Here is a 461,373-nt window from a genome sequence, read left to right on the forward strand (position 1 = left end):
TGAGGATGTTGCTTTCCAGCAGGTAGGTGACACCAATGATGATTGCGTTCAGTAAGATGAACTCGTCTGCGCTTCCCTTGGTGACGGCGGTCAGCAGACCGATGGCGATGACCAGAAACAGGTAGGTCATGTCTTTCATGGAGATGCCTTCGGTTCGGTATCGCAACATGGAAAAGACGGCGAACAAGCCGAATGCGGCCCCCATGCTCATGTCTACCTTGTTGAGCAGGTAGGTGATCAGGAAGATGATCAGGTTGAAGATGAAGAACGTGAAGAAGTATTCCCGGTTGCGGTAGATGGGGTAGTAGATCAACCGAACCAGGACAAACACGGAGGCGAAATCCACGGCCAGCCTGACAAAAAATTTCTCCGACAATTTATTGAAGAGGGTGAAGGCCTCTCTGGTGTTATCTTCGTTCAGTAGTTCAACGAGTAGCATGTGCGAGTTTGTTTAATTGAGAGACCTTTAGCTTGAAATTGTTATGCTTGATGCCCTGGAAGAGGGCGATCACACCGAAACAATACTTGCTGACGGAGCCTTCCCTGATCTTGTATTTTTTCATGGCCCGGATGAAAGGGGAGGAGATGGAGTATTTCTCCTGCTTCACTTCTGCGATCACCAGGTTGTGTAGTTCGCGGGTGTCTTCGTCATTCCTGAATTGGAGATCGAGGTCGATGGTGACCCGTTCGGTGGAATGTTTACTGACCAGCGTAATCCGCGAGTAATTTACCCAGATCTTTGCTTCCAGTTCCTCAGCGGGTAAACTGGTTTTCTCCTTGAGCAGCACCTGCGCATGATCGGTGATCTTATCGTTGATCTGCGGTTGCTTCACCCGGTCTTTGATTGTACGGCCTTTGTTGTTTTTGAACTTCACCTCGAAGAAATTCAGTTCTGATTCCACATATTTCCGGAAGCGGATTTTGAACCGGTTCATTTTTCCCCGATGGTGGTTGTGGTACAGGTCGAATTCCGGGGTGTCGAAGTACAGCGACTCGTAGCGACTCACACGGTGGTGGTTCACTTCCAAGACCTGGTATTCGTCGCGAAGTTGGTCAAGGATGCCTGCCAGACGCGACAGCGGAAACACGAACTTGGTGTCTACACGGTTCATCAGCTTCACCCGGTCCATTTCTTCAAGAGAAACAGGATCAAATGTGTTCAGTATGTCATGCAGCTGCTTCATGAATCAGTATTCATACCTGTACTTCCGGGTTTGTTTCAGGGTGCCGTTTCCGTCGTATGTTTTCTTCTCGGTTTTCATGCCGTACTTGTCATACGTAAAAACAACTTTTTTGATCACCTTTCCTTCTGAATCATACGTCGTCTCCTGGGTTTTCTCTCCCATGGCGTTGTACGAGAATCCGGTTTTTTTCACCACGTTGCCCTTCCCGTCGTAGACCGTTTCCAGCTTGGGATCCTTCCCGTTGTATTCGGTGGTTTTGCGTTCTGCAACGGCGCCGGTTTCATCGTAGGTCACCTCCTCCACCTCGTCGTTGTTCTTGTTGTACTTGTGAGCTTTCTTCTCCTTCAGGCTGCCGTCTTTTGCGTATTCTTCCTTGGCGGTGACATTGGCGTTGGCATCGTATTTCTTAAACGACTCCGTGTGCTCTTTGTCCGTGCCGGCATCCACCACGGTAACGGTCACCGACCGGATGTGCAGTTTCTTCACATCCTTCTTGCTTTGTGCAAACACGTGACCGAAGGAACAGCAAGAAAGTGCGATGCAGAGATATAGGTATATGTAGCGCATGGTCCGGAGGGTATTAGTCAAAGATCACCAGGGTTCCCGCATCCGCCTGTTCTTTGTTTTCGGAGATGGTGACTTGCACCTGCACCGATGTGGTGAGGGAGGGGGAAGTCAGCGTGCTGTCTTTGGAGTACACATAAATGGTGTACTTGCCTTTTCGCAGGTATTTGAATTCGAACCGGCCGTCGGGAGAGGCCCTGAGCCTGTCGCTGTAACTGATGTCATCTCCGTAAATGATATACACATCCTCGTCTGCGCCGGGATATTCTCCATTCAGTACTGTGAAGCTGGGGTTGTAATCTTTCACCCAGATCATTCCTTTGATGCTGGCATTGCCTCCTTCACCCGCTTCCTTGGAACAGGCGGCAAAAAGTGAGGCCAGGAGTGCCAGCAGGGTGATGGATCGTATGTGGTTCTTTTTCATGGATTGTATGTGTATCAAATTGGGTACTCCGAAGGTTATTTCATCACCACCAGTTTCAATGCCCGTGATTCATTTACGCGCACAAAGTAGATGCCGTTTGATAAGGTACGGATATCAACCGTTTCGGTAGAAGTACCGGTTGTTTTTTCCAGCACCTGTTCTCCCAGGTGGTTGTAGATGCGGATGGTGCGCAGGTCGCGCCCGTCCTCAAAATTCAAGCGGATGGTGGAGCCGGCAGGATTCGGATAACATTGAAAGGTGATGGCGGCCAGGTCTTCCACAGAGGAAGTCTTGCAGTTCGAATACCCATGACTTGTGTACGGCAATACCACAACCGGACCGGTACCGTTGGGGCATCGGCCTTCCGATACATCCGGCTGTTGGGGTCCGTAACTGAGGCTGTCGATGATGGTGCCCGTGACCGATGACAGGATCAGGTGCTCACCTTCCGTGGCCAGTTTGAAATTGGCATGCAGGTAGTTTGGGATAGAAACATCTTCATCGGCCCAGATGATGAGGTAGTCTTTCGGAGCGATGGTGGTACCCTGGGGAAAGGCGAACTTCTTAGGGTTCTCAATATCATCGCTCAGGTACAACCCAAACAGGTCCACCGCGGAAGAGGTGGTGTTGTACAGTTCGATCCAGTCTTCACGGTCACCCGACTCGTCTTTCTCGCCACTTTGGTTGGAGGCGAGGTATTCGTTGATGGTCACATCGCCCGGATGGCTCACATCGATGTGGGCGGTGAGGGTGTAGAATTCATGTTCGGCACGTTCAGGTGAGAAAATACCCGCATCATTGTTCTCGGCGTAGATGTAGTACTGGGCCTGCAGCGATTGCATGTTGAAAGACGCACCATATATGCTGTCGCCGGCTGTGCCGTCGTTGTGGGCGCCGTCGTCATACATCTCCACGCGTGTGAACCGGTCGGTCAGACTATGGCGATAGCCCAGGTATACTGCAGTGCCGCCAGATACCCTGGCGGTGATGGTCACCTGGCTGTTCAGGTCCGGGGCGGAGCTGCTAGCTTGTATGGATGTTACCCCAGGAGGAACGGCCTTGAATTCCGTGGTGGATTGCAGGTAGGTGACCCTGGCGTTCATCAGGTTGCCGATGCCCGGAATGGTGAGGCTGCCGTTGGCCACGTCGGCCGTCATGCCATTCTGAAAATCGCTGTATGAATAAAACTTGTTGGAGTCGGATTGCACGGAGGCATCGATCGTGGTTTGCATCTGTGCCGCCATCGATTCGTACGTGCTGTTGGCGAAGAACTCATTTGCGATGGTGCGGGCATGCGCGATGTACATACGCTTGTACATCGGGATGGCCAGCAGGTTTTTGATCAGCGGCCAGTAAGTGTCGGTAGCGTGCAGCGTCAGGGGCAACTGCTGCATGTTGGTGGGGGAGAGGGTGCCCAGGCTGCTGTTACCGCTGCCTGCAAAGGCAAATCCGCCGAACGACATGTTCAGGTCCCACACGATGGGATTGAAGCGGCCGGTCGCATCCTTGTATATGTAATAGTTCTGGCAGAAGGCGCCGCTGTAGCTGTCGAGGTTCACCAGGAGGTTGTCGAAGGCCAGCATCCACAGGGCCCGGTCGATGTCGAGCACGTTGTCGATGGCGTTCGGCACATTGGTGACGGTATCGCAGAGGTTTACCAGTTCATTCCATCCGAAATCCGACTTCAGCTCATAAAAATTAAAATACTGTGAGCTGTCCGCCGACAGGTACCTCAGGCTGGCCTTGGTGGCCGGCGTGGGGTTTACGATGGGGTTGCATTTGACGAATGCATTCGAAGACGAGTAGAAGTGCGACGACAGGAATTGTTTGTTGATGCTCTCATCATTGGAATACACACCGATGTACCGGCCGTTGATGTAGAGTTCCGCAAAGTTCGACCGCGGGCAATCCATGTAATTCCCCAGCACGGCATACGACAACACCTCCCGGATCATGGAGGGGTCGGCGTAACCGTTCCCCAGCTTGATGTCCTTGATCCCCTGGTACGACTGGTTCTTGTAGGTGTCCAGCTCTATGTGGAGGGGATTTTTGATGTAGGTGGAATCGTACGAACTGTTGCCTTTGTACTTCACACCCACACTGTCTAACAGCGTTCCGTTGATGCGGATGGAATCGGCCATGGTGTACCCTTCGTTTCCGTACTTGGCGGTGTCCATGGCGAGATCCCAGTCGGGTTGTGAAAAGAACACTTCTATCTTTTGAAGCGTGTTCAGGTCATACAGATCGGTTTGCGCTTCAGATGAAAGAAAAAAGAAAACCAACAACACCAGGCTCGATACCCTTCTCATGCTTCACTTATTCAATGATGAGTTTTTCTGCGGAAAATGAATGGTCGTCGTACAGCACGTGGATGAAGTAGGTGCCGGCGCTCAATCCTTCGGCATCCACCCTGAATGTGTCTCCATCCACCTCGGCATACCTGCTTGACACACGGCCGAGCGCGTCTGTGATCACGACGGATTTGTTACCGGCCTTGTTCATGAACGACAAGGTAAAGGCACCGTGTGTGGGGTTCGGGTACACCTTGATGGGATGGGCCCGCAGCAGATCACGGATGCCGCTGGTGCTGCAATCGCTGCAGCCGGCAAAGCACACCACGGGTAAAACCGAGTCGGCCGACAGGGTGATGGCGCGGTTTGAATTGGTGGCACATGCGCCGGGAACGGTCTCGGCCATGGATGTCATCTCACCATTGTAGTATTTGTATTCGTAGGTGCCGGATGTCACATAGCAGATCTTTTCATGCACATCTGCAGGTGCGGCATCGAAGTGGTAGAGGAAGTCGCTTTGGGTGTCCCAGGATTGGAAGTCGCCGGCCACGTGTGCGCCATCCGCATCCACGGTTTCTTTTTGCATATCCACCTGGAAGCGGAGCAGCAATTGGCCCTCGGGTGCATTTGAGGCGAAGACGATGTTGCCTATGAAGGTGGTGTCATCGGCGAGGGAGTCCACGTACAACCAACGGTTGTCGTTGAAGTCGTAACCCACCCGTGAGGGTTCGGGCACGAATTCGGCTTCGTAGAACTGGTCACCGTTCAGAAACTTGTACTCATACTTTTGGAAGGCGGGGATGTCTACAACGATGCTGTAGATACCGCTGCTGTCTTCCTCGGTGAGGGGGGTGCATTCTGCGCACCAGTCGCTCGCGTATCCTGCCGCCACCTGGAAGTCGCCGGAGATATGCACACCGGTGGTATTCACAATCTCGTTGCGCATGTCCACCGCAAACTTCACTTTCTTCGCAAACAGGGAGCCTGTAAGTCCGACCAACAGGCATAGCATCGTACTGAATCGTTTCATAGGCGGGTGTTATTTCAGGCAGCGGAGGGCGATCACCCTCCGCTGCCTGGTGGAGAAGATTATCTGGTTAATACAATTCTTTGTTGAACAGGCTGTGCATGTTCCGGCCGGATGATGATGGTGTACACACCGTTCTCGTATTCCGACATATCCACCTGGTAGAGGTTCTTGTTTTGCAGAACGGTTCTGCCGGCGGCATCCATCACATACAGGTCAAAGCGTTTGCCGGTCATTCCGGCATCTTTGATGTGTACAAGGCCTGTGGTGGGATTGGGGTAGATGTTGAAGTTCACTGTTTCTTCCGGCATATCCAGGCCGGTGACCAGGAAGTTGTAGCCGGTTGAATAGCTGTAGATGCAGCCGTTGGCATCCAGCACCCGCACCAGGTAAATTCCGTTTTCGGCCGGGGTATAGGTTTGGTTGGTGGCACCATTGATGGGTTGTCCGTTCAGGTACCATTGGTAGGCGGTTCCGGATGTGCTGCTCAGTGTGGCACCGTTCAGCGTGATCTGCGGAATGGTGGGTACGCTGCTGCTGACATAACACTCCGAGTAGCGCTGTGCCTGCGGAACGGTTCCGCTTACTGTTTTTGACCAGATGGTGGTACCGTTGGGATCCACTTCATAGATGAGGCCTGAAGTAGCCATGCACACCTGCATGTTGCCGTTGGGCAGCTGCACGGAGTTGGCCATGTTGCTGCTGTAACCGTTACAGGCGTGCCGTTCGGTGTAGGTGGTCGGACTGTAAGCGGAGCCGAGGGTGATGTCATAGTTGTAGCCGTTCAGGGGAACGTCGATCTGGTCTACGGAAGACTTGGAAGATGACACGCCCCTGTTGTTGAATCCTACGAGGCGTCCGGCATTGGGCACGAACTCGGGAATCCAGTGGGCATCGTGGGTCACGTCGAGTGCTGTTGATCCGGAAGCGCCGTACGATGACGGGTTGCCATAGCGGTAGAGGAAATCCCCGCCTTTACCGGCGTTGCCGCCGCTGTGTGAGGCTGCTTCGGAGGTGGTGGTGCTGTGGTCGATGATGAACCACATGTCCTGGTTGTGTGAGCTGAGGGCGATCTGATCAAGTACGGGATTGTAGTCGATGCCGTTCATGTGAAACCAGTCTTTACTGATGGAGAAGTTCACGTTCATTAATTCAGGGTGGTTCACAATGGAGCTTTGGTAATTGGGTTTGTTGGCATCCACATTTTGCAGGATGTGGTCCCAAAGGCGCCATTCCCATACCACGTTGCCGGTGGTGGCGCCGGTGGGTTGCACTTCCATGATCTTTTCACTCCATACGCTGCCGTTGTAGGTACAGCCGGCTGCGGCCACATCGGTGGAGGAGATCACGTCATAGGAAATCAGGAGTACGTTGCCGTTCGGCAGCGGACAGAAATCGTGATGGAGGCAGTAGGTGGAAGAGGAGTATGTGAAGTCCCACAGCACCGTTCCGTTCCAATCTACTTTTTGCACGCGGCCGGTCATGCCACCTCCATTGAGTGAATTGGAGTTGGTCAGTGAGCGCCACAGGATACCGCCGGGCATCAGGTAAATGGAATACCCGGTCTGGTCGGATGAGTTGTGGTTCCATGTATGGTAGGTGGTACCTGCGGTATCAATCAGGTAGGTGGTGGAAGACCTTTGCACGCTATACAGGATATAGCCTGGATATTGCTGTGCTTTTGAGTCGGAAGATGCGAAAAGAAAGGCAATGCAGGCGATGCCCAAAAGTAGTTTTCGGTTCATAGGGGTTCGGTTTAAGTTCATTAATACGTAAGCTCCTGATCTGATTCCGGAGGATTCGGACCAGGCGGATGGATGCGACCGGTTCGGACACACGCCACCCATTTCCACAGCGCCAGTTCCAATTTCCACAGCGCCAGTTCCAATAAGATACAAAATGTTAACAGAAGTTTAATTTGGGGTGGCCGAAAAATGAAGGGCGGATATGCCAACGTCGCGGAATGCCCGTTGGGGCATCAAATTCACCCGATGGGGTTTTCGTATCACCCGATGATTTTTTTGCTGTATGCTGTATGCTGTTGCCGTATGCTTGCCCGCCGTAGCCTTGGCGAAGGAGGGCTGTATGCTCACTTCCTTCTCTTCTCCATTTCCTCCGCGATCACCCTCCCTGCCTCATCCTGTTGTTTCAGCATGGAGATGATGTGTTCATAGCTTTCGGGGTCACGATCCTGGCTCAGCTTGAACACCGTGTCCAGTTTGGTGATCTCGATTTCGAACGCCACGATGGCTTTCAGCAGCTTTTGTCTGTAGTCGGCGGGCAGGTTGCTGTACACGGTGGGGGATTGTTCGTTGCCACCTTCGAAGTGCAGCGAGGTGAGTTGGAGCACTTCTTCCAATGCGGTCTCATCCAGGAAGCGGATGGTTCCGCCGGCGTGTACGCTCATGTAGTTCCAGGTGGAAGGGGTGTGCGGGTTGCTGTACCACGAACCGCTCACATAGGTGTGATGCCCTGAAAAAACAACCAGCACGTGGGGGTTGTTCGTGAAAGCCAGGTGGTGATCGGTTTTTTTCATCATGTGTCCACGGAGGATTTGTCGCCCGTTGTGTGTTTCGATGAACATGGGGATCTGCGTGGCGATGGGCCGGTTGTTGGCATCGCACCCCGAGATGTAGGCAAATGGGTACCTGGCGATGAAGTCAACAACGACTTTGGGGTCGTTTTCTTTGTGGTAAGGCAGGTTATACATAATCAGGCGCCGGGTTAGCAACGGCATGCCCAAGATAGCACATTGCCTGTTCAAAGGCCGGATGCATACGGTTTGTTACTCTTGCAGTATGCTGTATGCTCTTGCAGTATGCTTATTCCCTCAGAATCTTCTCCATCTTCCTTCCTTTCGCCAGTTCATCCACCAGCTTATCCATGTACCGGATCTTTTGCATGAGCGGCTCTTCGATCTCTTCCACGCGATAGCCGCAGATCACACCGGTGATTTTGGACGCGTTGGGGTTCATGCGGGGTGCTTGTGCGAAGAAATCCTCGAAGTTGGTTTTGTTGAGGATCTGTTGTTGGAGGGACGTGGCGTCGTACCCGGTGAGCCAGCAGATGACGGTATCCACTTCTTCCTTGGTGCGTCCTTTCCGCTCCGCTTTGTTCACGTAATGCGGGTACACGCTGGCAAAGGACATTTTAAAGACGCGTTCGTTGTTCATGACTATTTCTTTATAAGGCCAGGTTCAAGAGATACCGGTGCACGAAATATAGGGAAGTTCCCACAAAAAAGGCGACCGATATTCGATCGCCTTTTTGATTTGGAAAGTAAGAGATGTGGTTCGCCTAGCGATTCAGAATCAGGCGTTGCACCTTCTCTTCTCCTGTGAGTGTTTTAACCTTGATCAGGTACAGGCCTTGTTTCATGCCCGTCAGATCCAAGGTTGATTGCCGGCCGTTCAGATCAAGTTGCTTGACGATCTTCCCTGTGATATCCATCACTTGTACTTGTGCCATTTGGTCATCACCGGTCAGTTCCATGTTGAAGATACCGGATGAAGGATTGGGATGAACATTCAGCTGAACAGCACTTTCAGCTGTGCTGATGCCGTCTGTTTTGCCTGAAGCATCCAGGTCCAGTGACAGGTCCCATGTACGCAGTTGCAATTGCTCGTCTGCATTGGTATATGCCGTAACAAAATACTGATCATACAGAATGGAGCTGGTTGACAATTGACAGGTACGTAACTGTTTGGCATATTCTCCGGATAACAATAGGTTTCCGGCAAGGTCAACCGAACTGGAATTGGTGTTGTAAACACTGATCCTTATACCTTTTAGCCATTCTCTGTCTACCGTCACAAACCGGCCGTTGGAACCTGAGCCTTGCGCGATCACCGCATTATCCGGGGCGGGAGCTCCTTCAAGATCGGAATAGAGTTCTCCGGAATCAGCTTGCCTGAGCACCGAACCTGATGAGTAAACATTCCAGCGGATGGATTTCAGTTTTCCGTTGCTCTGACGAACAGTTGTCATGACTGCCAGTTGGTTGAGACGTGTAACGCTCACCGAGCTTATCGAATAAGCGCCATTTACATAAACGACAGTAGGTGTTCCGGAACTGCTGATGGTCACGCCCAAAACAACCAGGTTTGATGTGGCATCATCCCCGTAGCAAACAACCATTTTTGAAGGATTCACAGCAACACCGGTCAAGCTATATCCCACGTTATTAGCTGCGAAGGAAGTTTGCCCTACCTGCTGCAGATTGCCAGAGCTGGTCACGTCGTACACCGTGATATCAAGGTCAAACCCTGTTGATGATTTCGATAGAACGGCAAAGCGATCATCATCCACTTTCAGAATATTATATTCTTTTTTGGCACCGAAGGAGATGCTTCCCCTGCGAATGATGTATCCGGCAGAGCTGATATCCCATACTTCAATGAGTTTGTTGTTGTATGTGGTTGACCACGTCCCGCTTATTGTAACAATCCGCGACTCGGACAGTACAGCGGCTTTGACCACTTCAATTTCAGGACCAGGGGAGGTTTGCGTATCCCACAGGCTGATGTTTGTTGCTCCTGTGGTGATGTTCCAGGTTGACAGGGAGAGCTTGTTGTTAACGTTTCGGTAGGGCGTAACTACCCGTTCGGAATTGAGGCGCAACACGTCAAGCTGTTTCCCATATGCATAAATGTTATCTTCTGTTGTACTTACAATGCCGCCAAGTGCACTTCCCTTCGGGTTGATGTTTACATCCTGTGCGTAGGTGGTGGCCATTGCCATTGCGGAGATGGTCACTGCCAACAGAAAGCGTTTGTTCAGGCATTCCTCAACCCTACTGGCGGGCCTGGAGTTTTTGTAAAATAGTTTCATGGTGGTGTGTGTTGGTTTGTGTGGGTATTCGATGAATATCGCGGCCCATCAAAACTACCGTGAACAGGTGCTTCTTCGCGCCACAAATGTATGAACCGGTGGTTTGGATTCATCAGTGGCATGTGAGGGTTATTCTGGAGGTGGGTGTTGAAAAGCCGCATGCGGCAGGTGCCTTCCACCATACCATCAAACGGAGTGGGGTTAAATGGCAAAACGCAGCACGCCCAGCAGAAGCAAAACACCGATGGATACAAGTATCATCAGGCGCAGTTCCACACGCAGGTTTTTCAGAAGCGGGAGTTGTGATGTAGCATCATCGAGCCAGGACAGGCTGTTGTATGGCTGCAGGTCTTCTTCTGTCAGGTAGCCGCCTTCTTTCAGAATGTCAACGGCCTTTTGCAGGTTCGTTTGCTTTACCTGAAGTTTCACCCCGCCGATGGCCTGGGAATACATGGGGTTGACTTGTGCAGTCAGCTCGTCCAGCGTACGGCATTCAATTCCTTCGGCCTCGAGCAACATCCGTGGCATGACAAGTTCCGTCGGGTAGTTGACAGTAATGATGGTGATGAAGCGGTTCAACTATTCAGGATCAAAAGCCACCATCCATTCAATGCCGTACTTGTCCCTGAACATACCAAAACAGGAACCGCCGGGGCTTTCTTCCATGGGTATTTCAACCTGTCCGCCTGCCGAAAGTCCGTTGAATAATCGGACGGCTTCTTCTTTGCTTTCCGCGGTGATGGAAATTTTGCTTCGGTTTTCGTTTTCATTCGTTCGCCCCATCATTTCCGGAACATCATTGGCCAACAAAAAGTTTTTTCCAATGGGCAAGGCAATGTGCATGATCTTGTTTGCCTCATGTTCCGGTACCTGGAATTCCGGACCTGCCAGGTCTTTGAACCGGACGATTTTCGCGAACGCTCCGCCGAAAACGGATTGGTAAAAGGTAAATGCTTCCTCGGTATTTCCATTGAAGTTAATGTGGGGATTGATCTGTGCCATTGTGTTTGTTGGTTGTTGATGTAATACCAATTCTTGAGTGGTGCCGGTCGGTAAGCGGCGCTGTGGAATGACTACCAGCTCGCGTAAGTGCGCATTGCGGTCATGCGTATACGTTTGCTCTTACCGAATCTTGCCCCTCAATTTCGTTGAAAATGTAAGTAAAAAAGCGGAAAGGGATATGGGAATTTTATGATTTGGTTTAGTGGTGATGAGGTTCTGGCCCGTACCATTGTTCTGATGTTAATAAGTATTTGATTCCACCATGGATTTACGCTCTCCGAAATTCTATTTTTGTTCGGAGAGATGGGAGCGAAATACTCGGACATACGCAGGAAGCTCAACCTTCCTGAACTTAACGGAACCCCCAACGGTTCTGCTTACCTTACGCATTACTGGCAGGGAAATAATGAACGTATCAGGAGTTATTTCAAGGACGAAGCCCTGGAATATCTGGAGACAATTGTGGAAGACCCGGCGTTCAATTACGAACTGCCGCTTGAATATGACGTTCCGTTTCCTCCTCCAGCACGACCTTCCTTTACATTCATCGACCTGTTCGCGGGGATAGGTGGGTTTCGTATTGCATTTCAGGAAATGAACGGTAAATGTGTATTCAGTTCGGAATGGGATAAGTACTCTCAAAAAACCTATGAAGCCAACTTTGGTGAAATACCGTTCGGTGACATCACCAAAATTGACGAGAACAAGATACCAGAGCACGACATCCTTTGCGGTGGTTTTCCCTGTCAGCCGTTCAGTATTGCCGGGGTATCCAAAAAGAACAGCCTGGGCCGGAAGCATGGATTCGAGGACGAAACCCAAGGAACTTTATTCTTCGACATCAAGCGTATTATTAAGTCCCGGAAACCAAAGGCATTTCTCCTGGAGAATGTAAAGAACCTTCGGGCGCACGATAAAGGCAGAACCTTCGAAGTAATTGAACGGAATCTGAGAAATCTGGGGTACATGGTATTCAGTCAGGTGCTGGATGCGAAATACTACGTTCCTCAGCATAGAGAACGAATCTTTATAGTAGGTTTCAGCAAGGAACATTTCCCCAAAAACCTCGTGTATAAGTTCCCGGAGCGGCCTGCTGAGCAGCCGCTATTCAAAGAAATTCTTGAACGAAATCCCAGTGAGAAGTACACACTGTCTGATCATTTGTGGAACTATCTCCAGGATTACGCAGCTAAACACAAGGCAAAAGGAAACGGATTCGGATTCGGACTGACTGACCTTAATGGTGTTGCCCGGACTTTGAGCGCCCGGTATCACAAAGATGGTTCAGAAATCCTGATCCCACAGAGAAACGGAAGTAACCCTCGTAGGCTGACTCCGGAAGAATGCAAAAGGTTGATGGGATACCCGGATCAGTTCAGAATCCACGATACAGGCGTTTCGGATACACAGCTTTACCGGCAGTTTGGAAATTCAGTCGTTGTACCGGTAGTACATGCTGTTGCTGCAAGCATACTGGATGTTTTCCGTCAATATGAAAGACAGGAGGAACGCCAGAAGCAAAGGGAAGCTCTACTGAATGGTAGGCCGTCAACGACACAGGCCATCAGCGCACGATCTTCTGAATAAGCTTTTTGAGGGTAATATCTCTTTTCTTCTTCATCAGATCACATTCCCACACGGTAATGATTTTCCAACCACTTCTTTTTAGCTGAGTGCAGCTTTCAGCGTCCTTGGCCTTGTTGCGGTTGATTTTGTCCAGCCACCACTGGGTACGAGTCTTCGGAACAACAAAGTACCTGCACCCGTCATGACCATGCCAGAAACAGCCATGAATAAAGATTACTGTGTTGTGTTTTTTCAGGATGATATCAGGCTTTCCAGGCAGGAGCTTATCGTGTAACCGGTAACGGAAACCGTTTGCATGAAGAAACCGGCGTACGAGCATTTCGGGTTTTGTGTCCTTGCCCCTGATCCGGCTCATGTTGTATGAGCGTACTTCAGGTTCATGAACATCAGTCATCAGATTTGTTGTTGTTTTTCCCGAACTACATCAATAAAATCAGAAAGTGTTATCAGGTGCGCACGTTGTTCTTCGGTGTACGTTTCCATAAGTGGTTGCGGAAGCACAAGCTGTAGATTTTGGGCAATCATTTCATCCGTTTGGTTTCTGCTTATAGCAGGTTCCAGTGTAATCAGATGTTTGTTGTTAATCCGGTCAGCTTCAGCCAAAACCTGCCGCCACCGTTCTTTTGCAGAAGTTTTTACGCCAAGCATGGTCAGCAACTGCGCAGTAAAATCTGCATTGTGATAATGGTCTATACCGGGAAAAAGAAAATCAGGCTTATTATTCCGTTCTGTTTTTGCACCCTTTGCATATTGAATTCCACTGGCATCAAAGATATGCGCCAAATGATTCTCAAAAGCAAAACCTGCTCTTGATTTTCTTCTATTCTGAACGCTTAAAGAGAAGGAAATAAATTCATCCACATCGGTTCCCTGTGCACCGAAACCCTGTTGCAATTTTTTGGCCACTATGTGCTTTTCGAGCGTTTTAAAAAGCAGTTCTTCCCGTTCTAGCCAAGCCATCAGGGTATCGTCAGGTTCTTCAATAGGAGATACGTCTGTTAGTGTCGAGCGTGCATAAGCAGAAAACTGGGCAGTTGTTGGGAAGCCCACACCAAACAAGTTTATTAGCTGTTCAAGAAAATCGGGCGCAGTGTCAGGCACTTCAAAGCCCAGTGATGTAATAATGTATTGCCCTGCGAAGTTCAGTTGTGTATCTGCTCCGGTAAAGTCACGAATAACAAATTTTGAACCCGCTTCCTCAAGACCGAAAAGCCATAGTAGCTGCTGCTCGGATGTGGAACCTTGCGGGGCAACAATTACTGCCAGTTTGTTTTCACCGGTTTGTCCAATTACGACCAGGTCACCGGCAACCGCTATATCAATGACTGGATTAGTAGAATAGTAAAGTCGATATTCGGTTCTTGAGGGGTGATTCTCTCGGGCATCGTACCATGTTAGTGTTCCGGATTCTTTAATAATTTGTTCTTCGTCATCAGTCAGGTAAATAAAATGTCCCTGAAAGTTGATTCTCTCTGAACCGAAGATTTCCCTAAACCCGGATATACCATTGAATTCATGTTGATTGGAAACATCCGGAGCTACTTCAACATCACTAAGTCTTTTTGCTCCGATTCCAGTGAAATATTGTGATAATGGACTTGGCATAATTGATTACAAATGTACTTTTTCAAACGAATAAATTCTAATTGTCTGCAGATAGAGGAGCAAGCGATTTTGCAGGTTTACCGGAGGTCATGCAGAAATTGCTTCCCACAAAACTTACACGATTTCACCCTTCAATTACCCTGAAAATGTAAGCTAAAAAACCGGAAAACGACAAAAGAAAACACCCTCACTTTCCCTCCGTTCTGAAAAAACGGCACTCCCAAAAATCAGCATACGGCATACAGCAACAGCATACAGGGTAAAACAACCAGTGCAGGAAGGCTTACGCAACGCACTGTATGCTCTTGCCCTTGCTCTTGCTCATTCCAGGATTGCTCCCTCCGGTCGCGGACCTCAAAGGGGGAGCTTTACAAGCAAACCCCAACCCTTGCTGCGCCGGGTTGTTTTTTTGTTTTCAAGCCTTGCTTACAAGCAAGCTTGACGCAGGCCTTGAAAACAAAAAACCCAAACCTGAAAAAGGTTTGGGTTTCCTAGTAGCGGGGACAGGACTCGAACCTGTGACCTTCGGGTTATGAGCCCGACGAGCTACCAACTGCTCCACCCCGCAATGTATTTTAAACAGATCAGCGAGCTATCAACTGCTCCACTTTTACCCGCCGTAGCCTTGGCGAAGGTGGGCCCGCATCTGTATTCAAGATCTTAAGAACGAATCCTTACCGGATGATACTTCGAGAAAACTGTTTTCCGAAGTGGGTGCAAAGTAACACAAAATTAAAGACACGTCAAAATACACAACGCATTTAGAGCGGTGTACGCCCGGCATTGACGGAACGGCGCAGGTTTGAGGTGAACTCACCGAAGTCGGTTTGGATGATGCCTTTCTGACGGAGCTTCTTCATGATCTCTTCCGGCGTGCCCACGTCCGTAATACGGCATTGGTTCCGCGGATTTGCGGTGGAGAGGTTTCTTATGTCATGCGCATCTACCAGCCCGAGGCGTCCGTCATTCATCACCAGCACCACGATGGATGGATACACCTTGGTCAGTTTCATGCGATGCACGTCATTGGGCACCACGCCCCTCGGGAAAAGGTACAGTGTGTACGATTTGCGGATGGGCAGTTCATCGTTTCCGGGAGATACGTATTGTGTCACGTATTCTTCCTGTCCTTTCAATACCTGGTCGCAATTCCACAGTCCCAACCGGTCGGCGGAAAACGTTCTGCGTACCAGGTAGTCGGTCTCAAGGGCGGTGCCCCTGTTCTTTTCACTCAGGATCTCTGCCACATTCGGTCCGGGTACAATGCCTGCCTTGGCGCCCTTGTAATCGCGGTAGAGGTCCCCACAGGTTTTGTCGGCATAGGGTCCATCCAGCGAGGGGAACAAACGCACCGATACCTGGCTGGCAATCTCGCTCCTGGATGAATCCGGTTCCAGGCCGTTGTTCTTTTTCAGGAAAACCAGGGTGAGGTAATCCGTGGGGACGGACACATCATAGGTCACCTCCACATAGTCCCAGAACCGGTAGATGTAGTTGCCACCTTTGAAATCATTGGCCAGCAGAGATTCGAAGAATTCCAGGTCCTGTCCGGGTTCCTGCACCGATTGGTCGTAATGCCATGCCAGTCCGCGCAGCGCAGCAAAACCCCGGTTGCGCCATTCGATGTTGGTGAAGGTGAAGTCGTAGGATTTTCCCGCTTTGGAATGCCCCTTCTTTTTGAACCGTTTGATCACGGGTTTGTAGTTCACCAGGTTCTGCACGCCGATCCCCAGGGCCGAATCCGCTTCCAGAGGAGTGATGGTACTTGCCGTTGCGGCATCCGTCCGCACATCTCCGCGTTCATTCGTCCGGTCGGAGGTTTTGGTTGTCACCGGTTCTTCGGTGTTTTCAAATACCGTTACGTTGTCTTTGCCTTCAAGCGTCCACAGGCTGCGCTGCTCATCGAGGTGGTACAGGTTGAATGCGGTTTCGCTTTGATCCGATACCATGTCCACTTCAATGGCTTTTCCAGGTAGCATCTGCAAGGGGTTGTCATTCATGTCGAATGCGCGGATCTCCATCATGCCCGCTGATACCAGGGACATCCGCTCACCCAGGGTGTCGTACTCCATGGGTACACCACCGGCAAACACCGATAGGGCATCGTGGAATTCACGGTACTTTAAAACCACCTTGCCGTCATAGACGCGGGATGAAGCATCCAGGAACGCACCTGCAGGAATGTGCAATACCGTGCCCGTGCTGTGTGTGATCTCTGCGCCTTTGCTTGCCTCCAGGGTATAGGAACCGAACGGCACGTCCCATGCTGAAACGGGTGGCTTGAGACAGGCCGGAATGCTTTCGGCAGAGGAGTCAACCATGGCAACTACCGCCTTATCTGTAGGCAGGGTTTCAGGTGTACGATGCATTTGGGTGATCAGCAAAACGACCCCTGCGCTCAGCGCCAATCCGCCCAACACAACTTTGGCCAGGGATGAAAGGCCTTTTCCTTTCGGGGTGCCTGCTTGACCCTGGGCCATGGTCCGGTTCACCAGCGAATCAAAATTCATGGTTGAATCCACATCCGCTTTGCCCGGCATTTTTCTGTTCCTGATGATTTTATTCATGACGGTTGTTTCGTTGTTAGTTTGGCGCATTCTTTCCGTATGCGCTGCAGGATCCGTTGCATTTTCATTTTCACTGCGGCTTCGGTGGTTCCCAGGATATCTGCTATTTCTTTGAAGGGACGTTCCTCGAAGTACCGCATCTCAATCAGCCACGTGGCTTCCCCATTCAGGCTTTTGATGATCTGAAGCATGGCATACATCCTGTCATCTGCTTCTGACCCCGCTTCTGCAGCCAGGGTCACCAACCGGCTGTCGTCGTCAATGCTGATGATGCGGTGCCGGCTCTTCTTCCTGAAATTTGTATTCATTTCGTTCAGGGCGATCCTGTACAGCCATGCGGAGAATGGTAGTCCGCGGTCCTTGTATTGGTGGATCCGGGTCATCGCTTTATAAAACACTTCCGCCGTTACATCGGTGGCTGTTTCCATGGCATCGCAGCGACGAAACACAAACCGGAAGATGGCATCGTAGTATTTTCTGTAAAGGGGCTCAAAGTTCCGGATGTCTTCACGCGCGGCGGCAACAAGGTGGCTTTCAGCTTCGATGTCGACAGCGGTCATGTGGTATTTGGCAGTGAGCGTCATGGTGGCTTTCATGTTACCCTAATGTCGCAGGAAGAAAAAGGTAACGCTGAAGGCAAAATACCGGTATAAGTCCGGTATTTTATCTGGCACACCGGATTTTTATGTGAATCCGGCTAAAAACCCTTGTAAAACGTAACAATCCGCGTAAATCACGTACAAATCCGTAAACACATTCCGCTAGACACCTGCGGAGTGTTGGAAGACCCGAAGATGAAAAGTTTGCGTCCATAGATATCGTTATGTGTAAAAAATACCTTTTATCCCTCCTTTCGTGTTTTGTCGGATTCGGAGCGTTGTACGCGCAAACCGGCCCCGGAGGTGTTGGTGATGCATCAACGAACATCGTTTGGCTGAGGGCCGACGATCTCTCTGCCAGCCCCGTGTCTGCCTGGTCAGATCAGTCGGGCAATGGCAATGACATGTCGCAGGGCAATGCCACCTATCAACCCACATGGGTGGATGGGGTTTTGAATGGCAAACCCGTGCTGCGCTTCGACGGTGCCAATGATGATCTGGATGGGCCCGCTACCAATACCCTTCTTGGCGGAGGCATAGATGACATTACCATCATCACTGTTTTTCGTACTTCCTCCTCTTCCAAGGGGTACCTTTCGGCATTGAAAAGAGATGGTGGTACCAGTTCGCTGTATTCCATTGACATCAATTCAAACGCCGGATCGGGTTCCGGAGGTTATGCCGGATACGTAACCAGGAATGACGCCAATTCAGCTCACAACTGGATTACTTACAACGGTGGGTACAATGATGGCGGTGGCCACATCCTGGTGGGATGGGTCAACGGTGCAAATAAAGAACTTTTCATGGACGGAACTTCCCGTGGTACCGATGCGAACGGGATGCAGAACATTTCCTCGAACACAGGATTGTTTACCATCGGCGGTTCGGCTGCTGCAAGCAACAACTACAACGGGGACGTGGCGGAATACATCATGTTCACCTCCGCCATCAATGATGCCCAACGCATCATTATCGAAAACTACCTGGCCTCCAAATACGGCCTCACCATTGCCAATGATTATTTTACCAGCGATGCTACACATTCCAATGAGCTGGCCGGTATCGGACAGGAAGATGCATCCAACATACACGCGGATGCCGAATCCGGGGGTGTCCTGGAGGTGAGTTCTCCCTCGGATTTGGGCGACGGTGAATACCTGCTCTTTGCACATGACAACGGTTCCATTGCCGCATGGACCACCACCGAGGCACCTCATGCAGGCGACAACATGCAACGCCTGACCCGCGAGTGGATCATGAATGAGACGGGTGATGTGGGTACGATCACCGTTACAGTGGACAATACGCTTCTTCCGGCACTCCCGGCTGAATATACCGATTACTACCTTCTGGTGGATGACGACGGGGATTTTTCCAGCGGCGCTACCGAATACCTGCTGAGTCCCGTTGGAGGCAGCGACTATCAAGCCACAGGTGTGGATGTAGCTGACGGAAGCTATGTCACCATCGCTGTGGTGCGGCCGGAGATCGACTTTACCATTACCGCCGATGACGATTTCGAAACGGCGGGCGCCGTCAATATTCAGGTTGAACTGAATTTCGCCATCAGCTCGGATGCAACGGCGGTCTTTACGGAGAACGGCGGAAGCACCGCCACATCCGGTGCATTGAATGATTACACCCTCTCTGCAGGTCCGGTTACCATATCGGCAGGTACCACCACAGCCAATATAACCCTTACCCTGAATGACGATGTGGACCTGGAAGATGACGAAACCGTGATCCTGGATCTCAGCGGACCCACTGTGGCCCAACTCGGAGATGACGTTCAGTTCACCTATACCATTCACGATGATGACAACCCGAGAAAAGTAGGATTCACCGCGGCGGGTTCTTCGGGCGATGAAAGTGTGAATCCGTTCAGTCTGACCGTGCAGAGTACCACTGCCAGCTCATCAGACATCACCGTGAACTATACCGTAACAGGTGGTACCGCCACCGGGGGAGGAGTTGACTATACCCTGGCCTCCGGCACCGCAACCATTCCGGGTGATAATTCGAGTATCTCCACCACCATCGATATTGCCATTAATGAAGATATTTTGGATGAGGTGGATGAGACCATCGAGATCACTTTATCCACGCCCGGCAATTGCAACCTGGATGCCGGGAATACAGTCTACACATACACCATAACAGATAACGACAATCCTCCGGTTGTCCAGTTTTCCTTCACCACAACCGATGCTTCTGAAGCGGTAAGCCCGGGGCAGGTGGAAGTGTCGTTATCCGGCATCACCGGGCAGGATGTTCAGGTTTCCTATACGGTGGCGGATGGTACGGCGACAGGAAGCGGATCGGATTATACCCTGGCAGATGGTACCCTGACCATTCCGGCGGGAAGCACATATGGTTACATCACACCAGTGATCGTGGACGACAGCAACATCGAGCCTTCCGAAACTTTTACCATCACTTTGTCTGCCGGTCCTACCAATGCAACGCTGGGTGCGAACACGGTGAACACCTATACCATAGGCGACAACGACGACACCGGATTCACCGGACCCGGAGGGGTGGGAAATGCAACCAACAATGTGTTGTGGCTGCAAGCCGATGACCTGTCTGCAAGCCCGGTTTCTTCCTGGGCGGATCAATCCGGTAACGCCAATGACATGAGTCAGGGCACAGGAGGTTATCAGCCGTTGTGGGTGGATGGCGTGATCAACGGCAGGCCCGTGATCCGTTTCGACGGCAGCGATGATGTGCTGAATGGCACAGCATCCAATACATTGCTGGGAGGCGCCATCGAAGACATCACTGTGCTCACGGTTTTCAGGACGTCCTCTACCTCCAGGGGATACCTGTCGCAGTTAAAACGTGATGGGGGTACCAGTTCCCTCTATTCCATCGATATCAACTCAACCGGGGGCAGTGCAAGCGCCGGGTATGCCGGTTTTCTAACCAGGGATGATGCCAATGCCAACCACTACTGGCTGGATTACAACGGGGGTTATAATGACGGTGATGGTCACATCCTGATAGGATGGGTGGATAACGCCAACCGGGAATTATTCATAGACGGTACCTCGCGCGGAACCGATGCCAACGGCATGCAAAGCGTATCCAGCAACACCGGGGCCTTCACCCTTGGCGGAACTTCATCCGGTGGAACCCCATACACCGGAGATGTAGGGGAGTACATCATTTATACCATGGCGTTGAACAGTGCCCAGCGAATCATTGTGGAGAATTACCTGTCATCCAAATACGACATTGCGGTGGCAAACGATTATTACAGTCACGATGTGTCGTATGAGGAAGACGTAGCGGGTATCGGCCGGGAAGATGCATCCAATGAACATACCGCTGCTCAGTCGGCCGGTATACTGAAGGTCTCAAGTCCATCCGGAATGGGTGACGGAGAGTACCTGTTGTTCGGTCATAACAATGGGTCAATTGCTTCATGGACCACCACGGAAGCCCCCAACTCGGGAACCAACATCCAACGTCTGGCCAGGGAATGGCAGGTAGATCAAACAGGAAATGTGGGTACCGTTACGGTTACCGTTGATTCCACATTGCTGCCCGCCCGCCCGTCCGAATACTCAGAGTATTTTCTTCTGGTGGATGGCAACGGTGATTTCAGCAGCGGTGCCACCCAGTACAAGATGAGCAATGTCAGCGGCGCCAACTTTGAAGCTTACGGTGTGACACTTGCCGACAACGATTACATTGCCATTGCGGTGAAGCGCCCGACCATAGGGTTCACACTTGCAAGTTCAGGAACCTTCGAACCCAATGGTCCCGCAACCGTGCAGGTTCAACTCAACATGGCGCTGGCCCATAACGTTACCGTTGACTATGCCGTCAATGGCAGCAGCACGGCAACCGGTGGAGGAGTGGATTACACCTTGTCGGCGGGAACCGTAACCATTACAGCAGGTAACACCACGGCCAACATCAACATTCCCCTGGTGGATGACATCCTGGTTGAGAATTCCGAAACGATCATCCTGGAACTTTCCAACCCTTCTTCGGGAATCACCCTCGGAACCAATACCACCCATACTTTCTCCATCAACGACGATGACAATGCGCGCAAGATCAACTTCACCGCATCGTCCTCTTCAGGTGCGGAAAGTGTGAATACGGTTACATTAACGGTACAGGCAACCACGGCCAGTTCATCCGATATCACGGTGGATTACAGCGTGACGGGCGGTACAGCCACCGGCGGGGGAACCGACTATACATTAACCAGCGGCACGGCCACCATCCCCGGCGATAACTCAAGCACTACCACCACATTCGATATCGCCATCAACGAAGATGTCCTGGATGAAGATGACGAAACCATCATCATTACCCTCACCAATCCCACCAACGGAAACCTGGCTGCCACCAACACATCCTACACCTACACCATTACGGACAATGACAATCCGCCGGTTGTTCAGTTCACCAGCACCACTACCAGTGCTTCGGAAGATACAAGTCCGGGAGCCATTGAGGTCAGTCTTTCCGCCCCATCAGGTCAGGATGTGGTCGTAAGTTATACCGTTGCCGATGGTACAGCCACGGGCGGTTATGTGGATTACTACCTGGCCGACGGCTCACTGACCATCCCCGCCGGAAGTTCCGTTGCCAATATAGGTCCGGTCATTGTTGACGATGCCAATGTGGAGGGAGGGGAAACATTCACGGTGACTTTATCCGCCGGTCCGACGGGCGCCACATTGGGTGCGAATACCACCAATACATATACCATCAGTGATAATGACAATGCGATGGGCTTCACAGGCCCGGGTGGCGTTGGTGATGAAGATGACAACGTGCTGTGGTTACGTGCCAGCGACCTGTCGGCAAGTCCGGTTTCATCCTGGACGGACAAGTCGGGAAACAGCAACGACATGAGCCAGGGAACAGGAGGATACCAACCCACATGGGTAAACAGCGTGATGAACGGACAACCGGTGATCCGGTTCGACGGCAGTGACGATGTGCTCAACGGGGCTGCCTCAAACACGTTGCTTGGAGGGGCAATTCAGGATGTTACCACTATCACGGCTTATCGTACAAGTTCCACACAACGAGGTTATTTATCGGCATTGAAGCGAGATGCCGGAACCAGTTCGCTCCTTTCCATCGACATCAACTCGAACGGAGGAAGTTCGAGCACCGGGTATGCGGGTTTCTTATCCAGGGATGATGCCAACGCGAGCCACCAATGGCTCAACTACAACGGTGGATATAACGATGGAAACGGTCACATCATGGTGGCATGGATTGATGATGCCAACCGTGAATTGTTTATGGATGGAACATCCCGCGGCACCGATGCCAACGGCATGCAAAGCGTATCCAGCAACAGCGGTACGTTCACCATAGGCGGGGCAGCATCCGGAAGTACCCCGTACAGTGGTGACGTAGGGGAGTATATCATATATACAAAAGCCCTGAATTCCGCGCAGCGTATCATTGTCGAGAACTACCTTTCATCCAAATTCGGAATTGCGGTCGCCACCGATGTATATAACAAGGAAGCCCTGAGTAAGTATGAGGTGGCTGGTATAGGTCGCGAGGATGTCAGCAATCAACACACCGCCGCCCAGTCGGCCGGTATTCTCAAGTTTTCAAGTGCTTCCGATCTGGGTGACGGTGAATACCTGTTGTTCGGTCATAACAACGGATCAGTGGCCTCATGGACCACCACTGAAGCACCCAACTCCGGTACCAACATCCAACGACTGGCCAGGGAATGGCAGATTGCGGAAACCGGCGATGTAGGTACCGTCACCATCACCGTGGATACGACTTTATTACCCGCCCGTCCTTCCGGCTATTCGGTATACACCGTACTTGTGGACGCCGATGGTAACTTCAGCAACGGCGCTACCCAGTACAAAATGACCCAGTCTTCCGGCGCCAACTTTACCGCCACGGGTGTGGATGTATCCGATGGCAATTTCGTGGCAATTGCTGTTGTTCGTCCGGTGATTCAATTCTCGAACACCATCAGCAGTACCTTCGAACCGAACGGGCCGGCCCTGGTTCCGGTTACCCTGAACTACGCCCTTCAGTCAAACGTTACGGTTGATTATACCATCACCGGGGGAACGGCAACGGGGGGAGGCACCGACTATGTTCTTTCCAACGGTACCCTGACCATCACCGCAGGTAATACTTCTGCCAATATCAGCATCACCCTGGTGGATGATATCGTATCGGAGTCGGATGAGACCATTACCCTTGCGCTGTCAAACCCCTCATCAGGTCTTGTTCTGGGCAGCAATGCATCCCATACGTTCACGATCAATGACGATGACAATGCCAGAAAGATCAGCTTCACTTCCACTTCTTCCTCGGGAGACGAAAGTGTTACCCCTGTAACGCTCACCGTTCAGGCTACTTCCCCGAGTTCGTCCGACATTACGGTTGACTACATTGTCAGCGGTGGTACGGCCACCGGAAGCGGCACGGATTACACGCTTGGATCCGGAACAGCAACCATTCCCGGGGATAACAGCACAACAACCATTACATTTGATGTGGCCATTGTGGATGATGGTGTGGATGAATCCGATGAAACAATCATCATCCAGTTGGTGAATCCGACCAACGGAAACCTGGCCGCATCCAATACAAGCTACACGTATACCATTCAGGACAACGATGCGGAACCTACGGTGGAGTTTGCCAGCACCACCACATCCAAATCGGAATCAGCAGGCACGATGAACATCGAGGTTGAGCTTTCGGCAACAAGCGGTCAGGATGTGACCGTAGACTACACTGTGGCAGACGTTTCGGCAACCGGTGGCGGAACGGATTACATATTGGCTGATGGAACACTGACCATTCCTGCAGGTGATGCAAGCGCCTACATTTCAGCCACCCTGATTGACGACGCGACGGTGGAAGGCCTGGAAGAATTTACCGTTACCCTGTCCAATCCCTCGGGAGCCACACTTGGCGGCAATACCGTAAACACGTGCTACATCACTGATGATGACAACGAAGGATACATAGGTCCGGGCGGTGTCGGTGATGCGAACAACAACGTGATCTGGCTGAGGGCGGATGACTTGTCTGCAAGTCCTGTTACATCCTGGTCCGATCAATCCGGTAACGGCAACGATGTGAGCCAGGGTACCGCCGCCAATCAACCTACCTGGGTGAACACCGTGGTGAATGGATTTCCCGTGGTCAGGTTTGATGGGGCGAATGATGTGCTGAATGGTCCTGCAACCAATGCGTTGATAGGTGCCAACCAGGATGATCTGACGGTGATCACAGTATTCCGGACTACGTCAACCGCACGCGGTTATCTCAGCACCCTCAAGCGAGATGCGGCCACCAGTACCCTGTTCGGGGTAGATATCAACTCGAACGGCGGAAGCGCAAGCTCCGGTTATGCTGGTATCCTCTCCAGGAATGATGCCAATAGCGCTCACAACTGGCTCACGTATAATGGAAGCTATAACAGCGGCACCGCACATATTCTCACGGGCCGGATTGAAGGTACGAGCAAGGAAGTTTTTATAGACGGAACCTCCAGGGGCTCTGATGCCAACGGATTGCAAAGTGTTTCCACCAATACGGGAGTGCTTACGATCGGAGGCGCTGCGTCCGCAAGTACACCCTACAACGGAGATGTAGCGGAATACATCATATATACCACGCCTTTGAATACCGCCCAGCGCATTATCGTGGATAACTACCTGGCAGCAAAATATGGTCTCACCATTGCCAATGATAAATACACCGAAGGTTCTTATTACTATGAAGTGGCGGGTATAGGAAGAGCCGATGCCTCCAATCTTCACAATGCCGCCCAGTCGGCAGGGATGTTTCTTGTGAACAATGCCAGCTCCCTGGGAGATGGCGACTACCTGCTCTTCGGCCATAACAATGGCGGAGTCGCCAGTTGGACCACCACGGAGGCACCCAATGCAGCTACAGAAAGGGTTGCACGGGAGTGGATGTTTGGTGAAACCAATGATGTAGGTACGATCAAGGTCACTGTGGACCTCTCATCTTTCGCAGCCATGCCCGGTGGTTACAATGCCTACCTGCTGATGATGGATACGGATGGTGACGGAGACTTCACCACTGGTACACCAACCTATTATCCGCTGTCACTCGTGAGCGGAAGTACCTATGAGGCAACCGGCGTGGATGTGGCCAGTAACTATTATGCCACCATAGGTGTGGTGCAGAACATTAGCCAAACTTCCGGGGATTTCGATGATGCCGGTACGTGGTTGTCCGGAATCGTGCCCGGTTCCGGTCAGGATGCGATCATTGACAACGGCGATGTGGTCACACTGACAGCCAATCAAACCGTAGGATCGGTGACCATCAATGGCACCGGTACACTCAACCTGGGTTCTTACACCCTCAGCATAGACAACGGTACCATATCCAACAGCGGAACATTCAATGCAGGCACAGGTACGGTGAGATACAATGCCAGTGCAGCGCAGTGTGTGAGCGGACTCACATACTACAACCTGATCCTGGGTGGCAGCGATACAAAAACATTGTGTGGTGATATCGCAGTAGGTCATGACCTCACCATCTCGTCCGGCGTGACCATGGACGTTTCCGGAAGCAATTATCAGGTGACGGTAGCCGGCAATTGGTCCAACAGCGGAACCTTCACATCACAGAGCGGTACGGTGACGTTCGACGGCGGCTCAAACCAGACATTGTCCGCCTCCACAACCGAAGCATTTAACAGCCTGGTGGTGAACAAAGGAGGCGGAGACCTCGTGCTCTCCAGAAGCATAAGCGTATCGGGCACATTGACGATGACCGCAGGTAATATCAACCTGGGGTCCTATGACCTCTCCATTGGTACTGCCGGTTCTATTTCCGGTGGAAGTTCCACCAGCTACATAGAAGCCAATAGTGTGGGCAAAGTGATCAAGTATTATGCGGCGGTTCCGGCTGCAACGGTTGACTTCCCTATCGGAGATGATGATGATTATTCACCGTTTTCATTCACACTGAATGACGGGACACTTGGCGGTGGTGCATGTGTATCCATCAACCTGCGGGATTCCAAACACCCGAATATGCCGGCAACCGTTACTTACATATCCAGGTACTGGACCGTGACACCAACCAATATATCCTGTAACGGCAGTTGCGATGCAGGACCGGGTGATATTGATTACGACATGAGTTACGTGTACACCAATGCCGACGTGAACGGGAACGAGGCCAATCTGTTGCCCATGAAGTATTCCGGTGGTGCATGGACCACGGATGGGAGTGTGACCGTGGCTACCAATACCCTCAGCTGGAGTGGTGTGACCTCATTCAGTGACATGTCCGGAGGTTTGGATGGGGATGTGCTTCCCATCGAATTGCTTAGCTTTTCAGCTGAGCCGGCAGAGAATATGGTGAACCTGACCTGGATCACAGCGTCGGAAATCAACAATGACTATTTCACGGTTGAACGGTCTGCGGATGGAAAAACCTTCCGGCCCGTGGCAAAAGTAGACGGTGCCGGTAACAGCAACCGGTTGCTGCAATACTTTACAAAGGATGAGGCCCCACTGCCCGGCATCTCTTATTACCGACTGAAGCAAACCGATTATAATGGTGAGGTCTCCTATTCCGCCATCGTTGCCGTTCAATTTGATAACGATAAGAATTCCATGGGGCCCGTTAACATACAGGTATATCCGAACCCGGTTCGTAGTGGCGAAAAGTTTTACTTGGCTTTCGACGGATTGAAAGGAGAGAAAGAAGTATTGATCGTGTTGGTGGATGCCTACGGTCATGAATTATATACCAAAGCAGTGGTAACCAACAACAAAGGTGGATTGCTGGAGGTGATCGATATACAGGGCAGGGTCTCACCCGGCATCTATTTTGTGATCGCCAGTTCGGAACAAACCATCGTGAACCGCAAAGTGGTGTTCAAGTAGTTGGCGCCATCGCATCCGATAAAAGAAAAAGCCTTCCGTCGACAGACGGAAGGCTTTTTCGTGAAAGAGGGTTCTGACGCTTACAACCCTTTCACAAGACGAATGACTTTCTGCGCCTGGGTGTCGGTAGCGATCAAGCGTACCATGTACACGCCGTCGGGCAGTGCGGTCAGGCTGATGGTGTGTGTGCCTGTTTGCAGGTTGCGTTTCACGATCACGGTCTCACCGATCAGGTTGATCACTTCCATCTGAAGGGTACCCTTGCCTTCGATGCTCAGGTTCACCTGATCACCGGCGGGGTTGGGGAAAAGCCTGAGGGCCACATCCTGGTCTAGCTGTGAGAGTCCTACATTCAGCACCGTCAGTGGTGAAGACTCACCGGTACAACCGTTACCGTCTGTCACCTTCACGGTGTACACGCCGTTCACGTTGGGAATGTAGGTATCGTTGGTAGCACCGCTGATCATGGCGCCATCACGGAACCACTGATAAGAATGTGTACCTGTAATACCCGAGATGATCAGGGTGCCGTTGCCATCCTGTGTGATGGTTGGGGTCGGCAGCGGGTTCACGCTGATGGATGTGCTGGTGTTGCCCGTGCATCCGCCGCTGGCGGTTACCGTTACACTGTAAGTGGTATTGGCAGTCGGGTTCACAGTAACAGTCTGGGTGGTTGCACCTGTAGACCATTGGTAAGCGGTATATCCGCTACCGGCATCCATGTTCACCGCATCGCCTGCACACACCGTTGAATTGTCTGCGGAGATGGTCGGGTTCACACCGTTGGGATCCACCGTAGCCACCACTTCCACGCGCTCGCTCACGCACTCCTTCTCCTGGATCTCCCAGTCGTAGAAATAGTAGTAGTATCCATCCGAACCGGCATTGGTACCTGTGATGGACACCACACCTCCTACATTGAGGGGGAAGGTACTGCCGGCATCATTCCGGTAGAGGTCCACGTCTGAAGGCGTGGTGGTCGGATCACCGGTACACTTGATGAAATAATTGGTACCGGGTTGCAGGTAGAAGTCGAGGGTCACGCGGCTCTCACCCGCAGGGATGGTAACGGTTTTGGAAGCATATACCGGACCGGTATCACTGCCTTGCAGCACCTCGATCAGGCGGTCGCCTGCGGTGTTGGCATACACCTTCACGGTGCGCAGGTATACCGATGAAGTTACATCGAAGAACAAACCGCGCAGGTCATTGGCGGTGAAATAGCCACCCGTACCGATGGTGTTATCGGCCGGTCCGCCTTTCACCTTTGCCTTCTCATCCACGGCCTCCACCCAGTAACTGGTGGTGTTGGACACCGAAGGTGAGTAGGTGCCACCGGTGTACAGCAGGGTGCCCCCGTTGGCAGCGTCGTACCAATTGTACTTGTTGCCTGAACCGGAAGCGGACAGGTTCACCGTACCTGAGCCACAGATCTGGTCGCCCTGGGTGGTGGGCGGACTGAGCAGGCTGATGGTCACATAAGACGTCTTGGTGTCGGTGTTTTGTCCATAGGCATTGGTAGCGGTCAGCTTCACGGTGAAGGTACCGCTGGCGGTGTAGGTGTGAGACGGGTTTTGTTGTGTGGAGGAAGCGCCGTCACCGAAATCCCATGCCCATGAAGTAGGGGCGAAGGTACTCTTGTCGGTGAACTGCACCTTGCCGTCGCAGCTGGCGGTTACGTCGGCCACGAAATCGGGTTCGGGGGCCACGTTGCACTGAACGGGATCACCCACACCCACTGCATACCATGCATTGGCGGTTTGCGCATACTCATTGGAGCAGTCGCCGTAGAGATCCTTGGCAGATTCCAGGGCGTAATAGCGGGCGTCGGAATAATCCGAGTTGGCGCCCAGGTAAACGGTCAGGTTGCGGAAGGAGATGTGTCCTGCCTTTTCAATACCGATGCCGGTTACATTATAGGAATCACCGTTGTCGTTTGATCCTGATTCACCTTCCGAGAGTACATAAAACCAGTGGTTCTGCACACCGCTGTTTGTGTGCACACCGCCGTTGTCGTTCGAGCTGGTTTCCCAATAGGTTCCTTTATAGGTATCGGGGTTGGAATAGGTATTCGGGTTGGAAAGGCTGCGGATGGCACCGATGTCGGCCCCCATCAGCCAGTCGGCTTTGCCGGGAGTGGCGTACCATTCCACGAGGGTTCCGAAGATGTCGCTGAAGGATTCGTTCAGGGCGCCTGATTCATAAGAGTAAACCAGGTTGGCACTTTCGGAAGTAACGCCGTGTCCCACTTCATGTGAACCGATGTCGATGGTGGTGAGCGGGTTGTTGTTGCCGTCGCCGTAGCGCATGTAGCTGCCGGTCCACTGGGCGTTGTTCCAGTTGCTGTCCCAATGCACATAACCGATCAGCTTGAGGCCGTTTCCGTCAATGCTGTTCTGGTTTTCCCGGTCTTTCAGGAAGTCGTACATCTTTTCGGCGGCGAGGTGCGCATTGGTGGCAGCATCATCCATGTTGGCCGTAGATGTCCAGTTGTTATCGGAATCGGTGAAGTCAACAGCGCCGCCGGTGGAGGTGCCGTTCTGGGCATTCATGGTTTGGATACCATTGCCGCGTCCGGTTTCACGCAGGCGGTAAGAGCCGTTGTAACTATCGGTGATGATGGTTTGCGTACCATCGTAGCGGGTGTTGGCAGAACCTGTGGCGTCTACCGAGTGGATCAGTTCATTCTTTGCAATGACCTTGCCGGTTTGGGCATCCACATAGATCTGTGCACGTGAATCGGGTTCCAACGACCAGATCTCGTAGCGGTAAGCCAGGCGGAATCCGTTGGTGGGATTGAAGTCGGGCGCCACGATCCACAGTTCGGCTTTGGGTTCGAAACTGAGATCGGGTTTTTCCAGGGCTTTTCTGAGGCTTTCCACTTCAGCCTTATCTTCCCACATGTACCTTTTACCTCCCACGAAATTAAGGGCATCGGAAAGGCTTTGTTCTTCGGAGATGGCGGGCACCACGTTCAGGTCCTTTACATCCATGAACAGTCCGTTCACAGAGCTGACCACACCGCCTTCGAGGTGGGCGCGGAACTCACCGCCCTGCACCGGGATGCCCTTGTACAGTTGCTGGTACTGGATGTGGGTCATGCCGATCCGGTCGGTCTTGGTCTTCACTTGTTGGAAATCGTCTTCGGGTCGGGCCGCCACGGTTGACATGACAGCTGCTTTGGGAGACTGTTGCTTGTGTCGTGCAGATGTACGATCAAATCGTACAAACAGGGGTTTGGATGACCTTTTCTGGTCGAGTCGGATGGTCTCCGCATCAGGGAGGATCGATGCTGCCGCCTGGCCGCTCAATACCTGCGCCTGAAGTCCTGTCCAATTGAGGAGAAATATAGCACACACTATTCCTCCTGCTACCTTTCTTTTCATAGAAGCAGAGTTTATTAATTAAGGTTCGTAAAGTGAATCACCTCCCGGGGAGTTCAGGTGATCGGATGAATAAAAAATTGAGAAAGCGTTAATTCAGAAGCCAAAAGATACAGAATTGTGAATCTAAAAACAATAAAAAAATTTTGAGAAACTTTAAAATTCAGTAATGAAAGTTCGAAAGTTCGTTTGTAACTCGTTGATATAGCTATTGTTTTGGCTATGTCGGTTTTAATATTCCAATCTACTTTCTGAAAATCAAAACCAGTGATTTATGTGGTATTCGTGCCCATCAGATCAAAGAATCGTGAATTCTTTGGCTTAAATACAAGGTGCAAGATTCTTTGGTGATTCGGTTGGGAATGTGACCCGCAAACCATCCGAAAGGTATGGTGGAAAAACAGAATGACACGGGATGAATCCCCTGGCTTTCCTTACATTTGCGCACGAATTGTACCTGATATGTCAAACATTGTTGCCATCGTAGGACGCCCGAATGTGGGCAAATCAACTTTTTTCAACCGCATGGTGGGAGGAAGAGACGCCATTGTAGATGAGGTCAGCGGCGTTACCCGCGACCGGCATTACGGCGTAGGTGAGTGGAATGGTAAGCGGTTCACCCTGATTGATACCGGTGGTTATGTGGTGGGATCCGATGACGTGTTTGAGGAAGAGATCCGCAAGCAGGTGACCGCCGCCATTGAAGAAGCTGACCTGATCATCTTTGTGGTGGATGTGGAAACCGGCATCACCGACATGGACAAGACCGTTGCCAACATGCTGCGCCAAAGCGAGCGGAAGGTCCTCCTTGCCGTGAACAAAGTAGATAACAGCATGCGTGTGAATGACGCTACCGAGTTTTATGCGTTGGGGCTGGGTGAATACCATTGTGTGTCGGCCATAAACGGCAGCGGCACCGGCGAACTGCTGGATGAAATGGCGTCGGAACTCAGCGATGAAGATCCGGATTCAAATTCCGAACTGCCCCGTTTCGCCATCGTTGGCCGGCCCAATGTGGGTAAGTCTTCACTGGTGAATGCCCTGCTGGGGGAAGACAGGCACATCGTAACGCCGGTAGCCGGAACCACGCGGGATGCCATCCACAGCCGGTACAACAAGTTCGGTTTTGATTTCATGCTGGTGGATACTGCCGGTTTGCGTAAGAAAGGAAAGGTGCACGAAGACCTGGAGTTTTATTCCGTCATGCGCACAGTGAGGGCCATCGAGAATTGCGACGTGTGTTTTTTGCTGCTGGATGCCCAGGAAGAATTCGGCGCCCAGGACATGAACATCTTCCGCCTCGCCCAACGCAACAAAAAGGGCATCGTAATCCTGGTCAACAAGTGGGACCTGGTGCAAAAAGACACCCATACGGCGCTCCAATACGAAAAGCTGATTAAGGAAAAGATCCAGCCGTTTACCGATGTCCCCATCCTGTTTATATCCGCACTCACCAAGCAGCGCATCATGGATGCCATGAAGATGGGTGTTCAGGTGTATGAGAACCGCCGCAAGAAGATCGCAACCTCCGTTCTGAACGAATGGATCGAACCCGTGCTGGAAAAATATCCCCCTCCGGCGGTGCGTGGATTGTATGTCAAAATCAAATATGTAACCCAGCTTCCGATCTTCACACCCACCTTTGCATTCTTCTGCAACCACCCGCAACACGTGAAAGACCCTTACAAAAGGTTCCTTGAAAACAGGCTCAGAGAGTCTTTTGATTTCACCGGAGTGCCGATCAATATCGTGTTCAGAAAGAAATAAATGCGTAATTTTTTTTGCTGGAAATACTTGACAGGTACAAATTCACGTTTTACTTTTACAAAGCAGTTTGAAACAAGTCAGTTCTTTTATTCTTTGAATTAAGTTAGAACTTCACAATACGAAGGGGCTCACTTCACAAGTCATGGTTACGGACGCAAATGGATGCACATCAACACTCTTACTTCCATTCTTGACTTAGGGCCCCTTTTTCTTTTTCAGCCCGGCAGGGCACAGAACCCCGTAAACCTTTACGGGGTTTTTTTATGTCCGGGCCGTATCTTCGCTCCCACGATCCCGGCCTTTCGCTTTCCATGGAACACCTACCTGACCATATCATTTTCTTTGACGGCCACTGTCACCTCTGTAGCGGCGCCGTGCAATGGATCCTGAAACGCGACAAACGCAGGGTGTTCTTCTTTGCACCCCTGCAGTCCGGCACCGCAGCTACACTTCTTCCGCCCGAGATGTCAGATCTGCAAAACATGGGTACGTTCGTATATGTCAGAAACGGAGTACTTCTCATCCGGTCAACGGCAGCACTCGCCATGCTGAATCAACTCGGTGGTATCTGGTCGGTGTTGTCCTGGCTGAAGGTTGTGCCCAGGCCCATCCGTGATGCCGCGTACAACCTCGTGGCACGCAACCGCTACAAATGGTTCGGTAAAAGGGAAGTTTGCATGATGCCCCAACCGGGGAATGCAGAACGGTTCCTGGATTAAAATGTCAGGCGATCTTGTCCAGCGCAGCTTTCAGATCTTCCCACAACGCATCCACATCTTCAAGTCCGACATACAGCCGCACCAAATTCAGGCGCAGGACCGGAGATGCATAGTTGGGTGATTCGGAGAGTACGCACAGCGGGTATACCAACGACTCATATCCGCCCCACGATGTGGCCAGCAGGAAATGATGCAGGTTGTTGCAGAATGTTTCCGTGTCTTCCACGCGCTCCGATTTAAGTGCGATCGAGAGCAGTCCGCTTCCGCTTTTCATCTGGCGTTTGGCCAGTTCATGCTGAGGATGACCGGGAAGGAACGGGTGATACACGGTTGCTACGGCGGGGTGGCCTTCCAATCGCTTCGCAAGCTCAAACGCAGACGCCGCACTCCGTTCCATGCGAAGAGGCAGGGTTCTCAGCCCGCGCAACATCATCCATGCATCATGGGGAGAAATGATGGCGCCGAGTGTCATGAACTCCGCGTTGAACATGCGCATGATGCGTTCTTTCGATCCGCACACCACACCGGCCACCACATCACTGTGACCGTTCAGGTATTTGGTTGCCGACTGCACCGTCATGTCAATGCCCATCCGTATGGGTTGCTGCAACAGGGGGGTGCAGTAGCTGTTGTCGCAGATGGTGGTGATGCCTTTTTCTTTTGCCAGCCGGGCCACTGCTTCCAGGTCCTGCAACTCGAAGGTGATCGAGTTCGGACTTTCCAGGTAGATTAGTTTGGTTTGCTCATTGATGGCTGCGGAGATCTGTGCGGTATCGGTGCCATCCGCCATGGTGGTGGTCACCCCGTATTGTACGAGGTATTTGTTCAGCAACTTGTTGGTCCAGCTGTAGGGCTTCTGCACACACACCACATGGTCACCGGCCTTTACCACCGACATGATGGCTGCTGCAATGGCAGCCGTTCCGCTGGAAAACACCAGTGCATCTTCGGCGCCGTCGAGGGCGGCCAGTTTGCTGCGAAGGATGGCAACGGTGGGGTTGTAGCCCCGGGTGTAGAAGGGTACTTCCAGTTCGCGTTGCAGTTCCGTGCGCATGGTAGCCACATCGGGGAATGCAAAGTTGGAAGACTGAAAAAGCGGGGGAGCAACCGCATTCAGATAATCTTCACGGTGCTCCCCCAGTTGGTTCAGGATGTAAGACAGATCATCCATCAATCCTTATGGTGCTATGTTTACAGGTTGAAGGCTTTCTTCACTTTGTCCTTATAGTCGATGTTCTCCCAGCTGAAGAACTCCACGTTGCGCTTGATTTTTTTGCCGTCGCGGACCAGCGCAATGGATTTCGTGTAGGGACCACGGCCGAAGTGACCGTATGCTGCGGTTTCCTGGAAGATGGGGTTCTTCAGTCCGAATCGCTTCACGATGGCTGCCGGACGCATATCGAACAACTTGGTCACCATGGCCGCCACTTCTCCGTCGGAGAGCACTTTGCCTTTGCTGTTCTTGGCTTTGCAGGTGCCATAAGTGTTCACGTAGATACCCACGGGTTGCGCCACGCCGATGGCATAAGCTACCTGAACAAGCACTTCATCAGCCACACCGCCGGCCACCAGGTTCTTGGCAATGTGCCTGCTGGCATAGGCTGCCGACCTGTCTACCTTGGAAGAGTCTTTGCCGGAAAACGCACCGCCTCCGTGTGCACCTTTTCCACCGTATGTATCTACGATGATCTTACGGCCGGTCAGACCGGTGTCGCCGTGCGGACCGCCGATCACGAACTTACCGGTGGGATTCACCAGCAACTTGTATTTCTTCTTGAACAATTTCTGCACGCGTGCGGGAAGCTTTTTGAGTACACGGGGGATCAGGATCGTTTCGATGTCCTTCTTGATCTTGTCCAGCATTTTCTTCTCCGTGTCGAAGTCGTCATGCTGGGTGGAGATCACGATCGTGTCTACATGCATGGGTTTGTTGTCATCGTCGTAAGCGATGGTCACCTGCGACTTGGAGTCGGGGCGGAGGTATTTCATCTGCTTGCCTTCGCGACGAATGGCTGCCAGCTCGATCAGGAGTTTGTGGGCCAGGTCCAGTGCAAGGGGCATGTAGTTGTCGGTTTCATTTGTGGCGTAACCGAACATCATTCCCTGGTCGCCGGCGCCCTGGTCTTCTTCTTTTTTGCGGACAACACCCTGGTTGATGTCGGGTGATTGTTCGTGGATCGCACTGATTACGCCGCATGATTCCGAGTCGAACATGTAATCGGACTTGGTGTAGCCGATCCTGTTCACCACATCACGGGCGATCTTCTGGGCATCGATATAACCCGATGTTTTTACCTCGCCGCTCAGCACAACGAGACCGGTCGTTACGAGCGTTTCGCAAGCAACTTTCGCGTTCTCGTCCTGCGCCAGGAAGGCATCCAGCAGGGCGTCGGAAATTTGATCGGAAACTTTATCCGGGTGTCCTTCGGAAACTGATTCGGATGTAAAAAGATAGGGCATAGTATTCAGATGGTTTGTTTGGTGAAAGGCAAATTTATGATAATCCTAGAATTTGCAAGGGGGATGGGTGAAAATGAAATGCAATGGAAAATGCTACTTCGTCAATTGTTGGAAGACCTCCTCCAGCTTGATCTCTTCTTTCTGCAGGGTGAGGATGGTGACCTTGTTCTCCACCGCGAACTGAAACAATACCGTGCGGAGATCCGCCTCGGCCGCAGATTCGATCCGGTATCTGCGCGTTGTTTCGCTGTGAATGGCTGAGATGCCGGGCAGCGCCTGGAGCGCATCCACGCTGATTTCCGCTTCAAACTCGATGGTAACCACCTGTCCTTTTCCGAGCCCTTCCTTCAGGTCTGATGCCGGTTTGTCGGCCACGATCTTTCCCCGGTTGATGATGATTACCCGGTCGCACATGGCTTCTACTTCCTGCATGATATGGGTGGATAGCATGACGCTTTTCTCAGCCCCCACGCGGCGGATCAGGTTCCGGATCTCGCGCAGCTGGTTCGGATCAAGGCCCGAGGTAGGTTCATCCAGGATCAGCACTTTGGGATCGTGGATCAGCGCCTGTGCCAGTCCGACCCGCTGCCGGTATCCCTTTGACAAGGCGCCGATCTTTTTGTGCTGTTCCAGTCCGAGGCCTGTGATCTCCACCATTTCATCCACCCGCTGCCGGATTTGTTTTCCTTTGAAGTGAAGTCCGCCGATGAACGCCAGGTACTCTTTCACATACATGTCGAGATACAGCGGATTGTGTTCGGGCAGGTAGCCTACATTCTTCCTCACTTCCAGGGACTGTTCCACCACGTCGTAGCCGCACACGTTCACGTCCCCTTCGGTTTGCGGGATGAAGCAGGTGATGATCTTCATCATGGTCGACTTACCCGCGCCGTTCGGTCCTAGAAATCCGACCACTTCCTTGCCGCCCACATCGAAGCTCACATTGTCGAGCGCTTTCTGCTCGCCGTACACTTTGGTGATGTTCCTTACCCGGATAGACATGTGACAAATGTACGTATTGCCTTCAGAGACGGCAAGGCCATCTTCGTCTCTTTGAAGAATTCCCCTACATTCGTGGTAACGATCGCACATGAAAGGCATTGTCATCAAATCAACCGGAAGCCGGTACCTTGTGGAAGATCCCGACGGGCATCTGCTCGACTGCCGGGTCAGGGGAAAAGTTCGCCTGGAAGAACGCGACACCACCAACCCGGTGGCCGTGGGCGATCACGTGGAGATCGAACAGAAAGGCGACGATTGGATCATCTCCACCATTTTTCCACGCACCAACTACATCGTGAGAAAAGCCACCAAGCTGTCGAGTCAGCGACACATCATCGCGGCCAACATCGACAGGGCCTACCTGGTGGTTACGCCGGCATTCCCGCGTACCAGCTTCGGGTTCATCGACCGGTTCCTGGTGACGGCAGAGGCTTATCATATCCCCGTTACCCTGATCTTCAACAAGGCCGACCTGTTCCGGGAAGGCGATGCGGTGGAAGTGCTGGAGGAAATGAAGCAGGTGTATGAAGCCATCGGCTATCCGTGCCTGGTTGTTTCTGCATACAACGAAAAAGATGTACAGATACTGCGGGAGCAGATGCAGCACCGGACACAACTGATGAGCGGGCACTCGGGCGTGGGCAAATCCACCCTGATCAAAGCCCTTGAACCCCGGTTGGACCTGGTCACCAAAGAAATATCTCCCTTCCACCTGAAAGGACAACACGCCACTACCTTTGCCGAAATGCACAGGGTGACCGGCGGTGGATATATCATTGACACACCAGGCATCAAAGAACTGGGACTGGTGGACATTCCCCGGGATGAGATCTCCCATTACTTTGTGGAAATGCGTGCCCTGCTACCGGGATGCAGGTTCAACAACTGCATGCATGTGAATGAACCCGGATGTGCTGTGCTGGAAGCCGTAAAGAACGATATGGTGACGCCCACCCGGTACCAAAGTTACCTGGGCATGCTGGAAGAAACCGAAAACCTACAAAAATGAGGGTGTTGATTCAACGGGTATCGGAAGCTTCGGTCACCATCGAAGGGCGGGTACACGGTTCCATCGGAAAAGGTGTGCTGGTGCTGGTGGGAATAGAAGAGGCCGATACGGAGGAAGATGCCGACTGGCTGGCGGGGAAGGTAACGAGGTTGCGGATCTTCCCGGACGCGGAAGGGGTGATGAACGTGAGCTTGTCGGATGCCGGTGGTGGCGCCCTGGTGGTGAGTCAGTTCACCTTGCATGCCAGCACGAAGAAAGGCAACCTCCCGTCGTACATCAAAGCCGCCCGGCCCGAACATGCCATTCCCCTGTACGAGTACTTCGTGCGGCAGCTGAAGCAGGAAGGGATATCGGATGTGCAGACCGGCGTGTTCGGAGCAGATATGAAGGTAGCGCTGATCAATGACGGTCCTGTCACCATCTGGATTGACAGCCGGAACAAAGAATAAGAAATGACACTGGAAGAAGCACAAAAGAAGGTAGACGAATGGATCCGGACCGTAGGTGTCCGTTACTTCAGCGAACTCACCAACATGGCCGTTCTGACTGAGGAAGTGGGGGAACTGGCCCGCATCATGGCCCGCAAATACGGCGACCAGAGTTTCAAATCAGGAGAGGCGGAAGACCCGGCGCCGGAAATGGCAGATGTGTTGTTTGTGCTGATCTGCCTCGCCAACCAAACCGGCGTGAACCTGACCGAGGCGCTGGAAGCATCCCTGGAAAAGAAAACCAACCGGGATGCAAACCGGCACAAAGAGAACCCGAAGTTGAAGGATGTTTGAAGCCACGAAGGCGCAAAGGCTCAAAGAGAATAATGGGGTTTTATCCGGTGTTTCCGCACTTGGGTAATAAACACTGAACCGGCTTACCGACAACACCCACCACTTTCTTCGCGTCTTTGTGCCTTTGTGGCAATATCCCTCCAGCCTAGAAGGATGACTCCTTGTTCTTGAGTTTCGACAAAAACCGGATCAACGACATCCAGCATTCCTGCTGACTTTCGCATGTTTTCCACAGGGCCCTTGAGCCATGCATGCCTTCTCTGCCGGGGGTGAACTGGGTGCGTTTGCTTTCCGGTACCTGGCTGACCAGGTTGCGCACATGATCGCTTTCGCCTTTGGTGGAAGCCACGAATACGGGTTTGTCGAGGTGGCTGATGGCTTGTTTTACATTCAGTTTGTCGCCGAAATATTCGCCCGGACTGAAGGCGATCACCGCTTCCACCAACTCGTTCTCGCTGGCGATCTTCAACGCCAGGGATGCTGAATAGGAGCTGCCGAAGAGGATCACGGGTTGACCGGCCAGGTGGCTCAGGTATTCAACGCCCGCGAGCATGTCCTGTTCGGCATCGAGGTATTCAGTGGGCAGGTTTTTGGCGGCAGCCTTTTTGGCGGTTTCGTTCTCTACGCCATTTACGGCACCCCCTGACCGGAGGTCGATGGCCAGGCAGTTGTAGCCGAGTTTGTTCAGTCGTTCGGCGGTAACCACATATTCACCCCTGCTGTAACCGGCCTGGTGGCATAGCAGGATATAAGGTGCATGCGGATCGATCTGATAAAGATCTCCCGTGATCTCCAATCCGTCTTTGGAAGGAAAATGAACTTCTTTCTTTTCAGAGGTGGGCAAACCGGCAGCCACGGAGAAAGCTGCCATCAACAACAAATATTTCATCAGGACGCATTTGATGAACACGCCCTGCAGGGTTCATCCTGAAGGGCATATTGCGGTATCCGACAATCTTCGGTTACTGCTTTGCGGCTGATTCTGCGAGTACGGTGATGTTGTTGTTCAGAACTTCGACGACGCCTCCAGTGATCTCAAAGGATTTCTCCTTCTGATCCTCACCGATCAACCGAACCTTTCCTACCGACAAGGTGGAGATGATGGGTGCGTGGTTTTTCAGGACCTGGAACCTGCCTTGGGCGCCAGGAACCTCAACCATGGTAACGTTGCCGCTAAACAGGTTTGCATCCGGGGTGACTATGTCTAAATGCATTTTTTTCTTTTGTTACCCGACTGCAATCTGACTCGGCTTGATCAGCTATAAAGCCGTATCCTCAGCAAACTACAGCGGGAAGGTACAAAACTTCGCTGTTCGGCGCAACTTATTATTTGGTGTCGGCCAGCATTTTCTTTCCTTTCTCGATGGCCTCTTCGATGGTTCCAACCAGGTTGAATGCAGCTTCGGGATATTCATCCACTTCACCGTCCAATATCATGTTGAAGCCTTTGATGGTGTCTTCGATGCTCACGAACACACCTTTCAGACCGGTGAACTGCTCGGCCACGTGGAAGGGCTGGGAGAGGAAGCGTTGTACGCGGCGTGCGCGGTGTACAACGAGTTTGTCTTCTTCTGAAAGTTCGTCCATACCCAGGATCGCGATGATGTCCTGCAGTTCTTTGTTGCGTTGCAGGATCTCGATCACGCGCTGGGCGGTACCGTAATGTTCTTGTCCGACAACCGCAGGCGACAGGATACGCGAGGTGGAATCCAACGGATCCACCGCGGGGTAAATACCCAGCTCGGCAATCTTACGGCTCAATACCGTGGTGGCATCCAAGTGAGCGAATGTGGTTGCGGGAGCGGGGTCGGTCAAGTCATCCGCAGGTACGTATACCGCCTGTACGGATGTGATGGAACCACGCTTGGTGGAGGTGATGCGTTCCTGCATCAGACCCATTTCAGTAGCCAGTGTAGGCTGGTAACCTACGGCAGAAGGCATACGACCCAGGAGGGCGGATACTTCGGAACCGGCCTGTGTGAAACGGAAAATGTTGTCGATGAAGAAGAGGATGTCTTTACCGCCGCCTTGCTCGTCGCCGTCGCGGAAGTATTCTGCCATGGTCAAACCTGACAGGGCCACACGTGCACGTGCACCGGGAGGCTCGTTCATCTGTCCGAATACCAGGGTAGCCTGTGATTTGGAGAGTTCTTCCTTGTCTACTTTGGATAGATCCCAGCCGCCTTTTTCCATGTCTTCCTGGAAAGCTTCACCGTATTTGATAACGCCTGACTCGATCATTTCACGAAGCAGGTCGTTTCCTTCACGTGTACGTTCACCCACACCGGCAAATACCGACAGACCGGCATAACCTTTGGCGATGTTGTTGATCAGCTCCATGATCAATACGGTTTTGCCCACACCGGCACCTCCGAACAATCCGATCTTACCTCCTTTTGAGTAGGGCTCGATCAGGTCGATCACCTTGATACCTGTGAAAAGTACTTCAGTGCTGGTGGTGAGGTCTTCGAACTTGGGTGGCTGACGGTGGATGGAATAACCGTTGTCCTTGGTGGTGCTTCCGATGCCGTCGATGGCCTCGCCCACTACGTTGAACAGACGTCCTTTGATTTGCTCTCCCACCGGCATGGTGATCGGGCTTCCGGTCGCTACAACCGGCATGCCGCGTACCAGACCATCGGTAGAATCCATGGCGATGGCGCGCACGGTGTCTTCACCGACGTGCTGCTGACATTCCATTACAATCGTCTGTCCGTTTTCATTGGTGACTTCCAACGCATCCAGGATGTTCGGCAGCTTTCCGCCTTCCGTTTCAAAGCTAATGTCTACAACCGGTCCGATTACCTGGGTGATTTTTCCGTTACTGATGGCCATTCTGTCTGTATTTTTTGTGGGCTCTATTGTGAAATTTTGCGCGAATTTACCACTATTTGTAGAATTTGGAAAGGATAGGGGGGAATAAATTACGAATGACGAATTATGAATGACGAATGGGGCAATAAGAGTCTCAAGTCGTGAGTCTCAAGTTGGCAAAAGGGAATTGGGTTTGGAGTTTGTGGTTTGTAGTTGTTCTGCCATGCGAGAACTGCTTAGCATCTGAGTCCAGTGTCTATCTTCGATTGTCCCACACCAACGTTGTGGCGTTCCTATGGAACATAATATGTACCTAATGTTTGATGATCTCTTCAAGGCGAATCCTGCTCCATCGGAGCAGCACATTGGTGGCATGCACGTCCATGCGAAAGGAAGCGTGCCGTGGGTACGCCGCAATGAGTCGCAAGTCTCAGGTTGTATGTCGGTTCGCACGTGCGGCATGGTTTCTACGGAGCGTAACCACAAACTACAAACCACAAACAACAAACCTCCAAGTGTTTTTTAGTATTTTTGACGGCGGCTGAAAACGGTTCGTTACATTCGCCCGTTGGATATCAACCCGCCGCCCTTATTCGGAATTGAAAGTATACAGAAGCATTGAATCCTTTGAGGTGAAAGGCCCCAAGGTGGTGACGCTGGGCACCTTTGACGGTGTGCATTCAGGGCACCGGAAGATCCTCAACAGGCTGCGGCAGATCAGCCGTCAGCAGAACATGCCGAGTGTGTTGCTGACGTTCTTCCCTCACCCCAGGATGGTATTGCAAAACAAACAAAGCGACCTGAAGTTGCTCAATACCCTCGATGAAAAGATTGCCTTGCTGGAATCCGAACAACTGGATCACCTGATTATCCATCCATTCACCCTTGAGTTTTCCCGTATGTCACACACCGAATTTGTGCGTGAAATGCTGGTGAACCGGATAGGAGTTAAAAAACTGGTTGTCGGCTACAACCACCAGTTCGGGAGGAACCGCGAAGGCAGCTTTGAGCAATTGAAAGAACTGTCCCAAACCTTCGAATTTGACGTGGAGGAAATTCCCGCGGAAGACATCGATGAGGTGATTGTAAGTTCAACCAAAATCAGGGAAGCCCTGATGGAAGGACAACTCAAGGTGGCCAACCTCTACCTGGGGTATGATTACCAGCTGTCGGGAAAAGTGGTGGCAGGAGACCGGATCGGGCGGTCCATCGGGTTTCCCACCGCCAACATACAAATCGGTGACCCCAACAAACTCATCCCGGCCAACGGGGTATACGCAGTTACCGTTCAGGTGGAGGATACCTGGTACAATGGCATGCTGAACATAGGCAACCGGCCCACGGTAAAGGGACAGGAACAGAGGGTGGAAGTGCACATTTTTGACTTTCAGCGTTCTATTTACGACCTTGAAGTGGTAATCAGGCTGAAGGAAAAGATCCGGAATGAAAAGGATTTCGGTGATCTGACCGCGCTGACAAGCCAGTTGAGATCCGATAAGGAAAAAGCGCTGAAAGTATTGGCAGATGAAACTTGATGTTGCTATGAACAAGAACCGGTTCAGGATGTTATGGGTGGTTTGCGGACTGCAATTCTTCTTCTGGAATGCTGTAGCACAACCTTTGGATTCTGCTGCAACGGCTCAGTTGCCTTTGTTCACGAGCCTGTCTGAGGCAATGAAAGACCCCGGCTCGGTGTACCGCCTTTCCCTCCGGAAAAACAAGCTGGATACATTTCCATCCCAGATATTTTCCTTCCCCAACCTGCAGGAACTGGACCTGAGCCGCAACAAAATCAGGGAAATTCCGCGCCGCATTGCTGAATTACAAAACCTGGAGAAGCTCAACCTTACTAACAACAAAATCGATGAACTTCCCGCAGAGCTGGGACTGCTCATTCACCTGAAAGAGTTTCGCGCCGCACGCAACTATATTGAAAAGATTCCACCCGAAATGGGCAAGCTGGAACAACTGGAAGTACTGGACATCTGGGACAACGAGATCACCACCTTCCCTGATGAGTTGCGCAACCTGAAAAGCCTGAAATACCTTGATCTTCGTGCCATCCTCATCCCGGAAGATGAACAAACGCGCATCAGGGGTATGCTGCCCGGCGTTGATATTTATATGTCGCCGGCGTGCCAGTGCAAGTGGTAGTTCAGGAAGCGTTCAATACCCGGTCCCAGTCTTTCCAAACAACTTCAAGTCCCGCATCCCTGATCACCTTGGCCATTTCAGCCGGACTCCGGTCATCGTCGATCTCAAACTGTTCCAGGCTTTCTTCCTTTTCGGTATAACCGCCGGGATTCGTTCGTGATCCCGCGCTCATGGTGGTGATGCCGAGACCCAGGATGTGATTCCTGAAAGTCGGGCGTTCCCGGGTAGACAGTGACAGTTCCACATTTTCATTGAAGATGCGGTATGCGCAGATCAGTTGCGTGAGGTCCTTTTCAGATATACTCACCCTGGGTTCTATGATCCCTTCTGCCGGCCTTAGCCTTGGGAAAGAAATTGAAAAGCGACTTTGCCAGTAGGTACGTTCCAGGTAGTACATGTGAAGGGCGGTGAAGAAGGCATCGGTGCGCCATTCTTCCAGTCCGATCAATGCACCCAGTCCGATCTTGTGAATGCCCGCTTTTCCCAGCCGGTCCGGTGTATCCAGCCTGTATTCGAAGTTCGACTTCTTGCCCTTGGGATGATAATCTTTATAGGCATCCCTGTGATATGTTTCCTGGTATACCAGTACGGTATGCAGTCCGAGTGCGCCCAGGCGTTCGTATTCGTCCTGTTCAAGCGGCTGAACTTCAAGTGAGATATGTGAGAAATAAGGACGGATCAGGGAGATGGCATGCGCGAGGTAATCAACCCCTACTTTGCGGTTGGCTTCTCCGGTAACCAGCAGTACATGATCCATGCCCATGGATTTGATCACCTTCACCTCCTCCAGGATCTGTTCGTCATTCAGCGTTACACGGGGTAGCTTGTTGTCGAAGCTGAACCCGCAATAGGTGCAGATGTTCTGGCACTCGTTGCTCAGGTACATGGGGATGTACATCTGCATGGTTTTCCCGAATCGCTTTTGGGTGAGCATGCGGCTGGTACGCGCCATGGTTTCCAGGTAGGGGGCGGCAGCGGGAGATATCAGGGCCATGAAATCATCCGGACTTCCCTTCCCGGCACGGTGAAGCGCAGCTTCCACATCCGATGCTTTCATGGAGTAAATCCGGTCACGGCACCGATCCCAGTCGAGGTTTTCAAAAACCGACAAAAAACCGGAGGTGTTCATGCAATGGTGGATTCAGGTGTTTCCAGGAAGGAGGTGAGTGGGCTGGTGGCGTCGGCGATGTGCGATACGCTTCCCAGCCTGGCTTCGAAGGCCATGCGTCCTGCTTCAACAGCCATGCGGAATGCTTTGGCCATCTCTACGGGATGATCGGAAACGGCAATGGCTGTATTCACCAGTACGGCATCTGCACCCATTTCCATTGCTTCCGCGGCATGGCTCGGCGCACCGATGCCGGCATCCACCACAACGGGAACACGGCTCTGGTCGATGATAATCTCCAGCATCGATTTCATTTTCAATCCCTGGTTCGAACCGATGGGTGCCCCCAACGGCATTACGGCAGCGGTTCCCACGTCTTCCAGTCGTTTGCATAAAACCGGATCGGCGTGAATGTAAGGAAGCACCACGAACCCTTCTTTTGCGAGGATGCGGGTGGCTTCAAGGGTTTCCACCGGGTCGGGTAGGAGGTAACGGGGATCCGGGTGAATTTCCAGTTTGATCCAATGGGTACCCAGTGCTTCTCGTGCAAGGCGGGCGGCCAGTACGGCTTCCTTGGCGTTGCGAACACCGGAGGTATTGGGTAGCCAGCGGATGTGGTTGTGCTTCAGGTAATGCGTGAGGTCATCTTCTCCTTTGCCTATGTCAACGCGTTTCAGGGCCATGGTCACCAGTTCCGACCCTGAGGCCAAGAGGGCATCTTCCATCAACCGGTTTGAACTGAATTTACCGGTGCCTGTAAACAGCCTGGATTGGAAGGTTTGATCTGCTATTTGTAAAGGTTTCATGCGAGGGGCTGGGATAAAAGTTGCAAAGTGGCAATGAACCGGTGTGCTTCGTGGATTGGCGATGCAGCCTCGTTGATCGCGGAGGCTACAGCCACACCATGGATACCTGTATGCAGAATGTTCAGGACATCCTCCGGCAGGATGCCACCGATGGCTACCAGGGGGATGTCGATGGATGCCTGACGCATCCGGTGAACGATGTCGGTCAACCCTTCCGGTCCCAGGATGGGGCTCAGGTTTCTTTTGGTTGATGTGAAGCGGTAGGGGCCGATGCCAAAGTATGCGATATCGGATGTAGCATGCTGGAGGATATCATCAAAAGAATTGGCTGTGCAACCGATGATGGCCTCTTGCCCCAGAATGAGACGTGCTTCGTCGGGGGTGGGGTCGTTCTTTCCCACGTGTACACCGTCTGCACCGGTTTCCAGTGCCAGGTAGGGGTTGTCGTTGATGATGCACACCGAATCGTAGTGTCGGCATACTTTCACCACTGCTTTTGCTTCAGCGGTGATTTTGCTGCGGTCGGTACGTTTGCTGCGGAACTGGATCCAGCGTATACCTGCCTCGCAGGCTTCTTCTGCCTGCATGGCGTGGGATTTTCCTTCAAGATCCTGGGTGATGAGCTGTAATTCGGGGATGGTCATGGTAGTGGGGCGTGGATGCCCATTTTAGATGAGTCACTGGCGAGGAAGGTCCGGGTAAATGCGATGCCGTCGGTTACTGCATGGCTCAGGGAATGTCCTTTGGCCAGGCCTGCGGCAATGGAAGCGGAGAGTGTGCATCCCGAGCCGTGTTTCTCTCCGGATTCGATATAATCGTTGGTGAAGCATTCACCCATGCCGTTTATAAACAAGGTATCGGTGACCGTTTCTTGGTTTGTATGTCCACCGGTCAGCAGCACCGGACACGACGCCGAAAGTTTCCGGGCTGCTTCGTTCGGGTCGGAACAACCTGTCAGCCGGCACGCTTCCATGATATTTGGTGTGATCAGGTCGCAGGATGTCAGTGGAAAATCGTCGGTAAGCATGGAGTGTGTGTCCCAGAATGCATGGCCTGTGGACGATGTAAGAACGGGATCCCATACCACCTTGGTGTCGGGGATGACCTCTTTGATGAGGTGGATAATATTGGCACATACCCGGGCACTTTCCGTGATGCCAATTTTAACGGCGCGTGGGCGGAAGCGTGCCATCACCGAGCGCATTTGCCGGAAGATCATGTCCGGTGCCATCCACAAAAGCCGGTCGAACTCTTGGTCGCTTTGCGCGGTAACAGCGGTGCAGATGCCAAGGGATCGGACCCTGTGGCACTCCAACGTTTTGATATCAGCCAGCAGGCCCGCGCCTCCACTCGGGTCAAGGCCGGCAACCGACATTGCGTATGGGAGGACTTCAGACATGTTGGGAGATTTTCTTTATGTGGAGGATACCATCCTTGTCTACCGACATGGCGGTATCAGCATTCATGGAACCGAGCACCCGACTCTGCACTTGTGCATAGGTTCCAACCGGATCATCCGTATTCCAGATATACCCGAGCATGGCCATTCCGTAGAAACCAACTTCACAAACTTCATCCACCTTGGTTTCGTCCACACCGCCAAGTGCAATCACATGTTGTGAAGAATTCATAATGGCGGCTTTCAGCATATACTTGGAAAACCCGGCCTGGTATCCGCCTTTGGAAATGCTGTCGAACACCGGACTGATAAAGACATAGTCGTACCGGGTCTTGTCGTTATACAGGCTGTTCAGGTTGTGAAAAGAAGTGCTGATGTGGAGTTGGGGGTGAAACCACCGGTACATCCTGGTGTATTTCCATCGGTTGAAACGTTTCTTTCTGACTTTGGAAGTGAGATGGATGCCTTTGAGTTTCATCCGGGTGGCCAGGTTGAAATGAGAATGAATCACGATCCGGTTCCAGTAGACCTTGGGAATTTTCAGGAGCAGCGCGCGCATTTGTCCGCTGGATGCACCAGGTTTGCGAAGGTGGAGGATCGGTAGTCCTTCTTCAAACATGCGCGTCAATATTTCAGCTTCCTGCTTGAAAAATGTCGGTTTTGTGATCACGATTGTTTTCAAGTCTTCCTTGTTTTAGAGGGTTTGAACTGGGTGCTATGTATAGATTTCACTTCCCTGGTCAACAAATTCTTTTGCCTTTTCCTGTAATCCCTGGTCAATGGCTTCTGCATTTTCCAGGCCCTGGTTGTTTGCGTATTCTCTGACTTCCTGGGAGATTTTCATTGAGCAGAACTTGGGTCCGCACATCGAACAGAAGTGGGCCACCTTGGCATTTTCCGAAGGCAGGGTTTCGTCATGAAACTCCCTGGCCGTATCCGGGTCAAGGCTCAGGTTGAATTGATCCTGCCACCTGAATTCGAACCGGGCCTTGCTCAGTGCATCATCCCGTAGCTGTGCTCCGGGGTGACCTTTGGCGAGGTCAGCGGCATGTGCTGCGATCTTGTAGCTGATCACCCCATCCTTCACATCCTTCTTGTTGGGAAGGCCCAGGTGTTCTTTGGGTGTTACGTAACAAAGCATGGCACAACCATACCAGCCGATCATGGCAGCGCCGATGGCGGAAGTGATATGGTCATACCCCGGAGCGATATCCGTGGTAAGGGGCCCGAGTGTGTAGAAAGGTGCCTCGTGGCATACCTCCAGTTGCTTGTCCATGTTCTCCTTGATCAGGTGCATGGGTACGTGCCCCGGTCCTTCAATCATCACCTGTACATCATTCGCCCATGCGGTGTGTGTGAGTTCACCCAGTGTTTCCAGTTCTGCAAATTGGGCTTCGTCGTTGGCGTCGGCAATGGACCCGGGGCGCAATCCGTCGCCCAGGGAGAAGGCCACATCATAGGCTTTCATGATCTCGCAGATCTCATCAAAATGGGTGTAAAGGAAATTCTCCTTGTGATGGGCCAGGCACCACTTGGCCATGATGGAACCACCGCGCGATACAATACCGGTTACGCGTTTGGCGGTCATCGGCACATAGTGCAGCCGCACACCGGCGTGAATGGTGAAGTAGTCTACCCCTTGTTCGGCCTGTTCGATCAAAGTGTCCCTGAAGAGTTCCCAGGTGAGGTCTTCGGCGATGCCGCCGGTTTTCTCGAGTGCCTGGTAGATGGGAACGGTGCCGATGGGTACGGGTGAATTGCGGATGATCCATTCCCTGGTTTCATGGATGTTCTTGCCGGTAGACAGGTCCATGATGGTATCGGCGCCCCAGCGGCAGGCCCAAACCGCTTTTTCCACTTCTTCCTCGATGCTGGACGTAACGGCTGAGTTTCCGATGTTGGCATTGATCTTTACCAGGAAGTTGCGTCCGATGATCATGGGTTCGCTTTCCGGGTGGTTGATGTTGTTGGGGAGGATGGCACGTCCGGCGGCGATCTCATCGCGCACGAATTCGGGTGTGATCCACTTGATTTTTGAAGACCCGTTGGTTTGCTGGATCCGTTGGTTTTCGCGGATCGCTACATATTCCATTTCGGGTGTGATGATGCCTTTACGTGCATAATGCATCTGAGAGACGTTGGCGCCCTCTTTCGCTTTCAGCGGTTTTTTGAGGTGTGCAAAGCGAAGGTGATCCAGGTCGCTGTTCAGCAATTGCTGGCGGCCGAACTCGGATGAGATTCCGGGCAGTTCCTGCACATCTCCGCGTGCCATGATCCATTCGGATCTCAGTGCGGGCAGTCCCTCCCTTACGTCGAGGTTCATTGACGGATCGGTGTAAGGCCCGCTGGTATCGTACACAACCACATCCTTATTGGACTCTTTTAAGCCATTCATCAACTGTGAATCCTCAAGGTGGATTTTGCGCATGGCTACACGGATGTCATGCATCTGGCCGGGTACGTATATTTTTTCGGAACAGGGAAAGGGTGTTCGCGTGATGGTATGTTCGTTTGGGATGGAATTTTTCATGGTAAAAGTTTAGCCTCCCTGGGTGGCGTGGATAATCAGAATATGGTCGCGATCATTCAGCAAGGTCCTGTTCCAGTCGGAAAGGGGGATCACGTCACTGTTGACTGCAAGGGCGATTCCCTGGCGTGCTTCAAGTGACAGTTGCCGTATCAGGTCCGAAACGGAATAACCCGATTGAACCCGGTGGATTTGATCGTTCACATGAACGGTGATGTGTTCCCCTGTATCTGTGTTGTCGAACGCTTGCATTGAATGCTCAATGTCTGCAAGGGGTGCGAGAGTCCAGCCAATCCCTTCGCCGGCATGATCCGGAGCAGGTTCGATGGGTATGTTCTCAGCCCCGGATCAACCGGGACACCCCTTTGCTTGGTCGTACAAAATTGACCAAATACAACTTGATTTCCAAAGTTGTTTCCAAAAAGTTACCAACCGGTAGATGCTTACGCGGATTTGACAGCTGTTCCGAGCACATCAAGCAGGGAGCTGTTTGACTCGATGGCGTTGCCCACCACGATGACATCGGCCCCTGCATGGCATGCGGCTATCACCTGTTCGGGAGTGCATATCCCTCCTCCGGCAATGATCGGCAGGTCGGTGGATTGCCTCACGGCGGAGATCATTTCGGGTGGAATGGGGTGTTTGGCTCCGCTTCCTGCATCCATATAAAGTACCTTCAGTCCCAGCAACTCACCGGCCATGGCTGTGCATGCGGCGATGTCGTATTTGGTGCGCGGAATAGGAAAGGTATTGCTGATATAAGAAACGGTAGTGGCCTGGCCACCGTCGATGAGCATATAACCCGTCGGGATCACTTCCAGTTGGGTTTGTTTGATCATCGGGGCTGCGATCACGTGGTTCCCGATAAGCATTTCCGGGTTTCTGCCGGAAATCAGGGACAGAAAGAACAATGCATCGGCGTTGTCAACCACCTGGAGGATGCTGCCGGGGAACAAGACCACGGGTTTGCCCGTCACCTCCTTGATCCTGTCAATACAGGTGCGGGTAGATTGTGCCCTGACCAGGCTACCGCCCACGAAGATGAGGTCCACGCATGCTTCTCCCGATTGCATCAGGGATGTGAGTTGGCCATCGTTCAGGTCGTCCGGATCGATCAGGACGGCGAACAGTTTGCGGTTCTCTTTGCGGGCCGCTGCTATGATCTTGTATACGTGGCTCATGGCTGGCAATATTAACCATATTTCGTCACGTACACCAGCACAAAATCTTCCCTTGATATGAATCCGGCCTGTAATAGGTGATCCCTGCAACGAATCAAAAAACCGTTTTCGGGTTGTTTGGGGTCGGGCCAGCTTTGTATGTGAAGGTCTTTCCGGAAATCAAGTCCACCCGCCCCGTCCCACTTATATGCCGCTTCTTTCCCGCTCCAGGCCAGTGCTAGTATTTCGGGCAAATGGGTTCGGATGTGCTGAGCCTTTGACAACTCGTCTTGCGAAAGGTATCGATCGGCGATGCGATCAAAGGTCCGCGACCGCATCTCTATGTCAATCCCGATGTTGCGGTCGGCCACGGCTACGGCAGCATAGGTGTGGGCATGGGAAAAGGAGACCCCGGTGGATGTGTCACGTAAGAATGGTTTTCCCTGTTCATTGTAAGAGATGTTGCATGGATCGTGGCCCATGCGGGTTAGCAAGGCCCGGGCGGCGAGGAACTGGCATTGTCGTTCTTTCTGTTTGAATGTGGCCAATCGGTCCAGGTCAACCGGCGTGAGTGAGGTCAGGGTCATCAATTCATCCCGTTGTTGGGAAATGCCCCAGATGCCGATCTGAAGGCTTCCGCTTGAATGAATGATTTGGTCCGACTGCATGATGCGGGGTGGTGGTACCCGGCAAAGATAGGAGGTTTGGTCTACACGCGGGGTTGCCCCTTGAATTGGTAATTGAAAAGGTGTTTTCTACCTTTGCCCATCCATTGAGTATTCATCAAAAAAGGAAAATCTCAAAATGAGCCAAACTACGGTGCAAAAATTTGAAAAATATAAGGTAAAGGACATTTCACTTGCCGCCTGGGGCCGCAAGGAAATCGAACTGGCCGAGGCAGAAATGCCCGGTCTGATGGCCATTCGTGAAGAATATGGCGCGAAGAAACCGCTGCAAGGCGCACGCATTGCAGGTTGTTTGCACATGACCATTCAAACCGCTGTTCTGATCGAGACCTTGGTGGAACTGGGTGCGGAAGTTACCTGGTCATCATGCAACATCTTTTCAACCCAGGATCATGCTGCTGCAGCGATCGCGGAAAAAGGTATTTCCGTATATGCCTGGAAGGGAATGAACGATCAGGAGTTCGACTGGTGCATTGAGCAAACATTGTTTTTCGGTGAAGACCGGAAACCACTGAACATGATCCTCGACGATGGTGGAGATCTCACCAACATGGTGCTGGATCGTTATCCCGAATTGGTGGAAGGCATCAAAGGTATTTCCGAAGAAACCACCACCGGTGTGCATCGCTTGTACGAGCGCGCAAAAAAAGGAAAACTCCCGCTGCCGTGTATCAATGTGAACGATTCCGTTACGAAATCCAAATTCGATAACAAGTACGGTTGCCGCGAATCATTGGTTGACGGCATCCGCCGTGCTACCGATGTGATGATCGCAGGTAAGGTGGCCGTGGTTGCAGGATATGGTGATGTGGGCAAAGGTTCCGCACAATCGTTGAGCGCTGCCGGTGCCCGTGTGATCGTGACCGAGATTGATCCGATCTGCGCCCTGCAGGCTGCCATGGAAGGTTACCAGGTGATGAAAATGGATGATGCGGTGAAGCTTGCTGACATCGTGGTTACCGCTACCGGTAATAAGGACGTGGTTGTAGGCCGTCACTTCGAGAACATGAAAGACAAGGTCATCGTTTGCAACATCGGTCACTTCGACAATGAGATTGACATGGCATGGCTCATCAAGAACCATGGTTCAACCAAAGTGAACATCAAGCCGCAGGTGGATAAGTTCACCGTGAAAGGTCATGATGTGATCGTATTGGCGGAAGGTCGCCTGGTGAACCTGGGATGTGCAACAGGTCACCCGTCGTTCGTGATGTCAAACAGCTTCACCAACCAGGTGCTGGCTCAGATCGAGTTGTGGAAGAACAGCGGCGGCTACGAAAACAAGGTGTACACGTTGCCGAAGCATCTGGACGAAAAAGTGGCTGCGTTCCACCTCGCCAAGATTGGGGTGCAACTGGAAACCCTGACTCCGGAACAAGCCGAATACATTGGCGTGGAGCAGAAGGGCCCGTTTAAACCCGACTACTACAGGTACTAATTACAGCATACTGCAAGAGCTACAGCAACAGTTCGCCGTAGCTTTAGCGGAGCAACCATACAGCAAGAGCATACAGTGGGAGGTTTCCCGGACTGTATGCTCTTTTGTTTTGTTCTATGTTAAGTCTTGTATTGAGCCTCACACTTGCTGTTGCTGTATGCTGTTGCAGTATGCTGTTGCGGTATGCTCTTGCAGTATGCTCTTGCAGTATGCTCTTGCTCAATTAAAAATATGCACCCACGTTCCGTCGAACGAGGTTTCATATTGTTTGAGGGGCAGGGTGGCCGGGCCTTTGACAACCGACCCGTCAAACAAAAGAAAGGTTGATCCGCAGCAGGGGTCTGTCACCTGGATGTTGGTGGAGTCTACTTCCACTTTACCACAGCTAGATGATGGTTGATAAGGGCAGTGCCGGTCGAAGGCCAGGAAGGCGTCAAGGGATTGGCGGTACACAACGATTCCCCTTGAACCTCCTACAATGTAAACCCATCCTCCGGGTGCGTTCAGGTCGGTGAACCCTGGTTCTGTCGGAGAAACATAGATGTCCACAGCAACGTCAGGAACCCTTTCATCGTTCTTTTTGCATGCAGCTATCAGGGCTGCGCATGCGAACAACATAAGGAAGGACAGATGTCGTGACTTGAGCTTTTTTGTTATCTTCATGGAGAATGGAATCATCAGGCAAAGTTATGAAAGTCTCGCCTGGTATTAATTGTAACTTTGACACGCGACTGTTAAACAGAATGTGCAAAAGATGAAAAGGAAACGTTGGATACGAGGTTTGGTTGCGGTTTTGCTGGTGCTGATGTCCGGTGTGGTGATGGCACAGGCTGAGGGGCCCGGCGACAGTCCGGCATCCAAGAAGAAGCCCAAAACCCAGCAGGAGCGTGCGGCGCAAAAGGACAAGCAGAAAAAGCTGAATGAAGCCAAGAAGATTGATAAGATGCTTCATAAACGGGCGAAGAAAATTCAGTCCAAGGAAACGCGGAAAATGATGAAGAAGAGCAAGCGAAAATCCAAACGGATCGTGGAAAAAAGAAGGGATCCTTTTTATATTCGCTGGTTCAGAAACAGGAGGCATTGACCATGATGACGATCACTCCCATTGTGATGACAATGGACTTCAACTACACTACGCTGATATACATCCTGATCGGGATCGTGTACTATGCATTCAGGGCCATTGGAAAAGGAGCCAAAGAAGATGGCAAGCCGAAGAAGGCACCGAAGAAAAACCTGCTTGAAGAGCTGGAGGACATGATACGGGAAAAGCAGGAACCTGCTCCCAAACCCGCGCCTGCCCCCGTTCAGCAGTCATCTCCGCCTCCCCAGCGCGATCGCCAGAAGTCGGCAAAATCCACACATTCGGATTCAACGCATCTGAAGGAGACGTACAGTTCGCGCATAAGGATGATGGACCAGGTCACGGCAGAAGGCAGCAGCATCATGCATCCCGTGCCACCGAGTGCGCACATGCATGACCCGAAAAAAAGCAAGGTTAAAATCGTGCGCCTGAAGAAAAGGAAAACAGCCTTCAACCTGCGCCGGGCGGTGATTCAATCCGCAATTCTGGAAAGGCCGTACGCTGACACGGGAAATCCTACCGCTTAATAATTATTCATTGACATTACCCCCTTTCTTTGCTACTTTCGATTTAACATTCCCTCCTAACATAAAAGCCACCGCATCAACGGCTTGTCATTTTTCAGAAAGATTTTGCGATTAAAAACTTCTTTTTTATACCTTTACCCCCTCTGAAAATCTCGCATCACATTTTCGGTTTTTTGATTTTTTAGTTACCAAAAAAATTGCATTATGCTACGAAAACTGTCCGTTTTCTGCGCGCTCATTTCTTTGTGCGGTATGAGTGCGTTTGCGCAAACCGGTACCTTGAAAGGTAAAGTCGTGGATAAGCTGAACGGAGAACCGATTCCGTTCGCTAACATCATCATTGAACGCAATGGTGTTCAGGCCGGCGGTGCCACCACGAATTTCGACGGAGAGTATACGATCAAGCCGATCGATCCCGGTAAGTATTCGGTAAAGGCCAGTTACGTCGGCTACCAGCAGATACAGGTGGATGGGGTGACCATCAACTCCGATAAGATCACGGATCTTAAAATCGAAATGTCAGCAGGTGTTGAGCTGCAGGAGGTGGAGATCGTGAAGTACAAAGACCCCGTGTTCAAGAAGGATGAAACGGTGGTTCAGAAAACCGTTACCCGCGAAGATTTCGACAAGATGCCCACGCGCAGTGCGGTATCCGCTGCGGCTACTTCTGCCGGTGCTTATCAAGGAACGGATGGAAAGATCAGCATGCGCGGACAACGTTCAGGTGGTACGGTTTACTACGTGGATGGTGTGAAAGTACGCGGTAATGTAACGCTTCCACAGAGAGGTATCGAGCAGGTAAGTACTGTATTGGGCGGTATCCCCGCACAGTACGGTGATGCCGTAGGTGGTATCATCAACATCACCACGCGCGGTCCGTCCAGCACGGTGAGTGGAGGTGTTGAAGCCCTTACATCCGAGTTCCTGGATGGATATGGATACAACCTGGTGGGCGGTAACATAACCGGTCCCCTCTGGTCTAAGAAAGATACAGCAGACCCCACCAATTCACGCGCCATTGCGGGTTTCTTCCTGTCAGGTGAAGGTGCCTATATTCAAGATGGTAACCCTTCGGCCATTGGTGCATGGAAGGTGAAAGACAATGTGCTTGCTGATTTGGAAAAGAATCCATTGAGGGCACGCGGTAGCGGTCTGGGAACTTTTAGGAATTCCGAATTTCTCACCAAAAATGATCTTGAGAATGTGAAAGCCAAGATGAACGTGGGTTCTGCCCGGATGACCATGCAAGGTAAATTTGACATTAAACCATCCAATTCCACTACCATCACTTTTGGCGGTTCTTATGACTATGAAAACAAGCACGACTATTTTTACACGTATTCATTGCTGAACTATAACAAGAACTCGCAAACGATCAATAGCACATGGCGCGCGTATTCACGCTTTACACAGAAATTTGACTCCGACACCGGGTCGGCCATTCAAAATGCCTTTTACAGCATCCAATTGGATTACTCTATGGATAACAGCAAAACCTGGGATGACATTCACAAGGATGACATGTTCGCTTACGGTTATGTCGGAAAGTTCAATACGCACAAAATTAACCACTATAGTGTAATTGGAACAGACCCTGTGTCCGGGAAGACCGGTTGGCTGCATGATGGGTTTAGTGACACACTTGTGGAATTTGAGCGGTCGGAGATCAATCCTTTGATGGCCAACTATACCAGTCAATATTTTAACTTTTATGATGAAACGGCAGGCAATTATGAAAATTTGAGTCAGGTGCAATCGGGCGGTGGCTTGCTCAATGGCGACCGACCTGGACATGCCTATTCATTGTGGTATAATACCGGACGTTTGAATAATCAGTATGGCTACAGCGAAAATACCCAATTCAGGTTAACAGCCAATGGGTCAGCGGATATAGGAGACCATGCCATTCAACTGGGTTTTGAATATGAGCAACGCAGTGATCGCTTCTGGAACAGTGTGCCCATCCAATTGTGGGTACTTGCCCGCCAGCTGACGAATGCTCACATCAGCAATCTGGATTTCAGCAATCCGCAACCGGTGCTCGATGCCAACGGTGTATTCCAGGATACAGTGAATTATCCGCGTTTGTATGATGCAAATGCACAACGTTATTTTGACAAGCAGTTGCGTACGAAGTTGGGAAAATCCATTACAAGTACGGAGTGGATTGACGTTGATGCAGTGGATCCAAGCATACTGAGCCTGGATATGTTCAGTGCAGATGATTTGCTGAATGACGGGAATGGGTTTGTGTATTACTATGGCTACGATTACCTAGGGCATAAGTTGACTTCAAAACCCAGCTTTGACGATTTTTTCAACGAAAAGGATGAGAACGGCAACTACACCCGCAACGTGGCGCCTTTCGAGCCGATTTATGTGGCCGGGTATATCCAGGACAAGTTCGCTTTCAAGGACCTGGTCTTCAACATCGGTGTGCGTGTAGACCGCTATGACGCCAACCAGATGGTGTTGAAAGACAAGTACCTCCTGCAGGCTGCCAAAACCGCTGCCGAGGTGCCCCAGTTCGGTAACCATCCATCCACCATTGGTGAAGATTACGTGGTGTATGTGAATGATGCGGCCAATCCTACTGCGATTTTGGGATACCGGAACGGAGATACCTGGTACAATGCGGAAGGAACTGAGATCACGGATCCTTCCGTGATAGCCAAAGCTAGTAGCACCGGTACCATCACCCCGTACCTGCTTGATCCGAACAACACCGAAGTGAAACCCGAGGTGTTCAAGGACTACGAACCCCAAACGAACATCATGCCCCGTGTGGCTTTCTCATTCCCGATCTCGGATGAAGCGGTGTTCTTCGCCCACTACGATGTACTGACCCAGCGTCCCACAAGCGGACAGCGATTGGACCCTATTTCATATTATTATCTCCGTAACTCTGCTGGCAGGATTACAGTTGGAAACCCCGATCTGCAGCCTGAACGCACCACGGATTATGAGGTAGGTTTTAAGCAAAAGTTATCACAGGCATCTGCTATTTCCTTCTCCTCGTTTTATCGTGAACTGAGGGATCAGATTCAGGCGATCCCTGTCAACTATGCTTATCCTAAAGATTACAACACCTATGGAAATGTCGATTTCGGAACAGTAAAGGGTTTCTCCGTGTCTTATGATTTACGGCGGGTAAGGAATGTTCGTCTGAATGCCAATTATACCCTTCAGTTTGCCGAAGGTACCGGCAGTTCGGCCACAACCGGACTTACGCTGATCAATGACGGGTTCCCCAACCTGAGGACATTGTCTCCACTGGAGTACGATGTACGTCACCGCATCGTAACCAACATCGACTACCGCTTTGATGGTAAGGACAAGTATGACGGTCCGCGCTGGTTTGGTGCACCCGTATTTCAATACACGGGTATGAACGTGATCATGAACGCACGCTCGGGTGAGCCTTACTCACGTCAGGCAAATGTGACCCAGACAGCTGCATTTGGTCTGAATGATCGTTCGCGCCTAGACGGGTCCATCAACGGTTCACGCCTGCCCTGGCAGTTTACGATCGATCTGCGTGTAGACAGGGACATTCCCCTCAACTTTGGCAAGAAGGATGAAAAGGGTAATGGCGGGCATGGAAACCTCAACCTGTACCTGTCCATCACCAACCTGCTGGATGCAGATAACATCATATCGGTTTACCGTGCAACGGGTAATCCGGATGACGACGGTTACTTGACCAATGCTGCGGCACAGGGTATCATTGAGCAACAAACCAATCCGCAATCATTCAGGGATCTGTATGCCATCAAGGTGAACAATCCGGCAAATTATAGCTTGCCCCGCCAGATTCGCTTCGGTGTTCAATTGGATTTCTAGTCGTTCTTTATTTGGCATTAATTATTTACTGATATGAAAGCTAGTATGCGCAATTTCGCCTTAATCACCCTTGGAGCACTGGTGTCCGTTTCAACGTACGGAAGAGAGGATATCAACAAGAAGGCCGGCTCATCGGGTGTCATGAAAAACGGTAGTCACGAAGCCGTTGCTGCAGCGTGTGATCCGCCTTCCGCTCAAACGGATCTGGACATCAACAACGTCCGGGCCCGTGTGCTGTCCGGCATGGATATGTGGTGGGATCTGAACACCGCCAAGTACGAAGTGCCCAAGGGTTCCAACAAGAACTCTCTGTTTGCCGGTTCGCTCTGGCTGGGTGGTATCGATGCCGGTGGCCAGCTGAAAGTGGCTGCACAAACCTATCGCCAGTGGGGATGGGACATCTGGCCCGGCCCCCTGAACACGGTCACTGCATCCGTTGATGCGGACGTATGCGCCAAATACGACAAACACTTCAAGATGACCCGAAAGATGGTTGAGGATTTTGTTGCAGACCCAAGTTATCCTGGCAACATATCCAATGTTCCCCAGGCCATGCTCGACTGGCCTGCACACGGCGATCCGGCATACGGACAGGATACGTATCTCGCACCTTTCTTTGATTATGATGGCGACGGTTATTACAACCCATATGCAGGAGACTATCCCGACTATGACATCTCAGGAGATGCCGGTTGTGCCGCTCGCCTTTACGGTGACCAGACCTTGTGGTGGGTATTCAATGACAAAGGTGATATCCACACCGAAAGCGGTGGCGAACCCATCGGAATCGAAATCCATGCGCAGGCTTTCGCATTCGCCACCAACGACGAAATCAACAACATGACCTTTTACCAGTACCGCATTTTCAACCGGTCGTCTTTCCAGGTGAACAACACCTATTTCGGTCAATGGGTGGATCCGGATCTGGGTAACTACCTGGATGACTTCGTGGGTTGTGACGTTGGTCGCGGTCTGGGTTATTGCTACAACGGGGATGAGAACGACGAAGGCGCGCAAGGGTACGGAACCAACCCGCCTTCTATCGGCGTTGATTTCTTCCAGGGGCCGAAAGCCGATGACAATGATGGCGTTGATAACGACCGCGATGGTACCATTGACGAGCCCGGAGAACAAATCATTATGTCGAAGTTCGTTTACTATAACAACGACGGGTCCGTTACGGGTAACCCTACCTTGGCAACCGACTATTACAACTACCTGACCGGTTTCTGGAGGGATGGTGTGCCGTTTACATACGGTGCCAATGCCTACAACACCGGCGGGCCTATTTGTAACTTCATGTTCCCCGGTGATTCGGATCCCAATGGATGGGGTACACCGGGTGCAGGTCCTCAGCCCCCATGGGATGAGAAAAGTTCCGGAAATACTCCTGCGGACCGACGTTTCCTTCAATCTGCCGGACCGTTTACCCTGAAGCCGGGTGCCGTGAACACCATCACCACAGGTGCGGTTTGGGCACGTGCAGCACAGGGAGGTGCTACCGCATCGGTGGATCTGTTGCGTGTGACCGACGACAAAGCCCAGGCACTGTTCGACAACTGTTTCAAGGTGTTGAACGGGCCGGATGCACCCGACCTGACCATCCAGGAAATGGACAAGAAGTTGCTGGTGTATATCACCAACAAGCCCTCTTCCAATAATTACAATGAAGAATACGAAGAGCGTGATCCGCTGATCGTATGGACCAGCACCAACAACTACGATACCACGTACAACTTCGAAGGGTATCAGATCTACCAGGTAAAAACACGCTACGTAACAGCTGCCGATCTGCAAAACCCGGATCTTGCCCGTCTGGCTTTCCAATGTGACGTAAAGAACAGTGTGGCCCAACTGGTCAACTACGAATTCGACCAGGCACTGGGCGGCAACGTGCCCACCGAAATGGTGAATGGAAACAACACAGGCATCGTACACTCGTTCGAAATCACGAAAGACCTGTTTGCATCCGGGGATGACCGGTTGGTGAATCACAAACCGTACTATTTCCTTGCAATCTCATACGGGTATAACAACTTCAAGAAATACAACCAGGCCGATCCGCTGCAACTCGATGGTCAGAAGAAACCGTACAAGGCGGGTCGCAGGAACATTCAGGTATACACAGGTATCCCGCACTTCCCCTCACCGGAAGCGGGTGGAACCGATTACCCCACCGAATACGGAGATGGTGTTGAGATCACCCGTCTGATCGGTCAGGGCAATGGCGGATTGGTGATGGATATATCCGAGGACGCAGAAAATACCATTCTCACCAGCTCCAACCATCGCGCTTATGAGTTGAAGTACCAAAGCGGGAAGGGTCCGGTTGATGTCAAGATCATCGATCCGCTGAATGTTCCTTCAGGCAACTTCAAGCTCTACCTTACAGGAAAGAGCAATGTGGGAAGCGGCGCGATGGATAAAACTTCCAAATGGTTTTTGATCAAAGATGGAACCAGTGATACAATCTGGTCTGACCGTGACATCAGCGTGTACAACGAACAGATCCTTTCGGGTAAATTCGGGAAGAACCACGACGGTGCTTCCTATAACTGGGGACTGTCTGTCAGCATCAAGCAGGTAGAAGATCCCGGCAAGAACAAAGATGCCGGCTTCCTGGAAGGTACCATTCAATATGCAGACGCCGAACACCCATGGCTGACCGGTGTACCGGATATTGACGGAGGATCGGCTTACAACTGGATCCGTTCGGGTACGGTGAACAACTCGGATCCGGCAACTGACGATTACGTCGGACTTGACGACGATGAAGAGTTCGAATCTGTTTTACCAATAAACCTTGGAAATGGATTGAGTGGTGGAACCTGGGCTCCTTACCGCATAGCTTCTCACGAAGTGGATTACGGTCCGGCATGGAGCAACTTCCACGCCCAGGTGAAAATGAGCCAGTTGGCCGGTGTGGATATTGTCTTTACTCCTGATAAGTCGAAATGGTCACGCTGTGTGGTCATTGAAACAGGTTCTGATCCCGCATTGAATGCCGGTGGTGTTGACAAGTTCATGCCTCGTGCCGGCCAGTCGGTAGACAAAGACGGTAACGCCGATGGAAGTGGTACCGGAATGGGTTGGTTCCCCGGCTATGCCATCAATGTGGAGACCGGAGAACGTCTGAACATTGCCTTCGGTGAAAATTCATGGCTTGCCGGTGACAACGGGAACGACATGAAGTTCAACCCCACTGCTACCTATGCACGTCCCCCGATCGGAACACCGGTGTGGGGTGGCATGCACATGGTGTATGTGTTTGGCCACAACAAGAATACATCCATTGACATGCCTGCCTACGATGAAGGTGCATACATGTACAACATGCTTTCCACCGGCAACTCCACCGACAGGCGTAATGTGCTGAAAGATTGTATGTGGGTGGGTATTCCCATGCTGGTATCAGGTGAAACCCTGCTGGCGAATGAGGCACGTATCCGTCTTCGTGTACGCAAACCCTATACCCGCGATTACGCGATCTTCGGAGAAACCACGGACACCCTTTACAACACCATGAGCCCTCAGGCTCCGGCGTATTCGTTCAGTACCAAGGATATCAAAACGGTGACCAAGAACACCGAAACCGCCAAGAATGCCATGGACCTGATCAACGTGGTGCCAAACCCGTACTACGCATACTCGGAGTACGAAAGCAACCAGATCGATTCCAGGATCAAGATCACCAACCTGCCGGAAAAATGTACGGTGAGTATCTATACGCTCAACGGTACCCTGATCCGCAAGTTCAAGAAAGATGAACCGCTCACCTCACTTGATTGGGACCTGAAGAATGCTGCAGGTATCCCTGTGGCGAGTGGTATTTACATCATCCACATTGACGCCGGTGCGGCGGGTGAAAAAATCCTCAAGTGGTTCGGTGTTATGCGTCCGATCGACCTGGATACATTCTAATTTGCTTACAACAGAAAAGATTCGAACATGAAAAATAAGGTTATCATCCTCACATCGGTTGCCCTTGCATTGGGTATCGGAACCCCTGCATCGGCCGGAAACGAAGATCGTGCCGGACAGGCGGGTGCAACGGAACTGCTGATCAATCCTTGGGCACGCAGCTCCGGATGGGCAGGCGCCAATTCCGCCGGCGTCAGGGGACTGGAAGCTTCCTTTCAGAACATCGCAGGAACCGCATTCACCCGACGTACCGAGGTGATGTTCTCCCGGTCTGCATGGCTGGCGGATGCCGATATCTACATCAATTCATTCGGCTTTACCCAGAAAGTGGGTGAGACCGGTGTGCTGGGATTGGCCATCATGGCCATGGATTTCGGCGATATCCAGATCACAACCGTGGACCTGCCTGAAGGCGGATTGGGAACATTCTCCCCCCAGTACCTCAACGTAGGGTTGTCATACGCCAAAACTTTCTCAAACAGCATCTACGGAGGCGTTAGCATCCGGGCGATCTCGGAATCCATTTCCGATGTGAAAGCACAGGGCGTTGCAATCGACGCAGGTATCCAGTACGTAACGGGAAGTGAAATGTATCCGGAACGCACCAAGTTTGGGATTGCATTGCGCAATGTGGGACCTCCCATGAGCTTCTCGGGTGACGGTATTTCATTCCGTGCCACCGCACCTTCCGGTTCCAGCTATGACATGCGTGTGGAGCAGCGTACGGCCGAATTCGAATTGCCCTCGCTGTTGAACATGGGTGTTTCCTACGATATCATCAGCCCGGGTACGGATACAACCAAAGCCCACAGGTTGACCATTGCGGGTACCTACACATCCAATTCTTTCTCGAAAGACGAAGTGAAAACCGGTCTTGAATATGCTTACAGGAAATTCCTGATGCTGCGTGGCGGTTTCATTTATGAAAAGGGTATGTTCTCGGATGATGAACGTACCACCTGGTGGTCTGGGCCGACTGCAGGTGTATCCGTTGAGATCCCCATGGGCAGCAAGGGCAGCACTTTCTCGGTAGACTACTCCTATCGTACGCGTGAAGTATTCAACGGCGTACATACGTTCGGGGCACGGATCAATCTTTAGATTTTACCGGAAGAAAACAACTTCATATCTTTGCAGGAGAGTCCCGTATGTACGGGATTCTTCTTTTTTATACGCATCTGAATAAGCAAGATTTATGTCAAAAGTTCAATATTTCACTCCCGAAGGATTGAAAAAACTTAAGGATGAACTGGAACACCTGATGACCCATGAGCGTGCCGAGATCTCACGACAGATCGCAGAGGCCCGGGACAAGGGTGACCTTTCAGAAAATGCGGAATACGACGCTGCCAAAGACGCGCAAGGCTTGTTGGAACTCAAGATATCCAAACTGGAAGCGATCGTTGCCAATGCCCGCATCATTGATGAGTCCAAGTTGGACCATTCAAAGGTGGTGATCCTTTCAGCGGTCACCATCAAGAACCTCGGAAACGGATCGAAAATGACATATACCCTCGTATCCGAAGAAGAAGCTGATTTGAAATCAGGCAAGATATCCGTGGATAGTCCCATCGGGAAAGGATTGCTCGGGAAAAAGGTAGGAGATAAAACAGCGATCAAAGTTCCGTCCGGTACCATGGAATTCGAGATCATTGAAATCGGTGCCTGATCATGCCATCCCTGTTTTCAAAGATTGTTGCGGGAGAGATACCCTGTCACAAGGTGGCTGAGAACGATGAGTTCCTGGCCTTCCTGGATATATTCCCCCTGGTTATTGGGCATACGCTTGTGATACCCAAACAAGAGGTGGATTACATCTTTGATGTACCTGAAGGCTTGTATGAGCGACTATGGGCTTTTGCGAGACAAACGGCGAGGGCGGTGGAAGCCGCCATTCCGTGTGAGCGGGTGGGTGTGGCTGTGATTGGTCTGGAAGTACCGCATGCCCACATTCATTTGGTGCCCCTCAACCATGTTGGGGATATCAACTTCGAAAGAGCTAAATTATCGCCGGAACCCGGTCAGTTGGCTGAGGCGGCGGAAAAAATCCGCGGCGCGTACGACCGGTTATGATTTCCGGATCCGCCCCGGATTCTTTTTCAGAAAGGCACTCCAACCGGAAACCCCGCCGTCAGCTCCGCGGGTGTGTGTGCGTTGATAATGATGACACAATGCCGCAGCCAGGCCATCGGTCGCGTCCAGGTTGCCCGGCATTTTCCTGATCTTAAGAATGGATTGCAGCATGGCAGCTACCTGTTCCTTGGAAGCATTCCCGTTGCCCGTAATGGACTGCTTTATTTTTTTTGGACTGTATTCGAAAATCGGGATGGACCTGTGCAGACATGCCGCCATGGCCACGCCCTGGGCGCGTCCGAGTTTCAGCATCGACTGTACGTTCTTTCCGAAAAACGGTGCTTCAATGGCCAGCTCATCCGGCAGGTACTCATCGATCAGGGCCAACGTACTTTCAAAAATCTTTTTCAAACGATCCGGGTGTGTCAGGTTGGCTGACAGTTTGAGTACATCCAGGTGGACCAGTTCAGGATGCTTGTTGCGTACATGCAGGATACCATACCCCATGATATGGGTACCCGGGTCAATTCCCAGGATGACCTTGTCCTCTGATCCTGTTTCCGCCATGGGTACTACCGCTATTTTCGTTAATTTGCCCGGTTGATTATATGCGCATGCAAAAGAAATCGCTCCGGGTCATCGGTTGGTTGCTAAAGATAGCGATTGTTTTCCTTGCCTTTTATTACATCTACCACCAACTGTTCGAGGAGAGGAACATGCGGCAGCTGTTCACTGAGTTCAGGCAGTTGGTGAGGTGGAACGAATTGCCGGGCATCCTGCTGGTGGTATTTCTCATGTTGTTCAATTGGTCCCTTGAAGCGGCCAAATGGCGTTACCTGGTGAAGAAGATTGAGGATATTTCGTTTGGGAAAGCACTCGTTGCAGTTTTCTCCGGCATCACTGTCAGTGTATTTACACCCAATAAAATCGGTGAATACGGTGGACGTGTATTTCATCTGAAATCTGAACATCGCCTGGATGCGGTGGTTATCACGTTGGTCGGAAGCATGATGCAGCTGGGTGTGACTTTGCTGGGAGGATTGATCACCGCCCCTTTCTTTTATGCAAAGTATCACAAGGGAGACGATTATGTTCAGGAGTATTTCTTCTACGGATTGCTGTTCGTTACTTTTTCATTCCTTGGTGTGCTGGCCCTGGCATTCTTCAGGCGCATGTTGCTGAAAAAGGCATTGCATAGGATGGGGTTCCTGGAGCGTGCCCGGAAGTACGGCAAGGCGCTTACCTTTTACCATCGCCGGGAATTGTGGTTTGTTTTCAGGATGTGCCTGGCCAGGTATGTGGTTTTCTCAACCCAGCTGTACCTGTTGTTGTGGACCTTTGACGTGTACCTCAGTTTCATCCAGGCCTTGCTGTTCATTCCCCTTATTTTTTTCATGATCACGGTGATTCCGAGGCCACTGGCCTTTGCGGAACTCGGCGTTCGTGCTTCAACTGCACTCTACTTTCTGACCTACCTGAATGCCGATCAGACCGGTGTGTTGTTGGCCATGTTCAGCCTGTGGATGCTCAATCTAGCCGTACCGGCATTGTTGGGTAGCATTTTCATTTTGCGTATGAGAATATTCGGTCGTTAACATGCACATGGAAGTCATATCTTATTTGCTTCCTGCACTCGCCTGCGTATACGGCATATGGATCGGTTACTGCAGCATCGGTTGGCTGAGATTGCAGGAGGTGCCGGATGTCCGTGATCATCGACCTGATACGCGGGTGAGTGTTGTGGTAGCGGCAAGAAACGAAGCGAATAACATCGTCGGATGCCTGGATGCATTGATGGCGCTCGACTATCCGTTCGATCTGCTTGAAGTCATTGTTGTGGATGATCATTCGGATGACAATACCTGGCAACTTGCAAACGAATTTGTGGAAAGGAAGGTGCCCGGACCGGTTGTCAAAGTACTCCGGGCAACGAATGGAACAGGTAAGAAGCAGGCACTCACCGAAGGCATTCTGGCTGCCGGCGGACAACTGGTCTTTACCACGGATGCGGATTGTAGAACCCCACCTCAATGGTTACGAATGATGGTGAGGGTATACGAATCCCATCATCCGCGGATGATGCTGGGAACCGTCAGGTTGGAGGGCAAGAGCGCTTTTCAGCAATGGCAGTCGCTTGAAATGGCCGGCCTGATGGGGGTGACGGGAGGCATGGCCGGGTGGGGTTCACCATCTCTTGCCAACGGTGCCAACATCGGTTTCGAAAGGCAGGCATTTCTGGATGTGGGTGGTTATGGTTCCCACATGGATAAGGCATCAGGAGACGATGTGTTTCTGCTGGGGGCTTTTAAAAAATCCTATGGGAAGAAAAGCATCCGCTTTGTCAAAGATCCCCGGGCAACGGTAGCCACCCATGCGATCCCGGGCTGGTCGGATTTTATCCAGCAACGTATCAGATGGGCTTCAAAAATTATGGCAATGAAAGACTTCCATATCTTTTTTGGAGCCATATTGGTCTATTTTCTGCATCTTTTCTTGCTGACAACCGTACTTTTGTCGGTTATATGGCCCGGCATGTTGTTCGGGTGGTTGATGGCCATGTGCATCAAATGTTTGTTTGACTTTTTGTTTTTATATTTAGTCGGTTCCCCACCCGTAAGAAAATGGTTATGGTTCAAGGTGCTACCGGCCCAATGTCTCAATATCGTCTATGTGCCATGGTCCGGATTGTTGTCTTTTCGTGGTGCATACTACTGGAAGGGGCGTCGGTTGAGCAAGTGATGGACGGAACCGAAGCATAACCGGAAGTAAAAATTTGGTGAAGGAAAAAAAGATAAAATCCCAGGAATCCCTCGCAAGGCAGGTTTGGAAGCGCATGCGGAGAAACCGAGTTGGCATGCTCGGTTTGGTGGTCATTTGTCTTTCCGTTATGGTAGCCATTCTGGGCTACCTCATCATGCCTGACTCTACGCCGCTGGCCAATGACCAGAAACCTGAGCTGACCATTAAAAAGCCCGGTTTCAGTGTGCAGATGCTGAAGGTCAGTAAGAATGAAGATGTAGAGATCGTCAATGTGTTTTCCAGGATGATCTTCGGACAGAAAAGTCCATACCGTTCCATTCCCATTACAGCGTATCACTTTGACGGCCCGGAGATCGTGGTGAATGAATATACCGGTAACGACGAAGATAAGGGATTGGAAAAGCGATACAACCTTGCCGATGTGGTTTACGCCCTGTCGTACGAAAATCCTGAAGTGAAGGAAGTCGGCCAGTCGCTCCAATTCACTACCATCAACGGGGAAGTGAAGAGTGAACCTGTGAAAGAGTTGCAGCGCAGGGTGGAAGACAAGTTCCTGATCACGCGCACGTATTGGTTGGGTACAGATCGTTCCGGACGCGACCTGTTGAGTCGCCTGATGGGTGGAACGCGGGTGTCTCTTTCGGTGGGTTTTATCTCCGTGATGATTTCACTTGTCATCGGAATCCTCATGGGTGCCATTGCAGGATTTTTCCGGGGTCGGGTGGATGATGTCATCCTCTGGATCATCAATGTGGTTTGGTCCATTCCTACGCTTTTGTTGGTCATTGCCATTGCCTTGGCCCTGGGTAAGGGATTCTGGCAGGTCTTTGTTGCAGTAGGACTCACCATGTGGGTGGAAGTCGCCCGTGTGGTTCGGGGCCAGGTTCTCAGCATTCGTGAAAAGGAATACATTGAAGCAGGAAGGGCTTTGGGATATCAGAACTTCCGCCTGATCATCCGCCATGTGCTTCCCAACGTGATGGGACCTGTGATAGTCATTTCAGCAGCCAATTTCGCTTCGGCGATCCTGATCGAAGCCGGCTTGAGTTTTCTTGGTGTAGGGGCGCCACCGCCAACGCCATCCTGGGGCAGCATGATCCGTGATCACTACGGCTACATCATTGTGGATGCGGCCTACCTGGCCATTTTGCCGGGGTTGGCGATCAGCATGATGGTGCTTGCTTTTACATTGGTTGGAAACGCCCTTCGGGATGCTTTTGATACCAAAGGTGCTTCGAACCAGTCGATTTCTTCGGGGCCGGGCCTCGGTTAGTGCCTCAGAAAGGCAGGTCGTCTGTTTCTGCGTCTACACCTTCACTGGCTGGGAAAGGATCGCTTACATCCTGGGTGCTTCCGCCATTCGCCGCTTCGATCTTCCAAGCATCCAGTGAATTGAAATATTTGGTTTCCCCTTCACGGCTCACCCATTCGCGGCCACGTATGAAGAAAGAAATGGTTACCTGGTCTCCGGGTTCGATGGAATCCAGTAGTTCACATTTGTCCTGAGTGAGCTGGAAGCTGACATGCTGCGGGTATTGGGAAGAATTCTCGGTGACCACGAATTCACGCTTGCGAAAAGAATCTTTGATCTGTTTGGTTTCCTGTTTGACTTTCAGGGTGCCGGTGAGTGTGTACATGTTGGTTTATTAGATGGAGGTTAACAATACGCACCAGGCTTCATGCACCCTGTTTTGTTCAAGGTGTGCCTGAGCCACGAGGTGCAGTTCTCGGGTCATGTGGTCCGCGTTACCGGCGTGCATTGCCAGGATCGACCGGACGGTATCATTGGATTTCATTTGCTCAATTTCTTCCGGGGTCGGCAGTTGTTCAACATTGCCCAGCTGACCCAGGTTGTTCCCTGTCAGCACATGGCTGTTGCGGATGGAGACCGGGATGCCGTCCACACCGATGCCCATGTTAACCAGGGGTTTTTCCACTTCGAACAAGGCCGGCCCTGACGCCCTGCAATACCAGTTGCCGCCCATGCGGCCCACCAGGTCTATTTGGGTAGTGTCAATTTGTCCCTGTTCATTCAGTACCGACTCGTCAATGTGCATCAACACCACTTCGCAAATCACGAGGTTGCCCGCACCACCCTGGTTGCCAAGTTCCACAACATCCTTTACAATGCATTCCATTTGTACGGGTGATTCCTTAACGCGGGCAGGCCGGATCTTTTCCGAGTCGATCGGGGTGAGGCCGGCTTTCACGAATTCATCCACGCCTTCCGCATATTCGGTACTCGACAAGGATGTTTGTTGAACCAGGTTGTAGTTAACGACGTTGATCACCACTTCCTTGACCTGTTTCACATTTTCGTAGGTATGTTTGGTGGTGTTATCGCGGCCGCGCCGGGCAGGTGAAAAAATAGCAATGGGTGGATTGGCACTGAAAACGTTGAAAAAACTGAAGGGACTCAGGTTGCGTTCACCCTTTTCATTGATGGTTGAAGCCAGGGCGATCGGCCTGGGTGCTACGGCACCGAGCAGGTATCCGTGCAATTGGGGAACAGGAATCGCCTTGGGATCGATGGTTTTCATGAATCTGTTTTTTTGACAAATGTAGCATTTCATAAGGAAGGGTGCCCGGTTCGATCTGCTTAAAAAGGTTATCTTTGTCGATAGATCATGCCGCAGGTCGCGGATCCCGGCAGATAAAAGAATGCGCATGTGGCGTAATTGGTAGCCGCGCCAGACTTAGGATCTGGTGCCGAAAGGCGTGGGGGTTCGAGTCCCTCCATGCGCACGAAGTAAGCATGGAAAGAGATCAGTGTCAACTGATCTCTTTGTTTTTATCGCGCGGCGTAAAAACAGGGACGAGAAGTTTATCCGCCGTAGCGCAGCGGAGGCGGAAGTCCCTCCCGTAAAAACCGCGTCATAGGTTTTGTATGTTGGTTTGAACTTTTCTTCGATATCATAAAACAGGGACGAGAAGTTTATCCCGCACGTGCGGGGAAGTCCCTCACTCATAAAAAAAGCCCCGCACAAGCGGGGCTTTCTAACTCCATTATCAAATCACATCTACTGCACAACCACCTTTTCATAGGAGGATGAATCACCCTGGATGATCTGTACCATGTAGATTCCTTTCGGGAACGCCGACAGGTCTACATCGGTTTTTTCTTTAAAAGACTTGGTAAGTATTTCCTTGCCCAATTGATCGTATACCTTTACGCTTGCTTCTTCGGAAGAAGATCCGTTATCCAGCACCACGTTGAAAGTACCGTTGTTGGGGTTAGGGAATACATGACTGTTAACAGGTGCTCCGGGTTGGTCGATTTCCGCATCCGTTTTGCCCGTTCCAACAACCTCGAAGGCGCCGGTGGACCTTTCGTGATGCAGGCCACAATTGTTGTACATGTCCAACGTCCATGTGTAAATATCATTGAGTGCGGGCTTACCGTCAATAAAACCGCTCCAGTACAGGATGCCATTCCAGAATCCTGTACCCAGTGGGTAATTGGAGATGTCTTCGATCTGGGTGAAGAAGTTGTTGCCCCATCGGTCGTAAATACGCAGTTCCAGCCTGGATGCATTGTATGCCGGACCCGACCCCACCGGCATGGTGGCATCATCCACCCTGAACTGACAGTGCAGTCCGGTGCAGTTGCCGCTCCAGTTGGGTGTAACCCAACTCGGCACACCCCAGGGGTTGAACTCTTCTTTCGGATTAAAGCATGGCTGCACATCAAATGATGCGGAAACGTTGCCACAAGGACTGGTAACGGTTACCGAGTAATTGGTCGCAGCTGTGGGGTTGCTGACGGTGATGGATTGGGTGGTTGCACCGTTGCTCCACAGGAAGCTTGTGTTGTTGTTGAAATTCACGTTGGCAGTGAGCTCGTGTGTGACTTCACAATTGTCTTTGGATAAGTTATCCGTGATGCTAACCGTTTGCTGCGGATAAACCTGGTAGGTAACGGTATTTGAATACATTTCCAATCCGCACGGAGAAACGGCAACCCTTCTGAAGCATGTGGTGGTTGTCAGTTGACCTGTGTAGCAAAACTCTGCCACTGCACCGGGGATGGTGGTCCAGTTGCCGCTGCAATTGTCAGACTTCTCCCACCTGTATGTCCAGCCACCGAGGTTGGATGCCAGTTGTACATTGGAGATATACGCGGAACCCGACAAGCATGCAAATCCGGATAATGATATGCTTCCTCCATTGACCTGATTCGGGCCAAGTAACAGACATGTGTTGTCAATCGTAGCTGTTAGGACACGATCGTTAAAACCCCACGTCGTGGTTCCGTGTTGCATGGTTGTAAGTCCGGTAATGTCACCTGGTAACTGGAAACATTGCGGAGACCCGGGCAGGTGTTGTGTTCTCAGCGGGTCGGTAAATGCGCTGATCATGGCCCAGTTGGCATTGACTCTTTCCAGCGAGATGTAATAGGTCTGGTTGAAGTTAGAAAGGTCGATGTCACCGGAAACCGTGAATGGGCCCGCGTCATTCTTGGCGAATCCATGTAGTTTGAAGGAGGCAGAGTTATTGGTGTGGTTGTTCGACTCCCACACGACCATGATCGCATCCTGGTTGGTGGCTGTATAGGGTGTATTAGTAGAAACGGGATCCTGGTTGCCGGCCGTCAATGCAAGCAATACATGACCGGGTCCTCCTTGTCCGACCGCGGTAGGCGTAAATTCAAAATTCGCTCTCCATGCAATTGCATTGGCGAACTGGGCGGGTATGTTGCGATATACCCTTCTGCTGGTTGCATCGGCGCAATTCATGAACGATACCGTTTGTGGGTTTTGTGGGTCGCAGTTGACACACACACCGTTATCGACCTGTATCCAGTTGGCTGCATTGCTGTAATCTTCTTCTTCGGTACAATCAAGTACATTGACAGTGACCGTATTGGAATAGAAATAGGTGCCGCATATCAGTCTTCTGCGCCGGTAAAATGTGGTTTGGGTGAGCCCGGCCGGTGCATCATAGCAAGCGCTGTTGGCGCCCGGTATCAGGGTCCATGTGCCGTCGGGGTCGGTGGCCGATATCCAGGAATAGTCGCCATCGCCGGTGTTGCAGAGAAATGCCGTGGGGTCACCACCGAAAGTAATCGTCTGATCTCCGCCAATGTTGCCTGCTGGATTGTACCCGTTCTCAATGTAGAGGTTGTCAATCGTGCCATTCAAAGACCGGGAGGAGGCACCCTGGATGATGCAACCATGTTGAATGGTATTGAAGCCTCCGATAGAAGTACCCACGGTAAAGCAAAACGGAGAACCCGCCACGTGAACCGTACGGTCCTGATCAGAATATACACTGAGTAAATACTTGATGCTGGCGACCTTTTCAATGCGGAAATAGTAGGTGTTATATGGTCGCAAGTTGATACTTGACGCAACCGATGTGGGCGCATTGTTACCATCTTTTCTGAGTACCGTTACCATGGCCTGGTTGCCATTGCCGTAATAGGGTTCGATCAGGGCAATATCCAGCATGTCTTCATCGGTGAAATTTCCAGTTGGAGATTCCCGGTATGCATTCAGGGTACCTGCACTCAGGCAAAAGAGGCTGTGAGCAGGGACGTTCCCGGAAATGTAATTGAACTCGAATTCTGCTTTCCATGTGACATCAAGCGCGGGAATGTTCGGTGCGAGGCTGCGATATGCCCGGTTGTCAGCGGCATCGTGCACATTGTCGAACTTCATAACGCCGGAGCCAAGGTGCATGTTCACGCCAACCTGTGTCCATGGAGACGGATTTGAATAATCGTCCAGCAGCACCTGTGCCTGGGACGCCTGCGCACATGTAAGTGCACCCATGAATAACGCTGCCTTCAGGCGGTGTTTGTTCAGTTTTTTGAAAATTGTTTTCATTGGAATAGGGGTTAAAGTTTACCCCAAACTTAGTCTGTGAGATTGCCGGTGTTGTGTTAAATGGGATAAGCGCCCGGATGGGGTTTTTAAAAGCCACCTGATACAAAGTGAATGGTGTAATCGGGCTTTCGGATCTGATCAGAATATTCTCCCGTACGTCAACCGGTGGGTTAAAATTCCAATAGGTCGCTATCTCCCTGTTTTTCTATTATCTTTGCACCCTTTAATAGCAGAACATACACCATGGAAATTGTCAAAGAACCCAAGGGAGAGCTGGGGGCGATCCTGAAAGTGAAGGTTACCCCGGAAGATTACGCGGAACAGGTGAACAAGGCGGTGAAGGAATACCGCAAGAAAGTATCCATGCCGGGTTTCCGTCCGGGTATGGTGCCTCCGTCCCTCATCAAAAAGATGTATGGCAAAAGCATCATCGTGGAGGAGGTCAACGGCATCGTGTCAAAATCCCTCAATGAATACATCTCCACCAATAACTTGCAGATCCTCGGATATCCCATCCTGGAAGACGAGTCGCAGGAAGTGATCTGGGAAGAGAACAAACCTTACGAGTTTAATTTTGAACTGGGACTTTCACCTGAAATCAAGGTGGATTTCGGTGCCCAGGACAAAGTGAAGAAATACAAGGTGGCCGCCGACGATGAAATGATCGGTAAAGAAGTCATGGAACTGCGCAAACGTTACGGCCAGGTTACCAAGGTCGACGATGTGCAGGAGGAAGACTTCGTGTTCGGAGAGTTTGTGGAACTCGACGATGCCGGACAGGAAAAAGAAGGAGGCATCCGCAACCACGCTTCGGTGATGGTGCATAAAGTACCCGACGAAGCCACCAAAAAGAAACTGGTGGGACTGAAGAAAGACACCGCCATCGAAGTGGACCCCCGCAAGCTCGCCAGCGATGAGAAGGAAGTGCCGCATATGCTGGGCATTGATGCCGCCGCCCTGGGTAATGTGGGCAGCCGTTTCCGCTTCACCATTACCCAGATCAGCCGCGTTCAACCTGCTGAAGTGAACCAGGAGTTCTTCGACAAAATCTTCGGGGAAAACGAGGTGACCACAGAAGAAGTTTTGCGTGAGAAAATAAAAGAAGGACTGGAAAATCAATTGTCGAACGACAGCGACAGCAAACTCAAGTATGACCTGGTGGATCATTTGCTTGCTAAAATCAAGATCCCCCTTCCCGATGAGTTCCTGCGTCGTTGGATGGTGCAGGCCAGCAAAGATGAGAACGCAGCAACAGATGTAGACAAGCACTATGAACAATATGCACGTGGTCTGCGCTGGCAGTTGGTGGAAAATCAGATCATCAAGGACAACAGCATCCAGGTATCACACGATGAAGCACTCGGCTTTGCCAAGCAGCGCATCCAGGCCCAGCTGGCTTACTACGGCCAGGGAGCTATTCCGGATGAAGATCTCCACAAATACGCCCACCAGTTGATCCACAACGAAGAAGAAGGTCGCAAGATCTACGATCAACTGTATGATGAAAAAGTTTTCGATCTGGTGCGTAACCAGGTGACCCTGGTGGAAAAAGAAGTGAGCTTTAAAGAATTTGTTAATTTGGTCGAGAACAAGAAGGAAGAGAAAAGCGGTTTCTTTAACTTCGGTTTCAGGAAGAATAAAAAATAATGTATATACCCGGTGCCACACGGTACGGGCTACAAACCAACAACATCACCATGAAAGAAAAGGACGAGTTCCGCAAGTATGCCACCGGACACATGGGCATCAGCAGCCTTACGCTGGATAGCTATGCCTCCATGTACCGCGCCAATTACATCTCACCCACCATCATCGAGGAACGCCAGTTGAACATCGCCACCATGGACGTGTTCTCAAGGTTGATGATGGACCGGATCATTTTCCTGGGTGTACCCATCAACGATTACGTGGCCAACATCATCCAGGCACAGCTCCTGTTCCTGCAATCGGTGGATGCCAAGCGTGACATTCAAATCTACCTGAATTCACCCGGTGGTTCGGTGTATGCCGGACTCGGTATCTACGACACCATGCAGTACATCGCCCCCGACGTGGCCACCATCTGTACAGGTATGGCCGCTTCCATGGCCGCCGTGCTGCTTTGCGCCGGTGTGAAGGGAAAACGGGCCAGCCTGAAGCATGCCCGCGTCATGATTCACCAGCCGATGGGTGGTGCGGAAGGACAAGCATCCGACATCGAAATCACTGCCAAGGAAATTGTGAAGTTGCGCAAAGAGCTGTACGAAATCATCGCATCCCACTCAGGTCAGGATTACAAGAAAGTATTCAAGGATGGTGACCGCGATTACTGGATGACTGCTGATGAAGCCAAAGAATATGGCATGATCGACGAAGTGCTCGAAAAGAACCAACCCAAATAAATCTAAACCGTTAGGTTCGGATGGCGAAGGAACAAACGCGTTGTTCATTTTGCGGCCGCGGCCGCGATGAGGTCATGGTATTGATCTCCGGTATCGATGGGCATATCTGTGAGCATTGTGTGGATCAGGCGCGTTCCATCGTGAACGAGGAAATCCAGGTCAAGCACAAGGAAGATGTACAGGATCACTGGAAACTGCTGAAGCCCGCCGAAATCAAAGCGCACCTGGATGAGTACGTCATCGGGCAGGATGCCGCAAAACGTGTTTTGTCTGTGGCCGTCTACAACCACTTCAAGCGACTCGGACAACCGCCCGTGAAAGATGAAGTGGAGATTGAAAAATCCAACATCATCCTCGTGGGTGAAACCGGAACCGGCAAGACCCTGCTGGCAAGAACCATCGCCCGGATGCTGCGTGTGCCTTTCTGCATCGCCGACGCTACCGTGCTGACGGAAGCTGGCTATGTGGGGGAGGACGTAGAAAGCATCCTCAGTCGTTTGCTTCAGGCAGCCGACTACAACGTGGCTGCCGCCCAGCATGGCATCGTGTTCATTGATGAGATCGACAAGATCGCACGCAAAGGAGACAACCCTTCGATAACACGGGATGTCTCCGGCGAAGGTGTGCAACAGGGCTTGCTGAAACTGCTGGAAGGAACCGTGGTGAACGTACCGCCGCAAGGCGGACGCAAACATCCGGAACAAAAGCTGATCCCGGTGGATACACGCAACATCCTGTTCATTTGCGGAGGCGCGTTCGACGGACTCGAAAGGATCATCGCCAACCGCATGCAAACCCAAACAATCGGGTATGGCACAGCCGGCACATGGTCGGATCGTGACCAGCACCTCGTGCAGTTCGTGACACCGAAAGACCTGAAGTCATTCGGACTCATCCCCGAACTGATCGGCCGCTTTCCGGTTACCACTTACCTGTTGCCGCTGGACAAGGACACCCTGAAACGCATCCTCACCGAACCTAAAAATGCACTCACCCGCCAATACATCAAGTTGTTTGAGATGGATGGTGTTGCGCTGAAGTTCGAGGAAGCCGCCCTCGACCTGATCGTTGAAAAAGCCATCGAATTCAAGCTCGGTGCAAGAGGCCTCAGATCTATCTGCGAGGCCATCATGACCGACGTGATGTTCGATATTCCTTCCCAAAAGGATCAGAAAGAGTGGACCCTCACCGCCGAATATGCGCGGGAAAAACTCGACAAAGCCCCGATCAGCAAGTTGCGGGCAGCGTAGGTTGAGTCGTAAGTCTTTAGTCATTAGTAAGACAGTGCCCTGAATGGGGGGCGTTGTTCGTTATTGAATTTTCGATGGAGATGATCGAAATCAATTGACGATTTGCTGTGCCAACCTGGGACTTGAAACCCGCGACTCGCGACTAATGTGGCGTACCTACGGCACGCTGGGATTCCGCAGAATGATTCTTGCCACCCATGTGTTGCTCCGATGGAGCAGGATTCGTGGGACGACGTGATCATTATACGTTGACGGAAAAACATGTTCCATTAGGAACATCCCATTGGTAGAAAAAAACAAACGAGAAAAATAGCGTTCCATAGGAACGCCACAACAGTGAAATGTATGTTTCAATTGGCCTCGTCGAAACCTGGCGGCATGCGGCTGTACGAATCCACTTGCGACTTGAAACTCGCGACTCGCGACTCCTCCGGGGCGCACCAATCCCCGCCCCAGTTCAAGTTACAACAATGATTCATTTAATGGGGACGAAACAGATGCAGGAACTTGCATGGGTAAGTTTCGGTAAACGTTTGTGGTTTGCTTGATTTCCACAGGGGAAGAGGAAGGGTAGTTAAGCCCTACTCAAACCAAGCGGCATAAGGCTGTACGAATGAACTTGAGACTTGAAACTCGCAACTCGCGACTTACGACTTGTGACTCACCCTCTCGTACACCGAGAAAGTAAAAGGATACGCATGCCGTTCGTCCTGCGGGTGGGCTTCGCTGGACATCAGCTGCCATTCGTTCGGATCCAGGACAGGGAAGAAGCGGTCGCCATTCACGTGTACATGTACGTGGGTGATATACAGCCGATCGGTTTTCGGAAATCCGGCGGCGTACATTTCTGCACCTCCGATCAGAAAAACTTCATCATCATTTTCGCAGGCCTGTAGTGCATCTTCCAGGGAGCCCACCACGGTGCAACCGGGTATCTGCAAATCGGGTTGGCGTGTGATCACGATGTTCTTGCGGTTGGGCAGCGGCCGTCCGATGGACTCATACGTTTTCCTTCCCATCAGGATGGTATGCCCGGATGTTAGCTTCTTGAAATAGGCGAGGTCAGCGGGCAGGTGCCAGGGCAGGTCGTTCTGTACACCAATGGCATGGTTCTCGGAAACGGCAACGATAATGGAAAGCGTCATCCCTGGAAAGCATTACACCGCAACGGGTGCCTTAATGTGGGGGAGGGGATCATAGTCCTCCAGCTTGAAATCCTCATACCTGAAATCCCACAGGTCTTTCACATCCGGGTTCAGCACCATGCGGGGCAGTGGTTTCGGTGTGCGGCTCAATTGGAGTTTGGCTTGCTCCACATGGTTTTTGTAGAGGTGTGCATCGCCGAAGGTATGTACGAATGTGTCTGGCTGGAGTCCGCATACCTGGGCGATCATCATGGTCAGCAGGGCATAGGAGGCGATGTTGAAGGGAACGCCCAGGAAAATATCGGCGCTGCGCTGGTACAGCTGGCAGGAGAGTTTACCGTCGTGCACATAAAACTGGAAGAGTACGTGACATGGCATCAGGGCCATTTGTTTCAGTTCTCCCACGTTCCATGCACTTACAATGATGCGGCGGGAATCGGGGTTGTTGCGGAGTTGGTTCAGCACATCCTGGATCTGGTCGATGACCTGCCCGTTAGCCTCCCAGGACCGCCATTGTTTTCCGTAGACAGGGCCCAGGTTGCCGTTCTCATCGGCCCACTCATCCCAGATGGATACACCGTTGTCGCGCAGGTATTGCACGTTGGTTTCACCTTTCAGGAACCATATCAGTTCGTGGATGATGGAACGGAGGTGAAGTTTCTTGGTGGTCAGTAAGGGAAAACCTTCCTGCAGATTGAACCGCATCTGGTAACCGAAGATGCTGTAGGTGCCGGTGCCGGTGCGGTCGTTCTTGTCGTTGCCTTCCCGCAGCACGGTCTCCATCAGGTTGAGGTACTGTTTCACTGAGCCGGGTATTTGGTTTCTGGGGGCTGGCAGCGGAAATGCGGCATCAACCCTGTGATTTCTTTCTTTCCTTGATGGCATCCCGGATCAGGGATGCTTTTTCGTAGGCTTCATCCGCGATGGCTTCATCGAGCATGCGTTTGAGTTCTTCGAGGTTGAAGCGGTTGTAATTTCCTTCGTCCATTTCCAGCACGTCAGCTTCGGCACCACCGCCTTCTTCTCCTTTGCCTTCGCTCCCTTCTTCCAGGATAATGCCTGCGGTGGAGAGGATGAATTCATAGGTGTAGATGGGGCAGCTGAAACGAACCGCCAGGGCGATTGCGTCGGAAGTGCGGGCATCAATCTCGAACTCTTCTTTTCCACGGGTGCAAACCAGTTTGGAGTAGAAGATCCCTTCCACGAGGTTGTAGATGATGACTTCGCTCAGGTCCACATTGAACGTTTCCGCGAAGCTTTTGAACAGGTCGTGTGTGAGGGGCCTGCTGGGGGTCATTTTCTCCAGCTCGATGGCAATGGCCTGCGCCTCGAATCCGCCGATGATGATGGGTAACCTTCTTTTGCCTTTGCTTTCACCAAGTACCAGCGCGTATGCACCGGACTGGGTCTGGCTGTAAGAAAGTCCGATGATGTTCAGCTCAAGTTTTTTCATTCGATTCAGTTCGCCGGAGGTCCGGTTAAATGCATGATTAGTTTGCGCTGAATTGTTTGGCGGCTTCAATCAGCTTCGGTAATACTTCGAAAGCATCTCCCACGATTCCGTAGTCGGCGGCCTTGAAGAAAGGCGCTTCGGGGTCTTTGTTGATCACCACGATCACCTTGCTTCCGTTTACCCCTGCCAGGTGCTGGATGGCGCCTGAGATACCTATGGCAATGTAAAGGTTGGGGCGGATGGCCAGTCCTGTTTGTCCCACGTGTTCGTGGTGAGGGCGCCATCCCATATCGGATACCGGGCGTGAGCATGCGGTGGCGGCACCGAGGGCTTTGGCCAGGTCTTCCACCATGCCCCAGTTTTCGGGGCCTTTCATGCCGCGGCCTGCTGAAACCACCAGGTCTGCTTCAGGCAGGTTGATGGTACCTTCGGTGCGTTTCACTTCTTTCACGGTGATGCGGGAAGCACCCGGATCGAAGGCAAGTTCTTCCACGGCTGCCTGTCCGTCTTTCTCTACTTTCTTGAAGGAATTGGGAAGGAGGCTGATGATCTTCACATCCGTGGTGATCTCATAGTGGGCGTATGCTTTGCCGGAGAAGGCATTGCACTTCACCACAAATCCGTCGCCGGTTTCCGGCAGTTCCAGTGCGCTGGGTGCCATGCCCGCGTTGAGCTTTGCGGATACGAGCGGTGCCACCGACTTACCGGTGTTGTCGTGTGAGAAAACAATGATTTTTGCTCCGGTGCTTTGGGCGGCGTTTTCCACCAGTTTGGCCAGTACACTGCCTTCCATGTGGGTCACGTTTTTGGCCACCAGTACTTTGGAGGCACCAAATTTACCGAGCGCGGCAAGGTCTTCGTTGTTCAGGTTGCCGAACGTAACGGCAACGGCTTCACCGCCGGTTTGTGCGGCAAGCTGGGCACCGTAGGTTACGGCTTCGTATGCGGATTTGGCAGGCTTGCCATCGTGTGCGTCACAAAAAATCAGAACGGACATATCAGATAACTTTTGCTTCGTTGTGTAACAGGTTGATCAGTTCGCCGGGATTGTCGGCAGGTACCATTTTGCAAGCGGATTTGGCACCCGGCATGGAGAATGACTTCACGCGTGTAGCCGGGGTGGCATCCACCGGTGCAACCACATTCAGGGGTTTGGTACGTGCGGCCATGATGCCCCGCATATTAGGGATGCGGGCTTCCGCCATGCCTTTCGCGCAGCTGACCACCATCGGTGTTTGCGCTTCCAGCACCTCAACACCTCCCTGGATGTCTCTTTCCAGTGTGGCAGTGGAGCCGTTCACATCCAGCTTGGAGGCAAGGGCCACGTAAGGCAGGTCCAGCAGGGAAGCGACCATGCCGCCCACCATCGAACCGTTATAGTCAATGGTTTCTTTTCCGAACATCAGCAGGTCGAACGACTTGTCTTTCGCATATGCGGCGATCTGTTGTGCCACATACAGGGCATCGCTGTCGTCGGCATCGATCCTCACGGCTTCATGGGCACCGATGGCGAGTGCCTTGCGGATCACTGGTTCGTTCTCGGCCTTTCCTACATGGATCAGGGTCACCTGACCACCGGCCGCTTCAGTTAATTCCAACGCCCTCACCAGTGCAAACCATTCATCATAGGGGTTCACGATATACTGCACATTGGTTCCGTCCAGGCGCGTGTTCTGATCCACAAACTGAATCTTTGTTGTGGTGTCAGGCGCTTTGCTGATACTTACAAGTATGTTCATCGGGGGTAACTTAATTTAACAATAAGAAGGTGGGCAAATTTAATGAAATTAGGTTCAAAAAAAAATGGCGAAACCCTTGCGGAGAGGTGCGCATAATTCGGCAACAATGGGGTAGGTTAATTGGTGGGAATTTCTAATTTTGTCGTTCCAAAATCCAATAAGACGAATCGACATGAGGGAAATCCAATTCCGCGAAGCCCTTCGGGAAGCCTTGAACGAAGAGATGAGAAGAGACGAAAGCATCTTCCTGATGGGAGAAGAAGTAGCCGAATACAACGGCGCATATAAGGTAAGCCAGGGCATGCTGGACGAGTTCGGGCCCAAACGTGTGATCGATACACCGATCTCCGAGCTCGGTTTTGCTGGTATCGGAGTGGGTGCGGCCATGAACGGCCTGCGTCCCGTGATTGAGTTCATGACATTTAACTTTTCTCTGGTTGCGATTGACCAGGTGATCAACTCGGCCGCCAAGATGATGTCTATGTCGGGCGGTCAGTACAGTGTTCCTATTGTATTCCGCGGCCCCACCGCATCCGCCGGTATGCTGAGTTCCCAGCATTCACAGGCATTCGAGAACTGGTATGCCAACTGCCCCGGACTGAAGGTGGTGGTGCCTTCCAATCCTGCGGATGCGAAAGGATTGCTGAAATCATCTATCCGCGATAACGATCCGGTTATTTTCATGGAATCCGAGCAGATGTATGGCGACAAGGGTGAAGTGCCGGAAGGTGAATACCTGATCCCCATCGGTGTGGCTGAAGTGAAGCGCCAGGGTACCGACGTCACGTTGGTTGGTTTCGGAAAAATCATGAAGGAAGTGCACAAGGCGGCCGATGAACTGGCCAAGGAAGGCATCAGTGCCGAAGTGATTGACCTGCGTTCCGTACGTCCGGTAGATTACCCGACCATTATCCAATCTGTGCAGAAAACCAACCGCCTGGTGGTGGTGGAAGAGTCATGGCCCCTTGGAAACATTGCCACGGAAGTGGCATTCAAAGTACAAAAGGATGCATTCGATTACCTGGATGCGCCCGTGCTGCGTGTGACCGGCAGGGATGTTCCGCTGCCGTACGCCCCGACCCTGATCGATGCCTACCTTCCCAACGCAGCGCGTGTGATCGAGGCGGTGAAGCAGGTGATGTATGTTGCCTGAACATGTCCGGATATCAAGACCTCCTAAACAGGATGCATTTGCGTTGCGGAAATTCCATTATTGTGATATCTTTGCCGGCCTCTAACAGGACGATGTAGTGTCAATAAACTTGTAGTTAATAATATAGAAAATGGATAAATTGATTTTCTTCCTGCCGGCTTTCGGTGTTCTGGCTCTGTTATATGTTGCATGGAAAAGTGCGTGGGTGTCACGCCAGGAGGTCGGAAGCGACCGCATGGCCAAGATCGCGTCGAACATCTCGACCGGTGCCATGGCTTTTCTCAAAGCCGAGTATAAAATTCTGATCGTTTTCGTGATTGCCGTTGCAGCGCTGCTCGCGTTCAAGGGAGGTCAGGAAGGTGAATCATCGCATCCGCTGGTAGCCCTTTCGTTTGTCGTTGGGGCTTTTTGTTCTGCATTTGCCGGTTACTTGGGCATGCGTGTGGCAACCAAAGCCAACGTACGCACCACCAACGCCGCGCAGACATCCCTCGGTCGTGCCCTTGAAGTGGCCTTCACCGGTGGTTCGGTGATGGGCATGGGTGTGGTAGGACTCGGCGTACTCGGATTGAGCAGCCTCTTCATTTTCTACACGGAGATGTGGGGCGTTACCTTTGACGCCATGGGCAAGGTGCTGAACGTACTGGCAGGCTTTTCCCTGGGAGCCTCTTCCATCGCATTGTTCGCTCGCGTGGGCGGCGGTATCTACACCAAAGCGGCCGACGTGGGTGCTGACCTGGTAGGTAAAGTGGAAGCCGGTATCCCCGAAGACCACCCGCTGAACCCCGCCACCATCGCCGACAACGTGGGCGATAACGTGGGTGACGTGGCCGGTATGGGTGCTGACCTTTTCGAATCATATGTAGGTTCCATCGTAGGAACCATGGTACTCGGAGCTGCATTCGTTTCAGCGCCCGAGTTTGCAAACTACTTTAACGGTCTTGGTGCGGTTGTTCTGCCGATGGCCCTGGCCGCCGTCGGAATCCTGATGTCCATCCTCGGTACCTTCTTCGTGAAGGTGAAGGATGGTGGAAGTCCGCACAGAGCACTCAATATTGGTGAGTTCGGTTCTGCGATTGCCATGATCATCGTGTCTTATTTCATCATCGACAAGATGCTGCCTGAAACATGGACATCCGGTGGAACCGTGTACACCTCCATGGGTGTGTTCCTGAGCACCATCGCCGGACTTGTGGCCGGCCTCGGGATCGGTAAGATCACAGAATATTACACCGGTACCGGTACCAAACCGGTTACCTCCATCGTGCGTCAGTCGCTCACTGGTTCCGCTACCAACATCATCGCCGGCCTCGGTGTGGGTATGATGTCAACTGCGATTCCGGTGATCCTGATCGCCGCTGCCATCCTTGTGTCATTCAAGTTTGCCGGTCTTTACGGTATCGCCATCGCTGCCGTTGGTATGCTGGCCAACACCGGTATTCAGCTGGCTGTAGATGCTTACGGTCCTATCTCAGACAACGCCGGTGGTATCGCGGAAATGAGCGAGCTCCCCAAAGATGTTCGTAAAATCACAGATAAGCTGGATGCCGTGGGTAACACCACCGCCGCCATTGGTAAAGGTTTTGCCATCGGTTCCGCTGCGTTGACTGCACTGGCACTGTTCGCCGCATTCATGCAGCAGGCCAACATCACCAGCATCGATATTTCACAACCGTTCGTAATGTCGGGTCTCTTTCTCGGAGGCATGCTGCCATTCGTGTTCTCCGCAATGGCCATGAATGCCGTAGGACGCGCCGCCATGGCGATGATCGAGGAGGTACGTCGCCAGTTCCGTGACATCCCTGCCTTGAAAGCCGCCCTGAACGTCATGAACAAGGCGGAGAACAAAGACAAGGAAATGAAGGAATGGAGCGAAGCTGACCAGAAGACATTCCATGCAGCCGATGGCCTGGCCGAATACGACAAGTGTGTGGCCATTTCCACCAAGGCGTCCATCAAAGAAATGGTGGTGCCTGGCATTCTTGCCATCCTGGCTCCCGTTGTTACAGGTTTCCTCGGAGGCCCCGAAATGCTCGGAGGTATGCTGGCCGGTGTGACCGTTTCAGGTGTACTGATGGCCATCTTCCAGTCCAATGCCGGAGGCGCATGGGATAATGCCAAGAAGATGTTTGAAGAAGGTGTGGATATCAATGGTGAGAAACACTACAAAGGTTCCGATCCGCACAAAGCAGCGGTTGTAGGTGATACCGTCGGAGATCCTTTCAAGGATACCTCAGGTCCATCCCTCAACATCCTGCTGAAACTGATGTCGGTGGTGGCCCTCGTAATCGCGCCGAGTATTGCAAATACTGCATCCGATACCTCGGAAGCAACACCTGTGGGACAAACACCTGCTGTTGAAGCCACCGGTGCCGTGAGCGCTATCCCAGATGGTACATACCACTTCACCACCGGCCAATCACATGTTGAATGGGAAGGAAATAAACCTACCGGTAGCCACAACGGACTTGTACCTGTTGCAGAAGGCAGCTTGCAAGTGAAAAACGGACAACCCGTTCAGGGCCGCATCGTGATGGACATGACCCAGATCTCCTGCATGGATATCGAAGATCCCGTTGACAACAAGCACCTGGTGGATCACCTGAAAGGCGAGGATTTTTTTTTGTAAATCAATTTCCTACCGCCGTACTTGATATCACCGGCGGCCACACGGAAGATAACCTGCGCTATGTGCTGACCGGCAGCATGACCATCAAGGGAGTTACCCAGGACAACCTTGAGGTTGACGCCAACCTTTATCTGAAAAACGGGAACCTGGTGGGTGAAGCCGAGTTCCAGTTCGACCGAACCAAGTTCGACATCAAGTACAAATCATCCAGCATTTTCTCCGACCTCGGTGATAAGTTCATCTACGACGGCATCAAGATTCGTGCGCGCCTGATCGGAAGTCTCGAATAAAGTTTGTGATATGCTTACAATCTGGTGGAAGAGGTTGGGTATGTTTTTGCCACAAAGCCACTAAGACACAAAGATGCACTACGTGCATTCAATAACTATTCTTGGTGAATCTTTGCGCCTTAGTGCCTTAGTGGCATTGATTCTTTACCAGACTCCATCAAGTCAATTGTTCAGCTTAAGAAAAGGAATGATGTATTTGTTGAGGATAAACTCCCAACCACAAACTATTTCTTCTGATTAAAGAGTCCGCTGGTTTTGCTTTCAATGCCCTGAATGATCTTACCCAGGTCTTCCTTGTCCTCGGAGAACTTGTTGTCGTCCACATCCACAATGAGCATGTTACCCCTGTCGTAGGTTGAGATCCATGCCTCGTAGCGTTCATTCAAACGTTTCAGGTAATCCAGGCGGATGGTCTCTTCATAGGGGCGGCCTCGTTTCTGAATCTGGCTCACCAGCGTGGGTACCGAAGCGCGGAGATAGATCAGCAGGTCAGGCGGACTGATCAGGCTGTCGATCATGGTGAACAGCTGTGCATAGGTTTCGTAATCGCGTGTGGTCATCAGCCCCATGGAATGGAGGTTGGGGGCAAAGATGTTTGCATCTTCATAAATGGTACGATCCTGAATTACATCCTTACCGGTTTTCCGAATTTCCAGCACATTGCTGAAGCGGTTGGTGAGGAAGTAGATCTGGAGGTTGAACGACCAGCGCTGCATGTCGTCATAGAAATTGTTCAGGTAAGGATTCTCATCGGCATCCTCGTAATGTGCTTCCCATTTATAGTGCTTGGCAAGCAATGATGTGAGGGTGGTTTTTCCTGATCCGATATTTCCGGCAACGGCAATATGCATAGCTTAAAAATTTGCGTTCCAAGGTACGAAATATCTCCCAGTCGGTCCGCCTGTTTTCCTCAAATAAACAGGCATTTCAGGGGTTCTTTTTTTGGATGGAGAATACCTCGATACGGGCTTCTGTGCGCACAAGTACAAAGTGGTCACACGCACTAAAACCGAGCGGGTGCTCAACAGGGATTTTCAGGGTGAAATGCTGATGTTGGCGGATGTCGAACATATGGAGTATGTTCCCTGTCATGTACATGATCTTATCATCCACCACCTGGAAGTGACTGATCGGTCCTGTGGGCAGAGTTTCCACGTAGGTTCCCAGGTTGTCGAAGATCATAATGCCGGAAGTTCTTTCGCCGGCGCAGAGATACAGGGAGCCCTGGCTGACCTGGTAAATGTCGGGGTTGTGGTTCAGGATCTGAGATAAGTTCGGACTGCGGTGTGTTTCCCTGCCGCCGGCATCCAAGCGGATCAACTGAAGTTTGTTCCGGTCGTAGATCCACAGGCCGTTGTTGAAGGAGCTGCATGCCCATTGGGCCGCCGGATACCCGATCTCATCCAGCGAGATGGGTGTTCCTTGTGCCGACAGTTGCCGGTCGAGGTATTGGATCTGTGAAAAATTACCGAAGTACAGCATCGGCTTCAGCGGGTTAGAAACATCCACAAACGTGGGGTGGCCGGCATTCTTCAGGCTGTAGTTCACTACCTGATGGGGATAGTCCATCGGCCATCTCAGCAACTGATCGCCCTTCACCAGGTACACGTTGCAGGTTTCATCGGCGTACAGTTGTTCCCCCTGCAGGGGCCATTGCCGGTCGGGTGTTGCCACATAGGAAATGGAATCGCCGGGGAGCACCGTGTTCAGTTGCAGCCATGCGAAAAGGATGAAATTCAGCATAGGCTATGCGGTGTTTCGCAGTTCTTTGTATCCCGGCATGGAGGTGATCTCATCGATGATCTTGCGGTCATTCGACAGGCGGGGAACCTTGTGTTGCCCACCCAACTTTCCTTTCATCTTCAACCACTCGTAAAAGGTGCCTTGTGGCAGGGAACGGATGATCGGCCTGCCGAGTGCCATGTCGGCATAGCGTTTGGCTTCGTAGTCGGAGTTCAGTGTTTTCAATGCGTTGTCGAACACTTCCATGAAATAGTCAAGGCTTTCCGGGACTGTTACAAACTCGATGAGCCATTCATGCCGGCCTTTGGAGCCGTCCAGCATATAAACGGGCCCGGCGGTATATTCTGAGATTTCGCACTTTGTTTTTTCAGTGGCGATGGCCAGGGCCTTTTCCGCATTGTCAATGATCAGCTCTTCGCCGAAAGCATTGATAAAGTTCTTTGTTCTGCCGGTGATCCGGATGCGGTAGGGCGACAGGGATGTGAACGCAATGGTGTCGCCGACCAGGTATCGGCAGAGTCCGCCGTTGGTGGTGATCAGAGGTGCATAGTTGGTACCGGTGGTTACCTCATGCAAGCTGAGTGCTTTCGGGGAATCCGACCCGAGCTGGTCCAACGGGAGGAACTCGTAGTAGATACCATAGTCGAGCATCAGCAACAACTCATCACTGTTGGCCTGGTCCTGGATGCCGAAGAAACCTTCCGATGCGTTGTAGGTTTCCATGTACTGCATGGGGCCGCTGATCAGCGTTTCGAATTGTTTCCGGTAGGGACCGAAGTTAACGCCGCCGTGGAAGAACACCTCCAGGTTGGGCCACACGTCTTTCAAATCGTTTTTCCCTGAAATCTCAAGGATGCGCCGGATCAAAACCAGTGTCCATGAAGGAACACCCGAAATGCTGGTTACATTTTCAGGCAACACGGCCCGGGCCATCTTCTCGATCTTGGTTTCCCATTTGTCCATCAGGGCGATGTCTTTGCCGGGGATCCGCGAGAACTCGGCCCAGAAAGGCAGGTTTTGGATGATGATGGCTGACAGGTCGCCGTAAAACGATTCGTTGCTGAACTGGTTGATGGTATGGCTGCCGCCCAGCGCAAGGGATTTGCCGGTGAACAACCTTGGGTCGGGGTTTTGGTGGAAGTAGAGTGACAGCATGTCTTTGCCTCCTTTGAAGTGACATTCTTCCAGAGACTCGGTGCTGACGGGGATGAACTTACTTTTGTCCTGTGTGGTTCCCGAAGACTTGGCGAACCATTTGATCTCCGATGGCCACAGCACCTGTTGCTGTCCGCGCATGATCCGCTGGATATAAGGCTTCAGGCTCTCATAGTCCTGCACCGGTACGTTGGCCCGGAAATCCTCCACCGATTTGATTGAATCGTAGCCATGAGCCTTTCCCCATTCGGTTGGTGCCACGGCGCTGATCAGTTTGCGGAACCATTCGGCCTGCACCTCGTGCGGGTATTTCATGAACAGCTCGATCTGGTGGATCCGCTTTTTCATGAGCCAGGAGATGAAGGAATTGATCAGCGCCATTGGGTGTTCGCGTTGGGTGTTTGTAAATATAGCGAACTTGGTGTATACCGGATGTCAGGCTTTGCCGGCCGTTTGATTTTTTCCCGCAAAATGTCGTGCCACCGTTTCCGCATCCAGGGTGTTGAAGGTAGCGGCCCTGAGCAAACCTCCCTTGCGGGCGGCCAGGCTGCCGAAGTGTACGTCCTTCAATCCGTCCATGGCATGGGCATCCGGGTTAACAGAGATCATCACGCCTGCTTCCATGCACGCGGGGATCCATCGCCAGTCGATGTCGAGGCGGTACGGATGGGCGTTCAGTTCGATCACCACATTGTGTTCTGCGCAGGCACGGATGATGGTCTCATGATCCACAGGATATCCTGCCCTGGAAAGCAGCAGGCGTCCGGTCATGTGTCCGAGAATGGTGGTATGCGGGTTACAAATGGCGGTGAGCAGGCGCCGGGTGGCCTTCTCCTTATCCATCTGTAATTGCGAATGCACAGAAGCTACGATGAAGTCGAAAGACGACAACACATGATCATCATAATCCAGGCTGCCGTCGTTGAGAATGTCGGATTCGATTCCCTTGAATATTTTGAATGGCGCGAGTTGTTCGTTCAGCCGGTCGATCTCCTCATGTTGTTGCCGGATGCGATCCGGTTTGAGTCCGTTCGCATAAAAAGCCGATTGCGAGTGGTCGCTGATTCCGATGTATTCATACCCCATGTCCCTACACCGCGTGGCCATTTCGGTAAGTGTATGCAAACCGTCGCTGTAGGTGGTGTGTACGTGGAGAATACCTTTGAGGTCTTTTTCGGAAAGGACATCGGTTTCTGCAGGTGGAACTTCCGGGTTGAGGTCGCGGATCTCCGGGATGAAATAGGGGGCCCCGGCGGCTTCATAAACAACCCTTTCCGATTCAAGGGTTTCCGCAGGTTGAAACCGATCGGCGTGTGCGGCAGGGCCTGTGGTCAGGAACAGGTCGCGGTACCAGTGCGCTTCTGACGCAACATAGATGTGAATGGGTACGCCGTTCTTTTCTGCGAGGATGGGGTTTTCTGTGGCGTTCACCATCATCAGGGATCCCAGTTCCACAATCAGCTGATGCGGATCCGGGGCAATCACCAGCAGGCTGATTTCTTCCAGTATCTCACAACAGCGTCGTATGGCACCGGTGAGGGATGCGCGTTTGACGGAAGACAAAGCGCTCATCTGTTCTACCAATTGTGTGGCCATGCTTTCCAGCGATGCATAGTGAAATTTGCCCTGACTGGCCTGCATGAACTCAATGCTGTTCAGAACGGCCGATTGCGTTTTTTCACCAAATCCTTTTGCATGTGCCAGCCGGTTTTCATGACAGGCATAGTAGAGTTCGCCCACCGACTCGATGCCCATGTCTTTCCATATCGTGCGTACTTTCTTGGGCCCGAGCCCTTTGATTTCCATGATGTCCAGTACGCCTGCAGGGGTGGCTTCCAAAAGTTTCATCAGGGCCGGAATCGGTTTCCCGTCCAGCAGCAGGCTGATCTTTTCCTGGATGGCGGGACCGATGCCATCCAGCTTTGCGATATCGTCGGGTAGGAGGGATGCCAGTGGCCTTTCCAGTCGTTCGATGCGGAAGGCGGCATTTGCATAGGATTTGCCCTTGAACGGGTTTTCTCCGTGCAGGTCCGACAACTTTCCCAGGAGATGGAAGTGTCGGGCGATTTCTTTATTTGAAATAGTCAAAAGTTTGTCGTTTCTGGTTTCTGGTTTGTAGTTGGTTCATCGTTCGGCTCGGCGGGATCAACCACAAACTACAAACCACAAACTCATTGAACTCTTAAGGTGTATGGCATCATCGCTTGCGGTCCCCGGGCTTGCTGCAGCCATTTCAGGGTGTGCATATAAGGTGCAACCGGTCCCAGTTCTTCCTGTACTTTTTCGGCAACCATATCATCCGGAAGGTCACCCAGTATGGTTTCCAACAGGTTTTTCTGACGGGGCAGATCCAGCAAACGGTAGTTCTCCACCTTGGCCATGCCGGCTGCGATCTCAATGGCTGTTTCCAATCCGCCCGTAACATCCACCAATCCGATTTTCCTTGCATCCGTTCCGCTCCATACACGTCCCTGGCCGATGGAATCCACCAGCGATTTCGGAATGCCACGTCCGTCGGATACCTTGGTGATGAAGTCGTCATAAATGGATTCGATCATGTCCATGATGGCTTTTTCCTCCTGTGCATACAGTGGGCGTGCCAGGTTTCCAAAATCGGAGTAGCGGTTGGTTTTAACCGTATCGAAATTGATTCCGAGTTTTTCTTCCAGCAGTGTCTCAAAGTTGGGCAGGATGCCGAACACACCGATGGAACCGGTAATGGTGCTGGGGCCGGCCACAATGGTATCGGCGGCACATGAAATGTAGTATCCGCCGGAAGCGGCCACATCGCCCATGGATATCACCACGGGTTTCTGCATCCGGGCGAGGGTCATTTCACGCCAGATCACATCTGAGGCCATGGCGCTTCCGCCGGGTGAGTTTACACGCACCACAATGGCTTTGATCAGTTTGTTGTTGCGTGCGTCACGAATGGTCTTTGCGATCTTGTCGGAACCCATGGTTTCTTCGTCGGCATCGTTGCCGCTCTCAATGGTTCCGGTAGCATAGATCACGGCAATGGCATCTTTGGAATAACTTTTCTCCGGCCGTTTGGAATGGGCATATTTTTTCAGGGATAACAGGGGCAGTTTCGCTTCAGCTTCCAGTCCGCATTTTTCCCGCAGGATGTCAAGAACTTCATCTTCATAAAGCACATCATCTACCAGTTCCAGTCTCATGGCGTCATCCGGTGTTCGGATCAGGAGTGAATCCGCGATGTCGTTCAGCTTTGCAGTGGGTACGTCGCGACTGAGTGAAATGTCATTCACAATATGGTCCCAGATGGTGTGGATGAGGGTGTAGCTCTGCTCACGGCTGGCCGGACTCATGCTATCCAGTTCAAAGGGTTCCACTGCGCTCTTGAATTTTCCATGTCGCATCACCTGCATTTTTACGCCCAGTTTTTCCAATGCATGCTGATAAAACGTGACCTGTGCGCTGAGGCCTTTGAATTCCATGATGCCTGCCGGGTTCAGGTAGATCTCGTTCGAAACCGAGGCGAGGTAGTAGGATAGCTGTGTATATACCTCGGCATAGCTGATGATGAACTTGCCGGTGGACTTGAAGTTGATGAGCGCATCCCGGAGCTCTTCCACGGTGGCGAGGCCTGCCTGCAGCATGGAGAGATCCAGGTAGATCCCTTTGATGTGTTCATCCTGGGCCGCATCATTGATCAGCCTCAGGGATTCGGCCATGCCGGGTGATTCCCATTGGTCCACATCCTTCCAGTTCAGGTTGGGGAAGGGGTCGTATGTGGTGCGGTCGTAAATGGGTTGACTGAAGGTCAGGTGCAGGATGCTGCCATCCTCAACAGCCGAAGCTTCCTGTTTTCCGCTGAGTAGTTTGGTGACACCGGCAAAAAAGCCGATGGTGATGAAGAACATGACAATGCCGGCAATGATAAACCCGAGGGCGGAGGCCAGCGTGAATTTCAGGAACTGTTTCATTTTTGCTTATTTCCGATTTCCTTGCACCCTGTGAATGGTTGAAACAGGCATGCCTGGCACAATATTAGTGAATTAACAAGGAATCCGTAGGGTGGGGCGATATTTAATGATGCGTTCCTGCATCCCCGGAACGCTTATCTTTACCGCGTGAAGATCCTCGATCTATACATCATCCGGAAGTTTCTCGGAACTTTCTTTTTCACGATCACACTCATTATCATGGTGTCGGTGGTGTTCGACTTTTCCGAAAAGGTGGATGACTTTATCGAAAAGCAAGCACCCTTGCGGGCCATTATGTTCGACTATTACCTGAATTTCATTCCTTACTTCGCCAACCTGTTCAGTCCCCTGTTCATCTTTATCGCCGTTATCTTCTTTACATCCCGGATGGCGTCCAATACGGAGATCGTGGCCATCCTGAGCAGTGGCGTGGGCTTTCCCAGGTTGTTGCGACCCTATATGTTGTCTGCGTTGGTGCTGGCTTCCACTTCCTTTGTATTGAACAACTGGGTGATTCCTCCCGCCAATGCGAAGCGACTGGCATTCGAGGATATATACATCCATGATCCGTTTTATTTCAGCGGAAAAAACATCCACAGGCAGATATCTCCGGGCACGTTCATCTACTTTGAGAGCTACAACGCCCAGGTAGACATCGGCCACAGGTTCACCCTGGAGAAGATCGAGCATGAACAACTTACATTCAAGTTGTCGGGCGATTTTGCCAGGTGGGATACCACACGAAACCTGTGGACTGTAGAGAACTTCCGTGAACATATCTTCGATGGCACACATGAGACGTTGCGGGAGGGGTCCCGGCTGGATACGGTATTCGATTTTTTCCCGGGCGACTTCAAAATGCGCGATAACAATGTGGAAACAATGGACTACGGGGCGTTGAACAGCTTCATCAATGAGGAGAAGATGCGCGGATCATCCAAGGTGGAGATTTATGAGGTGGAGAAATACAAGCGCATGGTGTTCCCGTTCGCTACCTTCATTCTCACCGCCCTTGCCGTGGCTTTGGCAAGCAGAAAAGTAAGGGGAGGGATCGGACTTCACATCGGATTGGGTATGCTGATCGGCTTCACCTACATTTTATTCATGCAGGTGTTCACTACGTTTGCCATCCAGGGGGGCATCCCGCCCATGATCGCAGTTTGGATTCCGAATGTGATTTATGGCTTGCTGGCGCTGACGCTGCTGCGCCTCGCACCCAAGTAAATACCCGTTTTGGATCAGGAAAGACGTTTCTCCAGGGCCGTATCGTACTGCTCGCGAAGGTCCTTAACCTGTCCGTAAGAAGTACCGTCGATCACCAGGTCGGAGCCTTTCACAACACCCAGTTTGCGTACCGGGATACCGGCCGACTGACATGCCTTCATCAGTTCTTCTTCCTTCTCGGGAGATACGGAAACCACCACGCGGCTTTGTGCTTCACCGAAGAGGTAGGCATCTTTCCGGAAGGCAGGATCGGTGGTTACATCAAACCCGAGGGACTTCACCATGGAAGCTTCCGCCAGTGTGATGAACAGGCCGCCGTCGGAACAATCGTGCGCCGAGCGAACGAGTCCTTTGCGGATCATGTCCAGCAGTCCTTTCTGAAGTGCATGCTCCTTGTCGAGATCAAAGTGGGGTGCGGGTGACAGTTTTACCTTGTGCCATGCATACAGGTATTCGGAACAATTGATATCGTTCACGGCTTCACCCAGCAGGCAGATCACATCTCCTTCGGCCTGGAACCCAAGCGGTGTTTGGTGTTTTTTGCTTTTCACAATACCCATCATGCCGATGGTGGGGGTAGGGAACACAGCTTCCACTTTACCTCCGCGGTTGCTTTGGTTGTAGAAGCTCACGTTGCCGCCGGTCACCGGGGTCTCGAATTTCTCACAGGCTTTTCCCATGCCTTTGATGGCACCTACGAACTGCCAGTATACCTCGGGTACGTAGGGGTTGCCAAAGTTGAGGCAGTTGGTGATGGCACTGGGTTCGCCGCCCGAGCATACGATGTTACGGGCTGCTTCAGCCACGGCGATGGCGCATCCGGTTTCGGGGTCAGCGTATACGTACCTGCTGTTGCAATCCACAGTTAATGCCAGCGCCTTGTCGTGTCCTTTTAGGTTGACCACGGCGGCATCAGACGGATTGTTGGTGCTCATGTTCACGGTGCCCACCATGCTATCGTACTGGCGGTACACCATGCGGCGTGAAGCGATGTTGGGGTGTTGCAGGAGGAAGGAAGCCACAGCCTTCAGGTCAGTGGGTTCTTCGATCTGATCGATATGGAATTTCTTGCTTTCAGCGAAGTAGGCTGGTTCGCGGTATTCCCTTTGGTATACAGGGGCGCCACCACCGAGCACGAGGTCTTCGGCTGGCACGTCGGCTACCAGTTCTCCATCCATGTAGTATTTGAGGCGGCCGTCTCCGGTCACTTCACCAATCGGTGTGCAATTCAGGTCCCACTTGTCGAATACAGCCTGAACCTTGTCTTCCATGCCTTTTTTTACCACGATCAGCATGCGTTCCTGTGATTCGGAGAGCAGGATTTCGAAGGGTTTCATGTGGGCCTGGCGGGTAGGCACCTTGTCGAGATGGATGACCATGCCGTGTTCGCCTTTGGCCGACATTTCGGAAGTGGAGCAGGTGATGCCGGCTGCACCCATGTCTTGCATACCCACAACGCCGCCGGTTTGGATCACTTCCAGGCTGGCTTCCAGCAACAGTTTTTCCTGGAAGGGATCGCCGACCTGAACGGCAGGAATTTTTTCGGTGGATGCTTCGGTGATGTCTTCGGAGGCGAAGGTGGCGCCGTGGATGCCGTCTTTACCGGTTGCGGAACCCACGATGAATACGGGGTTACCCACACCTTCGGAGATGGCCGATACGGTGTTGTTCACTTCCACGATACCGGCCGACATGGCATTCACGAGGGGGTTGGTGTTGTAGCAATCGTCGAAATACACTTCACCGGCCACGGTTGGAATACCGAAGGAATTGCCATAATCTCCGATGCCTTTCACCACGCCTTTCACCAGCCACTTGGTGCGGTCGAGGTCGGGGTTTCCGAAACGCAGGGAGTTCAGCTGGGCAATGGGGCGTGCGCCCATGGTGAAAATATCGCGGTTGATACCGCCTACGCCTGTGGCTGCACCCTGGTAGGGTTCAATGGCGGAGGGGTGGTTGTGGGATTCGATTTTGAACGCGCATGCAAGTCCGTCGCCGATGTCCACCAACCCGGCATTTTCTTCTCCCGCTTCGGCCAGCATATGCGGACCTGATTTGGGTAGCGTCTTCAGCCAAACGATGGAATTCTTGTAGGAACAGTGTTCCGACCACATCACCGAGAAAATGCTCAGTTCGGTGAAATTGGGTTCGCGTCCGAGGATTTCACGGATGCGTTCGTATTCTTCTTCAAGAAGGCCCAGTTTCTTGGCGATGTCCAATCCGGCCTCTGCTTTCTCGGTGGTGTTTTCCATGGTCTTGAAATGAGTGGCAAAGGTAAGGAATAACTGCATACAGCAACAGCAAGAGCATACAGCAATCACTGAAGCTTTATCATTTACACCGATCCATGAAATGCCGTTAAGATTCAGTTTGGAAGAAATCACTGTATGCTGTTGCTGTATGCTCTTGCTGTATGCTCTTGCTGTTTCCCCTATCTTCGTATCCGATGCTGAAACTTGCCAGGCATAACGAAGCAGCGGAAGTATTCTTTTCCGAACAGGGAGAGGGAAAGTCCGTGGGACGCCCTTCCGTGTTTGTGCGTTTGTCGCGCTGCAACCTGTATTGTTTCTGGTGTGATACCGATTACACCTGGAACTGGAAAGGAACCCGCTATCCGCATGTGAGGGATTCGGCGGTAGGTAGCAAATTCGATAAGGCTGAGGAGACGGTACTGATGGATGCCGATGCCCTCACGGAACTGGTTCGACGCTTCCCTTGTCACCACCTGGTGATCACGGGTGGTGAACCGTTGGTGCAGATGAAGGACCTGGCAACCTGGTTGACGGAGTTGAAGGCATCATTCCCGGAGTACCACGTAGAATTTGAGACCAATGGCACCCTCACGCCTTCTGTGGAACTGGATGCTGTGGCTGATCAGTACAATGTGTCGGTCAAGCTGAGCAATTCGAGGGTAAAGGAATCGGAGCGCATCCGTCCGGAAGCCATCCGGTTTTTTGTGGCATCACCCAAATCCAACTTCAAGTTCGTGTTGGATAACAACCGGGACCTGGAGGAAGTACAGTCCCTGCAAGCCACATTCAACATCGCCCCTGAGCGCATTTACCTGATGCCCCAGGGCACAACGCCAGGCGAACTCAATGAAAGAATGCCGTGGATACAAGCATTGTGCGAACAGCACGGTTACCAACCCAGCGACCGGTTGCACATTCATAAGTACGGGAGCAGGAGGGGGGTTTGAAGAATTAGGAATTAGGAATTAGAAATTAGGAATAATGAGGGCAAACAGCGTATCGGCAAATGAAGGCAATACCGGGCGAATGCAAAATTAAACAAGAGCATAATCGCATATCAACGGCCTCATCGTAAGACAAGCGCCTAATCCTTAATTTCTAATTTCTAATTCCTAATTCCTAATTCTTCCCCAGGTATTCCTCCGTCGTATAGATCTTATGCACCTTGATCTTTTTGTGGGCCCCGATCACGAATTCGCTGAGGCCGATGTGCGTGGGGTTGTTCGGACTCCAGTCGTAGGTATATCCCAGTTGGCTCCACGGGTATTGGTTGTATAGTTCACACTGGTAGTAACGGCTGATCCGGTTTTCGTTGATCCAGAACTTGTGCGCCTCGCTGACGTCTTTGGGAAAACAGGTCTCGCAGACACTGTCGTTCACTTCCGGGTCCGGGCAGGGGCGGAAGAGGTCTTCGGGTTTCACCCAGAACTCCACGAAGTAGCTGTAGGTGGCGTTGGGCGGAAGTCCCAGGAGTTGTTTAAGTCGCCGGTCGGGATCGGAGGCATGCTCCTTCTGCATGCGTTCCGACAGTTCAGGTACGGTGGTCACCCAGATCGGGTAGTTGCCGGTGTCGTAGAAGGCAGAGTCGAGATACTTCTCATAATAGGAGACATTCTGTTTCCATGTGGCCACCAGGATATAGGTTTCCCCGTCTTCCGTTTCCCTTACCAGCCCGGTGTTTTCGGGGCGGATGGCAACGAGGTGTGAATCCACCTTCGATGGTTCGGGATAGATGGATGCGGCAACTGCCTGACGGTACAGCATGCTGTCGCCGCTGTGCCGCATGCTGCCGGAAGTTCCGGTTGTGACAGTTTGAGGTGCTTTGCAGGAAACGATGGCAAGCGCCATGCAACCGGCGGCCACCCAACTCAGGGATGTTTTCATAAGGGAAATGCAGGGATGCCACCCATGATCAACCGATCGCTTCTGCCATTTTCATCAACTCGTTCACGGTTTTCCAGTTCCGTGTGGTGGCGGGTACCTTTAGTTTGTTTTCAAAAAAAGTGTTGGACAATTTCGAGTTTCCATAGCTCACCGGACAGTGCATATACACTTCATGTCCGATGATGCGGAATTCATCCGGAGGTGATGAAAAATCTTCAAGTAACGCAAGGCGTTCCGATGCCGGCAGGGATTGCAGGAAGGTCACATACAGCCGGGCGGTGTCGATCTCTTTGTCAGGAAGAAAAGGATTGCCTTTAATCACCCGCTGTATTTCGTCCGGCGTTCTTACGATTACGGGTACGTCCATCCCGAAGGTCTTGTGGATGCCTCCGGTGAGCATGTTTTCCAGTTTGCCCGACGTGGTTTTTGTTGCACGGAACACCACGTTTCCGCTTTGGATGTATGTGGTCACAGCATCCAGTCCCAGCTTTTCATAGCACGATTTCAGGTCGGCCATTTTAATCTTGTTCTTTCCGCTGACGTTGATGCCGCGGAGGATGGAGATGTAGGTGGGCATGACTGGTGAGGTTTATTCCTGAAAAACCTTCTTCATCTTTTCCGGCAGCCAGGCCGACGGCATGTTGGCCTCGCCCGTGATCATCAGCGAGAAGTTGTCCGCCAGGATTTCTTCCGGGTGGATGATATACTGGGTGTTGTTGCCCACCTGCTCGAAAAATCCCGACACATCATTAAGGGAATAGATCAACGGCGCACCCTCTTGCATCACGGCATGGGGCTGATCACCTTCCACCACCAGGAAACCCGGTTTGAGGTACTGGAAGAAGCTGCCTCCTTCATAAGGCTTGTTGGCATACAGGATCATCTGGCACCGGATGTTCTGTCCGTCTTTCTGAAGGGTGATGTAGCTGTCGCTCTGAGGGGCGTCAGGGTTGGTGATGCGGCGGTCTTTCAGGGATTCGGGGTAGGTGAGTTCGGGGCCCACTTCAAAGCCGATGAGTGAGTAGAGTTTTTTCCGTAGTTCAGGGTTGTTTCTCGACAGCACATGAAACAACTCATGGGTGATGGTGTGTGCCACATCCTGCGACAGGCCTGATATCAGTTCCTGTTTGAGCACGATGTAATTGCTGCGTGTGTATCCGCCCGCGCCGCCTTCTTCTTCGGCCGTGGTGATGATGAAATAGATATCATCCGGCCAGGGAATGTTCATGTGGTTGTCGGCCAGCGTTTGTTGTGTTTTTTGAATCACCTCCGTCACGAGCTGCTTCTCGGGATCCGACCACGGAATCACCTGTCCGGCAATAAATCCGAACAGATCCTTGCGGGTGGCGCTCGGGTCGTGCATGCGCGACTGGATGTCAAAGGCACTCCATTTTTCCGTGAATGCATCTTCGGTTGTCAGCATCCGGATCGCCTCCTGTCCGTCTGCGAAATGGATGCACTCCGTTAGGTCTTTGCTTTGACAACCTGCCGTGGCGGTCATCAGCACACTCATCATGGCCGACTGAAGCATACGCATGGGGTGGAGGTTTGGTTCAACTGTAAAATCCACCGACTCAAACGGGTGGTTGTGTTCTTCTGGTTGTTACTATGGCTTTTGCCACAAAGACTCGAAGGCACCAAGAGAAATGGTTTGCATTCATGGATTATTTCCTGGTGGGTTTTAGTGTCTTTGTGTCTTCGTGGCATTATGTAAAACTTAAACAAGGGCACCTTCTCGGAAGTTGGATTCTTGAATGCATTGAGAAGTGAAAAGTAATCATTTGTTGTGATTTTGCACGTGAACGAACATGAACCTTCCGAATTGGCGAATCCGTCAAACCATCCTACCTTTGCCCACCATGTTCATCCTGCTGCCCGTCGCCTGGTTTTGTATCCTGCTTTGGACCATGAAGCGGATGCGGCTTTTTCAAACCGTTGACATTCCATTGCGTGCATGGCGGATTGCCTTTGCCGTGAAAGTGGTTGCCGGCATCGCCCTCTGGGCCTTGTATACATGGTACTATTCAGACCGATCCACCAGCGACATTTACCGTTATTTCGACGATGCTTCTGTGATGTACAATGCCTTGCACAAACATCCGCTGCACTACCTGAAAATGCTAACAGGCATCGGAGGTACTGACACCGATGTGCAGCCCTACTATGATCACATGAACAATTGGTACAAGGGCTTCAATCACAACCTCTATAACGACAACCGCACCATCATCCGGTTCAATGCCCTGGTGATGCTGGTGTCATTCGGGTATTATCATGTACACAATGTCATCATCAACTTCGTTTCGTTGTGCGGACTGGTAGCTGTTTACAAAACATTCGCTGCGGATATGCCGGGGCGAAGATGGATGCTTGCATCTGTTCTCGTGGTGATTCCCTCGGTGCTGTTCTGGGGATCGGGTGTGCTCAAGGAGGGATTGGTGATTTTCGCCCTGGGGATGCTGATATGGCATGGGCGTAAGCTGGCTGTCAGGGAAGGACGTATCGGGTCTGTGATGATGGTGTTGGCCATGATTGTCTTGCTGGTGGTCTCCAAGGTATATGTGCTGCTGGCAGTGGTGCCGGCGCTGATCGCATACGTGATCGCCACAGTGCGTACCAACAGCAGGGTTTGGCTTGTATATGTTTGTGTATTGGGAGTGATGACGATTGCTTTTGCCAACCTGGGGCGCGTGTGGCCCGACTATGACCTGGTAACCACCATCCAGGGCAAACAGGATGACTTCTTTCATATGCTGGAGGTGGAGCAGGCCGGGAGTGCCATTGATCTGCCCGTGCTTGAACCCACCTTCACAAGCCTGGTGCGGCATACGCCCCGGGCATGGATGAACACATTGTTGTGGCCGTTCCCGTGGGAGATTCATACACCGTTGATGTGGGTTACGCTGTTTGAAAACATCCTGATCCTTCTGTTTGCCGTGGCCGCATTCATATGGCATGAGAAGCCCGATCGCGGCAGGCAGAACATCATCGGGTTTTGCCTGTGCTACTCCATGACGTTGCTGGCCCTGATCGGTTTGGTAACACCCGTTCTGGGTGCCATCGCCAGATATAAAATTCCTGCCATGCCGTTTTTCCTTATCCTGTTTTTGTGTATCATTGCTCCAGCTAAACTTGCGGCCAGGTTTAGATCTCAGGTGGATTAATTTTATTTGTTATGTCAAAAATTGCACTCGTGACCGGCGCTACGTCCGGCATCGGAGAGGCGGCTGCACGTCTGTTCGCATCCCATGGATACAGGTTGATCATTACCGGGCGTCGCGAAGACCGCCTGAACGCCTTGAAGGAATCCCTCAATACCGAAGTACTCGCCCTGGTGTTCGATGTACGCCAGCAGCAAGCCGTGGAAGCAGCCATCAACGGGCTGCCCGCAGCATGGAAAGACATCGATGTGCTGGTGAACAACGCGGGCCTGGCTGTCGGACTATCACCCTTGCAGGAAGGTGTGGTTGACGACTGGGAAAGGATGATCGACACCAACATCAAAGGGTTGCTCTATGTTTCCAGAAATGTATTGCCCCTGATGATCACCCGGAAAAAAGGGCATGTGATCAACATCGGGTCTATTGCGGGCAAAGAGGTGTACCCCAACGGTAACGTGTATTGCGGCACAAAACATGCCGTGGATGCCATCAGCCAGGGCATGCGCATCGATACCGTGCAGCACGGGATCAAGGTGACCGCCATCCATCCGGGTGCCGTGGAGACGGAATTCTCCATCGTCAGGTTCAAAGGTGACGAGGAAAGGGCGAATGCGGTGTACAAGGGTTTTGAACCGCTCACCGCCAAGGATGTTGCAGAAAGCATCTATTATGTGACCACCTTACCCGCACACGCCAACATCAATGACCTGGTGCTGATGCCAACAGCACAGGCCAGCGCCACCGTTTTACATCGCAACGGATAAAGCAACCATGAACGTTCCCTCCCAGGATGTCCTCATCACCGGTGCCCGCATCTATACGGTAAACTCCGCATTTGATGTGGTGGAAGCCATGGTGGTACGTGAGGGTGTGATCATCGCTGTGGGAAGCCGGGAATCACTCGAACATACATACACCATTGACCATGTGGTTGATCTGAAAGGCAGGATGGTGTACCCCGGATGGATTGATCCGCATTGCCATTTCGCAGCCTATGGTGCACAGACACGTGAGGTGGACTTTACGGGTGCGGCTTCCTTTGAAGAATGCATCCTGCGGGCGAAGGCATTCCCCGCCAACGGCAAATGGTTGACGGGGGCCGGCTGGAACCATTCTCTATGGCCGGATGCACAGTTGCCCGACAAAACTATACTCGACCGGGCATTTCCCGATCGGCCGGTATTTATGATGAGGGCCGATCGACATTGCGCTTTGGTTAACTCCACTGCGTTGGCCTTGGCTGGGATCGATGCACAAACACATGTGGACGGCGGCATGGTGGAGATACGGGATGGCCAACCCACGGGTATCCTCGTGGATGCAGCGATGAAACGCATGTTTGATTGCATGCCTGTACCCGATCCGAGTGACCGCCGTGAAGCATTGCTTGCCGCCCAGGCTGCCTGCTTCGGGGTTGGACTAACAGGTGTGGCAGATGCCGGACTCGACCTCTCCGATATTCAGTTGATGGACCAGCTCCACCGCGAAGGAGATCTGCGCATGAACATCTATGCCATGATCAATCCCAATGCGGAAGCCAAAGAGTTTTTTCACACAAGGGGGCCGCTGAAAACAGATTTCCTGACAGCCACTTCCTTTAAATACTTCACAGATGGTGCCATCGGCTCACACGGTGCCTGGATGCAGCAACCCTACCTGGACGCACCGGGCAATTGCGGCCTTCAGTTTTATCGTGATGAAGATTTGCTGGCTGAAGCCGAAGAAAACCTGAAACACGGTTTCCAGATGAATACGCATGCGATTGGGGATGCCGCCAACCACCAGGTGCTGGACATTTACGGCCGGGTACTTAAGGGGCGAAATGACAAGCGATGGCGCATTGAACATGCACAGGTGCTGCTTCCGGGAGACATCGATAAATTCGGCACATTCAGCATCATCCCTTCCGTGCAAACCACGCATGCCACTTCCGACATGCCCTGGGTGGAATCAAAACTTGGTAAAGACAGGTTGGTCGATGCCTATGCCACGCGGCGTCTGATGATGCAGAACGGACTCATCGCCAACGGAAGTGATTTCCCGGTGGAATCCATCGATCCGTTGAAAGGGTTTTACTCAGCAGTCACCCGTCAAAATGAAAAAGGTGATCCCGCTGGTGGATTCATGCCCGATGAAAGATTAACAAGAGAGGAAGCACTCAGGGCCATGACCTCCTGGGCGGCTTATGCCAATTTTGACGACGACCGGAAGGGCTCGCTTGAGCCGGGAAAATTCGCCGATTTTGTCGTGACCGATGAGGACATCATGCGCATACCGGATGCAGACATTCCCGAAGTGAAAGTATACGCCACCTACATCAGAGGTCAACAGGTGTATGCCCGCGAAAACGTTTCCTAAACGTTGAAGGGTCCGCCTTCTTCTTCACCCAGTTCCTTTCCCCAGCTGTTGATGCGCTTGATAACGGGCAGCAGACTTCTTCCGAATTCGGTCAATGCATACTCCACCTTGAGGGGAGGTTTTTTTCCATAGACTTTTCTTGAGATCAGACCGTCGGATTCCAATGCTTTGAGCTGCAAGCTCAACATCTTTTCGGTGATGTCAGGGATCAACCTGTTCAATTCGGAGAAACGCCGGTTTTCTTTGCGCAGGTACCATAACACCACGCATTTCCATTTGCCTCCGATGAATCCCATGGTTACATCGATCCCGCAATGAAACATGCGGCCCCGAACTTTGTATATTTTCTTCTTTCCGTCCAAGATCATTTTTGTAACTGTTAAGGTTGACAGTTATTTACATGGGGCAATGTATGCATTATGTTTGTCCTGTAAAAAGTATACCCGTTTTGACATGAAGGGTGATGGCAGGTTGGATGGCAGATACGGTAGGTTTTGTGGCGCTGATATTGAATTTGTATTCGATGGCATCACGTGGGGAGTACAGGTTGAGGTTGGTTTCGGCCATTGCCAATGCCATATATGTGGTGTATGGTGTTTTGATTTCAGCCGCCCCGGTGATCATCGGTTGCTCGATTGCGGTGGGGTTGCACGTATTCAGAATGTATAGAATGAAAACCGATAACAATGCTTGAGATCAGACCTGCAACCGCCGATGATGCATTCCTGATCGCATTGCTGGCAAGGGTAACGTTTACCGAATCGTTCGGTTACCTGTTCAGGGACCGGCGAGACTTGCTGGCGTATTATGATCGCACGTTTTCGGAAAAGAAAATCGCCGACGGGCTGGCCAAGCCGGGCAACAGGTTCTTTCTTGCTTTCTATGACCGCCTGCCCGTCGGGTATGCCAAACTGAAGCTGAACTGTCCGTCGGATTTCCTGGATGGAGAGGGTGTATGTCAATTGCAGAAGATCTATGTGCTTCGCGATTTTCTTTCCAAAAAAATCGGTTTGTCGCTCTACAATGAACTCATGCGAACAGCTGCGAAAAATAAGCAGATGGAGGTATGGCTTTCCGTGCTCTCCAGCAACCGGCGCGCCGTGCAGTTTTATGACAAAACAGGCTTCCGGAAGATTGGTGAACACACCTTCAGCATCGGCCGTGAAACATTCCTGTTCACCGCCATGTCGAGGCAGGTTTGAAAGGGGAATAATCGTTACATTCGCGGTACATCATTCTTGATTGTACCATGACCCGTAACAGGTATTTGTCCATTCTTCTCCTTCTTTTCTTTTGTGTTCCTCACGTGCTTCGTGCCCAGGAAGAAACCTTTACCCATCAGGATACCCTGCGTGGAATGATCACTGCGGAAAGGGCCTGGTGGGACCTGCAGTACTATCATCTCAAGGTGAAGGTAGATCCTGCCGACAGCACCATTGAAGGGAGCAACATCATTCGTTACAAGGCGGTGCTCCCCGGAAACGTGCTCCAGGTGGATCTGCAGCCGCCCATGCAGATCAGGAAGGTGCTGGCGGGAAAACAGGAACTACAAGTGACCCATGATGGCAACGCCCACTATGTACACCTGGGTGCCACAATGAAAGCCGGCCAAACCGGAGAGATTGAAGTGTTTTACGGAGGTAAGCCCCGTGTGGCTGTGAAGCCTCCCTGGGACGGCGGTATCAGTTGGTCGAAAGATGCAAAAGGAAAACCCTTCGTGGCGTCATCCTGCCAGGGTCTGGGTGCCAGCGCATGGTGGCCGTGCAAAGACCACATGTATGATGAGGTGGACAGCATGCTGATCAGTGTGGAGGTACCCAAAGGCCTCACCGATGTATCCAACGGCCGGTTACGAAAGGTGGAGGAAGGTAAACAAACCACCACCTTCCATTGGTTCGTGGCCAACCCGATCAATAATTATGGTGTCAATATCAACATTGCGGAGTACGTGCATTTCGGTCACACCTTCAACGGTGAGAAGGGAAAGCTCGATGTGAACTTCTGGGTGCTGAAGCAAAACGAAGCGGCGGCACGGAAACAATTCCTCCAGGTAGATTCCATGCTGACCGCCTTCGAATACTGGTTCGGTCCCTATCCTTTTTATGAAGACGGGTACAAACTGGTGGAAGTGCCCTACCTCGGCATGGAACACCAGAGTTCGGTTACATACGGTAATGGCTACAAGAATGGCTACATGGGAACAGACCTCAGCGGCACCGGGTGGGGGCTCAAGTTCGATTACATCATCGTGCACGAATCGGGTCATGAGTGGTTTGCCAACAACATCACGTATCAGGATGCCGCCGACATGTGGATACACGAAGGCTTCACCGACTACTCCGAATGCCTGTACCTGGATTATTACTTCGGCAAGAAAGCGGCAAGGGAATATGTGCTGGGACTGCGAAGGCTTATTGACAATGACCGCCCGATCATCGGTACTTACAACGTGAACAAGGAAGGATCGTCCGACATGTACTTCAAAGGCGCCAACCTGCTGCACATGATTCGCACCATGATGCAGAACGATTCCACCTGGCGGGAAACCCTGCGGGGCATGAACCGTGAGTTCTATCACAAAACCGTTATTACCGAACAGATTGAAAAATACCTCAGTGATCACCTCGGTCACAACCTCCACAATGTGTTTGATCAATACCTTCGGGATGACCGCATACCCATCCTGCAATATGCCATTCACGGGAAGTGCCTTGTTTTCAAATGGTCCAATTGCGTGGATCATTTCGATATGCCCGTACAGGTCTATGTCAATGGAAAAACGGCATGGATTGAACCCCATACCCAATGGTCGAGCCTGGAATGGGTAGAAGAGATTCGCACAGTCGAACTGTCGGCTGATTTCTACGTGGCCGGTTTTAACCTGATCGGTAATCCTGAATAACATGAGGGTTGAAACACCTGATCAGTCCAAATCACGCAGCATCATCAATCGGCCCGGGATGCTGGTGCTCTTTTGCCTGACACTGGGCCTGGCGCCTTTCACTCCCGAACCGCACATCTGGGGAAAGCTGAGGTGGATCTGGGGCGGAGCGGTTGGCATGAAATCCATCGACTGGTTCGATACACTGCTTCACGGATGGCCCTGGTTGTTGCTGCTTCGCTGGTTGGTGATGAAGGCTGTCAGGAAGCTGACATGAAAAAGATGCCAACTATTTTTGTTTACATTCGTTAAAGGTTATTCAATCATCCACGCCCCCCGATTATGTCTGTAACGAGAATCTTTGACCTGCTTCCTCACCTGGCCCAGGCTCCGTCTGCGGATTGCCTGAATGCAAAGGTGAAAGGACAGTGGGTGGCCACCTCCACCGAAAGCTATATCAGTCAGGCAGGGCAACTTGCCGCCGGGCTGCTGGCCATGGGCCTTCAGAAAGGAGACCGGGTGGCCATGATTGCCAACAACCGGCCCGAGTGGAACATCACCGACATGGGCATCCTTTCTGCAGGGATGATCAACGTACCCATGTATCCCACCATCAGCGAAGCGGATTACAAGTTCATCCTCAACGATGCGGAAGTGAAGGTGGTGTTCGTGTCAGACAAGGAACTCTTCCGGAAAGTTCAGTCCGTGCGTGCAGAAGTGCCTTCTTTGATGGAGGTGTATGCGTTCGAAGAGGTGGAAGGCGCCAAATCTTGGAAGGAAGTATTGCAGCTGGGGCAGAACAACCCGGCTGCCGATCAGCTGAAAAGCATACAGGCTGGGATCCAACCGGATGACCTGGCCACCATCATCTATACATCCGGTACCACCGGAAACCCCAAAGGAGTGATGCTGTCTCATCACAACATCATGAGCAACATGATCACCTGTCAGCCCCTTTGTACCGTTGAACCCGGCGACGTGGTGCTGAGCTTCCTGCCCCTGTGCCATGTGTTCGAACGCATGCTGGTGTACATGTACCAATACCAGCGTGCCCACATCTACTATGCAGAAAGCATGGACACCATCGGTGATAACATCCGCGAAGTGAAACCCGTGATGTTTACGGCGGTGCCCCGGTTGCTGGAAAAGGTATACGACAGAATCGTGGCCAAGGGGAATGAACAGAAGGGGATCAAAAAAGTTTTGTTCTTCTGGGCGCTTAACCTGGCATTGAAATATGAATACTCAGGCGGGAACGGAGCCTTTTATACTTTTAAGTTGGGCATCGCACGAAAGCTGGTATTCAGCAAGTGGAGAGAAGGTTTGGGTGGCAGGATCAAATCCATTGTATCCGGATCAGCTCCCCTGCAACCGCGCCTGAACCGCGTGTTCAACGGCGCGGGCATCAAAGTACTGGAAGGGTACGGACTTACGGAAACATCGCCGGTTGTTTCCGTGAACCGCATGCAGGAACGTGATGCCCGGTTCGGTACCGTCGGCCCCGTAATTGATGATGTGCAGGTACGCATTGCCGAAGACGGGGAAATCCTGGTGAAAGGCCCGAACGTGATGTTGGGTTATTACAAACGCCCCGACCTGACGGCGGAAGTGATTGATGCCGACGGATGGTTCCATACCGGTGATATTGGTATGCTGGAAGAAGGCAGGTTCCTGAAAATCACCGACCGGAAGAAGGAAATGTTCAAAACATCCGGTGGAAAATATGTGGCCCCGCAGCTCCTGGAAAATAAATTCAAGGAATCTCCCTTCATCGAACAGGTGATGGTGGTGGGTGATGCCCGCAAGTTCCCGGGTGCGTTGATTGTTCCGGCATTTGCGTATCTGAAGGATTGGTGCAAGTCACAGCAACTTCCTTGCGAAACACCGGAGCAAATGGTGACCAACGACAAGGTGCGGCAAAAGCTATGGGAACAAATTGCAGCATTCAACAAAGAGTTCGGAAAAACCGAACAGGTGAAGAAGATCAAGTTGCTGCCGAAGGAATGGTCGGTTGAGTCCGGTGAACTGACGCCCACCATGAAGCTCAAGAGAAAAGTACTCAACGAAAAATACAAGCAGGAAATCGAAAGCATTTATGCTGAATAGATTGTTAGTGGTTATTAGTTATTGGTTATTAGGGTCTCATTGCCGGATCATATGGCTGGCACCACCAACCGGTAACCATTAACCAATAACCAACAGCATTACAATCCCCTATTATGAAAAGAATCATTAAGAAAGTAGCTGTACTCGGATCCGGCGTGATGGGATCCAGGATCGCATGCCATTTTGCGAACATAGGCGTGGAAGTACTTCTGTTGGATATCGTTCCCAGAGAACCCTCGGAACAGGAAGCAAAGAAAGGACTCACCCTGAAAGACCCGGCGGTCAGGAACCGCATTGTGAACGATGCCCTGCAGTTTGCGCTGAAGTCGAACCCGTCACCCATCTACCGGAAATCGTACGCATCCCGCATCCGAACCGGCAACTTTGAAGATGACCTCAAAGGCATCGCCGAATGTGACTGGGTGATTGAAGTGGTGGTTGAAAACCTCGACATCAAAAAGAAAGTGTTTGACCAGGTGGAGAAATTCCGCAAACCGGGCACCCTCATCACATCCAATACATCGGGCATTCCCATCCGCCTCATGCTCGATGGGCGCAGCGAAGATTTTCAGAAGCATTTCTGCGGTACGCACTTCTTCAACCCACCCCGCTATCTCCGGTTGCTGGAGATCATCCCTTCTCCCAAGACCGATCCCGCCGTGATTGATTTCCTCATGCACTACGGCGATCGCTTCCTGGGCAAACGCACCGTGCTCTGTAAAGACACCCCCGCGTTCATCGCCAACCGCATCGGTGTGTATTCCATCATGGACCTCTTCCACACCGTGCAGAAAATGGGATTGACCGTTGACGAGGTGGATAAACTCACAGGTCCCGTGTTGGGCCGTCCGAAGTCGGCCACCTTCAGAACATGCGATGTGGTCGGACTCGATACATTGGTTCATGTAGCCAACGGTGTCAGGGAAAACTGCAAGGATGATGAAGCATCCGCCACTTTTGCCATCCCTGATTTCATCCAGAAAATGGTGGACCAGAAATGGCTGGGCTCCAAAACCGGTCAGGGATTCTACAAGAAAGTGAAAGGGGAGGGAGGCAAAAGTGATATCCTGTCCCTCAACCTGCAAACGTTGGACTATGAGCCGAAAGGCAAGGTGAAGTTTGCCACCCTGGAAGCAGCCAAAATGGTGGAAGACCTGCGAACGCGGATGAAGGCCCTGGCAGCCGGTAAAGACAAGGCGGGAGAATTTTACCGCAACATCTTTTACGGCCTGTTCAAATACGTATCCCACCGCATCCCCGAAATATCGGATGAACTGTACAAGGTGGATGATGCCATGAATGCCGGCTTCGGATGGGAGCTCGGTCCGTTTGAATTGTGGGATGCCGTGGGTGTCCCAAAAACGGTCGAGGCCATGAAGGAAGCGGGTGTGGTACCTGCCCCGTGGGTGGAAAAAATGCTGGCTTCCGGTGCAACTTCCTTTTACAAAATCGAAGGTGGTGTGCGCATGTATTATGATGTGGCAAGTGCATCCTACCTGGCCATCCCCGGCGCCGATCAGTACATCATTCTCGATAACCTGCGCAAAGACAAAAAGGTTTGGGGCAACCCAGGTGCTACTTTGTTTGATATTGGCGACGGCATCCTCAACCTTGAGTTCCACTCCAAGATGAACACCATGGGAGGTGAGGTGATCGAAGGCATCAACCGTGCCATCGACACGGCTGAAAAAGATTTCCGCGGACTCGTGATCGGCAACCAGGGTGCCAACTTCTCTGCAGGCGCCAACCTGGCCATGATCTTCATGATGGCCATCGAACAGGAATACGACGAGATTGATTTCGCCATCCGTACCTTCCAGCGCACCATGATGCGTGTGCGGTATTCATCCGTTCCGGTGGTGATCGCTCCGCACGGACTTTCACTCGGTGGTGGTTGCGAGATCGCCCTGCATGCCGACCGTGTACAGGCAGCTGCTGAAACATACACCGGATTGGTGGAGTTCGGCGTTGGACTGATCCCTGGCGGCGGCGGTACCAAAGAATTTGCATTGCGTGCCTCGGATGCATTTCCCGAAGGAGGCGACCCACTCCCCATCCTGCGTGAACGTTTCCTCACCATAGGTATGGCAAAAGTATCCACTTCCGCACTTGAAGCCTTTGACCTGGGTATTTATGTGGAAGGAAGAGACGGCGTATCCGTGAACATCCAACGCCAGATAGCGGATGCGAAAGCGGCTGCGATCGAAATGGCCGAGGCTGGATATACACAGCCGGTGCAAAGGAAAGACATCCTGGTGATGGGTAAGTCCGGACTGGGTGTGTTCTACGCCGGCGCCAACAGCATGCAATCCGGTCATTACATTTCTGAATACGACCAGTTCATCTCGCAAAAGCTGGCCTATGTGATCTGTGGTGGCGACCTTTCCCAGCCGACCCGCGTTTCCGAACAGTACCTGCTCGACCTCGAAAGAGAAGCCTTCCTGTCGCTGACCGGAGAAAAGAGAACCCTCGAAAGGATCGAGAGCATGCTGAAGACGGGGAAACCGTTGAGGAACTAGTCGTAAGTCTTTAGTCATTCGTAGGGCAGTAGACGAAAAATGTAAACGAGGAGGAGGGTATTTTTTTGAACCACATAGACACAGAGGGCACATAGGATGAGAGATGTACAAAACAAAGAAGCAGCTGGATGCGCTAACATATGAAATTCTGGGTTGTGCGATTGAGGTTCACAAACACTTGGGACCGGGATTGTTGGAAAGTGTTTACGAAAGGTGTTTTATTCATGAATTGCGTATACGTGGATTGAAAGCATCAGCGCAACAAAGGGTGCCGGTGAACTATAAAGGACTTAGCCTGGAAGCCCAATTGAGATATGATGTATTGGTTGAGGATATGATTGTTGTTGAGTTAAAAGCAATCGAAGAAATATTGCCAGTTCATCAGGCTGTATTACTCACCTATATGAAGTTGTTGAAGAAGCCGAAAGGCATTATAATAAACTTTAATTGTTCCAATATCTTCAAGGAAGGGCAAAAAACAATGGTAAATGACCTGTACGCTAATCTTGAAAAAATCTAGTGTGAATGCCTAATGTGTCCTCTGTGTCTATGTGGTTCAAAAAATTATCGTTCATTAAATTTTAAAATATCTAAATACTCCCAATATGGAAGCATACATCGTATCCGGATTCCGCTCTGCCGTGGGCAAAGCCCCGCGCGGCCTGTTCCGTTTTACCCGGCCTGATGACCTGGCCGCTGAAGTGATCAGACACCTGGTTGCATCGGTGCCCGGACTGGAGAAAGAGCGCATTGATGACATCATCGTGGGCAATGCAACCCCCGAAGCGGAACAAGGGCTGAACGTAGGCCGCATGATCTCACTCATGGCCCTTGATACAGACAAGGTGCCCGGGATGACCGTGAACCGTTATTGTTCGTCCGGCCTTGAAACCATTGCCATCGCATCTGCCAAGATCAGAAGCGGCATGGCCGACTGCATCGTCGCAGGGGGTGTGGAATGTATGTCGCCCATTCCGTTCGGTGGGTGGCGCATCGTACCCAACTGGGATGTTACCAAAGCACATCCCGATTGGTATTGGGGCATGGGCCTGACAGCAGAAGCAGTAGCCCGCGACTTCAAGGTGAGTCGCGAAGACCAGGATGAGTTTTCGTACCAGTCGCACATGAAAGCCGTGGATGCCATCAAGGCAGGCCGCTTTAAGGATGATATCGTGCCCGTTACCATCCAGGAAACCTACCTGGATGCAAAGGAGAAAAAACAACAACGTTCCTATGTGGTGGATACAGACGAAGGTGCTCGTCCGGACACCACACCGGAGCGCCTTGCCGTACTCAAACCTGTGTTTGATGCGAAGGGAACCGTGACAGCCGGAAACTCATCACAAACCTCCGACGGCGCCGCCTTTGTGATTGTGATGTCGGAGAAGATGGTGAAAGAACTCAACCTGAAACCCATTGCCAGGCTTGTGTCTTACGCCGTAGCTGGTGTGGAACCACGGATCATGGGCATAGGTCCTGTGGCTGCGGTTCCCAAAGCAGTGGAGATGGCCGGCCTGAAATTGAAAGACATCCAGCAGGTAGAACTCAACGAAGCATTCGCTTCCCAGTCATTGGCTGTTGTTCGTGAGCTCGGACTGGATCCCTCCACCGTGAACGTGAACGGAGGTGCCATCGCCCTCGGTCATCCGCTGGGTTGTACAGGCGCCAAACTGAGTGTGCAACTCTTCAACGAAATGCGTCGCCGTAAGCAAAAATACGGTATGGTAACCATGTGTGTCGGAACCGGTCAGGGAGCTGCTGGTGTTTATGAGTTGCTTTAATAGCAAGGGTTCTGGAAGGAAATCGTTTTTTTATTTGACAAGCCCGGGTGCGATGTATTACATTTGGAAGAGAGGTGAAAATTTTTCCAAATGTGTGTACTTCCATCCAGGTCGTCGGGGCTTCATAAGTCCGGACCTAAAACCTTTATCAGGTTTCTTGCGCCGTTGTGGATAGCGGTGTGTTTGTTGCACCCTGCCACGGCGAATGCTCAATGCGCGGCATGTTCTTCCTGCTCGCTGTCCACGTCATCCGGTTGTACATGGACCGTTTCTTCCAACAGTTCCACGGGTTACACGGTGGGTTCCGGACAAAAACTATGTATCACCGGAGGTACCTATACCGGTGCAATCACCTTCAACGGAGGAACCGTGGTGGTGGGCACAGGTGTGACATTTAATCCTTCCAGCATCACCCTTCCGCTGACCGCTGATGCAACCCTTGAAATTCAGGACGGGGCGACAGCAACACTGCCCGCCCTGTCATGGACCGGTCTTGTCAGTTATACATTCAATTACCGGGTGTGTGGATCCGTGACTCACTCAGGGGCGGTTTCGGCCGGAGGTACCGGCAGCATGAACATACATGTGGCTTCTTCCGGCACATTGAACCTGGGCAGCTACAACCTGGGTGTTAGCGGTGTGGGTACGGTTTGCAATGAAGGTGCAATTTTAGCCAACAACCTCGACATCCTTGCAACATCATCTTCAACCGTTACCAACCATGGATACATCCAGCTCGCCGGTTCGCTTAACCAGAACAGCAGTGCAGACCTCGATTTGTGCAGTGGCAGCCTGATTGAAATTGCAACCGATTTCACGTCGCTATCCGGCCTGGTGACCGGATATGGTGCATGCGGAGCGTTGGCTGTTAGCGGAACCAGCACCTGTAACTTGTGCACTTTTGCAGGCACGGCGGATATATGTGACAAAACCGGAAGTGCCCCTTCCAATTCACCCAATGTGGATGCTGATATAGGAGGTACCTGGGGTGGTTCGGTGTCGTTCTGCACCTGTGCGGCATTGCCGATAGAACTGATCACATTTACGGGACGCTATGCAAACAACCGGGTGGAATTGGCCTGGGTGTCCGGCTCGGAAGTGAACAACGATTTCTACACGGTCGAGCGGTCCACGGACGGCAAGTACTTTGAATCGGTAGGCCAGGTAAAGGGCATGGGAAATACGTCTGAACGAACCTTCTATACCTTCACGGATGAAAGCCCGGCCCCGGGTGCATCCTATTATCGCCTGAAACAAACTGATCATGACGGCACAATGGAAATGCTGGCTGTGATTTCGGTGGATGCGAAGTCGGAAAATGAAAGCCTGACTGTTTACCCGAATCCGGCCCATGCCATTCCGCGTTATTTTGTGACCAGTCCGGAAGACGCCCGTGCCACCGTTACCCTTCGTGACATGTCTGGCAGAATCGTTTACCGTGATGTGATGGCGCTTCCCGCAGGAACCAGCAACTGGCCGATTCCTCTGTCCGATCTCCCGGCAGGAGTATATGACCTACAGTTGGAGAAGAAGCACACTTCCTTGCACAAGGTGTTTGTGGTGCGGTAACCATTCGTTTTCCGTATCGTATTATTTTACTTTCATACCTGAATTTCACCTACCTTTGGTAGCGTTAAGGTCTGAGCCATGGTGCATAAGTGTGCATTGCCTTTGATGATCGTTTGTATGGTGTTGGCAGGGTTTTTTGGCCTGCCTGCATCCGGTGTTGCATCTCCTGCACCAGCCGCTCCCCGGCACTCACTGCAGATCATTCCATCCCAGGATTCGCATTCCCCCGCTGAGGTTATACACGACCTGCAGTTTTTTCAAACGGATTGCGTGAGCAAAACCTGGAAATCCAAGCTGATCTTTTTCGTGGACCCGTGTGATCCCCGTAATTGTACCTGGCAGACCCATGTGTCTGAACAGATGAAGTCTCCCGTGACACCACCTCCCGTGACACCCCTCCGAATCTAGACAACCGGTTTTTCCTGTTTCCCGGGCATTGCCCGCTGTAGGGAAGGTGCAGTTATCCACCTTCTGCAACCTCATATTCTTTTCGGATGGTTACCATGCAAAACAAATCCGACAAGGGCGATCGGATCGCCCTGTTGATAGGCCTGGCGGTAGTGCTGGCCATGTTGATCCTTTACTGGATCATGAACTGATTCATCACATCTTTTGAAATTCTTATCACATGGAAATGATATTGGGAATTCGCATTGAGTTTGTGTTGTTTGCCCTGACCCTGTTGGGGGTGGCACTCCTTCACAAACACACGTTCTGGGTAGGTTTGTGCGGCCTTTCCCTGGTGTTGTTGTTTAAAATGACTTTGCCCGACTTCCACCCGGGTGAACACTTTGCGCACGAAGCGCCCACCCTGTTGAACCTGCTCGGGTTGTTGCTGGGTTTTGCCATTCTGGCCAAGTATTTTGAAGAGAGCGGCGTGCCTCAGAAGTTGCCTGTTCTTTTACCGGGTGGGTGGAAGGGTGGATTTGTGTTGCTTTTGATGGTAGCGGCGTTGTCATCATTCCTCGACAACATTGCAGCAGCCATGATCGGAGGTATGATCGCCAGGTTTGTGTTCAAGGGCAAGGTACACGTAGGATATGTAGCGGCCATCGTGGCTGCCAGCAATGCAGGAGGTTCGGGCAGTGTGGTGGGAGACACCACCACCACCATGATGTGGATCGATGGGATTGCAGCGGGGGGTGTGCTTCCCGCGTACATTGCAGCCATTCCTGCTGTGGTGGTATGTGGTTTGGTGGCTTCCAGGCAGCAGGATAAGTGGCAGCCCCTGGATGCAAGCGAATTATCCGACAAGGAAATTGATTTCAAAAAACTGATCGTGGTGGTGATGATTCTGGCAGGAGCCATCATTACCAACATCACCCTTGACTTTCCGGCCGCCGGCGTATGGGCAGCCATTGCCATCGGCAGCTTGTTCTCTCGGGTGAGTTTTCATGAACTGCCTTCTGCGCTCAAAGGAAGCGTGTTCCTGTTGTCATTGGTTTCCGCAGCCTCCCTGATGCCGGTGGATGAATTACCCACGGCATCCTGGCACACAGCCGGCGCACTGGGTTTTATCTCCGCTGTGTTCGATAACATTCCTTTGACCAAACTGGCGCTGGAACAGGGTGGATACGACTGGGCCATGCTGGCCTACTCGGTGGGCTTCGGCGGATCCATGATCTGGTTCGGATCCTCTGCCGGTGTGGCCATCACCAACCTGTTTCCGGAAGCGGCCTCCGTGGGGTCATGGCTCAAAAATGGGTGGCATGTGATGATGGCATATGTGATAGCCTTTCTGCTGATGCTGGTGATATGGGGCTGGCAACCTTTTTAGTTGCGGGACGGTGCGCGTTTTTTGCCACTAAGGCACCAAGACACCAAGAAGAATATTCGATTTGCCACAAAGGCTCAAAGACACGAAGAGGAATATTCGATATGGAGTAAATACCCGAATCACCTTTTGCCACGAAGGCACCAAGACACCAAGAAGACTATTCGATAAGGAGTAAACGCGCGGTGAAACTTTGCGCCTTCGTGTCTTAGTGGCAATTTTCTTCATCGATTTCAGCGAACCGAACCCCGAAGAAATATGCAATTACCTGTCTTTAACCGAAGGGATGCAACTTGGATCGGAGTTTTTCGTAGATGCTGCCATAGCATTGGGATTAAAAAATAATACCTTTATAAAAAAACCCACATCCATGAGTGAATCCACCCAAACAGCAGCACTGAAGGGCGGCGAATTTCTTGTTCGCGAAACCGAAGCCGGGAGCGTTTTTGTTCCCGAAGAAGCCAACGAAGAACAGCAGATGATCGCCTCCATGGCGGCCGACTTCCTGCAAGCCGAGATACTGCCCAACCTGGACCGGATCGATAAAATGGAAGAAGGTCTGATGCCTTCGTTGCTGGACAAGGCCGGGGAGTTGGGGTTGTTAGGAACAGCTGTGCCGGAAGAGTTCGGTGGATTCGGGAAAGATTTTATCACCAACATGATGCTGACCGAAGTGGTCGGAGGCGGTCATTCATTTGCTGTGGCCCTGGCAGCTCATACCGGGATCGGTACCCTGCCCATCCTGTACTTCGGCAACCAGGCACAGAAAGAAAAGTACCTGCCGAAACTGGCAACCGGTGAGTGGAAAGCCTGTTACTGTTTGACCGAACCCGGATCAGGGTCGGATGCTTTGGCGGCCAAAACCAGGGCCGACCTGTCGGAAGACGGCAAGCATTATGTGCTGAACGGGCAGAAGATGTGGATCACCAATGCCGGCTTTGCGGATGTGTTTGTGGTATTCGCCCAGATTGACGGCGACAAGTTCACCGGCTTTATCGTTGAGAAAAGCTTCGGTGGCCTCACCCTGGGTGAAGAAGAACACAAGATGGGCATCAAGGGGTCATCCACCCGCCAGGTGTTTTTTGAGAACTGCAAGGTGCCCGTGGAAAACCTCCTCGGTGAAATTGGTAAAGGACACAAGATCGCATTCAACATCCTGAACATAGGCAGGGCCAAACTGGCTGCGGCTGCGTTGGGGGGCGCCAAGCGCACCGCATCGTTGTCGGTATCTTATGCCAACGAACGCGAGCAGTTCAAAACACCCATCGCCCGCTTCGGTGCGATGCAACATAAACTGGCTGAACAAGCCATTCGCATTTTTGCGTTGGAGTCGGCCATCTACCGCCTCAGTAAGGACATCCATGAAAAGGAAGAAGCGCTCAAGGCGGAAGGAAAAGACTTCGGCGAAGCTTTGTTGGGTGCGGCCGAAGAATATGCCATTGAGTGCGCCATCCTGAAAGTCTTCGGTTCGGAAATGCTCGACTTTGTGGTGGATGAAGGTGTACAGATCTATGGCGGATACGGGTTCTCAGCAGAATATCCGATGGACCGTGCATATCGCGACAGCCGCATCAACCGGATCTTTGAAGGCACCAATGAGATCAACCGCATGCTCACCGTTGACATGCTGCTGAAGCGTGCCATGAAAGGACAAATTGATTTGCTCGGTCCTGCCATGAAGGTGCAGGGTGAGCTGATGTCGGTGCCCTCCTTCGGGGATGTGCCAACGGGTGTGCTTGCCACCGAAACAGGTTACCTGGCCAATTTCAAAAAGGCCGTGCTGATGACCGCCGGGGCTACTGCGCAAAAGCTCATGACGCAACTGGAAACCGAACAGGAGGTGATCATGTACCTTGCCGATATGGTGATCCAGACCTATGTGAGTGAATCGATCCTGTTGCGGGTGAAGAAGCTGGTGGACCTGAAAGGTGAAGCTGCATGCAAAGAATACATTGCAATGGCGCAGGTGTTCGTGAATGATGCGGCCGAGCGCATTTCATCCGCCGGTAGAAATGCGATCAACGCATGGGCCGATGGTGACGAGCAACGCATGATCCTGATGGGATTGAAGCGATTCACGAAAGTGACTCCTTTCAATACGAAGGATGCCCGCAGGTTGATCGCGTCCAAGCTCATTGACGCCAACAAGTACTGCTATTAATTCCCCGGATCGGAAGATAGGGAAGGGTCTTGTTCGGTGAAGCAATAACTACCGAACTTGCCCTCGAATATCAGGTAATCCGATGCGTCTGTCTTTCCATCTCCGTTGAAATCCGTAGGACATTCGGATGAGTCACACGGCTTGTTGAATTTGTTCAGCAGGATCAGGTAGTCGGTTACATTGGTCAGACCATCCTTGTTCAGATCGGTTTTGCAGGATGTATCAACCTTGATTCCTTGTCTGGGATGGGGGTAGACGTAAGGGCTGTACCCAGGTTTTTTGGAGAGGTGGTAATCCCGGTCTTGTTTGAAAGGGCCTTTGGGTGCCGGGTTTTCGTTGTGAAAATCCACTGACTGGTAATATCCCTTGCTGTTGTCGAAATGGTGAGGGGTGAAATGGTTGTTCCAATAGAACAGATCACCTTTTGCAGCGGTGCCGGTAGTGCCGGTGTGATTGGCGCCGAGGGCCAGTCCGCTTTCATAACCGGGTTGGTACGGCAGCGGGTAGTTGACGGTGGAGGATGCATCGAAAGTGTGATCCACAACCCGCCCGCCATACAGGTACCCCTGGATGGTGTTGTTGTAGACCACCGCTTCACCGCCGCGGATACCGATTCCTTCCACAGGCACCAGGTTCACATCTTTTGTGTCATCCGGTAAGATCTGGGTGAAATCCCGATACAGTGTATTGATCAGGGTGTTGTTGTAGATTTCCACGGCGCGGGTGGCGAACCGGTTTGAACCTGAAGGGGCGCCATAACTTTCATGTGCATCGATGCCGGAGGCCACCAGGTTGTTCTTGATGGTGTTGTAGCGGGCCACATAAAGTGCACCGCCTCCGGCTGCAATGGCGTGGCGGTGAAATTCAAATGTATTGTCTTCGATGAAAATGAAGTTGTCGGTACCGAACCGGGGATCACTGATCCATTGCTGGTTGTCGCTGTATATCACCACGCCGTACCCAAGTCCGAGTCCCTTGTCGCCCTGCTCTCCGTTGGGATCTTTCACATTGAAGTAAAAGGCACAATGGTCGATGAGTCCGTGTGCGACGTTGTCGCGGTGCAACACATGGATGGCGGATTCGCCGAAGTATTCGAACCGCATCCGTGTAATACGGAATCCGTTGACATACCGCAGGTAGATGCCGCAATCCGGTGCCATGGAAAAGCCGTCACCGGATTTGGTGCTGGGTTGTTTGCCGCGGATGGTGAAGTCGCTGAAAGAGATGTCGAAGTTGGCATCTGTTTGCGGATCCACATAAATCATGTTGATGGCATCGGTGCCGGTGAGTACATCTTCCGATAAACCTGCAGCGCGGTAAAGCATGGTGCCGGTTTGTGTTGATTCGTTCCGGATGCCCTGACCTTTGATGGAAACCCGTTTTTTCAGATAGATGCGTCCGTTGAATACGAAGCGACCGGCCGGCAGCACCAGCACGTCACCGTCTACAGCCTTTTTTAGCGCGGATGCGATGTTTGATTCGATGTTGTTGTTGTTTCCCGGGTTGCTCACCGCGATGTTCGCGGCAAGTGTTTGTTGTGCTGTGGTGCATGCCAGAACGACCAATAGGAGGTGGAGGGATTTTTTCATTTGTCAAATGCAAGAGGAGACCATGACTTAATTACCGGATGCAACTTACGATGCTTCCCCATGCGTTAAGTTGCGTCAGCATTATTATATTTTGCAGAAGGAAGGGCCTGCCGGCGAGAAGAATTTACATGGGCGACATGCTGAGGATAGATAGGGGTGGGGAGTTTGTGGTTTGCTTGCCCGTCTGTAGCGCAGGGTAGGCTGGTGGTTGGCCCGGTATTTACTGAACATCGGATAACGGGGCACGGATTGCAAATCCGCGCCAGCGGGCAAGGTAATAGTCGTAACCGCAATATCCCATTGCTAGCGCGGATTTGTCATCCGTGCTTTAATCATACATAACGAAGCCTCATGTGTTTCAAAAACACTGCACATATAGGCAATTGCCAACCTGTCCTGCTTGCAGATAGAGCACTGGATTGTGCACTATGTGTCTGTGTGGTTCAGTATACCCTGTAAATGGAAGAGATCCGGAGTGCCGCTCGGAATCCTCATCCGGTGTTGTTGGCATGATATTATTCCGCGTAGATCTGTCAAAGGAATGGTTGCGGAAATTTATTTTTTGTTAATATGTGTGGAAGGTGCCTGTAAAATCAGATTGTTTAAAGTTTGTCTGATGCCCCATGAGAGTGGCATTTTATGAAGTAAAGTTGCATATGCCAATGGATGGTTATATAATTACCTCCGAAAAGTTGGTACAGTTAAATCACTACGTGCTTATTTGTGTTGGGATGGCTATGCTGTGCAGATGAGGTTTGTCGAGAAGATGATTTTTGAGGATGGCGGGTGAACCTTATATATGAATATTCTGAAGGGACTCTCCCTGATGAATGTCTGGGATATTTTCCTCTGTAGAGCAAAGTTGAGTTGCGAAAGCCCTGTTCCTGAATCTTGCTGAAATACCGGTTTTTCTTTGTATTGGTTGTATGGAGTGTGATGACTTTATGCATACGGTGCATGATGTGATCCTTTGTATCTGTGGGATGTCAATATGCGGGGTTGATAAGGCTGAAGTTGTGATGCACATACGCGATGTTTGTTGTTCAAGCATGCGCAAAATTGAATGGTACATTTTATCTGTTTCCTATATGAAAAGAAGTCTGTTTGGTTTCCGTTCCATCCTGATTTTTGTCGGTCTGTATTGTTCCAATATTCCTTTTGCTGCAGGCCAGGAGGTAAATCCTTTTACGGGTGACCTCTCTTATTCATTACCTCTGTTGAACGTGCCAAGTCCGGATGGACCGGGAGTACCGGTGAGCCTGTACTATGGTGCCGGCATTGGTGTGAACCAACCGTCTTCCGAGGTGGGACTCGGATGGAGCCTGATGGCCGGAGGAGCGGTGAGCAGATTGATTTCCGGTATCGCTGACGACTGGAAACAAAAAACGGTAACCGATACAAAAAAACAAAGCATTCAACAAGCATTCCGGTGTCTTGTACATTAAGGATGGAACCTCCGTCAACTTCGACACCATCTCATCTACATTCAAGATTGATTCCGGCAAATTCACATTCCCGGATTTCGACTCATGGTATGTAAGCGGACCTGGTATCGGCGGCAGCATGCGCCCCTATCTTTTCGAGTTTGAGGAACTTCGCTCCTACACCAAGACAGGCCGGTTTCACTTTCTTCACGACTTTGCCGACACCCTTGAATCCAGGCACTACCCATGGAATGGTGTACCCATTAACCACTCATCCACCTTCTACCTTCCCGGCGATGAAGTGAGCGGGTCATCCACGCCTTGTCCAGCGTAAGCAAAATTCGGACTGTTAAGGTACAATAGTTTAGTCACAGTTTTTTACCTTGAAAGCTAGCTTTCAAGGTAAAAAACCGGAACCTTGAAAAACAGTCCAAACATGAAAAAGAAAGATCAAAGTCCCGAAGCGGTAGTCCGTGAGATCAAACGCAGGACCCGCCGCAAGTTCTCCGCTGAGGAGAAAATCAGAATCGTACTGGAAGGCCTCAAGGGCGAGCTATCCATTTCAGAGATATGTCGCCGTGAAGGTATTGCCGCCAACCTCTACTATCGCTGGAGCAAAGACTTCCTGGAAGCCGGTAAGAAACGGCTTTTAGGAGATACCCTCCGAGAGGCCAACACCACCGAAGTGGATCATTTCCGCAAGGAGAACAGCCAGCTGAAAGAAGTGGTCGCCGAGCTCACCCTGCAGAATAGGGTCCTAAAAAAAAGTTTGAGTGGGGACGCTTAAAAAGGCAGCGGTATATGCGATACAGTCAATCAGAGAAAATGGAGATCATTTCCATAGTGGAAAACAGTGATCTGAGCGTACGGGCCACCCTGAAAGAGCTGGACATTCCCAAGGCGACTTTCTATGACTGGTACGACCGGTATCTGCGGGAAGGGTTTGAAGGACTGGCTCCCAAGAAGCGGGCGGCAAGAAGCCAGTGGAACCGGATCCCCGATGAGAAACGCCAGGAGGTGGTAGAGCTGGCCCTGGACATGGAAGACCTCTCATCCAGAGAACTGGCCTGGCACATCGTAGATCACCGGGGCTGGTATATCAGCGAGTCCAGCGTGCATGCCATTCTCAAAGAAAGAGGGCTGATCACTGCACCGGCCTTTGTGGTGGATCATGCTGCCAACCAGTACAAAGACAAGACCTCCCGGGTCAACCAGATGTGGCAGACCGATTTCACTTACCTGAAAGTAGTGGGACACTGGGGATGGTATTACCTCTGCACGGTACTGGATGATTACTCCCGCTACGTGATCCATGCCGAACTATGCACCAACATGGCAGCCGATGACGTACAGCGCAATATCGATAAGGCCATTGAGATCACCGGTGTGGTTCCTGACAAAACCACACAGTCTCTCAAAGTACTCAGCGACAATGGCCCGTGTTACATCGCCAAAGACCTGGCTGACTTCTTCCAGGACAGAGAGATCAAGCATGTGCGCGGAAGAGTCCGTCATCCACAGACCCAGGGAAAGATCGAGCGCTGGCATCAGTCCATGAAGAATGTGATCAAGCTGGACAACTACTATTCACCCGATGAGTTGCGCCAGGCACTGGCTGAGTTCATTGAATATTACAACAACCGTAGATACCATGAATCACTGGAAAATCTCACCCCTGCCGACGTATTCTTCGGCAGGGATAAACAGATCCTGGCCAGACGAAAACAAATCAAAGAAAGAACCATGAAACAAAGAAGAAAATACCACCGTCAGCAAATGTTAAATCTATGACTTAAATTAGATCGCCTTTTGTCCGGATTTGTTTTAAGACGCACAGTCAGATACCCAGTTACAATCTTCCCAGGGATAATACTCATGCTTATTCGTTTTATGATGTGAGATTTTTAATGTCCATTAATTTTTAATTTGAAATGGCCCGTTTGTTGAGGTAATATCTACCATGAGTAAACTATTCATGATACTGGTGTATGCCCTGACGATTGCGGGGTCGATTGTTTTTGCACAAGGAGCCGGATTTGTTGACTTCCCAATAGTAGCCCAACAAGACTCGATTGAGATTGAACTAAGATGCAGAAAGGACACTGTTCCTATATACCAACATAAAGTTATCATACGGCATAAAATCCTAACATTTTGCAATGTTCACATTTCATACAATGATACCGTCAAGGGGCAAGATATTATTTGTGAATCATCCTTAAATCCAATTGATTTACATGTGAATTCAAAATATGGCATTCATGTATTCAAAGACGGACAAATGAGAAATATTTATTACGGTTACAATAACCAAAAGTCAGGTGAAGAAACATTAACTGTTACGGCCGATTATAATGGTGTGCGAAGGGTGATCGCAACAAAAACTTTTATGGTAACCGGAAACAGCGAATAATATGAGGCTAACTTTTTCAAGGTATATATATGCTTTCATGTGTGTGTGGGCAGGAATTTATTTTTTTGCAGAGACGAATGGAGCGGTTGCATATCCAGCATATAAGATTAGCCAAGATTCGGCTCGCACAGACGCCGCTTTCAAATATGGTTCGGAGGCCATGCGTGAGTTCATTGACGATATGTTGATTACACCGATGGATGCTGCATTCTTTGGTATAAACGGGAAGGTGAGGTTGTCGTTTACGGTGGATACTTCCGGGCATGTAGCAGATATCACTGTGATTAAAGAAGACATGTTGATGAGCAAAGGCATTGAGTTTGACAAACCAGGTTATAATAACAATCATGTGCTGGACAAGATCAACGGTATGTTTGGCAAGCAAGCGGTTAGGGTGATTGAGTTGATGGACGGGTTGTGGTCCCCCGCGACAAAGAATAATTCACCGGTCAATTCACTGGTAGAACTGACATTTAGTTTCCGTACGGAGCAGTATGACGCCAACAACAGGTCCTACAGGAATGGAAATCAGATCCTGTTTGGGGAGTATACCAAGAAACTCCCGGATTATGGTCTTAACTTTTACAACATCGGTGTTGCCAAAATGAGCGAAGGTAAAATTGATATAGCTGAAAAATTCTTCAGCGAGTCGGTAAACTTTAATGCGGTTAATGTGGACGCATATTATAACCTGGGCGCAGCGAGATTTAAATTGGGAGATACTGAAGGTGCATGCCGGGCATGGCAAAAAGGCGCTAAACTAGGTGATCCTGAAATAGCAGACCTGCTAAAGAAATATTGTGAAATAGGAAACTGAGTGCTAAGAGTTAGTTTCACACATGTAAAATAAGCGAAGCAGCATTTAATCAAAAGCCACTCCAAAGGCGATCCAATCGGGTCGCCTTTTTTGTTTTTCAAAATCAAAGCCATCAAGTACGGGTTTGACAAATGCTCTGAGCGCCATGCGGTGTGAAGTGTATATATCACAAAGCTGTGTAAGCACCGGTTTGGTTGCCGTCTTTCGTCAGCGAAAGCAAAAATGAGCAAGGCGGGGTAAGCCTGTAGCAGCCGGACGACGTGAGTTTGTTGCGGTGACTTCGAAGGGCAGGATTGTGGGAATGAGAAGTCATTCGCCTTCGAAAGCGGCGATTGCTAGCCCGCCGAAGCTTTTGCGTAGGAGGGTCTGGTTACTTCTTTTCTAAAAAGAAGTGACGGAAAAAACAATACGACAACGCCCGAACCTTGCAACCTAGCCCCGATAGAAGCGGCACCCTTTTGAAGAAGTTTGCCTGCCCGTCCGCAGCGCAGCGTAGGCGGGTTGTTTGTAGTTTGAAGTTGGTCCGGAGTTCACTGAGCCGAAGCTGGTAAGGGTATAGCGGATAGCGGGACGGCAGTTTGAGCAGGCGATCAACGTATCGCTTCAAAAATTCCCTGGAAGGCTAGGCGAAGGTTGTACCTTCGTTGGACAAGATGGCAAGTGCAAGCAAAAGGTTATTTTTGAGCAATGGACGCTACCGGAAAATACAGGACACCCAAGGTTGAACAAGAAGGTGATATTCTTCCCAATAAGTTGGGTTTAACGGTTAAAGCCGATATAGAGAAGGAAGAGGCCAAGGGTTTCATAGAAGCCTCCCTGATCCTGACCGAGGAACTGACATCAGAGACGGTTTTTGACACCAGTTACATTTATCGGATGCACAAGCTGGCCCTGGGACACTTGTATGATTTTGCGGGTAAGTTGCGTACAGTGAATATGTCCAAGGGAGGTTTCGCATTTCCGGCTGCATTTCATCTGTCTCAAAGCATGGATGATTTTCAACGGGAGATACTCGACCACCTTCATGTTAGTTATGAAGATGATGCTACATTGATTGAGGATATTGCCAGGGTCCATGGGGAGTTGGTATTTATCCACCCGTTTCGTGAGGGCAATGGAAGAACGGCACGATTACTGGCCAACATAATGGCCTTCAAAGCAGGACGGGGAAGACTACATTTTGAAAAGCTGGATTCGGAAGAAATGTTCGCCCGGTATGTACTTGCCGTGCAGAAGGTAGGGTTGAAGGAATACGAACCTATGCGGGAAATTATCGGTTATGCTTTTTGATGCGGGCAGCAGAATCTTTGGCCATTTGCAAAGCTTCTTCCAAAGTGATGACAATGCCCTCCAGTTTAAAGGAAGCTACCGTTGCTTCGGCAATTGTCAGCAGCAAATCGTTTCTATTGCGAAGGAATTTATTGGTATCAATCACACGGGTGCTCATGCTTCAAATATACGGAATTTCGACCTGAAAGTTCACAGATTTTGAATGCATTTCTAATGCAGATAAGAGTTCAAACAAACAATCAGCCTATCGCTTATGATGAATCATTGTCAACTATCCAGCAGCGGAAGGTGAGGCGAAGGTTATACCTTCGTCTTGCTATCCGATAGCATCCGCTACCAACGAGTAAATCAAACTTACTCCACTTCAATCTTCGTAAACCGTTTCAGGAAAACGGTGCCTCCGGAAGTGACCTTGAGTACATACACGCCCTGGTCTACGGTGGTCAGGTCGATCTGTGCCGGTGAGTAAGGGTCTGCCTTGGTTTTGACTTTCAGGATCAGGCGCCCCGACATGTCCAGCAACTCCACCTTCACGTTTTGTCCGCGGCTGTCGGACAGTTTGAAGTTGAGTGATTCGGCGGCCGGGTTGGGAAAAATGAAGATTTTGTTTTTGATCTGTTTGTTGGGGCTGGTCTTGCACAGGGTGCCCATTTTGTTTTCCAGCAGGAGGAAGTCGTTCAGGTCGAGCGTGTCGTTGAAGTCGAAATCGGCCGGGCACGGACTGTCGCACGCTGCGTTGAAGATCTCAACGAATTTTTCCAGGTCGGCCGCATTGGTTTGGTTGTCGCCGGTGAGGTCGGTCTCACAGGTGAGGTCGGCCAGCAGCCCTTGCAAGGGGTGCGGGTATACGAACACCGAGTAGCCTGGTTTGGGTTGGAGGTGGTAGTCGCGGTCTTCTTTGAAGGGGCCTTTTGGGGCGGGGTTCTCATTGTAGAAATCCACAGAATTGTACCATCCGTTGCTGTTTTCGAAATGGTGGGGTGTGAAGGTGTTGGCCCAGTAGAACATATCCCCTTTGGCATTCACCGGGTCGATGCCGGTGTGGTTGGGGCCTTGTTTGAGTCCGCTGATGAAGCCCGGTTGGTAGGGCAGGGGGTACACGACCGGTTTGTTCGGGTCGAAGGTGTGGTCTACGATGCGGCCGCCGTAGAGGTAACCCTGGATGGTGTTGTGGTGCACCATGGCTTCTCCGCCACGGATGCCGATGCCTTCCACGGGTACCAGGTTCACATCTTTCTGGTCTTCGGGTTTGATGGGGGTGAAATCCCTGTACACGGTATTGATGAGGGTGTTATTATAGATCTCCACGGCCCGTGTGGCGAAGCGGTTGCCACCGGAAGTGGCTCCGTAGCTTTCATGGGCGTCAATGCCGGATGCCACGAGGTTATTCTTTACAAGGTTGTAACGTGCCACGTACAGGGCGCCGCCACCGGCAGCAACGGAGTGGCGATGGAACTCGAACGTGTTGTCTTCAACGAAGATGAAGTTGTCGGTACCGAACCTTGGGTTGTCCAGCCACTGTTGGTTGTCGCTGTATACCACCACGCCGTAACCGAGTCCGAGTCCTTTGTCGCCCTGTTCCCCGTTCGGGTCTTTTACATTGGTAAAGAACTCACAGTGGTCGATCAGTCCGTGCGCGATGCTGTCGCGATGGGTGACATGAATGGCGGACTCACCGAAGAATTCAAACCGCATGCAGGTGATGCGGAAGCCGTTCACGAACCGCAGGTAGATACCATTGTCAGCCGCCATGGATAGTCCGTCTTCCGCATGGATGCTGGGTTGTTTGCCGCGTATGGTGAACCCTGAAAATGAAATGCCGAAGGGGGCATCCGTTCCCGGGTCCACATAAAACATGTTGATGGCTTGCGTGTTGTTCAGCACTGCATCCGGAAGGTTGGGGTCACGGAAAAGCATGGTACCGGTTTGCAGGTTCTCATTCCAGATGCCATATCCGGCAATGGAAACCTTCTTTTTGATGTATACCCTTCCGTTGAACATGAATTTCCCCTGTGGCAACAGCACGATGTCACCATCGGTTGCGGCGCTCATGGCTGCAGCCAGGTTGGGTTCAATGTCGTTTCCGTTTCCGGGATTGGTAACGGGGATGATCTTTGCATCGGCCCGGAGGGCGATGAAGATCAGTACAACGAACAGGAGATTCCGTTTCATGGGTGAAGAGATTGTGAATGACACACTGCAACAAAATTCGACATTTTTTAAAAGGAGTGAAAGCTTTTTAAGGTCGTTCTTTCGTCTTTCGGCGTTCGCCTGCCCGTCCGTAGCTTTGCGAAGGCGGGTCCTTCGTAATTCGCAATTCGTAATGATTGATGGTTTATCTTCACAAAAGTTAACACCCATTCACCATGGCAAACCTACGCGTAGGGATCATACAGCACAGTCCCGTTTTCCTGGACCTTGAGAAGAGCATGCAAAAAGCTGAACAGTTGCTGGCTGACGCAGCGGCGTCAGGCGTGCGTATGGCGGTATTCGGCGAATGCTGGTTGTCGGGATATCCCGCCTGGCTGGATGTTTGTCCGGATGTTGCCCTGTGGGACAGTGACCCGGCCAAGGAGGTTTTTTACCGGTTGCATGAAAGCAGCATCGTGGTACCCGGACCCGAAACCGAGCGGTTGGGGGCGTTGGCGAAACAACATGAAATGGTGGTGGTGATGGGTGTGAACGAGAAGGTAAAGGAGGGACCGGGAAATGGCACCCTGTACAATTCACTGCTCACTTTTGATGCGAACGGGAAGCTGGTGAACCATCACCGCAAACTGATGCCCACCTATACCGAAAGAATGGTGTACGGGCAGGGAGATGCGGTCGGACTGAAATCGGTGGATACAGCTGTGGGGCGGGTGTCGTCATTGATCTGCTGGGAACATTGGATGCCCATGAACCGCCAGGTGTTGCATGAGGATGGAGAGCTGATGCACGTGGCTGTATGGCCGAATGTGCATGAGATGCTGCAAGTCGCCTCCCGGTCCTATGCGTTTGAAGGCAGGTGTTTTGTGCTGGCGGCAGGTCTCACCATGCATGCCAGCGACATGCCCCCGGAGCTGACCCTGCCGGAACACCTGGCATCTCAGCCGGATGCCTGGGTGCTGAGGGGTGGCAGCGCCATCATCGGTCCGGACGGATTTTATGTGCATGAACCCGTGTTCGACAAGGAAACGATCGTGATGGCCGACATCGATCCGAAGGCCGCCGTGAAGGAACGGATGACGCTTGACGTGACCGGGCATTATTACCGGGATGATATATTCAAGTGGTCGGTGAACAGGAAGCGGAGGGAAGAGTGAGTTTCAAGTCTCAAGTTTCAAGTCGCGAGTTTCCCGCCTACGCCAAAGCTGCGGACGGGCAAGCAAACCACCCGCCTACGCTGCGCTGCGGACGGGCAAGCAAACCACAAACTAGTAAAGGTATCTGATCAACGTAAACAATCCCACGCCCAGGATGAGGACGAGCACAATGCTCCGGAAGCCGTCTTCGCTGACGCGCGTCAGGATGCGTTTTCCGATATAGGTACCTGCCAGGCTTGCGCCGAACAGCGGGGGTATCAGGTAGAGGTCGGAGCTGTGGATGTATCCATTCAGGCCATATACTACGCTCCGTGAAAAATCAATCCCCAGGTCGATCACGGCCGATGTGGCGATGAAAACCTGCATCTTCAGTTGGAAGGCGGAGAGAACAATGCCACGGATGGCGCCACCCGTGCCGAGCAGTCCGGCAACGAAACCGGAGACCAGGCCACCCCTGACTGCATTCGAAGGCCTTGGCGAAATGCTGTACGAGCGGAACAGCAATAGCAAAGAACTGAATAGAGTAAGGAAAACCGCCAGGGCAAGCTCCAGGAAATGGCTGTTGGCATAGCGGCTCACCCATGCCCCTATGGCCACTGTAACAATGGCCGGTATACCCATGTAGAGGATCAATTGTTTGTCGATACCCTGCCGGAACAGGGCGATCTTGGTGATGTTGCTGGACAGGTGAAACAGGGCTGTGATGCCGAGCACGGAGTGGAAGTCGAAGAAGTAACCGGCGATCGGAACGAAGAACAACGAAGACCCGAAACCTCCCACTGTGCCCAGCACTTCGGCCAGTAACGCAAGCAACACAAAAATGATCAACAGTTGAACATCCATTCGTCAGGATCTTAAGGCGATTCGAAAGCCGGTAGGAAGGTAGCAAGAATTGTGATTCGTAGGATGGCAGCAGACCCAACACCTTATTCGAATGATTGAAAAGTATCCGGTATGAAAGATATTGTTTGGAACCACATAGGCACATATCACACATAGACTATGTGATGTTCTAATGTGACCTATCTGCCTATGTGGTTCAGATATTTAACACAACCATTCGACGGTGTCTTAAGGCGATGGAAAAGACGTTGGGAAGTAGGAAGAATTGTAATTCGGAGGATGACGATACGCCGGATCAGAAACTAGCGACTAGCGACTAACGACTCATGGTGGCGTACCTACGGCACGCCCCTGTTTCAATGAACCATTTATGCTACCAATGTACTGCTCCGATGGAGCATAAGCCGTCGTCAAGTTCAAAACATGAACCTATGCCAACATCCCATTGGTGGCAAAAGAACATGATAGGAATTCATAGCGCTCCATGGGAACGCCACAAAAAACTTGCTTGCCCGCCGTAGCTTTGGCGAAGGCGGGAGACTTGAGACTCGCGACTTGAGACTCTCAAGCCGGAATCTTCCTATCTTTGAAACATGGCTAAAAATGACATTGAAATTTATCAGCACCAACTTTCCAACGGCATTCGTATCGCGCATATGCCAATGGATCGCGGTGTGTCTCACTGCGGCCTGATGATCCTGGCAGGATCGCGGGATGAACAGTCGGGGGAAGAAGGTCTGGCTCACTTCATCGAGCACGTGATCTTCAAGGGAACAAAAAAACGCAAGGCCTTTCATATCCTCAACCGCATGGAAAGCGTGGGAGGCGAACTCAACGCATACACCACCAAGGAAGAGACCTTTTATTACAGTTCGTTCATCAGTACCTATTATGAAAGGGCGATCGAGCTGCTGGCAGACATCACCTTCCATTCCACCTACCCGGAAAAGGAAATGGTGAAAGAAAAGGAAGTGGTGATTGATGAGATCAACTCTTACAAGGATACACCTTCCGACCATATCTTCGACGATTTCGAAGAGCGTTTGTTTGCGGGCCATGCCCTGGGCAGAAGCATCCTCGGTACCATCGACAGCGTGAAATCATTCCGCCCGTCCGACATCCGCACCTTCATCAAAAGACAATACCTGACCGATCAGATGGTGTTGTGCTCCGTGGGCAACATCCCGTTCGACAGGTTGGTGAAGTATGCTGAAAAACACCTGGGGCACATTCCAAAACGCAGCGGTGAGATGAAACGTCCGCACTTCCGCAAAACGAAACACTTTTATGCCGAAACCGAACGGGAAGGATTTCATTCGCATTGCCTGATCGGAAACACATGTTACGGTTCGGCCAGCTCCAAGCGCTTTGCCATGGTGTTGCTCAACAACATCCTCGGAGGCCCCGGCATGAACTCCCGCCTGAACATGACCATCCGTGAAAAGTACGGCTATACCTATAACATTGATTCCAGCTACTCCACCTATGCGGATACCGGCCTGTTCGCCGTGTACGTAACGGCCGACCGCAAACACCTCGAAAAAAGCATCCGGCTCATCCATTCCGAAATGAAAAAGCTGGCTGACCGGCCCCTTGGGACCCTTCAGCTGAAGCAGGCGAAGGCACAGCTGGCCGGACAGGTGGCAATGGCCCGGGAAAGTTCCTCCAACATGCTGGGCGGACTGGGCAAAAGCATCCTCATGAACGAAGCCTTTCCGTCCATGGAAGAAGTGGTATCGAAGATTGAGGGCGTTTCCGCAAAACAAATACAGGATGTCGCCAACGAGGTATTTGATCCGAAAAAGCTGAGTACGTTAATTTACACCGCCAAATCCTGATTACATGGAATTTCTTGAAAAAGACCTGGAAGCATTCGTTGAGCATTACACCAAACCGGAGGCGGGTGTCCTGGCAGAACTGAACCGTGAGACATACGCCAAGGTGCTCATGCCGCGCATGCTGTCGGGCCATATCCAGGGCAAGATCCTGGAAATGTTCAGCCACATGATTCGTCCCGATCGGGTACTCGAGATCGGCACATTCACCGGGTACAGCGCCATCTGCCTGGCTTCAGGCATGAGGGAAGGCGGAGTTCTGCACACAATTGACGTGAACGAAGAACTGGAAGACATGGTGAAGACCTATGTGAAGAAAGCAGGCATGGAAGACCGCATCCGGTTGCACATCGGCACCGCTGCGGAAGTCATTCCTACCCTGAAGGAGACCTTCGACCTCGTGTTCATTGATGCAGATAAGGAAAATTACAGCAACTATTATGACCTGGTATTCGATAAGGTCAGAAAAGGAGGATTCATCATCGCCGACAATGTGTTGTGGAGCGGTAAAGTGGTTGATCCGCTCGAACTGCAGGATGATGAAACCATGGCCCTGGTCGCATACAGCCGGAAGGTCACACAGGACCCGCGTGTGGAAAATGTGCTGATGCCGGTTCGTGACGGACTGATGGTCGCTCGCAAACTTATTTAAACCCTATGGCAAAGAAATCCCTGAACCTCGCCGGCGTGATCCCGCCCATGCCAACACCCTTCGACAGCAAAGGTGCATTGGCTGCCGATCAGCTTTCATCCAATGTGAAGGTGTGGAATGAATTCGGACTGCGCGGCATGCTGGTCCTGGGATCCAACGGTGAATTCGTCATGATGTCGGCCGACGAAAAGATACGGGCCGTGGAAGCGGTCAAGGCATCAATCGCCCCCGATAAGCTTTTACTTGCAGGCACCGGATGCAGCACCACAGAAGAAACCATCGCCGTGTCGAAACGCGCACAGGCGGCAGGTGCGGATGCACTGCTCGTGCTTCATCCGCACTACTACAAAAGCCTGATGACCGATGAAGCCCTGCGCGGGTTTTTCTTCAAAGTGGCGGATGCGGTGGATGTTCCGGTGCTGGTGTACAACATGCCCGGATGTACCGGCATGGACCTGTCGGCCAAACTCCTGATTGAACTGGCATCCCATGAGAACATCATCGGATGGAAAGACTCGGGAAGCAACATCGTAAAGATGGAAGCTGTGGTGAAGGCCAAAGGAGACGATTTTCAACTGCTGATCGGTTCGGCCAGCCTGCTGTTGCCGGCCTTGTCGATCGGTGCGGTGGGAGGCATCATGGCCCTGGCCAACATTGCTCCCGCCGAGTGCATCAAGCTCATTGAGCTGTTCGGTTCAGGTAATGTGGCTGCCGCCAGGGAGCTGCAACTGAACATGACACCCGTGAACAATGCAGTGACGGCAACGTACGCGATGCCCGGACTGAAACACGTGATGCATCAACTGGGTCTGTACGGAGGTCCGTGCCGCGAACCCATCCTTCCTCTTGGAGAAAAGGAAGCCGGTCAGCTGGATGCGCTGATCCGTGACGCCGGGATCCGGCCTTTCCGCACAACCGCCAAAGCCTGACATATTAAGCTATATTGATACCATGAAAGGACGCGAATTATTGATGATACCCGGCCCGATCGAATCGGACCCCGCCGTGCTGAGTGCACTCGGCCAGCAAACAAGCAGCTTTGTAGCCCCTGAATTCATTGCTATCATGGGCGATTGCCTGCGCATGATGCGGGAAGTGTGGCTCAGTCCGGACGGACAACCCTTCATCATCGCCGGTTCCGGAACACTGGCCATGGACATGGCCGTGGTGAACCTGGTGGAGCCGGGCGACGAAGCCCTGGTGATCTCCACCGGCTACTTCGGTGACCGGTATGAAGACCTGCTGTCGAGGTACGGAGTGAAGGTGACCAAACTGGAAGCCCCTGTCGGTGACGTCCCCGATCCGGCGGATGTGGAAGCACTGCTGCGCCAGAAAAGGTTCAAACTGATGACGTTCACCCATGTGGATACATCCACTGCCGTGCGCGTGGATCCCATTCCCCTGGGAGCGCTGGGTCGTAAATACGGTGTGCTCACCGTGCTGGATGGCGTATGTTCCATTGCAGGAGAAGAAATGCGACAGGATGAGTGGGAGATTGATGTGGCGTTGACGGCTTCACAGAAGGCCATTGGCGTGCCGGCCGGACTGGCATTGCTCGTGGCAAGCAAACATGCGCTTGAGGTGTGGAAAGACAGAAAGACACCTGTGAGCAACTACTACGCCGACTGGAAGAACTGGCTGCCCGTGATGGAGGCCTATGAAGCAGGGAAACCCGCCTACTTCGGCACGCCGGCTACCAACCTGGTGGCTGCCTTGCAGGTGAGCCTCATCGAAATATTACAGGAAGGAATGGCTACACGGTTTGCAAGGCATGCAGCCATCAGCGAAGCCTTTAAGAAGGGCATGTCGGCAATCGGATTGGGGCAGGTACCCTTGAACCCGCAAACAGCGGCACATACCCTTTCTGCCATCCGGTACCCCGAAGGTGTAACAGGGGCGGCATTCCTGCCCGCGGTACGCAAGGCCGGCGCCATTATCGCCGGGGGATTGCACAGCCGCATCAAAGACGAATATTTCAGGGTCGGACACATGGGTACGGCCAACCGCGGAGACCTGCTGACAACGGTGGGTGCGATCGAAGAAGGATTGGCTGCATGCGGTTACGCGTTTGAGAAAGGCGCAGGCGTGGCAGCCGTATCCGGTCAGATGGCCCTGGATGGTGTTTAATGGCTTGATTTGCAATGATTTTAACCTTAAAAGAACTGCATTGGATCAAATCGTGAATTGGGATTTGATTTTCTGGGAATAAATTCTGTATCTTTGCGGTCCATTAGAAAAAGAGATATGCATTTAACAGCGGAAGAAAAAAAGGTGATTTTTAAAGAACACGGAAAATCCGAAAAGGATACCGGAAGTTCAGAGGCACAGATCGCCATGTTTACCCAAAGGATCGAGCACCTGACGAATCACCTGAAGGAAAACAAAAAAGACTTTGGTACGCAGCGCGCCCTGATCAACCTTGTGGGCAAACGCCGTAACCTTCTTGATTACCTGAAAGCAAAAGACATCGAACGCTACAGGGCCATCATCAAGAAACTAAATATCCGTAAATAAGACTCCTGAAAAAAGGCAATTGAAAAGATTGCCTTTTTTCTTTTTTACTCCCTTGGGTTCAGGGGTTTTTTCATTTGTAAACAGAGGTAATAGAGAAAGTATTAATCAACAGAAAAGAGATGTTAAACGTAGTAACAAAAACAATCAGCCTGGGTGATGGAAGGTCCATTACCATTGAAACAGGTAAGTTGGCCAAACAAGCCGATGGCAGTGTGGTGGTACGCATGGGAGACACCATGTTGCTGGCAACTGTCGTATCCAACAAAGACGCCGCGGAAAACCCGGCTTTCTTTCCCCTTTCAGTAGAATACCGTGAACAATTCGCTTCCGCAGGTAAGATCCCCGGTGGGTTCTTCAAGCGTGAAGCCCGGCCTTCGGAGCATGAGATCCTGGTTTGCCGCCTGGTAGACCGTGCCCTGCGCCCGTTGTTCCCCGACAACTACTTTGCAGAAACCCAGATCATCATCAACCTGATCTCCGCCGGTAAAGACACAACCCCCGACAGCCTTGCATGTCTGGCAGCTGCGTCAGCGCTTGCAGTTTCAGATATCCCTTTCAATGGTCCCGTTTCTGAAGTTCGCGTAGCCCGCGTGAATGGTCAGCTTGTAATCAACCCGTCCATCAGCCAGCTGGCCGATGCGGATATGGACCTGATGGTGGGCGCCACCGATAAAGACATTTGTATGGTGGAAGGCGAAATGAAGGAAGTGAGTGAGCAGGATATGGTAGAAGCCCTCAAGCTTGCCCACGATGCCATCAAGCAACAATGTGCCATCCAGGTTGAACTGGCTGCCGCCATTGAAAAAGCCCAAACCAAACGTGATTTCCATCACCAGGATGATGACAAGGACCTGCATGAACAGGTGCGCAAAGCAACCTACCAGGACTTTTATAATGTAGCCAAATCCGCCATTGCCAGCAAAAGCATACGCAAGGAGAAGTTCGGCGCCATCCGCGAAGCCTTCGTTGAGTCATTCAAGGCTAGCTGTCCGGAAGAAGAACTTTCCGGCAAAGAACGCATGATCGGCCGCTACCTTTCCAAGGTTGAAAAGGAAGCCGTTCGCCGCGTGGTGCTCGACGAGCGCCAACGCCTCGATGGTCGCAAGACCGATGAGATCCGCCCCATCTGGACGGAAGTGGACTACCTGCCTTCAGCACACGGTTCGGCCATCTTCACCCGCGGTGAAACCCAATCGCTCACATCTGTGACCCTGGGTACCAAACTGGATGAGCAGATCATTGACGGTGCCATATATGAAGGCAAAAACAACTTCATGCTGCACTACAACTTCCCGCCGTATTCAACCGGTGAAGTGAAACGTATGGGCAGCACCAGCCGCCGCGAAGTAGGTCACGGTAACCTGGCACACCGCGCCCTGAAAGGCCAGATGCCAAAGGATATTCCGTACACAGTTCGCGTGGTATCCGATATCCTCGAATCCAACGGATCTTCATCCATGGCCACCGTTTGTGCCGGTACCCTGGCACTCATGGATGCCGGTGTGAAGCTGAAAAAGCCCGTATCCGGTATTGCCATGGGATTGATCATGGATGAGCAGGGCAAGTACGCCGTGCTGTCTGATATCCTCGGCGATGAAGATCATCTCGGCGACATGGACTTTAAGGTATGCGGTACCCGCGACGGTATCACCGCCTGCCAGATGGACATCAAGGTCGACGGACTTTCCTATGAGATCCTGATGGAAGCATTGAACCAGGCCAAAGCCGGTCGTATGCATATCCTCGGCAAGATGGGAGAATCTCTGACCGAGGCACGTGCCGACTACAAGCCGCACGCACCGCGCATCGTTCAGATCAACATTCCGAAAGAATTCATCGGTGCCGTGATCGGCCCCGGCGGAAAGATCATCCAGGACATCCAGGAAAAAACAGGTACCACCATTGTGATTGAAGAAGTGGATGGCAGAGGTATCGTGGATATATCCGGTGATAACAAGGAAGCGATCGATCAGGCGCTGAACCGCATCAAGCAGATCACAACCGTTCCCGAAGTAGGGGAAGTGTACAAAGGGAAAGTGAAAACCATCACGGCGTTCGGCGCCTTCGTGGAAATCCTGCCCGGTAAAGACGGACTGCTGCATATTTCCGAGATCGACTGGAAACGATTGGAAACCGTTGAAAGCGCATTGAAGGAAGGTGATGAGGTTGAAGTGAAGATCATCGGTATCGATCCGAAAACAGGCAAGATCAAATTGTCCCGCAAAGTGTTGCTCCCCAAACCGGAAAAACAACAACAGCAGGAACAGATTTAATATAGCGCTTTATAGCGCCACATAAGGCAAGGCACGAATATTTCGTGCCTTGCTCTTTTGAGAATATTTGACCATCTTTGTTACGGGCAATCTGAGTTGAAACCATTTATTTTTACTTCTCGTTTACCAAGTCGTAGATTTTTGTTTTACTAAGTCCGACCTATGCGGCAGCTGAAGATTACGAAACAGGTAACCAACAGGGAGACTGCGTCTCTTGATAAGTACCTCCAGGAAATTGGTAAAGTTGAACTGATTACCGCCGAAGAAGAAGTTGAACTGGCACGCCGGATCAAGCAAGGCGATCAGGTGGCGCTGGAACGTCTTACCAAAGCAAACCTCAGGTTTGTGGTGTCGGTAGCCAAACAATACCAGAACCAGGGACTCACACTTCCTGACTTGATCAATGAAGGCAACCTGGGCCTCATCAAAGCGGCACAACGTTTTGATGAAACCCGCGGTTTCAAATTCATTTCCTATGCAGTATGGTGGATCCGCCAGTCCATCCTGCAGGCACTGGCAGAGCAGTCACGCATCGTGCGACTGCCGCTCAACAAGATCGGTTCCATCAACAAGATCAATAAGGCATTCGCCAAGCTCGAACAGGATTTCGAACGCGAACCTTCCGCAGGGGAGATTGCTGAACTGACCGAGATCTCCGAAGACGATGTGAAGGAGTCCATGAAGTCATCCGGCCGGCACGTGTCCATGGATGCTCCCCTGGTACAGGGTGAGGAAAACGACATGTACGACGTGTTGCAAAGCGACGACAGTCCGCGCCCGGATGCCACCCTTCTCAACGATTCACTGCGCCGCGAAATAGAACGCGCGCTGAAAACGCTGACCCAACGCGAGGCAGATGTCATCCGGTTGTACTTCGGTTTGTCGGGCGAACATACCATGACGCTGGAAGAGATCGGTGAACGTTTCGACCTGACCCGTGAACGTGTGCGTCAGATCAAGGAGAAAGCGATCAGGCGCCTGAAGCATACATCACGCAGCAAGATCCTGAAAACATACCTGGGCTAGAAAGCCCCGATAATTTGTACCTTTGGGTGACGGATTTCCGTCACCCTTTTTTTGTGCGCATGCACCCAGGGTCCATCATTAAAACACATCCCGGATATGTCACATCTCGTAGCCCCAAGTTTGTTGTCGGCGGATTTCGCCAACCTTCAGCATGACATCCGCCTGGTGAATGAAAGCGGGGCCGACTGGTTTCACCTGGATGTGATGGATGGCGTTTTCGTTCCCAACATTTCCTTCGGAATACCCGTGGTGAAGGCCGTGCGCAAACATGCCGAGAAACCGCTCGACGTGCACCTGATGATCGTAGATCCCGACCGGTACATTCAGGCATTCTGTGATGCCGGTGCCAACATCCTTACCGTTCATGCGGAGGCATGCACCCATCTGCACCGCACCATTCACGCCATCAAAGATGCAGGCATGCAGGCCGGAGTGGCGCTGAATCCGCATACGCCCGTGAATGTGCTGGAAAACATCGCCGCAGATATCGACCTGGTTTGTGTGATGTCGGTGAACCCCGGCTTCGGTGGTCAATCGTTCATTCCCAATACCTACACCAAAATTGCAGCCCTGAAGCAATTGCTTGAGGCCAAAGGATCGGGTGCTTTGATTGAGATTGATGGTGGCGTTGGAGCTGCCAATGCCGCTGCCCTGGTGGAAGCCGGAGCCAACGTGCTGGTAGCGGGTAATGCCGTGTTCGGGGCGGGTGATCCGGAAAAAGCCATCGCGCAATTGAAATCACCCGTTGCGGTCAAAGTCTGATCGGATCTAATCTCCTAAACATAAAAAGGGCGACCTATAGGGCCGCCCTTTCTTTTTGCATATGTCAAATGGAAACTATTCCACCACAAGCTTACCTGTTTTTCTTTCCGCACCGCTTTCCAGGGCATACCAGTAAAGACCGGCAGGCAGTTTGGAAGCATCCCATTGGATCTGCTGTTGTCCTTCGTTCAAACGTCCGCTGAACACAACATCCACTTCCGCACCCAGTTGGTTGTATACCTTCAGGGTTACGTCCGATTCCTGTGACAGGTCAAAGGAGAAGCTGGTGTTAGATGAACACGGATTGGGGTAATTGGTTACGTTTCCGATCAGCCCGTTCTCCTGAACACTTTCAACTGCATCATCGGTCTTAAAGCCAAAGGAAAGTTGAATGTCATAAACAATGCATTGCATATTGCCGGAAGAGTTGGTCATTACAGCCACCACGCGGTTGTAGGCGGGGTGGGTGTAAATCTTGGCGATCTTGCATTGACGGATATAACCGGCCTCATCATTGGTACCGGCGAGGCTGGCACTGTTGGATGAGGTAATCTTCCAACTGCTAACCTCCAACTCGTTGTTGTTGCGAGTAGCAACAGCGGCCTTTGAGGAACCAAGCTTGCAGCTGGCGATGTCATCAATGGAGCCGCTGACGGTTTTGGTTGAATGTTGATTGATGGTGCCGTCAGCGTTTATGGTGCAAACGGTTTCTTTTTGCGCACCTGATACCAGTGCACTCACCAAAACATAGGATCCGGGGTCGGCTTCCAGGTCCAGATTGGAGGCATCGGTGCTATACAGCTGCTTGGAACTAAGCTGGGCAATTGAGGTTGCGGTAGGAAAGCGGAAGGTCCGTAGGCTTGTGGTTGAGCTGCCAACAGTAGCAACGGCAAAACGATCATCATGGACCCTTGAACCGGCAATGTGATTAACAGTAGAGCTGAACCCATACACGTAACGTTGTGTGATCGGGTTGTCTAGGTTCACTGTATAGAACACCAGCTCGCTTGACTGATAACCGGCGGTTGCCAGGATCACGCGTGCATCGGTGCTTCCGCTGTTATCTTCTACAACAAACAAATCGAATTCGGTGCAACTGGTGGAGTAAACGGTTGTGTGCCATAGAACAGGTGTTCCGCTCACATCCCAGGTAGACAGTTGGATGCCATTGGATACCCGGGCTGCCATGATCGCACGGTTGTCACCATACTTGGCAACGCGCACGGCGGTGGCGGTACCGGAAGTGCTGGTGACACCGCTGCCTGTAATGGAATTGCCATTGCTGGTTACGCTGAACCTCCTCATGGTGGCCTGTCCGTCGGCTGCGATGTAAGCGGTTGCGAATGTGTTGTTTCCTGTTTCCACCACATCCACCTGGTCTCCGGCTGTGGCCGGGTTCAGAACGGTTGAAGCGGTATAGGAACCTTTTCGTACAACGTTGTCGGCATGTCCGGAGAATGCCATTCCGGCAATCATGGCGGTTGCCATCATTGCGCTTCTGAAGTGAAATTGTGTTTTCATTTTTTTGGTGTTTGGTTGAACATGATACCGGCATTTTTAGGACCGGCTTACATCCATTCAATGTGTGGTTGTGCACGATGGTTAAGTCGACTTTTAACCAACTGCCGTTCCCGGTATATGAATGGCGGGGAATTCCTTATGAAGGAAGATTAGGTGAGTGTTAAATAGGTGTAATTGCTTATAGGTTGGTTCAGTGGCAATTGAAATTTATGTGGGTCGGCAGGATAGCGCCGGTGTTTTCAGGCAACAAAAAAGGGCGACATTGCTGCCGCCCTTCCCAATCATCACATAAAAGATATGTTTACTCAATCACCAGTTTGCCTGCTTTTTTCTCGGCGCCACTTTCCAGTGAATACCAATACATGCCTGCGGGCAGCTTGGATGCATCCCATTGGATGGACTGATCACCCGCATTCATGTGGCCGTTGTAAATCTCTTCAACCTGAGCACCCAACTGGTTATATACCTTCAGGGTCACATCCGATTCGTTGGTAAGGGTGAATGAAAAAGTGGTTGCTTCGGAACATGGGTTCGGGTGGATGGTGGCATGGCTGAACAATTCACCCTGTGCCGGATCTACCGTGAGTTCGGCTGTTTTGCTGGCTCCGCCGCCTGACAGGGAAATGTTCCAAATCGAGATTTTCATGGCATTGGGAGCGTATGAACCAAAGGCGCTCCACGTACCACCTCCGACGGTTACCACCCGTTGAGATGCCGGTCCGACAGAGAGCGTTGCAGCTTTGGTTTGTTTGACGATGACTTCGAATTCATCATCTGTATTGGTGATATTGTTGGCCCCATCCAGACTCCAGGTGCGAACATCCAAACGGCCACTTCGCCGTGCGCTGGATAGGACCAGGCCGGAGTGTACGGTACAACTGGCGATATCTTTAAAACTGCCACTTATTGATTGGGTGGGATTGGCAGTAATTGTTCCGTTGGATTCGTTGAGCAAGCAAACAGTTTGATAAAAGTTATTTCCATCAACCGTGCTGATGACGCAGCGGTTGCTTCCGGTTGAGGTGACAGCTACACCATTTGAGCCTATTGCATTGATGGAAATATCATCCAGCAAATCAATGGTTGCTCCATTGACAAACCTGTAATACCGTACCCTGGATATGGTAGCACTCTGGGAATCATAAGAGGTTACCACAAAGGAGTTGTCATCAGTCGGAGTTCCTCCAACGTAATCCGCACCGTCCAGCGTTTCCGTATCTTCAAGGGTTATCGGCCCGTCTGTGGTAACTTCAAATGATGCGATCTCGGAATAGGGTTGTATGCTGCTCTTCATGCCTGCAACCGCCAATATGATGCGCGCGTTGTCTCCTCCGTTGTTTTCCCTCACTACAAATAAATCCAGATCATTTACGCCAGCGAAAGGATAGGTGTAGGACTGCCATAAATAGGGCGTGCTACCACTTACATCCCATGTGTGCAGGATGATTGAATTCGAAGTTCTTGTGGCTGTGATCACACGGTTGCTTCCGTATTTGGCGATTCGCACCTGGCTTGACGATACATTGCTGGTTTTTTCATAATCCTGCAGGGTGATGGTGTTGCCATCCGGCGAAACATACCACTTAATGACATAGGAAGAACCATTGAATACGGAAGCAGTTGCAAACGTATTGTTGTCAAGCGTTGCTACGTCTATCTGGTTTTCACCCGTTTCCAAAGGATCAATTTTATAGGTGGTTGTACTGGAGGGTTCGTGTCCCAACCGGGTAAGGTCCTGGGCCAGTCCGGGTGCAGACGCGCCCATCAGGATGGCGCCCGCAATGAGGCCTGATTGCAAGCCCTTTCTCAGAAGTATGCTGTGTTGTGATGGTTTCATTGTTTGCGTTGTTTGGTTTGACATAGTGAGAGATTAAGGTTTGAACTGAAATCAGGTCCAAATTAGTCCCGATAACCGTGGATTCGCTGATGCAATTCACCAACAAGAGGTTTCGCTTCATCAAGAATTGGTATGCTTTCATTAACCGAAGCGATGCAAAACCGCTAAAGCCGCAACAAAAAAGGGCGACATTGCTGCCGCCCTTCCCAATCATCACATAAAAGATCCATTTACTCGATCACGAGCTTGCCTGTTTTTCTTTCGGTGTCACTATCCAACGAATACCAATACAAGCCTGCGGGCAGCTTGGAAGCATCCCATTGAATGGTCTGCTCTCCGGCGTTCATGTGACCGTTGTAGATCACATCAACCTCAGCGCCCAGCTGGTTGTATAACTTCAGGGTCACGTCAGCATCTTGAGCGAGGGTGAAAGAGAATTGTGTGCCAGCTGAACAAGGATTGGGATAGCAGGAAAAGTTTCCGATCCGTTCGCCTGGTTCTACAACTTCAGCAACCTTCGTGGTTTTCCCGGGGCTAATAGGTAGGATGATGTCCCACACGGTTACATGCAGGATGTTGTCAAGATGCTTCCCGAAACGGGTATACTCGCCCACGTGAACCGTTACAATGCGCTGGTTGGCGAAGCCTGTGTTCAGGTAGGCAATCTTGGTTTGTTTGGCGGTGATATCCAGCACGTCACCTTGGATGATGGGTTGGTTGGAAGCGTCAATGTCCCAATCCTGAACGCTTAGCTTACCGTCACGCACACCACCTATTGCGAAAGAATAGGAACCAGTACTGCAGCTTGCAACGTCTGTGAAATTTCCGCTCTCCAATGAGGCTGCTGGCGTTGTGATATTGCCTGTGGAAGGATCTATCGCACAAAGGATTTGGGAAATTCCCGCATCGTCGATTGAACTAAGGACGAATTTTGTATTATTCAAAGCGGTCACATCAATGCCATTTGAGTAGAAACCGGAAATAGCAGTTGACCCTCCATACACCCAGGTATAATCATTTGCAATGGTATAGCGGGTAAGGAGTACCTGGTGGTTTGATGCAAGCCTTGCCAGTACGACCGAATTGTCATCCAGGCGGGTGGTGGCAACATGCACAGAATTTTCATTGCCTTTTGTGTCCAGTTTTGCTATGAAGCCTGAGCTATATACACGGTACAGCGACATTTCAGTGCCGAATTGCGAATAGGAAGGGTGCACACCGGTGACGGTCAGTGCAAAATAGCTGACGGCACCGTTGTTTTCATCACGGATCCATGTCAGGTCCCAGTCGGTAACCGTGCTCCAGTCGTGAATATGTTTATCCAAAATGACCGGTGTGCTTCCACTGAGATCCCACACAGCCAATTCTACACCCCCAACCACCCTGTTGGCAGTTACAATGCGACCCGGACCGCAATAGGCAGCCCGAATGCCCAGGCTTATTTTTGATTCGTCCGTTAAGCCGCCCAGGAGGGTCAGGTCATCTCCATCGGATGAAACGGATACTACACGTACCCTGGGGTGATAGTCTCGCAGGTAGGTGACTGCAAAGGTGTTTGCGTCCAATCGAACCACGTCCAACTGGTCGCCTGCATCTTCGGCTCCGGAAGCTTCGGTGACCTTACCGAATGATTCCGGTTCATGTGCTTTTTTGTAAAGTGATTGGGTATGACCTGGCAGTGATATGCCTGCAACGAGCATACAGGTGATCAGGAAGGATCTGCCGCTTCGTTCGGAAAGTAAGGGTAGTTTCATTTTTATTGGTGTTAGGTTCTACATGTACTGGATTTCCCGTCGCCGGGAAAAGCAACACCAAAGTACTAGGCAAGCTGTCGGATAAGGACGTTGTTTTAACCACCGTATGATATCACTTCATGAAACCGTGGTATGCGCACATAAGCAAAGATGAAAACCGGGAGGAATCCAGGCTCAATCTTTGCCATCTGCAAACCCCTGCAGGTAACCGAACTTTTCAGTAAGTTTCCCGTCCTGGGCAATGGTAGCCCGCTGTAGCAGTCCATCCTTGTCGCCATCCAGCATCGCAGGTAAGATGCGTTCGATCAGGTCGTGCCCGAACATTTCGGAAGCGTCCCTCGGAAGGCCGCTTGGTAGGTTGTCAACTGCCATCACCGTAAGGGTGGATTTGTCAAATGGCACACCTTCGCTTTCCGTAGCAGGGTTGTAGCCGTAGAAAGGATCCTGGGCGGTGGTGGTACGAATGGTGGATGGAATGGAGCCGTTCACATCGCATGTAATGTCAGCAATCACGCTGATGCGGAACCCCGGCTGTCTCATCTCTTCGCGGGTAAACAAAGGCGCCGTTCGCGGATCCCAGAAATGGCAGGCCAGCAATAGGTCGCAGGCACGTGTGTACGGCATAAAGGTCGACTGGTACCTGTCGGGATGTTTGTAAAACTCTTCCTTCACCCATCCCGATCCATCCTTCGCTTCATAGTAATCCTTCGAATGCAACTGGCAGTACACTGGTTCCATGTAGTGGTAGGTGAGGAATTCGTAGGGGGTGACTTTGCGCACTTTCAATGCACTCAGCGTTTCGATGGCGCCGTTGGCCGAACGCCCTCCGCCGGTGACCAGGATCTTGATGTTATGAAGCTTGGCGGAAGACAGCTCCTGTTCCATCTCCGCGCGGTCACGGCATTCGTGAACCGGCTTGAGATGAAAGAGGTCGTACTTGTTCCCGTATCCCAGGATGCCATTGTAGGTGCCGATGATGCCGGCAAATCGTCCGAAGCCGATTACCCGGTTTCCATACGGATCGGTAAGCGTCTCGTAGTCGATCAAACGAACCAGTTTGCTGAGGATGGTTTGCAACAACGGCCGGTTGTATGCTTGCTTTTTAATCGTATGAGAGAAGAAAAAGTACGCTTTGCCGGGCAACAGTGCATCTGGCTTTACTTCCTTGATGCCTAGCAGAAAATCGCACGCAGAGAGGTCTTCCGTAACGGTCACACCTTCCTGCCTGTATTCATCATCGCTGAATGAACGCAGGGGGGAAGGCTCCACCAGGATCTTCAGGCCGGGATGCGTTTGCATCAACTCCCTGCATTGCACAGGCGACAAAGGCACACGCTGATCGGGTGGCTGCTTGGTTTCTTTAATAAGTCCGAGGACGAGGCTCACGCGGCAAATATACTCAAATAACCATCCCGTGAATGCACAGCCATCGTCGGCATGTTGCCCTTTTTCGTTACATTTACCCTCCTAAAATGCACCATCATGGGACGGATATTTGAAAAACGTAAGCACAAAATGTTTGCCCGCTGGGCCAAGATGGCAAAGGCCTTCACACGGGTTGGCAAAGACATCAGCATGGCCGCAAAGCGGGGTGGTCCTGACCCGAATACGAATGCGCAGCTGCGCATCGCGATTCAGAATGCCAAGGCCATCAACATGCCCAAGGCGAATATCGAGTCTGCGATCCAGCGTGCCACCAACAAGGACATGAAGGACTATGAAGAAATGGTCTATGAAGGATACGGTCCGCACGCGGTGGCAGTGGTGGTGGAAACTGCCACAGACAATCCTACCCGTACCGTTGCCAACGTGCGCCATTGTTTTACCCGTGTAGGAGCAAGCCTTGGAAAAACCGGTTCACTGGAGTTCCTGTTCGAGCGCAAAGGGGTGTTTGAAGTGGTGGATGAAGGCCAGGATCTGGAAGAGCTCGAGCTCGAACTGATCGACAGCGGCCTGGAGGAAATTGATAAAGCCGACGGAAAAATCTACATATACACCGCATTCACCGACTTCGGTAACATGCAGAAGGCCCTTGAAGAAAGAGGTATCCAAGTATCCACCGCTTCCCTGGAACGTATCCCCACCAACCAGGTAGAATTGAATGATGAGCAACGGGCCGAGGTACAAAAGATGCTCGACTACCTGGAAGAAGATGACGATGTGCAGGCGGTGTTCCATAACATGAAGGAAGACTGAGCAAATGCGTTGAACAATTCCGCCCACCGGTTGTTCTACAGGCATGAAGATCCATACCTATGCGAGTGAGCAATTGCTGCCCGGAATAGCACTCGGGGAAGCATGGGCGTTTTTCGCCACTCCCCTCAACCTGAACCGCATCACCCCGCCCCATCTGCATTTTGAGATATTGAGCAAAGACGCTGGTCAACCGATGTTCAAAGGGCAGATCATTCGCTACAAGGTACAGCCGTTGCCGTTGTATCGCACAACCTGGGTGACGGAGATCGCGGAGGTGAACCCGATGGTGTCTTTTGTGGATGTACAGAAGCAAGGACCTTTTGCCCACTGGCATCATACCCACCTGTTCTTCCAGGAACAATCAGGTGTGAAGATGTACGACAACCTCCAATACACCATCCCTTTCGGCCGTGCCGGACAGGTGGTTGGGCCTTTCATTCATAGAAAGGTGACCGAAATATTTTCCTACCGGAGGCTAAAGCTGGAAGAAATATTTCCTGTGCGCAAATAAAGGCGGATTCCGTACATTCGTCCCGGTCCATTTCCTAATCTTTTTGGAATCATCATGAAGAAACTCCTTTTCATATGTGCTTGCTGTGCCTTTGCCACATCAACACATGCGCAATCAACCGACGAACGTGTGAAGCAACTGGCTGCGCAGGAAGAATCCAAAGTGATCGCCTGGCGCCGCGACATCCACCAACACCCTGAGCTCAGCAACCGTGAAACACGAACGGCTGCACTGGTGGCCGAGCACCTGAAGAAACTGGGCATTGAAGTGAAAACCGGTGTGGCCAAAACCGGCGTGGTGGGTATCCTGAAAGGAGGAAAGCCCGGTCCGGTTGTGGCGTTGCGTGCTGATATGGATGCGCTGCCCGTAACCGAAAGGGTGGATGTTCCCTTTGCATCCAAGGTGAAGGCTACCTTTGAAGGTAAGGAAGTGGGTGTGATGCACGCATGTGGTCATGACACACACGTGGCCATCCTGATGGGTGTGGCCGAAGTGCTGGCTTCCATGAAAGACGAATTGCCCGGAACCGTGAAGTTCATCTTCCAGCCGGCAGAGGAAGGGGCTCCCAAAGGAGAAGAAGGCGGCGCCAAACAAATGGTTGCAGAAGGCGTAATGGAGAACCCCCACGTGGATGCTGTGTTCGGACTGCACATCAGCTCGGGCCAGGAAGTGAACACCCTCACCTATCGTTCGGGAGGAACCATGGCCGGCGTGAACGATTTCCAGATCGTCGTGAAAGGCAAGCAATCCCATGGGGCTTATCCGTGGAATGCGGCGGATCCCATTGTGGCTTCTGCACAAATCATCAATAACCTGCAGGCCATCATCAGCCGCAACCTCAACATCACACAAAACGCGGGTGTGGTCACCGTCGGATCCATTCATGGCGGTGTTCGTTCCAACATCATTCCCGAACAGGTGGAAATGCTGGGCACCATACGATCCCTCAGCGCATCGGATGAAGAATTGCTTGTGCGCCGTGTTCAGGAGGTGGCCACCAAAACAGCGGAAAGTGCCGGTGTGACTGCCGAGGTGAAGATCCCTTACAGCGTGCGTTACCCCGTGACCTACAACGATCCTGATCTGACGGCAAAGATGCTGCCCACCATGACCCGGACCGCAGGGGCCGGGAATGTAAACGAAATAGCCGCCGTAACGGGCGCGGAAGACTTTTCATTCTACCAGGAAAAGGCTCCCGGATTGTATTTCTTCCTCGGCGGAATGACCAAGGGCATGAACCCCGATGATGCATCGGATCACCACACCCCCGATTTCTACATCGATGAAAGCGGCATGAAACTGGGCGTGGAAGTGCTGGTGAACCTGACGCTGGACTATTGTAAAGGAATGACGAATTGAGTCGCAAGTCTCAAGTTGTTCATTGAATCCAACTATAAACCATGGCTGGCGCGGACGCTGGTACGGACGTCCTCGTCCGCGCCACAAACTCACGACTAAAGACTTACGACTATAGACTCCACAGCATGCAACGCTTGCTGAATGTCGTGCACAAGGTCGGCGCTGTTTTCTACACCCACCGATAAGCGGATCATCTTGTCGGTGATACCCAGCTCATCTTTGAGTTCCTTTTCCATGCCCGCGTGCGTCATGGATGCCGGGTGCTGTGCCAGCGATTCGGTTCCGCCCAGACTTACAGCCAGCTTCACCAGCTTCAGGTGATCGAGGAAAGCAAAGGCCTCCTGTTCACCACCGCGGATATCGAAAGACAGCATGGCCCCGGCCGACAGGCACTGGCGTTTGTATATGTCTGCCTGTGGCGATGAAGTACCTTCAAGCGTTCCCAGGAAATACACCTTCTCCACGAGTGGATGGCTCCCGAGGAAATCAGCGATCACACGCGCATTCGCTGCCTGGGTTTCCATCCGGATCTTGAGCGTCTCCAGGCTGCGAAGGAGCAACCAGCCGGTCCATGGACCGGCCATGTTGCCCAAAAAGGTGCGCAGGGTTTTCACACGGCCGATCAGTTCGGCATTTCCCAGGCACGCACCCGCGATCACATCGCTGTGCCCTCCGATGTATTTTGTGGCCGAGTACAACACCAGGTCGGCGCCATGCGCCAGCGGATGTTGCCACAACGGCCCCATGTAGGTGTTGTCTACCGCAACCAGTACCTCTTTCTCGGGAGTTGAAAGTTGTTCGGCGATCTGACGGCACACCGCAATATCAATGAGATCATTCGTGGGGTTGGCGGGTGTTTCGATGTAGACCATGGCCAGGCGGTCCGACTGGCCGTTTTGTGCCAGCCGCTCCAGGATTACATCCCTGGTTTCTCCCGGACGAAATCCGGTGACTTCAATCCCGTAACGGGTGAGCACCTCCCGGATGAAATGGTCCGATCCGCCATACAACGGGTTGCTGTAAAGCAATACATCTCCCGGATTCAGGAATTCAAGCAGGCAGGTGGAGATGGCTGACATGCCGCTCTCGAACACCGCACAGTCTTCCGCATCATCCCATAGGGCAAGCCTGTTCTCCAGGATCTCCAGGTCGGGGTTGTTGAGCCGGCTGTAGATCAGGCCGGGTTGTTCGGTTTCTCCTTTCTCTCGAAGACCATAGGCCAGTTCAAAAAAAGCCTTGCCTTGTGCGGCATTCCTGAAAACAAAAGTGGATGTCTGGAAGATCGGACACTTGATGGAGCCTTCCGACAAGGAAGGGTCGTATCCGTAAGACATCATCAGGCTCTCGGGTCGGTTGCTGTGCTTGGGTTGTTGTGCCATGTGGGTGGTATCAAATGGTTCCATGCAAAATTATGGCACATGGATAAAAAATATAAATGTGTGCGAAAAAGCAGTAATAAATGCTGCATATTTGTATGATATTAGAAATTATAGTTAGAATTGATATGGCAAAAGCATCCAATCCAGAAAAAAAATCTGCCGGTCGTTTGGATGCGGTGGATAAAAAGATACTGGACCTGCTTCAGGACAATGCAAAACTTACCATCAAGGAGATCGGCGCCCGGCTTCACCTGACACCGACACCGGTATATGAACGCATCCGTCGCATGGAGAAGCAGGGTATAATATCGCGTTATGTAGCCCTGCTTAATCGGGCACGCACCGGCAACAACCTGATGGCCTTTTGTGCAGTTTCCCTGGATACGCACAAGGCGGAGTACATCAGCACATTTGAAAAGGAGGTGGTGAAACTGGCCGAGGTGCAGGAATGTTACCACGTGGCCGGGCAGAACGATTACCTGTTGAAAGTGACGGTGACCTCCATGGAAGAGTACCAATCGTTTCTGGCGAAGAAACTGGCTTCGCTGCAGCACATCGGTAAGGTGGTGAGTTCATTGGTGATGTCGGAGATCAAGCACACGCATAAGGTCAGGTTGTGATTCGGTTATACTTTTTGTTTCTCGTACCGAACATTCCGCGCGGAGAGGTAGTTGAGAAAATAGTCTGCACAGCCATCCATGCCGCCGATCTGTTCGGGCGGAAACACACCTGATAGGCCCGGTTGCGTTTCGAGCAGCCACTGAGCCGCAGCTGTGGCGGTGTAGCCTGTGGTTCGGGCCATGGAGGATGTTTTCGAGAGGGCATCGTACCGGTCGAGCAGGGTGTATGCCCATGTTTCTTCCTTGCCTTTTTTGTCTTTACCTGATATCGTGACACGCATCACGGTGAACTCTTCCTCTTCCGTGCCCAGCTTCCAGTTGTCAAACAGGATCCGGCTGGTGAAAGCAAGTGGTGCGAGGCGGCTTCCACCCACTTCAATGGGATCGGTTGAAAAGAAACCGGCATCCCTCAGCACGCGCATCTTTTCCGCATGACCCGGATAACGCAACGTTTTCTCTTTCATGTCCGGGATGTGTGACATCGTGGTGATCAGCGTCCGCAATCCATCTGAGTTGAAGGATTCCAAGGTGCCCACTTGCGGAAATGAAACATGCTCCACGTCACTCAATGCCGGCTTCACCACTACGTGTCCGTTCTCCACGTAGCGCGCGGGGCGGGTATATTCTTCGATCACATCCACGGGTGAGAACGGCGCTTTGTATTCGAACGGCCAGGTGCGAACCAGCGGAAGTCCGCCCACCAGGCATTCAAATCTTTCCACCTGCATGTGTCTGTTGTGATAACCCAGCAGCAGGTTGCCCATGCCCGGCGCCACACCACAGTCAACAATGGCCGTTACGCGGTGCTCTTTTGCCAGGTCGTTCAGCATCAATGCATCTTCCGGAAAAAAGGAAATGTCAACCACATGTTTGCCGGCCATGATGATGTGCCGCAATGTGTCGTAGCCGAGGTACCCGGGCACGGCGCAGATCACCAGGTCGAAGGACGAAATGGCTTGCGTGAGTGCCTGTGTGTCGGTCACGTCCAGCTTCAGCGTGTTTACCTCCGGACATCGTGTTGCAAGGGATGCAAGGATGGCCGGATCCATGTCCGTGGCGGTTACCGAATGTGATTTGGACAGGTCGATGGCCATGGCGCTGCCGACCATGCCGCTACCGAGTACAATGATGGATGCCATTGGAAAGGGGATTGAAGGTTGGGTGAGGGAAGGATATCACTTAGGTATGCTTGAGGATTTCAAAGGAAAACACGTCTTCAAGGTAAACATTCGCCTGCATAAGTCGGATGATTCCGATGATGCTTATCTGAAATTTAATAGGTTTGTCCGTCCAACCAAATCACATACGACATGCCCACGGTTCGCATCAACCATTGCAATTATCATTATGAAGTTCACGGAAGTGGTAAAGAAGTGCTGGTGTTGTCCCACGGTCTGCTGTGGAGCGGGTACATGTTTCATAAGCAGGTGGCGCACCTGAAGGATGATTACACCGTCATCACATACGACCACCGGGGCCAAGGTCAAACGGAAGTAACCCGAGGTGGTTACGATATGGATGAGTTGTATGAAGATGCTGTGGCGCTTCTTGAACATCTGAACCTCGGCCCGGTGCATTTCGGTGGCCTCAGCATGGGGGGCTTCATGGGATTGCGTCTGGCGGCAAGGCGTCCGGAGTTGATCAAGTCGCTGATATTGATGGAGACCTCGGCGCTGGATGAACCCAACAAAACAAAGTATACCATCCTGAATGTGCTGGTGAAACTGTTCGGGATCCGGGTGGCGGTGAAACCGGTGATGAACATCATGTTCGGACAAAAATTCCTGAACGACCCGACGCGCCGGGATGAGGTGGCCGAATGGCGCGCTGAGCTGGTGAAGAACAAACGCACGATTGTACGCGCCGTTGACGGTGTGATCTACCGGAAAGGTGTTGAGAACGAGCTGCACAAGATCAAATGTCCTACACTGATCCTGGTGGGTGAGCAAGACATTGCTACTGCGGTGGATCGGTCGCAGCACCTGCACAAACACATTCCCCAATCAAAGCTGACAGTGGTAAAAGGTGCGGGTCATACGGCTTCCGTGGAGGAAGGCGATGCATACAACCAGGCCATCGGAAGTTTCCTGGAGGAGGTTGTGAAGAAAGCAGTTCCAGAGGAAACACTAAGCGTTTCGTAACCGGTTTCCGAACACGCTTTCCAGTCCGAGTAAAACCACCACTGCTCCCAGGCTCATCCAGAGTGAGCGGGGAAGGGCGGAAAATGAGAACGGCCATCGCAGCTGTGAAATATAATTCATGAAATCAGTGAACATCGATGTGGTTCCTGAGGGGATGGCATTCGGACTTGCAATCAGCGAAACAACCACAATGAGGGCTGTCACACAGGCGGCCATCCACCACTGGTGCTTTCCGAACAATGGTTTGTAGTGAACGTGCACGGCAGTTTCCTTTAAGATCTGTTGCATGACCGAAACTGTGAAATTTTGCGACGGCGCTTCGGTTGCCTGTTCCAGCAAATGGCGGGTGATCTGATCTTCCGTTTTCATAGCAAACTTTTTACTTCGGTTTTCAATAGATGTTGTAGTTGTTCGAATAACTTCTTCCTTCCCCGGTGCAGCTTCGTTTTTACGTTGGTGGCGGTGAGTCCGGTCACCTGTGTGATCTCCTCCACCGACTGGTCATCCATATAAAAGAGCACCAGGATGGCGGCGTCTTCTTCGTGCAAACGGTTCAGCGCTTCCTTTATGTAGTGCTTGCGTTCTTCTGCTGTGAGCGCATCCACCTGGTCGGAAATTCCCGAAGCCAGGGCCGGGTCGTAGTCCTCATGTTCAATGGTTCGCGTGTCCGGTTGCTTTTTCCGTATGCGGGAGATGGCGGCGTTGTACACAATGGAATACAACCACGTGGAAAACCGCGACTCCATGCGAAAGGTATGCAATGAGCGATACGCCTTTATAAAGGCATCCTAGGCCACCTCTTCGGCATCTTCCCGGTTGCGAACGATTTTCAGGGCAAGTGTAAAGGCGTACGTTTTGTACTTGTTCACCAGAGGCTCGAATTCCCCCGACGCACCGGCCCTGATCCGTTCTATGTAATACTGGTCTTCCCGGTATTTCATGGTTGGTTATTCATCCTCTGTGACGCACGCCGCAACAACCCGGTTGCAAAATCGTGAAAATATTTTGTCCGGGTTGTAACGTTTAACCAGCACCAGGCGTCTTACGACTGAAAAACAACCTGCTACCATGCAACGCCGAAACTGGATCATGCCCGCCCTTACAGCCTGTTTACTGGGTGGTCTGCTATTCTTTCTGATGATCTGGACCTGTCATGTTACCATTCATTACCTGCAGGCCACGGATCCCGGTTTTGCGCAAACGGAATCCATGGAAATGCCGGATGCGAATATATATGTAACGGAGCGGGACGGTGTGTCCGGATGGCTGGTGTCAGGTGCAGATGCCGGATGTATGGCCATTCGTTTTCAATCGGGTGCCAGGTTGTTCTTCGGCTTTCAAAAGATGGCGAAGCGAATTTCTTCCATCCGTCCGACGGTCGATTTCTAAAAGGCTTTCCATTTTTTTTAAAGAAAATTGAAAAATCCTGCAACCGGATGCCGATGGGTGGCGTCAGAGCTTTTGAAACACAATCAAAAACCAGCATTATGTCACCAGAAATCATTGTCCCGTTAGGATTCTTCGCCGTCAGTTTCGGAATTATGTATCTCATTGTCACCAGCCGCAACCGCGAACGCCTGGCCATGATCGAAAAAGGCATCGACCCCAGGGTCTTCACCGAAGCCCGCAGGTATACAGCCATACGTGTCGGGTTGATGGCGGTGGGGGTATCGGTCGGACTGGTTCTTGCCAACATCTTGGTTGAAACCACAGCCCTCGACCAGGACGTGATGTACCCGGCGCTGAGCTTTCTCTTCGGCGGACTGGGGCTCATCATCTCCCACTTCATTACGCGCAAGATGCGTTTACAAGACGAAGAAGAGGAGCGCAAGAAGGGGTAACACCATCCCGCATTGAACATAAAAAAAGCCGGTGAAGTCGCCGGCTTTTTTGTTGGATGGCGGTAAAGAACATCTTGAACCGGATAGGTTGGAGCATGTCACGGCCGTGAAAAACATTTCATCCGTTGTTTTCGTACATTTACAAGTGTGGAACATCACAACACGTGATCATTGCCGCTGATCAAACACCCAAGTTATGAAAGAAGTGACCCTGAAAATTCCTGATAAGCGATTCGGTTTCTTTATGGAACTGGTCAAACAACTGGGCTTCGAAGTGACCGAAAGGGCCGATCAGATGGACATTCCTGAAGAACACAAGGCCATTGTGAGGGAGCGGATCAAAAAATCCAAACCTGAAAAATTGGTTCCCTGGAAAGAGGCGCGCAAGCAACTCAACTTCAAGGGTAAGTCCTGAAATGTTATACGTACTTGTTCTTGATCCCCTGGCTATACGGGATATACAGCAAGCCATTGATTATTATGACGAACAAAAAGCAGGGTTGGGCTCCAGGTTTGAGAATGCCCTCAACAAGCACCTGCTAACCCTGGAAAAGAATCCGTTTTTCAGCATCCGTTACGACGAAGTGCGCTGCCTGCCATTGAAGAAGTTTCCCTATATGGTGCATTTTTCCGTTAGCGAAAACGACCGGTTAGTCATTGTTCGAGCTGTTTTCCATACCTCACGGGATGCAGAAAACTGGAAGGGAAGGAAATAATCAGCGCTTGCATCAAAGATTCTTCAGCAGTTCCTGCACCTCTTTTGAAGAAGGACTGTATAGCAATGCCGTTTGCAGATACCCTTTCGCTTCCACGATTTTTCCCTGCGCAATCATCACCCTCCCGAGCAATACGTTTGCATCATAATCGAAGGGGTAGAGGGCCAGCACTGCGGCGGTGTATTTGGATGCCTGCGAGAAATCCTTCCGCACATAATAGATGTACCCGAGCCGGTAATTAGCTGTGGTATTCCGCGGGTCTATCTCCAGGATGGAGAGGTAGGTTTTGATCACATCGTCCCAGTTTTCCATGGCTGCCGTAGGGTACACATACCCGATGCGGGCTTCCACCGAAGTGGGAGATAATGTCTTGGCTTTCTTGTAGTGGTTTTGGGATTTCAGGTACTCACCCTGCATGTAGTACAACCAGCCGAGTCGCAGGTTCTGTGCATAGCTGCCTTCTGAATAAACCGCGTTGATGTCGGCGATGGCAGCTGCATATTCCTTGTTGCTTTCATGTGCATAGCTGTTGGAAAAGGCATCGGCTTCGGTGGTGGTTTGCGCTTGTGTGCAAAGCGTGGCGAGCACAAGCAGCATGCAGGTCAGGATGTTGTTTTTCATGGTCTCGGAGTTCAGAAACGAATAAGGGTTTGGAAGAAGAAATGTTCAAGTTGGTAATGGCGTTCACTCAGGATGTCAAAGACGGATTCATGCTGATAACCGGCCCGGAGGCTCAGGTGATCATTGGCTTTCCACTGAGCGGAAAATCCCACCCGGTCAAGTCCGTCGTAGGCATTCAGCAGTTGTTGTCCGCCGAGCAGTGCCAAGGGATAATATCCCTTGTGTATGTAGAACAACTCACCATACAAATGGCTCGTGAGTTTGCCGGAGACAGAAGGTGCGATGTTCAGATGGCTTTCACCTGACAGGTACAGGTAGTTGATGTCTGCCCCGATCCACCAGTCGCTGCGGTCGCCCAATTCAAGAAATCCCGATACGCCGGCTTGCCACACATCGGTTTTAAAACGTTTCGTGTGTTTGGTTGTGTCGCCTTGCAATTCCACAAAATCATTCAATACCATCATGCCCTGGTGCAACACCACATGAATCGAGTCTGTGTGGCGCTCGGTGTAAGCAGGATATGTATAGGTCCGGTATCCGCCGGCATGTGGCCGAATGATCATTCCATTGCGTTTCCATTCCACGTTCAGTTCGCCGTACGCACCCTGTTCCTTGAAGTCGCCCTTGTATTCGTAGGACCGGAATATGGTACTCTCCCGCATGGCCGGTCCGCCCGGTCCGGGAACTTTTTGTGATACATGAATGATGCGACCGCCCTCAAAATCCAGCATGCTTTCATATTGCACGAGGTGAAGACCACTGCCCAACGTAATTCCGTTGCGCAAGGCATATCTCATGGTCGCGTAGTAATCGTGTTGTGTAAAATGTCCCCATACCTGGGTTTGTTTCGAATACATGTAACCGTGTTCCAGTTTCAATCCGGGTGCGAATTTATGTTGAAGGGAAATCCCTCCGTAGGTGATGTTGCCAGCGGTATCAGGCTGGTTTGAGATCTTGATGCCGCCGATCAGCGACAGCTGGTCCATGATGTGCTTTGGGTGGTAATAGATTTTGCGTTGGACGGAATCGGGGAGTGAGGTGTACATGTCGTGGGCGAGGCGTTCATCGCCCTGCATCCAGTAGCTCCAGAACAGGTATTGCCTGGCGATGGAAGACGTGCTGTTGTTCTCCAGGGCATCGTTCAGGGCTTTGGCGGATTTTGAGTAGTCGCCCGAATAGTAGTAGGCAATGCCCAGTCGCAGGTTGAGATAGTAATAGTTAAACCCCTGTTCTTTTGCATCCTCTACGGTTCTGGCCAGGTCTTTCCATTGCGCATGTACATATTGCTGGTAGGTGGTGCTGTCGACCTGCCGGTAGGTCATTTGTGCAAAACCGCTTTGCGCCATCAATAGCAGGCAACATGCAATGCGTATGTACGGAGGGATCAGTCGATGCATTGTGCGATGGTTTTCCGGGAATTCCGAATGAATTCTATTTGTTGTATGCGGTGGTTTTCAAGGGTAATGCGGGTGGTCATTGTTCCGTATACCCTGTTTCCCATTTCACCTTGGCACTGACTTTCAATCACCAGTTTTTTGGGGTGATGCCGGGTGTCCGCTTCTTCCTGCCTGCTTGTATAGGAAGCCCCGATGAAGTGGAAGAAGGGGGCTGTGAAGTCTTGCAGTATCCGCACCGGTGCGGCGAAGAAGGCATCGGTCATGAGGCGGTCGGTGACTTCCGCGCCGGGGTAATATCCCAGCAGCACCTTGTGGGCCCCCAGGTAGAATTGATGCAGCAGCGTATCCTTCTTTCCATAATAAGCGGTGAAGAAAAACAGGGTGCCGTTGTTGATGAAGTAGGCGGTGGCTCCGCTGGAGGTGCAGTAGAGGTACGTTTGGTTGAGTGCATTTGTAAATACCTCCCAGGTAACGGTTTTCGTTGTGCCGTTTTCTTCCGTCTCAAAGGTGAGTTTCTTCCCGGGTACCAGTCCGAAGGCATCCGCCAGCAGGGGTGTGGTATGTACGTTGCTTACCGTTTCACCTTCTGCAGGGATGTCAAATGCGTGGAAGGTGTATGCATCATCTTTTACCGTGAGGTAATATCCGATCGGGTAACGCATGGTGGCTGATCCGATGAAGGGTGTTGCCTGGATCTGAAAGTGGAGGTGTGGTTCGGGTGAGCGTCCGGAGCTGCCACAGTTCCCCAGCACATCCCCTTTGCGCACATAGTCACCTTCCTTCACTTTGATGGAATCTTTCCTGAAATGCGATAGTTTGCTATACAGATGGTCGGCATGTTTGATGACCACGGTATTGCCCCAGTTCTCCTGCACGTTCACCTCACCGGGGTCATTGTCATCAATACCGTCCTGCACCTTCACCACCCAACCTGTTGCGGGTGCCACCACCGGAACATCAAAGCAATAAAAATCTGCATTGGTGAGTCCGGGTGCGCGGTAGGTGTTACCCATGTCATCACGGATGTCGAAATCCCAAGCATATTGCCAGTCTTCCTTGTGGGTGATGTTTCCGCCATGCCCTTGGGAAACCGTCCAATTGCCCATCACCGGTAGGGCGATATGAATATGGGTTTCCGCACGAAAACGTTCCTTGTTGTTGAAATGGCGGTAGTGGTTTTCTTCCGGGGAAAAAGTTTGCGCAGTGACCAGTTCGAGGCCGGATGTTTTGCTGCGCAGGAACATCGCACCCAGGAACAGCCACACCACGATGTTGAAGGGGAGCGAATACAGTGGCAGTTGATACGGGGTGAAGAGCGTGTGCAGGGCGCTGATGAGCAATGCACTCACGGGGATGGTGAAGGCCAGCAGCAGGAACGAACGTCTGGATGCCACGGTGAAAAAACCGCCGAGGGCCATGGCGGTCAATACGAAATTGAACCCGATGTAGGAATACACCAGCGGGGTGAAGTCGCCCTCCAGCCGTGCATAAAACAGATAGCCGATCAGGAAACCGTAGATTGAAAGCACGAAGGAAATGCGGGAAGAAATCAGGATGGCAATGGCCACGATCACCCCGGCCAGGTCGTTGTATTGAAAGAGGATGGCACCGAGTGAACGCAAGTAAAGTAAGATGGCATTGGCGCCGGGTAGGGATTGCAACGTCGATGTGGTGCCCGAGAACAACTCCGGAAAGTACACGGCCAGCGAAATGGTTTCCTTTTCCTTCAGCACGAGGGATGTGAAATTGCCGGCGCCCAGGATCACGATCCAGATGGCAACGAGGAACGGGATGCTCAGGAACGGCAGGTTCTTTTTTCCAAGGGCTGAAGCAAACCACAGGGTGAGGAAAAAGGTGAGCATGGCGGTGATCACCAGCAGCACCAGGTAGGGCAGGGAAAAATCGTAGAACACACCCAAGGCCAATCCCACCAAAACTTCATTGTAGGTGTAGGTGCCGTCGCGTACCAGCTCACGATTGAAGTTGAACAGGATGGCGGTGACCTGCCCGATAAGCACGGCCAGTAAGGCGCTGCACCCGGCGTTCAGGTCGAAGAAGGAAACCAGGATCAGCAGCCCCGCCAGCACACGGCTTTTGGAGAAGAAGACCTGGGAGAAGCTGTGCAGCAGACCTTCCCCGATCAATGTTATGTGAGCCTCCCGTTTGAACATTTACAACTTGAATGCACGCAGGTATTCCGGTACCACTTCATCCTGCTCCAGTGTCGCAAGTTCTTCACGTTTCTTGATGACGTGTACCTCCCCGTTCGGCGCGATCATAACGACCGCCGGGCGCAAGGTAATAAACTGCATCGACTGGGTGATGTTGTAGGCGCCCACATGGTGCACCACCACATGGTCACCGGCTTTCAGCGGGGGCAGCGAAACGTTTTCGCGCACCACGTCGATGTTCATGCAAAGCGGGCCGTACAGTACGCAGTCTTCGGTGTGTTGCCCGAACTCCTGGGCCGGACTCACCTTGTGGTCATACCAGAAAGAGGTGAACATCACGTTCACGCCGAAGTCCAGGATGGTGGCGCGCCTACCGTCCGACAAGCGCTTGTTGGAGATCACGCTGCCGAGCAGGTAACCGGCATCGTCAACCAGGGCCCTTCCTGTTTCGAGGTAGAGGTAGGGGAGGGCGTCGGTGTCGAAACCGGCATTGAGCAAGGCGGATGTGATGGCTTCCGCGTACTGACTGATCTCAGGAACCGTATCGGCGCCGAGCTGGTATGATCCTTTGAGCGTGTTTTTGGAAGCGAAGCCGCCGCCCATGTCGATGTAGGTCACCTGGTGTTTGTACCGGCGTTTGATGCTGAGGGCGAGGTCGGCCATTTTGGTAGCGGCGATGCCATAGGCGCTGGCCACCATCATGTAGGTGCCGATGTGGCAGTGGAGCCCGACCAGTTCCAGTTTGCCGGCAGCCATGATCTTGTTCACGGCATCCCATGCCTGTCCGTTCTCATAATTGAAACCGAAACGGTCCCACATGGGGTAGATGCCGGTGTCCATGTTCACGCGGATGGCTACACGGGGTTTGCGTTTGAGGTTACCGGCCAGTTCGGTCAGCCGGTAAAGTTCATCCAGGTGATCAATGTGGATGGGTGAGTCGTTTTTGATGGCCAGTTGGAGATCCTCGTCGGTTTTATCCGGACCGTTGAACAGGATCTTGTCACCGGGCACGCCGTTCTTCAGTGCCTTCTCATATTCGAACCGGGATACCACCTCTGCCCATGACCCTTCCTGGTGAAACACGTCGCAGACCGCGTTCAGGTAGTTGGTTTTGTATGACCATGCGAACTGCACTTTCGGGTAACGCGTTTTGAAAATGCGTTTGGCCTGGCGGTAGTTCTCGCGGATCTTCCGCTCGGATAACACGAACAGCGGCGAGCCGTATTTCTCAATCAGGTCTTTGACCGCCTGTCCGTCTATGTGGGTAACGGGTGCATACTCCGTGCGGGTGCCGAACTTGTTCATCATGCCGGTATTCAACGGTTTGATGATCGGTCTTTCGTAGGCTTTCTTTTCCATGTTGCTTGCTTATAATTCTCCGATGGTTGAGATCTGTTCGAATTCTTTCATGTTCACGATCATATCGTAGGAATAGCGGATGAACATCTTACCCGCTTCATAGGTGTCGAAGGGTTTCACATCCTTTCCCATGGTGAGGTTCACGAGGCTTTCCACCTGGTTCTGGCCGCATCCCACCGTGAGGTAACACCAGGCGGGGAAGCGTGGGTTGATCTCGATGAGAAAATATTCGTCATCGGTGGTTTTCATGAATTCCAGTTCGAAAGGTCCTTTCCATTGGGTGGCTTTCACAAGGCGGCGGGTTACTTTGATGAGTTCATCGTCATCCAGGGAAACGCCGGCCCATGCTTTTCCTTTGTCGGTGATGTACAGTTTGCGCATCGGCACAGCGCCTAAGGTTCGTCCGGTGCCATCGCCGATGCCGCACACATTCACTTCCGATCCGTGTACGTATTGCTGCACCAGCACGGGGAGCCCCCACTGTGCATGGATCTTGTTGAAGTGCTGCATGGCCTGGTCGTTGGTGTAGGCCACCTTGGCATCGTAGAACTTGCCTTTGACCACCAGGGGAAATCCCAGCTCATCGGCAGCGGAGGGAATCTCGGCGGTGCTGAAGATCATTTTGGCAACCGGTACGTTCAGGTCGTGGGTCTCACCGTATTTGTAAAGGTTCACTTTATGTCGGGCCTCGAACTGTTCAAGCGTGGGCAGGCACATGCGGATGTTGAGGTCTTCTTCCAGTTGTTTCTGGATGGAGATGAAGTTGAACAGCTCCGCGTCGAAATTCGGAAACAGCATGTCGATCTTCTCATGCGATTGAATGTAGCGGAACCGTTCCATCAACACCTGTTGTCCGGCTGAGGGGTAAGGGACCTGGTAGGTTTTGTCCACCAGTTCGTGCATGTAGATCCCAGGTTCAAGCGACTCGTATGACAAACCGATGATGCGCACATCAAAGCTGGTGGCTTCGCGCAGGGCCCGTATCACCGCCAGCCCGGGGCCCGGACTGTCAATGGCGTTGAGGCCTGTGACCGCGATGGTATAACTGGGTTTCGACATATCTATTCTGTGAGTTTGTAATTCTTCAGCATGGCCTGGAAATCGTAGAGGTCTTTTTCAACCGTGGCCTGGTCGACCATGTAGCCGTCTGTGACCTTGCGGATGATCTCTTCCTCTTTCTTTCCTTCCTGCAGCAGTTGCAGGATGAACTGACCGATCGGATTCACCGAATAGGAATCACCCGTAGAGGGGTTGAAGAGGAAGCCGGAGTCGCTGACGGCAATGTTCTTTCTCAGTTTCATGATAAGATGTTTATGTTCAACTTACACATCCGTTTTTCTGGATGGTACAGGTATCTGAAAGCTGTTACCTTGCCACCAAGGCACTAAGAATGAGTTGGGTTTCTTAACACCTTCGTGTCTTGGTGCCTTTGTGGCATCTGTATATTGAAAAGGTTTTTTCACTGGAAAAGCCACCTTCCGGTGAAATATAAACCCATTACAAACATAACGGTGCCGGGAAGCGCATCATTTACACGATTCCGGCGATGTTGTGTATAATTCGGTGAGAACGGTCAGCCCGCGATGATCTCTTCCAGCGGGGTCAGCGGCGGATCCACAAGTTCCCTGAACTGTGACACGGTGTACCCTGTGGTTTTCTTGAACTGGTTGCTGAGGTATTGCACGCTGCTGTACCCGAGCACGTATGAAATCTCGCTGAGCGTATAGTCGCTGTGGATCAGCATTTGTTTGGCCTTTTCGATTTTCAGCAGGATGATGTACTTCTCCAGTGTAAGTCCGGTGTTGGAGGAAAATGCCTTGCTGATGCGCTCGTAGGGAAGCTGCACCCTTTCGCTGATGTAGTCGGAATTGCGGATCAGTCCGTTCGTGTTGTTGGCGTAGTGGATCAGTTCGATGGCTGCGATCTTGGTCTTCTCCACGATCTCCTCTTCCGGATCGCGCACCACATGAAATCCGATGGACTCGAAATGCTGTTCAATGGCCGCTCGGTTGATCACCTCCGTATCAAATGTAAGTGTGGCTTCACCCAGGAACACCTGGTTTACTGCCACCCCGTCTACATGTTTGAAATGCAGATCCACCAACCGGATACAGCTTTTGGAAAGCATGTTGCGGAGGATGAATTTCTTGGTCTCGGTCATTTCAGGTACGGATGCAAAGGCTAAGATGCAAATTTTGAGTGAGGGTTCATTCTACGGAAAAATCGAAATAAGTATTCGGGTGAGGTTCATTTTTCAGCAGGAAGTGCCACCATTCCCCGCGGTAGGCAATGAAGCCGTGTTTTTCCATTGTCTCTTTCAGCAATTGTCTGTGCTCTTTCTGGCGTGATGTGATCACGGCACTGTTACCTGCGATCGGACCGAAGTGATCAAAGCTGCAACCCATATCGGTTTCTTCGCCGGCGTGTGCCCCGTCCTGATAAATAAGGGTCAGGTCGATGGCGCTGCCTCGTGTATGCCCGGATGAATCGGCGATATATCCTTTACGGAACAGGCTTATCTTTTGTATGTCCGGATAGTATGCTGCTTTCATGCGTTGGTCCTGCATGTCTTTGCTCCACCGCACGAAGTGGTCTGCCGCGCGTTGCGGGCGGTAGGCGTCGAAGATCTTCAGGCCGTATCCGTTTCCGTTCAGTTCGGTTTGTACCGCTTTGAGTGCATGGATGGCTTCGTTCGTCAGAATCGCTCTTGGTGCCATGTATCCGTCAATTGTATCTCCGATGAAATTGTTCTCCGAGCAGTAGCGGATGTCTTCAGCGATGCCTGGAATGCTGTCGCGCACATAGGCAAAACCTTCGGGCAGGTGATGGGAGGATGTATCCGAGGATATATCTGCGACGGTATCGGGAACGCTAATGGCAACGGTATCGGGTGCAGATATCTGTGCCGGTTGTATGTGCGGATGATCGGGCGCGTGGGTGCATGCACCCGTGAGCAGGAGGAAAAACATCCGCCTGTGTAAAAAGCGGTGAAATGGATTCAGACCTTCCATTGTTTGCGGAACACTTCCGGGAGGGTGAAGGGCTTTCCTTTATAGGTATCGAAATAACCGACCAGGGCTGTGAGCATCTTCAGGGAGAGTTGATCGAACAGCCCGTCGAGCTGTGGGTATTTGTCTTCGAGTTGTTCGCCTTTGCGTGCGAGGAACGAAAGGAATGCAGGCAGCACGATACCCAGGCATCCGTTTTTGGTTTGAAGGCCCAGTTTGTCGGCGATGTCATTTCCGCACATGAAACGGATCAGAATGTCGGGTGCGGCTTCCAGCTTCCCATCCGGGATGTGTGCGGTTGAAAAGCTGATGAGGGCTTGTGTCAGTACGCGTCCGGCTTCCGACTCCGCGGCCTGGCGTTGCAGGATTTGTTCCATCAGGGTTCGGGCTTCGGATAGGTTGTGTGCCATCAGGTCTTCATTCAGTCCGAGTACATACCCGATGACATTCCATGTATGCAGGTAAGCTTCCTTTTTTTCTTCCGGTTCTTGGATTCCGGTTTTTTCCAGTCCGTCAACCAGGGCGATGCCGAAGGTCAGGATGGTAAGTGCCATGTCTTCCTGGTTGATGGGGCGGCCCAGGGTGGCATGGTCCCATTCTTTTATCTGAACAAAATGGCGGATGGCGGCGTGAATCAGTCGTATCTTCTGTATAGCGGGTATGGCTTCCCCTCCCGGCTTGAGGGTACCGGGTATCATCACGTGAAGGAGGAACTGGCCGGTCTCCGCGATGCGCCTGGCGAACTTCAGGTTCTGGTCGTCGGCATGTGCGAGTCTTCCGGTTTGGATCAATACCTGCGCTCCGTTTTTGCAGGCATATAGCAAAGGAAGCGACTTGTAGAAAAGGATGAGGAGCAGTTTGGGTCCCTGGTCCAGGAAGTACGACTGGGCCAGTTCAATTTTCTTCGGATCCGCCCAGGCAGGAAGAATGGATGTGTTTCGGAGATAATCGGAAATGGAAGAAGGCAGTTGTTCGGCGGGTAGATCAACGTTGCGTATGAGCACGTCAAAAATCTTGCGTGATTCTTCGATGCCATGATCATTCACGATTTGTTGGATGACATTGTCAGCAGGTGGATCCTGTACCTGCCGTTTTTGATCCAGGAAAGTGTCAGACCAGGTGTTCATGTGTGGTTGTGTGAAGGCTGATAAATATCAGGGCATGGCCTGATCCCAAGCATGGTTTTGCGTAGGGGGTAATGCCCATATTTGTGAATTGACGAATTTAACACAAAACTTCAATCATGGACCTTCATATCAATGATGATAAAACCCTGGACGATGTGGCTGCAGAATTTGCGGATGCGTTTCCATTTCTCCGGTTGTCTTTTTATTCGGAACCTCATGAAAACCGTGGAGGGTCGCTTGACAAATATGCGCTGGGCGGTCATCTGAAAATAGGAGCCGTGCGCACGAGCGTGAACAACGGCGACCTGCATATCCATGGGAATATGCATGTATCCACATTGGAAAATGCTTTCCGGGTGACATACGGTTTGTATGTTCAGGTATTCCGCAAATCCGGCGATGTGTGGCTTCAGACCACCGCAACGGATGAATGGAGCCTTTCCAAGCAGAACGCCGTGGCCATGGAAATGGATCGCAAAGTGGAGGGGTAAGGGATCAGGTTTGGTTCGCTGCTATCTCAGCATACGTTGTGTCGCTAACCTTGCTCTCCAGCCAGGCGATGAGGTTGAGGTCTTCCGTCATGATCCTTTCAAACGGATCATCGGCGAGGGGCAGTAGCTTGTCCCGCAGTGAAGACAAAAGTCCGGGAAGGGCTTCGGGGTTGCGTGTGCGAAGGATCTTGCGCATCGTGTCCATCACCAGGCGTTCATACTTCAGCGGCGGTTTCTTTTGAGAAAGGTAGCGGTACGTCGATCGCAGGAGGTAGGGCAGGATCAGGTGGTTGTTCAGTTCATAATGAATGATCAGGTTGATGATCCGGGCATAACACATAATGTCTTCGCGGGTATCACCTGTGCGTTCGTTCAGAATCAGGTTCAGCCATTTCAGCGCCTTCTTGTATTCACCGGCGCCAAAATACAATACCATCATGTTGTTATACAAGGTCAGCAGGAAGGCATGATCCACCTGATCGATGATGTTTTCCAGTTCCTGTTCGATTTGGTCACACAGTTGGGCGCCTTCCTTGAATCGCGCGAACTTGATCAGGAAGTCGGTTTCATGAATGTAGCGTGATTCGAAGATGCGCACACGCATATCCTGGGTAAGGGATGTGCTGGGTATGTGATCGGGGATGCTGGTTAGTTTGGACAGCACCTCATGGAATTCAAGTTCATTTCGGGTAAGGATACAACTGATCAGCAGGTTGTTGAGGGCATAGATATACGAACGAATGTGTGCCTTCATGCGTTCGGGGTTACCCTCGATCAGTTGTACCAGTTTACGCCGGGCTTCGTGACTTTTGTTGACTTCTCCGGTGGCGTGGAAGTAAAACATCCGGGATGCATAGAGGAGTCGTTTGGCGTCATAGCAAAGGGCGCCGGCCTCATTGTCCAGCAATTCCTTGTTGTAAAGTTTGTGGTAAGCTTCCAGATCTTGCGGGCTCCGGGCCATGCCTTTGGTCTTGTGCAGGGCAAAAATCCGGTCGGCGGTGGTATGGTACATATACCGGTTGGTGAGTACTTTCAGGATTTGATGTACCTCCTGGTAATGATTTTCAAGAAAGACAACGAGCCCTTCCGGTGTTCCCTGTCGCATCACGATCTCCCGTTCCCAGTGTTTGATGCGCAGGAGCTCTTCATATTTATCGTGGGTCTCGGCCAGCTTTTTGCACTTTTCCATGAGCTTGCCTGCTTGTCCGTAGAGTCCTTTTTCAAACAACACCTCAATAAAGTGAAGTTGCCGGTGCAGCTTGTTGTCGATCGAGGAATTGCTGTGGAAGCTGTCGAGGCTGTTAAGCGTAAGTCCGTAGAGGTAGTATTTGTCCGCCGACAGGTACTTCGCATATTTCAGGCCTCCCAATGATTTGATCAGGGCGTCTTCATCGTATTCCTTCTGCTTGTCAAGCGAATCGAACAACTTCACATAGTTGTTCTTCTGGCCGATCACGTGGCGGTTTGCAAAGATCTTGAAGGCACGTTTCTCGCTGGGTGTCATGACCTTGATGAGGGCATGCAATTTATCCTTCTTTGACATCTAACTTATTAATGAGATTCTACTAAAGCACACCGCAATATACTAATTCACAAACATTTGGTTGCGGTTTTTCAAAGATTTGGGTTGGATTGGATGTATTAAGGAAATTGGATTCTCGGTTGTCCGGCAGGGATGGTCGGCAGACCTTTGTAAAAAAAATCAACTATGGCCCAACGACCCATTCGCGAGAAAGACGCCAAGGCGCTTATGTATCGCTACTTCCGTGAAAAAGAGATCAATGGTATACTTGGTAAAGAACGCCTGGCTGGCGTGGATGCTACCACAGATCCGGTAAGCCTGAGTGATCAGCATTCCTGGCTGGGAGCCTCAAAGCTGGCCGTAAAGCCGGATCAGTTGCTGAAGCGACGGGGCATCAACAACCTGTTGGCACTGGATGTTTCCTACGAGGAAGCATTGTCATGGATCAAGAAGTACATGAACAAAAACCTTTGCTTGGACAACGCCAACGGTTGCCTCACGCATTTCATCCTCGAGCCTTTTATCCCGCATGCGCAGGAAGATGAATATTATGTCTGCATCCAAACCACCCGGTGGGGAGATCAGATCATGTTTCACTCCCAGGGCGGCATTCATATCGGTGAAGTGGAAGGCAAGGCCAGGAAGCTGATGGTTAAGGATGAAGTTTCCATAGAGAAGATTGCCGAAACCTTGTTACAGGAAGTGCCTGAGGGCAGCCGTAACCAATGGGCGCAGTTCATTCAGGGGCTTTACCAGATGTTCGCCGAATGGCACTTCACATACCTGGAGATCAATCCGGTTGTGATGGTGGAGGGTAAGATCATTCCTTTGGATATGGCTGCCAAACTGGATGATGCAGCGCGTTTTTTAATGGAAGATCAATGGGAGATGGGAGAATTTCCTGTTCCGTTCGGCCGCGAAGCCAGTCCGGAAGAAAACAAGATTGCTCAACTGGATGAAAAAAGCGGCGCTTCCTTGAAATTTACTTTGTTGAAACCGGACGGCCGCATCTGGCTGCTCATTGCCGGTGGAGGCGCTTCCGTTGTATATGCAGATACCGTTGCCGATAAGGGATACGGACATGAGTTGGGCAACTACGGTGAGTATTCCGGAGACCCCGATGAAGAACTCACATATGAATACACCTGTACCCTGTTGGACCTCATGACACGCAAAAAGCTGGAGGGGGGTAAGGTGTTGCTGATCGGGGGTGGTATCGCCAATTTCACAGATGTGGCGGCCACGTTCAAAGGAATCATTCGTGCATTGCGGACTTATGAACCCAGGCTCAGGGAGCACGAGGTAAGCATCTACGTGCGCCGTGGCGGTCCGAACTATCGCCAGGGACTGGAAATGATGAAGGACCTCGGCGTTGAACTGGGTATACCCATCGATGTGTACGGCCCTGAGACACACATGACAGAAATTGTAAACCTCGCCATCGGGAACCTGGAACCCGTTGCCTGATCAAGTCCCGCACGATTCTCAACATCACACTGCTATGTCACGTCCCGACTATATCCTTTTCGACAAAGAATCCACAGCCATTATATTCAATAACCAGCCGCGTGCTGTTCAGCGCATGCTTGATTACGATTATGTAATCGGGCGCAAACAGCCGTCGGTGGTTGCGATTGTCAATCCCTCCGGTAAGGGATTGTACCCAGCCATGTTCGGTCACCGTGAATGCCTCATCCCCGTTTATGCCACCACTGCTGAAGCGGTGGCCGAACACCCGGCTGCGGATGTGTTCATCAACTTCGCGTCCTTGCGTTCTGCATGGGCATCTACCCGCACCGCTATGAATCACGACAGCTTGCGCACGTTTGTGGTTGTGGCGGAAGGCATGCCTGAAAGACAGGCGCGGGAGCTTGCCCAGATCGCTGAAGAGAAAGGAAAATGGCTGATTGGGCCCGCCACGGTGGGCGCCATTGCCGCCGGAGCCTTTAAGACAGGAAACAGCGCGGGAACTGTTGATAACATCGTTCATTGTAAGCTTTTTCGCCCGGGTCACGTGGGCTTTGTGTCCAAATCCGGAGGTATGTCCAATGAAATGTATAATGTTATCGCCAAGCATACTTCCGGAATTTACGAAGGTGTTGCATTGGGTGGAGACCGTTTCCCGGGAAGCACCGCCACCCGTCACCTGGTGCGGATGAATGCCAACCCTGACATCGCCATGCTGGTTTACCTGGGTGAAACCGGAGGTAACGATGAATACGAAATGATTGAGGCCGTTCAAAAAGGCGAGATCACCAAGCCGCTTGTGGTTTGGGTAACCGGAGGGTGTGCCAGGCTATTTCCCGGAGAAGCCCAGTTCGGACACGCCGGTGCGAGTGCAAGGAATGAAACGGAAACCACCGAAGCCAAGTTGGAGGCATTGAGGAAATCGGGCATCCACGTTCCGGAGAGCTTTGATGACCTTGGCAGTGTGCTCGGAAAAGTGTTTGACCAGCTGAAGCGAAACGGAAAGGTGAGGATGCCGGTGGAGCCGAAGTTCCCTCATGTGCCCGTTGATTTTGATGAAGCGTTGAGAAGCAAATTGATCCGGAATAAGCCATCTATTATTTCTACGATCTCAGACGACAGGGGAGAAGAGCTTACCTACAACAACATTCCCATCAGTCGCATTGTGCGTGAGCAATACGGCCCGGCGGGGGTGATCTCCGAACTGTGGTTCAAACGACGCCTTCCGCCACATGCCATCGCGTTTATGGAAATGGTGCTTGTGCTGGTGGCCGATCACGGCCCGGCGGTGAGCGGTGCGCACAACGCCATTGTTGCGGCCCGTGCAGGGAAGGACCTGGTGAGTTCGCTGGCATCCGGGTTACTAACGGTAGGACCGCGTTTCGGCGGCGCAATCGATGATGCGGCCAAGGTTTTTTCACATGGCATGCTGAACAAACTGTCTCCCCTGGAACTGATCGAAAACCACAAAAATGCCGGTCAGCCCATTCCAGGGATCGGGCACCGGGTGAAGTCACTGGAAAACCCGGATATGCGGGTGGAGATATTGAAAGAATTCGTGTTCAGTAAATTTCCGGCGTCCCCCATCCTGAAATATGCCCTGGAGGTGGAAGCGTTGACCACCCGTAAGAAAAACACCCTGATCCTGAATGTAGACGGGGCCATCGGGGCGGCTTTCGCCGATATCCTGTTCTCGGGCAATGAGTTCACGCCCCAGGAAGCCGAGCGTTACCTCGAATTGGGTGCCTTGAACGGATTGTTCGTGGTCGGAAGGAGCATCGGAATTATCGGCCATTTCCTCGATCAGCGTCGCCTTGAGCAACCCCTTTACAGGCATGCCTATCACGACATAGCGTACATGGGCTAGACATTTTTCTGTTTGGAAACCTATTCCGGGTTTTGTACTTTGTATCCCCTTGCTTGCGTGACCACGTTGCTGCGTGGTCACGTATTTTTGTTAAATTTGGTGGAAGGGCTGTAACCTTTTGGCCCTCTTGCATTATGCACGACGAGAACCGTTCATCCGGAAGCTACGAGCAGTCGATGTACCACATGGAACGTGGCGACATTGAGCGCGAGTGGGAGGAGATCAGGGCGGCGCAACAAGACAATGCGCGCTTTGAGGTCCTGTACGACCGGTATTACGAACGGATCTTTCGGTTTGTTTACCAGCGTGTGGATGAGATGCAGACGGCTTCTGATATCACATCGCAGGTTTTTTTTAAAGCCATGGTGCATCTGAAAGACTACACCTTCAAGGGAACTCCCTTCTCTGCGTGGTTGTTCAGGATCGCCACAAATGAACTGAATATGGAATTCCGGCGGAACAAAACGAACCGTTCGGTCAATATAGAGTCGATCAGCGACATCCAGAGCATCATTGAAAGCTCGGGTGAGGATTACACGGAAGAGAAGATGGGTAAGCTCATCAAGGTGTTGGGGGAATTAAAGGAAGATGAACTGGAAATGGTCGACATGAGATTCTTTGAAAAGAGATCATATAAAGAGATAGGCCAGGTGCTGGCCATCAGTGAGAACAATGCAAAAGTGAAAGTCCATAGAGTGTTGAAGAAATTAGCCAAGTTGATCACAAATTATAATGCATCCGTTTTATGATCATCCGGAACGTAAACATCGGGAGGAAAGTCCCGAGCCCAGACCAAATAGAGCGTTTCAAGGATTTCGGCAAGCTGAAATCGGATGTGGATCGCTATACGCGTGAAAGCCGTGGAACAGGCGGTTTTGGAGCCAGTAGCATGGCGCGTAAGCTGATCTACATGGCTTCGGCAGCTGCGCTGGTATTCGGAGGCTTCGCTGGATATAAGTATGTATGGAACACAGGGGCTGAGGTAACCTTGCAGCCCATGGTGGAAGATATGACAACCGGCCCGGTAGATGTGGCAGATGTCATCGAACAATCCAATGCTTTTGAACAATTGAATGCCTGGCGGGCGCCCTTTGCTTCCCAGAACATTGACGTGGATTTCACAGAATACATTGTGGATGCCGCGGAAGGAGCCGAACTCGAATACGGTTCCGGAACCCGCATCCAGATACCTCCTCATGCGTTCCTGAACCAGATCGGTCGCCCGCTGAAAGGTAAAGTAAAAGTGAAATACCGCGAATTGAACGGATCCATGGATATTCTGCTGGCAGGTGTGCCGATGGGATATGATACCGCAGGTACTTATCATAACCTGCAATCTGCGGGAATGCTCGAAATCCGTGCTTTCAAAGGCAATGATGAATTGCTTCTGAACCCTGATAACCCGATCCGTATTCACATTGCCTCAACGGATCAGGCTTCCAGCTTCAATCTGTATAGTTTTGACGAACAGGCCCAGAATTGGAAGTACCGTGGCAAAGATGAGGTAGCGGTCTTTGAGGTGGATGAAAAAGGACACTCCACCGAGCGCAAGAAAAGACGTGAAGCTGCCAAGGCTGAGAAAAAAGACATTGCCATGGCGGATGATAAGCCGGAAGTCAAACGGTTCGGTATTCGCAACATTACAAATTACATCCCGGCCCTGAGGATCACCGACAGATCCGCATACAAACGTCAGGGGTCCTTGAACTTCACATTCTCGGATATTGTAGACATTCAACCCGAGATGAAGGTGTTCGATCAGATGGTATGGCACTACGAGAGGGGCATTCAAACCGACGATACGCGTTTCTTCGAAGAACTGCTCACCAATAGTTTCAAAGGTGGTAACTATATCTATCGCTTCTGGGATCATGTGAAGGTGACCTACAACCCGCCGCGTGACTACTTGTCAATGATCTTCCTCCAACGCGAAAACAACAAGCGTGTGGTGGTGAACCTCCTGCCCTCGTTTGCGGGTAGGTTCCGCGGAAAGACCTGTTCAGACCTGTATATCGATTATCTGAATATGCAGGATTCGATTGCGGAAGCACAACTTGAGATCCTGCGCGGTCGTCACAAGCGTGTGAACAACTCCATGTACATACAGCGCTCATTCAGTATTGGTGAGTTCGGTCTGTGGAGCTGTGAGAAGGTATTCCGCTACAAGACACCGCAGGTGGTGGATGTGAATCTGTATAATGAAGACAAAGAGCCGCTGGCTTATCGTGACCTGTACTGTATCTATAAAGAACCCAATGCAGTGGTCAGGTTCGGTAAAGCAAAACGACTTTCACTGGATCGCAGCGCTGGCATGGCCATACTCGCCATCATTGACGATGAGACCGTTGCATATGTGCGGCCGGACCAAATTCGTGCATTGCCGAATGGTGCCAAAGAAGTAGATTTAACGATGAAGACTTCCGACGATGTGCGCGGCACACTCGTTAAGCTGAAGGAGTTCCTGACATCCGAATAACATCTGATGATATAAACGGTGGCCATCGTTCCTGTTCAGGATGGCTTCTGTTAACTGAAAAGACCCGTCCCACCCTTGACGGGTTTTTTTAGTTTATGCGGGCAACATCGCCAAAAGCGCGCCGGATATCGTATCTTTGTGTTATGGGGCTGACCGGTTTTGACAGCGAGATCAGTGGCCTTGTAAGCATGTCGAGCGCTGTGTATCCGGCTCGTAAATACCGATACTCAACCAACAAAAGGCGAATCTAACTTCGCGCTGGCTGCCTAATCTAGGATTAGCAGTAAGCTGTCTCGTGTGGGCCCGGCCCGTTGGCACGCACATAGAGGCATCATAAGATCGGGATGGTCTGTCTGAGGTCCCGGCAGATAGATGAGATAAAGGGAATAAGGTTCGGATAGGTTGTGTTCCGCCGGTCCGATCCCGACAATCAAGGAAACACTAAGCATGTAGAAAGCCTGGTTCCTGCTTGTTTGGACGCGGGTTCGACTCCCGCCAGCTCCACAAAAACTGCAAGAGCATACAGCAACAGCATACAGTGAGTATGTAGTAGCTTATGCTCTTGTTGTTTTTGTCCCTGTTGCTGTTGCTCACACTGTATGCTGACCCAGTATGTCTAGGTGCGAGGTAAATCGTCAATGACCCTTTCCTTCCTGCCTACAATTATCCGTTTATCCCCCAGTCATTTACTGTTCTTGACGGTTCGAACTGATGTCGGTCAGCTCCTGTACCGCAACCCTTGCGGAAACAACAGGTACTGGAGGCGCTGTTTCTCCGCAAAGGTGCCGCTTACCCAAACCTGACGCAGGTTTTCGGCAAAATGCAAGGCCGCATCCACATATATTTCCAGGTTCGAACTCCCGATGTCCGGTTGTTGCAGTCTTCGCACGATCTGCACCCGCTCCCGGCTGAATTTCTCCCGGTACTTGACGAAGAGTTCCTGTGTGATCTCCTCGGTGACATAGCGCTCTTCCAGCCTTTCCATGCGGCCCTCGATCTCATCCAACTGGCGTTGCAGCAGCGCGGTGGCCTCTTCATTCTCCCGGTTCAGCCGGGTATAGGTGCGGATCATCTGCTCCCGGAGCAAGGGGGCATGTTTGGGGTCAAGCGTCAATGACGATAAGATGTTTTCAAAGGTGAGGTGCAGCGCTTTGGCGCTTTTGTTATTGGCGCAACCCTTCTTGCGACATTTGTAATACCATATCTTTTTCTTTCGGACGATATAGCCGACCATTGAGGTTCCGCAGTGGTCGCATTGCAGGAAGATTTTCAGGGGGATGTGGTCATTCTCATTTTTATGTTTGTAGCCATGCGGATTGAGGTTCTGGATGTTGTTGACTTTCAAAAAGACTTCCTTTGAGATGAGTTTCTCGTGGTTGCCTTCCACCAGCTTTCCTTCCAGGGCATTGTGCGCCATCCATCCGCAGTAGAAAGGATTGCGGAAGATGGATGATATGCGCTGGTGGGACAGTTTCAGGCCCATAGCCGCCAGTCTGCCGCGTGCTTCTTCATTGCTGATGCCCTGGTTGGCTTTCCAGAGGAAGGCTTTGCGTAAGAGTTTGCCTTGGTCATTGACGACAATCTTTCTTTGACCATTGACGGTTACCCGGTCGTAACCCGTGGGGATGGCATTGCACCATTCTCCCCGCAACAAGGCTTCCTTGACCCCTGCCATGCACTTTTCCCGGCGCAGCTCGTTGTCGTATTCTGAGAAGATGAACTGGATGTTTTGCTGAAGACTGCCGCTGGCCGTGGTCGCATCGGTGGGCTGGGTCACGGCCAGAATCAGGATGCCTTGCTTCTTGAGTTGTTCTTTGAGGTAGATGGCATTGGCCCCGGAACGTGAGAAGCGGTCCACGCTGTAGACAATGATCCACGCGATCTTCTCGCGGCTCTTTTTGACAAAATGCAGCATGCGGTTGAATTCCTGCCGCTCATCGGTCTTGGCACTTTCATACGTTCCGCCGAAGTAACCCATGATGGTATATTGGCTCCGCATGGCAAACTGCTCGCAGGCTTTGCGCTGGGTGTCCAGGCTCATGTTGTTCTCGGCTTGTTCCTTGGATGAGACCCTTGTATAAATGACGCAATTGTTGGAGCGGACGGCGGCGCTCCTGCTGCCTTTGGCAAATCGCCCCAGCAATTCGCTGTCAAGCCGGGCGTCAGGTTTGCAGTCATTGACGGTTTTCTTGCGGTCCATGTTATGCTGCTTTTTTACGGTTCTTATTGTCATGCAGGGGAATGATCTTTCCGGCTTCACCCGGTTGGGTGGATGCTTTCTGCAAGGCGCATACATCATAAGCGATCTCCGCGAACACGCGGATGGTTTCCAGGAGGCTTTCTATTTCTTCATCGCTGTAGTCCTTGTAGGCTTCCATCGCCCTGACATCCTCTAAGGTCAGGTCTTCCCATTTGCTATGTTGGGGTGAGGTCATGCGCGTTTCAGTTGGTTGATCTGTGATAGCCCATCACTGTCTTCTCCAAAGGTCAGTTCCGAAAATTTCCTCAGTGGCACCGAGTCCCCGATCTCGTGGAGCATGCACAGCACTTTGATTTTCTGTTCCACATCCATGCTGCATTTGATCTTTTTGTAAGCGGCTGCTTCCTGTGTCACCCGCAGCAGCTGTTGTGCTTTCCGCTCAATGAAACGGTCATACGGATAGAACGGGGGCAGTTGCCGGAAATGCTGCGAAGCGGCCAGCAGGCCAAATCCCCGGGCAAGGGCGGCAAGGGTCGGGTGGTTGACAAAGGCACGGTGAGAAACTTTCAGCAGACAGTGAAGCAAACATTTCAGGCGCTCATTGACCCAGCAAACGGTTGATATTTCTTCCTCGAAACAGGGCATGGTCTCCGGGCATTGGAAATGGTAATTGTAGTCCAGGTTTTCCCCTATCCTTTTGTTCAGGCGCCTTTCAATACCGTCAATGAGGGCCGGGCGTATCCATTGGTACGTTTCTTCTTTGTGGCCATCCGGCTCAGGTGTTGGAACGGTCATTGACGCTTCTTCCTGGTTGACGTCATTGACGATTTCATTGATAGGTTCGGACGGTATGTGAAGACCGGTCGGCGTTATCGAAAAATGTTGTGTCACTTCTTCGGCAGGCAGGAGTGTTGACGTATGGACGGTTTCCTCATCCGGTTTCTTGCCGGAAGGCGTCATGCCATTGCGCAGCAGGTAGGCGTATTGCTTGCACGAGGCGCTGCAATACTGCCGGTGACTGCGCCCGGCGGTGAATGATCTTTTACAATGTGCACAGGTCTTCTGCATGGTCAGTCCTCCAGGTCGGTTTCTACATAGCCGTTGTTTTCTGTATCTCCGTGCCGATAGCCATTGTACTGGCTGATCATCCACCGGAAGTTTTCCATTGCCTTGCGATGAAGCGGGTTCTGCTCATCACTGGTGATGCGCAGCTTGACGGTTCCGCTGTCTTCATCCCCATCCAGCAATTGGGCATTGACCCTTCCCCGGAACAGGGCGGTGGATGCCGCCGCAATGATGTCCACCGGAACGCTGTATGTGTCGGTTGTGATCTGGCTCATGGGCTTAGGGTGTTAGTCTAACATGATTCTGCCATAGGGCTTTTGCGTTCCATCCGGTTCACGGAGCGCCCGCGGTTCCCCAAACGGCAGGGTTTTGCTTTGCGCGGCTTGCTGTTGTGCCATCTCAAGCTTTGCCTTCAAGGTAAATATCTCTTCCTGCTGGGCACGCAGTTTCTTTCTCAATTCTTCCTTTTCCCGCTCCAGTCTTTGCAGTTGCTTTGTGAGGTATTCGCAGCGCAGGACTGCCACTTCTTTGCCCCGGTGGCCGACATAGTAGCCTGCGGCTCCACTGAGCAGGCCGATGACGAGGGGATGTTGGATGAAGGCAGCTATGGCCTTCCAGGAATCTTCCTGTTGCGAAGTGCCAGCAACGGAAGCCGGTTTTTCTGTGTTCTTGGGTTGTTCTGACATAGGTGTTTGGTTTTTGTCATTGACATTATCCCAAAAGAAATACAAGTGTCCCAATCACTGTTCACGTTTTGTCGCAAAATGAAAAAGAAAGTCAAACATTGTCGCAGAACTTTACACAACTTTACACATGGCCGCCTCCACCTCCCTGGCATCCATCAGGGCGGTGTATATTCCGCTGGCCAGATGATCCAATGCAGGACTCATCAGGTCAATGGCAGTGACCTGTTCCGTCATGGGCATGTATATGCGCTCATACACCAGGTCGTAATAAGACCCTTCCGTAAAACCGACCAGCGACATGACGGTTTCCCCCAGGTACAAGTGGTAATGATCCGGCAACAGGTTCAGGTCCGACAGGCCGGAAACCAGCCTGTAGTGGATCAGGTCATCCCGGATGAGGCGGAGGATGAGGTCTTTCTGAGACATTTTGTTATTCTTCATAGACAAGTAATTATATTTTTAATACAACAAATTGCCCTGATAATTAAGTTCAAATATATTCAATTATTGTCATATTACAACTAATAGTTGCTGTAATACATACATTATTGGCATTATAAGGTAAATGTAAGCGGAAAATAATAGGCTTTATATTTGGTTCAGAACCATTCAACAACAAGAAATGGCAAAGAAAATCCTGAACCGGATACGGGTGGTGTTGGCAGAAAAGGACCGGTCCAATAAATGGCTTGCAGAGCAATTGGATAAAACACCGGCTACTGTTTCAAAATGGTGCGGCAACAAAATGCAACCTTCCCTGGAAACCTTATTTGAGATCGCTAAGACGTTGGATGTAGATGTGAGGGAGTTGCTTGTATCTTCAAAATAACTTTAGCTTGAAAACGAAAGAAAAACAACTTCAGCAGCCCGAGTTAAAAGCCGTAGATTTCTTCTGCGGAGCGGGTGGAGTAAGTTGCGGATTCGGCAAAATCGGCATTAACGTGTTGGGCGGGTTAGATATTGACCCAAAGTTCAAAAAGACCTATGAAGCGAATAACGGTGCGAAATTTTTAAATGAAGATGTTTCCAATCTGTCCCCGAATAAATTGAGCGAGTTACTTCCCGTTACAAAAGATGACGATAGCCTTATTTTTGTCGGGTGCAGCCCCTGTCAATACTATTCCAACCTCAAGTCCGATAAAACAAAATCCAAAGGAAGTCGACTATTGTTAGACGATTTCAAGGAGTTCGTATTGTTTTATCGCCCCGGGTTTGTGTTTATTGAAAATGTTCCAGGGCTTGAAACCAGAACGGGAAGCCCATTGCACCGTTTTAAAAAAGCACTGCAACAAGAAGGGTATGTTTTTGACCAAAACGTGCTAAATGCCAAATACTTCGGTGTGCCCCAAAACAGAAGACGGTTTGTATTGGTAGCAAGCCGTCTTACCGATAGCATTGCATTGCCCAAACAAATGCGTGGAAAGGAAAACCTTGTCACTGTCAAAGAAGCTATTGGGAACTATGAACAATTTCCGCAGATCAGTGCGGGTACCGAAGATAAAACCGAATTTATGCACAGTGCAGCACGCTTGACCGACCTCAATATGAAGAGAGTGAAAAAAACTCCGAAAAACGGAGGGTCACGTAAAGCATGGGCAAACAATGCAAAGCTGCAATTGGAATGTTACAAGAATCATGATGGACATCATGATGTTTATGGTCGTATGGCATGGAACAAACCATCACCAACAATAACAACACGCTTCATTTACACCAGTACCGGAAGGTACTCACATCCGGATCAGGATCGTGGAATTTCACTGCGTGAAGGAGCTACGTTGCAATCATTTCCTTTAGACTATAACTTCTATTCTACCAACAAGGGAGTTATTGCTACTATGATCGGAAATGCAGTTCCTCCAAAACTGGCGGAAGCCATCGGCCTATCAATACAAGAACATTGGAATAAATGGCAAAATTCAAAGCAAGAGCACGAGCGTTAGACTTACTTGGCAGACAACAAATAGCCGGGATTCCTACTGCGATAAACGAACTGTTTAAAAACGCTCACGATGCCTATGCCGATAATGTTGAAATAGACTATTTCCGCAAAAATCAACTCCTGATCCTACGAGACAATGGGCTTGGCATGACCAGAAACGATTTTGAATCACGTTGGTTGACATTGGGAACCGAAAGCAAGTTTTCCAATAGAAAAACTCCACCTCCTCCTAAAGACCCCAACAAGCCTGAGCGTCCCATTATGGGAGAAAAGGGAATCGGTCGCTTGGCCATCGCATCCATTGGCAGCCAGGTACTCATTCTAACCAAAGCAAAACGACCGGGCGAAAACCACAAAATTGTTGCCGCACTCATAAACTGGAGCATATTCGAACTTCCCGGACTTGATTTGGATGATGTTATTGTATCCATTCAGGAATTTGACGATTTGCCTACTACATCGGAAATCAACCAAATGAAAAAGGAGATTACCGACTCCCTCAAAGTGTTAGTGAAATCGGATGATATTACATACGAAGATGCCGAACGGATCACAGAAACGGTAAACAGCTTCGATGTCTCACCAAAAGAGATAAGCGATAGCCTTGCAGGAAACTTCAATCTTGGAAATGGCTGCGGAACACATTTTTACATTTCCCCGATTGATGAAACGCTGAATTACGACATTGATGGCGACAGAGACAGTCAGGATGCCACCAAAATCGAAAAAATGCTGGTGGGGTTTACCAATACTATGACACCCGGTCACCCGGAACCATTGATTAATCTGGCTTTTAGAGATTATCGCAGCGATGACGGGCGGTACTTTGATATTTTGGATAAAGAACAATTCTTTACTCCCGAAGATTTCGAATTAGCAGATCACCATTTTCAGGGAACATTTGACGAATTTGGTCAGTTTTCAGGCACAATTAAAGTGTACCATGAAAAGGTCTTTGAACACAAGATTTCGTGGAGTGACAATCACTTCAAGGCAACCGACTGCGGTCCATTCAAGATAAATTTCGCCTATTTGCAGGGTGCACTTCGTCACTCAATTCTTGATTCGGAAAACTGGGCAAGAGTAAAAGCAAAGGGAGATAAGTTTGGTGGTATATATATCTACAGAGACAACATTAGAATTTTACCATATGGAGATTCAGATTATGACTTTCTAGATGTTGAGAAGAACAGAACCAAGAGTGCTTCTTTTTATTTTTTCTCTTATCGAAGAATGTTCGGGGTGGTAAACATTACCCGAAATGATAACTATAAACTTAAAGAAAAAGCTGGTCGTGAAGGGTTTATAGAAAACAAAGCATATCGGCAATTGCAGGACATCTTAAAAAACTTCTTTATCCAACTTGCAGCAGACTTCTTTAGGGAGGGTAGCAGTAGTCCTAAAGCTGAATTTTGGTCTCAAAAGAAGGACGAACGGGAGAAGTACTATAAAGCTCTCGAACGCAGAGACCAACAAGCCAAAGTCAGAAAAGAGAAGTTTCAGCAATCGCTTAATACATTCTTTGATAACCTCGGCAACAATCAGTTCAAAAACGAACTGGATGAGCTATTGCAGGAACAGGAAAGGCAATTTGCTGCAATTGCTTCAATACAAGACCCCGAAGAAGCTAGTCAGGCATTGATTGAGCGAGAACTGGAAGCCCGAAAGCAAATTGAAGCATACAAACAAAAAATAAGGGTCCCTCAGCCCAAAGGATTTATCATATCACGGGAAACGCGCAAAGATTACGAAGCCTATACTGATGAACTGCTACTGATGGAATCAGGCCTTTTTCAGGAAGCAGTTAGCAAAATTGACGATTACGTAGAAGACTATACTACCCGTCTCAATATTGAGATCAGCAAACGAAAACGACTCGAACAAGCCGTTGACTTTATTTCATCCGAAGCAAAAAAGGCCGCTTCCGGAAAGGAAAAAGAAGCGAAAGAAGCGGTTTCCGAGATCACGGCCAAAGTCAAGGAATTGACCAACGAACTCATGATTGATCTAGACAATCAAATCCGGGAAGTCAAAGACCGGTTTAAAACTCTGTCCGTTGATTCCTCGGAAGATTTCGACCTCGTTCAAGAACGGAAAGCGATGGAGGCGGACATCTTGCAAGGGAAGGAAAGAGTTACGGGCACTTTGGAACGCGTTATAAAACAACTGCAAGCCATCTATTGGGATAAAGGGATAGACGATGAAATCATAACAAGCGACCAGATAACGGACGCAATGGCCGAAGAACTAGACGAACTCAAAGAAAGAATCCATGCCGACATCGAGTTAAGTCAGTTGGGGTTAGCCGTTGGAGTTATCCACCACGAGTTTAACAGCACTGTGAAATCCATAAGGAGCAGCATAAAAGACCTTCGAGCCTGGGCCGATGTTAATGAAAACCTGGACGGGGTTTACCAAAACCTTAAAATCAATTTCGAACATCTGGACGGATATTTGAACCTGTTCACTCCGCTCAACCGAAGGCTTTACAGAAATCGGGAAGACATCGGAGCACTGGAGATAAAGACCTTCTTACTCGATCTTTTCAAACCCCGCTTGGAGCGTCATAACATCCAATTAAAACATACAAAGGCATACGCAAAGAAAAATCTGCACGGTTTCCGGTCTACCTTTTATCCTGTGTTTGTGAATGTTGTAGATAATGCCATTCACTGGCTTAATCAAGGCAACCCCGAAGAAAAAATCATTCGACTACATGCCGATGAAAACGCCATTTACATTTCAAACAATGGCCCTGAAATTCAGGCAAAAGACAAGCAACAAATTTTTGACCTTGGATTTAGTCGGAAGCGAAAAGGCTCAACTAAGGGTAGTGGTATGGGTTTGCACATTAGTCGGGAGGTACTGAATGCTGAAAATTATAACATATCTCTGGACACGTCTCGCGAAGGCACTACGGTCACTTTCAAAATCGAGCCAATCAACCCCGAAGAAAATGAATAATGCTTTTTTCGATAGTTCAAAAGCCATTGCCAATGATTTCTTGCAAAGCGTAGTCTTTATTGACGACCGGGCTTTTACTGATGAGGAAGAAGTCAACAAGCATGAGTTCAATGCGGCTGAGATCACACGTGCATTTGCCAATAGCCAAAAGGTATGTGCAGTATATAAACCGAAAACTCTGACGGATATTGAAAACCTAGCCTTGCTTGCCAAAAAAGCGGACGTTACCGTACTGGATTGGAGAATTGACATAGCAGAGGAAGTTGGGGAAGATAATAACGGTGAAGAAGACGCCGAAGAAATTGATCCGCGCGGGCCGCATACTCTCAAAATAATTCGCGAAATTTTGTCTGATCCGCTAACCGGTAAAGGCAGTTTAAAACTCATTCTGATTTATACAGGAGAGACCGATTTACCTGGTATTACAGAGGCCACTTACGAAAATCTACAAGAGCAAAATATTGAAAATATACAAAGGGGAGATTGTACCGTTTTTACTGAAAACATCCGGATTCTCGTATTGGCAAAGCAGGCCGGTGAAGATCAGTATAAGCACAACCCCAAACTCAAAAACAAAATCGTTCCGTACGAAGCCCTGCCGGATTTTATTCTGACACAGTTTGCCGACATGACGTCCGGATTGCTTACCAATTTTGTTTTACAATCGCTCACAGCAATCAGGGCCAATACGTTTCGATTGATCAAACTTTACAAAAAGGAGTTGGATGCTTCATTTCTCGCTCATCGCTTGCTCCTGCCAAATCCTGAAGATGCAAAGGAACAACTTATTGAAATGCTCACGAATTCAATTGAGGCCCTAATGCACTATAACAGGACAGGGGAGGCCGCTTCACTAGACCGGATTACCGAGTGGATCAATACCCGGAATTTCACAAATGGTGTTATTTCCATTTCTAATAAAGACTTCGTTATTGACGCTGCGTTTGTTCAAACATGGGCTGAAAAAGGATTCGTAGAAGCTTGTAAGAGTAGATGGGTTGATCAAGGATATGGAGAACTCACGGAGAAGCAGACTGAAAAATTTGAAAAAAAAGAAAAAGAACTGCACAAAAAAGGATCGGTATATTTTAGAGAAGCGCATGAACTTGATGATATCGACAGTAAATTCTCTATTCTCACACATCACAAAAGTAATCTAAGACAACCGTCAAGCGCTCCCAAGCTCACACTTGGCACATTAATAAAACAAGTACCTCCAAATGGTGTTGAGGAACAAGAAGAACGTTACTATTTGTGTATTCAGGCAAGATGCGATAGTGTTCGGGTGGATGTCTTAAGAAAGTTTCTCTTTCTGCCCCTTGAGAAGGTGGGGAACGATTCCAAGTTTCATTTTGTGGTCGAGGAAAATGAGTTTATCAAATTAAGGATCATGAAAGAAGCATTTGAGTTACGTACCATCAAATTCAACCCTAATGCGGAACATCTGGTAGTGCTTGCCAACGAATCCGATGGCAAATACTACTTCGAGTCAAACCATGGGGAGCATTTCCAGTGGCTAGCCGACTTGAAGGAAGCACATGCTCAACGAGAAGTTAACAATTTTGCCGCAAAAATTTCGAGGGTTGGTCTGGATGAATCGGAATGGTTAAGACGCTGGGCTACTTAATCCAAACGGGAATCTCATGGGTCAACAATTACCGGAGCTCATTTCGACAATCAGGTCAATTCAAACGGCTTGGCAATTTCTATAAAGGTGGTTAAATGGAGAAACTCAGGATTTTCAAACCACCAAAGATCATATTACCACTATCGTAAATCGTGGCTGACATCTACCATAAAACCAAGCGTAAAGAAATCATGTCAAACATATCCGGCAAAGAAACCAAGCCGGAAATGCTGGTGCGTAAGTATCTCTATTCTCAGGGATTCAGGTACCGAAAAAACGATAAACGCTATCCCGGGAAGCCCGATATTTTAATCCCCAGGTACAAAACGGCCGTGTTTGTTCACGGCTGCTTTTGGCACGGCCACACTTGTAAAGCTGCCAAGCTGCCCGAAACCAGGAAACAATTTTGGACAAACAAAATAGAGGGCACGAAAGCCCGCGACAAAGCCAACCGGAGAGACCTGGAAAAGTTGGGCTTTCAAATCATCATTGTATGGCAATGCGAAATCAATACCACTGAAAAGCGAAACAACCGGTTGTCGGAATTAATCTCGGAAATCGTCCGTGTGAGGGATTGAAATACATACTGGCATCCTAAGAATTTGGGAGTGAAGTCAAAGTGGAAATACAATGGGAGCTTGGAAAATTATCTATATTGATCTGACAAAATGGATAGGATGAAACCTAACAAAGATGGCAAAACCTCAGTTAGATGAAATAAAACGGTTGGTAGTCAGGGCGCTGGTAGCTGATGAATTGCTGGTGGGCATATTGGTATTGAAGGGAGGGAATGCCATTGATCTTGCCTATGAATTATCCAATCGGGGATCTCTTGATATCGATTTCTCCATTGCATCGGATTTTACCGCTGAAGAACTGAACCGAATACGGAATCAATCCGATCATCTGCTGAACCAAGAATTTGAAAAAGTGGGTTTAAAGGCCTTTGATGTGAAGTTTGAGGAGAGACCTCATACGGTTAAGGATGAAGTAAAAGATTTTTGGGGTGGATACCTACTCGAGTTTAAACTATCCACCATGGAGAACTATACCCATTTTGACTCCCTTGACGATATAAGAAGAAATGCACTGGTTGTGGGCAAGAACAACTCGACCAAGTTTACGGTTGACATCAGCAAATACGAGTATGTTGGCAAGAAACGGCCACGCGATATTGAAGGAGCCACGGTGTATGTTTACTCGCCGGAAATGCTGGCCCTTGAAAAACTCAGGGCCCTGTGCCAGCAACTTCCGGCATACAAGGAAATTGTGCTGAGCATGACCTCCAAACCCAGGGCCCGTGATTTCTATGACATACATAACTTGCTGACATCTTTCGATCTGGATTTCTCAAGCAGCGAAAACAGGCACCTGGCTCATAGTATTTTTGAAGCCAAGAGGGTTCCCTTATCATTTATTGGACATATTGAAAGCCAACGGGAGTTTCATCGGGGTGGATGGGAAAGTGTTGTGCAAACAGTCAATGCAAATGAAGAGCTCAAGTCGTTCGATGCGTATTTCGACTTTGTGATCGGTGCCTTCAGGCATTTGGCTGCGGACTAAAACCTTTCGGATAGTATAGCTTCCATTTCTCGGAATAGTCGGGGTTCTTGATATTGTACGTGAGGTAGAAGTCAAACTTGATCTTCTTCCTGAAAAGATCCACTACCGGGTTGCTATACCCTGCATTTTCCAGGTAGAATCCGATGACCTGGTGATAGGGATAGATGTAATCCATGGCCTTCAAATACCGGGCAAGTTTTTCTACATCGGCGCTGTCCCTGGCTGTTTTGTAGGCTTCAAGCACCTCAAATATTCCTCCGGAGTAAACCGGACGAATGGCGATGTCGATTAATGTTCTTTCGAGATCGGTGTAGAAGAACGTTTGCGTCTCATTTTTGACTTGAATGACACCCATACGATCCGTAAACTTTCCATTGAGGATAACGATCTTTACTCCTCCGGTAAGGTAATGTTTGGATGATTTTCGTTGCGGCTTCGAGAATGCGGCGTCTATGAGCCGTTGTTCCAATTCCCCGTGCTCCATTTCAGACCGATGCTCACAATTTAGATAATGTGTCTTGGGGATCTGGAGTGTCAGTTGATGCAGGTACATGGCTGTATAGTGGGTATAATACCCACTCTTTACCAAACCGGAATAGCTGGTGAAATCATCTTCTGTTTTCCAGGTGTAAACTATTTTTTGTGTGATGCTGTTTTCTCTGGCGTATGTACGCGTGTGCAGAAGACCTGAATTGACAAGAAACTTAATAAAGTGCTTAACCTCACTTGAACGTGGAATATCCAACTCACGCCTCCAGGAGTCAAATAGTCTGTCCAGCGTTTTCTTGGAGAAACTACGGTCTTCAAGATTATTGAACAGTTCCTCAATCTTATTCAGGGCTGGCGAAAATGCGCTTTTTCTTCCCATAATTGTACTGCCACATAAGCATATATGCTTATGTGGCGAATTTATGATATTTTTTTGACTTAATCAAGTGAAGAAAGAGAGTTCATTTAATGAAGTACTTATAGCATATATGCTATAAGTACGTTAATAATTGAAAAATGTTACACGATAATTGAAAAAAACAGTGGATCAGACTGGCAGAGAATGCCGGTTACGGTTTTGACAAGATGATCAACGGCTGGAAAGCATATACCGGTACCGCTCCTGAGTTCGACCAGGGACAGGATTATACGAAGGTGGCCTTTTTCTTTAAGAGTGAAGCCGGCACTAAGTCGGCACCAAGTCGGCACCAAGCCGGGACTAAGTTGGGACCAAGCTGGGACCAAGCTGGGACTAAGCTGGGACTAAGCATAGGCGACATACAAAAGCTATTGGAACTCTGCCGGGAGGCCCAAACCATACAGGCCCTCATGTCATTGATGAACTGGAGCAACAGAACGAAGTTCAGAGACAAGTACATTACCCCTATGCTGGAACATGAGTTATTGGCGATGACCGAACCGGATAAGCCGAAGAGCCCCAATCAGAAGTACCATACGACGGAGAAGGGGATTCAATTGCTTGCGGAATAGTCCCCTTTTGTCGCATAGACATTCGCATGGACAAATTGTCCATGCAGGTTAAGTAATATTCTTTCTGCATTCCCAAGATTGGATTTCAGAGAAGGGGAAAGATACTGCCAGGAAAATGTCACGTGAGCAGGTTTGTGAATCGAAACAGTTATAGATCAATTATTGAAACGAAATTAAGGTATTATTCAATCATTAATTGATAAATCCACCCAATATAACTCAATTTAACAGTCAAAGGGAGGCTCAGTAACCACTGAATTTATTCTTGGGTAGATCACTTTTGTGCAAAAAACAGCGTATCAATAATTTATTTCACTTATGACTGATTTTACTTACTGGGCATAAATACTTATTCGCAATATTTTGACAAAAAAACCGGCCAATTTTAGTTGAAAATCAAATAAATTCGAATACATTTGAAGCTTCCGATCGGAAGAGTTTCATTGGAGGTGAAACTTTCACTTTTTGTTTACACATTTCAGGAGGGCACAAGTTTGTTTGGATTTGTGTGTTACCCTTTAGAGGGGGTGTCACTCATTGTTTTTATCCATAAAAGCGGAAGCCGAAAAGCTTGAACAGAGTAGGCAACATTCAACAAACAAAAGCCATGAATGAGTTTGGTTTAAAGCTCTTCGATTCTTTTGTTTTTATAAGAAAATACATTTACATCTTTCTGATTTGGATCTCCACTGTTTCTTTGTCGCATGCCCAGAGTCCTGTTTTTGGAATATGTGATAGCATCATAGATATCGCTCGTTCTGATTATCATACAGCCAAGCGACATTGGATAGACACCGGGGCCAAATACGAAATAGAACCGCAACAGGAGTTACTATTTCTAACATTTTCCGTTCAGCATCAGGATATAGAATTCATCAAAACTGAAATAGCAAAGCTGATACGAACTCATGGCTTTTCTGTTCATCAGACCCAGGAACGGTATCCTACCATTTACAATTTATTGTCAGATGGCAGCCTTAGTCAATGGTATAAGGAAAACTTTCACGACGCATACGAAACATGGGTACTCAGCCATCACGAAAAAATGTACACCATAAACACCATCGACAGGCTGTACGCCCGGGATCAAATGCTGGTAGCATTCTCCCAGTTTGATCATGACTCATGCTCCGTCTCAAAAAACATTGCCTCTACCATTGAAAACAACGATTTTGAAAATCTCCTTGAAATCGTCCGCCTGTGCAAAATGAACAACAATGAATTGCCAACCGGATACGACTTTGCCATTGATACCTACTCCAAAATCCAAATGATCCTGTGGCATAACCTTAAATCAAAGAACAACTTTCAACGCGCCTGGGAACAACTATTTCCGTACCTGGAAAAAGCATATTTCGACGGTAAGATCAGCAACAGCTTTTTATACGCATACGACAAGCTATCCTACGTTCACTTCGGTTATCAGTATTACGGAACCATTTCTGCACCGGTGAAAGACGAGGCAACCCTTAAAGAAAGACAACAAGATTACAAACTCTGACACAGGATATGATGGTCATCCATCTCTCGATTCATCGACACAGCATAAAAACATATGTGTTTATGTTTTTCATATTCGCATGCACGTATGGGGGATATACCAGTGCCCAAACCATTCGGGTAAAGTTTGATACACATCCTCTTGCCAGGGATTTTTCCCGCACTGACGCTGACATAAAATTACAAGGATATGAAGCACTTATTGCTGGCAATGTGCACTATAAGGATATACGGTTTATGCTTGCATATTTCCCTCCCACTCATCAAGTGATTCTGGGAGACTACCAGGCACAATACCTGGCCGTCCATCCTAGTATTTGCGTTGGAAAATATGTCAGGAATGGACTTATAAAAGCAGGAACACACTATTTTACCATTGATGGAATTTCAGATACCTGTGCGTACCTCACGCCGTCTTCTTCACCTGGAAACAAGAAACATATCATTGCCTCAGTGTTTCAGCACACATTACCTCCGGTTACGTTCGTTAGCACCGCACCGGATACAGTTCTCCTGAAAAATGAACTGATTCCCGGCAAATACTTATACATATATTTTTGGGGGACCTGGTGTGCCGGATGTATGCAATTCACACACTATTTGAAAGAAACAGATAGTCTGTTCTGTCAACATTTGAAAATCATTGGCTTGAATTATAAAGATACCGAAGAAGAGGCAATGAAATATATTCAAATAAACAAGATCGGTTGGCTAAATGGTTTTTCAACAGAAGAGATCAACCATGAATTCTTGTTAAACTCATTTCCTTATGGAGTTCTGGTAGATGGATCCACCGGTCAGATTGTGATGCTCCCACTCGCGCCAAAAATGCTGAAAGACTACTTGACACACAACCTGGGTATTGCCCCGATAAATGGCGGTACTAAAGCGCATCTAACAATTCCAGAATAATGTCCGTTGCAAAACTATATCCGAACATATAATGTTGTAAAATTCAACAGAACCACCTCAGTCAATATATTAAGCGGAAGCCGAAAAGCTTGGATAGAGTAGGCAACAAACTAAAATCCCATAAACAAATGGAACATGTACTTGAAAAATTATCAAATGACAAATTCGCAAAGCTGTCCGAGGATCAAATGGCAAAAATTAGCGGAGGTCGTTGGGTGCTGAAATACGCAAACCAAACACTTGCCTCTCTTAATGGTACTTCAACCACCGGCGACTACTATTACAATGACCGAAAAGGTTATGGTAGGTTTGTTGCCAACGATGAAGTAACCCAAAGCGATCCCAGCGCCAACTTGGGTTAAGGAGAAAAAAAGTAAACAGGACCAGCCTCATGCTGGTCCTGTTTAACCTTATTTTAGATGTACACATGAGGCTTCTGTACCTGATATTTTTAACTCTAATCTCATCCCACTTAGCAATAGCCCAGAACCTGGTACAAAACCCTGGGTTCGAGGAAGTGGATGATTCGACACAATTATGGTGTGTGGCATGTCTCACAAAACCCCTCCCATCTCAACAAAAACAACTTTTTAAATTCAGACCCAACCACTGGACCGCGGCTACCAGACTTACTACGCCCGAACTGTACGACAGCAAATCACAGAACAAACTTTCAGTTAAATGGAGTCCAGAAAAGGTCCATTCACCGGAAGGAAGCAAATTTGCAGGTCTGTTTATGTTTAATTCTGGTAACCGGGAGTTTATACAGAATGAATTGTCCAAACCACTGGTAAAGGGTCAAACATACTGTGTAAGCCTGAAGGTTCGGCTTTCGGATTATTCTAAATGGGGAGTTGACAAGATCGGGGTGTTATTCACTGAGAGAAAACAATTTTTTCAAGAACAAGCAGACATACTCGAAATGCAATCGCAATTGGAATCCCAAACTGGAGTGGTAATAAAAGAAAGAGTTAACTGGACAACACTATGCGGGCAATATACTGCTTTGGGACAAGAACAGTATTTAATAATAGGGAGATTTGCCGCTAATGAACAAACTTCGATACAGTTACTCCCGGACTATAATAAGTTAGGCGAAGCACTTATTAAAACGGATGGTGCCTATTACTTGGTTGATGAAGTTATGGTCACGCCATTAACGGATCATGGTCAATGTGGATGTAGTGGAATCCCCTTGGAGTCAAATTCAATAAATCATACGCCTGTTAATACTTTATTTCCTAAGGTGGATTCCTTTCCCACAGGTAAAAATATAATTCTTGACAACATATACTTCGATATCGACAGTTCGGTACTTCTCAGCAATTCATTTCCTCAAATGAACAAGCTGGTTGAATATCTGAATTCACACCCTTCTATTCACATAGAAATCTCAGGACACACCGATAATACAGGAACGGACGAGCATAACAAACAACTTTCAGAAGATAGAGCCAAATCCGTAGCAGACTATTTATACAAACATGGAGTCAAGGAAGAGCGCGTTAAATGGCAGGGGCTAGGCAGTTCTGTGCCTGCAGCCACGAATGCCACAGAAGAGGGAAGAAAGGAAAATAGAAGAATCTCATTCACATTGTCAAATTATGATTCTGATTCTGAGCATAAGTAGTGATACCTCCACAGACAATGTATCCGATTACCTGGATCAAATGGGTGCAAAATATATCCGATTACATCCAGAAGACTTTGACCACATCACTTTTTTCCCCGGTGAAAACTACGTTAATTTCTCGGCCACTTCCGCAAACAAACAGGACAAGCAATTATTCTTGGATCAAATCAAGATAGTATGGTTTCGTAAGTGGGCTACTCCCAATTTTGGAATAACCGACCCATCCTCTTTGGAAAGAAGCAATGAGGAGGCATTAGTACAATGCCTAAAAAGTGAAAGATCATCTATCATAAATTATATCACCCATAGTTTAACGCATGTAACATGGATGAATCACCCATCCACATCAAGGATCAGCAAACCAGAACAACTTACACAGGCCAAGTTGGCCGGTCTGACCACCCCCAGCACAATTATAACATCCAGTAAGTCAATGTTAATTGAGTTTTACCATTCACATGATCAAATCATCTCAAAAAGCATTGACGCGCCGCTTTTGCTTCACGACCCAAACAGTTCCATAGCATATTTGTCTTATACCAATACTGTCACAGAATCTGATATTGACGCACTTCCCTTAAAATTCTTTCCCAGTATGTTTCAGGAATATATAGACAAAGACGTCGAGATCCGGGTATTTTACCTTGGTGGGCAAATCTGGTCAATGGCTATATTCTCACAGAATGACGATCAAACAGCCGTTGATTTCAGAAAGTATAACAAAGCAATGCCAAATCGAACAACATGTTTCCAAATGCCAAATCAAATCAAAAATAATATTACAAGGTTCATGGAACGAACTGGACTGATTACCGGTTCTTTGGATTTTATTCTGACTCCCTCCGGCGAATATGTTTTTTTAGAAGTTAATCCATCCGGTCAATATGATATGATCTCTAAACCATGCAACTACCATCTCGACAAGGCAATAGCAACATTTCTTTATAATTCAGATAAAGATGAAAAACTCACATTCCATAAAAGACAGTTTGCTGTTGAAGAAAATTAATAAATCAACCAACGGTAACATTCCGGTATTCATCAGCACCATGACCTCCATTGTCAAGTATAATGACACGCTTCACTTGGGGAAAAGCATGCATTATAATGGAAGTTCTGCTTTTATGTGCCATGATTACTATAAACCAATTTCAAGGCTGTTGTGAAAGAACTAATGCTTAAACTTTTTGATCACTGTATTCCTGTGAAAGGATTTACGCGAAGTATTATTTGCGATACCCAAAGGAATCAGTTTGATTTTATCCCCAATGCTCTTTTCGACATACTTTCCAAGGACCAAGGAAAAACGGCAAATGAAATTAAGTCCAATTACACCCGCAATCAGATTGAAATCATTGACGATTATTTGACGTTTCTGGAAAATAAAAACTATGTTTTTTGGACATCTGAACCTCACCTATTTCCTGATATTGACAGGAGTTTTGAAACACCCTCTGTTATCACAAATGCAATTATCGAGGCTGGTCAATACCTCCTAAAAAACATTGATAGCATCATCGATCAGCTAGATGATCTTGGGTGCAAAGCGTTGGAGATACGAGCTTACAATCCAATTGATTTTGAAGATATTGAAAAAATCACTTCTGCCTCATCATTGAGCAAGATCAGAACCATTCATATTATTTTAAAACATAACGAACACATTTCCTCCTCCCAATACAAATCACTACATGAAATGAACCCGAGAATACGCAGCATTTGCATTCATTCATCTCCTGAGGATAGGCAGGAATCTCTGGATTTTTCAGGCAACCTCACACTGTCATTCACTTCAACAACGGTAAGTAGTGAAAAATGCTGTGGACTTATCCACCCCAACTATTTCACTCCAAATTTACATGCACTAATAGAATCCCAAGAAAACAACTCATGCCTGAATCGAAAAGTAGCAATTACGCAACAAGGCAACATAACAAATTGCCCATCCATGAATCACAGCTTTGGCTGTATTGAAACAAAAACCATTAGAGATGTTGTTACAGAGGATGAATTTCAATCAATGTGGAGGATACGCAAAGACCAGGTGAAGGTCTGTCAGGACTGTGAATTCAGACATATATGTACAGACTGCCGTGCCTATGTGGAAGACCCGGAGGATTTACATAGCAAACCGCTCAAATGTGGCTACGATCCCTACAATGGCAAATGGGAAGATTGGAGTGCAAATCCGTTAAAACAAAAGGCAATTGAATACTATGATCTAAAGACGATAACGGAGCAGGTTTCATGAAGAAGTTTTCTTTTTATCGTCAATCAGATGCAATGGACTGCGGTCCTACCTGCCTTCGCATGATCGCGAAGCATTATGGCCGTGCAATATCCCTTGAAAAACTCAAACGTATCTCGGAGACCACCCGCCTGGGCGCTAACTTAAGGAACATTTCGGATGCCGCAGAAGGCATTGGGTTTCGTAGCCTAGGGGTAAAAACAGATTTCAACAAACTCAAAGAAGACGCACCACTTCCCTGCATCCTTCATTGGAACCAAAACCACTTTGTGGTTCTGTATAAAATTAAACGGGATACCCTGTACGTCGCTGACCCCGGGCACGGTCTGTTAAAATTCTCCACAAACGAGTTCATGGGCAACTGGACGGGTCAATCGACCACCGACGAAACCAACAAGGGCGTGGCACTTCTTCTGGAACCCACCCCCCGGTTGCGCCAGAGCGAGGAAGACGATCATGCTTCCCGCAAAGGTTTTTCTTTTCTTTCCCAATACCTGTTCCGGTACAAGAAGTTCATCCTCCAACTCTGTCTGGGCCTTTTGGCCGGCAGCCTGCTGAACCTGATCTTTCCTTTCCTCACCCAGAGCATCGTTGACATCGGTATCCAGAACCGCGACATCAATTTCATCTACCTGATTCTGCTGGCTCAACTGCTGCTCTTCATGGGCCGGGCTTCCATCGAGGTCATCCGCGGATGGATCTTACTACACCTCAGCACACGCATCAACATCTCCCTGGTGTCCGACTTCTTCATCAAGCTGATGAACCTGCCCATTTCCTATTTCGACGTGAAGGTCACCGGCGACATCATGCAACGCATCAACGACCACCGCAGGATCGAGAACCTGCTGACTACCACTTCTCTCAACACCCTGTTCTCTTTTTTCAACCTCATCGTATTCGGCGCCGTGCTGGCCTGGTACGATCCGCGCATCTTCTTCATCTTCCTGGCCGGGAGCACTCTCTACATCACATGGGTACTGGTCTTTCTTAAACGCCGAAAAGACCTCGACTATAAACGTTTTTCCCGTTCCAGCGAAGAACAGAGCAAGGTGATTGAACTGATCAACGGCATGCAGGAAATCAAGCTGCACAATGCCGAGAAACAGAAGCGCTGGTCATGGGAACATCTCCAGGCAAGGCTATACAAGATCGCCATTAAGAGCCTGGCCCTAGAACAAACCCAATCCACCGGCTCTTCTTTTATCAACGAATTGAAGAACATCATGGTCACCGTGTTTGCCGCCAAGCTGGTTATCGACGGGGACATTACGCTGGGGATGATGCTATCCATCTCCTTTATCACCGGACAACTCAACGGTCCCATCCTGCAACTGGTCAATTTTGTCTACACCGCACAGGATGCCCGCATCGCTTTGGAACGACTCTCGGAGATCCACAACAAGGAGGATGAAGAGGATGAGCGTAGCCATAAGGTATCGCATGTGCCTGGAGGAGACATTGTCCTAAAGAATGTGTCCTTCAGGTATGCGGGCGGAATTAAACCCGTGTTGCAACACCTTCACCTGACCATCCCGGATGGGAAGATCACCGCCATCGTCGGCTCCAGCGGCAGCGGCAAGACCACCCTGATGAAACTGCTGCTGAAATTCTACCAACCACAGGAGGGGGAAATAAAACTGGGCAGCATCGCCCTTGATAACATTGCTCATCAAGCCTGGCGGGAACGTTGCGGCGTAGTGATGCAAGAAGGTTTTATCTTTAATGATACCATCGCCAACAACATCGCCGTGGGTGCCGAACATGTGGACCCGGAACGGCTGGTGCGTGCGGCGGAAACGGCCAACATCCGTTCTTTCATCGAAGAATTGCCCCTGGGCTACAACACCAAGATCGGTATGGAGGGTTTGGGTCTCAGTACCGGGCAGAAACAACGCATCCTGATCGCACGTGCAGTCTACAAGAACCCGGAGATGATCCTGTTCGATGAAGCCACCAGCGCGCTGGATGCGGAGAATGAACGACAGATCATGTTCAACCTGGAAGCTTTTATGAAAGGACGGACCGCCGTTGTGATTGCCCACCGACTGAGCACGGTCAAGCATGCTGATCAGATCGTGGTGCTGGACAATGGAAAGATCATTGAACTGGGTACACATGATGAACTGGTGGAAGCACGGGGAAGGTATTTTCATCTTGTGAAGAACCAACTGCAACTGGAAAAACTGGATGATAATTGAAAATTGAAAAGGGAAAATTGAAGATGGAAAATGGCCGCAAACCGAATCAGGTGAGGGATATGAGTTTTGCATTTGCACTGGATGCTGTGAAAACATACAAAGAAATTGTCAGGGAGCAGAGGGAATATGTATTGTCCAAACAATGGCTGCGCTCAGCAACATCCATCGGGGCCAATGTACAGGAAGCTGAACACGCTGAAAGTCGAGCTGATTTCACTCACAAACATGCCATCGCGTTGAAGGAAGCCAATGAAAGCAGATACTGGATGGAACTGTTGTATCAATCCGGGTATATGTCGCGGGAAGCATATTCCTTGCTGAATGACAAAAACATTCAACTCATCAAACTCCTTGCAGCCATAGTTAAGAAATCAAAATTGAAAAGTGAAAATTCGAAAGAGGTATGAATCATGAAGAAATACGTTGCCTCACCATTTTCAATTTTCCCTTTTCAATCTTCAATTAAATAACGTGCCTGAACAAACAGACCATATCCACCTGCGCAGCGAAGAAGTCCAGGACATCCTGGGGAAAACACCATCGTGGATGATTCGCTGGGGTACGGCCATGATCCTTGGACTGATCCTGATGCTGGTGTTTCTTTCCTGGTTCATCCGCTACCCGGATGTGATTGCCGGACCAGTCATGGTCACCACCGAAACCCCACCAGTGAAATTGGTCTCCAACAGTTCAGGGAAATTGATCAGGCTTTTTCATCGGGATGGAACCATTGTAAAGGAGGGTGAGCCACTGGCCGAAATTGAAAACAACATGACACGGGAAGGCATGATGTTTCTGGATTCCCTGCTGCCGGATGTGGACCGGTTGCTGGCAAGTAAAACCGATTGGGTAGCTTTCAATGATCACGATCTTGTTTTCGGTAGCCTTCAGCAGGATTACCAATCGCTCAAAACCGCCTGCACTGAATACGCCCAATGGCGCAATGATCCGTACGGCGTGGAACAGATCGGCAAACTGAAGAACAAGATCACGCACTACCGGCAACTGATCGCCATCATGAAAGACCAGGCAGCCCTGTCCGAAAAAGAACTGAGAAATGCCACGGAGACCTACCATGCCAACCAGAAGTTGTACAAAGAAGGTGTGTATTCCAAAAAAGATTTCTTTGACCGTGAATCGGCCTACCGGCAGAAACAGCAAACCGTGGAAGAACAGAAGAAGGCGATGACCCAGAACGCTATTGCCCTGAACGATCTGGAAAGCCAGTTACTTGATGCCGAACATGCACGTACCGAAACCGAGCGCAAGTACAGGGAAGATATCCGGCGCGGATTGGCCAGCCTGAGAAACGGAATCCAATCCTGGGAGCAAAATTTTCTGTTACGCTCTCCCATCTCCGGTAAGCTGAGTTACCTGTCCAACCTGAGTACCAGTCAACACGTCAACAGTGGTGATGCCCTGTTTGCCGTCATCCCGGAAAGTGAAAGCTACACCGCCTGGATGGAACTACCTTCTCAAGGGGCAGGTAAGGTCAGAAGCGGACAACAGGTACAGATCGCTTTTCAGGATTACCCTTCCCACGAGTATGGACGCATTGCCGGGCAAGTCGTTTCTCTCTCATTGATCCCCAACGGCAACACCTACAGGGCGGAGATCCGGTTAACCGATGGTTTGGAATCCACCTACCACAGAAAGCTGGCTTACAAACCGGAAATGAAGGGAACCGCCGAAGTGGTAACGGATGATCTTCGGCTGATGGACAGGGTGTTCAACCGGTTCAGGGAGGTGTTGAAGCGGTAAAGAGGTATTCCATTGAATGCTTACACAAACCGTCAATGACCCTTTCCTTCCCGCCAACAATTACCCGCTTATTCCCCAATCACTTACCCTGATCAAATCGTCAATTTGACGGTTCGAATGGATGTCGGTCAGCTCCACCCCTGAAGTAGAAAAAGCCCGATGATCACTCATCGGGCTTTTTCTACTTCAGGGGTGGAGCCTCGAAGCGAACGAGGCACGAGTTCTGCTGCGGGGCAGTTATTCAATTTATAAAGGTAGCATTATGTGCTCCCGAACCTAAGTCAAACAGAACCCCAAAATCTGATGAAAAGGAGATGGTTGAAATTCATTTCCAGGAGGGATTTGAACATGCGGATGTACGTGTGGTGGTTGGCGACAGCGTGGTGTTTTCAAAAACACTGACAACCGAAGCGCAATTAGGCTTGGCCGGTGTTTACGAACTGGATGTTCGCCACGTGAAAAATTGCCGGTTGGTTGTGGATGACAAGCAGCTGGCGTACTCATTCAAACCCGGTTGCCCGTTTCTGGGCGTCACGTTTGCATCGGAAACCGGCATTATGGTGGAATGCAGCGCTGCCAGGTTTTTGTATGATTAGGGTGGAGGGGGGGGCTGGTGCGGATACCGTTATTCGTGCCAGAGGGCTTATCCGAGGCGGGGAGCCCAATCCCATCTGCATTGAATGTTTATAGAAGATGGCATGGGTGCGATGATGTACGACCCCGTTGGGGTCGCAGAATTCCCCGGTGTTCGTATTTTCTATAAACGTTGAATCCCTCCGGGATTCTTTCTTTCATCGATGGATGTCTATCCCCCGTTCACAAACACAAATCTGTTTACCTTCAGGCGGGCCCTTAAATCGGTAGGCGCGCTGTATGCTCTTGCTGTATGCTGTTGCTGTATGCTCTTGCTGTATTTGCTGTATGCTAATAATTCCGTATCTTTGCCACCGAGCAGATGACATAGGTACGTCAAGCGAAGAATCAATATCCGTTCCGGATTTCCTTTCTTTCTCGTATTTGGGTCATTTAAGACCTGAAGCTTTCACACAGTTTTAGAAGAAGAGCCCCGGCCACTCACCGGTTGGCAAGCGATGCAAGGGCGAACCCTTGTCAATAGGGAAGGGCTTTAAGCCTTGCCCATATGATTGTATTTTGAGAACAAGACAACAACAAAAAAGAAGAAAGCCGGGACAACGTCCAGCCAACCAACCACCCCGCGGATACCGCAATGGGAAAAGAAGATCTGCCAAAGCCAAGTTGGGGCAAAGCCTTGACCCCGAAACATTGATAAAAAAAGCCGAACCCAGATCCGAAACCAAATACGACAGCGGCAGAACCATTGATAACCTGCCACTGGATCAACGCCTCACAGACCGGATCAGGAAAAAAGGGTTTGAAAGACTTACCCCCATCCAGGACCAAAGCCTGGAACCCCTCATTCAGGGGCAGAATCTCATGGGAATAGCACAGACCGGTACGGGAAAGACCGGCGCTTTTTTGATTCCCGTGATCCATCGGCTGCTGACCGAACCCAACCGGCACCAGGCACTGGTGTTGGTTCCTACGAGGGAACTGGCATTGCAGGTGCAGGAAGAATTCGATAGCCTGTCTCAAGGCCTTGGACTCCGCCGCACCACCCTGATCGGTGGCACCAGTTTGCACACCGACAGACAGCGATTGAAAAAAGGCAACCACGTGATCATCGGTACGCCGGGTCGCGTGCAGGACCACATCGACAATGGTGGCCTGCGCCTTCACACGTTCACCACATTTATCCTGGATGAGTTCGACCGCATGCTTGATATGGGTTTCATCCGCAACGTGAACAGGATTCACGCGGAAATGAAAAACCTGAAGCAAACCGTTCTGTTTTCCGCCACGGAAAGTGCCAGCCAGCGTAAGGACATAGACCGATTGTTGCGCAATCCTGTTGAAGTACGGGTGTCATCCGGCAACCGCACATCAGATCATATCGAACAGGACGTGGTTCGCATCATGCCCGGCGAAGATAAGTTCAGCATAATGCTGAACCTGATCCAACAAGATGGCTTCGAGCGGGTGCTGGTATTCGAAGAAACAAAACGAAGCGTGAGCAAACTGGCGCTCAAACTAAAGAAAGCCGGTGTTTCAGTGGATGAAATTCACGGGAATAAAACCCAGGCGTCGCGAAAAAGAGCGTTGGATAAATTCCGGGCCGGGAATATTAAGGTGCTCGTTGCTACGGATGTTGCCGCACGGGGTATTGACGTAGACGATGTATCACATGTGATTAATTACCGGGTTCCTGTGAACCGGGAAAGCTATATACACCGGATCGGTAGAACGGGTCGGGCCGGGAGACAGGGCATTGCATTAACCCTGGTGGATTGAACATCCGTTCTCTTATTCACAAACAATTAAATATTCAAAACAAGTAACAATGGAAAAAGGAACAGTAAAATTCTTCAATGAGTCCAAAGGATTCGGATTCATCACAATGGAAGACAAACGCGACATCTTCGTGCACGTAACCGCGTTGCAGGAGGAAATCCGCGAGAATGACGAAGTTGTCTTCGAAGTGGAAGAAGGAAAAAAAGGCCTGAATGCAGTGAATGTAAGACTGGCCTAACCTGAACAAATCCACACCCTACCGGTAGGAAGCATTCCCGCCGGTAGGGTGTTTTTTATTTTATATCCCACCCAAACCGGAACCACATGGCCAAAACGAACTACTCTTTTAACAAAAGAAAAAAGGAGCTTGACAAGAAGAAAAAAAAGGAAGCCAAGCTCAAACAGAAACTAGAGCGTAAGAAACTCAAAGCCGAAGGAGGTGTGGATGATGCGGACGAAAATGATGCCACCGGGTCCTCCGATGAAGAAGAGTAGCCGCACCTAACCATTGCGTGACTGACAAACGCACACTTTCCTCTCTTGCTTGCTAGAGGTACGATGCCCCCACTGTATGCTGTTGCTGTATGCTGTATGCTGATCTTACTTCAACTCCAATACGTCCTTCAGCTTTGCATACCCGCTTCGGCTCATTGGGATGGAGACACCGCTTTTCAGAATGGCTACATGGTTGTCTTTGCCTGCGGGTTCAATGCGTGTGATCTGGGCCAGCTGCACGATGAATGACCTGTGCACCCGCAGGAATCCTGCCTGACTGAGGCTGTCCTCAAAATACTGCATCGTTTTCTTCTTCAGGAAACAGTCGTTGGCGGTGATCACCTTCACGTAGTCGTCATACGCTTCGAAATAATGAATGTCCTGTACCGGCAGGATGCGTATGTTGCTGCCGTCTTTCACCACCACCCGATGCATTTCTTCGCGGTTGGAGGGTGTTGAATCGGCGAGCTCCCGGAGCTTCCGGTCGGATTGTTCGCTGCCACGCGCCTTTAACCAATTATTCACGGCCTTCGCAAAACGTTCTTTGCTGAAAGGTTTTAGCAGGTAATCGACCGCATGTACCTCGAAAGCGGCCACAGCATACTCATCGAAGGCAGTAGTGAAGATGATGCCCGGCCGGGGTTCGTCAATCAGTTCCAGCATTTCAAATCCGTTGATCTTCGGCATCTGGATGTCGAGGAAAACCAGGTCGGGTTGGTGTTCGGTGATGGCCTTGATGCCTTCAAACCCGTTGCCGCATTCCTGCACAACATGTATATCGGCAAAGTCGGAAAGGTAATCCTTCACCACCTGGATCGCCAGGGGTTCGTCGTCTATGATAACGGCTTTGATCATGGGCGTTGGGGTATTTTAACGGTCACGGTGAATGTGTCTTTATCGGCACGGGTTTGCAGCAGGTCGTTGCGGGCGAAAAGCAAGTACAGGCGGCGTTGCACAGATGTGAGTCCGAACCCGGTTCCTTGCCTGGGGCGCGCTGTTTCTGCATCGAAGGGGTTGCGGATGGTGATCACGAGGTAGCCCTTTTCTGCGCGGGCGGTGATGCGGATGGTCACGGTTCCCACGGTATCGTACAGGCCAAACTTGATGGCGTTTTCCACCAGGGGCTGGAGGAGGAGGGGCGGCAACATCATCGGGAGTGCGGCTTCATCCTGTTCGGCTTCTGTGTTCAGGCGATGCCCGAAGCGCACCTTTTCAATGTCGAGGTAGAGGTTCAGCTGGTTTAGTTCCGATGCCAGGTCCACGAATTGTCCGTCGTTTTTCTTCACGGTGCCGCGCAGGAAGTCGGATAGTTTGTGGATCATGCTGCGCGCTTCTTCCGGCTGGATGCTGATGAGCGAGCTCACCGAGTTGAGGGTGTTGAACAGAAAATGCGGTTGCAGCTGTTGCCGAAGGGAGGAGAGTTCGGCTTCCTTGCCCAGTTTCTCCAGGTTGAGGCGGCGTTCGTTGCTTTCATCCTGCGCGCGCTGGTAGTGCAGCAGGCGGTCCAGCAGCATGAAGGCGCCGATCACCACAAAGAAGAACGCGAAGCGCAGCGGCACGGTATGTTCGAAAAGGGCATCGGCGGGTGTGTTCCCGTACAGGTAGCCGGCGATGTAGTGGATGGCAACAAGCGACGCAGCTGCGAGACCGACACACCACAGCAGCGGCATGTACCAGCTTTTGCCGCTGGAACGGTGGTAGCGGAGAATGAGGGTGATGTCAAAACAGGCGAAGGCCAGCAGGGCGTTGTTCAGGAGGCTGTCGGTCCAGGCGGTATGGGCATCGATCCCGAAATACATGAGCAGATAAGCGTGGGCAGGTATCCATGCCACGAACCAGGCCGCAAAGGCTGTCCAGTATTTTCGGTATGAAAACAAATCAGTTGTCAATGGACCGCATATTCAAAGATAGAAATCCTGCTCCGATGGCGTGTTGCCTCTCGTGCACATAGCGTGTGTAAAGATGTGCATCCGTGGGTTCGGTAATGGATGATGTTAGTTCGGCTCCGTCGGTGAGCGTACCCAGGTGGGTGAGCTCGGCCACACCCACGAACCGCCACTCCACGGTTTCTCCCTTGTGGTTGGAGAAGCTGTCCTGTTCTTTGTGGCCCAGGCGGGATGCTTTTTCAAATGCCGATGCCTTGTCACGGGCCCGGATGAGCCGGAGCTGTTCATCGAATTGGGGGGCATGTTCACCTTTGCCGGTAACGATGCGGTAGATGATGCGTGCTGTGAACCAGTTCATGTGTGTTGGGTGTGATGGGGGTCAGTAACTGCTGATCTGGATGCCACCGAGGACGGAGGTGCCTTTGAGGGTAAGTACCTTGTCGGAGTCGGGGTGGAGGTTATCGCCACGTTTGTCTTCAATGCCTCCGAGGAAGGCCACGGTTTCGCTGTAGTTCACCCGCCAGTGGGGTGGCACAATGAGCTTGGTGCCGCCGAACACCTGGTGCATCTCCAGGATCACGGTGCCGTTGATGTCTGCCTGACCGAGGTTGATTTCGGCGCCGCCGAACACGCAGGTGACCTCACCGCCTTTGAAATCTTTTGAGATGATGTTCTTCCGGGTGCTGCCGAACACCACCACGGTATCGATGCGGTCTTCGGTAGACCGGTCTCGTTCCTGTTGCCGGTATTGATCGCGGTAATATCGACGCTCCCTGTGTTTCCATCTTCGGTGCCATGCACGGTGGGGACCGCAGCGGCGCGGACGGAAGATCATGAACAGGCCCATCATCACGACCACAATCGGCCATACGAACGGGCGGATGTGAAAGCCGGGGATGAGATCATCCATCAGGAAAAGTCCGCCGATGAGGATGGGTGCCAGCCAGCCTGCACCCCGGAACAGGTGTTTGGCGCCAATGTAAAGACCCAGAACGATCAGTCCCATTTTCCATGTGAACAGCCAGGCAGGGAAGAAGTACCCCATTTTATGCATGAACCATACCACACCCACGCTGATAAGTACCAGTCCGCCCAGCACACGTCCGGCGCGTGGATGGCGGTATTCATGCCAGTCTTTGCAGTCGCGGTTGATGTCTTGTTGATTGATGTCCGTTTCCATAACACTTGTTTTTTGACAAATGTAGGCCGGGCATCAGGCTGTCGAAAGGGCGAATAGGTGAATGGCGGTTGGGAGGCGGTGAATGGCAGGAACAGCATACTGCAACAGTATACAGCATACAGTGGCGGTGTAATTCCCGGGTTAGTTGTTGGTTTGAAGGGTTATTGAAACGCCTTCAGGTTTCGGTTTGGACAGATGCCTTTTACTCTTGCTCTAAACGGTATGTTGTAATTTAGCCAATATCAACAAGAGAACATCGGACATCAGGTGAAACGGGTCCTGAACATATTACTCATGCTGTGTACCATCCCCGCATGTATGCAAAAACAGGATCGGGTGCAGCCGCATCATCAGGAAACGGATGCAAGGCCAGCAAACGTCCCGGTCCCTTACCACGATATGCACGCTGAAATTGACACAAGCGGCGTGCTTCATTGGGAATCGGAAGAGGTGGAGGATTCCACCGAATTCATCGTCCAGCAGTTCAAATGGAACCGCTGGGTGAACGTGGATACCGTGAAGGGAACGGAAGGCGATCAATACCACTTCACATCCCGGGTATATCTTTTTCATGGAAAGAACCGCATCCGAATCCTGCACCATGCCACCGATACAAATACCTATGCAGACACGGTTTCGATGGATGTGCCCAACATTCCCGAGGTGAGTTATGCATGCAGTGTGAACATGGACAAGGTGAAGTTTTCAGCGGAAACACCTTATGAGATCATTGATGCCCACGGTCACACCGTGCGTTCGGGATTCGGGAACAGTGTGTCCGTAAAAGACCTGGATGAAGGAATGTATTTTTTGAATGTTGAAAACAAGACAGAGGAGATTATCGTCAGGAAAACATGGTAGTTTAGAATATTGATAATGTATTGAACCCAGCTATTGTCTCAAAGTTCCTTATGAAATAACATGGGAGTTTCTTGCGGCTCACCTTGAAGATATCACCCGATGGCCGCAGAAGTTCATCAGCATCACCGGGCCATTCCAGTCACCTATCGGCGATATTCTCCGATAACATCAATTGTGTGCCGAATGCCGTTCTAGCCGACGAAAGCACTGTATGCAGTATGCTCTTGCTGTATGCTGCTTTTAGTTCTCCGGAATATGCTTCAGCGTTTCCAGAAACAGTTGCCAGTATTTGTGTACTGAACTGATCTGTACTTTCTCGTCGGGTGAGTGGGCGCCGCGGATGTTCGGACCGAAGGAGATCATTTCCATGTCGGGGTAGTTGGCACCGAGGATGCCGCATTCAAGTCCGGCATGGCAGGCGCTCACCTTGGGTTCCGACTTGTACAGCTCGCGGTAGAGGTTGTCCATGATCTTCACGATGGCCACACCGGGCTTGGGTGTCCAGCCGGGATAGGCGCCTGCGAAGTCCACTTTGCCACCGGCGCTTTCAAGGGAGGTTTTCAGCTTTTCGGCCAGTTCCATTTTCTCGGCATCCACCGAACTTCTTGTCAGGCACATCACGGTGTAGGTGCCGTCTTTCACGAGGATGCGCGCCACGTTGTTGGATGTTTGTACGAGGCCCTGGATCTCCTGGCTCATCTTGTACACACCGTTGGTGCTGTCGGCGATGCTTTTCAGGAATTTTTGCTGGAAGTCGGCCGGCAGGATGTTTTGGGGTGCATCGGTTTTTTCGAGGGAAACGGCCAGGTTGGGGTCCGTATCCTTGTATTCGCTTTTGAAAGCGTTGCCGGTTTCTTTTGCGAAGGCTTCAAAGTTGGAGGCGGCATCTGCACTCACGACAACGGTGGCCACCGACTCACGGGGGATGGCATTGCGCAAACCACCGCCGTCGATGGTGGAAATGTGCACACCGAACTTCGTGGCGGCATCGGTCAGGATGCGATTCATAAGTATGTTGGCGTTGCCGCGGTTGCGGTGGATGTCCATGCCGGAATGTCCGCCGGTGAGGCCGTTCACGGTGATCTTGTACGCCTGGGTTCCGGCCGGGGTGGGGGCAGAGGTGTAGATGCCGTTGGCGGTTACGTCGATGCCGCCTGCACAGCCGATGGTGAGCTCGTCGTCATCTTCGGTATCCAGGTTCAGGAGGATCTTGCCGTTGAGCAGTCCGCCTTTCAGATTCAGTGCGCCGGTCATACCGGTTTCCTCATCGATGGTGAAGAGGGCTTCAATGGGAGGGTGGGGGATGGTATCGGAAGCAAGTACGGTCATGATGGAGGCCACGCCGATGCCGTTGTCGGCGCCGAGTGTGGTGCCTTTGGCTTTTACCCAGTCGTTATCCACAAACATCTCGATGCCCTGTGTGTTGAAATCAAAGTTGGTGGAGGCGTTTTTCTGGTGCACCATGTCGAGGTGACTTTGCAGCACCACCGTTTGCTTGTTCTCCATGCCCTTGCTGGCGGGCTTGCGGATGATCACATTGCCGATCTCATCCTGCAGGGTTTCCAGTCCGAGCGACTTTCCGAATTCCATCATAAAGGCACTGATGCGTTCTTCTTTTTTGGAGGGGCGTGGTACCGCGTTGAGGTCGGCAAAATGATTCCACATTTCTTTGGGGGCGAGTTCCCTTACTTCTTGTGACATAACTCAGAATGCTAAAAAGGTGAAACGATCTGCAAGTTTACAGATATCATCGGGGGGATTCAAATAAATCTTTGTCGGGAGAGCAAATGAATCATCCGACTTGCAAGGGTTCATGCGGGTTGATTTGTTCCGGAAGCAAGTTTGTTAGTGTGAAAACCCAACGTCTCTGACCGGGGTTATGCCGGTATTTTATTGCCACAAAGACACAAATGCGCCAAGATGCACTTCGTACATTCATTAGTCATCCGGCAGCAGACCTTTGTGCCTTGGTGGCATTTTTCGGGGAAAGCAGATGCCTTATGCCTGTGTATTTTCCTGTGGTGTTTTCATGAAAAACACGGAAGCCAGCAGGAATGCCACACCGAGTCCTTTGATGAAATCTGTCAGGTCGATGGAAAAGTCGGGGATGTGTCGGGCGAACAAGCCGAATCCCATGCATAAGCCTCCAATGATAAACAGTCGCAGTGATTTCTTACTCATCTGTTTTTTTGCCATGTTCTTTGTGTGTTGATGACAGGAGGGGACATGTCTTCTTCAGACCGAAGGTATGAAAATGCGACAAGGATGTCAATCCAGCTTTTTGTGGGTGCCGTCGCAGAAGGGAGCTTTTCCGGAGTGTTTGCATCCGCACCAGGCTACTGTTTTTTTCTCGGAGATCTTTTCTACGATGGGTTTGAACTCGGTGGTTTTGTGTGAACCGTCGCAGAAGGGTTGGTTGGTACTATGACCGCATGCGCACCATGCGTAGGTGCCGGGTTCCACTTCAATGACGTAGGGTGATTTCTGTGCGACTTTGGGTGTGCTCATAACAGGTGGTTTTTGATCTGTATGATTAACAATTGAGGGATGAAATGGTTCCGGACTTCCCAGAGAATATGGAGCCATCTTGATGAACGAAAGTAAGCGGAAAGTAATCGGAATGCAACACGCGATTCCGCCTACGTTGTTATTTTTTCACGAACACCGAAGTCACCCATTCGTCTTCAATCAACGCGCGGAGTACATAGGTTCCGGGCTGAAGGGAAACCACAGGAAAGGATGTTTCATTGGACAGCAGCCAGACACGCCCCCGCAGGTCCATCACCTCTACGCGTTGCACTGTCCCTGCTGCGCGTACGGTGATGAAGTTCTGCGAAGGGTTGGGGTAAGCGACCAGTTGCAGATTGTTTCGTTGGTCATGCATTGGGCGGATACCGGTAAACAGATCGGTGATGACACGAATGTGTCCGGTGTTGTATTCCGACACGTACAATGAATCACCCGATGCACTCGCGATGATGCCGTTGGGACCGTTGAATGTTGCTATGCCCACATGACCGTCGGTGTTGCCTGCGGTGCTGCCTGCGAAGAGGGTTACGCTGTCGGTTTGGTATGGATAGATTTGGTAGATCTTGTGCGTACTGAAAGCGGTGGCCCACAGAAAGCCATGGGCGTAAGTAATAAAGCCCAGCCAGCCTGAGCCGGGAATGGTGGCGACATGCTCAAGTGACCCGTCTGAAACGCGGAAGATCTCCCGGTTGTTGAAGTTGGCCACGAACAGGGTGCCGGCATCGTCGTATGCCAGTCCGACCGGACCGTTCAGCGGTGTGCTGCTGAACATGGGGATGATGGTTCCGTCGGGGGCCAGCTTGTTCAGCTTGTAGCTTTGGTACTGGGTGAAGATCATGGTATCGCTGTCGAATGATTTGATGATGCCGGAAGGGTTCGGTACCGCGATCGTATCCAGAAATTTGCCGTCGTGCGACAACTTATATATATGGTTGCCCGACATGTCGGCTACATACAGATGTTGCTGGGAATCGAATGCGAGTCCGTTCGGTGTATTGAAACCCGTGGCGAATATGGTTGCATTTCCATCTGGCGTGATCTTATACACATTGGTGCCTGCATAGTTGGAACCGTACAGGTTGCCTTCGGCATCGAGTACCATGGCATCATCCACCTTCACAGAGGTGTTGTTGAGGAAGGTGGAAACGGTTTGTGCGGATGCTGTGGTGAACAGCGTGAGTGATAGGAGGCAGGCTGGTAAGGATGTGTGGATGTTCATGTCGGTCAGGTGAATGGTTACTGCAATAACGCAGCTCATAGGGCATTTGACAATCACCTTTTCCTGACCGGTTCGGATGGTTTTTCAAGTGGTTGTGTGAGGGGGGTGAATGGCAGAAGATATACAACTTGTATTGAGTCCCTCAATTTTTCGGGGGCACACCCGAGGCGCACCAATCCCCGCCCCAACTCAAGTTACGCAGAATTCCAGGGTGGAAGAAGACGGATTATCGTTCCTTCTTGCATGGGTATGATCGAGCACGTATTTGGTCGGGAAGTGGCAATTGAAACATGTGAGTGGTAGCTTTGGAGGCATGAGCGTTATGTTAGGGATGTTCCGGTATGCCTTCGGTGTTGTGTTCTGCCTGGTCGTGGTACAAGCCTTTGCCCAAGGCGACAAACAGGTGCATGAGCCGCGCGGACTGGCAGTGGGAGATTCCGTGCCCATGTTCACGGCTACCGATATACATGGCCAAACGTATGAACTGGAGGAGGCCCTTCGTTCCGGACCGGTGGTGCTGGTCTTTTACCGGGGGCAGTGGTGTCCTGTGTGCAACCGCCACCTGAGTCAATTGCAGGACAGCCTTTCAATGATCTACGACCGGGGTGCAACCGTGATTGCGGTTTCTCCGGAAAAACAGGAATACATGGAGGAAACCGCGGAAAAGACCGGCGCATCTTTCATATTGCTGTATGATGAAGGGTACAGGATATCGGATGCGTTTGACGTGACCTTTACGCCCGGCGCAACCGAACGGTTGAAATACAACGCCATCGGGGCGCACTTGAAAACAGCCTACACGGATGACAGTGAGCGGCTGCCCATACCTGCTACCTTTATTATAGGTACGGATGGACGCATCCGCTGGCGGCAATTCGACCCCAATCACAGGAATCGAGCCACCGTTGCCGATATCCTGAAAAATCTATGACGGGCGAGGATACATCATCGGATGTCAATCGCCAATACCATTGCAATCAGTTGTGCTAGCGATTTGACCAGGTTCAGTTCGTCAGCTGCGATGGCGATGCGCCACGAACCATCCTTGACTCGGATCAGCACGGCTGGAAATTCCGTTGACGGGGGAATGCCTGTACCTTCAATCTGATCCCTGTGAAGAAACGTGACCTTGAGCGGAAGCGAAGCAACATAGTCGCGCCATTCACGCTTCATGCCCGCATGACCGTGTGTGAGTATACACAGGCGGCAGGGGTAAGTACTAGGTGAAAGCAGTTTGTGTGCGGCATCACTTACCCGGTCAAAGACCCCGCTTCCAGCCTGGTAAACAAAAATCATTTCGGTAGGTTCAGTATGCATGTGCAATGTTTAACAAGAATATGGCGCCAGGTTTACGTTCACTTCAGAACAAGCATTTATCACCCCATATTCCGGATGTAAGGTAATCTCAGGACGTATACTACACAGGGCATTCCCGGATCCTGGTTCGGTTCGGGGCAAAAATAATCGTTTAAATACCCCACATATTTTACCAAATAAAATTTTGATATAGGCGAAAAATTTATTAAGATTGTGTTTAGGGTGTTAGATATAGGTGTTTGGTTGCTGCGTATACTTCACCCGGTTGGCCACTTTAATTACATTAACCTTTTTAGAATCACATAAACCGGCTGTAGAGACCGTGTGGCTCCGTGTCTGATGCAGTTAACACATGACGCTATGAAAAAGTTTTACAGAAGAGTATGCATGACAGGTTTACTGGTAGGAGCCTGTACTGTGATGCCTGTGATGGCGCAGAATGCTGCGCCGTTCAAGGTAGGAAACTTTGAGCAGTGGAAAGAGCAGTCCATGGTGGCGGGAAAAACCGCACCGGTAACCTCCCTGCAAGTTTCACAGGATATGGAGTTCCATATCCAGATGAATGTTCACCGTCAATCCGATAACGGTGATTTCGCCCTGATCGGAAAACCACTGGAACTCAACCGTGCCGACTTCTACATCGACCAGGTGAATGGAGATTTCCAGGGGGCCCTGATCAACTACGACAACAAAACCGCCTGGCGGTTTACACTGGACGCAAACGGAAACCTGATCTCCACCCCCGAAAATATTAATAAATTGGTGTGTGTGGACTATGACAGGGTTGAAGCAGCCCCTGGCAAGGCAGAAAATCCGGATGATGTTGCCACTGTCGAGAGTTCAATTCCACAATTGGAAAGTTTGCCTGGAGCCAAAGCGGTTCTTTACCTGGACTTCGACGGTGAGACCGTTAGTGGCTCTCGCTGGAACAACGGTAATACCATTTACGCCACAGCCAGGAATTATTCCGATTCCAAAATCCAAACCATTTTTGATGTGGTGTCGGATGACTATGCACCCTGGACCATTAACGTAACAACCATCCGCTCCAAGTACGACAATGCATCGACCAACAGCCGCATGATGGCTATCTTCACGGCAACAGACGATGCCGCTTCCGGTGCAGGTGGTGTGGCATACCTCGGTTCATTTGATGACGGACGCAACGATCCGTGTTGGGTATACAACGATCCGACCCAGGCTTGCGCCACTACCGCAGCTCACGAACCCGGACATACCTTCGGTTTGAACCATGACGGTACCACCACCGGTGATTCGTACTACATGGGAAATGACCTGTGGGGCCCGATCATGGGTGCGCCATTTAATGAAAAGGTGATGCATTGGAGCAAAGGCAGTTATCCCAATGCCAACAACTCAGAAAATGACTACACCATTATTGATGGTAACACCAATGTGGATTACAAAACGGATGATTACGGAAATACCACAGCCGCTGCATCCGACCTGGTACATACCAACGGCACGGTGAATGTGGACGATGACAAAGGGTTGATTGAAAAGCAAACAGATAAGGACGTTTTCAAATTCGAAACCGAAGGTGGAAATGCATCCTTCACTGTTATGCCGGAAAATAAGAATTGGCCCAACCTGAATGTTCAGGCCAGAATCCTGGATTCAAACGGAAATGAAGTGGCCAAGAACAGCAGTACGGAAGATGCCCATACCGTGAACAACATCGTAAGTTCCAACCTGGCGAAAGGAATCTATTACCTGGAGATAGACGGAGTAGGTCTGGCCAGGGGATGGACGGGTAGCCCTCATGGATATGATGATTACTGCTCAACAGGTTACTACACGATCTCCGGATCCTTCGTGCCCAAGAGCCAGAATGTTCCCCCAACGGTCGATTTCGTTGCCAGCGAAACAGCAGGTTGCGGATCACTGACCGTTCAGTTCACTGATAAGAGCACCAATTCACCCACTTCATGGTTGTGGAATTTCGGTGACGGAGGAACATCTTCTCAACAGAATCCTTCGCATACCTACAGCACCGCGGGTACATTCAATGTATCGCTGAAGGCTACGAATGGTTTCGGTAGCAATACCCAGAACCAGAATGGTCTGATCACCGTGGGCGCAGGTACCACCTATTCGTCTGCAACAGGCGGCCCAGCGGATGACAGCTTCGGAACCGGCGGTTTGTTCACTTCGAATGACATCCGCGGACTCTTCTTCGATGCACAAACCGACATCATCCTTGAGTCATTCAAATTCAACTCTGGTGAGGCAGGCGACCGCCAGATCGATATCATCAGCGGAGGAACCATGAACACCACCGATGGCGGTGTAGATGGCGGCACGGTGGTGGCTACCACAACCGTAAACATTCCGAATGGTACAAGTGAAGTGCCGGTGAACATCGAACTGCCGCAGGGCAACGATTACTTCATCAAGATCACAGGTTCCGTGGTAGATTTGTACCGCAACGATGCCAGCGCATCCTACCCGTACCAGATCACCGACGCACAATCCAACCAACTTGTGTCCATCAAGAAGGCCAACGTGCTGAATGGCGGTGATGCAACCTATTACTACTATTTCTACAACTGGAAAGTGCGCAAGCAAGGATGCTTCAACAACACAGGCCTGGACAACCAGCAAGCCGAGTTGTTGCAGGTGTTCCCGAACCCCGCCAACAACACCATACACGTACAATTTGCAGGCAATCGCAGTGGCAATGCACGTGTGGAAATGATCAATGCGCTGGGTGCCGTTGTGATGCAAACCCAGGTGGGTATGTCTCAGAATACACTGGATATTCCTTCCTCGACACTTCCGGGCGGTATTTACCTGGTGCGTGTGGTGCAGGGAGATCAGCTGTCTCAACAACGTGTTGTGATTGCGCACTGATGATTTAAGAATACGCATCCCTGCAACACATATGGCTGTTTAGCGCCAAAAACGGCCACAAGGAAAACAGGGAGACGAAAAAGTCCAACTGCTGCAAAGCGGTTGGACTTTTTTTATTTGATCCATGATGTTGTTTACTTGATCAGGGTCACTCTTCCGATGCGGTTGATTTCTTCGCCGTTGTACGTCCATGCGCGGATTTTCCACACATACACATCTTCCTGAGAGATGTCTGTTCCCTCATTCGCACATCCGTCCCATCCCTGCCAGTTGGTACCCGTGTAAATCAGGTTGCCCCAGCGGTCGAAGATGTACATTTCCAGCCTGGTGAAGTCCATCATTTCTCCGTACGGTTGGAAATAATCATTCATGCCATCGTTGTTCGGCGTAAAGGCATCGGGCACATAAAAGGTGGGGTCCTCGTGTACGCGCACAGTCGTTGATACCGTATCCTTGCATCCATAACCGTTTTCCACCGCCAGCGAAACCACATACGTACCCGTATCGGTGTATATGTGGGTGGGATTCTGAAAGTCGGACGTGCCGTTGTCGCCAAAGTTCCATATCCATACAAAGGCGTCGGTGGAAAGATCGGTGAAGTTGATAACCGGATTGAAATCGTCCACATCATTGGAGGATGCGGTAAAGTTGGCATTGGGATTATCATATACCTCTATATAGCAATCCTTCTTTAAGGTGTCTTCACAACCATTGGCTGAGGTTACCACCAGTGTGATGTCATAGCATCCCGGCGAATTGAATGGATGGGTAGGGTTTGCGGAGGTATCGGTGGGGCCCATGTCACCGAAGTTCCACAAGTAGCTCACCTCATTGGTGCTGCAACTGCTGAATAGCACATCCAGCGGCGCACAACCCGAAAGTGTATCGGCCATGAAACATGCGGTGGGCCCGCCGATGTTCAGAATGTTCACACTGTCTTCAGATACACAACCGTTGGCATCGGTTACCGTCACATGATAGGAGCCTGCGGTCACGCCGGTTACACCAGATGAAGTATACCCTCCGGGTGACCAGAGGTAGGTATACGGACCTGTTCCTCCGGCGGTCACAGTTGTGGTTCCGTCAGCCGATCCGCAGTTGGCATCGGTGCTGTTGGTGGTTGTTGTAGGTGGAGGATTCACGGTAACGGTAACGGACGCGAAGGCACTGTCTCCATTGTCGTCGGTAATGGTTACGGAATAGGATGTGGTGGTGGTCGGACATACCTGGTGTGGGCCTTCATTTCCGGTGATTCCCTGATCCCAGGTATAGCTGAAGGGAGCTGTTCCTCCGGATGGAGTTGCGGTTAAGTCAGTGCAACTTCCTTCACAAATCTCGGATGGATTTGCCTGTAGCAAAGCCGAAATATGGCAGGGGCCGGGCTGGACAGTGACAATTACACTGTCCAAACCCGTACACCCCCGGGCATCTGTCACCGTCAAGTAGTAAGTGGTGGTGGTAGTGGTTGCAGTTACCGGATTCGCAATTTGGGGGTTGCTCAGACCGGTTGACGGTGACCAGAAATAGGTATATGATGGTTGCCCTCCGCTGACGCTGCCGTTCAATTGTGCGCTGTCGCCCTGGCAATAGGAGAGGTCGGGGCCGGCGTCAGCAACGGGTGGTTGGAAAATGGTAACGGTTACCGTGGTGTCATGTTCACAGCCACCGGTGGTGGTGCCCGTTACGGTATAGGTAGTGGTGGATGTCGGACACGCCTGCGGGGTGGCTGAGTTGGGGTTGTTCAACCCGGTAGCCGGCACCCATGTGTATGAGTCGGCACCGCTAGCACTCAGCGTAACACAGCTTCCGGCACAAGTAGAATCGGGTGCAACGAGCACCACCGGAATGGGATCTACGGTGACGGTGATGCTGTCTGTTCCCGTGCATCCTGCGCTGTCGGTCACCATCACCACATAGGTGGTGGTGGTGCCGGGTGTGGCAACCGGGTTCGCAATGTTGGGGTCAGACAGGTCGGTGGCAGGTGTCCATGCAAATGAGTAGGGTGTGATGCCACCGCCAGGCGTAACCTGAAGTGTAACGGATTCCCCCAGGCAGATGCTGGTGTCGGGTGTGGCAATCACCGTAAGGCCGCCACCGCCGACGGTTGGTGGGAACTTTCCGTCGGTGGAAACCCAGTTGTCGATACCCAGGTAACCTCCGAAACCACCGGATGGGCCATCAACGGCACGAAACCGGAGATATGTGTAGTTGGCGCCCGGTGTGAAACAGAAGCTCCAGGTTCCCCAGGTTCCTGGTGCAGGGCTCGTAATCTCGGCACTTTGGAAAAGAATTTCATCGGAACTGCATGCCGACATACCGCCCTCAATAAGCAAAACAGTGGGTGCGTTGAAACCACCTGCAGGGCGTACATAGTCTAGCGTGAAACAATATTGGGTGCCGGCTTGCAGTGGATTGCAGAGCTGGAGGCTGGTGCGTTCACCGTTGGATTCACCGGTTCCGCTGCTCCCGCTGGCCCAGAAAGACATGTAGGTGTTCCCGTCGGTCGGGGGCTCGACGAATCCGTACTGACCGGGTTGGATATCGGAAGTAGCGGGACCGCCGCCCGGATAGTTGCAGGTAACCCAGCTGCCATCGAAATTGTCGGGCAGGCAGGGTTGCGTCTTTTCCCCGTCGCAATCGCCGGCAGCTCTTTCAAAAGACATGTTGAGGTTGCAGGATGTTGAACATGGCGGAGGGGAATGTGAGGCATCGGTTCTGGGAGCGGTGCATATTGGCTCGATACACGCGGTATTCACTCCCGGTGCTAAAATCAGGATACATATGATAAAAGCGAAACGCATGATGATCACTACACTACAAGCAATTCAACGGCAATTTCCCCAAAAGGATTCCCATAGACAATTCTCATTGCGAATCGATTAGGAAGTCTAAAGTGTACACCCCCGATCTTTAGCTACAGAATGGAAGAGGTGAATACGATCAGAAGATGGAATTTCCGGCGTACGTGGTAAAAAGCTCCAGGGCTTTTACACCTGCCAGGGAGTTGCCGTGTTCGTTGAGGCCGGGAGACCAAACCGCAACGGCAAGTTCTCCGGGTACTACGGCAACAATACCCCCGCCAACACCACTTTTGCCGGGCAGACCTACGCGGTAGGCAAAGTCGCCCACGTCATCATACAAACCACATGTCAACAGAATGGCATTGATGCGTTTGGCGGTGGAAGCTCCCACGATCTCACTTCCATCCAACGCAGACTTTCCGCCGTTCGCGAGAAAAGTGAACGCCTGCGCAAGATCGGCGCATGTCATGGTTATGGAGCATTGGTGAAAGTAAAAATCCAGCACTTCTTCCACCTCGTTGTTGAGGTTGCCGAACGACTTGATGAAATTGGCCAACGCCCGGTTGGTATGCCCAAAACGCTTTTCAGCCACGGCAACCACATCATCAAAACTGATGTGGGTGTTTCCGGAGATTTTCCGGGTGAACTCAAGCAGAGATTGTTGAGGTTCCGGAAATTCGTCCAGGATCATATCTGCCACCACAATAGCGCCCGCATTGATGAAAGGGTTTCTGGGTTTGCCCTTTTCATATTCCAATTGGATCAGTGAATTGAAAGGGTTTCCCGATGGTTCTCTTCCGGTGCGTTCCCATATATCGGCACCCAGTTTGTTGAGTGCCATGGTCAGCGTAATCACCTTGGATATGCTTTGAATGGAGAAGGGTTCTTCCGCATCACCGCACGTGAACGTTTCGCCATTCACCGTGCAAATGGCCATTCCGAATTTGTCGGGCGACACACCACCCAAAGGCGGAATGTAGTTGGCCACCCGGCCCTTGTTCAGCAAGGGTTTTACCTCCTTGCGGATCTTTTCCATCAGGTCCTGATACAACATGGTCATGCGGGTTGGTTCACAAAGGTATGTTTTTCGTTTCTGGGTTGATGAGGGAAAACAGATGCATTCATGGATGTGATGGTACGATAAATTTTTGAAATGACTTCGATCTTCCTGCTACATATTCACAGCCCATTTATGGTGTCAGGCACGAGCGGATGGTGAACAAAACCACCACCCGGGTGTTTACCTGTGAACAACTTTTGTGAAGCCCGCCACTATGATCATTAAACAAAAGCAGGAGAAATGATTACTTTGAGCCATGGAATCAATGATGAAGCGACGTTGAGCCGATATGTGATAAAGGACCTAGAGCGTTTGTCGGGTATCAAGGCGCATACCATCCGGATATGGGAACAACGGTATGGCATCTTGAAACCGGCCCGAACAGATACCAACATAAGGTACTACGACAATCAGGATCTGAAGAAGTTGCTGAATGTCGTGATGTTGCTCAAGAACGGCCTGCGGATCTCGCAGGTGGGTAAACTGGGTGATGAAGGTGTACGCAATGAGGTACGTAAACTACTGGATGGAGACCCGGGGTGGGCTGCCAATTCAGACCTTTTGGTGCATAGCCTGGTGGTGGCCATGATTGAACTGGATGAGGAACGTTTCGATAAAGCGTTTTCAAATGCCGTATTAAGATTCGGTTTCATGGATGCCATCCTGAATGTTATCTACCCTTTTCTTGAGCATGTCGGGCTGATGTGGGGAGTGGACGATGCCAATCCCGCGCAGGAACATTTTGTCTCCAACCTGGTTCGTCAGAAGATGATCGTTGCCATCGACGGCCAGATGCCACCACCGGAGAAAAGCCAATCGTTTGTTTTGTTCCTTCCTGAAGGAGAACTCCATGAGATCGGCTTGCTGCTTGCTTACTACGTATTAAAAGTGCACAAGCGAAAGGTATACTACCTCGGACAAAATGTTCCGCTGGAGGATGTGGCCTCCATCGGGGAGCTAACAAACGCTGGCCACTTCCTGACCTTCTTCATTTCCACTCGTCCGGTTGAGGAAATCGAAGAGATCCTCCGCCAACTCAACAAGCGTTTCCCCAAATCAAAGCTTCTCCTGGCAGGACATGTGGCATCAATGTCCGATGCTTCTCTGCCCAAATCAACCGTGTATTTGCATTCCGTTCAGGACCTGATCCGGTTTCTGGGCTAAGGCCATTTCCATATAACTTTTAATAGGTTGATAATCAGTGTTGTACTGATTTGGCTCCTTATTTTGTTTAATAATTAACAAAAATTAATGAACAATATTTGGAATTCCATGTTTAATGGTGGTATGTTTGTTTATCTAAATGTAATAAACATTAAACAAAATTCTCATGTCTACTTTGGAGTTCCAGGATCAGTTGTCGAAGATGCGGGTCAGCCTTCACCGGTTTGCGCTGTCTCTCACAGCAGACAGGGATGATGCGGATGACCTGCTGCAGGATACCTGCCTGAAAGCACTTTCATCCCGGGAGAAATTCAGGGAGAACATCAGTTTCAAATCCTGGCTGTTCACCATCATGAAGAATACCTTCATCAATCGCTATCGCAGGCAAGGCGTGCGGCATGCTGTGATGGGTGGGATGGCCTACACGGCGGGAACCCCATCCCCGGGTGTGGGTCATGAAAGTCCCGAGCGCGGACTGCTCAGCGATGAGATCAGCAAAGCCCTCGCATCTGTGCCCGAAGCATGGAGACAACCCTTCCTGATGCATCACCACGGGTACCGTTACCATGAAATAGCCGAGCACCTCCGCATTCCGATCGGAACGGTGAAGAGCAAGATACACTTCGCCAGGAAGGCCCTGCAACACCAATTGTCTGAACTTAGGTACGCATGAAGAACACGGTAGTCATAGGTTCCGGGCTCGCCGGTTTGTCATCCGCCGCTTACCTGGCCAAGGGAGGCCAGCATGTAACGGTATTGGAAAAGAACGATCAGCCGGGTGGCCGCGTGCGCCAATTCAGGGAAGCAGGCTTTACTTTTGATATGGGCCCGAGCTGGTACTGGATGCCCGATGTATTCGAACGTTTTTTTGCCGCCTTTGGCAAACAACCGTCCGACTACTACAACCTGGTACGCCTTGATCCTTCCTATCGCGTGTTCTTCGGAGATGATCATGTAGTGGACGTGCCCGCCGGCGAAGAAGCGGTAGCCAGCCTGTTTGAATCCATGGAACCCGGCAGCGCAGACCAGTTGCGCGAATTTCTCGCGGAAGCCAAGCAGAAATATGAACTGAGCCTGAACAGCCTGATTTATCAGCCCGGGCTTTCATTCAGGGAGTACCTCACCCCGGAAGTGATCCGTTCCATCATGACCCTCGGACTGTTCAGGAACATCAGCGGCGCAATAGGAAGGCGTTTCAGCAATGATCATATCCGTCGCATCCTCGAGTTTCCCGTTCTCTTCCTGGGAGCCAAACCGGCCAGCACACCCTCCCTGTATAGCCTGATGAACTTTGCCGATATCGTACTGGGCACCTGGTACCCGATGGGTGGCATCTCACGCATTGTGGATGGAATGGCGGATGTGGCACGGGAACAAGGCGTGGAGTTTAGGTTCGGCGAGCCTGTGAAAAACATGACGCGCGTGAACGACCGCATCCGGGTGGAATCCTCCGCCGGAACATACATGGCCGATTCGGTGGTTGCAGCGGCCGACTATCATCATATCGAACAACAGGTGCTTACCCTGAAGGATCGCCACTATGCCGAGAAGTATTGGAACCGGCGTGTACTAGCCCCTTCCGCGCTTTTGTTTTACCTGGGTGTGGATCGCAAGCTGCCCGGTTTACAACACCACAACCTTTTTTTCGATCGGGATTTTGCGCAACACGCCCGACAGATATACGACCAACCCCAGTGGCCGGATGACCCGCTTTTTTATGTTTGCTGTCCTTCCAAAACAGATCCTTCCGTTGCACCGGAAGGAAAGGAAAATCTGTTTGTGCTGATTCCGGTTGCACCCGGACTGGCAGACACCGAAGAGGTGCGTGAACGGCTGTTCCATCTTGTCATGGATCGGTTCGAGCAATTGCTGGGAACACCTGTCCGTCCTGACATTATCTTGAAAAAAAGTTATGCCCACAGGAATTTTGCAGAGGATTACAATGCCCTGAAAGGAAACGCATACGGCCTGGCGAATACACTTTCCCAAACCGCATTCCTGAAACCCACCATGTCCAGTTCCAAAATGCCGAACCTCTACTTCGCGGGGCAGTTGACTGTTCCGGGTCCGGGTATGCCGCCCGCACTGATTTCCGGAGAGATTGCCGCCCGCCAGATATTAAAAACCTTACACCCATCACCATGAGAAATTTGTATGATCAGATCGCCGCGCAGGCCAGCCGGCAAACCACACGCCTGTACAGCACGAGTTTTTCGCTCGGTATCTTTTTATTGAACCGCCGGCTGCATCAACCCATCTATGCCATTTACGGATTTGTGCGGTTCGCCGACGAGATCGTGGATACCTTTCATGACCAGGATCAGGCGCACCTGTTGGAACAATTCCGGAAAGACACGGATGACGCCATCTCTCGCCGCTTCAGCATGAACCCCATCCTGCACAGTTTTCAGCAGGCTGTTCACCGCTACGGCATCGGGAGGGACCTCATCGATACATTCATGAACAGCATGAAGATGGATCTGGACATGCAGCAGTTCGATGCCGGACATTACAAGCAATATATCCTTGGATCGGCCGAAGTGGTCGGACTCATGTGTTTGCGCGTGTTCTGTAACGGCAACGATACTGCGTATGAACAATTGAAGCCCTATGCCATGCGACTGGGAAGTGCATTCCAGAAAATCAACTTTCTGCGTGACCTGAGGGCCGACTACGAACTGCTCGGCAGGAACTACTTCCCGGATGTGGATGTGTCACAACTGACGGATGCCGACAAACGCATGATTGAACAGGAAATCGAGCGGGACTTCAGGCAGGCGGCAATCGGAATACGGCTGCTGCCACGCACGGCCCGGTTTGGCGTGTATGTGGCCTACATGTATTACTACCAATTGTTTCGCAAGATTAGAAAAGTGCCGGCGAAACGGGTGCTCCGGGAACGTATCCGCATTTCCAACCACCGCAAATACGGCATCTTGCTTCAATCCTACTTTCGTCACAGTCTCAACCTGCTTTAATACTCATATGCCATGGAACATGTAGTACTTGTGAACCGGCTCGATCATCCGGTCGGGACGATGGAAAAAATGAAAGCCCACCGGGAAGGGAAACTGCATCGCGCGTTTTCGGTGTTCGTTTTCAACCGCAAGGGAGAACTGTTGTTGCAGCAACGGGCCCATACGAAGTACCATTCGGGTGGCTTGTGGACCAATACCTGTTGCAGTCACCCCAGGCCCGGTGAAGACATCGAACATGCTGCCAAACGCCGCCTCCGGGAAGAGATGGGCTTTGAGTGCGACCTGTTTCACGCCTTTAGCTTCATCTATAAAAAGCACCTGGATCAGGGGATGATCGAGCATGAACTGGACCATGTTTGGATCGGTTCGTACAACGGCCCGTTCAGGATCAATACGGATGAAGTGGCAGCCACGCGATTTGTTTCACCCGAGAAAATCCGCAATGAAATCGCTTTGTCACCCGCAACATTCACCGAGTGGTTTCGCATCTGCTTTGAACAGGTGGAGAAATTCAGAAGCCGTCAAATCTGTCAATCCCTGGCCATATAACCATGAATGTTCTTTTCAATCTATTCTTCTTTGTGCTTGCCTTTGTTTTGATGGAAGGCATGGCCTGGTTCTCACACAAGTTCATCATGCACGGACCGGGGTGGTTCCTGCATGCCGACCATCATGTGCCCCGCGGCGGATTTTTCCAGCGCAACGATGCATTCTTCCTGATCTTCGCCATACCCGGTTTTCTGCTGATCGCAGGCGGAATGGCATATGGTGTGAACCCTGCCGCAGCTGCCGGGTTCGGGATCACGGCCTACGGACTGGCTTATTTCCTGGTGCATGATGTGTTCATCCATCAACGCTTCAAATGGTTCAGAAATACGCAGAACCCATACCTGCTGGCCATCCGGAGGGCGCACAAAGCACATCATAAACATACCGGGAAGGAAGACGGCGAATGCTTCGGTATGCTCGTGGTTCCTCTTCGCTATTTCAGGGAAATCAAACGGAATAAGTGATGACCGCATTCCGGTTGATATTGATGGTATGTTGCCTGCCGGTGTTCGGTAGGGCACAGGATACGCAACAGCTCCGGCATGCTTTCGCCGCCGCCGTTGGCAGCGAGGCTGCCGCCGCAGAGCTGTGCGCAAGCCTGGAGGCAAAAAAGGAAAAGTCAGCGCTGGAATGGGGGTACCTGGGAGGTGGTAAGGCATTGGCTGCGAAGTTTGCCGTAAATCCGTTCACCAAACTCCGGCTGGTCACCGAAGCGAACCGGTGCTTTGACCGTGCCCTGTCGCTTGCACCCCAACACACGGAGGTGCATTACCTGCGACTCGCCATGCAATCGCAGTTACCGTCATTCCTCGGGCAAAGTGATGCCGTTGATGAAGACAAACGATTTTTAATTGGCAGCCTGGGCAGTACGTGCAGGGAGGATGCTGTTTTATGCAACCAGGTAACTTCCCTGCTGACCGAACATGTATCCTGCTCCCCCAGCGAGAAGGAAAAAATAGCCCGCACAGTAAAATGACCTGGACGTATCTTTTGCTCGATCTCGGATCCATCCTGATGCCGGTGTTGTTCATCGCCGACAAGCGCATTCGCATCCTCACCAATTTGAAAGCACTGGGTGTTGCGCTGATGGCGGGAGCACTGGTGTTCATACCCTGGGACGTCTGGTTCACCCGGCAGGGGTACTGGTCGTTCAATCCATCTTATGTTATCGGTGTAAATCTCTTTGGATTGCCAGTGGAAGAGTGGCTGTTCTTCCTGGCTATTCCGTATTGCATGATATTCGTTTGGGAAGTGCTGCATCACTATTTTCCCACACCGGTTTCGCTGGCAACCGAACGGCTGATCACCATCATGCTGTTGTTTATATCGGCCATATTTTGTCTGATGAATACCGCCCATCCTTATTCCTGTGTGGTGGCGGCAGGTTTGTTCGTGTCAATCATCGGATTCCGGAAATGGGCGGGGAGTGCGGCCATGGCAGGTGTTTACTTTCTGTATCCGTTTCACCTGATCGGTTTCTGGACAGTGAACGGGGTGCTCACCTCATTGCCGGTCGTCATCTATCATCCGGATGCAATCACCGGCATCAGGCTCGGAACCATACCCGTCGAAGACCACCTCTACTCGCTGCTGATCCTCATGGTTTGCGTGGGCACATACATCCGTTTACGGAGGCCTTCCGTGGATTGAACGCTTCCAATTCCCGCATCATTTACCGGTTTATTTGAGGCGAAACATTATTCCGCATTTCCGGTATACAATGGTCATGATTTTTAAATCCGGACCCATACGCATCCTCCTTGGGGTGGGCTTGCTGCTGTTCGCTTCCTGCGGGTCGAACGCACCTGATGAAATGCCGGCCAATGAAGCCGGTAACGGCAAGTATGGCGGTATATTCAGGATGAACTTCGGGGATGGATACAAGAGCTTGTATCCACTGGGTGCCACAGAGCTTGGCTCGATGCAGATTTTATGGAACGTAATGGAAGGGCTTGTTGCCTTTCGTGGCGGTTCACCCGTACCGGAACCGTGCCTGGCCGAAAGTTGGGATGTGTTGGATGAGGCTACACGCTATGTCTTCCATATCCGCAGGGGCGTCCACTTCCAGGATGATGCATGTTTCCCGGACGGCAAGGGCCGTGAGGTGGTTGCACAGGATGTGGCATATTGCCTCCGTCGCCTGTGCGAAGCCGATAAATACAACGAATCATTCTGGCTGGTGGACGGATTGATCAAAGGGGCAAGGGAGTACCACCAGTCAACAGAGGCCGCAGACGGAAAAGTGGCCGATGTGGAAGGTATCAAAGTGATTGATGATTACACCCTGGAAATTGATCTGACCAAACCGTTTTCGGGATTACCCTATCTACTTACCAGCCAGTATACGTTAATATATCCGCGGGAAGCCGTGGAGAAATACGGGATTGCTCATCTGGATCAGAAAGCCGTAGGTACCGGTCCGTTCCGTGTCAAGGATGTGAAACCCGGCATGTATGTCGCCCTGGCACGAAATGAACATTATTGGAGGAAAGATGCAGAGGGCAATGCCCTGCCCTATCTGGATGGCATCATGATCGGCCTTGACAAACAGTTAAATGAGGCTGCGGCGATCCGCAACGGCAAACTTGACCTGGGCCGGAACATGAACATGGAAATGGCCGAGCAATTTCATTCCCATGAAACCAACGGCCGTTTCAGGTTGTTTCAGGTGTCTACACTATCCAGTACCTATCTGACTTTCCTGCACTCCTACAAACCGTTTCAGGATGAGAGGGTGAGAAAAGCCATCGCATTGGCCATTGATAAGGAACGTATTGCCAAACATCTCACCAATGGGCAACAGCCTGCCAAACACGGTGTGGTTCCTCCGTATTTCGAGGCGTATGAAACCAAGTATGTGGATGGCATCGGATATGATCCGGATGAAGCCAAACGATTGCTTGCGGAAGCAGGTTACCCGGGTGGAAAGGGATTTCCCGAGTTTGAATTCATATGTTCGGAAAGGCACAAAGCATTCGGACTGGCGATCCAGGAGATGCTGGCTGAAAACCTGAACGTGTCTGTTAATGTCACATTGTTGTCATTTCAGGACCTGGTGAAACGCGCTTTCAGTGGTACCGCACCCATGTCCAGGGCCTCATGGATTGCAGATTACCCGGACCCGCGAACTTTCCTGTCCGTTTTCTACAGCACGAACATAGAGGATATGTCCAGTGCAACCGCATCCGCTAATATTTCACGGTATATCAACCCGGCTTTTGACAAATTGATGGATGAGGCGGATAAGATGCTGGATTTGAAAAAGCGAATGGAATTGTTTCAACGGGCGGATGAAATGCTGATGCGTGATGCGGCGGTAGTACCGATTGCCTATGGCAGTAAGTTCGGCGTACTCAACAACCAGGTGAGAAATTTCGAGGAAAACAGATTGCAGGTGTTTTATTTCGGTGAGGTTTATTTCGGACCGGAAGATGAATGATGAAAGCGATGAAGGGTTTGAAAACAGCAAAGGTTCGTTTTGGATTCAGGGTGATGCTCCTCGCAGGGGTCATACTGATGTCGTGCAACGGGCATGACACACCACCGGAAAAAGGAAAACAGGGTGGGTCAATCAAAAACCACAAGTACGGTGGTGTTGTCACATTGAATGAGCCAACGGGTTTCGTCAGCCTTTATCCACCCAAGGCAGGTGATGTTGGTTCCATGCAGGTGCTTGTGAACGTGATGGAAGGACTCGTTCAGGTACGGAAGGAAGGGGGTGATGTGGAACCCGCAATTGCCGAAAGCTGGAACATACTGGAAAACGCCACCCGCTTTATTTTTCAGATCCGCAGGGGGGTGTATTTTCATGACGACCCATGTTTTCCTCATGGCAAGGGCAGAGAGGTGGATGCACATGATATCGTATACTGCCTGCAACAATTGTGCGAACCCGGTCCGGAAAATGATAACTTCTGGCTGGTCAATGGCCGCATCAAAGGCGCTTCTTCCTATTACCATTCCAGGGAAATTGGTGACGGGCGCGTCAGTTCTGTGGAAGGACTGAGGGCCATTGACGATTATACCGTTGAAATTCGCCTGGAGGAACCATTCGCCCCGTTTCTTTACATGCTGAGTTCCATGATGACGATGATTTACCCGCATGAAGCTGTGGAAATGTACGGCCGGGAACACCTGGATGCGCACCCGGTGGGGACGGGACCTTTTAAACTGAAAAGTGCCGAGCCGGGCGAATACGTGGCGTTGGTAAGAAACGAAAATTACTGGAGGAGAGATGTGCAGGGAAACCAACTGCCTTATCTGGATGGGTTGATGTTCCGCTTCGATCACAATGCGAATGACATGGCCGAACTCCTGAAAGGCACCGTGGACCTGACCACTGTATTGGGAAATACCAACGTGCAAAAGTTGTTTGATGGCGTTAACAAAGACAGGTTCTCCATGAAGCGTGGGGAGATTCTGCAAACTGCTTTCCTTGGCTTCCAGCATCAGGATCCCCTTGTGAAAGATGTGCGTATCCGAAGGGCCATATCCATGGCCATTGACAGGGACCGGCTGGCCAACCAGGTGATGACCAAGCTGGCGGAACCCGCACACGGTGGTCTGATCCCTCCCTTTTTCGGGCAATACGACGCGAAGGGAGTAACCGGAATTCCGTTTGATCCCGACAAGGCAAGAACGTTGTTGGCCGAAGCAGGTTATCCGGACGGAAAGGGTTTCCCGGTGATCCAGGTGGGTTTTAGTTCCAATATGACTACCATGGCCACGTCGGTTCAGGCTATGTTGCAGGACAACCTGGGCATTACCATCGACCCCGTGGTTCTGCCGTTCCAGGACCTGGTGAAGCGGTGTTTTGGAGGTACCCTGCCGGTGTTCCTGATGGGGTGGTATGCAGACTATCCCGATCCCGAGGCGTTCCTGTGCCTTTTCTACGGTGCGAATGTACCCGACGATCCGTCCATGGATTCCGAAATCAACCTGTGCCGGTACCGGAACCCGATATATGACAAGCTGTTTGAAAAGGCGACAGCAGAGATCAATCCCCAAAAAAGGTTCGCCCTGTACAAACAAGCCGATCAGTTTCTTGTGGATGATGTGGCCGCCCTGCCGTTGAGCCACGACATCAAATTCATCCTTTACCGCTCCGATCTCAAAAACATAGGGGGAAACCTGATGCGGATGTACAGCTTTACCGAAAGCTATTATGAAAAGGAGTAAGGTTTGATTCGTATCCTTATCCTAGCATGAAACTTTTTTTTACCAATTAGGTTTATATTATAAACTAGTCTATATTTGTCATAACAAAAACCTGAAATCATGGAAACAATCAAAGACACTTCCGATAAAACAAAGCGACCAAGTCCTTACGGCATCGGAGGCATTGTGTTCGTAGGATGCATGTTCCTGGGCATGGGAATAGGCATAGCCCTTGGCAGCAAACAGATCGGAATGTACATTGGGATGGGTGCGGGCTTCGTCGCCATGGCGTTGGTAACGCAGTTGCGCAGGCCATGAGCGGGCAGGAAGAATCCGGCTTTCAGCCAGAAGAGGCGCTGAAGGTCATCCACCGCATGGTGGAGCAAACCCGTTCGGATTGGCGTTCGGATCGTTTTCTATATCTGCTTTGGGGATGGATGGTGTTCGTCAGCGCCTGGACGCAATACATGCTGATGGTATGGGCCCGGGTTTCCTGGCATGGAATGGTATGGCCGGTCGGACTGGGCATTGCGTTGATCGGGCATACAGTGTACCTGTGGAGAAGAGGTCGGAGGCGCAGGGCGCGTACCTATGTAGGGCAGTTCCTTGGACATTTGTGGACCGCTTTCGGGATCACCCTGTTCCTGTTGCTTTGGTGTGTCGGACAGAAATCCGGTGGTATGCGATGGGACATTGTCTATCCGGTCCTGATCCTGATGTACGGCATGGGTACCTACATTGCCGGAGGTGCCCTGCGTTTCCGCCCGCTCATGGTGGGTGGTATCAGCAACTGGGTTCTCGGCGTTGTGGCCTGCTTCCTGTCATTTGACCTGCAGCTACCCCTGCTGGCGCTGGCCGTTGCCTTATCGTATATCGCGCCTGCCTATATGCTGAAGCGGGATCACCATGTTTAAAAAACTCGATCCGCTGTTGCACAACGAACTCCGGCTTGCCGTGATGTCGTTGCTGATGCAGGTGCAGGATGCCGAGTTCAGTTTCCTCCTGGAAAAGACCAAGGCTACCAAGGGAAACCTGAGCGTACAACTGTCGAAATTGAAAGAAGCCGGGTACATTTCCGTGAAGAAATCCTTCCGCGACAACTACCCGCTCACACAATGTTCGGTTACTGCCAAAGGCAGGAAAGCATTCGAAATATACGTGCAGGCAATCTCAGGCTACCTGGGGAACAGCTGAAGATCGAATGGGGCAGGACATGTTCTTTGTACCTTTGGTGAAAACCGGTTTACATGGAAGTATTCCTCCACGCAGAGTCATGGATAGCCCTTGCAACTCTTACATTTCTTGAGATCGTTCTCGGGATCGACAACATCATTTTTATTTCCCTCGTATCGGGTCGCTTACCTGAACACCGGCAGCCTTTTGCCCGGAACCTCGGACTGGCACTGGCATTGTTTGTCCGCATCGGCATGCTCCTCGGCATCTCCTGGATCATCGGTTTCCAGGATGCGCTCTTCACGGTAACAGGCTTTGCGGTGAGCGGGAAAGACCTGATCATGTTCGGCGGTGGTGCGTTCCTGCTGGCCAAAAGCACGTCTGAGATACATGGCAAGATCGAAGGAGCACATCACGAAAAAACCGCCATGGGGAAAAACAGTTTGTCGTCTGTGGTGATGCAGATTGTGACACTGGACATCGTCTTCTCATTCGATTCCATCCTCACCGCCGTGGGTATGACCAACCAATTGATCCTGATGATCACCGCCGTGGTGATCTCCATCGTGGTGATGATGTTCTTCTCCGGGGCGATCAGCCGGTTCGTGAACAAACACCTGACCCTTCAGGTGCTTGCGCTGGCTTTCCTGATCCTGATCGGTTTTATGCTGATCGTGGAGGGCCTGCACATCCACGTGCCGAAAGCCTACATCTACTTCGCCGTCGCTTTTTCATTGGCCGTGGAATTGGTGAACATGCGGGTGAGGAAAGGGAAGTGAGGGTGGTTGATGGTTATTGGTTAATAGTTGTTGGTTAGTAGTTATTCGTTAATAGTTGTTCGTTGTTCGGGCGAACCAATAAACGAGCGTTTACAGCAATAAGGAACCTTGCTGGCCACTAATTTTTTCACACACCGGATAAACTGAAAGGTGGGAAAGTAGCGGTCCGATGCTTTCCAATAACGAACAACCATTAGCCAATAACGAAAAAAGAGCGACCATCAGGCCGCTCTTTTTTCATCAGATGTTTCGGAGGATCCGATCAATGCGATACCACCACACGTGTGGTACCTGTTGCGCCGCCGGATGTCAGTCGCAACATATAAATACCTTCGGCCAGGTTGCCGGTTTCAATGGAGAAATCACTGTTGGCCCGAACGGCTTCGTTGCGGTACACAACAGCACCCACCGCGTTCATCAGCGTCAGTTCAACCCGGTTGCCGGGTACTTGTCCGAGATGCACGTTCAAACGGTCCTGTGCCGGATTGGGATAGATGCTGATCTCATCGCTGAGTTCATTCAGTCCGTTGGTAGATGTGCAACCTTTCTGACGCACCGACCAATCATAGAAGTAATAGTAGTAGGAAGTTTCACTGCCCACTACGTTGGTCTTGGTGATGTCCACCAGGCTGGTGGCGCCGTCGGAAATGTTGTATGGGAAACTCGGGCCTGAATTGTTCCGGTAGCAATCCGAGGTTCCTGTAAACTTGATGAAGTAGTTGGTTCCTGCGGGAATGGCAAAGCCGAGCGTGACACGTCCCTGTCCTGCGGTAATGCTCACGTCCTTGGTGATCAGTGTCGTACCGGTTACGGTTCCGTCGCTGGTGTTGGCCGTTGCATTGGAAAGTACTTCGATGGTGCGTGTGCCGCTGGTGTTGGCATCCACCCAAACCGATTCGAGCACGATGTCTTTCTTCACATCGAAGAACAGTCCCCTCAGGTCGTTGGTGCTGAAGTAGCCACCACCGCCGAATGTGCCGTCAACCGGACCGCCTTTCACGGAAGCATACGGATTGCCATTGCCCACGGTGATGTATGCCGTTTTGGTTTTGGTATCGTTGCCGTAACTGTTGGTGGCTGTCAGCTTCACGGTGTAGTTGCCGGCAGAGCTATACGTGTGCGTCGGATTTTGCTGGGTGGAAGAGCCACCGTCGCCGAAATCCCACGACCACTGGGTGGGATTGTTGGCGGACATGTCGGTGAATTTCACGGTCAGTGATCCGCAACCGTCGGTGATATCTGCAACAAAGTCGGTCGCCGGTGGGGTGCTGGTTACACACTGGCCGTTGTCGAGGCAATTTCTGCTGCCTTTGTGGTTGGCGATGGACGACGTGGAAGTGGAACCCCAGGTTGTATTGGTCCCTGTCAGCGATGGGTACATAATGTACGTGTTGCTGCTGTTGTCATGATCGCAGGACCAGTTGTGACCCATTTCGTGGGTTTCATCCACGGCATGGTACGACAGGTTGTTGGCCCAGCCTGAGTAGTATTCCATCACACCGTAGCGTTGGCTGGTGCAAACAGTACCTACCCATGCCAGTCCGATCACACCGCTGTTGTCGAAGTCGCGGGTGGAGTAGAGGGTGCCCTGGTCATGCGTCACGCCAAAACCGTTGGGTCCCCAGCTGGTGAAGTTGTCGAGCAGGGTTTGGGATGCGACACTGCTGCCCCATGTATTGGCATTGGTGGCTTCGGAATACACCTTCACGACTTTATAATCGATCTGGTGCTGATCATAAAATCCGTCTACATAGTTGAAAATATCCAGCAAGCGGGTTTCACCGGCACTCACGCCACCGGCTTTGGTCACAAATCCATAGTCTTCGGCCAGACCGATTTCCACGCATTGGTAGGCTGCGGTTTTTCTGGCGCCTGACAGATGGGTCACCGTCAGCGGAGATGTTGCTTCCGGGTTGGCTGGAAGTGCATCCGGAGTTTGTTCCTGCTGCATCTGGTGCTGAACGTCGCGCAGGATGTTGTCACCGCTGCTTCCGGCGGTGGCATGGCCGCCGCATGAAACACCGAAGTCGACCAGGTCGGTCATTTTGTAAACCACCAGGTTGTTGTCGGCTTGTTTGTTGGCACTGGCCTCAAACACCGATACCGACTGCAGGCTGTATGCTACATGGTCTACGTTCACCATGCCTTCCACGTGGTCGGGGCGGATGTTGATGCGTACCCAGTTGTCGGGGTTGCCATTCACATACCCGGCATAGGTGCTGGTAGGAACGGGGGCGACTTCAATAAGTCCGTGGTCTGTCATCACACTGTGCGTGTAATTGGGCGAGCGGAGTTCGTTTTTCCAGATGGTGAATGCCCATTCTTTCTGTCCCATATTGAGGGTGAACTCCTTGGTGTTTTCGGCTTCCAGCACATGCTTGAAAAATGCCTGTGCATCGATGCTGTACACCTGGTAGGCGTGTGCCTGGCGACTGATCTCCGGGTACTGGGCGGTACGCTCCACGGCATTGTGAGCCTGTGAATCGAAAACCAGCGACCCGTTGAATTCCTTTCTCTGTGCAAAAACGGATGTACACAGGAACACGGCTACGGTCATGGTAGAGAGTAGCTTTCTTCTCATAGTATTAGGGTTTTTTGTTAAAAGCGAACCGCCCATCCAGCAAAGGTCATGCGCAATCAATTGAGGGACTTTCCCGGTCAGGATAAACGGATCAAATACAAATAGCGAACTGCAACTGTAACACAAAGTATAAAGTTCGATGTAAGAAGTCAAGACATAACAGGACACGGATCACAGGTGCTGGTAGATGGCTTACTAAGTTGACTTTTTGACATCAAAATATTTTTAGCAAGCCATATGGGTATACGGGTCATGCCCCCCGGTGGAGGCGTGAATAAAGGTTCCGCAAACACCGCCGGATTGCAGGTATTCGCTTGATCAATCCGACCGGCATTCATACCTGGCGAAATAAAAGGGGTTAGCGGGAATCGTTGTCATCTAACTGTGATTCTCAGTTGGGAGGGTGCCATGAATAAATTGAAATTGTTTGAAGTGGAGTTTGCAAACGGGTGCGTGGATACATCTGGATTTGATTTCAATGCGCTTCATATGGGGTAGGGCAGGTGAGATGCCGGGAAGTGAAAATGAAAAACCCCGGGCTTTGGTGGCTCCGGGGTTTTTCGCATCGGTTGGTACGTGCATCACATAATTGAGGAAGGAATTGAAGTCAGTCTCTGAACCCTGACTTCATATATAAGACGCCTACCTTTTTTAAAAGTTGCACAACCCGCAAAAAAAATCGGAAATAAATGAAGTCTGAGGTGAAAACACAGATGGGAAAAATTGCGCGGGAACAAATTTTACTGCCCCGACAGGACAGCAGAGCCATCAACCAGTAACCAACTACTGGTAAGCCGGACAGTTCTTCTTCTTGTCCTTTCCACCGCCGCCACCGAGGCCGTTGCTGCCCCGCCCGCAAGGGCTCCACCCGATGACAAACTCATGGGTGTTGGAACTGACATTCTGAATGTCGGAGAGGGTGTAGTCAAAGGAATATCCCACAAAGAAAGAATAACTGAGTCGCAACCTCAGCATGGCGGCCACTGCATCCTGGTAGCGGTAGGATACGCCGATACCGATCGGTTCCGACAGGTCGGCAAACAGATTGAGGTCAACCGCCAACGGACCGGAAGGGGCATATTTGATCATGGCGGAAGGCGTGTACATGATCCCTGATTTGGAAACGAAGCGCTTACCGCCTGTGAGGTAAATGTGTCTTGACAGGTCGCTTTCGGGACCATGGGCTTTGAGCTTGTTGCCCAATGAATGTTTCAGAGACATGCCGATGTAGCTGTTCGGAGATGTGTACCAGATGCCTGGCATCAGTTCCGGTATTACCAGCGAACTGTTGTCTCCATCCAGCGCAGCATCCTGCACAGGGGTGATGATTTCGGAGCCACGGAAAGCATAGTTCTGCAGTCCGGCAAAAATTCCCAGAGACAACCACGATTCATCTTGTACACGAACATGATAGGCATAAGCGAAGTTCAGATACAGTTGGCGGACGGGGCCGATGCGGTCGCTGTTCAGGTACACGCCGGCACCGTGTTTACCGTTATGACCGCTTCTGATCTTCAGCGGGCCATGCGCGCTGAACCAAAAGGTTTTCGGGGCGCCGTCGAATCCTACCCATTGGGTGCGGTAACCGGCTTTGAAGTCCCAGCACGGAAAGCTTCCCGCAACCGCAGGGTTCAAACCGAACTGGTTAAACATGTACTGGGTATACTGCGGCGCCTGCTGTGCATGTGCACCCAACCCGATCAGCATCAAAACTGCAATATGGAACCTGACGACCCTCATTATCTGACGATGGTTACACTTCCGTGTTTTTCAATCTTCACATCATTCCATGCCACACCTTCAAGGATGTAGAAATAGGTGGCTTCCGGCAAAGGGGCGCCATGGTTCATGCCATCCCATCCGTTGTTATTATCGTAATCCTCGGTATAGAAAACTTTTTGTCCCCACCGGGAGAACACCTGGAGTTTGTAGGATTTCAGGATCTCAATGCCGGAAACCGTCCACGTATCGTTGGTGCCGTCACTGTTCGGGGTAAAGCCGTTGAATACATAGATCAGATCTTCCGGATGGTCACATTCAAACGGAACATATGCCTGGGTGCTGTACTTGCAGCCCGCCGAATCCATTACCATCAGCGGGTATTCATCGGTTGGAAGTCCGGTGTACACCGATTGATAGGAGTAGGTATTGCCGCCGTCAAGTGAGAAACGAAAATCACCTACACCGCCGGTGATGTTCTGCACATCGATGGTGAAGCTTCCGAATGCATAACAGGTTTGCGCGACGGATGTAATGGGAACATCGTTGATCATGTGGTCCATCCAAAGATTCACATAGAAAACCTTGAATGTGCATCCGCTTGCGTCCTGCACATCTATGCTGTACGCACCTACCGGTAAGCCTGTGAAGGTCATCGGAAAGGTGGAGGATGTGAGTGTACTGCCGTTCGAAAGAATAGCGGTATAAGGAGGTTCACCGCCCTCGATGGTATCAATGGAGATGGTGCCGTCTGTTTTTCCGCAGTTGACCGGAGAATCGGACACCGATACATGGCTGATGGAACTGTCAATGGGAACATCCACACCCAGCCAACGGTTGCAGCCCGCCTGGTCAATCACATAAATGCCGTACATACCGGCTTCCAGATCGGTGAAAACGCTATCGGCTTGTGCCGGTTTTCCATTCAGGCTGAAGGTATATGGTGCCAGGCCTCCGCTCACATTTACCAGGGTGATGGTACCGTCCTCCTGGTTGCAGGTGGCAGGCGTCGCTTCGCCGGTGGCCTGAATGTCGCTCTTATGAAAGACCACGGATTCGGTGTCCCTTGCCAATGGTACACATCCGCGGGAGGATGTGAGAACCACCGCAAGCGAATCGCCATCGGAGAGATCGGAAGATGAGTAATCCGGATTGGATGAGACCAGTTGCCCGTTCAGGTACCACATAAAGGTTGGCAGCGTGCCGGCGTTGCTGTCCAGCGCCGTTACCGATACCTGTGTGCCCTGGCAGATATTGGCTCCCGGGGTCACCTGAATACTGACCTTCGTTGTACATGTGTCCTGCGCTTTTGCATCGTGACACATGAATAACACACCGGCCAGTACCGGCAGAAGAATTCTATGAAAAATATACTTCGTCAAAGCAAACATGCTAATATACGCCAAAAAAGGCATATTTCGTAATGGATCTTACTTTGTTGTTCACATGTATGTATTGATAACTGCACGGGTGAGGGCATGATAATATTTGTTTACTTTTGGTTCATGTCGCGGATCCGGCGGATAACTTTTGCATGCATCTTCTTCGTAATGGCACTGGGCCATGTCGCCCGTGCGCAACTGCTGGATTACCGTGCATACTCGGTGGATGACGGACTCGCGCAATCCCAGGTGCTCAGCTTGTACCAGGATGACCGAGGCGCGCTCTGGATCGGTACCAACGACGGTGGGGTGAGCCGGTACGACGGCAGAAGCTTCAGGAACTATACAGAAGCGGAAGGACTGGCCGATAACCACGTGTTTTCCATTACCCAGGACGGAAACGGGAACATGGTGTTCGGAACCTTGAACGGACTCAGCATTTTCAATGGAAAGACTTTTTCCAACTATACCACCGAAAATGGGCTCGTAAGTGAACGTATATATAAGGTCTTGCGCGCCCACGACGGCAAGATCTGGATCGGAACCTCGAAAGGTGTTTCCATATGGGATGGAACGGAGTTCACACCCTTCTTCGGAAATGATTCCATTGCGAACGGTCTTGTATTCTCTCTCTTTGAAGACAGCAACCACCACATGTGGGTGGGGTCATTCACCGCCGGTGCCCTGCGCGTGGTGGATAACCAACTGAAGCTTTTCGGAAAGAAAAACGGTCTGCGCGATCAACGCATCCGCTCCGTTGCGGAAGATGCTTCCGGCAGTATCTGGCTCGGAACAGGGAACGGTCTCTATAAACTCACCGAAGACATCGTGGAAGAGATCCCGGTGGCAGGACTGGAAGGCATGCAGATGGCAGTGAACGCGATGTTCATGGACAACCGCGGACGCATGTGGATCGCTACCTATGCGGGTGGTTTTTGCTGGACCGGAAACGGCTTCCGCCACATAGGTTCCGAATCCGGACTGACATCCGAATCCGTTTGGACCTTCCTGCAAGACAGGGAAGGCATGGTATGGTTCGGTACCAATGGGAAAGGTATTTGCGGACTTCGCAGTGAGCGGTTCACCAATTTTGATATACGCAGCGGCTTGGCAGGGGATGTGGTGTATGCCATACACGCCGATCAGGGTGGCAACATTTGGGTGGGAAGTGAAGACGGAGGACTCAGCCGCATCTCCATGAACAAAACAGGATCATGGGAAATCAAAAACCTGAATGACTTGCCCGATGCACCTGAAGGCGGGGTCAATGCAATCGCTGAAGACAAGGAAGGCCGGTTGTGGCTGGGTTTGAGACGTGCCGGTGTGGCTACCTGGGATGGCAAACGTTTCAAACACCTGAAGTTCGGCGATGAGAACATCGACGGAGCAGATGTGTTCCATATCATGCGCGACCGCTTCAACCGCATGTGGCTCTCAACCTTTTGGGGAGCATGTGTGATCGACAACGGCAAGGCCGACTGGGTACACATTGATTCCAGCCTGATCCCGGAAGATAAAAGACAGGTGTATTGCTCCTTTGAAGACCAGGACGGAAGCATCTGGCTTGCCACCGATAACGGGGTGCTCAGGTACAACCAGAAATCATTTCAGCACTTTACGGCCAAAGCCGGATTTACCGACGGAAGGGTACGCACCATCCTCTCAGATCACGAAGGGAATATATGGTTCGCTACCGATGAAGGGGTATTTCTGCTCAGAAACGGCAACTTCAGTCATTTCAATACCAGCAACGGTTTGTCGTCTGACAAGGTGTACCTCATGCACTTTGACCGAAGAGGATACATGTGGCTGGGTACCACAAAAGGGGTGGATAAATTCAATGTACTGACCTACCTCGCACATGATTCCATCTCTGTCAGGCATTATGGTAAGTCCGAAGGATTGATGGGGGTGGAATGCAATGCCAATGCCGTAGAGGAAACCAAAGGCGGGTACATGTGGTTTGGTACGGTGAAAGGCGTAGCCCGGTATAGTTTCATGGATGATTTTCGCAACACGCGGGAACCCATCACGCGTATCCTCAACCTCCGCCTGAAATCCGAAGACTTCGACTGGAGTCAATATTCCGACAGCATCAATCCCATCACCGGAGTGCCCGTTCGCCTCCGCCTGCCCCACGACATGCGGCACCTGACCTTCGACTACGAGGCCATCAGCCTGCTCGACCCCCAACATGTGAGGTACAGTTACATCCTCGAGGGACTCGACAACGCGTGGAGTGCACCCACGGAAAAGCATGATATCCCCTATCCCTACATTCCTCCCGGGGAGTACCGGTTCAATGTGAAGGCAAGAAACGGCGACGGCGTATGGAACAGAAACCCGGCAAGCATCGGGATGATTCTGATCGAGCCGCCTTTTTGGCTCACCACATGGTTTTATGTGGTATGTACCATCGGTCTGATCGTATTTGTTTTCCTGTTCATCAAATTCAGGGAAAGACGCCTGCAGCAGGAAAAACGCGAACTGGAAAACATTGTGGCGGAACGTACCAGGGAAGTGGTGGAACAAAAGGAAATCATCGAGGCCAAGAACAAGGATATCACCGATAGCATCAACTACGCACGACGCATCCAGGAGGCCCTGCTTCCACCCGGTAACCTGGAAAGCCAGGCTTTCTCCGATTCCTTCGTGTTGTTCAGACCCAAAGACATCGTCAGCGGCGATTTCTACTGGTTCGGAACCAGGGCGGGTATTGCCCACCTGGCAGCGGTGGACTGCACCGGACATGGTGTGCCGGGTGCATTCATGTCTATGATCGGACACAACCTGCTGAACCAGATCATCCTTGAACAGGGCATCGCTGAACCCGGAGAAATCCTGACCGCATTGAACCGCCGCCTAAAAAAAGCATTCAATCGAAGCAAGCGTGAAAACGATACCCGCGACGGGATGGACATGGCGCTGTGTTCCATCGATAGCAAAACCGGACAACTGATGTTTGCAGGCGCCATGCGGCCATTGTACATGTTCGCCGACAACGAGCTCAAGGAGATCAAAGGCGACAAACAACCCATCGGCGGTCTTACCAGTGATGATTTTCATTTTACCACCCATCGCCTGGATTGGGCAGAGGGGGATGCATTTTACATCTTCTCCGACGGATATGCAGACCAGTTCGGCGGCCCGTCGGGCAAAAAGTTCATGAGCAAAAAGCTTCGTGAAATCATCACTGGAATGCAGCATCAGACCATGCAGGAGCAGCTGAAAAAACTGGTTTCCGAATTCGAATCATGGAAAGGAAAGGAAGTGCAGGTAGACGATGTGCTGGTAATGGGCGTACGCCGCTGACCCCCCCTGATTCCATGACCGTGCTTTTTTTATACCTTAGTGTGCTGATAGTGCAGGTTTGAAGAGCGTGCTCAGACATACATACACCCGCTTTCTGATCGCCGGTTGTTTTTCGCTGTTCATCCATCGCGGAGTGAAGGCGCAGGACCTGAAGTTCAGTCGTGTTGAAGGGCTTTCACAAAGTGTTGTGAACTGCATCCTTCAAGACAGCAAAGGCTTTATGTGGTTCGGTACCCAAACCGGACTGAACCTTTATGACGGGTATTCATTTACCATTTTCAAAAACAACCCCCTTGATTCGAATTCCATGTCGCATAGCTATGTCCAGTGCCTGCTGGAAGGCAGCGACGGATCGATCTGGGTGGGGACCGACGGCGGTGGACTTAACCGGTACAACCGGCTGACCAATACCTTCTCATCTTATAAACACGACCCGAAGGATTTCTACAGCCTGAGCGGCGACCAGATCAAGGCACTGCTGCAAACCAAAGATGGAACTTTATGGGTGGGAACAGAAAACGGCCTGTGTGCCATGAATATCTCCACCGGTAAATGCATCCGGTATCAGAAAGACGATAAAGACCGGAACAGCATCAGTTACAACAAGGTGAGTTGTCTTGCTCAGGACGCAAAGGGAATCATTTGGATCGGTACGGAAAATGGCGGCCTGAACAGTTTCAATCCGTCCACTGGCAAGTTTGCTCACTACTTCAACAATGCCGATGAACACAGTGGAATCGGTAGCAATTGGGTAACGGCCATCCTGCCGGATTCAGAGGGAAAACTGTGGGTGGGCTCATTCGATAAAGGATTGACGGTTTTCAATCCGTCCACAGGAAAAAGCGAATATTTCACCGACAGTTCCCAGGTGAGCATCTGTCACACCCGGGTTACCGATATCAAGGAATTATCGGATGGCAATGTATGGATCACCACGTATAACGGGATCAGTGTTTACAACCGCAAAACCGGGAAGTTCAAGTGCATTCGGCCCGATTCTGATTATGAATACAGCTTGAGCAGTCCGCAAATACGCTGTCTGCTGGAAGATGATGCGGGAACCGTTTGGGTAGGTACATATGGCGGCGGCGTAAATGCCTATTTCAAAGGAAGACAGAAGTTCAGGTATTACCGACAGGAAACCAATGTGCCGACCACGCTTTCCAGCAATACCATTATGTGCTTTGCAGAGGTGGATGATGCAACCGTGTGGATTGGAACCGTTGAAGGCGGGATATCCGTCTGGAACAGAAAACTGGATGAGTTCTCCCACATAGAAAAAGATGGTCCGGAAGGCTTGACCCATCAATCCGTCATCAGCCTGCTGAAAGACTCAAGAGGCAAGATCTGGGCCGGAACGTGGGGCAGGGGGCTGCAGGCATATGATCCCGCAACCGGCAAATTCACACATTACCGGAAAGCCAACCCTGGAACACGTCCGGGCGGACTCTATGTAAGCAATCAAACCGTGCTCTCGCTGGCCGAAGACCCGAAAGGCAAGATCTGGGCCGGTACATTCGCCGGTATCAATATCTATGACCCGAAGACCGAATCTTTCAGTTACCTGACAATGGATGAAGGACTGAGCGATAACGTGATCTATAGTTTGTATGCCGCCAGCAACGATGTGATGTGGATCGGAACGCTGAACGGAGGATTGGATGCCTATGATTTGCATACAGGGGAGTTCACCCACTACCAGAAGCAGAAAGACAATACCGGTATCAGCGACAATGCCATCTATAGCATTTATGAAGACGAAAAGGGCTTCATCTGGCTTGGCACCGGAAACGGCTTGTGTAAATTGAATCCTGCTACGGGCAGGTTCGAAAATTACTATGAGGCCAATGGGCTTCCCAGCAATGTGATCCTCGGAATCGTGCCGGATGACAAGGGCAACCTGTGGCTGAGTACGAGCGACAAGGGCATTGCACGTTTTACGCCGGCCGCTGGCAGAGAGAAGATTGAGGTGCGGTCCTACGATGTGGATGATGGTCTGCAGAACAATGAGTTCAACCAGGGTGCCTATTGCAAGCTGGCCAGTGGAGAGATCCTGTTCGGAGGGATCAAAGGGTTCAATGCTTTTCTGCCGTCCGATGTCAGGGAAAACAACCATGTGCCGCCGGTCTACATCAAATCATTCCGCACCCTGGGCCAGGAACTGAAGCTGGATACCAACATCATCGATAAGAAATACATCGAACTGGATTATAAGGATGCCGTGTTTTTATCCTTCGAAGTGGTTGGCCTGGATTACATCCGCCCTGCCAAAAACCAGTATAAGTTCAAGATGGAAGGTCTCGAAGACAACTGGCGCCCTGCCGGTCAGAACCGGTTCCCCCAATACACCAACCTGAAAGGCGGACATTACGTTTTCCGGGTCATGGCCTCCAACAGCGATGACCTGTGGAACCAGCATGAAACAACCCTGTCGATATATGTAGTGCCTCCGTTCTGGGAAACGGAATGGTTCCTGACCCTCTGTACCATTGTTGTGGTAGCGGGTGTATTCGGCTTCATCCGTTGGCGTACCCAGCAGATCCAAAGGGAAAACAAAGTACTGGAAGGAAAGGTGGCCGAAAGAACCCGCGAGCTGGCCCAGAAGAACGAAGACATCACGTCCAGCATCATGTATGCCCAACGCATACAGCAAGCCATTCTGCCTTCCAAGGACACCGTATGCAAACAATTGAAGGCTGCCTTTATCCTGTACCTGCCCAAAGACATTGTCAGCGGTGACTTTTACTGGTACGGGCAACGTGACGGGTTGCATATCATTGCGGCGGTAGACTGCACCGGACATGGTGTTCCGGGTGCGTTTATGTCGATGATCGGTACCAACCTGCTGAACCAGATCGTTCTGGAACAAGGTGTCACCAGGCCGTCTGAAATTCTCAACAAGTTGAACGACGGGGTACAGCGTGCCCTGCAACAAGGACATCACGAAGTGGAAACCACAGATGGTATGGATGTGGCACTTTGTTCATTCGACCCGCAGAAAATGGAAATTCAGTTTGCAGGTGCGTATCGACCGCTGTTCATTTTCAATGCATCCGGATTTGAAATGAAGTCGGGGAATAAGTTCCCGATCGGAGGTGTGCAGGTCAACGAAGCACGGGTGTTCACCAACCACAAAATAAAGGTGGAACCCGGAGATCGGATCTACCTTTTCTCGGATGGTTATGTAGACCAGTTTGGTGGTGAACTCGGAAAGAAATTCATGACCAAGCGCTTCCGTCAATTGCTCCTGCATCTCGATAAGCTACCTATGCCTGAACAGGCAAAATTGTTGAGAGAAAAGTTTGAAGAATGGCGCGGCAAGGAAGAGCAGGTGGATGACGTGCTGGTCATCGGAATCCGTTTCTGACGATGTTAATCCATTGGCATGATTGTTGATTTTTAACGGCAAGTTCAAGTTACAACCCATCCAGATATGCAAAAAAACAGTTCGCTCATCGCATTGGCCACAGCAATCACGGCCGGTTTTGTTTTGTTTTCCGCCTGTTCCAAAGACAGGGATGATACCGAAACGCAATCGGCCACCGACAACGGCATCGCCGAAAACGAATTCTCCACCATCTATTCCGTCATGAACAACGTGATCATCCGGGAACCGGGCACGAAAAAGACTTCGAACCTCTGTCCGGATGTGACCGTATCCGATTCACTTGATCCCTGGCCTCACAGTGCCACGCTTGATTTCGGTACGGGTTGTTTGGGTGACGACGGAAGGTACCGGACAGGCCAGATCGAACTGACCATTGATAAACCCTGGAGTCAGCAGGGCAGCACGGTAAATGCCCGCCTGGTGAACTACACGGTGAACGGCCTCAAATGCACCGGAACCCTTACCGCGGTGAATCAAACCGCCAAAGGAGCCAATCAGCAGGTGTATCAATACAAAGTATCGGATGCCAGCATTGAACTTGGCGATGGAACCATCACCTGGCAGTCGACCCGCACACTTACATTCCTTTCCGGCTTTGCCACCAAAGACGACCGCACCGATGACATCTATGAAATCACCGGTAGCTCTTCCGGTACCAACAGAAAAGGTACATCATATGCAGTGGACATCACCACACCCGTGCACATCGACGGCAGCTGCAAATGGATTCCATCGGGTGTGATTGAACTCACGCCTGAAGGTCTGGCAACACGTAAGGTTGATTACGGAGACGGAACCTGCGACAACAAGGCCACGGTTACCATCAAAGGGAGATCCTACCAAATTCTTTTACCCTGATTCCCCCGGTGAATACCGCATCAAATGGAAATTTACGCCCCGGTATCCTGCACCGGGGCTTTCTTTTTGAAAATCAGCGCCGAAAGTGTTTGCCAAAGCAACAAATTTATATATTTGTTAATCCGAAAGGAATGACCGGGGCCGATAGAAACGCATGACCTTTTGGTATGGCTCGTTCAAAGGATCGAAATAATTCGGCTGATGATTGATATTTTTGATTTCTACGACAAGATGCAACGCAGCAATATCATGCTGTCGTTTAAGGGGGAAATTACATCTGAGTTGTTGGGTTCCATTCTTCAGATCATGGAGAACAAACTGGAAAACATCAACGAGGAGCCCAAGGTCAAAAAGAAAGTTTTCAATGTATTGGTCGAGTGCCTCCAGAACCTTTACCATCACCTGGATGTGGAAGATGAGGCAAGTTTGACGGAAGAAGAATTGAGGGGAAAGAAATCAGCCATTTTCATGATCGGCCGGGAGAATGCGAACTACTACGTGATGACCGGTAACTACATCCTCACTGATCGCATTCAGGGATTGAAGGAAAGACTTGACAAGATCAACTCAATGTCCAAGGAAGAGTTGAAAGACTATTATAAAGAGGTGCTGAACAATGAAGAATTCAGCTCCAAAGGCGGAGGTGGATTGGGAATGATTGATATCGCCCGAAAAACAGGCCAAAAGCTTGATTATTTTTTCAAACCCGTTGATGATGTGTATTCATTCTTCAGTTTGCATATTAAAATAGTGCAATAAAAGTAAATATGGAAGCAATTGTAATAGAAGGTACCCCCAAAACTCCCGTAGTGAACTTTGATGCTACAGGTGGTGTCCTGGAAATCAAAGGACGGTCCATTCCTGAAAATGCCATCGAATTCTATAAGCCCCTCATCGAATGGATAGAAGGGTATTCGGGCGCACCCAAAGCACAAACCAATGTCAATATCCAGTTGGAATATTTCAACACCAGTTCCTCCAAATGCATCCTGGATGTATTCAAGAAGCTGGAAGCCATTCATAAGGCCGGAAACGACATGGTGGTAAACTGGTACTATGAAGAGGATGATGAGGACATGCAGGAAGCTGGTGAAGACTACCAGGCCATCATCGGCATCCCCTTCAAGCTCATCGAGATCGAGGAGTAAAACTCCGCAGCGATAAAAGAACCAATCCCCGCCGGGTAACCGGTGGGGATTTTTTTATGTTCGGCGCTGTAACCTGGGACTGTTGAAATGCTTTGAACCACATAGGCACATAGGGGCACAATAGAAATTCATGTAGGCTATGTGTTCTTTGTGCTTATGTGGTTCAAAACCATTACCTACATAAAGAACGATCACCCGGCAATGGGAAAATTCCCACTACGTGCGCCCGATGTTAAACGAGAAATGAAGAATGATTGACTACTTCCCCGCCAACCGACCGGCCAGGCGTCCGAGGTAATCCATGCACTTTTTCAGTACATCGAAGTAGAGTGTGATGTAAAGCATGAGGCACATAAGCCAGATCACAATCAGGTTTACCCAGAAAGTATCTACATAAGCTCCCAGCAATTTTTTTCTGGGTGCAAAGAAATGTGTACGCAGCCCGCTGTTGAACAACGGATCAAGGTAAATCGGGTCGGCGCGTTGCACCAGTTCGCCCTCCCATTCGATGATCTTGTCCATGTCATTGGTTTTTCGCACCAGGTCGGTCAGGCTTTCATTCTGGTATTCGTTTTTGGCTTCGATGAATTCAGCACGGCCATCTTCGGATGCCTGCATTTTGGAAATCACCTTGTCCTTTTTCTGGCTGGCTTTGTTGTACCTTTTGATGTAGAATTTGTTGAGCGCATCCAGGTATTGTTTCGTTTTGGATGCAACCGATGCATCGAATTTGTCGGGTGCCAGTCCGTTCACCCCTTCAAACGCAACATGAGGATTGATTTCTAATTCCTTATCTATTTCAGAGTGCAGCAGGGCCAGGTCGCGGTTGAGATCCTGGGATGCGGTGCTATCCTTTCCCTCCAGGTTGAAAATACATTTGTCGATCTTCGCGCGCAGCGAAGGGATCCAATAGTTCTTACGGAAATCGGCAAAGCTCATTATCTTATCGATCCCGTAGAAATCATGCTCGAAGTTGTTGCCTTTGTACTGGGTGACAGCAAGTGCTTCAAAGGCCCAGCGGGAGGTCATCACTTCACCGGCAACGGGTACTTTGTCCTGGGTGGTCAGGATGGGGTGCAGCTTGTCGAACTTTACGATCACACCGCTCAGCAGCAGTTGCGGGATTAGCAGGAAAGGGATCAGTATATAAACCGTAACCGCGGAGTTGAAACTCGATGATATGTTCAGCCCGAGCATATTGGCGAAGCACGATGTGGTGAAAAGGATACACCAGTAGTTCAGGTTCATGCCCAGGCCGTGTACCTCTAAGATGGTGTTGCCGATAATGACAAACGTGAGTGTTTGTATCGCCGATAGAACAAACATGATGCTCACCTTGGACATCAGGTAACTTGATCGGCTCAGGTTCAGGAATGATTCCCTTTTCAGGATCTTCCGGTCACGGATGATTTCCTCGGCGCTCACGGTGAGGCCCATGAAGAGCGCCACAACCACGGCCATGAAGAGATAGGCCGGTAGGTTCTCATTTTCCCGGAACACGTAGCCTACGCTGTCTACACCTGTTTTGTAGTAGCGTACAAGAAAAGCCAGGATGAAAGCCAGCAAAGGGGCTTCCAGCAGGTTGATGGCCAGGTATTGCTTGTTGGTTAGTTTAGACAATACGTCGCGGGTGATGAACACCATGTATTGCTTGATCTTATTAGGGATGCTGAAAATACTTTTTGGTATTTCCGATGTGTCATTGGCAGGTGCGGTTGCCTGTGACGCTTTCCGCTCGTGGTAATATTCATTCCATTCCCTGGGCGAAACCTTCCGGTTCAGTGTCAGGTTGCCATATTCGTCCAGTACCTTCGATTCGATGATGTTGAAGATCTGTTCGGGATTCACGTTACCGCACTTGCCGCATTCGCTTTCATTGCTGTTGACGTGGTGGATGCGTGTTTTGAAATACACTACAGCGTCCACGGGGTTGCCGTAGTAAACGGGATAACCACCGGTATCAAGAATCAGCAACTTGTCGAACATCTTGAAGATGTCGGATGAGGGTTGGTGGATCACCACAAAAATCATCTTGCCTTTCAGCGAGAGTTCCTTGAGGAGGTCCATGATGTTTTCCGAATCCCTGGATGAGAGGCCGGACGTAGGCTCATCCACGAACAGTACCGACGGCTCACGGATTAATTCCAGAGCGATGTTGAGGCGTTTCCGCTGCCCGCCGCTGATGGTTTTGTCGAGCGGGCTTCCCACTTTCAGGTCGCGTGTTTCATACAACCCGATGTTGGTCAGCAGATCCAGTACCCGCTTTTTGATCTCCGCTTCATTCAGGTTTCCGAAACAGAGCTTGGCGTTGTAATAGAGGTTCTGGAAAACCGTCAATTCTTCAATCAGCAGGTCGTCTTGTGAGATGTGACCGATCACACCCTGGATCTGATCCTTGTCGACATGAATATCGGTGCCGTTGATTTTTACGGTTCCGGATGTAGGGCTTTCATTCCCGTTCAGTACGTTCAGCAGGGTCGACTTACCGGCGCCGCTTGCCCCCATGATGCCCACCAGTTTACCACCTTCTTCGTGCAGGTTGAGTTGATGCAATCCTGTTTTTCCGCCCTTGAACTTGTACTCGATGTGCTCGGCGGCGAAAACGATTTTGGATTTTCGGGCATCGCTCAGGAAGGTGCTGACGATATCGCTGTAGTAGATGGGGTTGACCTTGGAACTACGGATAGACGAACCGTTGGTCAGCACATAGATACGACCGGGGTCAATGACCTGCCCGTTGAGGTAAAGTTCACCGTCTCCCAGGTACCGGAATATGTACATGTTCACACTTGCGATAAACATCACCCGGAGTTCGCCTTCAATGAACTCGGAATAGATGTGTTTGATGCTGGGGTGCGGTGTGTTTTGCTTGTTGTCAACAATCAAAATTTTGCCCGATGGACCTTCGTAAACATCTTTGTTTTGTACGAAGTGCAGGCAACGATCGAACTCTTCTTTGTCGATGTTGAAGGTGTCGGCCACCGTGGTTACGAACTCCATTTCCTGGTCGGAGATGGAATCACCGATGTTCACGAATTCCAGCAGACGGATCAATACGACCACCTTCTGCTTTTGCGCCAGTTCCTCATTGATCTGCGTACAGATCTTAAGCACCTTCACTGAGTTCAGCGAAGTTCTTTTCTTTTTTTCAGTGGAGTCTTTTCCCTTGAACAGGGCGCTGTGGGTCTCTACGAATTCATCAAAGATCCGCAGGTATTCGTCAATCTGCTCCTGGTTCAACTGAAGTTTCAGGAACAACAGTACCACATTCCGGCGATCGCTGGAAATCCCTCCCTCAACGTTTGCAATGATTGCAAACAATTGCATCAGGGCTTTCAGTATTCTTTCACTCATGGACCGGGGTGGTTACGTTGCGTTCCCTTTAAAAGGCCATACAAACAAGGAGAAGGCTCCATGTTTGCCGGAAGATACAAAACCTTATTGGATTTACTGTTTGAATCCGATCAGCATAACCGCACATCCACTGGCTGCTGAGTTGTTATGCCCAAGCTTGGCTTCGATGGTGCAATTAACAGTATAATCGAATACAAAGTCCCAATAGGGGCTATCTTCAAACTCGGAATTGGTGAAAAGCAAATTGTGTTGTGGGTCGTAAACGGAGAACTCCAGGTCTTTTCCTTCCAGACCTGTGCATGCTGCAATGCGATAGGTGGATCCGCCGTAGAAGGTGGCATGAAATTCCGCTACTTCTTTGTCGAGCAACAAAGCCCTGTAAATCTGACCATCCGAGATAAACCCGTTTGATATGTGTTTCGAGCAAATGGTTGCCGTGGAATCGCACTGGCTATAACCCGCTATGGACAAAAAGAGGAATCCCGTTGCACAAATAATCCGCTTTGCTATGCTTTTCATGAACGCTGTTTTCTTGTTGTAAATGATATCATCCGATAATTTCACCCCTTAAGGACGTGACCTTTTCCGTAAGCTTGGTCAACAGTTCAGGGCTAACAATTGCGGCACTCTTACTTTTTACATGTAAAACTTTTTGGTCGCGATTCACCTCGGGCTTCTCATAGGTGTACTGCATTTCAACCGCATCGAAGTCGTAGGCCAGATCTATCAGCTTGTTAAGCAACTTGCTGATGTCTTCCTGATCGTTGTAACGCCTGAGCAGGTTGATGAGGTTGTCGATCGTGTGCTTCTGGTCACCGATGCGGTTCAGCAATTCCTGGTGGGGATTTGTTTTTGCCACATTCAGGGAGAAGTAGAGACTTTCAACCCAACCGCCTGTGAGTACGAGTGCACCCACATCATTGCGCTCATTGTTCTTGAGGTATTCATCGGATGCCCTGTATGCAACGGAGATCAGGGTAAGCAATGAGTCGCGATTGCCGATGTTGTTCTGAAAACGTTTGATGGTCTTTTCGTCAAATGCAGAAGAAACACCCAGTTCATCCGCCAGTTTCTGAACGGAATTCAGGTAAGAGATAGCATCCTGGGGTACATCATAAACCGTAATGTAGCCAAGATCCGCACCGTAAACACCCAGGTTCAAGGCTTTCTTGAAATTGGTCGAATACGTGGTGAGATTGGACGTGTTGTTCAGGATGTCCTTTTTGTATCCCGCTTCGATCTTATTGATCAGAAGAGCTGTTTGGAAAGGAGAGGGAATGCTGAACAGGGAATTGTCGATTTTGAATACCGTGGACTGATCCTGCGCAGGTTCTTCATCTGCAACATCGGTCTCATTGGTTCCACTGTCAACACAACCGGTATACAGACAAACTGTTGTTCCGAGCATTAGGAGAGTCAAGATGGAGGCTTCCCGGTTCCTGAAGCTATTCATATCATGCGGGTTTTATAAAGTGGCTGCAAGTAAACAAAATTTCGCGAATTCACAAAACTTGAAAATAATGCCTGTGGTTGGCCATATGCATTGAAAATCAGTCGCTAAACAATTTGGATGATTTGGTTAGCCAGAAGAAAACGGCCAGCGAAATTAAGGCCGTGAAAGCATACGTTAATGATTGTGCCAATGGCCTGAAAAGCAAACTTCCGATGAGGAAAAGCAGGCTATAGGTGAAAACGGTAGCTGTGAGCCAGCTTCCTAACAACGCCCATCCGTTGCCATCTGGTTGATTGGTTGCATTTCGAAAGGGTTTCCAAGCGCCTCCCGGCCTCACCCTGTCATAGAATGCCTGCAGGTGATTCCTGGATTCGGGCTGGGTGAGGAAGGTAGCCGTTAACCAGGCCACCGTGGTGAAACCTGCGGTGACCAGGAAGTTTTGTGGTGAGTCCAGATGAAGCACCTTGTTTGCCAGCACCCATCCACCTAAAGGAGCGATGGTTGCCGTCACTTCACTCCACGCATTGATGCGCCACCAATACCACCTCAGGATCAGAACCAGTCCGAGTCCTGCACCGCATTCGATTAAAAATGTGGCCGCCTGGTCAATCGTGTCAATCATCGCCGTCATCCCGAAAGCCAGCAACACCAGCAACAGGGTGAAGTACCTGGCCATGCTCACATAGTGTGTATCTGCCTTTTCCTGGTTTTCAAAGGAGTCTTCACGGCGAATGAAACGCCTGTACAGATCGTTGGTCAGGTAGCTGGCTCCCCAGTTCAGTTGTGTGGAGATGGTACTCATGTAGGCCGACAGGAATGCAACAAACAGTAACCCCTTAAGACCTGACGGCAGGAGGTCTTTCATTACGAATACAAAACCTTTGCTTGCATCGGCCACCGGCAGATCAGGGTAGAGCAGCAATGCGCATAATCCCACAATGATCCACGGCCATGGACGCAGGCAGTAGTGGGCCACCTGAAAGAACAACGTGGCAAGCACGGCATGTTTCTCGTTCTTCGCACTCATCATGCGTTGACTCACGTATCCGCCTCCGCCAGGTTCTGCACCCGGATACCAGCTCGCCCACCATTGCACCAGCATGAAGGTAAGGAAGGCACCCAGTGTGATGCTGTATGTACCGATGGTGTCTGCAATGCTGCCATCGGTTTGAATCCGGGGAAAGAAATCAAAACGCCAGGCAGGTAGTTTTTCCACGAGTCCGTGCAGTCCACCCACTTCCGGTTGATTCAGGGCAACGAACGCCAGTACAATGCACCCACCCATGGCAATCATGAACTGGATGGCATCCGTGAGGGCTACCCCGATCAGCCCCGATAAGGTTGAGTACACCGCCACAAGCAGCATCAGTCCGCCCGTATACCAGAAAGCTTCCGAAAGTGAAATATCAAAGAAAACATGCAGGATGGTGATCATGGCCGTGTTCACCCAGCCGATGATGATGCCGTTCAGGAACACACCCATGTATACCGATTTGAAACCGCGCAACAAGGCGGCAGCCCTCCCGGAATACCGCAGTTCGATAAACTCCAGTTCTGTGACTACGCCCGCCCTTCTCCACAGCCGGCTGAAAAAGAAGGCGGTGAGCATGCCACCGGTGAGCATGTTCCACCACAGCCAGTTGCCGGAAATGCCATGCTGGGATACCTTTTCGGCTACCCAAAGCGGGGTGTCGGCGGCGAAGGTGGTGGCCACCATGGAAATGCCGGCGATGTACCACGGGAGTTTTCTTCCTCCCAGAAAAAAGGAAGTGAGGTCTTTGCTCGCCTCACCTTTGTATCTGAGTCCGATGTAAAGGACGAATGCGAGGTAAGCGGCGATGATGATCCAGTCGAGTGCAGTGAAAATCATGGGATGCAGGTATGCGGCAAACCTACGAAAAGTTATCACGCATCCGATGCCATGGATTCGGCTGCGATCCAGGCGGTGGTCCAGGCTGCCTGGAAGTTGAAGCCGCCCGTAACCGCGTCGATGTCCAGCACTTCGCCGGCAAAGTACAGGCCGGGTACAACCTTGCTTTCCATCCGGGTCATGTCTATTTCGTTCAGGGCAACGCCGCCGCATTGAACGAATTCTTGTTTAAAGGTGGTTTTGCCTTTGGATGTATAGGTGTCCGATTTGAGCAGGTGCAGAAGCGACAGTTTTTGCTTCTTGCCGATTTCAGCCCATCGTCGTTCTGGATCGATGCCCGCTTTCAGCAACAGGTGGTGCTTGAGTTTTTTTGGCAGGTCGAGTTCGAGCGCCTGCCCGGCATTTCGCCCGCCCGCATGCTGGAAAAGCGTTTGTACGTATGCTTCCAGTTCTTTTGCATCGGTGCCCGGGAGCCAGTCGATGCGGAATGAAAACGTGTAGTTTTTTTCATGCAGGTAACGGGCCGCCCATGCGCTCAGTTTGAGTACGGCCGGTCCGCTCATGCCCCAATGGGTGATAAGCAGCGGCCCGCTGGACGTAAACGGCGCATCCATTAATTCAATATGTACCATGGATGACACCCCTTGCAGTTCGAGGATGGGGTCTCCCGGCAAGTTGAAGGTGAACAGGGATGGTACCGGTGCATGGAGGCTGTGCCCGAGTCGCGTGATGTAGTCGTAAGATGACGTGGTCGGATGGCCACCTGCCGCGATCAGCAATTGCCGGCAACGGATGTGGACTCCGTCGGCAAGCCGGAGGTTGAAACCATCGCCTGTGGGCGTGACCTCTTTTACGTCTGCCCGGTACCGGATGTGCACCTGGTGGTTGCGGAGTTCGGTTTCGAAGCAGTCGATGATGGTTTGCGAACGATCCGTTACCGGGAACATGCGTCCGTCTTCTTCGGTTTTGAGTTTTACATTTCTGCGGGCAAACCATCGTACGGTGTCTTCCGGTTGAAACCGATGGAATGCACCCAGCAATTCTTTATGTCCTCGTGGGTAGGAACGCACCAATTCATGCGGATCAAAACAGGCATGTGTTACATTGCAGCGACCGCCACCGGAGATCTTCACTTTTGATAACAGGTTGGACGATTTCTCCAATACACAAATGCTGCGCCCGGGTTGCTTCTCGGCGTAACAAATGGCTGCAAAGATGCCGGCAGCGCCTCCTCCCACGATGGCAACATCTGCCTGCTCAAGTCCCCCGCCTTCGCTTGGGCTATGGCGGGCAGGCAAGTCTAACATCCGAAATCTAATTTCTAAGGTCTAACATCTAACGTCTATTTTCTCACCCATACCGCCAACAACGCGGATCCGGCGATGCCCAGGGTGGCCCGGCCCACCATGAACATCGTGATATAGGCCGACATGTTGAAATACCGTTCCATGTCATCCGGGTCCTGACCTTGTTCGTTCACCATATAATGAATCATGTTGGCAAAAAAATCAGGAGACACATAGGTCAAACAGAACCAACCCACCAGGGGGGTCAGGAGTGTGATGAAGCCCGTCAGTCCGAGTCCTGACCGGAACGCATACAACCATCCCCATTCCCGTTCGGTATGACGTTTTCTTTTGTCGCGCATCGCCAATACATAGATGAGGGCCGACGGCAATACAATAAGCAGGGTCATGGAATCGTGGCGGTCAATAAGCCGGTCATGCCATCCCATGGACTTTTCAAAAAACACCCACGCGATGGAGAAGACGGAGAAGATCACCGCCCACTTGAATTCAATTCGGCCAAAGGATTTCATTTGGTTTGGTGTTTTCGGACCGCAATATAGGCAATCGGTGTCAGGTGGTGGGGTGCAGTTGGTGCCCCGGGCCGGGTTGTAGTTGACCGTTTTCTGCTTGTCGGACCAGTTGATATGCATGATGGGTGTACGGAACGGAAATACCAAGCCGTTCTGCCTGCCGCACGATGTAACCGGATATGGCTTCGTTTTCGGTTGCTGCGCCACGCAGGATGTCACGCAACATCGAGTTGTGGTTGCCTGCAGATGCGCTGCAGATGTCATGGATTTCCTGTTCCATGGAAGCAGGATCCGGGAGGACAACATGCATGGCCCTGCCAACCGAAAGTGCTTCGGCGGTAAGATGGCGCATGACATCCGACGGAGCTTTATCCGAAACAAAGAAACCGTTGGGTACACCCAGAATGGCGCCGAGCGGGTTCACAGTGGCATTCACGATCAGCTTGCGCCAGAAGAGGGTACTGAAGTTGCCGGTTACCTCTGTCGGAAACCCGGCGGCCTTCAACAAACCTGCAATTTCTTCGCTTGCTCGCGGGGTATGCTCGTCTTTTTCCAGCACAATTTTTCCGTCGCCGGTGTTCTGCACGAATCCAGGTTCAACCATCATGGCGGCTTGGGTTGTGAATCCGCCAACCACATATTCGCGACCCACAGCCTCCGCCAGTATCTCTATGTTTCCGGCTCCGTTTTGCAGGGTTACGACGCGTGCGATCGGACTGTTTTGATCCAGCCATCGTTTCGCATGAGCAGCCAGAGACGGGGTCTGATGGGCTTTTGTAAGGATAAGGATGATGTCGAAAGGTGCGCCTTTGAACGTGTTCCATGAGGCGGAATGGATGGCGGCGGTATGTTCTTCCCCATTTGTTTCTTGCAGCGTGAGGCCGTTCCGCATGGCATCCATCTGCGCTTCCCAGGTGCCGAACACGGTGAGTTGCACATGCGGTTTGAGGCGCACGGCGAACAACGAAGCCAGGGAACCGGTTCCGAAAATGGCCAGTCGGTATGAGCGTTCAGGCATGGTACAAAGTTAGGGAATCATGAGTCTCCCGCCTTCGCTAAGGCTATGGCGAGTCTCAAGTCGGGAGTCTCAAGTTTCAAGTTTCAAGTCTCAAGTTTCAAGTCTCAAGTCTCAAGTCTCAAGTTAGGGTCTCGTCTAATATCTGGTGTCACACATCAAATGTCTAAGATCTAAAGTCTCACATCTCACATCCAATACCCACCGCTACGTAGAAACCCAGGCATGAAGATACGGGAGGCATTGATGCACCGGGCGGGATAAGAAAATTTTCTACCTTTAGGTCCCCTGAAAGGGAATGGTGTGGCAGGGGACTGATTTGAGTTTTTCTTTTTGCTTGTAGCTAGCGTATCTCAATGAAGGAGGTGTCATTGAAGGTAAGCCAAAGGTCTTTTTTGGCTTGGTGTTTTGGATCTTCACTTCTTTTCGGCGACAATCAATACGACTTTGCTGATTTGTTTTAAGCCATTGTATGGAGCGTTTAAAGGAGGTGATAAGCGCGCTCAATCGTGCCGATATACTTAAGATTCGGGCGTATTATAAAAGTCGCGAGGATAAAAGTGTTTTTCGTCGGTGGGAGTTGTTTGAACTCGTCCGGAAAGGAAAGGCACATACCGACGTGGAGGCGGCGCACATGTTGTATAAGAGTGCGCCCAATTCGGCATTTTCCCACCTGAAGTCGAGGTTGCTGGAAGACATCCTCGAGGTGATGTTGATGAATGCGGGTGAGCTGGCTGCTGAAGAGCATGAAGCATTCCGTACCGCCTGCAGGAAACGGATGGTGGTGAGCGAAGTGCTCATCCGAAAAGGCATCATGCAGGAGGGACTCCGCAACCTTAAGGTAGCTGCACAGATCGCATGGAAACATCGGCTTTCCACCGAGCAACTCCTGGTGGAAGAGTTCCTGGGTGAATATTTTCCGGGTGAGACGGTCAGCAATTTGCTCGGGGAGGTCACAAAGGAAAATGTACGGGGCCTGACCCATCTGCTGATCGCCAGGATCTATTTCAAGTCATCCATCTACAACCATGCTGCCTTTTACGAGAACCTGGGTGAACTGGCGGATCGTTTGCAAACCATCCGTGAGATTGAGTTTGATCTGAGGAAGGCGTTTGAAGAACATCCGACCGAAGAACTTCGGTTCTGGTACCTTAACTTCTCCATCACTTCACAGCGGCTGAAAGGCAACCTGGACCTGGCTTACCATCAGGCCCTGGAAGCAGCACGCATGGTGTGGCAATATCCCGAGCAGTTCTCTGCAACCGGAAGGCGATCGGCATACATGAACCTGGCATTGCTTCAGATGGAACGCCATCAGTGGCCGGAGGCCACCAACCACCTGCACCACCTCCTTACCGCCATGGACCCTGAAGATGCGGTCGGGCATGCGTGGAGTGAATTGCTGTTTCGCACACTTTACTTTGCCGGGTATCGAAGTCAGGCATGGGAATTGGTTGCAGGCAAACTTCAGGAGGCACAGCATATAGCCAGCATTCCTGTTCACCGCTGGGAGTTTTATGCGGCGGTGTGGCATGCCGGCAACGGTGATTTTTACAGCGCTACCCAATCTCTGCAACGTGCATCACGCATGCTTGCCGATAAGACCTACGGTGCCGATCTAGGATACCGCCACGTCGAGATCATTCTGCTGATGAGGTCGGCCAAATGGGACCTGGCCCAGATCAAACTGGAAGCGTTCCAGCAACTGCTCAAACGCCGAAACGATCCATGGGTACACCGCTACAGGTTGATGGCCCGCAGAATGACCGCCATCATCAGGTATGCCGGATACGGTGTTCCGAAAACCAAAAGCAGCACCGATGATCTGCATAAACTCGCATCCGGTGAAGACAGGAAGTGGACATGGGACCCGCTTGGTTTTGAATTGATCACAACATCGGAGTGGTTTGGCAACTGACCATACATTTCAGCAGATTAATACCTAGTAGTTTCCCTCTGAACCAATTCCGCAAGCTTTATCAATTTGTGACTTTTGCTAGTATGTGGAAAACAATTGTGTCAAGCGAAAAGAAACGACAAGCCTTCAAGAAGGTTGATATCAGGGGAAATAAAATTTATGAACATGGTTGAGTGCTGTCATCGATGTGACCAAGTTGTACTTTGAAGCCCACACTCTTGTCAAGTAATTTGGCCTTCCAATTCTGGAGGTGATTACATGATTGACAAAGCCCTTATTACGCTTAGGAGTGAAGCGAATGCCTACCTTTCATTGAAGAATGGTGTAACGGAAGACAAAATCGTCTTGTCGAACGTTGCCACCGAGAACGGAGGATGGGCGATTCCCGAGGACAAACTCGGGATGTCGCTGGTGAAGGTGGAGGAGGAGCGCGTATTCAAAGACCAGAAGATGGCCCACCGCAACAGCAAGGGTCAGTTCGATTTCTACAACCCCGAACTCAAGTTCAATCTCTATGTGTTGGTGACCGCCAATTTTCCCAATGGCGATACCGATGCAACCAGTTCAAAATATACGGAAGGACTCAAACAGCTTTCCCACATCATCACTTTCTTCCAGCAAAAGCATGTGTTCACCCCTGCCAACACGCCAACCATGGCGGCAAGCGAACTGGAAAAGCTGATCGTTGAACTTTACTATTACGGCTTTGAACAGCAGGATAACCTGTGGACCGTGATAGGGGCGAAGTACCTGCCCTCGGTCCTGTACCGGGTTCGGGTGGTGCGTGTACAGGAAGCGGCTGTCAAGGAACAGGGCCCTCCGATCTCCGATATTTCACTCAACTTACTCGGAAGCTAAATGGGCGTCTACAGGACATTGTTCAGGGCCGACCTGCAACACAGCTACTATACCGACGGCTATGCCCGCGGGCTCCAGCTGGTGCCGCACAGTGATACACAACTGACTTTCCGCAACGGAAGGATGCTCTGGAAAAAGTGGCCCACCGGTTTCAAACTCACGTATGAAAGTCCGGCCGATACACAAGATCCCGTGATCAACATGGGACGCGACCAGCTGTTTGTGTTCGGCCTGTTCAACGAAGACCCGCATTTCCTCAGCGTCACCGACCTGAACGTGCGACAGGAAACGCCGGTGAACCCCGCCACCAATCAGGCGGAAGGAAAAACCGCTACCGCATCTTCCGAGCAGAACGGAACCGATACCGCCGATAAAGCCGTGGATGGCAACGCCAATTCGTTCTGGAGAAGCGGCGACGCAGACGATCAATGGTGGCAGGTAGACCTGGGTGCCGTGTACCGCTGCGTTGAGATCCAGCTTAAATGGAAGAAAAAGGCAAAGGAGTTTCAGCTGATGGTTTCGGAAGACGGTCGTCGCTGGGCGTCGCTGTTGCACGAAACCGACAACAATTCCAACAATCATAATGTGACCGGCCTTGCGGCACCCGCCCGCTACGTGCGCGTGCAATGCGATGAATCCGATGACAACAGCGGATTCGGTTTTAAAGAAGTGGAAGTGTATGCCGATACACAGATCGACATCGTTCCCTGGACGTCGGGCAAAATCATCTATTACAGAAATACACCGGCCTCGGCTTCCCATGATACGGATGCTCCCGAGCAGGTCGTGCATGACCTGCTCGACCGGATCGTACCCGAATCGTTCGTGTTCGCTTACACGGTTGACAGCTTCGTGGATACCGTGGTTCAGGTGACCGATCCCGTTGGCAACACATTCATGCTCACCGGCCCGGATGACAACACGGCCACCATCAAGCCCGGCAACGACGGCGTATACCGCCACCCCGTATTCCTGAAGAACAAACCCGAAGGTTTGTACCAGTTCACCGTGAAAACCACCGATGAGGTGACCACCCTGGGCAGTCAGAAAATCTATTTCAATAACCAGTTCGCCGTGAAGCCCGTGTTGGGTATTGTGGAGTTCCTGTACCAGTCGGCACAGGACGAGATGTACGGCGATCCGGAATACTACGGCCTTGTCTTCAACCGCAAGGAAACCTTCTGGAAATACCATGTGATCAACAAATCCGGACAGCTCGACTTCACCGATGCCGAACTGGAAATACAGGATGAAAGCGGTGACTCGGGAGATCCTTACCTGGTTTACGAATTCATCAAAGGCAAGCTGTTGGAAAGCAACCCCGACCTGAACGGACTCGACAGCATCACCTTCAATTCCCGACGACCCATTCCCATTTTCCAGAGCCCCAAGCTGAGCCTGGAACTCAAAAATACCGCTGCCACCGATCCGGTGATTATTTCCAATCTACCCAATGCCGCCGTGCCGGGACAGCATGAACAAGAATCGAACATTTACATCTATGTATAAAACCAAATACCAGCACCATGCCTGAATACAAAACGCCCGGCGTATATGTGGAAGAGATCTCCACCCTTCCGGCCTCGATAGCCCCCGTGGCGACCGCCATTCCCGTGTTTATCGGCTATACCGCCCAAGCCCTGCGTAACGGGGAAGACATCACAGATGTACCCACGCGTGTGACCTCTTTGCTCGAATTCGAACAATGGTTCGGCGGACCTAAGAATGAGACTTTCGTCTTGAGGGTAAAGGATACCACCGTGGAAGATGTTGATAATCCGGGTACCTTTTTGTTCTCCTCTCGCGAGTACGAAGTGACCCTGCCCGCGGAAAGCAGCTATAAGTTGTACTACCACATGCAGATGTATTTCAACAACGGGGGCGGCCCGTGCTACATCGTTTCCGTAGGTAGCACAAGCGCAGGCTCTCCAGGTAAAGCTGCATTGAAAGACGGACTTGAGAAAGCCGAAATGGAAGATGAGATCACTCTTATCACCATTCCTGAGGCAGTGACCCTGGTTGACGCCGATATCAAGGAATTGTACGATGCGGCGCTGGCACAGTGCAACAAACTGCAGGACCGCTTCACCATCATGGATGTGATCGCAGACAACGCCAATACCGTGAAGGAAGACGGCGATGATTTCCGCGACAACAACGTGGGCAGCACCTACCTGAAGTACGGTGCGGCTTATTACCCGCTGCTCGAAACCACACTCAATTTTGCGTACGATGCTTCGGCACTCAAAGTGAACCGCACGGTGAATGGCGGCTACAACGCTGCACAGGATTTTGCCGGTTCCGTCATCACCCTGGATGCATCCGCTGCCAACCAGGATTCTTTGGAAGACATCCGGGAAACAGCCACCGAAGCCTACGGCAAACTGGTGACCGAGATCCGCAAAATCAAAGTTGAAGTCTATCCCTGCAGTTCCATTGCAGGAACCTATGCCCGCGTAGACCGCGACCGCGGTGTGTGGAAAGCACCCGCAAACGTAAGTCTGCGCTCTGTGAAAGAACCCGCCGTGCTGGTTTCTTCCGATGAACAGGAAGACCTGAACGTGGATGCCACCAGCGGTAAATCCATCAATGCCATCCGCACCTTTGCAGGCAAGGGTGTGCTGGTGTGGGGCGCGCGCACATTGGCGGGTAACGACAACGAATGGCGTTATGTGCCGGTACGTCGTCTCTACATCTTCGTGGAAGAATCTACCAAGAAAGCCACCGAGTTCGTGGTGTTCGAACCCAACGATGCCAATACCTGGCTGAAGGTGAAAACCATGATCGAGAACTTCCTCGTGAAGCTCTGGCGCGATGGTGCCCTTGCAGGTGCCAAACCCGAAGATGCATTCTTCGTGAAGGTGGGCCTGGGAGAAACCATGACCGCACTCGATATCCTGGAAGGACGCATGAACATCGAGATCGGTATGGCAGCTGTTCGTCCGGCAGAGTTCATCATCCTGAAATTCTCACATAAACTTCAAGAGTCCTGAGCGACCTGATCATTCATTCATCCATGCAAACTAAATCCACATGGCAACAGTAATCAAAACCCCTGGGGTATACATCCAGGAAATCTCAAAACTACCGGCATCGGTCGCTCCGGTGGCCACGGCCATACCCGCGTTCATCGGTTATACCGAGCGCAGGGTGAAGGATGGCAAAACGCTTGCCCCCAATGTTCCGGTCCGCATCACTTCTTTCCCCGAATACGAAGAGATCTTCGGCGGCGGCGAATCCGAAGCACTGGACGTGACCATCCAGGACAAACTATCAGGTCCCGGCGGCACCCTCATCAGCAGGGTGATCAACGTGAGCCAGTCGGCACCTTCCACCCACAACATGTACTATGCCCTGCAAATGTACTTTGCCAACGGCGGCGGTCCGTGCTGGATCGTTTCCATCAACCCGGAACCATTTGCGTTCCCGGTGGCTGCATTCAGCAAGGATGATTTTGAAGACGGACTGGCCGCCATCAAGAAAGTAGATGAGGCCACGCTTCTCCTGATGCCCGAAACATCGGAAGGACTTGATGCCGACGATCACTACGAAATGGCACAACAGATGCTTTCCCAATGTGCCCTGCTGCAAGACCGCTTCACCATCATTGACGCACATGCCAATGATGCGGCCACGGTGGATGCATCCAACACACTTGGTACCGACAACCTGAAATACGGTGCGGTGTACCACCCCTATCTCAATTCGTCCATCATCGTTGAATACGCCGATGCGGATGTAACCATCACTCACACCACGGAAGATGGCAACACCAACCCTCCGGGTGCATTCGACGGCCTTGCGCTGGATGACCTGGACAGCGCAGGTGCCAACACCAACCTGGCAATATACAACGTGATCAAATCCGAGATCAGCAAGCAGGCCAAGGTGCAGCTCTCTCCCGGAACATCCATCGCCGGTATCTATGCCCGCGTGGATCGTGAGCGGGGTGTATGGAAAGCACCTGCAAATGTGAGCATACGCAATGTAGTTCAACCCAGCGTAGTGGTTTCCGCCGAAGAGCAGGAAAACCTGAACGTGAACGCCGTCAGCGGTAAGTCCATCAATGCCATCCGCACATTCGCCGGAAAAGGCATCCTCGTCTGGGGATCACGTACGCTGGCAGGTAACGACAACGAGTGGCGCTATGTGCCCGTTCGCCGCCTCTTCATTTTCGTGGAAGAGTCTGTGAAAAAAGCCACCGAATTCTCGGTGTTCGAACCCAACGATGCAAACACATGGAAACGTGTGAAAGGCATGATCGAGAACTTCCTCGTGAAGCTGTGGCGCGAAGGCGCCCTGGCCGGTGCCAAGCCCGAACAGGCATTTTATGTGAATGTCGGACTGGGAGAAACCATGACACCGGTGGACATCCTGGAAGGACGCATGAACGTGGAGATCGGTATGGCTGCCGTTCGTCCGGCGGAGTTCATCATCCTGAAGTTCTCTCACAAATTACAGGAATCATAATAGCTACTCATCTATAAAAACAATCCATTATGGCTTTCCCAAAAACCCCCGGCGTTTACATCGAAGAGGTGAGTACCCTGCCGCCTTCGGTTGCGGCGGTTGAAACAGCAATACCGGCTTTCATCGGTTGTACCGAGGTCGCCGACAAGAACGGTGTGGCCGGTGCGCTCGACCGCGTGCCGACCCGCATCACCAACATGCTCGAATATGTGCAATACTTCGGAGGCCCCTTCTCCGAGGATGCCGCGATCACTGTCACCATCGAAGATGACATGGACGGCGGTGCCGAAGTGGTGAACCGCACCATCACGGCCACCGTGGGTACGGCATCTGCATTTAAAATGTACTATGCACTGCAGCATTTCTTTGCCAACGGCGGCGGTCCGTGTTACATCGTGAGCGTGGGCGACTATTCCGGCTCAACCGTGAATGTGGCCAAGTCGAAACTGATGAACGGCCTGACCGACATCGAGAAGATCGACGAACCCACCTTGTACGTGTTCCCGGATCATTCGACCGTGGCCAACTACAAGGATGTGTATGATGCAGCCCTGGCGCAATGCGAGAAACTGAAAGACCGCTTTGTGATCATGGATTACAAAAGCGAGACCGGTGATCCCTTCGCAGACGGAACGGCTTTCCGCAATTCAGGCATCAGTTCCGATAACCTGAAGTATGGTGCGGTTTATTATCCTTACCTGAAAACAACCCTGTCTTATGGCTATGATGAAAGCCTGCTGACTGTTGCCCATAACGAAGTGAATCCTGCCAATACAGGTGCACTCGACGGAGATACCGTAGCAGCGATCAAAGCTTCCAACCCGGACGTTTACCGTGCCATCATCGCCAAGCTGGCAGCCTTGCAGGTGACCCTGCCGCCATCTCCGGCCATGGCGGGTATCTATGCACGTGTAGATAACGATCGCGGTGTGTGGAAAGCACCCGCCAACGTGGGAGTGTTCGCCGTGGTAGGTCCAACCATCAAGATCACCAAAGAACAGCAGGAGAGCCTGAACGTGGATGCCACCTCGGGAAAATCCGTCAACGCTTTGCGCGCATTCCCCGGCAAAGGAACCCTGGTATGGGGCGCCCGCACACTGGCAGGTAACGACAACGAATGGCGCTATGTGCCCGTTCGTCGCCTTTTCATTTTCGTGGAAGAGTCGGTGAAGAAGGCAACGGAGTTTTCCGTGTTCGAACCGAACGATGCCAACACCTGGCTGCGCGTGAAAACCATGATCGAGAATTTCCTTTCCAAACTGTGGAGAGACGGTGCCCTCGCCGGTGCCAAACCCGATCAGGCGTACTTTGTGAAGGTAGGTCTTGGCGTGACCATGTCGGCGCAAGACATCCTGGAAGGACGCATGAACATCGAGATCGGCCTCGCCGCTGTGCGCCCGGCTGAATTCATCGTGCTGAAATTCTCGCACAAACTGCAACAATCATAAGAACTAAAAACCCACTTTTTCAAATCCATTAAACAGCAATATTATGGCAATCAATTATCCAGTTACCGCCTTCCATTTTCAGGTAGAATGGGGTGGCCAACGAATCGGCTTCACTGAAGTGTCAGGCCTGTCGATCGAACTGCAATCCATCGACTACCGCGAAGGTTCATCACTGGAATATCAGGTGACCAAAATGCCGGGCATCCCGAAGTATTCCGCCATCACCCTCAAGCGTGGTATTTTCCAGGGCGACAATGAATTCTTCCAATGGCTCAACACCGTTAAGCTGAACAGCATCGAAAGACGCGATCTCACCATCAGCCTGCTGAATGAAGAGCACGCCCCCATCGTAACCTGGAAAGTGAAAGATGCATGGCCTTCAAAGGTGGAAGGACCCAGCCTGAACTCAACCGGCAACGAAGTGGCCGTTGAATCCATCGAGCTCCAGCACGAAGGTCTGACAATCGAATTTGCGTAATCCACCGGTTGAAGAATGATGAAGGAAAGGAGGCGGCATGCCACTGTTTGATCCACCCGTAGGTTTTCACTTTCTGGTACGCTTTGAAGGGTTGCTTCTCAACCCCAAGTACATCGGAATTCCCGATCTCGGCTTCAAAGAGGTCAGCGGGATCAATGCCGATATTTCTACGGAAGAGTATCATGAAGGTGGCGAAAACCGTTTCAAACATCGGTTGCCGCAACCGGCGACTTACCAGAACCTGGTCATGAAACGTGGACTCCTCATCGGGTCCCAGTTGATGCAATGGTTCAAGGAAAGCACCGAGAACTTCTCATTCGAACCTTCGGATATCACCGTTGTATTGCTGAACGGCGACCACATTCCGTTGCAGGCCTGGAACTTCATCCAGGCTTACCCCGTGAAGTGGCAGATCGCCGAGTTGAATGCAACCGACGCGCAGATACTCATTGAGACCGTAGAGTTTTCTTACCAGTATTTCCGGCGCATTGATCCCACCGATCTGCTGCCGTTCTAATCGCACCGAACATGCCCATTGAAATCCGCGAACTCGTGATCAAAGCGGTGGTTGACAACGCCAGCCAGCGCAAGAAAGAAGGCGATGCCGCACCCTCGGGCAATGACCGGCGCGACAGGAAACTGGAAGACATCGTGAATGAAGTGCTCGAAGTGTTGAAAGAAAACAAGAACGAGAGGTAATGGCCCTGACCGACATATTCAGCGAACTGGATGGCCTCGCCAAAATGACCATCGACGCGTACCCCGATGAGGAGTACAACGATGGCGATGAGGTGGCCACCTTCCAGGTGATGTACAACCCCAATACGTACAGCCAGGAGTTCCGGAACAATTACGAACGCCCCACCACGCAGGGCAACACCGGCACGCTGGTGTTCACCCATACCGAGCCCGAAAGCGTAACGTTCGAGTTCCTGTTCGATGCCACCGGCGCGTCCGTTTCAGGTACGTCCAACATCGCCGATCAGGTGCTGAAGGACAAGCAGACCGACAACGCCATCCGCGATTTTATCGGCGTGACATATACACGCTCCGGCGATACCCACCAGCCCAACTTCCTGAAGTTGCGTTGGGGTGCGTTTGAATTCCGCGGACTGCTGGAAACGGCAACGGTCACCCACAAACTGTTCAACCTCGACGGAAACCCGATCCGGTCCACCGTCAACTGCACGTTCCGCAAACACACATCCCTGCAGGAACAGGCAGCGCAGGACAGGAAGTCCTCTCCCGACCTTACCCACTACCGGCTGGTGAATGCAGGCGATACACTGCCGCGCATCGCCAAAAAGATCTACGGCGACCCCGCTTTATACCTGGAGATTGCAAGGGTGAACAAACTGGTCAACTTTCGCAACCTCAAAGTGGGTCAACGGCTGATCCTGCCACCCATAGACAAAACCTCCTGATGCCAGAAACACTCACCATACCGACCCAGGCCGCAACCGATCTGCCCACCTTCAAGGTGCTGGTGGACGGAGAGGACATAGGCGGACAATACGGTCTGATCTCCATCATGGTCTCCAAGGCCGTAAACAAGATTCCCAAGGCCCGCATCATGCTTGCAGACGGCAGCGTGGCGCTGGAAGATTTTGAGAACAGCAGCGGTGATGTGTTCGTGCCGGGAAAAGAAGTGGAAGTGAAAGGCGGTTACCACAACATCGAAGACACCATCTTCAAAGGTGTCATCATCAAACACGGCATCAAAACCCTCGAAAACAAAACACCGCTGCTCGTGATTGACCTTCGCGACAATGCGGTGAAGATGACCGTGGGACGAAAAAACAAGTATTTCGAGGAAGTAAAAGACAGCGATATCATCGAGGAACTGGCCGGTGCATACGGACTGCAAACCGACGTGGAAAGTACATCCGTGACCCACAAGGAAATGGTGCAGTACTATGTGACCGACTGGGATTTTGTGGTGTCCCGCGCCGAAGTGAACGGCCTGCTCGTGTTCGCAGACGACGGTCAACTGGCCGTGAAAGCCCCCGACCTTTCGCAGGAACCCATCGTGAACCTGGGATACGGACACAACATCATGGAGTTCGAAGCTGCCATGGATGCCCGTGATCAGCTTGCGGCATCCACCAGCAAATCGTGGGACTACAGCAAGCAGGAAATGATCGAGGAAGAGGGGGAAGATCCCGGACTCGATGAACAAGGTGATTTCACCACATCCGACCTGTCGGATGTACTGGGCGTGGAAACACTCCTGCAACAACACACCGGCAAGGTGGAAGACACCGAACTGAAAGCCTGGGCCGATGCCAAACTGCTGAAGAGCCGTCTCGCCAAGGTGAAAGGCCGCGTGAAAATCGTCGGTTTCAGTGACGTGAAACCCGGTCATGTGATCAACCTGGAAGGCCTAGGCGGAAGGTTCAACGGCCCCGCATTTGTGTCTTCCGTGGTGCATGACATCGCTGCCGGTTCTACCTGGTTTACGCATCTTGAGTTCGGACTGGACCAGGAATGGTTTGCCGACAAATACAACGACATCATCGCAAAACCCGCAGGCGGCCTGCTGCCACCCGTGCACGGGCTCCAGGTGGGAATTGTGACCAATATACATGAGGATCCCGACGGAGAGTTCCGCATCAGGGTTCGCCTTCCGGTCGTAGACCCCGAACATGACGGGGTGTGGGCACGGATGGTGTCTCCCGATGCCGGTGACAGCCGCGGCATGGTCTTCCGCCCCGAAGTGGAAGACGAAGTGATCGTGGGCTTTCTGAATGATGATCCCAGGGATCCGATTATCCTTGGCATGCTGCATAGCAGCGCCAAACCTTCTCCCATCGACCCCGAAGAGGAAAACAACGAAAAGGGCTTCGTTACCCGCGGTGAGCTGAAACTCACCTTCAATGACGACAAGCTGAGCATCACCCTGGAAACCCCTAACGGGAATAAACTCCTGTTGTCCGACGACGAGGGTGGCATCCAATTCGAAGATGAGAATGGGAACAAAGTGACCCTGAGTTCCGACGGGGTCGTGATAGAGAGCGCAAAAGACCTGAACCTGAAAGCTTCAGGCGACGTGAACATCGAAGGCACCAATGTAACCGTGAAAGCCAATGCCAGCTTCAAGGCGGAAGGCAGCGCCGGGGCGGAAATATCGTCCAGCGCACAAACGGTTGTCAAAGGTTCCATCGTGCAGATCAATTAATGTTGAATACGAATCATAACAATCGTCTATGCCAGCTGCAGCCCGCGTAACAGACACCACCAACCACGGAGGAACCATCGTGGGGCCGGGTGCTCCCACCGTATTGATTGGTGGCATGCCGGCGTGTGTGGCAGGAGATAACCACGTGTGCTCACTGCCGCCGAATGCACATCAGCCGACAGCAAGTCCTTTTCCCATGGGCAGCACAACAGTATTGATCGGTGGAAAACCGGCCATCCGTGTGGGCGATGTTTGTATTTGCGGCGCTTCAGCTGCCGTGGGCGAACCAACCGTTATGATCGGTTAAGAGAAAGAATGCCATGCCAGAGACCAATGTGGATACCGACCAACTGAACAGCTTCCTGGGAAGGGGATGGGCCTGGCCCGTGACCTTCAACAAGGAGAGCCGGTCGGCGGAGATGTCGGAAGATGAACAGGACATCCGCGAGAGCCTGGAAATCCTCCTCACCACCATCCGTGGTGAACGGGTGATGCGCCCCGATTACGGCGCCAACCTGCAGGACCGGATCTTCGAACCCCTCCGCGTGAATTCCGCATCCCGTCTCACAGAAGACATCAAACGCGCCATCCTGTTTCACGAACCGCGGGTGACAGTGAATGATGTCAACTATCAGCAAGATCCCGAAGAAGGGTATATCCTCATCCAACTGGACTATACCATCATCGCAACCAATACACGCACCAACATGGTCTATCCTTTCTATTTCAGCGAAGGGACTGATTTGTGACCGTTATGGAAACCTGTGAAAATAAAGCCCTGATCGAACGCGACGGCACCAGCCAGGCACAGCGCCTGCTGAAGTCACTGCTGCCGTCATACGTGGCGGTGGATGAACGCAGCATGCGCGACCTCATCACATTCGCACAAAACTATGCCGCCGAGATCAACTATGTGGCGCTGGACGGAACCAACCAGGGAGACTGGCAGGATTTCTTCAACAGCGATCCCGACCTGGATATCCTGCTGGATGAGACCCGCACCGACGAAGAGAATTTTCTCGATTACATCGCAAAGAAAGGCGGATACGTGCAACCGCACTTCGCACTCTTCATCGCTTTCCTGTGGTTGTTCAGAAAAGCCCAGGACGACCTCAACACCATCACCAAGCGACACCTTGATTTCTATTATAAGGATGTACTGCGCCTCAAGGAACAACCCGCCGAAGCCGACCAGGTGTTCCTCATCTTCGAGCTGGCACGACATGTGAAAACATCACACGCCGTTAAAGAAGGTACCGCACTTAAAGCAGGAAAAGACGACAGCGGTCAACCCTTGACTTACCTCACCGACGATGAACTCGTGGTGAACCACGGTGCCGTGTCGGAGATCAAATCCGTATTTGCGGATATCAACGGCAACCACCGCCTGTACGCATCGCCCGTTGCCAACTCGGCCGACGGTGAAGGTGCAGAGATCGAAAGCGAAGACATGAGCTGGGAAACGTTCGGTAACACCGATCGCGCCCAGGCAGACGTGGGCTTCGCCATCGCTTCGCCCAACCTGCTCCTCGCAGAAGGAAGGCGGACCGTTACGGTGACCCTGCAGGTGAGTCCGACCACGCCGATAGGAAAAGTACCACCCTATGCCGACCAGGTATTTGATGTGGTGTTCAGCGGTGAGGAGGAGTGGATATCACCCGAAGGAGAAGACGTGGTGCAGGAAGGACAGTTCCCCGCCGAAGTGGTGGAGAAGATCCTCGCCTTTGTGAATGGCAGTGGCATCGATGCCATTGCTACAGAAGTGGAGGATGACCCCAACACCGGCTACGGTGACCAGATCGACGACTATGACATCGGTGTATTGGTGGCCAAACGAATCGTGGATACACGCACGGCCAACGGACCCTATAAAACCCTGCAGCAACTCCGCGATGTAAAAGGCATGGGCGTGGATAAGATCAACGACCTGGCCTATACGTTCCGCACCGTGTCCAATGCCACCATCTTCGATCCGGATAAGAACACCATCACCATCATCCGCACCCTGGAGGAAAGTCAGCCCGCTGTGGTTGCCTACAACGAGGAAGTGTTGCTGGATCCCTTCAAAACCGGATGGCCCGTGATGAAGGTGACCGTGAACAAGGAATACCCCGGCGACCCGTACGCATACAAATACCTGAAAGACCTCGACGTGACCAATGCCACCGTTACGGTGAATGTGTACAACGTTAAAACCAACATCCTTCAGAACGATGCCGCCAAGCTGGATCCGGCCAAACCTTTCCAGCCATTTGGAAACCGACCCGTGATCGATTCGGCCTTCTACATCGGTAACCAGGAGATCTTCCAGAAAAACCTCGACAACCTGAGCATTCACATCCAGTGGCATGAACTGCCCGAAAATGAAAGCTTCGGTACTTACTATAATTATTACACCGTGGGAGCCGGCACCCGGCAGAACACCGCCTTCAAAACAGAGATCTCCATCCTGGATGAGAAGGAATGGGTGCCCGTGAAAGCCGGAACCCTCTACCAGCTGTTCGACAATGACACGAACACGGAAATCATCAATCCCGAAAATGAGATCTTCCTCTCGGTAGATAATACCGGGGCAACAGGGTCACTGGGTGATGTGAACAGGGATCCGGAAATGGAAGTCCTCACCACACTCAATACCACCACACAGAAAGGATTTCTGCGGATGCGGATGAAGGGTGCCAATTTCGGTCACAAAGACTACTCCACATCTTATACCCAGCAGGTACTGGCAGCGGTTACGGCGGATCCTGCCACCACGCCCAACCTGCCCAACGAACCTTATACGCCCACGATCAAGGAACTGGCGCTGGACTATACCTCCACCGTGGAACTGGACCTGACAGGCATGGGTGAGGATGCATACGACGAACGCGTGGATCAGTACTTCTATGTATACCCGTTCGGCGTAGCGGAAGCGGATACGCGCGAAAAAACCAACAACCTGCTGCCCGTGTTCGACGCGGAAGGCAACCTGTACATCGGCATCGAATCCTTCACGGGCGGCCGCAACCTATCGCTCCTTTTTCAGGTGGCCGAGGGAAGTGCCGATCCCGATTACCTGCAACAGGATGTAACGTGGAGTTATCTGACGTCAGGAAATACATGGACGGAATTCGACCAACGCAAGATCCTGACAGACTCCACCAACCAATTGCTCACATCGGGCATCATCGAGTTCAATGTACCGAAAGATGCAAGCGTCACCCAGGAAATGCTGGGCAGCGGAAAAGTGTGGTTGCGCGCCACCGTGCAAAAAGATACACCCGCCATCTCAGACCTGGTAGACATCATGGCGCAAGCCGTGACCGCTACGTTCACAGACCAGGATAACGATCCGCAACACCTGGCAACCGCACTGCCCGCCGAGACCATCAAGAAGCTCAAGGAAAGTGATTCGGCGATTGATACCGTGACGCAGCCCTTCAGTTCCTTTGGCGGCAAACTTCAGGAAACCAGCGAAGCATTTTATACGCGTGTCAGTGAACGCCTCAGGCACAAACACCGCGCGGTAACCATATGGGATTACGAGCGCCTGACGCTTGCCAAGTTCCCGTCGGTATACAAGGTGAAATGCCTCAATCATACCATCTTCAACGGAACCCTTTCCGACTATGATGAGATCGCTCCCGGTCATGTGTCGCTGATCGTGATACCGAACGTCATCAACAGGAATGCGGTGGATCCGCTGAAACCGAAAACAAGCCTGATTACGCTGACGGAGATCGAGCAATACCTGACGGGTTTGAAAGCCGAATGCCCTGAATTGCACGTGCGAAATCCGCTGTATGAAGAGATACAGGTGGAGATGAATGTGAAGTTCATCGACGGTATTGATAATGGTTATTACCAGGAAGTGCTGAACGACGAGATCAAGTCGTTCCTGTCGCCCTGGGCCTATGCAGACAGTTCGGAAATCACCTTCGGCGGCCGCATCCACAAATCCATGATCCTGAATTTTGTGGAAGAGCGCTCGTATGTCGACTACGTGACGTGTTTCAAGATGTACCACATCGTGCCCAACAACCCGGCGATAGATCCGACCGTGGATCGCAGCGAAGCCCGCGCCACCACGCTGGGGTCGGTGCTGGGGTCGGCGAATGATCATATCCTGCATGTGCTGGAAAGTGAGATCTGCGGATGTGATGACAATGAAGTGTTCGGTGTGAAGGAAATGGCATCCGACCCTTGCGGATGTGACTAGTGAATGGAATATAAAGAGGCAATGACCCGGTCGGCCTCATATTGATATAAAAACAAACAACGCTCACCCCCGTGGAAGAGTCGATCAAAATATCAAAGCAACTACCTGAACTGGCCAGTATGCAGTATACCCCCCTCCGGGACCTCGGCATACAGCATGTACAGGAACTGGCAGGAAAGATCTGGACGGATTACAACACGCATGATCCCGGTGTCACCATCCTTGAAGTACTGGCCTACGCCATTACCGATCTTGGATATCGCGTGAACCAGGACATCCGGGATATCATCGCCCAGGATCCCACCGATCCGGACAAGCAGGACATCCTGAACTTCTTCACCGCTGCGAAAATCCTGCCGGTGCGACCGCTGACCATCACCGATATCCGCAAGGTGATCATGGATGTGTCGGTCTATGACGCCGGCGACGGAGGATGTGAATTCGTGGGCGTGAAGAATGCATGGGTCAGCATCTCCGACACCAATGAGTTTCCGGTGTATGCGCACACCAATGAAAGTATCCTGAGCTACGAACCACCGCCGTCGAATCCCGCCAAGGCGCCGCTTGCCATCAAGCCGCTTTACAACGTGTTGCTGGAATTCGAATCATGCGACACCTATGGCGACCTCAACGAAAATGAACTGACCGACAGCTTCACGGTGCTGGATTCCGCAGATGAAAAACTGGAAGGCCTGGTCGTGAAAGTGGAGGTGGACTTCCCTCGGTGGGATGAGGAAGGCATCGACTGGCAAGACCTTGATAGCATCCGGAACGGCATTCAGAACATCACCGTTCAGTTTCACCACAAACCCCGTCGCTACGAATTCTCTTACAAAATAGAAGATGATAAAACGGTTGTGCTGAAAGCCACCAAGCCGGGTACGCCCGATCCGGAAGATGTGCCGGAAATGGTGCTGGTTTCTGCCGACCTGAACGATTTTATCTACAACAATACCGACGGCCTCATCGTGCGCTACCAGAAGAAGGTGGCCAAGATATTGAAGATCCTGGCTGCCGTGAAGGCCACCCTGCACGCCAACCGGAACCTGTGTGAAGATTACTACAAGTTTCAGGCGTTGAAGATTGAGGAGATCGCGCTGTGCGCTGATATAGAACTGGAACTCGAAGCGGATGTGGAGGAAGTGCAGGCACAAATCTATTACCACATCGGACGGTTCCTGTCGCCCACCGTGCCCTACTATTCCCTCCAGGAAATGCTTGACCAGGGCATACCGGTGGAAGATATTTATGAAGGCCCGCTCCTGAACCACGGCTTCCTGTTGGATGAAGATGTGATCGCCGCCGATCGCCGCGATGTGATCCACGTATCCGACCTCATCCAGATCATCATGGACGTGGAAGGTGTAGTGGCCGTTCGCAAGATCGAGATCGCCAACTTCCCGCAGGACAACGATGACAACATTCCTTCGAAGAGCGTGAAGTGGTGCCTGGACCTGGCCCTCGAATACAACTACATCCCACGCCTGTCGGTGACCGATTCGAAGGTGACCTATTATAAAGACCAACTTCCTTACCAGGCCGACCAGACCGAGGTGGATGAACGCATCGCCGAACTGCAGGAAGGACAGGCTTCACAAAAAATACAGAACCCGGTGCTGGACCTGAAGGTTCCCTACGGTCAATACCTGCAACTGGAAGACTATACCAGCATCCAGGAAGAATTCCCCATTACATACGGCATCGGTTCGGAAGGTCTCCCGTCGGAAGCCAGCGACGAACGCAAGGCGCAAGCCAAACAGCTCAAGGGCTTCCTGATGTTCTTCGATCAGCTGTTCGCTGATTATCTGGCGCAACTGGCCCATGTGAAAGACCTCTTCTCAATGAACGCGGAAAAGGATGAAGAGGGAAAGTACATCATCAACCGCACCTATTTCACGCAGGTGCTGAAAGACATCGTGCCCAATGCCGATCCGTTGTATGTCGACATTGATACACATCCGGAACACCTGGATGCCATCACCGAAACGGAAGAGGCATTCGTTGCTCGCCGCAACAAGTTCCTGAACCACCTGATGGCGCGTTTCGCAGAACAATTCACCGACTACGCTACGCTTACTTACCGCCTGGCCGGACTGGAAGGAGGGCGAGACCTGTTGCAGGATAAGCTGACGTTTCTTAATCACTATCCCGAGATCAGTGCCGGTCGCCATACCGCCTTCAACTACCGTGAACCTTGCAAACTCTGGCACATCGAAAACAAATCGGGACTGGAGAAACGTGCGGCGCTTACGGTAGGTGTAGACGACCGTTTTGCCAGCGAACTCCAGTTCAGCGCACCATTCGAGATCACCACCAATGGTTCCAACTACGGCTTCACCATCGGAAGTCCGGTGCTGATGACAGCCCCCACCGCATACCCGTTTTCAGACAGGGATGCAGCTGCCCTGGCCCTGGAAGAAGTGCTGATCAACGGCGTGGTGAAAGAGCGTTATGAAATTTCCGGAAGCCCGGGCGCCATCTCCTTCACCCTGTCTTGCGATGAAGGGGTGATCGCGAAAAGCAAGAAAACCGATTATGCGGATGTTGCGGCAGCGGAAGCTGACATCGCTGCAGCCATGGCTGTGATTGAAAACGAGTTTTATTTCAACCCCGAGTCGAACCGCAACAACCTCACCGCACCGGTAGACAACTATTTTGAAGTGGACATCACCGTGGATATGGTGCCCACCATTCCCACATATACCATCTCTTATAAACTGCATAGCGAAGCTTTCTCAACCGACCCCGGTGATGTAATCATGACCGGCACCTACGAAGGTGAAGCGGAAGAAGGCATGACGCAACTGGAAGTGGAGAACGTAGCACAGGAGCGTGCTGTTGATTTTATCTGGGATGTGGTGAGCAACGGTGTGCTGGCTGACCAGTATTCCTTCGACCCACCCGAAACACCCTTCACCTCACCTTATCGCCTGCTGCTGACCGGACGCCTCGGCGGAGAACTCGGAGCCAGCGAGGAATTTGATTTCAACGATGCCGCCGCAGATGCCTTCAATGCACTTACCACACAGGAAGTGTTGATTGCAGGTGCAGGTGCAAACGACGGGCTTCATGCGTTTACATCCGCATCAGCGGATGGACCCTACGTGCACCTGCAAATGCCGGCGGCTATGCCGGCTACCACAACCGGTGGTATCCTCACCTACACCGATGCCATTGCCTTTACCGCAGACACCGGCAACAACGCCTTTGTGATAAGCGGAGATTATACCACCGTACTCTACAATGTGGATGAGGTTACCATCGATGGCTCCGGATACAACAACGGAACATACCAGATTAGGGAGGTTGCATTCGACGGAACCGATACCACCATTACCGTGAAGGAAACGTTGGGTTCGTCCAACAGCGACGGTACCCTTTCTTACCCGAAAGCATTCAATATCTATAAGATCACCGGATCGAAGGTGACGGTGTACGGCGGATTGGACGGCAAGGCGTTGCAAGACCTCGTTGACTTTTTTAAGAAGGTGTTTTTCAGCAACGAAGGATTCCACCTGGTGGAACACATCCTGCTTCGCCCGAAAGTACACGGTTGGCATTTCATCCCGCTGACCGACGAAACACTCATTGAAGGACTGGCCGTTGAAGGTGTGGCCTTCTTTGAAAGGATCCGCCCGATCCTGTCGTGCGTGAAATCCACCAAGATATTCAGGGTGGCCGGCGATGCGACAAATGAAATCATGGCCGGGCTTACCATCCAGGTGACCGGCATGGGCGATAACGACGACGGTTATACCGTAACGTCAGCCACATATGTACCCGGCGACGACCTCACCGAAGTGAAGGTGAGCCAGAGCGTGGAAGAAACCATCACCGAACCCAAGGGCAACATGAGTTATCATGTGACCCTGCCCGTGGATCATGTAGTTGCTGCCGAACATAAGGTGGTACTTACAGGTGAAACAACAATGGATGCAGGTACGGTGCTGCATATCACCGGTTCATCGGATGCAAACAACGATGGCAAGTTCGAAGTGACTACCACCAACATCTCCGGAACAGATACCGAAGTGGTGCTGGCTTCCAAAGAAGGTTTCGTGGAAGACAGGCTGCTGCCTGTGAACCTGGATGCCGACTGCATCTTCTGCCAACTGGAAAATCCGTATACCTACATCGCCAGTGTTATCCTCCCTTACTGGCAGGGAAGGTTTACCAATGCCGACTTCCGTAAATTCTTCGAACGCAAGATCCGCCTCGAGGCACCGGCACACATATTCCTTACCATTTGTTGGGTGAGCAACGCCCACATGGCCGAATTTGAAGAAATGTATAAACGGTGGTTGCTGGAGAATGCCAGGGATGTGAAAGATCCCGTGCAACTCTCCATCGCGCTGAACAACCTCATTGATATCATGAGCCGCATACGCAACGTGTACCCTGTAGGCAGGCTGCACGACTGTGAGGAATCGGCCACCACCGAGAACTCGATCATACTGAACAACTCCATTTTGGGAAATGCATAAATAACGCAACCATGGCTGCAACAAATTACAATGCCTATCCGATCTTCGAAAAGAACCAGGTGCTCACCAACACCCAGCTCAACCAGCTGGTGTCCTACCTTGAGGAACAAGGCCGACTCACCCGCTCAAGCCTGATCGGAATCGGGATCGTGTGCGGACTCGAACTCAAGTTCGTGCCGGAGGCGGATGCCGAAACAGGTGTGGATACCCTTTACATCTCCGAAGGTGTGGGCATATCATCCGAAGGCTTTCTCATTAGCTTTTGCGGGTGCCCCATCACCAAGTACAGGAACTTCGTGCTGAATCCTTATGTGGATTATCCGGCATTCCAGAACCCTGCCACCAAGCAGCAGGACATCGTGATTCAGGAACTCCTGACCGATGATTTTGAGAATGACGGCAGCGAGGAGCCCATCGAACAAATGGATGCGGAGATTCTCAAGGACAAAGTGGTTGTTTTGTTCCTGGAGTGTTACGACAAAGACCTGAAGTCGTGCCTCAGTAAAAGCTGCGACGACATCGGTATCGAACGCAGGTTCACGCTGCGCAAGCTGCTGATCAGCAAAACCGACATTGAAAACAAGGTGCTTGTAAGGAACGGGAATGAAGAAACTTTGCTGTTTCCCGAGCGCTATGCCTTGCCGGATGTGGCCGTTAAGATGCCGCTTTTCAGTCCGCCCGTTACCGATTTCAATACTTTCGGAAAAGTAGCCGGTCAGTATGGAAATATCCTGTTTGCCGCAACCTCCGATCCGGTGACCGCGGTGCTGACGGCATTGAAAGACGCATACCATGCATACCAACCGGTTTTGCAGGATGCATTCTCCACAAACCCTTTCAATGATCCGGTGACCCAGGTGACCGCCTGGAAAGCATTGTTCGACGGAAGCGGAGATGCCACCAAATACATGGGTATTCAATACTACTATGACTTTGTGAAAGACCTGATGCTGACGTATGACGAGTTCAGGCGGGTATCTTTCGATCTGTTGACAAAATGTTGCCCGGATAACAAACGGTTTCCGAAACACCTGCTTTTGGGTGAAGTCATCGAATCATGCACGCCAAGTGAATACCGTCAGCAATTTATTCAAACACCCGTGTACAACGCGGAAGGAAAATTGTTGAAGGAAACCATATCCCTCTTTTCCAAAGCCGCCAAGATGGTAACGGAGTTCAACACCAAGCGTGTGAACAGCGTGGAAAGCTACGGGCCGCTTAAGATCAAGATCACCCCCAGCCACGAGAAGATATCTCACCTGTCCGTGCGGGCCATGCCTTACTATTTCAATGTGAAGAAGAAAGGAACACAAGGTACGTTGGAAGAATTGTGGAGCTACGAAATCAGACGCAAGTGCAAGGTGGGTGGCGGATTGCTCGGCTATGAGAACAACTTCGATGACCTGTCAGGCGGGCCGGCTGTGGATACCCCCGTTAGCAAACCGTTGGCTTTCGACCGGGATGCATTTGATTTCTTCAGGGTTGAAGGTGGGCTGGGTAAGCCGGCGGATGAAGTGCTGAACACCGTTGAAGAGAAAATTTATAAGTACAACATTCCCATGGACGTGATCGGCGTGCGTGTTAACGAAGCAACCCTGCCCGTTATCACCGATGCGCTCAAGGATGGCGTGGTGGATTACAACAAGGGTTTCCACGACCTGCATGAAGACTACGTTACATTCCGCTACCAGATTGCGGATATGTTCAAAACCGCGCTCGGCGCATGGGACCTGTTCCAGCGCATTGAGAAAATGCTGCAGGAGACTGACCCGGATTACAAAGATCCGATCCCGGAAGAAGTGCGTAAGATCATCGAGGAAGTGTACAAAGGCATCGTGGAGTTCCTGTGCCGCACACTCCCTCCGTGCCTGCCGGATTTTGCCAAGAATTTCGAAGAACTGAAAGATCGCTACGCCGATGCCATTGTATATGTAACCGACAAGGTGTTCGAACACCTTGAACTGGATGCCGTGGATGAAACTGCAAACGATGTGAATGAAAAGACCGGTCTCAACCTGGCCCAGGATGTGATTGCAGAAGCGACACGACTGGTATGGCAGATCTTTGATAATTTCTTCTACAACCGCTTGCACCGCATCTATTATGCCTTCCGCAGAAGGGAGTATTACCTTGCGTTGCAGTTTAACAAGCACAGCTACACGTTCGCTGAATACGTGGCCAAACATCCGGGCATCGCGCACATGGCAGGTGCACCCACCGGAGGAACATACATTGTGCTGTACGGAAACTTCCTGGGAATGAGCCAGCGTGTGCTGGCGGATTTCGCCCTGCCTTACCGCTGTTGCGGAGAAGAGCATGCCATTCCGGTATGCGACGATGAACAGGCCAGGGCCAACATACAGGTGGCGCCCTATGCGCGTCCCGACTACGGCTATACCTTCCGCAATACATCCATTGAAATGGACCTGGTCCTCAACGACCATGAACTGTATGACCTCGAAAAAGAATACTGTGCGGAGGATGTGAAGTCGACCTACAACCTGCGTGTGGTGCGCGTAGAACCCATGGACAAGAACGGTTTCGTGGAAATATTGGAAGATGAACGCCACATCCGTTTCACCCCTGAGGAAGGATTCACAGGTATTGCCAAGTTCAGGTATACACTTGAAAAGATCAGCAACAAACTCACAGACGAAGGCATCGTCACCATCCTGGTGCGCAACCAGTGTGTGAAGCTGGTTGATTTCGACTTCACCATGCGTGCGGAAGATACCGTGGTAGCCAGCCTGGAAAACTTCCCCGGCTATTTGTTCAATGATCCGGATGTAGACCAGAACCTGCTGGAAATCGGTAACAAGGGAGAAGTCATGACCATTACACTGCTCCAGGATATTCAGGATTCGTATTCATTCAAGTATTCGGCAACCGGGCAGGAGAACAACGGCTGCGGCACCATCACCATTCACCCGGCCGCCAACAACGGTCCGGTTATCGACAACCAGGAAATCCTCACCGAACCGGTGGCGGAACAAGGCGCCATTATCGGTACCGTGGTGGCATTCGATCCCGACAACGAGCCGTTGACCTACGTGTTTGAAAGCGGGGCCACGGATATTTATAACATCGATCCGGAAAGCGGAGAGGTACGGGTGATCAACCCCGATGCCATGAAGCAGGGTGTTTACCAGATGGGCGTACGTGTGACGGATCCATTCGGATTGTTCGATACGGCCATACTGACCATACGCGTTGTGCTCCAAAATGAAGCCCCGCAGATCCAGGATCAATCCTTTGATGTGCTTATTACGGCCCAACCGGGAACGGTCGTTAACACAGTGGAGGCGTTCGATCCTGACGGTGATCCGCTGACCTTCAGCATCGCTGCTGGCAACATCGGCAATGCATTCAAGATTGGTGCCTCCACAGGACAATTGGTGGTGGCAAGCAACAGCAACTTCGGTAATATCCAGCAGTTCGTGCTTACCATCCGTGTGGCCGATACCAAAGGCGCCGCGGCAACGGGCAACGTGATCGTTAACATCATCCGCACCAACCAACCGCCGACCGTGACGTTGGTTGAACCGAAAGCAGGAACCATTTTTGCAGCCGGAGCACCGATCAATGCCGTGTTCCAGGCAGCAGACAATAGCAAGGTGGTTAGGGTGGATGTGTTCCTGAACGGACAACTGGTAGGGGCAACAACGGAAGATAAGAAGTATGTATTCACCCTGCCCGACCTGAATCCGGGATCCTATACCCTGGCCGGTCGCGCCGTTGACGATGAAGGTGCAACGGCTTCCACGCCGCTGGTGAATTTCGAGGTGCAAAAGGCGAACCTCAATTTCGTGAATGATAACCTCGACCTGCTGACAGCGGAAGAACTCAACCTGTTGCTGGAAACACGCAAAGTGAAAACCGCAGCCACCGATACCCGTGGCAGCCTCCAGACCAAACTCAAGTCAAGCATATCAACCACACCCTTGACCAGAACGGAACTGACTTCGCTCAGCGACGCAACGATCAGGGAACTTGCAACACGGGCCGGATTGGATTCCTCAGCCAAAAAGACCGTGTTGATTGACCAACTGCTTAGCTTATAAACCCAGTAACCCAGTGAAACCCTATGCCGGAATATCCCCACATGATCAAAACACAGCGGCTCGACCTCACCCTCCGTGTGGACAGCCGGCTGGCGCCCGGCGTCCAGAATACGATTGGAGAAATATATAAGTCACAGGTGATCCCCGTGCTGAACAAAGTCATGGACCAGTTCAGCAGACCCGGTGAGATCATTCGGATGGAACGCCTTGAACTGGATCTGAACCAGCTCAACGCTGACATACTCAGTGAAGACTTCCCGCGCAAGGTGGAAGCGGCGCTCAGGAAAGCCTTGGGTGACATCATTCCGGAAGCACGTTTGAAGCATGTCGGAAAGGTGTCGTCTTCATCCGGAAGTGTTGATCAACATGAGGTGCGGGTGGCGCAAATGGCGGGCTCCGACATCGAGGCCCTGGCCTATTTCCTTTACACTGGTCAATGGCCCTGGTACATCACATCGGCACAACGCCCGTCAGATTTCAATGCCTGGCTGAGAGAGCGCCTGATCAACAATCCCACCGGTTTTGTGCCCGTACTGAAGGATGCACTGCAGGATCCGAAAGCCATGCGCCGATGTATTTATCAGTGTACACCCGACCTGATGATGAACATCTGCCAGGTGCTGGCAATGATGATGCCCGGTGTGTCTGCCTCCGCGGCAGGCGCATGGAGCCGCATCTTTCACGCACTCGAAACGCAACTGGTGACGCACAAGGCTTTTTCAAAGATCAGCCGTACCCGTTTGCATTATACCGTGTGGCATCCTGTGGTGAAATTATTCATTCCCGGACAGGCTTCACTGCGAAGCAATGCTGCCGCTTATGATGCATTGCGAAAGATCCTCGTGGGGCTGCAAGCATACCTGTTGCCCACTTCAGTTGCCATGACATCCAGAAAAAATCCATGGGAGAAAACACTTTGGATGGCCGTGGAAGCAGACCTGGCCAATGCATCGGCGGATGTACTGAAAGGAAGAAAGGATGACCTCAGGCGGGTTGTGGCCGAGCAGTTGATGACAAGGGGGTATACCGATGCAGCAGGCCTGAAGCCAGCACGTAAACCGGGAACCACAGAGCGTCTTGCCGACCATGAGGTTCAAAATAGCATGGATTTTTCCGGTGAGAAAAATGAAACGCCGGGAGATAAGAAAAACGATCCGCATTCAACTAGCGAAAAGGAAGACAGCCTGCCCGGAGAAGATGCAAGACCTGATGGAAAAGAAAAACGTACAAACGCGAATAAGGTACAGAAAGAACTGGCGGAACTGGCCAGCAAGCGGGTCGCGGAAGAGAAGGTGGATCAGGAATTACCTGCACGCAGACCCATCGTGCCGGATGAAGTGGAAGAAGCACCCGTCTCCAATGCCGGCCTCATCCTTTTTCATCCGTTCATCGTTCACCTGATGGAAGGCCTTGGTCTGGCGGAGAACAAAAAGTTTATTCATGATGAAGCCCGCGAACAAGCGGTGCACATCTTGCAATACCTGGCAACCGGTGAAACGGTTTTCAGCGAAGATGACATGGTGCTGAACAAATTGCTTTGCGGCATGCACCTCGAAGATCCCGTGCCTACCCGGGCGGATCTCGGTAAGGATGTGATGGAAGAATGTGATGCGCTGATACAGCACGTCGTTGACCAATGGTCGGTGCTCAAGAATGCGTCGGCAGATTCTGTCAGACAAACATTCGTGCGCCGCGAAGGACTGCTATCCAAAGAAGGATTCGGCGGCGGATGGAAACTCGTGGTTGAACGCAACACGTTCGACATCTTGCTGGACCGCCTGCCATGGGGTATCTCCATGGTGAAGATGCCGTGGAATGATTTCATACTGAATGTGGAATGGTAACAACGGAGGCACTTACATACAATGCACGCGACATCCAGTCGGAACTGAACTGGTTCAGGGAGGTACTACGGACACGCTCCACCCTTAACGCCGGCAAGGAATGCGCCTATGCCGATGTGTTCGAAGTGCCGGCGCCGGTGATGAACGGAAGTCCGTCTGCCTACAACGATTTTGTGAAGAACCACAACTTCGGCTTTGCAGAACGCTTCATGCTGATGCTGGCCCTGGTGCCGCACATACGACCGGAAATGCTGGACATGTTTCTCGTACGCAACGAACAAACACAACAGGTGTACACCGAGTTCGGCGGCAAACGCGGGAAATACCACAACGGCTTCCTGCCCACCGCAGAGACCGCCATGTTCATCCTTGCCGGTAATGACCTGGAGAAACGATTCGCATTGCTCCACCTGTTCTCTTCCAACCACGTGTTTTTCCGGCACAACATCCTGCAACTGGAAGAGGTAACCGACGGAGAACCCGTCACCAACGGCGCCCTGGTACTGGCCCAGGATATCCTGGATATGTTCACCACCGGCAAAGTTCAACGTCCGAAATACAGCGGCGAATTCCCCGCGCAACAACTGTCTACCAGTATGGACTGGGAAGACCTGGTGCTCAATCCGGGTACGTTGAAACAATACCAGGAGATTGAGATATGGCTGCAGCATGAACATAAACTCATGCGCGAGTGGGGCATGGAACGCAAACTCAAACCGGGCTACAAGTCGCTGTTCTTCGGACCTCCGGGTACAGGCAAAACGCTCACCGCCGCCCTGCTCGGAAAGAAAACCGGAAGGGACGTGTTCAAGATCGACCTGTCCAGGCTCGTATCCAAATACATCGGTGAAACAGAAAAGAACCTGTCGAAGGTGTTCAACAAAGCGGAACACAAAGACTGGATCCTCTTCTTCGATGAAGCGGATTCGCTGTTCAGCAAACGCACCGGCATCAACGATGCGCACGACCGCTATGCCAACCAGGAGGTGTCGTACCTCCTGCAGCGAATGGAAGAATACAACGGATTGATCATCCTGGCGACCAACCTCAAGAGCAATGTGGACGACGCATTTCTCCGGCGCTTTCAATCCATCATCCACTTTCCCATGCCCACCGCCCCGGAACGACTCGAGATATGGCGGAAGGGATTCAGCGAGCACGTGGAGCTCGACGCCAAAGTGGACCTGAAAGACATTGCCTCCAAATACGAATTGTCGGGAGGACCCATCATGAACGTCATCCAGTACGCGTGCCTGATGGCCCTGAACCGTGACAGCAATCTGATTACACAAAAAGACATCATGGACGGAATCAGGAAGGAGTTTGGTAAGTCGGGACGAACGGCCTGATCCGCCTGAAAACCCTTAAAGCAACAAGCAATGGGGACCCAAACATACACAACCGGAAACCGGGGTGAAACCAACCCCGCCCGGACGTTTCAGGCAAAACTGGAGATAGGACAACCCGGCGACCGCTATGAGCGCGAAGCCGATGCCGTCGCCGATAACGTGGTGAGAGGCGGTGCACTATCCATCTCTTCAGGAACGCCTCCTGCTCCCCCGGTACAAAGGAAAGGGGAAGAAGAAGAACCGATGCAGATGAAAGTGCAGCGGAAAGGTGAGGAGGAAGAAGAGATGCTGCAGGCCAAGTGTGCAGCATGCGCCGAAGAAGAATCCATGCAGATGCAGGTGCAACGCAAAGGTGAAGAAGAGGAAGAATCCATGCAAATGCAGGTGCAAAGAAAAGGTGCGGATGAAGAGGAAATGCTGCAACCCAAATGTGCGGCATGTGCAGCAGAAGAGCAAATGCAACCCGCCATCATGCGGGCTGAAAACGGAACCGCACATACATCGCCCGCCGTTACATCACAGATCGCATCCACCCGCGGAAAAGGACAAGCCCTGCCCACCGGCGTACAGCAACAGTTCGGAGGGAAAATGGGTGCCGACTTCAGCGGTGTGAACATCCACACCGACTCCACCGCGGTGCAACTGAGCAAGTCGCTCGGGGCACATGCCTTTACCGTGGGCAACGACATTTATTTCAACAGCGGAAAATATGACACCGCATCCAGGGGAGGACAACACCTCCTTGCGCACGAACTCACGCATACAATCCAGCAGGGCGGAAGCAAACAACCCGGCGTGATGCAAAAGACCCGGGTGCAGCGACAAACCACCCCACCGCATCCGGTGAATACCTATAACGATTGTACCGCCGGACAGGAGGCGCAGATCCAGGGTGCATTCAATGATGCCATCGGGCATGTGAACAGGGCTACGGCCGCACTGGCCAACGCCTATGCCACACACCCGCGGTTGCCGAACATCGTGTCGAACGGACTCAACACACATTTCCATACGACCGACAAGGATGACATCATGACCATCTACCGCCGGTTCCGCGACATCCAGAATGCCATGCAGCGCGGCATCAATTTCGAATGCGAAACTTCATGCGACCCGGGTGTGGGAGGTTATGTATGGCAGTTCCTGTTCTGGCAGGTAGGTCGCGTACACGTGTGCTTCAACCTGTTTACCAACTCCGGCGCATCCACACGGAAGGCGATCGTGATCCATGAGATTGCGCACAGGCACGCCGGTGTGGACGACAAGGCCTATGTATGGCAACCCAACTATCCAACGCTGAGTGCGAAAGACGCCATGAACAACGCAGACAGCTATGCACATTTCGCGCTTTTGTTTTAACCGATGATCACCCAAACACTCATATTGGCAATGATGTCCCTTCTCAAACCGATCGGTGCCAACTCCGTTCCAACCACACCCATGCAAGCCGTGGAAGGAGATCTGTATCAAAACAGCGACCTGGTAACGGAACACGGTGAAATCACCCGGTGCTACCTGGAAAAAGGAACGCACCACATCATCCAGTTTTCGACCGTGTCATCCGGCAACCCGTTCCGCACCGATTCCAAATCTTCGGAGACATTGCTGATCAGTCTGGAGGAATTTCCTGAAGAAGGAAAACAATTGAAACTGCCTGCTGAAGGAGTGGATGTGTGCTTCCTGTCCGGTGCGCAACTGGTCCTGTTCAAGGCCTTCAAGGCCGCAGGTTACCTAAGGTTTGATCACGTAGACCGCAACGCCGGTATCATAGATGGTGAGCTGGAACTCACCCTGAAAAACGAACTCGACATGAAAGACGTCGAAAAAGAAAAACGCATCCATGAAAAGTTTACCCTCATTGTTAAATAAAAGTAGTTTGTGGTTTGTAGTTTCTGCTTGATATCCGTAAATGTCTGATATATCTCCAACTACAAACCTCAAAACAGAAACCACAAACTTTGAAACCGTGATCCGGGAAACAGATACAAAACTGAAGTATGTTGCCGACTGGAAAGAACACTTTCCCGACCTGCAACACATCATGCTGGCCGGTACCAATTTCTCCGGTATGAAGCTGGCGGGTTGCAACTTCAGTTATGCCGTACTGTCCGGATCCAACTTTGAAGGGGCCGACCTGGAACGGGCGGTCTTCACCCATTGCATCCTCACCGATGCCAACTTCTCGAAGGCCAACCTGAAACATGCCGACTTCACCGGTGCCCATCTCGTGCGTGCGAATTTCCTGGAGAGCTGCATGGTGCATTGCAATTTCACCGATGCCAACATGGAGTCGGTCAGCTACCCATTCAACTGCAACGGCTTTCAAGGGGTCAGGCACAGCATGAACAACGTGCAGAATTTCCTGACGCTTTTCAAGCTGCTGAAAGGCGTAGACCCCGACCTGATGAAAGCCATTGCTCCGTGGTTCAATGAACAACTCGATCTTCCTGACGGGTTCAAGAAAAATTCAGAAAATCAATCACCCTGAACGTACAGCTATGTTTGCTCCTAAGACAAATGACAATGCCCGAAACAACAGGGGGGCGGTACAAACCAAACTCAAGATCGGTGAGAAGGATGACAAGTATGAACGTGAAGCCGATGCCGTAGCTGACCGTGTAGTCAGTGGTGCGCCTGTTCAAATGGGGTCTTCGGGAAACAATCCAAACCCGGTGCAACGCAAGGGTGAAGAGGAAGAGGAGTCCATGCAAATGCAGGTGCAGCGGAAGGGGGAAGAGGAAGAAGAAATGCTGCAAGCCAAGTGTGCTGCGTGTGCCGAGGAAGATAAAATGCAGATGCAGGTGCAACGCAAGGGCGAAGAAGAAGAGGAGTCCATGCAAATGAAAGTGCAGCGAAAGGGTGAGGACGAGGAGGAAATGCTTCAACCCAAATGTGCGGCATGCGCCGAAGAAGATAAAATGGAACCTGCCATCCACCGCGCACCGGATGGCACCCAGACTGCATCCGCTGGTGTAGCAGACCAGATTTCTGCTACCCGCGGCGGCGGTCGCTCCATGGACCAAACCACGCACCGCGAAATGAGTACGAAGATGGGTGCCGATTTCAATGGGGTTCGCATCCATACAGATCAGAAGGCGGCCGGCCTCAGTCAGCAACTGGGAGCACGCGCCTTTACCGTGGGCAACGATATCTATTTCAACCAAGGACAATACAACCCCGCATCCCACCAGGGAAAACATCTGCTCGCCCACGAGCTCACACATACCATTCAGCAGAAAGGACTGCAACGGAAACGCATCCAGAAATCGGATTTTGATGTGGACGGCCTACCGCCGAACGCGGCCTCGTTTCCCCATAGGATTTTCTTCACCCGCGGTGGCACCACCATCCCTGCATCTGAAATAGCAAAGCTGGCGGCCTTCTCAGGATCAGCCGCGGCACTTACGCTGAAAGGTACCTCCAGTGAAGAAGGATCCGATGCCGCCAACACCACGGTCATCAATGCCCGTTTGACGGCGGTTGAAAACGAACTCAACACCCAGGGCTACACCGGTACCGCCACCCGCGTGGTGGATGTGGCCGCCGGCGCAGGTAACATCGAGTACCAGCGCATGCGGTCGGTGGAAATCATTCCACCCGGAGGTTCATCTACCACACCGCCTGCCGTGGCCGTGGTGCCATGTACCGATCCGCTCGCCGGCGGAGCCAACTACCCGTCCAGATGGACCGACGCAGAAACCGAAGCACAACGCCTCATCACCGATGGCCAGGCAAAGCTGACCGCCGCCACACGCGCTGCCGATACCGATGCCGCGCTCACCCGCTTCTTCGGCAGCAGCACCGATGCCAAGGCCGCCGAGGTGAATACCAAGCTCACCAACATCAGCGCGCAGATCACGCAATACCTGGATCCTGCCAACCACCAATGCGTGAACCAGTGCAGCAACACCATCGCCAGCAACGTAGGTACGGGCGCTTCTGCCATGCTCACCCTGTGTCCGACATTCTTTTCCGATACCCTGAATGAAAGGGCAACCACCACCGTGCATGAAGCCGTTCACGGTACGCCTTCCATCAATGGAGATGACACCGCCTATGCGCACCACCGACTGATCGAGTTCCTGTCGCCCACGGATTCAATCCAAAACCCGGATTCCTACAAGTTGTTCCTGATGACCCTCGACGGACAAACGCCATCCGTGGGACCATCATCCCCCGACGTGGCAAACGGCATGTCAGCCGCAGAAGAGCATACGGCCAAAAAAGCACTGGCATGGCTGGAAATGTACCTGACCGGTACATATCTGCAACTCGATACTTTGTATGAAAGGTTGAATGGCCATCGTGTAGCCGGTACCGCCACCTGGCCCGCGGGATTCTACCGCAACATGATGACCAAGGCGGCGCCCCATTTCGGACTCACCGCACCTCCGGCCGTGTCTCCCAACGAGAACGACCAGGTGAGGCTGGCCGCCGTGTTCCATCGCTACCGTACCATGAGAAATGTGTTCTGGAGTCCGGTCACCATCACCAAAGGTGCAACCAACAGCTGGACCGCCGGACCGGGTAACTCCGTGGAAGTGGATGCCGCTTTCTTCGGATTGAGTTCCATGGACCAGGTGCAGAAATTAATGGAACTGATGGTGCACGCTACGCCTGATATCAGTGGATCACTTGAACCGCATTATCTTACCTTTATGGAAGAGGTCAGGGTATTGTTGGGATCACCTTCACCTCCTTGATGCATATGGCGGCGAAATGTATATACGGACTATCCATCCTGCTTTGCCTGCTGCTCGGTTGCAGCAGTAAGATGAATGAAATGAACATAGCGAAGAAAACAGTTTACCGGAAAAATCTGGAGATGAAAGATGCGACAGCATACCGGGAAAGCGTGACGGCCTACGACAGGAACGGTCATGTAGTGAAAGAACAGTTGTTTGATCCTGCAGGATCCGTTATCCGCACCGTGGAATACACATACAACGGAGAGCAGTGCGCAAAGGAAGTGCACAGCGACGCAGGTGGTACGCAATTGCTGACGAAGGACTACACGTATACCGGCGGCAAACTGGAGCGGGTGGTAGTGAAGGGAAAGCAGTCGTCTGAATTGGACTATTCCTATGATGATGCGGGAGGACAGGATGAGTTCATGAAAATAGACGGACAGCAAAAACATCAGAAACACCGTGACAGCAACGGAAAGATTTTATGGGAGGTAAACCTGATGGACGGCGACCGTACCGAATACGCTTATGATGAAAACGGAAACCTCACCCAGATCAGGGAGGAACACAAGGAAGGTCACACCACCATCAGGTACCGCAATGAGTACGATGCGGAAGGAAACCTGGCAAAGGTGTACATGAACCAGATACTGGCATCAGCATTTGTTTATGAAAACGGACGGGTGGTGAAGGAGATCGTTTACGCACCCGATGGAAGCCCGGAAGTGGAAATGACATTTGAATATGAATTGTATTAACCAACCGGACAACCGACATGAAAAATACCTCCGTACATCCGTGGCAGGAAGAAATGCCACCTAATTGCAGGTAGTGAGTGCAACACAAGCCATATCCGGAAGCAAGGCCAACGCCCGTTCCGTTCTTCCTTTAACGGGAGGAGAGGCGGTGAGAAGCGATGCCATGCAGGCCGCTGCAACCGGAACACTGCACATGCACCCGTTGAAAAAAACACCCCCGGATGCCATGGAACCACGCATCGTGCAACCACCTTCCTCCATGCACGTGATGCGCGATATGAGTCCGCGCGGTGAAATGGCCGCCGTCGTTCAACGCCAGGAAACCGGCGGAAGCGCCCCAGCCGCGTCTGCCCGTTTCCGCCATTGCGACAGTGACCAGGAAGCCATGATCCGAAGCCATCAGCCCCACGCAGTGGAATGGGTCCGGCGAACCATCCGGAGTATCGACGGGTTCCTGGCAGGAAGAACGTCGCATGCGGATCAAAGCCGCTTGCTCCAGGCCTACTACCGGAACTTCGATGTGGCCCGGATCCTGTCGGGAGCACCTTTGACCGCCACCGACCTGCGCACGGCGATGGATCACCTTCGCACATTGCGCACCAATTACGAACAGATACTGGCCGGACTGCAACGCATCGATTATGCATGCTTTGCCATGTGCCCGGAAAATGAATATGCCGCCCACTCCGTATATGATGTGGAGGATGAATCCGGTATCACCCTAACCATCCCCAGGGACTACATCAGGCTATGCCCACTTTGGTTTCATGCCGATGACTTTTTCATCCGTGTGTCGGTCCTTATCCATGAAGTGGTACACCGCGACCTCATGTACCGCACGGATGTCTACGAGTGGCAGCCGGCTTATCATTCCATGGGATGGTCAACGGGCAGCGTGAACGCAGATTCATATGCCGTTTTCGCACGCATGATGTATCATTTCGGAAGAGATGACATGGGTCCCAACAGTCGATAAAAACAAATGCTCTGTATATGAAAAAGTGCAAACAAAAATCTTCATCCGACCGGTCATCACGCCGATCTCCTCACAGGGGAGGCCACTCCGGAATGACGCCTTTGCAAACTTCCGAGCCGATGACACCCATGCCCGGCCGATCATCCGCCCCCATGAACCTGTCCAACACTTCGGGGCAGGAAAACCTGCAGGGTGATGGCGGCGGTTCCGGAGGTGGCGGTTCCGCATCCACGTCCAGGTGCGATCAAACAGCCATCACCAATGCGCGGCGCCAGGCTTTCTTCCGGGTACAGAATGTGCATTTCCAGCTAGCCGGTGTGCACCCTACACTCGGCTACCAACAACAGCAGCACGCCATGCGTGAGGCGAGAAGACTGGTGTCGCCGCGCATCCGCAACGTGACGGCCGTACAAGACCTGATCAGCAACATGATGACGGTCCTGTCTTCCGACCGTGTCATCGAATGCGGCCCGGAGATCGACAACTGCAGCGTGTGGAACGGATACGTGCAAGGCAACCGCGTGCCCATTCACCTCTGTGATTCATTCTTCGATCTGGATTTTGAAGGACAGGTGCGCACACTCATTCATGAATCTGCACATGCCGCCGGCATCGGAGATCCCGGGTCGGAATTGTACCTCCCCATTTTCGACTGTGACTCGAATGCAAACGACTACAACTCGGCCGATGCATGGGCCCACTATGTGCACTGCCTCTCCGGTCAGGCAGCTGACCAACCCGAAACAGTAGAAGGTAACTAACCATGTCAAACCTGGCGCCGGCGATTGACCCTAATCTGACCACCTCCCGCCATCCGGGAAGGGATGAAGACAGGGATACAACCAGCGCCGGTCCGGAAGTCAGCACCGCCCCGAGGCAAACAACGGATGTAAATCCCAACGCCATGTCGCCCCTGAGCCGTCAGGGGCAGCCACTGATGGCGCCCAGAACGGACAGCCGGCAGGTGACCCTTACGCCGAATCGTCCTTCCGGCATCGACATGCGTACGACCGACCGTGATCCCAACGAGGAAACAACGGATCAGGACACGGCGCCGGAAACCATCCACTCCCGCGAAATGGGAGGTGCGGCCGGCGATGACGGAGATAACCGCTCCAACCAACCGGGTGAAGTAACTGCATCAGTGCCTGATACCCCACCCGTACATACGAATCAAAGTACCGCACCTGCTATGGCCGGTGCCGGTCAGAACATAGCGTCCGGACCCACCCAATCGCCGGAAAAAACGCCATCACCCAAAGACGCAGTTGGCAACGCAGCAAGTGGTGCGCAAGGAGGAGGGCCCTTGGCACCTGGTGCTGGCGGACCCTCCGGCGAGGGTGGTGGTAAAGCGCCGGAGTCCGTACCCGATCAACCCCTGGATACCGGCGACTCGTCCTCCATGATCGCGTCCATCACCTCCATGGATGCGGTGAGCTTCGCCAACAACATGCAGAAGGCCTCGGCAGCAGCACAACGTTTGCAGGGTGAAGAAAAGAAAGCCCAGCAGGATGGCCTGCCTGAGATCGAACAACCCACCGGTGTTCCCACCAAAAAGCAAAAGCAACAGGCGGAAACACAACTGAAAAAAGACCAGGCGCCCGAGCTCAACCCGGAAGGAAATGCAGATGGAAAGAAGATTGAAACCACCCATGAGAATCCGTCGGGCCCCGTTCCCGGCAGCCATGCGCCTCATTTCTCCGAACCCACCGCGTCACAGAACGAAGACGAAGGCAGCTGGTGGAGCCGCCTCATCAACCGCATCAAATCCTACCTGCGTTCACTGCCCGAAGGCGATAGCGGCGTAAGCACCTCGGCCGGAGATCGGCCCAAGGTGGATCTGTCCGGACAGGCAGATCCGTCGCAGAATGAAACCCATCAACGCACGGCGGAAAAGAAGGTGGATGATAACCAGGCCGATGCGGATATGGAAACCACAAAGGATTTCGGTGAGAAGGATGTATATCCCGACATGGAAACAGAAACCATGCGCCCCAAAACAGAGATCATGGGACTGGAACCCAGGGAAGGGAAAGAGCTGGGAAAAAGGGATATCACGGCCGACGTTCGCACCTCGCTGAACGCCAACATGCAGTCGCGCATGGATGAAGCCGTAGCGCCCAAGAAGGACGAATTCCAGCAGGCAAAGGATACCTACGAAACCGATAGCGCAAAGGAAAAGGAAGACGGACTGGCAAAGATCGATGAAGAAACCGCCCGCGTGAAATCCGAACAGGAGGGTCATCAGGCAGGCGCTGCCAAACAGGTGGAAGAAGAACGCTCCGGATGGAAAAAGGAAAACGAAGAGATAAAGAAGAGGTACGACAAACAATCAACGGAGAAGAAAAAAGAAATTGATGGGAAGATTGACAAGGAAGTAAAGACCAGCGAACAGGAAACGGACAAAAAACTGAACGAGGCGGAAACCCAGGCCAAACAGGAAAAGAAGAAAGCCGAGGATGAAGCCAAGCGCAAAAAACGTGAAGCCGAAAACCGGCCGCGTAGTTTCTGGGACAGGGTGAAAGGCGCCATCTCAGATTTCTTCGACAAGATCAGGAGCGCCATCAACGCCATATTCGATGGCTTGCGCAAACTCGTGAAGGGCATCATCGAGCTGGCCAAAAAAGTGGTGAAAGGCATCATCGAGCTGGCACGCCGTGCGATCGTGGGATTGATCAAAGCTTTCGGCGAAGCGCTGAAAGCCCTGGTGTCCATTGCGCTGGCTGCCTTCCCTGAACTGGCAAAAAAAGTGAGGGCTGCGATAGACAGGGCGGTGAACAAGGCGGTGGATGCGGTGAACAAGGCCGCTCAGGCGCTGAAGGATTTTGCAGACAAGGTGCTGGATGCCATCGGCAAGGCACTCGACTTCATCCTGTCGGTTTACCAGAAGTTCTACAATGCCATCATCGATGCCCTTGAGTTCATTGCGGTGGGCATCATCGAGATCATTGAAGGCATTGCCAACCTGGTGGCGGCGGCACGGAAAATGCCCGACCATTTCTGGGGTGAAGTGTCCAAAGAGCTCCTCGGTCAGGATGTGACCAAACCATTGCCCGGACTCGAACGCACGTCACCGCCACAGGTACCGGGCGCATCTCCGGGATCTGCCACCGCGTCTCAGGCCGATCCGGCCAATGCAGCGTTGCTGAGCAAATCAACCCTGAGTCCGGAAGACGTGGTGATTGATCCCGTGCCCGAGATCGATCTGGATCCGGAACTGCTGGCGATGGTACTGGCTTCCGGCGGAGGTGAAGTTCCGTTCGGCAACGAAGAACCCGGTGACCTGACGATGGAAGAAATAAGGGCCATGACCGGCGGCGGCATGCCTGAAGGCGGCATGAGTCCGATAGCACCCGGTGGCACAGCAAGCGGTGGTGCAGGCGGTGGTCCCGACTTTATGTCCATGACCGACGACCAGAAGATGGAATACTACCTCTCGCAGATGTCGCCGCAATGCAACGACATGAAAGGCGAGGCGCCCAAAGGTGACAGCGACAACAGCATCCCCGATGTGGCCAAGGTGGGCCCGTTGACTGTGGCACAGCGAGGAGGGTTCATCCTCTCACAGGTGAAGAAAGGCATCGCCAACTGGTGGGAGTGCAACAAGGTCATGATCATCGGCATCATGGTAGCTGCCCTGCTTGGGCTGGCAGTGGCGGCATTCTTCACGGGCGGCGCAGCGATACTTGCCGCCCTGCAGGCCATGATGACGGCCCTTACCGTGATCTTCGGCGCCATCCTGGTGGCCAAGATGGGTTACCACATGGGACTCTACATGAAGAAGGCATGGACCGGAGATATTGAGGGTGGCGCGCAAAGTCTGGCACGGGCCATTGCGGTGGGACTCGTTGAATTGGTGTTCAACTTCCTGTTCAAAGTGGGTGGTTTGTTGCTGAAGATTGTGAAACGCATTGCGAAGGCGATTGTCAAACTCGCCAAGGGTGCAGGGAAACTTGCGATGAAAGGCGCTAAGCTGGCGTGGCAGGGTTTGAAGGTAGTGGGCAAAACAGCGTTCAAGGTAACGCGACGGCTGGCGGCACCGATCATCCGGGGTGGAAAAGTATTCATGAAGGGTGTTGGAAAATGGATCGGAAAAGGAGTGAAGAAATTGAAGGACCTGGGTAAGCGTCTCAAAAATCATTTCGGGTTCAAAGGCTTCTCGCTGGAAATTCACGGAAGCAGGTTCTACCTGTATGGCTATTTCAATCCCAAGAAACTTCTGGCAACCGGGAATGTGGGCGACATCAGCAAACGTGAAGCACGGCGCCTGCGTAAGTTGGGCAGCAACGAAGAGCTGGTGGGTAAAACCATCAACACAGGTGGAAAAAAAGCCATCGTGATCTCCGAAGATTTTGCGCGCAAACTGGAAAGCATGACCCCGGCGCAACGGGCGGCCGAGTTCAAACGACTGGAAGGCATGACGGCGGATCAGATCCGTAAACTCGGTGGCGGCACCAGTAAAACCTACCAGTTGCGAAAAGGCATTCCCGGAGCGAAACCCAAGAACTTCGAGGCCCACCATATCCTCCCTGAAGAACTGCTCAACAATCCGCACATCAAAGGCTTCCTCAATAAGATCGGATTCAATGTGAACGACGGCGCCGTCAATGGTGTGATGCTGCCGCCATCGAATGCAGCCCGGTTCGGCAGGTGGGGAAGAGCCACCGTTCACAAAGGCTACCACAAGGCCTACTCCGACATGATGGAGAAAATGGTGCAACGACAAATACTTGCCTACGAACAGGCACTCAAGAGCGGCGTGGCCGAACAGGTAGCCCGCGATGCAGCGCGGAAGGCGCTGATCGGAAACCTGAAGGCGATCCGCAAAGCATTGATGAAAGGAAAACTACGCCTGACACCTCCCTGATCATGAAATACTTCTACAACAACTATGTGGTGAAAGACGAAGATGCATACATCAACGGTATGCAGGGTGAGACCGAACAAATGGGCGCGGAATACGCATCGGGTATTCCCATGGAATTAGGAAACCTGGATCTTGTTTACACATATGGTGAGGTGCAGGCACACAAATGCGACTGGCTGGCAGGCATTCAGTTTGTGCCACTGGTGTCGGAACAATTCAGAAAAGTGGTAGAAGCACACGCCCCCGGTGAAGCGGAATTTCATCCGGTGCGTATCCGGTGTGAGGAAAACGGAAAGGAAGATACATCTTACAGTTTCATGAACCTACTGAACAATGTGAGATGTATGGACAGGAAGAAGTCGAAACTTGTGTTGTTCACACCCGGCCACGACGTGGTTTCGGATATTAAAAAACTGGTGCTTGAAGAAAAGGCGATTGGTGACAGGCATCTATTCCGTGTGGCAGAATTCCCTTCACTGATACTCTTTAGTGAGCCGCTGAAGGAAAAGCTGGAGGCAGCAGGCTTGTCAGGAGTGGAATGGAAGGAAGCTTCCGGTTACAGTTCGGTGCTGATGTTCTGAGCGGAAGCAGGACGCAAATTCTTCGGTTATTTCTGTGATAAGGCGTACGATCAATTTGGTAGCCTCCGCAGGTTGCGCTAAATTTGCATGCCAGGCCGCATTTTTCTGGATGTTGTCGGGGTGTGATGCGCCCCCTTTAAGTTGTAAGTGAAATGATTCGTTGCGCAATTATCGAAGATCAGCCGAGTGCGGCTGAAGTGATCAGGTATATTCTTCAAAAGAACTTCCCGGAATTCAAAATAGAAGGCGTTGCAAGAGACGTCAGCGAAGGCGTTGCTTTGCTCCGTAAAACGGAACCCGACCTGGTGCTGACAGATGTGGAACTTCCCTCCGGTACCGGGTTTGATATCCTGAATGTCACCTCCGATATTCCGTACTAAACCATCTTTGTTTCTGCGTTCGACAACTACGCGATCCGGGCCATTAAATCGCATGCACTGGATTACATCATGAAGCCCGTGGACGAACCGGAATTGGTGAATGCCATTAAATTGGCTCAGCAAAAGATTGAGAACAAGGGCAGCAGGGCGAGATTTGCGAAAGACCGGCTGATCCTGAGCAACCAGCAGGGCATGATCTTCACCCATGCGGCAAACATCATCCGGGTGGAAGCCGACAGCAACTACAGCACCTTCTACTTTAACGATCAGCAACGGCAGGTAATCTCCAGAAACGTGGGCTACTACGAAGAACTGCTGGTGCCGCACAACTTCTTCCGTATACACCAGAAACACCTGGTGAACCTGTCACACGTGAAGAAGTTCATCAAGGGAGACATTGACCTGGTGGAAATGTGTGATGACAGCCGTGTAGAGGTTTCCAGAAGAAGGAAAGGCGAATTCCTGCAGGCGATGAAAGCCAATGAAGAGCAGGCTTCCTGATATCAGCTTCCCGATCTTGCAGTGATGCCCTGGTATTTCATATCGGGGAGATCGGCGCGGTGGCGATTTTGCGGTTTGTGGACAGTATGCTTCCTCATGACCGCACTCCGGTTGCAGGCGCAGGAACTTGCTTTCAAACATTACGATACGGGTGAAGGTCTTCCGGGCTCCGAAGTATACGATGTGCTTGAAGATTCCCAAGGTTACATGTGGTTCGCAACCGACATGGGTGTGGCCCGCTACGACGGATATGCCTTTGAAGCTTTTACCACCGAGGATGGCCTCTCGGACAACACCATTTTTGAAATCTGTGAGGACGGGAAGGGGAGGATCTGGTTCGCCGGATTCAACCAGCGCCTGTGCTATTTTGAACGAGGGCGAATTCATCCTTTCGTTAACAATGATGCCCTGATCCGCATGATCAACAACAAGTCGGGGTTGATCTTAGGGATGGTGGTGGATGCCAACAATTATATTTATCTGGGTTTGAAATCCGGTGGTTATTTCCGGATCACATCCGGAGGTGAAATCATTTCACTTGCACCGAATAGCAGCCCTACAAGGTATGGATGGTATTCCGTTCCCGTAGAGAATGACAGGATCACATTCACGATCAAACCGTCGGAATTCGCAAGAAATTACAGGGGGTATGTCATCGAAGGGAAAGATACCCTTCAGCTATTTGATGATGTAACCAAAAAAGGCGAAGCGGGTTTGGGATCCGGGTTTGTTCTTCGCAGCCTGGCTGTGAATGATACGCTTCAGCTTGCGGTATGGGGTAAAAATTTGTGGTGGATAACACCGGATACGGTGATCCTTAAAACAATGGAATATTCTGCCCTTCATCTTCAGGAAGATTCGACCGGGAATGTGTGGGTTTCACTTATTGATGGCGGTGTGTATCGGTTCACACCACCACTTTCACCGGATCACCAACCCGATCAATGGCTGAAGGGCGTATCGGTTACATCCGTTACAAGAGACCGGCAAGGCGGGATGTGGTTCGGAGGTATGACCGAAGGCGTGTATTATCTTCCCACTTCCAACATGCACATCATGCCATTTTACGAATCCCGGAATGTGAATACCATGTTGTTTATGGAAGCCGGTAAGGACTGCATATACCTGGCCAACATCCTGGGTGCTGTTGATGAGCTGTCGTTCGAAGGAAAACGTGTCAGGCATTATGCCGAAAGGGAACATTCCGATGCAAGCCATGTTCGTCATACAACCATGGACCGTAAGGGCGACAGATTCATCCTATGGGAAGGCGGGATGAAAAGAATTGAATATGTGCGAAACGGGGAGGTCCGGCCAATACCCTTCAACAGGATGGTGCGGGATGCAGTATGTATCGGAGATACCATTGTGGGCGTAGGTATCCGAACCATCTCATGCCTGGTGGGAGATACACAATACCTGAATGTTCTCCCGAAATCATATTCAGCTACCATGACCTCTGTAACCGGCATGTCGGTAGGGGATCTATACATCGGTACCGTGGAGGGATTGTATAGGTATCGCTCCGGAGCTTTTTATTTTCTCGGCGATACGGACAAAAGGCTTCGCGCCCGGGTTACCGCCATGGAGATTGCCCCCGACGGGACCATATGGATCGCGACAAAAGGTGCCGGATTGCTGGTATACAAAGATTCCGTTCTCCGCCAGTACAGCGAAGCCGACGGACTATGCAACAACCTGCTCACGGATGTAACGCTTGATGACAACGGGGATGTGTGGGTGACCTCATTCTCCGGCGCCAGCCGGGTGAGGCCTGGAAATGAGCATCCCATCCTCACCCTGACGACCGCATCCGGTATCGCCAGCAACCATGTGATGCAGGTTGCAACAGGTGGCGGAAAAGTATGGTTGCTTACCGATAAGGGGTTGAGTTGGTTTTCCAGGGAGGTGGTTGATCCTGAGACGTATTTTGCACCCATCCGTTTCCGGGAAGTGATGGTCAACAATGTGCCGGCCCCGGATACCAGTCACCTGCTACTTAAACCCGGCGAAAGAAACATTGAAATCCGTTTTGCGGCACTCGACTACCAGCAGTCGGGCAAGGTTCGTTACCGCTACAGGATTGCCGGATTGGAAGAGTCATGGTCAACGACAACCCTGCACTCCGTGCGATATGCCAAACTCCCCAAGGGCGAATACACGTTCGAGGTAACGGCAGCCAACCAGCTCGGTCAGTGGAACCCGGTTCCCGCAACCTTCGAATTCACCATACAACCTTATATATATGAAACCACCTGGTTCATGTTGCTGGGTGTTGCGTTGTTGATCGGGTCGGCCGTTTGGTACGGCAGGTACCGGATCCGCCAACTGGCATGGAAAAATGCCATCAGGGAAGAGCAGAACAATTTCCAGATGCAGGCGCTCATCGCCCAGATGAACCCCCACTTCCTGTACAATTCGCTGTGTTCGATCCAGTATTTCATCATCCGCCATGATATCGATACTTCCAACAGTTTCATTGCGCACTTCGCCCGCCTCATGCGGCTGGTGCTGGAAAACTCACAGAAGCCGCTCATCCCCCTGGAAGCGGAACTGGAAGCCCTGGAGAATTATATGAAACTGGAGGTGCTGCGCCTTCCCCAGGGTTTCGATTATTCCATTGAAGTGGACGATGACGTCAATACCCGGGAAGTGAAATTTCCCAGCCTGCTGCTGCAGCCTTTTGTTGAGAATGCCATCTGGCACGGACTGATACCGAAATCCGACCGGGGCCGTCTCTCCATCCGGATCACCAGGGCTGGTAACCGCCTCCGGTGCGAAATTGAAGACAACGGCGTGGGCAGGCAAGCTGCTGCCACCAACCGGGAAACATCCAGGCCCGGCCATGAGTCGCATGCCACCAAACTTATAGATAAGCGGCTCGACCTGCTGCACCAGATGATGGGCGAGGTCTTTCATTGTGAGTATATCGATCTGAAAGATGCAGACGACCATCCGGTTGGTACATGCGTGGTTCTCACGTTTCCGGAGATCAGATAGATACCCGGTCAATCGAATTTTTACCAACCCCCGGCGGATTTTAACCGGATGCCCCGGTATTTGTATTTGCACCCCAACGCGCTTGATGCGGTGTTAGTTTTGACCTACGCATCGCTGTCAAACATCAAATCCTAACACATGAAAACCTTACGACTCATCTTGCTAATCGCCCTGACCGGTGTATGTGGCATCAGCCGCGGTCAGTTGATATTCACGGAAAACTTTGCCAACGGGAACGCATGGACAATGGTCAATCCCGGAACCCCGTTGCCTCAGTTGAATATCGCCAATAATGTATTTGCATTCAACTTGTGTAGCAACCCCGGCTCTGCTGAACGAAGGGCCTTCCGGCCCATTCCGCCATTAACAAATCAGCCGTTTCGGGTGGAGTTTGAGTTCCGGCCTACGCAGGGTGTCGGGGGCGTGGGGCATCACATTATGGCGCTGACGTGCACGAACCAGGATCCTTTCAGGACCAGAGTGGCGAATCCATACAATGGCAATAGCATGCTGGAAGTAATGTACAATTCCAATCTGGGAGGCACCAATTATCACTTCATGATACGGTCCAAGTTACCGAACGCAGCACCGGTTAATCAGGGAGCAATCATCCCGGCTGCTGCGCTGAATGTAACTTACTATTGCCGGTTGGAAAGATTTGGCAGTAACCAGGACGTATTGCTCAGCATCTTTTCAGATCCGCAAAGAACCAATCCGATACCGGGATCACCGGTGTGCGCTACCGTACCCAATATCAATTGCCTGCAATTCCTTCAGATCGGAGCCAATACCGATGCAGACCCAAGAAGAACATTGTCGGCAGCCGTGGATAATATCAATATTTTTACCAGTACCATCGGCGATCAGGGCATTCAGCCTGTTCTGAACATGGGGAGTCAATTCAGCCAGGGGCAACCCATCATGGCAGACGGAACCGGGTCAACGGGTAACATCACCTTACACCAATGGATCATTGCCGAATCGGACCAGTGGTGGAATACCGATTGGAGCAAGTCCTGCAATACCGGATGGGTACCGGGCCCTCCCGGAATCATAGATCTGACCACGTTGCCCAACTGTTCAGGCGGAATCACATTTGAAGCCGGAAAGTGCTACCGGGTGGTGCTGGTTGTCAGGGGCAATTGTAACGACTGGAACGATACGCAACAACTGATTTGCCTGAACCCACCGTTGACAGCATATTGGGGGTGTGAAGCATATGGTACTCCGGGCAATGTGATATATCAGGATTGTTGCACGCCAACATTTGGACCACCGCCCTTTCAATTCTTGTGGAGTGACGGTAATACCACACCGTGCGCGCAAGGCCCCCCCGGTACCGTGGTTAGTCTGACCGTTACCAATGCAAATGGAGAGACCAGAACCAAATCCAACATCGTACTTCAATGTCCGATTCCTCCGGGATTTAAAACGGATGGGGATGCGGAGCAGAAGGATGCGGCATTAGCCCCGAACAGGTATGCGATCTTCCCCAATCCCGGAAAGGGCATTATTAAAACCAACTTCGGTGAGGTGCAGTCGTCCGTTCGTGTTGCAGTATATGACCTTGCAGGCAATCTGGTGTACCAAAAGGATGAAGCCAATACCAGTCAGGTAACCTTGGACTTGTCACGGGTATCCAAAGGTATCTATCAGGTAAGGGTGCAAACCGAAAATTGGGTTGAAACCCAACGCCTGGTGATGTACTAATTCATCAGCAGCATACTGTTTTTCATACGCCCCGGTCGACCTGGCCGGGGCGTTTTGCGTATATACGTTTCAAAATAGAACCACCAGCTTCATAACCTTCCGGTCATCCTTTTGTTTTTGCATCTTTGTGAGCATGAGCATTCGGTGTCGGACAATCATGCTTCGGGTATGGGTGTGCCTGTGTTTTTTCATGACATGGGTGAACGGTCAGGAACTGGCATTCCGTCACTATGGCACCAAAGACGGGCTTCCGAGTGCGGAGGTATACGATATACTGCAGGACCGGCAGGGCTTCATGTGGTTTGCCACCGACATGGGTGTAGCGCGCTTTGACGGATACACTTTCGAAGTGTTCACCACCGATAACGGTTTGCCTGATAACACCGTGTTCAAAATGTACCTGGACAGTCACAACAGGATCTGGTTCGGTTGCTACAACCAACGCCTGTGCTATTTTGAGAACGAAGCCTTCCATGCTTACCCATACAACCAACTGTTGCTGGATGCCATTCACAACAAAAGCCTGTTGCTGGTGGATCTCCTGGTGGATGATCAGGATGCCGTGCATGTGGGCGTCAAAGCGAGAGGGTACTTTAAGATCAGCAAAGACGGAGTGATGGTGAAAGAGGTTACGACACTTCCGGAGGTCATGGGGTATTGTGTCCAAACGGAAAAGGGAATGCTCTCAACAGGGTTTGACAATGCAGACATTGAAAAAACAATAAAGTATGTTTCATGTCTTCTCATATCCGCGAACAGATTCAATTATCAACATTGTGTACGTGTAATGAATGACGCGAAGCTATACAGTGAACCGGTTAAATCGGTTATCAGTGGAGACACGGTTTGCTTGGTTTCCCATGTGAGAAAATTGATGCGATGTACGGAGAAGGGATGCATAGAAGTTGCCGGTAATTACCAGGTGTTGGATATGGGAATGGACCATCGCCGGAACATCTGGATGTCCACGATAGACAGCGGTGTATACAGGATGAAGTCACCTTACCAGCCGGGTGTGTGGGACCATTGGCTTGACGGGGAGTCCATCACAGGTGTCACGATGGATGTGCAGGGAGGAATGTGGTTTGCCACGGTGGCCAATGGGGTTTACTACCTTCCGGATGAGGTGATGCATGCCCGGCGATTTGAAACATCGGGTAAAAGTAAAGGGCGGCTCATCGCCAGCGATCAGCAGCATATGTATGTGGTAGGCGAGCAGGGAGACGTGGAGGTGTTGAATGAGAATGGCGATATACAAAGAAGCATGCAGATTAGCTTGAGTAAAAGCATGCACATACGGTACCTGGCAGGTGACACGGCTTGCCGGAAGCTGTTTTGTTGGGGGCATGGTAACGCCTGTTATATTCAGAATTTTAAAATCCGATACCTGGCTTACTTCCCTCATATCACCGATCTGCTTTGTTGGCATGATACGGTGACTGCCGTGGGGCCCGGAGGCATTATTCACCTGGTTGACGATTCAATTTACCGGTTCGGGTTTCAACAGAAAGAAGTCCCCGCCATCACCTCTATGGCCATGGCTACCGATCGTTCCATGTTGCTCGGTTCATTGGAGGGGCTGTACGGTTTAGTAGACAACACTCCATATTTTATAGGTGGAGATGATGAGCGCCTGCATGCCCGCATTGTGAAAATGCAAACAGACCGGAACGGCATCACATGGATGGCAACCAAGGGGGCTGGCTTATTGGGTTATCGCGACTCGGTGATATATCATTACGACGTGTCCAACGGCTTGTGCAGCAACCTGCTCACCGACGTGAAAGTGGATCAGGGCGGCGATATATGGGTGTCTTCGTTTTCGGGCGTGAACCGGATTCGCCCGGAAGGTAAGCCGGAAGTGCTATACCTGTCGAACGCGAATGGCCTTGTAAGCAATACGGTGTTGGGACTGGCAACGATAAAAAACAAAATCTGGATTCTTTCCGAACAAGGACTGAACTGGTTTGATGCGGATGAACTCCTTCCGGATACCCTCAATGCCCCGATTGTATTCCGTGGTTTGAAAGTCAATGGCGCCAGCAAACCATGCCGGTCGGGACTTGAGCTGAACCCGGAGGAGAACAGCATTGAAATTACATTCGCTGCGTTGGATTTCAGACAGGCGGGAGTGGTTAGATACAGGTATCGCATCAATGGAGAACAGGATTCCTGGAGCTACACTTCACAAAACACCATTCACTATGAGCGGTTGCCAAGCGGCAAATATACCTTCGAGGTGTCTGCGCAGAATCAGTCGGGTGTGTGGAGTCCGTCCTCTCCGTTTCAATTGAGCATATCACCGTATTTCTATGATACGCTGTGGTTCCGTTTGCTGCTGATACTGGTGCTTGCAGGCAGCGTCGGATGGTATGTATACTCCCGTTTCAGAAGACTGGCATGGAAGAATTCCATCCGGAATGACCTGACGCAATTCCAGATGCAGGCACTCAGCGCCCAGATGAATCCTCATTTTATTTTTAATTCCCTGAGCTCGATCCAGCATTTCGTGATGCAGCATGACGAACGTGCATCCAACCGTTACATTTCCAGGTTTGCGCGCCTGATGCGCCTGATCCTTGACAATTCACAAAAAACCATGATTCCGTTGGAGTCGGAACTTGAGGCGCTGGAGATTTATCTGGAACTGGAGTCCATGCGTTTCAATCAAGGATTCGACTATGCGATCCACGTGGATCCATCCGTGAAACCCACGGATGTGCGTGTGCCGAGCTTGTTTCTTCAGCCTTATGTGGAGAATGCGATCTGGCACGGACTCATGCCCAAAACAGAAAAAGGGAAACTGTCCATTAAAATATACAAAGTAAATAAGGTCGTCTATTGCGAGATTGAAGACAACGGGGTTGGGCGCCATGCCTCCGTAAAAACCAATCGGGAAAAACGCCCCGGTCATACATCCCATGGAACCGTCCTCTCCGAGAAACGCTTGCACTTGCTGAACCGGACCACCCGGAATTCCTTTTCATGCGAATTCATTGATCTGCTGAATGAGCAAGGTAATCCAGCAGGTACCAAAGTTGTCCTGACCTTCTCAGAGATCAATTGATCGGTTGTGTTTCCTCAAAGTAAATCTGGTTCACTTTCCATAACCATGTAACAGGTGGTTTATACGGATTTTAATCGAAGTCCAGCGAATATTTATTTGTCCCCACATCCATTCCTGTAATAACTCTCTTTGTGTTGCGGAGCGCTTGCGGCATATGGCAGCTTGTTGCCATCGAGTGTTGTTGCCGGTCTACCCGAAACGGATGAGATGAATTTATATCTACCTGTAAATCCAATCAAAATGAAGCTAATCAAAAGTATAGTACTCACAGCGGTGATATGTCTTTTGTCAGGAATGGCCATGGCCCAGATGTGCCAAACCACCACCTTTACTTATGATGCCGCAGGCAACCGCATTCAACGTGTGATGACCATTCAGACATGCGCACAACGCGAAGTGAACGATACACTGCTGGAAGCCATCAATAGGATTGAGAAGGACCAGGACATACCGGATACAGAAGAGATTGTTTCGGGCAGCAATGAAATGGAAACGGGCGTTGGCAAAGGCGATGGAACCACAGTGCCAGATGATACCCCGGTTATTGATGCGTGTCTCTATCCGAACCCCGCAACTGAAAAGGTAACCCTTGCCGTGAAACTGCCTGCATCGGTTCAGTCGCCCGAAAGCCAGGTATACCTGTACGACATCAAAGGTAAACGAATCGACTCCTTCCGGACCGAACAGTCCGAGATCGCTTTCAATGTGGAGTCTCTTGCTCCGGGTATGTATTTCGTCAAAGTAGTGAACGGCGACCTGAGCCAGGTGTTCCAGTTGATCAAAAAATAAATAGCCTCATACATTCATACAACTGTGATGATGAAACGTTTTCTTCTATCTGCCGGTATTTCCTGTTTTGCAACCATTCTCTGCGTTGCAGGAATTGCTCACCCGCCAATGAAAAACGGAAATCCGTACAGCGCCTTCCAGGCCATTCTGCCGGAAGCGCTGCGTGTTGAGACCAATGCAATGATCCCTATGCGGGAAGGCGGCGCTGCAGGCGTAAATGCTGTGATGTATGCCACCGTTTTCGGTAGCATACCAGGGACAGCGGATGTAAGCCTGAGCGGTGCGGCCACGTATACCATGCCGATTGACATTGTTCCGGGAATCAATGGCATGGAACCCGGTCTGGCCATCACATACAGCAGTCAAGGCGGAGACGGATTGCTGGGCATCGGATGGTCGCTGAGCGGATTTTCATCGATCACCAGAACAGGGCAGAACAACTACTATGACGGAACCATCAAGCCTGTCACTCTGACAACAACAGATCGCTTTTTGCTCGATGGGCAGCGTCTTATTACCAACGGTACATACGGCGCTTCCGGAACGGTGTACGCAACGGAGTCCGAAACCTTTGCCAAAATCACTTCCTATGGTTCAGGTCCCGACTACTTCATCGTGCAAACCAAAGACGGAAAAACGCTGGAATACGGAAACACCAGCGACTCCCGCATTGAAGCCAGTGGCAGCACAAAAGTGATGTCGTGGCAGCTGAACAAGGTAACCGATGCCAACGGGAACTATATGGTCTACGCCTACAATGAGAACAACCCGTCAGGTTCTTTTCAGCCGGCTTATATAGATTATACTGGAAATGCGTCCGCAGGGATTTCCGCTGCCAATTTCAACCGGATCAGCTTTGCGTATGGCCCAAGACATTCATCCGATAACAAGGAGTACTTTGTGGCCGGGCACAAGATTACAAACAATGTGCAACTGAATGCCATCCAGGTGTCTGTGCATTCTGTTCTGAAATATCAGTATGACCTCAGTTATTCCTACAACATGGGTACGCATCTGACCGATGTGACACGGGCGGCGATGGGTGAGGCATTCAATCCGACGCATTTTACATATGATGAGAATTACAATCTGGCCCCTGAGATTAATTCCGGTGCACCACTTGTCAGTTCAGGATTATACTATGCGCTGGATTATAATGGGGACGGATTTTCAGATATGGTTCGGATGAGTTCAACAGTTCCGAGTGGTCATAAGATTGAATTGTTCCAAAACAATAACGGGACGCTTGCAACAACACCAGTATATACCACTACAACAAATACTACATCCTTTCTGGCGAGCAAGGACGTTACCCAGGTTTCCCTGGATTTGAACGGCGACGGATTTGATGATTTTTTAACATTTTCCGGAACGGGTGTAAACTTAGCTGGTCAGCAGGTTACCAATCCGGTCTTTAAGGCATATTTTTCAAATGGAGTCAACGGCTTTGGTAGTCCGTTGTCATTTTCATTTACCAATAAAGCAACTTTCTTATTGGGTGATTATGATGGGGACGGCGCAACCGACTTGTTCCTGTATTTCTATGATGCCAATTTCGGTTACTTCTATTCATTCAGAACCCAGACCGGTAAAATAGTTATGAATTCCGACTTGGGTGATGAAACATTGAAATTCAACACAACCGATCTGAATGGCGATGGAAAGCAAGAAGTGTTGGTAAGTTATACAAATAACCAGGCAGGTACCTCCTATTCCTTTGTATTGGAATATAACGGAACCGATTTTCTGAACACGTCCGGTTTGTTAGGTTATCCCACAGGTTGGCATAAAATATACCCGGGTGATTACAATGGAGACGGGAATACCGATGTATTGACCTGGTCATCAAGCGTGGGTTGGGAAGTAGGCTACTCCACGGGTGATGGAAAAACATTCCAGGTCTCAAGTGCGGGTTTTGCCAACTATGGCAACCCTGATACTGACCAAGACCGACAATACATTGTATCGGATTATAACGGAGACGGAAAGTCCGATATGCTGTTGAAGTCGGTGCATTGTCCTGCCAGCGGATGTACAGGGTTAACATGGTTTGAGACGCATTACAGCGTGGGTCAGGGTTTTGTTACGGACTGGAGTAGCAGTGTGTATCAAATGCCAAGTATTGCAGGCAACACAATGGGTGATTTTAACGGGGATGGCCATGTGGATTTGATTTGTAGGCTCAACTTTACCGATAACACCAAATTGCTTACCTTCTTAGCAAATAAGGACATTCACAAGGTGCAGGCCATTGCAAATGGATTAGGCCATGTCACGCAAATTGTCTACAAGACATTGCCGCAAATGGCATCTGCAGGCTATTATACCAAAGAGAATGATGCCACATACCCGGTGAATGATTTTCAGAAGGCGCTGACTGTGGCCTATAGCGTGCAGCAGAACAATGGAACGGGTGCGAATTTTATCCGAAGCTATAAATATGGTGGAGCCAAAGCACACATACAGGGGAAAGGATTCCTGGGTTTCGGATATGTGGGTGTGGAAGATGTTGCGGGCAATAAACGGAAAGAACAATTCTTTAACAACGATCCGTCCTGGCTTTCAAGCCATTTCTACCAGGCCGTGCCCACTTCCGGTAAAGTAAGTGTGCTAACAACCGGACAACTGCTCAGCGAAACAACCTATGGCAGTTTTGTGTTCAATACAGGGAGCAACCTGCCCTTGGCAGACAACACCGGGAAACGCTACTCAGTTTATGCATCCCAGGTAACCGCCAATGATGCCCTGCATGGTAACACCACCACCACAACGGTGCAGCAGGACATATACGGCAATGTCACAAGTCAGACCGCAAGCAACACGTCAGGCACCAACACGGTTGTCAGTTTGTATGAAACGAAAGGTTCATGGATCCCGTCAAGCGTGAAAAAAGTGACCACCACGTCTACCCGGGCAGGAGAAGCTGCATACACGCGATACACAGACATATTGAATAACGCATACGGTGTCCCTGTCCGGTTTACAAAGGATGTCGGAGAAGTCACCACCTACACGGTGGATGCATGCGGGAACTATACATCCATGCAGGTCAGCGGCAGCGGCATCACCACCGCCACCACCACATACCTGTATGACAACCTCAAACGCTTTGTGGTGAAAACCACCAACCCGCTCGGACAATATACCGAAGGGGTAATTGATGAAGTGTATGGCAATGTGCTGCAAAGCACCGACATCAATGGCCACATCACCAACTATGAGTATGACAATTTCGGTAGGTTGATCACCACTACTTCACCCACAGGTGTTTCCAGTACCATCATTCGCAACTGGAGCAACGGAGCCGGTCCGACTTATGCTGTTTACTATGTGCAGACTTCAACTCCGGGAGCGCCCACGGTAAAGGAGTATTTTGACTTGCTGGGCCGGTCCCTGAGCAAAGAAACCACAGGCTTCGACGGCACCACCATTGCCGTGAACACCACATATCGGTCAGACGGGACCTTATGGTATGTGACCGAACCCAACAATCCGTATCTGTATACCCACTACGAGTATGATCAGGATACCAAACGCCCGTGGCGTGTGACATTGCCATCGGGAACCGTTATCACATACGCTTATAACGGGAACACCACAACCACTACCACCACGGCGGGCGCCAGCGTACGCACGGCCACCCAAACCATGGATGCGGCCGGACTCCTCGTGACCGCTACCGATGACGGTGGTATCCTGAGCTATAAGTACCACAGTTCCGGAAACCCGAGGGAAACATCCATCCCCGGTACTTCCAACAAGATCACCATGACGTATGATGCGTATGGCCGACAGCTCTCCATGTATGATCCCGATGCCGGCTCCACTTCATACACCTATGACGTACTGGGTCGGATCAAGACCCAAACGGATGCCAGGGGAATCACGCGGTCCACTACCTATGACGTGCTGGGCAGAACAGCCACCGAGACCGGTCCCGACGGCACCACCACCTATACCTATGACAACAAAACCAACGGCAAAGGTTTGCTGGGAACCGTTGCAGGAATCAACGGGATCAATGCGGAGTATGCATATGACAACAAAAGCCGGTTGAGTTCCAGAACCGAGCAGAATGTGGATGGCAGAAACTTTACATTCACCTATGCATACGATAACCTGAACCGGGTGACACAGAAAACTTTCCCGGGTGGCTTTGGTGTGTACCATATCTATAACAGCAACGGATATCTTCACCGGGTTACCACGCTGGGCGATAACCCCATCTGGACATGCAATGCCATGAATGAACGCCTGCAGGTGACTTCCTCCACACAGGGCAATGGAGGAACGCTTACCCAGACCTTTACCAACCTCGGACTTCCGGCAAGTGTTCTCCGGAAAGAAAAGAACGGCGGTAGTACGCTGGTGACCAAAATGGATTGGCAGTATAGTTTCGATGCGCTCACCGGAAACCTGACCTATCGCAAAGACAACCTCAGAAGCCTGACCGAGTCGTTCACCTATGACAACCTGGATCGCCTGAAGACCGCCAAACTGAACGGTGCATTCACGCTCACCCAATTGTACTATCCCAGCGGTAACATCATGAGCAAATCGGATATCGGAACTTACAACTACGTGTGGCCGAAAGCCCACGCTGTGGCCAGTATATCCGGTCCGTTTCAGCAGTACACCGATCCGCAGAACATCACCTACAACCAGTTCAGTCAGCCGGCTGCTATTACTGAGGGCAGCTATGCCGCTACGTTAACGTATGCATTCGATGGCCAACGCAGGGTGTCGGACCTGAAACAGAATGGCAATACCGTGCAAAAGGTAATCTATGAAGGCAATTACGAAGAAGTAACGGTGGGCAGCAACACCTATCAGTTGAGCTACATCAAGGGAGTTGAAGGAGTGGTTGCTGTTAACGTGAAACAGAATGGCGGGGCGAACAAAATCTACTACCTGCATACGGATCATCTGGGATCCATCACAGGTGTGTATGACAATTTGGGTGTGAAAACCTTTGAGCAAACGTTTGATGCATGGGGCAATGCACGAAGTGCCGATACGTGGGTGGCGGGTTCAAATCCCGGCACGCGTCCGGAATGGCTCATCCGTGGTTACACGGGTCATGAGCACCTGCAGAGTTTCGGTCTCATCAACATGAACGGCCGCCTGTACGATCCGAAAGTGGCAAGGATGCTGAGCCCGGATAATTTCATACAGTCGGAAACCTTCACGCAATCCTACAACAGGTATGCCTACGCTTACAACAATCCGTTGAAATTCACGGACCCGGATGGGGAGTTTGTATGGATGATACCCATAGTAGCCGCTGCTGTGTTTGGAGTTGGAAACTTAGCCGTTCAAGCGTCAAATGGCGAGATACAAAATTTCTGGGATGGTTTAAAGGCATTTACCGCTGGCGCAACTGCTGGGTTTTTGCTTGGTACTGGCATAGCAGCAGGACTGACAGTCCCCATTTTGGGAACTGCAATCCAAATCACAGGTCTTACCTACGGAGTATTTACAGCGGTGAGTGCGATAAGTGGTTTGGTGAAGGGTATATCTTCCGGAGATTGGAGTAGACTGGAAAATTCAGCCAAAATTTTCATGGGAAATTTTTATCTGGATTCTGACAGAAACTTTATAGGACAAACACTTGAAGGTGTTAGTCGTTTTAGTTGGGAAATTATCCAATCTGCTTTCGGACATGTTTTCGCTCAAACTCGTAATGCATTTGGTGGAGTGGATAATGTCGATTATTTTGGAGGAAGCACATTGGCAAATAGGCAAAATGCTGCCTACCCAGGGCAGAGTGGAATGACCCTTGGAAGTTTTATAATGGGAACCAATTTGGAAGCGAGTACGGACGATCAAATATTTATGCATGAGTTTGGGCATACACTACAAAGCAGGGTTTTTGGCGTAGTTTATCCTTTCGTTGTTGCCATCCCCAGTGGACTTAGCTGTTTAACTAGTTGTGCTACAATAGTTGGATTCCGAGGCTCGTATGCAATTTCAAAACATGAAACACGCTGGTACGAGCTTCAAGCAAATCGTAAAGCAGCCAAATACTTCGATAAAAGATATGGTGTGGAATGGGATGATAATAAAAATCCGAGATACTGGCCATAAACCATGATGATTCAGTTCAAAATTTGTATGCTTTTTCTAGGTGGACTTTTGTTCTTGGATAAATGTGAAAATGACATATACGAGCGAAAGGAATATATATGGTTGGAGAATAAATCGGATCATAGGGTTTATGTGACGACTGGTATTGGTGAGGATAATAATGGTCTGAATGTATTTCCGGATACTATCTTGACAATACGTAAACCTTTTTTGAAAGAAGTTGATGGTAACCAAGAGGCAATTATAGTATCGTGTCCGTCTCTATCAAGTTTATTTGAACAAATTTTAGTCAATCAACCATTAAGTGTGTATGTGTTTGATGCGGACCAGTTGGATTCGCTAGGGTGGGATGATTTTGTAAATGCCAATTCAACTTACAATAGATATGATATGAGCTTGATACAGCTTCAGGAGCTCCAAAATAGAATGGTACATCAATGAGTAATTGCGTTTGAGGTATTCTTTGTTGACTACTCAGTTCGGCTGTCCCTTGTCGTTGCCACGTTTGATTGAATAGATACTCGGATTAATAATCTCTGATCCTTTCATCGCTCCCAGCCCAACACAATAATTTCATGCATGAATTCGTAGATTTGTTCGACGCCTATCGGTAAGGCGTACGAACAAATGGTATGGAATTCCCGGTAACCCGATCTGCATGAAAGAACTTGACAAGCTAAGGGCTGTTGTCATCGATGACGAACGCAACAGTACCTCCGTTTTGGTATCAATGCTGACCCAATACGTGAAGGAAGTCGACTGCTGCGGCAGTGCACATTCTGCCAAAGACGGCATCAATCTGATCAAAGATGTTCACCCCGACCTTGTGTTTCTGGATGTGGAAATGCCCAACGGAGACGGATTTGAAGTGCTGAAAGCTTTTCCGGAAAGAGATTTCCACGTGGTGTTCACCACCGCGCATGACCACTACGCCGTCAAGGCATTTAAATTCAGCGCCACGGATTACCTCCTCAAGCCCATTGACATCGATGAACTCGAGTCTGCCGTTCAAAAGGCTGCACGGGCAGGCAAGAAACCGATAAGTCCCAACGACGAGATACTTCTGGAAAACATCAATGCCGAATTTCCTGCCAAGCTTACCCTTGCCACGCAGGAAGGCCTGTATTTCATCGAAGTTGAAAACCTGGTGCGTGTGGAAGGAAGCGGCAACTACAGCACGTTCTATTTGTCCGGAGGGGAAAAGATCGTGGTGTCAAAGAACCTGAAGGTGTTTGAAGAAATTCTGAACGACAATTTCTTCCGGTGCCATCAATCCCACCTGATCGCAGTGGATAAAATAAAGGCGTACAAGAAAACCGATGGAGGCTCCATCCAGATGTCAGACGGAAGCCTGGTGGAATTGTCATCAAGAAAGCAATCCGACTTCATGCGCATCATGAAAGACCGGGCCCGGTCCATCTGATTCCTTTACTTCATTCACGATTTAAGCATGCATGATGGCCTCTGCATACACGCGCCAGCTCAGGTTGTCTTTGAACTGTGCAACGTTGGAAGGAGGCAAAGGATGATCGAGGAAACGCTTCATGGTGGCAGCCATGGAAGGCAGGTCTTCCGCTTCGGCCAGGTAACCATTCACACCGTCTTTTACTGTTTCCGGGAAATGGCCCACCTTGGTAGCCAGGATAGGCAGGTCAAAATTGTAACTGAGTGATTCGATACCCGAAGGTGTGGCCGTGAGGTAATACAAAACCACACATTCGCTCACCTGGAAAAAGCAGTGCACTTCCTCATTCGGGATGAACCTGTTGAACACCGCCACATTGTCCTGCAACCCCAATTCTTCAATTAATGCCAGCGGGTTGTAATCTTTTTCATCTTCCTTGTTGCCCAGGAATACCTTTTTGGCAACACCGAACAAAGCCTTTTTTACACGGGTGGCTGCACTTTTGTTGTCGAGTGTATTCCAGAACGACTCACCGCAAATCAGCAGGCTCACATCATCACGCTCTTTGGCCACCAGGTCGAATGCCCGGATGGCGTTGTGCAGTCCCTTGTATTTCCGAATGAAACCGAAGAACAGGAACACATGTGTTTTCAGGTTATGCTGTGCCTTGAAGGCGGCTATGTCAAATGCCGGATCCGGTTTATACAGGTCATAAATGGGATGAAAGAGTTTGATCACCGATTGATGTCCGGCTTCTTTGGTACGTTCACCGCTTTCGTTGATTGCAAACTTTTTGTTCGGAAAAACCTGCTTCAGTTCGTCAAACGTCTTGTATGCATGCACGATGTAGGTATCGGCGTTGGTAATGCCCATGCGCGTGAACATCATGTCAATCTTGCTTTTCTCCTTCTGGATCACGAAATGCAGGTCGACAATGACCTCACAGTTGCACAGCTGTTTCAGGCGTTTGATGATGCGGCTGATGGGCAGGCCTTGCAGGGCAATTGACCACTGGAAGATCACTTTATCCGGCTTCAGGGAAGCGATGTGTTTTGCAGTAGCCTTCCAGGTAGACGGGCGGTTGTAGTTTGTGATGTAGGTGCAAGGGATTTGTGTGCCCTCCAGCAGATCCTGCTTGCTCACCTTGTCTTTGAATTCCCTGGGAACGATACTCGGGTATTGCTGGGTCCAGGACACGATGTGCACCTGAACATCCTTGAATCCGGCCAGTGTTTTGGCCAGGGATGTATTGTAATTGGAAAGCCCGCCTTTGAACGCTGGTCCGGGACCGAAGCAAACCACGGTTGCCATTCGCTATGCCTTCTGCGTTGCTTTTTCCTTTGCCATTACGGCATCGTACACCCGTTTCAGTCCTGCTTCCAGCGAAATCTTCGGCTCCCATCCGAGGTGCTCTTTTACAAAGTCGATGCTACAATACCGTGAGTGGACACCCACCGGTTTGTCGAGCAGGGGTTTGATCTCCGGGTCGTAGCCTGCGAATTTGCAGAAGATGCCGATGATCTCACGGAAGTTGGTGAGCCGGCCCATGCCAATATTGATGGCGGTGCCGTCATGAATTTTATCCATTGCCAGCAGGGTGCAATCCAGGACGTCATCGATGTGCACGAAGTCGCGTCCCTGGTAGCCGGATCCCCATACTTCAAAGGGGCTCTCTTTATAAATGGCGCGACGTGCAATAGCGGGTACGGGGTAGGAGTAGTCCTGATCTTCACCATAGCCGCTGAACGGACGGATGCAAGTCACTTTCACACCATAATGTTCGGCTGCAATCTTGGCCAGGAATTCACCGGTCAGTTTGGTCCACCCATAGGTCATGTCAGGCTGGCCCATGTTGGAAAAGTCAATGTCGCTTTCCCGCAATTGGATGGCATTCGATTCGGTTTGTTTGCTGATGGGGTAGGCGGCGCTGGAACTCGGATACATCACGCGCTCGGGTTTGTGCCGCGTGATCCAGTAGAAGAATTCTGCATCGATAGACAGGTCCAGGGCCACCTTCATGGGGTCTCCATCAATCATGGCCCGTCCGCCTACAATGGCTGCAAAGTGGAATACATCTGCGAAGCGCTTGACATCGATGCCATACGTTTTGGAAAACCAATCGTTGTCATCGGTCATATGGCGAACCACTTTCCTGAAATCCCCTTCGATGAACAGCAGGCGTTCGTCTTTCCCGTAGATCTTGAGCCCGTTGTGTTCCTTCACCAAGGGTTCATTCAGCCAGGTTTCCGGGGCCGTACCCACAGAGAGATCATCCACGAATACAATGCGGTCTTTCGTGGTATTGTACAGGCGTTTGACCATGTTGCGGCCTACAAAGCCACATCCGCCGGAGATAAGATGATTTTTCATCGGATCAGGAGCTACTGTTTTTACAGGTGGCTAAAGTAAGGAAAACCTGCTAGACCCGTGCAGCTTCCTGCCGGAAATGTGTGCTTCTTAACGGACAGGAAAGCGTGGGGTCATGCTTAAGTTCTTGCCATGAAAAAAGGCCGGGATCGTATGGAAAATCACCGGCCTGGACTGGGCAACAGAGGCAACGCAGATTCCGGTAATTCAATGGCTTCGGATATCCACATCGTTTGCCGCAGTTTCTAACTCAGGTAGACCGGTAGGCAACCGATCTCCTGTACAAATAGAAACAATGATCACAAGCTGAATGGGCTGAATGAAGAATTGAAACCTGCCGTTGTAAATTCGCCGTTTGCCGCCAAATATTCGTGGCAAACGGGGGTGTGAGGCCGCAGAATAACCCGACTATAATTTTTTTACCCAGGAATTTTTTTCTCAGCAGCCAAATCTTATATTTGCTGAGCCGACTTTAACTTATATCTTATTTTGGATTGCCACTCAGCAAGCGTGTGTCTATTGCTGATGAGTATTTGGTTCGCACCAACCTGACTAAGGAATGTGCAGACCAAAGGCAAAAACAGAGATGACTTACGGGAGAAGAGTCGTTTCTGTACCCCTTCAGGGCTTGCTCTGAAGGGTTTTTTTTTAGTCTCAAGTTGCGGTCGTAAGTTGGCGATCGGGCGCTGGAATATGAAGATTTGGTCAATGGTTGGTCGGATGTCATTGACGCGACCATCGGGAGCTATTTACGGCGCAGCCAATTGACACGACCGAAGGGAGTAACTTACGGCGCAGCATATTTGCACGACCGAAGGGAGTCATTGGCAAGTCCAAAGTCTAACATCTATTGTCACATGTCTCACGTCGAACATTCGTACCTTCACGCAATCATCACCACGTAACATTGTAACATCGATGAAACGCATTGCGATTTTTACCTCAGGTGGGGATGCGCCCGGTATGAATGCCTGCATCCGTGCAGTGGTTCGCACCGGATTGCACCACGGACTGGAAGTCTTCGGAATCTATCGTGGCTATCAGGGCATGATAGAAGGAGACATCGTACCCCTGTATTCTGCTTCGGTATCCAACATCATCCAGCGTGGGGGGACCATCCTGAAATCGTCCCGGAGTGCAGAATTCCTCACAAAGGAAGGACGGCAAAAAGCCATGAATGCCTTGCAGAAGTACGGCATAGAAGGTGTTGTTGCGATGGGGGGAGATGGAACCTTCCATGGAGCTTCAGTTTTCACCAGCGAACATGGTGTGCCTTTTGTAGGCATCCCATGCACCATTGATAATGACTTGTACGGTACCGATTTTACCATCGGCTATGATACCGCCATCAATACGGTGGTGGAAGCGGTGGATAAAATCCGCGATACGGCCACATCCCATAACCGCTTGTTTATCGTGGAGGTCATGGGACGTGATGCAGGTTTTATTGCCCTTCGCTCCGGGATCGCCAGTGGAGCCGACGCTATTTTTGTTCCCGAAACCCAGACCGATATGAACTATGTGGCGAAGCAGCTGCAAAGAAGCTGGGCACGCGAACGCTCATCCAGCATCCTGATCGTGGCGGAAGGTGATGAGTTCGGAGGCGCCATGGAAGTGCACGCGGAACTCCAAAAAAGATTCCCGGAAAAGGAAATGCGCATCTCCATCCTGGGTCACCTGCAACGCGGCGGCAACCCCAGTTGCATGGATCGTGTTCTTGCTTCCCGCCTGGGGATGGCGGCTGTGGAAACACTGCTTGAAGATAAGCACACAGTCATGGTGGGGCTCCGCCACCGCGACATCACACTCACACCCTTCGAGAGTGCGGTTAAACACAACCTCTCGCTGAATCCTGGCCTGCTGAAACTGGCCGAGACCATGGTGATCTGATGTCGTCTTCCAGGGATACATACGCGGAGGTATTGCTGCCTCTTGCCTTGCCGGGCAGCTTCACCTACTTCGTTCCGGAAGAATGGGAGAGTCGGGTTCATCCCGGCAGCCGGGTGGTTGTGCAGTTCGGGAGGAGGAAAAGGTATACGGGTATCGTGCGGGAAACACACCACAACCCGCCCCGTGGTTACCAGGCCAAGTACATCCTGGAAGTGGTGGATGAGCCGCCCCCGGTTGTACCGGTTCAGATGCAGTTCTGGGATTGGATCTCTACCTATTATATGTGCCATCCGGGTGAGGTGATGGCAGCGGCACTTCCTCCCGCATTACGCCTTTCCAGTGAAACACGCATTTGTCTTCCCGCAGTGCCGGTTGAAGACAGCACGCTAACCGATGACGAGTTCCTGGTGTTTGAAGCTTTGCAGCACAATCAGGTGCTTCCCCTGTCGGAAGTGCAGGCCATCCTGGGACGGAAATCGGTTCATCCGCTGCTGCGTTCCATGCTCCAAAAAGGGGCCGTGATGCTCGAAGAAGAACTCAAAGATTCCTATAAACCCAAATGGGTCGACTTCGTGCGGTTGACATCCGTTATGCAGAAGGAGGAAGCGCTGTCGGGGGCATTCTCCCAGTTGTCAAAAGCCCCCAGGCAGGAGGAGATGTTGTTGGCTTTTCTTGACCTGAAAGCCAGGGATCAGGAAGCCGGAGAAGGACTCATTCATAAAAAACAGCTCCTCGAACGCTGCGGAGGTTCCGCCGCTGTGCTGAGTGGCTTGACCGATAAGGGTATACTTGAGATCGTACGCGTGCAGGAAGATCGCATCAAAGGGCATGGCGGAGATCCCGGTACAGAACTCCGGTTGTCTGAATTGCAACAGCAAAAGGTGGAAGAGGTGAAGTCCTTTTTTGCGGAAAACAAACCTGTGCTGCTTCATGGCATCACCGGTTCGGGTAAGACCGAAATCTATGTTCAACTTATCCGGGAAACACTTGCTGAAGGTAAGCAGGTGCTTTATATCCTTCCGGAGATCGCACTCACATCCCAAATCATCCAACGCCTGGAGCAACATTTCGGAGAAGCCGTTGCCGTGTATCATTCCCGTTTGAATGAACACGAGCGCATGGAAGCCTGGAAGAAGTTACTGGACGAAAAGACCGGCGTCATGCTGGGGGCACGTTCGGCTTTGTTCCTGCCGTTTCGTAACCTGGGGTTGGTGATTGTGGATGAAGAACACGAAACCAGTTTCAAACAATATGATCCCGCACCCCGCTATCACGCAAGGGATGCTTCCCTCGTGCTGGCTCATCTCCATGGGGCACATGCCATTCTCGGTTCGGCAACCCCATCACTTGAGTCACACCAGAATGCCCTCACGGGAAAGTTCGGTCGGGTGGAGCTCAACCGGCGTTTCGGTGATTCAGTGCTTCCGGCAATGGAAGTGGCTGACCTTGCGGAGGCGCAAAAGAAAAAGCAAATGCACGGGTCGTTCACCGCACAATTGAAACAGGCAATGGATGACACACTGGCTGCCAAAGAACAGATCATCCTGTTCCAGAACAGAAGAGGTTTTTCTCCCTTCATCGAATGCCAGGTATGTGGCTGGGTGCCTCAATGCCTCCATTGCGATGTGAGTCTGACCTACCACAAACATGCCCACCAGATGCGTTGCCATTACTGCGGATACAGTACGGATGTGGCCGCGAGGTGTCCTTCCTGTCACGGGGCGTCTTTGCAAACATGCGGACTCGGAACCGAGAAGGTTGAGGAAGAGCTCACGTTGCTCTTCCCGCACGCCCGGGTGATGCGGATGGACCTAGATAGTACCCGAACCAAACACGGACACCGCAATATCATCCGCGCTTTCGAAAACCGGGAAGTGGATATCCTGGTAGGTACGCAAATGGTGACCAAAGGATTGCACTTCGATCATGTCGGATTGGTTGGCATCCTGAATGCAGATCACATGTTGCATGTACCTGAATTCAGGGCTTACGAACGTGCCTTCCAGCTGATGGTGCAGGTAGCAGGCCGGGCCGGTCGCAGGGAAAAGCAGGGAAGGGTGATGATACAGACCCGTACCCCCGAACATCCCATCATCCGACAAGTGATGACCAATGACTATGCAGGCATGGTTGAAACGGAGTTGAAAGAAAGGCAACAATTCGGATACCCCCCCTTCACCCGGTTGGTCCGGATCACCCTCCGCTACCGCGATGCAGATGCCTTGCTGGTGGCTGCTACGGCTCTCGGACAACAGCTCAGACAGCGATTCGGACAACGGGTTCTCGGCCCCGAAGCGCCACCCATCGCGCGCATTCGCAATTTTTACTTGCAACACATCCTGCTGAAGTTCGGGAAAGACCTGCCGCTTCAAAAAGCAAAGCACGTATTGGCTGAAACACTTGAGGCCTATGCTGCAGAAAAAGAATTCAAACGCATCCGTGTGGCGGTGGATGTGGATCCGGTGTAATCTGTAACTTGGTGAACAAAACACAATCCTCATGGAATCGGAACAAATAGATGCATACATCGCAGGTTTTCCGGAAACCACACAAAGCTTGTTAAAGCAGGTACGCGGCATCATCCGGAAAGCAGCCCCCGATGCGCAGGAGGTGATCAGCTATGGCATGCCGGCCTTCAAACAAAAGAAGGTACTGGTATATTTCGCCGGATATAAAGAGCACATAGGGTTCTATCCGACCGCTTCCGGTATCGCTGCTTTCAAAAAGGAGATCTCAAAATATAAGAACTCCAAAGGCGCTGTTCAGTTTCCGCTGGATCGGTTGTTGCCCGAAAAGTTGATAACCGATATGGTGAAGTTCAGACTCAAAGAAGTTTGTGGTTAGAGGTTGTTGGTTAATGGTTATTAGTTATTAGTTGTTGCTTTTAAGGTGAACCGCAAACCACAAAAAACGAACATGGAAACCATGCCCGACATCGAAACCAGAAAAGACATTGAAATCCTTGTGGATGCCTTTTACAAGAAGGTCATCACGGACGAACGAATTGGTGACTTTTTTACAAAGGTGGTGAAGCTCGACTGGAACCTGCATATCCCCATCATGTATGATTTCTGGGAGTCGATGCTACTGAAGCATACCGTGTACAATGGAAATCCCATGATCAAACACATCGACCTGAACCGTAAAAAAGCATTGAAACCGGAGCATTTTGAGTGTTGGTTTGCCCTGTGGGAAGAAACGGTGAACGAGCATTTTCACGGGGAGAAAGCCGGCGAAGCCATCAGCAAGGCCAGGCAAATAGGTGGACTCATGATGGTTAAAATCCGCCAGGCCGCTCGCAACTGAGAGCTAACCACAAACAAGAAACCAGAAACCACAAACTTCATGCTTGAATCATTTGAAACGGATAGGTTGATCCTCAGCCCCACCTCGGAAGCCGATGCGGATTTCCTGATCGAACTCATGAACATGCCCAAGTGGATTCAATACATCGGTGACCGCAATGTGCATACCCTGGAAGATGCATTGGCATACATCCGTGCGAAAGTGACCCCGCAGCAGGAACGACTCGGCTACGGCAGCTTTACGGTGATCAGGAAGGAAGACCAGGCGAAGATCGGTTCATGCGGTCTTTACGACAGGGAAGGCATCGAAGGCCTCGATATCGGGTTCGCATTTCTGACGCAATTCGAAAAAATGGGTTATGCTTTTGAGGGTGTTGCCAAACTAAAACAGGTGGCAGTGGAGCAGCTGGGCATTCGCAAGTTGAGCGCCATCACCCTTGAAGAAAATACAGCTTCGCGGAAACTGTTGGAACGCATCGGGCTGACATTCATAAAAACGGTAAGGATACCCAACGATACGGAAGAACTGATGCTGTATGAATGGGAAATGACCGCATCCGAATAAGGCTGGGGTGGTCAGGACCCATGCACCTCAGGGATTCACACACTTGATATCGTAGTTGAGTGTATAGTTCTTGTAGGCGATCGGTATCACTGCTATTATGGTCATATCGCTGGGATAAGTGCCATAACTTTCACAGGTGCCATGAAGGGCATACCGTGCCATTACCTTCAACGTGTTCGTATGTGTATCTGCATACACACCGGTTTTGATAATAAGCTTGCTGTGAGGTACCAGGTGTTCTTTGTGTGCCATGACAAAATGCCTGTTGAAATCAAGCTTTCCCACAGGATTGTTGGGGGATAGAATGATGCTGTCCCAAGCGGCCTGGTCACGGATCGTATAACTGTTCTTGGATTTGGCCTTGATGAAATATTCATTCAGGTGATAACCATTCTTGTCTGGAAAAGTACGTGCATTCTTAACTGTTGCATAAACTTTTCCTGGCCTCAGGCCATTTACGCTGGGGTTGACACAGTCCTTGTCACAACTGAATAACATGAGGGACAGAACAACGAATGCTACAATGGGCTGGATTTTCATGAAAATGAATTTATCCTCAAAATTAGGAACGTTTTTCGTTTTATTTCAACGTGCATGCACGGAATGCAAATGCATTTATAAATATGACCGGTTGAGTTCACGGGGAAATGAACGGGGAACAGGCACGTGAAAATATAGGTAAAATATGTGATTGAAAGGAATTCGATACCTTTCACCACCGTGTGAAACCTATACCTCTGTTGAACATGATCAATCGGGTTTTAATGCTTGTTTTCTTCGCGCACTTATTTTCGGCTTGCAATACACAACCGGCTCCCAAGACCGGCCTGGAGGAAACGGAAGCCGGTTTCAATGAATCCGCAGCTGTGCTGGATGTGATGCGCAAACATCTGGATGCTGTGACTCACAGGGACACGAATGAACTGAAAAGCACCCTGTCTCCGGACGGTAACATGTGCCTGATCCTGCCCGGAGAAGAGGTCATTCTGTCGGTGGATTCATTCATGAGTTTTCATAAAAAATGGTTTGCAGATACCACCTGGACGTTCGAAACGCGGATTATCGATGCCATCGTTGGACCCAAACTCACATCGGTGGTAACGGAGATAATGTACCGTGAGCCGGAGCGCAACGGCATGCCTTACTACAACAGGATGACCGTGACATATGTCTTGCAGAAGATAGACGGAGCGTGGTATGTGGTTCAGGACCACGCCAGCTCCATAGAGAAATCAACCGATAAAGTGAGCAAAGAAACTTAGTCTCATATGCGAATGAATAGATGGATATTGACGGTTTGGGCGTTGGTGCTGGCCCTCACCGGTATTGTGCTGATCTTTATACCGGATGAATCCATGCATGCCCTGGGCATAGGTGGCTCCGATGCGCTTGCGTTCAAATTACTGGGTGCCGCTCACTTCGGATTTGCAATGCTCAACTACATGGCGCGCACGGCAGCCATCGGTGGGATATATGGTCGCCCGATTTCCGTGGCCAATTTTGCACACTTTATGATCGCCGCAATTACGCTGATCAAGGTTTCATCCGATGGGGAGATCAATGTGCTTCGCTGGTTTGTTACCATTGTGTTCAGCTTGCTGGCGGTGTCGGCCTTTTATGTAATGAGATCGAATCCTGGGAAAGGCTGACACGTGGAAGCCATTGCCGGTTTTTATACCTTGTGACCATCAAGAAAAACAACATGAAACATCTTCAGACACAAATCAACATCCAGGCTCCCGCTGACAAAGTTTGGAAGGTGCTTACCGATTTCGCCTCCTACCCATCCTGGAACCCGCTCATCATTTCCATTTCCGGAGAAAAAAGAACCGGTGCCCAGCTTGAGGTCAACATCAGTCCGCCTGAAGCCAAGCCCATGAAGTTCAATCCCCGCATCCTCGTGTTCAATGAAGGGCACGAACTCAGGTGGAAAGGACAGCTGGCTATTCCCGGCCTGTTCGACGGGGAACATTACTTCCTGTTAGAAGGCAATGGCGATGGCACGGCGGTCACCCACGGTGAGAAATTCAGCGGCCTGCTTGTAGGCTTGTTCGGCGGCATGCTCAAAAAAACCGAGCAGGGGTTCAATGACATGAATGCCGCTCTGAAGAAGGTGTGCGAAGAAGCGGTTAGTTAATTACTGCTCGAGCGTATAGGCACGCACCCGGTTGTCGTTGAATGTGGGAATGAGCATCAGGCGTTTCGACTGGATGAACTCCAGGTCGGCGGCGTTGATTTTATCCGGTGTGGTGTCAATGAGTTTCTGAATACCCTCCAGCAAGTTCACCTGCTGGGTCAGGCCCGCCCAATCGGTGGTCAGGTAATTTCCCCGGCCGGCAGACACCAGTCCGTCAATCCCTCCGGTATCGTAAAACTGTACTTTGATTTCTTTTGAGTCCAGACGGATCAGCAGGATGTTGTTGCGTGTTCCCACCAGCAGTCGGCCATGTTCCGCCAGGATGCCGTTGGGTTTGTCGAGGCTTTCGTCTTCCAGCCATACGTCGAGCTTTCCGTCTTTGAAGCTGTAAATGCGGTTGGTTTGCATGTCGGTGATGTACACCACGCCGTCTTCATCCACCGTTACGTCATTCAGGAATTTGGCGCCGGCAGCCGGATATTTGCTCAACACCTTCCCGTCCTGGATAGAGATCTCTACCAACATGTCGATGTCTGCCACATAGAGTTTTCCCTGTGAAATCCCCATTCCTTTCGGCGCATCCAGGCCGGTGGCCCAATTCAGCTTCAACATCTCCCCATCCGGTGACATCATGGAAATGAATCCGTTCTTGTCATGCTGTAAAGGATCCCCGTTGATATTGGAAACAAACAGCACACTGTCGGTTTCATCATACAGCACCGATTCCGGGGTTTTCAGAACCGCCTTCGTTTCCCAGACCAGTTTCACCTGTGGAGATTGAAAAGAGGATCCGTTCTGAGCGGATGAGAAAGTTACTGCGCCCATCAGGCACAGGGTAAGCCAGGCTGTTGTTTGTCTTTGCATCACAATAGGGGTTGGTTCCCAAATGTAGCAAATAAGAGGTTTGAATCATACAGAAAAAGCAGATGTGCCGGGAGGTTCCGCGCATCCGGTTGACGGGATGCCCGGGCTGATGTAAATTTGACGCTTGATAAAACAAGCTTATGTCGTCAGTTGTAAAAGAAAAGGTAAAGACCTGTGTGATGAATTTGGGATGGGTTCTGTTCACGCTCTCAGCCGAAACAGCAGGTGCTCAGGAACCACAAGCCGTTGATACTGCCACCTCGCCGGGCGTTCTTACACTGGACCTCGAGTTCAGGCCACGGGCTGAAGTCAGCTACGGATACCGCCGGATGCCGTCGGATACATCCCGCATCGGGGCGAACATCAGTCAGCGGGCACGCCTCAACCTGACATTTGAAAGGAAGGACTTTATCTTTCATTCATCCGTACAGGACATCCGGGTGTGGGGAGAAGAAGACCCGCGTACCGGCAAAGGTTGGCTGCAGGTGTATGAGACGTGGGTGCAACCCAAGCTGAACCGCAAGGGGAATTGGGCGGCCAGGATCGGCCGGCAGAAGATCACGTACGACAACGAACGGTTGTTTGCGCGCAACAACTGGCGACAGGCAGCCAGCAAGCATGACGCGGTACGGCTGATGTTTGATAACGACCGGATGAAGACGGAACTCATCGGTGCATTCAACCAAACCGCACAAAGAAGTTTCGGAACGGTGTATGACCCTTCCTTTGCTTACTATAAGGTACTCGCCACACATTATCTCTTTTACCGGATCCGTAATCTGCAGCTCACAACCATCAACTTCACCGATGGCTATCAGGATGCCACCGATCCGCACAAAACCCATTTTAAATACACAAGTGGTGGCCGCATCCTATGGATGTACCTGAAAGGAGACGCGGAAACAGTTGCACGTAAAGCGGATGTTACACTTGCGGCGTATTATCAATATGGAAGATTGGCCACCGGCGACCTGCAGCGCGCATACTACCTCGAACCTGAATTGTCGGTTTATCCATGCAAACGTTACCAACTGACCGTCGGTGCCCAGGTGTTCAGCGGTGACGACGATGCTGCCGACGGCACATCCCACGCCTTCCTGGCCCAATACGGCGCCTTCCATCGCCACAACGGGCACATGGATTACACGGCCGCCCAGGTGGCCACCACCAACCACCAGGGTCTGATCAATCCCTACATAAAACAGGCATACACCCTGAATGATCGCGTGAAACTCTCCTGGGATTCCCACCTGCTAGGCACCAACAACGGAAGGTATTACCGCGCGATGAATGACAAGGGGGTGATGACCGATTACAACCGGTGGTGGGGATGGGAGAACGACTTTGCGGTGGTATACAAGGCGAATGCATTCACCACCCTGGAAGCTTCCTGGATGTGCATGTTCACCAATGCCACCACCACACGGTTACCTGCAGTCGGGGGCGGTGATGCGGAAGTACTTCCCTGGTTTGCCTATCTGACGGCAACCTGGACGCCGCAGTTGTTCAACTCGTCGCACCGGAAATGATCTTGGTCTATACCATGCGGCATGCCGTATGAAAGCATTTGCGTACACGGCAAAATTTCTACCTTTGGCTGTTCCTTTAATGCCAACCTTATGAAAACCATTCTGCTTCCGACCGACTTCTCCGACGAATCGAAAAATGCCATCCGGTATGCGATCAACCTGTACGGCACCCAAGATGTGAGGTACATTGCGCTTCATGCATACGACCTGCAGCATCACAACACCACCATGATGATCAGCCTGGATGATGTGCTCAAGAAAGATGCGCTGGAGGCAATGGACATGGAGCAAGCGTGGTTGAAGAAAGAATATGCCGGGCAAACGCTGCCCCTCACCCCCGTTGTGCAAAAGGGCGAACTTCCCCTGGTACTTGAAAAAGTAATTGCCCACGAAAAGGCCGATCTCATTATCATGGGCACCAAAGGCGCCAGCGGTGTTTCCAAGGTGTTGCTGGGAAGCAATGCCGTTCGCGTGATCCAGTCGGCGCACATCCCTGTGATCGCGGTTCCGTTGAAGGCAGGTGTTCAGCCCTTGAAAAAAGTATTGCTGGCGGTTGATTTCAGGGAACCCTTCAAGCCGGGAGCTGCCGCCGCCACGCTGGACCTGTGCAAAACACATGGCGCAGAACTGATGATCGTGTATGTATCCGAAACAGGTGAGTTGTCAGCCGAAGCCGGCGAGAACAAGGGGAAGTGGGAAGCGGCACTGGCATCCTTACCGCATAGCATCCATGTGATCCGTGCCGCGGATGTAACGGATGGACTGGAGACACTGGCGAGTGAGCACAAACCTGATATGATCGCGATGACTGCCGGTGAAGGTGGCTTCTTCCGCAGGATGTTTCATCATAGCGATACCAAGGAAATGGTGCAGCATGCACACCTGCCGCTGATGATCATGCACAACGCCTGACGTCAGCTTTTTTCTAGATGTCTTTCTTGTAAACGATGGTCCGGTAAGGGAATGGAATTTCTATGCCCTCCCTGTCGAACGCCTCCTTGATGGACTTGAACAGGTCCATACGCATGTTGCGGCCTTCCGGGGCGGAGGGTGCCCATGCATAGCCGCGTATGTTCACCGATGAGTCGCCGAAGCCAACCACACGCACATCCACGGGTTCTTCACCGTTTGCTTTCTCCTGCGGCGTGCGGCCGTCAATCCACAGTGGATGGGCCATGACTTCCCTGCGAATGATGGAAAAGGCCAGGTCGATGTCGCTGTCGTAACTGATTCCGAAATTCAAAAATTCACATACCCTCGGATCACTGATGTCACTGTTGATGATTGTTTCACTGTTCATCGTGGAATTCGGGATGATGATGCGCTTGTTCTCGAAGTCGCGGATCACCGTGTGACGAAGGGTGATGTCTTCCACGTGTCCCATCAGGGTGTCTTTTACTTTGATAAGATCTCCCACGCGGTAGGGCCTGGAGATGACAAGAAATACACCGCTTACAATGTTGGCAAAAGCTTGTTGTGCGGCAAAACCCACGATCGCCACCAAGATACCGGCACCGGCGAACAATGTAAGTGCCAGGGAACGCAACGAGGGAATGGTGTAAATCACCAGAAAGAAGGCGGTGGAATAGATCACCAGCGTCATCGCATTGCTGAAGAAACGATAACGTGTGGCATCAATCTTCAGATGAGCGGCCGATGCCCGCACAAACCGGCTGATCAGCCAGCGCGTGATGCGCGTAATGATGATGGCCGCCAGGATGATCGATCCGATCGTAACCAAGTGCCTGACCTCAAGGTGCATTTCATGTAACCAACCCATGAACCAAAAATAAATATTTTCGGGTGATTAAGGCGCAAACCCGAAGCGCCTGTAGTTGCGGCTTCTGTATAAATTGCTGTATTTTGCGGCATGTTAAAAAAGCCCGTATATCTGTTCATGATGGTCATTCTGTGCATAGTGACCATGCATGGTGCGGGTACATGGCTCCTGTTCAAGGTCCGCCAGTGTCAGATAAGAAACGAGGTAAGGGAAAGAATCCGGGAGGAGGTTCCGGAAGAGGCGTTGGTGAAGTTCAGTGAAGGCAAGTCTTCCGGGGATATCGTGTGGGTGGAAGAAGACGAGTTTCAGCATGAAGGTGTGCTTTATGATGTGCTGTCAAGGGATACCACCGTCAGCGGTGAGGTGATCCTGTTGTGCATCCGCGACGGGGAAGAATCTGACCTGTATGCCTGGATGGAAAAAGTTGTGAAAGACCGCATGGGAAAAAGTGCCGAGGATGCAGGTCAGGAAGAATTATCGGATAGCCTGTCCAAGATAATGCCGTTGCAATTGCCCCGTATCCTGTTTTCGCAGGGAAATGCACTCAACATTTCAATCGGTAGTCAACCGGTCTATCACTCCCCCGGGCAGGGAATCGAATGCCCGCCGCCAGAGAGGGTATAACAAATCTGTGTGTCCTTCCGGAACATTCCGGAAGCGTTTGTTATACCCAAATTCTCATCATACAATGAAAAAGTATTTTGTACTGGCAATGTTCACAAGCATGACCCTTGCCGGATTTGCCCAGCAGTTAACCGTGTTGGATCAGACCAGCCTCCAGCCTGTTAGGGATGTGGTTATTTATAACAATAAACCAAAATTGGTTTTTGTTGTCACAGATGCACTCGGACATACGGATGTATCGGTTTTCAAAGATGCGGATAGCATCCGGTTTCAACATGTGGGATACCGGGACGCGGTGTATTCATACCAGGCGCTTCAGGGGATGGATTTTCTGTTGAAGCTCACTCCTGCCGCTTATTCCATGAACCAGGTTGTGGTCTCGGCCAACCGTACCTATGAAATAAGAAAGGACGTAGCCCAGCAAATGGATGTGATCCAGAGTTCCGACATCGCGTTCATGAACCAGGCTTCTTCCGCCGACCTGATGCAGGCTACCGGCCATGTAGCGGTGCAGAAAAGCCAGTTGGGTGGCGGCAGTCCGATCATCCGTGGTTTTGAAACGAACAAGGTGCTCATCGTAGTCGATGGTGTGAGGATGAACAACGCCATTTACCGCGGCGGTCACCTGCAAAACATCATCACCCTGGATCAAACCATGATGGATCGCGTGGAGATTGCCTATGGTCCCGGGGCAGTGGCATACGGAAGCGATGCCCTCGGCGGTGTTATGCATTTTATCACCCGCAAACCATTACTGGCAAGTGGCGACAAAACCGACGTTTCCGCTCACGTTTTTTCGAGGTATGCATCTGCATCCGATGAGCGTACCGTTCATGCCGATGCGAACATAGGCGGTGTAAAATGGGCTTCGCTCACCAGTCTTAACTTTTCCCGTTTCGGAGATCTTCGCCAGGGGGGCGTGCGCAATCCGTTCTACGGCGACTGGGGCAAACGTACCTTTTATGTAGAGCGCGTGGGAGACGTTGATTCGGTTTTCAAAAACCCCAATCCGAACATCCAGAAGCTCTCGGGCTATTCACAATACGATGTGATGCAGAAGGTGCTGTTCAAACCCACACAAAGAAGCGAGCATCAGCTCAATCTACAGTATTCCACTTCTTCGGATATCAACCGTTACGACCGCCTCACGCAAACCCAGGGCGGGTTGCCGCGATATGCCCAATGGTACTACGGGCCGCAAAAACGGTTGCTTGCAGCTTACACATTTGTGTCCATGGATACATGTAAAATGATGGACAATAGCACCGTCACCACCGCATATCAGAACATAGAGGAGAGTCGCAACGACCGCCGACTGGGCAGGAATGACCTGCGTCACCGGAGCGAACACCTGGATATCTTTTCCGTGAATGCGGATTTCAGCAAGACGATGGGTAAGCATAAGGTGTTGTACGGACTTGAAGCCTTCCTCAACGATGTGGCCTCCGTGGCTGAAACAGAAGACATCGTTACCGGCATGATGACCCCGCTGGATACACGCTACCCCGACGGAGGTTCGGTGATGACATCGTTCGCTGCCTACCTCACCCATTCCCTCGAACTGTATCCGAAGCTGGTAGTGAACGAGGGCGTGCGCTTTACACATACGCGCCTGCACGCCGCATTTGACGACACCACGTTTTTCCCGTTCCCGTTTCATGACGTCACCCAGCAATATGGTGCGCTGAACGGTAAGGTGGGCGTGGTGTACAAGCCGGGACACAAATGGCGCCTTTCCCTGGTGGCATCCACCGGCTTCCGTGCGCCAAACGTCGACGACCTCAGCAAGGTGTTCGAGTCGGTACCGGGTACCGTGATCGTGCCCAACCCTGACCTGAAAGCCGAACACACCTACAACATCGAACTGGGTGTTACCAAACAGCTGGGTGAAAACCTGACGGCAGGTGTTAACGGTTACTATTGTTGGTATGCGGATGCCATCACCACCCGGCCCGGAACGTTCAACGGCATGGATTCGGTGATGTACGACGGACAGATGGGGGCGGTGTTGATGAATGTGAATGCGTCGGAAGGATACATTTACGGCGGACAGGCATTTGTTTCCGCAGACCTCAGCAGGAATGTGTCGCTGTCTTCGGAGTTGAATTACACCTACGGACGCCTCCGTACCGATACCACCGACTATCCGTTGGATCACATCCCGCCGGTGTTCGGAAAGACCTCCGTGCTTGTGCACCTCGATCGTTTCAAGGGCGAATGCTTTGCCATGTACAACGGGTGGAAACGTTTGGCTGATTACAACCTGTTCGGCGAGGACAACATCGCTTATGCTACAGTGAACGGTATGCCTGCCTGGGTGACATTGAATGCGCGGGTCGCATATCAGATCAGTGCAGCGTGGCAGGTGCAACTGAGCATGGAAAACATCCTGGATCAGAACTACAGGGTGTTTGCGTCGAACATCAGCGCCCCTGGACGCAATACCTTTGTGACCGTTCGCGCCAGTTTCTGATTAAGAAAAGGCAAAAACAAAAGGCCGTTCCTTTTCGGGAGCGGCCTTTTCTCATTCTAAACATGCGCCTCTTAGCACGATATGTCAGGTGATACATAGATTGTGATGCCGGGAAGCGCATCGAATGTATTCCTGTACGAAATCAACCTGCAAAAGTTTTGCCAAACCGGATATTTGCCTGACATATGGAAATAAAAAAATGAACCACATAGGCACATAGCACACATGAGCTTTGTGGTGCCTGTTGTGAACCATGTGTCTATGTGGTTCAATCCGGGAATCACCAAATAGATTACCTGTTCATGATTTCTTCGCACGAGCGGAGCGTTTCCAGGTAACCGCTCCTGTGTGTTTCTTCCTGCTTTCTCCGGTACTGAAGGATGAAACGCGGATGCGGCAATGCAAATATCTCCCTGAACCATCCGTGTTCTTCATTCAGCTTCGTGAAATATTTATGCAGGATTCCTTCGCCGAGGCAAATGCAACATGCCTGCGACAGGCCGAAATCAATCTGTGCACGTATGGAGCTGATGATGAAAGGCCGCACCATGGCTTCCAGGTCTTTCCGGTCATAAAAGTTCAGGTTCTTTCCGTCGGCGGTGAAACCGAGCGGGCACAGGGCTGTCAGAAAAAAGTGACGAAAAAAAGCTTCTGCCCCTCCGTATTCACTGATTACACTGTACACGAAAGTGGAAGAAAGCTCGGGTCGCATGTGCAGGTGATGCTCAATGCCGCACGCCGATTGCAGCTGAATAGGATCGGTGAATGAGATGCCCGTGAGTCCGCCACCGAAACGCCCCGGGTTGATACCGAAGATACCGACGCGTGGATGTTCATCTTCATAAAACTTCCTGAAGAAAACATCGGTCAGTTCTGCTACCTGTGGATCTATATAAGGGTTCAGCACCTCCACGCCATCGGGAACGGGCAGTCCGCTTGACAGCGAGCTGTAAAATGCCTGGGCTTTGCGTCCGAATGTAGCGGATGGTATCATGGGTGCGAAGGTAGGAAAGGGAGTCTCAAGTCTCAAGTTTCCCGCCTTCGCTAAAGCTACGGCGGGCAAGCAAGTTTGTAAGGTGGTTTGCTTAGTAGGAGCAACCCTTTGGTGTTATGTCGTTGGATGAGAGATTGTGAATGAAGAAAGAACAGCGTTAAAATGGTTGAACCACATAGGCACATAAAACACATAGCTATGTGTTTTTATATTGTGACCTAATATGCCTATGTGGTCCGAAAAATCTTTTCATACCTATGAATTATTGGTTTACGTGTCCCTTCAACCGGAAACCATAACTTAGACGTGCAAATAACCAACAACGAATAACCAATAACCAATCCCCCCGCCCCATGTGGCCTGAATTATTTACCGAACGCATGCAAGCGCAATTGGGGCAGGAATATCCCGGGTTTCAACATGCATTGCAACAGCCTCCACCGGTGAGCTTGCGTCTGAACGGTGCCAAGGTATCGCATGCGTCGGCATTGGAAGAGGTGCCCTGGTGCATCGGCGGGTACTACTTGCCGGAGCGTCCGGTATTCGCGCTGGATCCCTGGTGGCATGCCGGAGCTTATTTTGTGCAGGAAGCATCTTCCATGTTGTTGGATGCAGTGGTTCGTCAGTTGTCGGGAACAATGCCTTTGCGGGTGCTGGACCTGTGTGCCGCACCCGGTGGCAAAACCACGCTGCTGGCTTCTGCCTTGCCTGAAGGGTCGGTGCTCGTGGCCAATGAAGTGATCCGCAGCCGGGTGACCATCCTCAAAGAAAATGTGATCCGCTGGGGAACCGGCAACGTGGTGGTCACGCAGAATGACCCGGAGGTTTTTGAGCGGTTGCCGGCATACTTCGACGGCATTGTGGTGGATGCGCCGTGCTCCGGAGAAGGATTGTTCAGGAAGGATGAGGCGGCGGCAGGGGAGTGGTCGGAACGCAACCTGGCCTTGTGTGCGGCGCGTCAAGCACGCATTCTCGAGTCGGTCACGCAATCCCTGAAACCCGGCGGGTGGATGGTTTACAGCACATGTACCTTCAACCCTGAAGAAAACGACCAGCAGATCGCCAAATGGGTGGACACCGGATGGGAGACGGTTGCTCTTCATATCGATTCTGTGTGTGGGTTTGTATCCACCGGATATGGCTACCAGGCCTATCCGCACCGCGTGAAAGGTGAAGGTTTTTACCTGGCGGTGTTGCGCAAACCGGATGCGGAGGAAAAAACTTTTCGGGAACCCAAGCATGCCTGGGTAAAGGGTAAAGGCCCCTGGGGGGATTCATTGAACGCGGGATGGACGTGCCGGCAATGGCGCAATGCCGAGTTCCTGTTCCCGGAAACAGTGGAAGCGGTCCTTCCCGGTTTGGAAGAAAAACTCCATGTGGTATATGCCGGTGTGGAAGCCGGTATCTTGAAAGGAAAAGACGCCATCCCGGCACAGCCGCTGGCGATGATGACCGATGCTTCCGGATTGCCATGGCCTGCGTGGGATCTCACTCCTGAAGAGGCGCTAACCTACCTGAGAAAAGATGTGTTGCCACCGGATGCATCTCATACAGGATGGGCGCACATTACATGCAAAGGACTAGGCCTCGGTTGGGCAAAGGTACTGCCGAACCGTGTGAACAATGCATATCCTGTGGCATGGCGATTACGGATGGCGGGTGATCCGGCGCAGGTGATCTGATTTCCGGGCGGAGTTGAGCCATTCAAAATAAATCTACCTTTGAGAAGTTGGATGAGATGTATTTATGGATAAACACATGAAGAATATAGGCTATGTGCTTCTGGGATGGATGGCCTGTGTTGGCTATGTACAGCAAGGTTCGGCACAGAAGATCGATACCTTGAGCCTGACAGGTGATGAACCTTTTGTTATAGTTGAAAATATGCCCCGTTTTCCCGGATGTGATGAGGGTGAATCTGTGCAGGAGCGTGACAAATGTGCGTTAGGTAAGATGCAGGAATTTCTTGTGAAGCACATCACTTACCCGGCAGATGCAATGGAGATGGGTATTACCGGAACCGTCATCGTGAGTTTTATTGTTGAGCGCGATGGTTCTCTCAGCGACATACAGATCATGAAACAGGTGGATTCACTGTTAGCTGATGAAGCCATTCGGGTTGTGAAGGAAATGCCCAAATGGGAGCCGGGTATTCAAAGAGGCAAATTGGTCAGAACAAAGTTTATGCTGCCTCTCAGGTTCGCCCTGGATGATGATGCCCCAACACCCCCCGAACAGATCGTGAACATGGGAATGAAGTTGGTGGAAGAAGGTGAGCACGATCGTGCCATTTTGTATTTTAATGAAGCCATCAACAGGCAACCCGACCTCGCACAGGCCCATTATGAACTGGGTCACGCATACCAATTGAAAGGCGAGACGGAGAAAGCATGTGAGGCCTTCGCCAAAGCGGCGGAGTTGGGAGATGCCGATGCCCGAAAAAAAACAGAGGACTTATGTGGCACAAAAGGCAAGTAGGAGCCGGGAGTATGATGATCGCAATGAAAATGAAAGAGGGCAGAAGATTATGCTTGCTGGGACTTATGCTGATGGGTCTGCATCAGGTAGGTCTCTCTCAAGATACATTGCCGGTTGCAGAAAAGCAGAAACCGGTATATGAAGAAGTGGAAGACATGCCCAGGTTTCCGGGATGTGAAGGTGAATTGGGATCGGATGAGAGCCGGGACATGTGTGCATTCAAGAAAATGCAGCAATATCTGGTAAAGAAGATGCAATATCCGCCGGCTGCAATTGACATGGGAATCAGTGGTACTGTATTTATTGGTTTTGTGGTTAATACGGATGGCAGCATCGATAGCGTGATCGTTGCCAGAAGTGTGCATCCTCTTTTGGACCAGGAAGCAATGCGTGTGGTGCAGGGCATGCCCTTGTGGAAGCCGGGTATACAAAAAGGAGTACCGGTCAGAACGAAGTTTTTTCTTCCGATCAAGTTCGGCTTGCGGGGTAAAGCGCCTTCTGTAAAGCAGTTGTTAAAGGACGGGCGCAAGCAACGCGAGTCGGGAGATGTCAATCTTTCCATTTTCTATTTTAAGGAAGTCATCAGAAGAGATGTAGGCTCGGCAGAAGCGTATTATGAGCTGGGCTTGTCTTGCCTCAAGCAAAGCAATCAGGAGAAAGCCTGCGAGGCTTTTTCCAAAGCGGCTGAACTGGGTAATTTGGATGCAAAGAAAAAGTTAACCGAATTGTGTAATTCGGAAAAATAAATAAGCCTGCGGATCTGCTCGTGGAGAGAAACATTTTTTACAGGAAGCTTCTGACCAAATCTGATGGTGAACTCCAGCAGATTCTGGATCGACCGGAAGCATATACACCTGAAGCCATCCTTGCTGCGGCAACCATTCTGGCGGAAAGAAAAGTATCCTTGTCACCCCATCACATGAAGGTGTTTGAAAAGACCCGGGGTGATATGGCTGCCTCACAACAAAAAGTGAGGTTGCAAGAAGAAGGTAGAGAAACCAATGTGCTTGGAAAACGCCTCCTGGCTGGCATGGTAGATATGTTGATTGTGGGTATTATCAGTTATATTATTGGGTGGGTGCTTATGCACACGTCCTTGCTGAAACCGCCTGCAGGTACCGTAATCAGTCTTTTGATCCTTTATGTTTATGTGACGTTGGCGAATAGCAGCTCCAGGGGTGCCAGCATTGGTAAAATGTTTTTTAGCCTTGGTGTGGTAGATAAGAATGGCAACAACCTGACCTTTAAGCAAGCTGCATGGCGGTACGGTGTGCTGCTGATTCCGTATGCTGTTTTTCGGGTATTGAATGATGCTGGTTTGATCTTGTTTGGTTTCTTCGACGGCCTTATGTGGGTATATTGGCTAACCATCATTTATTTTCCCCTGACGGATCCTCGCCGAAGGGCATTTCACGATCTGTTAACATCCACTTACGTAAAAGGAGATCTTGACACCCGTGAACTGAATGTGGCATATCCAGCAAACAGGAAGAGGGTTTTTGTGGTCCTGTCTTCGCTGATGGTAGCGGTCATCATGGGAGTATCCATCAGCACTACCCTAAGTGGTGGTTTTTACTTTAATATTAACCCGCAAATCACGGCTGATGTTGAAACCCTTCAACAAACAGCCAATGACATTCAACTCATGGATGGAGTGAATAAAGTAGGCATGACCCTGGCCACAAGCAACGGTTTATCAAGTATTAAAGTGGAAGTTATTGTGGATGACATTTCAGAATCACCCGATCTGTACGATAGGATCTATGCGGTTTTGCAGCAAAAAGCACCTGGGTTACTCAAGAAGGTGGATCATACGGATATTACACTGGAGTCTGGATTTGACATGATGTTTGCGTCTGCCAAAAAGAGTTCTACGAAGACTTACAAATAGTCCGAATGCAGGTTGACGATTGTTGTTCAACCCATTCTCAATCCTGTGTTTCTGAATCATTTTCCCGTTTGAGCTTTAACTTTTATTCCGCTTACAGCAAAATGGCAGCCCATGAAAAAAAGTTGTGCCATTTCAAAAATTGGTTTATTTTTGCCAGCCTCTTAGACGTTCTTTAAGAGTATTGGTCCGGTAGTTCAGTTGGTTAGAATGTCCCGCAAGTAATGCGGGAAGGTCGCGAGTTCGAGTCTCTGATGAAAGAGACAAGAACATCAAAGGTGTACCTGGCAAATAAAAGAAAAGCATGTAGCTGAAAGAATGTTCAGCTTGAAAATATTGAGTTCTTAGTTTTTTGGTCCGGTAGTTCAGTTGGTTAGAATGCCTGCCTGTCACGCAGGTTAAAATGTTCTTTAAAATATTGAAATTCAATACGTTTGAAAATAGGTGGCAGAAATTTTCAAGCAGTTTTCAAGCGGATTGCAAAAGTTGAAAAATGTAAATTTGTTATATGGTCCGGTAGTTCAGTTGGTTAGAATACATGCCTGTCACGCATGGGGTCGCGGGTTCGAGTCCCGTCCGGACCGCCAACAAATAAAGCCCTTCGATGTTTCGGAGGGCTTTTTTATTGCTTGAAAAATCAGATTTTCTGCTTGAAAATTTAAAAAATAACCTAATTCAAAGGCGGCAGATCAGCGTATTCCTGCTTGTCTGCAATAATTTTATCCCTTCCTCCCAGTCTGAAAAAATCTTTTCTAATAGTATGTGCCCCCATTTCCGTTTCAGGAAATTGTTGCAGCAGTTTCAAAGATTCTTTTAACGGCACGGAAGTATCCAGCCATAATTTTTCCGTTTCGGGATGAAAGATCACCGGCATCCGTTTTTTTGAATTGTGAATCTGTGCCATCAACGGATTGGCTTCGGTTGTGATGATGCTGAATGAATTGATAATTTCTCCGGTCTCTCTGCTCGTCCATGTATCCCATATTCCGGCCAGAGTAAAAATGCTACTTCCTCTTACCGATATGCGGTAAGGGTATTTATCTTTTCCAATGTGCCTCCATTCATAAAATCCATCAGACGGAACGAGACACCTTTTTGATTTGACGGGTCCCCTCCATGTCGGCTTCTTATCAATGTCTTCCGACTTGGCATTGGCAGTATTGAATTTCAGCTTCTCCTCTTTCGACCAGAACGGGATCAGCCCCCAGCGCATAAGTTGTATTTTGTCTGGTGTTTCATTGGTTACCACCGGAAGATGCGGAGCCGGATTGGTAAAACAGGAAACATGGTACAGAGGATCATATCCATTTCCGTCTTCAAGTTCAGCGTTCATACGCTGCTCCAATTCTTTTTTACTTGCTGATATGGAATAATGGTAGCACATAACTTAATCAATAATAATTTTCCTCACCGGCACCTTTCTGAACACCTTATCGCTCTGGCCAAACAGGTAGTCGGGATTTACCTTGAAGTCCTTTACAATGCCGAGCAATAGCGAATGATTTACCACCTGCAGGCCGTTGCTGATATTGGTGATGGTGCTGGTATCATAGCCGTACCTCTGGGCGAACTCTCTGTAATCCCTTACTACGCCTCTGCTTTTCAGCTCCTTCAAGGCAAGCATGAAGCGATGACTGATAAAACTCTTTTCCTTATATAAAGGTGTGTCCTTGCCTTTCTTCTTTGTGGATGCCATTGCGTGAATTATTACTTAGCCGTTTTTAATTCCCTTACCTCATTTTTCAGTTCCAGAAAACTGTTATGCAGCTCTGCAATCTGCCGGTTAGTATCCGATTTGCCGGAAGGAAGGTAAGAGCTTAGCTTCCTGGCCACATACCAGAGTTCCCTCACTTCACGCACATCAACCTTATATGGGGGATATTGGTCATTATCACTCACAAGCAACAGGCTTTCATCCTCCTTTATCTTATTGAACACCCGCTTGACAACAATGCCTTCATTGGTTACTACCACATACACATATCCTTCCTTTATGTAATTAAAGTTCTCGATATACTTTCCGATAACCCAATCCTTGTGGAAGATCACCTCCTCCATGCTGTCTCCTTCTACTTCAAAACAACGGAAAGTAGCATTTCTGAACTCCGGGCCGGGCAACGTAAAGGCCGGAAGATCCTTGAAATATTCCACATCGTCAAAGCCACGAAGATAACCGGCAGCAGCTTTAGTATCTACCATCACGATATTATCCTGACCGGCCTTATCAACGGTTACAATTACCGGTTTGATGTTCTGCCCATTCAAAATTTGCTGCAAATCACCCTTCGCAGGAGCTAATGATTCCAGAGGCATCCCTTCTCCGTTGACAATGTATTTCAGGCTGATCGGATAACCTTCCGCTTGCATGTCATGGAGCATGTCAATAGTGGCAAAGCGTCTGCCCTTTTTGATGTCGTGAAACTTCTGCCCGCTGATACCAATAGTGTGGTAGAAATCCGAGTAAGATTTGATAAAACCTTTCTCCTTTAGAAGCTCCACAACCTCTAAAAACCTTTCGCTGATTGACTTTTTTGCTGTGCTCATAAAGTTTGACCAAAGTTTTACTAAAAACGATACAAAATAATTTGGACGTTACTCATTATGGGTATATTTTTGAACCAAAGTTATGTGATTTACTAAAAGTAACCAAATTTTTACTGAAAATTTACCCTTAAATGTTTTCAAAGGACGAAATAGCCCGAATAAAAGAAGAATTACCCATCAGGGCAGCTTATATCATACATGAAAAGACCAATATTTCCCGTCCTACCATCTATAAATTCTTTAACGGAGGCAATGTAAGACCCTACTATGCTTCCGAAATTCTTGCCTGTGCCCTGGAACTGCTGGAAGAAAAGAAAAACACGCTGGGTTCCCTCAGGAAAAAGTACAACATCATCATGGAAGATCCGGCACCTTATGGCAAGGAGGAGTCAGGTGATATTCCCCAAAACGAGTAAAAATACTGAATATGGAAGTCATTGTCATTGAAAAAGAGGCATACTATAAAATGATTGCTGAACAGACCAGCTACACCAAGCGGGCTGTCAGGGAAGCTGTAAAGGAAATTATGCAGGAACTGACGGTTAAGAATGACGGAGACGAATGGCTTTCGAGAGATGAGGCCATGCAGATACTTGGTATTAAAAGCAAAACAACGCTTCAAAAGCTGAGAGACGATCCCGAAAGCAAAATAGTATTCAGCAAAAACGGCAGGATAATCAAATACAGGAAAACCAGTCTGTACGAATACCTCCAGAGACATATTGTAGAGTAAACCCTGACAACCGGAAATTTTTTAGCAATGGCGATAACCAATTTTGAAGACTATACGGCAAACCTGTCTGACAAGGAGATTGAGCTTGCCTACGCCATTGCCGGTGCATTTAAGCGGAGAATCGGAAAGGAGAACATTATTTCCAACCGCCAGATATGTGCAAAAATGAAAGCACGGGGCGATCACATTACCCCTCCACGTCTGCGGAAAATTATCAACTACATCCGCAACTATGACCTGTGCCCCTTGCTGATCTGTAATTCCAAAGGCTATTACGTGGCATCAGACCCGGAGGAGGTGAAAGATTATATCCGCAGTCTGAGTGAGCGTGCAGGCGCCATCAGCTCGGTAAAAGACAGCCTGGAAAGACAGCTAAGCAATCATTGTAAAACCTAAAATTTAAAAACATGGACAATTACACCAAGAAGCTGCTGGAAGAAACAGCAGAGAAAATCTACATGAAAGAATTAAGACGGATGATCTGGAAAGAATGGACCCGTCCGGGATTAAAAGGCAATGACCATCTGGTACTGATCGGGATGGCCAGTCACTTCGGACTGACTGAATTTGCAAGGGAGCTGAAAGCGAATCTTGATCAGATGTGTTCCATCAAAAACGAGTGCATGGATGAAGCCTAAACAGATTAAATGGGAATACCACGATAAGGATTACTACGGGCATCCGGTGCAGGAATGGGTCGGAACGATTGAAGACGGAAGCCCTGTACGCTTTGTAATAAAGGCAGTGGATCCAGGCAGTGATGAATACCTCATCCGCAATGACGTGGACGGAATACCACAGGTTAGCTGCATAGGGCTGAAAAAAGCCAGAAAGAAAGCACAGGAGCTGTTCAACTGCTATGTAATGAGCCTGGCGGTATCCTGATTATTCACCGGAAAAATTCAAACAATGATCATAATACATTATCCCAATACATTCAAGGCGCTGAACAGTTTTATTGATGACTATAATGAACAACAGGAAGCCGAAAAAGACAAGATAAAAGGCAGTACCCTTCTGGCAGCAAAAGAAATCGTCAGAATATACGGGGCCTCGCTGGTCAAGGTAAATGGCATACAACCGATTGATAAGACTGATTTGCCACCATTAGTGACCAATAACGTCCAGTTGTCCCACCTGCTGAAACAAAGTACCCGTACAGTTCAGAGGCATATCAAAAAACTGATTGTAGCCAATATCATCACAGGAAAAAACTGGCATGGCTCCAACTCCGGTTACGAGCTGTTCATAAACCCGGATTTTTTGTTGACAGGTGAAAAAATCAGTGGAAAAAGTGCTCAGAAAACCCTTGATGCTGCTCTGACTGAAAGTTGCCGGAATGAGGCAGAATCAGCCTTTTCAAAAGAGCATACGACAAATTGTCCTCATACCTATTCTTGTAACACAAGTAACAATAAAACTAATATAATAATAGCGGTGGAAAAGCCGGAGGACAACATCGCTGTTGCTACTGATCCATTAACAAATAACACTGGTAACACTACCGGTGACAGTTCAGAAAGGTGTTCGCTGCCGCTCACGGATAGAAATTTTTCAGGTTACACTTCCGGAGACGGTGCAGGATACACAGGGAAAATTGAGCAAAAAAATCTGGAAACAGACGAAGAAGCAGGGAAAATTGAAGCACAACGGGCCGGAAAAAAGTCGTGCACAGGTGGTGCTGATGCACACTCTCCGGCCCGCTTCAATTCCCTAAATATGTATGTTAGTCTGCTCTGGCTGATGGCAAAGAACCTGCTGTACGAAGGCGTTTATCTCACAGAACGGCAGGCAGAGATCGGCAAAAGTTTCATCCGAAAGCTCTATGCACCGGTTAAAACGGAAGACCTGGGCAGGATACACAGCATTTATGCAGAACGCATTTCGCTGGTGGCAAAATACATCAGTCGTGATCCTCAAAACCGTTATGTCCAGCTTCCCTACCTCTTCTTCGATCCGAAAAACCCCAACGGTTTTGTGGGCACAAAACGCTGGCATGAAGATTACCGGAGACGGAAGAAAGAAGTGCAGGCAGAACTGGTGCTAAACCGGCAGATACAAAAATTCATCCGCAACAAGACCGGACAAACAGCCAAACAGAAATCCCAGCTGCAGGTGTTCCGTGAATGTGAGCAAACACTCGGCAAGATGAAGGATCCAACACTGGTGCAGCGGTTTTATGCAGCGGTGATGGATAACCAGACCTACAAGCATGTATGTACCAGTTGAAACTAATCAGAACCATTAAAAACCAACGGATATGATAGACTTATTCAATATCAAAAAGAAAGTGACGGGAGGCATCAGGGAATACGCCACCATGATAGCCGAAAAACATTCCCTTGACATCAATCAGGTGAAGATTAATCTCACCTGCATTAACGGACAGGTGGGCGTACATATTTACAATGGCGGTAAATACATTGAGTCCATTGAAATTGACGAACTCATCAGATACTTCAACAGATAACAATGCCCTGGAAATTAAATCAAGATTCTTTCAGCAAATGCGTGGTGTATTTCAGTGATGGAAACACACGGACTTTCTATTCCATAGACTGGACCCACAAGTTTACCAAAAATCGGAACCGGGAACTTGGCCTATCCAGGCTGGAAAAAATGCTGGCAGGATGGGGTAATAAGGTGAGAAAAGCAATTATATACGATACGGCTACGGACAGGGAAATCATGCGGTATTCTGATGGTGTCAGGGAAAATCCGGCAAACCAGTAAATAATGAAAACGATAAAAGAACTTTACCACCGGCTGAATTACGAGAAAGACTTTGAGAAAAAGTATCCCGGATACAGTACCCGTGATGATAAAATCCATGTGCTGTATATCGGCCCGTGCCTGAACGCTTCCGGTCTGTACAGGATGATACTCCCTGCTCTGGAGATGAACAAGACACGATCCCATGCGGGCATCATTTCCAATATCCACCGGTGGGATTTTACCAAACGTTTTGATGATTACGACCATCCAGTTGATCCCAGATTGATTGAATGGGCGGATTATATCGTATTGCCAGCCATGATGAATGATGCCTCCTACATACTGGACACTTTCCTGAAAAAGAACAAGGCACTGGAGTTTGTGATGGATATTGACTGCAACCTTCACGAAATACCAGAAGGCCATCCCGGTTTCAGGCAGGTAACAGCAAAAGACAAGGACACCCTGCTGGCCAATATATCAAAAATGGACTACCTCACGGCACCGTCTGAATCATTGCTGGATTATTACGACCGGCTGATTGACGGAAAACACAGGCAGTCTCATGTGTTCCTGGACTATTTCCCCAACCTGCTTTCCAACTATATCTATGAAGGCATCAAAGATATTTTCAGGAGCAGCTCTGAAAAAGTCCGCATTGGGCTGGTGATGAATGCCGGTCATCTTCACGATCTGGCTATCATAGAAAAGGTCATCCGGCAGATCATGGAAAAATTTAAAGACAAGGTTGAGCTGATTGTTTTCGGCTGGAAAGACAATGACGCTGCATTGAAAGATATTCCGGTAACATGGGAGAAACCGGTTCCGGTAACGGAATACTTTGACACGCTCAACAACCTGATGTTTGACATAGCCCTGTTACCCTTGAAAGATATTCCTTTCAACACACACGGTAAATCCTTTCACAAATACCTGGAGCTGGCCACCTTTCATGTACCGGTGATTGCATCTGATGTTTCTCCCTACCGGGAAGTGATAAAGGATGGAGAAAACGGCTTCCTGGCAAAATCGGATGAGGACTGGATATCCCGGCTGGAAAAGCTGATTGAAGACAAAAGTTACTGTGAGCAGGTGGGATATGAAGCATGGAAGCAAGCATGGGGAAAGTATGCCTGGACGATGAACAGCCTTGCCCCCTTACAGAATTTATTTAACGGGTAAAACAAACTATATGATTGACGGACAAAAGTTTTTTCTATTCCTTTTTGCGTTGCTGGTTGCAGGCGGTGTAGGATTGACTTGCTATTGGCTGATGGGATTTGAGGTAACGGTGTTACTGTTTCTTATATGTCTCACCTCCTTTTCCTTCTATAATTGGTCTCGCAGAAAGTAAACTATTTAAGTTATTGCTTAAATAGTTAAATTTGCCTATCTTTACTGAAAGACTTTTTGTTATGGAACGAACCTGTATAAGAGCCTTAGCCGACCACAAGCAGATCAACCGGTGTAAAAAGAAGATTATTGAAATAGAATCAGAGCTGACTATGCTGGCTTCAGTAGTTGGACTGATTGGGAACAACACTCGTCTCAAAATCCTGTACCTGCTTCAAGTTGAAAAAAAGCTCTGCGTATGCGATTTAAGTGATATTTTGAATATGACCGTTCCGGCCATTTCACAGCAGTTACGAAAATTAAAAGATGGCAGAATCATCAGCAGCAAGCGGGAAGGAACAGTAATTTACTACTCGCTGACCAGTAAATACCAGAAGATTGTTGCAGGAATACTTAATCATAGTTCAAGTAAAAGCCTGATTGAAACATGAACACAAGGAATGATAAAGGGCTAATAGGTGTAGGTATATTGACAGCGATTGCCGCTTCCTTATGCTGTATCACCCCTGTACTTGCTCTTATTGCAGGAGCAAGCGGTATGGCTGCCACCTTTTCCTGGCTGGAACCGGCACGCCCATATCTGATTGGTGTAACCATACTTGTTTTAGGTTTCGCCTGGTATCAGAAATTAAAGCCCAGGAAGGAAGTAGATTGTGACTGTGAAGCAGACGATAAACCTTCTTTCTGGCAATCTAAGAAGTTCCTGTTCATTGTTACCGTGTTTTCGTTTCTGATGCTGACTTTTCCTTATTACTCCGGCATTTTTTTTTCCAAAAACGAAACAAAGACCATTATTATTAAAGAAACAGATGTTATGGAAGGTATATTAACCATCGAAGGTATGACCTGTACCGGATGTGAGCACAGCGTGATCCATGCCCTCACCAGCCAAGAAGGTGTAATAGAAGCAACTTCCTCTTACGAAACAGGGATGGCCAGCGTAAAATTTGATAAGACCAAAGTTTCTATTGACCAGCTCACAAAAGCAGTGGAAAAGGAAACCGGATACAAAGTAGTGGGTAAAAAAATTAATCGGTAAAATGGAAACTTCAATTCAACTGAAATCAATTATTACTTGTCCTTATTGCGGACATAAGATAGAAGAAACCATGCCAACGGATGCCTGCCAGTATTTCTACGAGTGCGAAAATTGTGGAAAGGTGATTAAGCCAAAGGAAGGCGATTGTTGTGTGTATTGTTCTTACGGTACGGTTCCCTGTCCGCCTGTACAAAATGGTGAAAATCATTGCTGCTAAAAATCTTTGGTAGTAAATCCTTCCCTGAATTTATCCCCCCGATAAATTCCAATGAATTGAGCAGTAAGGGCTTCAAAAGATAGTCCTGAAAATCCGCTTGCCTTTTTGGTAGTTCCTGCGAATTAAGCACCTTTTATCTGCCTGCAAACCCCTCTACTTTTACTCCCGTTGGCGAAGCGTTAGAGCAGGATTTTTCCGCCAGAACCCTATATAGTCTTTCGTGCAAAACGAAAACTATATACAGACAGAGCCGGAAAACTTCCTATATACACTTCGACCTGCAAAACATCCTGTATATACAGATTGAGCTGCAACGCTGACTGTATATAGGCAAAGTCGCAAGCCACACTATATACAGGAGATTTTACAAAATCAAATGTATAGCACATGCCACTGGACATAACCTATAATCAGGAACGCAAAGGAATCGAGTTGTACTTCCCCGGGAAACCCGATCAGGATGTAATCAACCGGGTCAAGGCGATGGGCTTTAAGTACAGCCGCAGACAACGCATGTGGTATGCAAAGGAAACACCGGAACGAAAGCAGTTTTCAGAAAAGCTGAAAGATGCTCTTGAAAACAAAACAGACAGCCCTGAAATTCATTACCAGCCATCCTATCTGCCCACCAAAGAAAATCTGGAAAGCAAAAATTTCAGCTATGTGAACATCAGTGCCAAAAATGATAAGGGCGAGCTGATCTGGGACAGCTATGTTCTGTTTGAACCTTCCCGTCCCACTGCGGAAGGTATTGCCAGTGTGTTTGCCAAAAACAAATATGGAGACAAGCTGAACAGCGTCAATGTGTATCCACGCAACTATATTACCAAAGCACGGGTGCTCTTTGAAAAAGGAGAAATTATTCAGCCGGTAAATTCCAATCCAGATGAACCGGAGATTGTGCAGCAAGCAAAAGAATTACCGAAAGAAGAAGCAGAACCGGTAAAGGAAATCGAACCACCGGTTCCGGAACAGGAAAAGATTACCGAAAAGGCAGTGGATGAACAAACGGATACAGACCAGAAAGAGCCTGAGATACCAGAAGCTCAACCTGAAACCACTCCGTCCCATCCCATACTAACCGGACTGCAACCGGCCTATTGGTCAAAAGAAGATGAAGAATATCCGGTCAACAAGGTAACGGTGGAAGAAATTGCCTACAATCAGGCAAGGCTTCGTACTGCACTTCTTGACAAGTTGGCGGCTTTACCACTGGAAACACAATACGCCATTGCAGAGCAACTGGCACTCAAATTCAAGGCAAGACGGCCATTGGCCGATTATGAGTCCGGTCTGCAATCACTGGGAAAAGACAGCGATAAAAAGAAAGCGGCTTCTATCCGCTCTTTTGTGGACGATATTTTTCTGAATAATGCGGTTTACCAACAACCTCATGATTCTGCCGTGTTTGCCCACATGATAAATCTGCTGATTGACTCTTCCGATGTATTGGTGGATCATCCCAAAGAAAAGAAAACTGCATCCAAAGGCAAACAAAGTCAGCATGACCTGAACAAATCCGTTGAGGAGTTTATTGAGCAAAAAGATAAGGAAGACGGCAACTATACCGCAGAGGACAAAGCCTTCATCTCACGGTACACCGGTTCAGGTGGGCTGATCAAACAAGGTGCGAAAGGCAAAGGTGTATTGTATGAATATTATACACCGGATGAGATTGTGAAACGCATGTGGGCACTGGCCAATAAATACGGATACAATGGAGGAGATATACTGGAACCGGCCTGCGGCACCGGGAACTTTTTAAAGTATGCGCCTGCAAATGCTGAAATCTGGGGCATGGAAATCAATTCTACTTCCCGGAGAATTGCACAGATACTCTATCCGCAGGCTATAATTTTTGAGAAGCCCTTTGAGACTTTCTTTTTCAAAGGCAATGTGCACCTGAAAGATGATTTTGGCGATGTGCATTTCAGCCTGGTGATCGGCAACCCTCCTTACGGAGAGTTTTCCGGCAAATATGCAGGCATGGGTGAAAAGAAATGGACGGGAGCTACCGAATACGACCAGTATTTCATTACACGGGGACTGGATCTGCTCAAATCGGAAGGACTGCTGGTATTTATCATACCCAGCGCCTTTCTTTCCAACAACTCCAAATACAATAAGATTAAGGAGAAGATAGCCGCCAAAGCCGACTTGATTGACGCATACCGCCTACCCACCGGAATTTTCAGTACCACAGACATTGGAACGGACATCGTGGTATTCAGGAAGAAGAAAATCATTAAACCCGCAGCGTAATGAATGTACTGGAAAACAGGAAGCATACCATTGTTCACGAAAAAACCATGCAGGAAATGGCAAACGACAGTAATAAGATAAACGAGCTGAAACAGCTCATCAAAATTGAACTGGATACATGCAGTTCCCGGATGTGGCCTCATGTATGCCAGTTAAAGCAGACACCGGAAGGCTATAAAAGAATTGAGGATATGGTGATCCGCCTGGTAGCTAAGGAAGCCATGCTGGTAGGATCGGCCATTGCATTGATTGAGCAGGAGTTCAGCCACCTTGATTAAATCACAGAAAATGGCAGAGAAAAAAACAGATAACCTTAAAAAACTGGCGGCCTTTTTATCAAAGCATACCACCATCAATGCCTCAACCGATGGTGGTGAGGCAAAGACCACATTTGGAAGACTGGGTAAACGTGCTTTTAAGGAGCTGGCAGAATACCTGGAATTGAAAGAGTATGATGTTCATTACAACAAATCCGGTGATGCAGGCAGTGGTGATCTTCGGGTAATGGGCATGTACGAACCGGAAACAGGCATTTATATTTCATTCAACAAAGATGGCTTTCACGGAGAACAGAACGTGCTCTACCGGAGCATTAAGCACATGAAGGATTATACCGGTGGGTCCAACCATTATTTTTCCGAAAAGGAATTTGCCACACCGGGAACCATCAGGAAAAAAGTAAAGGAACTGCTGTATGTCGGTAGCCGGGGCCCTGATGATGAACCTTACGACAAAACCACACGGGACGAGACAACAGAAGAAGAAAAAGCCATTGAGGAAAGAACAGACACCACCGGCCTGCTGATCGGTGATGAATGGTTTAAGCAGAATCCAGCTAAAATTCTCGGAGAGGAATATGACACCACTGACCGCTTCGGAAAGAAAATCAAAAAGGTCAGGGGCGGCATTGACCATGTGATTCAGGGTATGGACATCCGTGAGGATGACATTCCCAAACCTCACACAGAAGCACTGGAAACTACTGTCAAACTACCCGCAGAACAGCTCTATACAAATAAAGATGCACAGGCCAATATTGACAAGGTGCTGGAAAAGCAAAAGGCAATACAGTCCAAACGGGAACTGGATAAAAAACTTGGTAAAAAAGAGGAAGTCTGTGAGGAGGGATATATCTGCTTTGAGGACATCATAGAGCAGTACAACGAGGGCATCACGGAAGATGAAATCAAAGCATGGATCTGGTACAAAAGAAAAACGGGCGGTTTTAACGATGAAAGCGTGATCCTGAACAAAAAGAACGGATGGAGCAAATACGTTATTCCGCTTGCAGAAATTGAGAAATACCTGAAACAATGGCTGAAAGAGGGAATTGTCTGTTACTACAAAGGCGACTATATGCCCGGAGTGCTTTACTATGCCGAAAGGGTATATGACAGGCAGTCCCAGCTACTCAGAGAGAAAGAGGAGATCATAAAGCTGTTCGGACAGGAGCAGTACGACCGGCAGTGGAACGGGCTGGAAAACATCAAGCCACCCAGGCTTACACTGACCGACCCGCAGGTGAATAACCGGCTGTTCATCAAACCGACCTCCTCATTTGCCAGAGAGGTAATGATCGGTGAGCTGGTGGATGGCAATTCATTCAGGAGATACAATTACCAGAGCGGAAAATGGGAAGACGGAGACATGCCCCTGACAGAAGCCTTTAAGGAATGGCTACGCTCCCTTCCAAAAGATGAGTTCATTAAGTCCAACGATTACAACATCGTGTACTATTATCTGGAAAACAAACAGCCCCCACGCCATTATGACAAGGAAGAAAAGCTGCGGATAAGGCAGAACGCCAAAATGGAAGGAGACGAACTGTTTATCCGCTTTATGGCCGAAGCCATCAAAAGAGAGGATCAGCAGCGCATCGAGCAGCTCTGGAACGGAAAATACAACGGCTATGTGGAGATCAACTATTTTAAGATACCGGTCGCCTTTACCGCTTCCGACACCTTCAAGAACAAGCCTCTGTTCATTCGTCCGGCTCAACGGGAAGGTATCGGTTTTCTGAGCGTCCATGGCTCCGGCTGCATCGCTTATGACGTGGGTGTAGGCAAAACCATGACGGCCATACTTTCCATTGCCAATGCACTGGAAAGCGGTCAGTGCAAACGTCCGCTTATTGTAGTTCCCAACCAGACCTACAAAAACTGGCTGGCAGAGACACAGGGAGTCATTGAGAAAGGGAAAATTGTGAGTTCCGGTGTGCTGCCACAGTACAAGGTCAACGACCTGTATAATCTCGGAAAGGAATTTATCGAACAGCTCACCGGTAATGACGGCAATATTCAGCCGGTGGATGAGCATAGCATTAGCGTAATGACCTACGAAGGCTTTAACCGGCTGGGCTTCGGAGAACATACCTGGAATGAGATCGGACGGGAAATGTATGACATACTCAATCAGGGTGTGGAAGAAAGACGGGAACAGGTAAAGCTCTTTGAACGCATCGAGGAAATGATGGGCAAGGGATTGAAAGGTGGTATGATCAATATCGAGGACATCGGATTTGATTTTCTCGTGATAGATGAAGCCCATGCCATGAAGAAATCCTTTACTCAGGTCAAAGGAGAAGTAAAGGAAGACGGCAAAAGCAGGGAGCGTGCCGCTTATGAAATTCGCTCCGGCCAGCCGTCCATGACCGCATTAAGGGGGTTCATGGTCAGCCAGTACATCCTGCGAAATAATAAAATGAGGAATGTGGTGCTTCTTACCGCAACCCCCTTTACCAATAGTCCGCTTGAAATTTATTCCATACTGGCACTGATCGGCTATCAGCAGTTGGAACGCTGGGGAATCAAAAACATACGGGAGTTCTTCGACACTTTTATCAAGACCAGCATGGAGCTCGTGATCAATGCCAAGCTGAAACCAGAAAGGAAAGAAATCGTGATGGGCTTTAACAACCTTATTGCCCTGCAACAGCTCATTTTCAAATTCATTATCTATAAAACCGGAGAGGATGCCAGTATTCAGCGTCCGAACAAGATTGTGCTGCCCATGACCAGCGAAAAGGTGGGAGATCAGTATGTCCCGCTTCCGCCTGAGGAGCAGGTCAGTACCAATCTGGCCATGACACCCACACAACGGGGTTTTATGAAGGACGTTGAACTGTATGTCACCGGCAAAACTTCCCTTACCAATTTCTGTGTCAATGCCAGAGGCATGGAAGATACCGAAGGTGATGAGAGCGGTGCCGGTGAGGAACTGGACGAAAGTCGCATGTCTTCCGATGAGGAAGAAGGAGCCAGAGTGCTGCGGGGACTGTCATTTGCAAGGCAACTTGCCCTCAGTCCGTTTTTATACGCCTGCAACCCCGATAAAGAACCAACCTACGAACAATACATTGAAACTTCGCCCAAACTGAAATACGTGATGGAGTGTATCCGCTCGGTAAAGGAATATCACGAAAAGCGGAATGAGGAAGTATCCGGTCAGGTGATCTATATGAATGCCGGTGTGAATTTCTTCCCCATGATGAAAGACTATCTGGTGAAAAAGATCGGCTTTGGGGACAATGAAATAGGCATTATCCGCAGTGGCATGAGCAGTACCAAAAAAGAAGGCATCAAGGAACGCTTTCTGGCAGGTAAGGTGAAAATCATCATCGGCAGCGCCACCATCAAGGAAGGGATTAACCTGCAAAACAAATCCACCGTGCTGTATAACTGCTGGCTGGACTGGAATCCGACTGATGTGAAACAACTGGAAGGACGTATATGGCGGTTCGGCAACAAGTTCGCCAATATCCGCATTGTCAATCCCCTCATGGAAAACAGCATTGACACCTTCATCTTTCAAAAGCTGGAAGAAAAGACCAGCCGGATCAATGAGATATGGTACAGGGCAGGCAAAACCAATGCCCTCAACCTGGAGGAGTTCGACCCATCCGAATTGAAAATGGGGCTGGTTACCGATCCGCAGGCACTTGCAGAACTATTGCTCATGGATGAACGGGAAAAATTGCAGGACAACATCAACAGCCTCAGCAATCAGAAAAGCGTGCTGGAAGAAATAAGCGAGGCCAGGGATAATTTCAATCAGAACATCGGGCATGTGAAAGAAGCGGTCAACCGCTACAAACCCCAACAGGAAGGCGCAAAAGCCAGAACCATTGAGACCATATTCAAGATTTACAAGGACTATCTCGAAGATGGGAACACAGAAACTTCCTACCGGGATGAGAACATTTTCGATACGGTACGAAAAGCCAATGCCATTCTGAAACGGGGACTGGAACAGGTGCTTGCCCCCAGAGGACTGGATATGAATTTCAGTAAGGACAGCGTACTGGGCAGGATTGACAGGGAAATTGAAGACTTGCAGAAAGTTATGGAAGACAAGACCGGACCCAAAGCTGTTGAAGCCAAGGCAAAAGATATTGTCAGGGAAAGGGAGGAAAAAGGTTACAAGTCGGTAACGGTAGCGGAACGTGCTGCTGAATTTGCAAAGCTCAATCCAAAACTGCTCAGTGCCTATATGACCTACGAACCACCGGATGTACGGACAAAAAGGGATGAAGAACGTGCCGTTTACGGTGAGGCGCTGGAAAGCTCTGCCGACACCCTGACACGGATGAGGGAATTGCTGAAAGCAATGGAGCAGATGGCAGACCTGTCCGAAAGAATGAAACAGCTAATGAAAAAAGCCGCTTAATGATTAACCAATTTAAACACAAGTGATATGAACAATCCACATGATTTACTCGAAAAGGAAGGCATAACAAATGATCAGCTTTCCGCTAACGGAAAAGAAGCTCTGAAACTTTTTGATGAGGCACTGGCGGTGAGTAACCGCTTTCTGGAAAATGATGACCTGAAAAAACAGGCCGAACAGATGGGCAAAGAAGCCGTCAAGGTCGTTCAGGCTGACATTGATAAGCTCCAGGAGCAAATGAAAAATGACGAGGAGGAAAAGAAAAAGAAGGAGGCTAAAAAGAAACGATCCAGAGAGGTGATGGAAGAAATCAATATTTCCGCCAGCCAGGCAGATGCCTGCCGGAAAACGCTACGGGAATACAACCGGCAGCAGCGTGAAGCAGGCAAAACCGCTGCCCCGAAAAAAAAGACGGTGACTACCCGGTTGCGTGGCAACCTTAAAAGCATCATTAACCTGATCCCAAAGGCAAAGCAAAAGGATTTGTCCACCATTCAGAAAACAGAGAAAGCCATCAATCATTTTGTCAGCGAACTGAAAACCATCTGGGGCATTACAAAAGTGCAGGGCATTAAGAAAGAGATCAAAGAAAAGATTGATGAGCTGAAAGAGAAGGCAGAGAAAAAACAGGAAGTAAAAAAAGAGGCAGCATAAGTGCCACATTTATTAACCAATAAAATCAAAGGATTATGAAAACTTACAGACACCAGCGATTCTTACAGGAAAACAACATTGATATTTCAACCTTACCGGAAATGCTGCAAAAACGCATTAACATTTTCGGAGTGCTGCTGAAAAAGCTGGATGAAACGGTAGAAGAAGATAAGGAGGAACTGCTGAACAAGCTGGAAACCCTTGATCTGGAAATCGAGGAAGACCTGGAGGATTATTTTGACGGGAAGCTGGAAAACAACGAGGAAGATTATACGGAGGAAGACAAAGCCATCCTGAAAGCACAGGAAGAAGCGGAACAGAAGAAAAAAGAGGAAGAAGAAAAGGCTGCAAAGCAACCGTCTGATGAGGAATTGCTGGAAAATCTTTTAAAATCCGGCATACAGCTTATCAGCTCTGCTGAACTGAAACAGAAAGGGTTTAAGGGGAAGTTGGAAAACCGTCAGCTCCGGGTAGGAAATTACCAGCTCTGCATGGGCATTTACGACCTGAAATACAGGATCAGTAAAGTCGGGTAAAGAGCCGGTATTTTTTTGGTATTAAGTTACATAAATACTGTAATACTATTACACTACTACTGTACTTTGTAATGAGACAATCAATGGCAATGAATAACGGAAAAGCAGATTACAATGACCTCCAGAGGTGCCTGGATAAGGTGGTCGGCAAGCTGGGCCTGCAGAAGACCATCCGCCTGCTGGACAGCTTCATTGATAATGCTGCGATCACATTGCCGGAAAACAGCCGTTTCAGGCTTCTTACAGAGTATGTCATATCCTGCGCCATCAAGGTATTTGACCTGAAAGCAGAGGAGTTCTTTACCTCACGGAAACTGGAATACAGGGAGGCCAGAATGGTCTGCTATTCCCTCATCAAGAAGTACACCGACAGCACTTACCCGAAAATTGCTGAGTTGTTCGGCCAGAACGAAAGGCGGGTACTGTACTTCACGGTCAAGGTACAGGACAGGCTTTCCCTGCCGGAATATTACCGGGAGTTCATCATCAGGCACGATGCGGTGGAACGGAAAGTCATTGAGTTTATCGGAAAATTAAACTAAGCAATTATGTCAGAGGAAAACGACAAGGAATTAATTGAAAAAGTGCTCACAGAGCAACCGGGCGATGTGGACTTTGAAGAAATACCGGACGAGGCTTCCAGTCCCTTGTCTCAGCCTGTGGTTGAGAACAAGGAAGAAGCTACTGTAAACAAAGCGGAAGAAGAAAAGAAGGTTCAGCAACCGTCCGAACAACAGCCTGCAGGTGATCCATTACCCGATGATCAGGAACCGGTCAATGATGCACCGGAACAGGAAATAAATACTTCCGGTGAAAGCCATGAACAACAAGATATCGGTGCAGCACAACAGCCTGCTGATTTTGAGTTGCCCAAAGAGAACGCCAAAGGTGTGGTGGAAGTCATTTTCGGATCGGTAAACAATATCATCCATGTCGGAGCAGGCTTCTTTGTGAAGGTTAAAAAGCATGAGGACTTCTACGACTTTGAGGAACTGATAGAGGTAATTGATGACCAGAACGAACGCAACATAAGACGGATCAAGCTGGACGAGGAAGATAAGACACTGCTTCGCCCTATCCTTATCCGCATACTCCAGCAGAAGTCCAAAGTGATGACCCCGGAGCAGCAGCTCCTGATGGCCATTGTTTCCATCATCATCAAAAAAGCACAGGTAGTGGTTGAGATACGGAAGGAAAACGACATGCTCTATCACCGTTTCCTGAACACGATTCAACGATCCAGAAACATCCCGGAGAAGGATGATGACGCTGATACTGAACCGGAAGAAAATCTGGAACCGGAGCAAGAGGAAGAAGCCAGTGAGGTAGAAGAAAGCAATGATGATAAAGACGGCTTTTCTGGTCAGGTAATGGAAGTGGCGGATGAAAAGGCCGGTAACGAAAAAGAATAAGAGCATGTCGAAGGTGGCCGCAAAAAAGAAAACAGCGAGAGGCAGGAAACCGATCCGGTACAGCAAGGAGGATCTGGAACGTCAGCCTATGCTCATGCTGGTATGCGGTGAAACCGGAGTTGGCAAGACCTACCGGATGGTGCAGGAGATAAAGCACTACATGAAGGACAACCCGGACACCGGCAAGAAAGGCCGCAAGGTGCTCATCTTCGATGTCAACGATGACGATTATCCTTCTTTCCGAACGGTAAGCCCCAACCACATCAAAGCCCTGACTGCCATCCGTGCCAGGCGTATTCGCCCGATCAACAAGGACGGAATACCGATGGATCTTACCCAGAAACGGGAAGTGGTGGAAAAAATACTGCAACATTACCGCAACGGTTTGCTGGTGCTGGACGACCTGGATCAGTACATGGTGGGAGCCAAAGGGCAATCCATGATAGGTGCGCTCTGTACGGTACGGCACATAGGATTGGATATTGTCATTGCCCACCAGTCTGTTTCCAAGATCACACGAACGGAGTTTGAGAATTGCAGCTGGCTGAGGATGCACCAGCAGGTTGATGATATTACCCGGCCTGCATTGCGGGAGCGGATACCCAAATACCATCTGGTACGCATTGCCAACCTCATTGTGGAGGAGCAGTACATGAAAGCCTGCCAGGCATTTGACCAGGGGCTAATTGACAAAGAGGAATGGAAAAAGCGGAAAAGTTTTTTCGTGTACGTCAACATGCGCCAGCAGAAAATAAGGGGATGCAGCAAGGAGGCATTTATCAGAGCCTGCAAGAAATACATAGATACAGAGGAAGAAAGTCAGGTCAGACGAATGATGAAGGAAAAAGACCTGAACGGCACTTTGCTGAACCCGGAACGGAAACAGGTAATGATCAATCTGATTGAAAAGTACCTGCGTCTGTACGACAGCAGTTGGCTAAGCCCCATGCAGCAGGATGTGAAATAACCATGAAAGCCGGAAGCAACATATCATCCCTTTCATCAGACCGGTTCCGGCAGTCGGTTAATACCGTTATTAACGGTAACGCCCTCGATGTGCTGCAAACATTCCCGGATGCTTCCATTGACTGTGTGGTTACTTCCCCTCCCTACTGGCAGCTTCGGCATTATGAAGGTATCCCCGATTATGTATGGGATGGCGATAAGGACTGCCAACATGATTTTGATTCCGTAAGTGTGCATTGTGATAATCTCCGGTACAGGGGCGACAGTTCAAAGACAGGCAACAGCAGCAACAAGGCCATATTCACCGGTGCTGAAAAACAACAAGGCCATTGCAGCAAATGCGGAGCGTGGAAAGGACAACTTGGTCTGGAACCAACCTTTGAGATGTACCTGAACCACCTCTGGCAGATCATGGACGAGCTGCACCGGGTGCTGAAACCCACCGGTACGGCATGGATTAATCTGGGTGACACCTACAACTCTCATTCTCTGGGCAACAAATCAGGCGGATCCTTTCAGGGTAAATCCATCGAAAAGAACAATCACTTTCCACGCTGGCGGACACCACCCAGAAACATTCCCGACAAATGCCAGCTATTGCTTCCCCACCGCTTTGCCATCGGTTGTATTGAAAGGGGCTGGGTAGTCAGAAACGATGTGATATGGGCAAAACCCAACGGGATGCCGGAAAGCGTGAAAGACCGCTTTTCAAAAAGGCATGAGTACATTTTTTTTCTGGTGAAGCACAAACGGTATTACTTCGATATGGACAGCATCCGTGATCCGCATAAGCCGCAGAGCGTAAAACGTGCTGCACGGGCACGGAAGTCTGACAAACTCGATGCCGGGCAATACGGGGTGAGCTTCAAGCAGGGCAATGTAGGTTATGACGACCTGAACGGAAAACTGAAACGGGGCGAGTTGCGTTGTGTACATTCCAAAGGAAAGAACCCCGGAGATGTCTCCGACTTCTGGGCAGTGTCCACCCGTCCGAGTTTCAGCAAGCACTTTGCCACCTTCAACACCGATCTGATCAGCAAGCCAATACTGGCGGGCTGCCCTGAAAAAGTCTGCTCACAATGCGGGAAACCACCCTTGCCTGTAAGGAATAATGAAGCGAATACCGGCTGCGGATGCAATACAGGATTTGAACCGGGTATTGTACTGGATCCTTTTTGCGGAACAGGTACTACGCTGATAAGGGCACTGGAACTGAACCGGCAGGTCATTGGCATTGACGGGTCCGGAGACTATACCGGTATCGCAAAGAATTTACTAACCGATAAAATCAAGAACCATGAGACTGAATCTTAACAAGCTGTACATTGTGTACACACCAACCCGCTTATCAGAAAAAGTGGATGTATTTGACGACAGGCCAACGACCATCAAAAGCCTGATCAATCAGGCAAGAGGTGGATTAACTCCTGCCGGTATCCATGCTGTTTTTACTACAAAGCCGGAAGCGGTAAAGGAAGCCGGTAAGCTGTTCAGAAAGCACAAGATAAAAAGATAGTGAAGCCGCCTTTACGCAAAGGTTCTCGGGATGATTTTCAGACACCGGCTATTGCCCTGCAGCCCCTGTTCAGATACCTGCCTGAGAACTGGACAATATGGGAATGTGCATCCGGTGAGGGTAACCTTGTCCGGGCATTCCAGCAACAGGGCTACAAGGTGGTTGCATCAGATATTCATTCTGGCAGGGATTTTCTGGAGTACGAACCGGAGCAGTATGACTGCATCATTACCAACCCGCCATTTTCTCACAAGCAGGCGTTCCTGGAACGGGCCTATATGCTCGGCAAGCCTTTTGCCTTTCTGCTTCCGCTGACCACCTTTGAAACGGAAAAGCGTCAGCTATTTTTCCGGTATCTGGGGCTGGAGGTGATCTTATTCGACAAACGCATCAACTTTGAAACGCCAAGCGGCAACGGAAGCGGTAGTTGGTTTGCTACGGCCTGGTTTACGAACGGGCTGAATATCGGCCAACAAATCACTTTTACCACCCTATAAAAGTTAAACACCCCACCACTCCGGGTTTTCCGGCACAGCCACTAAATAGTTATCCCAATTTTTTAAAGTATCACGTCTTTGCTGTATATTTGACAGCGTTGTCTAAACATAACTGTCAAATATGCAAAAAACAGATTTTGGAGGATACATTCGGGAGTTAAGAGAAAAGAGCAACATGCCTATTCGCAAGCTGGCGCATGAGTTGGATATTGATACATCCACTTTAAGCAAGATTGAGCGACAGGAACGGCAGGTTGCCCTCCACATGATCCCGATAATTGCCAGAGTTTTTGACCTTGACTATAAAGAATTGCAAGTGCAGTTTTTAAGCGAGAAAATTCTAAGCGAATATGGTGATGCGGATTATTTCACAGATGCGTTGGACACAATACTTAAAACGGTCGAAGCAAAACAATGAGCATTACTCCATATCAAGCAAAATATTATGCCTACGAACTGACGAAACGCTGCCCGTCCAACAGCGTGGAGAAGTTGAGTGCTACCCTGGTTGATGCACAGGTGGATTTAAACCCCCACCAGATTGAGGCTGCCCTGTTTGCTTTCAAATCACCGCTTTCCAAAGGAGCTATACTGGCCGATGAAGTTGGCTTGGGGAAAACTATTGAAGCGGGAATTTTACTTTCTCAACAATGGGCTGAACGCAAGCGAAAGCTACTCATTATTTGTCCTTCCAGCTTGCGAAAACAGTGGAGCCAGGAATTGATGGATAAGTTTTTCCTACCCTCCATCATTCTTGAAAGCAAGTCTTTCAACCAGTTTCAGAAAGCCGGAAAGAAAAACCCATTTGACCAGAATAAGATTGTCATTTGCTCCTATCACTTTGCCAGTAATAAAGCAGAGTTTGTGCAATTAACACGTTGGGATCTTGCAGTGATTGACGAAGCACATAAACTGCGGAATGTTTACCGGCCTTCCAATAAAATTGCGAATACCATTAAGAGCGCATTGGCTCAAAGCAGGAAAGTGTTGTTAACCGCCACGCCATTGCAAAACTCTCTTTCTGAATTATACGGATTGGTAAGCATTATTGACGACCATACCTTTGGCGACTACAAGAGCTTCAAATCACAGTTCAGCAGATTGAATAATGATGATGAGTTTGTTGACCTGAAAGAACGGTTGAGCACCATTTGTAAACGCAATTTAAGACGGCAGGTGCAGGAATATATCAATTATACCAGTCGTATTCCGCTAACGATAAACTTTACACCGAATAAAGATGAGCAGGCATTATATGATATGGTTTCGGATTACCTGCAACGTCCCAACCTCTATGCCCTGCCAAACAGCCAGCGACACCTGATAACACTGATACTTCGCAAGCTCCTGGCTTCTTCCTCCTATGCCATTGCCCGAACATTGGGCAGACTGGCGGATAAATTGCAGCACAAGCTGAAAAGCCTGAATGTAACGGAATCCTATAACGATGTAATTGAGGACTACGACCCTATCGGGGAGATTGAGGAAGAAATTGACGAGATGAATACTGAAACGGAAGTGTTCACCCAAGCCGATATTGCAGCCATTGAAAGGGAAATTGAAGAACTAACGGCCTTCCGAGACCTTGCAGAATCCATTGTGCATAATGCTAAGGGAGAAAAGCTGAAAACTGCATTGCAGGAGGGATTTTCCAAAGCACAGGAGTTTGGGGCAGACAAGAAAGCCTTGATATTCACAGAATCCCAAAGGACACAGCAATACCTGAAAACAATGCTGGATAAGATGCCGGAATACAAAGGCAAAATTGTCTTGTTCAACGGCCAGAACAACAGCGAAGAAGCCAATAGCATCTACAAGCATTGGTTAAGCAAGTACGAAGGCACAGACGTTATTTCAGGAGCTAAGTCAGCAGATATAAGAGCAGCTCTGGTAGATTATTTTAAAAATGAAGCAACTATAATGATTGCAACGGAGGCAGCAGCAGAGGGAATCAATTTGCAGTTCTGCTCCCTGCTTATCAATTACGACCTTCCCTGGAACCCGCAGCGGATTGAACAACGCATTGGAAGATGCCACCGGTACGGCCAGAAGTTTGACGTGGTGGTGGTTAACTTCGTGAACACGAACAATGCTGCCGATCAGCGGGTATTTGAACTGCTGAACGAAAAATTCAACCTCTTTTCCGGTGTGTTTGGGGCAAGCGATGAAGTATTGGGAACCATTGAATCTGGCGTGGATTTTGAAAAGCGCATAGCGGAAATCTACCAGAATTGCCGGACAAAAGAAGAAATTCAGAGGTCTTTCGATGATTTGCAACAGGAAATGGAAGAACAAATTTCTTCCAAGATGCAAACCACCAGGCAAAAGCTGTTAGACCATTTTGACGAGGAAGTTGTTGAGAAGCTGAAAGTAACCCTTGCAGAGAGCGAAGCCTATCTGAATAAATACGAGCAATGGCTATGGAGCCTCACACAATTAGGACTACAAGGCCATGCAGAATTTGAAAACGGCAGTTTCTCTTTCCGGTTAAAGAAAAATCCCTTTGACAGTATTTCTATACCAACCGGAAAATATCGTTTTGCCAAAAATGTAGCGGATGCTCACTATTACCGTTTGGGACATCCCCTGGCACAGCAGTTAATTGAACAGTTCAAAAATTCAGAGCTGAACGAGGCCGACCTCACTTTTGATTATTCCGGATCCCCGACCAATGTTTCGATACTAAAGCCACTGATAAAGAAAAGCGGAAAGCTGGCAGCCTATTGTTTAACCGTTTCTGCTCTCGATACGGAAGATTATTTACTGTTTGCTACGGTAACGGATGAAGGGAAAGAGCTTGACCATGAGCAGAGCCAGCGTTTGCTTACACTACCGGTGATAAATAACCATAACGGACTAAGCGGTATAGAAACACAGGAATTAAAAAGCATTATCACTCAAAAGAAAAAAAAGGTACTGGCCGGTATCAATGAAAGGAACACAACCTTTTTTGAAGAAGAACTGGAAAAGCTCGACAAATGGGCAGAGGACAAACGAAACTCATTAAAGCTCACCCTGAAAGAGCTGGACGAGGAAATAAAGGAACTAAAGAAAAACGCTCGCACTGCCCGCAGCCTTCCCGATAAGCTGGCCTTGCGGAAAAAGGTAAAGGCCAAAGAAGTGAAGCGGGATGAAGCATGGAGGGAATATGACCTTGCCGGAAGGGAAATTGAAAAGCAGAAGGATGAACTCATAGACCGCATTGAGCAACAACTGGAACAGAAAACCGAACTCAAAAAATTATTTACAATAAAATGGACAATAAAGTAATGGAGCAAATCGAAAAGTTAGACCTGAAAAGCATGAGCATACCGGAGGACAAAAAAGCACTGTTGCAGCAGCTTTTCCCTGAAGTATTTGCAGAGGGCAAAATAGACTTTGAAAAGCTAAAGCAAACATTGGGCGAAGATATTGACACTGCTTCCGAACGCTTTGGCCTTTCCTGGGCTGGCAAAAGCGAGTGCTTCCGCATCATTCAGGAACCCAGTATCGCCACCCTTAAACCGGCAAAGGAAGAAAGTGTAAACTGGGACACTACCGGCAACCTGTTTATTGAAGGCGACAACCTCGAAGTATTAAAGCAGCTTCAAAAATCTTACTATGGTGAAGTAAAAATGATTTTTATAGACCCTCCCTATAATACTGGCAATGAGTTCATCTATCCTGATAATTACAAGGAGAATCTGGATACCTATTTGGCTTATACCGGACAGGTGAACGAAGACGGCAAGAAATTTTCAACCAACACCGAAACCTCTGGACGGTTTCATTCCAAGTGGCTGAATATGATGTATCCAAGATTGTATCTGGCAAGGAATCTCTTAAAAAAGGATGGGGTTATTTTTATTGCGATAGATGATAATGAAATACACAACCTGAGATCACTTTGCAATGAGATTTTTGGAGAGGAAAATTTTATTTCAGAAATAATCTGGCAACACAGTGTTCAGCCAAAGGGATATACAGATAAATTTTCAGTTCACCACAACTATATTTTATGCTATAAAAAGTCAGATGATTTTACTGTGAATGAATTAGAACGAACTGAGGAACATAACAAAAACTATTCAAATCCCGATAACGATCCAAATGGTGCATGGAGGTCAGGAGATGTTAGAAATGCCTTATATAGGCCAAACTTAATATACGACATAACCACCCCTTCAGGTAAAACCATTACCCCTCCTGAGAATGGATGGAGGTGGAGCAAAGATACACTTCAAGAAAAAATTGATTCGGGAGAAATTATTTTCAGTGAAGATGAAAGCAGAATTATAAGGAAGATATATCTCAAAAATCAAAGTGGCCGTGCACCGGAAACTATTTGGTTTGCTGATGAAGTTGGTTCAACACGGGATGCTTCAAGTTCCCTTAAAGATTTATTTGACAATGAAGTACCGTTTGACACACCTAAACCGATCGGGCTTATTAATAGAATGATGCAAATAGCTGGTTTAAAATCTGGGGAAATTGTACTTGATTTTTTTGCAGGATCTGCATCAACAGCCCAAGCAGTTTTAGAATCTAAATACAATGCTAAGTTTGTTTTGGTTCAATTACCTGAACCTATTGATAATGCTAAACCACAAGGCAAAGCTGCCGAGAAACTCGGATTAAATAATATTACTGACATTGGAAAGGAGCGCATTCGCAGGGTCATTGACAAAATCAAAAAAGAACAATCTGAAAAGAAAGAAGCTGCTAATGGTTCCCTTTTTAAAGATGAGCAAGGCAACAAACAAGAGCTTGATTTGGGATTCAAGGTGTTCAAGCTCGACAAATCCAATTTCAAAATTTGGGATGGCAGCATAGAAGAAGAACCGCTTGAAAAGCAATTAAAGATGGGCATAGACCATGTTGATCCGAACAGTTCTGCCGAAGATATATTTTACGAGATACTGCTCAAATCCGGCTTTGGGTTAAATGTTCCGGTGGAAACGCTTGAAATGGCTGGCAAGAAGGTTTATTCCGTTGCGGATGATGCACTGATGATCTGCCTGGACAAGAACCTGAACAAAGAAGTAATTAAAGCCATTGCAGAAAAAGAACCGGCACGGGTTGTCTGCCTGGATGAAGGGTTTAAGGGCAATGACCAGCTAAAGACCAATGCCGTGCAGATAATGAAGTCGCATAACGTGGAAGATTTTAAAACAGTTTAACCGGTAGCTTATGAAATTTAAGTTTGATGCAAAACAACCCTATCAGTTAGACGCTATCAATGCAGTTGTCGAAGTATTTGAAGGCCAGCCCCTCAATAAGGGTGACTTTGAAATCACCTTTGAGAGCAAAGGAACCGGTGTGTTCGCTTCCCAAACGGAAACCGAACTCGGTGTGGGTAACAAGCTCTATCCTGATGACAGCCAGCTTGTCGAAAATATCCGCACCATTCAGAAGCAGAACAACATCCACCAGGAATATTCCGTGCTTTCCAAAGGCAAGAACTTTGCTATTGAAATGGAGACCGGAACAGGCAAAACCTATGTTTATCTCCGCACTGCTTTTGAGCTGAACGCCAAGTACGGCTTCAAGAAGTTTATCATTGTTGTTCCCTCCGTTGCTATCCGTGAAGGGGTGCTAAAGTCCATTGACTTAATGAAGGAACATTTCAGCCAGCTATACAACAAGGTTCCCTTCAACCATTTTGTGTATGATTCAAAGCGGGTGAATGAGCTTCGGGGTTTCGCTATTGGTAACGAGCTGCAACTAATGATTATCAATATTGATTCCTTCAACAAGGCTTCCAACAACGTCATTCATCAATACAATGACCGGCTTTCTGGCAGAAAACCGATTGAGTTCATCCAGGCCACGAACCCCATTGTAATTATGGATGAACCTCAGAACATGGAAAGTGCGAAGGCAAAAGAATCCATTAACTCCCTCAATCCATTGTGTACGTTACGCTATTCGGCCACACACAGGGACAAGTACAACCTGCTCTACTCCCTTGATCCTATCAAAGCCTTCCAGTTACGGCTGGTAAAGAAAATATCGGTAGCTTCTGTATTGAGCGATAGCGACACCAATGCTGCTTATGTCAAGCTGAATAATGTTACCAATAAATCCGGCAAGATCACCTGCTCACTTTCCTTTCATAAAAACACACCGGAGGGTGTGAAAGAAGCAAAGGCTACATTTAAGCAGGATGATGATTTATACCTGAAATCCAATGAACGTGAAATATACCGGCACGGCTTTGAGATTGCTGAAATTAACTCCCGCCCTGGAATGGAGCACGTCAAATTTGCAAACGGCATACGGTTGTCGGTTGGACAGGAAAACGGAGGCGTGAAAAAGGACATTGTGAAGGAACAGATCAAAGCCACCATAAAAAACCACTTTGAAAAGGAATTGCAGGTAAAAGACATGGGGCTGAAAGTGTTGTCGCTCATCTTTATTGACCGTGTGGACAATTACAGGGTATATAATGACAATGGCTACGAGCTTGGCCAGTACGCAAAATGGTTTGAGGAAATCTATAAAGAGGCTGCCCAGGATTACGCCATGCTGCTGGATATAGTGCCTGTTCACAAAGTTCATAACGGCTATTTCTCCAAAGACAAGAAAGGGAACATGAAGGATACCAAAGGCGACACCAACGATGATGCCGACACGTACAGTCTGATAATGAAGGACAAGGAGAAGTTGTTGAGCCTTGATGAGCCGTTAAAATTCATTTTCTCACACTCTGCCCTGCGGGAAGGATGGGACAACCCCAACGTGTTCCAGATTTGTACGCTGAATGAAACCAAGTCCACACTGAAAAAACGACAGGAAATCGGAAGGGGCTTACGCTTGCCGGTTAATCAGGATGGGGAAAGGATTTTCAGTGACAACATCAATAACCTGGTGGTGATTGCCAATGAAAGCTATGAGGATTTTGCTTCTACCCTACAAAGAGAATTTGAAGAAGACTGCGGAGTTGTGTTCGGCAGGCTGCCCATTGAGGCATTTGTCGGAATAAAATACACGGTAGATGAGCAGGAAAAGGAAATTGAGCTGGATGAATCTGAAAGTATTTGGGAACACTTTAAGGAAAACGGCTGGATAGCAGACGATGGCTTTATCAATAAGTCATTTGGCGAAGCCGTAGATGCGGATGAAATCACCCTGCCGGAAAATACGCATGTCAGCAGACAGGAAGTAATACAGGTAGTTGAACGCTTCCAGCTTGAAAACCACATTGAAGACCACAACAAGAAACACAAGGTAAAGCTGAACGAAAGAGTATTGCTGGATCCGGAGTTTGAGAAATTCTGGAATACCATCAATACCCGAACCATCTATTCAGTGGACTACAAAACCGAAGACCTTATAAAAAAGGCAGCGGAGGCTGTGAGTAAAATGGACAAGATAAAGCCACCGCAGGTACGTACTCAAATGGCCGACCTGAACATAGAGACCAAAGGCGTATCTACACAGTTGGTGCAGATTGATGCTCCGGTGTTTGCTGAAAAAGCGAAGAAAGTGCCGGATATTCTCACCTACATTCAGGGGAAAACAGAGCTTACCCGATCAACGATTTACGATATTCTGGTTCAGTCCAGGCGTTTGCCTGAATTGCCGGTGAACCCACAGCAGTTCATGGATCAGGCGGTCAGGGAAATTCGTGCAGTGATGAACCGGATAATCATTGAAGGTATTAAGTATGAAAAGCTGGAGAGTACCGGAAAGGATGCCAGCCGTTATGAAATGTCCCGCTTCCGTGAAGAAGAACAGCGGTTGTTTGCATTGGAAGATAAATCCTACAAGGTAGTCAATGAAGATAAGTCGGTGTATGACTTCATTACCTACGATTCCAAAGTAGAGAAGAAATTCGCCAAAGACCTGGATGCAAACAAAAAGGTTAAGTTCTTCATCAAATTACCAGGCTGGTTCACCGTAGATACACCGGTAGGCCAGTACAACCCTGACTGGGCGATATTGAAGCAAAACGGGGATATAGTGTACATGATACGGGAAACCAAGTCAACCAAAGACCAATTAAAATTAAGAATCACCGAATCAGATAAAATCCATTGTGGCCGTCAGCACTTCGAGACCATAGGCGTTGACTATGACGTGGCCACTACGATAGAGGATTCGGGGGTGTAAAAATTTAGAACATGGAATATATATACATCAATGGAGCGAGTTCAGTCGCAGTTGAAAAGTCGGCAGATGGAACGACTGTTGAAAAGGTTTTTATTGATGGTAAGGAGCATCATTTTGAAGAGAATGATGTTCAAAACAAAGAGCAGTACGCCATTCAAACAAAGAGAAATAAATATCAAAAGTTTTTGAATCGACAGTTTGAAAACTTAGTGGTACTGACAGGGGCAGGTTCTTCCGTTGGATTTGGTATGGATGACAAAAAGGGGAAATTACTTTCTGAATTATGGGATGATACCAAAGACAAGTTGGGACAGGAGAAGCTCGATAAGTTTTGTAAACTGGTCAATTACACGGATAAAAAAGAAGATGGTGAGTATTTAAAGAATCTGGAAAAGCTGCTATCTGTTGCTAATGCTGCAAAAGACTTTGTAAAATCCACAGATGAAGTTAAAATTCCTGATACCATAAAAGAGATAGAAGCTATAATAAAGGAAAAATGTGAACTAAAATTACCAACGGACGCACCTCATTACACTTTCTTAGAAAAAATAACAAGGCGAAAAGTAACTCTGCCCAGAGTAAAAGTATTTACACTGAATTATGATACTCTTTTTGAGCAAGCTGGAAGAAAAGGGAACTTTACAATCATTGATGGTTTTTCATTCTCTTTTCCAAGATATTTCAGTGGTAGAAATTTTGATTATGATATTGTTCACCGAGACAAAAGCAGGCTTAAAGAGGAAGATAATTTTATCAGTCGGGTTTTCCATCTTTATAAGCCTCATGGATCTGTAGATTGGGAAAAAACCCCAGAAGGAATAAAACAGGCTGATTCAGTCAAAAAGGCGTTGATGATTTACCCAAAAGACAGCAAATATGAAAGCTCCTACGAGCAACCATTTTTTGAAATGATGTCTCGTTTTCAGCAGAATTTAAGACAGGACAATGTTTTGTTAATTTCCATTGGATTTAGTTTTAGTGATAAGCATTTAGTAACTGCCATTCAGGAAGCATTGGAACAAAATTCCGGATTCCAGCTCATGGTGCTGAATAAAGGGATTGATACTTCCGACAGTTTTAAATGGTTATACGATCTATCACAGAGACATGCAAACATTGTTTTAATGGATGAGTTATTTTCTGATTTTGCACTACACTATCCATTATTGAAGTCCTATAATCAGGATGAATACAAGAAGATTACCATAAATCTACCGGAGGCAGATGGAGAATAGAAATCCTTTTGATCATAGTTATTTTATTGGGTATGTTAATGAGGTATCACCTCAGGTTGTAAAGGTGCATTTTCCTTCCTCAACATTACTGCAATCATACACATTCAAAGGAGAAAACTTGAACGGTGGATTGGTGGGGAGTTTCGTTGTTATTGAGGGGGAACAGCATGGTTTCTTAGGCAAAATCTTAGAACTTTCTTTGCCTGAGAAAGAAAGATTAGAGCTAAGTGAAAAATCATTTAAAAACAAAGATTTTCACCCGACCGGTAAAATTGAAATTCTTTTATCATTTGATTTATTTGAACCAACCAAAGTTGAAAAGGGGTTAAATGCTTTACCCGTGATCGGAGCAAAGGTATTTGTTTGTTCGTCTAATTTTATCAAAGGTTATTTTCGGAAGTTCGGAGTAAAAGATGGAGCCATAGGGACAAGCCCTGTTTTTGAATTAGGAACACTCACCTATGACAAATCCGCATCTATTGAAATTTCACAACAGGCTCTTTTCGGTAGGCATTGTGCAGTAGTTGGAACAACTGGTGGGGGAAAAAGTTTTACAGTTAGTAAATTATTGGAAGGGGTAGCATCAAATAAGGGAAAAGCAATTTTAATTGATGCAACCGGAGAATATGCAACTCAGGATAGCAATGGCTATTCCGACCAACCTTCTATCCTTTCTAAGGAGTCATTTTTTCACTATTCCAATCTAACTGTTGGTGATCTTTTTGTGCTTTTAAGACCCTCTGGACAAGTTCAGCAGCCAATATTGTTAGATGCTATTCAATCATTGAAACTTGTAAAGATAGCCAATAGGGAAGGCAAGAATTTAAGTCATATTAAAAATGGCGTTTTGATTAAGCAGAAAGCAGATAAGAAACCAGTTTTTGATTTGTATAATGAATTTTCCGATGAAATTGAAGCGGGTTTTGCTGACTTCGATATTCAAAATTTGACACAGCAACTTAGGAGAGAATGTGTTTATGATAGCAATGATTATGGTAATGACATTACGAAATGGGGCGATATTGATAAACGAAAATATGAGAATAGCACCAGCCTGTTTTTAAGAACAGAAACTCTCGTACAATCAGACTCTTTCAAAAGGATATTTGGTTTTGGCAAACAGAAAGATGATGATGGTGAATTTGTAAGCTCCCCTAAAAACAGGACAGTTTAGAAATGTAGTAAATTTAAACTGTCAAGTATGAAAAAGAGCAAGTTTACCGCCCATCAAATTGTCAAGATCCTTCAGGAATATGAAGGAGGCAAAACGGCCGTTGAGGTATGTCGTGATCACGGCATCAGCCAGGCCACATTGTATAGCTGGAAGAAGAAATACGGAGGCATGGAAGCCAGTGACCTGAAGCGCTTGAAGGAGTTGGAAGAAGAGAATGCGAAGCTCAAGCGCATGTATGCAGAGTTGGCGCTGGATCACCAGATGGCCAAGGAGATCATCTCAAAAAAGCTTTAAAGCCCTGCCAGAAGCGATCGATTGCCAATGAACTATCCTGTTACGGTATCAGCAGGGCGTGCCGTGTATTGCAGGTATCACGATCGGTGATTTACTATGAATCGATCAAAGACGATAAGGTCATTGAAGACGCATTGCTAAGCAAAGCCGAAGCCCACCCCCGCGAGGGCTTTTGGAAGGCTTACGGGCGACTTCGCCTGGAAGGTGAATCGTGGAATCACAAAAGGGTTTACAGGGTATACAAAAAGCTTGGACTGTCCATGCGCAGAAAAACAAAGAAGCGATTGCCGGCCAGAGTAAAACGTCGATTGGAAGTTCCCCGGGAGTTGAATCACACTTGGTCCATCGACTTCATGCAAGACCGTTTGGAGAACGGCCGTAAGGTGCGTTGCTTTAATGTCATTGATGATGCCAACCGGGAGATTCTGGATGTAGAGATTGATTACTCACTGAAGAGCAAAAGGGTTATATGGGTATTGAATCACCTGATCAGGCGCAGAGAAAAGCCCAAGCGTATCAGAATGGATAACGGCCCGGAATTGGTTGCGCAGATTACTCAGCAATGGAGCGAGGCTCATCAGATTGAGTTCATCTATATCCAGCCCGGCAAGCCCACGCAGAACGCTTATGTAGAACGGTTCAATGGCTCCTATCGCAGAGGAGTACTGGATGCGCACATCTTCGAGAACCTGGATCAACTCCGGGTCGCTTCCCAGATATGGCAAGAAGATTATAACCATCACCGGCCACACGATGGTCTCAAAGGTCTGCCACCGGTGATGTACGCAGAAAAATTCCTTCAAGGGGCTAGCCCCTTGAAGGAATCATCAGAAGAAGATGAAAGTTTGTTAGTTTAGCGATGTCCTGAAAATGGGGAGCTTACAAATTGACAAAGAAAATTTCAGATTTTCTGGCGGGCGATAAAAACCTTTTAAGAATAGGTTTTGAGAATGTTGGATTTGATTTTCAGGCAAGAGAAATTGTGGCAAATTCTATCGGAAAATTTCTGTTGGAAAAAGCTCGTAAAGGGGACTTTAAAAATGCTCCACTAATTCTTTTTATTGATGAAGCTCACCAATACCTGAATAAAAGTGTGAAGGATGAATATTTTGAATTGACAGAATTGAACTCTTTTGATTCAATAGCAAAAGAATGTAGAAAACATGGTTTGTTTCTAACTATTGCAACCCAGATGCCACGAGATATTCCTGTTGGCACATTGAGCCAAATGGGAACTTTTATTGTTCATAGATTAATAAATCATTTTGATAAAGAATCTGTTGCAAATGCAAGTTCATCCGCAAACCGTAATACCTTAGATTTTTTACCTGTACTTGGGGCGGGTGAGGCAATTCTAATTGGAGTAGATTTTCCCATGCCAGTAATGCTAAAGATTGATCTACCAGAAACTAAGCCTGATTCCGGTACTCCCCAATTTAGAATTTAACATTTTTCCAGTGCTCCCAAATAATCACCATTGCCAGCGTATCCAGCTTGCAATACCGTAGCAATGCTTTCTCGTATGCTTTTTTCACTTCCGGCTTGTTCTTATTCAGGCCAAAGAGCATGTCCTCATAAGCCCGCATGGCTCCGGTTCCTTCGTTGACCGCTTCGGCTTCCGCAGAAATTTCTAACTGAGGTAAGTGTTTATAGGGGTTTTCAATATGGCCGTGTTCATCCAACACATACAGACTTAGATCGTCCTCAAAGTTTTGCAACCAGTTAATTGTCCGCTCGGATTTGTTGGCGGCCAATACTGCCGGTAGGGTTACTTTGATGGAGGTACGGCCCTTCATTACCGGATGAAAATAATAGTCCAGCGCCATTCTATTCATGTCAATCAATGTTCCGGAACCGTTCTTGTCAAACTTAACCACGTATTCCAGCCATTTTTTTAATGCAGGATTGGAATAGCCATATTCCTCCATTTGGTTGTAAATATTCCGCAGGGTGGTATTTTCATGTGTGGCCCACATAAGATGTGTGCCGGAATAGCCTATTTGCTGCATAAGGCTTTCTGCAAACTGAAAGCTGGGGAATTTAGGTTCCGTATTGAGCCACTCGGTATGTACCGGATCCGCCCCTGGTGATTTAATCGTGTGACAGCTCCACTGAAAAGCACTCATTTCGTATGGGTGCATGTTTTTGTGAAAAGGCAGGGCTGTTACGCAAGTCTCAAAGTCAATAAAGTGTAAGGGATACTTCCATGAGCTGATCTCAGCTTTTAAACCGGCAGATGTCCACTCGGTATTGGTTTTGGTGTTTTCAATCTGGATTAACTGCCGTTCTCCACGTTTACCTTTCAGTTCTTCCACCGGCATATCAAAAAGGGAAACTTTCCCCCCGGCTATCAGTTCATTTACAACCGGTTCTTTTGTGCCGCCAATGGTTCCAACATGATATAAGTCCTTTACGTGTTGTTCCGGTTCTTTAATTCCCTTCCAGCATTCGTGATAGCCCGACTTTTCTGTGCCATTGTCCGAAACGTATTCGCAGTTAAAACACTTTTTGTCAAGAGGGGAAATTATTTTAGTGCCTTTGACCAGGCTATCTGCAAATGTCATGGCATTGGTTTGAATTGCCCTTGCCAGACCATGTACTTGCTCCGACACATCCACCAATACCATCAAAGCGTCTTTTCTGATCAGTTCGGGATCACCGGTAAATACAATATCAAAGAACTTAAAGTCATTATGCGTTTCAATCTCCCGAAGGTCAAACAAGGAATTAAGCCCTTCAATCTTTGTTCTGGCTGCCTTGTCTGGCACAAAGAAAAACGGGTTAATGGTAAATTCAGGATATGCTTCGGATAAAACATGCACCTGAAAAGCAATATCCTCCAAATGATCTTTCCAGCCACGTAAGGACGGGTTCACACTGTCATAGCCTTTGGATTTTACCTCGATGAGATTTACCGTAGTTCCTTTTTTTTCAAGAATGTCAATCGCTGCAACCTTGCCATTTGAAAGAATGGCAGCTTCAAATAAGGTGATATTATCCTTCTTTAGCAGCTCTTTTGTTTCCTCAATAGCTGATGCGATTCCTTTGCGGTTGTCAATCCGATGACCACCAGGGTAAAACAGTGTAGCCATTTCACCAACAGCATATCCTCCTTCGGCCAGATACTCCATGTACTCGTTCCCTTCATTCGCAGAAGGATACCCGTTTTTCAGGTAGTGGAGCTTGGTGGCACAGTTTTGTGCAACACGAAAGTCTGACTTGGATAATATTTTTTTAAAATTAAGCTGCTGCATGTTCAACTTTAAATGACCGCCCCATCTATCCCCCCATTAGTTTTACGGTCTGATACCAATAGTAAAACGCTTCCGGTAATGCCTTTTTTAGTTTATTGTGCATGTTATACGGAGGCGCATTGGGAATCATCAGGTCGGTTACCTGTCCCACACCGGAATAATAGGCAACCCTGCTGAGTTTTTCCTGCTTCAACAGCGTTGCAAGATATGACACCTTGGATACCGCAATAATCGCATCTTCAAGCTGGAATTTACTGCCATATATGAAGGGTTTCAGCTTGCTGATTCCCTGTGTCAATAGTTGAAACTCTGTATTTTCCACCTTGCCCCTGGCGGATAAAATATGTCCGGCCCGGATGGAATCGTCCAGCACATCCTGTGGACTGCAATTTTTGAGTTCCCTGTATCCTATTTCTTTTTCTGCAACTGTCAGAAAACTTCTTTTGATCTCCTCAGGGTTATCCTGTAAATTGAAAAGGCTGCCCAGGTCATATAGCTGCTTCATGATCTCCTTGGTCATATCCCGTTTCCCCCTCTGGTAAGGAACACCTATTGTTTTCGGAGCAAAGGCAGTCAATTTATCACCAAGTATGCTATTGATGTTTGGCAAACTGATTTGCACAGGCTTTCCTTCAAAAGATAAAAACGGAGAGCGTATTTCCTTTTCAATCACCGAAGGGTAAGGGTTCTTTTCGTAAAGAATATCCAGCAGGATATAAGCGTTTTCCTGAGACGCCCCCAGAACAGACTGGTAATAAAACTTGTAGTGTGCCTTTGGAATATCAAGTCCTGAATACCTTTCATCCTCCTCCACCTTGTAAAACTTGGTTTGTTCAACCACCTTTTTGAAAAGGTCAGACAGGGAATGTTTGCGACCTGGAATGATAATGTCTATGTCAATGGAAAATCTGTGTGGCTCATCCAGCAGCAACAACATGGAAGTTCCTCCCTTGAAGATAAAGTCAAGCCCACCGGCTTTCAACGCTTCCAGTAAGACAAAGGCATGGATAACCTTTTCCAGCAGGATGGGATCATCTACTTTATGCTCTTTCTGTTTGCTTTGTATCCACTCTTTACTATGACAAATGGCCGTAATCATTCTATTTTCGTTAAGGTTGCTTTGGGTAAAATATTCAGTTCCTGCAGGTACGCTATAAATTCTTTTGTCTTGCCCCTTCTGTCAGTATAATAAGCTGCTGTTTTCCAGTTGATGATATAAAACTCGCTGGCATAATGAAAAATCTGGTCTAACTCACTTTCCTGAAAAGGTGCAAACAGGTCGGCCTCACAAAACAGGTCAACCAAGATTTTTTCCAGTTTCGGAAGGCATATCTGATCTGTCTTTTTGACCGGTGCCCTGCTTACAAGATTTTTAATGATAATGCTTTCCTTGCTGTTCCATACCTTTTGATTCAGTTCTTTTATGCTGGGGTTTAAAAACACACCATGCCTACCGGCAGGCAGGTTGCTTCTGTTCCCTTTCAGTAAGAGATTAAACACAAATTCCTGGGCATCATCTCCAACTTCAATAATGACGAGATTGGTGTCAGGAATATGGTGCATAAAGTTGGTCAGCCACCTTGTTTCCCATATACAATAATCAATCAGTGGAAACTCCTTTTTAATTATCCTGTTCAGTTTGTTGAGGGCTGGGGAAATGGTTGGGATATACTCGCTTTTTTCACCTGCCTCCAACTGGTAAACTCCTGATGCTATTTCCCTGAGGATTCCTGTCTTCATCCATTCATAGATTTTCCTGTCCCGGCTGACGGGTTGCAGATCGGGGTTCAGTGCTTTCAGGAAATCACGCAATTCACGCTTTTCAATCTCCTTCCGGCTTTTGAACTTCTTACGTAACTGTGATATGTATTTGTCAGACTTCAAGATTCTCATTTTGAGCAAAGATATAGCTTTTTTCTGAAAAATCGTAATTGCCAATAAAATAATATTACTGGCAATTCAGAAACAATTAATTTTGACAAATAAGATGGGATATAATAACGGCAGTTATCCGGTGTATTGCCGAAATTATCACTATCCTTTTCTTTCTCTGATTCGCCAGCTACCTCCTTACATTGGCAAATCTGAAAATCCGGCATTCCTTCAAAAAATCTTTCGTAGCGAACCGCCCCGTTCAAAGCTGCCGTATTCCCCGAAACCATTGTCAATACTGGTAGTTACTACGATTTAACCACCTTTTATTATCCCCTGCATGATCGGACTTTAGCTGCGAGGCACGGCTTAAAAGCCTGCCCGTGAAGTCAACAAAAAACATTTAAAAATCAAGAGACATGACTCAGGGAAACACAGATTGGAAAGCCATCGGGATCAACGCAGCGGTATATGCCGGTGTGGGTCTGGTGGTAACGATAGCCGGAACGCTTATCGTGCTTAATCTCATTCAACCCGGAATAGAAAAGCGAAAAATCGCCAAAGCCTCAAAAGGCAATGATTCCAAAAAGGGATAAGCCGACAAGCAGTGCTATCAGAAACAAGAAATTATTAACGCTAAAATCATAAAGCAATGAGAAATAATGAAGAAATCATGGCTTACGAAGACGATGCCGAAGACCGCTTCGATGACTTTGTAGATGAGGAAGAAGACTTCTACGGAGAAGACGAGGACGACTTCGATACCGGCTTTGAGGGCCTCGAGGACGGGTATGATGACGAATACGAGGAAGTGGAATATGTCGGTGCCATTGATGAGGACGACTATTACGATCATTATGCCAAAACCTCTGTCGGGAAAATTGATCCCAATGACCGTACCTTAACGGTGGTTGTTAAGAATACAGGCGGTACAGATGCCGAAGCCATACTGTTTGGCGCAAACGAGGAAGCTGCACAGCCTGCCGGTGTAACGGTGGATGTTGAGGAAAGCTCACACAAGGAAGTAAGAGAGGAAAGCAAGGCCAACCCCTTCAAGATACAGGGGATGAAAATGTCTGTTTCCGATCCGCTCCAGTTTGATAACGTCCTGAAGATCCAGCGAAAAACCGCTACCGGAAATTCTGACAGCAAGGTGTATCAGCCAAGGAACGCTACCTCACCCCAGAACTTCAACTCCGGCCTGATTGATGACAACTCTTTTGAGGCTGACATCACCGGACAGGACAGCATCCGTACCCTTGTGAAAGCAGGAGCTACGCTGGTGTTCACCTTTACCATTAAGGCCAGAGCGAACATGGGCAACCTGCTTAAAGGCAGCAACGTGGCAGAGATTTCAAGAGCTCCACGCACAACCGGTCTCCCGCAGCTTGACCTTATCCAGCAGAAAAAAGCGGCTAAAAAGCCAAAGCTGGTGAGGAAGATTGTACGCAGACAGCCTGTGAGAGGCGGAAAAAGGAGAGCGTTGCCCCAGAGGGGACGAAGGATAGGATTGCGGAGGAGACGCAGGAGATAATCCTGTGAGCGATTCATCTTTCGCAGACGGTAACTCAATAAAAGGCCAGAGCGTGGAGTCACATTGAGCTTCTGCTTTGGCCTTTTTTTTACCTGCCGGAGCTGATGCAAAGGCAGGCAATTCAAAAACAGAGAAACGATGAGCACAAATAAAAAAGGCAGATACTCCCACAACCGCATAGATTACATTGTTTTCGGTGATCCGAAGGCAGCCAGGAAGCTGGTGCATGATTACGGATACATTCCCCCGAAAGACCTGCACGACCTTTCCGATACGGTAAAGCAACTGGTGAAAAAACGGGGTGAGGTATTCATTAAGGATCTGCTGAAAATCCATCCAGACCGGAAAGCGGTGCTGATGGCAGACAAAGACACTGAACAGGATGAGTTCTGTGGTGGATGCGGGCACGCCAGTTCCTATACCGGTGATCTGAAAGACTTGTCAAGGAAAGAACTGGAAGACCTCTATGCCGAAACAAAGGACAAGCTGAGTGATAGCCCGGAAGGAGACAGTTTGAAGAAAAAACTGGGAGAGATATGGGACGTGCTTTCTGACAAGAAAAAAGAGGACGAGAAAAAGGATACGCTGAGCGTGAAGAAGGAATGGGCATGGGCAACCATTGCCCTGGTGGTTGGCATAATCATCGGCAGTGCCGGTTCAGGTTCCAAATCTTCATAAAACAAGGTTCCATGGTAAGGATAACAGAAGAAACACCAAAAAATACCAGAACTGAAAGCCAGAACGCCAAAGGTAAAGTGACTTTCAGCACAAAGGACAAAACCACCCTTGCCCTGATCGGTGTATTGATAGCCGAAAGCCCGGAAAAGGTGAAACGCTTTCTCAATGCCTATGGCATCCAGACTTCTGAAAAGCCCAAACCGGATGAACTATCCAACAAAATACTTTATGCCATCGGTAAAAACAGCAAACAGTTCAATTATGAGCTGGCCAGACTGATTACCAGACAGGTCATTCCCATTGACGGGCAGGATTCCTTTGATTTCAGTGCTTTCAACGGTGATGAAGGCGGAGGGCCCAATGTGACCGTTGGTGTTGATCCGGTATCGGCCATTGCCGGTGCGGTTGGAAGCATTGCCAGCCTGTTCGGCAATGCCCAGAAAAAGAAAATGGCCAAAGACCAGGCACGCTCCATGACATTGCAAAGCCTGTTTGCTTACAAACAGCAGCAGGAACAGGCCAAAGCATCCGCACAACAGGGAAACCGGCAGATGATGCTGGTCAAGGTAATTGGAGGCATGGCGCTGCTGGCCTTACTGGGCTGGCTGGTATTCAGATATTTTATTCAACAGAAACAACCTGCAACAGCAGCAAAAACGCAGACAGCATGAACGCACAACAATACAATTTCGGACTGAACGGACAGCCGGTAGCAGCTTCAAGCTATGTGCCGGCAGATAAGTACGACCACTTTCTATGCCTTTCAAAGAAGTGCAAAGACCGGGTGGCGGCAAAGAAAAAAGTACGGCAGGCCAAACGGGAAGAAAGGCTGGAAAAGAAGAAACTGAAAAATGAAATGCTCCGGGCAGACATTGAAGCGAAAAGAACGGAGACGAAACTGGCCTCCCAGTTGGGAGCGCCTTCTCCCGAACCTCAGACGGCTGCAACGATCAGCACAGGTGGCGGAGGCGGACAACCATCTGCACAACCACAACAGGCAGGCTTTGGCGGAGGAACAATAATGATTGTGGTCGGGGTACTGCTGGTAGGGGGATTCCTCTGGCAGCAGGCACAGAAAAACAAGGCGGTGCCGGTGGCACAGGCCGCATAAATGAATTGATAACCAAAAAATGAAACGATGTTTTTAGGAGATCCATACTTACAACTCCGGCTTTACGGAGAAACCTACGATAACCTGTTTGATTCAGAAGATGAAGACGGCAGCTATACCTATGATGAGGAAGGAAACCTCTATGTCTATGATTCCTTTATCGGAAAGTGGCTGAAAAAGAGGAAGGAGAAACGCTCGCAGAAACCGAAGGTCATTGCACGCAGGGAACGGAAGGATGAAAGACGGATCAGCAAGGGTAAAGCCCCGAAATGGTCAGTACCCAAACCGGTGGTTAAAGAAGAAACTCCGAAAAAACCCATCACACCTCAGGAATTAAAAGCATCACAGGAGCTGAACAAGGCCAAACAGGAGGTACTCAAAACCAAAGCAGAGGAACTGAAAGTGATCGAGCAGGCAAAGAAAGCGGAAAACGAGGAAGCGAAGCTGAAAAATACAGAGGCATCCACGCAACTGATGGGATCGGGCAAAAACCTGATCTGGGTGGTGGTGATCATCGGAGGAATAATCATACTGGCAAAGGTATTTAAACCAAAAACGGCTGCCGAAGCAAGAACGGTAATGCCACAGAACTAATGAAGGAATAAAAAAACAAGAGAGACATGGCTGTATTAGCAGAACCAACAGAACAGGAAGTAACAGTGGACGGACAAACGCCACAGGGTGCGCTCTTTGTTTCTGTAAAGAACAAAGGGCCCAACGTGGCCACTGTGAACGGTGTTCCGATGGAAGTCGGGGAAGCCAAGAGCTACTCCTTTGTGGGAAAGGGATACAAAGCCATACCCTACGTGGTCAATGGCAGCACCCTGAAAATTTTATACATACTCTAAACCAAAAGCAATGATAGCAGGTGAAACAGAATATTTACTCGGCATGTCGGACAGCAACCAGGACTACTTTTTTAAAAAGCTGTTCAGCGGAAAAAACAAGCAGCCGAAAGATCCGAAGCTGAAAGAAGAAAAAAAGCAGAAGCGGCAGCAGTGGTGGTCAAAGCAGAAAGAAGGCTTTCAGCAGGCCGGAGGCATGGAAGGTGTCGGAAAAACCATCGGCAATGTGGTGAACCTTTTTAAAGGTACTTCACAGGAGCCGCCATCTGATTATGATGTAAACATGGGGCATGATGAAAGTCAGGACAAAAAAGGAGTACCCAAAGAAGTCTGGATCATTGGCGGCATTGTGGTTGTCCTGGGCGTGGTCTATGTCGTGAGCAAACAGATGGGCAAGCCGAAAGTGATTCAGCAAACAGCAAACGCAGCATAAAGCAATGATGATACCGATACCATCCAGAGGACAGCGATTCCGGTTACGGCTGGGCGTGAGAGCATCACAGCCTTTTTCCCTTGTGGTGAAAGGATACGATGCAGACCGGCCCAACTCCTATTATTTCCGCAGACGGGTTCCGTTCAAGGCCAGACTGTTCAAGGGAGAAGACAAGGGATACAAGGAGTTTTCCATTCCCCTGCCGGTATCACCGGATTTGCTGATGCTGGAAGTTTACGACAAGGTTTACCGGGATGATGAAGGCTTTAAGATCGAGAAGCTGGAAGCAGAAAAGATGGAGCCATCGGAAGTATGGGCGGAACCGGAAATGCACCGTTTCATGGACTTTGCATTGAAGTTCGCCATCAAAGCGGGTTATTCCAGGCCGGGCTTTTACGATAGCAAAAGCAGGGACTTTCTGATCGAGTACCTGCCGGTGATAAAAGATGAGGAAGGCTATCCGATGATCACACCTGCCCGTACCAACCGGAAAACGGGAAGGATACAGGTATCACAGATGCACTTCCGGCAATACACCATACCCATACGGCTGTACATACTGCTGCATGAGCGGTGCCATTACCAGATACCGACAAGAAAGGAAAAGCCATCGGATATATGTGCATTAAAGCCCTATCTGGACATGGGCTTTCCCGAAACGGAAGGTGTGTATGCAGCGACAAAAATATTTCAGGCTCACCCGGAGACGGTAGGCCCGAAACATGCCGACAGGGTAAGAAATATCCACGCATTTGTGGACAGCTACATTCAGAACAAAGAGCAAAAAAATACACAACTGGAAACCGTACACTGATGAACAGAGGAGCTAAAATAGGATTGACTGCCACTGCGGCCTTTGCAGGACTGGCATGGTGGCTTGGCAGGGATAAAACAAGCAAGCCGGAAGATAAAACTGTTCTGGAAAAGAAAACCTATGACTCCGGGGACGACAGTTTTGTGGGTATCATCAACGAACGGCTGAAAGCAGTGCTTACCCCGTCCAATATCCGTTTTGAAGACCAGCACAAAGCCGACCTGAAAAAATGGGGAACAAAGGAAGGTGTTATAGATACTGCCAGGGATATAGCCCAAAAGAAGAAAGAAAAGAAAAAGGCAGATGCCATTGAGAAGGCGGGTAAAGCATTTGTAAAACACAACCTGCCGAAACTGAAAATCAAACAGCCCGGAAAAAAAGAAAGCACGCTCTGGCAAAAGACGTACCACGATCTGCTCAAAGAATACTCCAAAACGCAGGTGGTTATCACCAATACTTCTACCGAAGCAAAATTTATCCGCCTCTGGGGAGCTAACCGTCCGCTCAGTATCAGCCCTCCTGCTCCGGCAGATGTGGAAGATCATATCATTGAGGAAACCGTATCGCTTGCCGTTGGTGTTCACCCGCAAGGAATTGCCTACAACCCTTTCAACGATTTGGTATATGTGGCCGACCAGCTATCCGGCACCGTAACGGTCATTGACAGGAGCAACCTGATCGTAAAAACCGTTCAGCTGCAACCATCTTTTCCGGGGTTCAGTTCACCGGTAGCTGTTACGGTCAATCACAACACGGGCTATGCCTATGTAGCCGGTTCCATATCGGATACCGTCAGCGTGATTGATACTGCATTGAATGTTGCCGGTGAAATTCCGGTAGGCACACGCCCTGTTTCTCTGGCCTGGAATCCAAAGAACAATTTTATTTACGTAGCCAGCCTGGTGGATGATAACCTTACCGTTATCAATGCCTTCGACAACAGCATCGTTACCACACTGCCTGCAGGTGATGACCCGATTGATGTGGCCGTTCATCCGGTTACAGGATTTATCTATGTGGTCAATTCCGGCAGTGATGATGTAAGCATTTATGACGACACGAATACACCGGTGGCTACCCTGCCACTGGACAGTAGTCCGGTTCCCCCAGTAATTCGACCGGTATCGGTTGCCTTTGATCCGTTGAACAACAATATGTATGTGGCCGGTGAACTGACCGCAACTGCCTATGTGGTGGATACTGCATTGAACACGGTGAGCACCACCGTTCCGACAGGACCCAAACCGCAAAACCTGTTCTTCAACACCTCCAACGGATTTATCTATGTGCAGAACAGCGGGGACAATACACTTACAGTGATTCAATCCGACAACACGATTAAAGACACGCTGGCCGGATTGGGAAACCAGAGTACCGGTGGCGTATTCAATCCTGCCAACGGACTGATTTATGTTTCCGACAGTACGCTCAATACCGTAAATGCCATCGGCTACGAGGCATTGAGCAGTAGTATCACCATTGACAGTGACTACAAGCAAAAGTTGGAAAACTTTCAGCATACACCGGCACTGGTTCAGCACGCCCGCTTTGTGCTTTCGGGCATAGAGCGTATTGCACTGCTGAAAGTAAACGATATAAAACCCACCGGATCGGTCAGCTCAAAGCCGGTCTCTTTCAGCAATTACTTCCATCCGCAGAATTTTTTGAATGTATCAGAAGTGCATGAACTGGGCGGAGAGGTGATTGACGGAAGACACGAATGGGTTTTTAAGATACCGGCATTACAGACATTGACTGTGCTGGTCTGGTACAAACAGTTTTTTATGAATTATCTGATTCCGAAACCTAAAAATCAAATGTTATGAACAAGTTAAAGTATCTCGTGATCCATTGCACTGCCACCGAAGAAGGCAGGCATTTCACCAAAGACGACATCATTGTCTGGCATACCAGCCCCAAACCGAAAGGCCGGGGATGGAACCGTCCGGGCTATTCCGACATCGTGCTGCTGGACGGCACACTGCAAAACATCGTGCCCTTTAACCAGGACGACTATGTGGATCTGTGGGAAATCACCAACGGGGTTAAAGGACTGAACGGCCATGCCCGCCATATCGTGTATGTCGGTGGACTGGAAAAGGACAGCAAAGAGAATAAGGATACCCGAACCGAAGCCCAGAAGGAAACGCTGGAAGTGTACGTCCGGTATCACCTGAAAAGGCATCCTGATATTCTCATCATGGGGCATTATCAGGCACCAACAGCTAACGGCAAGAGCTGTCCGAACTTCAATGTACCGGAGTGGTTGAAGGAAATCGGTGTGCCGAAAGAAAACATTTATGCTGAAAACCAATAGTCCATGTTCAAAGCAATGGTATATATCGGCATCGGATTCTGGGCAGGCAGGGCTTACTACAAAAACGTGGACAGGGAAACGGCTGAGAAGAAGGAAAAGGAAGTGAAACAAAAGTTAGTCCGCTTTCTCAATGAGATGGTGGAAGGCTTCGAGAATAAAAAAGAAGCGGAGCAACAGGTAAACAAGATCATGCAGTAATGGCAAAGGAAGTAATCATACAGGACATTATCATACCCGGCAGTAGTTCACCCTGCGATACCTGGAAGGCATATTACAAAAAGCTGAACGGAAAGTTCGGTAAGGTCAATGCCCGGATGATATGGCTCAAGACGTGGGAGATCAACGGCTCGTCTTCCTGTACAACCAATGCAGACTTTAACAAATGGCTGAAACAAAATGATATTGATGTGTCCAGTGCCGCTACCCGTGCCGTTGCCGACATCAGCCAGATAGGAGGCAATATTCTGGGCTTTGGAAAAACCATGACCAAAGTGCTGATGATCGGAGTGCCGGTAACGCTGGGTGTGGTGGTTTTACTGATTCTCTTTTTCATGGTCAAAACCGCCCGTGAAGCAAAGCCCTCTGATCTGGCCATGCTGCATCCGGCAGGACGGGCAGCAAAGATGGGCGGAGCAATTTAAAAGCGAGTGATGAATACGAACAAAAAAATATGGATAACAGGATTAAGCGTTGCGGGACTGCTTCTTGCAGGATCCATTGTTTACGGTATGCGAAAAAGAAAGCGGGACAAGAAAGCGGTGTCCTTCTTCGGAGAGCTGGAAAGACAAATATCTCCCGCAACAACGGGAATTACCGAAAGTGATGCCTTTGACATCTATTACTGGCAAAAAGCTCCCAAACAGGTGGGTAAGTCCATTATCCGGCTGACCGATGATGCGGCCAAAGCCAACGCAAAGAAGATATATGACGCATGGGGCTGGTGGGACGATGATGAAGATCAGGTGTACGGGGTGTTCCGGTCGCTCAAAGACAAGGTGCAGGTATCACAGGTGGCTTACTGGTACTACAAGGCACATGAGATCAACCTGATTGACGACATCCGCAGCAGGATGAGCCAGTCGGAGGTAGCAAAGGTTATGGAAATCGTAGGCCCGAAACAGCAATACCGAATAGCATAAAGAAAAAGCAATGGAGAAAAGCAAAGTAAAAATACCAAACGCAGTCATCTGGACAGGAGCCGGAATAGCGGTAGTGGCCGGTATCTGGTTTTTCTTTCTCAGGGACAAGGACAAGGGTGCATTGAACAGCATTAAATCAGTTGCATCCTCACTGGGAGGTGGGTTCAGGTGTATCAGCCGTGATTACCCGCTGACCTATGGCACCTGTCATCCGGGGGTGGAAAAACTGCAAAGGTATCTGAACAAAATGGGAGCATCACTGGATGTGGACGGGAAGTTCGGGCCGAAGACAAGGGATGCGGCCATACGGTATCTGAAAAGCGAAAAGTTCGACCAATCATTTATAGACACACTGAAAGTATAAAGCATGGCAGTAAAGACAAAACATATCGTAATCGGTTCGGTGGCAGTGATCGGCTTATCTGTCCTCGCCTGGTGGCTGACGGATCGCAGTAAAAAGGAGAAAGAAAAAAGCAACGGGGAAAGAAAGCAGCCTGCCATGCAGACTACGGGAATGAAGGAAAAGGTGAAGCCATCCGGTATTTCAAGCTACAACAAAGCGGAAGTACAGAAGAAGAAAAAGCGTCCGGCACCGGTGGCGGATGAGTTTCCCCTAAGGCTGGGAAGCAGGGGAAAAAGAGTGGAACGGTTGAATATATGGCTGATGCGGAATTTCGGTCATACGGGAGTGGTGTCGGATGTGTTTGATGAGATCACAGGCAGGCAACTGATGAAAGCCCTCAAAAAAACGGAGCTGGATAAGGAGAACTATTTACGGTACGGCATGGAAAAGCCGGTACATGAACAAAAAGTAATGCAATAGCTATGGCAGAGACGACAGAAAAGAAAAAAAGGAACCTGTTCAGCCTCATTGACCAGACCATCGGTGAGGAAGGAATACGGACTGACCTGAAAATCACCATGACCCCGCAGACGGCATGGACACTGGGGGCAGTCATTGTCGGTTCTATTGTAGTGGGTGGAATTGCCCTGGAGTTTATCAAAGGAATTATCAAACAATCAAAACAGTAATACGATGGACGTACAACTCATTCAGGAAATATTCGACCGGATCAAAGAATATATCATTGGTCTGGACTGGTCATACATAATGACCTTCATCACCATTGCTTACGGATTTAACCATTACAGGATCCGTCAGGGCTTGCAGAAGACAGGCATCCGGGCAGGGACAAAATACAGGGTAGCCATTGTAGGTGTGCTTTATGGCGCTGCACTGTATTTTATAAGAGGCTATCAGATTGCACAGGCAGAGGTGTTGTTTCAGTCGTTTGTGTTTGCACTGGTCTTTCACAAGCTGATACTGGAAAGCCTTTTGCCAAAACTGGTGCCGAAAACATTGAGGAAACACATTGTAAATGAGAAAACGGAATGAAACGATGGAACTTACTGCTGAATGTTGCCCTCATTGTCCTGGCTGCTGTACTGCTGTTCAGGAGAGAGCAGCAGCATGGGGAAGAACAGACACGCCTGCAGGAAAGAATGGAGCAACTGCAAAGCATCAACGATTCGCTTTCGCAATGCAACAGCAGGCTGGATGAAAAAATTGCAGACTATAAGCAGAAAGCGGACAGTCTGCAAAAACTGATAACGATAAATGACAGGAAAATTGAAAAGATCACAACCATACGAAATGAAAGGCTTGCTGTTATTGATACTCTTGACGGCAATGAGCTTTACAGCTTTTTCGCAGGCTTTGACACCGAAAGTGCAGCTCATTGACGGGGATACTGTGTTTTGCTTTTCCATTGAGCAGTCAAGGATTATCGCAAAGCATCTGGAAAAGGGTAAATACTGCGATTCGCTGGTGGTGCAGCATGAGCAGAATGAAAAGGTACTGAAAGAGGCGGTTGCTGTGAAGGACAGCACCATTGAAAAGCTGGAAAGTAAAACGGAAAACCTGAACAGCATTATTGATAACGACAGAGAAAGTATGGAACACATGAAACGGACAATAGATATAAAGGATAAAGAAATACGGAAGCAGAAGTTCCACAAACGGATTTTGGGAGTTGCGGTAATTGTAATCGGCATCATTGCCATCATTTAAAAAAACAAAGGATTATGCCAGAACCAACATTAGACGAATTGGTAGCCGCCTCCGGGCAGCTTGACAACGAGGGCTTGCCGGGCGTAAACGCAAAGGTGCAGCAGAAGGTGAATACCTACGTTCAGAACCTTGCCACATCGCTCGGATTGAACATCAGTCAGATGAGCGTTCAGATTCAGGCATTCGGAAGCGATTGCATTGTAACGGTGTTTAACGGGGATCAGCTGCTTCAATCCGTGTCATACAATTCGGTCATTAAACTATCTATGATATGAGCTTTATAGGAGGATACCAGAGCGATGTTAACCTGAACGACCTGCAATTTGTGGGTGATTTTCCCATTGAACATTCCATCGGTGGGTTCGGTATTGCACAGGGAACAGATAATTATACTTTATCACTGACACCGGCCATCAGTCAATACCGGCAGGGCCTTCCGCTGGAAGTGAAGTTTCAGAACACCAACACCGGGCCGGCAACACTGAATGTAGATACGCAGGGAGCGGTTCCGGTAAAGAAGATAGAAGCCGGTGCATTGACAGATTTGACAGCCGGAGAGCTGGACCCGGACAAGCTGTACATCCTGATTCATGACGGAGCGGTTTTTCAGATAGCCAACCATGGAGCCTCTGTTATCGTTCCCCTGGCAGATGAAAGTCAGCCCGGCATTTCGGAACGTGCGACACAGGCAGAAACCAATGCAGGGACAGACGATGCACGGCATATCACCCCATTGAAGCTGCTTACGTTTATCAATAATTTCCTGGCTACCGAAACACAGGCCGGTATCTCCGAAAGGGCAACGCAGGCGGAAACCAACGCAGGTGCAGATGACACCAGGCATATCACGCCTCTGAAGCTCCTGACCTTTATCAGCAATTTTCTTGCTACGGAAATACAGGCGGGTATTTCTGAAAGGGCTACACAGTCTGAAACCAATGCCGGTACGGATGATGCAAGGCACATTACCCCGTTAAAGCTGTTTCAGTTTTTCATCAATAAGCTGGCTACCGAATTACAGGCTGGAACAGCTCTTATTGCCAGCCAGGCAGATGTCAATACCGGCACGGACGATACTAAAATTGTTACGCCCGCAAAGCTCGCTGCTTATGTATCTGATAAACTCACCGGATTGTGGGAGGATAAAGGCGTGCTGGACTGCTCCACCAATCCCAACTATCCGGCAAGTCAGAAAGGCGATGCCTATACCGTAAGTGCAGCAGGAAAAATAGGTGGTGCATCAGGAGCGGATGTACAGGTCAGGGACGTGATTTACTGCGTGAATGATAACCCCGGAGGAGATCAGGCCACAGTCGGAGGCGACTGGAATATCATTCAGACCAATCTGGTACAGGCTACTGAACTGGTGGCCGGTTTTGCCGAGATTGCCACACAGGGAGAGGTCAATGCAGGAACCGACAACACCCGTATAGTCACTGCCCTGAAACTGAAAACATTGCTGGACAACCGGGTGGCAACAGAGCTTATCACCGGTCTGGCTGAACTGGCAACACAGGCAGAAGTAAATGCCGGAACAGATGACAGTCGCATTGTAACGTCCTTAAAGCTGAAAACCCTGCTGGATAACCGGCTGGCTACTGAAATTCTTGCCGGTCTTGCTGAAATTGCCACCCAGACAGAGGTCAATGCCGGAACGGATGACAGCCGTATTGTAACGGCTCTGAAACTGAAAACCCTGCTGGATAACCGCACAGCAACGGAAATACGGACAGGTCTTGCAGAGATAGCGACACAGGCAGAAGTTGATGCAGGAACGGACGATGAGAGAATTGTAACGCCTATCAAGCTGTTTAAGCTGCTCGATGTATTGCTTCAATATGCTGCCGGAACAGGAACCAATGCCATTATTCCCAAAGACGGCACAGCCAATGAAGCCTCCGGAACCGATTCAGCAGTGCTCAACGGAAGAGATAACCGTTCTGCCACAGCTTACAGTTCCAGTGTAGGCAGAGGCACGGATGCCAACCGGTATGCCGAATTTGCCAGTGCAGGAGGTATGTTTTTCAGCACCAGGGGATCTGCACAGTTTTTCAAGCTGCAGGCGTTTACAACAGTCAATCCGGGAACAGGAATATTCCCCATCAACCTGGACGGCTCCGGATTGAACAATACGAACAGATGGTCAATTCCTTCCAATACCGTCCATACATTCAGGCTGTATTTTCAGGTGGTGCAGAACTCAGGAACCACCGGAAATATTGGTGATACCTGGTCAGCCTATTATGAGGGCGTGGCAAGAAACAATGCCGGTACATTAAACTGGGTTGGATCTTCACCTACTGCCAATAATGTCCGGTCGGATGCCGGTTTTACTCCATCGGTGGGATTTGTCTTTCAGGGGGATAAAGTGGTGCCCTTTGTGATTGCCATGAGCGGAAGGGTACTGCATGTGAACATTACCTGTCTTATTACACAAACCAAATTCAACCTGTCGTAATGGGACACTTTGAAATCATAGGAATAGTAATCGGAGCTACCGGCTTCTGGCAGCTGATCGTCTTTCTTGTGCGATATGGCATTGACCGAAGGCTGAAACTGGAACAGGCAAGAAAGGAAAAGGCAGAAGCCACGAACCTCAATGTAAAAACCGAAAGCCAGATCATCGGCAACTGGATCCAGTGGGCAAATACGCTGGAAAACAAACTGAAAATCCTGACCGATTCGGAAAAGACAAAGGATGAGAAGCTGGCCAGTCTGACCAGAGAGAACTGTGAGTTGAAAAAGAAAGTGCGCCACCTCGAAATACAGTTGCAGGCCTTTAATGATAAGGTAGAAGGATTACACAGGGAAAATGTAGCCCTCAAACAAAAACTGAGCACCCATATCAGCAACAAAGACCATGAGAATTATGAGTAAAGGAGAAAAAATATTATCCCGGCTGTTCATGCTCACTATTACAGTGGCATCGGCCATCACCATATTTGACAGATTGCAGGAAAGAAAGGAACATCAGTGTAAATGTCAGAAGAAGTAAGAATATATGGAGATCAAAAGGCAACATCTGTACTTCGGTATCGGTATCACCGCAGGGGTGCTGGTGCTGGCTATTGCCGGAAGGTGGGCCTATAAGAAGTTTGATATTGGCACAAAGCTAAAGCTGCAAACGCTTCATCCATCCGTCAGAAAGAAAGCGGAAAAGTTTCTTGCAAAAGCCAGGAAACAGGGTATTAACCTGATTATCACCAGCGCCTACCGGGATTGCAAAGAGCAGGATAATCTTTATGCACAGGGGAGAACAAAGCCCGGTAAAGTTGTAACCAATGCCAGATGCGGACAGTCCGTGCACAATTACCGTATGGCTTTTGACGTTGCACCCGTCATTGATGGTAAGGTAAACTATAATAAGGCCGACTGGGAAGCCATCGGACAGATCGGTGAAAGTGTGGGCTTACAATGGGGAGGCCGGTGGAGCAGTTTTAAGGACAAGCCTCACTTTTACGATACAGGGGGAAAGACGGTGGCGCAGTTGATGCAGGAAAGCAGACTGGCGGCCTAACTCTCTTTATTCGATACCAGCAATTTTCTCACATCCACATCCAGAGCTTCGGCAATTTCAAAAAGCGTTTCGATTGTAGGCTGCATCTCATTCCTGCACCAACGGGATACAGTTGTTTTATTCTTCCCGATTTTATCTGCAAGCCAGAGGTTTGTTTTACCCTGCTCGGCAATGACTGCCTTTATCCTGTTGTGTATCTTTTTATCCATTTGGAACGCCTGAAACGCTTCTTAATATGCAAAGTAAGTAAATAAAAAGCACAATAAAACCAAGCTATTATAGCCGTTTTTAGAATATAAATAGCCTTATTATGGTTATTTATTTGCTTTATACGATTCCTTTTTATTAAATTAGCCCGGTCAAAATTATTTTTATGGCTATAAGATACACAAAAGACCAGCTTGAAATTTTGCTTTACAAGCAGCTTGAAAATCTCGATGCCATGAATGAGCATGTGAGACTGGTGAAGGAGCAGAACGAAATGCTGCTGACCTATAACCACAAGCTGATCGAAAAACTTTCGGAAGATCAGAAGAAACCGGTTCCCTATCCCAAACCTAAAAGAAAAAGGAATGGTAACACTTGAAAAAAATCTGCTGAGAATAGAGGTTACTGATGACAGCCCGGAAGACCTCTTATACAACTACCAGAAAGCACTGGTGCTCACTGCCCGTACGATCCTTTCCTGTAAGGATAATTTTCTAAGCGAAGATGCTTGTGAGTATTTTCCTTTCTTGCTCGACCTGCTTGCCAAACTGAACTTTGATGAGTTGCAGTTGCGGGAGATTGGGAAATTAATGTCAGCACAATATAAGAATTGTAAAATATAGTGAGGGGTTTCCTTAAAAAAGTTGCTTATGATTCTCCTCAATTAAGTTTTATGCTATTAATGCTGATCTTGCTAAAATGTAAGAAATAATTTCATAAATGTATATTTTTTGATGACTTTTACAAAAACTTGTAACCTTTTTAGGTGATTTTACGTATACCTATACGGTTGTATAGGTGTTTATACCTATATACAGTATTTGTATTTGTTTTACGTAAGATTTTGCAAAAAGTTACCGCCCCAGAGGGGATATTGTATGTTTTTAAACAGAAAAAATACCGCCAGAATTAACATCACATCTCCTGCTTGCCTGCCGAAGATTGAAAAGCAAAGGCAGGAAACCCGCATGGCCGTAGAGAGAGAGAGAGAGAGAGAGAGAGTAAAAAATTGCGCTTTAAATACCCATCCTGTTACCTGTCTAACCCATAAAAAGAAGGACAGGATGAAAGAACAAAATCGAAACATTCATTTTTTTTTTTTTCAGGAACTTTTTTGTTTCATATTTATATTATCACTTCAATTTAATTCCTTTGCTCAAACCGGCCCTGGTGGAGTTGGCGATGCAACCAACAACAAATTATGGTTAAAGGCGGATTATTTAAGTCAGGGCGATGGCACAGCGGTTACGAGTTGGACGGATGCTTCGGGCAACGGGTTTGATTTTGCACAGGCCACCGGGAGCAAGCAGCCTACTTATAAGACGAATATCCTGAACGGTCAACCGGTAGTTCGTTTTGACGGTGGTGATGCCCTGAACAGCACAACCATTACCTCTAATGCAGGCGACCACACTGTGTTTGGAGTGTTGAACTCCACTTCCAACACCTATACCTTTGACAATACCGATGGGGCAAGATGGCTGACCGCTATCCACACCAGCGGAGCATATTGGGACGGAGCATGGAAAGGGACTGCCATTGCCACAGGGGCAACGGTAAAGATACACAGTTGGGTGCTGGATGATGCCGGAGCAGAAGTGTTTACAGATGGTACAAGTTACACCACCGGCACGTGGGATGCTACCAGTAAAATGGGAGGCACGCAGGTACTGGGGGCAAGACAGGATCAGAGTACACAAATGATGACAGGTGATATGGGAGAATGGATTGTTTATGAAGGAGCATTGAATACCGCACAGAGAATCATCGTAGAAAACTACCTTGCCAGCAAATACGGCATAACCATAGCCAATGATAAATACGCCCATCAGGGAACACATAAGGAAGATGTAGCAGGGATCGGTTATGAAGATGCCTCCAACTTCCACACCGCAGCCCAGTCAGCAGGCATACTCAAAATATCCAACGCTGCATCACTGGATGTGGCAGGTGATTACCTCCTGTTCGGACATGATGACGGGGATGCTACAACGTGGACTACGGCTGAAGACCCTAATTCCGGTTCCAACTCTCAGCGACTGGCAAGAGAATGGCGATTAGACGAAAGCGGAACTGTCGGCAGCATTACCGTAGGGGTACTGGTATCTGCTTTACCTGCGCTTCCAGGGGGGTACACCAATTATGTGATATGGAAAGATGCAGATGGAGACTTTACGGCAGGGGCAACTCAATATCCCTTAACACAGAATGGTTCTTATTATGAAACAACCGGCCTCACTTTTACCGATGGGGATTATATAGCCATTGGTTGCATCAAGCCCGTTATCCAATTTACCCTTACTTCTTCCAGTGGTTCAGAGGCTACTACTCCTGCCACCATAGAAGTATCGCTAAACTATGCGTTAGGCAGTAATGCAACTGTTGACTATACCATTAACGGGGCAAGTACAGCTACGGGAGGCGGAACCGACTACACCCTTGCAGCAGGTACAGCTACCATTACTTCCGGCTCTACCACTACCAATATATCTGCCACTATTGTGGATGACGGTACTCAGGAATCTTCCGAAACGATCATTCTCGACCTGTCCAATCCTTCTGCCGGTATTACACTGGGTGCTAATACACAGCACACCTATTCCATTAACGACAATGACGGCACAAGGGATATTGACTTTACCGTTGCATCCTCAAACGGAGCAGAAAACGTTACTCCCGTTGTGCTGACATTGCAAATTACCAACGGAGCGAGTTCCGGTACACAAACAGTTGACTACACGGTGTCGGGCACAGCTACCGGAGGTGGTACTGACTATACCCTTGCTTCCGGGACAGCTACCATTGTAGCTCCTGCTACTACTACCACTATCAGTATTATTGTTGTTGATGATGCGCTGGATGAAGCTGGCGAGACAGTTGTTGTATCTCTGTCTAATCCATCAGCAGGTGTAAACATCGGAACAAATGATGTTTATACCTATACCATCAATGATGATGACGCTTCTCCAACCGTGCAGTTTACCACTACTTCTTCTTCCGGTTCAGAGGGCACTACGCCTGCTAATCTTGAACTATCCCTTTCTGCGGTGTCTGGACAAGATGTAACGGTAGATTACAATGTAACGGGAGGTACAGCTACCGGAGGTGGTACTGACTATACCCTTGCTTCCGGGACAGCTACCATTACAGCAGGTTCTACCACAACCAATATCAGTCCGGTTATTGTAGATGACGGAAGTGTCGAGCTTACGGAAACCATACAGGTAACCATCTCTAATCCGGGCAATGCCACGTTAGGGGCAAATACAACACATACATTTAACATCCTTGATAATGATGACGTTGGGTTTGTAGGCCCCGGAGGTGTGGGGAAAAGCACCAACAACAAATTATGGTTAAAGGCGGATTATTTAAGTCAGGGCGATGGCACAGCGGTTACGAGTTGGACGGATGCTTCGGGCAACGGGTTTGATTTTGCACAGGCCACCGGGAGCAAGCAGCCTACTTATAAGACGAATATCCTGAACGGTCAACCGGTAGTTCGTTTTGACGGTGGTGATGCCCTGAACAGCACAACCATTACCTCTAATGCAGGCGACCACACTGTGTTTGGAGTGTTGAACTCCACTTCCAACACCTATACCTTTGACAATACCGATGGGGCAAGATGGCTGACCGCTATCCACACCAGCGGAGCATATTGGGACGGAGCATGGAAAGGGACTGCCATTGCCACAGGGGCAACGGTAAAGATACACAGTTGGGTGCTGGATGATGCCGGAGCAGAAGTGTTTACAGATGGTACAAGTTACACCACCGGCACGTGGGATGCTACCAGTAAAATGGGAGGCACGCAGGTACTGGGGGCAAGACAGGATCAGAGTACACAAATGATGACAGGTGATATGGGAGAATGGATTGTTTATGAAGGAGCATTGAATACCGCACAGAGAATCATCGTAGAAAACTACCTTGCCAGCAAATACGGCATAACCATAGCCAATGATAAATACGCCCATCAGGGAACACATAAGGAAGATGTAGCAGGGATCGGTTATGAAGATGCCTCCAACTTCCACACCGCAGCCCAGTCAGCAGGCATACTCAAAATATCCAACGCTGCATCACTGGATGTGGCAGGTGATTACCTCCTGTTCGGACATGATGACGGGGATGCTACAACGTGGACTACGGCTGAAGACCCTAATTCCGGTTCCAACTCTCAGCGACTGGCAAGAGAATGGCGATTAGACGAAAGCGGAACTGTCGGCAGCATTACCGTAGGGGTACTGGTATCTGCTTTACCTGCGCTTCCAGGGGGGTACACCAATTATGTGATATGGAAAGATGCAGATGGAGACTTTACGGCAGGGGCAACTCAATATCCCTTAACACAGAATGGTTCTTATTATGAAACAACCGGCCTCACTTTTACCGATGGGGATTATATAGCCATTGGTTGCATCAAGCCCGTTATCCAATTTACCCTTACTTCTTCCAGTGGTTCAGAGGCTACTACTCCTGCCACCATAGAAGTATCGCTAAACTATGCGTTAGGCAGTAATGCAACTGTTGACTATACCATTAACGGGGCAAGTACAGCTACGGGAGGCGGAACCGACTACACCCTTGCAGCAGGTACAGCTACCATTACTTCCGGCTCTACCACTACCAATATATCTGCCACTATTGTGGATGACGGTACTCAGGAATCTTCCGAAACGATCATTCTCGACCTGTCCAATCCTTCTGCCGGTATTACACTGGGTGCTAATACACAGCACACCTATTCCATTAACGACAATGACGGCACAAGGGATATTGACTTTACCGTTGCATCCTCAAACGGAGCAGAAAACGTTACTCCCGTTGTGCTGACATTGCAAATTACCAACGGAGCGAGTTCCGGTACACAAACAGTTGACTACACGGTGTCGGGCACAGCTACCGGAGGTGGTACTGACTATACCCTTGCTTCCGGGACAGCTACCATTGTAGCTCCTGCTACTACTACCACTATCAGTATTATTGTTGTTGATGATGCGCTGGATGAAGCTGGCGAGACAGTTGTTGTATCTCTGTCTAATCCATCAGCAGGTGTAAACATCGGAACAAATGATGTTTATACCTATACCATCAATGATGATGACGCTTCTCCAACCGTGCAGTTTACCACTACTTCTTCTTCCGGTTCAGAGGGCACTACGCCTGCTAATCTTGAACTATCCCTTTCTGCGGTGTCTGGACAAGATGTAACGGTAGATTACAATGTAACGGGAGGTACAGCTACCGGAGGTGGTACTGACTATACCCTTGCTTCCGGGACAGCTACCATTACAGCAGGTTCTACCACAACCAATATCAGTCCGGTTATTGTAGATGACGGAAGTGTCGAGCTTACGGAAACCATACAGGTAACCATCTCTAATCCGGGCAATGCCACGTTAGGGGCAAATACAACACATACATTTAACATCCTTGATAATGATGACGTTGGGTTTGTAGGCCCCGGAGGTGTGGGGAAAAGCACCAACAACAAATTATGGTTAAAGGCGGATTATTTAAGTCAGGGCGATGGCACAGCGGTTACGAGTTGGACGGATGCTTCGGGCAACGGGTTTGATTTTGCACAGGCCACCGGGAGCAAGCAGCCTACTTATAAGACGAATATCCTGAACGGTCAACCGGTAGTTCGTTTTGACGGTGGTGATGCCCTGAACAGCACAACCATTACCTCTAATGCAGGCGACCACACTGTGTTTGGAGTGTTGAACTCCACTTCCAACACCTATACCTTTGACAATACCGATGGGGCAAGATGGCTGACCGCTATCCACACCAGCGGAGCATATTGGGACGGAGCATGGAAAGGGACTGCCATTGCCACAGGGGCAACGGTAAAGATACACAGTTGGGTGCTGGATGATGCCGGAGCAGAAGTGTTTACAGATGGTACAAGTTACACCACCGGCACGTGGGATGCTACCAGTAAAATGGGAGGCACGCAGGTACTGGGGGCAAGACAGGATCAGAGTACACAAATGATGACAGGTGATATGGGAGAATGGATTGTTTATGAAGGAGCATTGAATACCGCACAGAGAATCATCGTAGAAAACTACCTTGCCAGCAAATACGGCATAACCATAGCCAATGATAAATACGCCCATCAGGGAACACATAAGGAAGATGTAGCAGGGATCGGTTATGAAGATGCCTCCAACTTCCACACCGCAGCCCAGTCAGCAGGCATACTCAAAATATCCAACGCTACATCACTGGATGTGGCAGGTGATTACCTCCTGTTCGGACATGATGACGGGGATGCTACAACGTGGACTACGGCTGAAATACCGGGAAATATAACCAACATACAAAGAATTGCAAGAGAATGGAGAGTGGATATAACCGGTACTCTTGGTAGCGTTTCAATGAGTATTGATCCTGCTGGTCTTCCGGGGTTGCCAGCAAATTACCATACGTATGCTATTCTTGTGGATGCAAATGGAAATTTTTCTACTGGTGCCAGTTTTTATCCCATGACATTTTCAGGAGGAAACTGGGAGGTGTCAGGAATAAATATTACTGATAACGACTACATATCAGTTGCAATAGTACATAATGTATCTGTTCAGTCAGGTAATTTAAATACGGCTTCAACATGGGCTGCAAATGTAGCCCCTTCATCCGGTGAAGATGTAATTATTTCTGGTGGTTATACAGTTTCTTTGACAGCGGATTTCTCAGTAGGATCAGTTGATTTTCTTTCAGGAAAAATAAATTTGAGTGGCAGTAATCTTACGATTGCCTCAACAGGCACTATTACAGGTTACAACGCAACTAATTACATCCAGGCGGATGGAGCAGGAGAATTAAAAAAATCATGGACAGCCATTGGTTCTTTTACATATCCAGTTGGGGATGCCTCTAATTATAGCCCCTTTACAATCACATTTAATGCAGGAACCGGATTTGCGGGAGCGGATTTAGCCGTAAGGGTTGTAGATGCTATTCATCCAAATGAAGATAAATCAGATCACATTACAAGGTATTGGGTAGTAACTCCCACTGGTATCAGCACTCCTGATTTTGATCTGAGCTATATTTATGTTGATGCCGACATAGTAGGAACTGAAGCAAATATGTTTGCCCGTAAATGGAGTGCAGGCTCCTGGACTGATTATGACGCTGTAAATGCACCTGCCAATACTCTTACCGGAAGCAATATCACTTCATTTAGCAATTTTGGAGGTGGAGGCGGAGCACCACTTCCGATTGAATTGCTGTACTTTGATGCCAAATTGATTGGCGATGTCGTACAGCTTAATTGGTCAACTGCTACCGAAACCAATAATGATTTCTTTACTATTGAAAAATCTCAAAATGGTATGGCCTTTGAGAAAGTAACAACTGTTGATGGGGCAGGCAATAGTAGTTCTATTCAGAATTATTCAGCCATTGACGAAAACCCGTACAAAGGTATTTCCTACTACCGCCTCAAGCAAACCGATTTTGACGGCAAATATGAATACTCCGACCTTGTGGCGGTTCAGTATGTCAAAGAAGCGGATGTTAGAATATTCCCCAACCCGTTGGATGGAAGCACCTTTTATTTAAGTATGAACGGATCAGAAGGGCAAGAGGTACTGGTGGTACTGTATAATCCGTTGGGGTCGGAGGTTTATTCTATGGCCATTGTTCAGCAGGAAGGGCCTATGCTTAGAGTCATAGATTTGAAAAATAAATTGTCACCCGGAATATATCTTATTATTGGAAGCAGCCGAAACGAGTTGTTTCGACAGAAGTTGATCATTCGATGATTATATTGTGGTTAATACGGTCAATCAAATTGCACTCATGTTCTCAGAACTTGACGACCTGAAAAGACATCACTATCAGTATCTTACCTAAAGCAGACAGATATCTTCTCTATACATTTACTATCAGTTCATTCGCATCATCGAGCACCTTGCTGTCAAAGCTGTCCAGATAAACCTCCGTTGTTTTCAGATCACCGTGCCCAAGGCTTTCACCGATGACTTCGGTGGGTATGCCTTTTCGTTTGGCAATGGATGCCCAGGTGTGCCGGATCACATAGGTGGTTAGATTTATTTCCGGTGCACCGATCAGTTTGGCGATTTTCCTGAAACGCCTGTTGTAACGGTTCCGTTTCTGGTTGTAGGTGTCCAGTCCGGTTTTAGTGTTCTCAAATCCGATAGGGAAGACATAATCTTCCGGTGCTTTGTCTTTTAGCTTGTAGTCATTCAGTATCCTGACAGACTCATCCGTCAGTTTGATGGAAAAGTCTTTGTTGTTTTTGCTCCGGGTATAGATGAGCCTGCCCTCCACCAGTTTGTTACCCTTGTATTTGGTGTCAATGATCTGCTTTGCTTTCAGCTTGGCCAGATCCACAAAGTTCATCCCCCGGTTGTTGAACATGAACAGGAAATAGTTCTGTGCGTTCCAGTCTGCTTCGCCTTCCCTTGTTTCCTTGTCAAATTTCAGCTCCCGCACTTTTCCGATGATGTCCTGGCTCACCGCCCGCTTCTTTGTCTTTTTTGTTTTGATGGAGAAGTTTTTGAAAGGTTCAGCAGTGTAGCTTTCCAGTTCCCTGTTGGCTGCATTGAGAATAGCCCGTAATGTTTTCAGATAAATGCTGATGGTGTTCACCGTATTTCCCTTGCTGAGTTCTGCTGCCTCAAAGTCTTTCAGGAAGGTGATGTCTATTTCATTCAGTTGCAATCCTTCTTTGTCCCAGAAGTTCAGAGCAGACCGTACTGACCGGTCATATATTTTGGCGGTGCCATGGTTTCCGGCTTTTCTTTTCCTTTCAATAAGCACATCAGCCCATTCCCTCAAAGTCATGGCGCTTTCCCTGCTTTTCCGGTTGGGATCATACGACATGATGAGTTCCTTTACTTCATCAGGACTTAGCAGATCAATCTTTTCAATATTCTCAGAAATAGCCTGATTCGCTCTGGCCAGTTCATTACCCAGGTAAGCATTTACCCTTCCGGAGTTGGGATAATTTTTCACTCTGTTGCCAGCCCACTGATTTTCCTTGCAGGAATATTTTAGTTTAATTTCCTTGGAGTTCCGGTTATGGACAATCCTCAACTTTATTCTATATTCGCCATTCTTATTGGCCCTTCGGGTATCGAGAAACAAATAGGCAGAAGTCATGGTTTTTGAGTTAAATTTGGTAAAAATCAACGCTTGGCTAATTAACAAAATTTTCAAGCAATTTTCAAGCAGAAAGTGGTTTATTTTGGTTTCCGGTGAATTGTAATGAAATTAAAAAAACTCAAAAACCATTGATAATAAAGGGTTTTAGGAATAAAATGACAGATTTAAAAACAGTAGAAAACAGTAATAAACATGCCTGTCACGCAGGAGGTCGCGAGTTCGAGTCTCGTCCGGACCGCTGAGATGAGCCCTTTCCGTTTGGAGAGGGCTTTTTTTTTGATGCACCCCATCCGGTAGTTCAGTTGGTTAGAATGTCCCGCAAGTAATGCGGGAAGGTCGCGAGTTCCCTGCCTGCCGATGCACGGGCCTGGGCGACGGCAGGCAGGGAGTCTCGTCCGGATCGCCTTCGCCCGCCATAGCTTTAGCAAGGGCGTTTTTTTTATGGAATGGGCTTATCCGTGGCGGACAACCAATCCCAACGGGATTGAAAGTTTATAGGCGATTGCATGTGTACGATGATGTACGACCCCAACGGGGTCGCAGCATTTTCTGACGTTCGTGTTTTCTGTAAACGTTGAATCCCGATGGCATTCTTTCATCCGTCAATGGATGTTTATCCTTCATCGTTTACAAAAAACAAAGCTACCTGCCGTCACAAGGGTCTGCGCAACGACGTCTTTGTTGATCCATCCCCCCCATTTTTCCTCCCCCGCAACCTCTCCTCCCCTATCACAGTATACAGGTCAAAATTGATGCGCATGAGAAAACTTGCTTTCCTATGGATGGCCCTCACATTTGTGGTTGTTTCCTGCAAAAAGGAAACGGACGACAATGACAATAACAGCAACACCTCCACCGAGGTTCCGGCCGTGTACAAAAAGATTTACGGAGCCACCGACATTTATATCGAAGGCGATTATGTGGTGATCAAAACCAAGGGCCGTCCGGATCATAAAAGTCCGTATTACAAAGACACCCAATGGGAAAGTTCCCTGTACGAAGCGTACAATGGCAACAACAGCGCTTTTGCGATCAACCCCAATCGCATCAGTGAGCAAAACATGACCTACAAAATACCGAGGAACCCGGCGGTGAACGCAAACCATGAGGCCACGCCACTCGGGGCCATGGGCGTTGCACTGAACGGTGTGGCTTTCTATAACCAGTATGCCGGTCCCAACAACCAGCAACTGACCAGTGAGATCAATTCCTTTGACCAGTATGACGGCCACCCTCAACAACAGGGGCAATACCACTACCACGTTGAACCTTACTATCTGACTGCCAACAGCGGTGAAGATGCACTCCTGGGATTTCTGCTCGACGGGTTTCCGGTATATGGCCCGAAAGAGAACGGACAAACGGTGAACGACAATGACCTGGATGAATTCCACGGCCATACCGGTGTTACCGCTGATTATCCCGACGGTATCTACCACTACCATATCACCGCCACCGACCCATACATCAACGGGAATGGCTATTATGGCACCGCGGGTACGGTATCTCAATAAGGTATTCCTATTGGCAGTCCTCTTCTGGTCTGCCTGCAAGTTGCACAGCCCTGAACCCGACCTTTCGTGGTTCAGGGCTGATACTTTGCAGCTGCAACCTTCAGGCGGTATTTTTTATTTTCACGGACATCCGTTTACCGGTCGCGTGTTTTCTTGTTACAAAGGCGCAAATGATACGTTGGAGGTGCAGCAATACCTTCACGGCAAAGAGCATGGTGCCTGGAAGAAGTTTTTTCCCGACAATCATCTGCAGGAAATCCGCTATTTCAGCCATGGAAAGAAAGAAGGCATGTACGAAACATGGTGGAGCAACGGACAGAAAAGGCTGTCGTACCAATTTGAAAACGATGAATACGAAGGCGCATGCCGGGAGTGGAACGAACGGGGTTTGCTGATCAAAGACATGCACTATGAGAAAGGGCATGAGGCGGGATTGCAACGTGTATGGTACGACAACGGCAAGATCAAATCCAACTACCAACTGATCAACGGCCGGCGGTACGGACTGCTGGGCACAAAAAATTGTACAAATGTGGGTGATAGCATTCAGTAAGCGTGCATCGGTTGCAGCAGCCGTTGTGCTGCTGCTTGCCTCCTGCGAGGAAAAGCAGGTCGGACTTCCTTACTACGACACACCGGATTTCACGCCGCTGTTCAACGACACCGCACACATCACCCCCCACCGCCTCGCCGACTTCTCATTCACCGATCAACACGGCGATACCATCACACAGGCTACCATCGAAGGCAAGATCCATGTGGCGGATTTCTTTTTCTCCAGCTGCACAAGCATCTGTCCGGTGATGACCCACAACATGTCTACGATCTCCGACACGTTCCGTGATGACCCCGGTGTGGTGCTGTTGTCCTACAGCGTTACACCCTGGCTCGACAGCACGGCCCGGCTACATGAATTCGCAGAAGGTTACCACATCACCGACCCGAACTGGCACCTGCTCACCGGCAGCCAGTCGGCCATTTATGACCTGGCACGCAAATCCTACTTCGCCGAGGAAGACATCGGCTTTGCCAAAGACAGCAGCGAGTTCCTGCACACAGAGCATTTCATCCTGGTGGATAAAAACAAGCGCATCCGCGGCATCTACAACGGAACGCTAAAGCTGGAGATCGTGCAATTGATCAAAGACATCAGGGCATTGAAGGAAGAGTAGGGGAAAAGCTTCTTCTTTATCCATATATCGTACTTATGTACTTTGGAGAATTTCCAAATTACTTGTACTTTTACAAGTAATAATACCCGCCACGCCTCTGCTTGCAAGCGCACCCGGGCGGGTTTTCCTTTTTATGGAATATAAAAAGCCCCCCTTAAGTGTTACAGACCAGCTTTTCTTGCTAAAATCAAGGGGGTTGTGTATTGCAGACCAATCAAGAGCTGAGCATTATCTTTCGAATATCAGTTATTATAGATTGAGGGCTTATATGGTGCCTTTTCAAGTGGTTGATGACCACAATCATAAGTTTACCCCAGGAATAACTTTTGATCATGTTTTAGATCTGTACGTATTTGATCGGGAACTACGTTTGCTGGTGTTTGATGCTATTGAAAGAATTGAAGTAGTGAAGACTTCCCTAAAAAACGTAGCGAATAAAAATAGAAATTAGTCGCTAACTTTAACAGGGAACAAAATGAAGAAGAGCAAATTCACCGAGAGCCAGATTGTAAGCATTCTCAAGGAGCAGCAATCGGGCAAAAGTGTCAACGACATCTGCCGGGAACACGGCATCAGTCAGCCCACGTTTTACCAGTGGAAGAGCAAGTACTCCGGGCTTGAAGTCAACCAACTCAAACGGTTGAAAGAACTGGAGAGCGAACTGGCCCAATACAAGAAGATCGTAGCGGAGCAGACCCTGCACATCACCGTACTGAAAGATGTGATTGAAAAAAAGCTCTAGGGCCTGCCGAGAAGCGCGAGCTGATCGGTTATGCAAATCATCAACATAAGATCAGCATCCGGCAGGCCTGTGTGTTGTTTACCATCCAACAGTCGGTGTATTACTACCACCCCAAACCCAAGGACGATCAGATGATCCGTGACCGGTTGGCGGAACTGGCCGAGCTGCATAGCCGCTGGGGCTTCTGGATGATGCACCACCGCTTACGCAACATGAACTACATATGGAATCATAAACGGGTATACCGCATCTATACAGAGATGGGATTGAACCTGCGCCGCAAAACAAAGAAGAGACTTCCACTGCGGGTGAAAGAACCGCTGCTTCAGCCACTGTATTCGAATGTAACCTGGAGCATGGACTTCATGCATGACGGATTGTACAATGGCATCAAGTTTCGCTCCTTTAACATCATTGATGATTACAACAGAGAGGTGCTCAATATCACCATTGACACCAGTCTGACCAGCAAGCGGGTGATCCGCCAATTGGATCAATTGATCGCCTGGCGGGGAAAACCTGAACGCATTAGGGTAGACAACGGTCCGGAGTTCATTGCCCAGGCCATGGAGGAATGGGCTGAGAGAAGAGGTATCCAGATGAAGTTTATAGAGAAGGGAAAGCCCCATCAGAACGGATATGTGGAGCGGTTCAATAAAACCTACCGGGAAGAAGTATTGGATGCTTTTTCGTTCACCCGACTGAAAGATGCACAGCTGTTGTCCCACGCATGGATGTGGATCTACAACAATGAGCGTCCGCACTCATCATTGGGATATAAGACGCCAGTGGCTTTTGCCCAGGAACGTCTTCGAGGCTACGCCTCTTCGACGTTCCTGCCCGATCAACAATCTGATTGGAAATCGTTAGTTTTAACTGCTACGAATTAAGGGGAGTCTTCAATTCTCGTCTATGGAATAGAACACTTACAATTCGTCCGATGCTTCCGAATGTAACCCTGCAACCCTGGTTGCGGAAGGAGTCAGATGTGTTGGGCGAAAAGTTATACGCGCTTCTTTGTTGCATCTATTACTTATTGAAGGTGGTTAACCCCACAACATCATTCAAATATAATCTGCAAGACCTTATCGGTCGCTATCCGGAGATTGAAATTGTTCGAATGGGATTCACTGTTGATTGGTTATCGGAGCCTCTTTGGATGTAAGCAAAATTCATGTTCTATTATTCTTTAGAGGCACCCGATCAGGGCCTAACAGAACGCCCCTGAAAATATGGTGTTAGGCTTTTGTAATGTCTTTAGATGAAAGTTCCCTACCCGTCTATTTACCTATATTTACCCCACAAACCACAACACACCACCTATGAAAAAAGCTTACTCTTTTGTATTTGCCACCTTGTTCCTGGGCAGTGCCATGGGCCAAACGCTGAAGGTTGCCGGAAGCACCAATGCCTCCGGTGGCGTCACCTGCTTTTACTATGATTCAAAGGATGACCTGACCTATGTCGTCGGATCATTGAGCAGCGCCGACGGAAACCCCGTAAAAGGCGCCGCCGCATGGAACGGCACCGGCTGGACCGCCATCGGCGACCCGACCACCCTCGGAACCACCACGTACATGAATGACCTCGTGCGTGTGAATGACACCCTGTGGACCATCGGTATCGGTATTACGCTGGATGGCCAATACCCCGGCCGCACACTTGCGTACTGGAACGGCACCGACTGGGTGGCCAGCGGCTATGGTATTTTCGGTAACAGCCACTTCCTGGCCGGACTGAATGGCCGCCTGTATGTGGGAGGAAACATCAGCGGCGGCATGCCGGTGGATAGCAGCATCTCGGCATACGAGAGCCTGGGCAAGATGGCCTACTGGAATGGCCACAAACTTGTTGCAGACACCGCCTATAATTCTGCCTATGACAATCCCGAAGACATCATCGAATACAATGGGAAGATCTACGCCAATGAACGGGCCTTCGACGGAAACACCTAGTCAGACTGGGGCGTGAACCTGTCCAACGGCTCGGCGCAGATCAAACGGATGTTCGTGCACAAGGGAAAGCTGTACCTCTCCATCGAGCACAGCACCAACAACTACATCCTGCAATACGACGGTACCACCATCGATACCATTGCAGATAACATCAGCCACAATGTAACCGACATGGCATCCATGGGCGATAACCTGGTGGCATGCGGTAACTTCAATAATTTCGACGGCAATGCCATTGAGGAAGTGGCGATCTGGGACGGCAACAGCTGGACAGGCATCGCTGATCTTCTGGGAGGCAATGTGAACACCCTCGGTCATTTCAACGGTCAGTTGTTGCTGTCGACCATTGAAGGTCACCCGATCTACAGCGACGCTGTGCAAGCCAACGTGGGCTCGGTAGCCACCTTCGGCGACCCTGTGGTGACGTCGGTGCTTTCGGTGTCACGCGAAAACGGCATGGCTTTCCCGAACCCCAACAGCGGCACCTTCATGCTGACCGGCATCACCGGAAAAAGCACGGTGAGCGTGTACAATCTGGTGGGTGAAGAAATGAAACGCATGGAAGTGAACGCCAATGCAACCGTTACCCTCGGCGATGTTCCCGCAGGTATGTACCTGGTGCGGGTGCAAACCGGAGAGCAAGTACGCATGGAAAACATCGTGGTTGAGTAAACCCTAAGAATGATAGGAAAGCCCGGTCGTGTATCACGGCCGGGCTTTTTACTTCCGCTATTCCGGTTTCACTGCAACACAACCCAAGGTTCCAGCGTGTCTCCCACGCCGAAGTTGTTGCAGTCGAGCGGATGCGCATCACGCAAGGCTTTCGAAATGATGAAATCATCCCGGGTAGTCGCACCCCTGGCAATGTATTGCTGGAACAAAGTTTCCGACATCACATCGAAGTAGGAAACCAGTCGCCCCTGTTTGGTGGGGTCGTTCACAAGAACGGCGATGTCTGAATAGGTTTGATTTCCGTAATGATGGCCCAGCGTTTCACCTTCGTTCACGTGGTCACCGATGGCAAAGGACCTGGCGGGCTGGATGTGAAAGATCTGGAAACGGAATGCCGGATGGGCATCGGATTGAATTTCCAGCTTGGTGCCCATGGATTCAACATCCGCCCGGGTGATTGTTCCTGCCACCGGCGCCACAATCTCCAGGGCCGACCAATCCGTGGTAGCCAATGGTTCGAAGTAGTGTTTCATGCTTCGGCAATGCTCGAATGCATCGGAATAATCATGGCCAACGGATGAACGGAATTTGGATATGCGGTAGATGCTATCAAGTCCGATGTAGTTGGTGGTTACGAATTGGGGGATGCCTTGTGTGTCGATGTCCCAGGTGTCTTCCTGGTCGGGAGGGGTTTCGTCGTCATCCTTTTTTTTGCATCCGGTGATGATCGTCAGCAGGAGGAAAACATGCAAGGCTGTGCGGAGGACGGGCTTCATGGGGCTGGGTTTATGTGATGGTTCTGTGGAAAGGGTGTTTTTGGCTTTCCATTTTACAAAGAAGCGCCGGAAACGGGCAGGGAACCATGACGTACGTCACTCCGCTTCTCCGCCCGTTGGTAAATGTCTTTCAATCTCATGGTGTCACCTGTTTCTTTTTCTATTTGGTCTATGTGCCTATGTGGTTCAAGGGAGGCTTGACATAAGTTTCCCCACACCTGACGGATGTCATCGCAATTACGGATCCTATGCCCCAACTTTACTTCCGGTTATTCACAAAAACCCCAATCAACATGGAAACAAAAACCAAACAACCCGATACCTCCAAGCTGAAAGAGGAAATCATCGAACGCATAGAAAAGGCCCAGGCCGAACTTGAGGAACTTCGCGTGCAGCTTGCACTTGGCAAAGCGGATGCCCTGGAAAAGTACGACGAAGCAAGGAAGAAACTGAACCACTACCTGGCCGAAGTGAAGGTACAGCTCGACAAAGGTAGCGAAGCCGTCTCAGGGAAATGGGATGCGCTGCGTACCCGTCTCGCGGAGTTGAAAGACAAGCTGGAAGACACCCGCACCGCCAGCCGGGAAAACTTCGATCGCCAGAAGGAGAAGCTCGACAACACCCTGGAGTCGCTGGCCAAGGCCATCCGTGAAGTGCCGGTAACGGAAACCACCGCCAGGCTGAAAGATGAAGTGGAGAAGTTCAAGGTGAAAACGGAAATCCTGCGTGTTCGGCTGCACCTGGGTAAACTGGAGGCTGAGGAGACCATGCAGGCACAGAAGAAGAAGCTAACTACGAAAATGTCGGAAGTGCGTGCATCATTCCAAAACAAAAAGGAGGACTTTACCGGGAAGTGGGATGCTTTCAGTGATGAAATGGAACAAGCCTACGCCCACATTAAACAGGCATTCGCCCGCTAATTGTCGTGGTCTCCTTTGCGGATGTTCCGCAGGAGACCCAGGCCGATGAGCGCCGCCAGTACGAGGCCGATCACACCCAGGACCGGAACATTGTTCCACCTGGGTGGAATGCCTGCCACAATAATCAGCGCCGATCCGATGATCAATGCCGAGATGGTCATGGCGGCCACCACCTGTTTGCTGATCCGGTTGAGCGTGTGTACCAGCGGGTCGATCCCTTCGTGTTGCAGCTCCACTTTGACTTCCCCTGCATTGATTTTCCGGATGGCACTGCGAATGTCCCTGGGAAATTCTTCCAGGTAACTGCTGGATTCATACAGGGTGTTGGCCAATCGTACACCGAACTTCAGTGGATTGTAACGCTTGGCGATGATTTTTGCCATGTAGGGTCTGGCTGCCCTGGCAATGTGCAGATCGGGATCCAGTTGCTTGATCACGCCTTCCAGGGATACCAGTGATTTCGCGAAGAGATAGAAATAGGTGGGAACTTTGAGTTGATGGCGGATGATGACCTCCTTCAGTTCCACGATCATGGCACTCATTTCATTCTGGTGCATCTCCCGGATGGCGTAGCTTTTTACGAATTCGTCGAGGTCGGATTCCAGGGCCCGCTGGTTGCGGATCACCACGTCGTCTGACAGCTGACGGAAGGAACGAATGATGCGTCCGACGTCTTTCGCTTTGATGGCGAGCAGCATGTTCCCGAGTTGTACGATGTCTTTGTGCAGGATGCTGCCCATCATGCCGTAGTCGATGAAGCAGATCACATTGTCCGGCATGATCAGGATGTTACCCGGGTGTGGGTCGGCATGGAAAAAGCCGTACTTGAAAACCTGCTTCAGCCATGCATCCAGCAGGCGCCTGGCGATGATGTGCTTGTCGAGTCCGTTCTTTTCGAGTTCATCCAGGCGCGATACCTTGATGCCTTCAATGTATTCAAGTGTAAGGATCTTGCGTGTGGTATACTGCTTATAAACCTTGGGTGAGTATACAAAGCCGTCGTCATGCTTGTCGGTACGGAAGTGGTTGTTGAAGCGTTGCAGGTTGATGGCTTCGTGGATGAAGTCCATCTCCTTTTTGATGCTTTGTTCGAAGTGGTTGATCAAACCTTCCGGGTCGAAGCTTTTGATGGATGGTTTTCGTTTGACCAGCATGCCCACGATCTGATGCATGATCTTGATGTCGGCTTCCACCGTTTCCCTGATATCGGGGCGCTGGATTTTGATCACCACCTCTTCTCCCGACTTCAGCGTGGCGCGATGTACCTGCGCGATGGATGCGGATGCCAGGGGAGCCGGGTCAATCCGTTCGAAGATCTCGTCCGGTTTCCTGCCCAGTTCTTTTTCGATCACAGCGGTGATGTCTTGCCGGGAAGGCGCGATGTGGTCCTGTAATTTTTCCAGCTCTGCGATCAGCGGAGCGGGGAGCAGGTCGGGCCGGTTGCTGAGAATCTGCCCGAACTTGATGAAGGTGGGGCCCAATTCCTCACATACCATGCGCATTTTTTCCCACTGGGTGTGATGGATCGCATGCTCATACGTTTTGTGGGGCACCAGCTTGCTCAACATCGGGAAATGTTTCTTTGTTCCGATGTGGGCCACCAGGTCCTGAAACCCATACTTCGTTAGCACCGCAACGATGCGGTTGTACCGGCGAATGTGGCTGCGACGGTTATCCAATACGTCCAGTAGTGCCATGCTTATGCGGAGGGTCTTGACATCTGGGCAATGGTTTCCCTGAGCTTGTCGACTTCCTGCTGCATGCGCTTCAGTTCGTCGGTGTGGGCGATATGGAGCTTGCGATAGGCTTGGCCTACCATCTTCTCAATGCGTTGTTCAAGTTCGGCTTCCGCTTCAGACATCTTCTCCCGGATCTTGTGCGCCAGGCTGTCTTCATCCGGTTCTTCCTCGTCGTCTTTGTGCAGCAGGTCGCGCAGCACCTCTTTGCCTTTGGATGCATAGCCGGACAATTGCTCCCTCAACTCCTCGTCTTTCGACAGTACATACAGCGTGCTGCCAAGGGAGGCCAGTTCAAGCAGGGTTTTGGTTTTTACCTTCATGGGTGTGCATTTTAGACAAAAATACACGGGCTTGACAAGGGAAATGCATAGGCTATGTCATGACCGGAGATGATAAATGTCAGGTTATGCAGTCGCTCGGTCCATTTATATATGGTGGGAAGCCGCGTGAGGGATTGAAGCGGTTATGCCGGGATGGGCAAGAGGCGTTGGACGGATAAAAGCGGAAAGCCCGACCTGAGCGCGGAGGTACGAAGCGTGAAGGGCACGCCCTGAATAAAAATGATTTAGTTCGCTATGGCGCTTTCAAGGAGGATGGGGGCGTTGGTGTCACTCACATCAATCTTGAGCCATCCGAAGCCCATTCCGGATTTTACCAGTCCCAGGTAGGCAACACCTTTTGCATCGTACCAGTCGCCGAACGGGGGTGTCATGCCGTTGTTCGGGTTCAGTTGCCAGAGTTTGATGGGGTTGGCGGTTTTGTCTTTCCAGAGGCTGTGGGTATCAATGCGATCGTTGTATTCCAGTGGGGATGCGAAGGTGGCTGTTGAGGTATGTCCAAGTCCGGTCGGGTAGGATGCCTGGTATGCGGCCACGGACCATCCGTCAGCCACTTCCACATAGAAGTAAGGGTAGGGGTTGGGTGTGGAGCCATTCAGCAGGTGCAGGCTGTCGTTGTTCAGCACCGAAAGTTCGAACCGCAGGTCGATGACGCCGTCGCCGTTGATATCGAGCGAGTCGGTGGCGTGTCCGTAAAGGTTTACCGAATCCCATTGGATGGTGAAAGTTCCGGGCGGGGAAAAGACCTGGTGAAAGAAGGTTGTGGCGTCGTACACACCGGCGTATACTTCTACGGAATCTCCCGGTGTCACATCCGGATCATCTTTGTCTTTTTTACAGGATGAGAGTCCGGCGATGGCACAGATGAGAACAAGAGGAAGGATGTGGCGCATGGGGTGCAAAGGTTTTAGATTCTCAACGCCAAAGATAGCCCATTGGTATACCTGTTCGCAAACCTGCTCGAATAAACAGTCAGCTCGTCCGAATAAACAATCGGTGTGCCCGAATAAACGGCCAATGTATCCTCGTTTTGCTACTGCACCGTCAGGTTCAATGTGAGCTGCGTGATGTTCCCATCCCGGTCTACGATGGAGAATACCCACTTTTCGGTTCCTGCCGTATTGCGTGTAATGAGGGTGGTGTCTTTTGAATACCCTGTGTATTCGCTGGCCTGCATGAGGTAGTTGTAAAATGTGGTTGTGGTGGTGGTGCCATCATAAGCATACGAAATGTTGTAGCTCTTCAGGTCGTCTTCTGTTTTGGTGGCGGTGATGCCCACCAGGAGGGTGTCGTTCATGCCCACGGTGGCATCGGAGGATGTGTAGCCGGCGCCTGTTTTGAAGACCACATCCGGTGGGATGTGCGGGTCGGTTTCTTTTTTACAGGATGTGAGCAGTGTGGTTGCCAGGCAAGCCATTGCCAGCAAAGAGGTGACGGATGTTTTCATGGCTTTTGTTTGGGATTGAATGTCATGGTGAAGCGCAGGGAGATGTTCCTTCCCATGTTGTATATGTTGAACTCTTTGTATCGCGAGAGGTGGTCGTAGTAGACTTCGTTCAGCAGGTTGTTGCCGGCGAGAGAGACGGAATAATCGTGACGTGGTGTATGGAAAACGGCACCGGCGGATGCTTCCATCAGCATGTACCCGTCGGTGGATGTTTCGAACTGGGCCGGGTGGTGCTGGGGTGCTACGCGGTTGATACCTGCCTGTACGAAAGCCGAGGCGAGTTTTCCTTTCCGGCCGCTGGTCAGTCGCAGGGTACCGCCGTATTTACTGGCGGGGATGAAGGGCAGCTGCTCGCCCAGGTCGGTACGTCCCTTGACTGTGGCGAAGTGGAACTTCACCGAAAGCCAGGGCAAGGGTGAAGGGTGCAGTTCGGCGGATGCTTCACTTCCCCGGAGTGTTGCATTTTGTTGCTGGTAACGGTAGATACGGAACCCGATGTATTCGTCATCGGTGGGTGCCAGGTAGATATAATGGAGGAAATGGTTCTCGTAGGCGGAAGCGGTTATTGTCAGCCATTCGGTATCGTACGACAGGTAGCTGTCGAAACAGATGTTCTGTTCAACCTTGAGATCTGTATTCCCGATTTCGTACCGCACGGTTCCTTCGTGCAGGCCGTTGGATGAAAGTTCGGCCAGGTTCGCTGCCCTGTACCCGGTCGACAGGTTCAGTTTTCCATTCAGGTGTTTGCGGTCGGTCAGGCTGATGCCTGCGGCGCCGTTCAGCGAGGTATACAGTTTGTTGACCGGCTGGATGTCGGATGCCGGGTTGTTCGGGAAATCGGTATTGATGGTGCCTGTTTCGAAGGTGGTGATGTGTTTCAGGTCGTACCGGATCCCACCTTCGGCACACACATACTTCCCCCGGTGTTTCAGGTAGGCGAAGAAGGAAGACTCGGCCAGGTTGGCGTCGGGTACGATGGTACGCGAGCCGAAATTGCGGTTGGTCTGGTAGAGGTTCTGGTTGCCGAGGTTGATACCGGTGTGTTCGTTCAATTGCCTGATCCACGCAAGGTTCATGCTATGGCTGTTCAGTTGCATGTTCAGGCTGATGCGGTTGCCACCTTCCTGCTCCTGTCGATTGTTCAGATGTGTGCCGGCATCCACTTTCAGGGTGGAATGTTTCAGGTAGAAGGTGTTGCGGGAAGTGAGCATGTGCATGAGTACCGTATGATGGGGCATATCGAAGTTGCGGCTGAGCCTGCCGTCTTCGGTCAGGTTACCGGTGAAGGCATCCATCAGGAATCCGTAGTTGCTCAATGAAAACAGGTAGCTGTTGTCGATGAGCCAGCGTTTGCCTCTCCATCCGTAAGTCCCTTTGACATGGTATCCGTCGAAACGTGAGTTGAGGATGCGTTTGCCGTTGCCGTCGGCATAGTCGGCATGACTTTCTTCCCCTATGCGCAGCCGCCAGAAATGATGGTCGGTTGCCCCTTTGATGCCCGCATCGGTTTGGTTGCCGTAGGTGTTCGTGTGAACAGCAGTGGAAACGTCACCAATGACGGAGCCGGTCGGGGCGGGTTTTTCCTCGATGATGTTGAGCACGCCTCCCATGGCCTCCGATCCGTACAGGAGCGATGCAGGTCCTTTGATGATCTCAATCCGGTCTACCCCAATGTCGGATAAGCCCAGGCCATGTTCATCCTGCCATTGTTGGTTGTCGAACCGCATGCCTGATAGAACGGTTTGAATCCGGTTGCCGTAGAGTCCGCGGATGACCGGTTTGGAAATACCGGTGCCGGTAGAGAGTTGGTTTACGCCAGGCAGTTGTGCAATCCCCTCGGTGAGGGTAACCGCGCCATTGTTGCGCATGGAGGTGGCAGATAGTGTGACGATGTTGTTCGGGGTCTCGTCGGGTTTACTGCTTTGCGTTCCGTAAACAACAACCTCAGGGTAAACCGTTCTTGACTGTACAAGCTGTACTGTCACATTCACCACTGAGTCCCGGAGGTCAATGGTAGATATATGTGTTTTGTATCCGATGCATGTAACCTGTATTTGTACCGTGCCTGCGGCAAGGCGGCAGGTTTTGAAATGCCCGTTCACATCGGTGGATGCGGCGGAATTTCTTTCAGGTATGAATACATTGGCGAAGGGGACAGGGGTGCCCAGACTGTCGGATACAACCTTTCCCTGAATGCAGGTCTGTGCGAAAGACAGACCCGGCAGCATCCATAACAGAAGCGCAATGCGTTTCATGGCATCAAACCAATCCTGTCCCGCCCGTGCATACAGCATGCGGACAGGACAGGAGGTATGACTTCAACAAGCCTTATTCGGCTTTGTATTTGTATTCCCAAACATCGCTGTTGGATTGGGTTTGCTTCGCCCAGAATTCTTTGTTGGTGAGGCGGAGGATACGGAAAGACATTTCGCTGGAAGAACCGCTGGATTTGAAACGGATGTCGTCTTTGTCTTCACCGAGTTCCCATGTGCCGGAATCAGCAAAATTACCTTCGGTTCTATAGGTGCCGTCTTTTTCAATTTCCAGCATGAAGTTGGCACCCTGAGCTGATACAAATGTGGAAGTTTGATCGGTACCGTTCACGCTATACGATTCAATTTTCCATTCTCCGTGCAGGCGTGATTTGATGGAGCGGAAGCTAAAGGCCGGGCCTTCTTCGAATTTCTTGCATGAGGATAAAATGCATACGGAGGCCAGAGCGGCCAGAACAAAAATACGTTTCATTGTTTGTGTTTTTTCTGGTTGATAAATCATACGCCCGGTGCGAGGAGGCTCCGGGTAGGGGCGGGAAGTTTATCAGGCCAGATCGGGAGGGGGGGATTCCGGATCACCTAAAGTAGTGATGGCGGAGAAACAATAGGGAGATGACAGTTCCGAAAAGCCTGTCGTTAATTGGATGTGATAGGGTTGTTTGACCAGGTATTGGAGGGTCATGATCTTTACGAGCATCCGGGCGGATTGTCCGGCATTATCGCGGTCGTTGTCAAGGCGCTTTCGTACCCATTCGTCCATTTTGGTGAACAGGCGGGATTCCTGTTTGTCGTCGATGCAGTGCAAAATGACGCGGCCGTTCTGGTTTTCCTTTTTCACCACATCATACAGCTCTCCCTGGTGCATCAGTTCTTTGCCGTCTTCCAGCCAGGTTATCTCCGCGGAGCGGGGAAATACCAACTGCTTCAATTCGTCAGGTGCAATTTGATTCCCGATCTGCGTCTTCACTTCCCGGCGGGTGCGGTACTGCAGGAATTTATACAGCGGGTAAGGGCCTGCAACCGAGATCACAAGAGAAACCAACAACGTTATGGATAGGATCCTTTTCACAATACACGCAACAAATATAGGGTATGGCATTAAGTTTTCATACGCGATCCGGCGAATTCCGATGGTATTGTATGCGGATAAGGTCTCAGATGCTTTTCTCCCCGAACAGCCTGGATGGATGTGAAGGCTTGATTTTGCTGAGTCCGTAGGGGGCGATTGCTTTTTGGCGGATGTGTTCGGTTGCTTCTTCGATGGAGTCGGTGACAAGGAACAGTTCCAGGTCTTTCCTGTCGATGGTTTTTTCTCCGACCATTTTGTCGATGTGTGTCAGCATTTGTTCGTAGTAGGACCGGCCGATCACCACCACGGGAAACTGTTTCATTTTACCGGTTTGAATGAGGGTTAGGGCTTCGAACATCTCATCAAGCGTACCCAGTCCGCCAGGCATGACCACGAATGCATAGGAGTATTTTGACAGAAGCACTTTCCGCACAAAGAAATAGTGAATGCTGACCCACCGGTGCAGGTACGGGTTTGGCCTTTGTTCCATAGGCAGGATGATGTTGCATCCGACCGACCTGCCACCTGCTTCCATGGCGCCTTTGTTGGCGGCCTCCATGATGCCGGGGCCGCCACCGGTCATGACGGTGAAGCCCAGTTTGGCCATGGCGCCACCCACCTTTTCCGCCGCCTCATAGTAGGGGTGGCCGTCTTTGAACCTGGCAGATCCGAACACAGTCACACACGGTCCGGCAAAGTGCAAAACGCGGAAGCCGCGAATAAAATCAACCAGCACCTGGATAAGAAAAATGAATTCCCGGAACCGGGAATGGGGGCCGCTCAGGAATGCCGTATCCTGAGAGATGATATGTGAGAGTGATTCCGTATCCGGTGTTTTTGATGTGCTCATAATAATATATGGTTGCAAACGTATAAAGGTACAAAGATCAAACAACGTCGATATTTTTCCGGATACAGGTCCCGGAATGATGAACATTTTGTATATTGTCACGCGGATTGACGGAATGAAAAGTATATGGAATAAATATTTTCGGTTTGTATTCCTCGCCCTTCTGATTTACATGCCCTTGTTCGGCCACCTGGATACCCTACCCATCAGGGTTTGGGATGAAAGCAGGCTTGCGGTCAACGCAGTTGAAATGTATTATGACGGCGATTGGATTGTTACCCATTTCGATGGGAAACCGGATATGTGGAATACCAAACCACCGCTGATGATATGGGCGCAGGTGATTTGTATGAAATTGCTTGGTCCTGGTGAATTGGCGGTTCGGCTGCCTTCAGCATTGGCTGGTTTTCTGACATGCGTGTTGCTGCTGGTTTTCTCACTTAGGTACCTTCGGAGTTACTGGTTCGGATTTATATGTATCATGGTGTTGATTACAACACACGGTTACCTCAATGTACATTCGACAAGAACGGGAGATTACGATGCCTTGCTGGCGTTCTTCACCACATGCGGTTGCATTGTTTTCTTTTTCTATTGCGAGGAACCATCAAAGCAACGTTTGTATGCATTCTTCGGAATGCTGGTTTTGGGTGTTCTTACTAAGGGGATAGCAGGGATGTTGCTTCTGCCGGGTGTTGTTGTTTATGGCCTTTTGCAAAAGAAACTGTCTTATATATGGAAAAGCAAGCATTTTTACCTGGGGGCCTTGGGAGTACTGGCGATTATATCCGGGTACTATTTGTTGAGAGAGGCTTATAATCCCGGGTTTCTGAATGCCGTGGTTGAGAATGAACTGGGCGGTCGCTACCTGGAAATAAATGAAGGGCATTCAGCGGGTTTCTGGTATTATTTCAATAACCTGTTGGATTTTCAGATGCCGGAATGGAGTTGGATGATTCCCATCGGATGGGCCACTGGCCTGGCCAGCAACGATGATAGGATGCGTAAGGTGTCGCAATTTTCAATGAGCATGGCCCTCACTTACTTTCTTGTCATCTCCGCCAGTCAAACCAAGCTGGAGTGGTATGATGTGCCTATTTATCCTTTCCTTTCCATGGCTGTGGCGCAAGCGATGTACTTTGTCTATGAATGGCTCCGCGGCAGTCAATGGATCAATGCCGCATTGCAGGTAAATGTGATTCCGCTCATTGCCGTGTTTTATACATTCAATCAGCCGTTTCAACGGGTATGGGAGCAGTCCTACAAGCCCGCGGTCTACGCCTGGGAAAAGGATCTGTATGAAATCGGTTTCTATCTTCAACATGCGGCGAAGGGAAGTGTTGATATGCATGATTGCTATATCTTGTTTCCTGGCTACAGTGCTCAAAATCTTTTTTATGCCCATATATTAACCCACCAGGGAAAGAATGTATCCATCCGTGATCCGGCACTGCTGGTGAAAGATGATGTGGTAGTCGTAGGGGAAGACGAAATGAAAAACTATCTTTCCGAGCATTTTGAGTACGAGGAAATCAGCAGACGGGGCGTAGTTATAATGTACAGAATTCATGGAAGGAAATAAACTTCATTCGAATATGATTGAGCTGTCAGTTGTGGTCCCTGTGTTCAACGAGCACCACTCCATACCGGAACTCTACGCACGTCTTCAGCAGGCAGCTTCAGGCATCACCCCTCAATATGAACTGATCTTTGTGAATGACGGAAGCACCGACAACTCCCTGGCTTCCCTCGTTCAATTGGCAAAAGAACAACACAACGTCTTTTATATCAACTTCAGCAGGAACTTCGGTCATCAGCTGGCGGTATCCGCCGGACTGGATGCCGCACATGGAAAGGCAGTGGTGATTATCGACGGCGACCTGCAAGACCCGCCTGAACTGATCGGGGATATGTACGCCAAATACAAAGCAGGGTATGAGGTGGTGTATGCCCGTCGCATTGAACGAAAAGGCGAAGGGTTGTTCAAACGGCTCACGGCAAAAATGTTTTATCGCGCACTGCGTTGGATGACATCCATCGATATACCTCTTGATACGGGTGATTTCAGGTTGATTGACCGGAAGGTGGTGGACCAGCTCAAACACATGCCCGAGCAAAACAAGTTCCTGCGGGGACAAATCGCGTGGTTGGGTTTCCGGCAAACGGAGGTTACTTTCTCAAGAGATAAGCGCAAATACGGGAAGACAGGTTATTCCCTGGCCAAGATGTTCCGGTTTGCCATGGATGGCATAACGGGTTTTTCAGACCGTCCGCTGCTGATGGTGAGTCGCCTGGGTTTTCTCTTTTCCTTTATTGCTTTCCTCGTGATCCTGTATGCCTGCTACTCCTACTTTGTGATGCACAGAACCATCACGGGGTGGACTTCCCTCATCATCAGTTCCATGTTCATCGGAGGTATACAACTCATTTCGGTGGGCATCATCGGTGCCTACATCAGCCGCATCAACCGCAATGTGCAAAACCGGCCGCTCTATGTGGTGGAAAGCACCAACCTGGTTGAAACGCATGCGGAAGCACCCGTGCACGTCGAGTAAATCTTATTGGCGGATCACCTTCTGCACCCACGTTTGCCCATCACCACTTATCTCCAGGAAATAAACCCCGGCAGGAAGCGCTTCCAGTGATACCGATTCCTGGTAGGTGCCGGATGCAAGTGTTTTGTTGTTCCAGAAAGTTTGCACGCATTGCCCGTAGAGGTTGTACATTTTGGCGCTATATGCACCCGGCTCGCGTGTGGCAATTTGAATAAATAAAAGGGATGAAGTGGGGTTGGGGAAGACCCGGATATTGCTATCTCCGTTCTCATTCAAACCTGTATACTTAAATATGTATAAGCGTGTACTCTGATCATATACCTGTGCAGATAAGGAAGAATAGAGGTTGATAACCGGTGGTTGGTCGTTTATGATTCGGGAATTGATAAAATCGGCCAGTAGGTAATAGGTACCTGAAGCCAGGCTGTCAAAGTGAAAGTACCCTGAACTGTCAGTGGTGCATTTCATAAAAGGAGTGATGTTATTTACGGGATCATTGGATTTTATTCCCAAGAGTAAGTCCTTTCCGGGAAGTGGATCGTATGTGCCCTTACCCAATTGAAGTACGCCGTCAAAGGTCAAATTCCCTTTGGGTTTACTTGAATGAAAAATGGATATGTCCCTGTAGATATCAGAGGTGTCGCAAGGGTATAGCGAAACGGAATTGTACCAGAAGGGAGTGGATGGAAAATAAGTGGGTAAGTAATTTTCATTTCCCACAGCCGGTAAGGCAGGGATGGCTTTAACAAAATAATTATTCTGGGCCAAGCTATCGAAAACGTACCTGCCGGTGGACAAAATGGGTTGCTCACCTTCAAACGTCCAGTTTTGCGGTTTGAGATCGCTTCCGAATAGTTGTGTTATCCCGGTATCAAGAAGGTTGGAATCATTGACAAATACCCTGCCGTGCATGTTCAAAGAAGCTGCCGTATCGGCAACTACGTAGAAAGGAAAATCCCGGTAAGTGCTTGCAATCAGAATACCCCCGCGATATTCCTTTACAACGTAGCCTATCTGGTACAGACCTAGGAAATCAATACCCGCTTTCATTATCCCGGTTGCACGGTCAATGGTCAAAGGGACTGACCCGCCCAACATATTGGAAACAGAATACCCTGAGGCAAAGACAACATCGAGATAGGGAGGTGCAGGGGGAGGCTCGGGCATGGGAGCTAGCGTATTGCCACCGCTAAACGGAGCGATCAACTCATACACCAATGAGTCGCCATCGATATCTGTGGCGGACGCATCATACTGAAAATATCTGTCTAATATGCCGCCATAAGGGATTTCCTGTTTGAACACAGGAGGAGAGTTGTGTAGCTCCGTATTGATGAATGTTTGTAGCGTCATGCCCGTGTTGGTGGGATTGACGAGGTTGCTGATGCCTCCATTGCGGCAACAACGCTGATAAGCCAATGTGTACCCACCTTTGATGTCGGGCAGGTAGGCAGTATCCTTATACATTGTTCTTTCGGTACAAGCCACTTCATTAAACATACATGTGTTGGAAGGATCATAAGTTATGGTGTCGCTTATTCCGCTATAGGGAATGTGCAGGTGCATAACCAGTTTCCCGGTAGAGTTAAAAATGCCGATGGAAGCCGTATCGTCGAAAGCAAGGTAATCGTACTTGCAATCCTTATAAATTGTCAGCTGAATTTCGTAGTTGTCAGATCCAAGGTAGGTGTAAGATATTGATCCGCCTTCAATGTGTGTGGCCTGGGCATATTGACAGCATATCGCCATCAGCATCATGATGTGGAATTTCTTCATGCAGGGAATATTTATATCCTATATGTAAACATAGTGCAATCCGCCAATATGTCTGGAGAAAATTCTTGAACGGTAGGGTATACGGAATGAATTACATGATCGGATATATGAATGACAATAACAAATGAAAAAGCCACCCGGGAAAGGTGGCTTTTTCTGTTGCAGGGAGCCGGAGGATCAATGGAAGCGGAATCGAACCAGTTTGGTGCGACCAGCCTTCAGCGGTATCAACATGAAATAGGTACCGAAGTTCACTGCCTCGGCAATGCGTTCGTGATCGTTTACGCGAAGGGATGATGCGGTGCGCAGGATCATCTTGTTGTCTTTGTTATTAAACAAGGCCTTCTTGGTGTATTTTCCTGATTCGTCAAGGGTGACAACCACCGTTGTTGATTTTTTAGGTTTGGTCATCGTATAGAGGTCTTTGTCACTCTTCACTTTGGTTGCATCCATGTTCTTGGGGTTGTCGTTGTAGATGAAGAACATCTTGTCCTGTGCAGTACCGAAGATGAAAGAGCTGAACATGCCATTGTCGTTGGTGGTATGCTGGAGTTTGGGGATGTTGGCCAGCCACTTGATGGAGCCGTCGGGGTTGATGTTGATGGCGATGATGTTGTTGCGCACGTAATGGTACACATAGCTGCAACTGCGGGCCCCGGTCTTCGGGTCGGTGGAGCAGTGTTCCACCACATAGGAGAAAGAATATTCGGATACGAGAATGGCGCTGCCGTCATCTTTCTGCACGAAATGTTTCAGGTTGAAGACGGTGGAGATGCCCCGTCCCTTATCGGCATTCCGCTGCGAGGTAAGGTCGGCGATAAACTGCTTGTCGAGTTCCTTTGTGCCCAGGCTTTCTACCTGCCTGGTTTCTTTGTTCACGCGGAAAAAGAAAATGCCATTGATCTCGTCACGGCTGCGTTTGGCTTCCACATTGCCGTAAAAACCAGAACAGATGATGCCGAATTCGGGGTCGATGGAGTAAGAGATATCGGTGATGTGTTTGTTGGGAAGGCTGATGTCGTATTCAATCACCTGTCCTTCACCGGTCGGGTCAATGGCAAGGATCTCATAATAATAGCCGGCCTCTGCCATCTTCTTCTTGGCTTTGGCTTCCTTGCGTTCCAAGTCGATGCGGGCCAGCGTATATCCGGCCGTCGCGGGCCAGCGTATATCCGGATACACTGAAGTTCTTGTCTTTGTAAGGAAGCGAAATTTCAAGCGACCGTTCTTCTTTCAGGTCTTCATCGAGAATCTTGAAACCGAACTTCTCTCCGGCGTACTTGGAAAACGGAGGGTTGTTGACCAGCAATATCTTTGTGGAATCCTGCGAAGCATACACCTCGAAAGATCCGATGTTTCGCCTGCTTTCGGCGGTGATCTGGGAAATGGTTCTCAGGTTGCCCGTGAGCCTGCCGTCATTGTCGAATTCCTGTGCAAACAAACTGTAGTTATCAGCCTTCCTGTCGTATTTGGATACCATCACATACAATTTGTTTTTGAGGAACAACAACTCCTTGTAAGCATAATCCTTGGTGTCAATGATTCTTCCCAGGTCCTTTTTATGCCCCATGAACGGGTATTCGTTTTTACGCTGAAGGTCGTTGTAGCTGTATTTCACAAGACTTGTTGTACCTTTGGAGAACTTTGTCCCCATCAGGTAATCACCCCGCTTGCCCTCCATGGAAATACGCTCTGACCGGGAAAACGGATTGTCTTTACCCCAGAATACTTCCACGTCTTTTTGCGCTTGAACAGTCACAGTCAGGCCCATCATGGCTAAAACAATTCCAATACGATATCTCTTCATTTGTTGAATATTATTAATAAAAACCTATTAATTTTATCCCCGGTTCAGGCCTGTAAAGGTCGAAAAGAATATTAGTAAACATATATAATGAGTAAAAAAAATATCCTCGGTTTATTGTTGATGCTGATGTTTTTTGTTGATCTGCGGGCGCAGGACAGCTCATCGGTGATCATTAAAGTTTTTAAACCGGGCGAGGATGCACCGACCGTGCCATCGGCTCCGGTGGAGGCTGACCGGCACATGATAGAGGTCAATTCGTACCTCCTGTTTCGCGGGATTCTCCAGGTTCAGTACGCCCATGCCTTCAACGATCATGTGGTTGGGGAAGCGGGCGCAGGACTTACCTACCGCGATTTCATTTATGAGTGGCTGAAGAATGATTTCCAGCTATTCCCATCCGAAGGATTTCACCCGGGATACGGAACGGAGGTAGGTTTGCGATTCTATCCCGGAGGCCATGACAGTTTCGAAGGTTTTTTCATTTCTCCATCGGTCACCTACCGGCATTACAACCTCGGAGATGTCTACAACAGTTATGTTGTACCCGGCTATCCCGATCACATGGAAACGGGCTATGATTTCACAGATGCAAGGCTCACGCTGGGCTATCAGTTTTATAACGATGTCTACTCCTGGCTCTACGGGGATGTGTTGTCTCAGATTTATTTAGGGGTCGGATTACGAAATGTGGTTTCCCGGGAATACGAGGAGCAGATCGGTGGCGCGTATAACAGCTACTACTTGCCCGCAACCAATCGTTTCAGCCAGTTTCAGTTGCTGCTGGGCTTTAGTACCGGCTTTCCATTCTGACGTTTGAAAGAAAATTTTCACGGTCCGTGCAACCTTTTGGTAAATGCGCATCCTTAGGTAAACGAATCCAAAATACGCTTACCTATGAAAAAGACATTGATACTCGGATGCGCGCTGTTGGCGCTGGCATCCTGCAGCCGCGACCGGTTTGTCATCAGCCCCTCCGGGCATATCGTCCGTGATGAGGTAACCCTTAACAACGTTCACGAATTGGAGCTGTCAGATGCGTTTGTCGCCTACGTGAGCTTTTCACCCACCGAAGAGAAGTTGGTGATCGAAGCTGACGACAACCTGATGCCATTGGTGAAGGTCAGGGATAAAAACGGCACGCTGGATATCAGCATGAAAAACAACATCCGCTTGGTAGGACGGGCCACCAAAGTGGCTTACATCACCGTGCGTGACCTGAGTCGCATCGATATTTCCGGTGCTTCCGCCGTGTTTTTTGAAGATACCCTGGTTACCTCCGACCTTGAAGTGAATCTGTCCGGATCAAGTCGGATTGAAGGAGAACTGGACGTGACCTACCTGAATGCTGACCTTTCCGGTTCATCCGAGGTGACATTCGAAGGACATGCCGATACCTATCGCGCACATGGAAGTGGTTCAAGTCGTTTCGAAGGACTGGACCTGGACGCCGACCACGTGGATGTGGATCTTTCCGGATCCAGCAGCATGCATGTGACCGTAAACCAGACGTTGGAAGCCGATCTTTCCGGTTCTTCCGTGGTATACTACCGCGGTAACGGTGTGATCACCCGAAAGGAACTCTCCGGCGGATCAAAGGTGGTAAGGCTGTAAAGAGCAACAGCATACAGCAACAGCATACAGTGTACCCTGTATGCTGTATGCTGTCTTACGCTGTCTGAAGCAGCTTCGCGTTCAAGCGAATCTCCGCCGTACTGCCTGAGTACAACCTTGAAATAGGACATTTCTCCTTCGCTGCCTGGCTCAGCTTTTCAAACTGTTCCTGAGAAAGGCCGTCGCATTTCACGTTGCATTCCAGTTCAATCAGGCTGATCATCGGACCCGTGTCATCACGGTCCAGCGTTACGGTGGCCCTGGTCTCAATCTTTTCAGGTGTCAGACCTTCGCCTGAGATCAATGCCGACAGGAACATGGAATAACATCCGGCATGTGCGGCGCCCACCAGTTCTTCTGGATTGGTGCCTTCACCGCTTTCGAAACGGGATGCAAAGGTGAACGGTCCGTTGAACTGACTGAATTGCATGGTGCCCTTTCCCTCTTTCAGGGTGCCGTTCCATACGGCCTGGGCAGTTCTTTTTGACATATGAGTGGGTGTTGTGTTTGATACGAAGTAAAGCTAAACAAATCCCAAGAAACCGTAGGCCTGATTATGTATATTTGCCTGAAATGAAAGGTCAGAAGGCAATACAAAAACACTTGTCCGGGCAGGATCCTGTCATGGCGCGACTGATTACGGAGATAGGTCCGTGTGCATTGAAGAAGAGGGATCCTTACCGTGCATTGCTGGGATCCATCGTTTCACAGCAACTTTCTACCAAGGCCGCCGACACCATCTGGAAACGCATGATGGAGGTCATCGGACACGACCTTTCAGCAGACAATATCCTGAAGTATTCCGTTGAAGACTTTCGAAGTGCCGGGCTCTCCAACGCCAAAGCCAGCTGGGTGCTGGATCTTTCCGACCGTGTGATACGTGGTGCAGTTGACCTCAATGCATTCGATACCCTGGATGATGACGCGGTGAAAAAGGAACTGCTCAACCTGAAAGGGATCGGCAGCTGGACGGCTGACATGTTCCTCATGTTTTCCCTGAACCGGCTCGACATATTGCCCGTTGGGGATGTGGGGATCCAAAGGGCCATCCGTGTTCACTACGGATTGAAGTCAAGACCATCGGAACGAACCATGGTCCGCATCGCCCGCAACTGGCAGCCTTATCGCACGGTGGCCTGCTGGTACCTGTGGCAGTCCCTGGATGCGTGACCGGTTGGTTATGGCAGGTTGAGTATTACCCGCCCGTCTTTTTATAACGTTTTGTGCGATCATTAAACTCCAACCTAAGTGTCCCGTTCAAATCATTTTTTGCGGCCTGGGAGTGATTTTTATAGGTGTCCCAAGTTGGTTGATATTCCTCAGCCTGATTTCCAAATCCTTGCCATCCAGATCTTGTATTTCGAGCAAATAATTCAAGATATGGTCCTGGACTGCACGATTCAATTATATTGTAAAGCTCATCGGGTTTGCGCGAATGTTCCTGTTTTCTTGTTGCTATGAAATTAACTTGGCTTCTTCCTGGTTTCAATGTTCGCATGCTGCCTCTAACACCAAACAGAATAACTTCCGTGGTATTTCGAAAATAAAAGCCAACACCACGCCCATCAGGCCCCCCGTCTTTTCTGATCTTATGCCAGATTAAATTGGATTTATATTTATACCCCCAAGCTTTCATTACTTCTAATCCATCCGGAAGTAGGGCATTTGGAACCCATAAGTACAAGTGACTTTTCTCTCCTGCAACCAATGAAACTGGTATTTCTTTGATTTCATCTAACGACATCGTTCCATACCGGTTAAGTCTCTTGTGTTCCGGTGCAACTTTTCCTGTACGATTTGTAAATCTCCATGGTGGGTCAGCTAATACAGCGCCATACTTAAGATCCGGCACGGTTTCAATGAAGTCCTTAGCCGCACTATTTTCACCAAAGTTTTGCTTAGCAATTTTCATTGTAAAGTTCCTTTTTTAAACCGAATACCAGCAGCGGGCATCCCGAACCTCCACCACCTTCAATTCGGGGTATGAGTTTTGACATGTGCGTTGTGGAAGCACCATAGGAGGTGCCCCTATTCAATGAGTTGAAGATATCTTGAAGTTCATCAGTCCTGGTTATAATAACCCCAACACTTATAGCACGAAGATCGAACAGTAGCCTAAAGTTGTTCAGATCTCTATCAAAGAATGGGTCTTTATTATTCCATTCAATCTCAAGGGCAATTTTATTTTTATAGCAATCAATTTTATGGGTAGGTGAGTCCATGATCTCATTATCCACGCTTACGGAGGTTTTAAACTGCTTCTCTTCCCAACCGCGGTTGTATAGAAATTGATCAATAAACTCTGAAACTTTTGATTTTCTTCCACCACCTTCTACAAGCCAACTTTTACAAAGTTGGAATTCATTCAAGAGATCTAAAAGATCCTGCCATTCGTTGGGGAAATCACTTTTTAGGATCGCACAGGCGTGCTTCCATTCATGAATCTCATATTTTTCTTGAATGTTTTTCGGTATGAATTCTATTCCCATGCAAGCAAGTTAAGAAATAGTTCTGACCTGAGATTCAGTCATGCCTTATTGTTAAGAAGTACATGATAATCCTTTTGAAAAGTGACTTTAAGCGCATATTGATTGTGACACTGGACTGAACTTTATACGTGCAACATCCAAAATTTCCTTTCGTCTTTTCCTGCATTCCACACCATTTGTATGGCACGTGGCTTTTTTTCTATCTTGTGCACCCCTATAATCTCCAAATTCCAGCATTGCTATGAAACACAAATTACTTACCAGGCACATCCTGTGGGCAGGCGTAATCGCAGCTTCCCTCACGGCGTGCAAACAGAAAGAGGCCCAAGAAGCCACCGCTGCCGATTATAACGGGCACGGTTACGATCCCGCATACGCGGATACCACGGTGTCTCCATGCGACGATTTCTACCAGTACGCCATAGGTAACTGGATGAAAAACAACCCCGTTCCTTCTACGGAAAGCCGCTGGGGTAGCTTCAACATCCTCCAGGAACAAAATGAAGACAAACTGAAAGGCTTGCTTGAAACGCTCGTCGCCGACGCAACCCTGCAAAAGGGAGATTACAAACAACAGGTGGCTGACTTCTACTTTTCAGCCATGGATACAGTTGGTATTGAAAAGCGTGGTGTGAGCGATATCCAGCCTGAACTGGACATGATCAATGCCATCTCTAATCCGGAAGATCTGGCCAAATGCGTGGCCACCCTCCACACCATGAACATTGGACCCATGTTCATTTTCTACGTGGCCCAGGATGAAAAGAACAGCAGTCGTTACATTACCTGTATGAACGAGGGTGGGCTCAATCTGCCCGACCGCGATTACTACACAAACGATGATGACAGGTCGAAAGAACTGCGTGATGCTTACGTGAAATATATCACCGACATGTTCAAATTGTTGGGTGATGATGATGGCGCCGCGGCTCAAAAGGCAGCCACCATTCTGAAGATGGAAACCGAAATGGCCGCTGTATCGCTCACACGCGAAGAACACCGCGACGTGAAGGCGATGTACAACCTGAAAACCATTGCCGAAATCAACCGGATGGTGCCCGCATTTCCCTGGAACACATTCCTGGAAACCGCAGGTGTAAAGGGGGCAGATGAATGGGTGGTGGATCACCCTTCTTTCTTCGAAACATTGAACGGCATGATCAAAAGCCATTCAATGAACGATTGGAAAGCGTACCTGAACTGGCACCTGATCAATGCTTCCGCCCGCTACCTGAGCAAGCCCTTCGGTGATCTGGCATTCGGATTCTATGGTACCACCATGAGCGGCACCAAAGAGCAAAAAATCCGTTGGAAACGTGCGGTGAACAGCACCAGCAATACCCTGGGACAACCCGTGGGCCACGTATTTGTAGACAAGTACTTTTCGCAAGATTCGAAGAAGTATGTGGAAACCATGGTGGAAAACCTGCGCACCGCCTTCCGTAACCGCATCACCAACCTCGAGTGGATGAGCGATGATACCCGGCAGGCTGCACTGAAAAAACTGGATGCCTTTAGTTATAAAATCGGTTATCCGAACAAGTGGAGGGATTTCTCAAGCCTGGAGATCGACCGGAAATCGTATGCCAGGAACGTGATACGCACCAACCAGTTCGATTTTGCCTACATGGTAGGAAAACTCGGACAGCCGGTTGATCGCGAAGACTGGCTGATGTCCCCCCAGACTGTGAATGCATACTACTACCCGAATCTCAATGAGATCGTATTCCCCGCCGGTATCCTGCAACCGCCTTTCTATGACCCACAGGCGGATGATGCCGTGAACTACGGAGGCATCGGCGCCGTGATCGGTCACGAGTTAACCCACGGGTTTGACGATCAGGGCAGCCAGTATGACGGAGACGGGAATATGCATGACTGGTGGAACCCCGACGATACCACCAAATTCCAGGCGCGAACAGAAAAAGTTGCGAAGCAATTCGACGGCTTCAAGCCTTTCTCCGACGCATCCATCAACGGTCACATGACACTGGGTGAAAACATTGCCGACCTCGGCGGTTTGGTATTGGCCTACAACGCCCTCGAAGAATACATGAAAGGAAAAGAGGCCCCCGCCGATATCGCTGGCTTTAACTACCGCCAACGTTTCTTCCTGGGATGGGCCGACGTATGGAAACAAACCATCACCGAAAAAGAATTGCGCAGACGTCTGGTAACGGATGTGCACGCACCCGGTGAATACCGCGTGCTGGGTCCGCTGGCCAACCTGCCCCAATTCAAGGATGCATTCGGATGCAGCGAGGGAAATGCGATGGTACAACCCGATTCACTGAAGGCAGCCGTTTGGTAAACCTGTTTTATTTGAATTGAATTTCAAAGCGTCCCGCATAAACGGGGCGCTTTTTTGTTACGCCACAAACACACAAAGACGCAAAGAAGAGATTTACTATTATCGCCCCCTCACTTTGTGTCTTGGTGCCTTCGCGGCTTCTCCTTTCCGGTATGTATACATTTGAAACATTCCCGAATGAGTTTACCCGACCCCGCCTATGGCATCTCCGCCGAATTGTTGATATTGCACGACGAAAGATCGTTGTATGTGCCTTCGGAAAATCTGTCTGATTTCAGCAAGAACCTTGCTGGTGTTCCTCGCGTGCCTGAGTTGTGCATATGCAGGTAATGCCACCCGCATACCGGAAGCCGATGTACAGGCAGGTGACATTCAATATGTGATAGACAAAGGCCGGGTGCTCACCCTCGACAGTTTACGCAACAGGGAAATGGAACCCTACGACAAGCTCGTGCCCAATTTCGGTTTTATGGATGGTGCGGTGTGGTTTAGGTTCACTGTTACCGGTCAACCCGGTGAAGTACGCATCCTGGAACTGAAAAATCCCAACCTCGACCTGGTGGACGTGTTTGCAGGTACCCACGGAAAAATCCTGCAGCAATACCATACCGGTGATCTATTCCCTTTTATCCAACGCCCCGTTCAGCATCGCTTCTTTCAGTTCCCGCTCTACATTCCCGATGGTGGTCGGCTGAACGTACTGTTGCGGGTGGATAACCACGGCGATCAGTTTTTTATCCCCATCGCACACTGGACAAAAGAAGCCCTGGCCCGTCGCGACTACAACGAACAGTTCGCGCTGGGTATCTACTACGGACTGCTCATCTTCGTTTTGCTCCTCAACCTTTTTATTTACCTGATCATCGGTGAGCGTGCCAACCTGTACTACATCCTGTACGTGTTCGGTTTGTTCATGCTGCAGTTTGCGCTCGGAGGACACGGTGTTGAATACCTGTGGAACAACAACCCCTATGTCGCACAACATGCAGCCCCCTTCCTGGCGTCTGCCACAGTCCTGTTCCTGATCATCTTCGCAGTAAGGTTCCTGAATATGCACAACATCATGCCCCGGTTTGGACGCATATTCACAAGCATCGGTTGGCTCATCTTTGTGAATTGTTTCCTGGCCCTGCTTCCCATGGCATGGACCTACAAGCTTTCTATCCTTTCCATCAACCTGCTCACCTTTATCCTCAACCTCACCATCATCCCGGTCACTGTGTATGCCATGATCAAACTCAAGTACAAGCCGGCCCGCTTTTTCCTGGTGGCGTTCGTTGCGTTGAGCATTGGTGTGTTTGCGTTTATTCTTCGCAATGCCGGCATTGCCCCCAGTCATGTGCTGACTGACTTCAGCCTGCAAATAGGTTCGGCGCTCGAAGTGATCCTGCTCTCGTTTGCCATCGTGGATAAGTTCAAGATGTTCAAGAATGAAGCCCTTCTCCGGTTGGAAGAAATGAACCGCCTCAAGAGTGAACAGAACATACTCCTCGAACAACAGGTGAAGGAACGTACCAACGAAATCAACCAACAAAAGGAAGAACTGGCCGACAAGAACAAGGAGATCCTTGATAGCATCGCATACGCCAAACGCATACAGGAAGCCATCCTGCCTCCTGATGATGCGCTGACTTCCCAGCTTCCGAATGGTTTTGTTTACTATCAGCCGAAAGACATCGTGGCCGGAGATTTTTACTGGGTGGAAAAGTTGGGTGATCAGATCATGTTTGCGGTTGCCGACTGCACCGGACACGGCGTACCCGGTGCCATGGTTTCAGTGGTATGTCACAATGCGCTGAATCGGGCGGTGCGCGAATTCCGGTTGACAGATCCGGCAGCCATGCTCGATCAGGTCAGGGGTATCGTAACCGAGTCGTTTGAAACAGGAGGGCGTGAAGTAAATGATGGGATGGATATCGCACTCTGCATCCTTGATCCCCACACCCGTAAGTTGCATTATGCCGGTGCCAACAATCCACTCTACCTCGTGCGCAACGGGAAACTTCATGAGTACAAACCCGACAAACAGCCGGTGGGTAAATATGTAGATAGGAAACCTTTTGTCTCCCATCTCATCGAATGCCTGCCTGGTGATTCCGTATATATTTTCTCAGACGGGTTTCCCGATCAGTTCGGTGGCCCCAAAGGCAAGAAGTTCAAGTACGGTGCTTTCAAGAAACTCCTGATGGAAATAAGCGCCGATGATTCCGTAACCCAACGACATGTGCTGGAAAAGACCTTTGTAAACTGGAAAGGGGATTTGCCGCAGGTGGATGACGTGTGTGTGATGGGATTGATATTCTGATGGCATTCACCCGCTGAATATGTATTTATCCGGACCGGTCCGGTAATATGTTATATCTTTACGGAACTCAGATGCCATATACCCAGTGCAACCTTTGTGAATATGGTAGTAACCCCCGCCAAGTGAGCGAAAGTCGTTCACCGTGGAAACTTGAAACATTGCAATCATGAAACAGGTTCAGAAAGATGATACGGTTAAGGTACACTACAAGGGTACACTTAATGACGGAAACGTCTTTGATTCATCTGAAGGAAGAGAACCCCTTGAGTTTACAGTGGGTGCCGGCCAGGTGATCCCCGGATTTGAACAGGCTGTGATCGGCATGCAGATTAACGAACAAAAAAAGATCGAGATCCCCTTTTCAGAGGCTTATGGCCCCGTGCGTGACGAACTGCGCGGCCAGGTTCCCCGCACCAATCTACCGGAAGACATGAAGCCGGAAGTGGGTATGCAATTGCAGGCACAGCAGGAATCAGGTGAAGTGATGGTGGTGACCGTTACCTCGGTGGATGATGAATCCATCACGGTGGATGCCAATCATCCGTTGGCTGGAAAAGACCTCACATTCGAGATCTCACTGGTGGAAATCTACTGATCCTTATTCAAGATAAGTACAGGCCGCGGAGCATTACGCTTCGCGGTTTTTTTTTTAATCAACTGAGGATGTAAGGGGAGATGGAAAACGCAAACCGGCATTCACACCCAGGCGACACAAAGTGGCTCCGGTCATGATGCCTTCATCCATACAGAGGATATCCAGACGGATGGCCGTGTTTCCGCCACAAGCCACGATCAGGCCTTCCATTTCATTTGCCGATATAATCGTGCCCGCCGATACTTCTTTGCTGATCCGTGTCATGTATCCCTGGGAAACCCTGACTTCCATTCCTTCCAGGTAGGCAATGGCACCACGGTTCCATGGATTGCACGCCCTGATCAGGTTGATGATGTCCTGTGCCGGCTGGTGCCAATCGATCAGCAGGTCCTCGGCCACCGGCTTCCTGAAGTAGTTGCCATCCTTCACCGGTTGCGGATGACCTTGCTGGCTCGGATCGGTTATCATTTGCCAGGCATCTTGCATGACCTTCGGTGAAAGAAATGCAAGCTTAACCATGTGCAGGCCATGGGTGTCATCGGGCGCAATGTCTAGCTTCCCCTGGTGGTAGATCGGGCCCGTATCTATACCGGCATCCATCTTATGCAAGGTGATGCCACCCTGTTTTTCTCCCCGCCGGATCTGCCAGAAGATCGGTTCGGCTCCCCTGTATCCCGGGAGTAGTCCGAAGTGAAAGTTGAAACACCCGAGTGCCGGAGCGTTCAGCAGGGCCTGAGGAAATTTATAAGGAAACGTAACGGAAAGACACAGGTCTACTTTGTCCTCCTCCAGGATCAACGGAAGCGCATCATCCAGGTCCTCTTTTGTTACCTGTTGATGGCGGATGTTGTTGTGCTGAACAAAGTCCAGTACACGCCGCGTACCTTCATGCACCTGGTCGGGCGTAATCACCAGATGCAGTTCGCCGCGCTTTCTGAGCTCTTCCAGACAAGGAAGAGCCAGAAAGCTATTGGCGAGAACAACTGTTTTCATTTGACCTATTTGCGGATCACCCTGCGAACGGTTTGGAATTCTCCGGCCTGCACGTTGAACAGGTATACACCCGGCTCAAGGTCGTCCGTCTGGATTTCCTCGGTATGCCGGCCGCTGCTTTGTGTGATAACCTTCTTCACAACTTCTTCACCCAACATGTTGTACAGGGTCATGACCACGGTTTCGGAAGCGCCGAGGGTATATTCACAACGGAAGGCTCCGGTGAACGGATTCGGGAATACCTTGACATCATTGTTCCAAACGGTGGTGCCAACTCCCGTTACAATCACCGGCATCACATCGGTGGTGTCCGCACATTCGGTTCCTGCATTGAAGATCACCGAGTAACCACCATCCACCTGCGCAACATGCGTTTGTCCGGTGGCGCCCACAATCGGGTTGCCGTCAAGCAACCACTGGTATGAGTCGGCGGCCGGCATGCAGGTCAGCGTATCTCCGTTGAGCGAGATCGAGTGATGAACCGTATCCACAAAGAATACATTGAACTGGCATTGGCTCATGTTGCCTGCAACATCAAACACCGTCAGCGTGATCGTGGCGGTATCACCGATAATCGTACCTGCTGCCGGGCTCTGACTCACAACCGGACTTGGGTCACAGTTGTCCGACGCAGTGGCCAGTCCGCTGTAATCAGGCAATACGGCCTGACACATGCCATTGGCATACAGGGTTTGGTTGTTCGGACAGGAGATGGTCGGCTTCACAGAGTCTTCCGCGATCACCAGGAATGTACAGGTGCCCACATTGGCAGATGCATCCGTTGCCGTCAACGTCACAACAATGCTGCTGTTGAAATTGGTACCCGGAGCAGGCGATTGTGAGATGAACGGGGTTCCACCGCAATTGTCGGTGGCACTGGCCATGCTAGTGTAGTCACCGATCACACCCAGGCAGTTCGGACCGCTGGTCACATACTGGTTACCCGGACAGGTTACCACCGGCGCCATCGTATCACGGAACAATGCCATGAACGAACACTGTGCAGTGTTGCCCGAAGCATCCGTAGCTATCAGCGTGATGCTTGTATGGGTGGAGATGATCGAACCAGGTGCAGGACTTTGAGTGATCACCGGGTTGGGATCGCATTTGTCTGTTGCTACGCCCAGTCCCGTGAAGTCAGGCAGGGCCACCTGGCAGGAAGCATCGGCATATACATACTGGTTGCCCGGACATACAATGCTCGGAGCTGTGGTATCCTCTGCCAATACTTTGAATATGCATTGTGCAATGTTGCTTGCATCATCTGTTGCAGTCAGGGTTACCGTTACAATACCCGTGAACATACTGCCCGCAGGCGGGTTTTGGGTAATGAACGGAGTTCCGCCACAAGCATCGGTCGCACTGCCAAGTGAAGTGTAATCACCCAGGATGCCTTCACAATTGGCGTTGCTGGGTACCGTCTGGTCTCCCGGACAAGTGATCATCGGAGGTACGGTATCCACGAAAATGGCCTGGAAGGTACATTGACTGCTGTTGCCAGAAACATCGGTGCTGGTGAGCGTGATCAACGTATGAGACGTGATCATCGTTCCCGGTGCCGGCGACTGTGTCACAACCGTGGTGTCTCCACACTGATCTGTGGAATTCGCCAGTCCGGTGAAATCAGGCAATGCAGCCGTGCAACCGCTGTTGGCATATACCATTTGGTTGCCCGGGCATGTGATCACCGGCGGTGTGGTGTCTGATGCCATCACCGTGAATGTGCAGCTGGCCGTATTGCTGTTATCATCAATCGCAGTCAGCGTAACAGTAACACTGCCCGAGAAGGTGGTACCGGAAACCGGACTTTGCGTAATGGCCGGTGTTCCGCCGCATGCATCCGACGCGGTTGCAAGGGAGGTGTAATCTCCCAATACGCCCTGACATGAAGCATTGCCGGGTACTGTTTGTGTTCCCGGACAAGCGATCACCGGCGGAACGGTATCCACGAAGATCGCCTGGAATGTACATTGGTTGCTGTTACCTGAACCGTCTGTGCTGGTCAGGGTAACCAGTGTATGCGATGATACCATCGTACCCGGTGCGGGCGACTGGGTTACTACCGGCGTGCCTCCGCACTGGTCCGAAGTTGTGGCCAGGCTGGTGAAGTCGGGCAATGCAGCTTGACAGCTGCTGTTGGCGTAAATCGTCTGGTTGCCCGGACACGTAACCAAAGGTGGTGTGGTATCCGATGCCATCACGGTAAACGTACAGCTGGATGTGTTGCTGTTGTCATCGGTGGCGGTCAGCGTTACCGTAATGCTTCCCGAGAAACTTGTACCGGAAGCCGGACTTTGGGTAATGCTAGGCGTACCTCCGCAGGCATCGTAGGCAGATGCAAGTGAAGTATAGTCGCCGATCGTACCCTGGCAGCTGGCATCACCCGGAACAGTTTGTGTACCCGGGCAAGTGATCACCGGCGGTACCGTGTCGATGAAGACAACCTGGAAGGAACACTGACTGGTGTTGGATGATGCATCCGTTGCAGTCAGCGTAACCATGGTATGGCTGCTGATGAGGGTTCCCGGAGAAGGTGATTGGGAAATGGTCGGTGAACCGTCACAGTTATCCGTTGCCGTTCCCAGGCCTCTGTAATCCGGCAGGAAGGCCGTGCAGAATGCGTTGGCGTACACCGTCTGATTACCCGGGCAGGAAATCACCGGAGAGGTGGTATCCTGCAGGGTCACCTGGAAGGTGCACGTAGCTGTGTTTCCTGATGCATCCGTGGATGACATGGTTACCGTTGTGCTGCTGGAAATGGTTGTACCTGCAGCGGGCGACTGGGTGAGCGACGGAGCGCCGTCACAATTGTCGGTGACCGTTACCATGGACGTGTAGTCAGGCAATGAAGCATCGCAGTTGTTGCTGGCGATCAGGGTTTGGTTGCCCGGACAGGTGATGGCCGGTGCTGTGGAATCCACAAACAGCGCAGTGAAACTGCATGTCACAAAATTACCCGATCCGTCGGTGGCTGTCAGCGTTACGGTAACGTCGCTTGTTACAACGGTGCCGATGGAAGGGGATTGGGTGACTGTCGGTGAACCGCAGTTGTCCGACACAGTGGCCAAACCGGTGAAGTCAGGCAGACTACCCTGGCAGCTCGCATCGGCATACACCGGTTGGTTACCCGGACAGGTGAGTTGTGGTTTGATGGTGTCCTTCACCGTAATGGTGAATGAACATTGGGTAGCGTTGGAAGCGGCATCCGTTGCCGTAATGGTCACGACCTGTGTGGTGCCTGCACCGCTCAGGATGGTACCCGCAGCGGGCGATTGGGTAACGGTAGGTGTTCCGCAATTATCGGCAGCCGTTACAGAACCGGTATAATCAGGAACAGTAAACTGGCAGCTCGCATCTGCATACACATCCTGGTCAGCCGGGCATCCGGATAATGTAGGTTTGATGGTGTCTTTCACCGTAACGGTAAAGCTACACTGTGCTATGTTGGCTGAGGCATCGGTTGCGGTGATGGTGACCAGCTGTGTGGTGCCTGCACCGTTGAGAACCGTACCTGCAACAGGCGATTGGGTGACAACGGGTGAGCCGTCGCAGTTGTCGGAAACCGAAGCGGACCCGGTATAGTCAGGCAGGGTTACCTGACAAGAAGCATCTGCATAGAGGTCTTCGTCGGCCGGGCAACTGATGGAAGGCCTGGTGGTATCCTTCACGGTGATGGTGAATGAACATTGCACCGCATTGGCAGAACCATCGGTAGCTGTCAACGTGATCAGTTGTGTGGTGCCTGCGCCGTTGAGGATGGTACCCGCAGCAGGTGATTGCGTTACCGTGGGTGTTCCGCAGTTGTCAGCAACCGTTGCCAAACTGGTATAATCCGGAATGGCCACCTGGCAGGAGCCATCCGCAATTACATCCTGATCCAAAGGACAAGCAATGGTCGGTTTGATGGTGTCCTTCACTGTGAGGGTGAATGAACACTGCTGTGCGTTTGAAGAAGCATCCGTAGCGGTAATGGTGACCACCTGTGTGGTGCCTCCGCCGCTCAGTACTGTACCTGCAGCAGGAGATTGCGTTACAACGGGTGAACCATCGCAGTTGTCGGTTGCTGTTACCGAACCGGTATAGTCCGGAACAGTCACCTGGCAAGAACCATCTGCATACAGATCCTGGTCGCCCGGGCATCCGCTTAAACTGGGCTTGGTGGTATCCTTCACGGTTACAGTGAAGCTACATTGGGCCACGTTTGCCGAAGCATCGGTAGCGGTGATGGTCACCACTTGCGTGGTACCCGCACCGTTGAGCACCGTACCTGCAACCGGAGATTGTGTCACAACCGGTGAGCCATCGCAGTTGTCGGCAACCGAAGCGGATCCGGTATAATCCGGCAGACTTACCTGGCAGGAACCGTCTGCATACAGATCTTGATCGGCCGGGCAGGAAATGGCGGGTCTGGTGGTATCTTTTACGGTGATGGTGAATGAACATTGAACCGCATTGGCAGAACCGTCGGTGGTTGTGATGGTCACCAATTGTGTGGTGCCGGCACCGCTCAGTACGGTACCTGCAGCAGGTGATTGGGTAACAGTGGGCGCTCCGCAATTGTCAGCAACCGTTACCGACCCGGTAAAGTCAGGCAGGGCCAACTGGCATGAAGCATCCGCATATAAATCCTGGTCTGCCGGACATCCGGTCATGGTAGGTTTGATGGTATCCTTTACGGTTACCGTGAAGCTGCATTGTGCCACATTGGAAGACGCATCGGTGGCGCTAATGGTCACCACCTGGGTGGTGCCTCCTCCGCTGAGAACTGTACCCGCAGCCGGTGATTGGGTGACAACGGGAGAACCGTCGCAGTAATCGCTCACGGTAACAAGTCCGGTGTAGTCGGGCAGGGTTACATTGCAGGAGCCATCGGCATAGAGGTCTTCATCCGGCACGCAAACCAGGGAAGGCCGGGTGCTGTCGGTGACCGTAACAGTGAATGAACATTGCGTTGCATTGCCTGTTGAGTCGGTGGCTGTCAGCGTGATCAACTGGGTGCTGCCAAGTCCTGTAAGGATGGTGCCCGGAGTCGGTGATTGGGTAACCACCGGTGAGGCATCGCAGTAATCAACCACGGTGGCGATACCGGTGAAATCCGGCAGGCTCACCTGGCAGGAACTATTGGTATAAACCGGTTGGTCGGCCGGACAGGTGATGGATGGCGGGAAGGTATCCAGTACCGTCAGCAGGAAGGTGCATTGTCCGGTGAACCCGGATGCATCCGTTACATTCATGGTGATGGTATGGTCTCCGGATCCTTCAAGCGTTACACCCGGTGCGGGTGATTGGGTTACAGTGGGGAAGCCGGCGCAGTTGTCGCTGTATGAAACCAGCGAGGTATAGTCAGGTACCGTTACTTCACATGTAGCGTTGCCGTACATGGTTTTGTTTCCGGGGCATGAAACCGTTGGCACAATGGTATCCACCAGGGTCACCTTGAAGCTGCAGGTGGTGATGTTACCTGATCCGTCGGTTGCGGTCAGCGTAACGGTGGGGTTGGTACCCGCACCGGTATAGAGGGTTCCCGGAGTGGGTGACTGGACAAGCGTGGGTACACCACAGTTGTCGCTGACGGTTACTGATCCGGTATAGTCCGGCAGGGGTACCTGGCAGGAACCGTTCACAAATAAATCGTGATCTGCAGGACATCCGGTCAATGTAGGCTTAACGGTGTCTACTACAGTAACTGTGAACGAGCACTGTTGTGAATTGCTGGAAGGGTCCGACACGGTGATTGTGATCAGCTGTGTGGTGCCTGCTCCATTGATCACGGTACCCGGCGCCGGTGATTGTGTGGCGGTTAGGGCAGCGGAAGTATAACAGTTATCGGAACGGGTGACCAGGCTGGTAAAGTCGGGCAGGGCTACGTTACAGGAAGCGTCGGCATATATATCGAAATCACCCGGGCAGGTAACTGTAGGCTTAATGGTGTCAACCAGGGTAACGGAAAAGCTGCATGTGCGCTTATTACCTGAAGCATCCGTAGCGGTGATGGTTACCGTGGGATTGGTGCCTGCGCCTGAGTATACGGTACCGGCGGCCGGTACCTGGGTCACCGTGGGTGAACCGTCACAGTTGTCTGCAATGGTCAGTCCGGTTACGTAGTCGGGCATGGTTGCCTGGCAGGAAGCATTGGTGTAAAGGCTTTGGTTACCAGGGCAACCGGTGATGGTGGGTTTGGTTGTATCCTGTAGGGTAACGGTGAAAGTACATTGTGCTGCATTTCCCGAACCGTCGGTGGCCGTCATGGTGACCACCTGTGTGGTGCCTGTTCCGCTCAGGATGGTACCTGCAACAGGCGATTGCGTTACGGTAGGAGAACCGCCGCAGTTGTCGCTAACGGAAACCGATGCTGTATAGTTGGGGAGGCTTACCTGGCATGAACCGTCGGTGTAAAGTGTTTTGTTGGAAGGGCAGGTGACAGACGGTGGAATGGTGTCCTTCAGCAACAATTTGAATGTGCATGTTCTTTTGTTGTTGGAACCGTCGGTTACCGTAAGGGTGATGGTCGGATTGGAACCTGCGCCGGTATATACATATCCTGGAGCGGGTGACTGTGTTACAGTGGGAGCACCGCAATTATCACCAACGGTAATGGAATCCCTGAAGTCGGGCAGGGCATACTGACATGAGCTGTTCACATACACATCACGGTCACCCGGACAACCCGTGAGCGTGGGCTTCACAGAATCAACGAGGGTTACGGTGAATGAACACTGGGCTGTGTTGCCGTCAGGGTCGGAGGCTGAAACGGTGACCACTTGTGTGGTGCCGGCTCCGCTCAGTGCTGTGCCGATGGAAGGCGACTGAACCACGGTCAGTAAACCGGAGTTGTAGCAGTTGTCGTTGCGGCTCACCAGTCCGGTGTAATCCGGCAAGGATGCCTGGCATGATCCGTCTACATACAGGTTGCGGTCAGAGGGGCAGCTCATGACCGGTGGTGTGGTGTCTTTTACGGTAATGGTGAAGGTACACTGTGCTGTGTTGGCCGATGCATCGGTAGCTGTCAGCGTAATCACCTGACTGGTGCCAACACCCGTAAGCAGGGTTCCTGCAACGGGCGATTGCGTCACGGTAGGCGAGGGGTCGCAGTTGTCGGAAACGGTGGCTGAACCGGTATAATCCGGGATGGCCACCTGACAGGATCCGTTGCCATATACATCCTGGTCGCCGGGACAAGAGATGGTCGGGTTGGTTGCGTCGGTTGCAGTAACCGTTGCAGAACCGCATGATCCCGGCGTCACACATCCGCCTTCACCACGGATATAGTAAGTGGTGGTGGTGGATGGGGACACAACAATGCTGGAAGAAGCGGTTGAATCCACCTTGGTGCCGCCGCAGCTTCCGGAGTACACCATCCATTGGGTGGCGTCATTCAGGTTGCCGGTGATGGTCAGGGTGGAGTTGGCGCCCGGACAAATGCTCGTGGGCGATGCGGATACTGTGGGTACGTCAGGGTCGGTGCATGTAGTGCCGTAAACACGAATGTTATCAACGGCTACCTCCTCAGTGGTTCCATCTTGCCCCATGAAGAAACGGATCTGAACACTGGTGCCCGTTGCAGGTATATTGTAGGTGAATTCCTGGAAGGCATTGGTAAGGGCAGTGCCGTCTGCGGTGCCGTTCAGGTCGGTGTCTTCCGTGAGGTCAATGGAGCTTGCACCTGTTCCGCTGCCGTAAAAGGCGCCGATGGTGTTCCAGCCCCCGCCGTCCATGTTGTACTGAAGCAAAAACTCATCGTCCTGTTCGAAGCGTGTGCCGTCTGCCCTTCCGAGTGCAAGCAGAATCTTCACCGACAAGTTGTAGCCGCTTACATTCAAGGCATTCAGGGTCAGCACCCCGTTGGAGTCGATCGGGTTGGAACCGATATCCAGAAGTCCTTCTCCTACGAAGTAGTAGGTGCCGTCTTCACCCGTGGGGTCGTTGGTCATCGGTTGGGAATCACCATCCTTGTGTCGGGTGAAGTAATGACTGCTGGTACTTCCGCTAGCAAACTCATTGGCCGCATACCGGCTGCCGTTGCCATCGGTTTCAAAGCTTTCCTGAAGGAGTAATGTCTGGGCCTGGAGGCTGGTTCCGGCCATAGACAGGAACAGCAGCATGGAGTAGAGTTTCTTCATGAATCTGGTTTAGAAACCGCAAGTTACGGCGTTTTCAACACTTTATGAACAATGGATGCAGGAAAGTTGACCTATTTCCCGCAAGTTTTTACTCCAAATTTTCCAACTTGGTTACCTGTATTCCTACCGAAGAAAACGGTGCGATCAATCGCAAATAATAGGTTCCTGCGGGCAACCCGGCCAAATCAACCTGTTCCCGGTTCAAACCGGCAACCGCATTTTTTTCTTCCAAAATCATCAACTGCCCCAAGGTATTATAAAGGGCCAGCGATACGCTTCCGGCATGCGCTGAGCGGTACTGGCAGCGGATGGCTGAGGAGGTTGGGTTGGGGAAAACCTGCAGGCCTGAAAGGCTTTCTTCCGTGGGTAAGCCGGTGATGATCACCTGCACCGTGTCGGAAACCGTGTCGCAGCCATTCGTATCGGTAACGGCCACCGAATAGGCGCCTGTCAGGTCGGCGATATAGGTTTGCATGTTGGCTCCTGAGATTAGGTTCCCATCCCGGAACCATTGGTAGGTAGCAGCCGGCGGGATACAGGTAAGCAGGCTGTCGTTTACCTGGATGGTGCGTTTTTCGGCAGGGGCTACGGTCACATAAAATGTGCAAGTCGCCTGGTTGCCCTGCTCGTCTATAACTGTGTATTGTTGTGCAGTGATGCCCACGGGGAAGGATGATCCGGAGGTGAGGCCGGTGCTATCGGTTTGAATCAGAAGCACGCCCATGCTGCATGCGTCGGTTGCCATGGGGGATGTGTAGGTGATCATGGAATCACAGCTGATGATGTCGCCCGGGCAGGTGATTGTTGGCTTCAGGGTATCCTGCACCTGCAGCGCAAATGTGCAGCTATCAGCATTGCCGCTGGAATCCGCCACCATGATGGTGATGACCGTATCGGTTGAAACCAGGGTGCCGGCCGCAGGCTTTTGGGTGATGTCGGGAGAGGGGTCGCAGTTGTCTGAGAAAGTCACCTGGGATGTGTAATCCGGAACGGTCACCTGGCAATTGGAATCGGCGATCAGGGTTTGATCGAGCAGGCAGGTGACAACCGGTTTGGTGGTATCCTGCACCACCACGGTGATGCTGTCGCATGCGCCGGGTGTTGAGCATCCGCCTTCACCGCGGATGTAGTAGGTTGTGGTGCTGCCTGGGTTCACAACGATGCTGGAGGAAGAGGTGGAATCCACCTTGGTGCCTCCGCAGCTGCCCGAATATACCATCCATTGGGTGGCATCGTTCAGGTTGCCGGTGATGGACAGGGTCGCATTGGCACCCGGGCAAACGCTCGAAGGCGACGCGGATACGGTGGGTACGTTCGGTGCAGTGCAGGTTACAGTACCGTAGATACGGATGTTGTCAAATGCAACTTCCTCTGTGGTGCCATCCTGACCCATGATAACCCGTACCTGAATGCTGCTGCCCGTAGCCGGAACGGCATAAGAGAACTCCTTGAAAACACTATCCAATGCAGTTCCATCTGCAATTCCATCCAGGTTGGTATCCTCGGTAAGGTCGGATTGTGGGTTTACTCCGTAAAATGCAGCCAAGGTATTCCAGCCGCCGCCATCCATGTTGTATTCTACAAGTAATTCGTCATCGGGTTCGAATCGTCCTCCATCTGTTCGGCCTGTGGCTAGCAATATCTTGACAGAAACCTGGTAGCCGCTCACATTTACGGAATTCAAGGTAACTGTTCCAAAAGGACCATCCGGATTGCCGGTGTCATCTACACCTTCTCCTACAAAGTAGTATGTGCCATCTTCACCGATTGGTTCGGGTAGTATCGGTTGGGAATCACCATCCTTGTATCGGGTGAAGTAATGACTGCTGGTACTTCCGCTAGCAAACTCATTGGCCGCATACCGGCTGCCGTTGCCATCGGTTTCAAAGCTTTCCTGATAGATGAGCACCTGAGCTTGGGCGTTCAAAATACCAAGTCCGGTGAATGCAAGAATCAATAGGGTGCGGATGGTTTTCATAGCAGATGAGATATATGAGGTTTTAAATACATATGTACGGATTGGACCAGATGGTAAATACGACCGATCGGGTTTTGAAAAGTTTGTCGGGAAGTGATTCGGGTTCGTTGGCCGGCCCGAGGTCTGTCATCTCGCAATGCCCATTGGATATGGAGGCTTTGTAAATATGCGGAAGCGCACATGTTTTTTGTAAAGTGGTGTTGTAGTGCCAGTTTCTTCTGGGGCCGTTCAGTTCCCGGATGTGTTCCTTCAATGAGGAAAGATCGGGCAGGGCTTGTGCGGCTTTCAGGATCAGTCCGGCTTCATAGCCCATCAGTGCAAAAGGGTTGGGTGCCTTTCCGTGTGCATCCGTATGGGCTTTGCGAAACGCATTGTTGTTCGGATGGTCATCCGACGGAAACCAGGAGGACGCGGTGGTGCAGGAAAAGTTAAGATGTTGCAGGTCGTTCATGACCTCTGATTCCAGCATCATGGGTGCACAGTAGATGGGGGCCAGCTGATCCAGTCCGGCATCCCGGTAGGCGCTGAGAAAGTCTTTTGCATCCGATTTGTTGAAGGCCAGGTATACGGCCTGCGGTGGCTGTTCACGGAACTTGCTGCGGAGGGCATCCATGTCAAAATTTACAGCATCCGGCTTGGGAACATGCCAGGCGGAAATGGCGGCACCGCCTTCCTGGAGTCCCTGGTCCAATGCGTAGGGCATCTGGTATCCGCCCTCATAATAGGTGCCGATGTACAGCACTTCCTTGTGCCCTTCTTTTGCCATGTGCCTGCCCAGGCACCAGGCGTTGTACCATAGGTCGAAAGCATTGTGGATGACTTGCCTGTTATCGGGAATGTCACAGGGAAGGTGTCCGCCCAGGTTGGTATGGATCAGCAGTGATTTCGGGTCGGTAAAATGGGCGACGAGGTCGGGTAGAACGGCATTCCCCGTGTAAGCGATGGAGGTGTTGATGTTGTGTTCAATGCTCAGTTTCTGAAGGGCGGTTTCGCACTCAGAGCTTTTGGCGCCCAGTCCGATGCCCTCCATTTTCAGGGGCAGTTCATTGCCATCGAATCCGAGGCGGATGCCCTGCACGAAGTCGCGACCCAGTGACGGGTAGATGGTGGAGTTGGGAATAAGCAGGCCGACGGGCATCATGTTTTTCAGTATAAAAGAAGAGGGAAGCCCATGCTTCCCTCTTCCGGATCGTTCACATGGTGAATGTGCAGACGATGTTTACGTGTTACTAGCTTCTTGACGGGAACACGCCGAACATGCAAATGATGTAATTCACACAGAGGTAGGGCTGCATGTTGTTCACGGGTGAGTTCGCGCCGGTCATGCCGATGGTAACTGAACCGGTAGCGGAAACACCAGCCAGACTTTGTCCGGCTCCTCCGTTGTCAATGTAAGAGTCACCACCTGTGCTTCTGGCGAGGAAGTTGCCATTTGGTTGAGGGTCTTCTCCGTCGCCATTGTTCACCTGAACCGCTGCATTCACATCCAGTGCGGCCTGGTGGTTGTGGGCGGGCATCTGGGTGATGTTCAGAATGTTGGTTTCGGAGCCGGAGCGTTGTCCCAGCCGGTAAGTCGACAGGCCGGGGCCGGTGCCGGGGTGTACGGCTGTTCTGCCGCGCATGTCAGGCAACGCAAATGTGGTACGACCGTCACCGCCAAATGTGGTTCCGAGAAGTGAGAAAAGGGCCGTGTTGGATGAAATGGCCAGTAGTTGGCCGTCACAATACGCCCAGTTACGCGGAGCAAAGTTGCCGCCAAACATCCTGATTTCTGCAATGGTTCCTTCCATGTGGTTAGGTTTTAGGTTAATGATTTTGGAGGGATAAATGTAGAAGATAATGGTTGCCGGAAAAGGGGTTTGTAAGATCAGGATTTACATTTTTAATTTTTTTTTCAATGAACGGTGGGGTTAAGGTGGAAGAAGTTCACAGGATGGTAGGTTGGGATCATTGTGCCGCAAGGTGTAAGAACGACAACCCGGATGAATGCCGGTCGTGGCAGACGGGTATTCCGTCCGAAAAATTTATACAGACTTTAAACAGAAGGCATGTGTTAGGCGGTCGAGGTCCTCAAAAAACACTCGGTAGTTTTTCTGTTGTTTCAATGACTGTAGGTATCTCAGCATCCTACGCAGTAAATGTCTGGTGAAAAATATCAGGCTATTCATTCAACTCCTTACGCTGAATCACTGGATTTGTCAGGTGATTGCATGCGTTGCCGGTTTGGGGGAGGGTAGTGAAAAAAATGCGCCGGAATTTGGTGACCATGTTTAAATATCGTAATATTGCGATAAAAAGTTGAGTATGGGACAAAGCAAATCGGAAGAGTTCAGTGTGCGGGATAACCGCATTGCCGCATACGCAAAGGCACTTGCGCATCCGGCCAGGGTGGCCATCCTCAGGGTGCTGTTGAAAAAGCAGGCCTGTATTTGCGGCGATATTGTAGAGGAGTTGCCCCTTTCCCAGAGTACGGTTTCGCAGCATCTCAAGGAATTGAAAGAAGCCGGTCTTATCCAGGGTGATATAGAAGGTACCAAGGTTTGTTATTGCATTCATCCGGAGAATTGGGAAAAGGCTCGCAAGCAATTGTTTGACTTTTTTGAAACCTATCCGTCCAATCCATCATGTTGTTAATCGAAATAAAGCGATCATGAAAAACGCAGAAGAACTTAAAACGCTGGTACGAGAAAAGTACAGCCAGATTGCGCTTCAACAAAGCGAGGGCGATACCGCATCCTGTTGCGGGTGTGGTTGTGATACCAATGAGGTATACAACATCATGTCTGATGACTATACAAGACTTGAGGGGTACGAACCCGATGCGGACCTGGGCCTTGGTTGCGGCATTCCCACGGAGTATGCAGGGCTCAAGCCCGGACAGGTGGTGGTGGATCTCGGATCAGGTGCCGGAAACGATGTGTTTGTGGCCCGCTCCGTGGTGGGGGATAAGGGACATGTTACCGGGGTCGACTTTGCGCAACCCATGCTGGACAAAGCCAGGGCGAACAAAGCCAAACTCGGATTTGAAAATGTGGATTTCCGGCTTGGAGAAATAGAAGCCTTGCCATTGCCGGATGCTTATGCCGATGTGGTGATCAGCAATTGTGTATTGAACCTGGTTCCGGATAAACAAATGGCATTTGCGGAAATCCTGCGGGTACTGAAACCGGGTGGATATTTCTGTATATCCGATGTGGTTGCCTCAGGCGAACTGCCTGCCAAAGTGCGTGAAGCTGCTGAAATGTATGCAGGTTGCGTGTCAGGTGCCATTCCAAGATCAGCCTACCTGGAGGTGATTGCCAGGGCCGGTTTCCAGGGTGTCGCTGTGAAGAAGGAAAAACCCATTCTGGTTCCGGATGAGATCTTGGAACGCTACCTCACGCCGGATGAGATTGTCGCTTTTCGTTCCTCCGGAGCCGGTGTATTCAGTGTAACCGTGGTCGGATTGAAAAGTCCTTCAGCGGAACAGCTTGAGCAGGCTTGTTGCTCAGGAGATTGCTGCGCATGATCCGAAAGCTGCTGGCCGAATGGATGGGCACCTATGCCTTGGTGTTCTTCGGTACCGGTGCCATTATGGTGAATCGGTTCCATGAAGGTGTGTTGGGTCACATGGGTGTTTGCATCGTGTTCGGCCTGGTGGTGATGACCATGATCTATGCCGTGGGTGATATTTCGGGTGCCCACCTGAACCCGGCTGTCAGTCTTGGGTTTTATGCGGACGGACGGATGAAATTCCCTGAAATGCTGACGTATTCAGCGGTACAACTCCTGGGAGCAACCTCCGCAAGTTTTACGTGTAGCCTGATGTTCGGTGTGCAGCACGGACTGGGAGAAACCGTTCCGTCAGGAGGTCTTTGGGGCGCAGCCTTTGGAATGGAAACGTTGCTTACGTTCATCCTGATGTTTGTAATCCTGCGTGTATCTACCGGTAGCAAGGAGAAGGGAATTACGGCAGCCATTGCGATTGGGGGCGTGGTGACCATGGCAGCAATGGTAGGCGGGCCGGTTTCAGGTGCATCCATGAATCCCGCCAGATCGTTCGGGCCTGCACTCATGTCCGGTAACTGGGAAAGTTTCTGGGTATACCTCGCGGGGCCTTACCTGGGCTGTGTAATGGCCGTCATGCTCTGCCGTATCTTGCACGGTGAAAAAACATCCTCTTAAAAACCGACTCATGAAGGCACTGCAAACCATCGGACTACTGCTTATATCCAATTCGTTCATGACCCTGGCATGGTATGGGCATTTGAAGTTTGCCCATTGGACACCGTTGCAGAAAGCCGGCCTGTTCTCAATCATCCTGATCAGCTGGGGCATTGCATTTTTTGAATATGTATTCCAGGTGCCGGCCAACAGGTTCGGGTACGCCGGAAACGGAGGCCCATTCAATGTATGGCAGCTGAAAGTATTGCAGGAAGTAATCACGCTCACCGTGTTTGCCATATTTGCCTTGTTGGTTTTCCGGACGGAAGCGCTTCGATGGAATCACTTGGTGGGCTTCGTTTTTCTGATACTGGCTGTATACTTTGTCTTCAAAAAATAAAAGATGGATTCGATGAAAAAAATACCGCATATCCTTGTCTTGTGTACCGGGAATTCCTGCAGGAGTCAGATGGCGGAAGGGTACCTGAAAATGTATGGAGGGGGCGCATTGGAAGTAAGCAGTGCGGGTACCCATCCGCAGGGGCTGAATCCGAAGGCAGCCCGCGTCATGCTGGAAGACGGATTGGACATCAGCCAGCAAACCTCCAACCATGTGGACGAATTTCTGAACCGGTCGGTGGACGTGGTGTTGACCGTTTGCGATGATGCGAAAGAGAATTGCCCGTTTTTTCCCGGTGATGTGAAACGGATCCATCATGCATTTTCGGATCCTGCCAAGGCCAGCGGTAGTGAAGAGGAGATCCTGGAATCCTTTCGCCGTGTGCGGGACCAGATCAAGGCCTACTGTAAGGAGTTGGCATCGGAAATCGTGGGTGGCTAGCACTATTCGCCGCCGCCGTCATCCTCTTCGACGGGTTCATTCAGGAAGCGGAACTGGTAGTTGTTTTCTCCTCCGACATTGATGTCACGTTTTTTCTCGGTAAAGGAGAAATCCACATTGAACGTGTCAAACCCGTTGAATTCGATCAGGTACGACTCCTTGTCGATGGTGAAGCGTTCACCGAAAATATTGTTCACGCTTATGGTATAATACCCGGCCTGTGGAACGCTCAGCACGTAGTTGCCGTCTTTGTCGGTCAGTACAGAAAACGCTTCACCTATTTCGTTGGTGGCGGTCACCCGGATGCCTTCCACTTCGATGTTGCCATCACTGCTGAAGCGGTCGCGGGTTAATACGATTTTTCCTTTGATTTTATAACTGGCGGCGAATGGAATGAAAAGCACGGTATTGCTGTTCACTACAACAGTTTGTTCGTTTCCGTTCACGTTGTACAGGTCACCCAGGTTCACCAGCGGTGTGAAGGAGAAGCGATAGGTTCCTTCCGGCAGGTTGGTGTAGGAAATTTGTCCGTCCGGACCGGTGAGCAGTTCCATTTGGGCGAAGTTGCCATGACCTCTTTCCTTGTCGTATTTCACCCGTTTGATGTCGGTCAGGATGTTGGCGATCAGTGGTTCTCCCTCATCCTTGATCTTGTTTCCGTTCAGGTCTTTGAAGCAAACCACTTTTACATCATAGTACTTCAGGCGTGGTTGTGGAATATCGAAAGCCTTCCTTACACCCAGGGAGAAGTTAAATGTTTTGAAGCTTTGCCTTCCTTCCTCTATGTCCACCCATGAGTTGATAAAGGCATTTCCCTGACCGTAGAAATCCCAGCCGGAACGGTTTCTAACATCCAGCCTCAGATTGATGCTGCTGTTTTCCCTGGCGGAAGGCATGCGAATGCTGTAGTTCATGAACCCCGAAACTTTGACAGTCTTATCCATGAAATACCTTTCATAACCAGGGCGGAGGTAGAACACCTGGTTCACTCTTCCTGTTTGCAACAGGTATTGTGCATCCACCACGTTCAGGGAGCCGTACACATAATATGCACTCAACATCCAGTGTCGTACTTTGTAACTCAGGCTGAGATTGGTGCTTAAGACGGGTTTGTTAAAGTTAAATGAGGGAACACTGTCGAAGTCCGTCTGTTTGATTAGAGAGTAGCCAATGATGGCACTCGGTGTTAGGGTTTGGAATGCTGACAACGTATATCGGGCGGAACCATAAGCACCCAGGTATGTGTTCCGGATGACTTTGGTGAAATTGTAAGCGGGATAGTACAGGTTGCTGCTGGTTCTTCGGAAATTGGGACCGAATTCATAGTACATCCGACTGGATTTATTGACAGACATTGTGAGGCGCACCATGTCGTGAGTGAAATGGCTGCCCTGGTAATACAGTACATCGGGGAACCGCACGCTGTATTGCTGGTAGTGATCTAGCAAGAAATTCAGGCGCTTGTGATTATCGATCATGTACATGGCGCCAATATGTCCGTTCCGGTTGCCACCACCACGTGCAAAGAACCGCGTACTTGCAGTGGCTGTGCTGTTGATCCGAAGTTTTTTGGTGCTGTAGTTATAGGATAGCCTCCATCTCAGACCGTACAGGTTGGTGTCAAGGGAAGACGGTATGGTTGCAACCTTATGGTAGGCGGTTCTGCCAAGGATCAGGCTTCCGTTAACGCTGTGATGTTTAAGGAATGAAGTTCCGGATTGAATAAGGTATGCGATTGAGTTGGAGTGGTTGTATTGGTTGTCTTCATAACTCACTCCGGTATTTACCCTGTACTTTTTCATGAGGGTGAGGTTTGTGCCTGCCGCGTAGGTATAAATGGGGTAGAGGATGTTGCGGAAAGCAGAACCATAGACACTGTAATCCTTGTTGATTTTATAATCGGCGGAGATGCCCCGGCCATTTGCGTTGAAGATGCCGGAAGAAGTGATGTTATCTCCGGCGATTATGTTCCATTTCGGGTCGCGGTACCTCACATACGCGGTCAGGTTTTGTGGGTCGGAGGAAAACTTCGTTGAGGATTTTCCGGGAGAGAACAATACGTTCCGCATGTTGAGCATGTAGTTCACTTCCCGGAGCTGAGGAAACAGTACCGAACCAAAAATCGAACTGTTGATTCTGGGTTGTGCGGTGCTCATCAGGTTGTAGAATTGCACGTCCATGTTGAGCGGGGTGGCCGACTGTTGTTTTTTGTTGTAGTAGTTGTTATCAACCTGTTTGAACCATACCGACTCATGCATCACGGAATAGGCGGTGGAAGCTTTCACCGTTACGGTTGATTCTTTCCAGACCTGCTCCAGGTAAGAAGGTGTGTCTTCATCTTTGGTGGCGCTTCCCACGGTGAAGGTTAGCGTGGTATCCTTATATGGTGCAACCTCAATGTATCTGGATCGTTGATTCGCGTTGAACTGCGGCATCACCAGATTTTTGCCAACTTCAAATTCAAGATAGATCACCTCCGGGGTATTGCCTTTGTTGGAAATGATCACGTCAAAATTGACATCATTATAATAGGTATTGAAGTACACCACGTTGCTGCTGGTGGTGATGCTCCATCTGCTTTTGCGGATTACCTTGATGTAGCAGTCGGCAGTGTAAGCTGCATTTTTGGTTTTGAAAGCCGCATTGATCACATGTGCCATGCCTCCTTTTGCATCACCGGGAATGGAAATGCGCATCGGCACATATACCGTTGCGCCCGGTTCGATGGTATATGAATCTTTGGCGGTATACGCGACATTCCACCCCAGGGGGGCAAAAATTTCCAGTTTACCTGTAATGGTGGTAATTTCCCTGTTGGTGATTTTCAGTACATCAAAAATTGTCGAGTCAGCACTTTGTTCGATGTGGTTTTTTGTGAAAAGCATCACCCTGTTACTGTCAGGGTCGGGAGCAGGATCAATGGCGGTTGTGTCGGCAGGAACAACGGCGGAAGAATCGGTGACGGTTGAATCCATGGCTGGAACCGAATCCGGGGGTGGTATGTTCAGGCTGTCCTGGGCATACAGGTTTGATCCTCCTGTCAGGACCATAATGATAAGAATTGATATCGTACGCCAGTACATATCCGGAGGAATGCGTTTAAAATTGTGGTATCAGAATCACTTCGATTTCTACTGTGTAGTAATCCGGCGTCTCACCCAACAAACTGCCATTCGCTATGCCGGCCTGATATGAAAGATTCACCTGGCATGTGCTCCAATCGCAATTGAGATGCCCGGCGAAATTTGTATCCATTAAGACCTCACCGGCCACAGTCAGGTCCTTGTATCCATAGTAATTCGCATCTGCAGGATCCAGTCCGAGGTTATTTGTTGCCTCCACCTGGATGGTATTCAGATTTAAGGTATTTGCACCGCTTCCCTGGATCGTGGGCTGTGCATTGTAGGAATCGAACTCCAGGGACCAACCCGTAAGCGTGGAGCCCACGATGGGCGGCTCGGTGGGAAGGTCGGCGATGGTAATACCCAAGGTGGTACCGTCGGTAATCTCAATGCCGTCCTGATATTTTTTTATGGTGTTGAAGTAAAAGGGGATGTCTCCGCCGGAGAGTACGCTAAGTCTTGCTGTATTGTAATCCTGAGAAAAGCCAGGCACTGAAAGAAGCATGATGCAAAGGGTTAAGTAAAATCCTGCCTGTTTCATCCTTGGCTATTTGGGGGGTAATTTGAAAATACGGGTTAATCGAAACAATCCCTTTAATACGTGGAACCAGCCGCACCGTACACGGGCGGCTGGTTTTCACGCATATCGTTTTTTGATTAGTTGTCGGTTGACAATTCGAACAACACATTGGTCACATACCTGTCTGGGGTAGGTGAAGGTTGTTGATCAATCAGCTTTACCGTGTTCATCGGGTTTACTGTGAACGCTTCAGCAGTACCACAGCGCCAGACCAGGGTAAAGTCGTTGTCAGTTGCATCACCCGCATTTGCACTGGTAGCGTCATCATTGTCCTCGAGCAGGTCAACGGGATACGTTTCCAGGGCAGTGCCGGTGTTGTCATTGTCAGTAGGCGTACTGAACAACTCCGCGCCGGGCGTGGTGGCTTTTGCAAGACCCGAACCCTCGAAGTTGTGGGCGCCATTGTTCACAATGGTGAATCCTACGTTGTCGAGTGCCAGGGTATTGGCCGGATTATCTGTTCCGATGAAAGTGGCTTCTTCCGAACCGTAGGAAAGCTTCCAGCGGGTGGAAGATGCTACGGTGAAATCGGTTTGGTAGAATCCGTCGGATGTGGCTGGGTTGGCAGATGTAGAGGTAGCAGCGTCACCTGACAGACCATTTTTATAGTCGTCAATGGTGTTGAATACAAATTCAATGTTACCCCCGTTTGTAATTGTCATGCGCAACACCTGGTTCAGGTTGACCGCCACCGGAACTACGTTCCTGTCGCGAACTGCCTGACCGAATGTTACAGATGCCGCTAAGGCAAATGCAACTGTGAAAACAAGTGTCTTTCTCATAATGGTGTTTGATTGGTTAATAAAAGGTTTTTGATTTCGGACATAAATGCTACGCTTTTATACCGCTATGTTATAATCAGGGTTACATAGAATTCGGCGTCTTTGGTTAATAAGTGATATGATTTTCCCAATTGCTTCGATGAGTGCGCCCTGAAAGTCGTTATATTGATTCCTGTAAAAGCTTCAATTGAAGCCTTCGTGCCTGATTGTTATATGGAATTTTTAATTTTGACCGAAACGGACCGGTTGTTGCTGTATGGCAATTAACCTTTTTTATGCCTTTATGATCAAACCTGCCAAATTCAATCATGTCACCCGACTGGGAGTTTTTTTTGCATTGAATGCCATCTGTATAGGGCCTTCCGCATTTGCCCAGGACTTTGAGGTGTCACCAGTCGTGATCAATTTTGAAGTGGAGCCGGGAGGAATTGCCACTCAAAAAGTGTTGATCCGCAATCACGCCAATACCGCCCAGCATTTCGAATTCAAGCTGGGCGATTACGAAGTGGATGAACACGGTTCAAAAAAGAGACTTCCGCCGGGGACCAGCCCTAAAAGCTGCAGCGACTGGATCAGCGTGAACCCTTCTTTTCTTGAACTCAAACCCAATGAAGAAACGGAAGTGAATGTGATCATGGCGGTTCCCAAAAGCGGCACGGATACCCGGTGGGGAATCATTTACGTGCAGGCAGCCACCGAGCGTACTTCACTGGATGTGGATAAGAATGTGGCAGCCGGCGTGCTTTTGAAACCCAGGATTGCTGTTTTCGTGAGCCAGTCTCCGAAGTCCAATACAAACTGGAATGGCAAACTCGAAAGGTTGCACGAAGTTCCCAATGCCCGAACCCCAACATTGCGCACATTTGAGGTGCAGGTGAACAACACCGGCGATAAAATGCTGGAGGCACGTGTATATCTGGTACTGGCAGATGTGAATACGGGAGAGGAGAAGAAATACCCTGAAACCAAAAAAACCATGGTACCCGGAAGCAAATCGGTATTCAAGCTATCCATACCAAAAGAAGATATCAAGGCTGGAAAGAAATATGCCCTTGCCGCGGTTATGGATTATGGTCACCGATCTGCCCTTGAGGCCGTTCAAATCATGATTGAGTAAATGTTCCGTTTACACCGGAAAAGGTTCATTGCCTGCATCTGTTTGCCGATGTTCCTTGGCCTGGTTCAGGCCCGGGCGCAGGAGGTCCAATCTACCTATTATGATGACGCGCAACAGCACGTTCGTGAGGCTGTAGAGGTGATCATGAAAGACGGTCAGCCGGTTCGCAATGGTAGCTACCGAATCTTTTATGAAGACGGTACCATCTGGCAGGAAGGTCAGTACAATGACGGCCGCATGATCGGTCTTTGGAAGGACTATTATCCCGGCGGCAAAGTCAAGCAGGAATTGAACTACCTGGATGGGAAGCTGGAAGGCACCACCCGGATTTACTTTGAAAATGGCACCCTTTCGCAGGAGGTGCCCTATCACAACGACCTGGTGAACGGACAAGTAAAGATATACCATGAGAACGGCCAATTGCGGGAATCAACCTTGTACGAAAACGGCCACCTCAACGGGATATCCACCGCTTACTATGAAAACGGCAGGATGTATTTCAGGAAGTCCATCCGCCATGACCTTGAAAGCGGTCCGCAGGAAGTATGGTATGAAAACGGGCATATCCGGGAACGTTCGTTCAAACTGAAAGGAGTGTACGACAGTCTTTTTACCGGGTATTACAAGGAAGGTCCCGATGGTTCCCTTCAAAAGGAATGCTACTATAAGAACGGACTTCTCGATGGACCCTTTGTTGGATATCACCCCGACGGTTCCATCATGAACAAGTGTACCTACATACACGATACCATTCAGGGACTGTATGAATCCTTCTATCCATCCTCACAGGATTCAACCCGAACCGGTGCAATCATGCCCAATGAAAGGGGCATGTACGAACATGGCAGGCGAGAAGGGCCATGGAAATTCTTTTACCCCAACGGCGTGAGGTATATCGAAGGTCAATACAACCATGGATTGTATGAAGGTGAATGGCGGGTATACTATCCGAATGACACCCTCAAACAGGTAGGAAGCTATGAGCACGGCAAGGAAACCGGCTTGTGGAAGTTTCTTGATCCGGACGGATCGCTGGCGCGCCAGGGAAGTTTCTTAAACGGAAAGCGCACGGGGCATTGGGAAGTATATTATAAGGATGGCACGCTGAGGGCTGAAATCAACTATGATGAGAACGGCGAACCCGACGGCGTGTACAAAACTTATTATGAGAACGGAAGCCTTGAGGAAGAAGCCACCTATGAGCACGGTGAAAAAGTAGAATAGCCATATAAAACGATTGAACATGGAAAATTTTGAATGGAACCCCCAGGCACTGATTGACTCGGGAACCAGTGTGGGATTCAAGATCCTCGTTGCATTGCTGGTTTGGATGATTGGTTTGTGGGTGGTGAAAGCATTGGTAAAAGGCGTAAACAAGCTGATGGATAAGCGTCACCTGGACCCATCCTTGCAACCTTTCCTCAGGAGCGTGATCCAAACCCTCCTGAAAATCCTGCTGGTGCTGAGCGTGCTCGGTACACTAGGCATTGAGATGACATCCTTCATTGCATTCCTTGGTGCTGCGGGTATTGCCATCGGCATGGCCATGTCGGGCACGTTGCAGAACCTGGCGGGAGGTGTGATGATTCTCATCTTTAAACCTTTCAAGGTAGGTGATGTGATTGAGGCCTCAGGGTACACCGGCACCGTGAAGGAAATCCAGATTTTCAACACCATACTGAACACACCTGACAACAAAACCATCATCATTCCCAACAGCGAACTCGCCACACATTCGCTGGTCAACTATTCGACCGAGGCGAAGCGCAGGGTCGACTGGACCGTCGGTGTAGGATATGGTACCGACCTTTCCAAAGCAAGGGAAGTACTTCTTGCGGTGCTGGATGCCGATCCGCGTATTCTGAAAGAACCCGTACCGCTCATAGCAGTTGCCGCACTGGCCGACAGCTCGGTGAATTTTACCGTACGTGGCTGGGTGATGGCAACCGATTACTGGGCGGTGTTCTTCGAGGTGAATGAGAAGGTGTACAATGCCCTGAACGGCGCAGGTATTGAAATTCCGTTTCCGCAGGTGCAGGTACACATGCAGAAATGATCATTGTGACATTCAGGATTTTTTGCGAGCGACCTTATCGGTATAGCCGATGTGGAACAGGGCATCTCCCTGGTTCACCACCGGCATGTGGTTCACAGCAATGATGTAACCTCCTTCTCGGGCGCGGATCTTTTGGGTGAAGTCACCGAACGGACCATGTAGCAAACCAAGAACGGTTCCTTTCCTGCAGAAAACACCGCTTTCAACCAACGGGTGAAAAAGCCCCGCCACCTTGGCCCTGATCCATCCGCTTCTTTGCAGCACCACCACTTCGTTGGGAGCAGGTGCCTGTCTGATCATGCCGAAGTGTTTGAGGAAACGAAGGGCTCCGTTCACACCTTCTGTGATGGCATGTTCACTAAAACGCAGCGATTCTCCGGCTTCATACACCATCACGCGTTTGCCCATCTTGGTGGCGTACCACCGAAGCGACTTGTCCCTGAGTGGTGAATTGATCACGAACGGTGCTCCGATCGCTTTTGCCAATAGGTCGTTTTCTTTTCCGTCGAGCACACATCGTACCTGCGGGAAGTTACTGCGGCTGGCACCTCCGGTGTGAAAATCCATGATGTGATCCACTTTCGGAAGGATTTTGTGTACGAAATGCCAGGTAACGCGGCTGGCCAACGAACCTGCCCGGTTTCCCGGGAAGCTTCGGTTTACATCCTTTCCGTCCGGTACGGCCCGCGAGAAGTTGATGAACCCGTACACATTCAGAATGGGGATGGCGATCACGGTACCCCGTGTTAGTTTTTTAAAATATTTCTGTACGATCAGCCGGCGGATGATTTCAATCCCTCCTGCTTCGTCGCCGTGCATGCCAGCCAGGAACAGCACGATCGGTCCTTCTTTTTTTGCACGGTACACCTGGATGGGTATATCAATCGGGGTGCGGCTCGGCAGGTTGGCAATGTTTAATGTAAGTACCTGTGATTCGCCGGGGGCAATGGTGGTTCCTAAAATCTGCATGGAGGTTAAATGTCAGTCGTTTTTTTCCTGAAGGAAAGCAGGGTCTTGTTCACATCTACCACGAAACGGCTGCGCAGGAATTTTCTTCCTAACAATACGGGATACTTCAGGTCGCTGCGATTGGAAAGGGACATTTCCAGCGGGTATTCTTTTCCGAATACAATCACTTTGGTGATGATAGTAATCCTTTCTTCCGATGTTCCGAATGAGTTTTTAATCACGCGCCGGGTGTGCACAGGCAGGCAATACGCCTTTTCATTGTATTGCGGGTGCTCGGGGTCCAGCAGGTTGAAGCGCACCCATTCGGCGCCATCTCTATCAATCACGGTAAGGTTGTGGCAATGAAGAGCGGATGTGTAGGCCCCGGTATCTACCTTGGCATCGAGGTCTTCCAGTTTCAGTTCCGGCAGATCGATGCGGTCTTTCCGGCCGATAACCGGTTTGGGTTTCCTGATCTTCTTCATGCCTGGTTGTGGCTAATACAATTTGCCGCGTTTAATAAGGTAGGGTAGCAGTACCTGCCGGAAGCCCTGCCTGATGTCTGCATCCACAAATTCAATCCGGTACTGGCCGCACCGGATCTTCAGTTCTTTCAGGAAATGTGCGATTTGTTTTTTATAGGCATCCCTCACTTCCCTGGGATGGAGTTTCAGCTCGCGCCCGCTTTCCACATCTACAAAACGGTAAGGGCGGTTGGCGTAATTGAATTCGATTTCCTTTTCCCGGTCGGTTACATGAAAAAGGATCACCTCGTGCTTATTGTGCCTGAGATGTTGAAGCGCGGAGAACACCACTTCCGGGTCTCCGGCCGATTCCATCATGTCACTGAAGATGATTACCAGCGAACGCTTGTGTAGCTTTTCGGCGATTTCATGTAGCACGCCTGCCGCCGCGGTTACCTTGTGTGCATCGCCCGGGATAGGGATCAGCAGTTTTTCAAGTTCGTGATAAAGACGCTTGATGTGCAGGTTGTTGCTTTTGGCCTCGGTGTGCAGCTCCAGTTGTTCCGCAAACAAACTGAGTCCGATGGCATCCCGCTGTTTCTTCAGCAGGTTGATCAGGGATGCTGCGGCATACAATGAAAATACCACCTTATTGATGGGTTGCCCGCTTTCATTGAATTCGTCAAACGGGAAGTACATGGACGAAGAATTGTCGATCACGATCTGACACCTCAGGTTGGTTTCTTCTTCGTACCGTTTCACAAAAAGCTTATCGGTGCGACCGAACAGTTTCCAGTCCAGGTCACGGGTGGATTCTCCTTTGTTGTAAATCCGGTGTTCGGCAAATTCAACCGAGAAGCCATGGAACGGGCTTTTATGCAGGCCGGTGACAAAACCTTCCACCACCTGGCGGGCGATGAGTTCGAGGTTGCCGAAGTGCGGCAACGACAGCAGGTCGATCTGTTCGGTTTTTGCCATGTGGCCTGAAAGGTAACAATAAATGGTGTATTGGTGCGGTGCGACCCGTTGTCTGAAAGTAAAAGGCCCCGTTATCTGGTTGGATAACGGGGCCTTTCGGATAAAGGTAGTTCGTTGTTATATCTGTGCGTCCAGCTTACCGGCCAGGATGGATTTGGGGGCGGCGCCCACCTGTTTGTCCACCAGTTCGCCATTTTTGAACACCAGCAAGGTCGGGATGTTGCGGATCCCGTATTTCATCGGCACCTCTGGATTCAGGTCCACATTCATTTTACCGATGACCGCCTTGCCGTCGTAATCCTTGGACAGTTCTTCAACGATGGGGCCCACCATCCGGCAAGGTCCGCACCACTCCGCCCAAAAATCAACCAGCACCGGCTTGTCGGAATTCAACACTACATCCTGAAAGTTCGCGTCCGTAATTTCTAAGGCCATGATCGTTTGATTTTAAGGTTTTAAATTAATTCTCGGCACCCGGTCTCTGTCAAAATCCCTGCCATTACAAAGATAGTGACAATCTGACACAAGTGTTAGTTCAGTTTGAATTCCACCACGGAGATGGATTGAAGCGATTGAATGAATTCCGGACTCAGGTTCACCGCTTTCTTTTTGGATGGCATGGCGATGCGCCAGTTCTCCTTCCGGTCGGTGATGTTGATCTGTACCTTGCAGTTACCCGGGTGTTGATCGATGATTTTGGTGAACTGTGCCACCAGTTCATCGGACAGGTCTTGCAGGGAGAGGTTGATGTGAATGGTCTTGGCCATTTTGTCTCGCACCTCTGACAGAAGTTGCATGTCATGGATGGCGAACTCGAGCGAATCACTGTTCCTGAAACGGGGTTGCACCTTGCCTTTGACAAACACGAATGTGCCGGTTTCGAGGAGGTGTTTCAGTTTCATGTAGCTTTCATTGAACAGGGTCAGGTTGATCGAGTCCGAGAAATCTTCGAGTACGATCGAGCCGAACGGTTGTCCGTTCTTGGTGGTTCGGTGCCTTGCGGAGATGATGATACCGGCCACAGTCACATCTTTGTTCTTGAGTGCATCCAGGTTTTTCAGGTCTTCCACTTTGAACTTACAGAAGCTTTCGATTTCGAGCTTGTAGTCGTCAAGTGGGTGGCCGGACAGGTAAATGCCGGTCACATCTTTTTCTTTCTGAAGCCGGTCCAGTTTGCCCCATGTGTCGCAGTCGGGTAATTCGGGTTCGGGGATCTGCAGGATGCTTTCATCATCACCGAACAGGGAGGTTTGTGCATTGGCTTTGGCCTCCTGGTAAGAGCTTCCGAACTTAACTACCTTTTCCAGGAAAATGGGCGAATCCGGGTTGTCCTGGAAGAAATACTGTGCCCGATGGGTGCCTTCAAAGCTGTCAAACGCACCGGAGAGGGCCAGACTTTCCAGGCATTTCTTGTTGGCGGCCCGGAGGTTGATCCTGCGTGACAGGTCGAAAATGTTCTGATAATGCCCGTTTCCTTCGCGTTCTTCGATCAGTGCCTGCACGGCACTTTCGCCCACACCCTTTACGGCACCGAGTCCGAAGCGGATCTCTCCTTTTGGGTTCACAGTGAATTTCATGGCGCTTTCATTCACATCCGGACCGAGCACTTTGATGCTTTGGCGTTTGCATTCATCCATGAAGAAATTGATCTTCTTGATGTCGCTCATGTTGTTCGTGAGCACGGCGGCCATGTATTCGGCCGGGTAATTGGCTTTGAGGTAAGCGGTCTGGTAGGCAACCACCGAATAGGCCGCTGAGTGCGACCGGTTGAAGCCGTAGGATGCGAACTTGGCCATCACGTCAAACACCTCTGCGGCCTTTTTCTCTTCGATGCCCTTTGCTACGGCGCCTTCCACAAACACCGCCTTTTGCTGCTCCATCACATCGTGTTTCTTCTTACCCATGGCGCGGCGCAGCAGGTCGGCAGCTCCAAGGGAGAATCCGGCCATGATCTGGGCTGCCTGCATGATCTGTTCCTGGTAGACCATGATCCCGAAGGTGTTTTGAAGGATCTCTTCCAGGAGCGGGTGGGGATATTCCACCTTTTCCTTCCCGTGTTTTCGGGAGATGTACAATGGGATAAACTCCATCGGCCCCGGGCGGTAGAGGGCATTCATGGCGATCAGGTCTTCGATGTTGCTCGGCTTCAGGTCACGCAGGTAGGTGCGCATCCCTTCCGACTCGAACTGGAATGTGCCGATGGTGTCGCCCCGCTGGTAGAGTTCGAATGTTTTGTTGTCATCAAGCGGAATAAGGTCCGGATCGATGGTAATCCCATGCCTGCCTTTGATGATCTGGATGGCATCCTTGATGATGGTCAGGGTTTTCAATCCCAGGAAATCCATCTTCAGCATGCCCGCATCTTCAATATACTTTCCGTCGAATTGGGTTACCCAAAGGTCACTGTCTTTGGATGTGCAAACGGGGATGTACTTGGTGATGTCATCCGGTGCGATGATGATGCCTGCTGCATGGATGCCGCTGTTGCGGATAGAACCTTCCAGTTGCTCGGCGAGGCGTAGCACGTTCCCTTCCATGTCGGGTTTCTTCCGGGCGGCATCGAGTTCGGATACTTCTGCGAACGCTTTTTTCAGGCTGATGCCGGGCGTTTCAGGTACCAGCTTGGCCAGGCGATCGCTGTCGGGCAGCGGGTAATCCATCACCCGTGCCACATCGCGAATGGAAGATTTGGCGGCCATGGTACCGAAGGTGATGATTTGCGCGACCTGGTTTTTTCCGTATTTGTCCACCACATAATCGATCACTTTTTCCCGGCCTTCATCGTCGAAGTCGATATCGATATCGGGCATGCTCACACGCTCGGGATTCAGGAATCGTTCGAAAAGCAGGTTGTATTTGATGGGATCGATGTTGGTGATGCCGACGCAGAAGGCCACGGCCGATCCGGCTGCAGATCCGCGTCCGGGGCCCACCGCTACGCCGAGGTCACGACCTGCGGCAATGAAATCCTGCACGATGAGGAAGTAGCCGGCGAATCCCATGGTTTTGATCACAGACAGTTCATAGTTCAGACGTTCCTCCACTTCGGCCGTGATCTCCTTGTAATGCTTTTTTGCTCCTTCGAAGGTGAGGTGTTTCAGGTAGTCATCTTCTGTAAGGAAGCCCTGTGGCAGGGTGAAGTTGGGAAGCAGGATGTCGCGTTTCAGTTGCGGCGGGGTGATCTTATCAATAATCTCGTTGGTGTTGTCAAGTGCTTCGGGAATATCGCTGAAGATCTTGTTCATTTCCGCCTGGGTCTTGAAAAAGAACTCGTTGTTGGGAAAACCGAAGCGAAAGCCTTTGCCATCTCCAACGGGGGTGTTTTTGAGATCCCCCGTGTTTACACACAGGAGGATGTCATGGGCTTCGGCGTCTTGCTGATCGGTGTAATGTGAATCATTGGTGGCGATCACCTTGATGTCATATTTCCTGGCCATCCGCAGCAGCGCCTGGTTCACATCTTCCTGGCTGACGCCGGTGTTATCGATATTCTTGAGGTTGTGGCGTTGCAGTTCGATGTAATAATCGTCGCCGAACTGATCCAACCACCACTGCAGTTTCTTTTCGGCTTCTTCCTCGCCTTTATAAATAATGGTTTGGGGAATTTCGGCTCCGATGCAGCAGGAAGTGGCGATCAGTCCTTCTTTATATTGGGATAGAATTTCCTTGTCGATCCGGGGCCATTTGCTGTACAGCCCGTCGATGTATCCCAGCGAGCAAAGTTTGGCCAGGTTGCGGTAGCCGGCTTCATCTTTGGCCAGGAGGAGTTGGTGGTTTCGGGCGTCTTTGTTTTCTTTGGTGAAGCTTTTGCGAAATCGGTCTTCGACGAGGTAGAATTCACATCCTACGACGGGTTTGAGGCCCTGCTTGCCTGCCTCTGCCACAAACTTGAAGGCGCCGAACATGTTGCCATGATCGGTGAGCGCCACGGCGGGCATGCCGTCGGCCTTGGCTTTTTCCATCAGTTTAACGATGTCGGAAGCACCGTCGAGCAATGAAAACTGGGTATGAACGTGCAGATGGGAAAAGGTTGGCATGGCTGGAAAATTGGACGTAATCGGACCTGATTGCTTCCTTGCAAAAATAGGAAACAGGGGGGCGGGGATGAAGGCTTGTTGAAAAGTAATGAAAAACAGCGCCTGCAAGGGTCGGGTCGCTCCAAAATACCTTGCAAGGGAAAAGTTCCTGAAAGTCTTGCTTGTTAATGTTTATTGTTGCATCTTTGCACCCCATTTTATGGGGAACTAAAAGAAACCTGAATCGATCGTATGTCAGTAAAAATCAGACTTCAGCGTCACGGAAGGAAGAAAAAAGCCTTCTATCATATTGTAGTAGCAGACAGCCGTTCGCCACGTGATGGCCGGTTTATTGAAAAGTTGGGAACGTATGATCCTTACCACCAGGAAGCAAAAGTGTCGATCAACTTCGACAGTGCCCTGGGATGGATCCAGAAAGGTGCGGAGCCCAGTGATACCTGCCGTGTGCTTCTTTCTGCAGAGGGTGTGATGTACAAGAATCACCTGCTGAGGGGTGTGGCCAAAGGTGCCCTTACCGAAGCGGACGCTGAGAAGAAATTCAACGATTGGGCAACAGGTAAAGACAAGCGTGTATCTGATCGTGCACAGCGTAAAACCGACAAGCGCGATCAGCAGATCAAAGCCAAAGCAGACGCCAAGGCAAAAGCTGAAGCAGAAGCTGCAAAGGAAGCTGAAGCTGCCGCTGCTCCTGCTCCTGCCGAAGAAGCTGCTCCTGCAGAAGGTGCACCTGCTGCCGAAGGAGAAGCTCCCGCAGAATCCTAATCACCGGTTATGAACGTTAGCGCCTGTTACCTGCTGGGCTACGTTCGAAAAACGCACGGTGCGCAGGGCGAACTCACCCTGAAGCTTGATGCGGATCATCCGGAAATCATACTGAAAGAGGAATCACTGTTCATTCTAAAGGATGGCAGTTTGATTCCTTTTTTTATTGAAGATGCCCGTTTGAGAAGCGCGAATGAAGCGATTGTCAAACTGGATGAAGTAGATGATATTGAAATGGCCGATGCGTTGGTCGGGTCGGAAGTTTTTCTGCCGTTGACAGCGCTTCCCCCGAAAACGGGAAACGGGTTTTACTTTCATGAAATCGTGGGATTTCACCTGTATTTACCGGATGGCACGCTTGTGGGTACTGTCACCGAGGTGCTGGATTACCCCGGTCAGCCCAAACTCCGGATAGATCGGGATGGAACCGAGATCCTTGTTCCGCTGCACCACGACCTGGTGGTTGCACTGAACCGCGAAAGCAGGGTGTTGGTGATGAACCTTCCCGAAGGTTTGCTGGAAGTGTACCTCGGCGGCGATTAATATTCTGTCTCGGTGAACCGGATGCCGAATGATTCAAGTTCTTTCAGTACCGGAACATAGATGTCTTCCGTAGTCGGAATCAGCACACCTCTTTCTTTGACTTTTCCCTGGAGGATAAGTTTGGCGCAGATGCCCAATGGCAACCCGACGGTTTTGGACATAGCTGTATGGATGTTGTCATCACCTTTCACCACCAGGCTGGATGCCAGATACACCTGCTGGCCTTTTTGTTCAAACTCAAACTGGTGTTGCATCACAATCATGTCAATGTCACCTTTGTGCAGGGCCCACTTCTCTTCCAGCAGCGCCTGCAGGTGGCCGGCGGCGGAGGTGTTCTTTCCTTTCAGGGGAATGTGATCGAACAGGCCAAGCCATTCCAGTTTTTCTGTGAGTCCCGGATCTCCCGTAGGATTCAGAAAAGTCATCGCCCGTTCGTGGATGCCTTCATTTTCTGTTGCTGCCGGTAGGTATGCGTCCAGCAAGGAAGTGTAGGTGTGCTTGTCGGCATCTGCGATGATGCAGCTGTCGTCTGTCCATCCCAGTTTTACGAATGCATTCCATCCCTGGCAGAACCCCGGTACCCGCAGCGTGCCGCGGATGATGGTGGGGATGTGGGTGAGCCCGTATGCTTCCCTGTATGAGAGTGAATCCCGGTTGGCGTACCCCTCGAAGAAACCGTGCCCTTCCACTTCCGTCATGGTGGTTTCAGCAAACAGGCGGTTATAGGGAATGTATTTGTAGTGTCCGTTTTCGATGTACTTGGCGGTTCCCTGCCCTGCCATTACCACATTGCGTGGGTTCCAGGTGAACTTGTATCCCCAGGGACTGTCCACGGATTCGGGGTCTACCAGTCCGCCACAGTAACTCCGGAAAGCCGTAATATTCGCGCCTTCATCCCTGAGGCGGTCCAGTACCTGCATGGCAGACATGTGATCGATGCCCGGGTCCAGGCCCGCTTCATTGAGGAAGATAAGGTCTTTGCCGGCAACCTGTTTGTGTTTGGCCTTCATTGCATCGGAGGTGTAAGAAGCGGTCACCAGGTTCCTGCCCATTTCAAGGCAAGTATCCGCAGCCAGTTCGTGCAGGTGGGGAGGAAGAAGGGAGATCACGATGTCTGCTTGCTGAATTTCTTTTGATCTGGATGCAGCGTCGGTGATATCGATGCCCGTGGCATGTGTACGGTGTGCTCCTTCTGTTTTCTGTGCTGCCAGTGATTCCGACATGTCGGCGACCGTGATTTCGGCATCCAGTTCCCCGGAGGCTTGGGCCATATAGCGGATAAGTGTGGAGGCGGATTTGCCCGCACCCAGTATCAGGATGTTTTTCATGATTCGGTTCGGTTTTGGAACGGCACTGGGAGAATTCAGCCGCTAAGCTACCTAAAAAGAATGGTTCAAAGGTTATGGTCACGCTAACCGGAGAACTTGTTTACCTTTGACCTGCCATGCAAAGAAGAACCATATTATGGGCTGCAATCTCAGGAATGGTGGCCGTTATACTGGGTGCGATGGGGGCGCACAAGCTATTGCCTTTAATGGAGGCAGACAAGGCCCATGCCTTTACCACCGGTTCGCTGTACCACCTCGTGCACAGTGTTGTGTTATTGGTTCTCGCTGCCCTCATGACATTGAAGAACAACCGCACCATGCAATGGGCTGTGCGGTTGTTTCAGGCAGGCATGCTGTTGTTCAGTGGTTCCCTTTACCTGATCTCCATCCTATCAATTTTTAACATACACGTTTTCTGGTTGGGGCCTCTAACACCTCTCGGTGGGGTATGCCTGATTGCCGGATGGCTGGTTTTGTTCCTGGCTTTTTTGCCCGGCGAAAGCAAATCCGGCTAAGATCGTACATTTTGTTGCAAAGCCTGTATTTACTGGTGTATCAAGCTGATCGATTAAAAGAATTGATACATACAGCATTAGCGTAGGTTGTGAAGAAAATGTGAACGGAAAATGACTCTCAAAGGCCTGTCAATCCGTAATTTTCGTATAATTTTGTACTTTCTTTAACCAACCTGAGAGTCATGAACGAATTTGGAATTAAGAATCCCAAGGCGTCCGTCAGGGATTTGGGCCTGACCAATGTGGCGGCCGCCTATTGGAATTTACCTCCGGCGGAGCTGGTGGAGGAGACCATCATTCGGGGGGAAGGTGTGCTGGCGGATACCGGTGCGCTTGTCATCGATACTGGTGAGTTTACCGGCAGAAGTCCCAAAGACCGCTACATTGTAGAGGACGACATCACCCGCGAATCTGTGTGGTGGGGAGACATCAACCAACCTTATTCATCCGAAGCATTTGATGTGCTGTACGACAAAGTACTTGCTTACCTGACGGGTAAAGAAGTATATGTTCGTGATGCATATGCATGTGCGGATGAAGCTTACAGGATGAACATCCGGGTATTGACGGAGTTCCCCTGGCAAAATCTTTTTGCGTCCAACCTGTTCCTGCGGCCCGACCGTGAGGAGATCCTGGCATTTGATCCTGAGTGGACCGTGGTAGCGGCCCCGGGTTATTTTGCAGACCCCGCAAAGGACGGCACACGCAATCATAACTTCGCCATTCTGAATTTTACCCGCAAAGTGATTCTGATTGGAGGTACGGCTTATACCGGAGAAATCAAGAAAGGTATTTTCTCCGTGCTGAATTTCATTCTTCCTTACCAGAAAAAAGTGTTGTCCATGCACTGCTCGGCCAACATCGGTGAAAAGGGAGACACTGCAGTTTTCTTCGGACTTTCGGGCACGGGTAAAACCACCCTGTCTGCTGATCCGGTGCGCAACCTGATTGGTGATGATGAGCATGGTTGGGGCGATAAAGGGGTCTTTAATTTCGAAGGCGGTTGTTACGCCAAGTGTATCGATCTGACGGAAGAGAAAGAACCCCAGATCTACCGCGCGATCAAATTCGGCACCTTGTTGGAGAATGTGGAATTCTATCCTGAAACCACCACGGTAGATTATACCAATGTGACAAAGACCCAAAACACCCGTGCCGCCTATCCCATTGATTTTATCGATAACATTGCAGAGCCTTCCGTAGGAGGCATTCCCAAGAACATCTTTTTCCTCACCGCCGATGCATTCGGTGTACTTCCTCCGGTTTCCAAACTAGATCCGGGGCAGGCGATGTATCATTTCATTTCCGGTTATACAGCGAAAGTAGCGGGAACCGAAGTGGGTGTGACCGAGCCTCAGGCTACATTCTCCGCTTGTTTCGGAGCTCCTTTTCTGCCCCTTCATCCCACCTATTATGCCGACATGTTGGGTGAAAAGATGAAAGCGCATGGTGTTCAGGTGTGGCTGATTAATACCGGTTGGACAGGTGGCAATTATGGTGTGGGCGAACGCATCCGCCTTAAATATACCCGTGCCATGATCAATGCGGCGCTGGAAGGTAAACTGGATGCAGTGACATACAAAGCCCATCCGGTATTCGGTCTACAGGTTCCGCAGGAATGCCCCGATGTTCCGGACGAACTGCTGAACCCGCGTGACACGTGGAAAGATCAGTCAGCATATGATAAAATGGCACAGGAGCTTGCTTTGAAGTTCAATAAGAACTTCGAAAAGTATGCCGCCAATGCCAAGCCGGAGATCCTGGCTGCGGCGCCGAAGGCGGATGTGAAAGTGCCCATTACCAGCTGATGCGTGCGAATTGGCTAATTTTAACATATGTGTTCATGCCGGCGAAAGCCAAAATTCATACTTTTGAATCATTGGAAGTAACATAAAACCTCTCAAAAATGAATAACGATCAAATTAAAATCGCACTTCTGGGGGTGATCGCCGCTGCGGTGAGTGTGCAGGTCATCATGCAAATGAACGGTGGTGCCAGTACGGCATCTACCGGCATGAATCCTTCAGCGGTCACTGCGACAACCGCTGCACCCAATCCGTTGCAGATGGATATGAACAACCCGCAGAACGCCATGGCAACTCCGCCGGTACCGGCTGGTCCTTCAACCACCATCAAGTTTGAAGAAGATGCATTCGACTTTGGCAATGTGAAACAACACAGTACCAATGAGCATATCTTCAAATTCAAGAATACGGGTTCGGAGCCTTTGGTGATCAGCAATGCGGTTGGATCTTGCGGATGTACGGTGCCATTGTTCACCAAAGATCCCATTGCACCCGGTGCTACCGGCGAGATCAAGGTGGAGTACAAACCCGGAACGCAGAAGGGAAATCAAACCAAAACCGTTACGGTTACGGCCAATACCGATCCCCCTCAAACCCGTGTGAACATCACTGCATTCGTTCAGGAGGTTCCCGGTGGAGACGCCGAAGCCCATCAGTAGGAAATTTTACGTGAAATATTCAAAGGGTTGTCTGTATTCAGGCAACCCTTTCTTTTTACATCGTACCAGCTTTCCAGATCAGGTAAGCAACAAATGCAAACCTGCCGAAGCGGCTCAGGGAATAGAGCAGGTATCTCAACCAGCCGAAGTTGAAGGCGCCGGAAATGAGGCTCACCGTGGCAAAGGGCACGGGTGTGATCGCGGAAATGATGATCAGTAATCCACCCCAGCGTTCATAGTAATGCACATATTTCCGTGCTTTTTTTGTTCGCAATCGCAGTCTGACATATCGAAGATTACGGATCCACCTGCCCATGCCATATGCAATCATTCCTGAGGCATAGGAGGTGAGCGCCAATGCAACTACGGTTTGCCAATAGGGCATACCCTCATAGGCCAGTCCCCACCCCATAAAGAGTTCCGGTGGAAAAATTCCTACAATGGTTTCGGAGAGGAAAAATATGGAATAGATGAGTAATGGGTTGGCTGTTTTTTCCTTGATCACCGCAAGGTATTCCGCCGGCATCCACTTGTTCCATGCGATGATGGCCACCACCACCAGCGCCATCCATAATGCCGTTCTGCCCAAATTGTTGTAAAGGAAACGTCTGAACTCCGAGTGTACCTTCATCCTTGCAATGTTACAGAAGTTAATCTTTTTAAACGTGCTGAGGTCCTGCCAAATCTTGTTAATTTCGCTTAAGATGATCAATCATCCCGTTACTTCAGACATTTGTCCAGTTAAGATGTTAAACGCAAATTTTATGCAATCAGGTTCAAGAGAGAGCAAGCACGTGATTCGTTCCTTGGCGGTCCTGCTTTTCGCTATCTGTGTTCAGGCTGTGCAGGGACAGGGATTGGTGTTTCCCGAACGGGTTCATGATTTTGGTGACGTCCGTTCGGAGAACAGCGAAGCCGTGAACATGTTTCTTATGATCAATCAAACCGGGGGGAAGGTTGTCATTCGTTCGGTGGAGGCGTCCTGCGGATGCACGGTACCGAAATGGACAAAAGACACTTTGGTTCAGGGAGACACCGCATTCATAGAAGTCAGGTTCAACCCCAAGGATCAAATAGGCAGGTTCCAGAAATCCCTGACGGTTTATACATCCGACGATGAGGTCAACGGACTGGAAATTCGTGGAATCGTGCTTCCGCCAAGAAAGGAAAAGAAACCGCAGAACCCCGGCGAGCCCTACATCCCGCTTTTTGAAAAGTACTATGTGTATGACGACAAAGGTGTGGAGGATCTTGACTTTGGGTTCAAAGAGTTCATGGATGACCTGATCAACGTGATACAAACTGTGGGCACCGCTGAGATTCAGATCGAATCCAGCGCATCTCATGTGCCCACCGATGCGTTTCCATCCAATCAGGCACTGGCCGAGAGTCGTGCGGCGGGTTTGAAGGAGCGGATCGAGTTAAAACTGAAAGCAACCGGCATTTCATTATCTAAAGTGAAATTCAGGGAACCTCAGATTGCCGTGCAGGGGCCTGAGTACAAAAACGATTTCGAGACGAATAAGAAGGTGTACGAAAAGTATCAGTACGTGAAGGCGGAGGTGTTCATACCCTGACTCCGAGGACCAGGATGTCATCCACCTGTTCCGCTTCTCCCCGCCATTCATCAAGGTTGTCTTCCAGCACCGCCCGTTGCTCTTCCATGGGTAACTGGTGTATATCCAGCAACAGGTTCTTGAATCTGCTCGACATGAACTTTTTGTTTTTGTCACCACCGAACTGATCCATGTATCCATCCGAAAAGAGATAGAAGGTATCATTCTCCTGCAGGAAGAGGCGATGATTGGTAAATGGAAGCGATTGTTTGCCCAGGAAAATACCAATCGGGAATTTATCACCTTTGATTTCACGCAGGATCCCATCGCGAATCAGGTACAACGGATTGTAAGCCCCGGCATATTGTAACTCCCTGGTTTTGGTGTTGAGCAGGCAAAGTGTGATATCCATACCATCTTTGGCGCTTTCTTCAAGGGTGGTTTTCTTCAGCGTATTGGTTACTTCGGCGTTCAGTTCATTCAGGATGGCGGCTGCTTCGAAATGTTCGGGTAGCTGGCTAACTACCATGTTCAGCTTGCTGTGTCCCATGATACTCATGAATGCACCGGGTACACCGTGCCCTGTACAATCCACCGCGGCCAGCAATACGGTATCGCCTTTTTGTTCAATCCAGTAGAAGTCACCAGATACAATGTCTTTCGGGCGGTAAAAAACAAAGGCGTCCGGGAGGAGGTTCTTGACCACATTATCGGGGGGGAGGATGGATTCCTGGATCCTCCTTGCATATTTGATGCTGTCGCGGATCTCGTTGTAGGCATATTCCAGTTCGTTTTTCTGGCGGGTAATGGTTTCTGTTCGCTCCCTTACCTTTTCTTCCAATGCGGCTTGGTCGCGTTTAAAGTTGCGGATACGCCACTTCACGATGCCATAGATGAGGAGGATGGCTGCAACGGAGCACAGCATATAGAAATACCATGTTTGCCAGAACGGAGGCAGGATGGTGATTTCCATTTTTACCGGTTCTTCGGTCCAGTACTTGTCTTCATTGCGGGCCATCACCATGAAGGTATAATGCCCGGGTCCGAGGTTGGGGTATACGGCTTCGGTTTTTGAAACGTAGGGCGACCAATCGCGGTCCAGTCCCTCCATCTTATATTGGTAAACAATCTTTTCCGGCACTTTCAGGCTGATGCCGCTGAACTCGATTATAAGGTGGTTCTGATCGTGCGGCAGAGTGATGGAGTAAGGAACGTTGTAAGGGTATTGCAGGCTGTCTGCGTAGATGGAGAGGTCCAATTCTTTGAAGAAAAGCCGGATGTTGGTGATGTGGGTTTTGGGAGGGATCTGGTTGACAATGTCTCCATCCGGGTTGTAGCTTACCAGCACGGATGAACCGAACCACAGTTTGCCGTTGTTGTCACAAAAGGCAGCTCCGGTGTTGCATTCAATGCCGATGAAGCCATCCAGTTTTTGGTAATGGCGAATCTTGCGGATGTTGCCATAGTCGTTGAATGAAATCTTATTGAGGCCATTGTTTGTTCCTGCCCAGAGGTTGCCTTCCTTGTCGAACACCAGTGACATAACGGCATTGTGACTCAATCCGCTTGTTGTATTGATGTGGGTGAAGCCAATGCCATCGAACCTACCTATGCCGTTGTCCTGGGTGGCGATCCATAGCTGGTTCCTGGGGCCTGGGATGAGGTGCATGATGTAGTCGCTGCACAATCCATCGCGCGTGGTGTAGGATGTCCATTCATGGTCGGTAATACGGATAAGCCCTTGACCGTCTGTTCCGAACCAGATGCCACCGTCCTGGTCTTCGGTGATGCAGTTGACATTGTGTTCGAGGCCATCTTCTTCACCGAAGATTTGGAAGGTTTTGCCATTGAAGCATGCGGCTTGTCCATTGTCCAATCCGCTCCATACACGGTCTTTTGAGTCTACGAAAACCACGAAGACGGCATCCCCGGGCAGGCCGTCTTTTTTGGTATAGTTCCTGAATTTCTTTCCGTCGAAGCACACCAGTCCATTGCTCGTTGCGATCCACAGGTTACCGCGACTATCCTTGTCTATGGACCATGCATTTTCGGAGGGGAAACCGTTTTCCTTGTTGTAATAACTAAAGCGTTTGCCGTCGTAGACAGAAATTCCTTGTCCGTATGTGCCGAACCACATTCTGCCCTGGTTGTCTTGTTCGATGCCGAAAACGATTTTGCTTGAAAGGCCTGACTCATTGTCGAAATAGGTAAAAGCGAAGTTGGGGTACTTGATGATTCCCGCGCCATTGGTGCCCAGCCAGAATGTGCCCTGGCTGTCCCAAAGCGCACATTGTGAGGGATGATCTATGAATGACTTGTCGGGGGCATATAGCGTGAACTTACCGTTGTGATATGCCGCTGCTCCCAGGCGTTTGTATGTGAAAACAATGTTGCCGTTTATGTCAGTGAGCATCACATCCGGATGCCGGAAAGGCAAGCCATCTTCTTCCGAAAACACCCTGAAGTCATTTCCATCGTATCGCACCACGTGATCGCGTGTCAATATCCAAATGAGTCCGTCATGGTCCGCAGTAAGATCGGTGACGTTGGCTACAAGCGGGTTCGATTGAAGATCAGTGCGGATGCGCACATCATTCATGTTGTCACCGTACTGGATCACGCGCAGTCCGTGCCGGGTTTCAATCCAGTAGTTGCCTTTATAATCCTGCGCGATGTTGCGGATGGTATCCTGGAATACTTTTCC

The 461,373-nt window shown here is 50.3% G+C and carries 395 protein-coding genes, 3 tRNA genes, 1 other RNA gene, 3 pseudogenes and 1 riboswitch (2 of these 403 running past the window's edge); of the genes and pseudogenes, 253 read left to right on the forward strand and 149 right to left on the reverse strand.

Features of this window, described 5'->3' with window-relative positions; genetic code table 11:
- From H6585_08535 to H6585_08590, 12 genes are all read right to left on the reverse strand, one after another.
- Window positions 1-439: the 5' portion of a DUF4956 domain-containing protein gene (locus tag H6585_08535; protein MCB9448376.1), read on the reverse strand. 185 nt of this gene lie to the left of the window's left edge; only the first 439 of its 624 coding nucleotides appear in the window; it begins with the start codon at window positions 437-439; its stop codon lies off the left edge, out of view.
- Window positions 426-1,184 (reverse strand): polyphosphate polymerase domain-containing protein, encoded by a 759-nt coding sequence (locus tag H6585_08540; protein ID MCB9448377.1) that lies wholly within the window; start codon window positions 1,182-1,184, stop codon window positions 426-428. Before H6585_08540 ends, H6585_08535 begins: the two co-directional genes overlap by 14 nt.
- Before the next feature lie 3 nt (window positions 1,185-1,187).
- Window positions 1,188-1,751 (reverse strand): hypothetical protein, encoded by a 564-nt coding sequence (locus H6585_08545; protein ID MCB9448378.1) that lies wholly within the window; start codon window positions 1,749-1,751, stop codon window positions 1,188-1,190.
- Between the two features lie 13 nt (window positions 1,752-1,764).
- Window positions 1,765-2,172: a hypothetical protein gene (locus H6585_08550; GenBank protein ID MCB9448379.1), complete on the reverse strand. Its 408-nt coding sequence runs from the start codon at window positions 2,170-2,172 to the stop codon at window positions 1,765-1,767.
- A gap of 35 nt (window positions 2,173-2,207) precedes the next feature.
- Window positions 2,208-4,481 (reverse strand): CotH kinase family protein, encoded by a 2,274-nt coding sequence (locus H6585_08555; protein ID MCB9448380.1) that lies wholly within the window; start codon window positions 4,479-4,481, stop codon window positions 2,208-2,210.
- Between the two features lie 7 nt (window positions 4,482-4,488).
- On the reverse strand, window positions 4,489-5,493 hold the full coding sequence (locus H6585_08560) for a T9SS type A sorting domain-containing protein (GenBank protein MCB9448381.1): 1,005 nt from the start codon (window positions 5,491-5,493) through the stop codon (window positions 4,489-4,491).
- 59 nt (window positions 5,494-5,552) lie between these two features.
- On the reverse strand, window positions 5,553-7,235 hold the full coding sequence (locus H6585_08565) for an aryl-sulfate sulfotransferase (protein MCB9448382.1): 1,683 nt from the start codon (window positions 7,233-7,235) through the stop codon (window positions 5,553-5,555).
- 344 nt (window positions 7,236-7,579) lie between these two features.
- Window positions 7,580-8,200 carry an FMN-binding negative transcriptional regulator gene (locus H6585_08570; protein ID MCB9448383.1) on the reverse strand — a complete coding sequence of 207 codons (621 nt, stop codon included), beginning with the start codon at window positions 8,198-8,200 and terminating at the stop codon, window positions 7,580-7,582.
- A 112-nt stretch (window positions 8,201-8,312) separates the two neighbouring features.
- On the reverse strand, window positions 8,313-8,663 hold the full coding sequence (locus tag H6585_08575; GenBank protein MCB9448384.1) for a DUF2200 domain-containing protein: 351 nt from the start codon (window positions 8,661-8,663) through the stop codon (window positions 8,313-8,315).
- A 124-nt stretch (window positions 8,664-8,787) separates the two neighbouring features.
- The gene (locus tag H6585_08580; protein MCB9448385.1) at window positions 8,788-10,320 is read right to left on the reverse strand and encodes a T9SS type A sorting domain-containing protein; all 1,533 of its coding nucleotides are present in this window, start codon (window positions 10,318-10,320) and stop codon (window positions 8,788-8,790) included.
- 201 nt (window positions 10,321-10,521) lie between these two features.
- On the reverse strand, window positions 10,522-10,899 hold the full coding sequence (locus H6585_08585; GenBank protein MCB9448386.1) for a DUF2007 domain-containing protein: 378 nt from the start codon (window positions 10,897-10,899) through the stop codon (window positions 10,522-10,524).
- Window positions 10,900-11,322 carry a VOC family protein gene (locus H6585_08590; protein MCB9448387.1) on the reverse strand — a complete coding sequence of 141 codons (423 nt, stop codon included), beginning with the start codon at window positions 11,320-11,322 and terminating at the stop codon, window positions 10,900-10,902.
- Between the two features lie 303 nt (window positions 11,323-11,625).
- Between H6585_08590 and dcm the strand changes: the two genes are divergently transcribed.
- Window positions 11,626-12,909 (forward strand): DNA (cytosine-5-)-methyltransferase, encoded by a 1,284-nt coding sequence (gene dcm, locus H6585_08595; GenBank protein MCB9448388.1) that lies wholly within the window; start codon window positions 11,626-11,628, stop codon window positions 12,907-12,909.
- On the opposite strand, the gene vsr (H6585_08600) is transcribed toward dcm, so the two are convergent.
- The 5 genes from vsr (H6585_08600) to H6585_08620 form a co-directional block, all read right to left on the reverse strand.
- Window positions 12,887-13,303 (reverse strand): DNA mismatch endonuclease Vsr, encoded by a 417-nt coding sequence (gene vsr / locus H6585_08600; GenBank protein MCB9448389.1) that lies wholly within the window; start codon window positions 13,301-13,303, stop codon window positions 12,887-12,889. The genes dcm and vsr (H6585_08600) overlap by 23 nt on opposite strands.
- Window positions 13,303-14,514 carry a restriction endonuclease gene (locus H6585_08605; GenBank protein MCB9448390.1) on the reverse strand — a complete coding sequence of 404 codons (1,212 nt, stop codon included), beginning with the start codon at window positions 14,512-14,514 and terminating at the stop codon, window positions 13,303-13,305. Before H6585_08605 ends, vsr (H6585_08600) begins: the two co-directional genes overlap by 1 nt.
- A 495-nt stretch (window positions 14,515-15,009) precedes the next feature.
- Window positions 15,010-15,082: transfer RNA gene (locus tag H6585_08610), tRNA-Met, on the reverse strand.
- 193 nt (window positions 15,083-15,275) lie between these two features.
- Window positions 15,276-17,081, reverse strand: coding sequence for a hypothetical protein (locus H6585_08615; protein MCB9448391.1), 1,806 nt, complete (start codon window positions 17,079-17,081; stop codon window positions 15,276-15,278).
- Window positions 17,078-17,677 (reverse strand): sigma-70 family RNA polymerase sigma factor, encoded by a 600-nt coding sequence (locus H6585_08620; GenBank protein ID MCB9448392.1) that lies wholly within the window; start codon window positions 17,675-17,677, stop codon window positions 17,078-17,080. The genes H6585_08615 and H6585_08620 overlap by 4 nt, the downstream gene beginning before the upstream one ends.
- Before the next feature lie 227 nt (window positions 17,678-17,904).
- Between H6585_08620 and H6585_08625 the strand changes: the two genes are divergently transcribed.
- Window positions 17,905-27,588, forward strand: a complete 9,684-nt coding sequence (locus tag H6585_08625) for a T9SS type A sorting domain-containing protein (GenBank protein MCB9448393.1) — start codon at window positions 17,905-17,907, stop codon at window positions 27,586-27,588.
- A gap of 80 nt (window positions 27,589-27,668) precedes the next feature.
- Here H6585_08625 and H6585_08630 read toward each other — a convergent pair whose 3' ends face one another.
- Window positions 27,669-30,974: a M4 family metallopeptidase gene (locus tag H6585_08630; GenBank protein ID MCB9448394.1), complete on the reverse strand. Its 3,306-nt coding sequence runs from the start codon at window positions 30,972-30,974 to the stop codon at window positions 27,669-27,671.
- Between the two features lie 459 nt (window positions 30,975-31,433).
- On the opposite strand from H6585_08630, the gene der reads away from it, so the two are divergent.
- A complete protein-coding gene (gene der / locus H6585_08635; protein MCB9448395.1) occupies window positions 31,434-32,738 on the forward strand; it encodes a ribosome biogenesis GTPase Der in 1,305 nt (434 codons plus the stop codon).
- A gap of 311 nt (window positions 32,739-33,049) precedes the next feature.
- A complete protein-coding gene (locus tag H6585_08640; GenBank protein MCB9448396.1) occupies window positions 33,050-33,457 on the forward strand; it encodes a DUF393 domain-containing protein in 408 nt (135 codons plus the stop codon).
- Window positions 33,458-33,461: 4 nt separating this feature from the next.
- Here the strand turns inward: H6585_08640 and H6585_08645 are convergent, their stop codons facing one another.
- From H6585_08645 to gldA, 3 genes are all read right to left on the reverse strand, one after another.
- Entirely contained in the window at window positions 33,462-34,628 is a 1,167-nt protein-coding gene (locus H6585_08645; GenBank protein MCB9448397.1) for a PLP-dependent transferase, read from the reverse strand.
- 20 nt (window positions 34,629-34,648) lie between these two features.
- Complete coding sequence (locus tag H6585_08650; GenBank protein ID MCB9448398.1) at window positions 34,649-35,917, reverse strand: methionine adenosyltransferase; 1,269 nt, start codon at window positions 35,915-35,917, stop codon at window positions 34,649-34,651.
- 93 nt (window positions 35,918-36,010) lie between these two features.
- On the reverse strand, window positions 36,011-36,919 hold the full coding sequence (gene gldA / locus H6585_08655) for a gliding motility-associated ABC transporter ATP-binding subunit GldA (GenBank protein MCB9448399.1): 909 nt from the start codon (window positions 36,917-36,919) through the stop codon (window positions 36,011-36,013).
- Window positions 36,920-37,007: 88 nt separating this feature from the next.
- Here gldA and rsgA point away from each other — a divergent pair, with 88 nt between their 5' ends.
- The 3 genes from rsgA to H6585_08670 are packed head-to-tail and all read left to right on the forward strand — an operon-like array spanning window position 37,008 to window position 38,710.
- Window positions 37,008-37,928, forward strand: a complete 921-nt coding sequence (rsgA, locus tag H6585_08660) for a ribosome small subunit-dependent GTPase A (GenBank protein ID MCB9448400.1) — start codon at window positions 37,008-37,010, stop codon at window positions 37,926-37,928.
- A complete protein-coding gene (locus H6585_08665; protein ID MCB9448401.1) occupies window positions 37,925-38,377 on the forward strand; it encodes a D-tyrosyl-tRNA(Tyr) deacylase in 453 nt (150 codons plus the stop codon). Before rsgA ends, H6585_08665 begins: the two co-directional genes overlap by 4 nt.
- Before the next feature lie 3 nt (window positions 38,378-38,380).
- Window positions 38,381-38,710, forward strand: coding sequence for a nucleotide pyrophosphohydrolase (locus H6585_08670; GenBank protein ID MCB9448402.1), 330 nt, complete (start codon window positions 38,381-38,383; stop codon window positions 38,708-38,710).
- Between the two features lie 145 nt (window positions 38,711-38,855).
- Here H6585_08670 and H6585_08675 read toward each other — a convergent pair whose 3' ends face one another.
- The 3 genes from H6585_08675 to H6585_08685 all read right to left on the reverse strand — a co-directional run bounded on the left by H6585_08675 (window position 38,856) and on the right by H6585_08685 (window position 41,539).
- Window positions 38,856-39,581: a dienelactone hydrolase family protein gene (locus H6585_08675; protein MCB9448403.1), complete on the reverse strand. Its 726-nt coding sequence runs from the start codon at window positions 39,579-39,581 to the stop codon at window positions 38,856-38,858.
- Between the two features lie 91 nt (window positions 39,582-39,672).
- A complete protein-coding gene (atpC, locus tag H6585_08680) occupies window positions 39,673-39,924 on the reverse strand; it encodes an ATP synthase F1 subunit epsilon (GenBank protein ID MCB9448404.1) in 252 nt (83 codons plus the stop codon).
- A gap of 112 nt (window positions 39,925-40,036) precedes the next feature.
- Window positions 40,037-41,539 (reverse strand): F0F1 ATP synthase subunit beta, encoded by a 1,503-nt coding sequence (locus H6585_08685; protein ID MCB9448405.1) that lies wholly within the window; start codon window positions 41,537-41,539, stop codon window positions 40,037-40,039.
- 584 nt (window positions 41,540-42,123) lie between these two features.
- Here H6585_08685 and H6585_08690 point away from each other — a divergent pair.
- Both H6585_08690 and H6585_08695 read left to right on the forward strand, forming a co-directional pair.
- Entirely contained in the window at window positions 42,124-43,059 is a 936-nt protein-coding gene (locus H6585_08690) for a bifunctional riboflavin kinase/FAD synthetase (protein MCB9448406.1), read from the forward strand.
- A 7-nt stretch (window positions 43,060-43,066) separates the two neighbouring features.
- A complete protein-coding gene (locus H6585_08695) occupies window positions 43,067-43,678 on the forward strand; it encodes a leucine-rich repeat domain-containing protein (GenBank protein ID MCB9448407.1) in 612 nt (203 codons plus the stop codon).
- 1 nt (window position 43,679) lies between these two features.
- On the opposite strand, the gene thiH is transcribed toward H6585_08695, so the two are convergent.
- The 9 genes from thiH to H6585_08740 form a co-directional block, all read right to left on the reverse strand.
- Window positions 43,680-44,807 carry a 2-iminoacetate synthase ThiH gene (gene thiH / locus H6585_08700; protein MCB9448408.1) on the reverse strand — a complete coding sequence of 376 codons (1,128 nt, stop codon included), beginning with the start codon at window positions 44,805-44,807 and terminating at the stop codon, window positions 43,680-43,682.
- Entirely contained in the window at window positions 44,804-45,592 is a 789-nt protein-coding gene (locus H6585_08705; protein ID MCB9448409.1) for a thiazole synthase, read from the reverse strand. The genes thiH and H6585_08705 overlap by 4 nt, the downstream gene beginning before the upstream one ends.
- On the reverse strand, window positions 45,589-46,236 hold the full coding sequence (gene thiE, locus H6585_08710; protein ID MCB9448410.1) for a thiamine phosphate synthase: 648 nt from the start codon (window positions 46,234-46,236) through the stop codon (window positions 45,589-45,591). The genes H6585_08705 and thiE overlap by 4 nt, the downstream gene beginning before the upstream one ends.
- The gene (locus H6585_08715; GenBank protein ID MCB9448411.1) at window positions 46,233-46,991 is read right to left on the reverse strand and encodes a hydroxymethylpyrimidine/phosphomethylpyrimidine kinase; all 759 of its coding nucleotides are present in this window, start codon (window positions 46,989-46,991) and stop codon (window positions 46,233-46,235) included. The genes thiE and H6585_08715 overlap by 4 nt, the downstream gene beginning before the upstream one ends.
- Window positions 46,984-47,673, reverse strand: a complete 690-nt coding sequence (locus tag H6585_08720) for a thiamine phosphate synthase (GenBank protein ID MCB9448412.1) — start codon at window positions 47,671-47,673, stop codon at window positions 46,984-46,986. The genes H6585_08715 and H6585_08720 overlap by 8 nt, the downstream gene beginning before the upstream one ends.
- Window positions 47,674-47,706: 33 nt before the next feature.
- Window positions 47,707-49,521, reverse strand: a complete 1,815-nt coding sequence (thiC, locus tag H6585_08725) for a phosphomethylpyrimidine synthase ThiC (protein MCB9448413.1) — start codon at window positions 49,519-49,521, stop codon at window positions 47,707-47,709.
- A 9-nt stretch (window positions 49,522-49,530) separates the two neighbouring features.
- The gene (gene thiS / locus H6585_08730; protein MCB9448414.1) at window positions 49,531-49,770 is read right to left on the reverse strand and encodes a sulfur carrier protein ThiS; all 240 of its coding nucleotides are present in this window, start codon (window positions 49,768-49,770) and stop codon (window positions 49,531-49,533) included.
- 23 nt (window positions 49,771-49,793) lie between these two features.
- A riboswitch (TPP riboswitch) is annotated at window positions 49,794-49,893 on the reverse strand.
- A 68-nt stretch (window positions 49,894-49,961) separates the two neighbouring features.
- Window positions 49,962-50,699, reverse strand: a complete 738-nt coding sequence (locus H6585_08735; protein MCB9448415.1) for a geranylgeranylglyceryl/heptaprenylglyceryl phosphate synthase — start codon at window positions 50,697-50,699, stop codon at window positions 49,962-49,964.
- A gap of 11 nt (window positions 50,700-50,710) precedes the next feature.
- Window positions 50,711-51,346: a 4'-phosphopantetheinyl transferase superfamily protein gene (locus H6585_08740; protein MCB9448416.1), complete on the reverse strand. Its 636-nt coding sequence runs from the start codon at window positions 51,344-51,346 to the stop codon at window positions 50,711-50,713.
- 136 nt (window positions 51,347-51,482) lie between these two features.
- On the opposite strand from H6585_08740, the gene H6585_08745 reads away from it, so the two are divergent.
- Window positions 51,483-52,802 (forward strand): adenosylhomocysteinase, encoded by a 1,320-nt coding sequence (locus tag H6585_08745; GenBank protein ID MCB9448417.1) that lies wholly within the window; start codon window positions 51,483-51,485, stop codon window positions 52,800-52,802.
- Between the two features lie 219 nt (window positions 52,803-53,021).
- Here the strand turns inward: H6585_08745 and H6585_08750 are convergent, their stop codons facing one another.
- Complete coding sequence (locus tag H6585_08750; protein MCB9448418.1) at window positions 53,022-53,465, reverse strand: Rieske (2Fe-2S) protein; 444 nt, start codon at window positions 53,463-53,465, stop codon at window positions 53,022-53,024.
- Between the two features lie 91 nt (window positions 53,466-53,556).
- Between H6585_08750 and H6585_08755 the strand changes: the two genes are divergently transcribed.
- The 7 genes from H6585_08755 (at window position 53,557) to H6585_08785 (ending at window position 64,250) form a co-directional block, all read left to right on the forward strand.
- Window positions 53,557-53,886, forward strand: coding sequence for a hypothetical protein (locus H6585_08755; protein MCB9448419.1), 330 nt, complete (start codon window positions 53,557-53,559; stop codon window positions 53,884-53,886).
- 2 nt (window positions 53,887-53,888) lie between these two features.
- Window positions 53,889-54,413: a hypothetical protein gene (locus H6585_08760; protein MCB9448420.1), complete on the forward strand. Its 525-nt coding sequence runs from the start codon at window positions 53,889-53,891 to the stop codon at window positions 54,411-54,413.
- A gap of 204 nt (window positions 54,414-54,617) precedes the next feature.
- Entirely contained in the window at window positions 54,618-58,256 is a 3,639-nt protein-coding gene (locus tag H6585_08765) for a TonB-dependent receptor (GenBank protein MCB9448421.1), read from the forward strand.
- Window positions 58,257-58,289: 33 nt separating this feature from the next.
- On the forward strand, window positions 58,290-62,177 hold the full coding sequence (locus tag H6585_08770) for a T9SS C-terminal target domain-containing protein (GenBank protein MCB9448422.1): 3,888 nt from the start codon (window positions 58,290-58,292) through the stop codon (window positions 62,175-62,177).
- A gap of 27 nt (window positions 62,178-62,204) precedes the next feature.
- Entirely contained in the window at window positions 62,205-63,278 is a 1,074-nt protein-coding gene (locus H6585_08775) for a PorV/PorQ family protein (GenBank protein ID MCB9448423.1), read from the forward strand.
- A 94-nt stretch (window positions 63,279-63,372) separates the two neighbouring features.
- Complete coding sequence (greA, locus tag H6585_08780; protein MCB9448424.1) at window positions 63,373-63,846, forward strand: transcription elongation factor GreA; 474 nt, start codon at window positions 63,373-63,375, stop codon at window positions 63,844-63,846.
- A gap of 2 nt (window positions 63,847-63,848) precedes the next feature.
- The gene (locus H6585_08785; protein ID MCB9448425.1) at window positions 63,849-64,250 is read left to right on the forward strand and encodes an HIT family protein; all 402 of its coding nucleotides are present in this window, start codon (window positions 63,849-63,851) and stop codon (window positions 64,248-64,250) included.
- Here the strand turns inward: H6585_08785 and ruvC are convergent.
- Window positions 64,245-64,817 carry a crossover junction endodeoxyribonuclease RuvC gene (gene ruvC, locus H6585_08790; GenBank protein MCB9448426.1) on the reverse strand — a complete coding sequence of 191 codons (573 nt, stop codon included), beginning with the start codon at window positions 64,815-64,817 and terminating at the stop codon, window positions 64,245-64,247. The genes H6585_08785 and ruvC overlap by 6 nt on opposite strands.
- Window positions 64,818-64,864: 47 nt before the next feature.
- Between ruvC and H6585_08795 the strand changes: the two genes are divergently transcribed.
- From H6585_08795 to H6585_08805, 3 genes are read left to right on the forward strand one after another with little or no spacing between them, the layout of a single operon-like run.
- Window positions 64,865-65,845, forward strand: coding sequence for a flippase-like domain-containing protein (locus tag H6585_08795; protein MCB9448427.1), 981 nt, complete (start codon window positions 64,865-64,867; stop codon window positions 65,843-65,845).
- 7 nt (window positions 65,846-65,852) lie between these two features.
- Window positions 65,853-66,989 carry a glycosyltransferase gene (locus tag H6585_08800; protein MCB9448428.1) on the forward strand — a complete coding sequence of 379 codons (1,137 nt, stop codon included), beginning with the start codon at window positions 65,853-65,855 and terminating at the stop codon, window positions 66,987-66,989.
- A 52-nt stretch (window positions 66,990-67,041) separates the two neighbouring features.
- Complete coding sequence (locus tag H6585_08805) at window positions 67,042-68,283, forward strand: ABC transporter permease (protein ID MCB9448429.1); 1,242 nt, start codon at window positions 67,042-67,044, stop codon at window positions 68,281-68,283.
- Window positions 68,284-68,287: 4 nt separating this feature from the next.
- On the opposite strand, the gene H6585_08810 is transcribed toward H6585_08805, so the two are convergent.
- On the reverse strand, window positions 68,288-68,647 hold the full coding sequence (locus H6585_08810; GenBank protein ID MCB9448430.1) for a DUF3127 domain-containing protein: 360 nt from the start codon (window positions 68,645-68,647) through the stop codon (window positions 68,288-68,290).
- Window positions 68,648-68,656: 9 nt separating this feature from the next.
- Complete coding sequence (locus H6585_08815) at window positions 68,657-69,550, reverse strand: flavin reductase family protein (GenBank protein ID MCB9448431.1); 894 nt, start codon at window positions 69,548-69,550, stop codon at window positions 68,657-68,659.
- Window positions 69,551-69,673: 123 nt separating this feature from the next.
- Here H6585_08815 and H6585_08820 point away from each other — a divergent pair.
- Window positions 69,674-69,755 (forward strand) — tRNA-Leu (locus H6585_08820).
- A gap of 275 nt (window positions 69,756-70,030) precedes the next feature.
- Here the strand turns inward: H6585_08820 and H6585_08825 are convergent.
- A complete protein-coding gene (locus H6585_08825) occupies window positions 70,031-72,838 on the reverse strand; it encodes a T9SS type A sorting domain-containing protein (GenBank protein MCB9448432.1) in 2,808 nt (935 codons plus the stop codon).
- Between the two features lie 243 nt (window positions 72,839-73,081).
- Here H6585_08825 and tig point away from each other — a divergent pair, with 243 nt between their 5' ends.
- From tig to clpX, 3 genes are read left to right on the forward strand one after another with little or no spacing between them, the layout of a single operon-like run.
- The gene (gene tig, locus H6585_08830) at window positions 73,082-74,485 is read left to right on the forward strand and encodes a trigger factor (protein MCB9448433.1); all 1,404 of its coding nucleotides are present in this window, start codon (window positions 73,082-73,084) and stop codon (window positions 74,483-74,485) included.
- A 50-nt stretch (window positions 74,486-74,535) separates the two neighbouring features.
- Window positions 74,536-75,219 (forward strand): ATP-dependent Clp endopeptidase proteolytic subunit ClpP, encoded by a 684-nt coding sequence (clpP, locus tag H6585_08835; protein MCB9448434.1) that lies wholly within the window; start codon window positions 74,536-74,538, stop codon window positions 75,217-75,219.
- Window positions 75,220-75,239: 20 nt separating this feature from the next.
- Complete coding sequence (clpX, locus tag H6585_08840; protein ID MCB9448435.1) at window positions 75,240-76,469, forward strand: ATP-dependent Clp protease ATP-binding subunit ClpX; 1,230 nt, start codon at window positions 75,240-75,242, stop codon at window positions 76,467-76,469.
- A 647-nt stretch (window positions 76,470-77,116) separates the two neighbouring features.
- On the opposite strand, the gene H6585_08845 is transcribed toward clpX, so the two are convergent.
- From H6585_08845 to H6585_08865, 5 genes are read right to left on the reverse strand one after another with little or no spacing between them, the layout of a single operon-like run.
- Window positions 77,117-77,614 (reverse strand): dihydrofolate reductase, encoded by a 498-nt coding sequence (locus H6585_08845; protein ID MCB9448436.1) that lies wholly within the window; start codon window positions 77,612-77,614, stop codon window positions 77,117-77,119.
- A 12-nt stretch (window positions 77,615-77,626) separates the two neighbouring features.
- Window positions 77,627-78,418, reverse strand: a complete 792-nt coding sequence (locus H6585_08850; GenBank protein MCB9448437.1) for a thymidylate synthase — start codon at window positions 78,416-78,418, stop codon at window positions 77,627-77,629.
- A 46-nt stretch (window positions 78,419-78,464) separates the two neighbouring features.
- The gene (locus tag H6585_08855) at window positions 78,465-79,067 is read right to left on the reverse strand and encodes a bifunctional nuclease family protein (GenBank protein ID MCB9448438.1); all 603 of its coding nucleotides are present in this window, start codon (window positions 79,065-79,067) and stop codon (window positions 78,465-78,467) included.
- A 37-nt stretch (window positions 79,068-79,104) separates the two neighbouring features.
- Entirely contained in the window at window positions 79,105-80,064 is a 960-nt protein-coding gene (locus H6585_08860; protein MCB9448439.1) for an electron transfer flavoprotein subunit alpha/FixB family protein, read from the reverse strand.
- A 1-nt stretch (window position 80,065) separates the two neighbouring features.
- A complete protein-coding gene (locus tag H6585_08865; GenBank protein ID MCB9448440.1) occupies window positions 80,066-80,806 on the reverse strand; it encodes an electron transfer flavoprotein subunit beta/FixA family protein in 741 nt (246 codons plus the stop codon).
- A 172-nt stretch (window positions 80,807-80,978) separates the two neighbouring features.
- Here H6585_08865 and H6585_08870 point away from each other — a divergent pair, with 172 nt between their 5' ends.
- The 3 genes from H6585_08870 (at window position 80,979) to H6585_08880 (ending at window position 84,878) form a co-directional block, all read left to right on the forward strand.
- Window positions 80,979-81,959, forward strand: a complete 981-nt coding sequence (locus H6585_08870) for a pyruvate dehydrogenase complex E1 component subunit beta (protein MCB9448441.1) — start codon at window positions 80,979-80,981, stop codon at window positions 81,957-81,959.
- Between the two features lie 130 nt (window positions 81,960-82,089).
- On the forward strand, window positions 82,090-84,588 hold the full coding sequence (locus H6585_08875; protein ID MCB9448442.1) for a sodium-translocating pyrophosphatase: 2,499 nt from the start codon (window positions 82,090-82,092) through the stop codon (window positions 84,586-84,588).
- 26 nt (window positions 84,589-84,614) lie between these two features.
- Window positions 84,615-84,878, forward strand: coding sequence for a YceI family protein (locus tag H6585_08880; GenBank protein MCB9448443.1), 264 nt, complete (start codon window positions 84,615-84,617; stop codon window positions 84,876-84,878).
- Window positions 84,879-85,102: 224 nt separating this feature from the next.
- Here H6585_08880 and H6585_08885 read toward each other — a convergent pair whose 3' ends face one another.
- From H6585_08885 to sppA, 5 genes are all read right to left on the reverse strand, one after another.
- Complete coding sequence (locus tag H6585_08885; protein MCB9448444.1) at window positions 85,103-85,729, reverse strand: deoxynucleoside kinase; 627 nt, start codon at window positions 85,727-85,729, stop codon at window positions 85,103-85,105.
- A 76-nt stretch (window positions 85,730-85,805) separates the two neighbouring features.
- Complete coding sequence (locus tag H6585_08890) at window positions 85,806-86,621, reverse strand: hypothetical protein (GenBank protein MCB9448445.1); 816 nt, start codon at window positions 86,619-86,621, stop codon at window positions 85,806-85,808.
- 3 nt (window positions 86,622-86,624) lie between these two features.
- Window positions 86,625-88,157: a GH3 auxin-responsive promoter family protein gene (locus H6585_08895; protein ID MCB9448446.1), complete on the reverse strand. Its 1,533-nt coding sequence runs from the start codon at window positions 88,155-88,157 to the stop codon at window positions 86,625-86,627.
- Window positions 88,158-88,211: 54 nt separating this feature from the next.
- The gene (locus H6585_08900) at window positions 88,212-89,864 is read right to left on the reverse strand and encodes a PHP domain-containing protein (GenBank protein ID MCB9448447.1); all 1,653 of its coding nucleotides are present in this window, start codon (window positions 89,862-89,864) and stop codon (window positions 88,212-88,214) included.
- 83 nt (window positions 89,865-89,947) lie between these two features.
- Entirely contained in the window at window positions 89,948-91,723 is a 1,776-nt protein-coding gene (gene sppA / locus H6585_08905; GenBank protein MCB9448448.1) for a signal peptide peptidase SppA, read from the reverse strand.
- A gap of 147 nt (window positions 91,724-91,870) precedes the next feature.
- On the opposite strand from sppA, the gene H6585_08910 reads away from it, so the two are divergent.
- On the forward strand, window positions 91,871-92,947 hold the full coding sequence (locus H6585_08910) for an LptF/LptG family permease (GenBank protein ID MCB9448449.1): 1,077 nt from the start codon (window positions 91,871-91,873) through the stop codon (window positions 92,945-92,947).
- Between the two features lie 14 nt (window positions 92,948-92,961).
- Here H6585_08910 and purL read toward each other — a convergent pair whose 3' ends face one another.
- Entirely contained in the window at window positions 92,962-95,199 is a 2,238-nt protein-coding gene (purL, locus tag H6585_08915) for a phosphoribosylformylglycinamidine synthase subunit PurL (GenBank protein MCB9448450.1), read from the reverse strand.
- A 197-nt stretch (window positions 95,200-95,396) separates the two neighbouring features.
- Here purL and H6585_08920 point away from each other — a divergent pair, with 197 nt between their 5' ends.
- A complete protein-coding gene (locus tag H6585_08920) occupies window positions 95,397-96,146 on the forward strand; it encodes a 7-carboxy-7-deazaguanine synthase QueE (GenBank protein MCB9448451.1) in 750 nt (249 codons plus the stop codon).
- Window positions 96,147-96,318: 172 nt separating this feature from the next.
- On the opposite strand, the gene H6585_08925 is transcribed toward H6585_08920, so the two are convergent.
- Genes H6585_08925 through H6585_08935 form a run of 3 tightly spaced genes read right to left on the reverse strand, consistent with a single transcriptional unit; the run spans window position 96,319 to window position 98,620 of the window.
- Window positions 96,319-97,083 carry a hypothetical protein gene (locus H6585_08925; protein MCB9448452.1) on the reverse strand — a complete coding sequence of 255 codons (765 nt, stop codon included), beginning with the start codon at window positions 97,081-97,083 and terminating at the stop codon, window positions 96,319-96,321.
- A gap of 28 nt (window positions 97,084-97,111) precedes the next feature.
- Window positions 97,112-97,660 (reverse strand): DUF1697 domain-containing protein, encoded by a 549-nt coding sequence (locus H6585_08930; GenBank protein MCB9448453.1) that lies wholly within the window; start codon window positions 97,658-97,660, stop codon window positions 97,112-97,114.
- Window positions 97,661-97,672: 12 nt separating this feature from the next.
- Window positions 97,673-98,620 carry a hypothetical protein gene (locus tag H6585_08935; GenBank protein ID MCB9448454.1) on the reverse strand — a complete coding sequence of 316 codons (948 nt, stop codon included), beginning with the start codon at window positions 98,618-98,620 and terminating at the stop codon, window positions 97,673-97,675.
- Between the two features lie 313 nt (window positions 98,621-98,933).
- On the opposite strand from H6585_08935, the gene H6585_08940 reads away from it, so the two are divergent.
- From H6585_08940 to H6585_08950, 3 genes are read left to right on the forward strand one after another with little or no spacing between them, the layout of a single operon-like run.
- The gene (locus H6585_08940) at window positions 98,934-100,247 is read left to right on the forward strand and encodes a hypothetical protein (GenBank protein ID MCB9448455.1); all 1,314 of its coding nucleotides are present in this window, start codon (window positions 98,934-98,936) and stop codon (window positions 100,245-100,247) included.
- An 11-nt stretch (window positions 100,248-100,258) separates the two neighbouring features.
- On the forward strand, window positions 100,259-101,008 hold the full coding sequence (locus tag H6585_08945; protein ID MCB9448456.1) for an SDR family NAD(P)-dependent oxidoreductase: 750 nt from the start codon (window positions 100,259-100,261) through the stop codon (window positions 101,006-101,008).
- A 7-nt stretch (window positions 101,009-101,015) separates the two neighbouring features.
- The gene (locus tag H6585_08950) at window positions 101,016-102,602 is read left to right on the forward strand and encodes an amidohydrolase (protein ID MCB9448457.1); all 1,587 of its coding nucleotides are present in this window, start codon (window positions 101,016-101,018) and stop codon (window positions 102,600-102,602) included.
- On the opposite strand, the gene H6585_08955 is transcribed toward H6585_08950, so the two are convergent.
- Window positions 102,599-102,970, reverse strand: a complete 372-nt coding sequence (locus H6585_08955; GenBank protein ID MCB9448458.1) for a helix-turn-helix transcriptional regulator — start codon at window positions 102,968-102,970, stop codon at window positions 102,599-102,601. The genes H6585_08950 and H6585_08955 overlap by 4 nt on opposite strands.
- 95 nt (window positions 102,971-103,065) lie before the next feature.
- On the opposite strand from H6585_08955, the gene H6585_08960 reads away from it, so the two are divergent.
- The 11 genes from H6585_08960 to H6585_09010 all read left to right on the forward strand — a co-directional run bounded on the left by H6585_08960 (window position 103,066) and on the right by H6585_09010 (window position 117,393).
- Window positions 103,066-103,296, forward strand: a complete 231-nt coding sequence (locus tag H6585_08960) for a YgjV family protein (GenBank protein MCB9448459.1) — start codon at window positions 103,066-103,068, stop codon at window positions 103,294-103,296.
- Window positions 103,289-103,804 carry a GNAT family N-acetyltransferase gene (locus H6585_08965; protein ID MCB9448460.1) on the forward strand — a complete coding sequence of 172 codons (516 nt, stop codon included), beginning with the start codon at window positions 103,289-103,291 and terminating at the stop codon, window positions 103,802-103,804. The genes H6585_08960 and H6585_08965 overlap by 8 nt, the downstream gene beginning before the upstream one ends.
- A 47-nt stretch (window positions 103,805-103,851) precedes the next feature.
- Window positions 103,852-105,504: a M1 family metallopeptidase gene (locus H6585_08970; GenBank protein MCB9448461.1), complete on the forward strand. Its 1,653-nt coding sequence runs from the start codon at window positions 103,852-103,854 to the stop codon at window positions 105,502-105,504.
- Window position 105,505: 1 nt separating this feature from the next.
- Window positions 105,506-105,760, forward strand: coding sequence for a hypothetical protein (locus H6585_08975; protein MCB9448462.1), 255 nt, complete (start codon window positions 105,506-105,508; stop codon window positions 105,758-105,760).
- 65 nt (window positions 105,761-105,825) lie between these two features.
- Window positions 105,826-107,589 carry a long-chain fatty acid--CoA ligase gene (locus tag H6585_08980; GenBank protein ID MCB9448463.1) on the forward strand — a complete coding sequence of 588 codons (1,764 nt, stop codon included), beginning with the start codon at window positions 105,826-105,828 and terminating at the stop codon, window positions 107,587-107,589.
- Between the two features lie 113 nt (window positions 107,590-107,702).
- A complete protein-coding gene (locus H6585_08985; GenBank protein ID MCB9448464.1) occupies window positions 107,703-110,108 on the forward strand; it encodes an enoyl-CoA hydratase/isomerase family protein in 2,406 nt (801 codons plus the stop codon).
- A 103-nt stretch (window positions 110,109-110,211) separates the two neighbouring features.
- The gene (locus tag H6585_08990; GenBank protein MCB9448465.1) at window positions 110,212-110,628 is read left to right on the forward strand and encodes a GxxExxY protein; all 417 of its coding nucleotides are present in this window, start codon (window positions 110,212-110,214) and stop codon (window positions 110,626-110,628) included.
- 85 nt (window positions 110,629-110,713) lie between these two features.
- Entirely contained in the window at window positions 110,714-111,889 is a 1,176-nt protein-coding gene (locus H6585_08995; protein MCB9448466.1) for an acetyl-CoA C-acyltransferase, read from the forward strand.
- 90 nt (window positions 111,890-111,979) lie between these two features.
- The gene (locus H6585_09000) at window positions 111,980-113,458 is read left to right on the forward strand and encodes a T9SS type A sorting domain-containing protein (protein ID MCB9448467.1); all 1,479 of its coding nucleotides are present in this window, start codon (window positions 111,980-111,982) and stop codon (window positions 113,456-113,458) included.
- A gap of 628 nt (window positions 113,459-114,086) precedes the next feature.
- Window positions 114,087-115,235 carry a citrate transporter gene (locus H6585_09005; GenBank protein MCB9448468.1) on the forward strand — a complete coding sequence of 383 codons (1,149 nt, stop codon included), beginning with the start codon at window positions 114,087-114,089 and terminating at the stop codon, window positions 115,233-115,235.
- A gap of 367 nt (window positions 115,236-115,602) precedes the next feature.
- Window positions 115,603-117,393: an acyl-CoA dehydrogenase family protein gene (locus H6585_09010; GenBank protein MCB9448469.1), complete on the forward strand. Its 1,791-nt coding sequence runs from the start codon at window positions 115,603-115,605 to the stop codon at window positions 117,391-117,393.
- Here the strand turns inward: H6585_09010 and H6585_09015 are convergent.
- Window positions 117,390-118,982 (reverse strand): hypothetical protein, encoded by a 1,593-nt coding sequence (locus tag H6585_09015; GenBank protein MCB9448470.1) that lies wholly within the window; start codon window positions 118,980-118,982, stop codon window positions 117,390-117,392. The genes H6585_09010 and H6585_09015 overlap by 4 nt on opposite strands.
- Window positions 118,983-120,070: 1,088 nt before the next feature.
- On the opposite strand from H6585_09015, the gene H6585_09020 reads away from it, so the two are divergent.
- The 6 genes and pseudogenes from H6585_09020 (at window position 120,071) to H6585_09045 (ending at window position 124,926) form a co-directional block, all read left to right on the forward strand.
- Window positions 120,071-120,427, forward strand: coding sequence for a hypothetical protein (locus H6585_09020; protein ID MCB9448471.1), 357 nt, complete (start codon window positions 120,071-120,073; stop codon window positions 120,425-120,427).
- Window positions 120,417-120,740 (forward strand): hypothetical protein, encoded by a 324-nt coding sequence (locus H6585_09025; GenBank protein ID MCB9448472.1) that lies wholly within the window; start codon window positions 120,417-120,419, stop codon window positions 120,738-120,740. The genes H6585_09020 and H6585_09025 overlap by 11 nt, the downstream gene beginning before the upstream one ends.
- A gap of 102 nt (window positions 120,741-120,842) precedes the next feature.
- A pseudogene (locus tag H6585_09030) lies at window positions 120,843-122,197 on the forward strand (IS3 family transposase).
- A 169-nt stretch (window positions 122,198-122,366) separates the two neighbouring features.
- Complete coding sequence (locus H6585_09035) at window positions 122,367-122,819, forward strand: hypothetical protein (protein MCB9448473.1); 453 nt, start codon at window positions 122,367-122,369, stop codon at window positions 122,817-122,819.
- Between the two features lie 37 nt (window positions 122,820-122,856).
- Complete coding sequence (locus H6585_09040; protein ID MCB9448474.1) at window positions 122,857-123,636, forward strand: hypothetical protein; 780 nt, start codon at window positions 122,857-122,859, stop codon at window positions 123,634-123,636.
- Window positions 123,637-124,323: 687 nt separating this feature from the next.
- On the forward strand, window positions 124,324-124,926 hold the full coding sequence (locus tag H6585_09045) for a Fic family protein (GenBank protein MCB9448475.1): 603 nt from the start codon (window positions 124,324-124,326) through the stop codon (window positions 124,924-124,926).
- Here the strand turns inward: H6585_09045 and H6585_09050 are convergent.
- Together H6585_09050 and H6585_09055 are read right to left on the reverse strand one after the other, a co-directional pair.
- A complete protein-coding gene (locus H6585_09050; GenBank protein ID MCB9448476.1) occupies window positions 124,907-125,083 on the reverse strand; it encodes a hypothetical protein in 177 nt (58 codons plus the stop codon). The two genes, H6585_09045 and H6585_09050, sit on opposite strands and share 20 nt — an antisense overlap.
- A gap of 197 nt (window positions 125,084-125,280) precedes the next feature.
- Entirely contained in the window at window positions 125,281-127,098 is a 1,818-nt protein-coding gene (locus H6585_09055; protein ID MCB9448477.1) for a T9SS type A sorting domain-containing protein, read from the reverse strand.
- Window positions 127,099-127,292: 194 nt separating this feature from the next.
- Here H6585_09055 and H6585_09060 point away from each other — a divergent pair, with 194 nt between their 5' ends.
- Window positions 127,293-128,231 (forward strand): carbon-nitrogen hydrolase family protein, encoded by a 939-nt coding sequence (locus tag H6585_09060; protein MCB9448478.1) that lies wholly within the window; start codon window positions 127,293-127,295, stop codon window positions 128,229-128,231.
- Between the two features lie 111 nt (window positions 128,232-128,342).
- Here the strand turns inward: H6585_09060 and H6585_09065 are convergent, their stop codons facing one another.
- Window positions 128,343-129,074 (reverse strand): sulfite exporter TauE/SafE family protein, encoded by a 732-nt coding sequence (locus tag H6585_09065; protein MCB9448479.1) that lies wholly within the window; start codon window positions 129,072-129,074, stop codon window positions 128,343-128,345.
- Window positions 129,075-129,667: 593 nt separating this feature from the next.
- On the opposite strand from H6585_09065, the gene H6585_09070 reads away from it, so the two are divergent.
- The 8 genes from H6585_09070 to H6585_09105 all read left to right on the forward strand — a co-directional run bounded on the left by H6585_09070 (window position 129,668) and on the right by H6585_09105 (window position 138,136).
- Window positions 129,668-130,912, forward strand: coding sequence for an insulinase family protein (locus H6585_09070; GenBank protein MCB9448480.1), 1,245 nt, complete (start codon window positions 129,668-129,670; stop codon window positions 130,910-130,912).
- 4 nt (window positions 130,913-130,916) lie between these two features.
- Window positions 130,917-131,561 (forward strand): class I SAM-dependent methyltransferase, encoded by a 645-nt coding sequence (locus H6585_09075; protein MCB9448481.1) that lies wholly within the window; start codon window positions 130,917-130,919, stop codon window positions 131,559-131,561.
- 5 nt (window positions 131,562-131,566) lie between these two features.
- Window positions 131,567-132,490: a dihydrodipicolinate synthase family protein gene (locus tag H6585_09080; GenBank protein ID MCB9448482.1), complete on the forward strand. Its 924-nt coding sequence runs from the start codon at window positions 131,567-131,569 to the stop codon at window positions 132,488-132,490.
- Window positions 132,491-132,533: 43 nt separating this feature from the next.
- Complete coding sequence (locus H6585_09085; protein ID MCB9448483.1) at window positions 132,534-133,688, forward strand: alanine--glyoxylate aminotransferase family protein; 1,155 nt, start codon at window positions 132,534-132,536, stop codon at window positions 133,686-133,688.
- A gap of 117 nt (window positions 133,689-133,805) precedes the next feature.
- Window positions 133,806-134,075 carry a 30S ribosomal protein S15 gene (rpsO, locus tag H6585_09090; GenBank protein ID MCB9448484.1) on the forward strand — a complete coding sequence of 90 codons (270 nt, stop codon included), beginning with the start codon at window positions 133,806-133,808 and terminating at the stop codon, window positions 134,073-134,075.
- A 119-nt stretch (window positions 134,076-134,194) separates the two neighbouring features.
- The gene (pnp, locus tag H6585_09095) at window positions 134,195-136,348 is read left to right on the forward strand and encodes a polyribonucleotide nucleotidyltransferase (GenBank protein ID MCB9448485.1); all 2,154 of its coding nucleotides are present in this window, start codon (window positions 134,195-134,197) and stop codon (window positions 136,346-136,348) included.
- A 162-nt stretch (window positions 136,349-136,510) separates the two neighbouring features.
- A complete protein-coding gene (locus H6585_09100) occupies window positions 136,511-137,374 on the forward strand; it encodes a sigma-70 family RNA polymerase sigma factor (protein ID MCB9448486.1) in 864 nt (287 codons plus the stop codon).
- Window positions 137,375-137,470: 96 nt separating this feature from the next.
- Window positions 137,471-138,136 (forward strand): ribulose-phosphate 3-epimerase, encoded by a 666-nt coding sequence (locus H6585_09105; GenBank protein MCB9448487.1) that lies wholly within the window; start codon window positions 137,471-137,473, stop codon window positions 138,134-138,136.
- Window positions 138,137-138,211: 75 nt separating this feature from the next.
- On the opposite strand, the gene H6585_09110 is transcribed toward H6585_09105, so the two are convergent.
- The 4 genes and pseudogenes from H6585_09110 to H6585_09125 all read right to left on the reverse strand — a co-directional run bounded on the left by H6585_09110 (window position 138,212) and on the right by H6585_09125 (window position 144,622).
- Window positions 138,212-139,657, reverse strand: coding sequence for a T9SS type A sorting domain-containing protein (locus tag H6585_09110; GenBank protein MCB9448488.1), 1,446 nt, complete (start codon window positions 139,655-139,657; stop codon window positions 138,212-138,214).
- 301 nt (window positions 139,658-139,958) lie between these two features.
- Complete coding sequence (locus H6585_09115) at window positions 139,959-141,494, reverse strand: T9SS type A sorting domain-containing protein (GenBank protein MCB9448489.1); 1,536 nt, start codon at window positions 141,492-141,494, stop codon at window positions 139,959-139,961.
- A gap of 230 nt (window positions 141,495-141,724) precedes the next feature.
- The gene (locus tag H6585_09120; GenBank protein MCB9448490.1) at window positions 141,725-143,248 is read right to left on the reverse strand and encodes a T9SS type A sorting domain-containing protein; all 1,524 of its coding nucleotides are present in this window, start codon (window positions 143,246-143,248) and stop codon (window positions 141,725-141,727) included.
- A gap of 174 nt (window positions 143,249-143,422) precedes the next feature.
- A pseudogene (locus H6585_09125) lies at window positions 143,423-144,622 on the reverse strand (alanine dehydrogenase).
- A gap of 108 nt (window positions 144,623-144,730) precedes the next feature.
- Here H6585_09125 and H6585_09130 point away from each other — a divergent pair.
- Genes H6585_09130 through H6585_09140 form a run of 3 tightly spaced genes read left to right on the forward strand, consistent with a single transcriptional unit; the run spans window position 144,731 to window position 147,314 of the window.
- Window positions 144,731-145,444, forward strand: coding sequence for a YebC/PmpR family DNA-binding transcriptional regulator (locus H6585_09130; GenBank protein MCB9448491.1), 714 nt, complete (start codon window positions 144,731-144,733; stop codon window positions 145,442-145,444).
- Window positions 145,445-145,487: 43 nt separating this feature from the next.
- On the forward strand, window positions 145,488-145,955 hold the full coding sequence (locus H6585_09135) for an SRPBCC family protein (protein MCB9448492.1): 468 nt from the start codon (window positions 145,488-145,490) through the stop codon (window positions 145,953-145,955).
- 54 nt (window positions 145,956-146,009) lie between these two features.
- Complete coding sequence (locus tag H6585_09140) at window positions 146,010-147,314, forward strand: amidohydrolase (GenBank protein MCB9448493.1); 1,305 nt, start codon at window positions 146,010-146,012, stop codon at window positions 147,312-147,314.
- Window positions 147,315-147,409: 95 nt separating this feature from the next.
- Here the strand turns inward: H6585_09140 and H6585_09145 are convergent, their stop codons facing one another.
- On the reverse strand, window positions 147,410-148,693 hold the full coding sequence (locus H6585_09145; GenBank protein ID MCB9448494.1) for a cystathionine gamma-synthase family protein: 1,284 nt from the start codon (window positions 148,691-148,693) through the stop codon (window positions 147,410-147,412).
- Window positions 148,694-148,818: 125 nt separating this feature from the next.
- On the opposite strand from H6585_09145, the gene H6585_09150 reads away from it, so the two are divergent.
- Complete coding sequence (locus H6585_09150) at window positions 148,819-149,313, forward strand: Lrp/AsnC family transcriptional regulator (protein MCB9448495.1); 495 nt, start codon at window positions 148,819-148,821, stop codon at window positions 149,311-149,313.
- A gap of 5 nt (window positions 149,314-149,318) precedes the next feature.
- Here the strand turns inward: H6585_09150 and H6585_09155 are convergent, their stop codons facing one another.
- Window positions 149,319-150,452 carry a saccharopine dehydrogenase NADP-binding domain-containing protein gene (locus tag H6585_09155; protein MCB9448496.1) on the reverse strand — a complete coding sequence of 378 codons (1,134 nt, stop codon included), beginning with the start codon at window positions 150,450-150,452 and terminating at the stop codon, window positions 149,319-149,321.
- A 171-nt stretch (window positions 150,453-150,623) separates the two neighbouring features.
- Between H6585_09155 and H6585_09160 the strand changes: the two genes are divergently transcribed.
- The gene (locus H6585_09160; protein MCB9448497.1) at window positions 150,624-151,454 is read left to right on the forward strand and encodes an alpha/beta hydrolase; all 831 of its coding nucleotides are present in this window, start codon (window positions 150,624-150,626) and stop codon (window positions 151,452-151,454) included.
- Here H6585_09160 and H6585_09165 read toward each other — a convergent pair.
- The 3 genes from H6585_09165 to H6585_09175 are packed head-to-tail and all read right to left on the reverse strand — an operon-like array spanning window position 151,440 to window position 152,395.
- Complete coding sequence (locus H6585_09165) at window positions 151,440-151,823, reverse strand: hypothetical protein (protein ID MCB9448498.1); 384 nt, start codon at window positions 151,821-151,823, stop codon at window positions 151,440-151,442. The two genes, H6585_09160 and H6585_09165, sit on opposite strands and share 15 nt — an antisense overlap.
- Entirely contained in the window at window positions 151,820-152,200 is a 381-nt protein-coding gene (locus tag H6585_09170; GenBank protein MCB9448499.1) for a sigma-70 family RNA polymerase sigma factor, read from the reverse strand. The genes H6585_09165 and H6585_09170 overlap by 4 nt, the downstream gene beginning before the upstream one ends.
- A gap of 42 nt (window positions 152,201-152,242) precedes the next feature.
- Window positions 152,243-152,395 carry a hypothetical protein gene (locus H6585_09175; GenBank protein MCB9448500.1) on the reverse strand — a complete coding sequence of 51 codons (153 nt, stop codon included), beginning with the start codon at window positions 152,393-152,395 and terminating at the stop codon, window positions 152,243-152,245.
- 127 nt (window positions 152,396-152,522) lie between these two features.
- Between H6585_09175 and H6585_09180 the strand changes: the two genes are divergently transcribed.
- The 4 genes from H6585_09180 (at window position 152,523) to H6585_09195 (ending at window position 154,011) form a co-directional block, all read left to right on the forward strand.
- Window positions 152,523-152,843 carry a hypothetical protein gene (locus H6585_09180; GenBank protein ID MCB9448501.1) on the forward strand — a complete coding sequence of 107 codons (321 nt, stop codon included), beginning with the start codon at window positions 152,523-152,525 and terminating at the stop codon, window positions 152,841-152,843.
- A 98-nt stretch (window positions 152,844-152,941) separates the two neighbouring features.
- Complete coding sequence (locus H6585_09185; GenBank protein ID MCB9448502.1) at window positions 152,942-153,295, forward strand: hypothetical protein; 354 nt, start codon at window positions 152,942-152,944, stop codon at window positions 153,293-153,295.
- Window positions 153,296-153,491: 196 nt separating this feature from the next.
- Complete coding sequence (locus tag H6585_09190) at window positions 153,492-153,710, forward strand: hypothetical protein (protein MCB9448503.1); 219 nt, start codon at window positions 153,492-153,494, stop codon at window positions 153,708-153,710.
- A gap of 1 nt (window position 153,711) precedes the next feature.
- Window positions 153,712-154,011: a type II toxin-antitoxin system RelE/ParE family toxin gene (locus H6585_09195; protein MCB9448504.1), complete on the forward strand. Its 300-nt coding sequence runs from the start codon at window positions 153,712-153,714 to the stop codon at window positions 154,009-154,011.
- Between the two features lie 12 nt (window positions 154,012-154,023).
- Here H6585_09195 and H6585_09200 read toward each other — a convergent pair whose 3' ends face one another.
- The 9 genes from H6585_09200 to H6585_09240 all read right to left on the reverse strand — a co-directional run bounded on the left by H6585_09200 (window position 154,024) and on the right by H6585_09240 (window position 163,694).
- Window positions 154,024-154,632: a tetratricopeptide repeat protein gene (locus H6585_09200; GenBank protein MCB9448505.1), complete on the reverse strand. Its 609-nt coding sequence runs from the start codon at window positions 154,630-154,632 to the stop codon at window positions 154,024-154,026.
- A gap of 11 nt (window positions 154,633-154,643) precedes the next feature.
- Complete coding sequence (locus H6585_09205; GenBank protein ID MCB9448506.1) at window positions 154,644-156,029, reverse strand: tetratricopeptide repeat protein; 1,386 nt, start codon at window positions 156,027-156,029, stop codon at window positions 154,644-154,646.
- Window positions 156,017-158,200 carry an urea transporter gene (locus tag H6585_09210; GenBank protein ID MCB9448507.1) on the reverse strand — a complete coding sequence of 728 codons (2,184 nt, stop codon included), beginning with the start codon at window positions 158,198-158,200 and terminating at the stop codon, window positions 156,017-156,019. Before H6585_09210 ends, H6585_09205 begins: the two co-directional genes overlap by 13 nt.
- Window positions 158,201-159,559, reverse strand: a complete 1,359-nt coding sequence (locus H6585_09215) for an alanine racemase (protein ID MCB9448508.1) — start codon at window positions 159,557-159,559, stop codon at window positions 158,201-158,203.
- A 9-nt stretch (window positions 159,560-159,568) separates the two neighbouring features.
- The gene (locus H6585_09220; protein MCB9448509.1) at window positions 159,569-160,618 is read right to left on the reverse strand and encodes an ATP-grasp domain-containing protein; all 1,050 of its coding nucleotides are present in this window, start codon (window positions 160,616-160,618) and stop codon (window positions 159,569-159,571) included.
- Window positions 160,619-160,620: 2 nt separating this feature from the next.
- The gene (locus H6585_09225; protein ID MCB9448510.1) at window positions 160,621-160,863 is read right to left on the reverse strand and encodes a PqqD family protein; all 243 of its coding nucleotides are present in this window, start codon (window positions 160,861-160,863) and stop codon (window positions 160,621-160,623) included.
- A gap of 269 nt (window positions 160,864-161,132) precedes the next feature.
- Window positions 161,133-161,720, reverse strand: a complete 588-nt coding sequence (locus H6585_09230) for a helix-turn-helix transcriptional regulator (GenBank protein MCB9448511.1) — start codon at window positions 161,718-161,720, stop codon at window positions 161,133-161,135.
- 46 nt (window positions 161,721-161,766) lie between these two features.
- Complete coding sequence (locus tag H6585_09235; protein MCB9448512.1) at window positions 161,767-162,528, reverse strand: M15 family metallopeptidase; 762 nt, start codon at window positions 162,526-162,528, stop codon at window positions 161,767-161,769.
- A 29-nt stretch (window positions 162,529-162,557) separates the two neighbouring features.
- Complete coding sequence (locus H6585_09240) at window positions 162,558-163,694, reverse strand: DUF2236 domain-containing protein (GenBank protein MCB9448513.1); 1,137 nt, start codon at window positions 163,692-163,694, stop codon at window positions 162,558-162,560.
- 116 nt (window positions 163,695-163,810) lie between these two features.
- On the opposite strand from H6585_09240, the gene H6585_09245 reads away from it, so the two are divergent.
- A complete protein-coding gene (locus tag H6585_09245; protein MCB9448514.1) occupies window positions 163,811-164,185 on the forward strand; it encodes a hypothetical protein in 375 nt (124 codons plus the stop codon).
- Window positions 164,186-164,189: 4 nt separating this feature from the next.
- Here H6585_09245 and H6585_09250 read toward each other — a convergent pair whose 3' ends face one another.
- Window positions 164,190-165,728: a hypothetical protein gene (locus tag H6585_09250; protein ID MCB9448515.1), complete on the reverse strand. Its 1,539-nt coding sequence runs from the start codon at window positions 165,726-165,728 to the stop codon at window positions 164,190-164,192.
- A 165-nt stretch (window positions 165,729-165,893) separates the two neighbouring features.
- Here H6585_09250 and H6585_09255 point away from each other — a divergent pair, with 165 nt between their 5' ends.
- From H6585_09255 to ssrA, 5 genes are all read left to right on the forward strand, one after another.
- Window positions 165,894-167,174 carry an ATPase gene (locus H6585_09255; protein ID MCB9448516.1) on the forward strand — a complete coding sequence of 427 codons (1,281 nt, stop codon included), beginning with the start codon at window positions 165,894-165,896 and terminating at the stop codon, window positions 167,172-167,174.
- Between the two features lie 34 nt (window positions 167,175-167,208).
- Window positions 167,209-169,041 (forward strand): ATP citrate synthase, encoded by a 1,833-nt coding sequence (locus H6585_09260; protein ID MCB9448517.1) that lies wholly within the window; start codon window positions 167,209-167,211, stop codon window positions 169,039-169,041.
- A gap of 134 nt (window positions 169,042-169,175) precedes the next feature.
- Entirely contained in the window at window positions 169,176-169,790 is a 615-nt protein-coding gene (locus H6585_09265; protein MCB9448518.1) for a sigma-70 family RNA polymerase sigma factor, read from the forward strand.
- Entirely contained in the window at window positions 169,787-171,517 is a 1,731-nt protein-coding gene (locus H6585_09270) for a hypothetical protein (protein ID MCB9448519.1), read from the forward strand. The genes H6585_09265 and H6585_09270 overlap by 4 nt, the downstream gene beginning before the upstream one ends.
- A gap of 145 nt (window positions 171,518-171,662) precedes the next feature.
- Window positions 171,663-172,024: a transfer-messenger RNA gene (gene ssrA, locus H6585_09275) on the forward strand.
- Between the two features lie 211 nt (window positions 172,025-172,235).
- Here the strand turns inward: ssrA and H6585_09280 are convergent.
- The 6 genes from H6585_09280 to H6585_09305 all read right to left on the reverse strand — a co-directional run bounded on the left by H6585_09280 (window position 172,236) and on the right by H6585_09305 (window position 175,909).
- Window positions 172,236-173,717, reverse strand: a complete 1,482-nt coding sequence (locus tag H6585_09280) for a recombinase family protein (protein ID MCB9448520.1) — start codon at window positions 173,715-173,717, stop codon at window positions 172,236-172,238.
- A 1-nt stretch (window position 173,718) separates the two neighbouring features.
- Window positions 173,719-173,952, reverse strand: a complete 234-nt coding sequence (locus H6585_09285; protein MCB9448521.1) for a hypothetical protein — start codon at window positions 173,950-173,952, stop codon at window positions 173,719-173,721.
- The gene (locus H6585_09290; GenBank protein ID MCB9448522.1) at window positions 173,949-174,785 is read right to left on the reverse strand and encodes a hypothetical protein; all 837 of its coding nucleotides are present in this window, start codon (window positions 174,783-174,785) and stop codon (window positions 173,949-173,951) included. Before H6585_09290 ends, H6585_09285 begins: the two co-directional genes overlap by 4 nt.
- Window positions 174,786-174,787: 2 nt before the next feature.
- Window positions 174,788-175,057, reverse strand: a complete 270-nt coding sequence (locus H6585_09295; GenBank protein ID MCB9448523.1) for a hypothetical protein — start codon at window positions 175,055-175,057, stop codon at window positions 174,788-174,790.
- Window positions 175,058-175,069: 12 nt separating this feature from the next.
- Window positions 175,070-175,468 carry a hypothetical protein gene (locus H6585_09300; GenBank protein MCB9448524.1) on the reverse strand — a complete coding sequence of 133 codons (399 nt, stop codon included), beginning with the start codon at window positions 175,466-175,468 and terminating at the stop codon, window positions 175,070-175,072.
- Window positions 175,469-175,579: 111 nt separating this feature from the next.
- The gene (locus tag H6585_09305; GenBank protein ID MCB9448525.1) at window positions 175,580-175,909 is read right to left on the reverse strand and encodes a hypothetical protein; all 330 of its coding nucleotides are present in this window, start codon (window positions 175,907-175,909) and stop codon (window positions 175,580-175,582) included.
- A 181-nt stretch (window positions 175,910-176,090) separates the two neighbouring features.
- Between H6585_09305 and H6585_09310 the strand changes: the two genes are divergently transcribed.
- From H6585_09310 to H6585_09335, 6 genes are all read left to right on the forward strand, one after another.
- Complete coding sequence (locus H6585_09310; protein MCB9448526.1) at window positions 176,091-176,297, forward strand: helix-turn-helix transcriptional regulator; 207 nt, start codon at window positions 176,091-176,093, stop codon at window positions 176,295-176,297.
- Window positions 176,298-176,304: 7 nt separating this feature from the next.
- Window positions 176,305-177,411: a DNA cytosine methyltransferase gene (locus H6585_09315; GenBank protein ID MCB9448527.1), complete on the forward strand. Its 1,107-nt coding sequence runs from the start codon at window positions 176,305-176,307 to the stop codon at window positions 177,409-177,411.
- Window positions 177,378-180,374, forward strand: coding sequence for an ATP-binding protein (locus H6585_09320; GenBank protein MCB9448528.1), 2,997 nt, complete (start codon window positions 177,378-177,380; stop codon window positions 180,372-180,374). The genes H6585_09315 and H6585_09320 overlap by 34 nt, the downstream gene beginning before the upstream one ends.
- Entirely contained in the window at window positions 180,367-182,001 is a 1,635-nt protein-coding gene (locus tag H6585_09325; GenBank protein MCB9448529.1) for a hypothetical protein, read from the forward strand. Before H6585_09320 ends, H6585_09325 begins: the two co-directional genes overlap by 8 nt.
- 152 nt (window positions 182,002-182,153) lie before the next feature.
- Entirely contained in the window at window positions 182,154-182,579 is a 426-nt protein-coding gene (vsr, locus tag H6585_09330) for a DNA mismatch endonuclease Vsr (GenBank protein MCB9448530.1), read from the forward strand.
- Window positions 182,580-182,694: 115 nt separating this feature from the next.
- Window positions 182,695-183,564, forward strand: a complete 870-nt coding sequence (locus H6585_09335; GenBank protein MCB9448531.1) for a nucleotidyl transferase AbiEii/AbiGii toxin family protein — start codon at window positions 182,695-182,697, stop codon at window positions 183,562-183,564.
- On the opposite strand, the gene H6585_09340 is transcribed toward H6585_09335, so the two are convergent.
- Window positions 183,542-184,432, reverse strand: a complete 891-nt coding sequence (locus H6585_09340) for a hypothetical protein (GenBank protein MCB9448532.1) — start codon at window positions 184,430-184,432, stop codon at window positions 183,542-183,544. The genes H6585_09335 and H6585_09340 overlap by 23 nt on opposite strands.
- Before the next feature lie 1,656 nt (window positions 184,433-186,088).
- Here H6585_09340 and H6585_09345 point away from each other — a divergent pair.
- From H6585_09345 to H6585_09405, 13 genes are all read left to right on the forward strand, one after another.
- Complete coding sequence (locus H6585_09345; GenBank protein ID MCB9448533.1) at window positions 186,089-186,544, forward strand: hypothetical protein; 456 nt, start codon at window positions 186,089-186,091, stop codon at window positions 186,542-186,544.
- Window positions 186,545-186,606: 62 nt separating this feature from the next.
- The gene (locus tag H6585_09350) at window positions 186,607-187,455 is read left to right on the forward strand and encodes a hypothetical protein (GenBank protein ID MCB9448534.1); all 849 of its coding nucleotides are present in this window, start codon (window positions 186,607-186,609) and stop codon (window positions 187,453-187,455) included.
- Between the two features lie 128 nt (window positions 187,456-187,583).
- The gene (locus tag H6585_09355) at window positions 187,584-187,817 is read left to right on the forward strand and encodes a hypothetical protein (protein MCB9448535.1); all 234 of its coding nucleotides are present in this window, start codon (window positions 187,584-187,586) and stop codon (window positions 187,815-187,817) included.
- A 29-nt stretch (window positions 187,818-187,846) separates the two neighbouring features.
- Window positions 187,847-189,085, forward strand: a complete 1,239-nt coding sequence (locus H6585_09360) for an OmpA family protein (protein MCB9448536.1) — start codon at window positions 187,847-187,849, stop codon at window positions 189,083-189,085.
- On the forward strand, window positions 189,060-190,097 hold the full coding sequence (gwsG, locus tag H6585_09365; protein MCB9448537.1) for a grasp-with-spasm system ATP-grasp peptide maturase: 1,038 nt from the start codon (window positions 189,060-189,062) through the stop codon (window positions 190,095-190,097). The genes H6585_09360 and gwsG overlap by 26 nt, the downstream gene beginning before the upstream one ends.
- Before the next feature lie 153 nt (window positions 190,098-190,250).
- Window positions 190,251-191,339, forward strand: a complete 1,089-nt coding sequence (gwsS, locus tag H6585_09370) for a grasp-with-spasm system SPASM domain peptide maturase (protein MCB9448538.1) — start codon at window positions 190,251-190,253, stop codon at window positions 191,337-191,339.
- Window positions 191,336-193,537, forward strand: coding sequence for a peptidase domain-containing ABC transporter (locus H6585_09375; GenBank protein MCB9448539.1), 2,202 nt, complete (start codon window positions 191,336-191,338; stop codon window positions 193,535-193,537). Before gwsS ends, H6585_09375 begins: the two co-directional genes overlap by 4 nt.
- A 23-nt stretch (window positions 193,538-193,560) precedes the next feature.
- Window positions 193,561-193,944 (forward strand): four helix bundle protein, encoded by a 384-nt coding sequence (locus H6585_09380; GenBank protein ID MCB9448540.1) that lies wholly within the window; start codon window positions 193,561-193,563, stop codon window positions 193,942-193,944.
- A gap of 64 nt (window positions 193,945-194,008) precedes the next feature.
- A complete protein-coding gene (locus H6585_09385) occupies window positions 194,009-195,298 on the forward strand; it encodes an HlyD family efflux transporter periplasmic adaptor subunit (GenBank protein MCB9448541.1) in 1,290 nt (429 codons plus the stop codon).
- 314 nt (window positions 195,299-195,612) lie between these two features.
- On the forward strand, window positions 195,613-195,894 hold the full coding sequence (locus H6585_09390) for a hypothetical protein (GenBank protein ID MCB9448542.1): 282 nt from the start codon (window positions 195,613-195,615) through the stop codon (window positions 195,892-195,894).
- 556 nt (window positions 195,895-196,450) lie between these two features.
- Window positions 196,451-197,668, forward strand: coding sequence for a DEAD/DEAH box helicase (locus H6585_09395; protein MCB9448543.1), 1,218 nt, complete (start codon window positions 196,451-196,453; stop codon window positions 197,666-197,668).
- Window positions 197,669-197,717: 49 nt separating this feature from the next.
- On the forward strand, window positions 197,718-197,906 hold the full coding sequence (locus H6585_09400) for a cold-shock protein (GenBank protein MCB9448544.1): 189 nt from the start codon (window positions 197,718-197,720) through the stop codon (window positions 197,904-197,906).
- 86 nt (window positions 197,907-197,992) lie between these two features.
- Window positions 197,993-198,163: a hypothetical protein gene (locus H6585_09405; GenBank protein ID MCB9448545.1), complete on the forward strand. Its 171-nt coding sequence runs from the start codon at window positions 197,993-197,995 to the stop codon at window positions 198,161-198,163.
- Window positions 198,164-198,268: 105 nt separating this feature from the next.
- Here the strand turns inward: H6585_09405 and H6585_09410 are convergent, their stop codons facing one another.
- The 4 genes from H6585_09410 to H6585_09425 form a co-directional block, all read right to left on the reverse strand.
- Window positions 198,269-199,018, reverse strand: a complete 750-nt coding sequence (locus tag H6585_09410) for a response regulator (GenBank protein MCB9448546.1) — start codon at window positions 199,016-199,018, stop codon at window positions 198,269-198,271.
- The gene (locus tag H6585_09415) at window positions 199,015-199,962 is read right to left on the reverse strand and encodes a histidine kinase (GenBank protein ID MCB9448547.1); all 948 of its coding nucleotides are present in this window, start codon (window positions 199,960-199,962) and stop codon (window positions 199,015-199,017) included. The genes H6585_09410 and H6585_09415 overlap by 4 nt, the downstream gene beginning before the upstream one ends.
- Before the next feature lie 79 nt (window positions 199,963-200,041).
- A complete protein-coding gene (locus tag H6585_09420; GenBank protein MCB9448548.1) occupies window positions 200,042-200,407 on the reverse strand; it encodes a DUF4288 domain-containing protein in 366 nt (121 codons plus the stop codon).
- A 21-nt stretch (window positions 200,408-200,428) separates the two neighbouring features.
- A complete protein-coding gene (locus H6585_09425) occupies window positions 200,429-201,229 on the reverse strand; it encodes a hypothetical protein (protein ID MCB9448549.1) in 801 nt (266 codons plus the stop codon).
- A gap of 318 nt (window positions 201,230-201,547) precedes the next feature.
- On the opposite strand from H6585_09425, the gene H6585_09430 reads away from it, so the two are divergent.
- A complete protein-coding gene (locus tag H6585_09430) occupies window positions 201,548-202,090 on the forward strand; it encodes a T9SS type A sorting domain-containing protein (GenBank protein MCB9448550.1) in 543 nt (180 codons plus the stop codon).
- A gap of 240 nt (window positions 202,091-202,330) precedes the next feature.
- On the opposite strand, the gene H6585_09435 is transcribed toward H6585_09430, so the two are convergent.
- The 4 genes from H6585_09435 to H6585_09450 form a co-directional block, all read right to left on the reverse strand.
- Window positions 202,331-203,791 carry an aminoacyl-histidine dipeptidase gene (locus tag H6585_09435; protein MCB9448551.1) on the reverse strand — a complete coding sequence of 487 codons (1,461 nt, stop codon included), beginning with the start codon at window positions 203,789-203,791 and terminating at the stop codon, window positions 202,331-202,333.
- 297 nt (window positions 203,792-204,088) lie between these two features.
- Entirely contained in the window at window positions 204,089-204,286 is a 198-nt protein-coding gene (locus H6585_09440; GenBank protein MCB9448552.1) for a hypothetical protein, read from the reverse strand.
- A gap of 72 nt (window positions 204,287-204,358) precedes the next feature.
- Window positions 204,359-204,598 carry a CDGSH iron-sulfur domain-containing protein gene (locus tag H6585_09445; protein MCB9448553.1) on the reverse strand — a complete coding sequence of 80 codons (240 nt, stop codon included), beginning with the start codon at window positions 204,596-204,598 and terminating at the stop codon, window positions 204,359-204,361.
- Between the two features lie 139 nt (window positions 204,599-204,737).
- A complete protein-coding gene (locus H6585_09450; GenBank protein ID MCB9448554.1) occupies window positions 204,738-205,877 on the reverse strand; it encodes a T9SS type A sorting domain-containing protein in 1,140 nt (379 codons plus the stop codon).
- 274 nt (window positions 205,878-206,151) lie between these two features.
- Here H6585_09450 and H6585_09455 point away from each other — a divergent pair, with 274 nt between their 5' ends.
- Window positions 206,152-206,769, forward strand: coding sequence for an AhpC/TSA family protein (locus tag H6585_09455; protein ID MCB9448555.1), 618 nt, complete (start codon window positions 206,152-206,154; stop codon window positions 206,767-206,769).
- Window positions 206,770-206,783: 14 nt separating this feature from the next.
- Here the strand turns inward: H6585_09455 and H6585_09460 are convergent, their stop codons facing one another.
- A complete protein-coding gene (locus H6585_09460; protein MCB9448556.1) occupies window positions 206,784-207,155 on the reverse strand; it encodes a hypothetical protein in 372 nt (123 codons plus the stop codon).
- Window positions 207,156-207,515: 360 nt separating this feature from the next.
- On the opposite strand from H6585_09460, the gene H6585_09465 reads away from it, so the two are divergent.
- Window positions 207,516-210,029, forward strand: coding sequence for a PKD domain-containing protein (locus tag H6585_09465; GenBank protein ID MCB9448557.1), 2,514 nt, complete (start codon window positions 207,516-207,518; stop codon window positions 210,027-210,029).
- 134 nt (window positions 210,030-210,163) lie between these two features.
- Here the strand turns inward: H6585_09465 and H6585_09470 are convergent, their stop codons facing one another.
- Window positions 210,164-212,692, reverse strand: a complete 2,529-nt coding sequence (locus H6585_09470; protein MCB9448558.1) for a PKD domain-containing protein — start codon at window positions 212,690-212,692, stop codon at window positions 210,164-210,166.
- 277 nt (window positions 212,693-212,969) lie between these two features.
- Window positions 212,970-213,884, reverse strand: coding sequence for a glutaminase (locus H6585_09475; protein MCB9448559.1), 915 nt, complete (start codon window positions 213,882-213,884; stop codon window positions 212,970-212,972).
- A gap of 246 nt (window positions 213,885-214,130) precedes the next feature.
- Here H6585_09475 and H6585_09480 point away from each other — a divergent pair, with 246 nt between their 5' ends.
- From H6585_09480 to H6585_09545, 14 genes are all read left to right on the forward strand, one after another.
- Window positions 214,131-215,054, forward strand: a complete 924-nt coding sequence (locus tag H6585_09480; protein ID MCB9448560.1) for a MerR family transcriptional regulator — start codon at window positions 214,131-214,133, stop codon at window positions 215,052-215,054.
- 166 nt (window positions 215,055-215,220) lie between these two features.
- A complete protein-coding gene (locus H6585_09485; protein ID MCB9448561.1) occupies window positions 215,221-215,727 on the forward strand; it encodes an RNA polymerase sigma factor in 507 nt (168 codons plus the stop codon).
- Window positions 215,724-217,199, forward strand: coding sequence for a phytoene desaturase (crtI, locus tag H6585_09490; GenBank protein MCB9448562.1), 1,476 nt, complete (start codon window positions 215,724-215,726; stop codon window positions 217,197-217,199). Before H6585_09485 ends, crtI begins: the two co-directional genes overlap by 4 nt.
- Window positions 217,196-218,032 (forward strand): phytoene/squalene synthase family protein, encoded by an 837-nt coding sequence (locus H6585_09495; protein MCB9448563.1) that lies wholly within the window; start codon window positions 217,196-217,198, stop codon window positions 218,030-218,032. Before crtI ends, H6585_09495 begins: the two co-directional genes overlap by 4 nt.
- Before the next feature lie 12 nt (window positions 218,033-218,044).
- A complete protein-coding gene (idi, locus tag H6585_09500; protein MCB9448564.1) occupies window positions 218,045-218,581 on the forward strand; it encodes an isopentenyl-diphosphate Delta-isomerase in 537 nt (178 codons plus the stop codon).
- 2 nt (window positions 218,582-218,583) lie between these two features.
- A complete protein-coding gene (locus tag H6585_09505; GenBank protein ID MCB9448565.1) occupies window positions 218,584-219,045 on the forward strand; it encodes a sterol desaturase family protein in 462 nt (153 codons plus the stop codon).
- Window positions 219,045-219,557: a hypothetical protein gene (locus H6585_09510; GenBank protein MCB9448566.1), complete on the forward strand. Its 513-nt coding sequence runs from the start codon at window positions 219,045-219,047 to the stop codon at window positions 219,555-219,557. The genes H6585_09505 and H6585_09510 overlap by 1 nt, the downstream gene beginning before the upstream one ends.
- Entirely contained in the window at window positions 219,554-220,231 is a 678-nt protein-coding gene (locus H6585_09515) for a lycopene cyclase domain-containing protein (protein ID MCB9448567.1), read from the forward strand. Before H6585_09510 ends, H6585_09515 begins: the two co-directional genes overlap by 4 nt.
- A 76-nt stretch (window positions 220,232-220,307) precedes the next feature.
- Window positions 220,308-222,020, forward strand: a complete 1,713-nt coding sequence (locus H6585_09520; protein ID MCB9448568.1) for a peptide ABC transporter substrate-binding protein — start codon at window positions 220,308-220,310, stop codon at window positions 222,018-222,020.
- A 17-nt stretch (window positions 222,021-222,037) separates the two neighbouring features.
- Window positions 222,038-223,759 carry an ABC transporter substrate-binding protein gene (locus tag H6585_09525; protein MCB9448569.1) on the forward strand — a complete coding sequence of 574 codons (1,722 nt, stop codon included), beginning with the start codon at window positions 222,038-222,040 and terminating at the stop codon, window positions 223,757-223,759.
- 99 nt (window positions 223,760-223,858) lie between these two features.
- Window positions 223,859-224,056, forward strand: a complete 198-nt coding sequence (locus H6585_09530) for a hypothetical protein (GenBank protein ID MCB9448570.1) — start codon at window positions 223,859-223,861, stop codon at window positions 224,054-224,056.
- On the forward strand, window positions 224,053-224,652 hold the full coding sequence (locus tag H6585_09535) for a hypothetical protein (GenBank protein MCB9448571.1): 600 nt from the start codon (window positions 224,053-224,055) through the stop codon (window positions 224,650-224,652). Before H6585_09530 ends, H6585_09535 begins: the two co-directional genes overlap by 4 nt.
- The gene (locus tag H6585_09540; protein MCB9448572.1) at window positions 224,645-224,932 is read left to right on the forward strand and encodes a transcriptional regulator; all 288 of its coding nucleotides are present in this window, start codon (window positions 224,645-224,647) and stop codon (window positions 224,930-224,932) included. The genes H6585_09535 and H6585_09540 overlap by 8 nt, the downstream gene beginning before the upstream one ends.
- A 53-nt stretch (window positions 224,933-224,985) precedes the next feature.
- On the forward strand, window positions 224,986-225,690 hold the full coding sequence (locus tag H6585_09545; GenBank protein MCB9448573.1) for a TerC family protein: 705 nt from the start codon (window positions 224,986-224,988) through the stop codon (window positions 225,688-225,690).
- Window positions 225,691-225,952: 262 nt separating this feature from the next.
- Here the strand turns inward: H6585_09545 and H6585_09550 are convergent, their stop codons facing one another.
- From H6585_09550 to H6585_09560, 3 genes are all read right to left on the reverse strand, one after another.
- Entirely contained in the window at window positions 225,953-228,271 is a 2,319-nt protein-coding gene (locus H6585_09550) for a PKD domain-containing protein (protein MCB9448574.1), read from the reverse strand.
- A 783-nt stretch (window positions 228,272-229,054) separates the two neighbouring features.
- Window positions 229,055-230,011 carry a type IX secretion system membrane protein PorP/SprF gene (locus H6585_09555; GenBank protein MCB9448575.1) on the reverse strand — a complete coding sequence of 319 codons (957 nt, stop codon included), beginning with the start codon at window positions 230,009-230,011 and terminating at the stop codon, window positions 229,055-229,057.
- A complete protein-coding gene (locus H6585_09560; protein ID MCB9448576.1) occupies window positions 230,011-231,372 on the reverse strand; it encodes a gliding motility-associated C-terminal domain-containing protein in 1,362 nt (453 codons plus the stop codon). The genes H6585_09555 and H6585_09560 overlap by 1 nt, the downstream gene beginning before the upstream one ends.
- A gap of 168 nt (window positions 231,373-231,540) precedes the next feature.
- On the opposite strand from H6585_09560, the gene H6585_09565 reads away from it, so the two are divergent.
- From H6585_09565 to H6585_09585, 5 genes are all read left to right on the forward strand, one after another.
- Window positions 231,541-234,684, forward strand: a complete 3,144-nt coding sequence (locus H6585_09565) for a SpoIIE family protein phosphatase (GenBank protein ID MCB9448577.1) — start codon at window positions 231,541-231,543, stop codon at window positions 234,682-234,684.
- Window positions 234,685-234,751: 67 nt separating this feature from the next.
- The gene (locus H6585_09570; protein MCB9448578.1) at window positions 234,752-238,051 is read left to right on the forward strand and encodes a SpoIIE family protein phosphatase; all 3,300 of its coding nucleotides are present in this window, start codon (window positions 234,752-234,754) and stop codon (window positions 238,049-238,051) included.
- Between the two features lie 66 nt (window positions 238,052-238,117).
- Window positions 238,118-238,930 carry a hypothetical protein gene (locus tag H6585_09575; GenBank protein MCB9448579.1) on the forward strand — a complete coding sequence of 271 codons (813 nt, stop codon included), beginning with the start codon at window positions 238,118-238,120 and terminating at the stop codon, window positions 238,928-238,930.
- Between the two features lie 201 nt (window positions 238,931-239,131).
- Window positions 239,132-239,689, forward strand: a complete 558-nt coding sequence (locus H6585_09580; protein ID MCB9448580.1) for a hypothetical protein — start codon at window positions 239,132-239,134, stop codon at window positions 239,687-239,689.
- A gap of 8 nt (window positions 239,690-239,697) precedes the next feature.
- Entirely contained in the window at window positions 239,698-240,078 is a 381-nt protein-coding gene (locus H6585_09585; GenBank protein ID MCB9448581.1) for a DUF1987 domain-containing protein, read from the forward strand.
- A gap of 258 nt (window positions 240,079-240,336) precedes the next feature.
- Here the strand turns inward: H6585_09585 and H6585_09590 are convergent, their stop codons facing one another.
- The 7 genes from H6585_09590 to H6585_09620 form a co-directional block, all read right to left on the reverse strand.
- On the reverse strand, window positions 240,337-243,432 hold the full coding sequence (locus H6585_09590) for an ATP-binding cassette domain-containing protein (protein MCB9448582.1): 3,096 nt from the start codon (window positions 243,430-243,432) through the stop codon (window positions 240,337-240,339).
- Between the two features lie 93 nt (window positions 243,433-243,525).
- Window positions 243,526-243,951 (reverse strand): hypothetical protein, encoded by a 426-nt coding sequence (locus H6585_09595; GenBank protein MCB9448583.1) that lies wholly within the window; start codon window positions 243,949-243,951, stop codon window positions 243,526-243,528.
- Window positions 243,952-243,979: 28 nt separating this feature from the next.
- A complete protein-coding gene (locus H6585_09600) occupies window positions 243,980-244,885 on the reverse strand; it encodes a hypothetical protein (GenBank protein MCB9448584.1) in 906 nt (301 codons plus the stop codon).
- A gap of 97 nt (window positions 244,886-244,982) precedes the next feature.
- The gene (locus H6585_09605; GenBank protein MCB9448585.1) at window positions 244,983-246,755 is read right to left on the reverse strand and encodes a Na+:solute symporter; all 1,773 of its coding nucleotides are present in this window, start codon (window positions 246,753-246,755) and stop codon (window positions 244,983-244,985) included.
- Window positions 246,756-246,790: 35 nt separating this feature from the next.
- The gene (locus H6585_09610; protein ID MCB9448586.1) at window positions 246,791-248,062 is read right to left on the reverse strand and encodes an aminoacetone oxidase family FAD-binding enzyme; all 1,272 of its coding nucleotides are present in this window, start codon (window positions 248,060-248,062) and stop codon (window positions 246,791-246,793) included.
- 35 nt (window positions 248,063-248,097) lie between these two features.
- Complete coding sequence (locus H6585_09615) at window positions 248,098-248,574, reverse strand: DUF4199 domain-containing protein (protein ID MCB9448587.1); 477 nt, start codon at window positions 248,572-248,574, stop codon at window positions 248,098-248,100.
- 40 nt (window positions 248,575-248,614) lie between these two features.
- On the reverse strand, window positions 248,615-249,592 hold the full coding sequence (locus H6585_09620; protein ID MCB9448588.1) for a 2-dehydropantoate 2-reductase: 978 nt from the start codon (window positions 249,590-249,592) through the stop codon (window positions 248,615-248,617).
- Between the two features lie 469 nt (window positions 249,593-250,061).
- On the opposite strand from H6585_09620, the gene H6585_09625 reads away from it, so the two are divergent.
- From H6585_09625 to H6585_09800, 36 genes are all read left to right on the forward strand, one after another.
- Complete coding sequence (locus H6585_09625) at window positions 250,062-251,507, forward strand: hypothetical protein (protein ID MCB9448589.1); 1,446 nt, start codon at window positions 250,062-250,064, stop codon at window positions 251,505-251,507.
- A gap of 258 nt (window positions 251,508-251,765) precedes the next feature.
- Window positions 251,766-252,365, forward strand: a complete 600-nt coding sequence (locus H6585_09630; protein ID MCB9448590.1) for a DUF4255 domain-containing protein — start codon at window positions 251,766-251,768, stop codon at window positions 252,363-252,365.
- Window positions 252,366-253,874, forward strand: coding sequence for a discoidin domain-containing protein (locus tag H6585_09635; protein ID MCB9448591.1), 1,509 nt, complete (start codon window positions 252,366-252,368; stop codon window positions 253,872-253,874). It begins immediately after the preceding gene.
- Window positions 253,875-253,891: 17 nt separating this feature from the next.
- Complete coding sequence (locus tag H6585_09640) at window positions 253,892-255,358, forward strand: phage tail sheath family protein (GenBank protein ID MCB9448592.1); 1,467 nt, start codon at window positions 253,892-253,894, stop codon at window positions 255,356-255,358.
- 40 nt (window positions 255,359-255,398) lie between these two features.
- Entirely contained in the window at window positions 255,399-256,835 is a 1,437-nt protein-coding gene (locus H6585_09645; protein MCB9448593.1) for a phage tail sheath family protein, read from the forward strand.
- 29 nt (window positions 256,836-256,864) lie between these two features.
- Complete coding sequence (locus H6585_09650; protein MCB9448594.1) at window positions 256,865-258,283, forward strand: phage tail sheath family protein; 1,419 nt, start codon at window positions 256,865-256,867, stop codon at window positions 258,281-258,283.
- 43 nt (window positions 258,284-258,326) lie between these two features.
- Window positions 258,327-258,761, forward strand: coding sequence for a phage tail protein (locus H6585_09655; protein MCB9448595.1), 435 nt, complete (start codon window positions 258,327-258,329; stop codon window positions 258,759-258,761).
- Window positions 258,762-258,798: 37 nt separating this feature from the next.
- Window positions 258,799-259,278, forward strand: a complete 480-nt coding sequence (locus H6585_09660; protein MCB9448596.1) for a phage tail protein — start codon at window positions 258,799-258,801, stop codon at window positions 259,276-259,278.
- An 11-nt stretch (window positions 259,279-259,289) separates the two neighbouring features.
- A complete protein-coding gene (locus H6585_09665) occupies window positions 259,290-259,460 on the forward strand; it encodes a hypothetical protein (GenBank protein ID MCB9448597.1) in 171 nt (56 codons plus the stop codon).
- Window positions 259,460-260,185 (forward strand): LysM peptidoglycan-binding domain-containing protein, encoded by a 726-nt coding sequence (locus tag H6585_09670; GenBank protein ID MCB9448598.1) that lies wholly within the window; start codon window positions 259,460-259,462, stop codon window positions 260,183-260,185. Before H6585_09665 ends, H6585_09670 begins: the two co-directional genes overlap by 1 nt.
- A complete protein-coding gene (gene vgrG / locus H6585_09675; protein MCB9448599.1) occupies window positions 260,185-261,939 on the forward strand; it encodes a type VI secretion system tip protein VgrG in 1,755 nt (584 codons plus the stop codon). Before H6585_09670 ends, vgrG begins: the two co-directional genes overlap by 1 nt.
- Before the next feature lie 28 nt (window positions 261,940-261,967).
- Window positions 261,968-262,246 carry a PAAR domain-containing protein gene (locus H6585_09680; GenBank protein ID MCB9448600.1) on the forward strand — a complete coding sequence of 93 codons (279 nt, stop codon included), beginning with the start codon at window positions 261,968-261,970 and terminating at the stop codon, window positions 262,244-262,246.
- 13 nt (window positions 262,247-262,259) lie between these two features.
- A complete protein-coding gene (locus H6585_09685; protein ID MCB9448601.1) occupies window positions 262,260-262,688 on the forward strand; it encodes a GPW/gp25 family protein in 429 nt (142 codons plus the stop codon).
- A 5-nt stretch (window positions 262,689-262,693) separates the two neighbouring features.
- A complete protein-coding gene (locus H6585_09690) occupies window positions 262,694-266,140 on the forward strand; it encodes a helix-hairpin-helix domain-containing protein (GenBank protein ID MCB9448602.1) in 3,447 nt (1,148 codons plus the stop codon).
- Between the two features lie 71 nt (window positions 266,141-266,211).
- Window positions 266,212-270,624: a hypothetical protein gene (locus H6585_09695; protein MCB9448603.1), complete on the forward strand. Its 4,413-nt coding sequence runs from the start codon at window positions 266,212-266,214 to the stop codon at window positions 270,622-270,624.
- Between the two features lie 11 nt (window positions 270,625-270,635).
- On the forward strand, window positions 270,636-274,685 hold the full coding sequence (locus H6585_09700) for a cadherin domain-containing protein (GenBank protein ID MCB9448604.1): 4,050 nt from the start codon (window positions 270,636-270,638) through the stop codon (window positions 274,683-274,685).
- A gap of 41 nt (window positions 274,686-274,726) precedes the next feature.
- Entirely contained in the window at window positions 274,727-276,529 is a 1,803-nt protein-coding gene (locus H6585_09705) for a hypothetical protein (protein MCB9448605.1), read from the forward strand.
- A complete protein-coding gene (locus H6585_09710; GenBank protein ID MCB9448606.1) occupies window positions 276,523-277,878 on the forward strand; it encodes an ATP-binding protein in 1,356 nt (451 codons plus the stop codon). Before H6585_09705 ends, H6585_09710 begins: the two co-directional genes overlap by 7 nt.
- A gap of 30 nt (window positions 277,879-277,908) precedes the next feature.
- Window positions 277,909-279,237, forward strand: coding sequence for a DUF4157 domain-containing protein (locus H6585_09715; protein ID MCB9448607.1), 1,329 nt, complete (start codon window positions 277,909-277,911; stop codon window positions 279,235-279,237).
- A 30-nt stretch (window positions 279,238-279,267) separates the two neighbouring features.
- Entirely contained in the window at window positions 279,268-279,747 is a 480-nt protein-coding gene (locus H6585_09720; protein ID MCB9448608.1) for a hypothetical protein, read from the forward strand.
- Between the two features lie 97 nt (window positions 279,748-279,844).
- Window positions 279,845-280,366, forward strand: coding sequence for a pentapeptide repeat-containing protein (locus tag H6585_09725; GenBank protein ID MCB9448609.1), 522 nt, complete (start codon window positions 279,845-279,847; stop codon window positions 280,364-280,366).
- Window positions 280,367-280,376: 10 nt separating this feature from the next.
- The gene (locus H6585_09730; protein ID MCB9448610.1) at window positions 280,377-282,581 is read left to right on the forward strand and encodes a DUF4157 domain-containing protein; all 2,205 of its coding nucleotides are present in this window, start codon (window positions 280,377-280,379) and stop codon (window positions 282,579-282,581) included.
- A gap of 5 nt (window positions 282,582-282,586) precedes the next feature.
- Entirely contained in the window at window positions 282,587-283,324 is a 738-nt protein-coding gene (locus tag H6585_09735; GenBank protein MCB9448611.1) for a hypothetical protein, read from the forward strand.
- Between the two features lie 73 nt (window positions 283,325-283,397).
- A complete protein-coding gene (locus H6585_09740; GenBank protein ID MCB9448612.1) occupies window positions 283,398-284,300 on the forward strand; it encodes a hypothetical protein in 903 nt (300 codons plus the stop codon).
- Window positions 284,301-284,317: 17 nt separating this feature from the next.
- Entirely contained in the window at window positions 284,318-285,061 is a 744-nt protein-coding gene (locus H6585_09745; protein MCB9448613.1) for a hypothetical protein, read from the forward strand.
- Between the two features lie 2 nt (window positions 285,062-285,063).
- On the forward strand, window positions 285,064-289,167 hold the full coding sequence (locus H6585_09750; GenBank protein MCB9448614.1) for an AHH domain-containing protein: 4,104 nt from the start codon (window positions 285,064-285,066) through the stop codon (window positions 289,165-289,167).
- Window positions 289,168-289,169: 2 nt separating this feature from the next.
- Entirely contained in the window at window positions 289,170-289,748 is a 579-nt protein-coding gene (locus tag H6585_09755) for a hypothetical protein (protein MCB9448615.1), read from the forward strand.
- Window positions 289,749-289,900: 152 nt separating this feature from the next.
- Entirely contained in the window at window positions 289,901-290,128 is a 228-nt protein-coding gene (locus H6585_09760) for a response regulator (GenBank protein ID MCB9448616.1), read from the forward strand.
- A gap of 69 nt (window positions 290,129-290,197) precedes the next feature.
- Window positions 290,198-290,629, forward strand: coding sequence for a LytTR family transcriptional regulator (locus H6585_09765; GenBank protein ID MCB9448617.1), 432 nt, complete (start codon window positions 290,198-290,200; stop codon window positions 290,627-290,629).
- A gap of 96 nt (window positions 290,630-290,725) precedes the next feature.
- A complete protein-coding gene (locus H6585_09770; protein MCB9448618.1) occupies window positions 290,726-293,629 on the forward strand; it encodes a histidine kinase in 2,904 nt (967 codons plus the stop codon).
- Between the two features lie 138 nt (window positions 293,630-293,767).
- The gene (locus tag H6585_09775) at window positions 293,768-295,339 is read left to right on the forward strand and encodes a T9SS type A sorting domain-containing protein (protein ID MCB9448619.1); all 1,572 of its coding nucleotides are present in this window, start codon (window positions 293,768-293,770) and stop codon (window positions 295,337-295,339) included.
- A gap of 133 nt (window positions 295,340-295,472) precedes the next feature.
- Window positions 295,473-298,406 carry a histidine kinase gene (locus H6585_09780; protein ID MCB9448620.1) on the forward strand — a complete coding sequence of 978 codons (2,934 nt, stop codon included), beginning with the start codon at window positions 295,473-295,475 and terminating at the stop codon, window positions 298,404-298,406.
- Between the two features lie 240 nt (window positions 298,407-298,646).
- Entirely contained in the window at window positions 298,647-299,195 is a 549-nt protein-coding gene (locus tag H6585_09785) for a T9SS type A sorting domain-containing protein (GenBank protein MCB9448621.1), read from the forward strand.
- A 108-nt stretch (window positions 299,196-299,303) separates the two neighbouring features.
- Complete coding sequence (locus tag H6585_09790) at window positions 299,304-305,282, forward strand: VCBS repeat-containing protein (protein MCB9448622.1); 5,979 nt, start codon at window positions 299,304-299,306, stop codon at window positions 305,280-305,282.
- Between the two features lie 3 nt (window positions 305,283-305,285).
- A complete protein-coding gene (locus H6585_09795) occupies window positions 305,286-305,723 on the forward strand; it encodes a hypothetical protein (GenBank protein MCB9448623.1) in 438 nt (145 codons plus the stop codon).
- A gap of 217 nt (window positions 305,724-305,940) precedes the next feature.
- Complete coding sequence (locus H6585_09800) at window positions 305,941-306,705, forward strand: response regulator transcription factor (GenBank protein MCB9448624.1); 765 nt, start codon at window positions 305,941-305,943, stop codon at window positions 306,703-306,705.
- Between the two features lie 21 nt (window positions 306,706-306,726).
- On the opposite strand, the gene H6585_09805 is transcribed toward H6585_09800, so the two are convergent.
- Both H6585_09805 and H6585_09810 read right to left on the reverse strand, forming a co-directional pair.
- On the reverse strand, window positions 306,727-307,998 hold the full coding sequence (locus tag H6585_09805; GenBank protein MCB9448625.1) for a glycosyltransferase: 1,272 nt from the start codon (window positions 307,996-307,998) through the stop codon (window positions 306,727-306,729).
- Window positions 307,999-308,001: 3 nt separating this feature from the next.
- Window positions 308,002-309,057, reverse strand: coding sequence for an NAD-dependent epimerase/dehydratase family protein (locus H6585_09810; protein MCB9448626.1), 1,056 nt, complete (start codon window positions 309,055-309,057; stop codon window positions 308,002-308,004).
- A 915-nt stretch (window positions 309,058-309,972) separates the two neighbouring features.
- Here H6585_09810 and pfkA point away from each other — a divergent pair.
- The 5 genes from pfkA to H6585_09835 all read left to right on the forward strand — a co-directional run bounded on the left by pfkA (window position 309,973) and on the right by H6585_09835 (window position 314,814).
- Window positions 309,973-310,944, forward strand: a complete 972-nt coding sequence (gene pfkA, locus H6585_09815) for a 6-phosphofructokinase (GenBank protein MCB9448627.1) — start codon at window positions 309,973-309,975, stop codon at window positions 310,942-310,944.
- Window positions 310,944-313,412, forward strand: a complete 2,469-nt coding sequence (gene priA / locus H6585_09820; GenBank protein MCB9448628.1) for a primosomal protein N' — start codon at window positions 310,944-310,946, stop codon at window positions 313,410-313,412. Before pfkA ends, priA begins: the two co-directional genes overlap by 1 nt.
- Window positions 313,413-313,443: 31 nt before the next feature.
- Entirely contained in the window at window positions 313,444-313,788 is a 345-nt protein-coding gene (locus H6585_09825; GenBank protein MCB9448629.1) for a DUF1801 domain-containing protein, read from the forward strand.
- An 81-nt stretch (window positions 313,789-313,869) separates the two neighbouring features.
- Window positions 313,870-314,250: a group III truncated hemoglobin gene (locus tag H6585_09830; protein MCB9448630.1), complete on the forward strand. Its 381-nt coding sequence runs from the start codon at window positions 313,870-313,872 to the stop codon at window positions 314,248-314,250.
- A 39-nt stretch (window positions 314,251-314,289) separates the two neighbouring features.
- Window positions 314,290-314,814: a GNAT family N-acetyltransferase gene (locus H6585_09835; GenBank protein MCB9448631.1), complete on the forward strand. Its 525-nt coding sequence runs from the start codon at window positions 314,290-314,292 to the stop codon at window positions 314,812-314,814.
- Between the two features lie 27 nt (window positions 314,815-314,841).
- On the opposite strand, the gene H6585_09840 is transcribed toward H6585_09835, so the two are convergent.
- Window positions 314,842-315,354, reverse strand: coding sequence for a hypothetical protein (locus H6585_09840; GenBank protein ID MCB9448632.1), 513 nt, complete (start codon window positions 315,352-315,354; stop codon window positions 314,842-314,844).
- A gap of 206 nt (window positions 315,355-315,560) precedes the next feature.
- Between H6585_09840 and H6585_09845 the strand changes: the two genes are divergently transcribed.
- The 3 genes from H6585_09845 to H6585_09855 are packed head-to-tail and all read left to right on the forward strand — an operon-like array spanning window position 315,561 to window position 316,951.
- Window positions 315,561-316,076: a nuclear transport factor 2 family protein gene (locus H6585_09845; protein ID MCB9448633.1), complete on the forward strand. Its 516-nt coding sequence runs from the start codon at window positions 315,561-315,563 to the stop codon at window positions 316,074-316,076.
- A 12-nt stretch (window positions 316,077-316,088) separates the two neighbouring features.
- On the forward strand, window positions 316,089-316,463 hold the full coding sequence (locus H6585_09850; protein MCB9448634.1) for a hypothetical protein: 375 nt from the start codon (window positions 316,089-316,091) through the stop codon (window positions 316,461-316,463).
- Window positions 316,464-316,516: 53 nt separating this feature from the next.
- Entirely contained in the window at window positions 316,517-316,951 is a 435-nt protein-coding gene (locus H6585_09855; GenBank protein MCB9448635.1) for an SRPBCC domain-containing protein, read from the forward strand.
- Here the strand turns inward: H6585_09855 and H6585_09860 are convergent, their stop codons facing one another.
- On the reverse strand, window positions 316,952-317,815 hold the full coding sequence (locus tag H6585_09860; GenBank protein ID MCB9448636.1) for a hypothetical protein: 864 nt from the start codon (window positions 317,813-317,815) through the stop codon (window positions 316,952-316,954). It abuts the gene before it with no gap.
- Window positions 317,816-317,955: 140 nt separating this feature from the next.
- Here H6585_09860 and H6585_09865 point away from each other — a divergent pair, with 140 nt between their 5' ends.
- Complete coding sequence (locus H6585_09865) at window positions 317,956-319,344, forward strand: hypothetical protein (protein MCB9448637.1); 1,389 nt, start codon at window positions 317,956-317,958, stop codon at window positions 319,342-319,344.
- Window positions 319,345-319,434: 90 nt separating this feature from the next.
- On the forward strand, window positions 319,435-320,256 hold the full coding sequence (locus H6585_09870; GenBank protein ID MCB9448638.1) for a universal stress protein: 822 nt from the start codon (window positions 319,435-319,437) through the stop codon (window positions 320,254-320,256).
- A gap of 13 nt (window positions 320,257-320,269) precedes the next feature.
- On the opposite strand, the gene H6585_09875 is transcribed toward H6585_09870, so the two are convergent.
- Window positions 320,270-321,124, reverse strand: coding sequence for a mechanosensitive ion channel family protein (locus H6585_09875; GenBank protein MCB9448639.1), 855 nt, complete (start codon window positions 321,122-321,124; stop codon window positions 320,270-320,272).
- 90 nt (window positions 321,125-321,214) lie between these two features.
- Between H6585_09875 and H6585_09880 the strand changes: the two genes are divergently transcribed.
- On the forward strand, window positions 321,215-321,748 hold the full coding sequence (locus H6585_09880; protein ID MCB9448640.1) for a hypothetical protein: 534 nt from the start codon (window positions 321,215-321,217) through the stop codon (window positions 321,746-321,748).
- A gap of 64 nt (window positions 321,749-321,812) precedes the next feature.
- Complete coding sequence (locus H6585_09885; protein MCB9448641.1) at window positions 321,813-324,221, forward strand: TonB-dependent receptor; 2,409 nt, start codon at window positions 321,813-321,815, stop codon at window positions 324,219-324,221.
- 292 nt (window positions 324,222-324,513) lie between these two features.
- Here the strand turns inward: H6585_09885 and H6585_09890 are convergent, their stop codons facing one another.
- Window positions 324,514-325,215 (reverse strand): DUF4918 family protein, encoded by a 702-nt coding sequence (locus H6585_09890; GenBank protein MCB9448642.1) that lies wholly within the window; start codon window positions 325,213-325,215, stop codon window positions 324,514-324,516.
- Between the two features lie 353 nt (window positions 325,216-325,568).
- Here H6585_09890 and H6585_09895 point away from each other — a divergent pair, with 353 nt between their 5' ends.
- From H6585_09895 to H6585_09915, 5 genes are all read left to right on the forward strand, one after another.
- A complete protein-coding gene (locus tag H6585_09895; protein ID MCB9448643.1) occupies window positions 325,569-326,897 on the forward strand; it encodes an rRNA methyltransferase in 1,329 nt (442 codons plus the stop codon).
- A gap of 76 nt (window positions 326,898-326,973) precedes the next feature.
- Window positions 326,974-327,693 carry a TonB family protein gene (locus H6585_09900; GenBank protein MCB9448644.1) on the forward strand — a complete coding sequence of 240 codons (720 nt, stop codon included), beginning with the start codon at window positions 326,974-326,976 and terminating at the stop codon, window positions 327,691-327,693.
- Window positions 327,672-328,439 carry a TonB family protein gene (locus H6585_09905; protein MCB9448645.1) on the forward strand — a complete coding sequence of 256 codons (768 nt, stop codon included), beginning with the start codon at window positions 327,672-327,674 and terminating at the stop codon, window positions 328,437-328,439. Before H6585_09900 ends, H6585_09905 begins: the two co-directional genes overlap by 22 nt.
- Window positions 328,440-328,612: 173 nt before the next feature.
- Window positions 328,613-329,584: an RDD family protein gene (locus H6585_09910; GenBank protein MCB9448646.1), complete on the forward strand. Its 972-nt coding sequence runs from the start codon at window positions 328,613-328,615 to the stop codon at window positions 329,582-329,584.
- 507 nt (window positions 329,585-330,091) lie between these two features.
- Window positions 330,092-330,168 (forward strand) — tRNA-Asp (locus H6585_09915).
- 83 nt (window positions 330,169-330,251) lie between these two features.
- Here H6585_09915 and H6585_09920 read toward each other — a convergent pair.
- From H6585_09920 to H6585_09930, 3 genes are read right to left on the reverse strand one after another with little or no spacing between them, the layout of a single operon-like run.
- Window positions 330,252-330,965, reverse strand: a complete 714-nt coding sequence (locus tag H6585_09920; protein MCB9448647.1) for an SOS response-associated peptidase — start codon at window positions 330,963-330,965, stop codon at window positions 330,252-330,254.
- A 3-nt stretch (window positions 330,966-330,968) separates the two neighbouring features.
- Window positions 330,969-331,277 (reverse strand): hypothetical protein, encoded by a 309-nt coding sequence (locus tag H6585_09925; protein ID MCB9448648.1) that lies wholly within the window; start codon window positions 331,275-331,277, stop codon window positions 330,969-330,971.
- Between the two features lie 11 nt (window positions 331,278-331,288).
- Entirely contained in the window at window positions 331,289-332,125 is an 837-nt protein-coding gene (locus H6585_09930; protein MCB9448649.1) for a LexA family transcriptional regulator, read from the reverse strand.
- Between the two features lie 131 nt (window positions 332,126-332,256).
- On the opposite strand from H6585_09930, the gene H6585_09935 reads away from it, so the two are divergent.
- The 29 genes from H6585_09935 (at window position 332,257) to H6585_10075 (ending at window position 362,934) form a co-directional block, all read left to right on the forward strand.
- Window positions 332,257-332,541, forward strand: a complete 285-nt coding sequence (locus H6585_09935) for a hypothetical protein (protein ID MCB9448650.1) — start codon at window positions 332,257-332,259, stop codon at window positions 332,539-332,541.
- 11 nt (window positions 332,542-332,552) lie between these two features.
- Entirely contained in the window at window positions 332,553-332,858 is a 306-nt protein-coding gene (locus tag H6585_09940) for a helix-turn-helix domain-containing protein (protein MCB9448651.1), read from the forward strand.
- Window positions 332,859-332,885: 27 nt separating this feature from the next.
- Window positions 332,886-333,254 carry a hypothetical protein gene (locus H6585_09945; GenBank protein ID MCB9448652.1) on the forward strand — a complete coding sequence of 123 codons (369 nt, stop codon included), beginning with the start codon at window positions 332,886-332,888 and terminating at the stop codon, window positions 333,252-333,254.
- Window positions 333,255-333,265: 11 nt separating this feature from the next.
- Window positions 333,266-333,496: a hypothetical protein gene (locus H6585_09950; protein MCB9448653.1), complete on the forward strand. Its 231-nt coding sequence runs from the start codon at window positions 333,266-333,268 to the stop codon at window positions 333,494-333,496.
- Window positions 333,486-333,743: a hypothetical protein gene (locus H6585_09955; protein MCB9448654.1), complete on the forward strand. Its 258-nt coding sequence runs from the start codon at window positions 333,486-333,488 to the stop codon at window positions 333,741-333,743. Before H6585_09950 ends, H6585_09955 begins: the two co-directional genes overlap by 11 nt.
- 24 nt (window positions 333,744-333,767) lie before the next feature.
- Entirely contained in the window at window positions 333,768-335,087 is a 1,320-nt protein-coding gene (locus tag H6585_09960; protein MCB9448655.1) for a hypothetical protein, read from the forward strand.
- A gap of 31 nt (window positions 335,088-335,118) precedes the next feature.
- The gene (locus tag H6585_09965) at window positions 335,119-335,328 is read left to right on the forward strand and encodes a hypothetical protein (protein MCB9448656.1); all 210 of its coding nucleotides are present in this window, start codon (window positions 335,119-335,121) and stop codon (window positions 335,326-335,328) included.
- 266 nt (window positions 335,329-335,594) lie between these two features.
- The gene (locus H6585_09970) at window positions 335,595-336,755 is read left to right on the forward strand and encodes a glycosyltransferase (GenBank protein MCB9448657.1); all 1,161 of its coding nucleotides are present in this window, start codon (window positions 335,595-335,597) and stop codon (window positions 336,753-336,755) included.
- A gap of 233 nt (window positions 336,756-336,988) precedes the next feature.
- Entirely contained in the window at window positions 336,989-337,357 is a 369-nt protein-coding gene (locus H6585_09975) for a winged helix-turn-helix transcriptional regulator (GenBank protein MCB9448658.1), read from the forward strand.
- Window positions 337,354-337,965, forward strand: coding sequence for a mercuric transport protein MerTP (gene merTP / locus H6585_09980; protein ID MCB9448659.1), 612 nt, complete (start codon window positions 337,354-337,356; stop codon window positions 337,963-337,965). Before H6585_09975 ends, merTP begins: the two co-directional genes overlap by 4 nt.
- Window positions 337,966-338,569: 604 nt before the next feature.
- Window positions 338,570-340,444, forward strand: a complete 1,875-nt coding sequence (locus H6585_09985) for an N-6 DNA methylase (protein ID MCB9448660.1) — start codon at window positions 338,570-338,572, stop codon at window positions 340,442-340,444.
- Window positions 340,444-340,722, forward strand: a complete 279-nt coding sequence (locus tag H6585_09990) for a hypothetical protein (protein MCB9448661.1) — start codon at window positions 340,444-340,446, stop codon at window positions 340,720-340,722. The genes H6585_09985 and H6585_09990 overlap by 1 nt, the downstream gene beginning before the upstream one ends.
- Window positions 340,723-340,732: 10 nt before the next feature.
- Window positions 340,733-345,109 (forward strand): DEAD/DEAH box helicase family protein, encoded by a 4,377-nt coding sequence (locus H6585_09995; GenBank protein ID MCB9448662.1) that lies wholly within the window; start codon window positions 340,733-340,735, stop codon window positions 345,107-345,109.
- 27 nt (window positions 345,110-345,136) lie between these two features.
- Complete coding sequence (locus tag H6585_10000; GenBank protein MCB9448663.1) at window positions 345,137-345,763, forward strand: hypothetical protein; 627 nt, start codon at window positions 345,137-345,139, stop codon at window positions 345,761-345,763.
- A gap of 35 nt (window positions 345,764-345,798) precedes the next feature.
- The gene (locus H6585_10005; GenBank protein ID MCB9448664.1) at window positions 345,799-346,299 is read left to right on the forward strand and encodes a hypothetical protein; all 501 of its coding nucleotides are present in this window, start codon (window positions 345,799-345,801) and stop codon (window positions 346,297-346,299) included.
- 89 nt (window positions 346,300-346,388) lie between these two features.
- The gene (locus tag H6585_10010) at window positions 346,389-346,841 is read left to right on the forward strand and encodes a hypothetical protein (protein MCB9448665.1); all 453 of its coding nucleotides are present in this window, start codon (window positions 346,389-346,391) and stop codon (window positions 346,839-346,841) included.
- 6 nt (window positions 346,842-346,847) lie between these two features.
- The gene (locus tag H6585_10015; protein ID MCB9448666.1) at window positions 346,848-347,711 is read left to right on the forward strand and encodes a hypothetical protein; all 864 of its coding nucleotides are present in this window, start codon (window positions 346,848-346,850) and stop codon (window positions 347,709-347,711) included.
- Window positions 347,712-347,715: 4 nt separating this feature from the next.
- Window positions 347,716-348,678: a hypothetical protein gene (locus H6585_10020; protein ID MCB9448667.1), complete on the forward strand. Its 963-nt coding sequence runs from the start codon at window positions 347,716-347,718 to the stop codon at window positions 348,676-348,678.
- A 2-nt stretch (window positions 348,679-348,680) separates the two neighbouring features.
- On the forward strand, window positions 348,681-349,991 hold the full coding sequence (locus H6585_10025; GenBank protein ID MCB9448668.1) for a site-specific DNA-methyltransferase: 1,311 nt from the start codon (window positions 348,681-348,683) through the stop codon (window positions 349,989-349,991).
- Window positions 349,975-350,193, forward strand: coding sequence for a hypothetical protein (locus tag H6585_10030; GenBank protein MCB9448669.1), 219 nt, complete (start codon window positions 349,975-349,977; stop codon window positions 350,191-350,193). Before H6585_10025 ends, H6585_10030 begins: the two co-directional genes overlap by 17 nt.
- Complete coding sequence (locus H6585_10035; protein ID MCB9448670.1) at window positions 350,190-350,690, forward strand: class I SAM-dependent methyltransferase; 501 nt, start codon at window positions 350,190-350,192, stop codon at window positions 350,688-350,690. The genes H6585_10030 and H6585_10035 overlap by 4 nt, the downstream gene beginning before the upstream one ends.
- 121 nt (window positions 350,691-350,811) lie before the next feature.
- Window positions 350,812-351,108, forward strand: coding sequence for a helix-turn-helix transcriptional regulator (locus tag H6585_10040; GenBank protein ID MCB9448671.1), 297 nt, complete (start codon window positions 350,812-350,814; stop codon window positions 351,106-351,108).
- Entirely contained in the window at window positions 351,105-353,960 is a 2,856-nt protein-coding gene (locus tag H6585_10045; GenBank protein ID MCB9448672.1) for a DEAD/DEAH box helicase, read from the forward strand. The genes H6585_10040 and H6585_10045 overlap by 4 nt, the downstream gene beginning before the upstream one ends.
- Entirely contained in the window at window positions 353,960-355,849 is a 1,890-nt protein-coding gene (locus H6585_10050; protein MCB9448673.1) for a site-specific DNA-methyltransferase, read from the forward strand. Before H6585_10045 ends, H6585_10050 begins: the two co-directional genes overlap by 1 nt.
- Window positions 355,850-355,859: 10 nt before the next feature.
- The gene (locus tag H6585_10055) at window positions 355,860-358,784 is read left to right on the forward strand and encodes a DEAD/DEAH box helicase family protein (protein ID MCB9448674.1); all 2,925 of its coding nucleotides are present in this window, start codon (window positions 355,860-355,862) and stop codon (window positions 358,782-358,784) included.
- 11 nt (window positions 358,785-358,795) lie between these two features.
- The gene (locus tag H6585_10060; GenBank protein MCB9448675.1) at window positions 358,796-360,019 is read left to right on the forward strand and encodes an SIR2 family protein; all 1,224 of its coding nucleotides are present in this window, start codon (window positions 358,796-358,798) and stop codon (window positions 360,017-360,019) included.
- Window positions 360,009-361,193: a DUF87 domain-containing protein gene (locus tag H6585_10065; protein ID MCB9448676.1), complete on the forward strand. Its 1,185-nt coding sequence runs from the start codon at window positions 360,009-360,011 to the stop codon at window positions 361,191-361,193. Before H6585_10060 ends, H6585_10065 begins: the two co-directional genes overlap by 11 nt.
- Before the next feature lie 27 nt (window positions 361,194-361,220).
- Window positions 361,221-362,344, forward strand: a protein-coding gene (locus H6585_10070; protein ID MCB9448677.1) for an IS3 family transposase whose coding sequence is annotated in 2 segments (ribosomal slippage) — window positions 361,221-361,473 and window positions 361,473-362,344 — 1,125 coding nt in all. Because the reading frame shifts where the segments join, the coding sequence is not laid out codon by codon here.
- A 29-nt stretch (window positions 362,345-362,373) separates the two neighbouring features.
- Window positions 362,374-362,934, forward strand: a complete 561-nt coding sequence (locus H6585_10075; protein ID MCB9448678.1) for an ATP-binding protein — start codon at window positions 362,374-362,376, stop codon at window positions 362,932-362,934.
- Here H6585_10075 and H6585_10080 read toward each other — a convergent pair.
- The 3 genes from H6585_10080 to H6585_10090 are packed head-to-tail and all read right to left on the reverse strand — an operon-like array spanning window position 362,924 to window position 366,679.
- Complete coding sequence (locus H6585_10080) at window positions 362,924-364,741, reverse strand: DUF2779 domain-containing protein (GenBank protein ID MCB9448679.1); 1,818 nt, start codon at window positions 364,739-364,741, stop codon at window positions 362,924-362,926. The genes H6585_10075 and H6585_10080 overlap by 11 nt on opposite strands.
- Before the next feature lie 25 nt (window positions 364,742-364,766).
- Window positions 364,767-365,840, reverse strand: coding sequence for a nucleotidyl transferase AbiEii/AbiGii toxin family protein (locus H6585_10085; GenBank protein ID MCB9448680.1), 1,074 nt, complete (start codon window positions 365,838-365,840; stop codon window positions 364,767-364,769).
- Window positions 365,837-366,679, reverse strand: coding sequence for a hypothetical protein (locus H6585_10090; protein ID MCB9448681.1), 843 nt, complete (start codon window positions 366,677-366,679; stop codon window positions 365,837-365,839). Before H6585_10090 ends, H6585_10085 begins: the two co-directional genes overlap by 4 nt.
- 353 nt (window positions 366,680-367,032) lie before the next feature.
- Here H6585_10090 and H6585_10095 point away from each other — a divergent pair, with 353 nt between their 5' ends.
- The 24 genes from H6585_10095 (at window position 367,033) to H6585_10210 (ending at window position 381,072) form a co-directional block, all read left to right on the forward strand.
- On the forward strand, window positions 367,033-367,209 hold the full coding sequence (locus tag H6585_10095) for a hypothetical protein (GenBank protein MCB9448682.1): 177 nt from the start codon (window positions 367,033-367,035) through the stop codon (window positions 367,207-367,209).
- Between the two features lie 56 nt (window positions 367,210-367,265).
- Window positions 367,266-368,147 (forward strand): hypothetical protein, encoded by an 882-nt coding sequence (locus H6585_10100; GenBank protein MCB9448683.1) that lies wholly within the window; start codon window positions 367,266-367,268, stop codon window positions 368,145-368,147.
- A gap of 138 nt (window positions 368,148-368,285) precedes the next feature.
- The gene (locus tag H6585_10105; GenBank protein ID MCB9448684.1) at window positions 368,286-368,825 is read left to right on the forward strand and encodes a hypothetical protein; all 540 of its coding nucleotides are present in this window, start codon (window positions 368,286-368,288) and stop codon (window positions 368,823-368,825) included.
- 11 nt (window positions 368,826-368,836) lie between these two features.
- Complete coding sequence (locus H6585_10110) at window positions 368,837-369,496, forward strand: hypothetical protein (GenBank protein ID MCB9448685.1); 660 nt, start codon at window positions 368,837-368,839, stop codon at window positions 369,494-369,496.
- Complete coding sequence (locus tag H6585_10115) at window positions 369,493-369,936, forward strand: hypothetical protein (protein MCB9448686.1); 444 nt, start codon at window positions 369,493-369,495, stop codon at window positions 369,934-369,936. Before H6585_10110 ends, H6585_10115 begins: the two co-directional genes overlap by 4 nt.
- Before the next feature lie 27 nt (window positions 369,937-369,963).
- Entirely contained in the window at window positions 369,964-370,530 is a 567-nt protein-coding gene (locus tag H6585_10120) for a hypothetical protein (protein ID MCB9448687.1), read from the forward strand.
- Between the two features lie 26 nt (window positions 370,531-370,556).
- Window positions 370,557-370,784 (forward strand): hypothetical protein, encoded by a 228-nt coding sequence (locus H6585_10125; GenBank protein MCB9448688.1) that lies wholly within the window; start codon window positions 370,557-370,559, stop codon window positions 370,782-370,784.
- A gap of 10 nt (window positions 370,785-370,794) precedes the next feature.
- The gene (locus H6585_10130) at window positions 370,795-371,214 is read left to right on the forward strand and encodes a hypothetical protein (GenBank protein MCB9448689.1); all 420 of its coding nucleotides are present in this window, start codon (window positions 370,795-370,797) and stop codon (window positions 371,212-371,214) included.
- 55 nt (window positions 371,215-371,269) lie between these two features.
- Window positions 371,270-372,028, forward strand: coding sequence for a hypothetical protein (locus H6585_10135; GenBank protein MCB9448690.1), 759 nt, complete (start codon window positions 371,270-371,272; stop codon window positions 372,026-372,028).
- Window positions 372,028-373,854 (forward strand): YncE family protein, encoded by a 1,827-nt coding sequence (locus H6585_10140; GenBank protein MCB9448691.1) that lies wholly within the window; start codon window positions 372,028-372,030, stop codon window positions 373,852-373,854. Before H6585_10135 ends, H6585_10140 begins: the two co-directional genes overlap by 1 nt.
- Window positions 373,851-374,345, forward strand: a complete 495-nt coding sequence (locus H6585_10145) for an N-acetylmuramoyl-L-alanine amidase (GenBank protein MCB9448692.1) — start codon at window positions 373,851-373,853, stop codon at window positions 374,343-374,345. Before H6585_10140 ends, H6585_10145 begins: the two co-directional genes overlap by 4 nt.
- 3 nt (window positions 374,346-374,348) lie before the next feature.
- Window positions 374,349-374,543, forward strand: coding sequence for a hypothetical protein (locus tag H6585_10150; GenBank protein MCB9448693.1), 195 nt, complete (start codon window positions 374,349-374,351; stop codon window positions 374,541-374,543).
- The gene (locus H6585_10155) at window positions 374,543-374,986 is read left to right on the forward strand and encodes a hypothetical protein (GenBank protein ID MCB9448694.1); all 444 of its coding nucleotides are present in this window, start codon (window positions 374,543-374,545) and stop codon (window positions 374,984-374,986) included. The genes H6585_10150 and H6585_10155 overlap by 1 nt, the downstream gene beginning before the upstream one ends.
- 87 nt (window positions 374,987-375,073) lie before the next feature.
- Window positions 375,074-375,484 (forward strand): hypothetical protein, encoded by a 411-nt coding sequence (locus H6585_10160; protein ID MCB9448695.1) that lies wholly within the window; start codon window positions 375,074-375,076, stop codon window positions 375,482-375,484.
- Window positions 375,485-375,494: 10 nt separating this feature from the next.
- The gene (locus H6585_10165) at window positions 375,495-375,848 is read left to right on the forward strand and encodes a peptidoglycan-binding protein (protein MCB9448696.1); all 354 of its coding nucleotides are present in this window, start codon (window positions 375,495-375,497) and stop codon (window positions 375,846-375,848) included.
- 3 nt (window positions 375,849-375,851) lie between these two features.
- Entirely contained in the window at window positions 375,852-376,307 is a 456-nt protein-coding gene (locus H6585_10170; GenBank protein MCB9448697.1) for a hypothetical protein, read from the forward strand.
- Between the two features lie 2 nt (window positions 376,308-376,309).
- Window positions 376,310-376,516 carry a hypothetical protein gene (locus H6585_10175; GenBank protein MCB9448698.1) on the forward strand — a complete coding sequence of 69 codons (207 nt, stop codon included), beginning with the start codon at window positions 376,310-376,312 and terminating at the stop codon, window positions 376,514-376,516.
- 19 nt (window positions 376,517-376,535) lie between these two features.
- Entirely contained in the window at window positions 376,536-376,880 is a 345-nt protein-coding gene (locus H6585_10180) for a hypothetical protein (GenBank protein MCB9448699.1), read from the forward strand.
- The gene (locus H6585_10185; GenBank protein MCB9448700.1) at window positions 376,877-377,227 is read left to right on the forward strand and encodes a hypothetical protein; all 351 of its coding nucleotides are present in this window, start codon (window positions 376,877-376,879) and stop codon (window positions 377,225-377,227) included. The genes H6585_10180 and H6585_10185 overlap by 4 nt, the downstream gene beginning before the upstream one ends.
- Window positions 377,139-377,555 (forward strand): hypothetical protein, encoded by a 417-nt coding sequence (locus H6585_10190; protein MCB9448701.1) that lies wholly within the window; start codon window positions 377,139-377,141, stop codon window positions 377,553-377,555. Before H6585_10185 ends, H6585_10190 begins: the two co-directional genes overlap by 89 nt.
- 14 nt (window positions 377,556-377,569) lie before the next feature.
- Complete coding sequence (locus H6585_10195) at window positions 377,570-377,830, forward strand: hypothetical protein (protein MCB9448702.1); 261 nt, start codon at window positions 377,570-377,572, stop codon at window positions 377,828-377,830.
- Entirely contained in the window at window positions 377,827-380,013 is a 2,187-nt protein-coding gene (locus H6585_10200) for a hypothetical protein (protein ID MCB9448703.1), read from the forward strand. The genes H6585_10195 and H6585_10200 overlap by 4 nt, the downstream gene beginning before the upstream one ends.
- Window positions 380,013-380,432 (forward strand): hypothetical protein, encoded by a 420-nt coding sequence (locus H6585_10205; GenBank protein ID MCB9448704.1) that lies wholly within the window; start codon window positions 380,013-380,015, stop codon window positions 380,430-380,432. The genes H6585_10200 and H6585_10205 overlap by 1 nt, the downstream gene beginning before the upstream one ends.
- A 124-nt stretch (window positions 380,433-380,556) precedes the next feature.
- Window positions 380,557-381,072 (forward strand): M15 family metallopeptidase, encoded by a 516-nt coding sequence (locus H6585_10210; GenBank protein MCB9448705.1) that lies wholly within the window; start codon window positions 380,557-380,559, stop codon window positions 381,070-381,072.
- On the opposite strand, the gene H6585_10215 is transcribed toward H6585_10210, so the two are convergent.
- Window positions 381,069-381,281, reverse strand: a complete 213-nt coding sequence (locus tag H6585_10215; protein ID MCB9448706.1) for a helix-turn-helix transcriptional regulator — start codon at window positions 381,279-381,281, stop codon at window positions 381,069-381,071. The genes H6585_10210 and H6585_10215 overlap by 4 nt on opposite strands.
- Before the next feature lie 164 nt (window positions 381,282-381,445).
- Between H6585_10215 and H6585_10220 the strand changes: the two genes are divergently transcribed.
- From H6585_10220 to H6585_10230, 3 genes are all read left to right on the forward strand, one after another.
- Window positions 381,446-381,658 (forward strand): hypothetical protein, encoded by a 213-nt coding sequence (locus H6585_10220; protein MCB9448707.1) that lies wholly within the window; start codon window positions 381,446-381,448, stop codon window positions 381,656-381,658.
- The gene (locus tag H6585_10225) at window positions 381,645-381,902 is read left to right on the forward strand and encodes a hypothetical protein (protein ID MCB9448708.1); all 258 of its coding nucleotides are present in this window, start codon (window positions 381,645-381,647) and stop codon (window positions 381,900-381,902) included. The genes H6585_10220 and H6585_10225 overlap by 14 nt, the downstream gene beginning before the upstream one ends.
- A gap of 204 nt (window positions 381,903-382,106) precedes the next feature.
- Entirely contained in the window at window positions 382,107-389,060 is a 6,954-nt protein-coding gene (locus H6585_10230; GenBank protein MCB9448709.1) for a hypothetical protein, read from the forward strand.
- Between the two features lie 109 nt (window positions 389,061-389,169).
- Here the strand turns inward: H6585_10230 and H6585_10235 are convergent, their stop codons facing one another.
- Complete coding sequence (locus tag H6585_10235; protein ID MCB9448710.1) at window positions 389,170-390,423, reverse strand: tyrosine-type recombinase/integrase; 1,254 nt, start codon at window positions 390,421-390,423, stop codon at window positions 389,170-389,172.
- A 755-nt stretch (window positions 390,424-391,178) separates the two neighbouring features.
- Here H6585_10235 and H6585_10240 point away from each other — a divergent pair.
- From H6585_10240 to H6585_10270, 7 genes and pseudogenes are all read left to right on the forward strand, one after another.
- The gene (locus H6585_10240; protein ID MCB9448711.1) at window positions 391,179-391,940 is read left to right on the forward strand and encodes a YHYH protein; all 762 of its coding nucleotides are present in this window, start codon (window positions 391,179-391,181) and stop codon (window positions 391,938-391,940) included.
- 10 nt (window positions 391,941-391,950) lie between these two features.
- The gene (locus H6585_10245; protein ID MCB9448712.1) at window positions 391,951-392,493 is read left to right on the forward strand and encodes a toxin-antitoxin system YwqK family antitoxin; all 543 of its coding nucleotides are present in this window, start codon (window positions 391,951-391,953) and stop codon (window positions 392,491-392,493) included.
- Complete coding sequence (locus tag H6585_10250; GenBank protein ID MCB9448713.1) at window positions 392,471-393,112, forward strand: SCO family protein; 642 nt, start codon at window positions 392,471-392,473, stop codon at window positions 393,110-393,112. Before H6585_10245 ends, H6585_10250 begins: the two co-directional genes overlap by 23 nt.
- Before the next feature lie 133 nt (window positions 393,113-393,245).
- Window positions 393,246-393,563 carry an Abi family protein gene (locus H6585_10255; GenBank protein ID MCB9448714.1) on the forward strand — a complete coding sequence of 106 codons (318 nt, stop codon included), beginning with the start codon at window positions 393,246-393,248 and terminating at the stop codon, window positions 393,561-393,563.
- Between the two features lie 24 nt (window positions 393,564-393,587).
- A pseudogene (locus H6585_10260) lies at window positions 393,588-394,642 on the forward strand (IS3 family transposase).
- Between the two features lie 534 nt (window positions 394,643-395,176).
- A complete protein-coding gene (locus H6585_10265) occupies window positions 395,177-395,809 on the forward strand; it encodes a hypothetical protein (GenBank protein ID MCB9448715.1) in 633 nt (210 codons plus the stop codon).
- A gap of 12 nt (window positions 395,810-395,821) precedes the next feature.
- Window positions 395,822-396,481, forward strand: a complete 660-nt coding sequence (locus H6585_10270; GenBank protein MCB9448716.1) for a T9SS type A sorting domain-containing protein — start codon at window positions 395,822-395,824, stop codon at window positions 396,479-396,481.
- A 68-nt stretch (window positions 396,482-396,549) separates the two neighbouring features.
- Here the strand turns inward: H6585_10270 and H6585_10275 are convergent, their stop codons facing one another.
- A complete protein-coding gene (locus tag H6585_10275) occupies window positions 396,550-397,257 on the reverse strand; it encodes a hypothetical protein (GenBank protein ID MCB9448717.1) in 708 nt (235 codons plus the stop codon).
- A 293-nt stretch (window positions 397,258-397,550) separates the two neighbouring features.
- On the opposite strand from H6585_10275, the gene H6585_10280 reads away from it, so the two are divergent.
- Entirely contained in the window at window positions 397,551-398,177 is a 627-nt protein-coding gene (locus H6585_10280) for a hypothetical protein (protein ID MCB9448718.1), read from the forward strand.
- Here H6585_10280 and H6585_10285 read toward each other — a convergent pair.
- From H6585_10285 to H6585_10320, 8 genes are all read right to left on the reverse strand, one after another.
- A complete protein-coding gene (locus tag H6585_10285; GenBank protein ID MCB9448719.1) occupies window positions 398,174-399,874 on the reverse strand; it encodes an AarF/ABC1/UbiB kinase family protein in 1,701 nt (566 codons plus the stop codon). The genes H6585_10280 and H6585_10285 overlap by 4 nt on opposite strands.
- Window positions 399,875-399,876: 2 nt before the next feature.
- The gene (locus H6585_10290; protein MCB9448720.1) at window positions 399,877-400,236 is read right to left on the reverse strand and encodes a phasin family protein; all 360 of its coding nucleotides are present in this window, start codon (window positions 400,234-400,236) and stop codon (window positions 399,877-399,879) included.
- Window positions 400,237-400,481: 245 nt separating this feature from the next.
- Window positions 400,482-401,147: a hypothetical protein gene (locus H6585_10295; protein MCB9448721.1), complete on the reverse strand. Its 666-nt coding sequence runs from the start codon at window positions 401,145-401,147 to the stop codon at window positions 400,482-400,484.
- 140 nt (window positions 401,148-401,287) lie between these two features.
- On the reverse strand, window positions 401,288-401,701 hold the full coding sequence (locus H6585_10300) for a hypothetical protein (GenBank protein MCB9448722.1): 414 nt from the start codon (window positions 401,699-401,701) through the stop codon (window positions 401,288-401,290).
- Window positions 401,698-403,995, reverse strand: coding sequence for a TonB-dependent receptor (locus tag H6585_10305; protein MCB9448723.1), 2,298 nt, complete (start codon window positions 403,993-403,995; stop codon window positions 401,698-401,700). Before H6585_10305 ends, H6585_10300 begins: the two co-directional genes overlap by 4 nt.
- A 34-nt stretch (window positions 403,996-404,029) precedes the next feature.
- On the reverse strand, window positions 404,030-404,446 hold the full coding sequence (locus H6585_10310) for a hypothetical protein (protein MCB9448724.1): 417 nt from the start codon (window positions 404,444-404,446) through the stop codon (window positions 404,030-404,032).
- Between the two features lie 72 nt (window positions 404,447-404,518).
- Window positions 404,519-405,043: a hypothetical protein gene (locus H6585_10315; protein ID MCB9448725.1), complete on the reverse strand. Its 525-nt coding sequence runs from the start codon at window positions 405,041-405,043 to the stop codon at window positions 404,519-404,521.
- An 85-nt stretch (window positions 405,044-405,128) separates the two neighbouring features.
- Window positions 405,129-405,893 (reverse strand): TIGR00730 family Rossman fold protein, encoded by a 765-nt coding sequence (locus tag H6585_10320; GenBank protein ID MCB9448726.1) that lies wholly within the window; start codon window positions 405,891-405,893, stop codon window positions 405,129-405,131.
- Between the two features lie 76 nt (window positions 405,894-405,969).
- Here H6585_10320 and H6585_10325 point away from each other — a divergent pair, with 76 nt between their 5' ends.
- The gene (locus tag H6585_10325; GenBank protein MCB9448727.1) at window positions 405,970-407,475 is read left to right on the forward strand and encodes a glycosyltransferase family 39 protein; all 1,506 of its coding nucleotides are present in this window, start codon (window positions 405,970-405,972) and stop codon (window positions 407,473-407,475) included.
- 13 nt (window positions 407,476-407,488) lie between these two features.
- The gene (locus H6585_10330) at window positions 407,489-408,448 is read left to right on the forward strand and encodes a glycosyltransferase family 2 protein (protein MCB9448728.1); all 960 of its coding nucleotides are present in this window, start codon (window positions 407,489-407,491) and stop codon (window positions 408,446-408,448) included.
- A gap of 3 nt (window positions 408,449-408,451) precedes the next feature.
- Here H6585_10330 and H6585_10335 read toward each other — a convergent pair whose 3' ends face one another.
- The 3 genes from H6585_10335 to H6585_10345 form a co-directional block, all read right to left on the reverse strand.
- Complete coding sequence (locus H6585_10335) at window positions 408,452-410,224, reverse strand: T9SS type A sorting domain-containing protein (protein ID MCB9448729.1); 1,773 nt, start codon at window positions 410,222-410,224, stop codon at window positions 408,452-408,454.
- A gap of 177 nt (window positions 410,225-410,401) precedes the next feature.
- Window positions 410,402-411,349, reverse strand: a complete 948-nt coding sequence (locus H6585_10340; GenBank protein MCB9448730.1) for a hypothetical protein — start codon at window positions 411,347-411,349, stop codon at window positions 410,402-410,404.
- Window positions 411,291-412,031, reverse strand: coding sequence for a hypothetical protein (locus tag H6585_10345; GenBank protein ID MCB9448731.1), 741 nt, complete (start codon window positions 412,029-412,031; stop codon window positions 411,291-411,293). The genes H6585_10340 and H6585_10345 overlap by 59 nt, the downstream gene beginning before the upstream one ends.
- A gap of 87 nt (window positions 412,032-412,118) precedes the next feature.
- On the opposite strand from H6585_10345, the gene H6585_10350 reads away from it, so the two are divergent.
- A complete protein-coding gene (locus H6585_10350) occupies window positions 412,119-412,841 on the forward strand; it encodes a hypothetical protein (protein ID MCB9448732.1) in 723 nt (240 codons plus the stop codon).
- An 84-nt stretch (window positions 412,842-412,925) separates the two neighbouring features.
- Window positions 412,926-413,642, forward strand: coding sequence for a DUF2807 domain-containing protein (locus H6585_10355; protein MCB9448733.1), 717 nt, complete (start codon window positions 412,926-412,928; stop codon window positions 413,640-413,642).
- 55 nt (window positions 413,643-413,697) lie between these two features.
- Here the strand turns inward: H6585_10355 and H6585_10360 are convergent, their stop codons facing one another.
- Window positions 413,698-414,132 (reverse strand): OsmC family peroxiredoxin, encoded by a 435-nt coding sequence (locus H6585_10360; GenBank protein ID MCB9448734.1) that lies wholly within the window; start codon window positions 414,130-414,132, stop codon window positions 413,698-413,700.
- A gap of 83 nt (window positions 414,133-414,215) precedes the next feature.
- Here H6585_10360 and H6585_10365 point away from each other — a divergent pair, with 83 nt between their 5' ends.
- The gene (locus H6585_10365) at window positions 414,216-414,812 is read left to right on the forward strand and encodes a DNA-3-methyladenine glycosylase 2 family protein (protein MCB9448735.1); all 597 of its coding nucleotides are present in this window, start codon (window positions 414,216-414,218) and stop codon (window positions 414,810-414,812) included.
- A 25-nt stretch (window positions 414,813-414,837) separates the two neighbouring features.
- Here H6585_10365 and H6585_10370 read toward each other — a convergent pair whose 3' ends face one another.
- Both H6585_10370 and H6585_10375 read right to left on the reverse strand, forming a co-directional pair.
- Window positions 414,838-415,554 carry an S-adenosylmethionine-binding protein gene (locus tag H6585_10370; GenBank protein ID MCB9448736.1) on the reverse strand — a complete coding sequence of 239 codons (717 nt, stop codon included), beginning with the start codon at window positions 415,552-415,554 and terminating at the stop codon, window positions 414,838-414,840.
- Window positions 415,541-416,131: a restriction endonuclease gene (locus H6585_10375; protein ID MCB9448737.1), complete on the reverse strand. Its 591-nt coding sequence runs from the start codon at window positions 416,129-416,131 to the stop codon at window positions 415,541-415,543. Before H6585_10375 ends, H6585_10370 begins: the two co-directional genes overlap by 14 nt.
- A 241-nt stretch (window positions 416,132-416,372) precedes the next feature.
- Here H6585_10375 and H6585_10380 point away from each other — a divergent pair, with 241 nt between their 5' ends.
- From H6585_10380 to H6585_10390, 3 genes are all read left to right on the forward strand, one after another.
- Window positions 416,373-418,442 (forward strand): M13 family metallopeptidase, encoded by a 2,070-nt coding sequence (locus tag H6585_10380; GenBank protein ID MCB9448738.1) that lies wholly within the window; start codon window positions 416,373-416,375, stop codon window positions 418,440-418,442.
- 247 nt (window positions 418,443-418,689) lie between these two features.
- A complete protein-coding gene (locus H6585_10385) occupies window positions 418,690-420,747 on the forward strand; it encodes a SpoIIE family protein phosphatase (GenBank protein ID MCB9448739.1) in 2,058 nt (685 codons plus the stop codon).
- A gap of 166 nt (window positions 420,748-420,913) precedes the next feature.
- Window positions 420,914-421,342, forward strand: a complete 429-nt coding sequence (locus H6585_10390; protein MCB9448740.1) for a peptidylprolyl isomerase — start codon at window positions 420,914-420,916, stop codon at window positions 421,340-421,342.
- Window positions 421,343-421,396: 54 nt separating this feature from the next.
- On the opposite strand, the gene H6585_10395 is transcribed toward H6585_10390, so the two are convergent.
- The 5 genes from H6585_10395 to H6585_10415 all read right to left on the reverse strand — a co-directional run bounded on the left by H6585_10395 (window position 421,397) and on the right by H6585_10415 (window position 434,223).
- A complete protein-coding gene (locus H6585_10395) occupies window positions 421,397-422,335 on the reverse strand; it encodes a methionyl-tRNA formyltransferase (GenBank protein ID MCB9448741.1) in 939 nt (312 codons plus the stop codon).
- 5 nt (window positions 422,336-422,340) lie between these two features.
- On the reverse strand, window positions 422,341-430,455 hold the full coding sequence (locus H6585_10400; GenBank protein ID MCB9448742.1) for an HYR domain-containing protein: 8,115 nt from the start codon (window positions 430,453-430,455) through the stop codon (window positions 422,341-422,343).
- Window positions 430,456-430,543: 88 nt separating this feature from the next.
- On the reverse strand, window positions 430,544-432,433 hold the full coding sequence (locus H6585_10405) for an HYR domain-containing protein (protein ID MCB9448743.1): 1,890 nt from the start codon (window positions 432,431-432,433) through the stop codon (window positions 430,544-430,546).
- A 22-nt stretch (window positions 432,434-432,455) separates the two neighbouring features.
- Complete coding sequence (locus H6585_10410) at window positions 432,456-433,574, reverse strand: ABC transporter substrate-binding protein (protein ID MCB9448744.1); 1,119 nt, start codon at window positions 433,572-433,574, stop codon at window positions 432,456-432,458.
- Window positions 433,575-433,662: 88 nt separating this feature from the next.
- Entirely contained in the window at window positions 433,663-434,223 is a 561-nt protein-coding gene (locus tag H6585_10415; GenBank protein ID MCB9448745.1) for a phage tail protein, read from the reverse strand.
- Between the two features lie 514 nt (window positions 434,224-434,737).
- Between H6585_10415 and H6585_10420 the strand changes: the two genes are divergently transcribed.
- The 5 genes from H6585_10420 to H6585_10440 are packed head-to-tail and all read left to right on the forward strand — an operon-like array spanning window position 434,738 to window position 437,417.
- A complete protein-coding gene (locus tag H6585_10420) occupies window positions 434,738-435,067 on the forward strand; it encodes a winged helix-turn-helix transcriptional regulator (protein MCB9448746.1) in 330 nt (109 codons plus the stop codon).
- A 16-nt stretch (window positions 435,068-435,083) separates the two neighbouring features.
- Window positions 435,084-435,941 (forward strand): arsenite methyltransferase, encoded by an 858-nt coding sequence (gene arsM, locus H6585_10425; protein ID MCB9448747.1) that lies wholly within the window; start codon window positions 435,084-435,086, stop codon window positions 435,939-435,941.
- The gene (locus tag H6585_10430) at window positions 435,938-436,597 is read left to right on the forward strand and encodes an aquaporin (GenBank protein MCB9448748.1); all 660 of its coding nucleotides are present in this window, start codon (window positions 435,938-435,940) and stop codon (window positions 436,595-436,597) included. Before arsM ends, H6585_10430 begins: the two co-directional genes overlap by 4 nt.
- Before the next feature lie 10 nt (window positions 436,598-436,607).
- Entirely contained in the window at window positions 436,608-436,976 is a 369-nt protein-coding gene (locus H6585_10435; GenBank protein MCB9448749.1) for a DMT family protein, read from the forward strand.
- 12 nt (window positions 436,977-436,988) lie between these two features.
- On the forward strand, window positions 436,989-437,417 hold the full coding sequence (locus H6585_10440; protein MCB9448750.1) for an arsenate reductase ArsC: 429 nt from the start codon (window positions 436,989-436,991) through the stop codon (window positions 437,415-437,417).
- A 2-nt stretch (window positions 437,418-437,419) separates the two neighbouring features.
- Here H6585_10440 and H6585_10445 read toward each other — a convergent pair whose 3' ends face one another.
- From H6585_10445 to H6585_10455, 3 genes are all read right to left on the reverse strand, one after another.
- Complete coding sequence (locus H6585_10445; GenBank protein MCB9448751.1) at window positions 437,420-440,467, reverse strand: hypothetical protein; 3,048 nt, start codon at window positions 440,465-440,467, stop codon at window positions 437,420-437,422.
- A gap of 49 nt (window positions 440,468-440,516) precedes the next feature.
- On the reverse strand, window positions 440,517-441,044 hold the full coding sequence (locus tag H6585_10450) for a hypothetical protein (GenBank protein MCB9448752.1): 528 nt from the start codon (window positions 441,042-441,044) through the stop codon (window positions 440,517-440,519).
- Between the two features lie 152 nt (window positions 441,045-441,196).
- Window positions 441,197-441,901, reverse strand: coding sequence for a hypothetical protein (locus tag H6585_10455; protein MCB9448753.1), 705 nt, complete (start codon window positions 441,899-441,901; stop codon window positions 441,197-441,199).
- 283 nt (window positions 441,902-442,184) lie between these two features.
- On the opposite strand from H6585_10455, the gene H6585_10460 reads away from it, so the two are divergent.
- From H6585_10460 to H6585_10470, 3 genes are read left to right on the forward strand one after another with little or no spacing between them, the layout of a single operon-like run.
- Window positions 442,185-443,018: a hypothetical protein gene (locus tag H6585_10460; protein MCB9448754.1), complete on the forward strand. Its 834-nt coding sequence runs from the start codon at window positions 442,185-442,187 to the stop codon at window positions 443,016-443,018.
- A gap of 48 nt (window positions 443,019-443,066) precedes the next feature.
- On the forward strand, window positions 443,067-444,242 hold the full coding sequence (locus H6585_10465; GenBank protein MCB9448755.1) for a toxin-antitoxin system YwqK family antitoxin: 1,176 nt from the start codon (window positions 443,067-443,069) through the stop codon (window positions 444,240-444,242).
- Window positions 444,243-444,261: 19 nt separating this feature from the next.
- Window positions 444,262-445,074: a mechanosensitive ion channel gene (locus H6585_10470; protein MCB9448756.1), complete on the forward strand. Its 813-nt coding sequence runs from the start codon at window positions 444,262-444,264 to the stop codon at window positions 445,072-445,074.
- Between the two features lie 12 nt (window positions 445,075-445,086).
- Here H6585_10470 and H6585_10475 read toward each other — a convergent pair whose 3' ends face one another.
- The 5 genes from H6585_10475 to dnaE form a co-directional block, all read right to left on the reverse strand.
- Complete coding sequence (locus H6585_10475) at window positions 445,087-446,043, reverse strand: succinylglutamate desuccinylase/aspartoacylase family protein (GenBank protein MCB9448757.1); 957 nt, start codon at window positions 446,041-446,043, stop codon at window positions 445,087-445,089.
- A gap of 5 nt (window positions 446,044-446,048) precedes the next feature.
- Window positions 446,049-446,507: an ATP-dependent zinc protease gene (locus H6585_10480; GenBank protein MCB9448758.1), complete on the reverse strand. Its 459-nt coding sequence runs from the start codon at window positions 446,505-446,507 to the stop codon at window positions 446,049-446,051.
- A 12-nt stretch (window positions 446,508-446,519) separates the two neighbouring features.
- Complete coding sequence (locus H6585_10485; GenBank protein ID MCB9448759.1) at window positions 446,520-447,464, reverse strand: DUF58 domain-containing protein; 945 nt, start codon at window positions 447,462-447,464, stop codon at window positions 446,520-446,522.
- A gap of 117 nt (window positions 447,465-447,581) precedes the next feature.
- Entirely contained in the window at window positions 447,582-447,899 is a 318-nt protein-coding gene (gene trxA, locus H6585_10490; protein ID MCB9448760.1) for a thioredoxin, read from the reverse strand.
- Window positions 447,900-447,994: 95 nt separating this feature from the next.
- Window positions 447,995-451,501, reverse strand: a complete 3,507-nt coding sequence (gene dnaE, locus H6585_10495; GenBank protein MCB9448761.1) for a DNA polymerase III subunit alpha — start codon at window positions 451,499-451,501, stop codon at window positions 447,995-447,997.
- A 231-nt stretch (window positions 451,502-451,732) separates the two neighbouring features.
- Here dnaE and rpsP point away from each other — a divergent pair, with 231 nt between their 5' ends.
- Both rpsP and rimM read left to right on the forward strand, forming a co-directional pair.
- A complete protein-coding gene (gene rpsP, locus H6585_10500; GenBank protein MCB9448762.1) occupies window positions 451,733-452,263 on the forward strand; it encodes a 30S ribosomal protein S16 in 531 nt (176 codons plus the stop codon).
- 9 nt (window positions 452,264-452,272) lie between these two features.
- Window positions 452,273-452,806, forward strand: coding sequence for a 16S rRNA processing protein RimM (gene rimM, locus H6585_10505; GenBank protein MCB9448763.1), 534 nt, complete (start codon window positions 452,273-452,275; stop codon window positions 452,804-452,806).
- Here rimM and H6585_10510 read toward each other — a convergent pair.
- The gene (locus H6585_10510; protein MCB9448764.1) at window positions 452,803-454,134 is read right to left on the reverse strand and encodes a saccharopine dehydrogenase NADP-binding domain-containing protein; all 1,332 of its coding nucleotides are present in this window, start codon (window positions 454,132-454,134) and stop codon (window positions 452,803-452,805) included. The genes rimM and H6585_10510 overlap by 4 nt on opposite strands.
- Window positions 454,135-454,250: 116 nt before the next feature.
- On the opposite strand from H6585_10510, the gene H6585_10515 reads away from it, so the two are divergent.
- The 3 genes from H6585_10515 (at window position 454,251) to H6585_10525 (ending at window position 457,113) form a co-directional block, all read left to right on the forward strand.
- Window positions 454,251-454,649, forward strand: a complete 399-nt coding sequence (locus H6585_10515) for a DUF423 domain-containing protein (GenBank protein ID MCB9448765.1) — start codon at window positions 454,251-454,253, stop codon at window positions 454,647-454,649.
- A 182-nt stretch (window positions 454,650-454,831) separates the two neighbouring features.
- On the forward strand, window positions 454,832-456,457 hold the full coding sequence (gene pckA, locus H6585_10520) for a phosphoenolpyruvate carboxykinase (ATP) (protein ID MCB9448766.1): 1,626 nt from the start codon (window positions 454,832-454,834) through the stop codon (window positions 456,455-456,457).
- 98 nt (window positions 456,458-456,555) lie between these two features.
- Window positions 456,556-457,113: a DUF1573 domain-containing protein gene (locus tag H6585_10525; GenBank protein ID MCB9448767.1), complete on the forward strand. Its 558-nt coding sequence runs from the start codon at window positions 456,556-456,558 to the stop codon at window positions 457,111-457,113.
- A 55-nt stretch (window positions 457,114-457,168) separates the two neighbouring features.
- Here H6585_10525 and H6585_10530 read toward each other — a convergent pair whose 3' ends face one another.
- Complete coding sequence (locus H6585_10530) at window positions 457,169-457,744, reverse strand: hypothetical protein (GenBank protein ID MCB9448768.1); 576 nt, start codon at window positions 457,742-457,744, stop codon at window positions 457,169-457,171.
- Window positions 457,745-457,877: 133 nt separating this feature from the next.
- On the opposite strand from H6585_10530, the gene H6585_10535 reads away from it, so the two are divergent.
- Window positions 457,878-458,690, forward strand: coding sequence for a DUF1573 domain-containing protein (locus H6585_10535; GenBank protein ID MCB9448769.1), 813 nt, complete (start codon window positions 457,878-457,880; stop codon window positions 458,688-458,690).
- Here the strand turns inward: H6585_10535 and H6585_10540 are convergent.
- A protein-coding gene (locus H6585_10540; GenBank protein ID MCB9448770.1) for a SpoIIE family protein phosphatase crosses the window boundary here: on the reverse strand, window positions 458,680-461,373 show its 3' portion. 606 nt of this gene lie beyond the right edge of the window; 2,694 of the gene's 3,300 nt are visible here — the last part of the coding sequence; the start codon falls outside the window, past its right edge; its stop codon occupies window positions 458,680-458,682. The two genes, H6585_10535 and H6585_10540, sit on opposite strands and share 11 nt — an antisense overlap.

The organism is Flavobacteriales bacterium, assembly GCA_020635855.1.
GTDB lineage: Bacteria > Bacteroidota > Bacteroidia > JACJYZ01 > JACJYZ01 > JACJYZ01.

Coding starts and splice junctions, on each gene's coding strand:
- H6585_08540 (MCB9448377.1), bottom strand. CDS start 1,184: ATGAAGCAGCTGCATGACATACTGAACACATTTGATCCTGTTTCTCTT.
- H6585_08545 (MCB9448378.1), bottom strand. CDS start 1,751: ATGCGCTACATATACCTATATCTCTGCATCGCACTTTCTTGCTGTTCC.
- H6585_08550 (MCB9448379.1), bottom strand. CDS start 2,172: ATGAAAAAGAACCACATACGATCCATCACCCTGCTGGCACTCCTGGCC.
- H6585_08555 (MCB9448380.1), bottom strand. CDS start 4,481: ATGAGAAGGGTATCGAGCCTGGTGTTGTTGGTTTTCTTTTTTCTTTCA.
- H6585_08560 (MCB9448381.1), bottom strand. CDS start 5,493: ATGAAACGATTCAGTACGATGCTATGCCTGTTGGTCGGACTTACAGGC.
- H6585_08565 (MCB9448382.1), bottom strand. CDS start 7,235: ATGAACCGAAAACTACTTTTGGGCATCGCCTGCATTGCCTTTCTTTTC.
- H6585_08570 (MCB9448383.1), bottom strand. CDS start 8,200: ATGTATAACCTGCCTTACCACAAAGAAAACGACCCCAAAGTCGTTGTT.
- H6585_08575 (MCB9448384.1), bottom strand. CDS start 8,663: ATGAACAACGAACGCGTCTTTAAAATGTCCTTTGCCAGCGTGTACCCG.
- H6585_08580 (MCB9448385.1), bottom strand. CDS start 10,320: ATGAAACTATTTTACAAAAACTCCAGGCCCGCCAGTAGGGTTGAGGAA.
- H6585_08590 (MCB9448387.1), bottom strand. CDS start 11,322: ATGGCACAGATCAATCCCCACATTAACTTCAATGGAAATACCGAGGAA.
- dcm (MCB9448388.1), top strand. CDS start 11,626: ATGGGAGCGAAATACTCGGACATACGCAGGAAGCTCAACCTTCCTGAA.
- vsr (MCB9448389.1), bottom strand. CDS start 13,303: ATGACTGATGTTCATGAACCTGAAGTACGCTCATACAACATGAGCCGG.
- H6585_08605 (MCB9448390.1), bottom strand. CDS start 14,514: ATGCCAAGTCCATTATCACAATATTTCACTGGAATCGGAGCAAAAAGA.
- H6585_08615 (MCB9448391.1), bottom strand. CDS start 17,081: ATGAATAAAATCATCAGGAACAGAAAAATGCCGGGCAAAGCGGATGTG.
- H6585_08620 (MCB9448392.1), bottom strand. CDS start 17,677: ATGAAAGCCACCATGACGCTCACTGCCAAATACCACATGACCGCTGTC.
- H6585_08625 (MCB9448393.1), top strand. CDS start 17,905: ATGTGTAAAAAATACCTTTTATCCCTCCTTTCGTGTTTTGTCGGATTC.
- H6585_08630 (MCB9448394.1), bottom strand. CDS start 30,974: ATGAAAAGAAAGGTAGCAGGAGGAATAGTGTGTGCTATATTTCTCCTC.
- der (MCB9448395.1), top strand. CDS start 31,434: ATGTCAAACATTGTTGCCATCGTAGGACGCCCGAATGTGGGCAAATCA.
- H6585_08640 (MCB9448396.1), top strand. CDS start 33,050: ATGGAACACCTACCTGACCATATCATTTTCTTTGACGGCCACTGTCAC.
- H6585_08645 (MCB9448397.1), bottom strand. CDS start 34,628: ATGGATGATCTGTCTTACATCCTGAACCAACTGGGGGAGCACCGTGAA.
- H6585_08650 (MCB9448398.1), bottom strand. CDS start 35,917: ATGCCCTATCTTTTTACATCCGAATCAGTTTCCGAAGGACACCCGGAT.
- gldA (MCB9448399.1), bottom strand. CDS start 36,919: ATGTCTATCCGGGTAAGGAACATCACCAAAGTGTACGGCGAGCAGAAA.
- rsgA (MCB9448400.1), top strand. CDS start 37,008: ATGAAAGGCATTGTCATCAAATCAACCGGAAGCCGGTACCTTGTGGAA.
- H6585_08665 (MCB9448401.1), top strand. CDS start 37,925: ATGAGGGTGTTGATTCAACGGGTATCGGAAGCTTCGGTCACCATCGAA.
- H6585_08670 (MCB9448402.1), top strand. CDS start 38,381: ATGACACTGGAAGAAGCACAAAAGAAGGTAGACGAATGGATCCGGACC.
- H6585_08675 (MCB9448403.1), bottom strand. CDS start 39,581: ATGGCAGCTTTCTCCGTGGCTGCCGGTTTGCCCACCTCTGAAAAGAAA.
- atpC (MCB9448404.1), bottom strand. CDS start 39,924: ATGCATTTAGACATAGTCACCCCGGATGCAAACCTGTTTAGCGGCAAC.
- H6585_08695 (MCB9448407.1), top strand. CDS start 43,067: ATGAACAAGAACCGGTTCAGGATGTTATGGGTGGTTTGCGGACTGCAA.
- thiH (MCB9448408.1), bottom strand. CDS start 44,807: ATGAACACCTCCGGTTTTTTGTCGGTTTTTGAAAACCTCGACTGGGAT.
- H6585_08705 (MCB9448409.1), bottom strand. CDS start 45,592: ATGAAACCTTTACAAATAGCAGATCAAACCTTCCAATCCAGGCTGTTT.
- thiE (MCB9448410.1), bottom strand. CDS start 46,236: ATGACCATCCCCGAATTACAGCTCATCACCCAGGATCTTGAAGGAAAA.
- H6585_08715 (MCB9448411.1), bottom strand. CDS start 46,991: ATGTCTGAAGTCCTCCCATACGCAATGTCGGTTGCCGGCCTTGACCCG.
- thiC (MCB9448413.1), bottom strand. CDS start 49,521: ATGAAAAATTCCATCCCAAACGAACATACCATCACGCGAACACCCTTT.
- thiS (MCB9448414.1), bottom strand. CDS start 49,770: ATGCAAGCGTTCGACAACACAGATACAGGGGAACACATCACCGTTCAT.
- H6585_08735 (MCB9448415.1), bottom strand. CDS start 50,699: ATGAGCCACGTATACAAGATCATAGCAGCGGCCCGCAAAGAGAACCGC.
- H6585_08740 (MCB9448416.1), bottom strand. CDS start 51,346: ATGCAGTCGGACCAAATCATTCATTCAAGCGGAAGCCTTCAGATCGGC.
- H6585_08745 (MCB9448417.1), top strand. CDS start 51,483: ATGAGCCAAACTACGGTGCAAAAATTTGAAAAATATAAGGTAAAGGAC.
- H6585_08750 (MCB9448418.1), bottom strand. CDS start 53,465: ATGAAGATAACAAAAAAGCTCAAGTCACGACATCTGTCCTTCCTTATG.
- H6585_08755 (MCB9448419.1), top strand. CDS start 53,557: ATGAAAAGGAAACGTTGGATACGAGGTTTGGTTGCGGTTTTGCTGGTG.
- H6585_08760 (MCB9448420.1), top strand. CDS start 53,889: ATGATGACGATCACTCCCATTGTGATGACAATGGACTTCAACTACACT.
- H6585_08765 (MCB9448421.1), top strand. CDS start 54,618: ATGCTACGAAAACTGTCCGTTTTCTGCGCGCTCATTTCTTTGTGCGGT.
- H6585_08770 (MCB9448422.1), top strand. CDS start 58,290: ATGAAAGCTAGTATGCGCAATTTCGCCTTAATCACCCTTGGAGCACTG.
- H6585_08775 (MCB9448423.1), top strand. CDS start 62,205: ATGAAAAATAAGGTTATCATCCTCACATCGGTTGCCCTTGCATTGGGT.
- greA (MCB9448424.1), top strand. CDS start 63,373: ATGTCAAAAGTTCAATATTTCACTCCCGAAGGATTGAAAAAACTTAAG.
- H6585_08785 (MCB9448425.1), top strand. CDS start 63,849: ATGCCATCCCTGTTTTCAAAGATTGTTGCGGGAGAGATACCCTGTCAC.
- ruvC (MCB9448426.1), bottom strand. CDS start 64,817: ATGGCGGAAACAGGATCAGAGGACAAGGTCATCCTGGGAATTGACCCG.
- H6585_08795 (MCB9448427.1), top strand. CDS start 64,865: ATGCAAAAGAAATCGCTCCGGGTCATCGGTTGGTTGCTAAAGATAGCG.
- H6585_08800 (MCB9448428.1), top strand. CDS start 65,853: ATGGAAGTCATATCTTATTTGCTTCCTGCACTCGCCTGCGTATACGGC.
- H6585_08810 (MCB9448430.1), bottom strand. CDS start 68,647: ATGTACACACTCACCGGCACCCTGAAAGTCAAACAGGAAACCAAACAG.
- H6585_08815 (MCB9448431.1), bottom strand. CDS start 69,550: ATGAAAACCATCGATCCCAAGGCGATTCCTGTTCCCCAATTGCACGGA.
- H6585_08825 (MCB9448432.1), bottom strand. CDS start 72,838: ATGAAAACAATTTTCAAAAAACTGAACAAACACCGCCTGAAGGCAGCG.
- tig (MCB9448433.1), top strand. CDS start 73,082: ATGGAAATTGTCAAAGAACCCAAGGGAGAGCTGGGGGCGATCCTGAAA.
- clpP (MCB9448434.1), top strand. CDS start 74,536: ATGAAAGAAAAGGACGAGTTCCGCAAGTATGCCACCGGACACATGGGC.
- clpX (MCB9448435.1), top strand. CDS start 75,240: ATGGCGAAGGAACAAACGCGTTGTTCATTTTGCGGCCGCGGCCGCGAT.
- H6585_08845 (MCB9448436.1), bottom strand. CDS start 77,614: ATGACGCTTTCCATTATCGTTGCCGTTTCCGAGAACCATGCCATTGGT.
- H6585_08855 (MCB9448438.1), bottom strand. CDS start 79,067: ATGAAAAAACTTGAGCTGAACATCATCGGACTTTCTTACAGCCAGACC.
- H6585_08860 (MCB9448439.1), bottom strand. CDS start 80,064: ATGTCCGTTCTGATTTTTTGTGACGCACACGATGGCAAGCCTGCCAAA.
- H6585_08865 (MCB9448440.1), bottom strand. CDS start 80,806: ATGAACATACTTGTAAGTATCAGCAAAGCGCCTGACACCACAACAAAG.
- H6585_08870 (MCB9448441.1), top strand. CDS start 80,979: ATGAGGGAAATCCAATTCCGCGAAGCCCTTCGGGAAGCCTTGAACGAA.
- H6585_08875 (MCB9448442.1), top strand. CDS start 82,090: ATGGATAAATTGATTTTCTTCCTGCCGGCTTTCGGTGTTCTGGCTCTG.
- H6585_08885 (MCB9448444.1), bottom strand. CDS start 85,729: ATGCATATTGCCGTTGCCGGAAATATCGGATCAGGAAAAACCACCCTC.
- H6585_08890 (MCB9448445.1), bottom strand. CDS start 86,621: ATGCTGAATTTCATCCTTTTCGCATGGCTGCAACTGAACACGGTGCTC.
- H6585_08895 (MCB9448446.1), bottom strand. CDS start 88,157: ATGGCGCTGATCAATTCCTTCATCTCCTGGCTCATGAAAAAGCGGATC.
- sppA (MCB9448448.1), bottom strand. CDS start 91,723: ATGAAACAGTTCCTGAAATTCACGCTGGCCTCCGCCCTCGGGTTTATC.
- purL (MCB9448450.1), bottom strand. CDS start 95,199: ATGGAAAACACCACCGAGAAAGCAGAGGCCGGATTGGACATCGCCAAG.
- H6585_08925 (MCB9448452.1), bottom strand. CDS start 97,083: ATGAAAACATCCCTGAGTTGGGTGGCCGCCGGTTGCATGGCGCTTGCC.
- H6585_08930 (MCB9448453.1), bottom strand. CDS start 97,660: ATGCCCACCTACATCTCCATCCTCCGCGGCATCAACGTCAGCGGAAAG.
- H6585_08935 (MCB9448454.1), bottom strand. CDS start 98,620: ATGCGTATGCTTCAGTCGGCCATGATGAGTGTGCTGATGACCGCCACG.
- H6585_08945 (MCB9448456.1), top strand. CDS start 100,259: ATGTCAAAAATTGCACTCGTGACCGGCGCTACGTCCGGCATCGGAGAG.
- H6585_08950 (MCB9448457.1), top strand. CDS start 101,016: ATGAACGTTCCCTCCCAGGATGTCCTCATCACCGGTGCCCGCATCTAT.
- H6585_08955 (MCB9448458.1), bottom strand. CDS start 102,970: ATGATCTTGGACGGAAAGAAGAAAATATACAAAGTTCGGGGCCGCATG.
- H6585_08960 (MCB9448459.1), top strand. CDS start 103,066: ATGGCAGGTTGGATGGCAGATACGGTAGGTTTTGTGGCGCTGATATTG.
- H6585_08965 (MCB9448460.1), top strand. CDS start 103,289: ATGCTTGAGATCAGACCTGCAACCGCCGATGATGCATTCCTGATCGCA.
- H6585_08970 (MCB9448461.1), top strand. CDS start 103,852: ATGACCCGTAACAGGTATTTGTCCATTCTTCTCCTTCTTTTCTTTTGT.
- H6585_08975 (MCB9448462.1), top strand. CDS start 105,506: ATGAGGGTTGAAACACCTGATCAGTCCAAATCACGCAGCATCATCAAT.
- H6585_08980 (MCB9448463.1), top strand. CDS start 105,826: ATGTCTGTAACGAGAATCTTTGACCTGCTTCCTCACCTGGCCCAGGCT.
- H6585_08985 (MCB9448464.1), top strand. CDS start 107,703: ATGAAAAGAATCATTAAGAAAGTAGCTGTACTCGGATCCGGCGTGATG.
- H6585_08990 (MCB9448465.1), top strand. CDS start 110,212: ATGTACAAAACAAAGAAGCAGCTGGATGCGCTAACATATGAAATTCTG.
- H6585_08995 (MCB9448466.1), top strand. CDS start 110,714: ATGGAAGCATACATCGTATCCGGATTCCGCTCTGCCGTGGGCAAAGCC.
- H6585_09000 (MCB9448467.1), top strand. CDS start 111,980: ATGTGTGTACTTCCATCCAGGTCGTCGGGGCTTCATAAGTCCGGACCT.
- H6585_09005 (MCB9448468.1), top strand. CDS start 114,087: ATGGAAATGATATTGGGAATTCGCATTGAGTTTGTGTTGTTTGCCCTG.
- H6585_09010 (MCB9448469.1), top strand. CDS start 115,603: ATGAGTGAATCCACCCAAACAGCAGCACTGAAGGGCGGCGAATTTCTT.
- H6585_09015 (MCB9448470.1), bottom strand. CDS start 118,982: ATGAAAAAATCCCTCCACCTCCTATTGGTCGTTCTGGCATGCACCACA.
- H6585_09020 (MCB9448471.1), top strand. CDS start 120,071: ATGAAAAGAAGTCTGTTTGGTTTCCGTTCCATCCTGATTTTTGTCGGT.
- H6585_09035 (MCB9448473.1), top strand. CDS start 122,367: ATGAGTAAACTATTCATGATACTGGTGTATGCCCTGACGATTGCGGGG.
- H6585_09040 (MCB9448474.1), top strand. CDS start 122,857: ATGTGTGTGTGGGCAGGAATTTATTTTTTTGCAGAGACGAATGGAGCG.
- H6585_09045 (MCB9448475.1), top strand. CDS start 124,324: ATGGACGCTACCGGAAAATACAGGACACCCAAGGTTGAACAAGAAGGT.
- H6585_09050 (MCB9448476.1), bottom strand. CDS start 125,083: ATGAGCACCCGTGTGATTGATACCAATAAATTCCTTCGCAATAGAAAC.
- H6585_09055 (MCB9448477.1), bottom strand. CDS start 127,098: ATGAAACGGAATCTCCTGTTCGTTGTACTGATCTTCATCGCCCTCCGG.
- H6585_09060 (MCB9448478.1), top strand. CDS start 127,293: ATGGCAAACCTACGCGTAGGGATCATACAGCACAGTCCCGTTTTCCTG.
- H6585_09065 (MCB9448479.1), bottom strand. CDS start 129,074: ATGGATGTTCAACTGTTGATCATTTTTGTGTTGCTTGCGTTACTGGCC.
- H6585_09070 (MCB9448480.1), top strand. CDS start 129,668: ATGGCTAAAAATGACATTGAAATTTATCAGCACCAACTTTCCAACGGC.
- H6585_09075 (MCB9448481.1), top strand. CDS start 130,917: ATGGAATTTCTTGAAAAAGACCTGGAAGCATTCGTTGAGCATTACACC.
- H6585_09080 (MCB9448482.1), top strand. CDS start 131,567: ATGGCAAAGAAATCCCTGAACCTCGCCGGCGTGATCCCGCCCATGCCA.
- H6585_09085 (MCB9448483.1), top strand. CDS start 132,534: ATGATACCCGGCCCGATCGAATCGGACCCCGCCGTGCTGAGTGCACTC.
- rpsO (MCB9448484.1), top strand. CDS start 133,806: ATGCATTTAACAGCGGAAGAAAAAAAGGTGATTTTTAAAGAACACGGA.
- pnp (MCB9448485.1), top strand. CDS start 134,195: ATGTTAAACGTAGTAACAAAAACAATCAGCCTGGGTGATGGAAGGTCC.
- H6585_09100 (MCB9448486.1), top strand. CDS start 136,511: ATGCGGCAGCTGAAGATTACGAAACAGGTAACCAACAGGGAGACTGCG.
- H6585_09105 (MCB9448487.1), top strand. CDS start 137,471: ATGTCACATCTCGTAGCCCCAAGTTTGTTGTCGGCGGATTTCGCCAAC.
- H6585_09110 (MCB9448488.1), bottom strand. CDS start 139,657: ATGAAAACACAATTTCACTTCAGAAGCGCAATGATGGCAACCGCCATG.
- H6585_09115 (MCB9448489.1), bottom strand. CDS start 141,494: ATGAAACCATCACAACACAGCATACTTCTGAGAAAGGGCTTGCAATCA.
- H6585_09120 (MCB9448490.1), bottom strand. CDS start 143,248: ATGAAACTACCCTTACTTTCCGAACGAAGCGGCAGATCCTTCCTGATC.
- H6585_09130 (MCB9448491.1), top strand. CDS start 144,731: ATGGGACGGATATTTGAAAAACGTAAGCACAAAATGTTTGCCCGCTGG.
- H6585_09135 (MCB9448492.1), top strand. CDS start 145,488: ATGAAGATCCATACCTATGCGAGTGAGCAATTGCTGCCCGGAATAGCA.
- H6585_09140 (MCB9448493.1), top strand. CDS start 146,010: ATGAAGAAACTCCTTTTCATATGTGCTTGCTGTGCCTTTGCCACATCA.
- H6585_09145 (MCB9448494.1), bottom strand. CDS start 148,693: ATGGCACAACAACCCAAGCACAGCAACCGACCCGAGAGCCTGATGATG.
- H6585_09150 (MCB9448495.1), top strand. CDS start 148,819: ATGGCAAAAGCATCCAATCCAGAAAAAAAATCTGCCGGTCGTTTGGAT.
- H6585_09155 (MCB9448496.1), bottom strand. CDS start 150,452: ATGGCATCCATCATTGTACTCGGTAGCGGCATGGTCGGCAGCGCCATG.
- H6585_09160 (MCB9448497.1), top strand. CDS start 150,624: ATGCCCACGGTTCGCATCAACCATTGCAATTATCATTATGAAGTTCAC.
- H6585_09165 (MCB9448498.1), bottom strand. CDS start 151,823: ATGAAAACGGAAGATCAGATCACCCGCCATTTGCTGGAACAGGCAACC.
- H6585_09170 (MCB9448499.1), bottom strand. CDS start 152,200: ATGGAGTCGCGGTTTTCCACGTGGTTGTATTCCATTGTGTACAACGCC.
- H6585_09175 (MCB9448500.1), bottom strand. CDS start 152,395: ATGAAATACCGGGAAGACCAGTATTACATAGAACGGATCAGGGCCGGT.
- H6585_09180 (MCB9448501.1), top strand. CDS start 152,523: ATGCAACGCCGAAACTGGATCATGCCCGCCCTTACAGCCTGTTTACTG.
- H6585_09185 (MCB9448502.1), top strand. CDS start 152,942: ATGTCACCAGAAATCATTGTCCCGTTAGGATTCTTCGCCGTCAGTTTC.
- H6585_09190 (MCB9448503.1), top strand. CDS start 153,492: ATGAAAGAAGTGACCCTGAAAATTCCTGATAAGCGATTCGGTTTCTTT.
- H6585_09195 (MCB9448504.1), top strand. CDS start 153,712: ATGTTATACGTACTTGTTCTTGATCCCCTGGCTATACGGGATATACAG.
- H6585_09200 (MCB9448505.1), bottom strand. CDS start 154,632: ATGAAAAACAACATCCTGACCTGCATGCTGCTTGTGCTCGCCACGCTT.
- H6585_09205 (MCB9448506.1), bottom strand. CDS start 156,029: ATGCATCGACTGATCCCTCCGTACATACGCATTGCATGTTGCCTGCTA.
- H6585_09210 (MCB9448507.1), bottom strand. CDS start 158,200: ATGTTCAAACGGGAGGCTCACATAACATTGATCGGGGAAGGTCTGCTG.
- H6585_09215 (MCB9448508.1), bottom strand. CDS start 159,559: ATGGAAAAGAAAGCCTACGAAAGACCGATCATCAAACCGTTGAATACC.
- H6585_09220 (MCB9448509.1), bottom strand. CDS start 160,618: ATGTCGAAACCCAGTTATACCATCGCGGTCACAGGCCTCAACGCCATT.
- H6585_09230 (MCB9448511.1), bottom strand. CDS start 161,720: ATGACCGAGACCAAGAAATTCATCCTCCGCAACATGCTTTCCAAAAGC.
- H6585_09235 (MCB9448512.1), bottom strand. CDS start 162,528: ATGTTTTTCCTCCTGCTCACGGGTGCATGCACCCACGCGCCCGATCAT.
- H6585_09240 (MCB9448513.1), bottom strand. CDS start 163,694: ATGAACACCTGGTCTGACACTTTCCTGGATCAAAAACGGCAGGTACAG.
- H6585_09245 (MCB9448514.1), top strand. CDS start 163,811: ATGGACCTTCATATCAATGATGATAAAACCCTGGACGATGTGGCTGCA.
- H6585_09250 (MCB9448515.1), bottom strand. CDS start 165,728: ATGTCAAAGAAGGATAAATTGCATGCCCTCATCAAGGTCATGACACCC.
- H6585_09255 (MCB9448516.1), top strand. CDS start 165,894: ATGGCCCAACGACCCATTCGCGAGAAAGACGCCAAGGCGCTTATGTAT.
- H6585_09260 (MCB9448517.1), top strand. CDS start 167,209: ATGTCACGTCCCGACTATATCCTTTTCGACAAAGAATCCACAGCCATT.
- H6585_09265 (MCB9448518.1), top strand. CDS start 169,176: ATGCACGACGAGAACCGTTCATCCGGAAGCTACGAGCAGTCGATGTAC.
- H6585_09270 (MCB9448519.1), top strand. CDS start 169,787: ATGATCATCCGGAACGTAAACATCGGGAGGAAAGTCCCGAGCCCAGAC.
- H6585_09280 (MCB9448520.1), bottom strand. CDS start 173,717: ATGGACCGCAAGAAAACCGTCAATGACTGCAAACCTGACGCCCGGCTT.
- H6585_09285 (MCB9448521.1), bottom strand. CDS start 173,952: ATGACCTCACCCCAACATAGCAAATGGGAAGACCTGACCTTAGAGGAT.
- H6585_09290 (MCB9448522.1), bottom strand. CDS start 174,785: ATGCAGAAGACCTGTGCACATTGTAAAAGATCATTCACCGCCGGGCGC.
- H6585_09295 (MCB9448523.1), bottom strand. CDS start 175,057: ATGAGCCAGATCACAACCGACACATACAGCGTTCCGGTGGACATCATT.
- H6585_09300 (MCB9448524.1), bottom strand. CDS start 175,468: ATGTCAGAACAACCCAAGAACACAGAAAAACCGGCTTCCGTTGCTGGC.
- H6585_09305 (MCB9448525.1), bottom strand. CDS start 175,909: ATGAAGAATAACAAAATGTCTCAGAAAGACCTCATCCTCCGCCTCATC.
- H6585_09310 (MCB9448526.1), top strand. CDS start 176,091: ATGGCAAAGAAAATCCTGAACCGGATACGGGTGGTGTTGGCAGAAAAG.
- H6585_09320 (MCB9448528.1), top strand. CDS start 177,378: ATGGCAAAATTCAAAGCAAGAGCACGAGCGTTAGACTTACTTGGCAGA.
- H6585_09325 (MCB9448529.1), top strand. CDS start 180,367: ATGAATAATGCTTTTTTCGATAGTTCAAAAGCCATTGCCAATGATTTC.
- H6585_09335 (MCB9448531.1), top strand. CDS start 182,695: ATGGCAAAACCTCAGTTAGATGAAATAAAACGGTTGGTAGTCAGGGCG.
- H6585_09340 (MCB9448532.1), bottom strand. CDS start 184,432: ATGGGAAGAAAAAGCGCATTTTCGCCAGCCCTGAATAAGATTGAGGAA.
- H6585_09345 (MCB9448533.1), top strand. CDS start 186,089: ATGTACACCATAAACACCATCGACAGGCTGTACGCCCGGGATCAAATG.
- H6585_09350 (MCB9448534.1), top strand. CDS start 186,607: ATGTTTTTCATATTCGCATGCACGTATGGGGGATATACCAGTGCCCAA.
- H6585_09355 (MCB9448535.1), top strand. CDS start 187,584: ATGGAACATGTACTTGAAAAATTATCAAATGACAAATTCGCAAAGCTG.
- H6585_09360 (MCB9448536.1), top strand. CDS start 187,847: ATGCTGGTCCTGTTTAACCTTATTTTAGATGTACACATGAGGCTTCTG.
- gwsG (MCB9448537.1), top strand. CDS start 189,060: ATGATTCTGATTCTGAGCATAAGTAGTGATACCTCCACAGACAATGTA.
- H6585_09375 (MCB9448539.1), top strand. CDS start 191,336: ATGAAGAAGTTTTCTTTTTATCGTCAATCAGATGCAATGGACTGCGGT.
- H6585_09380 (MCB9448540.1), top strand. CDS start 193,561: ATGGAAAATGGCCGCAAACCGAATCAGGTGAGGGATATGAGTTTTGCA.
- H6585_09390 (MCB9448542.1), top strand. CDS start 195,613: ATGGTTGAAATTCATTTCCAGGAGGGATTTGAACATGCGGATGTACGT.
- H6585_09400 (MCB9448544.1), top strand. CDS start 197,718: ATGGAAAAAGGAACAGTAAAATTCTTCAATGAGTCCAAAGGATTCGGA.
- H6585_09405 (MCB9448545.1), top strand. CDS start 197,993: ATGGCCAAAACGAACTACTCTTTTAACAAAAGAAAAAAGGAGCTTGAC.
- H6585_09410 (MCB9448546.1), bottom strand. CDS start 199,018: ATGATCAAAGCCGTTATCATAGACGACGAACCCCTGGCGATCCAGGTG.
- H6585_09415 (MCB9448547.1), bottom strand. CDS start 199,962: ATGTATTTCGGGATCGATGCCCATACCGCCTGGACCGACAGCCTCCTG.
- H6585_09420 (MCB9448548.1), bottom strand. CDS start 200,407: ATGAACTGGTTCACAGCACGCATCATCTACCGCATCGTTACCGGCAAA.
- H6585_09425 (MCB9448549.1), bottom strand. CDS start 201,229: ATGGAAACGGACATCAATCAACAAGACATCAACCGCGACTGCAAAGAC.
- H6585_09430 (MCB9448550.1), top strand. CDS start 201,548: ATGCAAAAACAGGATCGGGTGCAGCCGCATCATCAGGAAACGGATGCA.
- H6585_09435 (MCB9448551.1), bottom strand. CDS start 203,791: ATGTCACAAGAAGTAAGGGAACTCGCCCCCAAAGAAATGTGGAATCAT.
- H6585_09440 (MCB9448552.1), bottom strand. CDS start 204,286: ATGGCAAAAAAACAGATGAGTAAGAAATCACTGCGACTGTTTATCATT.
- H6585_09445 (MCB9448553.1), bottom strand. CDS start 204,598: ATGAGCACACCCAAAGTCGCACAGAAATCACCCTACGTCATTGAAGTG.
- H6585_09450 (MCB9448554.1), bottom strand. CDS start 205,877: ATGAGCTGCGTTATTGCAGTAACCATTCACCTGACCGACATGAACATC.
- H6585_09455 (MCB9448555.1), top strand. CDS start 206,152: ATGAGCGTTATGTTAGGGATGTTCCGGTATGCCTTCGGTGTTGTGTTC.
- H6585_09460 (MCB9448556.1), bottom strand. CDS start 207,155: ATGCATACTGAACCTACCGAAATGATTTTTGTTTACCAGGCTGGAAGC.
- H6585_09465 (MCB9448557.1), top strand. CDS start 207,516: ATGAAAAAGTTTTACAGAAGAGTATGCATGACAGGTTTACTGGTAGGA.
- H6585_09470 (MCB9448558.1), bottom strand. CDS start 212,692: ATGTCTTTTGAAAGAGCTGCCGGCGATTGCGACGGGGAAAAGACGCAA.
- H6585_09475 (MCB9448559.1), bottom strand. CDS start 213,884: ATGTTGTATCAGGACCTGATGGAAAAGATCCGCAAGGAGGTAAAACCC.
- H6585_09480 (MCB9448560.1), top strand. CDS start 214,131: ATGATTACTTTGAGCCATGGAATCAATGATGAAGCGACGTTGAGCCGA.
- H6585_09485 (MCB9448561.1), top strand. CDS start 215,221: ATGTCTACTTTGGAGTTCCAGGATCAGTTGTCGAAGATGCGGGTCAGC.
- crtI (MCB9448562.1), top strand. CDS start 215,724: ATGAAGAACACGGTAGTCATAGGTTCCGGGCTCGCCGGTTTGTCATCC.
- H6585_09495 (MCB9448563.1), top strand. CDS start 217,196: ATGAGAAATTTGTATGATCAGATCGCCGCGCAGGCCAGCCGGCAAACC.
- idi (MCB9448564.1), top strand. CDS start 218,045: ATGGAACATGTAGTACTTGTGAACCGGCTCGATCATCCGGTCGGGACG.
- H6585_09505 (MCB9448565.1), top strand. CDS start 218,584: ATGAATGTTCTTTTCAATCTATTCTTCTTTGTGCTTGCCTTTGTTTTG.
- H6585_09510 (MCB9448566.1), top strand. CDS start 219,045: ATGACCGCATTCCGGTTGATATTGATGGTATGTTGCCTGCCGGTGTTC.
- H6585_09515 (MCB9448567.1), top strand. CDS start 219,554: ATGACCTGGACGTATCTTTTGCTCGATCTCGGATCCATCCTGATGCCG.
- H6585_09520 (MCB9448568.1), top strand. CDS start 220,308: ATGATTTTTAAATCCGGACCCATACGCATCCTCCTTGGGGTGGGCTTG.
- H6585_09530 (MCB9448570.1), top strand. CDS start 223,859: ATGGAAACAATCAAAGACACTTCCGATAAAACAAAGCGACCAAGTCCT.
- H6585_09535 (MCB9448571.1), top strand. CDS start 224,053: ATGAGCGGGCAGGAAGAATCCGGCTTTCAGCCAGAAGAGGCGCTGAAG.
- H6585_09540 (MCB9448572.1), top strand. CDS start 224,645: ATGTTTAAAAAACTCGATCCGCTGTTGCACAACGAACTCCGGCTTGCC.
- H6585_09545 (MCB9448573.1), top strand. CDS start 224,986: ATGGAAGTATTCCTCCACGCAGAGTCATGGATAGCCCTTGCAACTCTT.
- H6585_09550 (MCB9448574.1), bottom strand. CDS start 228,271: ATGAGAAGAAAGCTACTCTCTACCATGACCGTAGCCGTGTTCCTGTGT.
- H6585_09555 (MCB9448575.1), bottom strand. CDS start 230,011: ATGAGGGTCGTCAGGTTCCATATTGCAGTTTTGATGCTGATCGGGTTG.
- H6585_09565 (MCB9448577.1), top strand. CDS start 231,541: ATGGCACTGGGCCATGTCGCCCGTGCGCAACTGCTGGATTACCGTGCA.
- H6585_09575 (MCB9448579.1), top strand. CDS start 238,118: ATGCAAAAAAACAGTTCGCTCATCGCATTGGCCACAGCAATCACGGCC.
- H6585_09580 (MCB9448580.1), top strand. CDS start 239,132: ATGATTGATATTTTTGATTTCTACGACAAGATGCAACGCAGCAATATC.
- H6585_09585 (MCB9448581.1), top strand. CDS start 239,698: ATGGAAGCAATTGTAATAGAAGGTACCCCCAAAACTCCCGTAGTGAAC.
- H6585_09590 (MCB9448582.1), bottom strand. CDS start 243,432: ATGAGTGAAAGAATACTGAAAGCCCTGATGCAATTGTTTGCAATCATT.
- H6585_09595 (MCB9448583.1), bottom strand. CDS start 243,951: ATGAAAAGCATAGCAAAGCGGATTATTTGTGCAACGGGATTCCTCTTT.
- H6585_09600 (MCB9448584.1), bottom strand. CDS start 244,885: ATGAATAGCTTCAGGAACCGGGAAGCCTCCATCTTGACTCTCCTAATG.
- H6585_09605 (MCB9448585.1), bottom strand. CDS start 246,755: ATGATTTTCACTGCACTCGACTGGATCATCATCGCCGCTTACCTCGCA.
- H6585_09610 (MCB9448586.1), bottom strand. CDS start 248,062: ATGTTAGACTTGCCTGCCCGCCATAGCCCAAGCGAAGGCGGGGGACTT.
- H6585_09615 (MCB9448587.1), bottom strand. CDS start 248,574: ATGAAATCCTTTGGCCGAATTGAATTCAAGTGGGCGGTGATCTTCTCC.
- H6585_09620 (MCB9448588.1), bottom strand. CDS start 249,592: ATGCCTGAACGCTCATACCGACTGGCCATTTTCGGAACCGGTTCCCTG.
- H6585_09625 (MCB9448589.1), top strand. CDS start 250,062: ATGGAGCGTTTAAAGGAGGTGATAAGCGCGCTCAATCGTGCCGATATA.
- H6585_09630 (MCB9448590.1), top strand. CDS start 251,766: ATGATTGACAAAGCCCTTATTACGCTTAGGAGTGAAGCGAATGCCTAC.
- H6585_09635 (MCB9448591.1), top strand. CDS start 252,366: ATGGGCGTCTACAGGACATTGTTCAGGGCCGACCTGCAACACAGCTAC.
- H6585_09640 (MCB9448592.1), top strand. CDS start 253,892: ATGCCTGAATACAAAACGCCCGGCGTATATGTGGAAGAGATCTCCACC.
- H6585_09645 (MCB9448593.1), top strand. CDS start 255,399: ATGGCAACAGTAATCAAAACCCCTGGGGTATACATCCAGGAAATCTCA.
- H6585_09650 (MCB9448594.1), top strand. CDS start 256,865: ATGGCTTTCCCAAAAACCCCCGGCGTTTACATCGAAGAGGTGAGTACC.
- H6585_09655 (MCB9448595.1), top strand. CDS start 258,327: ATGGCAATCAATTATCCAGTTACCGCCTTCCATTTTCAGGTAGAATGG.
- H6585_09660 (MCB9448596.1), top strand. CDS start 258,799: ATGCCACTGTTTGATCCACCCGTAGGTTTTCACTTTCTGGTACGCTTT.
- H6585_09665 (MCB9448597.1), top strand. CDS start 259,290: ATGCCCATTGAAATCCGCGAACTCGTGATCAAAGCGGTGGTTGACAAC.
- H6585_09670 (MCB9448598.1), top strand. CDS start 259,460: ATGGCCCTGACCGACATATTCAGCGAACTGGATGGCCTCGCCAAAATG.
- vgrG (MCB9448599.1), top strand. CDS start 260,185: ATGCCAGAAACACTCACCATACCGACCCAGGCCGCAACCGATCTGCCC.
- H6585_09680 (MCB9448600.1), top strand. CDS start 261,968: ATGCCAGCTGCAGCCCGCGTAACAGACACCACCAACCACGGAGGAACC.
- H6585_09685 (MCB9448601.1), top strand. CDS start 262,260: ATGCCAGAGACCAATGTGGATACCGACCAACTGAACAGCTTCCTGGGA.
- H6585_09690 (MCB9448602.1), top strand. CDS start 262,694: ATGGAAACCTGTGAAAATAAAGCCCTGATCGAACGCGACGGCACCAGC.
- H6585_09700 (MCB9448604.1), top strand. CDS start 270,636: ATGGCTGCAACAAATTACAATGCCTATCCGATCTTCGAAAAGAACCAG.
- H6585_09705 (MCB9448605.1), top strand. CDS start 274,727: ATGATCAAAACACAGCGGCTCGACCTCACCCTCCGTGTGGACAGCCGG.
- H6585_09710 (MCB9448606.1), top strand. CDS start 276,523: ATGGTAACAACGGAGGCACTTACATACAATGCACGCGACATCCAGTCG.
- H6585_09715 (MCB9448607.1), top strand. CDS start 277,909: ATGGGGACCCAAACATACACAACCGGAAACCGGGGTGAAACCAACCCC.
- H6585_09720 (MCB9448608.1), top strand. CDS start 279,268: ATGATGTCCCTTCTCAAACCGATCGGTGCCAACTCCGTTCCAACCACA.
- H6585_09730 (MCB9448610.1), top strand. CDS start 280,377: ATGTTTGCTCCTAAGACAAATGACAATGCCCGAAACAACAGGGGGGCG.
- H6585_09735 (MCB9448611.1), top strand. CDS start 282,587: ATGGCGGCGAAATGTATATACGGACTATCCATCCTGCTTTGCCTGCTG.
- H6585_09745 (MCB9448613.1), top strand. CDS start 284,318: ATGAAAAAGTGCAAACAAAAATCTTCATCCGACCGGTCATCACGCCGA.
- H6585_09750 (MCB9448614.1), top strand. CDS start 285,064: ATGTCAAACCTGGCGCCGGCGATTGACCCTAATCTGACCACCTCCCGC.
- H6585_09755 (MCB9448615.1), top strand. CDS start 289,170: ATGAAATACTTCTACAACAACTATGTGGTGAAAGACGAAGATGCATAC.
- H6585_09760 (MCB9448616.1), top strand. CDS start 289,901: ATGATTCGTTGCGCAATTATCGAAGATCAGCCGAGTGCGGCTGAAGTG.
- H6585_09765 (MCB9448617.1), top strand. CDS start 290,198: ATGAAGCCCGTGGACGAACCGGAATTGGTGAATGCCATTAAATTGGCT.
- H6585_09770 (MCB9448618.1), top strand. CDS start 290,726: ATGACCGCACTCCGGTTGCAGGCGCAGGAACTTGCTTTCAAACATTAC.
- H6585_09775 (MCB9448619.1), top strand. CDS start 293,768: ATGAAAACCTTACGACTCATCTTGCTAATCGCCCTGACCGGTGTATGT.
- H6585_09780 (MCB9448620.1), top strand. CDS start 295,473: ATGAGCATTCGGTGTCGGACAATCATGCTTCGGGTATGGGTGTGCCTG.
- H6585_09785 (MCB9448621.1), top strand. CDS start 298,647: ATGAAGCTAATCAAAAGTATAGTACTCACAGCGGTGATATGTCTTTTG.
- H6585_09790 (MCB9448622.1), top strand. CDS start 299,304: ATGAAAAACGGAAATCCGTACAGCGCCTTCCAGGCCATTCTGCCGGAA.
- H6585_09795 (MCB9448623.1), top strand. CDS start 305,286: ATGATGATTCAGTTCAAAATTTGTATGCTTTTTCTAGGTGGACTTTTG.
- H6585_09800 (MCB9448624.1), top strand. CDS start 305,941: ATGAAAGAACTTGACAAGCTAAGGGCTGTTGTCATCGATGACGAACGC.
- H6585_09805 (MCB9448625.1), bottom strand. CDS start 307,998: ATGGCAACCGTGGTTTGCTTCGGTCCCGGACCAGCGTTCAAAGGCGGG.
- H6585_09810 (MCB9448626.1), bottom strand. CDS start 309,057: ATGAAAAATCATCTTATCTCCGGCGGATGTGGCTTTGTAGGCCGCAAC.
- pfkA (MCB9448627.1), top strand. CDS start 309,973: ATGAAACGCATTGCGATTTTTACCTCAGGTGGGGATGCGCCCGGTATG.
- priA (MCB9448628.1), top strand. CDS start 310,944: ATGTCGTCTTCCAGGGATACATACGCGGAGGTATTGCTGCCTCTTGCC.
- H6585_09825 (MCB9448629.1), top strand. CDS start 313,444: ATGGAATCGGAACAAATAGATGCATACATCGCAGGTTTTCCGGAAACC.
- H6585_09830 (MCB9448630.1), top strand. CDS start 313,870: ATGCCCGACATCGAAACCAGAAAAGACATTGAAATCCTTGTGGATGCC.
- H6585_09835 (MCB9448631.1), top strand. CDS start 314,290: ATGCTTGAATCATTTGAAACGGATAGGTTGATCCTCAGCCCCACCTCG.
- H6585_09840 (MCB9448632.1), bottom strand. CDS start 315,354: ATGAAAATCCAGCCCATTGTAGCATTCGTTGTTCTGTCCCTCATGTTA.
- H6585_09845 (MCB9448633.1), top strand. CDS start 315,561: ATGATCAATCGGGTTTTAATGCTTGTTTTCTTCGCGCACTTATTTTCG.
- H6585_09850 (MCB9448634.1), top strand. CDS start 316,089: ATGAATAGATGGATATTGACGGTTTGGGCGTTGGTGCTGGCCCTCACC.
- H6585_09855 (MCB9448635.1), top strand. CDS start 316,517: ATGAAACATCTTCAGACACAAATCAACATCCAGGCTCCCGCTGACAAA.
- H6585_09860 (MCB9448636.1), bottom strand. CDS start 317,815: ATGCAAAGACAAACAACAGCCTGGCTTACCCTGTGCCTGATGGGCGCA.
- H6585_09865 (MCB9448637.1), top strand. CDS start 317,956: ATGTCGTCAGTTGTAAAAGAAAAGGTAAAGACCTGTGTGATGAATTTG.
- H6585_09870 (MCB9448638.1), top strand. CDS start 319,435: ATGAAAACCATTCTGCTTCCGACCGACTTCTCCGACGAATCGAAAAAT.
- H6585_09875 (MCB9448639.1), bottom strand. CDS start 321,124: ATGGGTTGGTTACATGAAATGCACCTTGAGGTCAGGCACTTGGTTACG.
- H6585_09880 (MCB9448640.1), top strand. CDS start 321,215: ATGTTAAAAAAGCCCGTATATCTGTTCATGATGGTCATTCTGTGCATA.
- H6585_09885 (MCB9448641.1), top strand. CDS start 321,813: ATGAAAAAGTATTTTGTACTGGCAATGTTCACAAGCATGACCCTTGCC.
- H6585_09890 (MCB9448642.1), bottom strand. CDS start 325,215: ATGATACCATCCGCTACATTCGGACGCAAAGCCCAGGCATTTTACAGC.
- H6585_09895 (MCB9448643.1), top strand. CDS start 325,569: ATGTGGCCTGAATTATTTACCGAACGCATGCAAGCGCAATTGGGGCAG.
- H6585_09900 (MCB9448644.1), top strand. CDS start 326,974: ATGAAGAATATAGGCTATGTGCTTCTGGGATGGATGGCCTGTGTTGGC.
- H6585_09905 (MCB9448645.1), top strand. CDS start 327,672: ATGTGGCACAAAAGGCAAGTAGGAGCCGGGAGTATGATGATCGCAATG.
- H6585_09910 (MCB9448646.1), top strand. CDS start 328,613: ATGAAGGTGTTTGAAAAGACCCGGGGTGATATGGCTGCCTCACAACAA.
- H6585_09920 (MCB9448647.1), bottom strand. CDS start 330,965: ATGTGCTACCATTATTCCATATCAGCAAGTAAAAAAGAATTGGAGCAG.
- H6585_09925 (MCB9448648.1), bottom strand. CDS start 331,277: ATGGCATCCACAAAGAAGAAAGGCAAGGACACACCTTTATATAAGGAA.
- H6585_09930 (MCB9448649.1), bottom strand. CDS start 332,125: ATGAGCACAGCAAAAAAGTCAATCAGCGAAAGGTTTTTAGAGGTTGTG.
- H6585_09935 (MCB9448650.1), top strand. CDS start 332,257: ATGTTTTCAAAGGACGAAATAGCCCGAATAAAAGAAGAATTACCCATC.
- H6585_09940 (MCB9448651.1), top strand. CDS start 332,553: ATGGAAGTCATTGTCATTGAAAAAGAGGCATACTATAAAATGATTGCT.
- H6585_09945 (MCB9448652.1), top strand. CDS start 332,886: ATGGCGATAACCAATTTTGAAGACTATACGGCAAACCTGTCTGACAAG.
- H6585_09950 (MCB9448653.1), top strand. CDS start 333,266: ATGGACAATTACACCAAGAAGCTGCTGGAAGAAACAGCAGAGAAAATC.
- H6585_09955 (MCB9448654.1), top strand. CDS start 333,486: ATGAAGCCTAAACAGATTAAATGGGAATACCACGATAAGGATTACTAC.
- H6585_09960 (MCB9448655.1), top strand. CDS start 333,768: ATGATCATAATACATTATCCCAATACATTCAAGGCGCTGAACAGTTTT.
- H6585_09965 (MCB9448656.1), top strand. CDS start 335,119: ATGATAGACTTATTCAATATCAAAAAGAAAGTGACGGGAGGCATCAGG.
- H6585_09970 (MCB9448657.1), top strand. CDS start 335,595: ATGAAAACGATAAAAGAACTTTACCACCGGCTGAATTACGAGAAAGAC.
- H6585_09975 (MCB9448658.1), top strand. CDS start 336,989: ATGGAACGAACCTGTATAAGAGCCTTAGCCGACCACAAGCAGATCAAC.
- merTP (MCB9448659.1), top strand. CDS start 337,354: ATGAACACAAGGAATGATAAAGGGCTAATAGGTGTAGGTATATTGACA.
- H6585_09985 (MCB9448660.1), top strand. CDS start 338,570: ATGCCACTGGACATAACCTATAATCAGGAACGCAAAGGAATCGAGTTG.
- H6585_09990 (MCB9448661.1), top strand. CDS start 340,444: ATGAATGTACTGGAAAACAGGAAGCATACCATTGTTCACGAAAAAACC.
- H6585_09995 (MCB9448662.1), top strand. CDS start 340,733: ATGGCAGAGAAAAAAACAGATAACCTTAAAAAACTGGCGGCCTTTTTA.
- H6585_10000 (MCB9448663.1), top strand. CDS start 345,137: ATGAACAATCCACATGATTTACTCGAAAAGGAAGGCATAACAAATGAT.
- H6585_10005 (MCB9448664.1), top strand. CDS start 345,799: ATGAAAACTTACAGACACCAGCGATTCTTACAGGAAAACAACATTGAT.
- H6585_10010 (MCB9448665.1), top strand. CDS start 346,389: ATGAATAACGGAAAAGCAGATTACAATGACCTCCAGAGGTGCCTGGAT.
- H6585_10015 (MCB9448666.1), top strand. CDS start 346,848: ATGTCAGAGGAAAACGACAAGGAATTAATTGAAAAAGTGCTCACAGAG.
- H6585_10020 (MCB9448667.1), top strand. CDS start 347,716: ATGTCGAAGGTGGCCGCAAAAAAGAAAACAGCGAGAGGCAGGAAACCG.
- H6585_10025 (MCB9448668.1), top strand. CDS start 348,681: ATGAAAGCCGGAAGCAACATATCATCCCTTTCATCAGACCGGTTCCGG.
- H6585_10030 (MCB9448669.1), top strand. CDS start 349,975: ATGAGACTGAATCTTAACAAGCTGTACATTGTGTACACACCAACCCGC.
- H6585_10040 (MCB9448671.1), top strand. CDS start 350,812: ATGCAAAAAACAGATTTTGGAGGATACATTCGGGAGTTAAGAGAAAAG.
- H6585_10045 (MCB9448672.1), top strand. CDS start 351,105: ATGAGCATTACTCCATATCAAGCAAAATATTATGCCTACGAACTGACG.
- H6585_10050 (MCB9448673.1), top strand. CDS start 353,960: ATGGAGCAAATCGAAAAGTTAGACCTGAAAAGCATGAGCATACCGGAG.
- H6585_10055 (MCB9448674.1), top strand. CDS start 355,860: ATGAAATTTAAGTTTGATGCAAAACAACCCTATCAGTTAGACGCTATC.
- H6585_10060 (MCB9448675.1), top strand. CDS start 358,796: ATGGAATATATATACATCAATGGAGCGAGTTCAGTCGCAGTTGAAAAG.
- H6585_10065 (MCB9448676.1), top strand. CDS start 360,009: ATGGAGAATAGAAATCCTTTTGATCATAGTTATTTTATTGGGTATGTT.
- H6585_10080 (MCB9448679.1), bottom strand. CDS start 364,741: ATGCAGCAGCTTAATTTTAAAAAAATATTATCCAAGTCAGACTTTCGT.
- H6585_10085 (MCB9448680.1), bottom strand. CDS start 365,840: ATGATTACGGCCATTTGTCATAGTAAAGAGTGGATACAAAGCAAACAG.
- H6585_10095 (MCB9448682.1), top strand. CDS start 367,033: ATGACTCAGGGAAACACAGATTGGAAAGCCATCGGGATCAACGCAGCG.
- H6585_10100 (MCB9448683.1), top strand. CDS start 367,266: ATGAGAAATAATGAAGAAATCATGGCTTACGAAGACGATGCCGAAGAC.
- H6585_10105 (MCB9448684.1), top strand. CDS start 368,286: ATGAGCACAAATAAAAAAGGCAGATACTCCCACAACCGCATAGATTAC.
- H6585_10110 (MCB9448685.1), top strand. CDS start 368,837: ATGGTAAGGATAACAGAAGAAACACCAAAAAATACCAGAACTGAAAGC.
- H6585_10115 (MCB9448686.1), top strand. CDS start 369,493: ATGAACGCACAACAATACAATTTCGGACTGAACGGACAGCCGGTAGCA.
- H6585_10120 (MCB9448687.1), top strand. CDS start 369,964: ATGTTTTTAGGAGATCCATACTTACAACTCCGGCTTTACGGAGAAACC.
- H6585_10125 (MCB9448688.1), top strand. CDS start 370,557: ATGGCTGTATTAGCAGAACCAACAGAACAGGAAGTAACAGTGGACGGA.
- H6585_10130 (MCB9448689.1), top strand. CDS start 370,795: ATGATAGCAGGTGAAACAGAATATTTACTCGGCATGTCGGACAGCAAC.
- H6585_10140 (MCB9448691.1), top strand. CDS start 372,028: ATGAACAGAGGAGCTAAAATAGGATTGACTGCCACTGCGGCCTTTGCA.
- H6585_10145 (MCB9448692.1), top strand. CDS start 373,851: ATGAACAAGTTAAAGTATCTCGTGATCCATTGCACTGCCACCGAAGAA.
- H6585_10150 (MCB9448693.1), top strand. CDS start 374,349: ATGTTCAAAGCAATGGTATATATCGGCATCGGATTCTGGGCAGGCAGG.
- H6585_10155 (MCB9448694.1), top strand. CDS start 374,543: ATGGCAAAGGAAGTAATCATACAGGACATTATCATACCCGGCAGTAGT.
- H6585_10160 (MCB9448695.1), top strand. CDS start 375,074: ATGCGAAAAAGAAAGCGGGACAAGAAAGCGGTGTCCTTCTTCGGAGAG.
- H6585_10165 (MCB9448696.1), top strand. CDS start 375,495: ATGGAGAAAAGCAAAGTAAAAATACCAAACGCAGTCATCTGGACAGGA.
- H6585_10170 (MCB9448697.1), top strand. CDS start 375,852: ATGGCAGTAAAGACAAAACATATCGTAATCGGTTCGGTGGCAGTGATC.
- H6585_10175 (MCB9448698.1), top strand. CDS start 376,310: ATGGCAGAGACGACAGAAAAGAAAAAAAGGAACCTGTTCAGCCTCATT.
- H6585_10185 (MCB9448700.1), top strand. CDS start 376,877: ATGAAACGATGGAACTTACTGCTGAATGTTGCCCTCATTGTCCTGGCT.
- H6585_10190 (MCB9448701.1), top strand. CDS start 377,139: ATGAAAGGCTTGCTGTTATTGATACTCTTGACGGCAATGAGCTTTACA.
- H6585_10195 (MCB9448702.1), top strand. CDS start 377,570: ATGCCAGAACCAACATTAGACGAATTGGTAGCCGCCTCCGGGCAGCTT.
- H6585_10200 (MCB9448703.1), top strand. CDS start 377,827: ATGAGCTTTATAGGAGGATACCAGAGCGATGTTAACCTGAACGACCTG.
- H6585_10205 (MCB9448704.1), top strand. CDS start 380,013: ATGGGACACTTTGAAATCATAGGAATAGTAATCGGAGCTACCGGCTTC.
- H6585_10210 (MCB9448705.1), top strand. CDS start 380,557: ATGGAGATCAAAAGGCAACATCTGTACTTCGGTATCGGTATCACCGCA.
- H6585_10215 (MCB9448706.1), bottom strand. CDS start 381,281: ATGGATAAAAAGATACACAACAGGATAAAGGCAGTCATTGCCGAGCAG.
- H6585_10220 (MCB9448707.1), top strand. CDS start 381,446: ATGGCTATAAGATACACAAAAGACCAGCTTGAAATTTTGCTTTACAAG.
- H6585_10225 (MCB9448708.1), top strand. CDS start 381,645: ATGGTAACACTTGAAAAAAATCTGCTGAGAATAGAGGTTACTGATGAC.
- H6585_10235 (MCB9448710.1), bottom strand. CDS start 390,423: ATGACTTCTGCCTATTTGTTTCTCGATACCCGAAGGGCCAATAAGAAT.
- H6585_10240 (MCB9448711.1), top strand. CDS start 391,179: ATGCGCATGAGAAAACTTGCTTTCCTATGGATGGCCCTCACATTTGTG.
- H6585_10250 (MCB9448713.1), top strand. CDS start 392,471: ATGTGGGTGATAGCATTCAGTAAGCGTGCATCGGTTGCAGCAGCCGTT.
- H6585_10255 (MCB9448714.1), top strand. CDS start 393,246: ATGGAATATAAAAAGCCCCCCTTAAGTGTTACAGACCAGCTTTTCTTG.
- H6585_10265 (MCB9448715.1), top strand. CDS start 395,177: ATGAAAAAAGCTTACTCTTTTGTATTTGCCACCTTGTTCCTGGGCAGT.
- H6585_10275 (MCB9448717.1), bottom strand. CDS start 397,257: ATGAAGCCCGTCCTCCGCACAGCCTTGCATGTTTTCCTCCTGCTGACG.
- H6585_10280 (MCB9448718.1), top strand. CDS start 397,551: ATGGAAACAAAAACCAAACAACCCGATACCTCCAAGCTGAAAGAGGAA.
- H6585_10285 (MCB9448719.1), bottom strand. CDS start 399,874: ATGGCACTACTGGACGTATTGGATAACCGTCGCAGCCACATTCGCCGG.
- H6585_10290 (MCB9448720.1), bottom strand. CDS start 400,236: ATGAAGGTAAAAACCAAAACCCTGCTTGAACTGGCCTCCCTTGGCAGC.
- H6585_10295 (MCB9448721.1), bottom strand. CDS start 401,147: ATGCGCCACATCCTTCCTCTTGTTCTCATCTGTGCCATCGCCGGACTC.
- H6585_10300 (MCB9448722.1), bottom strand. CDS start 401,701: ATGAAAACATCCGTCACCTCTTTGCTGGCAATGGCTTGCCTGGCAACC.
- H6585_10305 (MCB9448723.1), bottom strand. CDS start 403,995: ATGCTGTATGCACGGGCGGGACAGGATTGGTTTGATGCCATGAAACGC.
- H6585_10310 (MCB9448724.1), bottom strand. CDS start 404,446: ATGAAACGTATTTTTGTTCTGGCCGCTCTGGCCTCCGTATGCATTTTA.
- H6585_10320 (MCB9448726.1), bottom strand. CDS start 405,893: ATGAGCACATCAAAAACACCGGATACGGAATCACTCTCACATATCATC.
- H6585_10325 (MCB9448727.1), top strand. CDS start 405,970: ATGATGAACATTTTGTATATTGTCACGCGGATTGACGGAATGAAAAGT.
- H6585_10330 (MCB9448728.1), top strand. CDS start 407,489: ATGATTGAGCTGTCAGTTGTGGTCCCTGTGTTCAACGAGCACCACTCC.
- H6585_10335 (MCB9448729.1), bottom strand. CDS start 410,224: ATGAAGAAATTCCACATCATGATGCTGATGGCGATATGCTGTCAATAT.
- H6585_10345 (MCB9448731.1), bottom strand. CDS start 412,031: ATGAAGAGATATCGTATTGGAATTGTTTTAGCCATGATGGGCCTGACT.
- H6585_10350 (MCB9448732.1), top strand. CDS start 412,119: ATGAGTAAAAAAAATATCCTCGGTTTATTGTTGATGCTGATGTTTTTT.
- H6585_10355 (MCB9448733.1), top strand. CDS start 412,926: ATGAAAAAGACATTGATACTCGGATGCGCGCTGTTGGCGCTGGCATCC.
- H6585_10360 (MCB9448734.1), bottom strand. CDS start 414,132: ATGTCAAAAAGAACTGCCCAGGCCGTATGGAACGGCACCCTGAAAGAG.
- H6585_10365 (MCB9448735.1), top strand. CDS start 414,216: ATGAAAGGTCAGAAGGCAATACAAAAACACTTGTCCGGGCAGGATCCT.
- H6585_10370 (MCB9448736.1), bottom strand. CDS start 415,554: ATGAAAATTGCTAAGCAAAACTTTGGTGAAAATAGTGCGGCTAAGGAC.
- H6585_10375 (MCB9448737.1), bottom strand. CDS start 416,131: ATGGGAATAGAATTCATACCGAAAAACATTCAAGAAAAATATGAGATT.
- H6585_10380 (MCB9448738.1), top strand. CDS start 416,373: ATGAAACACAAATTACTTACCAGGCACATCCTGTGGGCAGGCGTAATC.
- H6585_10385 (MCB9448739.1), top strand. CDS start 418,690: ATGTGCCTTCGGAAAATCTGTCTGATTTCAGCAAGAACCTTGCTGGTG.
- H6585_10390 (MCB9448740.1), top strand. CDS start 420,914: ATGAAACAGGTTCAGAAAGATGATACGGTTAAGGTACACTACAAGGGT.
- H6585_10395 (MCB9448741.1), bottom strand. CDS start 422,335: ATGAAAACAGTTGTTCTCGCCAATAGCTTTCTGGCTCTTCCTTGTCTG.
- H6585_10400 (MCB9448742.1), bottom strand. CDS start 430,455: ATGAAGAAACTCTACTCCATGCTGCTGTTCCTGTCTATGGCCGGAACC.
- H6585_10405 (MCB9448743.1), bottom strand. CDS start 432,433: ATGAAAACCATCCGCACCCTATTGATTCTTGCATTCACCGGACTTGGT.
- H6585_10410 (MCB9448744.1), bottom strand. CDS start 433,574: ATGATGCCCGTCGGCCTGCTTATTCCCAACTCCACCATCTACCCGTCA.
- H6585_10415 (MCB9448745.1), bottom strand. CDS start 434,223: ATGGAAGGAACCATTGCAGAAATCAGGATGTTTGGCGGCAACTTTGCT.
- H6585_10420 (MCB9448746.1), top strand. CDS start 434,738: ATGGGACAAAGCAAATCGGAAGAGTTCAGTGTGCGGGATAACCGCATT.
- arsM (MCB9448747.1), top strand. CDS start 435,084: ATGAAAAACGCAGAAGAACTTAAAACGCTGGTACGAGAAAAGTACAGC.
- H6585_10430 (MCB9448748.1), top strand. CDS start 435,938: ATGATCCGAAAGCTGCTGGCCGAATGGATGGGCACCTATGCCTTGGTG.
- H6585_10435 (MCB9448749.1), top strand. CDS start 436,608: ATGAAGGCACTGCAAACCATCGGACTACTGCTTATATCCAATTCGTTC.
- H6585_10440 (MCB9448750.1), top strand. CDS start 436,989: ATGAAAAAAATACCGCATATCCTTGTCTTGTGTACCGGGAATTCCTGC.
- H6585_10445 (MCB9448751.1), bottom strand. CDS start 440,467: ATGGTCCTGACAGGAGGATCAAACCTGTATGCCCAGGACAGCCTGAAC.
- H6585_10450 (MCB9448752.1), bottom strand. CDS start 441,044: ATGCTTCTTTCAGTGCCTGGCTTTTCTCAGGATTACAATACAGCAAGA.
- H6585_10455 (MCB9448753.1), bottom strand. CDS start 441,901: ATGAGAAAGACACTTGTTTTCACAGTTGCATTTGCCTTAGCGGCATCT.
- H6585_10460 (MCB9448754.1), top strand. CDS start 442,185: ATGATCAAACCTGCCAAATTCAATCATGTCACCCGACTGGGAGTTTTT.
- H6585_10465 (MCB9448755.1), top strand. CDS start 443,067: ATGTTCCTTGGCCTGGTTCAGGCCCGGGCGCAGGAGGTCCAATCTACC.
- H6585_10470 (MCB9448756.1), top strand. CDS start 444,262: ATGGAAAATTTTGAATGGAACCCCCAGGCACTGATTGACTCGGGAACC.
- H6585_10475 (MCB9448757.1), bottom strand. CDS start 446,043: ATGCAGATTTTAGGAACCACCATTGCCCCCGGCGAATCACAGGTACTT.
- H6585_10480 (MCB9448758.1), bottom strand. CDS start 446,507: ATGAAGAAGATCAGGAAACCCAAACCGGTTATCGGCCGGAAAGACCGC.
- H6585_10485 (MCB9448759.1), bottom strand. CDS start 447,464: ATGGCAAAAACCGAACAGATCGACCTGCTGTCGTTGCCGCACTTCGGC.
- trxA (MCB9448760.1), bottom strand. CDS start 447,899: ATGGCCTTAGAAATTACGGACGCGAACTTTCAGGATGTAGTGTTGAAT.
- dnaE (MCB9448761.1), bottom strand. CDS start 451,501: ATGCCAACCTTTTCCCATCTGCACGTTCATACCCAGTTTTCATTGCTC.
- rpsP (MCB9448762.1), top strand. CDS start 451,733: ATGTCAGTAAAAATCAGACTTCAGCGTCACGGAAGGAAGAAAAAAGCC.
- rimM (MCB9448763.1), top strand. CDS start 452,273: ATGAACGTTAGCGCCTGTTACCTGCTGGGCTACGTTCGAAAAACGCAC.
- H6585_10510 (MCB9448764.1), bottom strand. CDS start 454,134: ATGAAAAACATCCTGATACTGGGTGCGGGCAAATCCGCCTCCACACTT.
- H6585_10515 (MCB9448765.1), top strand. CDS start 454,251: ATGCAAAGAAGAACCATATTATGGGCTGCAATCTCAGGAATGGTGGCC.
- pckA (MCB9448766.1), top strand. CDS start 454,832: ATGAACGAATTTGGAATTAAGAATCCCAAGGCGTCCGTCAGGGATTTG.
- H6585_10525 (MCB9448767.1), top strand. CDS start 456,556: ATGAATAACGATCAAATTAAAATCGCACTTCTGGGGGTGATCGCCGCT.
- H6585_10530 (MCB9448768.1), bottom strand. CDS start 457,744: ATGAAGGTACACTCGGAGTTCAGACGTTTCCTTTACAACAATTTGGGC.
- H6585_10535 (MCB9448769.1), top strand. CDS start 457,878: ATGCAATCAGGTTCAAGAGAGAGCAAGCACGTGATTCGTTCCTTGGCG.